The organism is Stutzerimonas tarimensis (genome assembly GCF_042648805.1).
GTDB lineage: Bacteria > Pseudomonadota > Gammaproteobacteria > Pseudomonadales > Pseudomonadaceae > Azomonas > Azomonas tarimensis.
The window spans coordinates 56219-511639 of sequence record NZ_JBHRXZ010000024.1; the positions used below are offsets into that span (position 1 = coordinate 56219).

Genomic DNA, 455421 nt, shown 5'->3' on the forward strand with positions numbered 1-455421 from the left:
GCCGGCCTTGCGGCCGGTTGCTGGATAGGTGAAGCGCGGTCCACCCTACACGGTCCGTAGGGTGAAAACGGCGCAGCCTATCCACCAAGAGGATCAGACCCGCTCCACCGCCAGGGCCAGGCCCTGCCCGACGCCCACGCACATGGTCGCCAGGCCGAGCTTGCCGCCGGATTTCTCCAAGGCATGGACCGTGGTCATGACCAGCCGTGCGCCGCTCATGCCGAGCGGGTGGCCGAGGGCGATGGCGCCGCCTTGGGGGTTCACCTTGTCGCTGTCGTCCGGCAGGCCCAGGTCACGAGTGACCGCCAGGCCCTGGGCGGCAAAGGCTTCATTCAGCTCGATCACGTCGAAGTCGTCCACCGCCTTGCCCAGCCGCTCGCACAGCTTGCGCACCGCCGGCACCGGGCCGACGCCCATCACTCGCGGCGCCACGCCGGCGCTGGCCATGCCGAGCACCCGGGCGCGGGGCTTGAGGCCATACTTCTCGACCGCCTCGGCACTGGCCAGGATCATCGCCGCTGCACCGTCATTCACGCCCGAGGCGTTGCCAGCGGTGACGGTCTTGTCCGGGCCGTTGACCGGCTTGAGCCTGGCCAGCGCCTCGGCGGTGGTATCCGGGCGCGGATGCTCGTCGGTGTCCACCACCGTCTCGCCCTTCCTGGTCCTGATCACCACCGGGACGATCTCCTCGGCAAAGAACCCAGCCTGCTGCGCCGCGGCGGTACGCTGCTGGCTGCGCAGGGCGAAGGCATCCTGATCGGCGCGGGAAACCTGATGATCCTCGGCCACGTTGTCGGCGGTCTCGGGCATGGCGTCCACACCGTATTGCTGCTTCATCAGAGGATTGATGAAGCGCCAGCCGATGGTGGTGTCCTCGATCTTCATGTTCCGCGAGAAGGCCGCGTCCGCCTTGCCCATGACGAAGGGCGCGCGGGACATGGACTCCACGCCCCCGGCAATCGCCAGCTCCATTTCGCCTGCGGCGATGGCGCGGAAGGCGGTACCCACCGCGTCCATCCCCGAGGCGCACAAGCGGTTCAGCGTCACGCCCGGCACCGTGGCCGGCAACCCGGCCAGCAGCGAGGCCATGCGCGCTACGTTTCGGTTGTCCTCGCCGGCCTGATTGGCGCAGCCCATGAAGACCTCCTCGACGGCCGCCGGGTCCAGCTCCGGGTTGCGCTCCAGCAACGCCTTGAGCGGGATCGCCGCGAGGTCATCGGCCCGCACTGCCGCCAGGGCGCCGCCGAAGCGGCCGATGGGCGTGCGCACGGCATCGCAGATAAATACTTCGCGGGTCATTCTTCACCCCCTTGCCCGCCGTGGGCGGCGGCGGTGCGGGCCTCGAGGGCGCGCAGGGCTTCGAGTTCCTCGGCCCGGGGCGCTTCGGTAGTACCGAGATTGTCAGCAAAGCGGATCTGCCAGCCGGTGTTCTCGACCACCTGCTCGCGGGTCACGCCCGGGTGCAGCGCGGTGACGATGAATTCATTGGTGCCCTCCTCCGGCTCCATGATGCACAGGTCGGTGATGATCGCCACTGGGCCGGCGCCCGGCAGGCCCAGCCGCTGGCGGTGGTCGCCGCCCTCGCCATGACCGACCGAGGTGATGAACGCGAGCTTCTCGACAAAGGTGCGATGGGACTGCTTGAGGATGATCAGCACCTTCTTCGCGCTGCCGGCGATCTCCGGCGCTCCACCGGCGCCCGGCAGGCGCACCTTGGGCTTGAGGTAATCGCCGATCACGGTGGTATTGATATTGCCGAACTTGTCGACCTGCGCCGCGCCGAGAAAGCCCACGTCGATGCGCCCGCCCTGCAGCCAGTAGCGGAAGATCTCGCTGGTGGGTACCACGGTATCGGCGGTCTCGGCCAGCTCGCCGTCGCCAATGGACAGCGGCAGCACCGAGGGCTTGGCGCCGATGGGGCCGGATTCATAGATCAGCACCACCTCCGGCGCATGGGTCAGGCGCGCCAGGTTGGCGGCCTTGGACGGCAGCCCGATGCCGACAAAGCAGACGCTACCGTTGCCCAGGCGGCGGGCAGCGGCGACGGTCATCATTTCATTGGTGGAATAGTCGCTCATCACTTGCCCTCCCCTTGCAGTTTCGCCTGAAATTCGGCGAAGTCTTTCGTGCCGCGGATGTACTGGTCGATCCAGGCGGTAAAGCTCTCGCGATCGCGGGCGATCGGGTCCCAGGCCTGGTAGAAGCGGTTATCGCGTTCGTAGTAGCCGTGGGCGTAGGACGGATGCGCGCCGCCCGGCACCAGGCAGACGGCGGTCAGCGCCCAGGTCGGCAGCACGCAGGCGTTCATCGGCGCGTTGAGGTTATCGACAATCTCTTCGACAGTGACGATGCAGCGTTTGGCCGCCAGCGCTGCTTCCTTCTGCACGCCGACGATGCCCTGGATCAGCACGTTGCCTTGGCGGTCGGCCTTCTGTGCGTGGATCACGGTGATGTCCGGGCGCACGCTCGGCACCGCCGCCAGCACCTCGCCGGTGAACGGGCAGGTGACCGACTTGATCAGCGGGTTGACCTTCGGCAAGTCGGAACCTGCATAGGCGCGCAGCACCGCGAACGGGAGCCCCGAGGCCCCGGCGACGTAAGCGTTGGCCAGATCGGCGTGGCTGTGCTCCTCGATCTCCAGCGGCTGCGGCCAGTCCTTCTCCACGGCATCACGCAGCCGGTGCAGCGAGCCGACACCGGGGTTGCCACCCCAGGAAAAGATCAGCTTCTTCGCGCAGCCGGCGCCGATCAGCAGGTCATAGACCAGATCCGGCGTCATGCGCACCAGCGTCAGGTCTTTCTTCGCCTGGCGTACGATCTCATGGGCCGCGGCGGTGGGAATCAGGTGGGTGAAGCCTTCCAGCGCGACGGTATCGCCGTTCTGGACGAAGCGCTCGATGGCGTCGTGAAGCGAGAGCAATTCAGCCATGGTCGAATCTCGTGTGGTTTTCGGTACGCAGTTGCACTGGAGAAACGGTAACGAGACCCGGGGTGGCACGCAATTCGTTAATCGGTTATATGGGCGATTATCGCACGAAACGAAAGAAAGGTGAGCCGGAAGCCGGAAGCCGGAAGCCGGAAGCGAGGACACATTGAGCCACGCTCGACCGCCGGGCTTCAGGCTTCCCGCTGCCTTCAATGAAACAACCTGGTACTCAACTCCCGACTGGCCTCCAGCAACACCGGCAGGAAGCGTGTTTCCAGCTCCTGCTTGGATACCCGCCCGGCGTGGGTGCCGACGTTGAGGGCGGCGAGAACCTGGCCGGCAGAGTCTTTCAGTGGCACGGCCAGCGAGCGCAGGCCGACTTCCAGTTCCTGGTCGATGATGACCCAGCCCTGGCGGCGGATATCGTCGATGTTGGCACGCAGGGCGTCGGGCGTGTGCAGGGTTCGGCTGGTCTTGACCTGCAGATCGGCGTGGTCGAGGTAGTCGTCCAGCGCGGCGTCGTCCAGGGCGGCAAGCAGGATGCGGCCCATGGACGTGCAGTACGCCGGCAGGCGGCTGCCCACCGAGAGATCCACCGAGATCAGGCGCTGCGGGGTGGCCGAGCGCGCTACGTAGAGCACTTCATCACCTTCCAGCGTGGCCATGGAGCAGGCTTCGTGAAGCTGGTCGCTGAGGCGGTCGAGGATCGGCTGGGCGGTGACGGCCAACGGGGTCGACGACAGGTAGGCGTGACCCAGAGTGAGTACCTTCGGCAGCAACGACCAGGTACGGCCGTCAGTGGTGACGTAGCCCAGTTTCATCAGCGTATAGAGGCACCGACGCACCGCCGCCCGGGGAATCTCGGTGCGGTGGCTGATCTGGGCGATGGTCAGATGGCGCTTGCGCTCCTGAAAGGCGTGGATCACCGCCAGCCCGCGGGCCAGTGAGGTCATGAAGTTCGGGTCGCCGGTGAAGGCTTCGATACGCTTGGACGGCGATGCGATGATGGGGGGTGCCATCGGCGATGGGTGAGGACGGCTGTCGTCGTGCATGGCTTCGCCTCGGATCTGCACAGGGAGTTAGTTCGATTATCGACCATCAAATCGATAATCGCCACACCCCGCCCAAACAGCCCAGCGAGACCATGGCTCTCAGCGATATCCGGCCGCCACCTCACGCAGCGCTTCGATGCACCACTGCATCGCCAGAGTGGGTGCCAGCGAGGGGTTGCTACAGACGCCCACCGAGCCGCCAGGCTCCTGGATGCCGAGGCGGAACTCCACCAGCGCGCCGCTGGCCAGGTCGCGATGTACCGCATCCAGCGGGGCGACCCAGGCAGCGTCACTGTTGAACACGTACTGGCGACTGACCGCTATGGAGAGGGTCTCGAGCCGACGCTGTGGAGGACTGATGCCCAACTGAATGAACAGACTGTCGGCATGCCGCCGAATGGTGGTTCCCGCCAGCGGCAAGACCACCGGAAAATCGCTCAAACGCTCCGGCCCGCCGCTCTGCAGCAAGGGATGCCCCGGACGTACCACCAGAGTCATGGACTCGCTGTACAGGTGTTCGAATGCAAGCCCTTCGATCTGCGGACTGTCGGTCATGCGACCGATCACCAGATCGAGTTCTCCCGCGCGCAACTGACCAAGCAGATGAGCGCCCGGCCCGGTGGCCACACTGACCACCAGCGCCGCATGCTGGTCATGAAGCCTGGCCACCACTTCGGGCAGCAGGGAGCTCTCCACCGTCGATAGTGCCCCCAGGCGCACCATGCCGGCCTCGTGCTCACCCTCGCGCAGACTGCGCACGCCTTCGCGCAGAGCCTGAACACTCGGCCCGGCGTAGCGCAAGAACGCGCTGCCCGCTGCAGTGAGGCTGACGCCCGTCTTGCCACGCTCGAAAAGCTGGGTTCCCAGCAGTTGCTCCAGCTCCTTGAGGGTCTTGGATACCGCCGGCTGCGTCACCGCCAGCCCATCGGCCGCACGCGCGAAGCTCCCCTGCCGGGCGATTTCGAGAAAGCACAGCAGGTGGCGATATTTGATGCGGTTGTCGAGATTCATCCAGGTTCCGGCGCCAGCAACGGTGAGATTGTAGCCTCAGCGGCCAGCGACAGACGAACGCTGGTTCCTGTCCCGCCTGCCAGAGGAGGCGGCGTAACGGCCCTGAAGGATCGAGACGGCACATGGCCAGGGGAGGAAAAACAGAAGCACGAAAAAAAGGGGCCTAAGCCCCTTTCTCGATTGCCTGACTGATCAGAAGATCAGCAGTGCCATAATTTGGAGCGGGAAACGAGACTCGAACTCGCGACCCCGACCTTGGCAAGGTCGTGCTCTACCAACTGAGCTATTCCCGCAATGGCGTCCCCTAGGGGACTCGAACCCCTGTTACCGCCGTGAAAGGGCGGTGTCCTAGGCCACTAGACGAAGGGGACGCGGCCCGGAACTTACAACAGATTGTGTAAACTTCCTGACTTCCCCGCTTCGCCTTTCAGCTTCGCAGTGGAAGTGGCGCGCATTCTATGGAGGGCCGCAGGGGTCGTCAAGCCTCTCTCGAGAATATTTTTCGAATCAATGACTTCATCCCTCCCTTCGGCCATAGTCAGCTTCTGGCATGAATGTCTTGAGGTGTGCGGCATGTCTACTACTCTCATAGCAGGCCTGATCGTGGCGGGGCTGTTTTTGCTGCTGGCGATCGCCTACATCAACCATATCGTCGAGGGCAACAAGCTCAAGACTGCTCGCAAGCGCGCCGACCTGCAGGATCAGGCCCGGCGCTGTGCTTCGTTGGCCGACGCATTGCCCGGCCAGCTGATGAGCGTCGAGCTGAGGCTGGCGCTGGCGGAACTCGAACTCAAGTGGTGTCAGCAATTGCAGGCGATGGACAAGCGCAACAGCAGGCTTCGGGAGCGCATCAGCGGACTGGCCGGCCTGATTGCCCAGGCCCAAACCCTAAAGCTCGACCTTCCGGTACGCCCGATCACCACCCAGGCGCAGGCTGACGAGACCAGCCTGAACCTGGAAGACATCCTGCAGATCTTCGCCCGCGGCGCCCGTGACGGCCTGATCCCGGCAGCCGAGGCAAAACGCTGGCAAACGGAGATCCGGCGCCTGCTCGTCCTGATGCATCTGGAACACTTCAGCAACCTTGGCCAGCGGTCCCTTCAGCAGAACCAGCCCGCCCAGGCCCGCCTTGCCTACGAACGTGCCGTGCAATACTTGCGCAAGCAGCCCGACGTCTCGGCTTATGCGGCCCGACTTCGTCAGCTCGAAGCCAGTCTTGAGCGCGCCAACGCCATGGTACTGGCCTTGCAGCCGGGCAGCCGCTCCGATAGCGAGCTGACTGCAGCCGTCGAAGAGGAAGTCGAAGCGCAGGACGCCTGGAAGAAAAAGAACCTCTACGAGTGAAATCCATGAGCCGAATACTCTACGGTGCGCCGCTGTCCCCCTTTGTCCGCAAGCTTCGTATCAGCCTTCAGGAGAAGGACCTCGACCACGCGCTCGAGATGGTGATGCCGTACTCGCCACCCGACTGGTATTTCGATCTCAATCCGCTGGGACGTATCCCCGCGTTCAAGGACGGCGACATCACCCTCGCCGATTCCAGCGTCATCGGCCAGTATCTGGACGACGCCTACCCTGCGACTACCTGTCTTTACGGCGAGAGCGCTGCCGATCGGGCACGGGTTCGCTGGCTGGAAAAGTACGCCGATTACGAAGTCGCGCCGCATGCCACGTTCACGGTCTTCGGTCAGCGGCTGCTGCTTCCCAGCGGCGGACAGCAATGCGATGACGCCAAGGTCAGGCATGCCCTGGATATTGCGCTGCCACCCTTGTTCGACTATTTGGAGCAGGAGCTGGGCAACCGGCGTTTTTTCGTTTCCGAGCGGCTGAGCATGGCCGACATCGCAATCGTCACCCAGTGGATCAACATGGACTACGGTGACGAGCCGCTGGATGCCAGGCGCTGGCCCAACCTCGCACGGCACGACCAGGCTATTCGAGGGCTGCCGACCGTGCGGGCCATCCTGCAGAGCGAACTCTGGATCGTGCAGAAGCTACGGGACAAGGCCGCGCGCCCCGGCGCGGCCTCCTGAGCTAGGCGTCCAGCAGCCTGTTGCCCACCCACTGCCGGGCGAACTGGTAGGCGCAGCGTCCGTTGCGATTGCCGCGGGCCAGGGCCCAGCGGATGGCCTCTTTCTGCAAGGTCTCGTCCCAATCCCAGCGCAACCCTGCAGGTTGCGCGAGGCTGTCTATCCAGTGCTGTACCACGCTCAGGAAGTGATCCTGGCTGAACGGATAGAACGACAGCCAGAGACCGAAACGGTCGGAAAGCGCGATCTTGTCCTCCACGGCCTCGCTCGGGTGCAATTCCCCGTCGATCCGCTCCCAATTGTCATTGTCGCTCTGACGCTCCGGTACAAGATGCCGCCTGTTGGAAGTGGCATAGAGCAGCACATTGTCCGGCGCCTGCTCCAGGGAGCCATCCAGCACGCTTTTCAGCACACGGTAGTCGCCCTCCCCCGCCTCGAATGACAGATCATCGCAGAACAGCACAAAGCGCTGCGGCGAGTCAGCGAGCTGCTGAACCACCCGCGGCAGGTCGGCCAGGTGATCACGCTCGATCTCGATCAGACGCAGCCCCAGCGGAGCGAAGCGGGCCAGCAAGGCCCGTACCAGCGACGATTTTCCAGTGCCTCTCGCGCCCCAGAGCAGGGCGTGGTTGGCAGGCATTCCCTCAACGAATTGTCGGGTGTTGGCTGTGAGCAGATCGCGCTGGCGATCGATGCCCAGCAGATCGTCCAGCGATAGATCCAGATTCACCTTGAGCGGCTGCAGGTAGCCTCCCCGCGGCTCGTGCTGCCAGCGAGCTGCGAGCGTCAGGCTCCAGTCTATGATCTCACGCTCCGGGGGAAGCAGGGGTTCCAGGCGCGCCAGTACACGGTCGGCGCGCTCGAAAAAGGTTTTCAACTCGAGATCCATCAGATACATCCAGTGGGAGGCGTCGGTTAGAGCGTGACTCAGGCTTCTCGCGGACGCAGTTCCAGCGAAGCCGAATTGATGCAGAAACGCAGCCCGGTCGGTTCGGGACCATCGGGAAATACATGACCAAGATGAGCGTCGCAGCGGGCACAACGCACCTCTGTCCGACGCATGCCATGGCTGCTGTCGTCATGACTGGCCAGCGCAGCGTCGCTTACCGGCTGGAAATAGCTGGGCCAGCCACTGCCGGAATCGTACTTGGTGTCGGAGTCGAACAATGGCTCGCCGCAGCAGGCGCAGTGGTAGACGCCAGGAGTCTTGGTGTCGTGGTAGCGGCCGGTGAAAGCCCGTTCGGTGCCGCCCAGGCGACACACGTGGAACTGCTCGTCGGACAGCTCTTCACGCCACGCATCCAGTGACTTTTCGACCTTGTTCATGTTGCACCTCGCGTAGGGAAAAAAGGGTTCGTTCACCTTTTCCATGGATCGGAGCCAAGCGTATGATGCGTTCCTTCTCCGGCCAAGTCTGGCAGCGGGCCATACTTCTGCCAAGGCGTTGCCCTCCGAGGCCCCGTCTTCTCCGGCTTCGGCGCCTTACCCTCGGGACAGTCAGGATCATGCAGGTCAACAAATCGAACAAGCTCGCCAACGTCTGCTACGACATTCGCGGGCCAGTGCTCAAGCACGCCAAGCGCCTGGAAGAGGAAGGCCACCGCATCCTCAAGCTGAACATTGGCAACCCGGCGCCGTTCGGTTTCGAGGCTCCCGAGGAAATCCTCCAGGATGTGATCCGTAACCTGCCGACCGCCCAGGGCTACAGCGACTCCAAGGGCCTGTTCAGCGCGCGCAAGGCGGTTATGCAGTACTACCAGCAGAAAAAGGTCGAAGGGGTCACGATCGAAGACATCTACCTCGGCAACGGCGTGTCCGAGCTGATCGTGATGGCGCTGCAGGCACTGATCAACAACGGCGACGAGGTGCTGATCCCGGCTCCGGACTACCCGCTCTGGACCGCCTCGGTGAGCCTGTCCGGCGGCAAACCCGTGCACTACCTGTGTGACGAGCAGTCCAACTGGTATCCCGATATCGAGGACATGCGCGGCAAGATCACCGGGAACACCCGGGCGATCGTGCTGATCAACCCGAACAATCCCACCGGTGCCGTCTATCCGAAGGAGGTGCTGGAGCAGATCATCGAGCTGGCACGCCAGCACAACCTGGTGCTGTTCTCTGACGAGATCTACGACAAGATCCTCTATGACGACGCCGAACACATCTCCACCGCCTCGCTGGCACCGGACGTGCTCTGCCTGACCTTCAACGGGCTATCGAAATCCTACCGGGTGGCCGGCTTCCGCTCTGGCTGGGTGGCGATTTCCGGTCCGAAACACAAGGCCAAGAGCTATATCGAAGGACTGGACATCCTCGCCTCGATGCGCCTGTGCGCCAACGTGCCTTCTCAGCACGCGATCCAGACTGCACTGGGTGGCTACCAGAGCATCAACGACCTGGTGCTGCCGGGCGGCCGCCTGCTGGAACAACGCAACCGCGCCTGGGAACTGCTCAACGACATCCCTGGCGTCAGCTGCATCAAACCCATGGGGGCGCTCTATGCCTTTCCGCGGATCGACCCCAAAGTATGCCCGATCCACAACGACGAGAAGTTCGCGCTCGATCTCCTGTTGTCCGAGAAGCTGCTGATCGTTCAGGGCACTGCCTTCAACTGGCCCTGGCCGGACCACTTCCGCGTGGTCACCCTGCCCCGCCTCGATGACCTGGAAATGGCGATCGGCCGTATCGGCGGCTTTCTGCGCAATTACAGCCAGTAGCCATGGATCTGCAGATCGACGACTTCTACAAGGACGCCGCCAAGGGGTTGCTGACCCTCTACCAGGCATTCCCACGCAAGGTCCCCCTCTATGTCGAGGATCTGATCGGCCTGGAGGAGCCAGACGAGTTCGGTCTGCCGAGCAAGCGCCACCAGGGCTGCCTGAGTGCCCTGGTGTGGCTCGCCGACGAGGGCTACATCCGCTACGACACCAGGCTCCAGTTTCTCGCGCTCGACCAGGCGGTACTGACCGAAAAAGGGTTTCTGCGGATGACCTGCCCCATCATGGAAGATCCGAACCTGCCACCCAGTGTCGGGCGTGTCCAGGGTAGCCTTGCCCATCAATTACGGGAGGGCATGCGCCTGGGCGACAGCGAAAGAATCGCTCGCCTGGCTCGCCTGATCTTCGAACCGCCCCCGCGGGCACCCTGGCATGCTACTTGCGACACAGCTTGAAATAGTCGCGTCGTTGAATAGCCTCTATCGCTACCTTATATAGCCCGCTGACACTGATTTCCGCTGAGGAGCTGAACCCTTCCATGATGCGCATCCTGCTGTTTCTGGCCACCAACCTGGCCGTCTTGTTGATCGCCAGCATCACCCTGAGCCTCATCGGTTTCACCGGCTACATGGACGCAGCGGGGGTCAACCTGGATCTCCAGCAACTGCTGGTCTTCTGTGCAGTGTTCGGTTTTTCCGGTTCCATCATCTCGCTGCTCATTTCCAAGTGGATGGCCAAGATGAGCACCAAGACCCAGGTCATCAGCCAGCCGCGCACTCGCCATGAGCAGTGGCTGATGCAGACCGTCGAGGAGCTGTCGCGCGAGGCCGGTATCAAGATGCCCGAGGTGGGTATTTTCCCCGCTTACGAAGCCAATGCCTTTGCCACTGGATGGAACAAGAACGACGCGCTGGTCGCGGTCAGCCAGGGCCTGCTGGAACGCTTCTCCCCCGATGAGGTGCGCGCGGTCCTGGCCCACGAGATCGGGCATGTGGCCAACGGCGACATGGTGACGCTCGCCCTGATTCAGGGCGTGGTGAATACCTTCGTCATGTTCTTCGCGCGGATATTCGGCAACTTTGTCGACAAGGCGATTTTCAAGAACGAAAGCGGTCACGGTATCGCTTTCTACGTCGCGACCATCGTCGCTGAACTGGTGCTCGGCATCCTGGCCACCACCATCGTCATGTGGTTCTCGCGCAAGCGCGAATTCCGTGCCGACGATGCCGGCGCCCGGCTGGCTGGCACCGGCGCTATGATTGGCGCCCTGCAGCGGCTACAGGCCGAGCAGAACCTTCCGGCGCAGATGCCCGACAGCCTGACCGCCTTCGGCATCCGTTCCGCCAAGCAGAGCGCCCTGGCGAGCCTGTTCATGAGCCATCCGCCGCTGGAAGACCGTATCGCGGCGCTCCGTCAGCGCGGCTGATCGAGCGAAACACAAGAGAGGGCGACGTAAGTGGCCCTTTTTTGTTTTCCAAGGCGTATCGCCTCCTCGTAAAGGATTGCCCATGCGCCAGCTTTGCCTCTTCTGGATTACCTTGTTCCTCCTCGCAGGTTGCCAGAGCACCTACTACGCCGCGCTCGAACGCGCCGGCATCCACAAGCGGGACATCCTCGTCGACCGGGTCGGTGATGCCCGCGACTCCCAGCAGCAAGCCCAACAGCAGTTCCGCGATGCCCTGGAACGCTACCGCAGCGTGGTGCAAGTCGAGGGCGGCGAACTGGAAGTCCGCTATGAAGCGCTCGATCGTGAATACCAGGCCAGTGAGCGTGCCGCCCGCAACGTGCGCAACCGGATCGAAGGGGTCGAAGACGTGGCGAACGCGCTGTTCCGCGAGTGGCGACGTGAGCTGCGGGACTACACCAATCGTGATTTGCGCGCCGCCAGCGAACGGGAGCTCAAACGGACCGAGCAGCAGTACGAGGCGTTGATTCAGCGCATGAAGGCAGCAGAGAAGCGGATCGAGCCGGTGCTGGGCGTGCTGCGCGACCAGGTGCTGTTTCTCAAGCACAACCTCAACGCTCGCGCCATCGGTGCGCTGCAAGGTGAATATCGAACCCTGTCGGCCAACGTCGACGAGCTCGTCGCGGAAATGCAGCGGGCCATCGACGAAGCCGACCTGTTCATCCGGCGCATGCAGAGCGCCGAATGAACAGGCTCAGCGCTGCTTGTCGAGCCGATACACCCGTTCCTCGAGGCAGGTGACCCCGCACTGGGCAAAGCGCGGGCTTTCCCCGAGAATGTCCCGCGCTTCCAGAGGCTCGATCTGCCAGTGACCGGCGAACAGCCGGCGCACCTCGTCGTCGCCGACCGCAAAGGGTGGCCCTTCCATTTTCGACTGGTCGTAATCCAGGGTGATCAACAAACCCCTGCAGCCGACAGGCAGCAGCCTGTTCAACAGGCCGGCGTAATTTGCTCGCATCGGGCCGGGCAAGGCAATCAACGCGGCGCGGTCGTACAGGCCGAGAACGTCTCCCGACTCCAGGGCAAAGATATCGCCTTGGAGAATCTCCACCGAACCAGCCCGAAAGCGCTGGAAGGCACCGGAAGACTCTGCCTGCACCGCCATACCCTGCTCGGCGAAAAAGTCGCGGACGGCAATCTCGGACAACTCGATGCCCAGCACCTGTGCCCCCTCCGCAGCCAGCCACGACATGTCCAAGGACTTGCCACAGAGTGGCACCAGTACCCGGGCACCCCGGTCAAGCCATAGGCTGCCCCAATGCCGCGTCAGGTATGGATTCACCTCCGGTTGGTGAAAGCCGATCAAACCTCGTTGCCACCTCGCCTGCCAGAACCCTGCATCCATTTGCCTGCTCCTCGATTCTTGGGTGCAGCTTATCAGCAGGCCAGCCCGGTACGTCACAGCCTGGCTCCCGGAGCACTTCATCCAGCCGCTGATCGGCCTGTGACCCGAGGCGAGCCCAAGGGTGAGCTCTTATGGTTCATGCAACGCCCCAATTGCCCCAAAACAAGGCACGACACGCCCTACATAAACCTTGATTGGCATCCATAATCACTAGAAATCGCTGCAACTCGCTGATTAGACTCAGATTTATATTATGGCACGGGCTGTGCTAGGGATTAGGCAAGCAGCATGACTGCTCAACGACAAAGGCGTCGCGTCACCTCCGAAAAGTATCGGCCGGTGCGTGGCGCCTTTTTCGTTTCCGCCGGCAACGGTGGGAGGCAGGTCGCCCTATCCGGGCCACCCGCTTTTACTGCAACCGTAGCGGCCCTGCCGCTGGGCGCGGATGCGATCCATCCAGCCCTGTGATCAGGCCATCCTGCCGTCTCCATGCCGGCGACAGGGTGTCCAGATTCCATGAATCCTTCGAGGTGCGTTCTAATGAACAAGAGTTTCTGGCAAGCCGGCCACACCCCTACGCTGTTCGCCGCTTTCCTCTATTTCGACCTGAGCTTCATGATCTGGTACGTCCTCGGGCCGCTAGGGGTGCAGATCGCTGCCGATCTCGGCCTGACGACCCAGCAACGCGCCTTCATGGTCGCCACGCCGATTCTCGCCGGAGCGGTACTGCGCTTCGTCATGGGCATGCTGGCCGATCGCACCTCCCCGAAGCTGGCCGGCATCATCGGCCAGGTGATCGTCATCGTCGGGCTCAGCGTCGCCTGGCTGATGGGCATCCATACCTACGAGCAGGCGCTGCTGCTGGGCCTCTGTCTCGGGTTCGCCGGTGCCTCCTTCGCCGTCGCCCTGCCCCTGGCTTCGCAGTGGTATCCACCGGAGCATCAGGGCAAGGCCCTCGGCATCGCTGGCGCGGGCAATTCGGGTACTGTGCTGGCGGCACTCTTCGCCCCCGGCCTGGCCGCACTGTTCGGCTGGAACAACGTGTTCGGCCTGGCCCTTATCCCGCTGGTGCTGACGCTGATCATCTTCGCCTCGGTGGCGAAGAATGCCCCCAACCGCCCGGCACCCAAGTCCACCGCCGACTACCTGCGGGCCCTGGGTGATCGCGACAGCTGGTGGTTCATGTTTTTTTACTGTGTGACCTTTGGCGGCTTTCTCGGCCTGGCCAGCACCTTGCCCGGGTACTTTTTCGACCAGTACGGCCTCGATCCGGTGGTGGCGGGTTACTACACCGCCGCCTGCGTCTTCGCCGGCAGTCTGATGCGCCCCCTGGGCGGCGCCCTGGCCGACCGCATCGGAGGCATCCGCACGCTGTTGATGGTCTACACCGCCGCCTCTATCTGCATCGCTGCAGTGGGCTTCAACCTGCCCAGCGCGCTCGCGGCCCTGGCCTTGTTCGTCTGCGCCATGCTCTGCCTCGGCGCCGGCAATGGCGCGGTGTTCCAACTCGTACCCCAGCGCTTCAGCCGGGAGATGGGCGTGATGACCGGGCTGATCGGCATGGCCGGCGGCATCGGTGGCTTCCTCCTCACCGCGGGGCTGGGCTCGATCAAGCAAACCACCGGCGACTATCAACTGGGGCTCTGGTTCTTTGCCTCGATGGGCATCTTCGCCTGGATCGGCCTGTACAGTGTCAAGCGTCGCTGGCGCACCACCTGGGGCTCGGCGGCCGTCACCTCCGCACGCATCTAGCCGCAACCGGGTGCTGCCTCAGCGCAGCCCCCACCGCCAGGGATGTCCAGCCTCGTGAACTTCAAGTTGTCCATCGGCGAGGCCAGCGCCACCGGCCCGCGGCGCGAAAATCAGGATGCCATTCGCGTGGTCACGCCAGCACCAGCCCTGGCGGCCAGCAAGGGCTACCTGCTGGCGCTTGCCGATGGCGTCAGCCAGTGCGCGGACGGGCGGCTGGCGGCGCTCTCGACGCTGCAGGCCTTGGCGCTGGATTACTACTCAACCCCCGAAACCTGGACGGTCTCGCAGTCGATCGACCGCTTGCTGGTGGCCCACAACCGCTGGCTACAGGCCAACGGTGGTGGCCAGCCGCTGCTGACCACACTTACGGCGCTGATCCTTCGCGGCCGGCGCTTTACCCTCGCCCACGTCGGCGACTGTCGCGCCTATCGCTGGAGGGACGGAAGGCTGCAGCGACTCACCGAGGATCATGTCTGGACCCAGACCGGCATGGAGCATGTCCTCAAACGGGCGCTGGGGCTGGACCAGCACCTGGTGATGGACTTTCTCGAAGATGAGCTTGTCCTGGGCGACTGCTTCATGCTGCTCAGCGACGGGGTCTGGGCAAGCCTGGCCGAGCAGGAACTGGCCAGGGCGCTGCGCGAAACGGATGATCTGCAGGAAGTCGCGGAACGGCTGGTGACGCTCGCCCATCGCGCCGGCAGCCAGGATAACGCCAGCGCCGTGCTGGTCCGGGTGGAGTCGCTGCCGGAGGCAGCGCTTGCCGATAGCCTGGCGCAGCTGCACAACTGGCCGCTACCCGCCAGGCTCAGGGCCGGGCAGACCTTCGAAGGCTGGCAGGTGGAATCGTTGCGCTCGGAAAGCCGTCAGTCGCTGGTCTACCGGGTCAGCGACCCGCTTGGTCGTCCCTGGCTGCTCAAGACCCTCCCGGCTGCTCGGCGGCAGGAGGCAGAGGCCGGCCCGGCGCTGCTGCAGGAGGAGTGGTTCCTGCGCCGGGTCGCCGGTCGCTTTTTCCCCGAAGTCCATCCGCTGCCCCAGCGCCAGCACCTCTACTACGTTCAGCGCGAGTACCCGGGGCGCACCCTGGACGAGCACTTTCGCCAGCAGGGGCCGCTGCCGCTTGCGCAATGGCAACAGCTCGCCCCCCGGCTGATCCGCGCCCTGGGCATGCTGCACCGGCGAAACATCCTTCATCGCGACGTCAAGCCGGAGAACCTGCACCTGGACGACGAGGGTGAGTTGCGCCTCTTGGACTTTGGTCTCGCCTACTGCCCCGGCCTCTCGCGGGATGCCCTGGGCAGCGTGCCAGGCACCCCCAGCTTCATTGCCCCGGAAGCCTTCTCCGGGGCGCCACCCAGCCGCGAACAGGACCTCTATGCCGCAGGGGTCACGCTTTACTACCTGCTCACCGGGCATTATCCACATGGAGAGATCGAAGCCTTTCAGCGACCGCATTTCGGCACACCGGTGCCGGCCAGCCGCTACCGCCCGGATGTCCCTGCCTGGCTCGACGAATGCCTGGCACGGGCGGTCTGCGCCGAACCCGGCAAGCGGTTCGAGACGGCCGAGGAGTGGCTTCTCGCCCTCGACCAGGGTGAGCAACGCGACAGCGCACCGCAACGCCATCGCCCCTGGTTCGAGCGAAACCCGCTCGGGGCATGGCGGACCCTGGCTATCGCCTCGCTGCTGGGAAATCTCCTGCTGTTGATCCTGCTGTCTTTGCGCTGAGCGCACCGCGACGGTGCAAGACGCACAGTAGGGGTGCAAATCAAGGCTGCTCGTTTAGCCCCTGCCTGGCCCGGAGCCCGCGAAACATGGGGGGCGAATCACATGGCACAAACCCTGCTATGGAAACTGCAGACATAGAGCACGCCTTCCAACCGGAAGCGGTGCTCCCGAATACGGAAAGGACAAAGGCGTCCACTGACCTGTCAGTGCGGCGCCTTTTTGTTTTTCGCCTTTATCCAATCAACGGCAGCGCTGGCGAGTCGGCGACGCGGGAGACGGTATGAACAAGCTCAAGCTGGTGATGATCGGTAACGGCATGGCCGGGGTCCGCACCCTGGAAGAGCTGCTGAAGCTGAACCCGGACCTCTATGACATCACAGTGTTCGGTGCCGAACCCCATCCCAACTACAACCGCATCCTGCTGTCGCCGGTGCTGGCCGGCGAGCAGACCTTCGACGAGATCGTCCTCAACCCGCTCGACTGGTATGCCGAGCACGGCATCCGTCTGCTGACCAATTGCAAGGCGGTGGACATCAACCGCGCCCGGCGGGTGGTGATCGGCGCGGACGGCAGCGAGGTGGAGTACGACCGCCTGCTGATCGCCACCGGCTCCAACCCGTTCATCCTGCCGATTCCCGGCAAGGACCTCGAAGGCGTGATCGGCTACCGCGACATCGCCGACACCCAGACGATGATCGATACCGCCCTCACCCACCGCCATGCCGTGGTGATCGGCGGAGGGCTGCTGGGCCTGGAAGCGGCCAATGGCCTGAAGCTGCGCGGCATGGACGTCACCGTGGTACACCGCGGTGACTGGCTGCTGGAGCGTCAGCTGGACGAAACCGCCGGGGGGCTGCTGCAGCAGGCGCTGGAAAGCCGCGGGCTGGTGTTCCGCCTGAACACCAACACCACGAGCCTCATGGACAACGGCGAGGGGCGGGTCTGCGCGGTGCAGTTCAGCGACGGCTCGGTGATTCCGGCCGACCTGGTGGTGATGGCCGCGGGTATCCGCCCGAACACCGAACTGGCCGAGCGCGCCGGCATCCCCTGTGACCGCGGCATTCTCGTCAGCGATACCCTGCAGACCTACGACCCTCGGGTCTATGCCGTCGGCGAGTGCGTCAGCCATCGCGGCATCGCCTACGGGCTGGTGGCGCCGCTGTTCGACCAGGCCAAGGTCTGCGCCAACCACCTGGCGATGCTGGGCTTTTCCCGCTACCAGGGTTCTGTGACCTCCACCAAGCTCAAGGTCACCGGCATCGACCTGTTTTCCGCCGGCGACTTCATGGGCGGCGAAGGCACCGAGACCATCACCCTGTCCGACCCCATCGGTGGCGTGTACAAGAAGCTGGTGGTCAAGGACGACGTGCTGGTGGGCGCCTGCCTGTATGGCGATACCGCCGATGGCGGCTGGTACTTCCGCCAGATCCGCGAGAACCACAACGTCTCGGAAATCCGCGACCACCTGATGTTCGGCGAAAATGCGCTGGGCGACTCGGGGCACCTGGGCCAGAACAAGGCCATGGCCATGTCCGACGACATGGAGGTGTGCGGATGCAACGGCGTGTGCAAGGGCAACATTGTCAAGTCGATCCAGAGCCATGGGCTGTTTTCGGTCGATGACGTGAAAAAGCACACCAAGGCTGGCAGCTCCTGCGGCTCCTGCACCGGTCTGGTGGAGCAGATCCTGCTCAACACTGTGGGCGGCGCGGCCGATGTCAAACCCAAAAGCGAGAAGGCCGTTTGCGGCTGCACCGAGCTCAACCACGGCCAGGTACGCCTGGCGATCCGCGAGCAGAAGCTGCTGACCATTGCTCAGGCCATGTCGGCGATGGGCTGGAGCACCCCCAACGGCTGCTCCAGCTGCCGCCCGGCGCTGAACTACTACCTGATCTCCACCTGGCCCGGCGAGGCCAAGGATGACCCGCAGTCGCGCTTCATCAACGAGCGGGCCCACGCCAACATCCAGAAGGATGGCACCTTCTCGGTGGTTCCGCGGATGTTCGGTGGTGTCACCAACGCCGCCGAGCTGCGGCGCATCGCCGACGTGGCAGACAAGTACCAGGTGCCACTGGTCAAGGTCACCGGTGGTCAGCGCATCGATCTGCTGGGGATCAGGAAGGAGGATCTGCCAGCCGTCTGGAAGGACCTGGACATGCCCGACGGCCACGCCTACGGCAAGTCCATCCGCACGGTGAAGACTTGCGTTGGCAAGGAGTACTGCCGCTTCGGCACCCAGAACTCGACCCAGCTCGGCATCGATATCGAGAAGGCCCTGTTCGGCATGTATTCGCCGCACAAGGTCAAGCTGGCGGTCTCCGCCTGTCCGCGCAACTGCGCCGAGTCCGGCATCAAGGACGTTGGCATCATCGGCGTCGATTCCGGCTGGGAGCTGTACGTGGGCGGCAACGGCGGAATCAAGACCGAAGCCGGCGAATTCTTCACCAAGGTCAAGACCGCCGAAGAGGTCATGGAATACAGCCTGGCCTTCATCGAGCTGTACCGCCAGGAAGCCTTCTACCTCGAACGCACCGTGCACTACATGCAGCGGGTCGGGCTGGAATACCTCAAGAAGACCATCCTCGAGGACGAAAGCCGGCGCAAGGCACTGCACCAGCAGTTGCTTTACGCGCTGTCCTTCGAGGGCGACGGCTGGAAGGCGCAGATCGCCGAACAGAAACTGAACAAGGAATACCAGACCATCCGCCTTCCTGAAAGCGTCTGACATCCCCTTTCGAGCGGCTTGCCCCATTCCCCCTGGTGGGCTGCAGGTCGCTCACCTACACGGCTCGAGGAGCACTCATGAACTGGTTCGACATCTGCGCACTGGACGAGATCAACCCCCTGGGCGCCCGCATCGTCGCAGGCCCCAAGGGCCACATCGCGGTGTTCCGCACGGCCCAGGACGAGGTCTTCGCTCTCGATGACCGCTGCCCGCACAAGGACGGCCCGCTGTCTCAGGGCATCGTCTACGGCAATACCGTGGCCTGCCCGCTGCACAACTGGCAGATCGACCTGGCCAGCGGCGACGCCCTGGCTCCCGATGTGGGTTGTGCCCACCGCCACGCGGCCAAGGTTGAAAACGGCCGGGTCTATCTGAGCCTGCTGCCTTAGCGGTGTAATCCAGCCCCGCGCCCGTACAACGCCGTATCGACCGAGACCGAACGCCATGTCCCAGACCACCCTAGTCACCCCGTCCACCTGCTGTTACTGCGGCGTTGGTTGCGGCGTGCTGATCGAACACGACGGCGAACACATCCACGGCGTGACCGGCGACCCAAGCCACCCAGCCAACCTCGGCAGGCTCTGCAGCAAGGGCTCGACCCTGCACCTGACCGGCGACCTCACCGCCCGCGGCCTGTACCCCGAGCTTCGACTGGGTAAAGGCCTGGCCCGGGCCCGTACCCATTGGGACACCGCGCTGGACCATGCCGCTCAGGTATTCGCCGACACCCTTGCCGAGCACGGCCCCGACTCGGTGGCCTTCTACATCTCCGGACAGTTGCTCACCGAGGACTACTACGCCTTCAACAAGCTGGCTCGCGCTCTGGTCGGCACCAACAACCTCGACAGCAACTCGCGCCTGTGCATGTCCTCGGCAGTAGTGGGTTACAAGCGCAGCTTCGGCTCCGACACCCCGCCCTGCTCCTACGAGGACATCGAGCAGAGCGATTGCCTGCTGATCGCCGGCAGCAACATGGCCTACGCCCACCCGGTACTGTTCCGCCGCCTGGAAGAAGCCAAGGCGCGCCGCCCGGAGATGAAGGTCATCGTCATCGACCCACGGCGCACCGACACCGCCGAGCTGGCCGATCTGCACCTGCAGTTGCAACCTGGCAGCGACGTCGCTCTGTTCCACGGGCTCCTGCACATTCTGCTCTGGGAAGGCTGGATCGACCGCGCCTTCATCGACGCCCACACCAGCGGCTTCGACGAGCTCAAGCGCACCGTGCGCGACTACACCCCGGCCATGGTGGCCGACATCTGCGGGCTGCGGGTCGAGCAGCTACAGGAATGCGCCCGGCTGATCGGCAACGCGCCGAGCTTCCTGTCGCTGTGGTGCATGGGGCTGAACCAGTCCAGCAACGGCAGCGGCAACAACACCGCGCTGATCAACCTTCACCTGGCCACCGGACAGATCGGCCGCACCGGCGCCGGACCCTTCTCCCTCACCGGACAACCCAACGCCATGGGCGGGCGCGAAACCGGCAGCCTGTCCAACCTGCTCCCAGGCCACCGCGACGCCGCCAATCCCGAGCATCGCGACGAAGTGGCCCGATATTGGCAGGTGGGCCAGCTGCCGGACAGTCCCGGCCTTACCGCTATCGAGCTGTTCGAGGCAGTGCGCGATGGGCGTATCAAGGCACTGTGGATCGCCTGCACCAACCCAGCCCAGTCGGTGCCGAACCAGACCCTGGTGCACCAAGCCCTGGCCGCCTGCCCCTTCGTGGTTGTGCAGGAAGCCTTCTTCACCACCGAGACCTGTCGCTACGCGGATCTGCTGCTGCCCGCCGCCAGCTGGGGCGAGAAGGAAGGCATGGTGACCAACTCCGAGCGACGCATCAGCCACGTGCGCCCGGCGGTGCCGGCCCCCGGCGAGGCACGCCCGGACTGGGCGATCACCGCGGATTTCGCTCGCCGCCTGGAGCGGCACCTGCGCCCCGGCCAGCCGAGCCTGTTCGATTTTACCGGCCCGGCGCAGATCTTCGACGAGTTCAAGTGGCTGACCGAAGGCCGCGATCTCGACCTCACCGGCCTCAGCCATGCCGTGATCGACGAGATCGGCCCGCAGCAATGGCCCTTTCCCACCGGCGCTCATCAGGGCACCCCCCGGTTGTATGCCGATGGTGAGTTTCCCACCGCCGACGGCCGTGCACGCTTCGTCGCCGAACAGTACCGAGCACCCCAGGAAAAGCGCGAGCCTCGCTACCCGCTGACCCTGAACACCGGCCGGTTGCGGGACCAGTGGCATGGCATGAGCCGCACCGGCACCGCAGCCCGCCTGTTCGGCCATGTGGAAGAACCCATCCTCTCGCTGCACCCGGACGATATGCAACGCCGCCAGTTGAAGGACAACGCCCTGGTGCGCATCAGCAGCCGTCGCGGCAGCCTTGTGCTGCCGGCCAAGGCCGACCCCAGCCTGCGCCCGGGTGAAGCCTACGTACCAATGCATTGGGGCGATCGCTTTCTCAAGGGCCTGGGCATCAACGTGCTCACCCAGCCCGCCTACGACCCGCTGTCCAAGCAGCCGGAACTGAAGCTTTCGGCGGTGGCGGTGGAAGCCGTCACGCTGCCCTGGCAGTTCTATGCCTTGGTCGAGGGCGACGTGCAGCGCCGCTTCGAGGCCCTGCGGCCGCTCTTCGAAGACTTCGACTACGCCAGCCTGGGCCTGGCCGGGCGTGACCGCCCGGCCCTGGTGATCCGTGCTGCTCGCGCCGAAGCCCTGGGCGGCGAAGCCCTGGCCGAGATCGATCGCCTCCTCGGCCTGGACAGCGGCCCGGTGCTCGCCTACGACGACCCGCGCCGCTCGGTGGGCAAGCGGGTCCGCATCGAAGACGGGCGCATCCAGTCGCTGCGCCTGGCCGGCGAAACATTGGCCCGGGAATGGCTCAAGAGCCTCTGGCTCGACGGCGAGGCCGACGCTTCCCTGCGCCGCTGGCTGCTGGCCCCGCTCAGCGCCCCGCCCGGCGGCAGCGGGCAACTGCCGAGCAAGACCCTGTGCAACTGCATGAACGTCAGCGAGATCGCCGTCTGCGAAGGCATCAGCCAGGGGCTCGACCTGCAAGGTTTGAAAGACAGCCTCGGCTGTGGCACCAGTTGCGGCTCCTGTGTCCCGGAAATCAAGCGGCTGCTGGCCCAGCAAGCGTCGGTCGCCTGAACCCTATCTACGGCAGGGCGCCACACACCCGCCTGGCAACTGTTGAACGAGGAATATCGAGATGAACGCAAAAGTCTGGCTGGTCGGTGCAGGTCCCGGAGATCCCGAACTGCTGACCCTCAAGGCCGTCAGGGCGCTGAACAACGCCGACGTGGTGCTGATCGACGATCTGGTCAACCCGGCGGTGCTGGAGCACTGCCCCGTGGCTCGGATCATCCCGGTGGGCAAGCGTGGCGGCTGCCGCTCTACGCCCCAGGCGTTCATTCATCGGCTGATGCTGCGCTACGCCCGCCAGGGCAAGACCCTGGTCAGGCTCAAGGGCGGCGACCCGTGCATCTTCGGCCGCGGCGGCGAGGAAGCCGAATGGCTGGCCCGGCATGGCGTCGAGGCGGAGTTGGTCAATGGCATTACCGCCGGGCTGGCAGGTGCCACCCGCTGCGGCATCTCGCTGACCCACCGCGGCGTGGCGCGGGGCGTGACCTTGGTCACCGCCCATACCCAGGACGACTCCAGCCTCAACTGGCAGGCCCTGGCCCAGACCGGCACCACACTGGTGGTGTACATGGGCGTGACGCGCATGGATCAGGTACAGGCCGGGCTGCTGCAAGGCGGCCTGCCCGCCTCTACGCCGGTGGCGATGATCGAGAACGCCTCGCTGCCCGAGCAGCGCGAATGCCGCTCCCGGCTCGACGCCATGCTGTTGGATGCCGCCGCGTTCGGCCTGCGGAGCCCGGCAGTACTGGTCATCGGCGAGGTCGCCGCGCAAGGCATGGACACGATGGTCAGCCTTGCCCGCAGCGCCTGACTCTCAGCCACCCGGGAGGAAGCTCAGAACGCCTGCGCCAGCAGCACTTCGACCACCTCCAAGGGCTCGCGCTGTCGTCCCACTGCGTCCAGCACCCCCGGGGTAAAGGTGACCGAAAAGCCTTCCGGCGTGCTGCGCCAGCTCTGCAGGATCAACACGGTACCCCGCGAGCCGTCGCGATGTACCACACGCAGCGAGGAGCGCATCAACCGCTCCAGCGAAGCCTCGACAATGTCCCGCTCATCGCCACTGGCGGGCAGCAGCAGAACATTCGGGTGAAATGACTCATGCCTCAAGGGGCGGATCTTTCGAGACGGAATCATGGGCGCCTTCGCTCATTCGATATGCCAGCAGCTTGTGCCATCAATGCCCGGAAATCCAGTAAGCCAACCGATCCCGCACCACTCCCAGACCCGCTGAAGCCCAGCGGGGCGGCGTTTGTGGCGAGCCAGTCCGTTCGTCGCATCATCCAACGATCCGCTCAACGGTAGCAGGCCGCCCGTGCATCGGGCCCGGTGAGCCGATCCCACCGAGCCGAGTTGCTGCCAGGCCAGGAGGGTGTCAGCCCACATCCAGCACCGCCTGCAAGGTGGTGAGGAACTGGTCCGCATTGGCCTGGCTGAAGCAGAGCGCCGGGCGGATCTTCAGTACATTGCCATAGGCACCCGCGGCGCCGATGAGAATGCCGCGCTCCTTCATCGCATTGATCACATGGCTGGCCAGCGCTCCATCCGGCGCCCTGTCCACGCCGATGAACTCCAGGCCGACGAACAGCCCCGCCCCGCGCACGTCGCCGATCCGCGCATCCGATTGGGCCAGGCGCCACAAGCCGTCCCGCAGGTAGCCTCCCACGCTGTTGGCGTTGGCGATCAGGCCTTCACGCTGCAGGGTATCCAGCACCGCTTGCCCCGCCGCCACGGCGACCGGGTTCCCGGCAAAGGTGTTGAAGTAACCGGTCTCGGCGCAGAAACATTCCAGCAGTTCGGGGCGGGTCACCACGCCCCCCATGGGGAACCCGTTGCCCATGGGCTTGCCGAGGGTCACCACATCCGGCTCGATGCCGTGGCGTCCGAAGCACCAGTAGCCGTCACCCGTGCGGCCGAAGCCCGGCTGCACCTCGTCGGCGATGAACAGCCCGCCGGCGCGGTGCACCCTCTCCACCGCCCTGGCAAGAAAGCCCGGCGGGTCGGCGAATACGCCATCGCTGGAGAACACGGTGTCCAGGATCAGCCCGGCGAAGCGGATACCCGAGCCTTCCAGATCGTCGATGGCCCGCTGCAGATGTCCGGCGAACACCTCGCCAAGATCCTCGCCCGGCGCCAGGCGATAACTGTCCGGTGCCGGAATGGTACGGATGTGCGGCGGCAACTCGCGGCCCTTGCGGTAGGACGAGGGCGAGACCTCCATCACCAAGCTGGTGTTGCCGTGGTAGGCCGTCTCGGTCACCACGAAGCCGCTGCCGCCGGTCCATGCCCGGGCGATCCGCAGGGCGATGTCGTTCGCCTCGCTGCCGGTGCAGGTCATCGACAGGTTCGACAGGGCCGCCGGAAAGGTGCCGAGCAGGGTCTCGGCATAGGTAGTGAGGCTCTCATAGAGGTAGCGGGTGTTGGTGTTCAGCCGGCCCGCCTGCTGGGCGATCGCCGCCACCACCGCCGGATGACAGTGTCCCACCACCGGCACGTTGTTGTAGACATCGAGGTAGGGCTTGCCGCTGGCGTCAAACATGAACACCCCTTCGGCGCGGGCGATCTCCAGCGGCTGTTCGTAGAACAGCACCGAGGACACCCCGAACGCCCGTTGACGCCGGGCCACCAGTTCCCCCAGTCGGCCGTCGAGGCCCCTGGCGCGCTCGGCATCGAAACGGTTCAAGGCGAGGATCTGCTTGGTTTCGGTCATGGGGTTGCCTCGCAGGCACGCAGGTATCGTTCTGCCAGGGCGACGGTGCCGCGGGTGTAGTCGGGACCCATGGACCGGGCGGTGGGCGTTTCAGCGTGGCTGGCGATCCAGGCGGTCAGCTGCATGCGCCTGAGCAACAGGAACATGGGAATTGCCCGTTCGTCTTCTTCAGGCAGCGGCGCCACGCTGCGATAGCCCTCGAGCCAGGCGGCAAGGAATTCACCCACCCTCGGGTCTTCCTCGAGAAAGCTCAGGCAGGCGGCGAAGTCATAGACGTACCAACTGAAGCCGCAATCGTCGAAATCGATCACCGTCAGTTGGTCGCCATCCACCAGCAGGTTGGCCAGGCGCATGTCACAGTGGACCAGACCGAACCGTTCCGGCGCCATGCCGTAGGTGGCGGTCTGCTCACGGAGCAGCGCATGGGTCTGCTCGAGTACCTGACGGCCATCGGCGGTCAGCCCTTGCGCCTCGCGCCAGTCACCCCAGTAGGCCTGCTCACCGAGGATGGTGTCGAAGTTCCACACCTTGCGCACGAAACCCTCCGGACGGACCCAACTGCGGCTGTGCTGGTGCAACCGGGCGTTGGTCTGGCCAAGGGCCCGGTACCACTGGGCCAGCTCGCTGCCCGGGTGCGGCTCGCGGCCCGGCATCCATTCGAAGGCCGCCACATGCCGCACGCTGTCGCCATCGGCAAAGCGGGTCAGCCGGCGCCCATCGAGGGTCGGCACCGGCGTTGCCGTGCGGACCATGCCGGATTCACGCAGGGCGCGAATCCAGGCCAGCTCCGATTCGATCTCAGCCAGGCTGTGATAGTCGGGCCGCTGCACCCGGAGCACCAGACGCCGGTCGCTACCAGGCTCGTCCACCAGATAGGTAGCGTTCTCGGAAATGGTCAGCAGGGTCAGCCCGGCATCGGCCGGCCAGCCCCACTCCGGAAGCACGGCACGCAGGCCCGCCTCCAGCTTATGCAAAAAGTCAGGTTGATAGAGCATTGTCACACCCCACACGAGCGTCGGGCAAAGTACAACATTTTGCAGCAACAACCACAAACCGGATTTTGCGCTTGCCACATCCCTGCCTGGCAGTCCTTTCATCGCTGGCCGAGCGAGCAGACCACTGCGGGTGGTTTGAACCAAAAGACTGCACTACCATGCAGGCCTCACCATTTTGTGGCATTCACCACATCCACGAATGCCGTTCCAGGAAGCGTCAGACAGCATGTCCAGAGCCAAGACCGCTCGCCAGGCCGAGATCCTCGCCGAACTCAACAACACCCCGAGCTTGCGCATCGCCGACCTCGCCCGACTGCATGGGGTATCCAGCGAAACCATCCGCCGCGACCTGGACGAACTGACCCAGAGCGGCCACCTCAACCGCACCTACGGCGGCGCGGTGCGGGCGATCACCAGCGAGCCGTCGGTGACCGAGCGCCACCGGCTGTTCATCGCCGAACGAGAGCAGATCGCCCGCACCACCGCCGAGCTGGTGAGCGACGCCCGCATCCTGATGATCGGGTCAGGCTCCACCACGGTTCACGTGGCACGCCGGATCGCCTCGGTAATGAAGGACATCACCGTGGTCACCCATTCCTTCGGGGTGGCCACGGTGTTGTCGATCAACCCCACCATCCGGGTCATCGTGATACCGGGTGACTACCACGCCACCGAGGGCGCGATGGTCGGGGCACATGCCGTGTCCTTTCTCAACACCCTGTCGGCAGACTACGCCGTGCTCGGCGCCAGCGGGCTGTGCAGCGACGGCCCGACCGACGCGCTGATCGACTGCGGCGTGGTCTACAGTGCCATGCTGCAACGCTCCAGCAGCACCGTCGTGGTGGCCGACCATTCCAAGTTCGGCAGCACCTTCCCAGCCCGCTACGCCTCCTGGCAGCAGGTGGAGCATCTGGTCAGCGACCAACTGCCTGGCGGAAAACTCGCCAGCGCCCTGCAGCAGCACAAGGTGACAGCGCATCGCTGAGCCCCTTGCCCTACCCTATTACCGGCCCGGCCCGGCGGGATGAATCGGTAGAGTTCGATCCATCCTGTGGCTCATGCCGGCCCCTCTACCTCCAACGCGTCCATCAGGCCGCTGCGCCGGGCTACCCGTCGGGTGACGGCTTCGTCGAATATTGCGGGGCGGGTTTCGATCAGGCTGAACCAGTGGCGGGCGCGGGTGATGCCGGTGTAAAGCAGCTCCTTGGTCATCACCGGGTTGAGGGTATCGGGCAGGATCAGCGCGGTGTGGGTGAATTCCGAGCCCTGGGATTTGTGCACGGTCATCGCGAACACGGTTTCCACCGCGCTCAAACGGCTGGGCAGGATGAAGCGCAGGCCGCCCGACCCGTCGTTGCGGGGGAAGGCGACGCGCAGCACCTGGCGCGGGGCTTCGCCGGGGACGTCGGCAGGCTCCGGCAGGTGCAGGGCAATGCCGATGTCGCCGTTCATCAGACCCAAGCTGTAGTCGTTGCGCACCACCAGCACAGGGCGTCCTTCGTACCAACCCTGATCGCTCTCCAGCAGGCCGCGGCGCTGCAACATGCTCGCGATGCGCGGGTTCAGCCCTTCCACGCCCCAGGGACCGCGGCGCACGGCACAGAGCAGCTGGAAGCGGTCGAAGGCACGGAGCACGCCCAGGGCCCAGCCTGGCCAGGCCGGGTCGTCGGCCGGGAGCTCGGCAGCCGGGCGATTCTCGTGCAGCACCTCGAGGTAGTGGGCGTAGCCTTCGGCGCGGCCCGGCAGACCGTCCAGCAGCAGCCGCTCCAGCGCGCCGTCGTGCTCGCCGCGAAGGCGCAGCAGGTTCAGGTCGTCGTGGCCTTCGGCCAGGACCTCGCGGGCACGCCCGGCGTCCAGTGCGTTCACCGCCCGGGCCAGGCGGCCGATGCCGGAATCGCTGCCGAAGCGTCGGGAGTGGCGCAGCATCACAGTGCGCTGGGCCAGTGGCCGGCGCGCCTCATCGCCGGGCCGGAGCTGTGGATCGTCGAGGCGTTCGCTGGCGACCTGCTCCAGCCAGCGTCGGGTCTCTTCGCTGTAATAGCCGCCTTCGGCGTCGCGGCACAGGTCGCCCAGCAATCCGCCGGCCTCCACCGAGGCGAGCTGGTCCTTATCGCCCAGCAGGGCCAGCCGGGCGTGGCGCGGCAGGGCGTCCAGCAGGCAGGCCATCATTTCCAGGTCGATCATCGAGGCTTCGTCCACCACCAGCACGTCCAGCGCCAGCGGGTTGCCGGCATGGTGGCGGAAGTGACGGCTGTCGGGGCGGCTGCCCAGCAGCCGGTGCAGGGTGGTGACCTCGCTGGGAATTTCCTTTCTGACCGCATCGGCCACCGGCAACGAGTCCACCTGGGCTCCGATGGATTCGGTCAGCCGCGCCGCGGCCTTGCCGGTGGGCGCGGCGAGGCGGATACGCAGCGGCTGGCCGCCCGCCATCGCCGCCTGTTGCAGCAGCGCCAGCAAACGCACCACGGTGGTGGTCTTGCCGGTCCCGGGGCCGCCGGTGATCAGGCTGAAGCTGCCGCGGGCGGCCAGGGCACAGGCGAGCTTCTGCCAGTCGGTGACCTGGCGCCCCTCGACCCGCAGGGGCTCGGGGAACAGTTGCGCAAGAGTCCCAGGCAGACCGGCAGGCAGCGGGGGCCGGTCGGCGAGGCGGGTGCGCAGGCTGCTGGCGACGGTCCGCTCGTGGTTCCAGTAGCGACGCAGATACAGCCGGTCCCCGAGCAGCACCAGCGGCGCCTGGGGGGTCGTTCCGTCGGTTTCCACCAAGGGGCTGCGGCGCAGGGCTTCGCCCCAGGTCCCAAGCGTCACCCCGGCCAGCAACGCCGAGGGCAGGCGGGCACGGCTGCCCTCCTCGCCTTCCGGCGGCAGGGACAGGGCGAAGTCCGGGCTGGCCAGGGTAGCCGGCAGGTCCAGGCAGATGTGGCCGTGGCCGAGCTGATGGCTGACCAGCGCCGCAGAGAACAGCAGCAAAGGCTCGGCGGAGCGGTCCAGCTCCAGGCAGAACGCTGCCAGGGCCCGGTCCAGGGCGCGCAGCCAGCCGCGCTCCACCCAGGCATCCAGCAGGGTCAGCAATGCGCTGGCGTCCTGCAGTTCGTCAGCATCGGCGACAGGTTCGATCAAAAGGGACAGTTGTTCGCTCATGGGAGCCTCTCCAGCGTCTCGCCCTTGAACAGCGCATCCAGCGCCTCGATCAACGTCCGCGCCGGGCGTGCATGGTAGACGCCGGCACCGGGCGCCCGGCTGCCGCGCAGGAACAGGTAGAGCGCGCCGCCGACGTGGCGCTCGTAGCTGTAGTCCGGCAGGCGCAGCTGCAACTGGCGGTGCAGCGCCAGCAGATAGAGCACGTACTGCAGGTCGTAGCGGTGGCTGGCGACCGTGGCCTGCATCGCCTCGGCGGTATAGTCGCCATCGCCTTCGCCGAGCCAGTTGGACTTGTAGTCCACCACGTAGTAACGGCCGCCGTGCTCGAACACCAGGTCGACGAAGCCCTTGAACATGCCGTTGAGGCGATCCGGGGCCAGCGCCGGCCGCGGCAGCTCGGGCAGTTCATGGTGTCGCACCAGCGCATCGACCTGTCGCACCTGGACGCTACGAGCCTCGAACCAGAATTCCAGCTCCGGCTGGTAGACTTCCAGCTCGGACAGCGCCACCGATTCGCCGTTGCCCAGCGGCAGCGGCGTCTGTAGCAATCCCAGCAGCCAGGCTGAAAGCGGTTCGATCCAGCCTTCGAGACCGCGCCGCTGGCAGCGCCGGGCGATCTGCTCGCGCAGTTCGTCAGGATGGCTGACGCACGCGCCGAAACCCTCCACGCCCGCCAGTTCCAGCAGCCCGTGGAGGAAGGTGCCGGGATTCGGCCCGCGGGGGAACAGGTGCAGGCTGGCGCCCGTCACACCCGTGACACGCTGGGGCTGGACCTCACGCTCGTCGTCGCCGGCCTTCTGCGCGGCAGGATTTTCCGGCGCCGCGTCCTCGAAGCGCTCCGCCGGCGACTCGTGGCTGTCGCCGGTGCGCAGGGCGCTGTAGGAAGCGATCCACCAGTGCTCGGCGGCGCGCCGGGTCGGCCGCGGCCAGGCCAGCTCCGGCAGCTTTTCGCCGCTTTCGCGCAGGCGCAGGTTGCGCGGTTCCGGTGCGGGCAGGCGCTGGCATTCGCCGTCGGCCACCAGCGGCTCCAGCCAGGCGGCCAGGGGGCCTGCCAGCGGCTCGCCGCCACCGAGCAGATAACCCAGTGCGGAGCCGTGCAGCACCGAACTCTTGCCGTTGCCGCGCCTGAGGTCGGCAATGCCCAGCCAGCAGGCATGGCGGGCGCGGGTCAGGGCGACATAGAGCAGGCGCAGGTCTTCGCCGAGGCGTTCGCGGTCGGCCAGCTCGGCGGTGTCCTGATCCGGATCGAGCACCAGCCGGCGGCTGTCACCGTCCTGCAGGCGCAGGGGCTTGCCCTTTTCCACCGGCCGGTAGTTGCAGATGAAGGGCAGGAACACCAGCGGGTATTCCAGGCCCTTGGACTTGTGAATGGTCACCACCCGCACCAGCGCGGCGTCGCTTTCCAGGCGCAGCACCTGCTCGTCGGCGGCCAGCCCCTCACCAACCAGCAGCGCCGCCAGGTGGCGGATCAGCGCCTGCTCGCCGTCCAGTTCGGCAGCGGCCTGCTGCAGCAGTTCGGCCAGGTGCAACAGGTTGGTCAGCGAACGCTCGCCATCGTCGCGGCCCATCAGGCGCTGCGGCAGGTCGAAGTCATGCAGCAACTGACGCAGCATCGGCAACACGCCCTGGCGCTGCCAGCGCTGACGGTAGTCGCGAAACTGCATGACCCGCCGTTCCCAGATGCGTTCGTCCTGGTTCAGTTGTTCCAGCTCGCTCAGCGGCAGCCCCAGGCTGCGGCTGGCCAGTGCCGCCCGCAGCGGTCGGTCGGCATCCGGCTCGGCGCAGGCGCGCAGCCACAGCAGCATATCGCTGGCTTCGCCGCTGGCGAACACTGAGTCCTTGTCCGACAGGTAGACGCTGCGCACCCCACGCCGGGCCAATTCACGGCGGATCGCCTGGGCTTCGCCGCGATCACGCACCAGCACCGCGATGTCGCTCGGCTGCAAAGGCATCAGGGTTCCGCCCTTGGCGAACCCGGCCTGGCGCTGCTGGCCGAGCTCCAGCAGACGGGTGATCTCGCTGGCGGCACGGGCGGCCATTTCCCGCCGGTACTCGCCGATGGCCATCGGCCCGACGCTGTCCAGTTGCCAGAGGGTCAGCGCGGCGGGGTGCTCGCCTTCCACCTGCCAGCGCTCGGCACGGCCCCGGGCGAAAACCGGGTGGAACGGCAGCGGGTTGTCGCCGCCATGGCGGAACAGGAAGGCGCCCTGCCCGCTCGCTCGCGCTTCGGCCTGCTGGAACACCCGATTCACCGCGTCGACCATCGCCTGGCTGGAACGGAAGTTGGTGTCCAAGTCGGCCAGACGTCCGGCCATGGCCCGCCGTGCCCGCAGGTAGGTGTGGATGTCAGCGCCGCGGAACGCGTAGATCGCCTGCTTGGGGTCGCCGATGAGGAACAGGCCGGTGGCCGGGTCGTTCGCCTCGATGCGGTAGATGCGGTCGAAGATGCGGTACTGCAGCGGGTCGGTGTCCTGGAACTCGTCGATCAGCGCCACCGGGAACTGCTGGCGGATCACCTCGGCCAGGCGCTCGCCGTTGGGGCCCTGGAGGGCGGCATCCAGGCGGGTGAGCAGGTCGTCGAAGCCCATCTCGGCGCGGCGGCGCTTTTCCAGCTCGAAGCGTTGGCAGATCCAGGCGGCGGCATGGTAGCAGGCCACTTCGTCCGGGCCTGCGAGTCTCTTCAGCTGGCCAGGTAGCTTGCGCATGGCCTCCCAGGCGGCGTGCTCCGGTGGCGAACCCTTCTTCCAGCACTCGGCCAGCCCGTCCGGCGTCAGGCGGGTGAAACCGGTGCCCAGGTCCAACTCGGTCTCGTCGCTCCGGGCCCAGGCGCGCAGCTTTTCGCACCAGGGCTGGTAGTAGCGGGCCTGGAGCTTGCGCCCCTCCACCACCTTGTCGGCCACGGCCTTGTCCAGAAGGCGCTCGATCTCGTCGGCCCACTGGCACCAGTCCTTTTTCAGCGCCGCCAGGGCGTCGGCCTGCTCGGTGAGGGCCTCGTTCAGCAAGCTGTCCAGGCCACTGTCGCAGGCACCATGGGACTCGGCCAAGAGCGGCTTGAGCTGCCTGAGCAGGCTGTCGGGGTGTTTCCAGCGGTCGATCACCCAGTCCAGCGAGGCGCTCTGCAAGGGATAGCAATGCTGGCGCCAGTAGTCGCGGGCGACCCGGGTGAGCAGCTCGCTGTGGTCGGTTTCCAGGGTCAGGCTGAACAGGCTGCCGCTGTCGAAGGCGTGTTCGCGCAGCATCCGCTGGCACCAGCCATGAATGGTGGACACCGCCGCCTCGTCCATCCACTGGGCGGCGATGTCCAGGCGGCGGGCACAGGCCGGCCAGCGTTCGGATTCGAAATCGTCGCGCAGCCGGCGCAGCAGGTCATCGCCGGGATGCTCCTGGCGAAACACCCGGGCAGCTTCCACCAGGCGCGCCCTGATGCGGTCGCGCAGCTCGCGGGTGGCAGCATCGGTGAAGGTCACCACCAGGATATCCGGCGGCAGCAGCTCGCGGGCGAAACCCTCGGTACCGCCGTGGCCGAGCACCAGGCGCAGGTACAGGGCGGAGATGGTGAAGGTCTTGCCGGTGCCGGCGCTGGCCTCGATCAGCCGGCTGCCGTGCAGCGAAAAACGCAGGGCGAGGGGACGTTGAGCGGTCATGCGGAGTCCTCGTCCTTGATGATTTCAAGCTCGGCCCTGAGCAGCGAGCCGTAGAGTTGCCGGCCCCACTCGGCAAAGTCACCGTCGGCGACCAGCCGGGAGAAGTCGGGATATTGGCGGCACAGGCTGGCGCAACGGGCCAGCTCGCCGGGGCGGTTGTAGCCACCCTCGTAAGTTTCCCGGGCGGCCTTTTCGGCGCGCTCCTCATCATCGGCGGTCAGCCAGGCGATGGCGGTCTCCATGGCCACCGGCAGCGGTGCGTTCATGCCCTCGCGCCAGGCTTCCAGCCAGCCCTGCAGGATGCGCCGGGCCTGGTCCGGAGCCAACCGGTGCAGTTGGACACGGGCGTCCTCGCCCACCAGCACGGTGACCAGGGGCAGGTCGCAGGCCGCGGCCACCACCTGCACAGACCAGGGCCGCAGCAGGCTGCGCCACTTCGGACGTTCGCCACGGGTCAGGTCGCCCGGTTGCAGCACGATGCGCTGCAGGGCCTCGCCCTGGCCGCGGCGCAGGCCGCCGAGCCAGCCTTCCAGCTCGACACCGGCATGGGTGAAGCTCAGTGCACAGGGTGATTCCAGGCGCTCGGGCCAGATTTCGCAGAGCGCCTGGTAGTGGCTCATCTGGGCGGGTAGCGCGGCCAGCACCTGCTGGCGCAGACAGTCACCGAACCCGGCCAGGGGCAGCCGCCCGCTGCGCTGCAGTTTGCGCGCACCGGTTTCCAGCGCCTCGCCGATGTCGGCCCCGCGATCCATCGCCAGGCTGGCGCTGGCCAGCAGCTCCTGTTGCAGGCTGTAGCGCTGCAGGCCGTCGAGGACGAAGGGTTCGTCGTCCAGCTGGGCCTGCAGCTCTTCGTCCAGATGCACCTTGAGGCGCTGAGTGAAGAACTGCCGGACCGGATGGCGCAAAAAGCTCTGCAGGCTTTCAAGGCTGAGGCTGTCATCGGGCTCGAACGGTGGCAGCGCGCCGTCCGCCACCGCGGCGGACGGGCGGTGCGGGTGGGTCCATTCATGGGCGTAGCTGAACAGCCCGCCGCCCTCGAAATAGCGGCGACTGAAGGGTTGCAGCGGGTGTTCGGTGGTCAGCGCATGGAGCAGTTCGCCCTCCCCGGCCAGGCGCCAGCCCGCCTCGAGGTGATCGCGCAGCTGGCCGAGCAACACCGAGGACGGGCGCTCGCTGTTGTCGTGGATGCTGCGCCCGACCCAGCTGATGTAGAGCTGCTCGCGGGCGGCCAGCAGGGCTTCCAGCAGCAGGTAGCGGTCGTCCTCGCGGCGCGAACGGTCGCCCGGGCGGTAGTCACCGCTCATCAGGTCGAAGTCCACCGGCGGCACACTGCGCGGGTAGTCGCCGTCGTTCAGGCCGAGCAGGCAGACCGTCCGGAACGGGATCGCCCGCATCGGCATCAGGGTGCAGAAGTTGACCGCCCCAGTGAGAAAGCGTTGGCTCAGGCGGCTCTGGTCCAGTGCGGCGAGCCAGGCTTCGCGGACCACGGTAAGCGGCAGCGGCTCGTCCAGGCCGACCGTGCTGCAGAGTTCCAGCCAGCCGTCCAGGGCATCGCCAAGGGCGCCGAGCAATACCTCGTCACGCTCGCTGCGGGGCTGGAAGAAATCCAGCAAGCCGTGCAGCAGTGTGCCCCACCCGACTGCCGGCAGGTCATGGCGAAGCTGACGGTCCAGCCTGTCGAGGGCATCCAGCAGGCGCACCAGCGGGCCGATCAGCGCCGCCTCCAACCCGCCGATCTCGTCATAGGGCTGGATCTCGCCCCAGCTCTGCCCGGCACCGACCGCGTAGCCCAGAAGCATCCGCCGCAGGCCGAAGCGCCAGGTGTTCTGCTCCAGCGCCGCCGGCAGGCCGAGGGCAGCGCGGCGTTCGCCGTCGAGGCCCCAGCGGATGCCGGCGCCCTCGATCCAGCGGTGCAGGGTCTGCAGGTCGCTTTCCTCAATGCCGAAGCGGGCGCGCAGCGCCGGTACGTCCAGCAGGTCCAGTACTTCGCTGACACCAAGACGGCCTTCGGGCAACTTGAGCAGCTGCTCCACGGCGATCAGCAGCGGATCGAAACCGCGCTGGCCCTGGTCGGCGAGGGTGAAGGGAATGTAGCGCGGGTCGTCCTGGGCGATCTGGCCGAACACCGCCTGGATATGTGGCGCATAGCGGTTGATGTCCGGGACCATGACGATGATCTCCCGCGGACGCAGTTCGGGATCGGCGCTGAAGCGGGCCAGCAGTTGGTCGTGGAGGATCTCCACCTCCCGCTGGGCACTGTGGGCGATGTGGAAGCGAATCGATCGGTCAGCGGCCCGATCGACTGGCGGCCAGGTCTCGCGGGTCTCGGCCAGCGGCCGGAGATTCAGGATGTCGTCCTGCAACTGGCCCAGCAGACAGCCGGTGTCGCCCTCGCTGAACAGGTCGATGCGCTGGCCCAGGGCGGCGAAGCGCTGCCGGTAGTGCTCCGGCTCGTCGTAGGCGTCCAGCAGGTTGATATAGTCGCGGCCCTGTTTGCCCCAGGCGGCGAGCAGCGGGTGGGCGTGCTGGTGCAGTTCCTCTTCGGACAGGTCCGCCGCCATGCCGGCCTTACGCGGCTGACGGCGGTAGCGGTGCCGCAGCAGGTCCTGGTCGGGAATGATGTCGCCCCAATAATGTCGACAGGGATTGTGGATGCACAAGAGCACCTGGCTGAAGCGTGCCATGGCGGCCAGCGCCTCCATCGCCTGGGCCGGCAGCGACGAAATGCCGAACACCACTACCCGCCGCGGCAAGCCGCGGGGCGCCTGCTCCAGCTCGCGCAGCCGGGCGACGAAACGCGGGTGGACCCCGGCGCGGCTGCCGGCCAGCTGATCGGGGCCGACATCGTCCAGCAGCGCCCGCCAGAGCGCCGGTTGCCAGAGGGCGCTGGCATCCAGCGGACGGGCGCCCCCGCGCGAGGTGCGCAGCTGATCGCGCCCCTCGGCCCAGTCGGACAGCCAGTCGGCGCGGTAGACCTGGTACTGGTCGAACAGGTCGGCAATGTGCTCGGCGAGCTGGTGACGCTTGCGCAGGTCGCTGTCGTCGGCAAGGAACCGGCGCAGGGGCTCAAACGCCTCACCCGCCAGCAAGGACGGCAACAGGCGCATCAGCCGCCAGGTCAGCGGCGCCTTGTCCAGCGGCGAGGACTGGGGAATCGCCTCACTGCCCAGCACGGTGCGGTAGTTCTGCCAGAGAAAGCGCGCCGGCAGCTCCAGCTGCAACGCCGCGGCGATGCCGCAACCGTCCTGCTCGGCCAGCGCCAGCTTGAGCCACTGGGCGATGCCGTTGCTCTGCACCAGCACCACTTCGTTTTCCAGCGGCGCCAGCGGATAGCGGCGCATCCAGGCGACCACCAGTTCGCGCAGTTCTTCCATGCGGTTGCCGTGCAATACCATCAAGCCCGGCGTCAGTTCCTGCCTGTCACCCATCGTTTCGGTCCCGATCCTGCGAAGCGGGCATTGTCACACGAGTGGACAACAGGTGTGTCTTGAACGGCAACGGGGCGATGGACCGGGCGTTACGCCCCAAGCGCGGATATCCGGTACAGCCGTTCGACATCCTCGGCAGCACAGAGCGCCGTGCCCGGACTCATCACGGTCGCGGCACCAGCGGCCATGCCGTAGCGCACCGCATCCCAGACCTCCCAGCCTTGCAGCAGCGCCAGCGTGGTCGCTGCCACCATGGTATCTCCGGCCCCGACGGCGCTGCCCTCGCTCACGGGAATCGCGGGAAACCGGCGGACACCGTCACGGGTCGCCGCCACTGCGCCATTCTCGCCCAGTGACAGCACCACGATATCGGCCACACCGGCAACAACCAGCTCAGCTACCGCGGCGTCCTGCTCTTCGGCCGTGCGGACCGACTCACCACGCAGGTAGGCCAGCTCGTGAAGGCTTGGCTTGATCAGGAACAGCCCTCCGGTACGCACGGCATGACGCAGCGCCTCACCGGAGGAATCGAGCACCATAGGGATATCGAGTCGCCGGCTGAGGGCCAGCAGCTGGTCATGAAACGAGAGGGGAACATCAGGAGGGTAACTGCCGCTGACGACCAGGCAGTCAGGCGCTGGATCGAGGGTTTCGATGGCGTGCAGACAGCCACGGAGTTCGGCTTCGGATAGCGAAGGCCCCGGCATCACAAAGCGGTACTGCAGACCGGTTTCCGCCTCGGCCACGGTAAAACTCTCGCGGGTTTCACCAGTGATCGGCACTGCACGATGGGGCACGCCCATCTCATCGAGGGATTGGCACAGCATGGCGCCACAAGGCCCGCCAGCGGGAAACACCCCCACCGCGTCGGCACCCAGGGCATTGACCACCCTGGCGACATTGATGCCGCCACCGCCAGGATCACGCCGAGGAAGCTCACAGCGCAGCTTGCTGGTGTGCTCCACCCGCGAGGTGCGAGTGGAGATGTCCACGGTGGGGTTCAGGGTAAGGGTGACGATTCGCGGCATGGGCGGCTCCTGACGAACGTCGCACCCTGCGATGCGACGGCGCCTGAGAGCCTAACTCGGCGAAGCGCTGGAGACCACCGCGACCGATCAGTCTTCGCGGTAGCGACGCAGCTTGAGCTGCTTGCCAGCCACGCGGGTGTCCTTGAGTTTGCCCAGCAGACGGTCGATACCATCCTCGGGCAGCTCCACCAGACTGAAGCTGTCGCGGACCTGGATGCGACCGATGGCCTCGCGGGCCAGACCGCCCTCGTTGAGGATCGCCCCGAGCAGGTTGCGGGCGGCGATGCCGTCGCGGGCGCCCAGCGGGGTGCGGCAGCGGGCACGGCCTTCGGCCAGCGGCATCGGCGCACGGCGCTCGCGGTCACCGCTGCGCTCCGGGCGATCGGAACGCTCGCGCGGGCCGCTGGCCGGAACCAGCGGCTGCTCTTTTTCCACTTCGGCCAGGGTCAGCGCCTGGCCATTGGTAGCCTTGCGCAACAGCGCGGCGGCCAGGGCGCGCGGGCTGCAGCCGATATCGGCGACCAGCTTGTCGAGCAGTTCGCCATGGCTGGCTTCGGCATCGGCCACCAACGGCGCGAGGCTGTTGGTGAGCTTCTTGATGCGCGCTTCCAGCACCTGCTGGGCGTTGGGCAGGCGTGCTTCGGCGACCTTCTGGTTGGTCACGCGCTCGATGACCTGCAGCATGCGGCGCTCACGCGGCGTGACCAGCAGCAAGGCGCGCCCCTCACGACCGGCACGGCCGGTACGGCCGATGCGGTGCACGTAGGATTCCGGATCGTAGGGCATGTCCACGTTGAACACGTGGGTGATACGCGCAACGTCCAGGCCGCGGGCAGCGACGTCGGTGGCGACGACGATGTCCAGGCGACCATCCTTGAGCGAATCGATGACGCGCTCGCGCTGATTCTGCGCGATATCGCCATTCAGCGCGGCGGCCTTGTAGCCCTTGGCCTCCAGCGCGGCAGCCAGGTCCAGAGTGGCCTGCTTGGTGCGCACGAAAGCGATCAGCGCATCGAAATCTTCCACCTCGAGCAAGCGCAACACGGCAGAAATCTTCTGATCGGCATGGATCATCAGATGTACCTGCTCGATGCGAGCGACGGTCTGGGTCTTGGCGGCGATCTTGATGTGCTGCGGCTCGCGCAGGTGCTTCTCGGCAATGGCGCGGATGGAGTGCGGCAGCGTGGCGGAGAACAGCACGCTCTGGCGGGATTCAGGCATCGCCTCGAAGATGACTTCAAGATCATCCATGAAACCCAGCTTGAGCATTTCGTCCGCTTCATCGAGGACCATGAAGCGGATGGTCGAAAGCAGCTCGGCGTTGCGGCTCAGGTGGTCGACCAGACGACCGGGGGTAGCCACGATGACCTGCGCCCCCTGACGAATCGCCTTGAGCTGCGGCCCCATGGGCGCACCACCGTAAACGGCGACCACGCCCACGCCGGGCATCTGCTTGGAGTAGGTTTCAAAGGCCGTGGCGACCTGCAGCGCAAGTTCGCGGGTGGGCGCGAGGATCAGCGCCTGGGGTTCGCGGCGCGCCGGGTCGATCTTGGTCAGGATCGGCAGCGCGAAGGCCGCGGTCTTGCCGGTGCCGGTCTGCGCCTGGCCGATCATATCGTTGCCGGAGAGAATCACCGGAATCGCCTGGGCCTGGATCGGGGACGGCTCTTCATAACCGACTGCGCTGATGGCAGCGAGCACGGAAGGGTGAAGGCCAAGTGCGGCAAAAGTGCCGATTTCTGGAGTCATGGGTCTGCCTCTATGTATCCGCAAACACCCATGAGCCAGAACTGCGCATGCCTTGACAGACCCTTGCGGATCACCCTGGCAGCCTGGTCGGCGAGGATTTGCGAAAAGCGCGTTTAAATGTAGATGGGTTGAAGCGAAAGATGTCCGCAGGACGGACCGAGTGCCGATGGCCGGCTATAGGGGGAAGTACAACCTGAACCTGACCTGCCGTGGCAAGGGCGCGCAGTATATCCCAAAGCGGCCGCCCTTGCGCGGGTTTTTAACGATCCGGATTGGCCGAACGGTCAGAAAGTGGCTCGCCACTGATCCTGAACCGGCTCATCAGCCGCTGCAGCCGACCGGCGGTATGCCGTACCTGCTCGGCGCTGCGATGCAGCACGCCGAGGGTCTGCTTCATGTCACTCGACGCATCATCGACCCCGCGCACGGCCTGGCCATGCTGCAGGCTGCGCTCGTTGAGTTGCTGGATCACCTCGAACATCTGTTCAACCGCCACCTGCAGGCGCCCATTGTCGGTTGACGAGACCTCCGCCTCGCGCAAGCTGGCATCGACATCGCGCACACCGCCCTCCATGAAGGCCACCGCCTGCTGGGTTTCCCGCTGCAGCCCTTCGACCATCCCCCGGATGTCCTCGGTGGCCGCCGCGGTGCGCCTGGCGAGACTGCGCACCTCCCCGGCCACCACGGCGAAGCCCTTGCCGTGCTCACCGGCTCGTGCGGCCTCGATGGCCGCGTTGAGCGCCAGCAGGTTGGTCTGGCTGGTTATCTCGCTGATCAGTCCGACGATCTGGTCGATTTCACCCATGCGGCTGTCGAGCAATTGCACGCTGGAGGCCGACCGATCGACCACGTCGCGTATCGACTGCGTGCCCTGGCGAGCGGTCTCAAAGCGTTCAGCGGCGAGCGCCAGCATCTCGTCCATGGCGCCCTTCATTTCCTCGGCAGCAGCCGAGGCCTGCTGGATCTTGCCCAGCTGTTCCTCGACCATCAAAAGTAGATGATGTACCAGCTCGGCCACCTCGCCAGTGGTGCGCCCGGCCAGGCCACTGCTGTGCAGCATCAGCTCGTTGCTCTGGTGCATCTGCCTGGAGGCCAGGGTGACCTGGCCGACCACGCCGTCCAGGCTGTCCATGAAGCTGTTGATCCAGCGAGCCATGTCGCCGGTTTCGTCCTTGGGCATCCTTGAAACGTCAAGCCGTTGGGCCAGGTTGCCCTGCCCTTCGGCCAGGGTACGCACCAGGTCGCTCATCTCGTCCATTCGCCGAGCCAGCCGACGGGGTCCGAAGCGGGCGAAGCACAAGGCGCCGAGCAAGAGCAACACGCCGTTGGCGAGATTGATCGCGGCTGGAGGAAGATCGGTGAACGATTGCAGCAGACCACCCGCGGCGAACAGACTGGTCACGGTGATCAAATAGGTCTTCATCAAGCCAAGGGCCAACGAGCGGCGCCGATAGACCTCCTCGAGATCCGCCTCGCACATCAGCCCCCAGCGATCCAGCGACCCCGGCATCTGAAAGGTCACACCCGCACCGACCACCGGGATATGCCGGTAGTCCGAATAGCCCGGGTAGGTGACGAAGAGGTTGGTACCCCGGGCAATGGTTTCCCGCACGCCCGGGTGCAGCTGGCCAGTGGCTGGATCGACGAAGCGCAATTCAAGCTCGGTGTGCTGCTTGACCCGAACCGTCCCCCACGCGGTGGGGACGCCTGACTTGAGATTATCGCCATGGCTGAAGGTAGCGTCTTCGAAGCGCGAACGAGACAGGGCCGTACCGGGCGTGATGTCGCTGTCGAATCCTGCCCGGACCATGAACAGATAGTTGTCGCCGGACTCCGGATAGACATGCCCTGCTTCTCGCTGGATCAGGTCGCCCAGCACATCGTTCGGTACCCTGGCACAGAGACAGCCGACGGCCTGGCCATCCACCACGATCGGCTGATAGAACATCAGCGTGACCGCGTCATGGAAACGCGAGGTGCTCCGACCCAAGCGCTCGGTGAGCGCATCCATGTAGGGGCCATGCAGGAACGGCGCTTTGAGCCCCTGCTCGATGGCGCGAGCGGCTAGATCCTGATGACCGACATGCGCTGCGTGGGTCGAGGACAGTACCCGGCCGCGCTCATCCACCACCAACAGCTCCGTGCAGTCGGGAAGCTCGGCACGTTTGCGTTCGAGCAATCCCTCGGCAATCGCCGGGAAGGCTTCGCCGACCGAAGCGGCCAATTCGGTGAGATGTTCCCAGTGGGTGTTCGCCCAGCCCGTGAGGAGGCGCACGCGAGTGGTGGCGATATCGTCGAAGGTCTGCTCGATCATCGGATAGACCGAGCGGTTGAGCCAGCAGGACCATCCCATGGCCAATTTCCCGGTATGCCCCGACCAGGGCAACCAGCGGCGCTCGGCAGCGCTGAGGTTCATACTGTTGCTACGGAGTGCTGTCATGACGGTAAAGAGCGCCCCCGGCCAAGCAGAATGAAGAGGCCAACGGCAAACGACCTGCGAATGCGGAAAAGGGCCGGGATCTTATCGCACTACCTTGATTTCAATAAGGAATTTCCGCCAACTGGGACCTCATGTGGCCCTGCGCAGCGCTTGCGCCAGTTTTGCCAGGGAATAACCGAGCCGGGGTGCCAGCGCCTCGATCCGCACAGCCAGGCGCTCGAAGTCGACCCACTGGTCCAGATCCGCCGGAACCATGAGCACCACGTTGCCCTCCGCCAGAGGGCATTCGAGGTAGTGGCGCAAGAACAGCCCCCGTAACAGGGCGGCGCCAAGCGGCTGGCCACCTTCTGTACCCCACTGATTGATGATCAGCCAGCCGCCGGGATTGAGCTTGCGCTGGCACTGCTCGAGAAAGGACCAGGCCAGATGGCCGGCCGAAGGCCCGGTGTCGGTGTACAGATCAATGAAGATCAGGTCGGCCGGCTCCGCCGCAGGCAGCAGCGCCAGGGCGTCGCCGATGCGCAAGGTGATGCGGGGATCCGACTGAAACCCCAGCAGCGACTCGGCCAGACGCGGTACGTCGGGGCGCAGCTCGATCACTTCCACGTCCACCAGAGGCAGAAAGCGCAGGCAGGCCTGAGTCAGACTCCCGCCGCCGAGCCCGAGAAACAGCGCGGATTGCGGCGCCTCGTGGAGCAGCGCGCCAAGCAGCATTGCGCGAGTGTAGTCGTACTCGAGCCAGGTCGGATCGGGCATGAAGACGCAGCTCTGTTCGATGGCGTCACCGAACTCGAGAAACCGATACGGCCCCGCCTGCACCACCTTGATGGTGCCGAAGGCGTCCTGTACTTCAGCCAGCAATTGCTCCTGCTGCTCCATTGCACTCCCCTCTCATGTCTCGGTGGATTCTAGCAGCCTGGCCACCGCCGCCCCTGCATCGCCCGTCCGGCTGCGTTACCATCGAGCCAGGCGCACGCCCCGCAGGCGGGACGATGCCATGTCGATGAGGGATCCGTCTTGAGCAAGAAGGTCGCCCTGGTGCTGGGTTCGGGCGGTGCGCGTGGTTATGCGCACATCGGCGTCATCGATGAAATCGAGGCGCGGGGCTACGACATCCGCTGCATTGCCGGTTGCTCCATGGGCGCGGTGGTGGGTGGCATCTACGCCGCGGGCAAGCTCGCGGAATACCGTGAATGGGTCGAGCAGCTCGATTATTTCGACGTCATGCGTCTGCTCGACGTCTCGTTCAGCCTCGGCGCCATTCGCGGCGAAAAGATCTTCGGCCGCATCCGCGACATCCTCGGCGAGATCGATATCGAAGACCTTCCCATCCCCTTCACGGCGGTTGCCACCGACCTGACGCACCACAAGGAGGTGTGGTTTCAGGAGGGCTGCCTGCATCAGGCCATGCGCGCCTCGGCCGCCATTCCCAGCCTGTTCACCCCGGTCACGCTTGGTAACCGGGTGCTCGTCGATGGCGGGGTCCTCAACCCGCTGCCCATCGTTCCGGTGGTTTCCAGCCACTGCGACCTGGTGGTCGCGGTCAATCTGAGCGGCCCGGCCAACCGACACTGCCCGCTACCGGGTGACCGAACGCTTCCCGCCAAGGGCCGCTTCGACAATCTGGTGGGTTCACTGAGTTCGCACCTGCATTTCTGGCGACGCGAGCCCGAGGGAGCCAGTCCGTTATCGGTGTCACTGGACGCCGGACTGGACGAGGGCCCCGAGCCAGCCCCACCCCGATCGGCGGAGGGCTCCCAGGTCGTGGATATCGCCGGCCCTGCCTCGATGCTAGAGCTCGTCAACCAGAGCTTCGAGGTGATGCAGAATGCGCTGACGCAATACAAGATCGCCGGCTATCCACCGGATGTGCTGGTGAACATTCCACGACGCGCCTGCCGTTTCTTCGAGTTCTACAAGGCCACGGCACTGATCGAGCTGGGTCGGCTGATCGCCCGCGATGCGCTGGAGCATTACGAAGCCGAACACTCAGCGAGCTAACTGAAAGTGGGAGGCTCTCTCTGCGTGTCCGGTTCGTGTTTGGATTCGGGCGAGGCCAGAATCGGCTCGCTGGCCGAGGGTGGATGCGGCACTTCCTGTCTGACCCAGTCATTGAGCAGACTGTAGGCCACCGCCAGCAGGGTCGGGCCGAGAAACAGCCCCATGAAGCCGAACGCGAAGAGGCCGCCGAACACGCCGAGCAATACCACCACCAAGGGCAAGTTGCCGCCTCGACTGATCAGATAGGGCTTGAGCACGTTGTCCACCCCGCTGATCACGAACATTCCCCAGATGCCCATGAAGATCGCGTAGCCGTAATCGCCCTGCCAGGCCAGCCAGGCGGTGACTGGCAGCCAGACCAGGGGTGGACCGACCGGGATCAGGCTGAGGGCGAAGGTAAGCAGTCCCAGCACAAGGGCGCCAGGCACCCCGGCGATCAGAAAGCCGATGAAGGCCAGCGAGCCCTGTGCCGCCGCGGTCCCGATGACCCCGTTCACCACTCGCTGCACGGTGCTGGCCACCAGCTCCAGGTAATGGTCGGCACGCGCACCAATCAAGCGATGCAGAAGACTATGGACGAAGGCGGCCAGGCGCGGGCCGTCGCGGTAGAAAAAGAACACCAGGACCAGGCTCAGGGCCAGTTCGAGCACGCCGGCACCGATCCGCGCACTACGCATCAGCAGCCAGTTGCCAACGAGGCCGATTTGCGGGCGGATGCTGACGAAGAACGCCGTGCCCTGCTCGTCCAGGGTCTCCCAGAAATCGCTCAGCCAGTCGCCGATCAGCGGGAAGTTGGCCAGCCAGGCGGGCGGTGGCGGCAGGCCAACGAGCTGCAGATCGCGGATCAGGATGTTCAGGTCGCGGATATGATCGGCGACGTTCAGCCCCAGCAGCACCAGCGGCACCGCGACCAAGAGCATCCATCCACCCGTGAGGATGCCGGCCGCAAGGGTCTGGTTGCCGTTTAGCCAGCGACTGAGCAGACGCATCAGCGGCCAACTGGCGAACGCCAGCACGGCAGCCCAGAACAGGACCGAGACAAAGGGCGCCAGCACCCACAGACAGGCGCCGAGCAGCGCCAGAAGCAGTATCTGCACGAGCAGACGATCGTTGTTGAGCATCGCGATTTCCGGCAACAGGGCGGCAGGACGCCGCCCGGGTGATCAGCGCAGTAGTCTGATGTGTAACCCCGGCTCATCGGAGCGATCCTGCTCGATGCGACCGGCACGGATGCCCAGGGCCACCAGCGCCTCACGCCACTCCGTCGCCTCGGCACCGGACAGGCTCACACGCATGTGCGCTTCCTGCTGGAAGGCACGCTGCAAGACTCGCAGCCATTCGCCGCCCGGCTCATCGGGAAGCCGGGTCAGGTGCAACTCGCCAGTCTCGCGCAACTGCCGCAGCAAGGTGGCCGGCGCCGGAAGGACGCTGCCCAGGGGCGCGTCGGGCTGCAGCCGTTCCACCTGCAGGTAGGCGCGCCCATTACCGCGGGTGATGGCGTAGAGCGCAATCAGACTGTCTGCCCCGCGCCCCTCCTCGGCCAGTCGTGCCAGCAGGTAGCCCTGCCCCGCCTCAGGGCCGTAGAGCATCGCCTTGCCAAACACCGAATTGGCCCAGAGGCTGCTGGATCCGCACTCTCGCGCCTCGCACCAGTACAACAGCTCGGCATCCTGCTCCAGCAACGCCTGACGGGTCAGGGTAAAGGCTTCCAGGCCGCTATGGATGCGTGGCAACTGGTAGGTGATGCCGGTCAGTTCGCCCCCGACGACAACCTGATCGTTCATTCGCAAGCGGCCACCGATACGTTGCAGCGACCCCATCGGATAGAGCCGCTCGGCCACCGTCTCGCGGCTGTAATCGATGATTTCCGCCTGCGGATAACGCGAGAGGGTCGGCAGGTCCTCACTTCCCGGTACATCCACGGCCCAGGCGGTCTGGGCGAACACAGCAAGTCCCACAATCCATGGCAACCTCACTAAGCACCTCAACGTATCAGCATGGCTTGGCCGGTGCTCAGGGCATGTCCGGCTTCTCTTGGTGCAATGGCGCGCCCGCGCCTACCGGCAGGTCGTGCACCGACCGCTGCAATCCAGCGCTGGAGGTTGTCCAGCCCTTCGAGCGAAACGCCGGCCCAGGCATGCAGAGCGACCCAGGGCCAGGTGGCGATGTCGGCGATACTGTAGTCGCCCGTCAGGTATTGTGCCTGGCCGAGCCGGGTATCGAGCACTTCGTACTGTCGGCGGATTTCTTTTTGGTAGCGCTTTGTAACGACTGGAATCCTTTCGGGAAAGTAGCGGTGGAACACATGGGCTTCCAGGGCAATCGAGACCTTGCGACCGTCGGGTGTGGCCGCGGTATGGAGATCGATCATGCCTGGCTCCGGCTGCATGCGCTTCAGGCTCGTCAGAAGATCGCCGCAAGTCAAGGCGCGCTTTGCGACACCATCTTGCTAGGCGCCCCGGTATCGAGACAGGTCAGTCGCTGAAGAAGCCGAGCAGCGCCGCGGCGACCGCATCCGCGCCGGTCTCGTCGTCCAGGTGCAGGTGGTGCCCGCCCGGCAGCCAGCAGCACTCAAATGGCAAGGCTGCCATCTGCTCGGCCGCATCGGCATAGATGCCCTGCTCGGCCAGTATCAGCCTGACCGGGCACCGCACCTCCGCAATGAAGGCCTTGGCGTGCTCATCGCTCAGCCGCATCGGCGTGGGTGCCAGCAACCGGGGATCGCTGCGCCAGGTAAACCCCCCTTCGATAGCCACCAGCCCCCGCTCGGTGAGCCGCTCGGCAGCCTCACGGCTGACCGGATAACCTGCGCCCATGCGCGCGCGCACGGCGTCGTCAATGCTCGGGTACAGTGGTTTTCGCTCGCGGCTGCGTAAAGACCGGCGCAGCGCCTGCCCCAGGCGCTCAGGGGACCGGCTGGGAGCCCCGGTCTGCGGAAGCACACCATCGATCAGGCCGACCCGTGCGATCCGCTCCGGCATCGAGCCTGCCAGCAGAACCGAGACGATCGCGCCCATGGAATGGCCGAGCAGTGAAAACCGCTGCCAGCCCAGGGCCTCGGCCGCCATCAGCACGTCGTGCGCATACTCCCAAAGGTGATAGCCGAGCCCTGGCGGCCGGTGCCCTGACAGCCCATGACCGGGCAGATCCAGCGCCAGGATCCGCAGGCCGGGCAGCTTTGCCGCCAACCGGGAGAAACTTGCCGCGTTGTCCAGCCAGCCGTGCAGCGCCACCACCGGCACACCATCGCGCGGCCCGTGCAACTGCGCCGCGACCGTCACATGGGGCAGCGCCAGGCTCAGGGACTCGGCCAAGGGCTCAGGCGCCGGTGGCTGGCTGCTGCCGGCCATCCCCACTCAGACCGGCCGGGGATGGCGAAGCGAGGCCAGACGCATCAAGCCCGCGGCCATCGCCTCACCGTCCAGCTCGGCCAGGCTTCCGGTGCGCATCGACAGCGGATCACGTCGATGCCCATGCACCAGCAACCCTCCCAGCTCGCCGATGAACGGCATGTGACTGACCAGCAACACCGACTCGCCCTCGAAGCGGTCCAGATAGCGCATCGCGGCGAGCGGATCCGAATCGGGCGTGGCCCAGGGAACGGTCTGGATTTCACCAGCAAAGGCCAGGATCTCTCCAGCCAGCGCGGCAGTTTGCTGCGCCCGCACCAGGGGGCTTGCCAGGATCGACCGGACATCCGCCAGATGCGCTGCGCTGGCTCGCGTTTCCAGGCGACCCCGCTCGGTCAGCGCCCGCTCGGCGTCGCTGCGGGCACGCGGCTCGGCTTCACCATGGCGCAGCAGCCAGAGCTTCATGGCTGGACACCCCCGTTACCTGGCACTTCGACGATGCGCTCGCTTTCGGCCGGGCGCGGAGCGGGCCAGTCCGAGAAGGGCCAGGGCTTCTGCTCGGTGTTGAAGGTAGCGAATCGGCCGATCTGCGCCAGGTACTGGCTCAGGCTGTCGCCGAACTGCTGCACCCCCGTGTGCACTTCACCGCGAATCAGGCGCATCAGCAACTGCAGCAGTACCACGAGCAGCAGAAGGATTTCGGCGAACTGCCAGACAAAGAAGAACAGCACCATCCAGATGATGCGCAGGATCAGCGTTTCACGTTCAGGTGCCTGCTTGAGGTCGTTCATGGTGTCTCCGTAGTGTCTAGAAGCCGGTCGACGCGATGAAATCCACGTCGGTCTTCGGCTCACCGCTCATCAGCATCTCGATAACCTCATCCATGCCGTGACCTTCGAACAGGATCGCATGCAGCGCCGCCACCAGGGGCATGTAGACGCCCAGCGCTTCGGACTTGGAGCGTAGCACCTTCAGCGTATTCACCCCCTCGGCCACTTCGCCGAGACGCGAGACGGCCTCCTCCAGGCTCAGGCCCTCGCCCACGGCATAGCCCACCTGATAGTTTCGGCTCTTTGGCGAGGTGCAGGTCACGATCAGGTCGCCGACACCCGCCAGCCCGAGAAAGGTCATGGGATTGGCACCCAGCCGCACCGCAAAGCGGGTCATCTCGGCCAGCGCCCGGGTGATCAGCATGCTTTTGGTGTTTTCGCCCATCCCCAGCGCACCGGCCATCCCGGCCATGATCGCATACACATTCTTGAGTGCACCGCCAAGCTCGGCACCAAAGCGGTCGGGGCTGGCGTAGACGCGAAAGGTACGCCCGTGCAGAACCCGTTGCACTTCGGCGCAGAGTGCCTGGTCGTCGCTGGCGACCACGGTGGCGGTCAGGGCACCCTCGGCAATCTCACGCGCAAGGTTGGGGCCTGAAATCACCCCGATGCGCGCTTCGGGGGCGATGGACTCGAGGATCTCGCTCATCAGCATGAAGGTTTCCGCCTCGATGCCCTTGGTGGTGCTCACCACGAACTTTCCGGCCAGCTTGTCGGCATGGGGCTGCAGCGCCTTGCGCAAGGCACTGGAGGGCAACACCACGAAAACCAGCTGGCAGCTATCGAGAGTCGAGGCCAGATCGGTTACCGGCTCCACCAGGGCGTCGATTTCGACGTGCTTGAGATAGCGCGGGTTATGCCGTGTGACGCGAATCGCTTCAGCCTGCGTGGGGTCACGCATCCATAGCAGAACCGAGTGGCCGTTGGCAGCCAGCAGGTTGGCGATGGCGGTTCCGAAGCTGCCACCTCCGAGCACCGCGATCGGTTGTGTTGTAGTCATCCCGCCTCTCCCATACGCAACTTTGGGCCGCATTATAAGGCGCGAACCCGGCGCCACCACCTCAATCCTGAGGTCCAAGGCGGCGAACAGCACGATGGTTGGCCACAACGACCGCCAATGCCACAGTCGCCAGCCCCATCGTCACGTACAGTGCGGCGATGCCCGCGACTCGTGACCCGGCAAGCGGCTCAAAAAGACCGGCGGCGACCCAGGGCGAGGCCACGTACCCCAAAGCGAGCGCCGCCCCGGCCAGACTGTCACGAAGGCCAAAGACCCGCCCTTGGACTGAAGCTGGCACGCGTCGCTGCCAGATCGAATGCGCTAGCGCCGCCAGAATGGGGGTAGCGACGAAAAGCGCAAAAGTGGCCAAACCGATAACCAATGGTGCGCGAGTCAGGCCGATCAGCGCCATGAACAGGCCACAGCTTGTCAGAGATACAATTACGCCACGAAGCTGCCTGACCGGACCGCCCCAGACGACCATAAAAACCGCTCCCAAAGCCATGCCCAGCCCCGCAACCGAGCGCAGCGTGCCTAACACCGCCTCGCTGGCGAACTCGAGGATGAAGGGAGTAAAAAGGACTACCGAGGCACCGCGGGCCAGATTGGCGAAAGCATGCATGAGGAGAAACAGCCGCAATCCGCGCGCGCGGGCGAGGTAGCGCGCACCGACCCAGAAGTCCCGCTTGCTCGACCGCCAACGCCGAGTAGAAGGCAACTCCGGGAAATCGACCCGCAGCATCACTAGCCCGGCTAGCAGGCATGCCGTGGCGGCCACTGCGGCTACCAACCAGCCCTCTGTGAGCGTCAACAGGGTTCCTGCTACAAGCGGGGCCAAAACATGAGCCGATGCCAAGCCCGCTTGAGCCACTCCGTTCAGTCGAGGGTAGGCGCGATCGTTACGAGTGAACAACGTCAGTGATGCGTTGTAAGCCAACCGATGAACACCGCCGACAAGAGAGCTGAGCAACAGCACGGCATAGACCAGCGGCATACTCGGCTCGTCAGCCGCGAGGTTGAGCCAGTAAGTGCTGAACACCAAACACTGGATGAAGCAACACCCCAGGAGGATGCGCTTTCGGGGCCAGCGATCGATCCAGGGCCCTGCCAGCGGCATGACGAAAAGCTCCGGTAGATAGCCGCAGAGGATAACGAGGCTGAAACTGATCAGGGAATCGGTGTGCTGATAGGTCAAAATGCCGGCAGTGAACACGACGAGCACTACAGAAAAAATCACTAGTGTCTGGCTGACCCACACGATACCGAACGAGCGCTTCATATCTTCCAATGCTGGTGTCCCCGACTAGACGCTAACTGCTTCGCCTCCCCCGATGGGAAACATGCACATGATGCCTTAATGCTATCAACACGAATGCAGTGACGCCTCAGTGTTGGGCCAAGATCATTGGCTGCCAGTCGGCGGCCGGCCTGAATCGATACTGGCATTCCTCCACGCCTCGTTTAAGATGCGCGGCATTTACCCCTCCGCCGGCAGAGAGGTTCTGCCTTGTTCCGTCGTACATGTACCATGGTGTTGCTACAGGGTGCCCTGATCGGCGCAGCGCCTGCCGCCTGGGCCGCCGAAGGCGACCTGTTCCTGAACAATCAGCCTGTTCCCGAAGTCCTCACTGCTACTCGCCTACGCCAGGCGCCAGCGGCCGTACCGGGCAGCATCAGCGTGGTCGACCGTGCCCTTATCCGCGCCTCGGGCGCCCGCGAGTTACCCGAACTGCTGCGCCTCGTGCCCGGGATGCTGGTCGTTCCCAACGGCAATATCAGTACCGTCAACTACCACGGCAGCAGCGCTCGGCAAGCGCGCCGGCTGCAGGTGCTGGTCGATGGGCGCTCGGTGTATCGCGCGGGCTTCGCCCAGGTCGACTGGCATGACATCCCGGTGGCCATCGAAGACATAGAACGGATCGAGGTCTTTCGCGGGCCCAATACCGTGAGCTATGGCGCCAATGCGTTGATGGCCGTGGTGAACATCATCACGGTGCCACCCGCCGAGAGCGAGGGCACCCGGCTGAAGTACGGTGCCGGTGGTCGGGGCATATCCGACTGGTACGCCAGTCAGGCGCTGCACTGGGACGGTGGAGACCTGCGACTGTCGCTGTCAGGACGGCAGGAGGAGGGTTTTTACCAGCGTGGCGATGGCACCGATCAGCGGGACGGACGGCGCTTGAACCGTTTCCACCTGAGCGCCGACCACAGCCTCGGTGCCTGGCAGACGCTAGAAGGACATTTGGCGCTAAAGGAGGGCAGCAGCCAGATGAACAACACTTATCAGTCGATCTTGCCCATCGCCCCTCAACCCAGTGAATCAGACGCGGACTCGGACGTCACCGCCCGCGATTTCGCGGCCAGCCTGCGCTGGAGCCTCGAGCCCAGCAGCCGGCATAGCTTGCAGGTGCAGGCCAATCTCCAGCAGTGGGAGCGTTTGCGCAGTTGGCGTGCCTGCGATGCCCAGATCATCTTCAGCCCCGAACTCCGGGAGTTGTGGAGCCTGGCCAGCCAGCCGCAGCGGGATGCCTTTCTTGCCAGCGGCATCTTCACACCTCAAACGCCCAGGCAAAGGGAGCTTTACCTCGATGGAGTCATCCCTCAGCTAATCTCGCTCACTGACCCAGCCACGGGCCTACAGGCCCACACCTGCGGCGTGATCAACGAGGACATCCGCGAGAACCGCGTCGACATCGAGGCCCAGAGTACCCTCAGCCTGAACGACGACCTGCGCCTGGTCAGTGGGGCGAGCTACCGCTACGACGCCGCCTATAGCGAAACGCACCTCAACGACCGGCAGAACCGCGACGTCTGGCGATTGTTCGGTCATCTGGAGTGGTACCTGAGCGAGCGCTGGCTGCTGCAGGCGGGCGCCATGGGCGAGTACGACAGCAATGTCGGGCGCTCTCTGTCACCCCGTGTGGCGGTGAACTATCTCATCACTCCAGCCCACGGTCTGCGGGCGGTGTACACCGAGGCCGTGCGCTCACCGGACATGTTCGAGAACGACGCGGACTGGAACTATCGGGTGACTGACCTGCGGCCGGCTGCGCTCGGACAGCGCGACGCCTACTACTTCATGTCGGCACGGGGGCCGGGGGATCTCCGCCAGGAACGCATTCACTCCCATGAGCTGGGCTATAACGGGCGCTTCCAGCGGCTCGGACTGAACCTAGACGTCAAGCTGTTCCACGACGAGATCAGCGATCTCATCTCCCACGAGCCGAAAATCTACCGTTTCGACCCGGATAACCGCAGCCGTCTGATCCTCGAAGGCGTGGAAACGGAAATCGATTGGCAGCTGGGGCTCAGCGATCGGCTGCGCCTGGGTTACGCCTATATCCAGGCAGACGCCAGTCATCCACTCGACCAGGTCATCACTCCGCGTCACAGTGGCTCGCTGGCCTGGCTACGCGATTGGGGCGGCAACTGGAACAGCAGCCTGATCTATTACGGTGCCGATGGCCTGAATGGCTACCGCTTCGAGCGCATGGATCTGCGTCTGGCCAAGCGGGTGCGTATGGGCACTGCCGAGCTGGAACTCGCCGGAGTGCTGCAACAGCGGCTTGACGACGAACCGCTATCGGGTGCAGACAACCACTACGAACACCGTCACCTCTTCTACCTGACGGTAGATCTGTCCTTCTGATGAACGCAACCGCCTCACGGAGGAGCCGGATCTACCGCTGGATCAGTGCCCTCGCCTGGCTGCTGTGGCTCCTGGCTGCCCCGCAGGCGGCCTGGGCTGGCGAGATCCTGTTGGTGGCCGAGGATTCCGTCGCGACCCGCGCCTTCGCCGACACGCTGGGCCAGCGCCGCCCGCAGGAACGGGTCCGCTTTGTCGCGCTGGACGCAGCGCCTGCGCCTGACCGTCTGGCGGCTGACGTGCGGGTCATCACCCTGGGTGAAAAGGCGCTCAGATGGCGCCTGCACAGCGAAGCAGGACCACCCACGCTGGTCTTGCTGGTCAGTCGCATCCAGGCCCAGCCATTGCTGGGGGACCGTCGCCCGCGCACGCTGAGCCTGCTCTGGAGCGATGCCCCCCTGGAGCGCCAACTGCGCCTGATCAAGCACCTGCTGCCCAACGTCACCCGCATCGGGCTTCCCCACAGCGCACAGGCTGCGTTCCTGCTGCCAGAAGCCCGGCAAGCCGCAGCGAAACTACAGCTGAGTATCGTGGCCCGGGAATGGGCGGACCCACGTGACACTGACACCCTCAAGCAGGTGCTGCTCTCCAGCGACGTCCTACTTGGCATAGACGATCCGGCGATCTACAACGCGGCGACTGCCAAGAGCCTGCTGCTGACCAGCTATGCCAAGGGCCGCCCGCTGGTGGGTCCCACCGCGGCCTTCGTCAAGGCAGGAAGCCTCACCACCAGCTACAGCGACCAGCAGGACTGGCTCGACACGCTGGACGAACTGCTCGACCGTCCCTCGTCCACCTGGCCCCGAACCCTCTATCCCTCCCGCTTCAAGGTCGTCGGCAACCGGCAGGTCGCCCGCTCGCTGGGCATCAGACTGATCGACGAAAGACTGGCCGCGCAGAGTCTCGCCGAAGGAGAGCGTCGATGATTCATTCGGGTCAGGACATTCGCACCCGCACACTGCTGATCAGCGTGGGGCCCGCGCTCCTGATCACCTTGTTGCTGACCAGTTTCCTGACCTTTTCACGACTGCAGGACTTACGCGACGAGCTGGACAACACCGGGCAGTTGATTGCCGATCAGCTCGCACCGGCCGCCGAGTACGGCGTGATCTCCGGTAACATCCAGGTCCTGGAAAACCTCTTGCAGGCGTCCCTGAGCACACCACACGTACGCCATCTGGAGATACGCGACCACGAAGATCTTCTGCTGCTCGCGCTGATGCGCGACAGGGTTTCGCATCGCGAGGCGTCCGTCACCAGTTATACCAGCCCGATTCTGCTGCAACGCATTGCGCTCGAAGACGACGCGTTGCCCGTCGATATCGCTGAGCAGGCCGAAGAACAGTATCTGGGCCGGGTCATCGTCACGCTCTCGGACGAGGCCTTCACCCGACAACAACAAGTCATCCTGCTCAAGGCCGGCGTACTCGCCTCGCTTGCGCTGCTGGTCACCTTCATACTTGCGCGGCGCCTGGCGGGACAACTATCGCGGCCGATCAGCCAGATGGGCGAAGCAGTCAAGGCGATCGAGGACGGTGACTACCGTACCCGGATACCGGAAGTCGATGATGGCGAACTCGGTGACCTGGCCCGGCATATCAATGAAATGGCACGGGCGCTGGAGCGGGCCGACAATGCGCAGCGCGCTACCATTGCGCAGCTGATCGCCGCGCGCGAGGATGCCGAGCAGGCCAACCGCGCCAAGTCCGACTTTCTGGCGATGATGAGCCATGAGCTGCGCACACCCATGAATGGCGTGCTCGGGATGCTTCAGCTGCTGCAGACCACCCAACTGACCGAGGAGCAGAACGAATACGCCGAGCTCGCCAGCGAGTCCACAGGACATCTGCTCAAGGTGATCAACGATATCCTCGATTTTTCGCGGATCGAGCGCGGCGGGCTGGACCTCGAGCAAATTCCCTTCTCGCCCGCCGAGCTTATCCGCAATTCGGTTCAGGTATTCCAGCACGGCGCCCAGATGCGCGGACTCACCTTCCTGCTCGATACCCAGCCTGATCTGGAAAAGCTGGAACTGCGCGGCGACCCGACCCGTCTGCGGCAGATTCTGGTCAACCTGCTTGGCAATGCGCTGAAGTTCACAGAGGAGGGGTCGATTCGTCTTTCCACCCGTTGGAAGGTGCTTGGCGATGGGTGGGTCAGACTGACCTGCGAACTGGCCGACACCGGCATAGGCATCCCCGCGGACCGCCTCGATCATATGTTCGATGCGTTCCAGCAGGCCGACAGCTCCATCTCCCGGCGTTACGGTGGAACCGGCCTTGGGCTGACCATCGCCTCGAACCTCACCCGCCACATGAACGGCACGCTTCGGGCTGAAAGCCAGCCCGGTGTCGGATCGACCTTTATCCTCGAGCTCATCCTGCAGGAAAACAGCAGGGCAGGCAGAGCACCTGCTGCCAACGCGCCCGGCGCCCGCCAGGACATGTCTTGAAACCCTTGCAACGCAACGGCCGAGGCTGCCACCCCGTACGGTTCAAGTCCCTGTTTTCGATGGGGCAATCGTCGCCTTGGCCGCTGAACCGGTAGCCATGATCGGTAAAGTGCGCGAAAATCCGCGCTCGCCATTGCGGGCCTGGGGATGGCCCTGCACCGGTGTTCATGACGACAGACAGTCGACCTTGTGACTTTCACCCCGACTCATCAGTCTATGACCAAGGCCTCCAGCACTCTGCCTGCGGGACAGGCCTGTAGTATGCCCGCCCTGACAGCAGGGTCCATTGAGGAGCACGCATGACCAAGCAACACGCCTTTTCCCGGGAAGATCTGCTGCGCTGCAGTCGCGGTGAATTGTTCGGCCCGGGTAACGCGCAACTGCCCGCCCCCAACATGCTGATGGTGGATCGCATCACCCACATCAGCGAGGTCGGCGGCAAGTTCGGCAAGGGCGAACTGGTCGCCGAATTGGACATCAACCCTGACCTGTGGTTTTTCGGCTGCCATTTCGAGGGCGATCCGGTCATGCCGGGCTGTCTCGGCCTGGATGCCATGTGGCAACTGGTGGGTTTCTACCTGGGCTGGCAGGGCAACCCCGGCCGTGGCCGAGCGCTGGGCGCCGGCGAAGTGAAATTCTTCGGCCAGGTACTGCCCAGCGCCAAGAAGGTCACCTATAACATTCATATCAAGCGCACCATCAACCGCTCGCTGGTCCTCGGCATCGCCGACGGCACCGTCCACGTCGATGGCCGCGAGATCTACAGCGCCGAAGGCTTGCGTGTCGGCCTGTTCACCTCTACCGATAGTTTTTGAAGGACTTCCGCATGCGTCGCGTCGTGATCACCGGCCTAGGCATCGTTTCCTGCCTGGGCAATGACAAAGAGACCGTCTCCGCCAACCTGCGCGCCAGCCGTCCCGGTATCCGGTTCAACCAGGAATACGCAGACATGGGCCTGCGCAGCCAGGTTTCCGGCTCCGTCGACCTCAATCTCGAAGAGCTGATCGACCGCAAGGTCATGCGCTTCATGGGCGACGCTGCGGCCTACGCCTATCTGGCCATGGAGCAGGCGATCCAGGACGCCGGCCTGACGCCGGAGCAGATTTCCAATCCCCGTGTTGGCCTGATCGCCGGCTCCGGCGGTGCATCCACCAACAACCAGATGGAAGCCATCGACACCCTGCGCTCCAAGGGCGTCAAGCGCATCGGCCCATACCGCGTGCCGCGCACCATGAGCAGCACAGTGTCGGCCTGCCTGGCTACGCCGTTCCAGATCAAGGGCGTCAACTATTCCATCGCCTCGGCCTGCGCCACCAGCGCCCACTGCATCGGACACGCCATGGAGCAGATCCAGATGGGCAAGCAGGACATGGTGTTCGCCGGTGGCGGCGAGGAAGAGCACTGGAGCCAGAGCTGCCTGTTCGATGCCATGGGTGCGCTGTCCACCCAGTACAACGAGAGCCCGGAAAAGGCCTCGCGTGCCTATGACGCCAAGCGTGACGGTTTCGTCATCGCCGGCGGCGGCGGCATGGTGGTGGTCGAGGAACTCGAGCACGCCCTCGCCCGCGGTGCGAAGATCTATGCCGAAGTGGTTGGCTACGGTGCCACCTCGGACGGCTACGACATGGTCGCCCCCAGCGGCGAAGGCGCCATCCGTTGCATGCAGCAGGCCATGGCCACGGTCAGCGATCCGATCGATTACCTGAACACCCACGGTACCTCCACGCCGGTTGGTGACGCGGCCGAAGCCCGAGCAGTGCGTACCCTGTTCGGCGACAAGGCACCCGCGATCAGCTCCACCAAGAGCCTGTCCGGCCACTCGCTCGGCGCCGCCGGGGTTCACGAGGCCATCTATTCGATCCTGATGATGGAAGGCAATTTCATTGCCGGCTCGGCAAACATCGACGAGCTCGATCCAGAGGTTGCCGACCTGCCGATCGTCACCAAGACCCGCGAGAACGTTACCCTGAATACCGTGATGAGCAACAGCTTCGGCTTTGGCGGCACCAACGCCACGCTGATTCTCAAGCGCTGGCAGGGATGATTTCTGGCTAGCAGAAACGGCGCCCCAGGGCGCCGTTCTTGTTTCCAGCCACTGCGAATGCGCCCGCCAGGGCCGCGCTCATTCATGCATCACACCTTGAAGCGCGCCACCAGCCCGTTGAGGTCGATGGCCAGGCGCGACAGCTCTTGGCTGGCCGCGCTGGTCTGGTTGGCACCTGCCGAACTCTGCATGGACAAATCGCGGATGTTGATCAGATTGCGGTCCACCTCGCGCGCCACCTGAGCCTGTTCTTCGGAAGCGCTGGCGATCAACAGGTTGCGCTCGTTGATCTCGCCGATGGCCTGGGTAATCTGGTCCAGCGCCTGCCCGGCAGCCTGGGCGACTTCAAGCGTCAAGCGCGCGCGGGTATTACTGCTCTGCATCGCACCGACGGCACGATCGGTGCCGCTCTGGATACCTCCGATCATCTGTTCGATTTCTTCGGTGGACTGCTGGGTACGGTGCGCCAGCGCCCGTACCTCATCGGCGACCACTGCGAAACCGCGGCCCGCGTCTCCCGCCCGGGCTGCCTCGATGGCCGCGTTCAGCGCCAGCAGGTTGGTCTGCTCGGCGATGGCACGGATCACGTCCAGTACCTTGCTGATGTCGCGCACGCTGTGTGCCAATTGCTCGACCTGCTCGGCAGTGCCGGTCACGTCGCTGGCCAGCCCGTTGATCGAGTCCACTGCGCGCATCACCTGCTCGCGACCATGACGCGCGGTCTGGTCGGTCTGCCGCGAGGCCTCGGACGTACTGACTGCGTTGCGCGCCACCTCGTCGACCGCCGTGGTCATCTCGTTCACGGCCGTGGCGGCCTGCTCGATCTCGTGGTTCTGCTGGTGCAGTCCGCGGCTGGAATCCTCGGTAACCGAACTGAGCTCTTCGGAGGCGGACGCCAATTGATTGGATGAGTCGGAGATCCGCTGGAGCGTGTCGCGCAGGTTCTGCTGCATCCCCTTGAGGGCACCGAGCAGACGCGCAGGCTCGTCACGCCCCTCGACCGGGAAGTCCTGGGTCAGGTCACCTGCCGCGATGCGTTCGGCCACCTGCACGGCCTGGGCCAGGGGCTGCACGATGCTGCGGGTCAACAGCATGGCGAGCGCAACGGTCGCCAAAGCCGCGGCCACCAGGCCGCCGATCACGAGTCCCTGCGCCCCCTCGTACACCTCCCCGGAGAAATTGGCTGCGGCTTCAGCGCCTCGCTGATTGAGTTTCTGCAGCGCCTGGAGCGCATCCGAGGCAGCGTTGGCATGATCGTTGAGCTCACCATTGGTGATCTCCACCGCCGCCTCCAGCCAACCGCGGCGGGAATGCTCGACGATCTGCTGCTGGAACCTGAAGTAATTACCCAGGGCGTCAGCGAACCGGCTGTACAGGGCGCGCTCTTCAGGCGAGTTGACCAGCGCCTCGTACGTCTTGAGCTCGCGTTCCAGGACCTGCCGGAACTCGTCCAGGCGGGCCAGATCGGCCTGCATCGATGCCTCTTCGCGGTTCACCAGCAGACGCAAGGTGGTGGCCCGGATACGCAGGAAGTTCTGGTTCAGTTCGCCCAGCAAGACCACGCTGGGCAACCAGTTCTGGTCCACGTCGAGGCTCGCGCCGCGCAACTTCTTCATTTCCGTGATCGCCAGCCCTCCGAGAAGAAAGACAATCAGGGCAAGGATGCCAAAGCCCAGGGCGGCTCGTGGCGCGATGGTGATATTTCTGAACATGCCGATTCCCTACATGGAACATTACCGCCGCCAGCCCAGCGCTGGCGTCAGAATCCACTCAAGGGTCATCGGCCTCTGGGCCGTTTTCTTTAAGGCCCCCCGCTTTACCGCTGTTTGAAGGCCCCGGGAGGATCGACAGGAAGTTATCCCGTGCCACTCGGCGAGCGACCGCCTCGGGCAGCGCATCGAGAAATGGCCGGAAAGCATCGAGCTTCTCACCGATTCCACCAAAGCGGCCCACCACGTCCGATCCCATCATGAAACGCCCGGGATAGGCCTCGACCAGCTCCAGCCAGCCTTCACGAGGTTTGCCCTTGCCGTCCAGCAGGTAAGGACGCAGCAGCGTCCACGACAAGTCGATATGGAGATTGGGGTACTCGGCCAGGAGACGCTCCAGGGTGGGTCGGAGAAAATCCAGCCGCTGCTGGTGGCGGTGGATTTCCATGCTGGTACCGGCATGGGCCCAGATAAAGCGAACGTCCGGATGTTCCTTCAGCGCCCCTTCGACCTCGCCCAGATACAATGGGTTACGTTCACGCTTTGAGGTTATGTTGGCATGCAACAACACCGGAAGGTCATGCTCGGCGGCCAGTCGGTAGACCCGGTGAAGCGCTTCGTTATTGGCTCTCGGCGCATCACCGTGGGTCAAGGCAGTGAGATCGTCATGACGGGTGAAGACCTCGCCGATCCCCTGCCAGAAGCCCGGATGGGTTTCAAGCATCCGGCGAATATGCGCGTCGGCATTCTTGTCGTTGGGGTTGAAGCCACTGAGAAAGGGATGGAATCGCTGACGCAGCTCGGCGGGCAAGCCCTGCACCGCCTCGATGACGAGATTGTCGGTGGCGCTGTACCAGTAAAGGCTGGCGTCGTCGCCAGCATAGTAGCGTGGACGCTTCGGTTCATTTTCGTCCCACTTCTTGGCGACCGCCACGCCGCTGATCATCACGTGGTCGATGCCGACCTCATCCATGACCTCGATCAGGCTGTCCATGCCCTCGCTTTCCTGGAAGAAGTCCACGTAATGGACGTGTGCATCACTGTATCGATACTCCCTCGCCTGCGTGGCCATCACGGCCAGGGCAAGGGCAAGGCCCAACAGAATTCTACTACTCACGGAAACACTCGCTCGGGAACACGGGACATTGACTACAGGCGAGCTGTCGCGGTTCCAGAAACGAGAAAGCCCGCCGGGCGGCGGGCTTTTGGGATCAGGCGGAGAGTTCCACCAGAAGCCTGTTCAGGCGCTGCACATAACTCGCCGGGTCCTTGAGGCTGTCGCCCGCTGCCAGCGCGGCCTGATCGAAGAGAATGTGCGCCAGATCCTTGAACCGATCTTCGTCGGGCTCGGCGTCCAGCTTCTCGATCAGAGGATGCTGCGGGTTGATCTCAAAGATAGGCTTCGCATCCGGCACCTTCTGCCCGCTGGCCTCGAGAATCTGCCGCATCTGCAGCCCCAGATCCTGCTCTCCGATTGCCAGGATGGCCGGCGAATCGGTGAGTCGGTGCGACACTCGCACTTCGGCGACCTGGTCGGCCAGTGCGCCCTTGAGGCGCTCGAGCAGACCTTCCTTGGCCTTGGCGATTTCTTCCTGAGCCTGCTTGTCTTCCTCGCTGTCGAGCTTGCCGAGATCCAGGTCGCCACGCGCAACGTCGACGAACTGCTTGCCGTCGAACTCGCTCAGGTAGCTCATCATCCACTCGTCGATGCGGTCGGTCAGCAGCAGCACCTCGATGCCTTTCTTGCGGAACACCTCCAAATGCGGGCTGTTCCGGACCTGCGAATAGGACTCACCGGTGAGGTAGTAGAGCTTGTCCTGCCCTTCCTTCATGCGGGCGACATAGTCGGCGAGCGAGACGCTCTGCTCCCCGGCCCCCTCTTCGGTGGAGGCGAAACGCAGCAGCCCCGCGACCTTCTCGCGATTGGAGTAGTCCTCCGCCGGGCCTTCCTTTAGCGCCTGGCCAAAAGCCTTCCAGAACTGCTTGTACTGGTCCGGCTCGTTCTTGGCGAGCTTCTCCAGCATGTCCAGCACACGCTTGGTAAGCGCGGTCTTCATGGAATCGATGACCGGGTCTTTCTGCAGGATCTCGCGCGAGACGTTCAGCGACAGGTCGTTGGAGTCCACCACACCTTTGATGAAGCGCAGGTAAAGCGGCAGGAACTGCTCGGCCTGGTCCATGATGAAGACACGCTGCACATACAGCTTCAGGCCCTTGGGCGCCTCGCGGTGGTAGAGATCGAAAGGCGCGCGGCCCGGCACGTAGAGCAGTGAGGTGTATTCGAGCTTGCCCTCGACCTTGTTGTGACTCCAGGCCAGCGGGTCCTCGAAGTCATGAGCGACGTGCTTGTAGAACTCCTTGTACTCCTCCTCCTTGACGTCGCTGCGCGAGCGGGTCCAGAGCGCGCTGGCGCGGTTCACGGTTTCCCACTCGAGCTCCGCCGGCTGATCCGCTTCCTCGCCGAGCTGCTCTTTGGGCAGTTCGATGGGCAGGGCAATGTGATCGGAATATTTCTTGACGATATTGCGCAGCCGCCAGCCATCGGCGAACTCCTCCTCACCCTTTTTCAGATGGAGGACGATGCGGGTGCCGCGCTCGGGCTTGTCGACGGTAGCGACTTCGAACTCGCCCTCCCCCTTGGAAGCCCAGTGCACACCTTCAACGGCAGGCAGACCGGCACGACGGGTAAAGACTTCCACCTGGTCAGCCACGATGAACGCGGAATAGAAACCAACGCCGAACTGGCCGATCAGACGGGAATCCTTGCGCTCGTCGCCGCTCAGGTTCTTCAGGAAATCTGCGGTACCCGACTTGGCGATGGTCCCCAGGTGCTGGATGACCTCGTCGCGGCTCATGCCGATGCCGTTGTCTTCCAGGGTGACCGTACCGGCCTGCTTGTCGAAACTGAGGCGGATCTTCAGCTCACTGTCGCCGCCGAGCAGCTCGGGGCTGGACAGGCTCTCGAAGCGCAACTTGTCTGCAGCATCGGAAGCATTGGAAATCAGCTCACGGAGGAAGATTTCCTTGTTGGAATACAGCGAATGGATCATCAGGTGCAGCAGCTGCTTCACCTCGGTCTGGAAGCCCAGGGTTTCTTTTTGAGATTCCACACTCATCGTCTCGAACTCCACGTCGTCAATGGCACGGACCGCTTGCGCGGCGATGGCCTCGATATGGAGACAAGACATTGAATTTCAAGGGGCGAGGGAAAATTCCCGGGCCGAACGCAGATTCAGGTGGGCGGATCCCTCGGCGGCAGGTCGGAAACATGGGTCTCCGTGGAGGTCATCACCTTGAGCACCCCCGAGTGGAACTCGCGGCGGTAGAGCACCAGTACCACCCCCGCAGTGATGCCCATGAAGACCCAGGGATTGACGAACCAGGCCAGAGTCGCCATGCCGAAGTAATAGGCGCGCAGGCCATAGTTGAACTGGTTGGCAGCCATCGACATGACGCGTGCCGCACGTTCGGCGAAACCCCTGCGCTCCAGATCATTGACATTGCGCTCGCCCACCATGGGCGCCGAACCGACCAGCACCGCTGCGAAGTTGTACTGGCGCATGCACCAGCTGAAGGTAAAGAACGCATAGACAAAGACCACCGCCAGGCCAAGCAGCTTGAGTTCGGACAGACTACGGCTGACCGGCTGTGCGAACGGCAAGTCGGCCAGCAGGGACACCGCCCGCTCCGACGCACCCAGTGCGGTCAGCACGCCCGCGAGGATGATCAGCGTGCTGGAGGCGAAAAACGACGCGTTGCGCTCCAGGTTGGCGATCACGTTGGCATCGGCGATGCGGTTGTCGCGCATCAGCATGCGTCGCATCCAGTCTTCCCGGTACAGGTGCAGCACACTTGCCAGGCAGGGCGTATCCCGACCGCGCCAGCGGGCGTAAAGGGTGTAGCCCGCCCAGCAGAAGACAAACCAGATCACCGCGATGAGATTGTCGTAGAAGGGATCGATCAGATGCATGTCAGCCTCGAGACAACTGCCTACCAGTATAGATGGGCCCGAGCGGCCCATACGCTGTCGGCCTCTCAGACGCCGGTGCGGTCTGCCGGCCGGAGTCGATCGATCACCACTGCCAGCAGCAGAGCGAGCAGTGCCGGCACCAGCCAGCCGAGACTCTGACCCGCCAACGGCAGCTGGCTGAACAGGCCTGGAGTAAAACGCTCGAGCCCTGCCGCAGCGAGACCATCGACGATACCGAAAATCAGGGTGATCGCCATGACCGGCCGGAACACCCGCCGAGGATGCTTCCAGCATCGGTCGAGCAGGCTTAGCGCGACCAGTACGATCGCCAGAGGATAGAGCGCCACCAACACCGGTATCGAGACGCTGACCAACTGCGTCAGACCCTGATTGGCCACCGCCAGGCTGAACACCCCCAGCGTGACCACCACGGTCCGGTAGGAGACCTTCCAGTGCTTGCTGAAGAACTCGCCGCAAGCGCTGAGAAGGCCGACGGCCGTCGTCAGGCAGGCCAGGGTGATGACCAGCGCCAGTAGCAGGCTACCTGGCGTGCCGAAGGTATGCTGTACATAGGCCGCAAGGATCTGCCCGCCATTGGTCGCACCCGCCGCGACGGCGCTGCTGGTGGCGCCCAGGTAGAACAGCGCCAGATAGACCAGCGACAGCCCGAGCGCTGCCACCAAGCCCGCGACCATGGTGTAGCGCGTCACCAGCGCCGGCTCGCTGACCCCACGACTGCGAATCGCCGTGGCGATGACAATGCCGAACACCAGCGCACCGAGGGTATCCATCGTCAGATAGCCCTCCAGGAAACCCTGTAATGCAGGTGCGTCGCTGTAGGCGGGCGAAGGCGCGACGATGTCGCCCGCGGGTGCGAAGATCGCTGCCCCACCCAACAGCACCAGCGCGACAAGCAGCACCGGGGTGATGAACTTGCCAATCCGGTCGACCAATTGGCCGGGGTCGAGCGAGAGAAACAGCACGACGGAAAAATACATGAGGGTATAGAGCAACAGAACCCAACGGCTTTCGCCAACGAAGGGCACGACAGCGAGTTCGAAGGAAACCACTGCCGTCCGGGGCGTGGCGAACAAGGGGCCAATGGCCAGATAGACCACCACGGCAATCGCCAGGCCGGACAGTTTGCCAAGCGGCGCGGTCAATCGGTCAAGTCCACCGCCAACACGCGCCAGCGCAACCACGGTCAACAGCGGCAAACCTACCGCGGTCAGCAGAAAACCCAGCGCCGCAAGCCACAGGTTATCGCCTGCAGCCATGCCCGCACTGGGCGGGAAGATGATATTCCCGGCGCCGAGAAACAGGGCGAAGGTCATGAAGCCAATGGCCAACTGGTCAAGCGCGTTCAATCGATGCATAGGAAGGGGGCGCGTCAGAAAATGAAAGGATAGCCGCTTGCGCACTTCTTTCCGAACTTCGCGCCTCGGCAGAGGTTCAGCGATTATCTTCGCTCATGAAAAAGGCCGCCCCAGGGCGACCTTTTACCGATAGCGACGCCAGATCAGCGCTGCGTGGATTGCCAGCCGGTAATTTCCGCCAAGGCCTTGCCGATGTCGGCGAGCGAACGGACGGTCTTTACCCCGGCATCTTCCAATGCAGCGAACTTCTCGGCCGCAGTGCCCTTGCCGCCCGAAATGATCGCGCCAGCATGACCCATGCGTTTGCCGGGCGGCGCGGTGACGCCAGCAATGTAGGACACCACCGGCTTGGTCACATTGGCCTTGATGAAGGCCGCTGCCTCCTCTTCCGCCGAACCGCCGATCTCACCGATCATCACGATCGCCTCGGTCTGCGGATCATCCTGGAACATCGCCAGGATGTCGACGAAGGTAGAGCCCGGAATCGGGTCGCCGCCGATGCCCACGCAGGTGGACTGTCCGAAGCCGGCGTCGGTGGTCTGCTTGACCGCTTCATAGGTCAGGGTGCCGGACCGCGAAACGATGCCCACTTTGCCCGGCAGGTGGATATAGCCCGGTTGAATGCCGATCTTGCACTGTCCTGGGGTGATCACCCCCGGGCAGTTCGGGCCGATCAGGCGCACGCCAAGTTCATCGCACTTTACCTTGGCATCGAGCATGTCCAGCGTCGGGATGCCCTCGGTGATACAGACGATCAGCTTGATACCGCCAAACGCCGCTTCGAGGATGGAGTCCTTGCAGAACGCCGCCGGCACGTAGATGACCGAGGCATCCGCGCCGGTCGCTTCCACGGCTTCACTCACGGTATCGAACACCGGCAGGCCAAGGTGAGTGGTGCCGCCCTTGCCCGGCGTCACGCCACCGACCATCTGGGTGCCGTACTCGATCGCCTGCTGACTGTGGAAGGTGCCCTGGCTCCCGGTGAACCCTTGGCAGATGACCTTGGTGTTCGTGTCGATCAGGATGCTCATTGTGCGCCCTCCGCGGCCTTCACTACCTGCACAGCGGCATCGGTGAGACTGGTCGCTGCAATGATGTTCAGCCCGCTCAGGGAAAGCGTCCTGGCGCCCAGTTCTGCGTTGTTGCCTTCAAGGCGAACCACGACCGGGATCTTGACCCCTACTTCCTGCACCGCACCGATGATGCCTTCGGCGATCATGTCGCAGCGAACGATGCCGCCGAAGATGTTCACCAGCACTGCCTTCACATTGGCATCGGAGAGAATGATCTTGAACGCCTCGGTCACCCGCTCCTTGGTGGCGCCGCCGCCGACGTCGAGAAAGTTGGCAGGCTTGCCACCGTGCAGGTTGACGATGTCCATGGTGCCCATCGCCAGGCCAGCGCCGTTGACCATGCAGCCGATGTTGCCGTCGAGCGCCACATAGTTCAGCTCCCAGATCGCCGCATGGGCTTCGCGAGGATCATCCTGGGAAGGGTCGGCCATGTCGCGAAGCCGCGGCTGGCGATAGAGCGCATTGCTGTCGATGTTGATCTTCGCATCGAGACAGTGCAGGTCACCGGTGCTGGTGATCACCAGCGGATTGACCTCAAGCAGCGCGAGGTCGTAATCCTCGAACAGCTTTGCCAGGCCGGTGAAGATGTGCACGAACTGCTTGATCTGCTTGCCTTCCAGGCCAAGCTTCACCGCCAGCTCGCGCGCCTGGAAAGGCTGCGCGCCAACCAGGGGGTCGATGGTGGCCTTGAGAATCCTTTCCGGGCTGTCGTGGGCGACCTTTTCGATATCCACGCCGCCTTCGGTCGAGGCCATGAAGACGATCCGGCGCGAGCCACGATCGACCACTGCGCCCAGGTAGAGCTCCTTGTGAATGTCGGTACAGGACTCCACGAGAATCTTGCTGACCGGCTGCCCGTTGGCATCGGTCTGATAGGTGACCAGACGATTGTCCAGCCACTGCTGAGCGAAGGCGTAGGCCTCGTCCTTGCTCTTGATGAGTTTGACACCGCCGGCCTTGCCGCGACCGCCAGCGTGGACCTGGGCTTTGGCCACCCACTGATCACCGCCAATCTTGTCGCAGGCCTCGGCGGCCTCCTTTGGAGTATCCACCGCGTAGCCCTTCGACACCGGAAGGCCGTACTCGGCAAAGAGTTGCTTACCCTGATATTCGTGAAGATTCATGCAATTACCGTCTTTTTTATAGTCTGCAATTGACGCTGCATCACTGCCGCGCCGCCTGCAGGCCACCGGGCACGAACGGCTATGTGGTCCGGTAGCCTGAGTAGGTCCGCCCTTTCGGGGCGGCTGGGCAGCGTTCCGCGATTCCCCGCAGGGACCGCGGGCGGCCGCCCCGCTTACATCAACGCTTCTTGCGATTGGCGATATGAATGGCGTGGCCATTCACCGCTAGCGCCGCTTCGTGCAGCGCCTCGGACAGTGTTGGGTGCGAGAAGACCATCATGCCCAGGTCCTCGGCACTGGTGCCGAACTCCATGGCGATGGCACCCTGCTGAACCAGCTCGGCAGCGCTCGGGCCCATGACATGCACACCCAGCACGCGGTCGGTCTTGGCATCGGCAACGACTTTCACCAGACCGGCGGTGTCGTTGGCGGCCATGGCGCGACCGGAGGCAGCGAACGGGAAGGTACCGACGTTGACTTCGACGCCCTCGGCCTTCAGCACTTGTTCCGACTTTCCGACCCAGGCGATTTCCGGATGGGTGTAGATGACCGACGGAATCAGGTCGTAGTTCATCTGCGCCTTGTGTCCCGCGATGCGCTCGGCAACCATCACACCCTCTTCCGAGGCCTTGTGCGCCAGCATCGGTCCACGCACCACGTCACCAATGGCATACACGCCCGGTACGCTGGTTGCGCAGTAGTCGTCGACATAAATGAAGCCGCGCTCGTCGAGGTTCACTTCGGTGTCCGCAGCCAGCAGGTCTGCAGTAACCGGGCGACGGCCGACGGCAACGATCAGCTTGTCGAAGGTAGCCTTCTGCTCGCCGTTGGCATCGGTATAGCTGACGGTCACCTGGCCGTTGCTCACTTCGCTACCGGTCAGACGCGCACCCATGAGGATCTTCAGGCCCTGCTTGGTCAGCGCCTTCAGCGCTTCCTTGGCGATCTGCTCGTCTGCGGCCGGCAGGAACTTGTCCATGGCTTCGATGACGGTCACTTCCGAACCCAGGCGAGCCCATACCGAGCCCAACTCGAGACCGATCACACCGGCGCCGATCACGCCGAGCTTGCCCGGCACGCTCTGGAAGTCCAGCGCACCGGTGGAATCGACGATGACGTCCTGATCCACCGGGGCCGGAGGAATGTTCACCGGGGTCGAACCCGATGCGAGGATCACATTCTCGGCGGCCAGCACCTGGATGTTCCCGTCCAGGCCGGTAACTTCGACCTGCTTGCCGGCCAGCAGCTTGCCATGGCCCTCGAACAGGGTCACGCCATTGGCCTTGATCAGCGCACCGACGCCGCCAGTGAGATTCTTGACGATCTGGTCCTTACGGGAAACCATCGTCGGAACGTCCATGGCCACTTCACCGGTGCTGATACCGTGGACCTTGAAGCTCTCATGGGCTTCGTGGAACTTGTAGGAGCTGTCCAGCAGTGCCTTCGAGGGAATGCAACCTACGTTCAGGCAGGTCCCACCCATTGCGGTCTTGCCTTCCTTGCCCTGGTACTTCTCGATGACCGCGGTCTTCAGGCCCAGTTGCGCAGCCCGGATGGCAGCCACATAGCCACCAGGGCCGCCGCCGATGACGATAACGTCGAATTTGTCACTCATTTGAATTCCTCTCTAGCTTCGAGCTGCAAGCCCAAGCTGCAAACGCGAAACCGGCCGTCGGACGGCCGGTGGCTTGCAGTTGCGGCCGCGCGTTAGATGTCGAGCAGCAGACGAGCCGGATCTTCCAGCAGGTCCTTCATGGTCACCAGGAAAGTCACCGCTTCCTTGCCATCGATCAGGCGATGGTCGTAGGACAGGGCCAGGTACATCATCGGCAGGATGACCACCTGGCCGTTGACCGCCATTGGGCGCTCCTGGATCTTGTGCATGCCCAGGATCGCGGTCTGTGGCGGGTTGACGATCGGAGTGGACAGCAACGAGCCGAATACCCCACCGTTGGAGATGGTGAAGGTGCCGCCAGTCATCTCTTCGATGGTCAGCTTGCCAGCCTTGGCCTTCTTGCCGTACTCGTTGATGCCGCCTTCGATTTCGGCCAGGCTCATGTGCTCGGCGTTGCGCAGTACCGGCACCACCAGGCCACGGTCGCTGGACACTGCGACGCCGATGTCCTGATAGCCGTGGTAAACGATGTCATTGCCGTCGATGGAGGCGTTGACGCCCGGCTGGCGCTTCAGAGCCTCGACCGCCGCCTTGACGAAGAAGGACATGAAGCCCAGACGCACACCGTTGTGAGTCTTCTCGAACAGATCCTTGTACTTGGCGCGCAGCTCCATGATCGGCTTCATGTTGACCTCGTTGAAGGTGGTCAGCATGGCCATGGAGGATTGGGCTTCGACCAGACGCGAAGCCACCTTGGCGCGAAGGCGAGTCATCGGGACACGCTTCTCGACGCGGTCGCCTACCGGGATCGACGGCGCAGCTGCAGCAGCAGCAGCCGGCTTCGGCGCGGCAACACCACCCTTCTTCGCCTCGATGGCAGCGACCACGTCTTCCTTGGTCACTCGCCCACCCTTGCCGGTGCCCTTCACGCTGTTCGGATCGATGCTGTTCTCTTCGGCCAGCTTGCGTGCGGCCGGAGCGAGCATGGGCTCCTCGCTCGATTCGGCGGCCGGTGCTTCGGCAGGCGCGGCTGCGGTGGCCGGTGCCGCAGCAGGCGCCGCTGCGCTAGCCCCGGCTTCCAGCTTGCCCAGCAGCTCGCCACTGAGAACGGTGGCGCCTTCGTCAGCGACGATCTCGCTGAGCACGCCGTCGGCCTCTGCCAGTACTTCCATCACCACCTTGTCGGTCTCGATGTCGACGATCAGCTCGTCGCGCTTGACCGCTTCGCCCGGCTTCTTGTGCCAGGTGGCGACGGTGCCGTCGGCGACCGATTCCGGGAAGGTAGGGGCTTTGATCTCGATTGCCATTTCAGGGTCCTATTGATTCGGTGTTTACATCGAGGCCGCGACATGCGCGGCCTCTTGCTGCTGGGATTTAAACGGTGAATGCGTCCTGGAGTAGCTTTTCCTGCTGCTCTGCATGCACCGAGGCATACCCGGCGGCAGGCGAAGCGGAGGCATCACGCCCCGCATACTGAAGGACCAGCTCCTTGTTGTGCGCGATCGCCACACGCCGCATGTGATGCTGGCTGCAATACCAGGCCCCCTGGTTCATCGGCTCTTCCTGACACCAGACGATGTGCTTGAGGTTCTGGTACGGGGCGAGGATCTCCGCCAGATCGTCCTCGGGGAACGGATACAACTGTTCGATCCGGACGATGGCGATGTCTTCACGCCCTTCGGCACGACGCTTCTCCAGCAGGTCGTAGTAGACCTTGCCACTGCACAGCACGAGGCGTTCGACCTTGGCAGGATCGATCTGATCGATCTCGCCAATGGCGGTCTGGAAGCAGCTCTGGGTAAGGTCCTCGATCGTGGAAATCGCCAGCTTGTGACGCAGCAGCGACTTCGGCGTCAGCACCACCAGCGGCTTGCGCAACGGACGGATCACCTGACGACGTAGCAGATGGTAGATCTGTGCCGGCGTGGTCGGTACGCAGACCTGGATATTGTGCTCGGCGCACAGCTGCAGGTAGCGCTCCAGACGGGCGGAGGAATGTTCCGGGCCCTGGCCTTCATAACCGTGCGGCAGGAGCATGGTCAGGCCGCACAGGCGGCCCCACTTGTGCTCGCCGCTGGTGATGAACTGGTCGATCACGACCTGAGCACCGTTGGCGAAATCACCGAACTGGGCTTCCCAGATCACCAGCGCGTTGGGCGTGGTGGTGGCGTAGCCGTACTCGAACGCCAGTACGGCCTCTTCCGAGAGGAAGGAGTCATACAGGGCGAAGCTCGGCTGGCCTTCGTACAGGTGCTGAAGCGGGAGGTAGGTACTGCCATCCTTCTGGTTGTGCAGTGCGGCATGACGGTGCGAGAAGGTGCCGCGTCCCACGTCCTGACCGGTGATGCGAACCGGATGGCCTTCGAACAACAGGGTGGCATAGGCCATGGTCTCGGCGTAGCCCCAGTTGATCGGCATCGCCCCGGCGCCCATCTTCGAGCGGTCCTCGAGGATCTTGTTGACCTGCCGCTGAACCACGAAACCTTCCGGTACGTGCAGCAGCTTGGTCGACAGATCCTGGAGAGTCTTGAGGTCGAAACGGGTGTCATGGCGAGCGGTCCAGGCATGACCCAGATATGGACGCCAGTCGACGAAGAGCTCCGGATTCGGTTCTTTGACCAGGCTCTTGACCACATGCAGGCCGTTATCTAGCGCATCGCGGTATTCATCGATGCGGGCTTGGACGTCCTCGGACGTCAGGACCTTGGATTGGATCAGCGAATCGGAGTACAGCTCGCGCGTGGTGCGCTGCTTGGCGATCTTCTGATACATCAGCGGCTGGGTGCCGCTGGGCTCGTCCGCTTCGTTGTGACCACGACGACGGTAGCAGATCAGGTCAAGGACGATATCGCGCTTGAACTGCATCCGGTAATCGACAGCCAACTGGCTGACGAACAGCACCGCTTCAGGGTCATCGGCGTTCACATGGAAGATGGGCGCCTGGATCATTTTCGCCACGTCGGTGGCGTACTCCGTGGAGCGGGAATCTTCCTGCTTGTTGGTGGTGAAGCCGACCTGGTTGTTCACCACGACGCGGATGGTCCCACCGGTCTTGTAGGCCCGGGTCTGGGACATCTGGAAGGTTTCCATCACCACGCCCTGCCCGGCTACCGCGGCATCACCATGGATGGTGATCGGCAGTACCTTGTCACCCACCTCGTCCTGGCGGCGATCCTGGCGAGCGCGCACCGAGCCTTCGACGACCGGCGACACGATTTCCAGGTGGGACGGGTTGAACGCCATGGCAAGGTGGACTTCACCGCCCGGCGTCATCACGTTGGACGAAAAACCCTGGTGATATTTCACGTCACCGGAGCTCAGACCTTCGACCTTCTTGCCTTCGAACTCATCGAACAGGTCGCGGGGATTCTTGCCGAGAGTGTTGACCAGCACGTTGAGACGGCCACGGTGGGCCATGCCCAGAACGATCTCCTTGACACCATACGAGCCGGTGCGCTGGATGATCTCGTCGAGCAGCGGGATGAGGCTCTCGCCACCCTCGAGGCCAAAGCGCTTGGTGCCTGGGTACTTGGTGCCCAGATACTTTTCCAGACCTTCGGCCGCGGTCAGGCGCTCGAGCAGGTGAGCCTTGACCTCGGGAGAGAAATCAGGCTGGCCACGAACGCTTTCGAAACGCTGCTGAAACCAGGTGCGCTGCTCGGAATCGACGATATGACTGAACTCGGCACCGATACTGCGGCAATACGTCGCTTTCAACGAGTCGACGATTTCACGCAGAGTGGCTTCGTCCGTGCCGATCGCCAGGTCACCGGTGCGGAACACGGTGTCCAGGTCGCCATCGGTCAGGCCATAGTGGTTCAGGGAAAGGTCGGCGGGGACGGAGCGCTGCTGCAGACCGAGCGGGTCAAGCTGAGCGGCCTGGTGGCCACGCAGGCGATAGGCCTGGATCAGGCGAAGAACTTCGACCTGTTTCTTTTCGTGCTCAGTGCTGACGCTACCTGCAGATACTGGCTGCGCACGGCGCTGATTCTTCGCCAGCAATATGAAGTGCTCGCGAATCGATGAGTGCGACACGTCGCTGGCCGGAGTGCCATTGGCCGGCAGTTTCTGGAAATAGCTGCGCCATTCCTCCGGCACAGCGTTCGGGTCGTGCAGATAGAGCTCAAAGAGCTCCTCCACATATGCAGCGTTACCCCCCGAAAGGTGGGCACTGTCCCACATACGCTGCATTGGACTGTCTTGCATGCTTTGTCACCCTCGATAAGGGGACACCACCGGCGTGCACCGACATCCGAGCCTTCTAGTGTGCTCGGCAAATCGCGACGGGCCCGCAGATAGCCCGGACACCAGCCCGGTTCGTCCCCTGCTGGTCTACAAGATTCCGTGGGGAAACCCCGCTTTATTGGGCTGGGATTCCTGTTAAAACTACGGCGCCCTGGAGAAACTCCGGCGCCGCAGAGGTAAAACACGGTCGGTATCCGGCGAGCCGTACACCGACCGGGGGTGCATATCAGGTACCGCTCTGAAGCAGCATGCTACGCACGTGACCAATCGCCTTGGTCGGGTTCAACCCTTTCGGGCAGACGCTCACGCAGTTCATGATGCCGCGGCAACGGAACACGCTGAACGGATCATCCATGGCAGCCAGACGCTCCTCGGTGAGGGTATCGCGGCTGTCGGCCAGGAAACGATAGGCCTGCAGAAGCGCGGCGGGGCCCAGGAACTTGTCAGGGTTCCACCAGAACGAAGGGCAGCTGGTCGAGCAGCAAGCGCACAGAATGCACTCGTACAGACCGTCCAGCTTCTCACGCTCTTCGGGGCTCTGAAGCCGCTCGATGGCCGGTGCCGGGGTGTCGTTCATCAGGAACGGACGCACCTTCTCGTACTGCTTGTAGAAGATGCCCATGTCGACCACCAGGTCACGAATGACCGGCAGGCCTGGCAACGGGCGCAGCACCAGCTTGTCACCGGTCACTACCGCGGACAGCGGAGTGATGCAGGCCAGGCCGTTCTTGCCGTTGATGTTCATGCCGTCGGAACCGCACACGCCTTCGCGGCACGAGCGACGGTAGGAGAAGCCTTCGTCCTGCTCCTTGATCAGAGCCAGTACGTCGAGCACCATCAGGTCCTTGCCCTGAGTGTCGACCTGGAACTCCTGCATGTAGGGCTTCTGGTCCTGATCGGGGTTGTACCGATAAACACTGACTTGCAACATATCGTCGACCCTTAATAAGTCCGGACTTTAGGCTCAAAGGCCGGCACGGTTTTCGGAGCGAAGTTTACGGCACGCTTGGTCACGCGCTTGTCACCCGGGAAGTACAGGGTGTGGCAGAGCCAGTTCTGGTCGTCACGATCCTCGTAATCCTCCCGAGCATGAGCGCCACGCGACTCCTTGCGCTCTTCAGCTGCGATCGCGGTAGCCTCGGCAACCTCCAGCAGATTCTGCAGTTCCAGCGCCTCGATACGTGCCGTATTGAAGGACTGGCTCTTGTCAGCGATCTTGACGCTGGCGATGCGCTCGCGCAGATCGGACAGCTGGGCGATGCCCTTCTGCATGTACTCCCCGGTGCGGAATACACCAAAGTAGTTCTGCATGCAGCTCTGCAGCTCCTTGCGCAGCGGAGCGACGTCTTCACCGGTAGCGCGCTCGTTGACACCGGCCAGACGCGACAGGGCGCCATCGAGATCGCTTTCGGTAGCGCCGCGGTGCTCGATGCCTTCCTTGAGCGCCTTTTCCAGGTGCAGACCGGCCGCACGACCGAACACAACCAGATCGAGGAGCGAGTTGCCCCCAAGGCGGTTGGCCCCATGGACCGAAACGCACGCCACTTCACCTACCGCGAACAGGCCGTCGATGACCTTGTCGTTGCCGCTGGCATCCTGGGTGATGGCCTGGCCATGAATATTGGTGGCGACACCACCCATCATGTAGTGGCAGGTCGGAACCACCGGAACCGGCGCAGTGACCGGATCGACATGGGCGAAGGTCTTGGACAGCTCGCAAATGCCCGGCAGGCGGCTGTGCAGCACTTCCTCACCCAGGTGATCGAGCTTGAGCATGACGTGGTCGCCGTCTGGCCCGCATCCGTTGCCAGCGATGATTTCCTTGACCATCGAGCGTGCAACGACATCGCGACCGGCGAGATCCTTGGCATTCGGTGCGTAACGCTCCATGAAGCGCTCGCCATGCTTGTTGATCAGGTAGCCACCTTCACCACGGCAGCCTTCGGTGACCAGTACACCTGCGCCGGCGATACCGGTCGGGTGGAACTGCCACATCTCGATGTCCTGCACCGGCACGCCGGCACGCAGCGCCATGCCGATACCGTCACCGGTATTGATCAGGGCATTGGTGGTGGATGCATAGATGCGACCAGCGCCACCGGTGGCCAGTACCGTTGCCTTGGAACGAATGTACACGGTTTCGCCAGTCTCGATGCAGATGGCGATGATGCCAACGATGGCGCCGTCCTGGTTTTTCACCAGATCCACTGCAAACCACTCGTTGAGGAACACCGTGTTGTTCTTCAGGTTGTTCTGGTAGAGCGTGTGCAGCAGCGCGTGACCGGTACGGTCAGCGGCGGCGCAGGTACGGGCGGCCTGCCCGCCCTTGCCGAAGTCCTTGGATTGGCCACCGAACGGGCGCTGGTAGATGCGACCCTGCTCGGTACGCGAGAAAGGCAGACCCATGTGCTCGAGCTCGAACACAGCCTCTGGACCCACGGAACACATGTACTCGATCGCGTCCTGGTCACCGATGTAGTCGGAGCCCTTGACGGTATCGTACATGTGCCAGCGCCAATCGTCGTTCGGGTCAGCCGAGGCGATGGCACAAGTGATGCCGCCCTGAGCGGATACGGTGTGCGAACGGGTCGGGAACACCTTGGTGACCACGGCAGTCTTGTGACCGCCTTGAGCCAGTTGCAGCGCAGCGCGCATGCCGGCGCCACCACCACCGATGATGATGGCGTCGAAGGAAAGCGTACGAAGGTTAGCCATGGATCACATACCCCAAAGAATCTGCACACCCCAGACGAAGAATGTGAACATTGCGATGCCACATACAGCCTGGAAGAGGAAACGCACAGCAGTAGCCCACTTGCCGATGGCCATGCTGGTCATGTAGTCAGTGGAGATGGTCCACATGCCGACCCAGGCGTGAATGGCGAGGGAAACCAGCGCCAGAAGGCTGAAGATACGCATCCAGTTGGTCGAGAACAGATCACGCCACTGGGCGTATTCGAGGCCTGGATTGAACATCAGGTAACCCAGCAGGAACAGAAAATAGACAGCCAGAACGACCGCGGAAACCCGCTGCGCCATCCAGTCATAGAGACCTGAACGGGAAAAGTTGGTGACGTTGGTTACCATACCCAAACTCCTGCCAGAACGATCAGCACCGCGGAAACGATGAGAACGATTTTCGAGCCCAGCTTGCCGCCCTCCAGCGTTTCGCCATGTCCCGAATCCATGATGAGATGGCGAATACCAGCCACCAGGTGATAGAGCAGAGCGGACAGCAAACCCCAGGTGATCAGCTTCACCAATGGGTTGCCCATCACATCCCTGACCTGCTCGAAGCCTTCTGGCGAAGACAGGGAGGCATCCAATGCGAACAACATCAAGGCGACACCCACGAACAGGATAACCCCGGAGATCCGATGCAGGATGGAGGTATAGGCGGTTATCGGAAGTTTTATTGTCCTAAGATCTAGGTTTACAGGTCGTTGGCTTTTCACGGCTTCTTTTTCACACTCGAGAGCCCTGTTGCGCAGGGCAAGGTTGTTGGGAAGAGCGCCAGAAAGCGCCCGCTACCCAGGTGAAACCTTCAGAGTTATAGCTGTAGGCCCCTGCCGGTCGGTCGCCGAGTATAGACAGGTAGGTTACTAATGACAATGTGGTCAATTGCCACCAAGTTGGCATTGCGGCATCCCTGTAAAAGGCGTAACAGGGCCGCCACGGCCCGCCCGGAACCCCGTCCGAAGCCCCTACCATTATGCTTTTGGCCAAATTGACATTGTTTTTTATCGAACTATAGTGACGCGGGCCCTGCATGGGGGGCTTCTGATGATTCCAAGCAAACACAGGAGGCCGTACATGGCTGACAAGAAAGCGCAGTTGATCATCGAGGGCGCAGCCCCCGTCGAGCTGCCCGTTTTAACCGGCAGCATGGGGCCTGACGTGATCGACGTCCGCGGCCTATTGTCCACCGGACACTTCACCTTCGACCCCGGCTTCATGTCGACCGCGTCCACCGAGTCGAAAATCACCTTCATCGACGGTGACAAGGGTGTACTGCTGCACCGCGGCTACCCCATCGAGCAGCTCGCCGAAAAAGCGGACTACCTGGATACCTGCTACCTCCTGCTGAACGGCGAACTACCCACTGCCGAGCAGAAGTCCGTATTCGTCGACACCGTGAAGAACCACACCATGGTGCACGAGCAGCTCAAGACCTTCTTCAACGGCTTCCGCCGCGATGCTCACCCAATGGCCGTGATGTGCGGCGTGGTGGGCGCCCTGTCCGCGTTCTATCATGATTCGCTGGACAACAATAACCCGCAGCACCGCGAAATCTCGGCCATTCGCCTGATCGCCAAGATGCCGACCATTGCTGCAATGGTTTACAAGTACTCCATCGGTCAACCGCTGATGTATCCGAGCAACAACCTCGGGTATGCCGAAAACTTCCTTCACATGATGTTCAACACCCCCTGTGAAGAGAAGCCTATCAGCCCGGTACTCGCCAAGGCGATGGACAAGATCTTCATCCTGCACGCCGACCACGAGCAGAACGCCTCGACGTCGACCGTGCGCCTGGCCGGCTCGACCGGTGCCAACCCCTTCGCCTGTATTGCCGCCGGCATCGCGGCACTGTGGGGACCGGCACATGGTGGCGCGAATGAAGCCGTGTTGACCATGCTGGACGAGATCGGCGACGTCTCCAACATCGAGACCTTCCTGGCCAAGGCCAAGGACAAGAACGATCCGTTCAAGCTCATGGGCTTCGGACACCGCGTCTACAAGAACTTCGACCCACGCGCCCGCGTGATGAAGCAGACCTGTGATGAAGTTCTTGGCGAGCTCGGCATCAACGACCCGCAGCTCGAACTGGCCATGAAACTTGAGGAAATCGCCCTCAGCGACCCCTACTTCGCCGAGCGCAACCTCTACCCGAACGTCGACTTCTACTCGGGGATCATCCTCAAGGCCATCGGCATTCCGACGAGCATGTTCACTGTGATCTTCGCTCTTGCCCGCACCGTCGGCTGGATCTCCCACTGGAAGGAAATGCTGTCCGGCCCGTACAAGATCGGTCGCCCGCGCCAGCTGTATACCGGCCACCCGAAGCGCGACATCTAAGCTTCGATGCCGACAGAAAGGGCTGCCATTGGGCAGCCCTTTTCATTGAACCCCACGAATAGAAGGCCGGATGATTCGTCCTTGGCGACGGAGGGCTGCAATCGAAGCGCCTGACACAGGCTCAGGCGGGTCTTGTCCTCACTTAACCGCCCACGCCGAACGACCGCGGCAGGATCAAGCCGTTTCCTGCTCCAGCCTGACAAGTATCTGCATCGCCTCGTCGTGACTCGAGCCGCAAACCAGCGCATCAGCCTTGAAGGCATGACAAACCTGAGGCCGCTCCGGCGAATCAAACAGTGCGCAGAGACTAGCCTCGGTCAGATGCCGACAGCGAACGCCTGCAGCCTTGCCCAGTGGCAGACCCGGCAATGGGGAAGAAATCGAAGGGGCGATGCAGCAGGCGCCACAACCCAGACGGCAATCCATCACAACTCCAGCAAAATTCGAGGGCGGTACTATAAACGCGCCTGGCGAAGCGCATCTACCGCGAGACCAAGCACTTCGGCATACTTGCCGCCTTTCTCACCTGAAGGGATCCCCTGATGTTCAAGGTCAACGAATACTTCAACGGCACCGTCAAATCCATCGCGTTCGACATGACCAACGGCCCCGCCACAGTCGGTGTCATGGGCCCCGGCGAATATGAGTTTGGAACCAGCCAGCTGGAGATCATGCATGTCGTTGCTGGCGCTCTGAAAGTCAAGCTGCCCGGTAGCGAAAACTGGGAAACCTTCGAAGCAGGCAATCACTTCACGGTACCAGCCGAAAGCAAGTTCCAGCTCAAGGTCGCCACCGACACCGCCTACCTGTGCGAGTACCGCTGATAAGCGGGTGATTTCTGGCAGCGCAAGCGCGCTGCCCTCGCCCGCCCCCTTAGGCATCGCCAGTTCGCCAGCCCCCCTGGACTGCCTCTACCCGCTTTTCCTCGATCAGATCGCGCAACTGCTTTTCATACTCTTCGGCCGGCCCGGTCAAGTCCAGGATGATCTCGACCCGCCGATTGACGGCACGGGTTTCAGGCGTATCGTTGCTCGCTCGCGGTCGCGTATCGGCGAAACCCTGGACCCGCAACCGGTTTGCCTCTACCAGCTCGCTGGCCAGCAACGCGTTGGCGACAGATGAAGCACGCGCCGCGGAAAGATCCCAATTCGAGCGGAATCGAGGTGTATTGATCTGCATGTTGTCGCTATGCCCCTCGATGGAGATTTCCCCAGGCAGTTGGGCCAGCACATCGGCAATGCGATCGAGCATGTCGTAAAACGCGTGGGTCATGTCCGCCGAACCGGACGGGAAAGCGCCCTTTTCTTCCACGCGAATGATGATCCGCTTGCGGTCGTGATCGAGCTGGAGAAACCCTTCGCGCAGTTCCTCCGCCAGCACTTGTTGCAGCACCTCGAGGCTGACCTCGATCTGCTCGCGGGTGATCTGCTCGACCAGGCTCTCGATGTCGGTCTCGGTGCGCCCTCGCAGCGTATCCAATTGCGGTGCCTGCTCGGTCGTATCCTGCAGCACGTTGTCGACCAGCGTGGGTTCCGGCTTGCCAGGGGAGAACTTGTCGAAGATCGGACTGGTGCCCATGGGCACCTCCATTGCCGGAACCTCCCTCTGCACACCAAATGCCTTGGAGAGCTCAGCGGCAATCTGTCGAAACTTCATCGCGTCGATTTCGGAGAAAGACAGGAGCAATACGAAAAAGCACATCAACAGTGACATCAGATCCGCGAAGGTCATGACCCAGGCGGGCATGCCCGGCTTCTCTTCCTCCGGCAGATCCATCACGCCTGCTCCGCCGCCGCGGCGCCCGCCTTCTCACGCTTGTCTGGCGGCAGGTAACTGCCGAGCAATTGCTCGATCACCCTTGGGTTGATGCCCTCCTGGATGGCCAGCACGGCGTCGATCCACAACGCCTGCATGCGCGCCTCTTCGGTCATGCGCAGGTTGAGCTTGTCGGCAATTGGAATGCATATCATGGTTGCCAGCATCGCACCGTACAGGGTGGTCAACAGGGCCACCGCCATCGCCGGACCGATGGCCTTGGGATCCTCCATGTTCGAGAGCATCTGAACCAGGCCGATCAAGGTCCCGATCATGCCCATCGCCGGACCCACGTCGCCAAGCGCGGTGAAGATCTTCGCGCCCCACCGGTTGCGGTCCAGGGTCATCAGGCGCTCCTTCTCCAGGATCGACCTCACCGTTTCCTGGGGATGGCCATCGATGAGCAACTGGATGCCCGTCTTGAGAAATGGCGAACTGATCTCCTTGTCTTCCAGGGCCAGCAGGCCCTGCTTGCGCGCCACATTGGAGAGTTCGATCAGTTCGTTGATGGTCGCCTCGGTATCCGGCAAACGAAAGAAAAACGCTCGCCCTGCCACCTTTATCGCCCCGATGAACTGAGCCAGGCTGAATTTGGCAAGCACGACGAACAGGCTTCCCCCCAGCACGATCAGCAGCGACGGCGCGTTGACGAAGGTATCGGAAGAAGCGCCCAGCAGGATTGCCGCTGTGATGATGCCGATAGCACCAAGCAGGCCAATGAGTGTGGCGATGTCCACATGGTCTCCGAGAGCGAAAGTAGGGGCTGAAATGGGATCGGCGGCGAGAGCGCCGGCTGGGCTTGATCGGCCGCATTGTAAAGGCGCATAAAACGAATGGAAACGCGATTTAGGGGCTCTGACGCCAACCAGACGACGAAATGCTTTCAAGCGATGAAAAGTCACCTCAACGCTCTCGTGTGGCCGCTGAAGCCATGGCGATCCAGAAAGAAAGACAAACCTAGAGTGCCAATATATTGGCTAATAGATCAGCCGCTAGTCGGCATCTTGTTTAAAGCGAGAGACCCAGATACCTGGCGCACAGCAAAAAGCCCCGGGACAGCGTCCACGGGGCTTTTCTGTGTGTGGCGGAGAGATAGGGATTTGAACCCTAGGTACCCGCGAAGGTACAACGGATTTCGAATCCGTCCCGTTCGGCCACTCCGGCATCTCTCCAGCGGCGCGCATCATATCAGGTCGATGGGTTTTGTCGAACCCTATAAGGCAAAATTTCTTTCCCTGCTCAAAGGGTTGCGACTGAAGATCAGGCTGTCAGGCGCTCCAGCGCTTCGCGGTATTTGTCGGCAGTTCGCTTGGCAACCTCCTCTGGCACAGCCGGTGCCGGGGGCTGCTTGTTCCAACCGGTAGACTCCAGCCAGTCACGCACGAACTGCTTGTCGAAGCTAGGCGGGTTCCGACCTTCGACATAGCTGTCAGCGGGCCAGAAGCGGCTCGAATCAGGGGTCAGCACTTCATCCATGAGTGTAAGGGTGCCGTCTTCGTCCAGGCCGAATTCGAATTTGGTATCGGCAATGATGATGCCGCGGGAGGCCGCATATTCCACCGCGGCCTTGTACAGGGCGATCGAGGCGTCCTTCACCTGGGCAGCCAGCTCAGCACCGATGATGCCTTCGCAGCGCTCGTAGCTGATGTTCTCATCGTGATCGCCAACCGCGGCCTTGGTCGAAGGCGTGAAGATCGGCTCAGGCAGCCTCGAAGCCTCACGCAGGCCGGGCGGGAGGGGAATCTCACAGACGGTGCCGCTTTTCTGATACTCCTTCCAGCCGGAGCCGACCAGATACCCTCGCACGATGGCTTCAACTGCCACGGGCTTCAAACGCTTGGCAACCACCGCCCGTCCCTCGACCAGCGGAAGCTCAGCCGCCGAGACGACGTCCTCGACCCGGTCACCGGTGAAGTGGTTCGGCACCAGCCCGGCGAGCTTGTCGAACCAGAAGCTGGAAATAGCGGTGAGGATCTTGCCTTTTTCTGGAATCGGCTCGTCCAGGATGACATCGAATGCCGAGAGCCGGTCACTGGCCACCATCAGCATCCGCTTGTCATCGATCTCGTAAAGGTCACGAACCTTGCCGGAATAGAGTTTTTTCAAGCTGAGGGCGGTTGGCGTGGTCATGAAGGGGGTCCGCATTGATCAGGAAAGGACAGACGAACCAAAGGCTCGCCTGTCAGGGAGCGAGTCAGCCGAGGTTCTGCTGGATAAGCTGCAGGACGCGCCGAGACACCTCGGCAGGTGCCAGGGTGTCGAGATCATCCTGAACCGAGACCTGAACGCCTTCGGCCGATTCGACCAGACGAACCTGGACACGCTCCGCCTCGGCTTCGGTGCGGCCGCCTCCGAGCAGTCGGCGGAAAAAGCCCGGTCGTGCACCCGGATCCTCAGCACCTTCTGCCAGATTGAGGTAGTACACACCCAGGCTGCGATTGAGGTCGTCGACGCGCACGTCGGCGCTCTGCAGCGCCCTGCCGATGCTCGACCAGGCACGATCGAAGTCGGAGTCCAGTTGCAGCAGAGGGTTACCGCTGGCGTCGCTCACCATATGCACGCGGCTCGGCGCGTCGAACTGGCGCTCGGCCAGTAGCGACACGGAGTCGCCCAGGTCGGTACTACGCGCCAGGCTGACTTGCAGTTCGTCAAGGACTGCAGTATCGAAGCCCTGATGTCCGGCTGTTTCCGCCCAGGACCGTGCCTCATCGCTGCCTACAGGGCGCTGTGCGCTCAGAACATGGATTTCGCTGGCGTTGCGCTGAACGCCCGGCTCAATACGCACCCGGACTCGCGACTCGCGGTCTGCTGGCGCGACCTGGCGCAACGCCGGGTTGAGCTCGCTGGCTGGCTGCCAGGCGGTGATCAGCTCACCTGTCTCGGGATGCTCTTCAGCGATGCGAAACCCGTTGTCCTGCAGGAACTGCCGAGTGGCGGTCCAGATCTGGGCAGGCGCCCGCAAGGCCACCAGCCAGCGGTCATCATCGGACGTCTCCAGGCTGAAATCGCTGGCATCGGCAAGTTGCAGGCGCTGCGGGCGCGGCACCTCGAAGCGTCCACCGTTCGAGCGGGCATCAGCCACCTGATGAGGAATCGGCAGCAGGGGCTCCAGCGGACGAACTTCGACGCCCTGGGGAATCTGCATGGGAGGGCGCTGGGACGCGGCCAGGTAGTCACTGCCACGATCGCGAAAATATCCATCGCCACCCCACAGCCAGCCGCAGCCGCCAAGACTGGAGACAACGACAGCTAGGGTTGAGAGTCCGGCCAGTCGCTTCATGCGTTTTCCTTAATGATCAAGCCGAATTCACGCATCGCCTGCAGCAAGGGTGTCTGGCATGGGCTGCTCAGCCAGGTCAGAGGCAGGCGGATGCCTTCCGGGATCAAACCCATCTGGTGCAGCGCCCACTTGACCGGAATAGGGTTGGATTCGAGAAAGAGGGTCTTGTGCAGCGGCATCAGCCGCTCGTTGATCGCACGGGCCTTCTCTGCCTCCCCGGCCATGGCGGCGACACACAGATCGCTCATTGCCCGAGGCGCTATGTTCGCGGTCACCGAGATGTTTCCTTTGCCACCCATGAGCATCAGCTCCACGGCGGTCGGATCATCCCCGGAATAGACCAGGAACTCCGGCGCAACGCGGTCCAGGATCTCCCGAGCGCGGTCGAGGTCACCGGTTGCTTCCTTGATACCGATGATGTTCGGAACTTCGGAGAGGCGCACAACAGTGTCGGGCAACATGTCGCAGACCGTACGGCCCGGCACGTTATAGAGGATCTGCGGAATGGCGACCGCTTCGGCGATATGCCGGAAATGCTGGTAGAGCCCTTCCTGGGTAGGCTTGTTGTAGTAGGGAGTGACCAGCAGACAGGCATCCGCACCGACAGCCTTGGCCGCCCGGGTAAGCTCGACCGACTCGCGCGTGGAGTTGCCACCGGTTCCAGCAATCACCGGAATACGGCCAGCCACTTGGTCCACCACCCGACGGATCGCTTCGACGTGCTCAGCCACGTCCAGCGTAGCCGACTCACCAGTGGTACCGACCGCGACGATCGCATGGGTTCCTTCCTGCAAATGGAAATCCACGAGCGTTGCCAGGCTGCTCCAGTCCAGGCCACCTTGCGCATCCATGGGCGTGACCAGTGCCACCATACTGCCCGCAATCATCCCCGCTACCTCTGCCGAAAAAGAGAGGCGTAATGGTACAAGGCTCCTTTGCGCTTTGCGAGTGCGCCAGAAGGGCATGACCACGGCGCGCACGGGACCTTTGCCATGTCCGGGCGAAAAGGCAAATTCCCTCGGCCGAGCAATTTCGATACCCTCTCCTGCTGTCGCTCCGCCCGCCGAATCGATTCAATAGGACAATGCATGGTTACCCCACCCGTTCGCGAACAGTTCCTCGTCATCAGCGCCCTGGGACCGAACCCCATGGAGCTCGCCACAGTGCTGTCTCGCACCTGCGCCGAGCATCGCTGTGCCGTGGACAGCACCCGCCTGACCCGCCATGGCGAATACAGCGCGCTGGTACTGCAGGTGTCGGGTAGCTGGGATGCATTGGCACGTATGGAGTCTGCCGTGCCAGTGCTGGCGAAGAAGCACGGCCTGCGCACCAGCGTCATCCGTAGCGCGGGCGTAGAGCATCGCCCCCAATCGCTCCCCTATGTCGCCTATGTGAGCGCAGTGTACCGGCCCGACATCATCAGCGAGCTGTGCCAGTTCTTTTACGACCATCAGGTCGAGCTGGAGAGCATTACCAGCGATACCTACCTCGCCCCGCAAACCGGCGGCACCATGCTTAACGCGACGCTGACGGTGATCCTCCCGCCGAACACCCAGATCAGTTGGCTGCGCGACCAGTTCCTCGATTTCGCCGATGCGCTGAACCTGGACGCACTGATCGAGCCCTGGCGTCCGCAGACGCCCTGACATGGAGTATCCAACAATGATTGCGCTGGAGCAGAAGGTCCCCTCGTTCTCCGCACAGGCCACCAGCGGGCTGCTGGTCAGTCTCGACGCACTCGAAGGCAAGCAGGTGGTCCTGTATTTCTACCCCAAGGACAGCACGCCGGGATGCACGACCCAGGGGCAGGGCTTTCGCGATCAGCATGCGGCCTTTGAAGCCGCCAACACGCTGGTGTTCGGCGTCTCCCGAGACGGACTCAAGAGCCACGAGAACTTCAAGGCCAAGCAGGGCTTTCCCTTCGAGCTGATCTCGGACCGCGACGAGGCACTCTGCCAGCTCTTCGAAGTGATCAAGCTGAAAAAGCTCTATGGCAAGGAATACATGGGCATCGAGCGCAGCACCTTTCTCATCGACCGCAAGGGTGTACTGCAGCGTGAATGGCGAGGTGTGAAGGTCCCCGGGCATGTCGATGCGGTGCTGGAAGCCGCCCGCCAGCTGAACGCCGCCAACTGACGCATCAGTCGTGCCGACTGGAGCGGCACGACCATCGAGGGCTGGATTCAGAGCGAGTCTGCCGTCTCGATCTGTGGATTCCCCCTCGGCCAAGCGTCCAGCACAGCCTTGAACAACGTGGCCAGGGGAATGGCAAAGAAGATTCCCCAGAAGCCCCACAGCCCCCCGAACAGCAGCACCGCACAGATGATCACCACCGGGTGGAGATTCACCGCCTCGGAGAAGAGCAGCGGAACCAGTACGTTGCCATCGAGCGCCTGGAGGATGGCGTAGACCACCATCAGGTAGATGAACTGATCTCCCCAGCCCCACTGGAAAAAACCTATCAAGGCGATGGGAACGGTCACCACCACAGCCCCGACATAAGGCACCACCACCGAAAAACCCACCAGCAATGCCAGCAGCATGGCGTAGTTCAGGCCCATGAGGGCGAACGAGAAATAAGCCACGACGGCGCAGATCAGGATCTCGATGGCCTTGCCACGGATGTAGTTGGCGATCTGCCGGTTCATCTCCAGCGCCACCTGGGTAATGAGCGTGCGCTCCTGAGGAAGGTAACTGCGAAACCAGCGCCCGATCTGCTTTCTGTCCATGAGAAAGAAAAACACCAGAATTGGCACCAGCACCAGATAGATCACCGCATTCATCAGAATCGGCAGGCTGGACAGGGAAAAGGACAGCATCACCTGGCCCAGCCGCCCGAGCTCACCGCGCGCCGAGTCGATTCCACGCAACACCTGCTCGTCGGTGATCAATTGCGGATAGCGCTCCGGCAGAAGCAGCAACAGGTCCTGCCAATCGCGCAACATGCGCGGCAGCTCGTTGAACAAGGTAAACAGCTGCTGCCAGAGCAGCGGTAACAGCACCAGCAGGATCGCCATCAGGATGCCGATGAAGATGAGGAAGACCAGCCACACGGCACCGGTGTGAGGCACTCCTATTCGCTCCAGCCCATTCACCGCGCCCTGCATCAGGAACGCCAGCACCAGGCCTGCCAGCACCGGCGCGAGCATGCCGCCCAGGGTCAGAACAGCCGTAAAGCCCAACACCAGCAGCACGCCCAGCAGCACTGCCTGTTCATCTGAGAAGTAACGATGAAACCAGTTGCGAAATACCTTGATCATGACTAGTTCCTACTGCCGAACCACTCGTTATGGATACCTGTTCCCTGTTGGGCATCGGCCATTGCGCCTAGACCTTGCGCAGCCAGTAACGATAAAGGCCTTGCTCCGCCTCTTCATGCAGCAGTTCATGGCCGGCCAGCTGGGCAAAACTGCGGAAATCCCGCTGCGAGCCGGGGTCGGTCGCGAGGACCTTTATCACCGACCCGCTGACCATTCGACTGAGCTCCAGCTTGGTTTTCAGCAAGGGCATCGGGCAATCGAGGCCTCGGGCGTCTAGCTCTGCATCCACCACGATGGACGCTGATCCGTTTGTCATCTCAAACCCCTGTTTATAAAGGACGCAGCATACCGATACAGCCGGGACCCTGGCCAGCCAAGCCGCCTGGGCGCTACAGTAGGTTTCTGCCTTTGCGAGTGGTACCTGATGAAACTGCTGCGCCCTGCATTATTGGTGATGGCCTGCCTGGTAACCCACCCCCTTCCGGCCAATGATCTACCGTCACTGGGCGACGCCAGTTCGGGGATCGTCTCCCCCGAGCAAGAGTACCTGCTTGGACGGGCCTGGCTCAGCCTGTTGCGCGGTCAAGTAGAGCAACTGGCCGACCCTTTGGTAAAAGATTATGTCGAGAGCAGTGTGTACCGCCTCGCAGAAACCAGCCAGGTGCAGGACCGGCGACTCGAGTTCGTCATTCTCGACAGCCCTCAACTGAACGCTTTTGCCGCACCGGGTGGCATCATTGGTGTCAATGGTGGCCTGTTTCTGCACGCCCAGACCGAAGCGGAGTACGCTTCGGTAATGGCCCACGAACTGGCCCACCTGTCGCAGCGCCACTACGCCCGCGGCCTCGAAGCGCAGCAGCGCCTGCAATTGCCGATGATGGCGGCCCTGCTCGCCGGTGTAGTGGCCGCAGCAGCAGGTGCCGGCGATGCCGGCATGGCGGCCATCGCCTCGAGCCAGGCCGCCGCCATACAGGCCCAGCGCAGCTTTTCGCGGCAGAACGAGCAAGAGGCCGACCGCATCGGCCTGGCCAATCTGGCCCGCGCCGGCTATGACCCGCGCGCCATGCCTTCGATGTTCGAACGCCTGATGCGCCAGTATCGCCACGACCAGCGCCCTCCGGAATTTCTGCTCACTCACCCGCTCAACGAATCGCGAGTGGCCGACACCCGAAATCGAGCCGAACAGCTTCCGACTGGCGGCACCCAGGACACCTTGCGCTACCAGCTCATTCGCGCCCGGCTGCAAAGTCAATTCGAGCGTTCCCCTGGCATGAGCGCGAAACGCTTTCGTGCCTTGCTGGACGAAGACGACAGCCGCGACGCCGCCCGTTATGGCCTGGCACTGGCTCAACTCCGCTCGGGGCAACTGAACGAGGCCGCTGAACACCTGGATCGCCTGCTTGCGAGCGAGCCGGATCACATGATCTACAACCTGGCCAGGATCGAACTGGACATCACCGCCAATCGCATAGCCCAGGCCGAGCAGCGTATGGCCCGGCTAAGTGGACTTTATCCCGGAAGCTACCCCGTACAGCAGAGCAGGGTCGACCTGCTGATCAAGCGCGGCCAGCATGAAGAGGCTTCACAATTGCTTGGCCAACTGGTTTCCAGGCGTTCGAAGGATCCGCACATCTGGTTCCAGGTCGCAGAAATCCGCGGGTTGACGGGCGACCTTGTGGGCCTGCACCAGGCCCGAGCGGAATACTTCGCGCTTATCGGCAACTACGAACAGGCCTTCGAGCAGCTGGATTATGCCAAGCGGCGCTCCACCAACTTCCAGACCGGGGCTCGACTCGACGCTCGCCTGGGCCAGCTACGTGAGGAAAAACGCATGGTGGATCAGATGCTGCGTTGAGCCACCTGCCTCAGGCGTTGCCCGCATGGCTCAGGCGAGCCTGCTGGGTGAAATCGAGCATCCGCTGGAGGGGCTTGATTGCGCGCGGGATCAACGCCGGCTCCACGAAGATTTCGTTGCTGCCAGTACGGAGCGATTGCAAGGTGCTGTCGAGCGTATTCATCGCCATCCACGGACAGTGAGCACAGCTCCGACAGGTGGCTCCGCTACCAGCGGTAGGCGCTTCGATGAAGCGCTTGTCCGGACAGAGCTGCTGCATCTTGTAGAAGATGCCCCTGTCGGTCGCCACGATGAACAGCGGATTGGGCATTGTCTGCGCCGCCTTGATCAACTGACTGGTGGAACCCACCGCATCGGCCAGCTCGACGACCGCCTCAGGCGACTCGGGATGAACCAGAACCGCCGCCTCGGGATGCAGCGCCTTGAGGTCGGCCAGGTGCTTGGACTTGAACTCCTCATGCACGATACAAGCGCCATCCCATAACAGCATGTCAGCGCCCGTTTCACGCTGCACGTAGCGACCCAGATGCTTGTCAGGCGCCCAGATGATCTTTTCGCCGTTATCCATCAGGCTCTCCACGATCTCCACGGCACAGCTGGAGGTGACGACCCAGTCAGCGCGCGCCTTCACCGCAGCGGAAGTATTGGCGTAGACCACGACTGTGCGCTCGGGATGCTGATCGCAGAACGCCGAGAACTCATCCACCGGACATCCCAGGTCCAGCGAGCAGGTCGCCTCGAGCGTTGGCATCAGGATCCGCTTTTCCGGACTGAGAATCTTCGCTGTCTCGCCCATGAAGCGCACACCCGCCACCAACAGCGTCTGCGCCGGATGATCACGGCCGAATCGGGCCATCTCCAGCGAGTCGGCCACACACCCGCCGGTTTCCTCGGCCAACGCCTGGATCACCGGATCGGTGTAATAGTGTGCGACCAGTACTGCATCCTGGCGTCCCAGTTCCGCCGCAATCTCGCCGCGCAACTGCGCTTCCTGCGCGGGCGTCAACTGCCTTGCCTGCTGGCCTGCGAGATGAGCCTGGACAAGGATGCGTTCGGAAATCTGCGTCATGGAGTTGCGACACCTGCAAATGCTGAGGGCGGGCACAGATTATACACCCACCCATACGAGGAACAGGGCGTTTACAGACGGCCTGATGCCACCTCTACGCCGAGGCGGACTGGCCAGGGCAAGAAGCCCTCCCCGAAGAGCATGGAGCACCGACGGCGCAAACCATCAGCCTCTCCTGCAAGATCCGCCGAGGCAGGCCAACGCCACCTCTCAATGGCACCCATAAAAAAAGCCGGACCCTTATGGTATCCGGCTTTTTCCGTTGTAGTGGTGGGTCGTGTGGGATTCGAACCTACGACCAATTGGTTAAAAGCCAACTGCTCTACCACTGAGCTAACGACCCAACGGGGGCGCATGATACTGATTTTCCAGGGAATATCAACTCCCTAAGTGAAAATTTCAGAAATAACGCGTTGGATCCTTTACGCCAGCGGCAGCGAAACCCTCGGCGCGCAGCCGGCAACTTTCGCACTTCCCGCAGGCGTGGCCTTCATTGTCCGCCTGATAGCAGGATACGGTCAGGGCATAATCCACACCGAGCCGCGTACCGGACTCGATGATCTGCGCTTTGCTCATCATCTGCAACGGAGCACGGATCCTGAACCCCTGCCCCTCGACGCCTTCGCGGGTGGCGAGATTCGCAGTGCGCTCGAAAGCCTCGATGAACTCGGGCCGGCAATCCGGATATCCGGAATAGTCCACCGCGTTCACGCCAATGAAGATGTCCCGGGCGCCCAGCACCTCGGCCCAACCCAGGGCCAGCGAAAGAAACACCGTGTTGCGTGCCGGCACATAGGTTACCGGGATCCCGGCCGTTGGTGCCTCGGGGACTGCAATACGCGAGTCGGTCAGAGCCGAGCCTCCAATACCATCGAGGTTAAGACCGATGACCTTGTGCTCCACTACCCCCATCTGCAGAGCAACCCTCTCGGCTGCCTGAAGTTCGGCCCGATGACGCTGACCATAATCGAAACTCATGCTGTAGCAGTCGTAACCTTCCGAACGCGCCAGCGCAACAACCGTGGCCGAATCAAGACCACCCGACAGCAGTACCACCGCCTTGTTCATATGCCCCCCATCAGTGTCCGGGCTCGTCATTCCAGAGCAACTTGTGCAGTTGCAACTGGAAGCGAACCGGCAAGTTGTCTTCGATGATCCACTCCGCCAGCGCCCGCGCATCGACCTGGCCATGGCTCGGAGAAAACAGCACTTCATCGACTCGACGTTCGAGGCCGTACTCGATGAGTTTGGATCTGGCCCACTCGTAGTCCTCGCGGGAACAAACGACGAACTTGACCTGATCGTTGAGCTGCAGCGCAGCGATGTTCTCGTAACGGTTGCGGTGGCACTCCGCCGAGCCCGGCGTCTTCAGATCCACCACTCGGCTCACTCGGGAGTCGACCGCTTCGATGTCCAGAGCGCCGCTGGTTTCCAGTGAAACCTCATAGCCAGCCTCGCACAGACTGTGCAACAGCGGAATGCAGTTTGGCTGTGCCAGCGGCTCGCCGCCTGTCACGCAGACATGGCGCGGGTTGAATGCGGCGACCTTCTCGAGAATGGCCTGCAGGGTCATGGGCGCTCCACCGGTGAAGGCGTAGGCGGTGTCACAGTACTGGCAGCGCAGGGGGCACCCGGTCAGGCGCACGAACACCGTCGGCAAGCCGCTGGTGCGTGTTTCCCCCTGCAGCGAAAAGAAGATTTCGGTAATACGCAGGGTATCTAGCATCTGTAGCCACGGGCGTGACGGCGAAACAGGCCATCCGCCTCCGTTGCGGAAAAGGAACGCGATTGTACTGGAAAAATCACTCGTCGCGCGATGCCAGCCGTAGCCTGCCCCCTACCGAGGCGGGGGGTTCAGGCATGGCGCTGAAACTAGCGGTCCAGTTGTCGCTGGGAGAGTTGGGCTGCGGACGTATTCGGATACTTCGCGATCACTTCGCGGAAGATCCCTTGGGCGCGATCACGATTGCCCAGGCGCAGTTCCACGTCGGCCAGCTTGAATAGCGAGTCCGGGACTTTCGAATGGTCAGGATAGGCCTGGCTCACACGGGCAAATGCCTGGCCAGCCGCCTGCAGATCACCCTGGGCCAGATTCACCTCGCCCAACCAGTACTGGGCGTTTCCGGCGAACTGGCTGTCGGGGTACCGGCGCAGGAAGGCGGTAAAAGCCTGACTGGCCTTGTCGAAATCCTTCGACTTGATCAGATCGAACGCGGCGTCGTAGTACAGTTTTTCATTGGCCGGGTCGCCGGGTTGAGCATTGTTGCCAACCGGAGCGGCAGCCGCTTCCGGTGTTGCGCCGGCAGCACCGGCGCCTCGAGAATCGGGTTGGGACATAGCACCTGCCGCCGGGCCACTGGACAAGCGTCGATCGAGGTCCTGATAACGCTCCAGGCCTTCGCGCTCCAGGCGCTGGATGTGGTTCTGCTGTTCTTCGACCATGCCTCGCAAGGCGGTGATCTCTTCCTGCATCTGTTGTAGCTGCATGAACAACATGCCCTGCGCCGAAGGCGGGGTACTGACTCCTCCCTCGGCGAAGGCACCGCCGTCACGCTGATCCGGCGCCTGCACCTGCGGGCGGTTCAGGTTCTCGACCTGGGAGCTGTCCATGATAGGCGCCTGCGCAAGGGCCAGTCCAGACAGCGACAAGGTGAAAAGGGTCAGAATGAAGCGGTGCTTTTGCATGGCGACTTACTTGATCAGTTCAACGCGGCGGTTCTGAGCCCACGACTGCTCATCGCTGCCCATGGCGATGGGACGTTCTTCACCGTAGGACACCAGCTCCAGCTGAGCAGGGGAAACGCCCTGCAGCACCAGGTAACGCTGGACAGCCTTGGCGCGACGCTCGCCCAGAGCCATGTTGTACTCGCGGGTGCCGCGCTCGTCAGCGTGGCCTTCCAGCACGACGCGAGCGCCGTTGCCGTTCAGGTCACGAGCGTGAACGTCGAGGGCGCGCATGGCTTCCGGCTTGAGGTCGGAGCTGTCGTACTCGAAATAGAAGGTGGTGATCGCGCGCAGTGCGGCTTCTTCGCTCAGGCTGCCGTCGATGGCGCCGGTTTCGGCACCGTAGCCAGCATTCGGATCGATACCTGCGCCTGCACCTGCACCTGCACCAGCCGCGTCGCCGCCCTTGGACGAGCAACCGGCAGCAACTGCCAAGGCGAGAGCCAGCGCAGCGAATTTACCGAATTTAACCATTTCCATGATGTACCCCAGGGTGTAAGTAGTGTTGCGGTCGTTGAAGAATCAATTGCCTGTCAGTTCAGGAAAGGGGACCAGGACGGCTCACGGATCTCGCCTTGGACAGCCGGTAGAGGAACCCTCACGCGCCCGTTGGTGGACACGAGCATCAGGACTCCCCGCCCCTGCTGATGGGTGGCGTAGATTAACATGGCGCCATTGGGCGCAACAGTGGGCGACTCGTCGAGACTGGTGTCCGACAGCACCCGCAGGCTGCCGCGCTGGAGATCCTGCGCCGCCACCCTGAACACGGTGAAACCTTCCTGGCGGTGGATCATCACCAGGGTCTTCTCATCTGCTGAAAGCTTCGGATTGGCGTTGTAGTTGCCGACGAAGGTGACCCGTTCGGCCGCACCGCCATTGATGTTCATTCGATAGATCTGCGGCCGTCCCGCACGGTCGGAGGTGAAGTAGATCGTCTGCCCGTCACGCCCCCAGAAGGGCTCGGTGTCGATGGCCATGTGGTTGGTCACGCGACGGATCTGCCGCGTGTTCATGTCCATTACGTAGATCTCGGGATTGCCGTCCTTGGACAGCACGAAGGCCAGGCGATTGCCATCCGGCGACCAGGCTGGCGCGCCGTTGAGGCCTTCGAAATTGGTGATCTGCTCGCGGCGCCCGGTATCGATGTGCTGAACGAAGATCCGCGGGCGCCTCTGCTCGAAGGAGACATAGGCGATGCGACGACCGTCCGGAGCGAAGCTCGGCGACAGGATGGGCTCGCGAGACTGCAGCAGCGTGACCGCGCGGGCGCCGTCGTAGTCCGAGCGGAACAGGGTATAGCGAGTGTTGGTCGGTGAGGCGCGCTCGGCTGTCACGTAGAGCAGCTTCGTGGAAAAGGCGCCCTTGACGCCAGTCAGCCTTTCGTAGGCCTGATCGGCAATATGGTGGGCCATGTCGCGCAGCTGCTCGGTGCTACCGCTGACGTTGCCGGTCATCACTTCCTGCTCGGTGGTGACGTTCAGCAGCGAATACTGCACCTGCAGACGGCCGGCCTGAGCCGTGATGTTGCCCACCATGAGGTATTGCGCACCCAGCGCCTTCCAGTCCCGGTAAAGCACTTCCCCGACACGGGTGGGCAGGCTGATCATATTCTGCCGGTTGATGGGCTCGAACATGCCGGAATTGCGCAGGTCGTTGCCGATGATGTTGGCCAAGTCCTCGGGTAGTACGGTAGCGCCTTGCCAGCCGAACGGCGCCACTGCAATCGGCGTGGCCCGGTCGGTGCCGGAGGTGATGACAAGGGGATCGGCGGCCTGCAGGGGGCCGGCGAGGATGAACAGCCCAATGAGGACGATACGCTTCAGGATACTCACAGACCAAGGTCCTCCGGTTTGAAGATGATACGACGCTGCCGGTAGCTACGATCAAAGGTGGCGCGGTCGAGTTGCTGCATTTCCGGGATACGCCCGACGTTGCGCACCGCCGCGACCGCCGAGGCGTCGAACGGTGCGTCGCCGCTCGAACGCGTCACCGACGCATTGGTGATGGTGCCATCAGGCAGCATCTGGATAGCCACCTCGACGCTCATGCCGTTGCGTGCCGACGGCGGACGACGCCACTGCTGGCTGACAAGATTAATGATCAGATCGTCAAGATTGCCGGCGACGTTGTTTCCATGGGTGTCAGCCATCGCCTGCTGGCGCTGCACGTCATCGGCGAGCAACTCGGCAAGCGCCTGGGCCTTCTTGTCTTCTTGCGCCTTGCGAGCAGCCTCGGCAGCGGCTTTCTTCCTCGCCTCGTCCTCGGCAGCCTTCTTGCGAGCAGCTTCTTCGGCTGCCTTTTTCTTGGCGGCCTCTTCAGCGGCACGCTTCTTGGCGGCTTCCTCGGCAGCCTGCTTTTTCGCGGCTTCCTCCGCGGCCTTCTTCCTGGCCGCCTCCGCCTCGGCAGCCTTGCGTTTGGCCTCCTCTTCGGTAGCCTGTTTCTTGGCAATCTCGGCCTGCCGCTTCTGCTCGGCCGCTTTGGCTTCGCTCTGGGCCTTGGCAGCAGCCGCTTCCTGTTCCTTGACCTTCTGAGCCTCGCGTGCCTTGGCTACCTCCTGCTGTTTCTGCGCCTCAGCCGCCCTGGCCGCTTCGGCCTGCCGCGCGGCCTCGGCCTTCTTCTGTTCGGCGGCTCTCGCCGCAGCCGCCTGACGCTCCTGCTCGCGCTTTCTTTGCTCCATCTGCTCGATTTCGAACTGCTGAGCCGCGGTCTTCTGCGCCTCACCCGCGATCTTCTGATTGGTCTGGGTAGTCGCCTGGCTTTCCGAGCGCAGTTGATAAAGCGTCGCCTGCACCACCGGCCGTGCTGGCGGCAGCTCCGGCGTGCTGGCGAAGCTGACGAAGAGCATGCCAAAAATGAGGATGTGCATCCCCGTGGCGATCACCGTCGGCCAGAACAGGTTCTCCGAAGGGGAACGATCACGCGGCTGCATCACGGCGCCTCGGTGATCAGTCCGACGTTGCCCACGTCAGCCTGCTGTAGCCCGCCCATGACTGCCATGACAGCACCATAGTCCACCGCCCGATCGCCGCGAACGAACACCTGGACCTGCTGCCCCTGGCTGCGATTCTGCGCCACGATGCCGTTCACGGCCTGAACCAGTTGGTCGAGTTGGACCGCGGTCTCCTGCTGGGTGTCCACGTCCACTTCGCTACCGAGATTCCAGTAGTACGTGCGGTCAGCCTTGATCGAAATGGTCAACACCCGGGCGTTATTGTCCTGAGGCAGCGCTTCACTGCTTACCTGGGGCAAGTCCACCTTGACGCCCTGGTTCAGCATGGGTGCCGTCACCATGAAGATGACCAGCAGTACCAGCATCACGTCGATGTAGGGCACCACGTTCATCTCGGAGACGGGCTTGCGTCTGTTGCGAATCCTAGCCATGGGAAAAACCTATCTGTAACCAGCCATACCCTTGTGCGCTCGACGGACCCGGGTTGAGGATCAGACGACCTGACAGTGGGTCATTCGTCCGAGGTGTGAACCTTGCGATGCAGGATCGCCTGGAACTCGTCGGCGAAGGTGTAATAGCGACCGATGAGCATCTCGCCCCGCGCGGAAAAACGGTTATAGGCGATGACGGCGGGAATCGCGGCGAAAAGGCCGATGGCAGTGGCGATCAGCGCTTCGGCAATACCCGGAGCGACAGTGGCCAGTGTCGCCTGTTGAACCTGGGCCAGGCCGCGGAAGGAATTCATGATCCCCCAGACGGTGCCGAACAGGCCGATATACGGACTGGTGGAACCCACGGTGGCGAGAAAAGGCAGGCTGTTTTCGAGCTTTTCTTCCTCGCGCGAGATCGCGACCCGCATGGAGCGATTGACCGCGTCCATCACCGCATCGGGATCGACACCCGGCTGCTGGCGCAGTCGGGAAAACTCCTTGAAGCCGGCACGGAAGATCTGCTCAAGGCCCGAGTCCGGGTCCGGGTTACTGCCCGCCTGGCGATACAGCTTGGACAGATCGATGCCCGACCAGAAGCGCTCTTCGAAAGCATCCAGCGACCGCTTGGCTGCGCGCAGCATATTGGTGCGCTGGAAAATCAGTACCCATGAAGCCACCGAGGCGGCAACAAGAATCAGCATGACCAGCTGTACCACGATACTGGCGGCGCTGATCAGGCTCCACATGGACATATGATCGACGTTGGGTTCCACGCTTTTTACTCTCCTACTGCAGGTAGACCCGAGCACCTGAACGCGTCTCGCATCACCTCGGGAATGGCTCGGGGTTTGAAACTCTCGGCACGTACACAGGCAATCTGGAACCGCCCTTCGCAGAGCAGGCACCCGTCAGCCGCACGCCGGACCTGCTGGACGAACCGCAGGCTGGCACGCTTGACCTCGACCACTTCGGCGGTCACCAGCAACTCGTCGTCGAGCCGCGCGGGCGCCAGATAACGCGCTTCGCTGCCATGCACGACAAACAGCAAGTCCTCACAGGCCAGTTGCGACTGGGAAAATCCCAGGCTGCGCAACCGCTCGGTGCGGGCTCGTTCCATGAACTTGAGGTAATTGACGTAGTAGACGACGCCGCCCGCATCGGTGTCTTCGTAATAGACACGAGCGCGATGGAAAAACGGCTGGGCTTCGGTCGACGCGGGCATACTCTAGAGCTCGGCTGAAGGATTGCCAATCGGGTCGGCAAAGAAATTTTTTGTCAGTCTGTGTTGCTGTCGAAGAGATCGGCTATCGGCCCCTCGCTCAGTCGTTTTGGCAGGTTGAGGCCAAAGTGGAGATAGGCATGGCGGGTGACCATTCGGCCTCTCGGGGTACGCATGATGTAGCCCTGCTGAATCAGGTACGGCTCGAGCACATCCTCGATGGTGTGACGCTCTTCCCCGATAGCCGCCGCCAGGTTGTCCAATCCGGCCGGGCCACCGTCGAACTTCTCGATCAAGGCCAGCATCAGGCGGCGGTCCTGGTGGTCCAGCCCGCGCTCGTCGACATCCAGCATGTTCAACGCGAGGTCGGCGACCTGGCGACTGATCTCGCCGCTGGCGCGTACTTCCGCGTAATCGCGGACCCGCCGCAGCAGCCGGTTGGCGATACGTGGCGTACCCCGCGCACGCCGGGCGATCTCGAACGCACCATCGGGATCGATGGGCAGCCCGAGGATCTTCGCCGAGCGGGCCACGATGGTGGACAGGTCCGCGGTGCTGTAGAACTCCAGACGCTGGACGATACCGAAGCGGTCACGCAGCGGGTTGGTCAGCATCCCGGCGCGGGTGGTGGCACCAACCAGGGTGAAGGGCGGAAGATCGAGCTTGATGGAGCGCGCCGCCGGGCCTTCGCCAATCATGATGTCGAGCTGGAAGTCTTCCATCGCCGGATAGAGCACTTCTTCCACCACCGGAGAAAGACGGTGAATCTCGTCGATGAAGAGCACATCCCCCGCCTCGAGATTGGTCAGCAGCGCGGCCAGGTCACCTGCCCGTTCGAGCACCGGTCCCGAAGTGCTCTTGATCGAGACGCCCATTTCCTGCGCGATGATGTTGGCCAGGGTGGTCTTGCCCAAGCCTGGGGGGCCGAATATCAGTGTGTGGTCGAGCGCTTCTCCGCGTCCGCGGGCGGCACGAATGAAGAGGTCCATCTGCTCGCGCACCACCGGCTGACCTATATAGTCGGCCAGCTTGAGGGGACGGATGGCGCGGTCGAGCTGCTCATCGCGGTCTCGACCGGATGCGGTGATCAGACGGTCTGCTTCGATCACTTAGGCCATTCCCTTCAAGGCACGGCGGATCAACTCTTCACTGCTCAAATCGGGCTCCTGGACTGCGGCGATGGCGCGACTGGCTTCCTGAGGCTTGAATCCCAGCGAAACAAGTGCACTCACCGCGTCGCTTTCGGCGCTGGAGACTGCCACACCTGGCGCTGCCTGCACCACTAGCGGCGCGATGGACGGCATGGTTTCCCAGGCCTTGAAGCGATCCTTGAGTTCCACCAGCAGGCGCTCGGCAGTCTTCTTGCCCACCCCGGGGACCTTGACCAGTGCCGAGGTGTCCCCCGCCTGGACGCAACGCACCAGTTCGTCCACCTCCAACCCGGACATCAGTGCCAGCGCCAATTTTGGCCCTACACCGTTGAGGCGAATCAGCTCGCGAAACAGCTCGCGCTCGCGTTTCTCGGCGAATCCGTAGAGCAGATGTGCATCTTCACGAACCACCAGGTGGGTGTGTAGCGTCACCGGCTCACCCACAGAGGGCAGCCGATAGAGGGTGGTCATAGGGACCTCGACCTCGTAGCCGAGGCCATTTATGTCAAGAATGAGGTGCGGCGGCTGCTTTTCCGCCAAGGTGCCACGCAAACGTCCGATCACGGTACTGCTCCATAAACGATGGGCGAATCGATGCTACAACCGCAAACGCCCACTGCGGCGCCGGGCTGCGGCCAGGCCATGCGGGATAAGGGTCTGGCGGTGGTGAGCGTGGCAGAGAGCGATGGCCAAGGCGTCGGAAGCGTCGATCTGGGGCTTCTGCACCAGCTTGAGCAGGTGCATCACCATCAACTGCACCTGCTGCTTGTCCGCCCCGCCGCTGCCGGCGATGGCCTGTTTGACCTGGGTAGCGGTGTATTCGGCGATTGCCAGCCCTTGCTCGGCCGCGGCCACAATGGCGGCACCCCGCGCCTGGCCGAGTTTCAATGCCGAGTCGGCGTTGCGTGACATGAATACCTGTTCGATGCCCATGGTCACCGGCCCATGCTCATGGATTACCTCGCAGACGCCGCGGTACACCGCCTGCAGCCGCTCGTGCAATTCGCCTGTGCCGGTGCGGATACACCCCGAGGCCACGTACTCGCAGACGCGTCCGGTGTCGCGCACCACGCCGTAACCGGTGATGCGCGAACCGGGGTCGATACCAAGGATGAGGGTCATAGTCTGGAAGCTGAAAGCTGGAAAACCGCCAGCTTCAGGCTTCAGGCTTCAGGCTTCAAGCGGTTTCGATCAACCCAACTGTTCCATCACGTCGTCGGGAATCTCGGCGTTGTGGTAGACGTTCTGCACGTCGTCCAGGTCTTCCAGCGCGTCGATCAGGCGAATCACCTTCTGCGCCGTCTCCACATCGGTGATCGGCGAGGTGGTGCCCGGGATCATCGAGATGTCCGCCTCGTCACCCTTGAAGCCGGCCGCTGCCAGCGCCTCGTTGGTCGCATGGAAGTCCGGGAACGGCGTGTAGACATCAAAGGAGCCGTCCTCGTTGGCGACAACGTCGTCGGCGCCCGCATCCAGCGCCGCTTCCATCAGTGCGTCCTCGTCCGGACCGGGCGCGAAGGCGATGTGGCCCTTGCGCTCGAACATGTAGGCCACCGAACCATCGGTGCCCAGATTGCCGCCGTGCTTGCTGAACGCATGGCGAACCTCGGCCGCGGTGCGGTTGCGGTTGTCGGTCATGGCCTCGACATAGATGGCCACGCCGCTGGGTGCGTAACCTTCGTAGCTCAGCTCCTCCATGTTGTCCGCGTCGTTGGAACCCGCGCCGCGGGCGATGGCCCGGTCGATGGTATCGCGGGTCATGTTGGCGGTCAGCGCCTTGTCCACCGCCAGGCGCAGGCGCGGGTTGTCCGCGGGGTTGCCGCCGCCGTGCTTGGCCGCCACGGTCAGTTCACGGATCAGCTTGGTGAAGATCTTGCCGCGCTTGGCGTCCTGACGTTCCTTGCGGTGTTTGATGTTGGCCCATTTGGAATGACCAGCCATAACGTACTCCGTCGTGTTCTCTATCGGTAGCAAGTTCGCTCGCGAAGCGCTGCGAACAATGGAGCCGCATCGTTCGCGAGCAAGCTCGCTCCTACAGGTTCAAGGTTATTCCGCCTTGGGCTGCTCGCGCAGGCGGATGTGCAGTTCGCGCAGCTGACGGGGGTCCACCGCGCCCGGCGCCTGGGTCATGACATCTGCGGCGCTCTGGGTCTTCGGGAAGGCGATCACTTCACGAATCGAGCTGGCGCCGGTCATCAGCATCACCAGGCGGTCCAGGCCGAAGGCCAGGCCACCGTGTGGCGGCGCGCCGTACTTGAGCGCATCGAGCAGGAAGCCGAACTTCTCCTGCTGCTCCTCCTCGCTGATGCCGAGCACGCGGAACACCGCTTGCTGCATGCCCTTGTCGTGGATACGGATGGAGCCTCCGCCCAGCTCGGTGCCGTTGAGCACCATGTCGTAGGCGCGGGACAGCGCAGCGGACGGGTTGGCCTCAAGCTCTGCCGGGCTGCAGTTGGGCGAGGTGAAGGGGTGATGCAGGGCGCTCAGCGAGCCGTCGTCGTTCTCCTCGAACATCGGGAAGTCCACCACCCACAGCGGCGCCCACTCGCAGGTCAAGAGCTTCAGGTCATGGCCGAGCTTGATGCGCAGTGCACCCAGGGCCTCGGAGACGATCTTGGCCTTGTCGGCACCAAAGAAGACAATGTCGCCATCGACCGCACCGACGCGATCGAGGATGGTGTTGAGGTTGGCCTCGGGGATGTTCTTGACGATGGGCGACTGCAGACCCTCGACGCCCTTGGCGCGCTCGTTGACCTTGATGTAGGCCAGGCCCTTGGCACCGTAGATGCCGACGAACTTGGTGTAGTCGTCGATCTGCTTGCGCGGCATGCTCGCCCCGCCCGGCACGCGCAGCGCGGCGACGCGACATTTGGGATCGTTGGCCGGGCCGGCAAACACCTTGAACTCCACATCCTTGAGCTGATCGGCCACATCCACCAGCTCCAGCGGGATGCGCAGGTCCGGCTTGTCGGAGCCGTAGCGACGCATGGCTTCCTCGAAGGGCATATGCGGGAATTCACCGAACTCCACGTCCAGCACCTCCATGAACAACTTGCGGATCATGTTCTCGGTAAGACCGATGATGTCCGCCTCGTCGAGAAAGCTGGTCTCGATGTCGATCTGGGTGAATTCCGGCTGGCGGTCGGCGCGCAGGTCCTCGTCGCGGAAGCACTTGGCGATCTGGTAGTAGCGGTCGAAGCCGGCCACCATCAACAGTTGCTTGAACAGCTGCGGCGACTGCGGCAGGGCAAAGAAACTGCCGGGATGGGTGCGGCTGGGCACCAGGTAGTCACGAGCGCCCTCGGGGGTCGCGCGGGTCAGAATCGGCGTCTCGACGTCGAGGAAACCGTTGTCGTCCAGGTAGCGGCGGATACTGGAGGTGATGCGCGAACGCAACTTCAGCTTGGCGGCCATCTCCGGACGGCGCAGGTCGATGAAGCGGTAGCGCAGACGGGTCTCCTCGCCCACGTCGGAATAGTCATCCAGCGGGAACGGCGGGGTCTCGGCCGCGTTCAGGACTTCCAGATCGTAGCCCAGCACCTCGATGGCGCCGGAGGTCATGTTCGGGTTGCGGGCGCCTTCGGGACGCATACGGACGCGACCGGTGATCTTCACCACATACTCACTGCGCACCCGGTCGGCCTTGGCGAATGTCTCGGCACGGTCGGGATCGAACACAACCTGGGCCAGGCCCTCGCGGTCACGGATGTCGAGAAAAATCACCCCGCCATGGTCGCGGCGGCGGTGTACCCAGCCGCAAAGGGTGATTTCCTGGCCGTCCAGGCTTTCGTTCAACTGGCCGCAATAGTGGCTGCGCATCATGGTGTCAGACTTCTCTCGATTGGGTTCGTGGTGGCCGCTTACTCGGCCGCCGCACAGGCGCCGGCGCCAGGACAACCACCGGCCGCACAGGCTGGGGCGCTGTCGGCGCTGGCAAGATTCTTCTTCGTGCCGGTCTTGAAATCAGTCTCGTACCAGCCGCCGCCCTTCAGGCGAAAGCCTGGTACGGACATCGCCTTGGCAAGGCTCGGGGCGTTGCAGCTGGGACAATCCACCAGCGGCGCATCACTGAACTTCTGAATAGCCTCCAGTTGATGGCCGCAGGACCCGCACTGGTACTCGTAGATAGGCATCGAAATCACTCCGCTCACGGAACGAAAACACCGCAAGCCCACGCCTGCGGCAAAGCGCGGGATTATATAGGGATAATCTGGTCGACGCACCGCACCCCATGCGACACGTGGCCCGGTGTCAATGAACACCGGTAAAGGTCTATGCTAGGACGTTTCTCGCGTGTTTCGCCAAGCCAACGCAACAGAAGGAGATGTTCATGGAAATCAACATCGGTATCGAAGAACAGGATCGCACCGCCATCGCTGACGGCCTGTCCCGCCTGCTGGCCGATACCTACACGCTCTACCTGAAGACCCACAACTTCCACTGGAACGTGACTGGACCGATGTTCAACACGCTCCACCTGATGTTCGAGACCCAGTACACCGAGCTGGCTCTCGCGGTCGACCAGATTGCCGAGCGCATCCGCGCACTGGGCAAGCCGGCGCCGGGCACTTATGCGGCCTATGTGAAGTTGTCCTCGATCAAGGAAGAAGAAGGCGTACCCAGCGCCGACGAAATGATCAAGCTGCTGGTCCAGGGCCAGGAAGCGGTGGTGCGTACTGCTCGCAGCATCTTCCCGCTGGTGGACAAGGTGAGTGACGAGCCCACCGCCGACCTGCTGACCCAGCGCATGCAGGTCCATGAAAAGACTGCCTGGATGCTGCGTAGCCTGCTGGCCGATTGACGCCCGCCGGGCGGATGCACACCGCATCCGCCCACATCGCCTGCCGCACATGCCCGGCACATGCCAATCCCGGGCCGTGCAGGCTGGTTTGTGGATCGATTCGCCATTGCGGTTAAATAGGCAGCGCATTCGAGCCTGACGTTCGACCCGGCTGTCCGCCGAGTACTTTCCCTGCTCATGCATCTGTCCCCGTCATATGAGTTCGATCTATGTTGAAAACCATCCACGCGCTGGCAGGCAGCCTGGCCCTGCTCCTGTCCCTTGTCCTCAGTTTTCGCGGCGCCACGTCTGTTTTCGCCGACCCCCAGGCTATTTCCCTACTCTTTATCGGTCTGCTGAACATTCAACTGGTACCCTCTCTGCAGACAGCGGGGCCGATTCGTCCTTTGCTGATGGGCGCATCAACCCTGCTGTTGTTGGCAGCGGCCATCGCGGCCAGCGCCCTGCTGCTGCCGACTCCGGCGGGCCAACCGACAATGCTGGCAAGCCTGCTGCTGGTGTTTGTTGGCGTGGCGTTGCATCTGGCAACAACTCAACGCAAGCCAGCGACGGAGGCAATGGAGCGCAAGCCCCGGCAGCGCCGGCGGGTCGCCCAAACGCCTGCATCAGGCTCGATCGAGGCCTCGGGCCGGGAGACCGGCACCGTGAAGTGGTTCAACACGTCCAAGGGCTTTGGCTTCATCTGCCGCGACACTGGAGAGGATGTGTTCGTCCACTTCCGTGCAATCCGCGGCGAAGGGCACCGATTCCTGGCCGAAGGCCAGCGGGTGGAATTCTCCGTCTCGAAACGAGAGCGCGGCCTTCAGGCCGATGACGTCGTCCCGTTGCCCGCCTGAGCGCCGCCGCAACCGCCCGCCTCAGTAATGAGGGGGCGGCACGTCACTCTCGATCTCGAAACGATTGAGCAACTCCTCCTGACGCCCCGCCAGCAACTCGAGCTGCCGGCTGAGCAGATCCAGCGTGCGCTGCTGCTCCACCACCACATCATTCAGTGCCTGGATGGTGTCATCCTGGAAGGCCAGGCGGGTTTCCAGCTCGGTGATTCGCGTCTCATGGTTCATCGTGCGCACCTGCCCGGAAGTCGTTGGTCAACACCAGTTGCAGTTTGGTCCTGATCGTCTCGACCTGCTCCGGACGATAGGGCGTGGCCGGCTGCTGACCCCATACCGGTCCGGGCCAGGCCGGATCCTTCTTGTTCCGGACGATCACGTGCATGTGCAACTGACTGACCAGATTGCCCAGGGTCGCGACGTTCATCTTGTCGGCAACGAACACGTCCTTGAGCTGCTCCGCCAGGTCAGTGGTTTCCTGCCAGAGCTGCCGCTGGTCCTGCTTGCTCAGCTGGAACAGCTCGGTGACCTCCTCGCGACGGGGCACAAGAATGAACCAGGGATAGTTGGCGTCGTTCATCAGCAGCAGCCGACACAGGGCGAAATCGCCGAGAACCAAAGTGTCCTGCTGAAGGCGCGGGTCGAGATTGAACATCGTAGAGCTCCCGATATAGAGACATGCCAAGCATACCAAGCCTTCCGACAGCCTTCAGATCAACGCGGGCCTTATCACCGACCCCATACCCCTACCCTCGCCGCCCCTGTTCGACGATTTCAACGAGATTCGCCTGATCGCCGAGCATCCGCCCGAACTCCTCTGAGACAGGTTTCGCCAGCGCCCCGGCAGCCCGTGCCGAGCGCCCGGGCCGTGTTGTCTCCAGCCTGCCGGGCGCCCTGTACGAGGCATAACCTGAGCCGTACAATGCCGGCCATTCCACGTGCACAACCGGATCCCGCTGCCCATGCGCACCAGCCAGTACCTGCTCTCCACCCTGAAAGAAACGCCGTCCGACGCGGTCGTCATCAGCCATCAGCTGCTGCTGCGCGCGGGCATGATCCGCAAGCTCGCATCCGGTCTCTACACCTGGCTGCCGATCGGCCTGCGCGCGCTCCGCAAGGCCGAAGCCATCGTGCGCGAGGAGATGGACAATGCCGGTGCGCTGGAAGTCCTGATGCCCGCTATCCAGCCTGCCGAACTGTGGCAGGAGTCGGGACGCTGGGAGCAATACGGTCCCGAGCTGTTGCGTCTGCATGATCGCCACGACCGGGCATTCTGCGTCGGGCCGACCCACGAAGAAGTGATCACCGACCTGGCCCGTAGCGAGCTCAACAGCTATAAGCAGCTGCCGATCAACTTCTACCAGATCCAGACCAAGTTCCGTGACGAGATCCGCCCACGCTTCGGGCTGATGCGTGGACGGGAGTTCATCATGAAGGACGCTTATTCCTTCCATATGACTCCCGAGTCGTTGCAGGAAACCTACGATCGCATGCACGAGGCCTACTGCCGGATCTTCACCCGCCTTGGGCTGGACTTCCGCCCGGTGCAGGCCGACACCGGCTCCATCGGCGGCACCGGCTCGCATGAGTTCCACGTGCTGGCCGAATCGGGCGAAGACGACATCGCCTTCAGTGACAGCTCCGACTACGCCGCCAACATCGAAAAGGCCGAGGCCATCCCGCGGGAAACCGAGCGCGCCGCCGCCAGCGAAAGCATGCGCCTGGTCGATACGCCCGACGCCAAGACCATTGCCGATCTGGTCGAGCAGTTCGGCCTGCCTATTGAAAAGACCATGAAGACGCTGGTGGTCAAGGGCGCCGAAGAGGGTCAACTGGTCGCTCTGCTGGTGCGCGGTGACCACGAACTGAACGAGATCAAGGCCGCCCAGCTGCCGCAGGTTGCCAGCCCCCTGGAGTTTGCCAGCGAAGCCCAGATCCAGACCGCGATCGGTGCGGGCTTCGGATCGCTCGGCCCGCTGAACCTGCCGCTGACCTGCGTGGCAGACCGTTCCGTGGCCTTCATGAGCGACTTCTGCATTGGCGCCAACGAAGACGGCAAGCACTATTTCGGCGTGAACTGGGAGCGCGACCTGCCGCTGCCGGAACTGGCCGATCTGCGCAACGTGGTTGCCGGCGACCCGAGCCCGGACGGCCAGGGCATTCTGGTCATCAAGCGCGGCATCGAGGTGGGACATATCTTCCAGCTCGGCACCAAGTACAGCCAGGCGCTGGACTGCAAGGTGCTCGGTGAAAACGGCAAGCCCTCCCACCTGATCATGGGCTGCTACGGCATCGGCGTCTCGCGGGTAGTGGCGGCTGCCATTGAGCAGAATTACGACGAGCGCGGCATTCTCTGGCCCGACGCCCTCGCGCCTTTCCAGATCGCCCTGGTGCCGATGAAGTACGAAAGCGAGGCCGTGCGCGAGGCCACCGACAAGCTTTATGCCGAGCTGACCGCCGCAGGCTACGAAGTCCTGCTTGACGACCGCGACAAGAAGACCAGTCCCGGCGTGAAGTTTGCGGATATGGAGCTGCTTGGCATACCCCACCGGATCGTCGTCGGTGATCGTGGCCTCAAGGAAGGCACGCTGGAATACAAGCATCGCCGGGCCGGGGAAACCGAAACGGTCGCCGCCGAGCAGATCCTTTTCTTCCTGCAATCGCGTGTCGCCCGGTAATTTCGCCATCATGCCCGACCGCTCCATCGCCACTTCCAGCGCCCTGCTTTGCGGGGCGCTTTTCATTGCCGGGTGCGCCAACAGCCTGCCGCAACGCAGCGAGCACGAAACGCTCGCCGAGCGCAAGCTGATCGACTACAGCCTGCATTTCGATATCGGCGAACAGAGGGTGCTGGAGATGCCACAACGTCGCATCCGCATCCGCGACCAGAAAGTCTTCGAGGTCACCGACGTCGAGGTGACGCGACGTTATGATCGCTTCACCCCTTATCAGCCTTGGCGCGAACTCTATGAAGCGCCGCTCGGCAGCCTGGCGATCGTCGCTGGCGTCGGCGCCAATCTGGCCAACGTGGTCGCCCTCGGCCAGTTGCCCGAAAGCGCGACCCGCGGCTGGATCAACTACGGCTTTGCTGGGGTCAACCCCTTCCTCAACGTCGAATCCAACCGCCGCTCGCAACAGCGTCTGGCCCACCGTCATGAGCATCGAAGCGAACCCCGACTGGAATACCTCAGCCAACCCTGGTCCGAGCGCCTGGTAATGGTCGAAGCGGGTGAGGATCGCTATCCGTTGAGCACCGACCGCAATGGCGTACTGCGCCTGAACCTGCTGGATGCGCCTTTTTCCGACCACGACTTCAACCACACCCGGACGATTCGCCTGGAGATCAGCGACCCTCGAGGCCAGGCCCATGCCGAGGCGACGCTGAATGTCAGCCGTGATCTGCGCCAGCGCCTCAGCGAAGCCCACGACCTGATTCTCGACGACCTGGAAGGTGATGACGTTCGGCGCTGGGTGTATCGCGTCAAGCGACTCGAGGAGTTGAGCCTGGAAGAGGAAGCGAGCGGCCTCGAGCAGAGCCTCATCGAGCTGACCCGCAATGATCCGGAGCTGCAGCAGGAGTTCGTCCATCAACTGCGCCTCAGCCGTCTGGCGGTGGCCCAGGGAAGCCAGTAAGGCCATGCGAGTCGCTGGCTGGCTGCTGCTCATGCTCAGTCTGGCGCTGAGCCTGCCGACAGGGGCGACATTGCGGCAGGCGCCGGAGCCAGAACTACGTTCGCTGCTGCAGCAAGCGGTGAGCGAGGCGGACAGTTTCGAGGATCGCTTCGATGCCGAAGTCTGGCTACTGGACATGTCGACGCGGCTGCGACGCTATGTACCGGACGATCTCGAGCGACTGACCCTGCTGCGACTGGTCCATCGCGAGGCGCGCCGGGCCGAGCTCAGCCCACAGTTGGTACTGGCGCTGATTCACGCGGAAAGCCACTTCGATCGCTTCGCCATCTCCAGCGTCGGCGCCCAGGGCATGATGCAGGTGATGCCGTTCTGGAAGGCCGAACTGGGCCGCCCACAGGACAACCTCACCGATGTCGCCACAAACCTGCGCTACGGCTGTACCATCCTCAGCTACTACCTCAAGCGCGAAAACGGCAACATGACCCGCGCCCTCGCCCGCTACAACGGCAGCCTGGGGCAGACAGGCTATCCGGCGAAGGTCATAGGTTTCTGGCAGGACCATTGGTACGTGCGCGACTGATAACGCCATGGGTGCGGATTCAACGCAATGTCGCCAGCCGCTGCTCGATGGATGCGGCCGTCTGCTCGCCAACCAGGGTCGCACGAACCACGCCCTGCGGATCGACCAGGTAACTCGACGGCAGCACCGGTGGGCGATCTATCCCCAGCCGCTCGGCAGGATCCCTGGCAAGCACCCTGAAGCGGATGTCGAGGGCTTTGGCCGCCTCACCGAGAGCCTCGCCCTGCAAGGCGTCGAAGTTCACCCCGAGCACCACCAGGTCGCTACGCGACTGCGCCAGGGCGTTGAGCTCTGGAATCTCCACGCGACAGGGTGCACACCATTCGGCCCAGTAGTTGATCAATAGCCAGCGGCCCTCCAGGTCTGCTGAAGAAACCTCCTGCCCTGCCTGATCCGGCCCCCAGCTTTCGCTGCAACCTGCCAGCAACATGCCCAGCACCAGCCACCATGCCTTCATCCGGCCTCCTGCTCGCGGTTCAGCCAGCCCGCCAGGCTGGCCCCAAAGAGCCGATCACGTTCTTCCTGCCAGAGGTTCATGGCCTCTAGAAACGGCGGGTACCAACGTTCGCTGAATCGCTCCGGCAGCTGGCCCGCCCCCATGACCGGCCAGGGACTGCTGGCGAGAAGTTGCGACAGGCTGTAGCGACTCAGATCCCGGCTGAGAATCCAACCACCGGCATCGGTCCGGCAGGCCAGTTTCTCGCGCTCGAAGAAGGTGGTGATTTCGACCCACTCGTCATCGGGCAGCGGCAGCCCGGCACGCTGTACATCCTTAAGACGCACCGGCCGCCCTAGGAGCTGCGCATCGTGAAAGATCCGCAACAAGGTCAGCGCCACCAGCAGCCTGGGCACCTTGCGATGCCGCCACTCGTGGGACGATGACAATCCGCAGACCAGCTCGGCACCAAACAGCACGATAGTCCAGGACAGGTACACCCATAGCAGGAACAGCGGAACCGCGGCGAAGGCTCCGTAGATCAGCTCGTAGCTCGGGAAGAACAACACATACAGGCCGAACGCCCGGCGGGCCAGCTCCAGCAGTACCGCCGTGAAGGCGCCGCCTACCATGGCATGCAGTATAGGCACCCGGGTGTTGGGCACGGCGGCATAGATCAGAGTAAAGGCCGCCACGTTGAGTGCCAGCGGCATGGTCTGCAGGACCAGCCCTGCGCCGACCAGCGCATCGGGCCCCGAGAGCAATGACAGCGAGGTGATGTAGGTTGTAGTCGCGAACCCGGCCCCCATCAGCAACGGGCCCAGGCTGAGCACTGCCCAGTACAGCAGAAAGCTCGAGATGCCTCGACGCGGCTGGTGTACCCGCCAGATATTGTTGAAGGCCTTTTCAATGGTCAGCAGCATCAACAAGGCAGTCACCATCAGTACCCCAACCCCGACCCAGGTGAGCTGCCGCGCCTGACTGATGAAGCCGATCAGGTACTGCTGAATCGCCGCGCCGGTGGAGGGAATGAAATTACTGAAGATGTACTGCTCGATCTGCTCGCTGACACCCTGGAAGGCCGGGATGACCGAGAGCATCGCGAAGGTCACGGTGAGCATCGGCACCACCGCGAACAGAGTGGTGTAGGTCAAGGCCGCCGCACTGTTGAGGCCTTGGTCGACAATGAAGCGCTTGACCAGAAACCGGCAGAAAGACAGGTATCGATTGTTGAACAGTTGCATTACCACTCCCGCGACGCTCTGGCGCAAGCCGCTGATCACGCCGCCACGCTCCGGGTTAGAATAACGGTCTATTCCGCAATGAAGCGACTACTAATGACCGAGCTCAGGCTGTATCACAATCCGCGCTGTTCCAAATCCCGCGGGGCCCTCGACCTCCTGCAGGCGCGTGGCCTGCAACCGACGCTGGTCCGCTACCTGGAAACGCCACCGGATGCCGCCGAGCTCAAGGTCTTGCTGCAGGCGCTCGGCTTGCCCGCGCGGCAACTGCTACGCACCGGTGAAGAGGAATACAAGCAGCTCAACCTGGCGGACGCCTCGCTGACCGACGAGCAGTTGATCGAGGCGATGGCATCTCATCCGCGACTCATCGAGCGGCCCATCCTGGTGGCCGGCGACAAGGCAGTCATCGGGCGTCCACCGGAACGAGTGCTGGAGCTCCTGCCATGACCACGTCCTATGTTCTGGTGCTCTATTACAGCCGCCACGGTGCCACGGCGGAGATGGCCCGACAGGTGGCCCGCGGCGTCGAACTTGCCGGCATGGAGGCGCGCCTGCGTACCGTACCGGCGGTCTCCAGCGAGTGCGAGGCGGTCGCCCCGAGCGTGCCCGCGACTGGGGCGGTCTATGTCACCACGGACGATCTGCGCCACTGTGCGGCGCTGGCACTGGGCAGCCCGACCCGCTTCGGCAACATGGCCGCACCGCTGAAGTACTTTCTCGACGGCACCAGCGACCTCTGGCTGACCGGCGAACTGGTGGGCAAGCCGGCCGGGGCCTTCACCAGTACGGCGAGCCTGCATGGCGGGCAGGAAAGCACGCTCTTGACCATGCTCGTGCCGCTGCTGCATCACGGCATGCTGGTGATGGGCCTGTCCTACAGCGAGAGCGCGTTGCTGGAGACGCGAGGCGGGGGCACCCCTTACGGCCCCAGTCACCATGCCGGTCAGGATGGCAAGCGCCCCCTGGACGAGCACGAGATCGCCCTTTGCCGCGCCCTTGGCCAACGCCTGGCGCTTACCGCTTCACGCCTGGAGACTTCCCGTGGCTAGAAAGCCGAAGCCCCTTCCTGCCCTCGAGTGGCTGAAGCCGCGCATGCTCGCCAGCCGCAGGGTCAGCCTGGTCGCCTTCGTGGCGCTTGCGGTGCTGATCCTTGCCTGGAACCTGTTCTTCGCCAACCTGCACGGCGCCCGCACCTGGGTTGTGGTGACGATTCAACTGGTGCCGCTGCTGCTGGTGGCGCCTGGCATGTTCACCGGCAGCCCGCGCGCGCACGCCTGGGCCTGTTTTATCGTCAACCTGTACTTCATCCAGGGTGTACTGGCAGCGACCGATCCGGCCCGATCGACCTACGGCTGGCTACTCGCGAGCCTGAGCGTCATCCTCTTCATCGCCGCCCTGCTCTACACCCGCTGGGCCTCGCAGTACGCGCGCAAGGCCGCCGGCGAAAGCTGAGGCTCACCAGCCCAGGGTTTCCTTGAGAAAGGGAATGGTCAGCTTTCGCTGCGCCTGCAGCGAAGCCTGATCGAGACGATCGAGCAACTCGAACAGCCCGTTCATGCTGCGCACACCGCGACTGAGAATGAATCGCCCTACATCATCGGGCAGGCTCAGGCCACGGCGCGATGCGCGCAGCTGCAGCGCACGCAGCTTGTCTTCATCCGACAGACCACGAAGCTGGAACACCAGCGAGAGGCTCATCCGCGACTTGAGGTCCGCCAGCTGGACGGCCAGCTCCCTGGGCGGCACACTCGCCGCCAGCAGCAGCCGCCGGCCACTGTCGCGCAGACGATTGAACAGGTGGAACAGCCCTTCTTCCCACGCCCGGTCGCCAGCCACTGCATCGAGGTCGTCGAGACAGACCAGCTCGCTCTGCTCCAGGGCGTCAAGAATGACCGGGCCATGTTCGGCGACCTCGGCGAGCGGCAGGTAGACCGCCAGTTCGCCACGCTCCTCCATGCGCAGGCAGGCCGCCTGCAACAGATGGCTGCGGCCAACCCCGTCGCGCCCCCACAGGTAGATCAGCTCGTCGGTCCAACCGGCTTCCGGCGAGCACAGGCGCTCCACATAGCCCAGCGCGGCGGCGTTGGCGCCCGGATAGTAGTTGGCAAAAGTGGCGTCATCGCGCAGCCGCACGCCGAGAGGAAGCTGAATGGGTTTCATGGGCGTCGGGAGACATCCGGCATCGCGAACGGGGCCGCGTGGAGGCTGGGAAGTCTATAGCCTTCCTCCGGGGGTGTCACGGACGTGCCCAGCGCCAGCCCGCACTCATGCCCTGGGCGGCGAGTCGCCGTACAGCTCCGACAGCTTGTAGCTGTCATGAGCATGGCGCAGCAGCACCATGATCACCGCGGCGACGGGCAAGGCAAGCAGCACGCCGGTGAAACCGAACAGTTGCCCGCCGGCGAGAATCGCGAAGATCACCGCCACCGGATGCAGGCCGATGCGGTCCCCCACCAGCAGGGGCGTCAGCAGCATCCCTTCTAGCAGTTGCCCCACGCTAAAGACTGCGAGCACGCCCAGCAACGGATAGATATCGAATCCCGACTGGAACAAGGTGGCCGCCAGCGCCGCGGTGATACCCACCAGAAAGCCCATGTAGGGGACGATGCTGGCGAGGCCGGCAAGCACTCCGATGAGCAGGCCAAGCTGCAGCCCCACGAGCATCAGGCCCGCTGCGTAAACCAGCGCCAGGGCCAGCATCACCAGCAGCTGACCGCGCAGGAAGGCACCCAGCACCTCGTGGCATTCGGTGGCCAGCAGAACCACGTGGCCCTCGCGACGGCGCGGCAGCAGCGCGCGAAGCCGGGCGAGAATCAGGTCCCAGTCGCGCATCAGGTAGAACCCGACCACCGGCACCAGCAGCAGGTTGCCGACCCAGACAAGCAGGGCGAGGCCGGACCTGGTGGCATGACTGACCAGCACGCCGAGGATATCGGTTGTGCTGCCCAGGTGCCCGGCGACCGCGACACGCAACTGGTCGAAATGCCAGAAGCCCTCCTCCAGCCCGAAGCGCGCCTGGATCCAGGGCAGCGCGACAAGTTGCAGCCAGTCCAGGCCCTGTGGTGTGAGCTGATACAGGTAGCTCAGCTGGCGAACGAGCAGCGGTACCAGCACCAGCAACATGAGCAGGAACAGCAGGGCGAACAGCGCGAACACCAGCGCTACGCCCCACGTCCGGGACATCCCCAGGCGCTCGAGCCGATCGACCAGCGGATCGCCGAGGTAGGCCAGCAACATGCCCACCAGAAAAGGCATCAGGATCGGCCTGAGCAGGTAGATGAGCCCGGCCAGCAGGACCAGACCGACCAGCCAGAGCCAGCGGTTAGCAGAGGACATCAGGTCTCGACTCCCTTCGAAAATGAATGCCGACCCTTTGCGCGTCGGCGGCAATGCCCTACCAGCGGTAACGCAGGCGCATGACGGACTGCTCTGGCACTGACGGTGTCTCGGCTACGCTTTCTTCGGCACCGTCCAGGGCCTGATCTGCTTCGTCCAAGGGTTGGGTGGCATCGACCGGGTCGGCCTCGACCGGCACTTCGTACAGACGTGCCAGCGCCAACTGCGAGCGCAGCTGCTCGGGGTCGGCTTCGAGCCGATAGATCAGCCGATCCGCCTCCATCTGATGCAACTGCCCACCCAGCGGTTGCAACAAACGGTTCAGCTCAGCAAAGCGGGAGATGTCGGCGCCTTCAATTTCAAGCAGGATGGGCTCTGCCTGGCCTGGCGCGCTGACAAACAATGGCGCAATGAAAGCATGCGCCTCGCGCATCACCTCGTCGGCCAGCGCCTCGCGGCTGTCGGCAGATACCTCGCCCTGCTGCTGCCGGTCACCAAGCCAGAGCTGCCAGGCGGCACGCCATTGTTCGTCGCCACCCTGGGCATGGACTGCCAGCAGGGCATCGGCGTCGTAGCGAGCGGCGTGGCTCTCGAGTTCATCACTGCCTTCTCTGATCGCCTCCGGGGTGATGGACAACTGCTCGGTGAGATCAGCCAGCGGCAGACGCAACGGCAAACCACGATACTGTGCCGCGGTCCTCAGCGTCTCGGCCTGACGCTGGCCATCACCTATCAGTTGCGTGCCGACATCGTCTTCGTTCAACCACCAGGTCAGCAGCACCGGGCGATCCGGCCCCCATATGCCCAGACCGGCCTCGCGCAGCACGCGCTGGACCGACGCCGCATCGAACTCGACCAGCAACGCCTCGCCACGGGTACCGAACTGCCGGACCAGCTCGCGCGGCTCATCGCGCAGGGCCTTGAGCGCGTCGCTGCTGACGGCTTGCGGATCGCCGGTCAGGCGCAGCACGAGGGTATCGAAGGCGCGGCGCAACTGCTCCTCACGCGCCTCGTCCTGGTCAGCGCGAATCGGCTCGCGAACCTGATACAGGCCTTCCAGCGGTTGCGCCAGCGCCGGCAGGATCGGCAGCGACGCGAGGCACAGGACCAGACAGCGAACAAATGGGCGCATGGAATCATCTCTCGGAAGGGCAGGCCAGGCAGGGCGAGCGGACGCAGACGCACTACCTTAAACAGCTACCCCCGGCAGGGCAACCGGAGCCGCCGTGGCGGGATAGGCGCTGTGGGGCAAGCCTGATAAAATCGCCAGCCTTTCAGGGCCGGTCCCGCTACCCGGTCGACTCGCAATTCCTTCACGGGCCCCTATCTTCTATGAGCAAGCAACCCTCCCTCAGCTACAAGGACGCCGGTGTCGATATCGATGCAGGCGAAGCGCTGGTCGAACGCATCAAGGGCGTCGCCAAACGCACCGCACGGCCAGAGGTGATGGGAGGCCTCGGCGGTTTTGGCGCCCTCTGTGAAATTCCCGCCGGCTACCGTCAGCCCGTACTGGTGTCGGGTACCGACGGCGTCGGCACCAAGTTGCGACTGGCGATGGACCTGGGCAAGCACGACAGCATCGGCATCGACCTGGTGGCCATGTGCGTCAACGACCTGGTCGTCTGCGGTGCCGAGCCCTTGTTCTTTCTTGATTATTACGCCACTGGCAAGCTCAACGTGGACATCGCCGCGCGGGTCGTCACCGGCATCGGCGAAGGTTGCGAGCTTGCCGGCTGCTCGCTGGTGGGCGGCGAGACCGCCGAGATGCCCGGCATGTACGAGGGTGAGGACTACGACCTGGCCGGTTTCTGCGTCGGCGTCGTGGAAAAGAGCGAGATCATCGATGGCTCCAGGGTGCAGGCCGGCGACGCCCTGATCGCCCTGCCCTCGTCCGGCCCGCACTCCAATGGCTATTCGCTGATCCGCAAGATCATCGAAGTCAGCGGCAGCGACGTCGCCGCTACCGAGCTCGACGGCATGCCGCTGGCAGATCTGCTCATGGCGCCGACGCGCATCTATGTCAAGGCGCTGCTCAAGCTCATCGCCGACACCGGGGCGGTCAAGGCGATGGCGCACATCACTGGCGGCGGCCTGCTGGACAACATTCCCCGCGTCCTGCCCCAGGGCGCCCAGGCGGTCATCGACATCGCCAGTTGGAACCGCCCTGCGGTATTCGACTGGCTGCGCGAGCAAGGCAACGTCGAGGAAAACGAGATGCACCGCGTCCTCAACTGCGGGGTGGGCATGGTCATCTGCGTGGCCCAGGAGCAGATCGACGCCGCGCTGGCGAGCCTCAAGGGTTCAGGCGAGTCGCCATGGGTCATCGGTCACATCGGCCTGTGTGCCGACGATCAGCCACGCGTGGCGCTGAACAACCTGAAACGCCACTGATGCGCCCTCGCTGCAATGTCGTGGTGCTGATCTCCGGCAACGGCAGCAACCTGCAGGCACTGATCGACAGCCAGGACGAAAGCCACCCCATGCAGGTGCGCGCGGTCATTTCCAACCGTGCCGAAGCCTACGGCCTGCAGCGTGCCGCGACTGCCGGCATCGACACCCAGGTGATCGATCACCGGTCCTATGCCAGCCGCGACGCCTTCGATGATGCGTTGATCAGGGCCATCGACACCTATCAGCCGCAACTGGTCGTGCTTGCAGGCTTCATGCGGATCCTGACCGAGGCATTCGTCCAGCATTATCATGGGCGCCTACTGAACATTCACCCGTCCCTGCTACCGCAGTACAAGGGCCTCGACACCCATCGCCGCGTACTGGCGGCCGGTGATCCTGCACATGGCTGCAGCGTACATTTCGTCACCGCGGAACTGGATGGCGGGCCGGTGGCCGTCCAGGCTGCGATTGGGGTCCATCCCGGCGAGGATATCGCCGCCCTGACCGCCCGTGTTCACGCTCTGGAACACCTGATCTACCCGCTGGCAGTGCGCTGGTTTGCTGAAGGCCGCTTGCGTCTGGGCGATCGAGGCGCGATGCTGGACGGCGAGCCCCTGCCAGCCAATGGCCATGTAGTGAGATCCGAGGAGATTTGAATGCGTCGTGCCCTGCTGCTTGCCCTTGCCGTGCTGGCCATGCCGTTGCAGGCGGTCGAGCTCAAGCCCTTCACCGCCAAGTACACGGCCGACTGGAAACAGGTGCCCATGAGCGGCACGGCCGAACGCCGCCTGAGCAAGCTCGACGATGACCGCTGGCGACTGGACTTCGAGGCTTCCATGCTGGTGGCGAGCTTCGGCGAACGCAGCACCTTCACGCTGGACGGCGACCGTTTCGTGCCCCACGACTACCGCCTCAAGCGCGGCGGCCTGGGCAAGGCGAAGCGGATCGAACACCACTTCGACTGGGCTGCTCGCCAGATAGTCGGCAAGGAGCGGGACAGCGAGCTGCGACTGCCGCTCAACCAGGGGCTGCTGGACAAGTCGACCTATCAACTGGCGCTGCAGTATGACGTGGCCGCCGGACAGCACAGCATGAGCTACCAGGTGCTCGATGGCGACGAGATCGAGACCTACGACTTCCGGGTGCTCGGCGAGGAAGTCATAGAGACCCGTGCCGGTCGGCTCGATGCGATCAAGGTCGAGCGTGTCCGTGATCCGACCCAGAGCAACCGCCAGACCATTCTCTGGTTCGCCAAGGACTGGGACTTCCTGCTCGTCCGCCTGCATCAGGTCGAGCGCGACGGCAAGGCCTACCAGATCATGCTCGAAGGCGGCAGCGTCGACGGCCAGACCGTCAAAGGCAGCTGAGCCGTGATGCCTGGCAAGCTGACCATGAAGTCGCCGCTACTGCTCGCCGGACTGCTACCGCTGCTGGCAGGCTGCCAGGCCCTGGTGGGGCGTGACCTGCCCACCCCCGAGCACCCCGGCGAACGCTGGCAGGGTGAGGTCATCCGACAGGACAGCCGCTTCTGGTTCAGCCCCTGCGGAGATGGCCGCCGGTTCGAGGTGGCAGGCCTGGATAGCCTGTTGCAGGAAGCGGCAGAGCGTCGTTTCCCGCTTTTTCTCGACATGCGTGCCCGGCTGGGGACGAGCGATGCGACCGGCGCCGACGGCCGACTGACCTTCACCCGTCTCTACCGGCTGGAGAACGAGGGACCTGGCTGCGCGGACCCCAACTTCAGACAGATGATCCTGCGTGCCGGTGGGCATGAGCCGGGTTGGCAGATCGAAATCTCCAGCCAGGGCCTGCTGCTGCAGCGCCTTGGCGAAGCACCGCGCGCCCTGCCCTATCTCGAGGAACAGCTGCCCGAGGGCAGGCTGAGCTTTTCCAGCGAGGCCGATGGCGAGCAGCTCGAGCTGTGGATCGCGCCGCAGCGCTGTGAAGACAACGCCAGTGGCGCGCTCACTCACCTCACCGCCACATTCCAGCAGGGTGGACAGTCCTATCGGGGCTGCGCCTACCTCGGAGGTGCGCGCAGCGACTGAGCCGTCCGTCTGCCCTCGCGCCGTCAGCGTTCTGCCCACTCAGTCCCAGGGTTTGCCCTGGGTCTTCTCATTCTGCTTCAACCTCAGCTGCATGGCCGCCTTGGCCAGCATGTGGGCACTGACTGGCGCAGTGATGAAGAGAAACAGCGTCAGCAGCAGTTCATGCAGGCTCAGGCTGTCGCCGCGGACACTGAAGAACAGCAGTGACGCGATCACGATGGCGCCAACCCCTAGCGTGGTGGCCTTGGTCGGGCCATGCAAACGGGTATAGAAGTCCGGTAACCGATACAGGCCAATTGCACCGATCAGCATAAAAAGGCTACCGATTAGCAGCAGCAGGCTCACCAGAATTTCCACCAGCAAGGGCATGCGCAAGCTCCTCAGTCGATGATGTCGCCATGGAGCAGGTGCTTGGCCACTGCTACCGTGCCGACGAAGCCCATTACCGCGATCAGCAGAGCGGCCTCGAAAAACAGATCGGATCCCAGCCAGATGCCGAAAATGACGATCAGGGCCAGGGCGTTGATATAAAGCGTGTCCAGCGCGAGCACTCGATCCGGCATGTCGGGCCCCAGAAACAGCCTGACCACCGTCAAGACTGCCGCCAGCCCCAGCAACACCAGACAGAACAGGATTACGGCGTTGAGCATTGGAAGATCTCCAGCAGCGGGGCCTCATAGCGCATCTTGACTTCCGCAGCCAATTTTTCCGGCTCCGGTGCGTCCAGCGCATGGATCAGCAAGGTCTTGTGGTCTGGGCTGAGCACCGCGGAAACCGTTCCCGGCGTCAGCGACAGGACGCTGGTCAGCACGGCGAGCACAAACTCGTCCTCAATCTCCATGGGCACTTCCACAAAGGCGGGCCGAAGCTTGTGTGTCGGCCCGAGCACCAGCCTGGCCACCTGCAGGTTGGCTGTGACGATGTCGCCGAGCACTCGCAAGAAGAACTTGATGAGCTTGAGTGGACTGCGCACGTCCGGCACGCTAATCAGAAACTCCCTGCATAACATCGAGATAACCCAGCCGAGGAATACCCCCAGAAGCAAATGTCCGAAGCTCAAGGTATTGTTGAGCAGCAGCCACAGCAAGGTGAGAAACACCGTCAGGCTGGGGCTCGGTAACCAGCGAGAGCGCGTCACAGTTCACCTCCCCACACGATCTGCATGTAAGGCCCGAGGTCTAGGATCTGATCCACCGCCGCACTGATGTAGGCCTGCAGAGGATTGGCTGCAACCACCAGCCAGAGACTGCAGGAAAGCAGCGCCGCGCAGGCCAGCAGGCGTACCGGATCGCTTTTGTCTGCCTGACACTGCGGTGCGGGCTCACCGGCTGCGCGCCAGAAGATCAAGCTTCCGGTCCGGCTGCTGGCGATCACCATCACCAGCCCGCCGAGCAGCACCACCGCCCACAACGCCACCTGGGAAACGCCTGACTCGGCGGCGCGCAACAGCATGACCTTGCCGAGGAAACCGGAGAATGGCGGTAGTCCGACCACTGAAATAGCGCCAACAAAAAACAATGTTCCTAGCAACAGGGGCTGGCGGATGCTGGCATAAGTCACCATCTGGCCGCCTGCTGGGCCACGCTGGCGGATGACCAGGTCAGCCAGCAGGAAGAGCCCGCCTGCAACCAGGGTACTGTGAATGAGATAGTACAGGGCCGCCTTGAGCCCTGCCGCGCTGCCCATGGCAATACCAGCAAGCAAGGTGCCCACCGATACCACCACCAGATAGGCCAGCATGCGCTGGAAATCACGCGCCGCCAGTGCACCCAGCACGCCTAGAGCCAAGGTCACGAGGGCCAGGGGCCAGAGCCAAGCGTTGGCCATGTTCGCGAGATCGCCCGCCTCGCTGCCGAACACCAGAGTGAACACCCGCAGGATCGCGTACAAACCAATTTTAGTCATGATCGCGAACAGGGCCGCTACTGGCGCAGTCGCCGACGCATAGGCGCTGGGCAACCAGAAGTGCAGCGGCAAGATCGCTGCTTTCAGTCCGAACACCACCAGCAACAAGAACCCGCCTGCGGCGAGCAAGGGCGAGACATCCGGGCCTGCCGCTGCGACACGCGCCGCCAGGTCAGCCATGTTCAGGGTGCCGGTCAGTCCATATAGCAAGGCGATGCCGATCAGGAACAGCGAGGAGCCCAGCAGGTTGAGCACCACATAATGCAACCCCGCCCGCACACGCCCCGCGCCATGGCCATGCAGCAGCAGCGCGTAGGAGGCGATCAGCAAGATCTCGAAGAACACGAACAGGTTGAACAGGTCGCCAGTCAAGAAAGCACCGTTGATTCCCACCAACTGGAACTGGAACAAGGCGTGGAAATTGGGTCCCCGTGCATCATCGCCCCGCGCGGCGTACAGGAGTGCAAAGGCCGCGAGTACCGCGGTGGTGGTCAGCATCAAGGCGGCAAGCCGATCCAGCACCAACACAATGCCGAACGGCGGCTGCCAGTTGCCCAGGGCGTAAACGCGAAGTTGCCCGTCCCCGGCAAGCATCAGCAGCAACACCGATATCGGCAGCAGCGACCAGCACGCCAGCAACGATAGTAACCGCTTGGAGTGCAACCCCAGACGATGCGCGAGCAGCAGCAAGCTGCCGGCGAACAGAGGAATCAGGACGGGCAGGATTACCGCATGGTTCATTCGCGCGGCTCCCGGCCATCGACATGATCGGTGCCGAATTCGCCAATGCTGCGCAACGCCAGCACCGTGACGAAGGCGGTCATGGCGAAGCCGATGACGATGGCGGTGAGCACCAGCGCCTGGGGCAGCGGATCACCGTACTCGGCATTATCGGCAATGACCGCTGGGACCCCCGTGGACAGGCGACCCATGGCAAAAATGAACAGATTGACCGCATAGGAAATGAGCGTCAGCCCCATCACCACCGGGAAGATGCGGGCACGCAACAGCAGATACACGCCACTGGCGGTCATGATCCCCAACGTGATCGCGAACAACGCCTCCATCACTCATACTCCTTGCAGATGTCCTGGCCGACATGCCCGATGTTGGACAGGATCAGCATGGTCGCGCCAACGACAGTGAGATAGACGCCAAGGTCGAAGAGCATCGCCGTGGCCAGTTCGAACTTGCCCACCAGGGGCAGATAGAAATAGCTGAACGCCGTCGTCAGGAACGGGTGGTCGAAGAGCAGACTGCCGAGCCCGGTGAGCGCTGCAATCAGTACGCCAGCTCCTGCCATGCCGTGATAACTGTAGCGCTGCCGCTCCTGAGTCCAGACCACCCCGTGGGAGACGTATTGCATGATCAGTGCCACGGCCGTCACCAGGCCAGCGATAAAGCCGCCGCCGGGCAGGTTGTGACCACGCAGGAAGATGAAGACGGAAATCAGCAGCGCCAGCGGCAGCAGGACACGGGTCAGGGCGTCGAGCAGCATCGGGTGCGGGTCAGGCGACCAGGCCCGGCCGGAGTAATCGTGCTGGGCATGGGGCAATTTGAGGCCGTGAAGGAGGCCGAAGATTCCCACCGCGGCAACGGCGAGTACGGAGATCTCGCCCAAGGTATCGAAGCCACGGAAATCGACCAGGATCACGTTGACCACGTTGGTCCCGCCGCCTCCTGACACGCTGTTCTCCAGGAAGAATGCGGAAATGCTGTCATAAGGCCGGGTCATCACCGCGTATGCCAACAGGGCCACCATCACGCCGCCCCCTGCTGCCAGCAAAATGTCGCGGAAGGTACGGACGCTGCTGGATTCGACGGGCGTGCGCTCGGGCATGAAGTAAAGTACCAGGATCAGCAGGATGACCGTGACCACCTCGACCGACAGCTGCGTCAGGGCCAGATCCGGCGCCGAGTAGCGGGCGAACGCCAGGGCCACCATCAATCCTGCGGCGCTGAGCACGATCAGCGCCACCAAGCGCCGGCGATGGAGCAGCGCAGTCCCGAGCGAGGTGATCGCCAGAATGCCAAAGCCCAGCACGGTAATGCCATCCAATGAGGTCAGCGCCACCGACCCGGCCAGCGACTGCAAAGGCGTCAGCGAGACGATGACCAGGACCAGCGCGCTGATCAGGGTAAGCGCCAGATAGCGCTGCAGCGAGCCGTTTTCCAGCGCACCGGTCAGGCGGCCGGCGCCTGCGGTAAAGCCATGCATGGCCTGCTCGAAAAAGCGCAGCGCATCGGGCTGCGGCATGCCCTCGTACCAGCGGAACATCGGCCGACGCAGCAGATAGATCATCAATCCGCCACCCATGGCGATAAAGCTCATGATCAACGGCAGGTTGAAGCCGTGCCAGATCGACAGGCTGTACTCGGGAACTTCGGCATTGAGGCTGGCCCCGACCGCCGCGCCGAGCAATGGCGCCACGGTCAGCCCTGGGAGCATGCCGACCAGCAGGCATAGCAGCACCAGCACCTCGACCGGAATCTTCATGTAACGAGGAGGTTCGTGCGGTGGATAGTTGGGCAGATCGACCGGCTCGCCATTGAAGAAAACGTCATGGACGAAGCGCAGCGAATAGGCTACCGAGAAGGCGCTGGCCATGGTCGCCGCCACCGGGATGATCCAGTAGAAACTGCCGAGCAGGTGCTGCTCGAGGGTCTCGGCGAAAAACATTTCCTTGCTGAGAAAACCATTGAGCAACGGCACGCCGGCCATGGCCAGCGAGGCGACCATGGCCAGCAAGGCGGTATGCGGCAGGTACTTCCACATGCCGTTGATCTTGCGCATGTCGCGCGTACCGGTCTCGTGGTCGATGATCCCCGCCGCCATGAACAGCGATGCCTTGAAGGTCGCGTGGTTGATGATGTGGAAGATCGCCGCCACCGCCGCCAGACGAGAATCGAGCCCGAACAACAGGGTGATCAGGCCCAGGTGACTGATGGTGGAATAAGCCAGAAGTCCCTTGAGGTCATGCTGGAACAACGCCAGCACCGCACCGAAGACCAGGGTCGCCATCCCGGTCATGCTGACCAGGTAGAACCACCACTCGGAGTTGGCCAGCGCCGGATACAGACGCGCCAGCAGGAACACGCCGGCCTTGACCATGGTCGCCGAGTGCAGGAATGCCGAGACTGGCGTGGGCGCAGCCATTGCCCGCGGCAACCAGAAGTGGAAGGGAAACTGTGCCGACTTGGTGAATACCCCGAGCAGGACGAGGATCAGTGTCAGCGGATAGAGCGAGTGGGCGCGGATCAGGTCGCCCGAGGCGAGCACCTCGGTCAGCTCGTAGCTGCCGACGATGTGTCCGATGAGCAGTATCCCGGCCAGCAGCGCCAGCCCCCCGCCTCCGGTGACCGTCAGGGCCATGCGGGCGCCTTGCCGAGCATCCTGGCGGTGATTCCAGAAGCCGATCAGCAGGAACGACGACAGACTCGTCAGCTCCCAGAACATGAGCATCAGTAACAGGTTTTCCGACAGCACCACGCCGAGCATCGAGCCCATGAACAGAAGGAAAAAGCCGAAGAAACGACCCATGGGGTCGCTCTTGGAGAGGTAATAGCGGGCGTAGAGGATGACCAGCAGGCCGATGCCTAGAATCAGCAGGGCGAACAGAAAGCCCAGGCCATCCAGGCGCAGGCTGAGGTTCAGCCCCAGCTCAGGCAGCCAGGAAAGCCGGACGATCTCCACCTCGCCGGCAAACACCTCGGCGCGCTTGCTCATCAGCAGGATCAGCGCAGCCAGAGGAGCCAGGGCCGCACCGGCAGCGCAGGCGGAGCGTCCGGCACGGGCGAACAGCAACGGCAGGCATATCCCTAGAAATGGCAGAGCGATAATCAGCGCAAGCGCCATGAATAACTCCTTAACGGCTCCTCACAAGGGCCGGAACAGTGCCCTGCAATGGGCTAGAGCGCCCGGTAGACTACAGGTAGGGCGGGCGCGCGTCGATTATCCATATCGATCAGCGCCGCACCATCGATGAATTATTCTGCAAAGAAAAAGGCGTGCCTTCTACCCCCTGAGGCAAAAGGACACGCCTTGTCTGGCGCGAAAGTGCCGCTACATTGAGCTTATGGCGATACGCGGCTGGTACCGTTGACGGTCAGGATGCGCACCCGCTGACCTACCCGGAACACCTGATTCGGCTCAACCGCCTGTACATAGGCACGGGTATTGCCGTCGTCCTCCCGGACGATGATCTCGACGCCATCCGTGCGGGTGATCCCCTCTTCCGCCGCGGCTCCGGCCATACCGCCGGCCACAGCTCCAATCACAGCCGCCACGGCACTGCCACGGCCACCGCCGACGCCACTGCCGGCGATGCCGCCGACCACGGCGCCCGCACCGCTGCCGATGGGCGTCCTGGTTCCTTCGATACGCACCGGTCGCAGCGACTCGATGGTGCCCAGGCGCACCGTCTGGACCGAACGCGCCTCAGCGCGGGAATAGGTGTCCCCGGTCTGGGTGGCGGCACAGCCACCCAGGGTGAGCATCAGGCCCGCCAGAGGAACGATGAACAGAGACTTACGCATGACATACTCCTTACCGCCCTGGCCGGGTCGGCGTGATGAGGCTGCTCTTGGCAAGCGACACGGCTTGGCGCAGCATTGACGACTCTACTCTACGTGAGCGCCGCTACGGACAGCGCCCAGTGGTCGTGCAGCAGAGGTGAGACCTTTTCAATGGATTACTTCATTATCGTTGTGACCACGCTCGCCGGCATTCTCTTTCATGCCTGGCTCTTCGTGCTGTTCCGGCGCTGGGTCGACCGCGATCTCGCGCTATCGATCGCCGGAGAAGACCCCGCGCGTCGCGAATGGATGCTCGAGCGCCTCGCCCAGTCGCGGCAGTTGAAGATTCGGCGCCGGGACCTGGAGGCGTGGCTACGGAGCCAGGCCGCCGCCGGGGCTCCCGCTGTCAAGGTGCCAGCCGCTCCCTTGCCCAGTGTTGGCCAAGCCGACGGTAATTGAGGCGGTCGTGCAGACGGCTTGGCCGTCCCTGCCAGAATTCGATCCGCTCCGGCAGCAGGCGATAACCGCCCCAGTGCGGTGGACAGTGGGGCGGCTCTTCGATGAAACGTTGCTCGGTCTGCGCCAGTAGCTGCTCCAGCTCGGCGCGCCCGCGCAATACCCGGCTCTGCGGCGATGCCCAGGCCCCCAGGCGGCTGCCCAGCGGGCGAACTTGATAATAGGCTTCGGACTCGGCCGGCGAGACCTTCTCCACCTTGCCCTCGATGCGCACCTGGCGCTCCAGGGCCGGCCAGAAAAACGTCATGGCCGCCGAGGGGTTGGCCAGCAACTGGCGCCCCTTGTCGCTTTCATAGTTGGTAAAGAAAGTGAACCCCCGGTCATCCAGGGCCTTGAGCAGCAATATCCGGCAGTGCGGCCGCCCCTGCTCGTCCACCGTCGCCAAGGTCATGGCGTTGGGCTCGACAGGCGCCTGCTCGGTGCGCATGGCTTCATCGAACCAGAGATTGAACAAGGCGAATGGATCATCGGGGGCGTTGCTTTCGCTGAGTCCGTCACGGGTGTAATCGCGACGCATATCGGCGAGGGACTGGGTCATGGCAGGACTTCCTGGAGAGGGAAGCACAGCTTATGCATTCGCCTCGCCCGACTCAACGCGGCCGACAGGCGCCAGCAGTTGGCGCCTGTCGTCTCGTCATTTGCCCGCTTCGCTGACGGCCGCCAGTTGCTCGCCAGTCTCGATCGGCTTCTCGAAGCTGCTCGCCAAGGTAGCCAGCGCCCTCTGCGGGAGAAGCACCATCTCGATGCGGCGGTTCTGCGCACGTCCCTGCTCGCTGGCGTTGTCGGCGCGCGGCGCATCGGCACCGAGCCCCTTGATCATCAGGCGGTCGTGCTTGAGGCCACTCATGCGGAAAATCGCGCCAAAGGCACCGGCCCGGTCACGGCTCAGGGTGCGGTTAACGGCATCGTCCACATCACCATGGCCGAGCAGCATCACTGCCGCCTCATGATCGTTCTCCACGAGCTTGGCCACCTTCGTGATGGGACCAAGCACCGCTGGCAATAGCATGCTTGGACGATCCGGGTTGAAACTGCTGTCCACGGGCGCCGTGACGATAACCTGAGCATCGTTACGCGACACTTCGAAACGGCTGTCCTTCAGGGCTGACCGCAAGTGGGTCTCGTATTTGTCGAGCCAGGCGGCCTCGACCTTCGGCGTTTCGATCACCGAAGCGACCGGCTCTGCCGTTTCCTTGGAACTGCAGGCGGCAAGGGAGATGCAGAGAATCAGGGTCGCGCTCTTGAACAACTTCATGGGCCAGTCCGTCGGGTCGGTTCTGATAAGTGGGGAGACATGCGAAGCGTAGCTAGGTTTCACTTGAATTACCTCAACCAACGTCTTCTTTCATAAACAATAAATCGGACTTCTGACAAACGGCTAGGAGAGGCAGTCGCCTACCGCCTGTGCCAACGCCTGGGCACGAGGATCCATCATGACGTAGGGCCCCAGGGTGTTGGTCACGAAGCCGAAGGCCACCTGCCGCTCAGGATCGGCGAAACCCAGGCATCCTCCTGCTCCCGGATGGCCGAAACTTGCCGGCCCCATGCCAAAGGTCGCGCCAGGCTGGCCTGGCTGATCCAGCCAGCAGCCCAGCCCGTAGCGCGTCCTCGCCAGCAGCGTCAGATCTTCGCCGAGGCTGTGCTCGCGGGTCATCTCGGCGAGCAGCTCGGGAGCCAGCAGGCGACCGTCCAGCAGCGCGGCGTAGAAGCCTGCCAGCGACCGGGCGTTGCCATGCAGGTTGGCGGCCGGCAGTACGCTCCGCTGCCACTCCGGCTTGTTGCCACTATTGAGAAAGCCCGGCGGGTTGCCAAAGGCGCGCCCCACGAGCGAGGCCGGATCGGCCGCTACGGCCTTCATCAGGCGTTGCGCACCCTCGTCACCGAAATCGTTGCGTACCCGACCGAGGTAGGCCGTTCGCGCCATCGCCTCGTCGCCGAGGCCAAGATGCAGGTCAAATCCCAACGGCCGTGCCACACGGGCGATGATCGCCTCCCCCGGTGCGCGACCGTCTACCAGGCGAAGCAATTCGCCCAGGATCCAGCCGAAGGTCATCGGCGCATAGCCCTGGCCATCGCCGGGGGTCCACCACGGCCTTTCCTCGGCCACTGCACAGGTCATGCGCTGCCAGTCATATAGCGCCTGGGCGGGTAGCGGCTCGCGCAAAGCCGGCAGACCCGCCCGATGACAGAGCACCTGGCGCAGGGTGATGGCCTCCTTGCCGTTGCGGCCAAACGCCGGCCAATAGCCTGCCAGCGGCGCGTCGAGCGCCAGCCGACCCTCGGCAACGAGCTGCAGAACCGAAGTCGCGGCGAGGGTCTTGGAGCAGGAAAACAGGTTGACCAGCGTGTCGCTGTGCCACACGGCTTCGTTGGCCGCATCCACCGTACCGGCCCATAGATCCAGCACCGTCTCGCCGCCGACCTGAACGCAAAGCGCCGCGCCACGCTGGCGGTTGCCCTCGAACAGACTGGCGAAGGTGTCACGAACCGACTCGAACCTCAGATCGAAATATCCCTGAACCTGCACGCTCACACCCCATGATCAGCGGCGACGGGCCCAGCGGCCTCGCCATTGGCGGCCAAGGCCTCTTTCGCGGCCTTGCTCAATTGCTTGATCGCATACTCGCGCCGCAGCGCCTCGCCTTTTCCAGCGCAGCTTTCGACATAGGCCAGCGCCACCGCAGGGCTCGAGCGGAAGAACCGCGCACCGCGTCCGGCCCGATGGGCATCGAAACGCCGCTGGACGTCGTCGCTGATACCACAGTAGAGGGCGCCATTGGCCGCCCGGACGAGATAAACGAACCAGGGTTTGCTCGCCGCCGTCATCGATACATCCACCCACGGGAAAACGTCCACACAGAGGCTACACTGCGCGGACTGGATCAGACGGAAAGCTTGCATGAATCTTCAGATCTTCACCACCGGCGGCACCTTCGACAAGCTCTATTACGATGCGCTCTCCGATTTCCAGATCGGCGACCCCACCGTGGATGACCTGCTTCGCGAGGCCCGGGTGGACTTCAGTTACAGGGTCGACAGTCTGCTGAAAAAGGACAGTCTCGACCTCACCGATGAGGACCGCGCGCTGATCCGCGATCAGGTCGCCGCCTGCGAACACCGGCACATTCTCATCATCCACGGCACCGACACCATGACCAACACCGCCGAGGCGCTGCGTGGCATCGCGGGCAAGGTCATCGTGTTCACCGGATCCATGCAACCGGCGCGCATGCGCCAGAGCGATGCCCCCTTCAATCTGGGGCTGGCCATCGGCGCCCTGCAGTTGTTGCCGGACGGCCTCTACATCGCCATGAGCGGACAGGTGTTCGAAGCCGGAAAGGTCAGGAAGAACCGGTCCGAGGGGCGCTTCGAGGGGCAATGACGGTGCGGCCCGGCTACTGGGCAGCTCATTCGTCCCGACGCAGGTCCGGCGGGATCGGCAGCTTGCCCAGCGGGTCGGGACGCCTTCCCTTGCCGGCCTGGTACTGGCGCAGCTGATAGACGTATGCCAGCACCTGCGCCACGGCCAGGTACAACCCCGCCGGGATCTCGCGGTCGATTTCGGTCGAGTAGTACACCGCCCGGGCCAGCGCCGGGGACTCGAGTACCATGACCTTGTGCTCGTTGGCGATCTCGCGGATCTTCAACGCCGTGAAGTCACCCCCCTTGGCCAGCACCACCGGCGCTGCGCCCTTCTCCGCGTCGTACTTCAGGGCGACGGCGAAGTGGGTCGGGTTGGTGATGACCACATCGGCCTCCGGCACCGCCTGCATCATCCGGCGGTTGGCCAGCTCGCGCTGGACCTGGCGAATGCGTGACTTCACCTCCGGCTTGCCCTCGGTGTCCTTGTACTCGTCGCGCACTTCCTGCTTGGTCATCATAAGCTTCTGCTTGTTGTCCCAGAGCTGGAAAGGCACGTCGACGGCGGCGATGAGGATCAGCCCGCAGGCCATCCAGAGCGCGCACCAGCCAATGATTTCGGCGCTGTGCAGGATGGCCCGATCGAGCGGTTGCTTGGCGATGGACACCAGATCGTCCTGATAGGCCGCAAGCACCGCCAGGGCAACCGCCAGCACCACGAGAAACTTGCCGAGCGCCTTCAGCAACTCGACCAGTGCCTTGGCGGAAAACATCCGCTTGAGCCCGGCCGCCGGGTTCATCCGGCTGACCTTGGGCGCCATGGCCTTGGCCGAAAACAGCCAGCCACCGAGCGACACCGGCCCAATGATCGAGGCGAGCGCCAGCGCCACCAGCAGGGGCAGTATCGCCTTGAGCGCCGCCAGGCCACTGCCGGCCAGCAGCATGCCCATGGCGTCCGGTGCCAGCAACGCCTCTCGGCTCAGGGCGAAATTGCTCTGCATGATGCTCATCAGGGTCAGTGCCAGGCCCTTGCCGGTGATCAGCAGGGCACCGATGCCGCCGAGGGTCACGGCGACGGTGCTGAGTTCCTTTGAGCGGGCCAGTTGGCCCTTCTCGCGGGATTCCCGGAGGCGTTTCTCCGTAGGTTCCTCGCTCTTGTCGGCCCCGCTCTCGCTTTCAGCCATCAGCCCGTCCTCCCATCAGCCTGCACCTGCCAGTTCACGCAACCACAGCAGCGCATCGGTCACGAATACCTGGTACTGGGCCATGATATCGGCCATGCCGATCCAGACGATGGCCAGCCCGAGCACCAGGGTCAGCGGAAAGCCGATGGCGAAGATATTCAGCTGCGGCGCCGCGCGGGTCATCAGGCCGAACGCGAGGTTGATCACAAGCAGCGCTGTGATCGCTGGCAGGACCAGCAGCAGCCCGGCCCCCAGTACCCAGCCGAGGCGGCCGGCGATCGCCCAGAAGTGATTGACCGAAAGGCCTTCGCCGACCGGCAGCGTGACAAAGCTTTCAGCGAGGATCTCGAGGGTCACCAGATGGCCGTTCATGGCAAGGAACAGCAGCACCACCAGCATGTTGAAGAACTGCCCGAGCACAGGCACCGAGATCCCGTTGGCCGGGTCCATCATCGAGGCGAACCCGAGGCCCATCTGCATGGCCAGCAATTGGCCGGAGACGATGAACAGGTGGAAGAACAGCTGCAGCGAGAAGCCCATCATGACGCCGATCAGCACCTGCTCGGCAATCAGGTACAGCGCCCGGACGCTGATCAGCTCGACCTCCGGCATCGGCCCCAGGGTCGGCACCAGAACGATGGCGATGGCCAGCGCCAGGTACAGCCTGACCCGCATCGGCACCAGTTGGGTGCCGATGATCGGCATGCTCATCAGCAGCGCGGCGACGCGAAACAGGGGCAGCAGGAACTGCGCGACCCAGCCGCCGATCTGAGCGTCGCTGAGCGCCAGCATCAGCCGATCAGCATCGGGATGTTATGGACCAGGTTTTCGGTGAACTCCATCATCTGACGAACCAGCCAGGGGCCGGCCCAGATCAGCGTGAGCAGCATCACCAGCAACCGTGGCAGGAAGCTCAGGGTCTGCTCGTTGATCTGGGTAGCGGCCTGGAACATGGCCACCACCAGGCCCACCAGCAGGCTGGGAAGTACCAACAGCGCCACCATGACGGTGGTCAGCCAGAGTCCCTCGCGGAACAGGTCAACCGCGACTTCAGGGGTCATCCGCGCGCTCCTAGAAAGTACCGAAACTGCCGGCCAGGGTGCCCATGATCAGCCCCCAGCCATCCACCAGCACGAACAGCATGATCTTGAACGGCAGCGAGATGATCAGCGGCGACAGCATCATCATGCCCATCGCCATCAGCACGCTGGCCACCACCATGTCGATGATCAGGAAGGGAATGAAGATCATGAAGCCGATCTGGAAGGCGGTCTTGAGTTCGGACGTGACGAAGGCCGGCACCAGGATGGTCAGGGGGACGGCGTCAGCGCTTGGTATGTCGGTACGCCGCGACAACCGGACAAAGAGTTCCAGGTCGGTTTCACGGGTCTGCGACAGCATGAAGTCCTTTAGCGGCACCTCGGCGCGGGCGATGGCCTCTTGAGCGGGGATTTCCTCGTTCAGGTAGGGTTGCAGCGCCGCCTCGTTGATGCGGTCGAACACCGGCGCCATGATGAACAAGGTGAGAAACAGCGCCAGGCCGACCAGGATCTGGTTCGACGGCGTCTGCTGCAGGCCGAGCGCCTGGCGCAGGATCGAGAAGACGATGATGATCCGCGTGAAGCTGGTCATCAGCATGACGAACGCCGGGATGAAGCTCAGCGCTGTCATGATCAGCAGGATCTGCAGGCTGACCGAATACTCCTGCTGCCCTTCGGGATTGGTCGACAGGGTGATCGCCGGGATCGACAGCGGATCGCTGGCAGCGGTCTGCGCAGCGGCCAGCGGCGCCGCCAGGCTCAGCAGCAGGAAGATGAACAGACGCCAGGGGGACATTACGACTTGTCCTTGTGATCCTTGCCGAGCAGCTCCATGAGCCGTTGGGCGAATTCAGGGGTGGCCGGCTCGGTCGAGGGCGGCTCGACCGGCTCGGTGAGTACGTGCAGCGGCGTGATGCGCCCGGCGCTCAGGCCCAGGAGGATTTGCTCCTTGCCTACCTGGACCAGCACCAGGCGGTCGCGCGGGCCGAGGTGCTGGACCGCCAGGGTGCGGATCAGCTGGCCACCGCCGGGCTTGAACTGCTGCATGCGTCGCAGCATCCAGCCGAGGCCGAAGATCAGACCGACCACCAGCAGCAGGCCCAGCAGCATGCGCGTCAGCTGACCGACGACATCGCTGCCGGCGGCCGGCTCGGCGGCCAGCACCGGCCAGCTGACCAGCAGCACAGCGAACAGGACGGTGCGCACTTCAGCGCAGCTTCTGGATGCGTTCGCTGGGACTGATCACGTCCGTCAGGCGAATGCCGAACTTTTCGTTGACCACCACCACTTCGCCGTGGGCGATCAGCGTACCGTTGACCAGCACATCGAGCGGCTCGCCCGCCAGGCGGTCCAGCTCCACCACCGAGCCCTGGTTGAGCTGCAGCAGGTTGCGGATGTTGATCTCGGTCGAGCCGACCTCCATGGAGATTGTCACCGGGATGTCGAGGATCACGTCCAGGTTGGGCCCGTCCAGTGTCTGGCGCGGATTGTTCGGCCGCGGCGAGGCGCCAAACTCTTCGATGGGTGCCTTCGGCGGCGCCGAGGCCGACGCCTGATTCATCAGGGCGTCTATGTCGTCCTGGCTGGCATCTCCGGCCTCGGCCAGGGCGCTGGCCCACTCGTCGGCCAGCGCCTGCTCTTCACTGGTCATGTTTTCTTTCTCGTCTGCCACTTTCGGATCCTCGACAATGCCGCGCCTGGGGCACGGCTCAACGCATGACTTCGATGGGGGCGATCACCTGGAGCGCCAGGTTGCCCTTGTGGGCGCCCAGCTTCACCTTGAACGCCGGCATGCCACTGGCACGCATGATGATGTCTTCCGGCATCTCCACGGGGATGACGTCGCCGGGCTGCATGTTCAGGATGTCGCGCAGCTTCAACTGGCGGCGTACCAGGGTCGCGGCCAGCGGCACCTTGACGTCGAGAATGTCCTCGCGCAGCGCCTTGCTCCAGCGCTCGTCCTGATCGTCCAGGTCCGACTGGAAACCGGCATCGAGCATTTCCCGGATCGGCTCGATCATCGAATAGGGGAAGGTGACGTGCATGTCGCCACCGCCGCCGTCCAGTTCGACGTGGAAGGTCGACACCACCACCACCTCGCTCGGGCCGACGATATTCGCCAGCGCCGGGTTGACCTCGGAGTTGAGGTACTCGAACTCGACGTTGAGCAGTGCCTGCCAGGCCTCCTTGAGGTCGACGAACATCTGGTCCAGCACCATGCGCACCACGCGCAGTTCGGTAGGCGTGAACTCGCGCCCTTCGATCTTGGCGTGACGGCCATCGCCGCCAAAGAAGTTGTCCACCAGCTTGAACACCAGCTTGGCGTCGAGGATGAACAAGGCGGTGCCGCGCAGCGGCTTCACCTTCACCAGATTGAGGCTGGTGGGGACGTACAGCGAATGCACGTACTCACCGAACTTCATCACCTGCACCCCACCGACTGCCACATCGGCGCTGCGCCTGAGCAGGTTGAACATGCTGATGCGGGTGTACCGGGCGAAGCGCTCGTTGATCATCTCCAGGGTCGGCATGCGGCCGCGGACGATGCGCTCCTGGGTGGTCAGGTCATAGCTCTTGACGCCGCCCGGCTCGACATCGCCATCGGTATCCACCAACCCGTCGTCGACGCCGTGCAGAAGCGCATCGATCTCGTCCTGGGAAAGCAGGTCTTGTACGGCCATCTTTGGCAGCCCTTATTGCAATACGAAGTTGGTGAAAAGCACTTGCTCGATGGCCAACTGGCCAGTCTCCTGCTGGGCCAGTTCCTGCACGCTGGCCGTTGCCTGCTGACGCAACATCTCCTTCCCCACCGGCGTCATCAGCTGGGCGAAGTCCTGGCTGGAAAACAGCATGACCAGGCGGTTGCGCAACAGCGGCATGTGGGTCTTCAGTGCATCGAGCGATTTCTGGTCCCGGGACATCAGCGCAACGCTGACCTGCATGTAGCGCGGGCGATTGTCGTGCCGGTAGTTGATGACGAAGGCCGGTGCCAGCGCCTCATAGATGGCTGGCTGGGCGACTGGTGCAGCGGCCTGATCCGGTTCGGCATCACTGTCCTTGCTCAGCAGGAACCAGGTGACCGCCACGGAAATGCCGGCTACCAGCAACAGCGCCACGACCCCGAGGATGATGAGTTTGAGCTTGCCGCCGCCGTTGCCGTCACCAGGCGCTTTTGCCGCCTTGGGTTTCTTTGCCATGCCAGTAATCCGTCATCTTCTTGGGTTTGACCCGGGTTCAACACAGGGGTAGCAACACGCGGGCCAGGAGTATCAGGTAGCAGGCGACCCTCGTAAACGGGCCGACAGAAGGCAACCGCAGAAATCTGCTTCAGGCGTAGTAATCCACCAGCCCGCGGGCCCCGTCCGAGCGATCGGCGGCCAGCTCGATCACGCCCGTCGCCAGGTCCTCGCTATCATCCTCTGCTGCAGATCTCGAGCCGCTGCCGTGGCCCTGCCCCCCCTGCGAGGCCGAGTGGTCCGAGACGCTGGCGTCCGCAAGGCTGAGGCCCTGCTGGGCGAAAAGCTCGCGCAAGCGATGCATCTGCGCTTCCAGCGCATCACGAACATGGGCGTGCGGGCTGAGAAAGGTGACCTGGGCCTGGTCCTTGCTGATCTCGATACGCACTTCCATCCGTCCGAGTTCAGCCGGATCGAGCTGGATCTCTGCCGACTTCAGGTTCTGGCTCGACATCCACATGACCCGCTCTACGACGGCTTCACTGAAACCCGCCTGCTGCGGGCCAAGCGGCGCGCCCGGCAGCCGCTCGGTAGGCGTGACGGGAGTCGGCGCGGGCATCAGCGATGGGACCGGGCGGCCCGGGGCCGCGTCTCTCGGGCTTGGAGCCAAGAGTTCGAGCTCGGTCTCGCCCGCTTCGGACCCAGCCTCGGTAGCCTCGCCTGCCAGCGCCGCCAGGGCGGCGCCGAGCACCTCGGCCTCGCCGTCAAGCGCCGTAAAGGGCTCAGCGACCCCCTTGCCAGCCTCGCGTAGGCAGGGGTCAGTCAGCAGAAGCTCTGGCGCTGCCTCGGATCCGGCAGGCGCCTGCACGACAGGTGTCATCAGGGACCAGATGAACAGCGGTTCGCCAGCGCCCGAAGGGTCTCCGTCCTCAGCGTTCTCGCCGCCTCCCGACGCCGACCATCCTACAGGTGTCGTATCGGTGACGCCCGTGAGCACGAACGCGGCACCTTCTGCCCCCGTCGGTGACGGTTCCATGGCGCCTGACGCTGCGTCGACGGCTTCGGCTGGCCGCTCGGGATCTCGCCGGGTCGCCCCTGCCGCGGACGACCGCTCGCCTGACTGGATCTCCGGGGTCCGCTCCGGCGCCCTGCTGGCGCCCTCGGTGGGTCTGGCCTGGCGCTCCCGGTCATAAACCCTGGAGAAGCTGGAAGGCTCGTCGCGCCTGGCCTCGGCCCCCTTGGCAGGAGGCAGGTTACGGGGTTCGGCAGGCGTCGGAAGCAGCACGTGTGGAAGAAGGGCCATGGCAGCAGTCACGTCAGGGGATTCAGCCGTGACGAAGCAAGGTTTGCGCCAGGCCGAGCCAAGGGTCAGTCATGGGCCAATAGCAGGCGCCGGACCACAGCGAATTCCTCTTCGACACGGGCGACGAGTTCCGCCGCTGCCGCTAGTTGCCCGCTCCGGCCCAGGTCTTCCAACAGCTGGCAAAGGTGGACCAGCCGTACGGCGCCCAGGTTGCTGCTGCTGCCCTTGAGGCTGTGGGCTGTACGGCGAAGCGCCTCGGCTTCGCCGCTCGCGCTGGCCTGACGCAGGGCCAGAAGGCGTGTTTCGGAGTCGTCGAGATAGGTTTTCAGGAGCAGCGGAAATCCTTCCAGCATGATCTCCCTCAGTGCCCGCAGAGTGCTCTGGTCCAGATGAAGGTCAGGCAACTGATCGCTCCTTGTACAGCTTGCTGCTCATGTTGGGGAAGTCCAGTTGAAGACAGCACTCAGGGCACTGCCGTCCGCTTCCCATTCGATTCCATCGCTGAGTTCAGTCACCAGCCGCAGACCGCGTCCGCTCAGCGCGACTGGCTCGCACGGACTGGCCAGAGCCTTGCGCACGTCAAAACCGGGGCCGCTATCGGAAAGGCGGACGCGCAATCGTCCGCCACTCGCAGCCGGGGTGAAATCCAGCGCGATGCGCACCTCGCCCTGATCGAGCGTGCGCAGACGCTGCTCTCGCAGTTCGTAATAGCGGGCGAAACCCTCACTGTCACGTTTCAGGCGCGAATCCAGGCCAAGTACCCCATGCTCCAGGGCATTGGCATAGAGCTCGGCCAGAACGGTGTAGACCGCTCCCGCCCGCGGTCTGAGCTCGCGCACCTGCAGCAGAAGCTGCAGGATCAGTGGCAGGGGATTGAAGTTGCGCAGCGTCTCGCCGCGCAACTGCAGTTCAGTGGACCAGTCCAGCGGACCTGCGCTGACCGAGGACAAGCCCGGAAAACTGAGCGGTGTCCAGCTCATCGCCTCGCCAGGGCAGATCTCCACCAGGCTTAGATCATCCTGATGCTCGCCGCGAAACGCGGCCAGCGCATGCTGAATCTCTTCGAACAGTGCCGAGCGGTCGCGGTTGGCCTCCAGCACCGCCAGCAAGCGCGCCTCGCCAAACAGTTCGCCAGAGACGTTACGACTTTCCAGCATGCCATCTGACAACATCAGCAGACGATCACCCGCCTGCAACGAGACCGTCTGCAAGCGCTCGACGAAGCGCCCAGGGTCCAGCACGCCGAGTGGAAGATGCCGTGAACTCAGCGCGATCCGAGTGCCATCCTCGCGCAACAGGTAACCGTCCGGCAGTCCGCCGTTCCAGACACGGAGCAGCCCCTGCGGCATATCGATGTCGAGCAGCATTGCGCAGCAGAATACTTCCACCGGCAGGATGCGCACCAGCTTGGCATTGAGTTCGTGAATGATGTCGGAGCCGGAATAGCCCTTGGCGGCCATGCGGTAGAACGACTCGGCCAGAGGCATGGCCCCGATCGCCGCGGGCAAGCCGTGACCGGTGAAATCGCCCAGCAGCACGAACAGGTGTCCGGCAGGCGATTGCGCGGCGAGCAGCAGGTCGCCGTTGAACAGCGCCAGGGGCGATTGCAGGTAGCGAATATTGGGCGAATCGAGGCAGCCCGTATGCGCGACCTTGTCGAAGATGGTCTTGGCCAGGCGTTGTTCGTGGAGCAATTGCCGGTGCTGCCTGGCGATCAGGTCACGCTGCTCCAGTACCATCGCTTGCAGCAGGCGCAAACGGTTCATCGCCAGGATCTTGGCTTCGAGGATGATCGGGCTGTAGGGCTTTGGCAGAAAATCATCACCGCCGGCCTCCAGGCAGCTGACCAGCGCCTCGCTTTCCGCCAACGACGTCAGAAAGATCAGGGGAACCAGCTCGTCCCCGGCGATGGACTTGATCCGCCGGGATGCATCGAAACCATCCATGACCGGCATCAGCACATCCATCAGCACCAGTTGCGGTCGCTTCTGGCGAAACACCTCTACCGCTTCCTCACCATTGGAAACCGGCAGCGGCTCGTGGCCCTGGCGGCTGAGCAGCGTGCAGAGGATCAGGCGATCCGTGGGGTTGTCATCGGCGACGAGGATCGACAGCCGTGTCGTCGTCATCAGATGATCTCGAACAACTGGTCGAAATTGGACACCATGAGAATCTTGCGCACGTCCGCGCCGGGGTTGAGCAGGCGGATACTGGCCGAGTCGCCTCCAGCATAGTCGCGCAAGAGCAGCAGCATGCCGAGGGCCGAGCTGTCCATGTAAGTGACGCCCTGGAAATTCACCACGTAACGCTGTGGGCGGACATCGGCACCGAGATAAGCGTCGCGAAAAAGCTGATGGGTGCTGTAATCGAAGCGGCCCTGAATGGCGATGGTCAACTCCTGACCATCAGCCGAAGGCTGCGATGTGATGCTCATGAACACTCCTGTATCGGCGGCGAGGCGGCTCACCTGAATGACCCTGGCAACCGCTGCCTGCGGACAGGGCCAATCCGAAGCGATGGAATTCTTTTCAGGCGGCGTTAAATAGCATCACATGCAGCGGCGGGCAACCTCAATGCGGCCGGGACCGCCCCGCCAGTCGCTGGCAGAATTCGTCGAGCATCTTCTGCTCCCGCTTGTCCGCCGCCACCCGCGCCTCCTGCAGGTGCCGCTCCACCAGCTTGCGCAACCCTTCCAGCCGGGCATGACGCTGCTGCCAGTCCTGGCGCAGCTTGGCCAGGTTGTCTCGATGCCACGCGACATTTCGCTGCTGCTGACCAATTGCTGTTTCAAGCTGGCTGAGAAATCGCTGGTAGTTCATCAGCCACTGCCCTGAGACGCCCTGGGAGCCTTCGGTCATCCATTGCTGCTGATAGTCACTGTAGTAACGGTCCAGATCGGCGAGTTTTTCCTGCGCCTGGGTCAGAAGCGTTTGTCCCTGTCCCAGCCGCTTGGCCGACTCCCGCTCCGCGCGTTCGGCCATGTCGATCACCGGTGCCAACCGCTCGGCCTTGCTCGGCATGCCGTCTACTCCTACCGTGCGTTAAGCAGTGAAGACAGACGGCTGGCACTTTGTGCCAGGCCTTCGCTCTCGTTGAGCCCCTGCCGCAGGAAGCCGCCCATCTCCGCCTGACGGGCAATGGCCAGGTCGGTTTCCGGATCGCCGCCGGGCACGTAGGCACCGACGCTGATCAGATCGCGGCTCTGCTGATAGCGTGACCAGAGCTGCTTGAAACGCTGGGCGTTGCGCAAGTGCTCGGCACTGACCACCTGAGGCATGACCCGACTGATCGAGGCCTCTATGTCGATAGCCGGATAATGCCCCTCTTCCGCCAGCCGCCGCGACAGTACGAAGTGTCCGTCGAGCACGCCCCGGGCGGCATCAGCGATGGGATCCTGCTGATCGTCGCCTTCGCTGAGGACAGTGTAGAAGGCGGTGATCGAGCCGCCACCCGCCTCGGCATTGCCGGCCCGCTCCACCAGGCTCGGCAGCTTGGCGAATACCGAAGGCGGGTAACCCTTGGTGGCTGGTGGCTCGCCGATGGCCAGGGCAATCTCACGCTGCGCCTGGGCATAGCGTGTCAGCGAGTCCATCAGCAACAGCACGTTCTTGCCCTTGTCGCGGAAGTATTCGGCGATCCGGGTGCAGTACTGGGCTGCACGCAGGCGCATCAGCGGCGCGTCGTCGGCAGGCGAGGCCACCACCACCGAGCGCTTGATGCTCTCCTCGCCGAGGATATGCTCGATGAACTCCTTCACCTCGCGGCCCCGTTCACCGATCAGGCCGACCACGATGATGTCCGCCTCGGTGAAGCGCGTCATCATCCCCAGCAGTACCGATTTACCGACACCGGTACCGGCGAAAAGGCCCAGACGCTGACCGCGGCCAACCGTGAGCAGGCCGTTGATGGAGCGGATGCCCACGTCCAGTGGAACGCTGATTGGATGACGCTTGAGCGGGTTGATCACCGGCCCGTCCATCGGTACCCAGTCCTCGGCCTTCATCCCGCCCTTGCCGTCCAGGGCACGGCCGGCGCCATCCAGCACGCGGCCGAGCATCGAGGTGCCCATGGGCAGCCGGCCGGTATTGGGCAGCGGCACCACCCGGGCGCCCGGCGCAATACCGCTCAGGCTGCCGACCGGCATCAGGTACAGCTTGCCGGCGGAAAAACCCATGACTTCCGCCTCCACCTGGGTGGGGTGATAGCTATCGTCGTTGATCACCAGGCAGCGGCTGCCGACCGCGGCGCGCAGCCCTTCGGCTTCCAGCGTGAGCCCGACCATGCGCAGCAGACGGCCTTCGAGGATCGGCTTGGCAGGCAGCGCCACGGCTTCGCAATAGCCCTCCAGACGATGGGCGAAGCTGATCCGCTCAAGACGCATGATCGGCGTCCAGGTCGATGTGCAGATCCGCCGCCGGCGGATTGGTCGCGTTTTCCCGCTGATGCTCGAACAGTTGCTCGATGGCCTGCGCCAGGCGGGTCTCGACGCTGGCATCGATGCGGCTATGTTCGGTTTCCACGCGGCAACCGCCGGGCGACAGGCTTTCGTCTTCGAGGATCCGCCAGCGCTCTTCGTGGCGCTCGCGCAGCGCCCGGGCCAATTCGAAATCCTGAGGATTGACGTGGATGCGGATGTTCTCTGCCCCCATTGGTAAAAGCTTGAGCGCCTCGCGCAGCACCGATGTGATCTGGCTCGAGTCGATCAGCAGGTCGCGCCGGATCACCTCCCGTGCCAGATGGCTGAGCAGCGTGATCATCGAGTGCTCGAGGTTACGGTCCTGCTCGGCGATGGGCTCGAGCAACTGGCCCATCAGCCGCTCGAGACTTTTCAGCTTCGGCGTGAGGGCCGCCTCGGCTTCCTGTCGGGCCTTCAGCTGGCCCGCATGAAAGCCGTCGCGCTCGCCGGTGGCGAAGCCTTCGTTGTAAGCCTCCTCACGGATGGCCTCGAGCTCTTCGAGTGTCAAAGGCTTGACGTGCTCGATCTCGACTTCTTCGATCTGGGGCTGTTCCTCTTCGACCGGCACCGGCTCGCTCGGGGTGACCGGCTCTGCGGGCGCGTCGAAGCTGGGCAATGCCCAGCGGTCGAAGATGGCCAGCCCGCGGATCAGGTCGCCGGGATTGTCGTTGTCGCTCATCGGCTCAGATCATCTCGTCGCCGCCCTTGGAGCCAAGGGCGATTTCCCCGGACTCGGCCATGCGACGAGCAATGGTGAGGATTTCCTTCTGGGCATTCTCGACGTCGCTGACGCGCACCGGGCCCTTGGATTCGAGGTCGTCGCGCAGCAACTCGGCGGCACGCTTGGACATATTCTTGAAGATCTTGTCCTTGATGCCGTCGTCAGCCCCTTTCAGCGCCAGCACCAGCACGTCCGAGGAGACCTCGCGCAGCAGCGACTGGATGCCACGGTCGTCGACGTCGATCAGGTTGTCGAAGACAAACATGAGGTCCTCGATCTGGCTGGACAGGTCGGTATCCACCTCGCGTATGGAATCCATCAGCGCCCCTTCGACCGAGCTGTCGAGGTAGTTCATGATGTCGGCCGCGCGCTTGACCCCGCCGAGCGTGGTCCGGCTGGTATTGGAATTGCCCGAGAACTGCTTTTCCAGGATCAGGTTGAGTTCCTTGAGCGCCGCCGGTTGCACAGTGTTCAGGGACGACACCCGCAAGATGATGTCGAGTCGCACCTTGTGGTCGAAATGCGCCAGCACTTCGCCGGCCTGATCAGGATCGAGATAGGCCACCACGATGGCCTGAATCTGCGGGTGCTCGTAACGGATCACGTCAGCGACCGCTCGCGGCTCCATCCACTTGAGGCTGTCCAGACCGCTGGTGTTGCCGCCCAGAAGGATCCGATCGATCAGGCTGCCGGCCTTGTCCTCACCCAGCGCCTGGGTGAGCATCTTGCGGATGTAGCCATCCGAACCTACGCCCAGGCTGGTCTGGTCGCCGACGATCTCGACGAACTCGCTCATCACTCTCTCTACCTGCTCCCGGTGCACGTTACGCATCTGTGCCATGGCGGTGCCGACCTTCTGCACCTCCTTGGGCCCGAGGTGCCGAAGCACTTGCGCCGCATCGGTTTCACCGAGCGATAGCAGGAGAATCGCCGCCTTGTCGACCTTGTTCAGTTTGGCGGGCAGTCTGTCATTCATCAGCATTGATCCACTCTTTGACTACCTGGGCGACACGGCCTGGGTCTTCTGCCACCAGGCTCTTGATCGCATTCAACTGCGCGTCATAACCCTCGCTCGGGCTCGGCAGCATGATGTTCTGCGGCCCGCTCAGGCTCACCCGATCGTTGCGCAGGCCGCCATCCAGGCCACCGCCCATATCGCCCAGATCGACGTCGCCATTGCCGTCGGCCGCCACGTTATTGCCAGGGGCGGCCGTCGAGGTGAGGTTCTTCAACACCGGCCGCAGCACGCCGAACACCAGCACCAGAATGAACAGCACGCCGAGCACCTGCTTGACGATGTCCCAGAACCAGGGCTGCGAATAGAAAGGAATTTCCCCGAACTCTTCGAAATTGTCCGCCATGAACGGCGTATTGATCACGCTCACGCTGTCGCCGCGGCTGGCATCGAAGCCTACCGCATCCTGTACCAGGCGAGTGAAGCGCGCCAGTTCCTCGGCGTTCCAAGGGGTTCGCACGGCTTCACCAGCGGCGTTGATGCGCACCTGGTCATCCACGACCACCGCCACCGACAGGCGACGCAGCCGACCCTGTTGCTGACGGGTATGACTGATGGAACGATCCAGCTCGTAGTTGCGGGTCGCCTGTTCGCGCCGGTCGGAAGGAAACGGCGCCAACATCGGCTGGCCGGTCGCCGGGTCGATGATCTGCTGACCGTTGATATCCACCAGTGGCTGCCCCGGCGCAACCGCGCCCGCGGCGGCCTGCCCCCCGGTCTGCTCCGGCGCGGCGGCGGCACCGGGCGGCTGATTGGCCAGGGCACCCGGGATCCCCTGCGGCCCCTGGCTGCTCTGGCGCTGCTCGTTGAGGCTCTGTTCGCTCCGCAGCGCGGGCTGGTCGGGGTTGAAGGTTTCCGAAGTGGACTCCACGGCGCTGAAGTCGACGTCAGCAGAGACTTCGGCCTTGTAGCGGCCGTTGCCCAGCGCGGGCAGGAGGATGTTGTGAACGCGCTGGGTGTAAAGGCTTTCCAGGCGGCGAGAATGATCGAACTGCTTGCCAGCCATGGTCAGTTCGGAAAGCTGCTGCTGGTCCGACAGCAGGTTGCCCTTCTGGTCCACGACCGTGACCTGCTCCTTGGACAGCTCCGGCACGCTCGTCGCCACCAGATTGACGATCGCCATCACCTGGCTTGGCTCCAGGGTACGGCCGGCGTACATCTCCACCAGCACGGAGGCGGTGGGCTTGCGCTCGTCGCGAACGAATACCGAACTCTTGGGGATCGCCAGGTGAACCCGCACACCCTTGACGTTGTTCAAGCTCGCGATGGTGCGTGCGAGCTCGCCTTCGAGACCGCGGCGATAGCGGGCCGCCTCCATGAACTGACTGGTGCCCAGACCCTGCTCGCGATCGAGGATCTCGAAGCCGACGTTATTGTCGCTCGGCGCGATGCCGGCGCTGGCCAGCGCGAGCCGGGCACGCCCGAGATCGTCGGCCTTGACCAGCAAGGCGCCCGAATTGGGCTCGACGGTGTAGCGGATGTTGGCTGCCGACAGGTTGTCCATGACCTGCTTGGCGTCCATCCCGGTGAGGCTCGGCAGCAAGGGACGATAATCGGGCTGCTGCGACCAGAGCACCACGGCAAAGCCGATCGCCACGCTCGCCGCCAGGCCGACCAGCAGGCCAATCTGGCGCAGCATGGGCATGTCGGAGAGATTTTCCAGAAACGACAGGCCCAGCAGGGGCTTCTTCGGCTCGTTCGAATTCGCGGTGGTCGGGACGGGGACATTCGGGGTCGCTGCATCAGCCATGACTCAAACTCACCTCAAACCGGCATCTGCATGATGTCTTGATAGGCCTGGACCAGCTTGTTGCGAACCTGGGTGGCGGCCTGGAAGGAAATACTGGCTTTCTGCGACGCGATCATCACCTCGGTGAGATCGACACCGCCCTGGCCCATCTCGAAGGCGGTCGCCATCTGGCCGGCCGCCTGCTGGGTTTCGTGCACCTTGCCGATGGCCTGACCCAGCATGTCGGAGAACTTGGGGGTCTCCGCCGCCTCGGCTACCGCTTCAGGCTTGGCACGAGCCATGGCCTCCATTTGCATGGAGCGCATTTCCAGCATCAAGCGATTGAATTGGACACCCTGGCTCATATCACCTCCGGCCTGCGCATGTTTTTTGACGCCTTGCGTCACGCAGGAGGGATTAAGCAAGGGCGATGCCAGGTCAGGCGGAACTCTGGTGACCTGCCTCGCGTGCCGCGCGGAAGAATACCAGCGCCATGGCCAGTTGGGCACCAAGCAGGGGTAACAGCGCCGGCAGCAGCAGGATCAGCGAGGCCAGCATCAGCCCGCCGACGATGTTCAACCAGGCCAGGGCGCGCAGGCTCGGATAGCCCTTGCGCAATGCCAGCAGGCGTAACCCCAGCCAGGCGAGGCAGAGGCCCTGGGCAGCGAGCAGGAGGAGAAAGCCCAGCTGCCAGCCGCTGCTCAGCACCAACCGGTCCGCCATCAGCAATTCCAGCGCTTCGCCGACAAGACCGAACAGGATTACCAGCCAGACCGGCCAGCCCACCCCTCGAGCGGCAAAGCAACGCTCGACGAATTCCTTGAAGCGGATCAGCAGGAAAGTTTCCAGCAGCACCAGGACCAGGCGCAGCCAGAAGGCCGCGCGCTGCAGGACGAGATCGGCCGTGGCGCTCGCCACCAACCCCAGGCTGAGCAGCGCGAGCGTACCGATCATCGCGGCCAGGCACAGCAGCGCCAGCATCCGCAGGCGGCCGGGGGACCAGCCAGCGGCACGGTGTACAGCGCCGCTCTCGTCGACCAGCTTCGCCCGCGGCGTGGTGTAGGGGTTTTCCGGTTGCATCAAATCTCCTGTAGGTACAGCATTTCGCCCCTTGCACCAGCGCGCCCGCCGATCATCCAGGACTCCGCATGACCAGCCACGCCACGCTCCGCCCGCTGGCGGACTCCTCCCCTTCGACACTGATAGCCGGCTTTGTTGCCATGCTGACCGCCTACACCAGCTCCCTGGTGCTGATGTTCCAGGCCGGTCAGGGTGCCGGGTTGAGCAGCGGCCAGATCGCTTCCTGGATCTGGTCGCTGTCGATCGGCATGGCCCTGTGCAGTGTGCTCTTGTCGCTGCGCTACAGAGCGCCGATCGTGGTGGCCTGGTCGACCCCCGGCGCGGCACTGCTGATCTCAAGCCTGCCCACCGTACCCTATGGTGAAGCGATCGGCGCCTTCATCGCGACTTCGGTGCTGATCGTGGTGTGCGGGATCACAGGCAGTTTCGAGCGCATCATGCGAGTGATTCCCCCTTCGCTGGCAGCTGCCCTGCTGGCCGGCATCCTCTTTCGCATCGGTCTGGAAATCTGCCGGGCAATGGAAATCCAGCCCCTGCTGGTATTCGGTATGTTCATCACCTATCTGCTGGCCCGGCGCTGGGCGGCGCGCTACGCGGTGCTCGCAGCACTGTCGCTGGGCTCCATGCTGGCCTACAGCCAGGGCCTGGTGGACTTTTCCGGGGTTAGTCTCGAACTGGCCACACCGGTCTGGACCACACCGGCATTCTCCGTGGCCGCGATGATCAGCATCGGCTTGCCGCTCTTTGTCGTCGCCATTGCCTCACAGAACATGCCTGGGCTGGCGGTACTACGGGCCGAAGGCTATCAGGCGCCCGCCTCGCCGTTGCTCACGGTCACCGGCCTGGCTTCGATAGTCCTGGCACCCTTCGGTAGCCATGGAGTTCATCTCGCGGCTATCACCATGGCGATCTGCAGCGGCCCGCAGGCCCATCCGGATCCCGCCCGGCGCTACACCGCAGCCATGTGGTGTGGCCTTCTCTGCGGAGTCGTCGGCCTGTTCGGCGCCACCCTGGCTGCGCTGTTCGCAGCCTTCCCCCAGGCGCTGGTGTTGTCCATCGCGGCGCTGGCCTTGCTCGGCTCCATCAGCGCAGGACTGACGCAGGCGATGAGTGAGCCAAGCGAGCGAGAGGCGGCGCTGGTGACCTTTCTGGTCACCGCATCGGGCCTGACCCTGTGGAACATCGGTTCGGCGGTCTGGGCGCTGGTCGCCGGCCTGCTGACCCTGCTGATCTGTCGCCGCCGCCCGCGCTAGTCAGCCAGCCAGCCCAGCCACGAGTGCGGCCAGCGCCTCGGCAGGATCCACTGCACCGGTGATAGGCCGCCCGATCACCAGGTAGTCGGCTCCCGCCTGACGGGCTTCGGCGGGCGTCAGGATGCGCCGCTGATCATCCTGCACACTGCCGGCCGGGCGAATGCCCGGCGTCACCAACGCCAGCCGTGGCAGGCTTGCCTTGATCGCCCTGGCTTCCTGTGCCGAACACACCAGGCCATCGAGGCCGGCGCGATCAGCCAGGGCGGCCAGCCGCATCACCTGCTGGGCCGGGTCGAGATCCAGGCCGATGTCCGCCAGATCGCTCTGCTCCATGCTGGTCAGGACCGTCACCCCAATCAGCAGGGGCTGTTCGCCGCTACGCTGGTCCAGTACCTCACGGCACGCCGCCATCATGCGCAACCCGCCAGAACAATGCACATTGACCATCCACACCCCGAGCTCGGCGGCCGCTTTCACCGCCATGGCCGTGGTATTGGGAATGTCGTGGAATTTGAGGTCCAGAAAGACTTCAAACCCCCTATCATGCAAGGACTCGACGACGGCTGGCCCGCATCGGGTGAACAGCTCCTTGCCTACCTTCACGCGGCACAGCGCGGGGTCCAGCTGGCCCGCCATGGCCAATGCGGCATCACGGGAAGGAAAATCGAGCGCTACGACAATCGGGGTCTGGCAGGCCATGGGGCACCTCGGCTGAAAACGGCGCGCATTGTCGCAAAAACCCCCAGGCGCGGCGACCCTCATCCAGACGCCGCGCCGCTGTATCGAAGGAGTGCATCATGCCCTGGTATATCTGGTTGATCATGTTCGCGGTACTGGGCTCCATCGTCGGCAGCCTGCTGCTGCTGCGTTCGACCGCACGAAAGATTCCCCTGACGGAAGAACAGAAGCAGCGAATCGCCGAGCGCAATGCAAGGCTGGACGCTGAAGACGCCAAGGAAGCGAAACGCTGAGCTCAGCGACGAAACTCGATCATGATCTCCGCGCCGGTGATGTCGTCGTCAAATTCACCGGCGATCAACCGCCCACCAAACTGGACGGGCGCAGGCGGGACTTGCCGCTCGAACAGCGGCGGCAGCAGCTGGAGGGGAGTCGAAGACTGGCCCATCGCCAACTGCTCGCCCCACTGCTCCGGCAGGCTCAGGTCCAACGGAGGCTGTGCCGTTTCCACCTCCGCAAGGGCGGCCGGCTTGGCGACGGGTGACTTCTTTGGTGTGGTATCCGGAGCCAGAACGACCTTATCTTCAGGCTCCACAGCAGGTGCTCCAGGCGCTGGCGGCACCTCGGGCACCTGCGCCGGAGCGACCATCGTCTCGCCCAGTGGAGGCAGACCGATGGGCGAAGCCGGAACCTCGGCTTCGGGCTCGACCGGCGGCACCTCGACTTCAACCTGACGGTCATCACATGCTGCCAGGGCCAGCGCCAGCAACATCAGGGCAATCCGAGCGTTCACGTTCGATGCCTCGCAAACTGGAAGAAAGAAGCCGACACGCAACGTTGCGTATCGGCGACAGATCGCTCCCTCAGGCCCGCTTGGGGGCGCTACTCCAATCGTGCAGCCTGCAATAACGACTCCGGTGCTACCCACCGGTTCAGAGGTTTTCCTCGCCCTCGGCCTCGTCAGTCCCCCGCTGCTGATCCAGCCAGCGCTCGAGGTTTTCCGCCAGCAGCTTCTGCGGCACTCCCCCAGCTCGCAGCTCAGTCATCTTCAGCGCCAGTTGGCCGCGCAGCCACGCGTCGTTGCAGGCCGAATTGTGCGAGATCGCCAAATGCATGCCTTGCGCCAGAACCGGAGGTGCCAGCACTTCGACTTCATCGATGAGGCCGGCCGATGCCACGGCAGCGATACCGGAATAACGCTCGTGCAGCACGTAATCAACCTTTCCCGCGACCAGCTCGTTCAGCGCAGCCGGCAGATCCGTGGCGCGGTCAAGCGAGAGGTAGGCCTTGGAGAACGCTTCGAACTGCTGCCCCAGGGCTTCCTGCCCCACCCAAACGCCGCGGCGGCCAGCCAGGTGCTCGCGGCCCGCGTAATAACGAGTGTCGCCCTGCCTGACCCAGGGATGCAACTGCAATTCGGTAACTGCCGGATGCACGTAATCGAATTGTTCGAGCCGCTCGCTGAGGAGCGTTGCATCTACCAGCAGATCGACACGGCCGTCGCGAGCCTCCTCCAGAGCACGACCGGCGTCGCCGGTGTGCAGCATCACCAACTTCAGCTCCAGGGCATCGGCCAGGCGTTTCAGCAGATCGGCATTGGCACCGATCAGCCGGTCCGGCTGATCAGGATCGCGCCAGAGGAACGGCGGATTCTCCTCCGCGCCAGTCGCGATCAGTCGATCGCACTTCCCGGCCGCTACCGCTGCCGAAGAGGCCAGGCCCAGGGATGCCATGAGGGCTACGGCGAGTCGCATGAGAGCTCCTTGAGCAACTAACAGGGGGCCGATAGTAGCACCGGCAACCGCCCGCTCATGAAAAAGCCCGCCGAAGCGGGCCTTTCAGGAGCGAGCGATACGAGCCTCAGACCAGGCGCTCGAGCTCCGGAAGAATCTCGAACAGATCGCCCACCAGGCCGTAGTCGGCCACCTGGAAAATCGGAGCCTCCTCATCCTTGTTGATCGCCACGATCACCTTGGACCCGCTCATACCCGCCAGGTGCTGAATGGCGCCGGAGATGCCCACCGCGATGTACAGCTGCGGCGCGACGATCTTGCCGGTCTGGCCGACCTGCATGTCGTTGGGCACAAAGCCGGCATCCACGGCCGCACGCGAGGCGCCGACGGCAGCGCCGAGCTTGTCGGCCAGCTTGTAGAGCATCTCGAAGTTCTCACCGCTCTGCATGCCACGGCCGCCCGATACCACCACCTTTGCCGCGCCGAGCTCGGGACGGTCGGACTTGGCCAGCTCTTCGCCTACAAAGCTGGAAAGGCCGGCATCGCCCTGGCTGGCCAGCGATTCGATGCTGGCCGAGCCGCCTTCGGCATTCACGGCGTCAAAGCCGGTAGCACGCACGGTGATCACCTTGACCGCGGCGCTCGATTGCACCGTGGCGATGGCGTTGCCAGCATAGATCGGACGCTTGAAAGTGTCCGGGCTTTCTACCGACACGATCTCGGAGATCTGATCGACGTCGAGCATCGCCGCCACGCGAGGCAGGAAGTTCTTGCCGTTGGTGGTGGCCGCCGCCAGCACGTGCGAGTAGCCGCTGGCCAGGCCGGCGATCAATGGCGCGACGTTTTCCGGCAACTGGTTGGCATAGGCCGCGTCATCGGCGACCAGCACCTTGCTCACGCCTTCGATCTTCGCCGCCGCCTCGCCGATGGCGCCGCAACCTGCACCGGCAACCAGTACATGGATGTCGCCGCCAGGGGCCTGGGTGGCAATGCGCTGGGCCGCCGCGACGGCATTGAGCGTCGTCGCTGCCAGGATCACATTGTTGTGTTCTGCGATTACCAGAATTGCCATGTCAGATCACCTTCGCCTCGTTCTTCAGTTTCTCCACCAGCTCGGCCACCGAGCCCACCTTGATGCCGGCGCTACGCGCGGCAGGTGCCTCGACCTTGAGCGTCTTGAGGGTGGAGCCAGTGGACACGCCGAGGGCGCCGGGGGTCAGGGTCTCGAGCGGCTTCTTCTTGGCCTTCATGATATTGGGCAGCGAGGCGTAGCGCGGCTCGTTCAGACGCAGATCGGTAGTCACGACCGCCGGCAGGTTCAATACCACGGTCTGCAGGCCGCCATCGATCTCGCGGATGACCTTGAGCTTACCGTCTTCAACCTCGACCTTGGAGGCAAAGGTACCCTGGGCGAACCCACCCAGCGCTGCAAGCATCTGCCCGGTCTGGTTGTTGTCGCTGTCGATGGACTGCTTGCCGAGAATGACAAGCTGCGGCTGCTCCTTGTCCGCCACTGCCTTCAGCAGCTTGGCCACAGCCAGGGAGCTCAGCTCCTCCGAGCTTTCGACCAGAATGGCCCGATCGGCACCGAGCGCCAGAGCTGTCCGCAGTTGCTCCTGCGCCTGGGTCGGCCCCACCGAAACCGCAACGATCTCGGTCGCGATACCGCGCTCCTTCAGGCGCACCGCCTCTTCCACGGCGATCTCGCAGAACGGGTTCATGGACATCTTCACATTGGCCAGTTCGACCGCAGAATTGTCCGGCTTGACCCTTACCTTGACGTTGTAGTCAACGACGCGTTTGACAGCTACAAGAACCTTCATGGATTCCTCGTCTTTCGATGAATGGGACGCCGCCAGGGCGGACCGGGCCGGAACGACATGACCTGCAATGACAGGTGTCCCGCTGGCGCTGAGGTGCCCGTATCTTGACCGCACGCCGGGGGAGGGTCAATAAAACAAGTTCCACTTTAAATGGCGCGGATTTCCGGCCATCTTCGCGCTGTCGGATGGCAATCCGGAGCATCGAACTGGATCAAAATCGACGGACCTATATAATGCCCCGTCGCGGCTGACTCACGGATGAACAGCCTTTTATATAAGAAAGCCGAGTGGGAGATGCCTATGGAACGCGAATACATGGAATTCGACGTGGTCGTGGTCGGCGCCGGGCCTGCCGGCCTCGCCGCAGCCTGCCGTCTCAAGCAAAGGGCTGCCGACGCAGGGCAGGATATCAGCGTCTGTGTCGTCGAAAAGGGTTCCGAAGTAGGCGCGCATATCCTCTCCGGCGCAGTGTTCGAGCCGCGCGCGCTGAGCGAACTGTTCCCGGACTGGCAGGCGCTGGGCGCCCCTCTCGAGACGCCAGTGCTGCGCGACGACATTTATCTGCTGAAAGGCCCCGATGCCGCTCGCAAGGTGCCCGATGCGCTGGTCCCCAAGACCATGCACAACCAGGGCAACTACATCATTTCCCTGGGCAACCTGTGCCGGTGGCTAGCCCAGCAGGCGGAAAACCTCGGGGTCGAGATCTACCCGGGATTCGCCGCCCAGGAGCCGTTGATCGATGATAACGGTGTGGTCCGGGGAATCATTACCGGCGACCTGGGGATCGACCGTGAAGGCAACCCCAAGGACGGCATCTATACTCCCGGCATGGAGCTGCGCGGCAAGTACACCCTGTTCGCCGAAGGCTGCCGTGGGCATATCGGCAAGCAGCTGATCCAGCGTTTCCAGCTCAACGCCCAGGCCGATCCACAACACTACGCCATCGGCATCAAGGAACTCTGGGAGGTCGATCCGGCCAAGCATGAGCAGGGGCTGGTGGTACACACCGCTGGCTGGCCCCTGGACAAGGAAAACCCCGGCGGTTCCTTCCTTTATCACCTGGAGAACAACCAGGTGGTGGTGGGCCTGATCGTCGACCTCTCCTATAGCAACCCTTACCTGTCGCCCTTCGACGAGTTCCAGCGCTACAAGCACCACCCGGTGATCCGCCAGTATCTCGAGGGCGGTACCCGACTGTCCTATGGTGCCCGGGCCATCACCAAGGGCGGCTTGAACAGCCTGCCGAAGATGACCTTCAAGGGCGGCCTGCTGATCGGCTGCGATGCTGGCACCCTGAACTTCGCCAAGATCAAGGGCAGCCATACCGCGATGAAGTCGGGCATGCTCGCCGCCGAGACCATCGCCGATGCCCTGTTCGCCGGCGACGAGGGCGGCGCTGAACTGAGTGCCTACGAGCAGGCGTTCAAGAAAAGCTGGGTATACGAAGAGCTCTACGGCAGCCGCAATTTCGGTCCGGCAATCCACAAGTGGGGATCGGTGTTGGGCGGCGCCTTCAATTTCATCGACCAGAACCTTTTCGGCGGCAAGATACCCTTCACCCTGCGCGACACCCGCCCCGATTACGCTCAGCTCAAGACCGCGGCGCAATCGCAGAAAATCGACTACCCCAAGCCCGATGGCAAACTCAGCTTCGACAAGCTGAGCTCGGTGTTTCTGTCGAACACCAATCATGAGGAGGATCAGCCGATCCACCTCAAGCTCAGCGACCCGAACATCCCCATCGCGCAGAACCTGCCCAAATATGACGAGCCCGCCCAGCGTTACTGCCCGGCAGGGGTCTATGAGGTGGTCACTGCCGACGATGGTGCCAAGCGCTTCCAGATCAATGCGCAGAACTGCGTCCACTGCAAGACCTGCGACATCAAGGATCCGGCCCAGAACATCACCTGGGTAGCGCCCGAGGGCACAGGCGGGCCGAACTACCCGAACATGTGATGTGGGAGGGCCGCGCGCAGCTGCGCGGCCCGCTGGCTAGACTTCCCCGATAGGGAAAAACACCTCGTCGCTGCAGACGCCAAGCCAGCGTTTGCCCTGCTCTTCACGCTCCACCGCGTGCTCGACCATTTCATAGAAGGGAGTGCGCTGGATTAGCGCCTCGAGCCCGGCACGCACATGTATGTAGGGCCTCGGCTCGCCACTTTGCTTATCGGTGACCACCCGGACCGGGTGATCCGCCCCCGCCACCACCTCGTCCCCTGCATTGGTCGTGAAGCGCAGACGCTGCGTCACCCCACCTTCGATCTGCACCGAGACCGCCTGAAAAGGGGCATCGTCCACCTCGATGCCAACCTTCTCCACGGGCGTGACCAGGAAGTACCGATCCCCGTCGCGACGAAGCACCCGGGAAAACAGCCGAACCATGGCCGCACGTTGCAGCGGCATGCCCTGATAATGCCAGGAGCCGTCGCGGGCGATTCGCATATCGATGTCGCCACAGAAAGGCGGGTCCCACAGGTGGACCGGCGGCAGGCCCGCCTCGCCTGGAATCTGCTCAAGCAGTTGCGCGACCTTAGGATCGCCAGGTGACGAATCTTTCATGCTTCCTCCCTACCCTGAGAGCCCGAGCAGCCGCTGCGCATATTGCTGAAAGGGGCGCAGCAGCAGGTCCTCGGGCCTGGTGTCATAGATGGATAGAAGACCACCACGAACCCGGATGCGTGCGGTATCGACCAGATATCCCGTCCCGATTTCGATCAGCATCAGTTGTACCACACCCGAGTCCACGCCCAGGCGGTTGGCTGCGCGCTGCTCGTTCCACTCCTCGTAAGTTCCAATGCGGTCATCGGCACTGGCAAAGCGGCTGTACAGGATATAGTGCGAGCCTGCGTGACGCCCTTGCTCCAGCGCTTCTTCGAGCCCCAGGGGCTGGGCCGCTCGGCGAACCCGCGGGAAGTATTCGACAAATCCTGTAAATGCCGAATCCGCAACCACATTTGGCCGCGGATAGGCCTCACCGGCCGGGACGAAGTGGCCCTGGGCGATGAATATCGCTGAGTCAGCCTGCAATCGCCAGCCACTCGAACGCTGCGCCACGCTGTGATCGAGCAGCCCGACGTCGCGCAGGTGCTGCCGCGAGACCTCGGCCATATCGCTCACCTTCATGCAGCCCCCGAGCAGGCACACCCAGAGCCCCAGGCCCAGCCCCCGGAAAATCACCCGCATTGCGTCTCTCCTGCCGGTGTCGAATTCCCGGCGCACTCCCCCGCGTTTGCAGAAATCGCGCCAGCAGCGGTTATGATCGGGGGGAGCCCTACCGCCAGGAGTACAGATGAACAACCATGCCGATGAATTTCCTCTCACGCCGGGACTGCATTATCTGAACCATGCGGCGGTGGCTCCCTGGCCACGCCGTGCCGCGCAGGCGGTGGCGGCTTTCGCCGAGCAGAACATGCAGACCGGGGCGCGCGACTACCCCATATGGCTGCAGGTGGAGCAGCGGTTGCGCAATCGCCTGAGACGCCTGCTGAATGCGCCGAGCAGCGACGATCTGGCATTGGTGAAAAACACCTCCGAGGCGTTGTCTTTCGTCGCGTTCGGCCTGGACTGGAATCCCGGTGATCAGGTCATCATCAGTGACGAGGAATTTCCCTCCAACCGGGTGGTGTGGGAGGCGCTGGCACCTCGGGGAGTCGAGGTGATCGAGGTCAGCCTATTAGGCCCGGATCCCGAACAGAACCTCCTCGCCGCCGTTGGCCCCCGGACCCGGTTGCTGTCGATCAGCGCGGTGCAGTACGCCAGCGGGCTGCGCCTGGACCTCGAGCGGCTCGGCATGGGCTGCGAGCGGCGCGGGGTTCTCTTCTGCATCGACGCAATCCAGCAGCTCGGTGCGCTTCCCTTCGACGTGCAAACAAGTCGCTGCGCCTTCGCCATGGCAGACGGCCACAAGTGGATGCTCGGGCCGGAGGGACTTGGCGTCTTCTACTGCAGGCAAGATCTGCGCGAGCAACTCAGGTTGCACGAGTATGGTTGGCACATGCTCGAGCATGCCGGGGACTACGATCGCCGCGACTGGCAGCCGGCACGAAGTTCCCGTCGTTTCGAATGCGGCAGCCCCAACCTGCTTGGATGCATGGCGTTGGAGGCGAGCCTGTCACTGCTTGAAGAGGTGGGCATGGAGTCGGTGGCCAGGATGCTCGGCGAACGGGTCGAGCAACTGCAGCAAGGCCTCAGGCGTATCTCCGGTGTCGAGTTGCTCAGTCCTTCTGATTCGGCTCGCCGGGCCGGGATCCTGACCTTCCGGATGAGCGACTGGAGCAATGAGGCGCTCTTCGCGCGGCTCAAGTCCGAGCAGGTGGTCTGCGCACAGCGGGGCGGCGGAATTCGCTTCTCCCCGCACTTCTATACCCCCACCGAGGTGATCGAGGACAGCCTTGCCCTGATCCGATCCCTGGCCCGTGGCTGAGGCCATCGATCAGGTGCCGACGCGGGCCAGCGGAAAGAGGCGCTTGAAGTTCCGTGTGGTCTGCTCGGCGAAGCTCTCGTAGGGCACGCCACGCAACTCGGCGAGAAAGGCCGCCACCTCACGCACGTACTGCGGCAGATTGGGCTTGCCACGATAAGGCACCGGCGCAAGGTAGGGCGCATCGGTCTCCACCAGCAGGCGATCGGCAGGCACCTGCCGCGCCACCTCACGCAGGGCGTCGGCGTTGCGAAAGGTCACGATGCCAGATAGCGAAATGTAGAAGCCCATGTCCAACGCTGCACGAGCCATCTCCCAGTCTTCGGTGAAACAGTGCAGCACGCCGGCCTGAGGAAGCGCGGCCTCGCGCAGGAGCGCCAGCGTGTCGGCCCGAGCCTCGCGGGTATGCACGATAACCGGCTTTCCTGTTACCCGAGCGGCTTCGAGATGCAGCTGGAACGACGCCTGCTGCATGAAGGCGGATTCGGGCTCATAGTGGTAGTCCAGGCCGGTCTCGCCGATCGCCACGGCATGCGGATGCCGCAGTTCATCCAGCAGCCAGTCGAGCCTCGGCTCGGCACCTGCCTGCAGATCAAGAGGATGCACGCCGATGGAGCAATCCACGTCCGCGTAGCGCGCGGTCAGTTGCTTGACCGCCGCCGCATTGTCCGTGCTGACACCAATACATAGAAAATGACCGACACCGCGCTCGCGTGCCGCCTGCAAGGCTCCGTCGAGCGAGCCTTGGTGGGCAGCCAGATCCAGGCGATCCAGATGGCAGTGGGAATCTACAAGCATCAGGGCATCCGCGGCGGCGCCGCAACAATCATCGAGCCGTGCGGCTCACATGGTGTGGGTTGACCGATCCGACTTGAGCGCACCGGCGAGATAGGTCTCGATTTTATTCCGAGCCGGGCTGTCGGCATCGTTGAACTGTACCCCGATACCCGCGGCGCGATTGCCTTGAGCGCCCTTGGGCGTGATCCAGACCACCTTGCCTGCCACCGGGATTTTCTCGGGCTCGTCCATGAGGCTCAACAGCATGAAGACTTCGTCGCCGAGCCGGTAGGTCTTGTTGGTGGGGATGAACAGCCCCCCATGTTTGATGAACGGCATGTAGGCCGCGTAGAGGACGGACTTGTCCTTGATGGTAAGCGAGAGAATTCCATTTCGCGGGCCCAAGTTAGGCGGCAGGTTCATGTGTCCTTCCAACATCGGTTTGGGGGTGATTCTAGCTCGGCCCCGGCAGGCTTGCCCACTGCACAAGCAAGGTCTCGAGCAGCAGCACACGGTTCAGATTGGCCTTGGCCAGCACTTTCTGTCGCTGCGCCAGCAACCAGTCCTGCATGGCCAGTACCCTCGCTGAGGACGATTTCTGCGCCAGGTAGCGAACCACCTTGGCAGTGTCCTTCGGACCCAGCCCCAGATCATCCTCGGTGAGCTGGAAGCGCAGCACCAGCAGCGACCATTCGCAAAACCAGTCGAACAATAGCACGAGAGGCAGCGCATTCCATTGCTCGGCCAGTTGGCTGGGCGTGATCTGCTGCTTGTGCAGCTTCTTGAGCCCCTCCACCACCTGCGCCCGAAGCGCCAGCCCGCCCTGCTGGTGCAGCCTGACTGCACCCAAGGGCGAACCCGCGGCCAGCTGCAACAAGACCTCGCGGCATTCGTCATCCAGCTCCGGGAGGCGCCGCCCCAGCCACTCCAGAGCCTGCCCCCATTCCGGGAGGGGAAACGCCTGCTGCACACAGCGACTCCTGATGGTGGGCAGCAACCGGCTCGGCTGATGGCTGATGAGAATCAGGTGGGTATTGCCGGACGGTTCTTCCAGGCTCTTCAGCAAGGCATTGGCAGCGTTGAGGTTCATCGCCTCGGCGGGTTCGAGCAAGACCACCTTGCGGCCGCCGAGCTGAGCGGTCTGTACGACAAAGCCGACCAGATCCCGGACCTGGTCGACCTTGATCGCCTTGTCAGCTTCCTCTGGCTCGAGCAGGTAGTGATCGGGATGGGTGCCAGCGGCCAATAGCAGGCAACTCTTGCATTGCCCGCAGGCAACCGGGGGTTGCGGTCGCTGGCAGAGCAGGAAGGCCACCAAGCCGTCGGCGAAGGCTCGCTTGCCCACCCCGGCCGGGCCATGGAACAGGTAGGCATGCGGATGTTGCCCTCGGCTGGTGAGCTGCGCGCGGAGCGCGGACTGCCACGGGTAGCAATCAACCACGGGCACGCTCCAGCAACTCGGGAAGCAAAGCGTCTAGCGCACTTTGCACAGCGGCCAGCGGCTGTGCCGCATCCACCACGCGGTACCGCGCCGGAGCTTGCCCCGCGCGCTGCAGATACATGGAACGCACGGCCTGGAAAAATTCCCCGGCCTCCTGTTCGAAACGATCCAGCCTCCCTCGCGCGGCCGCCCTGGCGAGGCCGGTGGCCACCGGCAGATCGAACAGCAGCGTCAGGTCGGGTCGCAGGTCACCCTGCACGAACTGCTCGAGCTGCTCGATCCGCGCCAGAGACAGACCTCGCCCACCACCCTGATAGGCATAGGTTGCATCGGTAAAGCGATCACAGAGCACCACCGCACCCCGTGCCAGGGCTGGCCGAATAACCTGGGCGAGGTGTTGCGCGCGCGCAGCGAAGACCAGTAAAAGTTCGGTATCCGCCGCCATGGGTTCGTCACAGGGGGTCAGCAACAACTCGCGGATACGTTCGGCCAGGGCCGTGCCGCCCGGCTCACGGGTGAGCACCACGTCCAGCCCGTGCTCTCTGAGCCGCTCGGCCAGGTATTCGCGATTGGTGCTCTTGCCCGCCCCTTCCGGCCCTTCAAGCGTGATGAAAAGGCCCATCATTCCACCACCTCGGGGCTGACCGAGGATTGCGGCGGCGGGCTGGACCGGTAGTCGGCCCGACGGTTGAGCTGGTAGGCACGCACTGCCCGGTTGTGCTCGTCGAGGGTGTCGCTGAACTGATGGCTACCATCTCCGCGCGCGACGAAGAACAGGCTGGTACCCTCTTCCGGATGCAACGCCGCATGGATGGCCTCGCGCCCGACCATGGCGATCGGTGTCGGCGGCAAGCCTGCCGTGGTGTAGGTGTTATAGGGCGTCGGGGTACGTAGATGGGTACGCGTGATGCGCCCGGCATAGCTCTCGCCGAGGCCGTAGATTACGGTCGGATCGGTCTGCAGTAGCATGCCCTTCTCCAGACGGCGGATGAAGACGCCTGCGATCTGCCCACGTTCATGGGGCACGCCGGTCTCCTTTTCGATGATGGAGGCCATGATCAGCGCCTCGTAGGGATTCTTGTAGGGCAAGCCCTCGCTACGCTTCTCCCATTCATCGCTGAGCACCGCCTCGAGCCGCACGAAAGCACGGCGCAGCAGTTCGAGGTCGCTCAGCCCGCGGGTGAAGGCATAGGTGTCGGGGAAGAATCGACCTTCCGGGTGCAGATCGGGCTGACCCAGGCGCGCCATGACGTCCTCATCGCTCAGGCCTGCGAGGGTCTGCTCGAGCTTGGGCTGCCCCGCCAGGGCGGCGCGCACCTGGCGGAAGTTCCAACCCTCGACCAGGGTAAAGGTGTGCTGCACCACTTCGCCCCGCTGCCATAGCCCGACCAGGTCGGCGACCCGCATACCCGGGGTCAGGCGATATTCGCCGCTATGCAGGGTCTGGCTCGGCAGATTCAGCCGCCAGTAGAGACGCAGCCAGAACGAATCTTCCAGCGTGCCTTCGGCTTCAAGGCGCCGAAACAGTCCGCTCGGGGTATCGCCAGAGCGCACCTCGAGAAATTGCGGCTCATCGATCGCCATCGCCTGGCCCAATGCCGAACGCTGTTTCCAACTGGCATAACCAAGGCCCATCGCAGCGAGAAGAGCCGCGGCCAGCAGGACTACTATCAGTTTACGAATCACGGGATACCTGTCTGGTTGGCCAGCAAGCCTTGCAGTTTACGAGTGAGCGGACCGACCGACCAGCGATGGGCCTCCAGAGCGACCACCGGCCATATGCCATAAAGACTGTTGCAAAGGAACACTTCCTCGGCCTGGTACAGATCGTCCAGATCCACATCAGTGACCACGCACGCCAGACCAGCACGCTCGGCAAGGAAAAGAATCTCCGCCCGCATGACCCCGGCCACGCCACAGCGGCTCAGGTCGGGAGTGACCAGTCGTTGCTTGCGGACCAGCAACAGATTGCTGAACACGCCTTCGATGACCCGGCCCGAGTAGTCACGCATCAACCCTTCAGCGAAGCGAGAATCATCCCATTCGGCCCTGGCCAACACCTGTTCGAGCCGATTGAGATGCTTCAGGCCAGCCAGCAGAGGCTGCTCGGCAAGCCTCGTCACGCAAGGAAAAAGCGCGACCCCCTGCGCGGCGTGGGCCTCCGGGTACTGGGGCAAGGCAGCGCCGATCAACAGCCTGCTTGGCCTGCAAGGCTCCGGAAAACGATAACCCCGCAGGCCACTGCCACGCGTCAGGATAAGCTTGCATACGCCCGCGCCCAGCGCCTTGGCAAAGGCTCGAATTTCGGTGGTGAGCAGCGCCTCGTCGCAGGGTATCGCCAGACGCCTGCAACCCTCGCCGAGCCGGGCCATATGACGGGACAGCAGGTGCGGCTGCCCCTGGCTGATCTTGATGGTTTCGAACAGCCCGTCGCCATAGGCCAGCCCACGGTCGTCCACAGCCAGCCCGGCAGCGGGCCGACCATCCAGCCAGGCCAGTTTCACCCGGCAAAGCGGCGGAACAACAGCGAGCCGTTCGTGCCTCCGAAGCCGAAGGAATTCGACAGCGCGACCTCGATGGGCATGGGTTTGGCTTCATGCGGCACGAAATCCAGATCACAGCCCTCATCCGGATCGTCCAGGTTGATGGTTGGCGGCGCCACCTGGTCGCGAATGGCAAGGATGCTGAAGATCGCTTCAACTGCCCCGGCCGCGCCAAGCAGGTGGCCTGTCATCGACTTGGTCGAGCTCACAGCCAGCTCATAGGCATGGTTCCCGAACACCTGCTTCAGTGCCGCGGCTTCGGCCTTGTCCCCCGCTGGCGTTGAGGTGCCGTGCGCGTTGATATAGTGCACCCGCGCCGGATCGAGGCTGGCATCCTTCAGGGCGCTCGCCATGCACCTGGCGGCGCCGGCGCCGTCCTCGGGAGGAGCGGTCATGTGGAAGGCATCGGAGCTCATGCCGAAACCAATGAGCTCGGCAAGGATGTCGGCCCCCCTCGCCTTGGCGAATTCAAGCTCCTCGAGCACCAGAGCCCCGGCGCCGTCTGACAATACGAAACCATCACGACCCCGATCCCATGGACGGCTCGCGGCGGCAGGATCATCGTTGCGCGTGGACAATGCGCGCGCCGCAGCGAAGCCCCCGATGCCCAGCCCACAGGCAGCCATCTCTGCGCCACCGGCTACCATCACGTCCGCTTCGCCGTAAGCAATGTTCCGTGCGGCCATGCCGATGCAGTGCGTGCCCGTGGTACAGGCGGTGGCAATGGCGTAGTTCGGCCCTTGCAGGCCAAGGTGAATCGACAGGAAGCCAGACACCATGTTGATGATGGAACCGGGTACGAAGAACGGCGATATCCGCCGTGGCCCCTGCTCGATCAGCGAAGCGCAATTGCTCTGGATGTTGGTCAGCCCGCCGATTCCCGAGCCCATGGCGACGCCAATTCGCTCGCGATTGGCATCGGTGATTTCCAGTCCCGAATCCCGCACGGCCTGAAAACAGGCCGCCAGACCGTATTGAATGAAGAGGTCGAGCTTGCGTGCCTCTTTGACCGGCAGGTACTGCTCGACTTCGAAGCCCTTGATCGAGCCACCGAATCGAGTGGAAAAGGCCGAAAGGTCTGTATGCTCGATCGCCGCGATACCACTTCGGCCAGCGAGGATTCCCTGCCAGGTGCTCGGCACATCGTTGCCCAGTGGCGATACCATGCCCATCCCGGTGACCACGACGCGTCTACGCGACACAGCATTCTCCTTAATCTTCACTATGTTGGCGGCTGCCCGACTGCTTAGGGCACCCGGCCTCTTGATGACCGCAGAGGCCTTTTTCAGACCGGTATGACGGAAAAGCCGCACTACCTCGATCGAGGCAGTGCGGCTTTTCGCAATCGAAGCGTTCGACTACCCGCTACACGTATTACTGAGCGTGAGCGTTGATGTAGTCGATGGCTTCCTGCACGGTGGTGATCTTCTCGGCCTGCTCGTCCGGAATCTCGGTCTCGAATTCTTCTTCCAGAGCCATAACGAGCTCGACGGTATCAAGAGAGTCAGCACCCAGGTCCTCGACGAAGGAAGCGCTGTTGGTGACTTCCTCCTCCTTGACGCCAAGTTGCTCGGCAACGATTTTCTTGACGCGTTCTTCGATGGTGCTCATAACCTTGTTTTAACTCCTATGGATAAATCCAGCCCGGCTGGTTTGCGCGGTAGTTTATAGAAAGGGTTTTCCGCTTTTCAAGCTGAAAGCGGCGCCTTGCCGGCGTGGTTACAGCCAAATCCCTCTAAAACAACCAATACGTTATAGCTCCGTCACTACAGACATCCCATTCCGACCGGGAGGTCCCTTACATGTACATTCCACCATTCACCGGCACTGTGGCACCGGTCACATAGGAGGCGTCGTTCGAAGCGAGAAACGCCACTACCTTGGCGATCTCTTCAGCCTGCCCCAGGCGAGCCAGCGGAATCTGGGTCTGCAAGGCCTGCCGCTGCGCCTCGGGCAATTCCCGGGTCATGTCAGTGTCGATGAAGCCCGGCGTGACGGCATTGACAGTGACCCCCCGCGAGCCCACCTCACGGGCCAGTGCCCGACTGTACCCTTCGAGACCGGCCTTGGCTGCAGCGTAGTTCACCTGACCGGCGTTGCCCATCGCACCAACCACCGAACCGATGCTGATGATCCGCCCCCAGCGCGCCTTGGTCATGCCGCGCAGCACCCCTTTTGTTAGGCGATACAAGCTGTTGAGGTTGGTATCGATGACATCGAACCACTCGTCGTCTTTCATCCGCAGCATCAAATTGTCGCGGGTGATGCCGGCGTTATTGACCAGGATGGTGGGCTGACCAAGGTGCTGCTCGATATGCTTGAGCGTGGTCGCCACCGACTCGTCGCTGGTGACATCCAGCACCAGGCCCGCACCTTCGATGCCGTTGTCCTTCAGCGCCTCGGCAATCCGCTCGGCACCCGACGGCGTGGTCGCGGTCCCGATGACGATAGCGCCCTGACGGCCGAGCTCAAGCGCGATCGCCTGGCCGATACCGCGGCTGGCGCCGGTGACCAGCGCAACCTTGCCCTGCAATTTCATGGTGTTCTCCTTGTTCAAACCAGTGCCGCCCGAGCCGCCATGAATGCGTCCGGGGTGTCGAGGTTATAAGTATTGACGCCTTTGAGGCAGCGTTTGTTGAGCCCGGACAGCACTTTGCCCGGTCCGCATTCAACCAGGCCGGCCACGCCGTTCTCGCCCAGGGCGACCATCGACTCGACCCAGCGAACCGGACTGTAGAGCTGCGCCAGCAGATCCTGCTTGAGGCGGCCCAGTTCGTTGACCACCGAGGCGCTGACGTTTTGCACCAGCGGCACGCTAGGCGCCTGCCAGGCCACCGTGGAAATCGCATCGGCGAAACGCTCCGCCGCCGGACGCATCAGGTCGCAGTGCGAAGGCACGCTGACCGGCAGCGACATGGCGCGCTTGGCACCACGTGCCTTGCAAGCCTCGATGGCGCGCTCGACAGCTGCTGCCGAACCCGCGATAACCACTTGGCCCGGCGCATTGAAGTTGACCGCACTGACGACCTGTCCCTGCGCAGCTTCGGCACAGGCAGCCAGTACCTCGGCATCGTCCAGGCCGAGGATCGCAGCCATGCCACCCTCGCCCGCCGGCACCGCCTGCTGCATCAGCTGTCCGCGCAGCTCGACAAGCTTCACGGCCTCGACGAACGACAGACTGTCAGCAGCGACCAGTGCCGAATACTCGCCAAGGCTATGCCCGGCCACATACGCAGGGCGCGCGCCGCCCTCGCTGAGCCAGAGGCGCCACAGCGCCACTGACGCCGCGAGAATGGCCGGCTGGGTCTTGTCGGTCTGATTCAGCTGCGCCTCGGGGCCCTGCTGGGTGAGCGCCCACAGGTCGTAACCCAGCGCATCGGAAGCTTCGGCAAACGTCTGCTCGATCAGGCTGTGCTGCGCGGCGATATCGGCAAGCATGCCCAGAGACTGGGATCCCTGCCCGGGAAAGACGAAGGCGAAGTTTGAGGACATGGCACACATCTCTTGTTGGTCTGGAATGAAGCGCCTACAGAGCCGGCGCAGCGATTTCACTTGGATGCCGCTTGTGCGGCGATGGTCACACCCGGCTAGAGCATGGGCTGCAGGCGACGACTCAATTGCTGCGGCAGGTCCTGCTCGATGTCTCGCAGCGCGTTACGCAATGCCGCCTGGAAATCCTCGCGCCCTGCCCCCCCGTGACTTTTCACCACGATGCCCTGCAGCCCCAGAAACCCGGCGCCGTTATATTGGGACGGCACCAGCTCGGCGCGCAGTTCTCGCAGCAGAGGGATGGCAAGCGCTCCCTGCAGCCTTGACAGCCAGGAGCGCCTGAACAGCACCTCGCCCTTGCGACTCAGCATGCGCGCCAGCCCTTCGCTGGACTTGAGCAGCACATTGCCCACAAAGCCGTCGCATACGATCACGTCGGCCTCGCCGCGAAACAGCCCATCACCCTCGATATACCCCTGATAGTTCAGATCCTCGACCTGCTGAAGCAGGACGGCGGCCTGCTTGACCAGTTGATTGCCCTTGGTGTCCTCTGTCCCGACGTTCAGCAGTGCCACCCGCGGCTGCGCCGTACCCAGCACTTGCGCCGCCACCGAACCCATGATGGCGAACTGGCAGAGGTTGTCCGGCGTGCAGTCTACATTGGCCCCCAGGTCCAGCAGCAGACAAGGGTTGCGCTCGGTCGGAATAGCGGCGGCCATTGCCGGACGGTCGATGCCTGGCAGCGTCTTCAGCACATGCCGGGCGAGCGCCATCAGCGCGCCGGTGTTACCCGCGCTGACGCAGGCATTGGCCCGGCCATCGCGGACCTGTTCGAGCGCGAGACGCATGGATGATTGCGGCTTGCCGCGTAGTGCCAGGGAAGGCAGTTCGTCCATCCCGATCACCTCGGGGGCGTCAACAATCGACAGGCGTGAGCGATCGACTCCCTGATGGGAATCGAGATAACGTTCGAGATGGGAGGCTTGACCGACGAGGATCAGGTGCAGCGAGGGGTATTCGGAGAGACAATCAAGACTTGCAGGGACAATGCAGCGGGGACCGTAGTCCCCACCCATTGCATCCACCGCAATGATCGGAGCAGACAAGGATTACTCGTCGGCGCCCTTGTCGATCACCTTGCGACCACGGTAGAAGCCGTCCGGCGAAACGTGGTGACGCAGGTGAACTTCACCGGTGCTCTTTTCGACGGACAGGGCGCTCGACTCGAGAGCATCGTGGGAACGACGCATATCACGAGCGGAACGGGATTTTTTGTTCTGCTGAACAGCCATTGAATTCAACTCCTAAACGTTTGGGTCACGCTTTAACTGCGCCAGCACGCTGAACGGGTTGGACCGCTTCACCTCGTCCGGCTCCGGCTCATCGGAACCAGGCGCCTGGCAATCTTTCGGATCGTGGAGTGGAACAATGGGTAGCGCGAGCAACAGCTCGTCCTCCACCAGTGCCAGCAGATCCAGGGGATCTTCTCCCACTTCCAGCACGTCGTAGCCCGAAGGCAGGTGCTGGGTATTCGCCCCCTCGTTCACGACTGCATAATCGCACTCGCTCTGAATCGGCAGCTCAACCAGCTCCAGGCACCGCTGGCATATCATCTTCACCCCGACTTCGAGGCGACTGTGGACAACCACAGCCCGCTGCTGGTCGCGCTCGAAGGCCAGGCTGACATCAATGACGCCGTCCTTGCTTTCCAGTGCATCGGCCAGCCGCTCAAGCTTGACCAGAGGCAGCACACCCTTGAGAGTGGCGCCCCGATCGGCAAGTTTGCGCGGATCGATGTGCGAGGGTATCTGGTCTTTCAACATAAGCGCGGCATTCTATGTATGGACCCCTGGCCTGTCAAAGGGTATTCCATCGCGTTCGTCAGTCTCTCCACCTGGCACCACCCACCTCCTATATTAAGGAAGAAACATGAAGCCCCTGGTCCTGGCCTCGAGCTCCCCTTACAGACGAGAACTGCTCGCACGCCTTCGGCTGCCATTTGCCTGGCAGGCACCTGCGCTGGACGAAAGCCCTCTGCCCAAGGAATCGGCGCCTGCACTGGTGAAACGTCTGGCGGCTGCCAAGGCCCGCGCACTGGCCGAGGCGTTCCCGAATCACCTGATCATTGGCTCGGATCAGGTCGCGGTACTGGATGACAGGATTCTCGGCAAGGCCGGAGGCTTCGAGCGCGCCCGCGAGCAACTGCTTGCCGCCAGCGGCCGCCGCGTTACATTCCTCACCGGGCTTGCATTGCTCGACAGCCGCAGCGGTGAAATGGAAATCGACTGCGTGCCTTTCTCCGTGGATTTCAGGTCGCTCGACGAAACCCGTATCGCACGCTATCTGCATGCCGAGCAGCCCTACGATTGCGCTGGCAGCTTCAAGGCCGAAGGGCTCGGGGTCAGCCTGTTCCGCGCCACCGAAGGCAGCGACGCCACCAGCCTCATCGGCCTGCCACTGATCAGGCTGGTCGACATGCTGCTTGCCAGAGGCGTCGAGATTCCCTGAATCCTAGCGCAGTACCACGCCCTGCATACCCATCCACACGGCCAATCGATCCGCAACGCCAGCACCGAGGCGCTTGGCGAAGCGTTCGAAAGGCGATTGCTGTACGGTGAAGTCGCGAATGGAGGGCTCACCGATGACACTGCGCGCCACGTAGCCGGTGTTACCCAGACCATCGACCAACCCCAGCTCCAGCGCCTGCTCTCCGGACCAGATGAGGCCGGAGAACACCTCGGGATGGCTGTCCACCTGCAGCCGATCCCCGCGCCCTTGCTGAACGCTTTCGATGAACTGGCGATGGGTTACCTCGAGCACGTCTTTCCAGAAGCGGGTTTCTTCCGGCTTCTGCGGCTGGAAGGGGTCGAGGAATGCCTTGTGCTCACCCGCGGTATACACCCGACGCTCAACCCCGAGGCGATCCATGGCCTCGACAAAGCCAAAGGTCGCCGCCGTCACCCCGATGGAGCCCACCAGACTGGCCTTGTCGGCATAGATCTCGTCCGCCGCGCTGGCGATGTAGTACGCGCCCGAAGCCCCGAGGTCGGAGATCACCGCATAGACCTTCTTGTCGGGATACTCGCCGCGCAATCTGAGGATCTCGTCATAGATGTAACCTGACTGGACCGGACTGCCGCCGGGACTGTTGATGCGCAAGACGACGCCTCGGGTCTGCTCATCCCGAAAGGCCGCACGCAAACCGCCGACGACATTGTCCGCACTGGCCTCTTCGCGATCCACGATCATCCCGCGCACGTCGATTACCGCGGTATGCCCGGCGGAGGTTTCACCCTGACCGAATTTCAGCATGGGTGAAAACAATGCCAGGGCGCCGAACAGATAGACGAAGGTCAGCAGCTTGAAGAAGATGCCCCAGCGCCGTGCACGACGCTGCTCCTGCACTCCTGCCAGCAGCGTCTTTTCCAGCAGCTTCCAGCTTTTCGCGTCACCGGCTTCCTTTTCTTCCGGTGCCTTCCAGTCTTCCGCCATCAATACGACCTCATAAGAGTATTAGGAAAGCCAGGTCGCCAACTGATCGAATCGATCGACCAGCAGGCTCGGCCGACTACGCCGCAGCACTTCTGCACTCTGAGCCCCATAACTGACCGCTACCGCGTCCATTCCGAGGCGAGCAGCCATCTGCAGATCGAATAGCGAGTCCCCGACCATCACCGCGCGGTGAACCGGCGTCCGGCAATGCGCCAGGATCTCGTTGAGCATCAGTGGATCCGGCTTGCTGGCCGTCTCGTCGGCACAGCGCGTAATATCGAAGAACTGCTCATAACCATGCCCTGCCAGAACCCTGTCGAGTCCCCGGCGGGACTTCCCGGTAGCCACCGCCAGGCGGAACCCGGCACGACGAAACGCATCGAGCATTTCGACCACCCCTGGATAAAAGGGCGAAGGCTCGGCCTCCAGGGACAGGTAACACTCAGCATAGAGCCCTTGGAACGCACTGATCTCGTCATGCCTGGTCAACCCGGGATAGAGCGCCGCGATGGCCTGCGGCATGGCCAGCCCGATGATGCCCTTGACGTCCTCGTCCTCGAGCCGGGGCAGCCCCAGGGCCTGAGCCGCACGATGCATCGCCAGCACGATGCGCCCGATAGAGTCGACCAGGGTGCCATCCCAGTCGAAGATCAGCACATCATAAGGACGCCGACTGTCAGTCACGCGCCGCCCCGCCCAGCCGCTCGAGGGTACGGCTCCAGGTTTCGTCGACGGGCGCCTCGAGCTCGAGCTCACCGCCTTCCGGCAACGGAATACGCAGTGAATAGGCATGCAGGAACAGACGCTTGCCACCCAGCTCGCGGACTTCACGCGAAAAGTCGTCGTCACCGTACTTGCCGTCACCGGCGATGACATGACCGGCATGCCGTGCATGCACCCGAATCTGATGGGTCCGCCCGGTCACCGGACTGGCCTCGACGAGCGTGGCGAAGTCGCCGAAGCGCCGTAGCACTTTGAACAGGGTCAGCGCATCCTTGCCCTCGACACTGACGTCCACCATACGCTCACCGGAGCGCAGCGTATTCTTCAGCAGCGGAGCGCTGACCTGCTTCTTGCCGCTGTCCCAGCGTCCGCGCACCAGCGCCAGGTAGCGCTTGTCAACCCCGTCACCGCGCAGCGCCTGATGCAGATGACGCAACATGCTGCGCTTCTTGGCCACCATCAGCAGCCCTGACGTATCGCGATCCAGACGATGCACGAGCTCGAGCTCCTTGGCGTCAGGCCGCAACTGGCGCAGCGCCTCGATCACCCCGAAGCTCAAGCCGCTGCCACCGTGCACGGCGATACCGGCAGGCTTGTTGAGCACGATCAGCGCCTTGTCCTCGTGGACGATGGCAGCCTCCAGCCGCTCCAGCAGACTCGAAGCCAGCGGCGCGCACTCGTCACGCTCGGCCAGGCGCAGCGGCGGCACACGTACCACGTCACCGGCCTGCAGCTTGTACTCGGGCTTGATCCGCCCTTTGTTCACCCGCACTTCGCCCTTGCGCAAAATGCGGTAGATAAGAGTTTTCGGAACACCCTTGAGCTGGTTGCGCAAGTAGTTGTCGATACGTTGGCCGGCAAGCTCCGGCGCCACCACGAGCATCTGCACGCCGGTGGTCTGAGAGGGGGTAGTGGTCATCGGCGCATCATAGCAATTCCGTGCAATTGAAGCACAGGGAGCTTGCTGATATAGTCCGGGATGCCGCCAAAAGCGGTCAGGTCAGTGGAGGCCAGCGAAACTGGCATGTTCCCGACCGTGAGCAATCTGTTCCAGGGTGTTAGGTGGCCCTCCGGTAGTCCTTCCTCGAAGCGAGAACGGGCTCTGAAATTCGCCTCGCAAGATATGCCGTGACCCCCCTACGGGGTTCATGAAATTACCCAACCGCTCACGGATACTGCGAGCGGCACCCGATTTTCTAAGGATTGAGTGTAGGTGGAGATGCACAGCTTTCGGCATGCGTAGTGTTAGCTTATCCAGACGTCACTTCTCGTCCGCTACCGAAAACTGATTCCTCCTCCTGATTATTGCTTCTGTCATAACACAGCGAGCAGGAGACGTAGTCGCGGCCCGGCCATGAACCGGCAGCCGCTGGACACAGCGCCGCATCGCAGCGCTGATACGCACCAGACACCGACCGTGAGAGTCGTGGGTGCCGATTGCCGTTCCCGGTAGCCCGGATACCAATTGGTACTACATGAAAAGAATGCTTATCAACGCAACTCAGCCTGAAGAGTTGCGTGTCGCACTTGTCGATGGCCAGCGGCTGTTCGACCTGGACATCGAGTCCGGTTCGCGCGAACAGAAGAAGGCGAACATCTACAAGGGCCGTATCACTCGTGTCGAGCCCAGCCTGGAAGCCGCCTTCGTCGACTTCGGCGCCGACCGGCACGGTTTCCTGCCGCTCAAGGAAATCTCCCGCGAATACTTCAAGAAGACCCCCGAAGGGCGGGTGAACATCAAGGAAGTCCTTTCCGAAGGCCAGGAAGTCATTGTCCAGGTCGAGAAGGAAGAGCGCGGCAACAAGGGCGCAGCCCTGACCACCTTCATCAGTCTCGCCGGGCGCTACCTGGTGCTGATGCCGAACAACCCCCGCGCTGGCGGCATCTCCCGCCGCATCGAGGGCGAGGAGCGCAACGAGCTCCGCGAGGCCCTCAACGGCCTCGACGTCCCCACCGACATGGGCCTCATCGTACGTACCGCCGGCCTGGGTCGTAGCAGCCAGGAGCTGCAGTGGGACCTCGATTACCTGCTGCAGCTCTGGACCGCGGTCAAGGAAGCGTCCGCCGATCGCGCCGCGCCCTTCCTGATCTATCAGGAATCGAATGTCATCATTCGTGCGATCCGTGACTACCTGCGCCAGGATATCGGCGAAGTGCTGATCGATAGCGTCGAGGCCCAGGAAGAAGCCCTGTCCTTCATCCGCCAGGTGATGCCGCAATACGCCAGCAAGATCAAGCTCTACGAAGACAGCGTTCCGCTGTTCAACCGCTTCCAGATCGAAAGCCAGATCGAGACCGCCTTCCAGCGCGAAGTGAAGCTGCCGTCGGGCGGCTCCATCGTCATCGACCCGACCGAGGCGCTGGTCTCGATCGATATCAACTCGGCGCGCGCCACCAAGGGTGGCGACATCGAGGAAACCGCCCTGCAGACCAACCTGGAAGCGGCCGAGGAAATCGCCCGCCAGTTGCGCCTGCGCGACATCGGCGGCCTGATAGTCATCGACTTCATCGACATGACGCCGGCCAAGAACCAGCGCGCGGTGGAAGACAAGGTCCGCGAATCGCTCGAGGCCGACCGCGCCCGCGTACAGGTCGGTCGCATTTCCCGCTTCGGCCTGCTGGAAATGTCTCGTCAGCGCCTGCGCCCTTCCCTTGGTGAAACCAGCGGCATCGTCTGCCCGCGCTGTAACGGCCAGGGCATCATCCGCGACGTGGAATCCCTGTCGCTGGCGATCCTGCGCTTGGTCGAAGAAGAAGCCCTGAAGGACCGCACCGCCGAGGTGCGCGCCCGCGTGCCCTTCCAGGTCGCGGCCTTCCTGCTCAATGAAAAGCGCAACGCGATCACCAAGATCGAGCTGCGCAGCCGTGCGCGCATCTTCATCCTGCCGGACGATCACCTCGAAACCCCTCATTTCGAGGTCCAGCGCCTGCGGGACGACAATCCCGACCTGGTCGCTGGCCAGCACAGCTACGAGATGGCCGCAAGCGAAGCCGAGGAGGTCCAGCCGGTCAGTTCCACCCGGACACTGGTCCGCCAGGAAGCCGCGGTCAAGACCGTTCCGCAGCGCAGCGCCCCGATTCCCGAAGCCGAGCCGACCGAAACCGTCGCACCGAAGCCAGTGACCCCGGCCGCTCAGCCAAGCCTGTTCCAGGGCCTGGTCAAATCCCTGGTGAGCCTCTTTGCCGGCAAGGAAGAAGAAAAGCCCGCACCTGCAGAAAAGCCCGCAGCCGCGCCCCGCGCTCCACGCAGCGACGAGCGCCGCAACGGCCGTCAGCAAAACCGCCGTCGTGATGGCCGTGACCGTGACAATGGCACCCGGGATGAAAAGCCCCGTGAAGAACGCCAGGCCCGTGACGAGCGACCGCCCCGCCCTCCCCGCGAAGAGCGCAAGCCCCGTGAGGCCCGCGAACCTCGTGAACCGCGCGAGCAGTCGACCGAAGCCGCTGAGGTGGCTCCGACTCCAGCTCCGCGCCGCGAACGCGCCCCGCGTGAAGAACGCCAGCCACGCGAGGAGCGCAAGCGCGAATTGCGCCCAGCGCTGGATGCCGTAGACACACCGGAAGGCGACAACAGTGCCGCCACGCCAGTCACCGAAGAGCGTGCCGAGCGCAAGCCCCGGCCCCCCCGCGAAGAGCGCAAGCCGCGCCCGGCTGCGAGTGAGGAAGCCACCGAGGATTCCTTGCAAGCTGAGGACAGCCAGTCCGAAGACGAGACTCAGAACGGCAGCGACGAAGAGCGTCCACGTCGCCGTTCGCGTGGACAGCGTCGCCGCAGCAATCGTCGTGAACGCCAGCGCGATGGCAACGAACCAGAGCTGGAGATGATCTCGGGCAACGCCGACGCCGACGTCGAGGTCCAGGCGCCGGTCAAGTCAGAGCAGATCGCCATCGCGGCAACCGCGGCGGCCATCGCCGCCAACACCGCTGAGGCCGACACCCAGCTTCCGGTATCCGCTGAAAGCCTCGAGGCGCCGGCTGCCTCCGCTGTAGAGGCTCAAGAGCCACGTATCAGCGAAGCGCCAGAAGAGCCGCAACGCGCAGATGTCGCCGAAACGGTCGCCACTCAGCCTTCCGCACCGGCCGAGCAGGCCGAGCCAGAGGCAGAAGCGGTCGAGCCAGTCCCTGCGCCTCGCGAGGACACGCCTGCCGCCGTCGACGAAGCACCGGCCCAGCCCGGCGCTCCTGAGCAGCCGCGCGAAGCCGTCACGCAGCAGGCTGAGCCAGTGGCTGAGCCCAAGGCTGAAGTCGTCGAGCCGGAAACCCAACCCAGCGCCCCCATCAGCACCGGTCGTGCACCAAACGATCCGCGCGAGAAGCGCCGTCGTCAGCGTGAAGCCGAACGTCTCGCCCAGCAGGCCCATGCAGCCGAGGCTGCTCAGCCGGTAGCAGCCGCTGAAGTGCCGGTAGAGACCACCGGCGAAGCCGAACCCGCGCCGCAGGAAGAGCCGCTTGCACAGGTAGCTGCCGCGCAGTCTCTCGCCAGCCCGGAGGTCGTTGCCGCCCAGGCATCCGAGGTACCCGAGTCGGTATCGGAGCCTGAGCCGCAGACCGTGCCTGTCGCAGCTGAGGTAGAGGCTGAGACCAGCAAGCAAGCCGAACCCCCGATGCAGCACGATGAGGAACCGGCGCCGCAATCAGCAGTGGTCGAGCCGATCGCTTCCGAGCGGCAAGCCGCCGAGGCTTTCGAAATCGAAGGCGGCGACGAGGAGCCCAAGGCTGGGCAGGCGCCCGAGCCTACGCCAGACGAATCGACCGAGCGCGAGCATCGGGAGCGGCCGCGAGGCTGATCACCGCGACAAGATCAAGGGATGCTTCGGCATCCCTTTTTCATGGGCGTCTGGCGTGTTCCAATGGCGATCGGAATGATCCATGCCGATCTCAGCCAGGGAAGCGCTTGATGAACCTGCTTAACCGCTATGCCTTTTTTGCACTCTGCATTCTCTTCACCTTGGCGAGCCTGCCGTGGCTCAAGAGTCTCTGGCCGTTGAGCCTGATCACCGCATCGCTCAGTGTCCTTGGCGTGATCGACCTGCTCCAGACCAAGCGTGCCGTGCGTCGCAACTACCCGATCCTGGGCAACCTGCGCTATCTCTTCGAGTCAGTACGCCCGGAGATCCGGCAGTATCTGATCGAAGGCGATGGCGAGCAGTTGCCGTTCTCCCGCGCGCAACGGTCGCTGGTCTACGCCAGAGCCAAAAACGAGAATGCCGACAAGGCCTTCGGCACCTTGCTGGATGTCTACGGCCAAGGCTACGAATTCATGGGCCACGCCATCCGCCCGGCGGCGGAGCGTGACCCAGACGAGTTCCGCACGACCATCGGCGGGCCACAATGCCGTCAGCCCTACTGCGCATCCATCTTCAACATCTCCGCGATGAGCTTCGGCTCGCTCAGCGCCAATGCGGTCCGCGCGCTGAACCGGGGGGCGAAGCTGGGCAATTTCGCCCATGACACCGGCGAAGGCAGCATCAGCGTGTATCACCGCGAGCATGGCGGCGATCTGATCTGGGAGCTGGGCAGCGGTTACTTCGGCTGCCGTGACCAACAGGGGCGCTTCGATCCCGATCGCTTTGCCGTACAGGCGCAGGCCAGGCAAGTGAAAATGATCGAACTCAAGCTCAGCCAGGGTGCCAAACCCGGGCACGGCGGCATCTTGCCAAAGCACAAGATCACCGCGGAAATCGCTGCGACACGTGGAGTCCCGACGGACCGCGACTGCGTATCTCCCGCCAGCCATGAGACCTTCTCCACGCCGCTGGAGCTACTTGAGTTTCTCGCCCGGCTGCGCAGGCTCAGCGGCGGCAAGCCAGTCGGCTTCAAACTGTGCGTCGGCCATCCCTGGGAATTCATGGGCATCGTCAAGGCCATGCTCGAAAGCGATATCCTTCCGGATTTCATCGTTGTCGATGGCAAGGAAGGCGGCACGGGCGCCGCGCCGCTGGAATTCACCAACCACATCGGACTGCCCCTGCGAGAAGGCCTGCTGTTCGTTCACAACACGCTTGTGGGTGCCGGCCTTCGACAGCACATCAAACTCGGCGCCAGCGGCAAGCTCATCAGCGCGTTCGACATCGCCAGTGTACTGGCCATGGGAGCGGACTGGGCGAACTCTGCCCGGGGCTTCATGTTTGCCGTCGGCTGCATACAGTCGCAGAGCTGCCATACCAACCGATGCCCTACAGGCGTCGCAACCCAGGACCCGCTGCGCCAGCGCGCACTCGTGGTACCGGACAAGGCCCAACGGGTATTCAACTACCACCGCAACACACTCAAGGCTCTGGCGGAAATGCTCGCCGCGGCAGGCCTCGAACACCCAGGCCAGCTCACACCGGCGCATCTCGCCCGCAGGGTGTCTGGCACCGAGATCAAGCTGCTCTCGCAGCTGCATATGTTTGTCCAGCCTGGCGCCTTGTTGGCAGCGGAGCCGGTGGAAGGCTTCTACGGGAAAATGTGGGCGCTGGCGCAGGCGGAGAGCTTCCAGCCAAGGCAGCACGACACGGACGCCTGCAATGCCGTCCTGCGAGCATTGTTCAAGGGGCAACCGCATCACCCCTCGAAGACGCTCAGCGAGGCCTGAACCAGGCTCAGAGTAGCACCGGCTCCATTTCCAGAACGACCCCGAAGCGCTCGCTGACATCCGCCTGGATACGCTTCGCGAGGCTCATCACCTGTTCGCCGGTTGCCTGGCCATGGTTGACCAGCACCAGTGCCTGAGACCCATGTACCCCGGCATCGCCCTCTCGAAAGCCCTTCCAGCCGGCGCGCTCGATCAGCCAGCCAGCGGCAAGCTTGCTCCGGCCGTCCGCTTGCGAGTAGGCCACCAGGTCGGGACAACGGCTGGCCAGCGCCCGCGCCTGGTCGCCAGTGACGACAGGATTCTTGAAGAAGCTGCCAGCGTTCGGCAGGACCGCCGGGTCGGGCAACTTTTCCGTGCGCAGCGCGCAGATCACCCGACTCACGTCTTCCGGGCGGGGTCGGGTGATACCCTCTTCCGCCAGGCGCTGACGAATCGGGCCGTAGTCCAGCGTTACCTCGGGCGTACGCCTGAGCGCGAAGCGGACCCGCAGGATCAACCAGCGTCCCAACTCGCGTTTGAAGCGGCTGTCCCGATAGCCGAACGCGCAGGCCGGCGCATCAAAGCTCCGGCGTTCCCCGGTGTGCAGATCGAGCGCATCGAGCCCGGCGAAGCGGTCCTTGATCTCGACCCCATAGGCGCCGATGTTCTGGATCGGCGCCGCACCCACCGTTCCTGGAATCAGGCTGAGGTTCTCCAACCCATACAGCCCGGATGCCAGGCATCCGCTGACGAACGGATGCCAGGGCTCGCCCGCCTCGGCCTCGACGATCACCTGCGGCCCCTGCTCGGCCACCCGCCGCGTGCCCCGGCTGCCCATCCTCAGCACCAGCGCCGGGACATCACCGGTCAGTAGCAGATTGCTGCCTCCCCCGAGGGGCAACAGCGGAACACCGAGGGCCCGCGCCAGGGCAATTGCCTCATCCACCTCAGCGTCCGTGCGGGCCTCGGCGAACCAGCGCGCCGCTCCTTCCAGGGCGAAGGTGTTGTAGGGCTTGAGACTGACATGCTCGCGCAGCAGGAGACTCACCGGCGCCCCCCAGCTTCTGTCAGCAGCGCGTCGCTGGCCTGCACGATGAGGTCCAGCTCCTGTTCGAACCCGTCACCTTCGCCATAGTCGCCGATGCCTGCCGACTCGACGTGTACGCTCGCCTCGAGCCCCGCCGACGCCGGACGCTGACGAAACACGCCCTCGGCAGTCGGCGAACGGCAGATATTGTCCAGACAGACGGACAGGACGCGCATCAGGCCCCCAGCAGCCGACGAACCCGCTCCAGGTCGTCGGCGGTATCCACACCGGCCGGCGGGGTCTCACAGGCGTCGGCTACATGAATGCGCTGGCCATGCCAGAGCGCTCGCAGTTGCTCCAGGCATTCGGTGTTTTCCAGCCAGCAAGGACCCCAGGCAACGAAATCGGCAAGGAAACCCGCCCGATAGGCATAGATGCCGATGTGTCGGCGATAGGGTACGTCGACCGGCAGGCTGCCCGGCTGCGCCGCAAAGCTGTCGCGGGCCCAGGGCAAGGGGGCACGACTGAAGGTCATGGCAAGACCCTGGGCATCGCTGAGCACCTTGACCACGTTCGGATTGAACAGGCTCGCGGCATCATGCAACGGCTCGGCCAGCGTCGCCATTGCCGCCTCCGGGTACGCCGCGAGGTTGGCCGCGACCTGGTCGATGACGCGCGGCGGTATCAGTGGCTCATCACCCTGCACGTTGACCACGATGGCATCCTTGGCCAGTCCCAGCTGCGCCGCGACCTCGGCCAGCCGATCGGTGCCGGAGTTGTGCTGCGCAGCGGTCATCACCGCTTCGCCGCCGAAACCCTCGCAGGCTTCGACAATACGCGCATCGTCGGTAGCGATCACCACCCGTGCCGCAGCGCTCCGGCAGGCCTGCTCCCAGACGCGCTGGATCATGGGCTTGCCGGCGATATTCAGAAGCGGCTTGCCCGGCAAGCGGCTCGAGGCGAAACGTGCAGGGATCACTACCGTGAAAGGGATGCTCATTTGTCCAGGCGCTCGTCCACATCGAGGGTACGCGCTTCACTTTCAATCATCACCGGGATGCCGTCGCGCACCGGGAAGGCCAGCCCGTCGGCCTTGCAGATCAGCTCGGTCTTGTCGTGCACCAGCTTCAGCGGCCCCTTGCAAAGAGGGCAAGCCAGAATGTCGAGTAGTTTGGTATCCATGCGTCGATCCTGAAGAAGCCGTCAGGCCAGACGCCGGACGGCTAGGGGTGGTAGGGCAGCAAACGCGCCAGTTGCCCGTCGAACCATTGTACGAAGCCCGCCGAAGGGGCCGCCTCCACCTGCAGGTAGTACCATTCCGGCTGAGCGAAATCGCGGCACTTCACCGCATCCTTCTCCGTCATCAACAAAGGCAGCGACGGGGCGAAGTCCAGTTGCTCCGGGCGGTACTGGGCATGATCGGCAAAGGCGTGGGTAATCGGGCGCCAGTGTAGCGCCTCGAGCGTGGCGAAGAAACGCTGCGGGTTGCCGATCCCGGCCATCGCATGAATCGCCTGCCCGGCTGCCAGATGGTCGAGCGGGAAGCGCTGGCCATCGTTGAGACGAACCAGGGCCGAGGGACGCAGCGACATGCCGAAGCCGCGGTCGGTATCTTCCTGCGAGCCATTGAGCAGAACCGCGTCGACGCTGGCCAGCCGCTCGGCTGGCTCACGCAGCGGGCCTGCCGGCAGGCAACGGGCATTGCCGAGACCGCGACGGGCGTCGATGAGTACCATCTCCAGATCGCGGGCCAGGCCGTAATGCTGAAGGCCATCGTCCGACAGCAGCAAATCGAGCGGTTCGCTTTCAAGCAGCGCCCGTGCTGCCCTTCCCCGATCCGGGTCGACCATCAGCGGTACACCGGTCCGCTCCACGATCAGCAGCGGCTCGTCCCCGCAAAGCTGAGCCGGCTGGCCCGCGCATACCCGCCAGGGCAACCGCGGCGGCCGGCCTCCGTAGCCGCGACTGATCACCCCGACCCGCAAGTCGCGGGCGCGGCAGTGCTCGATGAGCCACAGGATCAATGGCGTTTTGCCAGTACCGCCGACGGTGATGTTGCCCACCACCAGGACAGGGACAGGCGGCCGATAGCCGGGCCGCTTTCCCTCAACGAAGCGACGTCGTTTGCCGCTGACCACAGATCGGTAGAGGAGCTCCAGAGGGCCCAGCAGGGCCAGTGCCGGATGCCCCTCGTACCAGGCACGCTGCAAACGCTCGCCCCATTTGCTCAAGGCGCCGCCTCGGTCGCCTCTACCGTGGTGATGCGCAACTGGCTGAAGCCAAGCTTGCCAGCGGCATCCATGGCAGTGATCACGGCCTGATGCGGCGTCCGGCCATCGGCACTGATGACCACGGGCATCGAGCTGTCGCCGCCCGACTCGCGGGTCAGCGCGGCCATCAGCGTGGCCAGGTCACTGCGAAGCAGTGGATTGCCGTTGAGCGAGAAGCTGCCCTCGATATCGATCAATACCTCCAGCTGGCGCTGCTCGGCTTCCGGAGGTGCGCCGGTCGCGGCCTCGGGCAGATCGACCCGCATCTGGGTTTCACGAGTGAAGGTGGTGGTCACTACAAAGAACAGCAGGAGAATGAAGATCACATCGATCAAGGGCGCGAGGCCGATCTCGACGTTTTCCCGCGGTTTACGTCGAAACTTCACGCCCTGCCCTCGTCAAGCTCGACCTCACGGTCCCCTTGCATCATCTCGACGAGCTTGATCGCGTCCTGCTCCATGCCCACCACCAGCTCATCGACCCGGCGCTGCAGGTAGCGGTGAAAGAACAGCGCAGGGATGGCGACAATCAGGCCCGCCGCGGTGGTGATCAGCGCCTTGGCGATGCCACCGGCGAGCAGCGGCGCATTGGCCATGCCGCCCCCCATGAAAGAGCTGAAGATTTCGATCATGCCGAGGACAGTCCCGAGCAGTCCCAGCAATGGTGCCGTCGCCGCAATGGTACCCAGGGCGTTGAGATAGCGTTCGAAACCGTGAACGATCCGCGATGCCGCCTCTTCGATACTCTCCTTCATGATCTCGCGACCATGTCGGGCATTGACCAGGCCGGCAGCGAACAGCTCGCCCAGCGGCGAATCGGCACGCAGCTCCTTGAGGTAGGCGTTGTTGAGCTTGCGTCCCTTGATGCGCTTCCAGACCTGGCCGAGAAGCTGGGGCGGAGCGACCTTGCTGGGGCGGAGCGTCCACAGCCGCTCAGCGATGATGCCAGCGGCGACGATGGAGCAGAGAATAATCGGCAGCATGATCCAGCCGCCTGCTTTAACCAGTTCCCACACGAATCGAACCCTCTCGGAAATCGGGGCACTCTAACATAGCGGACGTCGCTCACTGGCCGCTGCCGTTCTCGAAATCACGCCAGAAACGCCGTGTCTGTCGCAGTCCCGTGGCCTTCCCGAAGCGGCCCAGTTCGAGGTAGATCGCGCCCTCCAGTGCCGTATCATGCAGGTGCATGCCTGCGTCGCGGGCTCGGGCCAGAACATCGGGGTGCGGATGTCCGAAATTGTTGTGACGCCCCCTCGACACCAGGCCGAACGCCGCGCCCACGCCGTCGAGAAAGGCGGCCGACGAGGAGCTGCGGCTACCGTGGTGCGGCAGGAGCAGCCAGCGCGCGCCAAGGGTCACGCCACTTGCAATCAGCTCCGCTTCGATCTGCCGGTCGATGTCGCCGGTGAGCAACAGTCGCTCGCCGCCGGCCTCGACGATGAGCACGCAACTCGTCTGGTTGCTGCTCACCGGCGCGGAGGCCCGCCACAAGGTTAAGCGTACGCCATCCCAGGCCCAGCTCTCGCCTGCTTCGCAGGTCTCGGCCTGCAGAGCGACAGGTAACCGTTCAGGCTCTCCGCTCACCGTACGCAGCGGACCAAACGCACGCATGATGGCCGGAGCGCCTCCGGCGTGATCGAGGTCGGCATGACTGAGCAGCATCAGATCCAGGCGCTTGATCCCCAGAGCCTGCAGAGATGGCACCACCACGCGCTCGCCGGTATCGAAGTCGCCAAAGCGTGGCCCGGCGTCATACAGCAGCGCATGCCGGGCCGTCTGTACCATCACCGAAAGCCCCTGGCCAACGTCGAATATCCAGATTCGCGCCGTGCCGTCGTCCGGCGTATCTGGCGCTGGCAGGCACAACGGCAGCAGCATCGCCAGACCGAGCGGACGCATCGGCAGCCCCGCCGGTAGCAGCAGGACAAGTATTCCGGCTCCAGCCAGCAGGAGAGCCCCGGTCGAAAATCCGCCCGGGCTCCAAGGTGGCTGCTGCTCGGCAAGCCAGCCCAAGACCAGAAACAAACCGTGCAGCTGCAGCCCGCACAGCCACAGCACCGCCTCACCCACCAAGGGCACCGCCAACAGCAGCGTGCCAAGCAGCACCAGCGGAACGATGGCAAAGCCGACCCAGGGCACCGCCAGCAGGTTCGCCAGCGGGCCACTGAAGGCAACCGGCAGCCCGAGGGCAACCATCAGCGGCAGCAGCCCGAGCGTCGTGGTCCACTGTGCGCGAGTGAGGCTGTGCCACCAGCTCCAGGCGCCGAGCCGTCCGGAGAACACCAGCGTCAACACGGCCACCGCGCCGAACGACAGCCAGAACCCCGGTTGCAGGCTTGCCAGCGGCTCGACCAGCAGCACCAGATTCAGCGCCAGGAGAATCGGCAGGCCGACGCCCAGGTGGCGGAAACGCAACCGCCACAGCAGTACTACCGCGAGCATGGCGCAGGCGCGCTGGACCGGCACCTCGAAGCCCGCCAGCCAGCCGTAACCCAGCGCTCCCGACAGCGCCAGGGCGCAGGCACAGGGCAGCCAGGGCAGTCCGCGCGGCCATAGTCCGCGACGCGCCAGGCCCTGTACCAGAAAATAAAGCAGCCCCGCCAGGATGCTGATGTGCGTGCCGGAAATCACCAGCAGATGCACGGTACCCGTGTCACGCAGGATATCCCAGTCCCGAGACGACAATCCCGAGCCATCCCCCACCACCAATGCGGTGACGGCGCCGGCCCGCCCATGCGCCTCGAGCCCGGCCAGCCGGGTGCGAAGCCGGTCTCGCCAAAGACCTGCCCCGCTGCCAGATTCGAGTCGCTCACCAGCCTTTACCGTGCCGGTGGCACCGATTCGGCGTGCCAGCAACCAGGCCTCGTAGTCGAACGACTGCGGGTTGATCAGACCGTGCGGGCGTTTCAAGGTAGCCGCCACGCGCCAGCGTTCGCCCGCCTGAAGCGGCGGCCCGTCGTACCAGCCCAGCCGCAGGCGCGGCGGAATACCGGCATGCCGAGAACGGATGTCTTCCAGCTCGAAGCGCACCACACCACTGCCCTGGGCCGGCAGACCGACTACCCGGCCCTCGAGCCAGAACGTGCGGCCATCCAGCTCCCTCGGCAGTTGCTGCTCCAGTACCTGCCCTGCCGTGACACAGCCCCAAGACAGGCCCAGACAGAACAGCGCGAGGGCCTCCCGCTGCATCAGCCCCAGCCCTACCGCGAGGCCCACCAGCGGAAGGAGTATCGGTAACGGGGGCAAGGCCGGCAGGAAGCGGAGCAGCGCCAGCCCCGCCGCCAACGCAAAGAGTTTTTTCAACATCGTGACGGAATCCTTTCCAGACGATATCGGAGGTGACAAACCCACTGATGGCTTGTCACAAAGTCTCGAGCCAGGCTAAGCCTGGCGGAGGCATAATCTGCAGATCAGCTTCGCACGAGATTCTTATGCCGCGTCGTTTATTCAAACGCTACATGCCACATCCCGATCGCATCAAGGGCTCTTCGTTGCGGTTTCTCGGCAAGCTGATTCACGAACCCAACCTCTGGCATCTCAATCGCCATTCCGTGTCCCGCGCCATGGCCATCGGGCTGTTCTGGGCAATGATCCCCATGCCCATGCAGATGCTGGCCGCTGCGCTCTGTGCGATTCCAGCCAGGGCCAACCTCCCCACTGCGGTAGGCCTGGTGTGGATCACCAACCCCCTGACCATGCCGGTCGTCTTCTATTTCAACTACCGGGTCGGCACCACCCTCCTGGGCGTTCAGGCGTTCAGCATGCCGGACGAAATGAGCCTCGCCTGGGTGGGCAGGTTGCTGCAGACACAATGGCAACCCCTGCTCCTGGGCTCAATCGTGGTCGGCCTGTTTCTCGCGGTGATCAGCTATTGCCTGACGCTGCTCTACTGGCGCTGGTGGGTAGGCCGGAACTGGCGCCACCGCCGGCTGAAACGCCGCAACGGAAGCTGAACTCCCCGCGTTGACGTGAATCAAGGCAGGAGGTGAATTCCCGCTGCTCTGCCATGGCTTGGTCTGAGCAGAGCCCACCCTTTGTTACTATCTCGCGCCCTGTATGTTCGGATTAAGCCGCGATGCCCAACGCCCTGCTCGACAATGCGGTGATTCTTCTCGCACTGTGCATTCCCTTTGCGCTGTTCTGGCGGGAGTGGGCGGATCGCCCGGAGTCTGACTCCCTGCCGATGCGTTTCGTGATCGGAGTCTGCTTTGGCGTCGCCTGCATTGCCGGAATGATGAGACCGGTCATGATCCAGCCCGGGCTGTTTTTCGACGCGCGGGCGGTGGTGCTGGGTATGGCCGGGCTCTTCGGCGGGCCTATCGTCGCCGCGGTAGCCGCTCTCACCGCGGCAGCCTACCGTATCTGGATCGGTGGTATAGGGCTCTGGGTTGGCCTGATCAACATTGCGCTACCAACACTGCTGGCCTTGGCCTATCGACGTCAGCACCAGAAGGCGCGCTGGGCCATCAGCGCCTGGCCACTCCTCGCCTTCGGGTTGCTTGTCAGCCTGACGACACTAGCGACCCAGCTGCTGTTGCCGCGTGAGCTGATTGCCCATAGCCTTCGGCACACCGCCCTGCCGATTCTGCTGGTCATTCCAGCCGCCACCGTCGCCATGGGGATGTTGTTGCATGAGATGCTGCAGCGCGGACAAACCACTCGAGCCTTGCGCCTGAGCGAAGCGCGTCTGCGGGCGATCACCGAAGCGACCCCGGAACCCCTGATGGTCATCGATGAGGACGGGCGTTGCCGCGAGGTCATCACGCCACGCCAGTCCCGGTTTCCAGACCTGTCCAATCTTGTCGGCCGCCGCCTGCATGACCTGCTACCGGCAAGCCAGGCCGCGCGATTCGACAAGCTCCTGGCCGAGACGCTGGCCAGCGATTGCACGATGGTGGTCGAGCACAGCCTCGATACGCCCGCCGGGAAGCGCATTTTCGAAGGCCATGCATGCAGGATCGAAACGCCGATCGGCGGCCGACGCGCCGTGACCGTGCTGCTACGCGAGATCACCGAGCGCGTGCATAACGAGCTCGAGAAGCGCATCGCCGCCATTGCCTTCGAATCGCAGCAGGGCATGCTCATCACCGACGCCAGCAACCATATTCTCAAGGTAAACCAGGCCTTTACCCAGATCACCGGCTACAGCGCCGATGAGGTCATAGGCAAGACCACGCGAGTGCTGCGCTCCGGGCGCCATAGCTCCGAGTTCTACAAGCAGATGTGGCGCAGCATCCTCGAGCAGGACTCCTGGGAAGGCGAAATCTGGAACAGACGCAAGAACGGCGACATATACCCGGAATGGCTGACCATCAGCGCGGTTCGCGACAGCACCGGCAGCATCACCCATTTCGTCGCGGCGCTCACCGATATTACCGAACGCAAGGCGGCGGAAACCCAGATCCATCACCTGGCGTTCTATGATCCCTTGACCGACCTGCCGAACCGACGGCTGCTCCTGGACCGTCTGCAACAAGCCCTTCTCTCCGCCTCACGCAGTGGCCAGTATGGCGCCCTGATGATATTCGATCTGGATAACTTCAAGAATATCAATGACCTGCATGGACATCAGGTGGGCGACAAGCTGCTTTGTGAGGTTTCAGCGCGCCTCAACGAGCAAGTGCGCTCATGCGACACCGTCGCACGTCTCGGCGGTGACGAGTTCGTCATGGTGCTGGAGGGTTTCAAGGCCGAACCCGACCAAGCCGCGACCCAGGTCGAATATTTCGGCGAGCGGATCCTCGCCTCGCTCGCCAAGCCCTATCGACTGGGTGACCTCACCGTGCGCAGCACCGCCAGCATCGGCGTGGTGCTGTTCAATGATGTATCCCTGGACGTCGACGAACTGATGAAGCGGGCGGATATGTCCATGTACGAAGCCAAGCTGGCCGGGCGCAACAGCCTGAGATTCTTCGATCCGTACATGCAGCAGATCGTCAGCGCCCGCTTGCGCCTGGAAGAGGAGTTGCGCCGCGGACTCGAGGCACGGGAATTCGTTATCTACTTCCAGCCCCAGGTGGACACCGCCCGCGGCATCGTCGGTGCCGAAGCCCTGGTCCGCTGGCGTCATCCGGAGCGCGGGGTGCTCGCGCCGGGAGACTTCATCGAGGGCGCCGAGCGCGGCGGCCTGGTGCAGTATCTGGACCTGCAGGTGCTCGAACTGGCCTGCAAGCAGCTGGCTCGCTGGGCATCGCAACCCTCGACCGAAAGGCTGGCACTTGCGGTCAACATCAGCGCACCGCTGCTGTATCAAGGCAACTTCGTCGAGCGTGTCCTTGAACTGGTTCGCTCCAACGGCTTCAACCCGAAGCGCCTTAAGCTCGAACTGACCGAGTCCCTGCTGCTGGACGACATGCCGGAAGCTTCGTTGCGCATGAGCGCGCTCAAAGCGCACGGTATCCACTTCTCCATCGACGACTTCGGCACCGGTTATTCGTCGATGACCTACCTGCACCGCTTGCCGCTGGACCAGTTGAAGATCGACCGGAGCTTCATCCAGGGCATGGCCAGCGACAATGGCCTGGCCATCGTCCGCGCCATTTGCGCCCTGGCCAGCACACTGGATCTCGAAGTACTGGCCGAGGGAGTCGAAACCCAGCCCCAGCGACAGATGCTCGAGAACAACGGTTGCCATCTCTTCCAAGGCTATCTGTTCGGACAACCGGTGCCGATCGAGGCATTCGAAGAAATGGTCGCCAGGGCCGCCAGGCAGCCGGTGTCGACCTGCCTCGGCGAACCTGCCGAGCCCTGCTAGAAGCTCAACTCGAAGCCATCGGCGTCCTGATAGGCGGGGAAGCGCTGACGATACTTGGCGAGCGCAGACGCACTGAGGCTGGTGATAAAAACGCCGTCTTCGCCACCCGGCAAGATCAGCGGCTCACCATGAAAGTCAAGAACCTGGCTGTCGCCACTGTAGGGGTGGCCGTTGCCGTCCTCGCCGATCCGGTTGACCGCGGCCACATAGCACAGATTCTCAATTGCCCGTGCCGGCAGCAACCGGTTCCAGGCCGTGCGCCGCGCTGTTGGCCAGCTCGCGATATAGATCAGCAGATCGGTGTCATAAGAATCGCGACTCCATACCGGAAAGCGCAGGTCGTAACAGACCAGGGGGCGCACATGCCAGCCCTTCACCTCAAGCAAGACCCGCTCGCTGCCGGCGGCGAAATGCTTGTGCTCACCGGCCATGCGGAACAGGTGGCGTTTGTCGTAGTGGGCCAGGGTTCCATCCGGTCGCGCCCAATACATGCGGTTGCGGTAGCTGCCGTCGGCTGCCTGGATGATCAGGCTACCGGTCACGACCGCTTCCATTCTGCGCGCCTGCTCCAGCAACCAGCGCCGGCTCGCGCCGTTGTCCTGCTCGGCGAGCGCGGCCGCATCCATTGAATAACCCGTGGTGAACATTTCCGGCAGAATGATCAGGTCGGTTCCCTTGGCCTGATCGAGCAATGCCGAAAAATGGGCGTGGTTGGCCGCCGGGTCCTGCCAGACCATACTGGTCTGCACCAGCGCCACATTGAGATCGGGCAAGGCACTGAGGTCACGCATCGGCTTCTCCGTCGGGGTGGTTCCGTCACTGGTTAGAGGGGCGAGGCCTGCCGGCCTTGCGTTGCCTCCAGGCGCAATCCTGCGCCCGTTGGAATCATACGTCTCGCAGCTTCTCGGTCGCCAGCATCAGGGTCTCTTCCCGCTTGGCGAAGCAGAAGCGCACCAGCCGCACGTCGCTCGGCGGTACCTGGTAGAACACCGAGATCGGGATACAGGCGACCCCATGTTCACGGGTCAACCACTGCGCCATGGCGACATCGTCGAGGTCGGGCCTGATTTCCGAATAATCGGCCAGCTGAAAGTAGGTACCGGCTGCCGGGGTGAATCGAAAGCGAGACTGCGCCAGGCGTTCGCAGAACAGATCGCGCTTGGCCTGGTAGAAGCCAGGCAGCTCGCTTACATGCTCCGGATGCGCGGTCATATAGTCGGCCAGCGCCCATTGCAGAGGTGTGACCGCGGTAAAGCTGACGTACTGGTGAACCTTGCGCATCTCGGCGGTGAGCATCGGCGGGGCGATCAGATAACCGGTTTTCCACCCGGTCACGTGATAGGTCTTGCCGAAAGAGCTGACAACGAAAGCCCTTGCGTAAAGCTCATCATGTCGCAGTACGCTGAAATGCTCGCGGCCGTCGAAGACAAGGTGCTCGTAAACCTCGTCGCTCAGCACCAAGACGTCTTCCCGATCACGCAGCAGCGCAGCCAGCCGGTCAAGGTCAACGCGACTCAGCAGTGCGCCGCTGGGGTTGTGCGGGCTATTGAGGATGACCAATCGGGTACGTGGCGAGAGCGCATCGGCCAGGCGTTGCCAATCGATGGCGAAGTCCGGAAGCTGCAGCGGCAGGTGCACGGCAGTACCGCCGGCCAGTTGCACCGAGGGCTCGTAGCTGTCGTAGCAGGGGTCGAAGATGATGACCTCGTCCCCGGGCCTTACCGTAGCCTGGATTGCACAGAAAATCGCCTGGGTCGCCCCGGGAGTAATGGTGACCTCGTCCTGCGCGCTCACCGTGCGTCCGTACAGGCTCTGAACCTTCATCGCCACCTGCTCGCGCAGAGCCGGCAGGCCAGTCATGGGAGCATACTGGTTTTGCCCGGCGAGGACATGCCGACCGACTCCGGCAAGGAGGAATTCCGGCGCGTCGAAATCCGGAAACCCCTGTGACAGGTTGATCGCCCCGGTATCCATCGCCAACTGCGACATCGTTGTGAAGATGGTGGTGCCGACGGAGGGCAGCTTGCTGGTGATCATGGGACCGCTCATTGGAGGCTGGAGGCTGAAGACGGAACGAAAAAGCGCCTGCCCCTTCGTCCAGCGTCTTGCCTCAGCGCTGTTGGTCTCTAGCGCTTCTTGTCCCTGCGCTTCTTTTCCGCTTTCTTGTGGTGGCTCATCAGGCGGCGCTTCTTGTTCACCTGGCGCTCGGTGAGCTTGTTCTTGTTGCCCTCGTAAGGGTTTTCGCCGCCCTTGTATTCGATGCGGATTGGCGTACCAACAAGCTTGAGCACTCGCCGATAGGTGTTTTCCAGGTAGCGAGAATAGGACTTGGGCACCGCCTCGACCTGGTTGCCATGGATCACGATCAGCGGCGGGTTGGCCCCCCCGAGGTGGGCGTAGCGCAGCTTGATGCGGCGACCATTGACCAGCGGCGGCTGATGTTCCTGGACCGCATCTTCGAGAATCTGCGTGAGTCGGTTGGTTGGCCAGCGCGTGACGGCCGATGTGAAGGCAGCTTGCACCGACTTGTACAGGTGCCCGACGCCGGTACCGTGCAGAGCCGAGATGAAATGCACGTCCGCGAAATTGACGAAGAACAGCCGCCGTTCGAGTTCGGTCTTGACGTAGTCGCGCTCACCCGGCTGCATGCCATCCCACTTGTTCAGCGCGATCACCAGTGCCCGGCCGGTTTCCAGCACGAAGCCCAGCAGGTTCAAGTCGTGCTCGACCACCCCCTCCCGGGCATCCATGACGAACACCACCACGTTGGCGTCCTGGATCGCCTGCAGCGTCTTGACCACCGAGAACTTTTCGACAGCCTCGAAGATCTTGCCCCGACGCCGGACCCCGGCGGTATCGATCAGGGTGTACTTCTCGTCACCGCGCTCGAACGGAATGTAGATGCTGTCACGGGTGGTTCCGGCCTGGTCATAGACGATCACCCGGTCCTCTCCGAGCATCCGGTTGACCAGCGTAGACTTGCCCACGTTGGGCCGCCCGATGATGGCGATCTTGATGCCGTCCTTTTCGTCGGGACCGGGGGTTCGCCTGGGTTGGCCGTCCCCGGCCGCCGGTTCGACGTCCTCGGGCTCTTCGACCTCGTCACGCGGGAATACCCCCAGCGCCGCCTCGAGCATCGCCTGGATGCCACGGCCGTGCGCCGCCGATACCGGCAGAGCGTCGCCGAGGCCCAGCGGACTGAACTCGGCCCTGGCGATTTCGGGGTCTACCGTGTCGACCTTGTTGGCAAGCACGAAACAACGCTTGTTACGCTTGCGCAGGTGCTCGCCGATCATCTGATCGGTAGGCGTCAGCCCATCTCGTGAATCGACCAGGAACAAGACGGCATCGGCCTCCTCGATAGCCTGCAACGACTGCTCGGCCATCTTCGCGTCGATACCTTCCTCGTCACCGGACAGTCCGCCGGTATCGATCAGGATGTAGGTACGTCCCTGCCATTTGGCTTCGCCATACTGACGATCACGCGTGAGTCCGGAGTACTCGGCCACGATGGCATCACGGCTCTTGGTGAGACGGTTGAACATGGTGGACTTGCCGACGTTCGGCCGCCCCACCAGGGCAATTACGGGAACCATTCGGCTCTCCAGAACAGAAAACACAAAGGCCGCTGCTGTGGCAGCGGCCAAACCAGTGGAGACTTCGCGCCGGCTAGCGGCGGCGATCAGTCCCCGCTATCGATGGTCAGCGCAACCAGCTTGCCGTCGTTGCCGAAAGCATAGAGCCAATCGCCCTCGACGACAGGTCGAACACGAACCCCGGCACGATCGATGCGCTCGCGGGCTACAAAACGCCCGTCGACCTGACTCAGAAAGTGCAGGTAGCCATCGCGATCGCCCACCGCCAGGTAGCTCGACAGCACCGCCGGCGCGGAAAGCTCGCGACGTGCCAGTCCGTCATTGCTCCAGAGAATGGTCGTGGAGCGCTCGTCGATGCCCAGCACCGCACCGTCAGCCTGGCTGACGTAGACACTGCCATAACCCTGCGACAGGCCGACGTGGCTCGATGCGTCACGCTGCCAGAGTACGCGCCCGCTTTGCACATCCAGCGCGGCCACGCGGCCCTGGTAGGTCACCACATAAAGGGTACTACCGGAAAGCAGCATCTCACCATCGATGTCGACCACCCGCTCCAGCTCGGAACGCCCCTGGGGGATGGCAACGCGCTGCTCCCAGATCGGCAGGCCACGCTGGGTTTCCACCGCCACCACCCGTCCGCTGGAAAGTCCGGCGATGGCCAGCTGATTGGTCAGCAGTGGCGCACTGGTACCGCGCAAGGTGAGTACCGCCGGCGAGTTGTCGAGACTCCAGCGTTGGGCGCCGGTGTCCATGTCCAGGGCAACCAGGCGATCATCCTGGGTCTGCACCAGCACGATGTCACCGTTGATCGCGGGCGGCGACAGCACTTCGCTGAGCACCTGGCTACGCCAGCGCTCACTGCCGTCTGCCACATCGAGCGCGATCACCTCACCGTTCAGGGTACCCAGCAGGATCAGCCCGAAGCCGACGCCAACACCGCCGGAGACCGGCTCGTCGAGGTTCTGCCGCCAGTTCACCTTTCCGCTGAAGCGGTCGATCGACTGCACCCGGCCACGGACATCGGCGGCAAGGATCTCGTCGCCATATACGACCGGCACCAGCATGTTGTAGGTATCGCCCTGGCCAGCGCCGACCGAGCGGGTCCACTGCTTCTGCAAACGTATTTCGGCATCGAATGCCGGCAGAGGCGCCGGCCCGGGCTCGGTGCTCTTGCTGCTGCAACCGGTGGCCAATATCGCCATGGCGAGTAACGCGACTATCTTGCTACGCATCAGATCACGCCTCTTCTCGGGCCAGGTCGTCGACCTTCATTTGCAACGCACCGACGGCAGCGTCGGGCGCCTGGGATTCCATGGCCTTCACATAGGCGGCACGGGCTCGCTCTTCCTGTCCGAGCTGAAGCAGCAGGTCTCCACGGATCTCTTCACGGCTGGCGCGGAAGAACTCAGCGGCTTCGCCGTCGATCAAGGCCAGCCCCTGCTCCGCCTGCCCTTGTGCAGCCAGGACCAGGGCCAGACGCTGTCGAGACAGCTCTTCCAGCGTGTCGTCGGCCGGTGCGTCGACCACGGCACGCAGCTCGCTGGCAGCGTCTTCCAGGCGACCCTCGTCGACCGCGACCTTGGCCAGCAACAGGCGACCGTACTGGGCGTAATGGCTGCGGCCATGATCATCCTTGAGCCTATTGCCCAGGCGCACGATTTCCGCAGTGTTCGGCTGGCCGTCGTCCAGAACCCGGGTCAGCAATTCCTGATAGAGCACCGAGCCACTTTGCGCCTGGTTCGCCTGGTGCCGCTGCCAACCCTGCCAGCCGAACACCAGGACCAGCGCCAGGACGGCGCCGACCAGGAGCGGCATGCCGTTACGCTGCCACCAATCCTTGATCTGCGCGAGTTGTTCGTCATCACTACCCGAGGCCACGCGGTGCTCCTTAACTCAATGATTCGCTTGTGTTTGTTTGACGTCTTCGAGGCAATTGACGAGCACGGCCGGCAGGTCTGCCCAGGCCACTCGCTGCTGATCGCCCTCTTCACGTAACGGCTTGAGGCCCACTACCTGGGCGGCGAGCTCGTCGTCACCGAGGATCAGCGCGTAGCGCGCGCCACTCTTGTCGGCCTTCTTGAACTGACTCTTGAAACTGCCGGCGCCGGAATTAAGCCACAGACGCAAGCCCGAAAGCGACTCGCGCAACTGCTCGGACAACGTCAGCGCGGCCAGTTCTGCAGCCTCGCCGAAGGTGCAGACATAAACCTGTGGCGCCTTGCCAAGTGATTCCGGCACTTGCCCGAGCGTTTCCAGCAGCAGCACCAGGCGTTCGACCCCCATGGCGAACCCAACGCCGGGAGTGGGTTTGCCGCCAAACTGGGACACCAGGCCATCGTAGCGACCGCCGGCACAGACGGTACCTTGTGCGCCCAGCTTGTCGGTCACCCACTCGAAGACGGTGCGGCCATAGTAATCGAGTCCGCGTACCAGCTTGGGGTTGATCTCGTAGGCGATGCCTGCCGCATCGAGTCGAGCCTTCAGGCCCTCGAAATGCGCCCGTGACTCTGGGTCGAGGTAATCTGCCAGGGTCGGCGCATCGGCCAGCAGCGCCTGGGTCTGGGCATTCTTGCTGTCAAGGATCCGCAGCGGATTGCTGGTGAGCCTGCGCTGGCTATCCTCGTCGAGCTGGTCGAAGCGCGCCTCCAGGTACGCCACCAGCGCATCCCTATAGGCGGCGCGAGCCTCGCTGGAGCCGAGACTGTTGAGCTGCAGCGCCACCGCATCCTGAACGCCCAGGGCGCGCCACAGGCGGGCTGTGAGGACGATCAGCTCGGCGTCGATATCCGGTCCGGGGAGGTTGAACACCTCCACCCCGATCTGGTGGAACTGGCGGTAGCGGCCTTTCTGCGGCTTCTCGTAGCGAAACATCGGCCCGGTGTACCAGAGCTTCTGCACCTGCCCCCCCCCGGTAAGCCCGTGCTCGAGCACCGCCCGCACGCAGCCGGCGGTGCCTTCGGGACGCAGGGTCAGTGATTCTTCGTTGCGATCGAGAAAGGTGTACATCTCCTTATCGACCACGTCGGTGCCTTCACCGATACCGCGAGCGAAGAGTTCCGTGAACTCAAGCATGGGCAAGCGGATCTCGTGATAACCATAGCCATCGAGCAGGTCCGCGAAGGTGCGCTCCAGATATCGCCAGGTAGGCGTCTGCGCGGGCAGGATGTCGTTCATGCCACGGATGGCTTGCAGGGTCTTGCTCATGCGGTTCCTTAAACGATCAGCTGCGCACGATCAGCGCGGCATCGGCTTCGGCCTTCTCGGCCGCCTTGCGACGGATCAGCGCCTCGAGTTCTGCCACCAGATGTTCATTGTCGAGCTTCTGGGCAGGTTTGCCGTCGATGTAGACGAGGTTGTTGGGTGTGCCACCGGTCAGCCCGATGTGGGCCTCCTTGGCTTCGCCCGGGCCGTTGACCACGCAGCCGATCACGGCCACGTCCATGGGCACCAGCAGGTCGTCGAGACGTCCTTCAAGCTCGTTCATGGTTTTCACCACGTCGAAGTTCTGCCGCGAGCAGCTCGGGCAAGCGATGAAGTTGATCCCGCGTGAGCGCAGGCGCAGCGATTTGAGGATGTCGAAACCGACCTTGATCTCCTCGACCGGATCGGCCGCCAGAGAGACGCGCAGGGTATCACCGATGCCCTCGGCGAGCAGCATGCCCAGGCCGACAGCTGATTTGACGGTGCCCGAACGCAGGCCGCCCGCTTCGGTGATACCCAGATGCAGCGGCTGTTCGATCTGCGCCGCCAGGAGACGATACGCCGCCACCGCCATGAACACATCGGAGGCCTTCACGCTCACCTTGAAGTCGTGGAAATCGAGGCGATCGAGGTGCTCCACATGACGCAGGGCCGATTCCACCAGCGCTTGCGGGGTGGGCTCGCCGTATTTTTTCTGCAGGTCCTTTTCGAGCGAGCCCGCATTGACCCCGATACGGATAGGGATGCCCTTGTCGCGCGCTGCCTCGACCACTGCCCGTACGCGATCCTCGCGGCCGATATTGCCCGGATTGATCCTCAGGCAGTCGACGCCCAGTTCAGCCACCCGCAGTGCAATCTGGTAGTCGAAGTGGATATCGGCCACCAGCGGTACCTGCACCCGCTGCTTGATCCGGCCGAATGCCTCCGCTGCCTCCATCGAAGGGACCGAAACCCGCACGATGTCGGCACCGGCATTTTCCAGCTGCTGGATCTGGGCGACAGTAGCGTCGACGTCGCAAGTTTCGGTATTGGTCATGCTCTGCACGCTGATCGGCGCGTCGCCACCAACCGGCACCTTGCCGACCCATATCTTGCGTGACTGTCGGCGCTTGATGGGGGATTCAGAATGCATGCTCACCGTCCGAGTTGAAAACGCGCCGTTTCACCTCGCCGGTAAGGCGCAAGATCGACGGCGTTGCCGTTGTAGATGACTTCGACACCGCGGGCAAAGCCCAGCACCACACTGAACGGGGGCTGCCCCTGCAATACCCTGACCATCCCCGAGGGGACCAGCGCATTGAGCAACACGGTACCGTCCGCGGCGGTTACCCGCGTCCAGCATTCGGCGGAAAAGCGAAGCTCGAGTGACGCCAGGCTGCTGTCTTCTCCAGCCGCGTCGGTGACGGTCGGCACGACAGGTGCCTCGACCGCAGGTGGCAGCGCGACGGGCGCAGCTTCGGCGGCGATCGCCGAAGGCTCGGCCAGGGCTTCGCCGGCTTCGTCGAGCGCGGCCGGCGCCTGCTCCCCGGCGCCGGCCGTGGCGCCTTCGAGGCTGGATCCGCCGAGCTCGTCAGGCATGGCTACGGCTGGATCCATCGGTGCCTGGGGCGCGACACGAGCGTCAATGACGGCCATGTCTTCGGGTTCGTCCAGCGGATGAATCTGGGTGGTACCGTCGGCACCCTCGACCTCTATGTGACCCATCTCCGCGGGGGACTGCTCGTAGGGCAGCGGCGCCCGGCTGTCCTGCCAGACGAGGAAGCCCAGGACCCCCAGGCCCACCAGGAGAAGAAAACTGAAAAACCGCAGGCCGAGCGCCGACAGGCGCACCGGTTCATCGATTCGCCCGAGCGCCTGGACCCGACTGCCGGATGCATCGGCACCGCTGTAACGGTCGAACTCCAGCACCAGCCGCGCCTGGTCCAGCCCAAGTAGCTTGGCGTAGGCGCGCACGTAGCCCCGGGCGAAGGTGTGGCCTGGCAGCGACGAAAAGTCGCCAGCCTCGATCTGGGATAGCGCGCGCTCGGACAGATTGAGCTGCAAGGACACGACCGACAATGGCAGGCCCTGGGCCTCCCGAGCCTCACGCAAGGTATCGCCCGGATTGACCGCGCCCGCCGCGTTCGTCATATCAGATGGCGGTGGGGTCATTGGTGCTCCGAAAGGTAGGTCTTGTATTCCGCCGAAGCGGGATAGAGGCGTCGCAACTGCAAGGCGAAGCTGGCGCCACGGTCGACTTCATCGAACACTTCGGCCAGGCGTATGCCGAGCAACAGGCTGCGCGGCGTGTGTGGGGCCATGGCGATGTAATTCTCGTAATAGCGCCTGGCCGGTACATATTCCCGATCCTCGTAGGCCATGCTCGCCAGTTCGAGCAGCGCCGCGGGCCGGCGGCTGTCCAGGCGCAGCGCCCGATTGAAGTGCGCCTGGGACTGGTCACGCATTCCAAGGCGCTGTGCAGTCAGACCGAGATTTTCGAACACGCGAGAGCGCTCGACATACATGGTGTCTTCCGCAGCCTGCTGGAAGCGCTCGTAGGCATCCTTGAAACGCCCCTGTTCAAACAGGAAGCTTCCATAGTTGTTGAGGATACGGGCATCGCGTGACTGGGCCAGGGCGGAACGAAAATGGCGGTCGGCCAGTTCCGGCTCCATTTCTGCCTGAAACACCAGCGCCAAGGCGGCATGCGCATCTGCGCTGCGCGGATCGAGCTCCAGCGCCCTGCCCAATGGCTGCTTGGCGCGGGCCGTTTCGCCCTGCTGCAGGTAGCCGATGCCCAGCTGGACGAAAGCATCGCGGGCGTCGTTACGCCCTTCGGGTGTACGGGTTGGATCGATTTTGCCCGACGACACGCAGCCCGCCAGAAAGCACAACAACAGCGGCAGCGCCAAACGCAAACTCATGACTTACCCTCGAACCATTAAGCGGAACCGGCTTCAGCATCACCCGGCACCTGGCGCACGGCGATGTAGCGTTCGCTACGGCGGGTCCGGTCCAGTACCTGGCCAACCAGCTGGCCACAGGCCGCATCGATGTCCTCACCGCGCGTGGTGCGAACCGTTACATTGTGCCCGGCTTTCTGCAGGATTTCCTGGAAACGTCGAATCGCATTGTTGCTCGGTCGCTCATACCCGGAATGAGGGAAGGGGTTGAACGGGATCAGATTGATCTTGCAGGGAATATCAGCCAGCAACGCGATAGTCTGCTCGGCATGCTCGGGCTGGTCGTTGACACCCTTGAGCAAGGTGTACTCAATGGTCAGCACGCGCTTCTCACCGAGCTGCGAGACATAGCGCTTGCAGGCATCGAGCAGCACGGCCAACGGATACTTGCGGTTGATCGGCACCAGCTGGTCACGCAGCGCGTCGTTGGGGGCATGCAGTGAAAGCGCCAGAGACACGTCGATGACCTTCGCCAGCTCATCGATCATCGGTACCACACCCGAGGTCGAGAGGGTGACCTTGCGCTTGGAAATGCCATAGCCAAGGTCATCCATCATGATCTGCATGGCGGCCACCACGTTGTCGAAATTCAGCAACGGCTCGCCCATGCCCATCATCACGACGTTGGTGATGGCCCGGTCGATCTTCGCCGGGATGCTACCGAAGGACTTGTTCGCCACCCAGACCTGGCCGATGACCTCGGCGGCGGTCAGGTTGCTGTTGAAGCCCTGCTTGCCGGTCGAGCAGAAACTGCAGTCCAGGGCGCAGCCTGCCTGGGAGGAAACGCAGAGCGTGCCGCGCCCATTCTGAGGGATGTACACGGTTTCAACGCAACTGCCAGAGGCGACGCGCACCACCCATTTGCGGGTGCCGTCGCTGGAAATGTCTTCGCTGACCACTTCGGGGCCGCGTACTTCGGCAGCGGCCTTGAGCTTTTCGCGCAAGGCCTTGCCGACATTGCTCATGGCGTCGAAGTCGTCGACGCCATGATGGTGGATCCATTTCATGACCTGACCGGCCCTGAAGCGCTTCTCCCCGATCGATTCGAAGAACTGCTCCAGCTGCGGCTGGGTCAGGCCCAGCAGATTTACCTTACCGGTCATGTCAGTCATCAGATCCCAAATGGTGCTTAGCGAATGCGGGCGGAAACTTCGGTTTCGGCGAACCAGTAGGCGATCTCGCGTGCGGCGGAAGCCTCTGAGTCCGAACCGTGGACGGCGTTCTCATCGATGGACACGGCGAAGTCGGCGCGAATGGTGCCGGCGTCTGCCTTCTTCGGATCGGTGGCACCCATCAGCTCACGATTCTTGGCAATGGCGCCTTCGCCTTCCAGCACCTGAACAACGACCGGGCCGGAAGTCATGAAGGACACCAGATCCTTGAAGAAGGGGCGCTCCTTGTGCTCGGCGTAGAAACCACCAGCTTCGCGCTCGGACAGCTGAACCATCTTCGAAGCAACGACGCGCAGGCCGGCCTTCTCGAAACGGGTCAGGATTTCGCCGATGACGTTCTTGGCAACGGCGTCCGGCTTGATGATGGAAAGGGTGCGTTCAACAGCCATGAAAAGCTCCAAAGCTCAGGGGTGGGTACTAAAAAAGAAACCTGCGGAGTATACGCAGGTTCCTGTGAAATCTGTAGGCGCGCCGGGCAACCTTCATGAGGATGACTGTTTCACCGGGCTTCTTCGATCCAGGCCGCCTGGATGGCCTCAAGAACCTTCTCGCCACCGCGCCGCGGATCGTCAGCAAAGGCCTCGAGCCCAATCACCCACTTGTGCAGCTCGACGAAGTTCACATAGCGCGGATCTACGTCAGGCTTCTGTTCCAGCAGTTCGACGGCGATATCTTGCACATCGCCCCATTTCAGGCTCATGGTCAATGCCCTTCGGATACCTGGTTGATGGTGTAGCGAGGAATCTCCACGACCAGATCCTCGTCGGCCACGGCCGCCTGGCAGGACAGCCGGGAGTTGGGCTCGAGACCCCATGCCTTGTCCAGCATGTCGTCCTCCAGCTCATCGGAGGACTCGAGCGAGGCGAAGCCCTCGCGAATCACCACATGACAGGTGGTACAGGCACAGGACTTCTCGCAGGCATGCTCGATGTCGATACCGTTGCGCAGGGCAGCATCCAGCACAGTCTCGCCGACCTCCGCCTCGATTACCGCGCCGTCCGGACAGTGTTCGGCATGCGGAAGAAACACGATTTGCGGCATGAATTATTCCTCGATCTCGTTGAGCCGGCGCCCGGACAAGGCATCTCTCACGGATGCATCCATCCGGCGCGCGGCGAAGGCGTCGGTAATGTCACTCAGACGCCTGGTCTGCTGTTCGATGCGCGCCGCGTCATCGCCGGCCACCAACCCCTGCAGTGCATCCATCTGCGCTTCGATGGCAAGCCGTTCCTCCGCCTGAAGCAGGCGATCACCATCGGCCTCGACCGCCGCCGCAACCGCCTCCAGCAGGCGCCGAGCCTCGACCTGGCGCTCGCGCAGGGCACGCGCGTCCTTGTCGGCATCAGCCTGGGTGAACGAGTCCTCGAGCATACGGGCGATCTCGCCATCGGAGAGGCCGTATGAGGGTTTTACCTGGATGCTGGCCTCGACGCCGGAGCTCAGCTCCCGCGCACTGACACTGAGTAACCCGTCGGCATCGACCTGAAAGGCCACACGAATCTTAGCTGCGCCGGCAACCATCGAGGGGATGCCACGCAGCTCGAAACGGGCCAGCGAGCGGCAATCGGCAACCAGCTCCCGCTCCCCCTGCAGGACGTGAATCATCATGGCCGTCTGGCCATCCTTGTAGGTGGTGAAATCCTGCGCGCGGGCCACGGGAATAGTGGTGTTGCGGGGAATGATCTTTTCCATCAGCCCCCCCATGGTTTCCAGTCCCAACGAGAGGGGAATGACGTCGAGCAGTAGCAACTCGTCGCCATCACGTCCGTTGCCGGCCAAGGTATCAGCCTGGAGGGCGGCGCCGATGGCGACCACGCGATCCGGGTCGATATCGGTGAGCGGCTCGCGGCCAAAGAGCTCTGCGACTGCCTGACGCACCCGAGGAACGCGGGTGGAGCCTCCCACCATGACCACCGCGTCGATCTCGTCGATTTCGACGGAGGCGTCGCGCAGCGCTCGACGGCAGGCCTTGAGACTGCGAGCCACCATGGGCTCGATCAGCTGCTCGAACCTACCCCGATCCAGAAACCCCGACCACCCGCCATAGCTCAGCGATACCCCAGACCGGGAAGTAAGCGCCTCCTTTGCATCGCGACCGAGGTTCAGAAGACGCCGTTGCGCCGAAGGGTCGAGGTCGCTGGAAACCCCGGCCTGCTCGACGATCCAGCCGGCGATCGCGTGATCGAAGTCATCACCGCCCAGGGCGCTGTCGCCGCCGGTAGCCATGACCTCGAAGACCCCACGACTCAGGCGCAGGATGGAAATGTCGAAGGTGCCGCCCCCCAGATCGTAGATCGCCACCAACCCCTCGGCCTGGCGGTCGAGCCCGTAGGCCACCGCTGCAGCGGTCGGCTCGTTGAGCAGTCGCAGCACATCCAGCCCGGCCAGGCGCGCAGCATCCTTGGTCGCCTGCCGCTGGGCATCGTCGAAATACGCCGGCACGGTGATCACCGCGCCGGTCAAGGGCCCGCCAAGCGAGGCTTCCGCTCTCTCACGAAGCACCCGCAGAATGTCCGCCGACACCTCGACTGGACTCTTTCGGCCCTGGGCAGTCTCGAGAAAAGGCATCTGCGAGTCACCTGCGACGAAGCGATACGGCAGTTGCTCGCCCATCAGCTTGATGTCGGAAATGCCGCGTCCCATCAGCCGCTTGACCGAAATGACGGTGTTGAGCGGGTCGTCCTGCGCGGCATCGCGCGCTGACTGGCCGACCTCCACAGCATCGGAACGGTAGCGCACCACTGACGGCAGGATCACCTCTCCCGCAGCGTCCGGCAGCGGTTCGGCAATGCCACTGCGCAGTGTGGCCACAAGAGAGTTCGTTGTACCCAGGTCGATACCCACCGCCAAGCGACGCTCGTGCGGCTGAGTGCTCTGTCCTGGCTCGGCAATCTGGAGTAAGGCCATATCTAGGTGATGTCTTTCGCTGGCGACGAGGCGCCGCTGAGGTTAATCATCGAGGCGCTCTTCCAATTGCCGCACCTCTTGGGACAACTTGTCGAGAAACTGCATGCGCCGAACCAGCCGCTCCGCCTCGAGATGACGCGTCTCGTCCTGCCAGATCGCGGCGAACGTCTCGTCCAGCGTCTGTCGCGCGACCTTCAGGTGTTGCTTGAAAGTCGCCACGCCCGCCAGGTTCGCATCTGCCTGCAGATCCTCGAGCTCTTCACGAAGCTGCATCTGCTTCAACAGGAACTCGGGGTCCTGCACTGTCGTTTCGAGCGGGACGTCATGGCCACGCAGACTCAGCAGGTAGCGCGCCCGACGGCTGGGACTCCTGAGCGTCTGATAGGCCTCATTGAGATTGGCCGAGCGCTCGAGCGCCTGGCGCTTTTCGCGCTCGCTGCCACTGGCGAAGCGATCGGGATGAACCTGCCGGGCCAGGTCGCGGTAGCGTGCGGCCAGAAGGTCCAGATCGATCTCGAAGTCAGGTTGCAGCTCGAACAGCGCAAAATGGCAAGTACTCACAAGCCCCTCAGACGTTGAAGCTTTCGCCGCAACCGCAGGATCCGGTCACGTTCGGGTTGTTGAACTTGAACCCCTCGTTCAACCCCTCCCGCACGAAATCGAGCTCGGTACCATCAAGGTAGACCAGGCTTTTCGGATCGGTGATCACCTTGACGCCGCCATACTCGAATACCACATCCTCGCCCGACAGCTCGTCGACGAATTCCAGCACATAGGCCAGGCCCGAGCAGCCGGAAGTGCGCACGGCAAGGCGTATGCCTTCTCCCTTGCCGCGCCCGTCGAGCGACCGGCGCACGTGCTGTGCCGCGGCTTGCGTCATGGTGATTGCCATGGATCCTCCTCAGAGCAGGCCTTTCTTCTCGCGGTAGTCGCGTACCGCCGCCTTGATCGCATCCTCGGCAAGCACCGAGCAATGGATCTTCACCGGAGGCAACGCCAGTTCTTCGGCGAGCTGGGTATTTTTGATGGTTTCCGCTTCTTCAAGCGTCTTGCCCTTCATCCATTCGGTCGCCAGGGAGCTCGAAGCAATGGCGGAGCCACAGCCGTAGGTCTTGAACTTGGCATCTTCGATGACGCCCATGTCGTTGACCTTGATCTGCAGACGCATCACGTCGCCACACGCCGGCGCACCCACCATCCCGGTACCGACGTCCGGATCTTCAGCTTCGAACTTGCCGACGTTGCGCGGGTTCTCGTAGTGGTCGATGACCTTGTCACTGTAAGCCATGGTGCAATCCTCTCTGTCAGCTGTCGGCGTTCGGGGTCAGTGGGCCTGCCACTCGACCTTGGAAATGTCGACACCGTCTTTGTACATATCCCACAGCGGCGACAGCTCACGGAGCTTGTTCACCGCCGAACAGACCTTCTCTACGGCGTGGTCGATTTCTTCCTCGGTGGTGAAGCGACCGAAGGTGAAGCGAATCGAGCTGTGCGCCAATTCGTCATTACGCCCCAGCGCGCGCAGCACATAGGACGGCTCGAGCGAGGCGGAAGTACAAGCGGAACCGGACGATACCGCCAGGTCCTTGAGCGCCATGATGAGCGACTCGCCCTCGACGAAATTGAAGCTCAGGTTCAGGTTGTGCGGCACGCGAGCGGTCATGCTGCCGTTCACGTAGAGTTCTTCGAGGTGCTCGACCTGCTTGTAGAAGCGATCCCGCAGGGCCTTGACGTGTTCGTTGTCCTTGGCCAGGTCCTGCTTGGCGATGCGAAACGCCTCCCCCATGCCAACGATCTGATGCGCCGCCAGCGTGCCTGAGCGCATGCCGCGCTCGTGGCCGCCACCATGCATCTGGGCTTCCAGGCGCACACGCGGCTTGCGCCGGACATAGAGCGCGCCGATGCCTTTCGGGCCATAGGTCTTGTGTGCCGAGAAGGACATCAGGTCGACCTTCATCTTGTCCAGATCGACCTCCACCTTGCCGGTGGACTGAGCGGCATCGACATGGAAGAGGATCCCGCGAGCGCGGGTCAGCTCGCCGATCGCAGCGATATCGTTGATGGTGCCGATCTCGTTGTTGACGTGCATGACCGACACCAGAATGGTGTCCTCGCGCAGCGCCGACTCGACCATTTCCGGCGTGATCAGGCCATCTTCGCGGGGATCGAGGTAGGTGACTTCGAAACCTTCGCGCTCGAGCTGGCGGCAGGTATCGAGAACGGCCTTGTGCTCGATCTTGGTGGTGACGATGTGCTTGCCCTTGGAGCTGTAGAAGTGCGCTACGCCCTTGATGGCCAGGTTGTCGGACTCGGTAGCACCGGAGGTCCAGACGATTTCCCGGGGATCTGCATTGACCAGATCGGCGACATGGCGACGCGCGGTTTCAACCGCTTCTTCGGCGCGCCAGCCGAACAGATGCGATCGCGACGCCGGATTGCCGAAGTTGCCTTCCATGGTCAGGCACTCGATCATCTTGTCGGCGACCCGTGGATCCACCGGCGTGGTGGCTGAGTAGTCGAGGTAAATCGGCAATTTCATCAGGCTCTCCTCTTGCCGTCTTATTCGACGGCGGATGCTCGTATCTTGTCGGACTCGGCAGGACCGCGACGGATGTCCTGCAACAACGCAACTTGCTGGACATCATTGCGCTTGACCAGATCGGCCAGGCTGATGCCACTGAGAAACTCGTGAATGCGCTGACTGAGGTCACACCAGAGGTTGTGCGTCAGGCAGGTATCGCCCGAATGACAATCCCCCTGCCCCTGACAGCGGGTAGCATCGACCGACTCGTTGACCGCATCGATCACCTGGGCAACCTTGATCGCTTCCATCCCACGAGATAGCTGATAGCCGCCACCCGGGCCGCGCACGCTGGTAACCAGACTGCCGCGGCGCAACTTGGCGAACAACTGCTCCAGGTAGGAGAGAGAAATTCCTTGTCGCTCGGAAATATCCGCCAAGGATACCGGGCCGTTCTGGGCATGTAGCGCAAGGTCAAGCATGGCAGTGACCGCATAGCGGCCCTTTGTCGTCAATCGCATCGGTCTGCACCAAAGCGTTAGGATTTGAGCGGATTATGCAATACCTGAGTATTTGAATCAACTATAAATCCCTAGCTTTTGCACAGTTATGGCTCACAGGCGCCACCCTTTCGCCCCGCCATCAGCCGCGCTCGCCCGATTGCTTGACCTCGGCGAAGTCCTCTTCTCGCAACTCGGGAAGTTTCTTCGCGCAATAATCACTACCCAGTTCGGTCAGCGCCTTACACATGCCGTCCATTCGCTCCTCGACCGCCTGCACATGGTCGAGCAGCTGACCAATCGCCTTGGCTACCGGATCGGGCATATCCTGCCCGACCCCATAGGCATCGAATCCGATCTTCTCGGCCATGGCCTTGCGGCGAGCTTCTTGCTCGTCGTCGCTCTTGACGATAATGCGACCCGGTATCCCGACCGCCGTGGCGCCTGCCGGCACCGCCTTGGTAACCACCGCGTTGGAGCCGATCTTGGCCCCCGCACCCACGGTGAATGGCCCCAGCACCTTGGCACCGGCACCCACCACCACACCATCTTCCAGCGTAGGATGGCGCTTACCCTTGTTCCAGCTGGTACCCCCAAGGGTCACACCCTGGTAGATGGTGACATCGTCGCCGATCTCCGCCGTCTCGCCAATCACGATGCCGAAACCGTGGTCGATGAAGAAGCGTCGACCGATTCTGGCGCCTGGATGAATCTCGATTCCCGTGATCCAGCGGCTGGTATGCGACAACAGCCGAGCCAGCAGCTTCCAGTCGCGAACCCACAACCAATGCGCCACTCGGTGGACCCACACAGCGTGCAGGCCGGGATAGCAGGTCAACACCTCCACGGCGTTGCGCGCCGCCGGATCCCGATGGAATACGCTTCGGATATCTTCACGCATGCGTTCGAACATTATTCTTCCCCCCGCTTCCGGGCTTCGCCACGAGCGGCCTTCTGAGTCTCGGTCAGAATGCCGCGCAAGATGTTCATCTCCAGCCTGCTGACCGCACTGCGCCCGTAGAGCTTGCGCAAGCGGGCCATGAGATGGCGCGGCTTTTCCGGGTCGAGAAAACCGATGTCGACCAAGGTCTGCTCGAGATGAGCGTAGTACAGCTCCATCTCGTCCATGGTCGCCGGCTGGGTGCCGAGCATGGCAGTGGTCTCGACCTTCTCCATCTTTGTCGGACGGCCCCGGGCGGCAAGCCAGCTCATGCGCACTTCATAGGTAAGCACCTGAACGGCAGCTGCGAGGTTGAGCGAGCCAAACGACGGATCCGAGGGGATATGCACATGGAACTGGCAGCGCTGCAACTCCTCGTTGGTCAGGCCGGCGTATTCGCGACCGAATACCAGCGCGACTTCACCGCCCTGCTCGAGCTGCTCGACACAGGTCTCGCCGCACTCGCGGGGGTCGAGCAGCGGCCAGGGGATACGCCGGTCACGGGCGCTGGTGCCCAGCACCAGATTGCACCCGACCAGCGCCTGCTCCAGGGAATCGACCACTTGCGCCGACTCCAGCACGTCTGTCGCTCCAGAGGCGCGAGCCTCGGCCACGAGGCTTGGGAAGTCCTCGGGCTGCACCAGCACCAGGCGCGACAGCCCCATGGTTTTCATCGCCCGGGCGGTCGCACCGATGTTGCCGGGATGGCTGGTATTGACCAGCACCACGCGGATGTTCTGTAGCAAAGCGAAACTCTCAACTAATCGAACAGGCCGCAAGCTTACAGAAGCCACCGAAGCAACGCCATTGGCGCGCCGGCCATCACTGGATGTCGCCTGCCAATCTGATAGACTTGTCGGCTTTCTCATGATGCCCGGGTACCCAGAAACATGCAGCCAATGTTGAATATCGCGTTGCGCGCCGCTCGCACCGCCGGTGAACTCATCATTCGTTCCGTCGAGCGCCTGGATGTCATCTCGATCAGCGAAAAAGAAGCCAAGGATTATGTCACCGAGATCGACCGTGCTGCGGAACAGAGCATCATCAACGCGCTGCGCAAGGCCTATCCGAACCATGGGGTGATGGGTGAGGAAACCGGCCTGCAGCCTGGCTCGGGCGACGGCGCCGATTACCTGTGGATCATCGATCCGCTCGACGGGACCACCAATTTCGTCCGCGGCGTTCCGCATTACGCGGTCAGCATCGCCTGCAAGTACCGCGGCCGACTGGAGCATGCAGTGGTACTCGACCCGGTGCGCCAGGAAGAATTCACCGCCAGTCGCGGTCGTGGCGCGGCGCTCAACGGCAAGCGCATGCGCGTCAGCGCGCGCAAGAGCCTCGATGGCGCCCTGCTGGGCACGGGCTTCCCGTTTCGTGATGGCCAGCTGGACAACCTCGACAGCTATCTGGAGATGTTCCGCAGCCTGGTAGGCCCTACCGCCGGCATCCGTCGCGCCGGGGCAGCCAGCCTGGACCTCGCCTATGTGGCTGCAGGTCGCTACGACGCCTTCTGGGAGTTCGGCCTGTCCGAATGGGACATGGCCGCCGGCGCGCTACTGATCCAGGAAGCGGGCGGCCTGGTCAGTGATTTCAGCGGTGGCCACCAGTTCCTCGACAAGGGCCACATCGTTGCGGGCAATACCAAGTGCTTCAAGGCAGTCCTGACAGCCATCCAGCCGCACCTGACCCCATCGCTCAAGCGCTGAGCGACAGGCGACACCGACGACCCGGCTCTGGCCGGGTTTTCTTTGCCCGTAGAAACGCCGAACCCCGCCGCAGCGGGGTTCGGTGCCAACTAGCGATCTCAGGGACGCTCGTCGACCTCCTCCACTACCGGAGGAATGAGGTCATCCCGGGTCAGCTTCAGACCGATCAGGGTAAGATTGGCCACGTACAGCGACGAGGTGGTTCCAGCGATCACGCCGATGAACAACGCCAGCGAGAAGCCCCAGAGGTTTTCGCCGCCAAACAGCAGCAACGCCCCTACCGCCAGCAAGGTGGAGATGGAAGTCGCCAGGGTCCGCAGCAGGGTCTGGGTCGCCGAGATGTTGATGTTCTCGATCAGCTCCACGCGTCGCAGCAAACGGAAGTTCTCCCGGATTCGGTCGAAGATCACGATGGTGTCGTTCAGCGAATAACCGATGGTCGCCAGCACCGCGGCCAGCACCGTCAGGTCAAAGGTCAGCTCGAAGAGTGAAAACACCCCCAGTACCAGGATCACGTCATGGAACAGCGACAGGACCGCGCCGCAGCTGAACTTCCACTGGAACCGGAACGCGACGTAGATCAGGATGCCGAACAGCGCAAGCAGCATCCCCATCCCGCCCTGGTCGCGCAGCTCCTCGCCCACCGCCGGCCCGACAAACTCGACCCGACGCACCTCGAAGGGGTTGTCACCACCGCGCAGTGCCTGCGCCAGGCGCTCGCCCAGCTGCGGATCGTCCCCGCTCATGCGCACCACCACATCGCTGGCCGCGCCAAAGCTCTGCACCACGGCATCGCCAAAACCTTCGGCAGCCAGCTGCGAGCGGATCGCCTCCAGCTGCGCCGGGCGCTCGTAGCCCAGCTCCACCATGGTACCGCCGGTGAAATCCAGGCCGAAATTCAACCCTTTGATCGCCAGACTGGCCAGTGACGCCAGCATCAGCAGCAGGGTGATCGACACGATAAGGTGTCGAACCCTCATGAAATTGATAACGCGCTTCATCGTGCTAGCCCTCAGATCCACAGCTTCTTGATGTCACGGCCACCAAATATCAGGTTGACCATGCCGCGGGTCACGACCAGCGCGGTGAACAGCGAAGTCAGGATGCCAATCGACAGGGTTACGGCGAACCCCTTGATCGGCCCCGTACCCAGCGCAAAGAGAATCCCGCCGACCAGCAAGGTGGTGAGGTTGCCGTCGATGATTGCCGAGAAGGCGCGATCGAAACCCTCGTGCAGGGCACGCTGGATCGACATGCCATTGGCAATTTCCTCCCGGATCCGCGAGAAGATCAGCACGTTGGCATCCACCGCCATGCCCATGGTCAGGACAATGCCGGCGATACCCGGCAGCGTCAGCGTGGCGCCGATAACGGACATCACAGCGACCAGGCAGACCATGTTGAACAGCAGTGCTACCGTCGCCAGCAGACCAAAGAACCTGTAGATCGCGAGAATGAACAGCGCCACCAGCAGGAACCCCCAGAGGGATGCCTGCACACCCAGGCGGATGTTTTCCGCGCCAAGGCTCGGACCGATGGTGCGCTCTTCGGCGAAGTACATCGGTGCCGCCAGGCCACCTGCGCGCAGCAGCAGCGCGAGTTCCGAGGATTCGCCCTGGCCGTCGAGGCCGGTGATGCGGAACTGGCTACCCAGCGGCGACTGAATGGTCGCCAGGCTGATGATGCCCCGCTCCTCCTCGAACGCCTGCACCGGCACCTCGCGCATTTCGCCATCCACTTCCTGGCGCACGTAGCGGGTCACCGGGCGCTGCTCGATGAAAATCACCGCCATGCTGCGCCCGACGTTGGTCCGGGTGGCACGATTCATCAGGTCGCCGCCATAGCCATCGAGCCGGATGTTGACCTGCGGACGGCCGTTTTCGTCGAAGCTGGCCTGAGCATCGGTGACCTGGTCGCCAGCGATGATCACGCTGCGCTCCAGGGCCACCGGTGGTCGCTCGGAATTTCGAAAGCCCAGCTCCTCGGTGGCCGCCCGGGCCGCGTCGGGCAGGGCCGCCAGACGAAACTCGAGGTTTGCCGTGGCACCGAGAATCCGCTTGGCCTCGGCAGTGTCCTGCACGCCTGGCAGCTCCACGACGATGCGGTTGGCACCCTGGCGCTGAACCAGCGGCTCCGCCACCCCGAGTTCGTTGACCCGGTTACGCACGGTGGTGAGGTTCTGCCGGATGGAGTACTCACGAATCTCCGCCAGACGCGTATCGGTGAGCGCCAGCGTCAGCACCTGCAGCTCGTTGCGGCTGGCGGTGGTCGTTACGAAGTCGTTGTAATTCTGGCGGATCAGCGTCTGCGCGCGATTGAGCGACTCGTTGTCAGTGAAGCCGATCTGGATCCGATCAGCCTGGGCCGGCAGGCTGCGATAGCGCACCCGCTCGCGGCGCAGCAGCGCCTTGACTTCGCTGTCGTAGACGTTCAGGCGAGTTTCCACCGCTCGCTCCATGTCCACTTCCAGCAGAAAGTGCACGCCCCCTGCAAGGTCCAGGCCGAGCTTCATGGGCGACGCGCCCAGGCTTCGTAGCCAATCGGGCGTTGTCGGCGCCAGGTTGAGCGCGGCGATGTAGTCATCGCCCAGCGCGCGACGGACGATGTCCTTGGCGGGCAGCTGATCCTCCTGCTCCTGCAATCGGATCATCCCGCCCCGGCCCTGCTCGCCGAGCGAGGTCGCCTTGACCGCGATACCCGCTTCTTCAAGCGCCTGGCGGGCGACTGTCAGCTCGCTCTCGGTCACTTGCAGTGCCACGCTTGAGCCACTGATCTGAATCGCCGGATCGTCGGGATAGAGGTTCGGTGCTGAATAGACGCAGGCGATGGCAAGCACCGCCAGGATCAGCACGTATTTCCAAAGGGGATATTTATTGAGCATGACGCAGCCCGCTTAAGACGCGGGGCGCCTTGCGCGCCCCGTCGGAAAGATGAACCTGAAGCCGGCTTAGATGGCCTTCAGAGTGCCCTTGGGCAGCGTGGCGGCCACAGCCACCTTCTGGAACTTGAGTTCGACAGTATCGGACACTTCCAGGACCACGAAATCGTCCGCCACTTTGACTACTTTGCCAGCGATACCGCCGGAGGTCACCACTTCGTCGCCCTTCTGCAGGCCGCCGATGAGGTTCTTGTGCTCCTTGGCGCGCTTGGCCTGAGGGCGCCAGATCATCAGATAGAAGATGACCACGAAGCCGACCAGCATCAGGATGCTCATCATGTCCCCACCCGGGGCCCCTGCAGGTGCAGCGCCTTCCTGGGCATGGGCAGCAGAAATCAGAAAGCTCATTTACCACTCCTAGTTGTACAGATCGTTGGCTGGTGTTCAGCCCAGCGGCGGGGTCGGCTGCCCGCGCCGAGCATAAAATGCGTCGACAAAGGCCGCCAATTTACCCTGTCCGATGGCGTCGCGTAAACCGGACATCAACCGTTGGTAATGTCGCAAGTTGTGAATCGTATTGAGCATGCTTCCCAGCATTTCGCCGCATTTATCCAAATGATGCAGGTAAGCGCGGGAGAAATGGGTGCAGGTGTAGCAGTCGCAACCCGGATCCAGCGGTGACTCATCGTGCCGATGGACCGCATTGCGGATTTTGATCACGCCGGTATCGGTGAACAGGTGGCCGTTGCGCGCATTGCGGGTCGGCATCACGCAATCGAACATGTCCACACCGCGCCGTACGCCCTCCACCAGATCTTCGGGTTTGCCGACCCCCATCAGGTAGCGAGGCTTGTCCGCCGGCATCTGCGGGGGCAGGAAATCAAGCACCCGGATCATCTCCTCCTTCGGCTCACCGACCGACAGGCCACCGATCGCCAGGCCGTCGAAGCCGATCTCGCAGAGGCCTTCGAGCGAACGCATCCGCAGCGACTCATGCATGCCGCCCTGGACGATACCGAACAGCGCCGCCGGATTCTCCGCGTGCGCTGCCTTGGAGCGCCTGGCCCAGCGTAGCGACAGCTCCATCGAACGACGGGCCGTGTCCTCGTCCGCAGGGTAGGGCGTGCATTCGTCAAAGATCATCACGATATCCGAGCCCAGCTCGCGCTGCACCTGCATCGACTCTTCCGGCCCCATGAACACCTTGCTGCCATCGACCGGCGAGGCAAAATACACGCCTTCCTCCTTGATCTTGCGCAGCGCGCCCAGGCTGAACACCTGAAATCCACCGGAATCGGTGAGGATCGGCCCCTGCCATTGCATGAAATCGTGCAAGTCGCCGTGCTCGCGGATCACCCGGGTACCCGGGCGCAGCCAGAGATGGAAGGTGTTACCCAGGATGATCTGGGCGCCAATGGCCTCGATATCCCGCGGCAGCATGCCCTTCACCGTGCCGTAGGTGCCCACCGGCATGAAGGCCGGCGTCTCGACTACGCCCCTGGGAAAGGTCAGGCGGCCTCTACGCGCCCGCCCCTCGGTAGCCAGAAGCTCGAAGGACATATGGCAATCACGACTCATGCTGCACCTCGGGACCGCGCGCGGCGGGATTGCGGGTGATGAACATGGCATCACCGTAACTGAAGAAACGATAGCGAGCTTCAACGGCCGCCTGGTAGGCCACCATGGTCTGCGCATATCCCGCGAAGGCCGACACGAGCATGATCAGCGTCGACTCGGGCAGGTGGAAATTGGTGACCAGCGCATCGACCACATGGAAGGGTTTTCCCGGGTACAGGAAGATGTCGGTATCGCCGCTGAAGGCCTTGAGTTCGCCGTCACGTGCAGCGCTCTCCAGCGAACGGACGCTGGTGGTTCCAACCGCGACCACCCTGCCATCACGCTGCCGGCAGGCGGCGACCGCATCGACCACCTCTTGCCCCACCTGCAGCCATTCGCTATGCATCTGATGCGCCTCGAGCCGATCGACCCGCACCGGCTGAAAGGTACCGGCACCCACATGCAGGGTGACAAAGGCCGTTTCGACGCCCTTGTCGCGAATGGCCTGAAGCAACGGCTCGTCGAAGTGCAAGCCAGCCGTGGGCGCTGCGACCGCACCGGTGTTTCGTGCATAGACGGTCTGGTAGCGCTCGCGATCCGCATCCTCATCGGGCCGGTCTATATAAGGAGGCAGCGGCATGTGACCGATTCGCTCGAGCAGCGGCAGAACTGGCTCGTCAAAAACCAACTCGAACAGCGTGTCATGGCGCGCCCGCATTTCCACCTCGCCACCCCCGTCCAGCCGGATCCGGCTACCCGGCTTCGGCGATTTGCTCGAACGTACATGGGCAAGCACCCGCCGCTCATCGAGAACGCGCTCGATGAGGATTTCCAGTCGGCCACCACTGAGCTTGCTCCCGAACAGGCGCGCTGGAATCACCCGGGTGTCATTGAACACCATGAGATCGCCAGGCCGCAGGTAATCCAACAGATCGGTGAACTGGCGATGCGCGAGCTCACCGGTGGGGCCATCGAGCACCAACAGACGACTGGCCCGACGCTGCGGCAGAGGATGGCGAGCGATCAGGCATTCAGGGAGTTCAAAGGAAAAATCAGCGACGCGCATCAGATTACCGGCACGAACAGCAAACAAAGGGCGCAAAGCTTAGCCGAAACCCGTCCGCCTGACCATGTCAGGACGATTGACCGAGCGCATCAGGGTCCCTATACTTCGCCGCCGTTGTGCCTCGGTGGCGGAATCGGTAGACGCGGCGGATTCAAAATCCGTTTCTGGCGACAGAGTGAGAGTTCGAGTCTCTCCCGAGGCACCAATTTCTAGAAGCATCCCTGCGGCCCGCAGGACATTACGCCCAAGGGCGGCGCTGAGCCTCCAGGCGGCCTTTTTCACGTCTCGACAAAAGTCGGATATTTCGTTACTCAAGGGGATTGGCTTTTCCTCTGGAGTTGGCGTAGAGTGTCCTCACTGTTTGCATAGGTCGCTGTTGAATCGTGACCTGGTGCGGTAGATCTTCAGATCCGCTTCATCCGCTCGACTTCTCTTACCTGTTGCAACAGTCCCCAGCCCTAACCCTGTGGGCTGTCTTTCAACACAGTTTCAAGGTAATTAAGATATGTCGAATCGGCAGAGCGGCACTGTAAAGTGGTTTAACGACGAGAAGGGCTACGGCTTCATCACTCCGGAAAGCGGCCCGGACCTGTTTGTCCACTTCCGTGCAATCGAAGGCAATGGCTTCAAGAGCCTGAAAGAAGGCCAGAAGGTCAGCTTCGTTGCTGTCCAGGGCCAGAAAGGCATGCAAGCCGATCAAGTCCAGATCGCGGAATAAGCTGCCGCTCCGAAAAGCCCCTGATGGCAACATCAGGGGCTTTTTTGCGCCTGCGATAAAGTAGAATGCGCCCCGCCTGTCTCGACGAGATCTCCGATGCGCAAACATCAGCTCCATCCCCAGGGCGACTTCCCGCCCGCCTCGCTTCCGCGCCGCCTGGCCGCCATGTTCTACGACATGCTGCTTTCCATCGCACTGGTCATGGTCGTCACCCTTGTCTATCAGCAGGTGATCCTGCGGCTCATCTACGGCAGTGAGGGCTTGCTGGCCATGGCTGAAGCCGGCGGCCTCGACATCGACCCGATACTCTCGACCCTGCTGCTGTTCAGCCTTTTCGCCTTTTTCGCCAAATTCTGGACCCATACCGGACAGACCCTGGGAATGCAGGTCTGGGGTGTTCGCATCCAGAATGCCGATGGCAGCGCCGTCGACCTTTGGCAAGCGCTGCTGCGCTTTCTGCTGGCCATCGTTTCGTGGCTATGCCTGGGCCTGGGGTTTTTCTGGGCACTGTTCGACAAGCGCAAGCGCACCTGGCATGACATTTATTCGGAAAGCCAGGTGGTCCAACTGCCGAAAGGCGCACATCGAAAGTAGCCTCGGCGTGAACGAGTGATGGTGGTCAGGCCGGACGACTCGACACCGGCCGCCCAGCCTCGGAGCCGTCCATCGATGTCACTGCTATCTGGCTGACTATCCCGCCCTGCGCAACAACCACAGCCCGATCAATGCACTGATGCTCGCCGGCACCAGCACGGCCAGCAGCGGCGGAAAACCAAACACCTGACTTGCCGGACCAAGCAGATCCTGGGCGATTCGAAACACGAAACCCACCACCACACCGGTGAAGATTCGTTGACCCAGTGTCACCGATCGCAGCGGGCCAAAAATGAACGAGATGGCCATCAGCACCAGTGACAGGGTGACCACTGGCTGCAATGCCTTGGTCCAGAAGGCCAGCCAGTAGCGGCTGTTGGCCAGCCCCTGGTCGGCCAGATAATGAATGTACTGCCAGAGCCCACTGATGGAGAGCGCTTCCGGCTCGAGCACGACGGTGCTGAGCAGTTCCGGTGACAGCTGAACGTCCCAGCGCGACTCGACGACCTGCTCCACCTCGGTATGATCGCCCCGGAAATGGGTGATCGCCACATCGGTGAGTAACCAGTGGTCCTCACGGAAGTCCGCCCGGCGAGCGAAGCTGGAGGCGATCAGTACCCGATCATCATCGAAGCGGTGGCGCGTCACGCCAAACAACACGCCGTTGGGTTGCACCGAGTTCACATGCACGAACTCGTCGCCCTGCCGATGCCACAAGCCACTTCTGCTGCTCTGCGCCTCCCCTCCACCCAGGGCCATGGAGCGACCGGCCTGGGCGCGGTTCTCGGTCCAGGGTGCCACGTACTCGCCCACCAGCAGACCTACCAGCATGATCACCAGCATGGGCTTCATTACCGCCCAGACGATCTGCCCGAGCGACATCCCCGCAGCACGCATTATGGTCAGCTCACTGCTGCTGGCGAGCGCACCGAGGCCGATCAGGCAACCGATCAGCGCACTCATCGGCAGCATCTCGTAGAGCCGGCGCGGTGCGGTCAGCAGCACGTAGGTGATCGCCTCCAGCGTGCCGTAGCTCCCATCGATATCACCAAGCTCATCGATGAAGGCGAACAGCAGCGACAGCCCGACGATGATGCCCAGCACGGCGAGGATGGCCAACAGCACGTGCTGACCGATGTATCGATGCAGCCTAGACATGACTGATGCCCTCGCCTGCCCGATCACCGCGGACGTGCCACCACAGGCGCAACGACTCCCAGTACAGCAGCAGCAGGCCGATCAGCAGGAACAGGCCGTGCACCCACCAGAGCCCGAGCCCGGCCGGCAGGCGGCCACGATCCATCCAGCCACGCGCCGCGATCAGCAACGACAGGTATGCCATGTAAAGCAGGATCGCTGGCAACAGTTTGAGATAGCGCCCCTGGCGCGGGTTGACCCGCGCCAGGGGCACGGCCAGTACCGTGACCACGAAAGCCAGAAGCGGCAGGGAAAGGCGCCACTGCAGTTCACTGCGATGACGAAGGTCGGCGCTGCCCATCAATTCGGTGGTGGGTATGGCTTCGAGCTCCCCCAGCTCGACGCTGACCTGGGGACGCTGCAGCAGCACGCCGTAGGTGTCGTAGGAGATGACACGGTAATCGGCGTCCCCAGGGTGGCCATCGTAGCGGTAGCCATTCTCCAGGATGAGATAGCGGCTGCCATCAGGCTGGATTTCCTGTCGGCCACTCTGCGCCACCAGCACCGTGACCCCTCGCCCTTGCTGGCCCGCAGGGTTGGTTTCGGAAATGAACACCCCGCCCAGCTCGGTCCGGTCCGCCGAGAGCTCACGCGTGTAGGTGACCCGCGAGCCGTCGCGCAGGCGCTGGAAGCGGCCCGGCACCAGGGTGTCGAATTCGGTCAGCGCGTCCTGCTCGTTGAGGATCCGCGCCACCTCGCCCAGCCCCCGTGGCGCCAGGCTCAGGCTCAGCCAGGCAACCAGCATCGCCACCACCAGCGCAGGCGCCAGCGTATACAGCAGCAGCCGCCGCTCGCTCATGCCCGTCGCCGACAACACCGTCATTTCACTGTCGAGGTAGAGCCTGCCGTAGGCCAGCAGGATTCCGAGAAACAACCCCAGCGGCAGGATCAGCTGCAGGAACCCGGGCATCCTGAAGCCCATGATCAGAAACAGCACGCCGGGATCCAGTACCCCCTGCGCGGCCTGCGCCAGGTACTTGATGAATCGGCCGCTCATGATGATCACCAACAGCACCGCGCTGACCGCGGACAGCGTCACCAGCACCTCACGAGACAGGTATCGAAAGATAATCAAACCGTATACTCCAGGGTTGTCAGGGTCAGGCGGCTGTGCTCAAACTAGCCGGCAACATTGCCGGGCCGCCCGCAGACGAACCATCGGAAAAATGGCGGGCATTATCCTGCAAACCCGCTTCCTTGTCTTGGGGACACAGCTACATGGAATTCGTTGTCAAAAGCGCCAATGCCACCTCCGTCAAAACCGCCACCCTGGTCCTTCCCATTGCCGAGGGCTGTCTCCTTGGCGAGGTTGCCCAGGCCGTGGACGTCGCGAGCGATGGTGCCCTGACTGCCGTGCTCAAGCGCAAGGACATCGAAGGCAAGCCGGGACAGACCCTGTTGCTGCACCACCTGCCGAATCTCAAGGCCGAGCGCATATTGCTGGTGGGCATCGGCAAGGCTGACGAACTTACCACCCGCAACTGGCGCAAGGTCTCCGGCGCCATCAATTCCGTGCTCAAGGGGCTCGGTGGCAGCGACGCGGCGCTGGCGATGCAGGAAATCAGGGTGCAAGGTCGCGACGCCTATGCCAGCGCGCGGCTGCTGGTTGAGATCCTTGCCGATGGGCAGTATCTCTTCGAACAGTTCAAGAGCAAGAAATCCGATCCGCGCGCGCTGAAGAAGATCACCCTGCTCTGCGCCAAGCCCGACCAGCCCGAGCTCGAGCGGGGCGTCGCGCATGCCCAGGCGATCGCCGCCGGCATGACCTACACCCGCGACCTCGGCAACCTGCCGCCGAACATCTGCCATCCAACCTATCTGGCTGACGAGGCCAAGAAGCTCGCCAAGGGCAACAAGAGCCTGAAGGTCGAGTCGCTGGACGAGAAACAACTCCGCGAGCTGGGCGCTGGCGCCTTTCTCGCCGTTGCCCAGGGCAGTGACCAGCCTCCGCGCCTGATCGTGCTGCAGTACAGCGGTGGCAAGAAGTCCGACAAGCCTTACGTGATCGTCGGCAAGGGCATCACTTTCGACACCGGCGGCATCAGCCTCAAGCCCGGCGCCGCCATGGACGAGATGAAGTACGACATGTGCGGCGCGGCTACCGTTCTCGGCCTGTTCGAAACCCTGATCCGCCTGCAACTGCCGATCAACGTCGTCGGCCTGGTCGCCTGCGCGGAAAACATGCCCAGCGGTGGCGCGAGCCGCCCCGGGGACATCGTCACCACCATGAGCGGGCAGACAGTCGAGATCCTCAACACCGATGCCGAGGGCCGTCTGGTGCTGTGCGACACCCTGACCTACGCCGAGCGCTTCAAGCCCCAGGCCGTGATCGACATAGCCACCCTCACCGGCGCCTGCATCGTGGCCCTGGGTAGCCACACCACCGGCCTGCTTGGCAACGACGACGAACTGGTGCAGCAGTTGCTGCAAGCCGGCCAGTCTGCCGATGACCGCGCCTGGCAGCTTCCGCTGTTCGACGAATACCAGGAGCAGTTGGACAGCCCCTTCGCCGACATGGCCAACATTGGCGGCTCCAAGGCTGGCACCATCACTGCGGCCTGCTTCCTGTCCCGCTTCACCAAGGCCTATCCCTGGGCGCACCTGGATATCGCCGGTACCGCCTGGGTGAGCGGAGGGAAGGAAAAGGGCGCCACCGGCCGTCCGGTGCCGATGCTGACCCAGTACCTGCTTGACCGCCTGCAGTCGGCCTGACCCAGCGGCGACCCACTGAGCATGACGCGCATCGAGTTCTATGTCCTGCCAGACGCCGATCCCAAAGGTCGGTTGCTGGCAGCCTGCCGCCTGGCCAGCAAGGCCTGGCAGCATGAATTGCCGGTATTCGTGCGCTGTCAGGACGAGCGGGAGTGCGGCGAACTGGACGCCTTGCTCTGGAGTTTTCGCGGCGAGCGCTTCATTCCTCACAACCTGCATGACGAGGACCCGATGGCCCCGGTGGTCATCGGGCTCGACCAGCCGCCAGCGCAACCCCAGGCAGTGCTGATCAACCTCGCTCAGGACCTGTCGGGTCATCTTGACCGTTACAGCCGGGTGTTCGAAATCGTCAACCAGGAGCCGCATCAGCTGGCGCGCAGCCGGGAGAACTTCCGCGTGTACCGGCGACAGGGCTATGATCCGAAGCGCGTAGAACTCTGACCACGCCGCGGAGCGAACATGGAAGACACCTCCCCAAAAACCCGGCCCCTTCTGGATGACCTGGAAGCCATTCACGAACTGCTGGACGGCCACGCCTCCGCAGTGTCGCTGATCGACCCCGACCTGGTTCCGGTGCTCTGCGAGGTGGTGGAGCCATCCATTCAGGACACCCGGCTTTCACCTCAGTTAAGGACCGAGGCGAGTCTGATCGTGCGGCAACTGATCGAAGAATTTCTACCACAGATCGAGACTGAGCTGCGGCGTCGGCTGGAAGTGCGCCTCGACCACTTGAGCCGCGTGCGCAAACCCTGAGCATCCGAGAGCGTCGCTGCGGTCCCGGCCCACGCGCTTTGCCTTTATACTCGCCCCTTTTCACCTCGATTCTCCAAGGTTTCCCGCCCCGCATGGACAAGACCTACCAGCCGCATGCCATCGAATCCCACTGGTACAACGAGTGGGAGTCGAAAGACTACTTCGCGCCCCAGGGCTCGGGCGAGCCCTACACCATCATGATCCCGCCGCCGAACGTCACCGGCAGCCTGCACATGGGCCACGGCTTCAACAATGCCATCATGGACGCGCTGATCCGCTGGCGCCGCATGCAGGGCCGCAACACTCTGTGGCAGCCGGGGACCGACCACGCCGGCATCGCCACCCAGATGGTGGTGGAGCGCCAGCTCGGTGCGCAGGGCGTGAGCCGGCATGACTTGGGTCGCGAGAAGTTCCTAGAGAAGGTCTGGGAATGGAAGGAGCAGTCGGGCGGCACCATCACCCGGCAGATCCGTCGCCTGGGCTCCTCGGTCGACTGGTCCCGCGAGCGCTTCACCATGGACGAGGGGTTGTCCGAAGCGGTGAAGGAAGCCTTTGTGCGCCTGCACGAGGACGGCCTGATCTACCGCGGCAAGCGCTTGGTCAACTGGGACACCAAGCTGCACACCGCCATCTCCGATCTGGAGGTGGAAAACCACGACGAGAAGGGCCACCTCTGGCACCTGCGCTATCCCCTGGCCGAGGGCGCCCGCACCGGTGAAGGACTGGACTATCTGGTGGTCGCCACTACTCGTCCGGAAACCATGCTCGGTGACTCGGCGATCGCGGTTCACCCCGAAGACGAACGCTACAGGGACCTGATCGGTCGCCATGTGATGCTGCCGCTGGTCAACCGGCTGATCCCCATCGTCGGCGACGAGTATGTCGATCGAGAATTCGGCACCGGCTGCGTGAAGATCACCCCGGCCCATGACTTCAACGACTATGAAGTCGGCAAGCGCCACCACCTGCCGCTGATCAACATCTTCGACCGGGACGCAAGGGTTCTGGCCCGCGCCCAGGTCTTTCATGTCGACGGTACGCCCAACGACCGTGTCGACCCGAGCCTGCCGGACGGCTACGCCGGCATGGACCGCTATGACGCGCGCAAGGCGATCGTCGCCGAATTCCAAGGCATGGGCCTGCTGGAAAAGATCGACGCCCACGCCCTGAAGGTCCCACGCGGCGACCGCTCCGGCACCGTGATCGAACCCTGGCTCACCGACCAGTGGTACGTCTCCACCAAGCCGCTGGCGGAGAAGGCCATCGCCGCCGTGGAAAGCGGCCAGATTCAGTTCGTGCCCAAGCAGTACGAGAACATGTACTTCAGTTGGATGCGCGACATTCAAGATTGGTGCATCAGCCGCCAGCTCTGGTGGGGCCACCGCATCCCGGCCTGGTACGACGAGGCCGGCAATGTCTATGTCGGCCGTGACGAGGCCGAGGCGCGGCGTCGCTACAACGTGCCGAACAACGTCGACCTGCGCCAGGACGACGACGTGCTGGACACCTGGTTCAGCTCTGGGCTGTGGACCTTCTCCACCCTGGGCTGGCCGGAACAGACCGACTTCCTCAAGACCTTCCACCCCACCGACGTGCTGGTCACCGGCTTCGACATCATCTTCTTCTGGGTCGCCCGGATGATCATGATGTCGACTCACCTGACCGGGCAGATCCCGTTCAAGACCGTCTACGTCCACGGCCTGGTGCGCGATGCCCAGGGCCAGAAGATGTCCAAGTCCAAGGGCAACGTGCTGGATCCGCTGGACATCGTCGACGGCATCGAGCTCGATACCCTGCTGGAAAAACGCACCAGCGGCATGATGCAACCCAAGCTCGCCGAGAAGATCGCCAAGCAGACCCGCGCCGAGTTCCCCGAAGGCATCGCCAGCTACGGCACCGACGCCCTGCGCTTCACCTTCTGCTCGCTGGCCTCCACCGGCCGCGACATCAAGTTCGACATGGGCCGGGTCGAGGGCTACCGCAACTTCTGCAACAAGCTGTGGAACGCGGCCAACTTCGTGTTCGAGAACACCGAAGACAAGGACACGGGCGTGAATGACGAACCCGTGGAGCTGTCCTCGGTGGACCGCTGGATCATCTCCGCCCTGCAGCGCACCGAGCTGGAAGTGAACCGCCAGTTGGAAGCCTTCCGCTTCGACTTGGCCACCCAGGCCCTCTACGAATTCGTCTGGGACGAGTACTGCGCCTGGTATCTCGAGCTGGTCAAGCCGGTGCTCTGGGATGAGAACGCCTCGGCCGAACGCCAGCGCGGCACACGCCGCACCCTGGTCCGGGTGCTGGAAGCCGCGCTGCGCCTTGCCCACCCCTTCATGCCCTTCATCACCGAAGAGATCTGGCAGCGCGTCGCGCCACTGGCCGCCAAGTCGGGCCCGACTCTGATGCTCCAGCCCTGGCCGGACGCCACCGAAGACCGTATCGACGAACAGGCCGAGTTCGACATCGACTGGGTCAAGGCGCTGATGCTCGGCGTGCGGCAGATCCGCGGCGAGATGAACATCTCCATGGCCAGGAAGATCGACCTGGTGCTGCGCAACGCCGACGATACCGACCGCCGCCGACTCGCCGAAAACGAGCCACTGCTGAAAAAGCTGGCCAAGCTCGAAACCATCACCGTGCTGCCGGCCGATCAGGAACCGCCACTGGCTGCCACGGCACTGGTAGGCGAGATGGAAGTGCTGGTGCCGATGGCCGGCCTGATCGACAAGGACGCCGAACTGGCGCGTCTGGACAAGGAAATCGCCAAGCTCGAAGGCGAGGTCAAGCGGGTCGGCGGCAAGCTGTCCAATGAGGGCTTCGTCTCCAAGGCCCCCGCCGAGGTGATCGACAAGGAACGCGCCAAACTGGCCGAAGCCGAGCAGGCCCGGGCCAGGCTGGCCGAACAGCGCGGGCGCATCGCCAGCCTGTAACCTCCCACCCGCGGCGGCTTAGGGCCGCCGCGGTGCTTTCGGGCCAACCCCATGGACTATCGCGAACTGGTCGCCCTGCGCCAGCATCACCCCGCCTGGCGCCTGCTCCGCGCAGACCATGCGCCGCTGATCGTCAGCTTTCTGCAGCGCACCTTCGTCGAACCCAACCTGCGCAGTGTCGGCGAACACAGCCTCGCCTCGCGGCTCGACGACCTGCTCTATCATCTCAACCGCGACAGCGACGAGCCGCTGTTTCCGCGCCCGGCCGCCGAATACCTCGACCACTGGGCCGACAACGCCAACGGCTGGCTGCGCAAGTACTATCCACCCGACGACGACGAGGCCCACTTCGAACTCACCGCTGCCAGCGAGCAAGCCATCGAGTGGCTGGCGAGCCTCGGCAAGCGCCAGTTCGTCGGCACCGAGTCGCGACTGCTGGCAGTGGTCGAGCTGCTGCCAGCGTCCCCCTGATCGTCTTCAGCCAGTGACCGCCATGACCGATACCGAACTGCCTTATTCGCAGCTGCTGATCGCCCTGTTCAAGGGCGTGCTCTACCGCGAGGATGACCCCGGCCTCTGGCAGACCCTGCTCGATCGCCACGCCGCAGCGAGCGATTACCTCGGTGTACTGGGCCTCGAGCTGGTTCTGGACGAGGCCGAAGGCTACGCCTACCTGCGTCAGCGCACAGCCGAGGACGCCGGCGGGGCCGCCCTGCCCCGGCTCATTCCCAGGCGCCAGTTGAGCTACCCGGTGAGCCTGCTGCTGGCCCTGTTGCGCAAGCGCATGGCCGAATTCGACGCCTCTGGTGCCGACAGCCGGCTGATCGTCAGCCGCGAACAGCTGACCGATATGCTCAGGCTGTTCTTCGAAGAGGGCAGCAACGAAGCCAAACTGGCCGACCGTCTACGCCCAGGTGGCCAGGGTGGTGGAGCTGGGCTTCCTGCGCCGGCTGCGCGGCGACGAGGAGCGCTACGAGGTGCGCCGCATCCCCAAGGCGTTCGTGGACGCCCAGTGGCTCAACGAACTCGATCAGCGCCTGGCCGAATACCGTGCACAGCACCCGGTAGGTCGGATTAGCGAAGCGTAATCCGACAACAGCGCCGAAGACTGCACAGGAACCCTTGGATTACCCTGCCCTGATCCAGCGTAGGTCGGCTTAGCGCAGCGTAAGCCGACAGCAGCGCCGAAGACTGCACAGGAACCCTTGGATTACCCTGCCCTGATCCAGCGTAGGTCGGCTTAGCGCAGCGTAAGCCGACAGCAGCGCCGAAGACTGCACAGGAACCCTTGGATTACCCTGCCCTGATCCAGCGTAGGTCGGCTTAGCGCAGCGTAATCCGACAACAGCGCCAAAAACTGCACAGGAACCCTTGGATTACCCTGCCCTGATCCAGCGTAGGTCGGCTTAGCGCAGCGTAAGCCGACAGCAGCGCCGAAGACTGCACAGGAACCCTTGGATTACCCTGCCCTGATCCAGCGTAGGTCGGCTTAGCGCAGCGTAAGCCGACAGCAGCGCCGAAGACTGCACAGGAACCCTTGGATTACCCTGCCCTGATCCAGCCCCAGGCCTCAACCCATTTCATCGCACCCCAAGGCCACAGACCGCCGAGCCCGCCATGAACACGCCCGAACCGCTTTCCCTGCTCGACTTCGCCGAATCCGACGCACGCGCCGGGTTTAGCCTGCATGCCCTGGAGGTCTACAACTGGGGCACCTTCCACGGGCGGGTGTGGCGCTTTCCGGTGGGCGGCGACAACGCCCTGCTGACCGGCGACATCGGCTCGGGCAAGTCGACCCTTGTGGATGCGGTGACCACGTTGCTGGTGCCGGCACAGAAGATCGCCTACAACAAGGCTGCCGGCGCCGAGGCCAAAGAGCGCACCCTGCGTTCCTACGTGCTGGGCTTTTACAAGCTGCGTATCGGCGAGTTCTCCACACGCATCGCTGCCCTGCAACAACGCCAGAGCGCGCTGGACGCGCGGCTGGGGCTGCTCAATCAGCTGTCGGTGCTCCAGGACTTCCAGGCGCTGGACTGGCGTCCGCTGCTGCTGGAGATACAGCGCCTGGACGACGAGCGCCGGGAGCTGGAGACCCGTTCGGACACCCTGCGCGCCCTGCAGGACAACCTGCGCAGCCTGGAGCAGGAGCTGCGCCAGTGGCGGAATGAACTTGAAGCCAAAAGTCGGGAACTGGCGCGCAGCGAGAGCATCAAGGGTTGTGGGGCCAGGAACCGGAGGACAAGCGATGCGTGTCGACCCTGACGCGCCTCAGCGCCGCGGAGAGGCTGCTCTACGACGATCTTCGTCAAGACCGACTGCAACATAGCGATGGCGCGCCCGCACGGCGGGTCCGCCTAGAGCAGGAGCATGTGCGCTTCGGCTGGTTGCAGGCCGCACTTGCCACTATCGGCACCAGCCCCAGCTACTCGCCAGCCGGCCTCGGGTAGCAACCCGTAGGCAGCAGGCCAATAGCGCCAAGGGCCTGATCAGAGCCCCTGTTCGGCCGTCCGAAACGCCTGTCATAATCGGTTACTTTTTCCAACTGACAGGTCGCGTTCACCATGTATGCATTGATGGCGCTGGTTTTCGTGGCGGGTTACCTGGCGATCGCGCTCGAGCATCCCCTGCGCATCGACAAGGCCGCCTCGGCGCTGCTGACCGCGGCGGTGAGCTGGACGCTGTTGGTGCTCGGCGCTGACCACCTGATCCCGGCAGTCGAGGGCGCACTGCATGCAGGCGATGCTCGTGGGCTGGTGGTCGAGGAGTTGCGTCATCACTTGGGCGAAATCGCCGAAATCCTGTTCTTTCTGCTCGGCGCCATGACGATTGTCGAGCTGATCGACTCCCACGAAGGCTTCAAGGTCATCACCGACCGCATCCAGACCCGCAAGCGGGTCCACCTGCTGTGGATACTCGGCTTCCTGACCTTCTTTCTGTCGGCCGCGCTGGACAACCTCACCACCACCATCGTGATGATTTCCCTGCTGCGCAAGCTGATCCGCGGCCGCCAGGAACGCTGGCTGTATGTCGGCCTGGTGGTGATTGCCGCCAACGCCGGTGGCGCCTGGTCGCCCATCGGTGACGTCACCACGACGATGCTCTGGATCGGTGCACAGATCACCGCGACAGGGGTGGTCACCAGCCTGTTCCTGCCCAGCCTGGTATGCCTGCTGGTGCCACTGATCATTCTCAGCTTCCGCCTCAAGGGCGAGGCACCGCGCCCGCGGGGCCGGATCATCGGCGAGGACAAGGGGCAACCAACCACCGCCTTCGAGCGCAACCTGGTGCTGGCGCTGGGTATCGGCGCGCTGGTGTTCGTACCGGTGTTCAAGACCGTCACCCACTTGCCGCCCTACATGGGCATCCTGTTCGGCCTCGGCGTGCTCTGGCTGGCCACCGAAATCATCCACCGCAACAAGAACGAGGAAGACAAACATCCGCTCTCGGTCGTCGGTGTACTGCGCAAGGTGGACACGCCCAGCGTGCTGTTCTTTCTCGGCATCCTGCTCGCCGTGTCGAGCCTTGCCACCGCCGGCCACCTGACCCAGATCGCCACCTTGCTGCGTGAATCAATGGGCAACATCTACGCGATCAACTACGCCATCGGGCTGCTCTCGGCAGTGGTCGACAACGTGCCGCTGGTGGCTGGCGCGATGAAGATGTATCCGCTGGCTTCCCCCGAGCTGATCGCTGGCGCCGACGCTACCGAAGCGGCCTGGATGAGCCAGTTCGTGGTGGATGGGGTGTTCTGGGAGCTGCTGGCGTTCTGCGCCGGCACGGGCGGCAGCAGCCTGATCATCGGCTCGGCGGCCGGCGTCGCGGCCATGGGAATGGAGCGGATCAGTTTCTTCTGGTACGTCAAGCGGGTGTCGCTGTTGGCGTTTCTCGGTTATACCGCCGGAGCGCTCAGCTATCTGCTGCTCGATGTACTCTGAGGGAGGTGGCGGGCTTGCCCCGCCCCGCCATTCCGGGCATGGTTTGCTGCCACCCGGATGCTCAAGCACATGGAAATCAGCAAGACCCGCTCCAGCTTCTACCGACGCCTCTATCTCGCCTGGCTGATCGACAGCGGGACCGCGACCAGCGTGCCGGCGATCACCGCACTGACCGGCATGCCTCGGCGTACTGCCCAGGACACCCTGACGGCGCTCGCCGAACTCGACATCCAGTGCCTGTTCGAGCAAGCCGATGGCGAGCGCCATAACGGAGGTCGATACCGCATACAGGACTGGGGCGCCATCGATCGGCGCTGGGTCGAGCACAACCTGCCAATGATCCGCCAGGTCCTGGGCTACCCATGAACGCCGAACTGGCACTGGTCCTGGGACTGCTGGCCACCTGCGTGGCACTGTTCATCCGCAACCGCCCTCGGATGGACGTGGTCGCACTGATGGCCATGGTAGCCCTGCCGCTGGCCGGCGTTCTCAGTGTGCCGGAGGCCCTGGCGGGTTTCAGCGACCCCAGCGTGATACTCATTGGCGCGCTCTTCGTCATCGGACACAGCCTGGTGCGCACCGGCATCGCCTACCGGCTCGGCGACTGGCTGGCGCGCACCGCCGGCACCAGTGAAATCCGCCTGCTGGTGTTACTGATGCTGGCGGTGGCAGGGCTCGGCTCAGTGATGAGCTCGACCGGCGTGGTGGCCATCTTCATTCCGGTGGTACTCGGCGTGGCGCGGCGGATGCGTCTGCCGCCCGGCCGGCTGATGATGCCGCTGGCCTTCGCCGGTCTCATCAGCGGCATGCTGACCCTGGTGGCCACCCCGCCGAACATGGTCGTCAGCAGTGAGCTGCGCCGTGCCGGGCTGGAAGGCTTCGGTTTTTTCGACTTTACCCCGATCGGGCTGGCGGTACTGGTGGCCGGCTTGGTCTACATGCTCCTGGTGCGCCGCTGGCTGGCCCGCCCCGAGGATCAGGACGGCACCGAAGACTCCCGGCAGACCCTGGCCGACCTGGCCGACAGATACCGGCTTGCCGAACGGGCGCGGCGACTGCGGGTGCGACAGGGCTCGCCACTGGCCAACGCGGTGCTCAACGAACTGCAATTGCGCGCCGAATACGGCATCAATGTCATCGCCGTGGAGCGCCCCGGCAGGTTTCAGAACCGCCTGCTGATCGCCACCGGCAACACCGAGCTGCGCGCCGGCGACATTCTGCTGGCCGATATCGCCAGCCCGGCGATCGGGCTGCTGGGCGCCTTCGATGAGCTTGGACTGGAAGCGGTCGCCCTGAAGAACGCCTACTATGACGTCCACGCCCGCGAGCTCGGCCTGGTGGAAGTCACCCTGCCCCCCGACTCCCACCTGCCGGGCAAGACCATCCAGGAGCTGGGTTTTCGCAGCCGGCACGGGCTGAACGTGGTCGGACTGAGGCGCAACCGTCAGGCGCTCGCCGGGTTGCTGGTCGATGAACGACTCAAGCCGGGCGACACGCTGCTGGTGGCTGGCGAATGGAAGGCAATCCACCGCCTGCAGGGCCTGAGCCGGGACTTTCTGGTGCTCAGCCTGCCGGCCGAGGTCGACCATGTCGCCCCGGCCGCGCAAAAGGCACCGCAGGCACTGTTCTGCCTGGCGGTCATGGTGGCGCTTATGGTTTCCGGGCTGGTTCCGAACGTGCTCGCCGCGCTCATCGCCTGTCTGCTGCTGGGCCTGTTTCGCTGCATCGACATGGACAGCGCCTACCGCTCGATCCACTGGCAGAGCCTGCTGCTGATCGTCGGCATGCTGCCGTTCGCCCTGGCCCTGCAGAAGACCGGCGGGATCGACCTGGCGGTCTCCGGGCTGGTTACGCTGCTGGGCGATGCCGGCCCCCGGGCGATCCTGGCCTGCCTGTTCCTGCTGACGGCGATGATCGGCCTGTTCATTTCCAACACGGCAACCGCGGTACTGCTGGCTCCGGTGGCGATCAGCACCGCCGAGCAGCTTGGTGCCTCACCCTATCCCTTCGCCATGACGGTCGCGCTGGCCGCCTCCGCTGCCTTCATGACGCCAATTTCCTCGCCGGTGAACACGCTGGTCCTGGGTCCGGGCGGCTATCGCTTCGGCGACTTCGTCCGCATCGGCGTCCCCTTTACCCTGATGGTGATGATCGTCAGCGTCGCCCTGGTGCCGCTACTGTTTCCGTTCTAGGCACAGCTTCCAGCCCGCCCGCCGCCGTGGGACACTGTGTGCCCGATCCAGACCTGGCCAACGCATGACCTCGTCCAGACCCGCACGCCCCGACAAGCAAGCCCTGCATCCACGCAACCCTCATCAGGGGCGCTACGATTTCGACGCATTGATCCGCACCGAGCCGGCCCTGGCCGGGTTCGTGATCCTGAATCCCTACGGCAAGCGCAGCATCGATTTCGCCGATCCTGCCGCCGTCAGGGTCTTCAACAAGGCGCTGTTGCAGCATTTCTATGGCATCCGCCACTGGGACATTCCGCCCGGCTACCTGTGTCCACCGGTTCCCGGGCGCGCCGACTACCTGCACGGTCTGGCCGACCTGCTGGCAGAGGAGAATGGCGGAGCAGTGCCGCGCGGCAAGCGGATCACCGTACTGGACATCGGTACCGGGGCGAACTGCATCTACCCTCTGATCGGCCAGCGCGAATACGGCTGGCGTTTCACCGGCTCGGACATAGACTCCCAGGCGCTGGCCGCCGCCTCGGCCATCATCAGCGCCAACAGACTCGAAGGGCAGATCACACTGCGCCGGCAGACCCATCCGCGGAGGATCTTCAGCGGTCTGCTGGACAAGGCCGAGCGTTTCGACCTCAGCCTGTGCAACCCGCCCTTTCATGGCTCGGCCGACGAAGCGAGACGTGGCAGCCAGCGCAAATGGCGCAACCTCGGCAAACAGGCGCCAGGGCGCAAGCTGCCGGTACTCAATTTCGGCGGGCAGGCCAATGAACTCTGGTGCGAGGGAGGAGAAGCAGCCTTTATCGGCGCGCTTGCCGAGGAAAGCCTAGGTGTTTCCGGGCAGGTCTGCTGGTTCAGCACCCTGGTTTCCAAGGGTACCAACGTGGCGGGGCTGGAGGCACGCCTGCAACGCCTGGAGGCCGACACTATCCAAGTCCACGAGATGGGCCAGGGGCAGAAGCGCAGCCGTTTCGTCGCCTGGAGCTTTCTCGATCGCGCGCAGCGTCAAGGTTGGCGCGCGGAGCGCTGGGGACCGGTCAGCGAGCCAACTGCCAGGCCTGGGCGTCCTTGAGGGCACGCGTCTTGATATAGCGCGGCTCGCCATTGATTTCTTCGAGCTCGGTCATGCCGGCGAGCTCGCCGACCACGCGGTAGCGCTTGCCAGCCTTGTCCTGCAGCGGATAGAGCTGGGCGATCTGTTGGGCAAGTTCAGTCAAGGTGGACATGCAAAGAAACTCCAATCAACACTCGGGTTACAGCGGCGTTATACCGGGCTTCGGTTACGGTTGCGCGACAGCGTTTCGCACCGGTCGGCTCTGGGGGCCTGCCGCCTCGTCAAGTTTGGAGCCACGCGCGTCGAATTGATTCCCCGGATTGCCCGCCGTGTGCGCTAGCACACACCCAGGCCCAGTTGCAGCAGCGCCAGCCCACCCTGCTGCCAGCCCCACCAGCCCAGCGCCAGTAGTGCGGCCACTCCGATTCCAGTCACCGCCCTCATGCGCCTGCTCCAGCCCGGGCGGCCAGCCGCGATACCGGCTTTTCCTGGATCGGCCAGTTCAGTACCGCCGCGATCAGGCTGAGAGCGATGCAGATCTGCCACACCAGGTCGTAGCTGCCGGTCCGGTCATACAGCCAGCCGCCCATCCAGCCGCCAAAGAACGAACCGAACTGATGGAACAGGAATACGATGCCGCCGAGCATCGACAGGTTGCGCACGCCGAACAGCGTCGCCACGGTGCCGTTGGTCAGGGGCACCGTCGACAGCCACAGCAACCCCATGGCGATGCCGAAGACGTAGGCCGTGGTCGTCGTCAGCGGCGCGTAGAAGAACGCAGCGATCACCACGCCCCGGATCAGGTAGAGCGCGGTCAGCAACTTCGGCTTCGAATAGCAGCCGCCCAACAGCCCCGCGGTGTAGGTGCCGACGATGTTGAACAGCCCCACCAGCGCCAGCACCGTGGTCCCGACCACGGCCGGCAACGCCTGGTCCACCAGATAGGCAGGCAGGTGCACGCCGATGAATACCACCTGGAAGCCGCAGACAAAGAACCCCGAAGCCAGCAACCAGAACCCGGAATGCGAGCCGGCCTCGCGCAGCGCTTCGCCAAGCGATTGCGGCGGACCCTGTCCCACCACGGGCTGGCGGTCACCGCGCAGCATCAGCGCCAGCGGCACGATCAGTGCCACCAGCAGGCCCAGCGCCAGCAGCGCCGATGACCAGCCCAGCCAGGTGATCAGACCGAGGCTGCCGGGCAGCATGATGAACTGCCCGAAGGAGCCGGCTGCCGCCGCGATGCCCATCGCCTGACTGCGCTTTTCAACCGGTGCGGCGCGTCCGACGGCGCCGAGGATGCACGAGAAAGAGGTGCCCGAAAGCCCCAGGCCGATCAGCAGGCCGGCGCTCAGGCTCAGCGTCGCCGGAGAATCGGCACTGGCCATCAGCGCCAGGCCAAGGGCATAGAGCACTGCGCCGACCGCCGCGATCCGTGCCACGCCAAAGCGATCGGCCAGCGCCCCGGTCACTGGCTGGGCCAATCCCCACACGAGGTTCTGCAAGGCGATGGCAAAGGCGAACACCTCGCGCCCCCAGCCAAAGGTCTCGCTCATCGGCGGCAGGAACAGACCGAAGCCGTGGCGGACGCCCAGCGATACGGCAAGGATCAGCGAGCTGCCCAGCAGCATCCAGGCACAATTGCGCCACACGGCGTTCATCGCAGAGTTCCGCTCCAGGGAAAGCCGCAGTCTACCCGGCCTGTCACGAAACTCGCCATTCGGTCACGCCAGCACGTCGGGTAGACTGGCGCACCTCTGTTTCTACCGCCGCGAGAGCGCCATGCCGATCCGCCACTGCATCGTCCACCTGATCGAGAAGAAACCCGACGGCACCCCCGCCGTGTTGCACGCCCGCGACTCCGAACTCGCCGACTCCCAGTCCATCGAGAACCTGCTCGCCGACCTCAACGAAAGCTACAACGCCAAGCAGGGCAAGGCCTGGGGCTATTTTCGCGACGAGTCCGGAGCCTATCCCTTCTCTGGGTGGCTGACCCAGTACATGGCCGATGGCGGCGATTTCGTGGCCTTCAGCCGGCAAGCCATCGAGCACCTGAAAACGCTGATGGAAGAGTCGAATCTCTCCACTGGCGGCCACGTGCTCTTTGCCCATTACCAGCAGGGCATGACCGACTACCTAGCCATCGCCCTGCTGCATCACAGCGAAGGCGTGGCCGTCACCGATAGCCTGGAACTGGCGCCGACCAAGCACCTCGACCTGGGTCAGTTGCACCTGGCGGCGCGGATCAACCTGTCCGAGTGGCAGAACAACCGGACCTCGAAGCAGTACATCTCCTTCATCAAGGGCAAGAACGGCAAGAAGGTCTCGGAATACTTCCGCGAGTTCATTGGCTGCCAGGAAGGCGTCGATGCGCCCAGCGAGACCCGCACCCTGCTCAAGGCCTTCAGTGACTACGTCGAAAGCGAGGACATGTCCGAAGAGCAGACCCGCGAGAAGACCTCCGCACTGGTGGACTACGCCAGCGGCCAGGCGCGTCTCGGCCAGGCCATGACCCTGGAAGAGTTGTCCGGGGTGATCGACGAGGACAAGCCACGGGCCTTCTACGATCACATCCGCAACAAGGATTACGGCCTGGCACCCGAGATCCCGCCGGACAAGCGCACCCTCAACCAGTTCCGGCGCTTCACCGGCCGGGCCGAAGGCCTGTCGATCAGCTTCGAGGCGCACCTGCTGGGCAGCAAGATCGAATATGACGAGGACAAGGACGTGCTCATCATCCGCCAACTGCCGACCCAGCTGGTGGATCAGCTCAAACGTCGCAAGGAATGACCGCCGCCATCCCGTGCCGCTCGCGCAGCTGTCGCGCGGCGCTCACCATGTTCGCCAGCGCGGCCTCGGTTTCCGCCCAGCCGCGGGTTTTCAACCCGCAATCGGGGTTGACCCAGAGACGCTCGGCGGGGATGCGCTCGATGGCCTTTTCCAGCAGAGCGAGCATTTCGCTGCTATCCGGCACCCGTGGCGAATGAATGTCATAGACCCCCGGGCCGATCTCGTTGGGGTAATCGAACGCGCGGAAGGCTTCGAGCAACTCCATCTGCGAGCGCGAGGTCTCGATGGTGATGACGTCGGCATCCATCGTCGCAATGGCTTCGATGATTTCGTTGAATTCGCTATAGCACATGTGGGTGTGGATCTGCGTCTCGTTGCTCACCCCGGCACTGCACAGGCGGAAGGCGTCCACTGCCCAGTCCAGGTAGACCTGCCACCCGGCACGGCGTAGCGGCAGCCCCTCGCGAAAGGCGGCCTCGTCGATCTGGATGATCGACACTCCGGCTGCCTCCAGATCCTGCACCTCGTCGCGGATCGCCAGTGCCAACTGGCGGGCCTGTTGTTCAGCAGAGACATCCTCCCGTGGGAATGACCACATCAGCATGGTCACCGGACCGGTCAACATGCCCTTGAGCGGCTTGTCGGTCTGCGTCTGGGCGTAGCCGATCCAGTCGAGGGTCATCGGCCGCGGCCGGTGCAGGTCGCCAAGGATGATTGCCGGCTTGACGCAACGCGAGCCATAGCTCTGCACCCAGCCGAAGCGGGTGAAGGCGTAGCCGTCGATCTGTTCGGCAAAGTACTCGACCATGTCGTTGCGCTCGGCTTCACCGTGAACCAGTACATCCAGCCCCAGCGCTTCCTGCCGGGCCACCGCATGGCGGATCTCGCCACGCATGGCGTCACGGTACTCGACGTCCGACAATCGTCCCTGGCGATGGGCCTGGCGTGCCTGGCGAATCGCCGGAGTCTGAGGGAATGAACCGATGGTGGTAGTGGGAAAGGCCGGTAGCTGCAAGCGCTCGCGCTGGCTGGCGATGCGCTCGGCAAAGGGCGCGGCGCGCTCGCTGTGCCGCGGCTCTACCGCTGCCAGACGGGCCTGTACCTCGGGCTTGTGGATATGCCGGGAGCTGGCACGGCGTTGCAGCACCGCGCGATTGTCCGCCAGCGCCTGGCGAACCTCGGCGGCGTCGGGCTGCGCCAGTGCCCGCACCAACAGCGCTACTTCCTCGCACTTCTGCACGGCAAAGGCCAGCCATTGGTTGGCTTCGGCGGGTGCTTCGCGGCGGAGGTCGACCGGGCAGTGCAGCAGCGAGCAGGACGGCGCCACCCACAGGCGTTCGCCAAGCCGCTCGGCGGCCTGACTCAGCACCTGCAGTGTCTTGTCCAGGTCGCAGCGCCATACGTTGCGCCCGTTCACCACGCCCAGCGACAGCACCTTGTAGGCCGGCAGCCAGTCGAGAATCTGCGGGAACTGCTCGGGCGCCCGTACCAGATCGATGTGCAGGCCATCCACCGGCAAGCCTGCGGCGAGGCCAAGGTTGTCTTCCAGGCCACCGAAGTAGGTGGCGACGAGCTTTTTCAGCGGTGCTCGCTGCAGGAGGTGATAGGCGCGTTCGAATGCGCTTTTCCATGCCTGCGGCAGGTCGAGAGCCAGGATCGGCTCGTCGAGCTGCACCCACTCGACGCCCTGCCCTGCCAGTCGATCGAGGATCTGGCCGTAAACCGGCAACAGGCGCTCCAGCAGCTCCAGCTTGTCGAAGCCCTGGGCTTTGCCCAGCCAGAGATAGCTGAGCGGGCCGAGTATCACTGGTTTGACCCTGTGCCCCAGTGCCCGCGCTTCGTCGACTTCCTCGAAGAGTTGCGGCCAGGACAGCTGGAAACTCTGCTCGAGGGAAAATTCCGGCACCAGGTAATGGTAGTTGGTGTCGAACCACTTGGTCAGCTCACTGGCTGGCCCGGCGGGGCCCCCACAGCAATGGCTCGAGACGCCCCGGGCCATGGCAAACAGCGTGTCGAGCGTTGGCTCGGCGGCTCCGTCGCGAAAGCGCTCGGGGATCGCGCCCACCATCAGCGAGTGACCCAGCACGCCGTCGTACCAGGCGAAATCACCCACAGGCAGCAGGTCGAGACCGGCGTCGCGCTGCAGTTGCCAATGTGCTGCGCGCAACTCAGCACCCGTCTGGCGCAGCTCGGACTCGTCGATCTCGCCTCGCCAGTAGGTCTCCAAGGCCTTCTTCAGTTCGCGGTCGCGGCCAATGCGAGGAAAGCCAAGGTTGTGTGCAATTGCCATGCAATATCTCTCCAATTCAGCGCCTAAACGATGCCGCGCATTCTGGAGAAGGTCGTCGCCTGAATAAATCTAATAATATTTGTATTAATCAGTAATTTTCCTCATGCAGCCATTGCCTGCCTCCCTGGTCAGTAGTCAGGCCAACCTAGCGAGATCGATTTTTGATGAGCAACGCCAATGATCCGCAACGCATGACCGACCTGCTCAAACGCCTGGAAACGGCCGGCGATGAGGATCGGCCGGTTACGGTTCGCGAGATGGTGGAGGCGATCGGCCAAGGCAGCTTCGGCATGCTTCTGCTGGTGCCGGGGTTGTTGGCCTTATCGCCAGCCTCGGGGGTTCCCGGATTGCCCAGTGTCCTGGCGGTCATGGTGATACTGATCACGTTGCAGATGCTGTTTGGCCGCGACAGCTTCTGGCTGCCGCAATGGATCCTCAAGCGCAGCGCACCCCGGCGCCGCTTCGACAAGGCCATGCGCTTCCTCTTTCGCATCGCCCAGTGGATCGACAAGCTGATCCGCCCGCGCCTGGTGTTTCTCACCCGCGGCGTCGCGGTGCGCTTCATCGGTGTGATCTGCCTGCTGGTGGCGATAACCATGCCCCCGCTGGAGTTCATACCCATGGCCAATACCATTTCCGGTGCCACCCTGAGCCTGCTCGGCCTTGGGCTGATCGCCCGTGACGGCTTGCTCATCCTCGTCGCCCTGGGGGTGTTCGGCGGCGTGGTCTACACGCTCACCCGGGTAATCTTCTAGCCCTCGACAGCCTCCCCCGACTCCGTGAGAATCGCCGCTCATTAGCGCTGTTCATCCCGAAATGGGGTGAGCCATGGAGGATGGCATGCTGGAAATTCGACACCTGAAAACCCTTCATGCACTCCGGGAGACCGACAGCCTGGTGGAAGCTGCCGAGCGCCTGCACCTGACCCAGTCGGCGCTGTCGCACCAGTTCAAGGAGCTCGAGGATCGTCTCGGCCTGCAGCTCTTCGTGCGCAAGACCCGCCCGGTGCGCTTCACCAGCGCCGGGCTGCGCCTGCTGCAACTGGCCGACGCCATCTTGCCGCAGTTGCGCGGCGCCGAACGCGACCTGGCGCGCCTGGCCGGCGGCACCGCCGGAAGACTGCACATGGCGATCGAATGCCATAGCTGTTTCCAGTGGCTGATGCCCACCATCGACCAGTTCCGCGATGCCTGGCCTGAGGTCGAGATGGACCTGGCCTCGGGCTTTTCCTTCGCGCCGCTGCCGGCCCTGGCGCGCGGCGACCTGGATCTCGTCGTCACCGCCGACCCGGTGGAGATGTCGGGCATCACCTACGTGCCGCTGTTCACCTACGAGGCGCTGCTGGCCGTGGCGAACCAGCACCGGCTGGCGACCCGGCCCTTCGTCAGTGCCGAGGACCTGGCTGGCGAAACCCTCATCACCTATCCCGTCGACCGCGATCGACTGGACATCTTCACCCGCTTTCTTGAGCCTGCCGACGTCGAGCCGGCGCAGGTGCGGACCTCGGAACTCACAGTGATGATGATGCAACTGGTGGCCTCGGGCCGGGGCGTCTGCTGCCTGCCCAATTGGGCGCTGCACGAGTACAGCGCCCGTGGCTACGTGACGGCGCGGCGCCTGGGCGAGAAAGGCCTGATCGCGACCCTCTATGCCGCGATCCGAGGCGACATGCTCGAAGCCCCCTTCATGCGCGACTTCCTGCTGACCGCCAAGGACACCTCGTTCGCTACCCTGGAAGGTGTCAGTGCGGCCCCCAAGGCGCGCTAGAGGCCTTGTCCTAGCCCTTGCGGCGCAACAACAGCGCGCTCACCACGCCAGCGGCAAGGGCCCCGGCGAGCATCAGCCGGGCCGAACTTCGCTCGTCCCGCCATCCGCCATCGATCCTGCGTTGCCCCATGGGCGGGTGGAACAGATTACCCGAGGACGTCGGCATGCGGCTGGCGCGGTCCAGCGCCTTGCCGACCACCGGCCCGTAGATCGGCTCCACCAGCGGAGTAAAGAAATGGGTCAGGCGCATCAGCGTCGCCATCAGGCCAATGGAAGTGCTGTGCCGTGGCCTGCGGGCGAGGCTGACCATGGCCTCGGCCACGGTACGCGGGTCGGTCAAGGGGGATGGCGGCTTCAGCGAACGCCCGGCATAGTTGCCGCCGTCGCGAAAACCCGGGGTATCGACGATAAAGGGATAGACGTCGCAGACATGGATATCGGGCCACTGGGTCAGCTCGTTGCGCAATGCACGGGAAAACCCCACCAGACCGAACTTGCTGGCCGAGTAGGCGACGGCGTAGGGCTGCGCCAGCCAGCTGCCCACCGACAGCGTGTTGATCAGCACCCCGCTGCGCTGCTGCTTGAAATACGGTAGCACCGAATGAGCGCCGCGCAGGTAACCCAGCAGGTCGGTCTGCACCACCCGCTCATGGGCATCTAGCGGCGTTTCGTCAAAGGCCCCTACGGCGCCGACGCCGGCATTGTTGATCCAGACGTCGACCCGCCCGTAGCCGAACTCGCCGGCGGCGATAGCCAACTGCTCGACCGACTCGCTCTGGGTCATGTCAGTCGGCATCGCCAGCGCCTCGGCGCCGAGCTGCCGGCATTCGGCCGCCACCTCTTCCAGCGCTTCGGCGTCACGCGCCGCCAGCACCAGGCGTGCACCCTGTCGGGAAAAGGCCATGGCTGCGGCACGGCCTATTCCGCTGGAAGCCCCGGTGATGACCACCAGCGCGCCGACGAGACTGCGTTCGTTCATCTGAAGACTCCTTGCTCGGGCATTGCTATGCAGACAGCCCCTGGCAGACGACATTCCCTGACGCCAAGCAAAACAGCTGGCCCGGCGCAGCCGTTCGGGTGACGGCGGGCCTCCCTCGCGCTAGCATGGTCTCCCCTTCCCGACTCGCCTGATCATGCCGCTATCTCATCCGGGGCGCCTGCCGCGTCCGCTCATGCTGTCGCTCGTGCTCATGCTCGGGTTGGGCTTTCTGATTACCTCGCTGCTCAGCTACTACCACTCACGCGCCACCATCCGCGAATCGGTGGTGGAAACCGAACTGCCGCTGACCTCCGACACCGTGTATTCGGAAATCCAGAAGGACCTGGTGCGGCCGATCCTGATCTCCTCGATGATGGCCCGCGACACCTTCGTTCGCGACTGGGTGCTGGCTGGCGAGCATGACGCCGGACAGATGACCCGCTACCTGGCGGAAATCATGAACGAATACGGCGCCTTCACGGCCTTCTTCGTCTCCGAGCCCAGCCATACCTACTATCAGGCCAAGGGCGTGCTCAAGCAGGTCGCCGAAGACGAGCCGCGGGATCGCTGGTACTTTCGCGTCCGCGAGATGAGCGAGCCCTACGAGATCAACGCCGACGTGGACCTCGCCAACAGCGACCGCATGACTTTCTTCATCAACTACCGGGTCCTCGACTACGACGGGCGCTTCATCGGCGTGACCGGGGTGGGCCTGAGCGTCGAGGCGGCGGCGCGCATCATCGATGAATACCAGCAGCGCTACGAGCGCACGGTGTTCTTCACCGATCGCCAGGGCAAGGTCACGCTCACTGGCCGCGAAAAAGGGCCATTGGGGCTGTCCAGCGGTCAGTCCATCGCCGAGTTCCAGGGACTGTCACAGGTACTCGACGCACTCCCTACCCACGACAGAGCCTCGTTCGAATACCGTGCCGAGGGAGCACCGCACTTCGTCAATGTCCGCTACATCCCCGAGCTGGAGTGGTATCTGTTTGTCGACAAGGACGAAAGCGACCTCTTCGCCGCCATCCAGCGTACCCTGCTGATCAACCTCCTGGTGTGCCTGCTGGTCACCGTCCTGGTCCTGTTGCTGGTGGCCAGAGTGTTGCGGCGCTACCAGCAGCGCATCGCCTCGCTGGCCACCACCGACAGCCTGACCGGGCTGCCCAACCGTCGTGGCTTCGAGCTGCTGGCCGGGCAGGCGATCGCCGAGGCCCGCCGCGACCACAGTCCACTGACGGCCGTGGTCCTCGACATAGACCATTTCAAGGCGCTCAACGACGACCACGGCCATCTTGCCGGCGACACCGTGCTACGGGACTTCGCTGGCGACCTGCGCGCCGGGCTGCGTCAGTCCGATATCCTCTGCCGCTGGGGTGGCGAGGAGTTCGTGATTCTCTTCAAGGGCACCGCTTCCGATATCGCGCACGCCCTGTCGGAGAAGATCCGCGCAATGGCTGAACACAAGCGCTACCGCTTCGAAGATCATGAGCTGGCCCTGACGGTGAGCCTCGGCCAGAGCGCGCTGACCGAAGCCGACTCCCTCGACAGCCTGATAGGTCGAGCCGACCGGGCGCTGTACCGGGCCAAGCAATCCGGCCGCAACCGGGTCTGTATCGAGCACGGTTGAGGCCGTCCGGCGGGCGGGCTTGCCAAGCCCGCCGACTACTGGATATATAGCTAGCTTTTCCGACCTGTCCCCTCTGCGCGATGCGCCCGCCCCTCGACAATCCGTTCTACTATCTCGACAACTTCCAGCGGGTACTCGACTGGGTGAATGCCCACCATGGCGACCTGCTGCTACCTGCCGAGAAAGGTTTCATCGACCGCTTTGCGCGGCTGCCGCAACCAGCCCGCGCGCTGCTGGTGCGCATGGTCATGCGCAAGGGCGAGCTGTTTCGCAGCGACCGGCTGCGTTATGCCGAAATCGGCTGCGCGCGACAGGCGGCGACCGCGCTGGCCGATGAAGGCTGGATAGACACCCAGCCACGGCTGTCCCCCGATGAACTGTTCGGCCTGCTGACCCGCCCGGAGCTCAACATGCTGTTCTCCGACCCGGCCCTGCGCGGCTTGCGCAAGGGCCAGTTGCTGGAGATCCTGCGTGCCGATCTGGGCGAGGCGCGGCCCTACGCCGAGTGGTGTACAGGCTCGCAAGAGCAGGTGTTCCGGGTGTTCACCGGCGAACTCTGCCAATGCCTGCGGCTGTTGTTCTTTGGCAACCTGCGCCAAGACTGGACGGATTTCGTGCTGGCCGACCTGGGTATCCACCGGTACGAACAGGTGGCTTTCTCGCCTGCCGCCCGCGCCTTCAATAGCCGCGACGAGCTGGAGGCCTATCGACATCTGCACGCCTGCCGCGAGCGCTTCGAAGCCGGGGAGCCGGTCGTCGCACTGCTCGCCGATATCCCCGCCACGCCCTATGCCAGTGACTGGCTGGAGACCCGCCGCGGCAAGTTGCTGCTGGCCCTCGGCCAACAGTGCGAGCGCGATGCGGACCTGGGGCGGGCCTTGCAGATCCACAGCGGCAATACCTATCCCGGGGCCCGGACCAGGCGCATACGGGTGCTCGAGCGCAGCGGCCTGGCAGCCGAAGCCCTGGGTCTTGCGCTCCAGGCGCAAGCCGCGCCGGAGAACGAAAGCGAAGCGCAGCAACTGCAGCGCATGCTTCCACGGTTGCGTCGTGCGCTGGGCCTGCCCCGTCCGGCGCGGCCCTACCCGCCGCAGACGCCCGAGATCCACCTGGTGCTCGACCGGCCGCCGGCGGGCGTCAGTGTCGAGCAGGCAGTACGCGATCACCTGGGCGAGCCGGGTGCGCCGGTCCACTACGTCGAGAACGGACTGATCAACTCGCTGTTCGGCCTGCTCTGCTGGGACGCTATCTTCGCCCCGCTGCCCGGGGCATTCTTCCACCCCTACCACAGCGGCCCTGCCGATCTGGGCCACAGCGACTTCGCCACCCGCCGCCGGGCCCTCTTCGCCACTTGCCTCGATGCCCTCGATCGCGGCGATCACGCAGAGCGCATCCGTCAGACCTGGAGGCAGAAGCAGGGCCTGCTGTCGCCGTTCGTGTTCTGGGGCCTGCTCGACGAAACGCTACTCGAACTGGCCCTGGCCTGCCTCCCGGCGGCGCACCTGCGCTGCTGGTTCGAGCGGCTGCTGCGCGACGTGGCGAACAACCGGTCGGGGCTGCCGGACCTGATCCAGTTCTGGCCGGCGGAGGGACGCTACCGGATGATCGAGGTCAAGGGTCCCGGCGACCGTCTGCAGGACAACCAGCGCCGCTGGCTCGATTACGCCCTGCAGCACGGTCTGCCGGTCGCGGTGTGCCATGTGCGCTGGGCCGAGTCGGCATGAGTTACCGCCTCTCGGTCCGCGCACTCTGCGAGTTCACCGCCAAGGCCGGTGATCTGGACCTGCGTTTCACCCCGTCGCCCACCGCCATCGAAGGCATCGCCGGGCATCAGACCGTGACCCGCAGACGGTCCCCCGGCTACGAGCGCGAGCTGCCGCTTGAGGGCAGCTGCGGCAGCCTACTGGTGCGTGGCCGGGCCGACGGCTACGACCCGGCAGCCAATCGGCTCGAAGAGATCAAGACCCACCGCGGCGAGCTGAGCCGGCAACCGGCCAACCACCGGGCGCTGCACTGGGCGCAAGCCAAGGTCTACGGCTGGCTGCTGTGCCAGGCCAGAGGGCTGGCGCGGATCGAGCTGGCCCTGGTGTATTTCGACGTCTCCAGCCAGCGCGAAACCCTGCTGCTGGAACAGCACGACGCCGAGACCCTGCGCCAGTTCTTCGAGCGCTGCTGCCAGGGCTTTCTGGCCTGGGCCGAAGAGGAACTGGCGCACCGACGACGGCGGGACGCGGGCCTGGACGCCCTGGCCTTTCCGTATTCGAGCTTTCGCGAGGGTCAACGGCAGCTGGCCGAGGCGGTCTACAAGGCGACCTGCACCGGCACCCACCTGCTGGCCCAGGCACCCACCGGCCTGGGCAAGACCCTCGCCACGCTCTTCCCACAGCTCAAGGCCATGCCTGCTCAGGCGCTGGACAAGGTTTTCTTCCTTACCGCCAAGGGGCCGGGCCGGCAACTGGCGCTGGATGCCCTGGCGACGATGGACGCACCGCTGCGCGTGCTGGAGCTGCTGGCCCGCGACAAGCGTTGCGAGCACCCGGACAAGGCCTGTCACGGTGAGGCCTGCCCGCTTGCGCGAGGCTTCTATGATCGCCTTCCGGCTGCTCGCGCGCAGGCGGCCGGGGTGGCCCTGCTGGACCGTGAAGGCCTGCGTGCGGTCGCACTGCACCATCAGGTCTGCCCCTATTACCTGGCCCAGGAGATGGCACGCTGGGCCGACGTGGTGGTGGCCGACTACAACTACTACTTCGACCAGAGCGCACTGCTGCATGGCCTGACCCAGGCCAACGGCTGGCGCGTCGGGGTGCTGGTGGACGAGGCGCATAACCTGCTGGAGCGCGCCCGCGGCATGTACAGCGCCGCGCTCGACCAGCGAGCCTTTGCCGACCTGCGACGAACCGCGCCGGCACCGCTGAAGAAGGCGCTGGATAAATTGCAGCGGCAATGGAACAGGCTCAATCGAGAGCAGGCCGGCGACTATCAGGTCGACCCGGCGCTTCCCGATGCGCTGCTGCTGGCACTGCAGCAGTTTGTGACAGCCGTGGGCGACTATCTCAACGAGCAGCCAGCGGGGCTGTCCCCCGGTCTGCAGGCCGCCTGGTTCGATGCGCTGGCTTTTATCCGCCTGGCCGAGTCCTTTGCCGAGCATTCGCTGTTCGAGCGCACCCTGTTATCCGCACCAGGCGCCTCGCGCCGCTCACGGCTGTGCCTGCGCAATCTGCTACCGGCGCCCTTCCTGGCGTCCCGCTTCGCCCAGGCGCGCGCCTGCGTACTGTTTTCCGCCACCCTGACGCCGCAGCGCTACCACGCTGATACCCTGGGCCTGCCAGGCAACCACGTCTGGCTGGAAGTGACCTCGCCATTTCGCGCAGCCCAGTTGCAGGTCCGCATCGCCCGCCACGTGTCGACCCGCTATGCCGACCGCCAGGCATCGCTGGCGCCCATCGCCGACCTGCTTGCCGAACAATTTGCCCAACGCCCGGGCAACTACCTGGCGTTCTTCAGCAGCTTCGACTATCTCGAGCAGGTCGCCGCCCGGCTGGCCGCTGCCCATCCTGCCGTTCCCTGCTGGAAACAGACCCGCGGCATGGACGAGGCGGCCCGACAGGTCTTTCTCGCCCGCTTCGCCCCCGGTGGACGCGGCATCGGTTTCGCCGTGCTTGGTGGAGCGTTCGGCGAGGGCATCGACCTGCCTGGCGAGCGGCTGATCGGTGCCTTTGTCGCCACCCTGGGGTTGCCACAGGTCAACCCGACCAACGAACACATCCGCACCCGGCTGCAGGCGCTGTTCGGTGCCGGCTATGACTACACCTACCTGTATCCGGGGATGCAGAAGGTGGTGCAGGCGGCCGGTCGTGTCATTCGTACCCCCGAGGATAGCGGCGTGCTGCACCTGATCGACGACCGTTTCGCCGAGTCTCGGGTACGTCGCCTGCTGCCCTCCTGGTGGCAGGTCGATTAGCGCTACGAACCTAGCCTGCCTGCAGCAACGACTGGACTCGCCTGGACAGCTCGTTGAGGGCAAACGGCTTGGTGATGAGTTCCATCTGCATGTCCAGCTCGCCCCCCGCCAGCGCCGCCTGCTCGGCATACCCGGTCATGAACAACACCTTCAGATCGGGACGGGTCTGCCGCGCGGCGTCAGCCATCTGCCGGCCGTTCAGGCCCGGCAGGCCGATATCGCTGATCAACAGGTCGATACGCTGATCGCTTTGCAGGATATCCAGGCCGGTAGGACCGTCAGCCGCTTCCAGGGTCCGATAACCCTGGTCTCGCAAGAGCTCGAGAATCACTCCGCGCACCACACGCTGGTCTTCCACCACCAGCACCACGCCGCGCTCCGGTAGGTCCAACGGAGGTTGGTACATCGTCGGCGACTCGTTGCCTTCCGCGCGCGCCTTGCCCTGATAGCGAGGCAGGTAGAGCTCCACCCGCGTGCCCTTGCCCTCTTCGCTGGAGAGCACCGCGCAGCCCTCGGACTGGCGGGCAAAGCCATAGATCATCGATAAGCCAAGCCCGGTTCCCTTGCCGATGGGCTTGGTGGTGAAAAACGGCTCGAAGGCCCGCTCGGCCACCGACTCGGGCATGCCTACCCCGGTATCACTGACCCGGATGCAAACGTACTCACCGGCAACGATCTCGTGCTTGGCGACGCCCCAGGCGTCATCCAGCACCACATGGCAGGTCTCGATGCACAGGTGGCCGCCGTTGGGCATGGCATCGCGCGCATTGATCGCCAAGTTCAACACCGCGCTTTCCAGCTGGTTGGGGTCGCAGCGCATGGGCCAGAGGTCATCCTGCAGGCGCAAGTGGATGCGGATCTGCTCACCCATGGTGCGGCGCAGCAGTTGCTGCATCGAAGCGACCAGGCGATTGGCATCCACGGGCTTGGGCGTCAGCGGCTGGCGGCGGGAAAACGCCAGCAGCCGGTGGGTAAGCGCGGCAGCCCGGTTGGCCGAGCCCATGGCACTGGCGACAAACTGGTCGAGGCCTTCCAGACGCCCCTGGCGCAGGCGGATATGGATCAGGTCCAGCGAGCCGGTGATGCCTTGCAAGAGGTTATTGAAATCATGCGCAATACCGCCGGTAAGCTGGCCCACCGCTTCCATCTTCTGCGCCTGGCGCAGGGCGTCCTCGGCCCGTCTCAAACGCTCGGCTGACGCGCGTTCGGCGGTGACATCGCGGCCGATGGCATGCATGTAGCCGCGACCGGGGACTGCCGCCCAGGACAGATGGCGGTAGCTGCCGTCGCGGTGACGCCAGCGGTTCTCGAAGCTCAACACGGTCTCGCCTGCCACCAGCCGCTGCATCTGCTGCTCGCTGCGCTCTACGTCATCCGAATGCAGGAAGCCAAGCAGACTCGCGCCAACCAGTTCGTCTTCCGCATAACCCAGGCGATCATGCCAGGCAGGATTGACGTCCTTGATCAGACCGGTGAAATCCGCCACCAGCATGAGGTCGGTGGACAGCGTCCAGATGCGATCGCGTTCGCTGCGCAAGGCATTTTCCATAGCCTTGCGTTGGTGAATGTCGTTGTTACTGCCGAGCCAGGCGGTGATCTGACCCGCGCCATCGCGCATGGGCAAGGCTCTCACCAGAAACCAGCGAAAGGCGCCGTCGCTGCGCTGGAGGCGCGCCTCGACCTCATAGAGATCACCACTGGCGCGGGCCTGCTCCCAAGCCTTGAGCAGGCGCTCCTGATCATCGGGATGCACCACTTCGATCCAGCGGTACGGCAAGGCCTCTGTCGCCTTGCGGCCGGTGTATTCGTACCAGCGTTCGTTGAGAAAGCTCAGCGAACCATCGGGGTTGCCAAACCACACCATTGAGGGCCCGAGGTCGGCCAATTGGCGAAAACGCGTTTCACTCTCCTGACGCCGCGCCTCGTTGGCCCGTAGCGCAGTATCCGCTGCCGAGCGTTCGCTGCAGGCGCACAGAAGTCCGGCAACGCCCTGCTCGCGATCACCTACAGGGTTGAATGAAAAGGTGAAGAGGGTCTGCCGGCGCTGGCCGTTACGCTCGACGTGCAGCAGCATGTCCCGTGACCAGACACCTTCGCCACGCATGGCGCGACGGGCCATCGGCCCGAGCTGCTCCCAGGCCTCCGGCCATACCTGGGCCAGTGGCTGGCCGAGCGCCTGCGGGTGCTTGTCGCCAAGCAGCTCGCGATAGGCATCGTTGTACAGGAGCGCCAGTTCAACACCCCAGGCAAGGTACATCGGCTGGCGCGCATGCAGCACCATGCACGCCAGCACGCGCAGCTCCCGCGACCACCGGTCCAGCGCGCCAAAAGGAGTTGCCGACCAGTCGAACGCGGCCACCTGACTCGCCATGACGCCGCCACCTTGCAGAAAAGCGGGCGGCGCTGACTGCTCTGGCTTTTCGGTCATCGAATCCCCGCTGCGGGCCGCCCTCTGGAGGCCGCCCTGTTCGAACGCTCTACTCAGTATCGACGGAAGCCAGCCACGGGAGTTCGATGGCGACGCGGATCAGAACGTCAGGTGCACCCCCAGGGTGAAGTTGCGACCAGGCTGCAGCACCTCGTCCTTGATCAACGAACTCCACCCGACCGCCCAGGGCCGGCGTCAGGCGCGGGCCCAGTCGGTCGGCGGGAATGCGCGGCAGGTCGCCGCCAGCGTCGCGAAGCCTGTCGCGCACCTGGTCGCCGAAGAGGGTAGGATTTTTCCATGCCTCAGCGAGTCAGATACCAGAGCATCACGCAAACAGGAGGCACGCCATGAGCTTGCAGATCGACAAAGCCACTTCCACCTGCACCATCGAGCAGAATGGTCGAGTGTTCCGCAGTGCCCTGATGGACGCACAGGTGGTCACCGATCCGGACGTGCGGATGTCCGAACTTCGCATCGAGGGCACCAGCATGCACATCACCGAAGCCCAGGCCGAAGAACTCATCATTCTCGGCGCCCAGGACGACCGCTCGAACCTGTTCGTCGACGACTGACGCGGCCGGTCGTCAGCCCCCGCGCGGAACGCGTACCGGATGTTCGGAGGGCCGCAACAGAGACATCGGAGATGCATGAGGCGGACCGAGACAACGGCTGTAACTATTTTTTCCATTCGTCCACCGGCCTCTCGCGGAGGCCCCATCCCGCAGATAAGCTTGCGCCTATCGATCAGATCATCGAGCCAGGCCGGACATGGGCGCAGTATGGCAATCCCGAAGCAAACCGACCCCGCCAGCGCGCCGGGGCGGTGCCTCTCCCCAGGGCGCTGGCAAGCGCCCGCGCAAACGTGTCGTCGTCAAGTTGCTGGTGGGCTCCATCGTCGCCGCCGCCGGCTATGCTGGCTGGTACGAGTTGCATACCTCTCGCCTGCAATCGCACTGGCTGAGCCGCTACGCCGCGACGCTTGACTACAACCTGGACGGGGGCCCGAGCGCGGATATTCAGTTTCCGGCCAACGGCCCCTTCGACCGGCGCCTGGGCTATGCACTGATGCCGGGCTTTCTCGAACGTCTCGAGCAACGCCGCTTCAGCATCAGGGAACAGGTCCGGTTCTCCCCGGCACTGCAGGACTATGCCGGTCGGGGGCTGTATATCCCCTATCCGGAAAAGGCTCAGGCTGGTCTGGAGATCGACGATTGCCGCGGCGAGCCGCTGTACGCCCATCGCTATCCTCAAACCTATTACCAGACCTTCGACAGTATCCCACCGCTGGTGGCCCAGAGCCTGTTGTTCATCGAAGACCGCAAGCTGCTCGACAGCGAACGCCCTTTCGCCAATCCGGCAGTGGACTGGCCACGCTTTGCCATGGCGGCCGTCAGTCAGGTCGAGAAGCACCTGGGCCGACCCGGGCAGGCGGCCGGAGGCAGCACCCTGGCGACCCAGGTCGAGAAGTACCGCCATTCGCCCCATGGCCTGACCAGCAACGCGGAGGAGAAATTGCGGCAGATGGCTTCGGCCAGCGTACGCGCCTACCGCGACGGCCCGGAAACCCTCGCCACCCGCCAGCGCATCGTGCGCGATTACCTCAATAGCGTGCCGCTGTCGGCGGTGATCGGGCATGGCGAGGTGCATGGCATCGCCGACGGCCTGCGTCTCTGGTATGGCGCAGACTTCGACGCAGTGAACCGGCTTCTCGACCCACGTCGCAATATGGGCACCGCCCTGGAAGATCAGGGTCTGGCGTTGCGCCAGGTTCTCTCGCTGCTGATCGCCCAACGCCGCCCCTCCTATTACCTCGCCCAGGGCCGGGACGACCTGGCCAGCCTGACCGACAGCCATATCCGGCTGCTGGCCCGTGGCGAGGTGATCGGCCCGGCACTGCGCGACGCCGCGCTGGCCCAGCGCGTGGCCTTTCGCAACCTGCGCAACGAGCCGGCAGTCACGCCGATGGACACCAACAAGGGTGTCAGCGTTGCACGCATGCGCCTGGCCAACCTGCTCGGCCTGTCGCTCTATGACCTCGACCGGCTCGACCTCACCGCCACCACCCCGCTGCAGGGTGAGTTGCAGGCGCGTATCAGCGAATACCTCGAGCAACTCGCCGATCCGGCGTTCGCCGGCCAGGTGGGGCTGTACGGCGAGCGCATGCTGTCGCCGGAAAAGACCGCCCAGGTGCGCTACAGCTTTACCCTGTTCGAGCGCGGGGATGAGGGCTTCAGGGTCCGGGTGCAGACCGACAACACCAACCAGCCCTTCGATATCAACGAAGGCAGCAAGCTGGAGCTGGGCTCCACCGCAAAGCTGCGGGTACTGGCCACCTATCTGGAAGTCATCGCCGAGTTGCATCAGCGTTACGCAGGGCTTCCTGCGGCCGAGCTGCGCCGGATCGAGGCGGACGACAACCTCAGCCGCTGGGCGCTGGGCTATCTGGCGCAGGCTGGCGATCGCAGCCTGTCGACGATGCTCGACACCGCCATGGAGCGACGCTATTCGGCCAGCCCGACCGAGGGCTTTTTCACCGGCGGTGGCATGCACAGGTTCGGCAACTTCCGCCGCGAAGACGATGGCCGTGTCGCCACCCTGCGCGAATCGATGCAGGAATCGCTGAACCTGCCGTTCGTGCGGCTCATGCGTGACCTGGTGAGTTACAGCACCTACCAGGGCATCAATAGCGCCGAATTACTCAAGGACGACAGGAATCCCGACCGTCAGGAATACCTCTCGCGCTTTGCCGACCGCGAAGGCACAGTGTTCCTCCAGCGTTTCTGGCGAAAATACCGCGGCAAGAGCGAAGTGGAGCGAATCGAAGCCTTTCTCGACGGCATGCGCGCCACCCCGGTGCGGCTGGCCGCGGTCCACCGCTACCTGATGCCCGAGGCGGACCTGGCCAGTTTCTCCCGCTTCCTGCGTCAGCGCCTGCCCGACAGCGCCCTCAGCGACCGCGACCTGGCGAGCCTCTACAATCGCTACGGGCCCGGCGCCTACAGCCTGCCCGACCAGGGTTACATCGCCCGGGTTCATCCGCTGGATCTCTGGCTGCTGGGCTTTCTGATCGCCAACCCCGACGCCGACATGAGCCAGGTGGTGGCGGCCAGTCGCGAGCAGCGCCAGGAAGTCTACGGCTGGCTGTTCCGCAGCCGGCACAAGAGCGCCCGCGACAGCCGCATCCGCATCATGCTGGAGGTGGAAGCCTTCACCGACATTCACCGTCGCTGGCAACGGCTGGGCTATCCCTTCGAGCATCTGGTGCCCTCGCTGGCCACTGCGCTGGGCAGTTCCGGCGACCGCCCGGCGGCCCTGGCCGAACTCATGGGCATCATCCTCAACGATGGCGTGCGCCTGCCCAGCGTGCGCATCGATGGGCTGCATTTCGCCAGCGACACGCCTTATGAAACCCGCCTCGCCTTCCAGCCTGGCGTAGGCCAGCAGGTGATGGCGCCGGAGGTGGCCGCCGCGCTACGCAAGGCCCTGTCCAATGTCGTCGAAGGGGGCACCGCGCGACGCCTGCAAGGCAGCTTCAGGCTCGAGGATGGCCAGGCGCTGCGGGTGGGCGGCAAGACCGGTACCGGCGACAACCGTATCCAGAGCATCGGAGCCGGAGGGCGGTTGATCAGCTCGACGGCGATGAACCGCACCGCCACCTTCGTCTTCTATCTCGGCGACAACCACTTCGGCACGCTCACCGCCTACGTACCGGGCCGTGCCGCGGACAACTTCCGCTTCACCTCGGCCCTTCCGGTGCAGGTGCTCAAGGGCATGGCGCCCATCCTCCAGCCCTACCTATCGGCCCAGAGCCTTTGCCATCCGGGGACAGCGCCAACCCTGAGCGCCGCTGTCACACACTGACGGGCTTCACCTTGTCCCGCGCACGGTGAGCGGGTGGCGCCTTGAAATCCGCGTCCTGGCCACCATGTAATAGTGCAAGTTATCGTCACAGGTGCACCATGAGCGATCAGGACATGAGCGACATCGTCGACGAGGTGACCGAAAAAGCCGGCAGCCTCGTCCTTCCCGACCACACCCTCCCCGACAAGCTCTACATCATCCCCGTTCATAACCGGCCGTTCTTCCCGGCGCAGGTATTGCCGGTGATCGTCGAGGAAGACCCCTGGGCGGACACCCTCGAACGCGTGGCCAAGACTCCGCACCAGCGGGTCGCCCTGTTCTTCATGGACCCACCGGCGGACGACGCCGAATCCTTCGACCTCGCTGCGCTGCCAGTGCACGGAACCATGGCGCGCATTCACCACGCCACCCGCGAGAACGGCAAGCTGCAGTTCGTTGCCCAGGGCATGGCGCGGGTACGTATCAGCGGCTGGCTGCGCCGCAAGCCGCCCTACCTGGTGGAAGTCGAGTACCCGAAGCCCGAGGAAGACCCGCGCGATGAGGTGAAGGCCTACGGCATGGCGCTGATCAATGCGATCAAAGAGCTCTTGCCGCTCAACCCGTTGTACAGCGAGGAACTGAAAAACTACCTCAACCGCTTCAGCCCCCACGACCCATCTCCCCTGGCTGACTTCGCCGCGGCTCTGACCACCGCGCCAGGCGCCGAACTGCAGGAAGTGCTGGATACCGTGCCGATCCTCAAGCGCATGGAGAAGGTACTGCCCCTGCTGCGCAAGGAAGTGGAGGTGGCGCGCCTGCAGAAGGAGCTGTCCGCCGAAGTCAATCGCAAGATCGGCGAACGCCAGCGCGAGTTCTTCCTCAAGGAGCAACTGAAGATCATCCAGCGCGAGCTGGGGATCACCAAGGATGACAAGAGCGCAGATGCCGACGAGTTCCGCGCCCGACTGAAGGGCAAGACGGTGCCCGAACCGGCGCAGAAGCGCATCGACGAAGAGTTGAACAAGCTGTCGATCCTCGAGACCGGCTCACCCGAGTACGCCGTCACGCGCAACTACCTCGACTGGGCCACCAGCATCCCCTGGGGTGTCTACGGCAAGGACAAGATCGACCTCAAGCGTGCCCGCAAGGTGCTCGACAAGCACCACGCCGGCCTCGACGACATCAAGAATCGCATCCTCGAATTTCTCGCCGTGGGCGCCTTCAAGGGCGAGATCGCCGGTTCCATCGTCCTGCTGGTAGGCCCGCCCGGGGTCGGCAAGACCAGCGTCGGCAAATCGATCGCCGAGTCGCTGGGGCGCCCGTTCTGCCGCTTCAGCGTGGGCGGGATGCGCGATGAGGCGGAGATCAAGGGGCATCGGCGCACCTACATCGGCGCACTGCCGGGCAAGCTGGTCCAGGCGCTGAAGGACGTCGAGGTGATGAATCCGGTGATCATGCTCGATGAGATCGACAAGCTGGGCGCGAGCCACCAGGGCGATCCGGCCTCCGCCCTCCTGGAAACCCTGGACCCGGAACAGAACGTCGAGTTTCTCGACCATTACCTGGACCTGCGCCTGGACCTGTCCAAGGTGCTGTTCGTCTGCACCGCCAACACCATGGACTCCATCCCTGGTCCGCTGCTCGACCGCATGGAAGTGATCCGCCTGTCCGGTTACATCGCCGAAGAAAAGCTGGCCATCGCCAAACGGCACCTGTGGCCGAAGCTGCTGACCAAGACCGGCGTGCCCCGGGAGCGCCTGTCCATCAGTGACAGCGCGATGAAGGCGGTAATCGAGGGGTATGCCCGGGAAGCCGGGGTCCGCCAGCTGGAAAAGCAACTGGGCAAGCTGGTGCGCAAGGCTGTGGTGCAACTGCTCGAAGACGGCGAGAAGACGGTGCGGGTGAGCGCCAAGGATCTGGAAGGTTACCTCGGTAAACCGGTCTTTCGCACCGAGCAGGTGCTGCAGGGCGTCGGGGTCATCACCGGCCTGGCCTGGACCAGCATGGGCGGCGCCACCCTGCCCATCGAGGCGACCCGCATCCACACGCTCAACCGCGGCTTCAAGCTGACCGGCAAGCTGGGCGACGTGATGAAGGAATCGGCGGAGATCGCCTACAGCTACGTGAGCTCGCACCTGAAGGAGTTCAAGGGCGACCCGGAATTCTTCGACGAGGCGTTCGTACACCTGCACGTGCCCGAAGGTGCCACGCCAAAGGACGGTCCCAGTGCCGGCATCACCATGGCCAGTGCGCTGCTCTCCCTGGCGCGCAGCCAGCCGGCGAAGAAAGGCGTGGCCATGACGGGCGAACTGACCCTCACCGGCCAGGTGCTACCCATCGGTGGCGTACGGGAAAAGGTCATTGCCGCGCGGAGGCAGAAGATCGGCGAGCTGATCCTGCCCGAAGCGAACCGGGGCGACTTCGAGGAACTGCCGGACTATCTCAAGGAAGGCCTCACCGTGCACTTCGCCAGGCGTTTCGCCGACGTCGCGAAAGTCCTGTTCTGAGCCAGACAGCCGGCTTGGGCCTGACGGCCTGGCCGGCTATGCTTAATGCACGTTCATCCAGTCGGGCTCGACATGACAGACTTCCCTCGCCTGCTACTCGCCGCATCACTTGTTGCCCTTGGCGCCTGCGCCAGCACCCCGCCCTCCAGCGTCACCCTCACCCACGATCGCAAATGCCCAGTGGCGCTGCAGTCGGGCCAGACGCTGATCCTCAGCCTGCCAAGCAACCCGGCCAGTGGTTATCGCTGGCAAGCCGACAGCCTGGCGGGCGAGGTACTGCGCAGCCTGGGCCCCGAGGTGTTCAGCAATCCCGATTCGGGGGTGATCGGCGGCGATGGACTGTCCACCTGGCGCTTCGAAGCTGCGCGTGCCGGTGAGGACCGCCTGCACCTCAGCTACCGCCAGCCCTGGGAGCCAGAAGGCGAACCCGGCGCCGAGTTCGATTGCCGGGTTCGGGTGAGATAGCCCAGAGCGCATATCCTGCCTGCCGGGGACAGTTCAGCTGTCACCCAACGACAGCAGCGAGGCGTTGCCGCCCACCGCCGCGGTGTTGACCGAGGTGGTGCGCTCATTGGCAAAACGCAGCAGATAGCCCGGTCCCCCTGCCTTGGGACCGGTGCCGGACAATCCGCAGCCACCGAATGGCTGCACCCCGACCACCGCACCGATCTGGTTGCGGTTGACGTAAAGGTTGCCCACACGGGCCCGCGCCTCGATGCGCCGGGCGGTTTCCTCGTTACGGCTGTGTACCCCGAGCGTCAGGCCGAAGCCGGTGGCGTTGATCGCGTCGACCACCTTCTCCAGATCCGCCGCGTCGTAGCGCACCACATGCAGGACCGGCCCGAAATGCTCCTTTTCCAGTTCGTGGATGCCGCCGATCTCGAACGCGACCGGCGCGACAAAGGTGCCATCGAGGCCTTCCGGCAACCGGGCTTCGGCAATCAGGCGACCCTGGGCCTTGAGCCGCTCGATGTGCGACAGTAATTCCCGTTGCGCCTCCTCATCGATCACCGGCCCGATGTCGCTCTCGCGCAGGTGAGTCGGTCCGATCTTCAGCTCGGCCATGGCACCCTTCAGCAGCTCGATCACCCGGCCGGCAACGTCGCGCTGGACATAGAGCACACGCAACGCCGAGCAACGCTGGCCGGTACTGGTGAAGGCCGAGCTGAGCGCATCCTTGACCACCTGCTCGGGCAGCGCGGTGGAGTCGACAATCATCGCGTTCTGGCCGCCGGTCTCGGCGATCAGCACGGGGATGGCACCTTCTCTTTCGGCCAGTTGGAGGTTGATGAGGCGCGCGGTGTCGGTGGAACCGGTAAGGCACACACCGGCCACACGCCGATCGCGGCACAGGACGCGGCCAAGCTCGGCACCCTCGCCCGGCAGCAAGGCGATCACGTCCGGCGGCAGGCCAGCCTCGAACATCAGTTCCAGCGCGCGGGCGGCGATCAGGCCGGTCTGCTCGGCCGGCTTGGCCAGCACGGTGTTGCCGGCGACCAGGGCCGCAGTGATCTGGCCGAGGTAGATGGCCAGCGGAAAGTTCCACGGGCTGATGCAGACAAACACGCCGCGGCCTTCATGGAAGAGTTCGTTACGCTCGCCGGTCGGCCCGACGAGCACCTCCCGACCAAGTTTCAGCCGCGCCTGGTGAGCGTAGTAGCGGCAGAAATCGACTGCCTCGCGTACTTCATCGATACCATCCTGCAGCGACTTGCCGGCTTCCAGGGTACAGAGCGCCATCAACTCGGCGCGGTGCTGCTCGAGCAGATCGCCCAGCCGCTCGAGAATACCGGCGCGGGTGTCGACCGCCGTCGCGTTCCAGAGCGGCCAGGCCGCCTCCAGCGCGCCCAGGGCCTGGCGCGCCTGCTCGGCGCTGGCAAACTGGGCGCGCCCCACGACCCTGCTGCGCGCATAGGGGCAACGCACATCATGAGCCGTGCCCTCCAGATGCCGGCCACCGATGACCGGCGCCGCCTGCCACTGACGGCCGAGAAACGACGAATAGACGGCAGACAGCTCATTCCACTGACTTTGGACATTCATGTTGACGCCCGTGGAGTTCTTCCGCTCGGGGTAGAGCCACGGCGGCAGGGGAATACGGTCGTTGCCGAGCGAGTTGAACCTGCGCAGCTGACTGACGGGATGCTCGACCAGCGACTCCACGGGCACGCGAGGGTCGACCAACTGGTGGACGAACGAGGAGTTGGCCCCGTTTTCCAACAGCCGGCGCACCAGGTAGGGCAACAGATCCTTGTGCGCGCCGACCGGTGCATAGATTCGCACGCTTTTGCTGTGCTGCTCGATCAGCGTGTCGTACAAGGCTTCGCCCATGCCATGCAGGCGCTGGAATTCGAATTCGCGCGCCTTGCCGGAAACGCATCCGGCTTCTTCGGCCATCACCAGGATGCAACTGACCGTGTGGGCGTTGTGGCTGGCGAACTGCGGGTAGATGACTTCCCGGGTGTGCTCCGAGAGCAGGTAACGAGCGCAGGCAAGATAGGAGGTATCGGTACCTTCCTTGCGGGTGAATACCGGATAGCCAGCGAGGCCCTGGACCTGGCACTGCTTGATCTCGCTGTCCCAGTAGGCCCCCTTGACCAGCCGCAACGGAATGCACGTGCCCAGCTCGCGGCCAAGCAGCGTCAGCCAGACCAGCACCGGCAGGCAGCGCTTGGAATAAGCCTGCACGACCAGCCCGAACCCTCCCCATCCGGTGATGGCCGGGTCACGCAAGAGCTTCTCGAACAGCGTCAGGGACAGCTCGAGGCGATCGGCTTCTTCCGCGTCGATGGTGATGCCGACGTCGAGTTGGCGCGCGCGGATGGCCAGGTCGCGCACAGTGCCGAACAGCTCACCGAGCACTCGCTCACGCTGCGCCGCTTCGTAGCGCGGGTGCAGCGCCGACAGCTTGATCGACACCGAGGGCTTCGGACCGGAGCCGATCCGGGGCTCGGCGCCCAGGGTGTCGATCGCCTGTCGGTAGTCCACCCCGTACTTCTCGGCATCGTCGGCGGTGAGTGCGGCTTCGCCGAGCATGTCGAAGGAGTAGCTGTAACCCTTCTGGCGCTGCGATCGGCCGTTTTTCAAGGCTTCGGAGAGGGTACGACCAAGCACGAACTGCTGGCCCATCAGCTTCATCGCCTGGTTCATCGCCATGCGGATGACCGGTTCGCCCGAACGCCTGAGCAGACGCCCGATGACGCTAGCAGGACGGCCGTCGGCGCTGTCGGGATGAACTACCCGGCCGGTCATAGCCAGGCCCCAGGCGGCGAAATTGACCAGTACGTTGTCGCTCCCGCCGAGGTGGCGCTCCCATTCGGCGGCGTTGAGCTTGTCGCGGATGAGCGCATCGGCCGTCGCCGAGTCCGGCACCCGCAGCAGCGCCTCGGCCAGGCACATGAGCGTCAGCCCCTCCTGGGTGTCGAAGCTGTACTGGCGCAACAGGGCATCGAGGGTATCGACCGCATTTTCACGGCTGCGGACCTGCTCGACCAGGGTCCTTGCCTGGCGGCGAATCACCTCGGTACCGGAAGGTCCGGGATCGGCCAGTGACAGCAGTTCGGTCAGGTAGGCCGACTCGTCTACGCTGTAGTTGGCGCTGATCTGCGCAAAGAATTCGGCAGCCGTCAGGGTGGCGAAGTCGCCCTGAAGGACCCGACTGGCTCTGAACATCACGCCACTCCTCTGATTGATCGATGGCAAAGATCCCGTCGCGCGAGCCGGTCATGAACACCTTGATGGTAGTAGCTAACCGGCAGGCGCTCTACTTCTTGAGACGATGCACAGGATGCAGCCAGGGGTGGGTCGTGGAGGGGCTTTCAGACAGCTGACTCATCCACGCGGGATTGGCGCCCGTCCTGCCCGGACGCGGATCCCTGCTCGGTGTGGATGCAGAGTCGGTTACGGCCCTGGTTTTTTGCACGGTAGAGCGCCCCATCGGCCAGCTGAAGCAGGGCCTCTCCTTCCCGACCATGCTGGGGAAAGAAGGCCAGCCCGAGGGAGATGGTGATGGCGCCCAGCGGCTTGCCGCCGTAGCGCACCTGCAGGCGAGAAACGGCCAGGCGCAACGCCTCACAGCGAGCCACCGCATCATCAAAGGCGATCTCGGGCAATACCAGCGCAAACTCCTCACCGCCAAAGCGACAGACCAGATCGCTGGCCCGGACGTGGCTTTTCATCTCCAGCGCCACCTGGCGCAGTACCAGATCGCCGGCCTCGTGGCCGTAGCTGTCATTGAAGCGCTTGAAATGATCGACATCGAGCATAGCCACCGCGACCGAGCCATCCTTGCGCGTCGCGCGCAACAGCTCGCGGCGCAGCGTCTCGTCGAGAAAGCGACGATTGTGCAGGCCGGTCAGCGCATCGATGACCGATTGCTGGCGCAGCGTTTCCCGCAGGCTAAGGTTGGCGATGCCGAGCGACAACTGCTCGGCAAAAGCCTCGGCCAGTTCGCAACCGTGGCGGTCGGGTGACTCGAGGCTGAGCAGGCCGATGGGCTCGCCCTGGGCCATGAGCGGCACACAGAGGTAACCCTGCTCGAGCTGCGGGTGATCGTGCTGGTGCGGGCAGATCAGATCCTGCGCGGCTTGCTGCATCAGATGGCTCTGGCCACGGCGCAACGCCCAGCATGCGTCCGGGCGGAACAGGTCTCGATCGGAACTCCAGTCACCCCAGCTGATGGCCTTCTCCAGCACGTCGCGCGACGGATGATAGAGGAACAGGCTGCCCTGCTTGTGCGGAAACAGCTGAGTGGCGAAGCGCGCAATGATGTCGCGGCATTCGGCCTGGTCACTGGTGGAGTGCAGCGCCTGCGCCATCAGGCTGAGCAGCGAGATCTCACGGTTGCGCAATTGCGAGATCTGCACCTCCCGTGACAACCGCTCGGTGATTTCCTGGAGATGCCGCTCGCTCTGCTGGGTTTCCCGGATGATTCGGAAGGTGAAGAAGAACAGCATCAGCAGGATGAGCACGTCGAGTAGCGCGATAAGCGTCACCGCCATACTCAGGACCCGCTCGCGCTGCTCGACGGCGGCCTGGAAACCACCTGCACGATGCTCCAGCACACCGGAGATCTCTCCGAGCTGCCGCCGCAGACCATCCATCAGTCGCTTGCCTTCGCCGGCGGCGATGCGGTCGGTCACTGCGCTGATGCCTTCCCGGCGACGCAGCTCGATGACGCTCTGGAAGTATTCCCGCTGTTGCTGCACCAGGATCTGAAGCTGCGCCACCATCGGGGCCAATTGGGGGTCGTCGGCGAATTCGGCGTGAAAGAACTTCAGCCGCTGATCCACGTCGACATAGCCCTGGAACAGCGGCGCGAGGAAGTCGTCCCGTCCGCTGATGACAAAGCCGCGCTGCCCCGTCTCGCCGTCCTTGAGCGCCGACAGGGTCAGCTCGCTTTCGGTTATCACATGCCGTTGCCAGTCCAGCCGCGACTCGGCACGGCTCACCCAGCCACTGCCCAGCCAGGGCACGGAGAGGTTCAGGAGCAACATGAGCAGCGCCAGCATGTATCCGGCACGCAGGCGACTGGCTGCATTGATCACGGCAGCGATCTTCCGTAGGAAACTGACGACGGGCATTGTAAGACTTTCGCCATGTAAAAGCTGCGCCCGCTCAGGGGATGTCTCACCTGTCCGCTCAGGTTTCGACGAAAGGGCCCCTTGGGTAGAATGCGCCACCCCTCAATCCGGTGGATCCTGTGAAGCAACGACCTGACCGCCTGTTCGCCGAACCCATGGCCAAAGTGCCGGACTTCGTTTTCAATGAAGACGTGGCCCGGGTGTTCCCCGACATGATCAAACGTTCGGTGCCAGGCTATCCGGCCATTGTCGAGAACACCGGCGTCCTTGCCGGCCAGTTCGCTCGTCCCGACTCTGCCCTCTACGATCTGGGCTGCTCGCTGGGTGCCGTGACCCAGGCGTTGCGCCGCCATGTTCGCGCCGATCGCTGCCGGGTCATCGCGGTGGACAACTCACCCGCCATGGTCGAACGCTGCCGGGAATACCTGCACGCACAGGACGCGATGTTCCAGGAGCTGCTGCCTGCCGAGGTGGTAGAGGCGGACATCCTTGGCCTGGATTTCCAGCCCAGCTCACTGGTAACCCTGAACTTCACCCTGCAGTTCATTGCGCTGGACCAGCGCCCTGTCCTGCTTCGACGGATTCGCCAGGCCCTGCTGCCCGGTGGTGCGCTGATCTTGTCTGAGAAGCTGCGCTTCGACGATCCGACCGAGCAAGCGCTGCTGACCGAACTGCATCTGGCATTCAAGCGTGCCAACGGATACAGCGAACTGGAAATCGCCCAGAAGCGCAGCGCCATCGAAAACGTGATGAAGCCCGACACCCTGGCTGTGCACCGCCAACGCCTGCTCTCGGCCGGCTTCAGCCAGGTCGTGCCCTGGTTCCAGTGCCTCAACTTCGCCTCATTGATCGCCTTGCCATGAACCATGACCTGTCACCACTGATCCACCGCCTGTCCGGCACTCCCCTGGCCATCTGGGCCGAGACGCTCCCGGGCCAGCTGGCGGACAAGATCGCTCGCAGCCACGGCGACCTGCCGCGCTGGCAGGCGGCGGTCGAAGCGCTACCGGCACTGACCGCCGAATCCATCGAGCTTGCCGACAACCTGGTCCTGCAGGGCACCTGCAGCGAAGGTGAGCGCGCGCAGCTGGACACCGCCCTGCGCGGACTGATTCCCTGGCGCAAGGGGCCGTTCGACCTGTTCGGGGTCAAGGTCGACACCGAATGGCGCTCGGACTGGAAATGGCAGCGCCTCGCCCCGCACCTGTCACTGCAAGGGCGCCGGGTGCTGGATGTCGGTTGCGGCAACGGCTATTACATGTGGCGCATGCTTGGCGCGGGCGCGGAAACCGTGATCGGGGTCGATCCGAACTGGCTGTTCCATAACCAGTTCCACGCGGTCAAACGCTTCCTCCCTGAGCACCCCGCCTGGCATCTGCCCTTCGCTCTGGAGGAACTGCCGCCGCGGCTGGAAGGTTTCGACACGGTGTTTTCCATGGGCGTGCTCTATCATCGCCGCTCGCCCATCGACCATCTGCTGGAACTCAGGGACTGCCTGGTCAAGGGTGGCGAACTGGTGCTCGAAACCCTGGTGGTCGAAGGTGACGAGTTCACCGCTCTGGTGCCCGAGGACCGTTATGCACGGATGCGCAATGTCTGGTTCCTGCCCTCGGTACCGGCGCTGGCGCGCTGGCTGCGCCGCGCGGGCTTCGTCGATGTGCGCTGCGTGGACGTCAGCGTGACGCCGGTGGAGGAACAGCGCGCCACCGAATGGATGCGCTTCCAGTCATTGCCTGACTTTCTCGACCCGCAGGATCACAGCCGAACCCTCGAGGGACTGCCAGCTCCGACCCGGGCCATCCTGCTGGCGCGCAAACCCTGACCTGATCGTCGGCTCCTGCTTGCCCGCTCCCGGTCGAGACTGGCAGCCTCCCTTGACATCCTCCCCTCCCTCTCGCTGACGCTCGCCGTCCATAGGGCGGAAAGGAAGGGATTCCTACCGTGTTCAGCCCGTCAGGGCTGACTCACCTCGGTGGGTTCCTGCTGCTGGCGGCCTGACGGCACCGCTCACTTCACAGGCTAACCGGGCATCGTCCTGCCCTTGACTGCTCAGTATCGCTTCGCCTCGGCGAAGCACATTGATCGCGCCGACCACATCGGGCCTGAAGGGCGAGGTTTGCCGCGCACTGGATCAAGGAGGTAAGCCATGTCCCGCCTGTTCATTCTGCTCGGCGCTGCGCTCGTGCTGATCGGCCTGGTGCTGCACTACGCCCCCGGCCTGCTCAACTGGTTCGGGCGGCTGCCCGGTGACATTCGCATCGAGTCGGAGCGCAGCCGGGTATTCATCCCGATCACCTCGATGATCCTGCTCAGTCTGGCGCTGACCCTTCTGCTCAGTCTGTTCCGCCGCTAGAGCGGGGCAACTTGCGCCAGCAGAGCAGGCGGTTATTCGCGGGCAGCGCATGGTCCGCCAGACATGCCAGCCCGGCGGCGCGGGCGAGGCTTTGCACCGCCTCGCTGTCGCGCAGGCCACTGGCCGGATCACGCAAGCGCAGGGAGGCGTCGAAAGCGGCATTACTCGGGCTGGTGAATTGACCCTTGTAGTTGAACGGCCCATAGAGGCAGAACACCCCGCCAGGCGGCAACAGCCGCCCTACCCCTGCGAACAGGCGCTCAACCTGCGGCCAGCTCATGATGTGTGCCGTGTTGGCCGAGTAGACCCCATCCACCGTCAGGCCCGGCCAAGGTCTGTCGACGTCCAGCTCCAGCGGCGAGCGCAGATTGGGCAGCGCCGCTTCCTCGCACCAGGCGAGGATGCCAGGCAGGTTTTCCGCGCGGTCGCTGGGCTGCCATTCCAGCCAGGGCATCGCCGTGGCGAAATGCACCGCATGCTGCCCGGTCCCGCTGCCGATCTCCAGTACCCGCGCCACATCCGCGAAGGCCACCTGCAACTGCTTCAGGATGGGCGCCTTGTTGTTTTCGCAGGCTTGGGAGAAAGGCTTGGAGATGGCCATCAGCGGTGCCCCGCCGAAGTCAGGATCAGATGCTTCATCTGCTTGACCGCCTGCTGGAAGCCGACGAACAAGGCATGGGCAACGATGGCATGGCCGATGTTCAGCTCGTTCACACCGGCGATCGCGGCGACCTGCTGGACGTTGTGGTAGTGCAAGCCGTGGCCGGCGTTGACGATCAGCCCATGGTCGAGGCCAGAGGCCACGCCGTCACGGATGCGCGCCAGCTCAAGCATGGCTTCGGCGGGACTCCCGGCATCGGCATAGCGGCCCGTGTGAAGCTCGATAGCCGGCGCACCGGTACGGCTCGCCGCCTTAATCTGCTCGGCATCGGCATCGATGAACAACGACACTTCGCAACCCAGGCGCGTCAGCCGTTCCACCGCGGACGCGATGCGCGACTCCTGACCGGCGACGTCCAACCCGCCCTCGGTGGTGAGCTCCTGGCGGGTCTCGGGAACGAGGCAGACGTGCTCGGGCCGGATGCTTTCGGCGAACGCCAGCATGGCGTCGGTTACGCCCATTTCGAAATTCATCCGCGTCTGCAGGACTTCCTTGAGCAAGCGTACGTCCCGTTCCTGGATATGCCGACGATCTTCGCGCAAGTGCACGGTGATGCCATCGGCACCGGCCTCTTCGGCATCCAGCGCGGCTTTTACCGGGTCCGGATAGCGCGTGCCACGGGCCTGACGAAGCGTCGCCACATGGTCGATGTTGACCCCCAGCAGGATGTGCTTGCCTTCACTCACGCGGTTTCCCCTTAAGGTTGATGAACAGTTCTCGGCTGGCCAGTGGCCGACTGCCCAGGTGCGGTGCCAGTGCCTGGCGCATCAGCCGCTTGGCCGACATCAGGGTGCCCGGTTGCGCCCAGTCGGCGATCGCCATTCCCAGCAGCACCGCGCCCTGAAAAGCGCCCGGCTGGAACGCCTCGATGGGTTCCAGGCCCCGGTCCGGCTGCAGGCGGTAGAGTCGCCCAGGCTCGATCGGCTCGCCGTCAAGATCGGTATCGAGAGCGAAACCATAGCCCAGATCCGTCAGCAGGCACCACTCGAACGCCCGCAACAATGGCTCCAGCGGACGGCCCGCATCCAGCGCAGCCAGGGTAGAGGCGTAGGCCGCAAAGAGCTCGGGATGAGGATCATCGACGGCCAGCAGGCGCAGCAGCAACTCGTTCAGGTACAGCCCGCTGAACAAGGCCTCCCCCACCAGCCACAGCGGCCGGCCCGTGGCTTCCAGGCGCACCACGCTCTTCAGCTCGGTCTTGCCGCGCAGCTCCACGTCCAGCGGAATGAACGCCCGCGCCAGACTGCCGGCCTTGGCGCGAGCGCCGCGCAACACCGCGCGTAGCCGTCCATCAGGCGTGATGAAATCCACCAGCGCGCTGGTTTCCTTGTACGGACGACTGTGCAGAACAAAGGCATGCGGCATGGAGCGCTCGCAACGGCTGGACGCCAGGGTTTACGGCTGAAGCCAGATGGAGGCGATGTTCATGACCGCCTCGTCCAACCCTTCGCCTCCAGCGTCCTTTTCGGGTGTCAGGATTCCCGGTAGCCGAGCGAGTGCAGCGCGCGCTCGTCGTCCGACCAGCCACCCTTCACCTTGACCCACAGGTGCAGCATGACCTTGGAATCGAAGAGGATCTCCATGTCCTTGCGGGCTTCCTGGCCGATGCGCTTGATACGCTCGCCCTTGTCGCCAATGATGATCTTCTTCTGGCCATCCCGCTCGACCAGAATCAGCGCATGGATATGCAGCACATGGCCTTCCTGCTTGAAATCCTCGATCTCGACGGTGATCTGATAGGGCAGCTCTGCGCCGAGCTGACGCATGATCTTCTCGCGGACAAGCTCGGCGGCGAGAAACCGGCTGCTGCGGTCGGTGATCTGGTCTTCCGGAAAGAAGTGCTCGCTCTCCGGCAGGCGCTCGGCCACGAGTTTCTCAAGCAGATCCAGGTTGCGGCCGTGCTGGGCTGAAATCGGTACGATCTCGGCATTGGGCAGCTGGGTCGACAGCCACTCGAGATGGGGCAGCAGATCGCCTTTTTCCTCAAGGCGGTCAGTCTTGTTCACCGCCACGATCAAGGGGCCCTGCACGTATTGCACACGCTCGAGCACCATCTGGTCCTCTTCGGTCCAGCGGTTGCGGTCGACCACGAAGATAACCACATCGACATCCTTGAGCGCCGAGGAGGCCGTGCGGTTCATGTAGCGATTCAGCGCCGTCTCGCCCTGCTTGTGCAGGCCGGGGGTATCGACATAGACGGCCTGAATGGCCCCTTCGGTCTTGATACCGAGCATGTTATGTCGCGTGGTCTGGGGCTTTCGCGAGGTGATCGCGAGCTTCTGGCCGAGCAGATGATTGAGCAGCGTGGACTTGCCCACGTTCGGCCGCCCGACGATGGCGACGTAGCCGCAGCGGCTGACTTCCCGGTCGATCTCACTCATGGCCATTCTCCACGCCCAGCGCGACAAGGGCGGCACCGGCAGCAACCTGCTCGGCAATTCGCCGGCTGGCGCCCTGGCCCTGGGTCTTCTCGTTCAACAGTGCCACCTGGCATTCCACATAGAAGGTCCGGCAATGGGGTTCCCCCTGGATGTCCGCCACCTCGTAGCGGGGTAACTCATGCCCCCGTGACTGGAGAAATTCCTGCAGCCGCGTCTTGGGATCCTTGTTGGTGTCGACCAACGTCAGCCCCTGCAGTTCGCCGTCCAGCCAGGCGACTACGCGTTCGCGCGCCACCTCCATGCCGGCGTCCAGGTAGATGGCGCCGATCAGGGCTTCAAGGGCATCGGCCAGAATCGACTCGCGCCGAAACCCGCCGCTCTTCAGCTCCCCGGAGCCGAGGCGCAGGTATTCACCCAGGTCGAATCCGCGCGCCAGAACGGCAAGGGTCTGACCCTTGACCAGGCGCGAGCGCAGGCGCGACAACTGTCCCTCCCGGGCCTGCGGAAAATGGTTGAACAGCGCTTCACCGGCGACGAAGTTGAGAATGGCGTCGCCAAGGAATTCCAGGCGCTCATTGTTGCGCCCGGCATAGCTGCGATGGGTCAAAGCGACCAGGAGCAGGTCCCGGTCCTTGAATTGATAGCCGAGCTTGCGCTCGAGACGCTCTAACGAAGTGCTCACGGCATCCTGAGTCGGTATTCTTTTTGGAAGCGAGCCACCAGATCCAGGTTCTGGATCATGGGTTCGCGCTTTTCGTAATCGAGCATGGCTCGAAATTCGTTGTTGGCGACTTCGACCTTCAGCACGTCCTCAAGATTGATATCGCGGATGCCGTTGACCTGCATGCCCTTGCTGACATGGCTGTAGAACTCCCGCACCGTTGTGACGTTCACGCTTTCGATCGACGTGATCGTCTTGTCCAGCGACATGTAGTCGAAATAGTGCGGCATCATCTTGAACGCGGTACTGGCGACAAAAGCCACCAGGGCCAGCCCGATGAGCCAGCTGAGTATGGACATGCCGCTCTGAGACTGCGAAAACTTCATGACGACCTCGACATCCTTGTTAACCCACCCAGCGGGGCGAGACAACTATAGCCATCCGCGACAGTGGAAGGGGGCAGAAGTTCACAGGTTTCAGTGAATCAGGCCTACCCGCGAAAAATGCGGCAGATTGCTGAATTTCGGGTCTGGCCAGCTCATCCATACGGCAAACGCCTTGCCGACGATATTGCGGTCCGGAACCATGCCCCTCAGGTCCGCAGGAATGGACGGGTCGTCCCAATAGCGGCTGTCGTTGGAGTTGTCACGGTTGTCGCCGACCATGAAATAGTAGCCTTCGGGCACGTGCCATTCGCGATCCGGTTCTACCCGGAAGCGGGACATCTCCTTGCGAATCAGATGCTCCACTTCACCCAGTCGCTCACGAAAGAGCGCGGCGGTGCCCAGGCTGCCGGTCTCCTCAGCGATGAACTGCTCGGCGACCAGCTCTCCATTGACCAGCAGGCGCTTCTCGCTGGTGTAATGGATGACGTCGCCCGGCAGGCCGACAACACGCTTGATGTAGTTGATGTTGGGCTCGCTGGGGTAGCGGAACACCATTACATCGCCGCGCAGGGGATCGCTGATTTCGACGATCTTGGTGTCGACCACCGGCAGGCGAATGCCATAGGCGAATTTGTTGACGAGAATGAAATCACCCACTTCCAGGGTTGGCTTCATCGAGCCAGAGGGGATCTGGAATGGCTCGACCAGAAAGGAGCGCAACACAAGCACGATGGCCAGCACCGGAAAGAAGGACTTGCCGTACTCGACCAGCAACGGTTCCTTGTTCAAGGCCTCGATGGTGGACGGGTCGCTGCGCTCGGTGGTCGCCTGGTAATTGGCGACCGCGGCACGCCGACGGGGCGCGAGAAAGATCAGATCAAACAGCGCGAGGGCGCCGCATACCCCCACCGCGATAACCAGCAATAGCGGGAAATTGATCGCCATCTCAGCCATCCACCTTCAGCACTGCAAGGAAGGCGTCTTGCGGGATCTCGACATTACCGACCTGCTTCATGCGCTTCTTGCCTGCCTTCTGCTTTTCCAGAAGCTTTCGCTTGCGGCTCACGTCGCCACCGTAGCACTTGGCCAGGACGTTCTTGCGCAGCGCCTTGACAGTGGTCCGCGCGACGATCTGGCCACCGATGGCAGCCTGGATGGCCACGTCGAACATCTGCCGGGGGATCAGCTCCTTCATCTTCTCGGTGAGCACGCGGCCCTTGTAGTGCGCATTGTCGCGGTGGACGATCAATGCCAGCGCATCCACCTTGTCGCCGTTGATCAGCACATCGAGGCGCACCAGATTCGCCGCCTGGAAGCGATCGAAGGAATAGTCCAGCGACGCATAACCGCGACTGACCGACTTCAGGCGGTCGAAGAAGTCGAGCACCACTTCACTCATGGGCAGGTCGTAGCGAACCTGTACCTGCGAGCCCAGGAACTGCATGTCGCGCTGAACACCGCGGCGCTCGATGCAAAGGGTGATGACGTTGCCAAGATGGTCCTGGGGTACGAGGATGTTGGCCTGGACGATAGGCTCGCGCATCTCGTCGATGGACGACACATCCGGAAGCTTGGACGGGTTGTCGACGTGGACCACATCGCCGTTCTTCAGCACCACCTCGTAGATTACCGTAGGGGCGGTGGTGATCAGGTCCAGGTCGTACTCGCGCTCGAGGCGCTCCTGGATGATCTCCATGTGCAGCATGCCGAGGAAGCCGATGCGGAAGCCAAAGCCCAGGGCGTCCGAGCTTTCCGGCTCGTACTGCAGCGCAGCATCGTTGAGGGTGAGCTTCTGCAGGGCATCGCGGAAGTCTTCGAAATCGTCGGAGCTGACCGGGAACAGGCCGGCGAAGACCTGCGGTTTGATCCGCTGGAAACCCGGCAGCATCGGTACGTCGGGAGTGGACGAAAGCGTCAGGGTATCGCCTACCGGCGCGCCGAGAATCTCCTTGATCCCAGCGATGATGAATCCCACCTCGCCGGCCTTGAGGTCCACCGTGACGGTATGCTTGGGCGAGAACACGCCGACACTGTCCACCTGGTGAACCTTGCCGGTGGATTTGACGAGGATCTTGTCGCCCTTCTTCACTCGACCGTGGCGAACGCGCACCAGCGACACCACGCCAAGGTAGTTGTCGAACCAGGAGTCGATGATCAACGCCTGCAGCGGCGCGTCGATCTCGCCCTCGGGCGCGGGAATGGTCTGGACCAGACGCTGGAGAACATCTTCGACGCCCATGCCGCTCTTGGCGCTGCAGGGCACCGCATCGCTCGCATCGATACCGATGATGTGTTCGATCTCGGCCTTGACCTTGTCCGGATCGGCCTGTGGCAGGTCCATCTTGTTCAGCACGGGCATCACTTCGAGGCCCTGCTCGATGGCCGTGTAGCAGTTGGCGACCGACTGCGCTTCGACGCCCTGGCCGGCGTCCACCACCAGCAGGGCGCCTTCACAGGCCGCCAAGGACCGGCTGACCTCATAGGTAAAGTCAACATGCCCCGGGGTATCGATGAAATTCAGCTGATAGGTCTTGCCGTCATTCGCCTTGTAATAAAGGGTGACGCTATGGGCCTTGATGGTGATGCCGCGCTCGCGCTCCAGGTCCATGGAATCGAGCACCTGGGCTTCCATTTCCCGGTCTGCCAGGCCGCCACAGATCTGAATGAACCGATCCGCCAGCGTCGACTTGCCGTGGTCAATGTGGGCGATGATGGAGAAATTTCGGATATGACTCAGGTCACTCACAGCATGGACACTCGGAGAGATGCAGGCGCCGCCTGCCGAAAAATAGTGCCGGAGTGTAACCGATCACCCCGCCGAGCGCCATGCGAGCACGCCGCCGCGGCGGCGCCAGCACCCCGTCGATCGCCCGACAGCGGGCGCCGGCCCATGCGCCACTCTCCCGCACCAGGGCAGATCATTCAGCCAGGCGGAAGGTAATGAAGCTGGCCTGACCCTGCCGCAGCACACGCATGGATATCGACTGATTGGTCGGCAGCTGCTCCGCTTTCTGGGTGAAATCCCGCGCCGTGGAAATCGGCTCATTGTTCAGGTGGGTGATCACATCCCCCTGCCGCAGGCCGATACCCGCCGCGGGGCCGCCTGTGATCTGAGTGATGGATACGCCCCCCTGGATACCCAGTTCAGCCTGCTGCTCGGCGCCAAGCTCGATGACCCTGAGGCCCAGGCGCCGACTGGTCTGTTCGCCGGCCGGCCGCCCTGGCGCGACGGCCTGACCCGGCTCCTGCTCGGGCAGCGCGCCAACCTCTACGCTCAGGCGCTGACGCTCCCCTCCCCTGACCACTTCCAGCCGGGCTTCACTGCCAGGCTTGAGTACGCCGATCAGATGCGGCAAGTCGCCGGACATGATCACCGGTGCGTCATTCACGCTGAGGATCACATCACCGACCTGCAGCCCCCCGTGAGCCGCCGGGGTCTCGGCAATGACCTGCGCCACCAGGGCACCTGCGGGCCGATCGAGACCGAAGGATTCAGCCAGATCGCGATTGACCTCCTGGATCACCACGCCGAGCCATCCCCGAGTCACCCGCCCCTCGGCACGCAACTGGTCGGCCACGTCCATCGCGACATCGATGGGAATCGCGAACGATAGGCCCATGAAGCCACCCGAACGGGTAAAGATCTGCGAATTGATCCCTACCACTTCCCCTTCGAGATTGAACAGTGGCCCGCCGGAGTTACCCGGATTGATGGCGACGTCGGTCTGGATGAAAGGTACGTAGCTCTCGTTGGGCAGGCTGCGCCCCGTCGCGCTGACGATGCCCGCCGTCACCGTGTGGTCAAAGCCGAACGGCGAGCCGATCGCCAATACCCATTCGCCCGCCCTGAGCGATCTGGACTGACCAAGCCTGACGCTTGGCAGCCCCTCGCCCTGAATCTTCAGCAGCGCCACATCAGTACGGGGATCGGCACCTACAAGTTCGGCAACCAGCTCGCTGCGATCGGCCATGCGCACGATGATCTCGTCGGCCCCGGCGACGACATGATTGTTGGTCAGCACATAGCCGTCTGCAGAGATGATGAAGCCAGAACCAAGCGACTGCGCTTCAGGCCGCTGCCCGGGGGCTCCGGGCCCGCCGGGCGCACCCGGAAAGCCTGGAATGTTGCGCTCAAAGAACTCACGAAAGATCGGCGGCAGACCTTCGAGCTCGGGCAGTGCCGGGATCCCGGAACTGCGCGCCGCCGCCTGCGGAGCCTGTCGGGTACTGATGTTCACTACCGCCGGGGAGGCCTGTTCGACCAGGGAGGCGAAGTCCGGCAGGCCAGCAGGCGCTGCCGATGACAGGCTGGAGAAACCCAGAAAAGTCACGAACGTGAGGTTGCGAATTGCTGCAAGGATCATGAAGACGCCTCCACGGCCGGGTGGGAGGGGGAACTATTGCCCGCCGGACTGGCCGGCGATGGAGGTATGCAGCACGACGGGCTGCGCACCGGGATCCTGCGCGATGCGGGCGCCCTGCCAGCGGACCAACAGCCAGGACAAGGCGAAACCGACCAGTCCGGCCGCCACGACCAGAGGTTCGGCCAAGCCCAGCGCCGAAGACCCTGTGGCCGCGCCGAGCAGCACGAGCAGCGGAACCATGTATACCCACAACGCGCCGCGCAACATTGCCTGCTCTGCGATGCCTATCACCACCGAATCGCCCACTTCGAGTGGCTCCCGGCAAAGCGCCCGGATCACACCTCGCCGCTGGCGCACACCCAGCCTGTCCATCAGACCCTGGCCACAGCCATGGCGCGCCGAGCAACCGGAACAGGTGCTCTTGCGCAGGGTTTCAACCCAGACGGCGCCCGACTCGACCGCGATTACCCGTCCCTGCTCTTCGATCATGGCTCCCTTCCCTGCGTCGGACGCATGGACAAGGCGATACGTTCGGCGGTGCCCATGGGGATTTCGCCCACGACCGTCACCATGACCTCGCGACCGCCGACACTGATGCGTTTGGACATGGCGGCGGTTGCCCCCACCTGGGTACGTTCGTCGGGAACAAGCGCCTCCAGAGATTCGAGATAAACCGAAAATCGAGCCAGCCCATCTTCATAGATCAGCCAGTCCACCTGCTTGTCGGAGACCGGACTCGCACGCTCGCCGGAGGCCACCAGGCGAAAGCCCGGCGGCACCCAGTCGGAACGCCAGGCACTGGTGGCTGGCGGTTGTGAGATCGTGGGCGCCATGGGGGAGCAGTCAGGGCCCGCTTCGAGCTTCGAAGCTTCAAACGAATCGGTACTGAACGCGGTAAACTGGAAGCGCTCCAGCAACTGGTTCTTTTCGTTGAGCAACAGGGCCTTCAGCGGCAGCGCAGTCTGCTGATCCAGATGCAGCTCCAGCCCGTAGCGGTGCTGGTCACGTGGCAGCACCGCAAAGGCGACCGCCGGACGTCCCGCCACCCGGGACTCGCCTATCTGGCGCAGCTCATAGCCTTCTTTCACGGTTTCAGGGCTGAAGTGAGGGCTCTGCCAGCCTTTGCTCGTGGCGATCTGCGCGGCAAGCTCGTCACTGGCACACTCGACTCGACCGTCCACACGCACTACTTCGGCCGGACGCCCATCCAGCGACAGGAAGCGTTCACGCACCACGCCCTGCCGAGCCTGATGCCAGACGGCATGGCTGGACAGGCTGGCACTGAGGCCGTACACGAAAGTGCCGGAAAAGTCCGTCTGCTGTTCGGCCTGGGCCAGGCGCTGCAGCCAGACATCCGTATCAGCAGAAAAGGCCGGCATCGATAGCCAGCCTCCCAAGGCAAACAACAGTGGAGCTACGCGCATGCGATTCCTAGACTAATGCCGCAACCGGCATGGACGGCGTCCGATGCCGTCTGAAGCAGCTACCCATAAAGACGAAGAGCGCAGCGTAGCATCCGCATGCCCGGGGATAAAACCGCAGCTCCGTCTTTAGCAACGATCAGCGAGCATCCATACCGGTCGTCTGAGCCGGCGGGGTCGCCCCCTCGGCGTCGCCAAAGGCAGCTTGCTGTGCATGCTGACGCAGATAAGACGGCAAGCGCTGCTCCTGCCAGCTCTCGGCCCGGGCCGCTTCCGAACCGGGCTGAGCCTGCGCATCACCTGACTTGTCGCTGAAGCCGGCGAGTACTGCTGGGCTCTGAACGTTCTGCGGCGCGCTTAGCACCGGCTGCGCAGGCTGTACCGGCTGAGCCGCCAGCTCGGGGCCTGCCACGTCAGTCTGGTTGTACAGCCGCACACCCGCCAGCACCGCCACGGTTACCGATGCAGCGACCGCGATGCGTCCGAGACCGCGCAGACCAGAGCGTCGCGCCGGGACCGGCGCAGCCGCCGGGGCCGGAACCTCATCTGCTGCAATGGCAGCCGAGACCGCCGAGGCGATGTCCAGGCGTGGGTCGATCAACTCCTTGTGCATGGCGGCACGGGCGATCTGATAACGCGACCAAGTCGCGTCTACTTCGTCAGCGTCTGCGCCAGCGGCGAGTACACGACGCAACTCCAACTCGTCCGCTTCGTTATCCATCACCGCGGACAGCGATTCATGCAGGGCTTCACGACTCATGGCGGTTCCTCTCTTAAACTAACGCCGCTGTCACTCAGGAATCATGCAACAAGGGTTGCAGTGCTTTATCTATGGCTTCCCGGGCCCGGAAGATCCGGGAGCGGACAGTACCAACTGGACATTGCATGACGCTCGCGATGTCCTCGTAACTCAGACCATCGAATTCGCGTAACGTTAGCGCCGTACGCAAATCTTCCGGTAGTTGCTGAATGGTCCGATGAACAGTGCCTTCGATTTCATCCCGCAACAGGGACCGCTCGGGCGACTCGATATCCTTGAGTGCGTGATCGCCCTCATAGAATTCCGCGTCCTCTGAGCTGACATCGTTATCCGGGGGCCGTCTGCCACGAGCCACCAGATGATTCTTCGCCGTATTGATGGCGATGCGGTACAGCCAGGTATAAAACGCGCTGTCCCCGCGAAAATTGGCTAGCGCCCGATAAGCCTTGATAAAGGCTTCCTGGGCCACATCCTGAGCCTCATGCGAATCGTGCACGAAACGCACGATCAGACCGAGAATCTTGTGCTGGTACTTCATCACTAGAAGGTCGAAAGCGCGCTTGTCGCCGCGCTGCACTCGCTCGACCAGCTGCTGGTCCTGCTCCTGGGTCAGCATGAACACTCCTCATAGAAACCCAAGGGGTATCGCTTTTGCCAGTAAGCCAGCTTGCCCCAATAGACCAGTGTCTTGTGCAAAAGTTCTCCCCCTAACCGCATGCACGGCAGAACCTGACGAGAGGTCAGCCGCTGTGCCGGATCAAACGTGACCATCGAATGAAAACCCTCTCCTTGGCACCTCCCCCCGTCCCTGAACCACTCGTGTAACCTCCTAATGACCGGGCGCGAGAGGAATTAGTTCCGCGGGAAATGAAAAATATCGGCTTGATTGCATCTGAGCATAAGCGGACGCGGTCGCAAGCTACTCCTGCGCGTGGAATCAGCCCCTTTGGTGAGTGACGTTCGCTGGTAAGATTCCGCCGCGAACGAGTCGCAGTGTAGCGTTTGATGGCATTACGCTAGGAAAAGTGCCGCACAATCAACCAGCCCGAGCGGCTGGTGCAGTGAGAAGACCATGAGCAAACATTACAGTCACGATGTCCTCGTCATCGGCAGCGGCGCGGCCGGCTTGACCCTTGCCCTGAATCTTCCCGAACAGCTGCGCGTGGCTGTACTGAGCAAAGGCGAGCTTTCCAACGGCTCCACCTACTGGGCTCAGGGCGGCGTGGCGGCAGTACTTGACGACACCGACACCATAGAGGCGCACGTCGCCGACACCCTCGCTGCCGGTGGCGGCCTCTGCCGGGACGACGCGGTTCGCTTCACCGTCGAACACAGTCGGGAGGCGATTCAGTGGTTGATCGACCAGGGCGTGCCCTTCACCCGGGACGAAACACCCGTACCGGAGGGGCACTTCGCTTTTCACCTGACCCGTGAGGGGGGGCACAGCCACCGCCGCATCATCCATGCCGCCGACGCCACCGGCGCTGCCATCTTCGACACTCTGCTGGCCCAGGCACAGCAACGCGCCAACATCGAACTGCTTGAACAGCGGGTCGCGGTGGATCTGATCACCGAGCGCAAGCTCGGCGAACCAGGCGACCGCTGCCTGGGCGCTTATGTACTCGATCGCAGCAGCGGCGAGGTCGATACCTTCCAGGCGCGCTTCGTCGTTCTTGCCACCGGAGGGGCCGCCAAGGTCTACCTCTACACCAGCAACCCCGATGGCGCTTGCGGCGACGGCATCGCCATGGCCTGGCGTGCCGGTTGCCGGGTCGCCAATCTGGAATTCAACCAGTTTCACCCGACCTGCCTGTATCACCCCGAGGCAAAGAGCTTTCTCATCACCGAGGCCATCAGAGGCGAAGGCGGCCTGCTCAAGCTGCCCGGCGGGGAACGCTTCATGCCGCGCTTCGACAGCCGAGAGGAACTGGCACCACGAGATATCGTCGCCCGCGCCATCGACCATGAGATGAAGCGTCTCGGCATCGACTGCGTCTATCTCGATATCAGCCACAAGCCGGCTGACTTCATTCGCAACCACTTTCCCACTGTCTACGAGCGTTGCCTGACCTACGGCATCGACATCACCCGCGAGGCGATCCCCGTCGTCCCCGCGGCCCACTATACCTGCGGCGGCGTGGTCGTCGACCGAGCGGGCCAGACCGATGTCCCGGGCCTTTACGCCATTGGCGAGACCAGTTTCACCGGCCTTCACGGCGCCAACCGCATGGCCAGCAATTCCCTCCTGGAATGCTTCGTCTACGCACGCGCAGCGGCTCTCGACATCGTCTCGCAGTTGGAGGTGGTGTCGCTGCGGGCCGACCTGCCCCAGTGGGACGCCAGCCAGGTCACCGATTCCGACGAAGACGTGATCATTGCTCACAACTGGGACGAGCTGCGACGCTTCATGTGGGACTACGTGGGTATCGTACGCACCAGCAAGCGCCTGATGCGCGCCAGGCACCGGGTGCGCCTGCTGCTGAGCGAAATCGAGGAGTTCTACAGCAACTACCGGGTTTCACGGGACCTGATCGAACTGCGCAACCTCGCACTGGTGGCCGACCTGATGATCCGCTCGGCCATGCAGCGCAAGGAAAGCCGCGGCCTGCACTACACCCTCGACTATCCGAGGCCCTTGCCGGTGGCCTTCGATACTATTCTGGTGCCGCCCAGCGCCGGCGACTGAACTTGAGGCGCACCCGCAGCCGGCGGTGCTCGTCGACGGGCATCGCATCGCGCGCAATGCACAGGCCTCGAGCGAACCACTGGCCAGGCAGGCGGTAACGAAGAATCACCGCCACCGGTAAAGCCAAGCTGTCACGCCGCAGCTGTACGGGCTGCCAGCCCCGTTCCAGGCTGAACAATTGCCAAGTGCCGTCGTCTTGGCGCAGGCCCGACCAGGCGCTGCGGTGGCTGAGCAGAATCCGCCGCGGCAGCGTCCAGGCGGCATGGGCGAGGCAAAGCGATATCAGCCCGCCCTTGAACAACACCGGAACCGCCGAGATCATCACCGCTGCGCCTGCCAGCAGCAGCGCCAGCAGGTAGCCAGCCAGCAGCAGGCGCGAAGCCTGCCAGTGGCACTCGAAGGGGACGCTACGGCTGGACACGATCCAGGATCATGCGGACCATGCGGTAATGATCGGGATCTTCCGGCACTTCCCGCTCCATGAACCAGCCAAACATGTCCTGATCCTCGCAACTCAGCAGCTTGCGGAAACGGGCCTGGTCTTCCTCCTCGAGTGTGCTGTACACCTCCTTCACAAAGGGCACCAGCAGAACATCCAGCTCCAGCATGCCGCGACGGCTGTGCCAGAAAAGACGGTTGAGTTCGGTTTGATCGACCATGCGGGGGACTCCTTCGTGGGGCTCGCATTATAGCGATGCCGCAGTCATCGGCACATGCCGGCTCGCTTTGCCGAATGGCCTTGCTATCATGCCGGCTTTCGACACGCCCAGGCCAACGACCATGACCGATGAAGCCTACTATTGCGCACTCTCGCACGAGGGTGTGCTTGCCGTCCGCGGCGCCGATGCCGACTCTTTTCTGCAAGGGCAGCTGACCTGCAACCTGAAGTACCTGAGCGACGGACGCTCCAGTCTGGGCGCTCGCTGCACGCCGAAAGGGCGAATGCAATCGAGCTTTCGCATACTGACCGAGAATGCCGGCTACCTGCTCGCCCTGTCAGCGGATCTGCTCGCCTCGCAGTTGGCCGACCTTTCAAGATATGCCGTGTTTTCCAAGTCGAAGCTCACGGACGAAAGCGATCACTGGCTGCGCTTCGGCCTGAACAAGGGCGACGCTCTGCTCGACAGCCTGGGCCTGGCCCTGCCGCCCGAGGCCAATGCGGTGGCGCGTCATGAAGGCATGATGGCGGTTCGCCTGCCGGATGGGCGCGCCGAACTCTGGGTGCCTTCCGCCCAGAGTGCGACGCTGCGTGCCGCCTTGGCCAATGCGCTGCCAGAAGCCCCGCTGAATCAGTGGCTGTTGGCCCAGATACGCGCCGGCATTGGCCAGGTTTTCGGTTCCACCCGGGAAATGTTCATTCCGCAGATGATCAACCTGCAGGCCGTTGACGGGGTCAGCTTCAAGAAGGGCTGCTATACGGGGCAGGAGATCGTTGCCCGCATGCAGTTTCTAGGCAAACTCAAGCGTCGCATGTACCGCCTCGAAGGCCAGGGCGGAGAATTGCCAGCCCCGGGCGTCGAGCTGTTCTCTCCCGTGCACCGCACCAGCGTCGGTGAAGTAGTTCTCGCTGCAAATGCCGAACACAGCACAGAACTGCTCGCTGTGCTGCTGGAAGATGCGGTGGCGGACGGCCGGATCCTGCTGGGCTCGCCTGACGGTTTTCCGCTTACCCTGCTGGATCTCCCCTATACCCTGGATGCCCAGCGCGAAACCCAACGCTGAAGCCCGCGGCTCACCTGGCCGGTCCATTGCCGCCACCTTAGTCGGTCGCACCTAGCCACTTCGGCTCCGCAACACCGAACACCGAACACCAGGACGGGCACTGCCCTTATCAAGGAAACACGAATGAGCTCCCTCGCCGACCAAATCCTTCATGACCTGAGCCGGGCGATCGACAACGACGAACTGGTGTTGCCCACGCTGCCTGAAGTTGCCTTGCGCGTGCGCGAAGCGGCCGAAGACCCGAACATCAGCGTTCCCGCGCTGAGCAAGGTGATCGGCGAGGACACTGCCCTCACCGCTCGGATCATCAAGGTGGTCAACAGTCCGCTGCTGCGCACCAGTCGGGAAATCAACGATCTGCAGATGGCTGTCAGCCGCCTGGGCATCAACTACACCGCCAACCTTGCCACCGGACTGGCCATGGAGCAGATGTTCCAGGCGACCACCGACGTGGTCGACCGCAAGATGCGCGAGATCTGGAATCGCAGCATCGAGGTGGCGGCGGTCAGCCATGTGCTGTGCCGCCACTATACTCGTCTGATGCCCGACCAGGCGACCCTGGCCGGACTGGTTCACCAGATCGGGGTCCTGCCGATCCTTACCTATGCAGAGGAATACGGTCCGCTACTCGCGGACTCGATCAGCCTGGACCACGTGATCGACAAGATACATCCCCGCATCGGCGAGAAGATCCTGCGGACCTGGCAATTCCCCGAACTGTTGGCGAAGGTTCCAGGTGAATACACAAACTTCACCCGCGATTCGGCGAAAGTCGACTATGTCGACATCGTGCAGGTCGCCGCCCTGCAAAGCTATACCGGAAGTAACCACCCCTATACGCAGCTGGACTGGACGCGAATCCCCGCCTTCGCCAAGCTCGGCCTCGACCCTGAAACCCTGACCGATCAGGATGAAGACCTCTCCGCAGCCATGGACGCCGCGATGAGCATGCTGCAATAACCTTCTCGGGCGGCCGCTCTGCCGCCCCTCTCCCAGCCAGGCGACCGTTCGCCGGACGCCCGGAACCACCCCTCGCGGCTCCAGTCCGAAAAATACGGCCTCATGCCGTAACCGCATACCTCCGGCAATCGCTTTGCGGCGGGTATCGCGAACCTTCGCTGACTATAAGGAGAACATCCCATGACTCGCTTATCCAAAGCATGCCTATCTGGAGCCACCGCCCTGCTTTTCGGTGTTTTCTCCAGCCTGGCCCTGGCGGCCGACCGCGAGGATTTCGTCAACGAGGCATCCGCCAAGGCGCTGGCTGAAATCGAATCGGCGCAACTGGCCCTGGAGACCAGTCAGTCCGAAGACATTCGCGAATTTGCCCAGATGATGATTGACGACCACACCAAGAGCCGTGAAAAGCTTGCCGAGCTTGCCGCTGGCGATGACGATCTCGAGCTGGCTGACAATGCCACCCTCATGGATCGGGCCAAGGTAATGATCCTGGAGCTGCGCGACGGCGAAAGCTTCGACCAGGCTTACGCCAACAATCAGGTCAATGCACACGAGCAAACGCTCGAGCTGTACCGCGAATATGCTCGCGAAGGCGAGCACGAAGAGCTTAGCACCTATGCCGAAGGCGAGCTTTCGACGCTGGAAGAGCACTTGGAAAAGGCACGCGAACTGCAGAACAAGTACGCCAACCAGTAACCTCGATTCATGAAAAAGGGCGACCAAGGTCGCCCTTTTTGCTGCCTCGAGATCACCCTCGCGGCCGCTTCAGGCAAGCGACCAATCGATGGGCTCACCGCCATGCTGGACAATGAATTGATTGGCGCGACTGAAGTGCCCGTTGCCGAGAAACCCCCGATGTGCCGACAGCGGCGATGGATGTGCCGACTTCAGCAGCAGATGGCGGGTCGGATCGATCAGCTTGGCCTTGCCCTGGGCGTGCGCGCCCCACAGCATGAACACCAGGCTAGGCCGATGCGCCGAGACCACTTCGATGACCCGGTCCGTGAAGCGCTGCCAGCCGATCTTCGCGTGTGAACCCGCCTGCCCCTGCTCCACTGTGAGCGAGGTATTCAATAGCAACACGCCCTGCTCGGCCCAGCGCTGCAGGCAACCATGCGCCGGCGGATCAAGGTTAAGGTCGCGCTTGAGTTCCTTGTAGATATTCACCAGCGAAGGGGGCACCGGCACGCCTGGAAGTACCGAGAAACACAAGCCATGGGCTTGCCCCGCGCCGTGATAGGGATCCTGGCCAATGATCACGACCTTGACCTGGTCGAGGGGCGTCGAGTTCAGCGCATTGAAGATCTGCGGACCCGGTGGGAAGATGATTTTGCCTGCGGCCTTTTCCTTGCGCAGGAACTCGCCCACCGCCTTCATATAGGGCTGCTCGAATTCCTCCGCCAGGGCAGCCTTCCAGCCCGGTTCGAGTTTGATACGGTCGCTCTGGCTCATGCGCACTCCCCGTGGATGGCGGTACCCTAGGAAAGCGGTCGCAGAATGTCAATTTCACGCTCCGGTTTAGACCAATAGCCAATGCGCCTGGAATCGACCCTATAGTAGAAGAGTGACGAATAAAAACAGCCTGGATGTCCCGTGGCCGTTCACCGGGGCTCCTCGCGTACTTCACAAGGGACTCTCGATGAAAAGGATTGTGTCGTTGCTGGCGCTTTGCGTCGGTATTCAATTCTGCGCCCAGGCGGCCGAACCCATCACGCTGGGCATGAACTATCCGCGCACCGGAACCTACAAGGAAGAAGGCCTTGATCAGATGCGTGGCGCCTTGCTCGCTGTGGAAGAAATCAACGCCCGCGGCGGCGTGCTGGGCCGGCCGCTGCGTATCTCCAGCTACAACAGTGCCTCGCGGGTCGAGAAGGCCATCGAAAACGTGGACAAGCTGGCGACCGAAGGCGCCGCGATGATCTTCGGCGGCGCATCCAGTGCCGTCGCCATTGCTGGCGGCAAGCGCGCCCGCGAGCACGGCCTCTTGTACTTCGGCACCCTGACTTACTCCAACGACACCACGGGAAAGGACGGCCACCGCTACATGTTCCGCGAGAGCAACAATGCCTGGATGAGCGCCAGGGTGCTCGGAGCCTATCTCAACGAACACTTTCCAAGACGCAACTACTTCTACATCACCTCGGACTACACCTGGGGCCATACCAGCGAAAGCTCATTACGGCATGTCACCGGCACCAAGGATACCGAGCGGCATCCCGGCGTGAGAACGCCATTCCCCGACGCTCGCATGGCAGATTACCGCCAGGCACTGGAAGCCGCCGCCGAGAGCGACGCCCAGGTTCTGGTGCTGGTCCTGTTCGGCAACGACCTGGTCCGAGCCATGCGCCTCGCTGACGACATGGGCCTGACACGGCGAATGCAAGTCGCCGTGCCCAACCTGACCAAGAACATGGTCGAACAGGCAGGGCCCGTGATCATGCAGGGCGTGCTCGGCACCGAGCCCTGGACCTGGCGGGTGCCGGAGCTGGAAGGTTCCGAACGCGGCGTAGCTTTCGTCGAGGCCTACGGAAACCGCTACCAGACCCACCCCTCCAGCTCCGCCGCCTCGGCCTACAGCATCGTGCACCAGTGGAGCGAAGCCGTGATCCGTGCCAACAGCATGAAGAGCGAGGCGGTGATCCGCGCCCTGGAAGATCATCGCTACAGCCTGCTCAAGGATGAACAGCAATGGCGTGCCTTCGACCATCAGAACCTGCAGACCGTCTATGCTGTTAGGGTGAAGTCACGGCTCGAGGTGCTCGAGGATCGCTTCAACCAAGATTATTTCGAAATCGTCCACCGACTGGGCGCCGAGCAGGCCGCGCAGAACCACGCCGACTGGCAGGCAGAACGAGTCGCCGCCGGTCAGCCGCCTACCCTGCACTGACGCCTGCCTGGTCACGCCTGGCGCTGGGCCATCCGGCGCCAGGCATGCTCAGCTGTAGAGAGTCTCCGTCATGACCAAGGCAATCGAACCCTACAAATCCGGCGTCTTCGACCTGACGCACAAGCTCACCGTGGAGAAGCACGGCCACACCGCCCTCATCACCATCAATCAACCACCGGCGAACACCTGGGATCGTGAATCGCTGATCGGACTGAAGCAGATCGTCGATCATCTCAACCACGACGACGAGGTGTACGCCCTTGTGATCACCGGCCAGGGCGACAGCTTCTTCAGCGCCGGGGCCGATCTCCATCTCTTTGCCGACGCAGATCACAACCGCGCACGAGAGATGGCCAGGCGCTTCGGAGACGCCTTCGAAGCACTGCGCGACTTCAGGGGCGTATCCATCGCCGCGATCAACGGCTATGCGCTGGGCGGCGGACTCGAATGCGCCCTCGCCTGTGATATCCGCATCGCCGAACGACACGCCCAGTTGGGCCTGCCCGAAGCGTCGGTGGGCCTCCTGCCGTGTGCGGGCGGTACCCAGGCGCTGACCTGGCGGGTCGGCGAAGGATGGGCCAAGCGAATGATTCTCTGCGGCGAACGGCTCGACGCGGAAACCGCACTACGCATCGGACTGGTCGAGCAGGTGGTGGACTCTGGTGACTCTCGCGGTCACGCCTTGCTCATGGCGAGCCGCGTCGCCCGGCAGAGCCCCGTTGCCGTCAGGGCAATCAAACCCCTGATCGACGCGGTTCGCCGACGCGGCCCCGACACCCTCGGCGCAGCCGAACGGGAAGCCTTCGTCAGTCTTTTCGATGCGGAGGATACCCGTGAGGGTGTCAGTGCCTTTATTGAAAAACGGGAGCCCGCATGGCGCAACCGTTGAGCCAAGCGGCTCACCCTACCCTTGAAGCCCCTGAGCCCACTTCCTCTTCTGCCACCTCGAGCCGGAACCCTGAATGAACGTCATCTTCGAAGAACGTCTTGGCCATCACGGCGCTCGCCTCGGCATCGCCACGCTGGACAGCGAAAAGACTCTGAATGCCCTGAACCTGCCCATGGCGGAAATGCTTTCGCAACGGTTCGAACAATGGGCGCAGGACCCGTCCATTACCTGCGTCATGCTGCGCGGCAATGGCACCAAGGCATTCTGCGCCGGTGGCGAGGTTCGTAGCCTGAGCGAGGCTTGCCGCAGCCATCCTGGCGAAGTGCCGACGCTGGCGGCGCACTTCTTCGAGCGCGAATATCGCCTCGTTCACCAGTTGCGCCATTTCCCCAAGCCCCTGCTCACCTGGGGGCACGGCTATGTGCTCGGCGGCGGCATGGGATTGCTGCAGAGCGGCTCGATCCGTGTCGTCACCCCCAGCAGCCGCCTCGCCATGCCCGAGATCAGCATCGGACTCTACCCTGACGTGGGCGCGACCTGGTTCCTGTCGCGACTGCCGGGGAAGCTAGGCCTGTTTCTGGGCCTGACCGCCACCCAGGTCAATGCCAGAGACGCGCTGGATCTGAGCCTCGCCGACCGGCTGCTGCGAGACGACCAGCAGCCGGAGCTGATCGAGGGTCTGCTCCAGCTCAACTGGTCGCAGCAACCAGAACTGCAGCTCAACAGCCTGCTGCGTATGCTGGAGGAATCGGCCAGAGCGCAGGCACCCGAGCCGCAGATGCTGCCACGCCGCGCCCGCATCGACGAACTGCTGGACGTGGCCGATCTGCCAGGTGCCTGGCATGCCCTCGTCGCCCTGCGCGATGACCCCGACGCCCTGCTGGCACGCGCGGCCCAGAACCTGGCGAGCGGCTCGCCACTGACTGCGCATCTAATCTGGGAGCAACTGCAGCGAGGACGCTATCTTTCCCTGACCGAGGCACTGATGCTGGAATACAGTCTAAGCATCAACTGCTGCCGCCATCCCGAATTTGCCGAAGGCGTCCGTGCGCGCCTTATCGATCGTGACAACCAGCCCGCCTGGCACTGGCCAGACGTGGACAGCGTACCCGGAGCCGTGGTCCAGGCGCACTTCGAGCCAGCCTGGGCCGGCCCTCATCCGATGGCCGACCTCAGTGCTCAGTTGCGGTAGAAGCGGTAGGACGGATTGCTCGGATACGAGGGCGGATAATAATAGACACCGGGTGGCGGAGCCTGCCGGTAACCGTGTCGTGACGGCGGGGCGTAACCCTGGTCTCGGCGTGGTTTCAAGCGGGCTGGCGGAACATTCTGGCGCGGCATCATCTGCCGGTGCGGATCACGCGAGATCCCCGGATTCTGGCGGGGCACCTGATAGGGTTGATAGCGCGGGGGGTGCTGTGGAAGCATCTCCCGACGCGGCGCCGGGTGTTGCGAGTAGGGGCTACGGGGGTCGTACTGGTAGGCCAGCACCGCTCCCGTGCCTGGCCCCGCGCCGTCTCCTGGCAACCAGCCCGCCAACACAGGCGTGCTGAACAGCAACGCCACGCCCAAACCGAGAATACCCGCGTTCATGAGCCACCTCCGCCAATCATGGCCTGTCGCTTCATAAGACCACAACGACCTGATCCATAAGGACAGCGCCGCCACCGGATGCATTACAGTGTATGTCACCGACCCGGATTCCAGCCGATGCCCATGTCCTCAAGAGACCACCTGTGCCCCGCCTGCGGCGAGCCCAATCGCTGCGGCTTGGTCGAAGCGAGCGACACCAGTACCTCTACATGCTGGTGCTTCTCCGTGGTTATCGACCAGGCCCTTCTCGATCGACTGCCGCCCGCCAGCCGAAACCGGACCTGCCTCTGCCAGGCCTGCGCAATGGCCGGAACGCCAGTTGCCTCGGTGGACTCGAAAAATACCTGACCACCGGCTTCAACAAAACGCCCCGATCTGGTAAAAAGTCACCCACGCGGGCGTCGTATAATGGCATTACCTGAGCTTCCCAAGCTCATGACGAGGGTTCGATTCCCTTCGCCCGCTCCAGATAAAACGCGATAAGGCCCTGTTTTTACAGGGCTTTTTCGTTCCCGGCTTTTGATGGTGTCGAAGAAGTGTCGAAAAGGCCCAGCCGCGAAGGCTGAAATCAGACGGTCGACAGTGCCTGGATGACGTGTTTCGGATCGTTATGGATGGCCTGGATCTCCTTCAGCCTCGAGCGATTAGCCGCTTCGTCAACCACGCGAGAGCGGTTAACATGGAGCATGACTTACGACTGCCCGATCATCTCGCTCGATCACACCCGGTTACTCGATTCCCTCGCGGCCACCGATAACCTGCTGGTCATTCAGGACCTCGATGGCGTTTGCATGGGGCTCGTCAAGGACCCGCTGACCCGTGTCATCGACCGCCGCTACGTTGAGGCCGCGCAACGTCTGGTGGGTCATTTCTACGTGCTGACCAATGGCGAGCACATTGGCAGCCGAGGCGTGAACGGAATCGTCGAAAAGGCTTTCGAAACACCCGGGCAGCCAGCCGAACAGGGATTTTACCTGCCGGGGCTGGCAGCCGGCGGCGTTCAGTTGCAGGATCGCCACGGCCAGGTTTCCCATCCCGGGGTCACCGATGAGGAGCTGGCCTTTCTCCAGGCAATCCCCGCGAAAGCCGAGGCCTTCCTGCAGGACTTGCTGGCCGCTGCGCCCTACGGCCTGAGCGAAGACGAGGCTGCTCCGCTGGTGGCTTCCAGCGTTCTCGACAACCTGGTCTCGCCTACTCTCAACCTCAACAACCTGCACCAGCGATTTATCGATCAGCCCGACCTGTATCCGACGCTGCAACAGGCTGCCCAGCGGTTCATGGAACAGCTCGAGCGAGAGGCTGCGGAAGCCGGCCTGACCGATGCCTTTTTCATTCACTACGCGCCCAACCTGGGACATGACGAACAGGGCCGCGAACGGGTCAAGAGCGCCGAAGGCACCAGCGCCGGCACCACGGACTTCCAGTTCATGCTCAAGGGCGCGGTCAAGGAGGTTGGCGTACTGGTGATTCTCAATCACTACTACTTCCAGCGCACCGGCCACTACCCTCTCGGCGAACATTTCAATGCTCGCCAGGCGCCGCGCGACCCCGAGGCACTGCTGCAACTGGCACGCGACACGTTCGATCCTGTACACATGCCCTGCATCGTCGGTGTCGGCGACACCGTCACCTCCTATGCAAATGAGCAAAATGGCCAGACCCAATGGCTGCGCGGTGGCAGCGACCGCGGTTTCCTGACGCTGGTGCAGGCGCTTGGCAAGGCCTTTGGCAGCGACAACCGGGTGCTCTACATCGACAGCAGCGCGGGAGAAGTCCGCCGCCCCGGCGTGGACGCCGCCCTCCTGCAGCGCCATGCCGACGACCCGGCGCAGCCGCCATGGGCCGCGCTGAAAGGCATCAGCGATGCCGAAGATCCGCTGAAAGTCGACGTCATCTTCTGCGGTGGGCACCGACAGTACGTCGAGTTTTTCTGCGCGCTTGCAGAACGCTTCGCCTGCCGACAGGCCTGACGTCAAATGTTATGATATAACCGTAGCATTTTACTCAACCCGTTTTCCGATCCAGGTGATCGCTTGAAGCTTGCATGGCTGCCGCTTGCCCTATTTCTCTGCGCGTGTTCGCCCAACCAGGACCCGGAGGTGCTCCGGTTGGGCGGCCCTTTCGAGTTCACCAGCCAGGACCCTTCGCGCGACGGCTTCGTCTACACCCGCCTGCAGATCGCCGAAACCCTGCTGGATGTGGACAACGACGGTCAGCTGATTCCCGGTCTCGCCGAGCACTGGCGCATCAGCCCGGATGGGCTGACCTGGCAGTTCGACCTGCGCCACGGAGTGCGCTTTCATGACGGCACACCGCTGACCGCCGAGGCCGCGGCGCACGCGCTGGGCATCGCCGCGGATAAACCTGGCGTGTTGCAGTCAGCCCCGATCGCCGAGGTGCTGGCCAGAGACCCGCGAACCCTGACCGTCCGGCTGAGCCGGGCCTACAACCCTCTGGGTGCGGTGCTGGCCCACTACACCACGGCAATTCTTGCACCCAGCTCGTACCGGGCCGACGGCAATGTCGCCTGGATGCACGGCACCGGGCCCTACCGCCTCGAGGAGTTCGATCCACCGCACCGCCTGCGGGTCACCCGCGTCGACAACTATTGGGGCGAGCCCGCCAGGATTCCGCAGGTCGTCTACCTGACCGGCCACCGGGCGGAGAGCCGCGCGCTGCAGGTGATGGCTGGCCAGACCGACATCATCTACACCCTCGATCCAGCCAGCCTCGACCTGCTCAGTCGTCGTGACGACGTCAAGGTGCATTCCGACCCCATCCCCCGCACCATCCAGATCAAGCTCAACGCTGGCCATCCTTTTCTCGCCGAACGCGAGGCGCGCCAGGCGATCAGCCAGGCGCTGGATCGCGAGCAAATAGCCAGTCGCATCGTCCGCGTGCCGGGCGGCGAAGCCAACCAGCTGCTGCCGCCTTCAGTGGCGGGCTGGCACGATCCCGAATTGTCTCCGATCCCCTTCGACCCGGCTGGCGCCCGGGCCTTGCTCGCCGGGCTGGGCTGGGCGCCAAGTGCAGACGGCATCCTGCAGCGGGACGGCCAGCGCTTCCACCTGACCATGATCACCTATGCCGATCGCCCGGAGCTGTTCATCGTGGCCACTGCGCTACAGGCGCAGCTGCGCGATATCGGCGTGTCCCTCGACGTATCCATCGTCAACTCCAGCGGCATTCCCTCCGGACATCACGACGGTTCTCTGCAGATGGCCCTGGTGGCACGCAATTACGGAAACGTCGCCGACCCGCTGAGCATGCTGATCGACGACTATGGCGATGGCGGATCGGGCGACTGGGGCGCCATGGGCTGGCGCAACGAAGAGCTGCCAGCCTTGCTGCAACGGCTGACCGCCGAGCCTGTTGCCGCTCGTTATGCCGCCGGGGCGCAGCGGGTCGCTGCAGTCCTGGCCGAGGAGCTGCCGGTGATTCCCGTGCTGTTCTACACCCAGCAGACGGCCGTCGCCTCACGCGTGGAAAATTTCAGCTTCGACCCCTACGAACGCAACTACAGAGTTTCCGAGATGAGTTTTGCCGAATGATCAGCCTGATTCTCAAGCGGCTGGGGCAGGCTGCGCTGGTCGTCTGGAGCGTAGGCACGCTCAGCTTCATCCTGATGCGCCTGCTGCCAGGCAATATGGAGTTTCGCATCGCCGCCGGACGTTACGGCTACGACAACGTCAACCTCGCCGCCGCCGAAGCGGTGCGCGCCGAGCTCGGGCTGGACCGGCCCGGCTGGCAGCTCTATCTCGACTGGCTGCTGGATTTGCTGCGTTTCAACTTCGGTGACTCGCTGGTGAGCGGGCTGCCCGTCACGCACGAGATATCGCACCTGCTGGAACACACCCTGCTGTTGACCGGCGTGGCGATGCTCGTTGCGCTGATCATCGCGCTGCCAATGGGGCTCTACGCCGCCATCAAGGAAGATCGCTGGTTCGACCAGCTGTCGCTGATGGTCTCGGCTTTCCTGCGCGCGCAGCCAGTATTCGTCATCGGCCTGGTGTTGGTGCTGATCTTTTCCCTGCAGTTGCGCATGTTCCCGGTAGCGGGATTCGATGGCGCCAACTATGTAGTACTACCGGCCATCAGCCTGGCATTGGCCATGGCGGCGGTTTCCAACCGCGTGGTGCGACACAGCGCCAGCAACGTGCTTCGCTCGGCCTTCTTCACCTTCTCCCGGATCAAGGGGCTGAGCTTCGGGCAGTCATTCATGCGCCACGGATTGCGCAATGCAGCCCTGCCCGTGGTGGCGTTCCTCGGCATTCAGCTGGCCAGCGTGATCGAAGGCGTGGTGATGATCGAGTCGCTGTTTTCCTGGCCCGGCCTTGGACACGGGCTGGCGCATGCGGTGTTCAACCGCGACGTGCCGATGATCCAGGGAGCGGCCATGGCGCTCGGGCTGATCTTTGTCGCACTCAACCTGCTGGTGGATCTCGCCTGCTACCTGATCGACCCGCGTGCGAGGGCGGCGGCATGAAAGCCTATCTGCAGACCCTGGCGCCCACCCAGCGCGCTGGCGCGCTGATCCTTGTCGCGCTGGTGCTATTTGCGATCTTCGAAGGATTACTCAATTCGGTCGACCCGGCAGTCCAGCAGCTGGGCAACAGTTTCGCCGCGCCGAGCCTCGCCGAGCCACTGGGCACCGATCAGTACGGCCGCAGCATGCTGGCGCGAATGGGTTCCGCCTTGCGCCTGTCGCTGCTCCTGAGCCTGCTTTGTGTCGTCACGTCCGCCAGTCTCGGCGTGGCGCTCGGCGTCGCTGCGGGCTGGCGCCAGGGATGGACCGACCGGGTGATTTCCTTTGTCCTGAACATGGTACTGGCGTTGCCGGGACTGGTGCTCATCCTGCTTCTGGCCGGTCTTGCGCCCGGCTCGCTGCTGATGCTCTACATCGCCATCTCGCTGGTGCTCTGGGTGGAATACTTCCGGGTGGTTCGCGCCATCACCCTGACCACTGTGACCTCATCGCCCATGCAGGCCTCGCGGATGCTCGGGTTCGGCTGGGCCTACTGCCTGCGTCGCCATGTCTGGCCAGCCGTCGTCGGCCCGGTGCTGACCCTGGCGGCCTTTGGCGCTGCCGCCTCGATCCTCGCCCTTGCCGCGCTGGGATTCGTGGCGGTCGGCCTGCGGCCACCAACGGCCGAGCTCGGTCTGATGATGGTCGAGCTGTTCCCCTACTACAGCGAAGCGCCCTGGGTGCTGGCCCAGCCCGTGCTGGCGGTGTTTCTGCTGGTGTTCGGCCTCAACCTGCTCGCGGGGAAAAACCGGTGACACCCTTGCTTGAAATCGAAGACCTGGCCGTATACGCAGGTGATACCGGGCTACTCGAACCCATCTCGTTGACGCTGTCGCGCGGCGAGCGACTGACCATCCTCGGCGAAACCGGCGCAGGAAAAAGCCTGCTGATCCAGGCCATCATGGGTCTATTGCCTTCGGCGCTGCGCTGCAGTGGGCGGATCCTGATCGACGGCCAGGACACGGCCAGCATGGGCCGCAAGGCCCTCCAGCGCCTGTGGGGCAAGCGCATCAGCATGCTGCCCCAGGAGCCCTGGCACTCGCTCGATCCGCTGATGCGCGCTGGCCAGCAGGTCGCCGAAGTACACCGGTGCGTGCTGCACCAGGGCCCGGGCGCGGCCGGCGAGCAGACCCGCCTGGCCCTGGCGGGCGTGGGGCTCGAACAGGCCGAGAACAAACTGCCGGGCCAGCTTTCCGGTGGCATGGCGCAGCGCCTGGCATTTTGTGCCGCCACGGCGGCAGGTGCCGACCTGGTACTGGCCGACGAGCCGACCAAGGGACTCGATGCGAGTCGGCGCGACTACATCGCCCGATTGCTGCGCCAGAAGAGTGAAGCCGGCGCAGTGCTGACCATCACCCATGACGTCGAGGTGGCACGTCAGATCGGCGGGAGGATCATGGTCATGCGAGCCGGTCAGCTCGTCGAGCAGGGCAGCGCCGAGGCGGTACTGGATGCGCCCCGAGGCAATTACACCCGCGAGCTGATCGGCGCTGCCCCGACCAACTGGCCTTCGCAGCCGCCTTGCTCGGGCGCACCTGGCAAGCCGGTGCTCGAGGGGCACCGACTCGCCAAGACCCGCGGCGGCAAGTGCCTGTTCGAGAACCTGGACGTCAGCGTCGGGCGAGGCGAGATTCTTGGCATCACCGGTGACAGCGGCTGCGGCAAGAGCAGCCTGGGTGACATCCTGCTTGGCCTGCTGCAGCCTGATCAAGGCCAAGTCCGTCGCGCGCCGGGCGTTGCCAGGCACCGCTATCTGAAGCTCTACCAGGATCCACCGGCGGCCTTCGCCCCGCGGGTCAGGTTGGCCAGACTCTTCGACGACCTGATCGGCCTGCACAAGCTCGACCGTCACCGCCTGCCGCCCCTGCTGGAACAGCTCAGGCTGCGCCCGGCGCTGCTGGAGCGCAGTGCCGAGGAGGTGTCGGGCGGCGAGCTGCAACGCCTTTCGATCGCCCGTGCGCTACTGCTGGATCCGGTGTTTCTGTTCGCCGACGAACCCGTCTCCCGCCTGGACCCGATCACGGCACGGGAGGTCGTCATGCTGCTCGCTGACGTGGCTCGCCGGCATGACTGCGCGGTGCTTCTGGTCAGCCACAATCCCGACCTCGTGGCCAAGACCTGCGACCGCAACATCCGCCTGAGCCCCTCGCCTGGATAGATGACCAACCCAGTGTCGATGGATCAACGCGCTCAGGCCTCGAACCGCCTTGCAGTCGTCGCGGTCTCAACGGAAGTCGCTTCACGACGCTTGCCCAGAGAGCCCTGATGTCCCAGCCAACCGATGGGTTGCAGCCGTCCCCCGCCACCTGTCCCGAGCTGCCGTCCGATCTGCGTTACGTCGATGACAGCCAGCCGGGCATCAGCCGCCGCCTGCTGCGCGGCAAATACGCCTACTTCACCCCGGAGGGCGAGCGCATCCGGGACCCTGAGGAAATCGCCAGGATCAACAAGCTGGCGATCCCCCCGGCCTACCGGCAGGTATGGATCTGCCCCGATCCCTGTGGCCACGTTCAGGCCACCGGGCGTGACGCCCGAGGCCGCAAGCAGTACCGCTATCACTCGCGCTGGCGCGAGGTGCGAGACGAGACCAAGTACGCCCGTCTGCTTGCCTTCGGACAGGCGCTGTCGGGGCTACGCGCCACCGTCGAAGGGGATCTTGCCAAGCCCGGCATGGGTCGCGACAAGGTCATCGCGACGGTGGTATCGCTGCTCGACGCCACGCTGATCCGGGTCGGCAACAGCCGCTACGCACGGGACAACAAATCCTTTGGACTGACCACCCTGCGCAACCGGCATGTGGAGGTGAAAAGCAACGCCATTCGCTTCCGTTTTCGCGGCAAGAGTGGCGTGGACCATGAACTCCATTTGAGCCATCCGCGCCTGGCACGCATCGTCAGGCGCTGCCAGGCCCTGCCGGGCCAGCACCTTTTCCAGTATCTGGATGACGAGGGCAAGCGCCACGCAGTGACCTCGACCGACATCAACGACTACCTGCGTGCCCATGCCGGTGTGGATTTTACCGCCAAGGACTACCGCACCTGGGCCGGCACTGCCCTGGCGCTGGATGCCCTGCGCGCCGTGCCGGTCACCGACCCGCGCGGACAGTTGGCCGAGACCGTCCGGGCGGTAGCCTCCGAACTGGGCAACACGCCCAGCGTCTGCCGCCAGTGCTACATCCATCCGCTGGTGCTCGAAGCCTTCCAGCGGGGTGAACTGGAAGACCTGCCGCGGGCGCGGGCGCGCCAGTGGCTCAAGCCCGAGGAAGCCACCCTGTTGCGTTTTCTCCAGGCCCGGGCCGGCCACTGAGCCCGGCGACGAACTGCCGGGCGCTGTCACCTGTCGGTCACCTGGCCAGGGCACCTTAGCGCTGAAGGACCGGCCCGATGGCGCGGCACAGGGAGACGATGGAGCGACACGCCAGACAGGCAAGACCGGGCACCCTTCCAGCGCGCCCGCCAGGAGCGCTCCAGACAGCCGGAGGCAAGATGATGAGCAACAAGACCCTTGATGAACTGCTTTGCCAGCGCCAGCCCAGCGCACCCGAGCAGGCCGTGTTCGATGCCTGGGCCGAAGCCCGCCGCCATCCGGAAGCACTGGCGCGGGTGCGTCGTGCGGTGCGCGATCTGGGCCTCGAGATGCCCCGGCGCAGCCCTTCCCGGCTAAGGCCGAGCCTGCTGTAGCCCGCGCATCAAGCATCCTTGCGGGGCCCGCGAGCCGTCAATCGAGGGCCCCGCCCCGCTCCACCGGACCGGACGGTTTGCTTTCACCGCCGGGCACCGACGAAAATGCCGGCATGCGCGCCCGCATGGGCGTTCCCAATGCTTCCGGTCCCTGGCCGGCGGCATTGCCTTCAGGGAATCAAGTATGCCCAAACCAAATGTAATCAATGCGTCGGTCAGCCCCAAGGGCAGCCTGGAAACCCTCTCCCAGCGCGAAGTGCAGCAACTCAGCGCCGCCGGCTCCGGCAGCGTCTATCAGCTGTTCCGCCAGTGCGCCCTGGCCATCCTCAACACCGGCGCCCGCATCGACAACGCCAAGACCATTCTCGAGGCCTATGAGGACTTCGAGGTACGCATCCACCAGCAGGACCGTGGCGTTCGCCTGGAATTACTCAACGCGCCGGCCGACGCCTTCGTCGATGGCGAGATGATCGCCAGCACCCGGGAGATGCTGTTCAGCGCGCTGCGCGACATCGTCTACACCGAGAGCGAGCTGGACAGCCACCGCATCGACCTCAGCAGTTCCCAGGGCATCACCGACTATGTCTTCCACCTCCTGCGCAACGCCCGCACATTGCGCGCTGGAGTCGAGCCGAAGATGGTGGTGTGCTGGGGCGGTCACTCCATCAGCCTGGAGGAGTACAAGTACACCAAGAAGGTCGGTCATGAACTCGGCCTGCGTAGCCTGGACATCTGCACCGGCTGCGGTCCGGGCGTGATGAAGGGCCCCATGAAAGGGGCCACCATCGCCCACGCCAAGCAGCGTTTCGCGGGCGGGCGCTACCTCGGCCTCACCGAACCCGGCATCATCGCCGCCGAAGCGCCCAACCCGATCGTCAACGAGCTGGTGATCCTGCCGGACATCGAGAAGCGTCTTGAAGCCTTCGTACGGGTCGGACACGGCATCATCATCTTCCCCGGAGGCGCCGGTACCGCGGAAGAGTTCCTCTACCTGCTGGGTATCCTGATGCACCCGGACAACCGCGACCTGCCGTTCCCGGTGATCCTTACCGGACCGCAGAGCGCGGCACCCTATCTGCAGCAGCTGCACGCCTTCGTTGGCGAAACCCTGGGCGTCGCCGCGCAGAGCCACTACAGCATCATCATCAACGACCCGGTGGCGGTGGCCCGGCAGATGGTCGAGGGCCTGCAGGAGGTCAAGCGCTTCCGCCGCGAGCGCAACGACGCCTTCCATTTCAACTGGCTGTTGAAGATCGACGAGGGCTTCCAGCGTCCCTTCGACCCCACCCACGAGAACATGGCCGCCCTGCAACTGGGCAAGGACATGCCGCGCCACACCCTGGCCGCCAACCTGCGCCGCGCCTTCTCGGGCATCGTCGCGGGCAACGTCAAGGACAAGGGCATCCGTCTGATCGAAAAGCATGGTCCCTACAAGATCCATGGCGACCCGGAAATCATGAACCCGCTGGACCGCCTGCTGCAGGCTTTTGTCGAGCAGCACCGGATGAAGCTTCCTGGCGGGGCTGATTACGTACCCTGTTACCGTGTGGTGACCTGAACCTGCCGAACTGCCTGACGGGCGGGAGCTCCAAGGATTACCACCGACCTTCGAGAACCTGATGGCCCTGCCCGGACGCACCACTTGTACAACGGTCGTGATCACGTTGCTGGTGGTGCTGCTGCTGAGCGCCTGCAGCCGCATCACCCTTGGCTACCGCAACCTGCATCTGATCGTGCCCTGGACGCTGCGCGACTACGTGTCGCTCAGTGGCGACCAGCAGCGGGAGCTACGCGCCCGCCTGCGCGAACAGCGTGCCTGGCATTGCCAGACGCTGATGCCCGAACACCTGGAGTGGCTCGATCGCCTGCAGACCGAACGGTTCGACGAAGCCTCACTGCGTCAGCGCTATCAAGAAGGCCAGGCAGCCGTGGATCGGATCGCCGTGCAGGTGACCCCGCCGATCATCGACCTGCTGCGGTCCCTCAGCGACCGGCAAGTGCGCGACATCCGCCAGGCCCTCGGCGAACGACAGCAGGAACGCGCTGAAAAATACCTGCAGCCGTCCCTGGAGCGACAGCTCGAAGAGCGCGCCGAGCGCATGACCGAACGGGCTACTGACTGGTTTGGCAGCCTCGGCAACGCCCAGCGCCAGCGCATCGAGGAATGGGCGCAGAGCCTCGGTGATTCCAATATGCGCTGGGTCGCCAACCGTGCCCGCTGGGAAGAGGCGCTGATCGCAACCCTGGCGCAGCGGCACGCGGACGATTTTCCCGCCCGGATGACGACGCTCATTCAGGATCGCCAGGCTTTCTGGACTGATGAATATCGACGCAGCCAGCCGCGCAACGAGCAGGCCGGCCTGCGCCTCGCGGTAGACCTTTATGCATTGGCCGACGAGCGCCAGCGCCGCCACCTGATCAACGAGATCCGCACCCTTCGCAATGACCTGACAGGCCTCGACTGCCTCGACTGACAGCCGGATGACCAGATCTCAACGGCTGGCGAAAGGCGTCAATCGCTCCACCAACAGAGCATGTAGCTCGGGATCGCCACAGGCGATGATGGCGCCGCCGTGTTGCGCGCTGCTGCCATCCCAGGCGGTCATGCGTCCGCCGGCACCTTCGACGATGGGCATCAGCGCCTGGACGTCGTAAGGCTTGAGGCTCGCCTCGATCACCACGTCCACCAGCCCGGTGGCGATCATGCAGTAGGCATAGCAATCCCCGCCGAAGCGCACCAGCTGTGCTTCATCGGCAATCTGCCGAAAGGCATCGAGCTGGGCCGGCTCGCTGAAGATCTCGGTGCTGGTGCACATCAGCCGCGCCTGCGACAGGCTTTCGCAGCGACGCGCCTTCAGCGGCTGGCCATTGAGCCATGCCCCCGCGGGTGAACCGCTGAAGCGTTCCCCCGTGTAGGGCTGATTCATCACCCCGAGCACCGGGCGAGTGCCATCGTTGAGCGCGATCAGCGTGCCCCACAGCGGAATGCCAGTGATGAACGAACGAGTGCCGTCGATCGGGTCCAGCACCCAGGTCAGCGGTGAGGTCCCCACCACCGCCTCTTCTTCCTCGCCGAGAATGCCGTGCTGCGGATACTCGGCAAGGATCAGCTCGCGCATGGCGCGTTCGGCGGCCTGATCGGCAATGGTGACCGGGTCGTAACCGGCGGCGCCCTTGTCAGTCACGTCCAGCGGGCGGCGGAAATAGGGCTCGATGGCGCTGGCGGCCGCGTCCGCCAGACGGCTGGCGAAGGCCTGGTACTCGTCGATCTGTGCTTGCGATAGGGACATCGTGAAAATTTCGCTCGAAATGAAATGAATGGCGACTCAGACCTGGCGCAGCCAGGTTTCCCAAAGAGAATGGCGCAACACGCTGCGGGCGCGCATATGCTTCCAGAAACCGTACTTGTAGAAATCGAAATCCAGCGCCGATACCGCCTGCTGAACCATCGCCCAGGTGGACCATTTCAGGTCCGCCAGGGCCTTGTGTACCTGTACCCGGGCCAGATCCTTCTGGCTCACCTGGCCGAAATATTCCTCGATCATTTCCAGTTCGATAGCCTCGGAAAAGAACATCTCGCCGAACCAGAGCGCCAGTTCGTAGTGGCGGTCATTATTGGAGGCGTATTCAAAATCCACCAGCCGAATCTGTCGAGCCTCGTTGAGCATGAAGTTGCCGGCCAGGCTGTCGTTCATGCACGGCACCAGATCCAGCCCCGAGGCGTCCAGAGCGCAACGCGCGCGTCCGTACTGCAACATCAGCCACTGATGATCCGGCGGCGTCGAGGCGCCCAGCTCGGCCACTTGGCGATTGTGTTCGTCGATCATGTCGAAGACCGTCTTGGTCTGAACCAGTTGCGGCTGCTCATTGAAGGCCCGCAGGGCACGCAAGGCATTGGTGCGGATGTCACGGTCGAGAAAATCCCGATTGCTCGACGCCTGCCAGCCTTCCATGAACTCGAACACCTCGACGCCCAGCGCTTCGATGAAAGCCACCACCGGCGCGCCGTAGCCGGTCGCGGCCGCCTTCAGGCTGGCATCGTGGGCCGTGCGCCGGTCAATGAACATATCGGTACCAACGCCGGGGATCTTGATGAAGTACTCGCTCGGCATGCCCTCGACGCGGACCCGCCAGTTGGTATTGGAGATTCCACCCGAGACCGGCGCGTAGGCAGCCGGCCGGCCTTCCCAGCCAGGGACCCGGACGACGGCCTGCTCGAGTAAGTGTTCGTGGGGCGTGCTTGCCTGTCCCAGCAGTTTCATTGCAATGCCTCCATCAGACCTGGCGCAGCCAGTTTTCGAATCGATGATCACGCAGCGCTTCTCGGGTGCGCAGCAGGGTCCACTGCCCCACCTTGGAAAACTCGACATTGCGCGCCGAGCGGGTTCCGGCCCACAGCCCCCACAGGGTCCAGTGCCAGTCGTCGATCAGCGCATGCAACCGGCAGCGGGCGTAATCCGCTTCGCGGCAGACGCCGGCCCAGATTTCCAGGCCTTGCCGCCATTGATCCTCGAACGGGTAGAGCTCGTTTAGGGTGGTGGCCACATCGAACCAGGGATCGAAGGCGCCGCCGTAATCGAAATCCACCAGGCGCATCTGGCCTTCGGCATCAAGCAACACGTTACTGGCGACACCGTCACCGTGCAGGCTGCGACTGTCCCAGCCGGCGGCGGCGATCGCGCGTACCGCCATGTCGACGCATTGGTCGATCCATGGCGCGTCGTCGGGCAGCAGCACGCCGTGCTCGTGACACAACTGGCGAAGCCGGGCGAGGTCTTCGCCTGGCGAACGCGCAAAGCCGGTTCGCGGCCCCTGATGCACTTGCCGCTTGAGCCCTAGCAGCCGTTCCAGTCGATCCGGCGCGCTGAGCTGGTCGACCCGCGCCCACTTCCAATCCGGCGCCGGCAATGCCTCGAACAGCAGCACGCCGCGCTCGGCATCGGCATGCAACAGCTGGGGAGCGGCGCCTGCCCGGGCGGCGTTGAAGCTGGCTTCGGCACTTCGCGCTGGATCAATCAGTGGCCTCATGTCGTCGAACAACACCTTGGCGTGGCAGGCGCGGCCATCGTGGATCAGGGTGAAGCCTGCCCATTCGGTCGCCAGCCGCAGGGGCGAGGCAATGGCTGCAGTGGAGACGCTGACGCCGTCAAAGGCCAGCCCGGCGGCATCCAGGCTCTCGCTCAAACGCTGTTCCGCTGTCTGCATCATTGCAGGGCTCCTGAAGTCGACGCCGCCCCGCCAGCGCTCAGGCCCCCGTGGCCCAGCGAGGCGCAGTAGAGCAGCTGGTTGAGCGCGCGCAGACCGTCCAGCAACTGCGCCTCGGAGGTGAATTCCGCCTCGTTGTGGGCGATGCCATCGCGGCTCGGGACGAACAGCAGCATCGACGGCCCGCTCTTGCTCAGGCTGATGGCGTCATGGCCCGCGATGGTGGTGCTGTCGGCGGCAGCCAGCCCCAGCTCGGCGCACGCCTGGTGGGCCAGCCTGGCCAGACCGTCATGCAGGAATTGCGCCTCGCGCAGTTGCCGCTGGATGACACGGTAAGCGGTCGCGGTCTGCTGGCTGATGCGGTCGAGCTGCGCCTCGAAGCGAGACAGGGTTTCAGCCAGCAGCTCAGGTTCCTCCGAGCGGAACTCGACGAAGGCACGCACTTGCGAGGGCACCACGTTCGGTGAGTTCGGGTACACCTCCAGGCGGCCCACAGAGCTGTGCATGCGTCCCGGATGCTGGTCGGCCAGCTCGCGGACCAATGCCACCGCCCGCGAGGCGGCCAGCAACGCATCCCTGCGCTCGGGCATGGGGGTCGGGCCTGTGTGTGCCTGAAAGCCCTCGAATTCAAGGGTCAGCTTGAGTGCTGCCCAAGTCTTGCGCACCACGCCAATGGCGGCTTTGCGCCGCTCCAGATCCAGACCCTGCTCAACATGAATCTCGAGGTAGGCGGCCAGCGGCAGCCGGACCGGCTCGGCGCCGAGATAGCCAATGTCCTGCAACGCGGATTTCAGATCGATACCGTCCAGGTCGCGGCAGGCCCAGGCTTGTTCGGCGGTCATGCTGCCGATGAATACGCTGCTGCCGATCAGGCTCGGCTGGAAGCGCGCGCCCTCTTCGTTGGTCCAGTTCACCACCGCGATGTTGAACGCGGGCCGGATGCTCTCGGCCCTCAGCTTGGCCGCCAGGCTGGCGACCGCAACGGCACCGGCAATGACCCCGTACGCACCGTCGAAGCGGCCGGCGGTGGGCTGGCTGTCCAGGTGCGAGCCACATAGCACGTAAGGCGCCTCGGGGTCGAACACCGCGAGGCCGAAGACGTTGCCAGCCTGGTCGATGCGTACTTCCAGGTCCTGCTCGCGCAGCCAGTCACAGAGCTGGTCACGCGCCAGGCCATCTTCACGGGAAGCGGCCAGACGATGCAGGCCGCCGCTGGGCGTGGCGCCGATGGCCGAGCTGGCGGCGAACAGCGCCTTGAAGGCTTCGAGATCCTCGTCAGTCAGCGGGAGGCATTCGGGGGGTGATGACGTCGACATTGGCTTGCTCCAGACGGGCGTGGTAATCACCCGGTATCGGTTTGTTACTGATCAGGGTGGTGATGGCGGCGAAGGGCAGCGTGCTGACAAAGGTGCGCCGACCGAACTTGCCGTCGTCGGCCAGTACCACACTGCGCTGGCAGCGGCGGACGAGGGTGCGGCGCAACAGCGCCTCGGGCTCCTCGTAGTCCATCAGGCCGATCTCCAGATCGACGGCGCCGATGCCCATGAAAGCGATGTCGTAATGAAACTGCAGGGCAAACTCGGTGGTGTGCGGACCGATCAAGGCGTTGTCGTTGCGCCGCAGGTCTCCGGGCGTAACGATGATCCGGTTGCTACTCTGCTGGGCCAGCAGCTGGGCGATGTCCAGCGAATTGGTGACGACGTTGAGCTGCTGAAAGCCGGTGAGCCGGCCGGCCAGGGCCAGGGTGGTGGTCCCGGTGTCGATGAACAGCGACATGCCTTCGCGCACCAGCCCAGCCGCCAGTTGCGCCACCTGTGCCTTGGCCTGGGGCTTGATCTTGCTGCGCACCTCCAGAGGCTGCTCGACGTTGTTGCGCGGCAGGATCGCACCGCCATGGATACGCCGCAGCTTGCCCTGCTCTTCGAGGTGTTTGAGGTCGCGGCGGATGGTCTCGTCCGAGACGTGCAGGTCTTGCGCGAGGTCGGCTACGAGAATGCGCTGGTCCTGGGACAGGCGGCGTAGGATTTCATCGAGACGAGGCTGGTTGAGCATGTTATTCCCTGTTTTTCTTGGTTGTTGTGCCAGCGGGCATCCTGCCGGGGCACGGTATTCAGGCCCGACTGCTGGCGATGTCCCTGCCCTGCAAAGCAGGGCTCTGCACGTGGAGGCACGCAGCATAGCTGTCGGTTCCGCTGCGACGAACCAGGCTTGGTGACACCTCGGCGCTGCCGGCAGCGACACCGGGCAGCGGGTGCGAAAGGAGCTGCCGCTGGGAATGTCGATGGGGCCTGGCGGCGCGCCTTCCAACAGGTATCGCGGGGGTGCCGTCGGTCCACTTTGGAGAAGTCGAAGCTCAAACAGGGGGCAGGCGGTCCCAGGGGTTGATCGCTTCCAGCGCAGCACAGAATTGCAGGACACTGGCTTCGGCAAAGCGTGGTCCGATGACCTGCAGGCCAATTGGCAAGCCCTCTGGACTCCAGCCGCACGGCAGGCTGGCGGCGGGGTTGCCAGAGAGGTTGAACGGATAGGTGAACGGGGTCCAGGCAGCCCAGGGCACGGCGCTATCGGGGTCGCACGGGTAGCCTTCCGGTCCTGTGGCTTCGGCGGCGAACGGCAGGATTGGCAAGGTCGGCGTAATCAACAGGTCGTACTGCTCGAACAGCTCGTGCACTTGGCTGGCAAAGGCCGCCCGCGCTTTTATGGCGTCCAGGTAATCGCCGAGACGGTACTGCCCGGCCTTGCCGATCAGACGAGCGAAGCCGGGGTCGAGCTGATCGAGACGGGATTTGAGGGCTTCGCCGTAGGCGATGCCACGGCCGGCGACCCACAGGGTTTCGAAGGTCCTGATCGGGTCGTGCCAGTCGAGGGTCAGCGGCTCGACACGACACTGCAGGCGTCGCTCGGCCAGCTTTGCCGCCGCGGCCACCGCCTGCGCCACCTGGGGGTCCACCGGCACATCGAACAGGGTCGAACAGAAGGCGACCCGCAGCGGTCGCAGCGGTTGCTCGCAGGCGTCCAGATAGAAGGCATCCGGTGCCGGTAGCGACAGGTGATCCCGCGCGTCCGGCCCGGAGAGAATGTCGAACAACAGCGCGCTGTCACGCACCGTACGGGTGATGGGACCGGCATGGCTGAGCATCTCGGTCGCCGACCAAGGCCAGGCAGGGATCCGCCCGAGGGTGCCCTTGAGCGCAAAGGTGCCGCAGAAGGCGCTGGGAATCCTCACCGAACCGCCGCCGTCGGAGCCCAATGCCGCAGGCACCATTCGCGCGGCCACCGCGATCGCCGAGCCGGAACTGGAGCCGCCGCTGGTCAGCTCCGGATTCCAGGGTGTACGACCGGCGCCGAACACCCTCGACACGCTGGCACCGCTCCAGCCGAACTCGGTGGTCGCGGTCTTGCCCAGCAGGATCGCCCCGGCTGCCTTCAGCCGCTGAATGATTGGCGCGTCCTCGCCGGGCACGTGCTCCAACGCGGTCAGCGAGCCTCGGGTGGTGCGCAGCCCCTGGGGGTAGAAAAGATCCTTGATGCCAAACGGGACGCCGTGCAGCGGTCCTCGGAATCTCCCGGCGCGTGCCTCTTCGGCCAGGGTTTCGGCATAGGCGAGCGCAGCCTCCGGGTAGAGATCACCAAAGGCATTCAGCTTTGGATTTGTTGATTTTGTTGAATCAAGGCAAAGGGTTACGAGATCAACCGGGGACAAGCGCCCGTCGCGAATCCGTTCGGCCGCCTGGATCACGCTTGGCATAAGGGATGCAGCGGTATGATGAAGCGCAGGCATGGCGGTCTCGGTCAGATCCTTGAGCTGACCGAAGCATGCCCGCCATGTGGTTTTCAAGTCAACAGCAATGTGGGATTTGTGGAATAAAAGACCCTACGAGACGGCTGGCAGTCAACGACCAGCCGCCTGCCTCTTCCCGAACCTCGACATCCCGGCCTGCAAGCGCGCCGCTGACATCGCGCACCGTCGAGATGGTCACCCGCTGCGCGTACGCCTCACCGGCGGAACAGCTGCAGGTTGGCGGGCACATCATCAATGACGAGAATCTTGCTCGGCATAGGCTCAACCGGGTCACTCATGCTCTCTCTGATCTTCCTCACTATCGTCCCCTGGACCCTTGCGCTGGATCAGTCGCTCGAGCTCCATTCGCGCACTCTTGAAGTGAAAGGCTGCGGCCTGTTCGATGACCCGGTCCAGCACAGCGCGCTGGTCATCATTGCCAAGCCTCGGCCTGAGCGACCTGAGCCAGCCGAGGGCGGCATAGCGGTTGCTCGCCAACAGCCGATCAATCTCGGCCAACTGCCTCTGCATCTCTTGATCATCCGCCCCACCCACCGTCCCGGCACCCGCAGGGGCCGATGCCACAGCGGCGTCAAACTGCCCTCCCAGATGCGCTTGCAGCTCGCTTGCCAGCCGCCTGAAATCGATGGGCTTGGGCACGCAGCCACCCATTCCCGCCTCACGGCAGCGCTGTTGATCTTCCTCGAATACGCCCGCCGTCATGGCCAGGATCGGCAATGCCACACGCCCGCTCTCCTGCTCCCAGGCGCGGATCTGCCGGGTCGCCTCGAAGCCGTCCATGAGCGGCATCTGGCAATCCATGAGCACCAGGCATGCCCGCCCTCCGCTGCGCAGATAATCCAGCGCCGCGCGCCCGTTGCTCACGGACTCCACCGCCAGCCCCATGCGCTCGAGCATGGCAGTGATGACCATGAGATTGGCCTGGTTATCCTCAGCCACCAGTACCGGGTCGGCCCTCGACATCCTCGGGCGCGCCGCCGCCCCGGGTCTTCCGGCAGAAGCCGCGCCTGGCGCCCGCAACTCGACCGTCAGCGGCAGGCAGATCTCGACCCAGAACACCGCACCCTTGCCGGCCTCGCTGCGCATGCCGACCCTGCCGCCCATCAGTTCGGCCAGGCGGGCGACGATGGACAGGCCCAGCCCCGTGCCGGCAAAGCGCCGACTGTCGGACCCGTCGAGCTGCGAAAATGGCTTGAACAGCTGTGCCTGCTGCTCGGCGGCGATACCGATGCCGGTGTCGCTTACCTCCAGGTGCAAAAGCGCGCCCCTGGGGCCACGAGACTTTTCGTAACCGGCCACCTCGATGCACCCTGCATCGGTGAATTTCACCGCGTTACTCAGCAGGTTGCTGAGAATCTGCTGCAGTCGCAGCGGATCGCCCAGGTAACAGCGGCCACCCGGGCCACGCCATTGCCAGTTCAGTGCAAGCCCCTTGCGCTGAGCGGCGGCAGCGAACAGCGAGGCCGCCTTGCGCAGCTCTTCGGAAGGATCGAGCGGCTGGTTGGAGAGGGCCATCTTGCCGGCCTCCACCTTGGACAGGTCGAGGATGTCATTGAGCAACGCCAGCAGAGTCTCGCCTGATTGGTAGATGGTCTGCGCGTATTCGCGCCGGTCGGCCTCGCTCACCGGCTCCATCATCAGCAGTTGCGCCATGCCGAGGACACCGTTCATCGGGGTACGCAATTCATGGGACATGGTGGCGAGAAAGCGACTCTTGGCCACGCTCGCAGCCTCGGCGGCATCCCGCGCCTGGCACAGGCGCTCCTCGGCCCTGGCTCGCTCGAGAAAGGCGCCGGCCCAGCGCGCCAGCATCCGCACGAACTCCAGGTCCGAGGCATCGAACGCTTGAGCACCCTGGCGCGAGGCAAAGCTCAGAGTACCCAGCACCTCACCGTCGATCCGCACCGGCGCACCGACATAGGCGCACAGGCCCTGGCCAGGCAACGCGGCATGGGCGCCCGGGTTCGGCTGACCGGGGGTGCTGATGGTCAGCACATCGTCCCTGGCCAGGGTCTGGCGGCAATAACAATCACCGAGCGGATATTCCCGCGCCTCACTCGCATCGGGCAGGCCGCGCTGGACAAGCACCTGACATAGATCCGCTGCCAGATCAATGCGCGTGACCAGGCCGAACTCCATGTCCAAGTGCTGCATCGCCACGTCCAGCCCCTTGCGCAGAGTCGCCAGCGGATCGATTCCGGTGACGGCCACGATGTCATTGAGAGCACTGAGGGCGGCCAGTTGGCGCTGCAGCCGCCGCGCCTGCTGGTGCTGCTCGGTGAGGTCCTGGAACACCGCCACGTAGTTGGCCAGCTCCCCGGCGGCATTGGCTACCCGGGAGATGGTCACCCACTCGGTGATCAGCTCGCCACCCTTGTTGCGGTTGACGATCTCGCCGCGCCACAAGCCCTCGTTGATCAGACAGTCCCACATCTTTCGATAGAAAGCCGCGTCATGGCAGCCCGAGGAGAACAGCCGTGGCGTCTGGCCAAGCAACTCGTCGGCACGGTAACCCGAGGTCCGCTCGAGAGCGGGGTTCAGCGCGATGATGCGCTGGGCGCCATCGGTCATCAGGATGCCGTCGGTGCTGTGCTCGAAGACGCTCGCTGCCAGTCGCCGCTCCTCCTGCATGCGCATTTCCTCGCGCTGCGCCGCCACCACACGCGCGGTGAGCGTGCCGGTCAGCGCGAGCAGCGCCAGCAAGGCCAGCGCAACGCCCAGCAGGGTCTGCACCGACTCCTCGCGCCAACGCGCCAACGCAGCCTCCCGGTCAACGAAGACGTTGACGAACAAGGGATAGGTCGCTGAGGCGCGATAAGCGAGCATGCCCTGCCGACCGTCCAGCTGCACCTCGGTAAATACGCCGATCTCCTTGTCACGCATGATCTGGAGCTCCTCGGGACTTACCTCCACTTCACCCGGCGGTTGCAACAGGCGCGACGACCAGAGCAGGCCGCCGTCATAGTCCAGCACATCCACCTCCGTTACCCCGGCCAGGGTATGGCGATCGATGTGATTGAGAAAGAACTCCGGATTGAGCGCGGCCACCGCCTGGAGCTCCACGCCATCGACCGACAAGCTGCGGCGCACCGGCAGAAAGGTCAGCGCCTCGGCGGAAGGCGGCTCGGCCGGCGAAACCGGCCTGCCGTCGGTGAAATCCCTACCGATCCAGAGCCGGCCCAGCTGCAGCATGCCGCCAGTGGCGTGTGCCGAGGGAAAGCCAGCCGGTGCAATCGAGGTCCCCGGATTATCCGGATTGGAGCTGGCGAAGATGCGGTCATCGGCAGCCAGCGACAGCGAGCGCAGGTGCGGCAGGCGCCGCTGGGTTTCGTCGAGGATCTCGTTGAGCCGCCCGGTCGAATCCGCCACATGTATGGGCAGCAGACCAGGCAAGGCTGCCAGCGTCAGACTGGTCAGCGACAGGCTCTGGGTCAGGTGATCCTCCAGCGTCCTACCCTGGGCCATCGCTGCGCGCTGGTGCTCACTGAGAATCTCGCTGCGAAGGCGAAGAAGATAGGCCGATGTTCCGGCAATCACCGAGACCATCAGCAGAAGCTGCAGGCCCGCCAGCAGCCAGACGAAACCCCGGGTTCGTCTAGTCATCGTGTCGCTGGATCAGCACGATCGCATCGAGCTGGTGACGTCGGGCCGCCTCGAGCAGCCGGCCGTCGCGCTTGATCTCGGCCACGAAGCGCTCCAGCCGAGCGTGCCAGGCGTCATCGCCCTGACGCAGGGCGTAGGCATAGGGCGTCACATGGTACTGGCCCTCCGGCTCGATCAGTCGGGCCCAGTCGGTGGTCGCCAGCATGCGCCGGCTGTAGGGGTAGTCGGTCATGAACACGTCTGCACGTCCGGCCTGGACATCCTGCTCGCGGGCATGGGACGTATCCAGCACACTGAGCGTCGCGGCCCTGAGGCGATTCCGCATGACAGCCTCGTGCAAGGTGCCTCTGGCCACAGCGACCACGCTGTCGGGCTGATCGATATCCGACCAGTGCTGCATGCGCCTGTTGCTCTTGCTGGTGATGGCGTAGATGTCGCTGGCGAGATAGGGCTCGGTAAAGCGCAGCAGTTCCTGGCGCTGGTCGGTGACCCCGACGGCAAACATGGCGACATCGCAGCGATCGCCCTCCAGGTCGGCGATCAGTTCCGCAAAGGAACTCTCGACAAAGGCCAGGCGGACATCCAGATCGTCAGCCAGCGCCTCGGCCATCTCGATGTCCAGCCCGGTGAGGGTTTGCGTCTTGGGGTTGCGATAGGAGATGCCGTAGTAATCAGGCCAGATGCACACCCGCAGCTCGCCGCGCTGAAGGATCTCGGGCAGCAGCCCGGGCGGGGAAGCCAGCGCAGCGGTGGAACAGACGCCCAACACGCCGGCCAGTAAACGCAGGAAAGCGGAACGCATGTGAAGACCTGATGATCAGAGCGCAATCATGATATCAAAATAATGACACTTCAAGTAGAGGATTTTTCAAGCGTCAATATAATGGCAGCAAAATTGATGCTAAATTTTTGTCATGGCTTTCGGCCACCCTTGATTCAGGTCAGAGTAGCCGCCTTTGTCTGCACACTCCTGCCACGTTATTCGATAAGAAAGGACAGCACCATGGCCCAACTCAGTTTTCTCGGCGCCATCCAGCAGGTCACCGGCTCCAGCTATCTCCTGCAAACCCAGAGCGGCGGCAGCATTCTGGTTGATTGCGGCATGCGTCAGGGGCGCCGCGATGACGAACGAGGAAATGGGGCGCCCTTCCCCTTCGATCCCACCACGCTCCATGCCGTGGTGCTGTCCCACGCGCACCTGGACCACAGCGGTCTGCTGCCACGCCTGGCGGCGGAAGGCTTCAGGGGGCCGGTGCACTGCACCGAAGCCACCGCCGAACTGCTGGAGCTGATGCTACTGGACTCGGCAAACATCCAGGAAAAGGATGCCGAATGGGAAAACAAGTGGCGCCAGCGCATTGGCAAGCCGTCAGTCAAGCCGCTCTACACCCGCGAGGAAACCGAGCGGATGCTCGAACTGCGCGAGCCCCATGGTTACGAATCAGCCTTCGAAGCGGCGCCCGGCGTCGAAGTCACCTTCCTCGACGCGGGACATATCCTTGGCTCGGCCATCGTCCAGCTCGACATCACCGAAAACGGCGCGACCCGCCGCCTGGTATTCTCGGGTGACCTCGGAAACGCCGAGACGCCCCTGATGAACCCGCCGGCGGTTCTTTCACGCGCCGACGTGCTGCTGATGGAGTCCACCTACGGCGACCGCGATCACCGCAACAGCGAGGAAACCCTCGAAGAGCTGGCGCAGATTCTCGACCAGGCGAACCACGACGGCGGCAACGTGCTGATGCCGTCCTTTTCCATTGGCCGGACCCAGGATCTGATCTATCACCTCGGCGCGCTCTATCAGCAGGGCCGCCTACCTCAGCAGGTGGTCTTTCTCGACAGCCCCATGGCCATTCGTGCCAATGACATCTACCGCCGCTTCCTGCACCAGCTCGACCTGCCGGAACTCGCCGGGCTGGGCAGCCAGGCCCAGTCTCGCGTCGAACAGTGGCTGCCCATCCTGCAGGCGACACCAAGCCCGGAAGAATCCATGGCGATCAACCGGATCAAGCGCGGCGCCATCATCATCGCCGGCAGTGGCATGTGTACCGGCGGTCGTATCGTCCATCACTTCAAGCACAACCTGTGGCGGAAGGAATGCCATCTGGTCATTGCCGGCTTCCAGGCACAGGGCACGCTCGGCCGTGCCATCGTAGACGGGGCCAGCCATGTCAAGCTGCTGCACCAGCGCATCGCGGTCAAGGCTCAGGTCCATACTCTGGGCGGCTTTTCGGCGCATGCGGGTCAATCCCAGCTGTTGACCTGGGCCGACGGCTTCAAGGATCGTCCGGCGCTCTATCTGGTTCACGGTGAACACGACAAGATGCTGGCCCTGCAACAGGCGTTGCAGCAGCGCCTCGCCTGGTCTGCCCAGATACCGGAACCCGGCCAGAGGATCACACTCTGAGCTAGGTAACCCCTAACCGACACTTCCCGGCGTTACCGAACCACCGGCACGCCCCTCATAACGAGACCCTCCCTCGCAGAGGGCCCCAAATCGGACTGGCCGGCCCCGTGACCGCGGGTGGCTGGATTGCGCAAAGCCCTTGGCGCACTGTTCCGTACAAGGAGATGCTGTATGCCTTTCGAAACGGATGACTATCTATCCCGTCATGTTCAAGTTCAGGCGACCGACCTGGTGAAAAAGCTCGACGAACTCGCCGAGTTGATGGTGCCGGACGATAGCCCGAATCTCGCGCTTTACCGGGAAATGCTGTTGACCGTGGTACGCATGGCCCAGGCCGACCGCAGCCGCTGGGACGCCAAGATCCTGCTGCAGACCATGCGCGAGATGGAGCATGCGTTCCGCCAGCTCGACCAGTTCAAGCACCGCCGCAAAGTCACGGTGTTCGGCTCGGCGCGCACGCCTATCGAGCACCCTCTGTATGCGCTGGCGCGTACTCTCGGCCAGACGCTGGCACGCTCCGATCTGATGGTCATCACTGGCGCGGGCGGCGGTATCATGGCCGCGGCCCACGAAGGTGCCGGGCTCGACCACAGCCTTGGCCTGAACATTACCCTGCCCTTCGAGCAGCACGCCAACCCCACCGTGAGCGGCACCGACAACCTGCTGTCGTTCCACTTCTTCTTTGTGCGCAAGCTGTTTTTCGTCAAGGAAGCGGACGCCCTGGTGCTCTGCCCCGGCGGCTTCGGCACCCTCGACGAAGCACTGGAGGTGCTCACCCTCATCCAGACCGGCAAGAGTCCGCTGGTGCCCATCGTCCTGCTCGACGAGCCGGGCGGTAGCTACTGGAAGGACGCCATGGGCTTCATGGAACGACAACTGGTGGAAAACCGCTACGTGCTGCCCACCGACATGCGCCTGATGCGGCTGGTGGAGAACGCCGAAGACGCCGCGGCAGAGATCGATCATTTCTACAGCAACTTCCACTCGAGCCGCTGGTTGAAGGATCGCTTCGTCCTGCGCATGCAGCGCATCCTGCATGACGAGGCCATCGACGAGCTCAACGAGCGCTTCGCCGACCTTTGCCTGAGTGGCCGATTCGAACAGCAGACGCACTGCGAAGAGGCGATCGACGACGCGGACCTGCAACGCCTGCCGCGCCTGGGCTTCGTCTTCAACGGCCGCGACCACGGCCGCCTGCGCGAGCTCACCGATTACATCAACGATCCGGCCCACTGGGGCTGATTGCGCTCTGCTGTCGCGGGAGCGCTCAGGACCGCCATAGTCGGCTGATCAGCTCCGCTGGGAAGCCACGGTACGCGAGGAAGCGGGCCTGCCTGGCTCGCTCCCGAGCATCCTGGGGCCTGCTCGCTGCGAACTTGCGCTGCCACACTTCACGCAACTGCTCGGACCAGTCGAAATCGCTGTCGCGCAGGGCCTGTTCGATGGTGTCACGGGGGATGCCGGTGTGGGAAAGCTCTTCGCGAATGCGCAGTGGCCCGCAGCCCGCCATGGCCTTGCGGCGGATGAAGCTTTCGAGATAGCGGGTTTCGCTCAGCAGACCTTCATCGGCGAGACGCTCGAGGGTCGGGTCGATGAGCTCGGGAGGGGCGCCGCGTTGGCGAAGCTTGCGACTTAGCTCGGCGCGGGCATGCTCGCGCCGAGCCAGGAGATCCATCGCAGCCCGCCGCACCGCGGCGGGGCTGTCGAGTATGACCGGCATGGCGTCAGAAGTCGGCTTCGGCGTCGGCCAGGTCTTCGCTGGAAGCGGCCTGGGCGGCCTTGGTGCCTGGGCTGGCCACCAACAGCTTCTGACGGATCTGCTGCTCGATGGCCTGGGCGATTTCCGGGTTGTCTTCAAGGAACTTGGCCGCGTTGGCCTTGCCTTGACCGATCTTGCTGCCCTGGTAGCTGTACCAGGCGCCGGATTTCTCCACCAGGCCCTGCTGCACGCCGAGGTCGATGATTTCGCCGTTGCGGTAGATACCCTTGCCATAGAGGATCTGGAATTCCGACTGGCGGAACGGCGGGGCAACCTTGTTCTTCACAACCTTGACCCGGGTTTCACTGCCGATCACTTCGTCGCCATCCTTCACCGCGCCGATCCGGCGGATATCCAGACGGACCGAGGCGTAGAATTTGAGGGCATTGCCGCCGGTGGTGGTTTCCGGGCTGCCGAACATCACGCCGATCTTCATGCGGATCTGGTTGATGAAGATCACCAGGCAGTTCGCATTCTTGATGTTGCCGGTGATCTTGCGCAGGGCCTGGGACATCAGGCGCGCCTGCAGGCCGACGTGCGTATCACCCATCTCGCCTTCGATTTCCGCCTTGGGTACCAGCGCAGCCACGGAGTCGACGATGATCACGTCGACCGCATTGGAACGCACCAGCATGTCGGTGATTTCAAGCGCCTGCTCACCGGTGTCCGGCTGCGAGACCAGCAGGTCATCGACATTGACTCCCAGCTTGCCGGCGTAATCCGGATCCAGGGCATGCTCGGCGTCGACGAAGGCGCAGGTGGCGCCCTGCTTCTGGGCTTCGGCGATCACCGACAGGGTCATGGTGGTCTTGCCCGAGGATTCCGGGCCGTAGATTTCGACGATACGGCCTTTTGGCAGGCCGCCAATGCCAAGGGCTATGTCGAGCCCCAACGAGCCGGTGGAAATGGCGGGAATCGCCGGACGATCATGATCACCCATGCGCATGACCGCGCCCTTGCCGAACTGACGTTCGATCTGACCCAGAGCGGCAGATAGGGCGCGCTTCTTGTTCTCGTCCATTTGGAATCCTCGTAAGATCACAGGGGCCGAAGGCCACGACAACTGTATAAGTAGACAGTATTAGAGCATAGCGCCCGTTGCCCGCCTAGCCCTCGAGCGGATTTTCCCCGGCCGCCAGGCGGATCAATCCGACCAGCGCGCGTTCCACCGCCTGCACCCGAATCGCCTGACGATCTCCGCCCAACTGGATGCGCTGGCTAAAGGACCGAGCGCCATCGGCCCAGGCAAGCCACACCGTCCCGATGGGCTTGTCCGGCGAACCTCCGCCGGGCCCGGCAATGCCACTTACCGCGACGGCGATGCGCGCCCCGCTCCGGCGCACGGCACCCAGCACCATGGCTTCGACCACTTCGCGACTGACCGCGCCGACCTGCTCGAACAGCGCCGCCGGCACGCCCAACTGGCGAGTTTTCTGCGCATTGGAGTAGGTGATGTAGCCGGCTTCGAACCAGGCCGAGCTGCCAGCAATCCGCGTTATCGCTTCGGCGATGCCGCCGCCGGTACAGGACTCGGCGGTGGTGACCTGGGCCCCAGACGCCGTGAGGCGCGCGCCCAGTTCGGATGCCAGCTCGGTCAGGCGGTCCATGCTTGTTTCCCGGTCAATTCAGAGGATCGGCGAAAGATAGGCATCAGAACGCTGGCTGTCGACCCGGAGAGACAAATGAAAAGGCCAGGCCGACTGGCCTGGCCTTCTGGACTTCCAGACCTGTCAGTCTTTCTTGTCCCGCTTCATCTCGCCGCTGCGGCCGTCGATCTTGAACTTGTGGACCTCACCGTCCTGCTTCATGCCTTTGCCTTCCCAATGGTCGTCATCGGCCTCGATCTCATAGATGGTGGTGTAGCCGGCGCCCTTGGCGGTTTCGATCGCCTGCTCGATGCTGATCCAGTCCGCACCGGGACGATCAGCGTAGGCGACACCGGCCAGGACCAGCGAGGCAGAAGCGAAAAGCGCAGCAAGTGTTTTTTTCATGATGTCTCCAATTATTGGTTATGGCTGTCATGTAGTTTGAGAACCCATGGCCGCCGGGGTTCCAACCGATCGCCTGCCTTTCGGCGCGGGACTTGCTGCCCGCCCACCGATACCCTGCTCGCTTCCCGTCGAAGAGGACTCCCGATGCCCAGCCTCAATCTGCAGATTCTAGTAGCCGCCGTTCTCGGCCTGGCCTTCGGCTGGCTGACCGGCCTGATGCCCACCGACTCGGAACTGCGCCTGGGCGTGATCTACGCCAGCACGCTGATCGGCAGCATTTTCGTCGGCCTGCTGCAGATGGTCCTGATTCCTCTGGTGTTCACCTCGATCGCCGTGGGGGTGGCGAACCTGCAGGCGCATCGGCAGGTGAATCGGGTGTGGATGAGCACCCTGGCGTACTTCGTGCTGACACTCGGCCTGGCGACGCTGGTCGCACTCATAGCCTCCAACCTGTTCCGCCCAGGGGCCGGGCTCTCCATCGAACTCTTTGCCGACGCGATGGATTCCTTCGAAGCGCGCCAGCTTACCCTGCCCGAATTCTTTCTGCACTTCTTCGCCAACCTGTTCCAAAACCCTTTCGCCGCATTTGCCAACGGCAGCATCCTGGCGGTCGTGGTGTTCGCCATGTTCATGGGGGTAGCCCTGGTCACTGGAGGCGAGCGCTATCGCAACATCCTGCTGGTGCTGCAGGAGTTTCTCGAACTGATCATGCGCATCGTCAGCTGGATCATGCGTCTGGCGCCTCTGGGCATCCTTGCACTGTTGATCCGTCTGGTGGCCGAGCAGGACGTGGCACTGTTGTCCGCGGTGGGCGGATTCATCGCCCTGGTGTTTGCCACGACCCTGTTCCACGGCCTGGTGGTGCTGCCGGGCATCCTGTTCTTTATCACTGGCAAATCGCCGCTGTGGTTCTGGCGCGGGGCGCGGGAAGCCCTGGTGACGGCTTTCGCCACCAGTTCGAGCGCGGCAACCCTGCCGATTTCACTGCGCTGCGCCGAACAGCTCAAGGTTCGGCGCGAGGTGGCCAGTTTCGTCCTGCCCCTCGGCGCGACCATGAACATGGACGGCACAGCCCTGTATGAAGCCGCCGCCGCGCTGTTTGTCGCCAATCTGGTGGGCATCGAACTCAGCTTCGCCCAGCAAATGGTGGTGTTCTTAACCGCCATGATTGCCTCCACCGGCGCGCCAGGCATCCCCAGCGCCGGCATGGTGACCATGGTGATGGTGCTGCAGGCTGTGGGATTGCCGGCCGAGGCCATTGCCATTCTTCTACCCATCGACCGACTGCTGGATACAGTGCGCACCGCGGTGAACGTCGAAGGCGATATTGTCGGCAGCCTGGTCGTCGACAAGCTTGCGCCGCAGTAAGGGAGACGGGCAGCCTGGCCCGGCGCGTTCTCGGCGAGGCACGCCGGGCCATGCTAACCTTGCCAGCCGCCAAACCGGGCCGCACAGCCCCAGCCTGCCCCTACAGCACAACCGACGCGCGATGCCAAAAGCCAATCAAGACCTGTCCGCCCACACCCCGATGATGCAGCAGTACTGGAAGCTCAAGCGCGAGCATCCCGATCAACTGATGTTCTATCGCATGGGCGATTTCTACGAACTCTTCTACGAAGACGCCAAGCGCGCCGCGGCGCTGCTGGACATTACCCTGACCGCCCGTGGGCAATCGGCCGGCAATGCCATCCCGATGGCGGGGATTCCCTTCCATTCGGCCGAAGGCTACCTGGCGCGGCTGGTGAAGCTTGGCGAGTCGGTGGTGATCTGTGAGCAGATCGGTGATCCAGCGACCAGCAAGGGCCCCGTGGAGCGTCAGGTGGTGCGCATCGTCACCCCCGGCACGGTGACCGACGAAGCACTGCTCGACGAGCGCCGCGATAACCTGCTGGCCGCGGTGCTGGGCGACGAGAAGCTGTTTGGGATGGCGGTGCTGGACATCGCCAGCGGCCGGTTCAGCGTTCAGGAGCTCAAGGGCTGGGAAAACCTGCTCGCCGAACTAGAACGGCTGAGCCCTACCGAGCTGCTGATCCCCGACGACTGGCCGCAGGGCCTGCCGCTGGAGCGCAGACGCGGCCTGAGCCGCCGTGCCCCCTGGGACTTCGACCGCGATACTGCCCACAAGAGCCTGTGTCAGCAATTCGGCACCGGCGACCTGAAGGGTTTTGGTTGTGAAAACCTGACCTTGGCCATCGGCGCCGCGGGCTGCCTGCTGGCCTACGCCAGGGAAACCCAGCGCACTGCCCTGCCCCACCTGCGCAGCCTGCGTCACGAGCGGCTCGACGAGACCGTCATTTTCGATGGCGCCACCCGGCGCAACCTGGAGCTGGACACCAATCTATCCGGCGGACGAGACAACACCCTGCAATCGGTGGTGGATCGCTGCCAGACCGCCATGGGCTCGCGCCTCTTGACCCGCTGGCTGCACCGCCCGTTGCGCGACCGAGCCGTACTGGAAGTACGCCAGGATTCCATTACCTGCCTGCTTGAACATTACCGCTTCGAGCAGATCCAGCCGCAGCTCAAGGACATAGGCGACCTCGAGCGCATCCTTGCCCGGATCGGCCTGCGCAACGCACGGCCACGCGACCTGGCGCGCCTGCGAGACGCCCTGGCCGCCCTGCCACAACTGCAGGAGGCGATGCGTGAACTGGTCGCGCCGCATCTGGGCAGCCTGGCGCAGAACATCCGCACCTACCCGGAGCTGGCCTCCCTGCTGGCACGTGCCATCATCGACAACCCGCCAGCAGTGATCCGCGACGGCGGCGTGCTGAAGAAAGGCTACGACGTCGAACTGGACGAGCTGCAATCGCTCAGCGAGAACGCCGGACAGTACCTCATGGACCTGGAGGCCCGGGAAAAGGCCCGCACCGGGCTGGCCAACCTCAAGGTCGGCTACAACCGGGTCCACGGCTACTTCATCGAGCTGCCGAGCAAGCAGGCCGAGTCCGCCCCGGCCGATTACATACGCCGACAGACCCTCAAGGGTGCCGAGCGCTTCATCACTCCCGAACTCAAGGAATTCGAAGACAGGGCACTGTCCGCCAAGAGCCGTGCGCTGGCTCGTGAAAAGGCCCTCTATGAGGGGCTGCTCGACCTGTTGATCGAACACCTGGCCCCCTTGCAGGGATCGGCTGCCGCGCTGGCCGAACTGGACGTACTGAGCAACCTCGCCGAGCGCGCGCTGAACCTCGACCTGAACCGCCCGCACTTCGTCGAGGAGCCGCGACTGTTCATCGACCAGGGTCGTCATCCGGTGGTCGAGCAGGTACTGGACACGCCTTTCGTCGCCAATGACCTGGCCCTCGATGACGACATCCGCATGCTGGTGATCACCGGCCCGAACATGGGCGGCAAATCCACCTATATGAGACAGACGGCGCTGATCGTGCTCCTGGCACAGATCGGCAGCTTCGTTCCGGCACGCGCCTGCGAACTGTCGCTGGTGGACCGCATCTTCACCCGCATCGGCTCCAGCGACGACTTGGCCGGCGGGCGTTCCACCTTCATGGTCGAGATGAGCGAAACGGCCAACATCCTGCACAACGCCAGCGACCGCAGCCTGGTTCTGATGGATGAAGTGGGTCGCGGCACCAGTACCTTCGACGGGCTTTCCCTGGCCTGGGCTGCGGCGGAGCACCTGGCCAAGCTGCGCGCCTTCACCCTGTTCGCCACCCATTACTTCGAGTTGACGGTTCTGCCCGAGAGCCAGCCGGTGGTGGCCAACGTTCATCTGTCGGCGACCGAACACAATGAGCGCATCGTGTTCCTGCATACCGTCCTGCCAGGCCCGGCCAGCCAGAGTTACGGCCTGGCGGTAGCACAGCTGGCCGGCGTGCCGGGCGAAGTGATCGTCCGCGCCCGCGAACATCTGGCCCGACTGGAAACCACCAGCCTGCCCCATGACACGCCCCGACATCAGCCCGGCGAGCCCGCCGCTCCACTGCAGGCCGACCTGTTCGCCAGCCTTCCACACCCGGTGATCGAGGAGCTCAATCGCCTGAAACCGGACGACCTGACCCCGCGCGCCGCCCTGGAGCTGCTATACAGCCTGAAGGCACGCCTTTGACAGGGCGAAAAAACTGCTAGAATCGCGCGTTTTTTGATTCCCGCATTCCATAGCCTGGTGCGGTACAAGCAGGCGCATCACGACCTGGCGCCCGACACTGAGGAGATAAGTAGCAATGACCTTCGTCGTCACCGACAACTGCATCAAATGCAAGTACACCGACTGCGTGGAAGTCTGCCCGGTGGATTGCTTTTACGAAGGCCCGAACTTTCTGGTGATTCATCCAGACGAGTGCATCGATTGCGCACTGTGCGAGCCGGAGTGCCCTGCCGAGGCCATCTTCTCCGAGGACGAAGTGCCTGATGACATGCAGGAGTTCATCCAGCTCAATGCCGACCTGGCCGAAGTCTGGCCCAATATCACCGAGAAGAAAGACCCGCTTGCCGATGCCGAAGACTGGGACGGCGTGAAAGACAAGCTCCAGCACCTGGAGCGTTGATCAGAATGCACAATGCCCGCGCAAGGCGGGCATTGTGTCTGCAGCGGACAGTGCTCAGGCCTTGTCTACACCGCTCTTGATCTTGTCCTTGGCTTCACCCTTCACTTCCTGAGTTTCACCTTTCAATTCCTGACCTTTGCCTTCGCCTTTGAGGTCAGCGTTATCAGTCGCTTCACCGATCCCCTGCTTGGCCTTGCCAACCGCTTCATTGACGTTGCCCTTGATTTTGTCTTCTGCGCTACCCATAGCTGCTCTCCTTCATATTCAATGATTTACGTAAAATCCGACAGAGAAGTTGAAGGGACGTTCAGCATTTGGCGGTACGCTCATCCAGTATTCGTTAACCATGTGTTTCCTTCACCGGCTGGACGCCTCGGTATCGCTCAGGGCCGTTGTGCCTCGCCTGGTATCAGAACCGGCAGATCCACCGAACCAAGGATGGATTGATAGTGCGCCAGTAACCCTGCAACTACGCCGTCCCACGCATGGTGCGTCTCGACGTGCCCCCTGGCGAGGCGCCCAAGCAACTGGACATCGGCGTCGAACAGGTCCTGCACCGCCGCCGCCATGGACGCTGAATTGTGTGGTTCGCACATGCGCGCGACATGGACGGGGAGGATTTCCGGCAAGGCCCCGGCCTGCGCCGCCACTACCGGCAGTCCGCATGCCATCGCCTCCAGGGCCACCATCCCGAAACTTTCCTGGGACCCGGCGTGCACGAAGGCGTCGGCACTGGCCATCAGACGAGCCAGTTCAAGCGGAGGGCAGTAGCGGGAGATGACCGTCACATTGTCCGGCACTCGCCGTGGCAGACCGAAGCCCACCAGCAACAGGTGATAGGGCGCGCCAAGGCGGCGTGCCGTATTCAACAGAACATCGACATTCTTCTCGCACGACCCGCGACCTGCATAGATGAGCAGCCGCGTGTCGTCTGAAAGTCCCAGCTGGCGACGCAATTCGGGGTCGCGCCGTCCGGGCCGGAATATCCGTAAATCGACCCCCATCGGCTGCACGTACACCCGCTCGATCCCGAGCGCATGGAGCCGGCTGGCCATCATCTGACTGGGCGCCAGCACCCGGTCGAAACGCTCGTAAAGCCGCGCCACATAAGGACTCATCCGTCCGACCACCCAGTTGCCGAAGCGGTTGCGCGCCAGCAATGGAAGATCCGAGTGATAGAAGCCGACAACCGGCACATCCAGCCGCTGTCCCGCATCGAGCGCAGCCCAGGCCGTTACGTAAGGGTCACCCGCTTCGATCACGTCCGGCCTGATCGCCTGCAGCAATTCGGACCAGGGGCCGCGACGCAGCGGAAAGCGCTGCCCCGCGGAGAATGGCAAGCGGGGCGCAGGCAGCTCATACAACCCATCTGCAAAGCGGTGTCGCCGGCCAGGCACGAGCAGGCTGTGCTGAACACCGGGATACAACTGCAAGCGCCGGTGCTTCGCTTCAAGATAGGTACGCACCACACCACTGGCAAAGGCGTAAGACATGGTCATGTCGGCGATATGCAAGGCCGTTCTCCCCTCGCGCCGGGCCGGGATCAAGCCCGCATGAACCAATGGACCGCGAGGCCTGGAGTGCGTTCGCCCACCGGCCCTCCGCTAGGAATCCAGCTTCTTGTCGCCGTCGTCCTTGCCCTGGCTCGAAGAGTGTTCGATGACCGAGTTCAGCACCGCGCCGAACAGTAGAACCGAAGCTGAAAGAAAGAAGTACATCAGCAGTACGATGATCGCCCCGATACTTCCATAGGTGGCGTTGAAGTTGGCGAAATTCTGCACATAGATGCCAAAGCCGATCGACGCCACGATCCACACCAGCACAGCCAGCACCGATCCCGGGGTAATGAAACGGAAACTCTGTTCCACATCCGGAGCCACGTAGTACATCACCGCGACCGCGAGCATCATCAGTATCACCACCACCGGCCAGCGTAACCAGGTCCACAGGGTAACGATGATGTCCTGCAACCCCACCAGCGAGGCCAGCCACTCCATCACCTGCGGTCCCATGATCATCAACGCCGCCGCCACCAGCAGCATGCCGGCGATGCCAACCGTGTAAACCAGCGAGAGCAGGTAGATCTTCCAGCCTGGGCGCTGCTCATGCACATCGTAGGCGGCGTTCATTCCGGCCATCAGAGTGCGCACGCCCTTGGAGGCCGAAATCAGCGCCAGCAGAATGCCGAATGACAGCAAACCGCCTTGCTGCTCCTGCAGCTGGTCGATGACAGGATTCACCTGCTCCATCGCCATCGGCGGCAACGCCAGCTCCGCCTGCAGCCGAATCCATTCGAAAAACTCCCCCAGGTGCAGGAATCCAAGCAGGGCGACCAGAAACAGCAGGAAGGGAAACAACGAAAACAGGGTATGGAATGCCAGCGCGGAGGCGTAGATCGTCATCTCCTTCTCACCGAATCGTTTCACGGTGCGCTTGGTCAGTTCAACGAGGCCTGTGCCACCAGTGTCCAGCAAAGCCATAAGGAATCCTCTGCGTCTGAGCTTGCCCTATGTGGGACGAACACCATCGGCAAAGAGTTCGGGGTTTTGAGCAAAAAGCGGAACATGACTGGCGCCAAGCGGTCCTAGCCGAGCAACGTTACGAAACTGCTCGGTCGCAAGGAGAACAAGAAGAATGGTTTCCCAACTTCAGAACACTTTACTACTGTTCAGCCTGCTGTTCACCGGAGCCGGATTCGTGCTTGGCTTGTTCTACAACAACCGCAAGGTCATCCGCCTGGAAGACAAGGTCTTGCGGCTCAAGCGCACCATCCGCCACCTTCAGCAGAAAGACGACGCCCCTGAACGTCACGAAGAGCCGGTGACAACCAGGGAAGCCCTGGCTGCTACCCGTTGAATCCAGGCCCGCCGACAAGCGCAACACCCACACCCCCGGTTACACCTGCCCACCTGGTCTTCACAGATTTTTCACGTCCGCCTTCGTATTCTTTTACCAAGGCCGACGGATTGGCCCTCCCCTAAGGTTGTTGTTTAGAGCCCGCCTCGCGCGGGCTTTTCTTTGCCTTGAATCCGAAGACTCGACGTCAATCCCGAGCACTCACCGTTACCCAACGGCGACCCCGGCGGATGGTCATGGGCGAACAGAGCTTGGCCTGGTGCAGCGGCATATCGGGAGACAGACCAAGCGCCTCAGGCAGTGACTGCCCCGGCGCAAGAATAATCGTCAGGCTCGCCTTGGCGGGCGCCTGGACAGGTACACAGGCTTTCGTTGAAGTCGTCACATCGGCTCTCCGTAGCAGTATTGATTCCTGCTAGATAGAGCGCTGACGAGGGGATTAGGTTCGACGCGGAAAAGACTTAAGTTGAGCAATCGCTTTCTAGCGATCGCCAGGTTTTGATTGTTCATCTTCCGACAAAACCACCGGGATTGCGACATAACCAACGCGAGGTACGCCTGGAGCCTGAGCCGCGACAGAGCTTCAAGCCAGCGCCATCCCTGGTCGAGACCTGGAGGATCGATATGGTACGGCGATTGCTTTTCTATATATATCGATAAATAACGAAGCTCGAGGCGGTCATGGCGCTCTCTCACTACCCCAACTCCTCCGTTTCCATGGAATACAAAAGCCCGGCCCTTGAACATGCCAGACTCCTTCTGCTGGAACAGATCGACCGCTATGGCTCGATAAGTCGCGCAGCCAAGCAGATCAATCTCAGCTATCGGACTGCCTGGAACAGCGTGGACGCGATGAACAACCTTTCCCGTTACCCTTTATTACGATACTCCGCCATGGGCGGAACCCATCTCACCCGTTACGGGCGCGTCCTGGTCGATGCCTGGCGCGATTGGCCGACCGGGGGCCCGCTCGGCGCGACGAAGCACTATCCGGAGATCGAGCGGCAACTGCGCGCCTTCATGTTTGGTAGCAACATGCGTAACCATTTCCGTGGCCGAGTCACAGGTATCACGCGCGAAGGCGCGCTGGCCAGCGTAACCCTGGACATCGGCAGCAGAATTCAATTGCTGGCGACCCTTTCCGAGGAAAGCCTGGAGGAATTCCGCGTGGACGTAGGCACGGCCGTATTGGCGTTGATTCACCCTGACGCCGTGATGCTAACGCCAGACTGCGACGTCCGCATCAGCGCTCGCAACCGTCTCAAAGGCAAGGTACTGGACGTGGCACTCGGCCCCGTCAATAGCGAAATCAAGCTGCGCCTCTCCCCAAGCCGCACCCTGACCGCCCTGGTGACCAATGCCAGCGCCAACGAGCTCGCCCTGAGCGCCGGACAAGAATGCACGGCACTGTTCAAGGCGTCTCAAGTCATGCTGGCGCAAGCTTGAAGAACCCCTTCGGGACCCGCGTAACACTGTGCGTTTCGCGACAATTATCTATATATTGTAATATACAAAACATGAAAGTGACTCGGACCCGACAGGGCTCACCGGGAAAGCTTTCGAACCCTCTAACAACTCATTGTTATAGAAAGACAATTACCAAAAAATCTGCTTACGGACAAAATGGCACAACCCATGCTTCAGTTTTTGTATATTCATATGAATACACAAAAAACATGGAGCGCTTCAATGCCAGCCTACCCTACCCTCATCCTGCTCACCACGGGCGCCCTGTTCCTGCCAATGCTGGCCCAAGCCCGGACGACCTCGGCCACTGATCTCGGCACTGTCGTAGTCGTGGACAGTCGCGGCCAAGACAGCCTCGGCGGAACCCACGCCATCAATCGTGAAGAGATCAGAGCCCATGACCGCGAAACCCTCGGCACGGCGCTCGAGTTGCTCCCGGGCGTGACCCTCAGTCGCGGTGGCGCACGCAACGAAGAGATGGTCCGGGTGCGCGGTTTCGATTTGCGCCAGGTCCCCATCTTTATCGACGGTATTCCTATCTACGTGCCCTACGATGGCTACGCGGACCTCGGCCGCTTCACCACTTTCGATCTGGAGCGTGTCGAAGTGGCCAAGGGCTTCAGCTCCATGATCTACGGGCCGAACACCCTGGGCGGCGCGATCAACCTGATCACCCGCAAACCGCAGCGGGCCTTCGAGGGCGAGGTCGGCGGGGGCCTGTCCTTCACCGATCATGGTGAACGCAACGCCTGGCGGACCTACGCCAACCTGGGCAGCAACCAGGGCAACTGGTACCTGCAGGCCGGCCTGTCCTACCTGGACGAGGACCATTTCCGTCTGCCCGGCGGCTTCGACACGGCGCCCTACCAGGCCGAGGGCCGCCGCCACAACAGCTACCGGACCGACCAGAAGGCGTCCTTCAAGCTGGGCCTGACGCCCAACGACAGCGACGAGTACATGCTCGGCTACGTGCGCCAGGAAGGCGAAAAGGGCAATCCGCCCTATGCCGGCCGCCTGAGCAGCAGCCGCTACTGGCAGTGGCCGACCTGGGACAAAACCAGCTTCTACCTGGGCAGCAGCACCGGCCTGGGCGACCACCGACTGAGATTCCGCGCCTACCACGACACCTACGAGAACTCGCTGTTCGCCTACGACGATGCCAGCTACAGCACCCAGAACACCCCGCGCGCCTTCCGCAGCTGGTACGACGACTACAGCAACGGCCTGAGCCTGGAAGACCAGTGGCAGATGACCTCGCGCGACCTGCTGCGCCTGGCCTACCACTACAAGGAGGACGTGCACCGCGAGCACGACGCCGGCGAGCCCTGGCAGCGCTTCGAGGACCGCACCCAGTCGCTGGCCGCCGAGTACAGCCGCGAGCTGAGCGACAGCCTGACTTTGGTGGCCGGTTTCGGCCATGACCGCCGCGATGGCCGCAAGGCGCAGAACTACACCGTCTCCACCGGCCTGGTGGACGAGGACGGCGGGCGCAACCACAGCAACAACGGCCAGCTCGGCCTGTTCTACCGGCCGGATGCGGACAGCCAGTGGCGGCTCAGCGTGGCCCGCAAGAGCCGCTTCGCCACCATCAAGGATCGCTACTCCTACCGCATGGGTACGGCAGTGCCCAACCCCGGGCTGAAATCCGAACACGCCACCCACTTCGAAGTGGGCCATAGCCGGGCCCTGGGCGCCGGCTGGCAAATGGATATGGCCGTGTTCCGCAGCCATATCGACGACCTGCTGCAATCGGTGCGGATCGACGACTCGCGCTGCTCCAGCCCGCCGTGCTCGCAGATGCAGAACGTCGACCAGGCGCGGGTCAACGGCCTGGAGCTGGTGCTGGACGGCCAGTTCCAGGGCTGGGACATCGCCTTCAACTACCTCTACCTGGACCGGCAGAACCGCTCCGACGACAGCGTACGGCTGACCGACACGCCCCGGCACAAGGCCTTCGCCAGCCTGGGCCGGACCTTTGGTCCCTGGGAGCTGCTGCTGAGCGCCGATGCCGCCTCGCGCCGCTACAGCTCAAGCGACGGCGTGCAGGTGGCGGACGGTTTCGCCGTCTACCGCCTCAAGGGCAGCTACCACTTCGCTGGCGGGCTCAGCCTGAGCACCAGCGTGCACAACCTGTTCGACCGCGAATACGCCTACAGCGAGGGCTACCCCGAGCCGGGCCGCACCTTCCTCGTCCAGGCCAACCTGACCTTCTGATCCGGAGCACTCGCCATGCCTCTCGACATGAATCGCCGACGCCTGCTCGGCGGCCTGGCCGGCCTCGGCCTCGCCTGTGTCACGCGCCCGCTGCTGGCCGGCACGCCGCGCGAACTGGTGATCCTCAGCAGCTATCCGGAACCGGTCATCGCCGCCTTCGAGGCCGCCTTCGAGCGCCTTTATCCGCAGTACCGGATCAACCTGGTCTGGCGCCGCCCGCACGACGCACTCGAGCAGCTTTCGCAGCCCGGGCAGGGTGGCGTGGATGTCTACTGGGCGGCCTCGCCGCGCACCTTCGAGACCTTGCGCCAGGCCGGCGCCTGGCGGCCGCTGACGGTCGACCGCGCCGGCCTGCCCGAGCACGTCGGCGCCCTCCCCCTGGCCGGACCGAACCTCCATTACCTGGCCACCGAGATCGCCGGCTACGGCTTCGCCATCGATCCACACCAGCTCGCCGAACTGGGCATGGATAAGCCGGCCGACTGGCCGGACCTGGCCGACCCGCGCCTGGCCGGACGCATCGCCCTGCCGGTGCCGAGCCGGGTCGGCTTCGCCCCGGTGATGGTGGACATCGTCCTGCAGGCCCATGGCTGGGAACGCGGCTGGGCACTGTGGAGCGAAATCGCCGGGCTGTCCTACCTGATCGAACGCGGCTCGACCTTCGTCAGCGACGAGGTGGGCGGCGGACGGGCGGCGGTCGGCCTGTCCATCGACTTTTTCGTCGCCTCGGCGATCGCCGGCGGCGCGCCGCTGGAATTCATCTATCCGGCCCACGGCGGGCTCAATCCCGGCCACGTCGCAATCACCGCCGGCACGCGGGAGCCGGAGGCGGCCGAAGCCTTCGTCGCCTTCGTGCTGTCGGCAACGGGACAGAAGCTGCTGGCCGACCCGGGCATCCGCAAGCTGCCGGTACGCCCCTCCGTCTATACCGCCCTGCCGGCCGGCTACCATGATCCGTTCCGCGCCGCAGCGGCCGGCGCCTATGCCTATCGGCCCGATCCGGCGAGCGGCCGCCTCGGGCTGTTGGCGGCGGTGTTCGAACAACTGCTGGTGAGCCGGCATGCCGAGCTTCGCCAGCTGTGGGCGGACCTGCATGCCCGGGAACGCCGCGAAGGTCGTCGCCTGGAAGCGGTCCGCCAGTTGCTCGGCACGCCGCCGATCGACGCGCGCCAGGCCAGCGACCCGGCCCTGCTCGCCGCCTGGCGCAGCGAGGCGCAAGGTACATCCCGGGCAGCCGACGATCAGCAGCGCGAATGGGCCCGGCAGGTGGCGCAGCGGCAGCGCCAGGCCGCCGCACTGATGGCGGGGATGGCCAGCGCATGAAATCCGCCCTGCTGCTGGGCGGGCTGCTGCTGACGAGTGGCATGGCCTCGGCCACGGAGAACGACAGCAAGATCGAACACGCCCTGGTCGCCGCCAAGGCCGTGGCGCGCCAGGCGCTCGACCGCCCGATGTCCGGGCTGGACCCGGCACAACGCCAGCGCTTCGCCGACGGACGCAGCCTGTTCCGCCAGGTCTGGGTGGTGGCGCCGTCGCGGGATACCGACATCGACGGACTCGGCCCGCTGTACAACCGCCCCGCCTGCAGCTCCTGCCATTCGGGCAACGGCCGCGGCCGGGCGCCGGATTCACCCGGGGAACGCATGCGCGAAATGCTGGTACGGCTCTCCGTGCCCGGCGCCGGCGACCATGGCGCGCCCCGCCCGCATCCGGTCTACGGCGACCAGCTCAACGAAACGGGGATTCCCGGCGTGCCGGGCGAAGGCCGGGCGGCGCTGCACTGGCAGACGAGCACCTTCACCTTCGCCGACGGCGAGACCGTCGAATTGCGCAAGCCCCGGCTCGAGTTTCGCGAACTCGCCTACGGTCCGCTGGATGGCGTGCTGACCTCGCCACGTGTCGGCCCGGCGATGCTCGGGCTCGGCCTGCTGGATGCCGTGGCGACCACCGACCTGGAGGCAATGGCGGCGCAGCCGGGAGCGGATGGCGTGCAGGGCCGGGTGAACCGGGTCTGGAACGCCAGCAGCGGCCGTCTGGAGGCCGGCCGCTTCGGCTTCAAGAGCAACAGCGCTGGCCTGCTCGACCAGATCGCCGCGGCCATGGCCGGCGACCTGGGCCTGACCTCGCGGGCCTATCCGGCGCAACCCTGCACACCTGCCCAGACGGCTTGCCAAGAGGCGCCCGCTGGCGGCGACCCGGAACTGAGCGAGGCCCAGTTGGAGGCCATTGCCTTCTACCTGGCGCACCTGGAGCCACCGGCCAGGCGCGATCCCGACTCGCCTGGCGTGCGGCGCGGCGAACGCCACTTCCACGCCCTGGGCTGCGCCGCCTGCCATCGGCCGCAGTTGCGCACCGCCGCGGACGCCGCCTACCCGCTGCTGCGCGACCGCCAGATCGAACCCTATACCGACCTGCTGCTGCACGACATGGGCGAGGGCCTGGCAGACGGCCGCCCGGACCACCTGGCCGGCCCGCGCGACTGGCGCACCGCGCCGCTATGGGGACTCGGCCAGGTACAGGCCGGGAACGCCGCCGGTTTTCTCCACGACGGCCGCGCCCGCAGCCTGGCCGAAGCCATTCTCTGGCATGGCGGCGAGGCGCAGGCGGCACGGGATCGCTATGCCGCGCTGCAGAAAGCCGAACGTGGCGATCTGCATGCCTTTCTCGACTCGTTGTGACCCCCCTACGGACAAGAAACCAGGCCAACCTAAAACCACGCTCCACAAGGAGAGCCCATGCCCCTTCATTCACCCGCTGGCCCCCGCTGGCGCCTTCGCCCCTCTGCTACCCTTCTGCTCATCGCCCTTGGCAGCCTCCGCGCACAGGCCGAAGAAGAACTGCCGCTGATGATCGTCGAAGGCGAGCGTCCCGTTGCGGGCTACCTTCTCGAGACCGAGACACCGGCCACCGTCCATACGCTCGATGCCAGGGCTATCGAGCGGTTCGGCGCCAAGGGCAGTAGCAATCCCTACGCCATGGTCTGGACCCTGCCGGGCGTGCAGGCACCGAGCATCGATGCCTGGGGCCTGGTCAACCAGCAGGGCGGCAACAAGGGCCTGCGGGTGCGTGGCGAACGAACCACCCACGGCGCCAACGGCACGGTAGAGGGCATCCCGCTCAATGGCCCGGGCGCTGGTCCGGGCTACCTGTTCCTGCTCGACGCCGAAAACATCGCGAGCGTTTCACTGGCCCAGGGCGCCATTGCGCCGGACCGCTTCTCGCTCTACGACACCGCTGGCCAACTGGACACCCGCCTGCTCTGGCCGAAGGCGGACATGGGCGGCACGGTCTCCTTCGGCCTGGGATCGAACAGCTTCAGCCGCCGCTTCGCACGCTTCGACAGCGGCTTATTGCCCAGCGACACGGCCTTCTTCCTGTCCGGCTCCAGTACCCAAGCGGAGAAATGGCGGGGCAGCGGTGATTCTCCCGATCGGAAGGAAACCTTCGCCATCGGCTTGACCCAGGCCCTCGGCGCAGTCGACTTCAAATTGTTCGTCGCCCGCAACGAGATGGACGCCGACAATTACAGGGGCCTGACCTACGAGCAATCCAAGGACACTTCGCTCTACCGGCGGATCGACTACGACCCCTCGCCCACCGGCAGCACAGCCGCGCAATGGGCGAACTGGCAGGGCTACAACCGGCAATCCTTCGAGACCACGGCGGTCCTGTCGCAGATCGGCTATCGGTTCAACGACGACACCCACCTGACGATCAAGCCCTTCTGGAGCGAAGAGAAGGGCGAGTACCTGTATCCGAATGGCAATTTCGTCCGTCAATGGCTGATCGACCACAGCACCTATGGCGTCACCACCGAACTGCATACACGCCTCGCCGAGACACGCCTGACCCTCGGCTACGGCTGGGTGTCGATGGAGCCGCCCGGCCCGCCGACCGCCTGGAAGCAGTACCGGCCGGATGCGAACGGCGGCCTGACCTTCGCCAACTGGGCGCTGCTGGCCGATGTGACGCGGCGCCATGACCTGCACAACCTGTTCGCAGTCGCCGAGCGCAACATAGGCCGACTGCGAGTCAAGGGCGGTCTGCGCTACGTGAAGGACATCCTCCCGAGCATCGACTATCACGACAGCACCGGCGTGGGCGACCTGTCCTACGAGGACGCGCTGGAGCAATCGCCAGGCATCGTCGCGGCGCGTAGCGTAAGGCGTACGGCCATCGAAGAAGTGGCGCCCTACCTCGGCCTGGCCTACCCGCTGAACGACAGAGTCGAGTTCCGCTTCTCCGCCGGACGCAACCTGGGCAGCCCAGGGTTCGACGCCTTCCAGACGCCAGTGATCAATGGCCTGCCCAAGCAGCAACTGTGGAACGACAGCGAGATGGAAATCGCCGACAGCCTCGATATGGGTCTGCGCCTGAGTCTCGGCCGGGGATACCTGGAGCCGCTGCTGTTCTATACCCGCTATGACAACAAGGGGGTGTCCCTCTACGACCCCGCCTACGGCGCCGCCTATACCCAGAACATCGGCAAGGCTAGGCGCTTCGGCCTGACTCTAGCCAGCGGCTGGCGACTGCGCGACGACCTGGAACTGTTCGGCAACCTCACCTGGCTGCGCGCCGAGTTCGCCGAGGACCTGCGCACCGGCGCAAATACCCTCCTTGAAATCCGCGGACGGCAACTGCCCGACGTGCCGTCCCACATCGCCACCCTGGGCGCCACTTGGACCCGAGGCAGCCTCAGTCTCTCGCCCGTGGCGCAATACATGGGCAAGCGCTACGCGAATGTCGAGCACACCCAGACGATGGACGCCTACACCCTGGTCAACCTGAACCTCAGCTACCGCGCCCCGACGCCCTGGGGCACCGCGCAAGCCAGCCTGGCGGTGATCAACCTCTTCGACGAACGCTACATCGGCTTCAACAACGCCAACGAGACCAGCAACGGCAGCAGCTTCTATCCCGGCGCGCCGCGCAGCCTGCTGGGCACGCTGACCTTCGAATTCTGACAACCCCGGCCGCGAGAGCATGGAGACCGAAATGTTACAGACTTCCAGCCAACCGGGCGGCCTACGTCCTCTGGCGCTACTCGCCACCGGCCTGCTCCTGCTGCTCGCCACGTCCCTGGCACAGGCCACCGAGCCGCTGCGCCTGGCCGTGGTCGGTGGCATCGAGCTCAGCGGCGTCGGCGAACCCCTCAGGCACCGCCTGGAAAAGTCCACGGGCATCCCCCTCGTCTGGGCCAGCGTCGCACCGAAGGCCAGCGTCGTGCCCGCCTTCGCGCAGGGGGAGGCCGACTTGCTGCTGATCCACGGCGGCAGCGAAACCTTCGCCTTGCAGGCGGCTGGCCACGGCGGGCGAATGCGGGTATGGGGTTTCAACGAGCACGTCATCGTCGGCCCCGCCGACGATCCAGCCGGCATTCGTGGCCTGGGCGATGCCGCAGAAGCGCTGCGCCGCATCGCCGACTCCGGGGCGGCCTTCGTCGCCTTCGCCGACCCCGGCAGTCACGAAATCGTTCAGCGGCTGTGGTCGGCTGCAGGCGTCCGGGCTTCGAGTGACTGGGTGCGCCTCGACGAGACCCGCAACCGCCACGACATCCTCGTCCAGGCCTCGCGCCAGCACGCCTACGTGGTGACCGGGGCCATCCCGGTTGCGCGTGGCCGGCTGGCCGGCGACGGCATGACGACGCTGCTGTCGGGTGATCCCCGTATGCGCCGCGCCTACGTCGCGCTGGAGCCTGGACCACGACACCCGGCCACCGCCGAAGCCCGTGAGCAGGCCCGACGCCTGGTGGATCACCTGCTGTCCGAGGCCGGTCAGCGCGACCTGGCCGCCGCCAACGCCGAAGCCGGCGGCACCTGGATCTACGGCCTGTCCGATGCGCCTCCGGCGCTGGCCGGCGGGCACTGAGCGCAACCGCCGGCAGCCTACCCCGCCCCTCATCGGCGCGTCGGCTCGTTGGGCCGAACCCCCGCGAAGTCCAACGAGCGAGGCTCGACCCAACCGCCCGACCCACCCACATGCACGCCAGGCACCGGTGTCACCTTTGCAACATCGTTATAGGCATTGCTACATAATAATGTCGGCAATCCAACCTTGATAATTCAGATGTAGCGAACGATTTATAGCCATGACACCAGAAAAAACAATCACCCGGCCAGCACCTGCAGGAGTCGGCCCCAGGCCAGGCAAGCCATGCGCACGAACGCGGCTTTCCTTTGCCGTTCCATCCGGGTGGATCCTTGCACGATGGCACTGTGCTTGCTGATCGGTCACCACAGGTAGCGACCCTCATCGACCCAACCGGAGCACCAGCATGAGCCTGCCACCCCACTGCCACGAACATTCCACGTCAACGGGCACCCGCCGCCGTCCGGGCAACACGCTGGCGCCCCGAAACGGCCATTCCGATCGTCTGGCCTTCCCGCACCTGTTCGCCCTTTGCCTGGGGGTCGCCGCGCTACTGTCGCCCCTGGCCGCATCGGCTCGCCAAGTCACCGACATGATCGGACGCCAGATCGAGGTTCCCGAGAATATCGAACGGGTGTTGAGTACCTCACCGCCCTTGGCCGCCCTGCTGTACAGCCTGGCCCCGGAAAAGCTCGTCGGCCTCAATCTGCCATTGCGCCCCGGTGACGAGCGCTATCTGCCGGCGTCCCTGCAGGAGCTGCCACTGGTCGGCAGCGTGCTTGGCCACGGCCGCGCGCTCAATTCCGAAACGGTGCTGCAATTGCGCCCCGACGTGGCCCTGGCCTGGAGCGGCGAGACCATCGGCTCCAGCGATGTGGAGCAGGTGATTCGCCAGTTCGAGAAAACCGGCGTGCCCGTGTTCTTCATCGACCTGGACAACCTCGCGCAGTGGCCCGCCGCCTTCGAGATGCTCGGCGAACTGCTCGGCCGCCAGGCACGCGCGGCGGCGCTGGCCAATGAGATACGCAAGGCCCTGGAGGAGGTAGCGCTGGCCGTGGACGCGGTCCCCGAAGCCCAGCGGCCCCGCGTGTATTACGCCCAGGGGCCGGACGGGCTGGCCACCGAGTGTCACAACTCCTTCCATGTCGAACCCATCGCCCTGGCGGGCGGCCATAACGTGCATCGCTGCGCGCCGAGCTCGGTCATGGGCATGGAAAAAGTCAGCCTGGAGCAGGTACTGGCCTATGACCCCGAGTTCATCGTGGTACAGGACCCCGTCTTTCTCTCCCGCCTCGACAAGGCAGGAGGCGCCTGGCGCAACGTCAGAGCGGTGCGCGAAGGCAAGATACTGACGGTGCCGCGCACTCCGCTCAACTGGCTGGATCGGCCGCCGTCATTCATGCGCGCCCTGGGCATCCGATGGCTCGCCGGGGAATTCCACCCGCAGCGCTTCCAGTTCCATCCACGGCGAACGACTCGGGAATTCTACCGGCTGTTCTTCGGCGTGACGCCGGGCGAGGACGATCTCGACAGCCTGCTTGCGACCCGGGTGGCGCTGCCCGGCGACCAGCATTCGCATCGATGAGCTTCGCCGCCCCGCCGACGCCTCGCCCTCTCGCCTGGATATCCGGATGACCCGTCCTCTCGCCCAACCGTCTCCCACGCACACCGCCGCCGCGCCGCGCCGCGGTGCATTCGCGCTGCTGCCGGCGCTCGCCCTGCTGCTTGGCGCCGTGACCCTGGTCGCCCTCGCCTCGGGCCGCTACCCGCTGAACGCGACGGATGTGCTGCGCTTTTTCGCCAGCGCCGCAGGCGCACCCTCGCTCGATCCCGAGCGCCATGACCTGCTGTACAACCTGCTGGTGGAAATCCGCCTGCCGCGGGTGCTCGCCGCGATCCTGGTGGGTGCCGCCCTGGCCGTGTCCGGCGCCGCCTTCCAGGGTGTGTTCCGCAACCCGCTGGTGTCGCCCAACCTGCTCGGCGTGCTTTCCGGCGCCGCGTTCGGCGCCGCCGCCGGCATGCTGCTCGGCGGCAGCTGGCTGCTGGTGCAGGTCAGCGCCTTCGCCTGCGGCCTGGCCGCGGTGGCGATCGCCGTGACGATCGCCCGTACCTTCGGCCAGGGTTCGCTGATCATGCTGATCCTCGGCGGCATCGTCTCCGGCGCGCTGTTCGCCGCCCTGCTGTCGCTCGTCAAGTACGTCGCCGACCCCTACAACGAGCTGCCGGCGATCATCATCTGGCTGATGGGAAGCCTGGCCTCCGTGCATATCCGCGACGTTCTCTGGGTATCGCTGCCCATGGGCCTGGCGATTGTCGCGCTGTGCGCCGCCGGACGCTGGCTGGACGCCCTGGCGATGGGCGACGACGAGGCGCGCAGCCTCGGCGTACCGGTCGGCACGGTGCGCTACATGGTGATCGGCTGCGCCACCCTGCTCGGCGCGTTGACCGTCTCGCTGGCCGGCATGATCGGCTGGGTCGGGCTGATCGTGCCGCATGTCGCCAGGCTGCTCTGCGGCCCCGGCCATGCCCTGCTGCTGCCCGCCTCGGCACTGCTCGGGGCGAGTTTCCTGCTGGCCGCCGACCTGCTCGCACGCAGCCTGACCGGCAGCGAAATCCCCATCGGCATCGTCACCGAGCTGCTCGGCATCCCGGTATTCCTGCTGGTGCTGCACCGGGCGCGCAACGGGTGGGGACGATGACGCGGGGCCAGGGCGTCCTGCGCGGCCACGGACTGCTGCTGCGCCGCGCCCAGCGCAGGATACTCGACGGCGTCGACCTGGCCCTGGCGCCCGGCGAAATCCTTGCTCTGCTCGGCGCCAACGGCGCCGGCAAGACCACCCTGCTGCGCTGCCTGCTCGGCCTGCTGAGGCCCCACGGCGGCACCGTCAGCCTGGATGGCACACCGCTCGCCACACTGTCGCGACGCGCCCTGGCCCGGCGCATCGCCTATGTGCCGCAGGCCCACGTGGCGCCGTTTCCCTACAGCGTACGCGAGGTGGTCGGTCTCGGCCGTCTGCCTCACCACGGCCCCTTCGCCGCACCCGGCGCAGCCGACCGCGAAGCGGTGGAAGCGGCGATAGCCCAGCTTGGCATCGGCGCGCTGGCCGGGCGCCCCTACACCGAACTGTCCGGCGGCGAACGCCAATTGACCCTGATCGCCCGCGCACTGGCCCAGGGCGCGGGCATCCTGATCATGGACGAACCGGTGAGCGGCCTCGACTTCGGCCACCAGATGCGCCTGCTGGGATGCCTCGAACGCCTCGCCGCCGACGGCTACGGCATCCTCAAGACCACCCACCACCCGGACCACGCACTGGCCTGCGCCAGCCGCGTCGCCCTGCTGCAGGAAGGCCGCATAGTGGCCGACGGCACGCCGACCGAGGTGCTGACAGCGGATGCGATCCGCCGCCTCTACCGGGTGGAAGTGGAAATCCTTCGCTCACCCGCAGGCCGCAGCGCCTTCGTACCCGCCGGCTGAAGCGGGGCCCCGCGAACCCTGACGGCCGGACCGGACGAGCTGCAACTCACCCCGCATTGAAAGCGAACGAGCCTTTGTCGCCTTTGCGACACGGCCTGCCTGCCGTCACGTTTTTGTAGCTATTCGACTACATAAAAAACACACCCCACGCAACGCCTGTCCGGCAGGCCAATCCGACGGCCATTTTTATTCACTTAAAAACAATTACTTATTTACATAAATAGTCAATTCCTCGCGACACCTGCTTGCCTTGGCCGTAATGGCATATGGCTTGCCCTATGTAGATGGATAAATAACAAAACAATGCCCACGGGCAATTGTCATCGTGCGAAGCACATCGGTGGACGCACGGACCGGAGCCAGAGCCGTATCCGGTATGGCGGACCAAGCAACTTGGAGCGAATCGACCATGAAGACCACAACAGGCGCCCTTGCGCTGATTCTCGCCGCGCTCGGCACAGGCCCCGCGCAGGCGCAGGACGACCCGGGGCAGCACGCGCAGCAGCCCCCCACCAGCGGGCAACTGCTCCGGGATATCCAACAGCAGGAGCTGGCCAGGACCTTGAGCGACAGGGTCGCCCGGATGCAGCCCGAGCCCGACCAACCCTACCAAGTGATAGACGGCGGCATGCCGCTGCCACCCGAGCTTTGCCAGCAGTCCCCCCAGGATTGCCAGCCAACGGCCAAGGAACATCGTCAATGAAAAAAGCAGTCGGAGCATTTTCCCTTTCGGTCCTCGCCACCGCCCTGATCGGCCTCGCCTCGCCCGCCAGCGCACAGACCGCCCCGGACGCCGGCCAGTCCCTGCGCGACCTGCAACGGCCCCCGCCGCTGCCCTCGGAGCGCACCCTGGACCTGCAACTGCCGGACGACGGCGCCGCCGAGCAAAGCGCCCCGTCCGGCGGCCCCGCCGTGCAGGTCGAGGGCTTCACCCTAAGCGGCAACCACAGCCTGCCCGGCGACGAGCTGCTGGCGCTGCTGGCCGACCTGCGCGGCCAGGAACTCGGCCTGGGCGACCTGGAGAACGCCGCTGCGCGCATCACCCGCCACTACCGCGCCCAGGGTTATCCGCTGGCGCGCGCCTACGTCCCGGCGCAGACCATCCGCGACGGCCTGGTGGAGATCGCCATCCTCGAAGGCCGCTACGGGCGCATCGACGTGGACAAGCAGGATGCCCGTCTGCACCACTTCGCCCTGGCTCCGCTGCGACGCCTGGAGCCCGGCGACCCGGTACGTGCCGCAGCCCTGGAGCGCGCCCTGTTGCTGCTCGACGAACGTGCCGGCGCCACCACCCGCGCCACCCTGCGCCCCGGCGACGAGACCGGTGCCACCAACCTGCTGGTGGGCCTGGAGCCAACGCCGCTGCTGACTGGCAGCCTGGAATACGACAATGGCGGCAACCGCTTCACCGGCGCCGACCGCCTGGGCGCCAGCCTCGGCATCAACAGCCCGCTGGCCCTCGGCGATCGGCTGGACCTGCGCCTGCTGGGCACCCGCGAGGAGCAGTACTACTACCTGGCCAGCTACCAGTTGCCGCTGGGCCCCTGGGGTACCAGCCTGGGCGCCAGCTATTCCTACATGGAGTACGAGCTGGGCAAGGACTTCCAGGACCTGGACGCCTACGGCACCGCGCACACCGCCAGCGTCTTCGTCAACCAGCCGCTGGTCGTCAGCCGCCCGTTCTGGCTCAACGCCCGCCTGCAATACGACAACAAGCGCCTGAAGGACGAGATCGACCTGTTCGACACCGAAAGCCGCAAGCGTTCGGAGGTCGTCACCCTCGCCCTGGAAGGCAACGCCCGCGACGACCTGTTCGGCGGCGGCCTCACCAGTTTTTCCCTGGGCTGGAGCCACGGCGACCTGTCCCTGCGCAGCCCGTACGACCGCGCCATCGACGATCTCACCGCGCGCACCGAGGGCGACTTCGACGTACTGCGCCCGACCCTGGTCCGCCTGCAGCGCCTGACCGACCGCTTCAGCCTGCTCCTGCGCCTGCGCGGCCAGTGGGCCGACGGCAACCTGGACGGCTCGGAGAAGTTCGGCCTGGGCGGCGCCTACGGCGTGCGCGCCTACCCCCAGGGCGAGGCCCAGGGCGACGAGGGCTGGCTCGGCAACCTGGAGCTGCGCTACGCCCTCACGCCGAACTGGCAGCTGTCCACCTTCGCCGACCACGGCCGCATCCGCGTCAGCAAGGACCCCTGGGACGACGGCGACAACCACCGCCGCCTCAGCGCCGCCGGCATCGGCGCCGCCTGGGCCAGCCCGCACTGGCGGCTCGACGCCAGCGCCGCCTGGCGCCTGGGCAATGCCGCCCCCGAGAGCGACGCGCACAAGGCACCCAGGCTCTGGGTATCGGCCGCCTGGCTGTTCTAGGCGCCCGTGGGAGGAGCCTGTAAGGAGCGGGCCATGCCCGCGAACCCCGCTCACGGACAAACGAAGCGACCGAAACGACCAGCACCGAAAAAACCAGCCAACACCAAGCCAACACCAAGAGAGCCCAGCCAACACGAGGCCCGACACACCATGAACCATATCTACCGCACCGTCTTCAACCGCAGCCTGGGCGTTTTCCAGGTCGCCGCCGAAGGAACCCGCAGTCGCAGCAAGGCCGGGCGGACCGCCGGCCTGGTGGGCGCCCTGCTGCTGGGCGCCGGCCCCGCCCTCGCCGCCGACCTGCCCACCGGCGGGCAGATCGTCCACGGCAGCGGCACCATCGGCAGCGCCGGCAACGCCATGGTCATCGACCAGGCCAGCCACAAGCTGATCACGAACTGGCAGAGCTTCGATATCGGCGAAGGCCACAGCGTCACCTTCAACCAGCCGGGCGCCTCCGCCGTGGCGCTGAACCGGGTGCTGGGCAGCGACGGCTCGAAGATCATGGGCACGCTCGAGGCCAACGGCCAGGTATTCCTGGTCAACCCCAACGGCATGCTCTTCGGCCAGAATGCCCAGGTCAGCGTCGGCGGCCTGGTCGCCTCCACCCTGGACATCGCCGACCAGGACTTCCTGGCGGGCGACTACCGCTTCCAGGGCAGCGGCGACAACGCCGCCGTGACCAACCTCGGCCATATCCAGGCGGCCGATGGTGGCGCCGTGGCCCTGCTCGGCGGCAGGGTCAGCAATGAAGGGATCATCGTCGCCAACCTGGGCACGGTGGCGCTGGCCGCCGGCGACGCCATCACCCTCGACTTCGCCGGCGACGGCCTGCTCAGCGTGGAGATCGACCAGGGCCTGAAGGATGCCCTGGTGCACAACGGCCAGTTGATCGAAGCCGACGGCGGCCGCGTGATCCTCAGCGCCCGCGCCGCCGAGACCCTGGTGCAGAACCTGGTCAACCAGCAGGGCATCGTCCGCGCCCGCAGCCTGGAGAACCGGGGCGGCGAGATCGTGCTGAACGGCGGCGCCAGCGGCACTGTCCTGGTCGCCGGCACTCTGGACGCCAGCAGCGAGACCGGCAACGGCGGCAGCATCCAGGTCACCGGCGAGACCATCGCCCTCGAAGGCGCCAGCCTGGACGTTTCAGGCGCCACGGGCGGCGGCAGCATCGAGGTCGGCGGTGGCTACCAGGGCGGCGGCCCGCTGGCCCATGCCGAGCGGGTGAGCGTGGATGCCGGCAGCACACTGAAGGCGGACGCCAGCGGCACGGGTGACGGCGGCAGCATCGTCGTCTGGTCGGACGGCGAGACCACGGCCCAGGGCCGCTTCTCCGCCCGCGGCGGCGCCGAGGGCGGCGACGGCGGCCTGGTCGAGACCAGCGGCAAGCAGCTCGAGCTCACCGGCATCGCCGTCGACACCCGCGCGCCAGCCGGGGAAACCGGCACCTGGCTGATCGACCCGGACGGCTTCACCATCGGTACCGGTGGTGATATGACCGGCGAAGCCCTTGCCGCCGCACTGGAAAGCAGCAATGTCGAGATCCAGTCCACCGACGGCAGCGGCACGAGCGGCGACATCGATATCAACGATGCGGTGAATTGGTCACAGAACACCCTGACCCTGAGCGCCACCAACAACATCAACGTCAACGACGTGATGACCGCCACTGGCGAGGCGGGCTTCGTCGCCAATTACGGCACGGGAACCGATGCCGACGGCGTGCCCTACGGTCTGTACATGGCCCAGGGGGCACGGGAGTTCGTCGGGCGTATCGACTTCTCCGGCAGTGGCACGGTGACGCTGAACGGCACGCAACACACCGTCATCAGCGACGCCGCCGGACTGGCGGCGATCCAGGCGGACGGCCACTACGTGCTGGGCGCCGACCTCGGCGACTTCCGGGACCAGTCCATCGCCAGTTTCTCCGGCAACCTCAATGGCTTCGGCCATACGCTGGCCTACTTCAACAACGGCAACAATACCGGCCAGGCCAGCGGCCTGTTCGGCACCCTGGAGGCCTCCGCCCTGGTGTCCAACTTGGGCATAACCAGCGGCCTCATCAACGGCTCGGCGGATGGCCAGGCGGTCGGTAGCCTGGCCAACGTCAACCATGGCCGCATCGCCAACAGTTACACTGCCAACACCATAAACGCCACCAACGCCCCCACCGTCGGTGGGCTGGTGGGCGTCAACCATGGGCTGATCGCCAACACCAGCAGGTTCGGCAACGTCACCCTGGGCGCGGGCACCACAGTCGCGGGCCTCTTCGTCGGCAGCAACGAAGCGGGTGGGCGCATCCTAGGCGGTGCCGTCGCCGCCTACGTGGCCGCCAATGACCTCTACTCCTACGGCGTGCAGCTTGATGCGGCCAACGTCAGCGGCACCGAGCCCATCTACCTTGGCGGCTTCGCCGGCAGCAACGCGGGCAGCATCGAAAAATCCTATACCAATGGTTACATCAATGGAGGCGACCTGCCCTCGTCTCCCTACATTGCTGCCAACACCCGGGCTGGCGGCTTCGCCGGGCGCAATGACGGCAGCATCGACCAGTCCTATGCCTACAAGATCGCTACCGCTACCGGTGCTGGCACACGAACCCTCTACCGCGCCGACGGCAAGGTTGCCGGTTTCGTCTACGACAACTACGGCAGCATCAGCAACGCCTATGCCTGGCGGACCCTGAGCGGCAATACCCGAAACGCCGCTGGCTTCGTCTACAACAACCACGGCACCATCGAGAACGCCTATGCCTGGTGGGGCGCGCCAGGTAACGAGCTCACTGCCACGAGAGAGCGCTGTGGTTTCGTCTGCAGCAACGACGGCGTTCTGAACAACGTCTACTGGAGCCTGGATCGAAGCAACAATCCTCGCGGCACCTACCATGACGACTTCGTCAGCGAAATCGCCAGCGGCGCGGCCGCCGACCTGGCGAGTTATGCCGGCTTCGAGCCGGCCATCTGGACCAGCGCCTACAGCGGCTTCCCCCTGCTTGCCGGCCTCTCCACCGTCCATGTTGGCAGTATCGCAACGCAAACCACCTACGGCACCGTCTCGGCAAACTCCATCGGCGGCCTCTACATCTACGGCCTGCAGGCCGGGGATACCGCCAGCGCGCTGCTCTACGTGGACGAGGACGCCCTCGACTGGGGCTATCTGGACGCTGGCAGCTACGAGGCCGCCACCACCCTGCGCGCCCGCTCCGACGCCTACGAGCTGGCGGGCCGCTTCACCATCACACCGGTATTGCTCCAGTTCCAGATCAACACCTTCCTGGACAAGGAATACGACGGCACCACCACGGTCAACCTCAACACCGCCCTGAACAACGGCGGCCTGGGCCTCAATGCTTATAACAACCAGCTCTTCGGCGACCAGACCCTGACCATCAGCTACGACGCCGCCTACGAAACCCCGGACGTGGTACGCACTGCCGGCGGCGTCGTCACCAACAACCAGGTGCTGGTCACCAATATCCAGATCGCCGACGGCGAGAACGGCGGCAAGGCCGCCAACTACTCTTTCGCCAGCGACACCTATGCCACGAGCGCCAGGATCACCCCCAAGGCGCTGGACGCCGCCGACCTGCTCGCCCTCGCCGACGACAAGATCTACGACGGCTCCGCCGCCGCCAGCGCCCGCATTACCTCGAGTAACGCCCTTGTCCTGGGCGATATCGCCAAGGGCCTGGGCTTCACCTACGGCGCCGCTCAGTTCGACGACGCCAATGCCGCCAGCGGCAAGACGGTCACCCTCTCCGGGCTCGGCCTCACCGGCGCGGGGGCCGGCAACTACAGCCTCGCCATCGACAGCCTGACCACCAGCGCCGATATCGCTCCGCGTGCCGTGACCCTCACCGGCACCAGCACTGATACCGGCACCCAGCAGGTCGGCGCCGCTGCCCTGGCCCTGGGCAACCTGGTCGCCGGCGACAGCGTAGGCCTCAGCGGCAGCGCCAGCCTGCAGAGCCAGAACCTGGGCAGCAATACCCTGGACACCGGCAACCTGGCTCTCGACAACCCCAACTACACCCTGGTCGGCGCGGTCACCAGCTTCATCCTCGGCGACTTCTCCCGCACCGTCATATCCGCCAGCGACGGCGTGAGCTTCGACCAGCCGAACGACCCGACCCGCATCACCACCACCACGGACAAGTCGCGCATCGACTGGCAGACCTTTTCCATCAACCAGGGCGAGACCGTCGAGTTCGTCCAGCCGAACAGCCAGTCCATCGTCCTCAACCGGGTGCTGGGCAGCAATCCGACCCTGATCGCCGGCGCCCTGGAATCCAATGGCCGGGTCTTTATCCTCAACCCCAACGGCGTGCTGATCGCCCTGGGCGGCAGCGTCGCCGTCGGCGGCCTGCTGGCCAGCACCCTGGCGATCGGCGACGACGACTTCGACAACGACAGGTTCCTGTTCACCGCCGCGGGCGGCGACGGCTCGGTGGTCAATGAGGGCGATATCGTTATCGTCGATGGCGGCTTCCTGGCCCTGGCCAGCGGCAACGGCGTCAGCTCCACCGGCAGCGTCACCGCATCCGGCGGCACGGCGCTGCTGGCCGCGGCCGACAGCCTGACGCTGACCCTGGATCCGGCCGGCCCCGGCCTGGCCGGCTATGCCCTCGACGCCCTGCATGGCACCACCACGGTGAGTGGTCGGGTGGACGTCTCCGCCGCGGATGGCGGCGGGCTGATCGAGACGGCGGGCCAGCAGTTGGTCGTCGACGAAACCGCGCTGGACACCGGCGCCAGCGGCACCTGGTCGCTCAGCCTGCCGGGTATCGCCATTGGCGGCGATGAGGCCAGCCACAGCGTCGCCTTCGTCGAAGAGCAACTGGCCAAGCGCGGCCTCGCCCTCAACGCCGTGGGCGGCGACCTGACCCTGGGCGAGGACCTGGCCTGGACCGACGACACCATCCTGGGCCTGGGCGCCAGCGGCACCATCCGCGTCAACGCCCGCATCGCCGCCGAGGGCGAGGCCGCCGGCCTGACCCTGGACGGCGACTACCTGATCGACAGCGCCCGCCTGGACTACGACGGCAACCCCAGCGGCCACGCCGGCGCCGGCATCACCCTGGGCGGCGCCAACGCCAGCCTGGCCATCGACGGCCAGGACTATGTGCTGCTGCGCGACATGGCCGATTTCGCCAGCCTCGACGGCAGCGACCACTACGCCCTGGCCCGGGATATCGACGCCTCGCTTGCCGGCACCTATGGCGGCGCGGTGCTTCCCACCCTGTCCGGCACCCTGGCCGGGCTCGGCAACGTCATCGACCGCCTGAGCATCGACGCCGGCGCCAACAGCACCCAGGTCGGTCTGGTCGGCACCGCCACCCCCGGCAGCGTGATCCGCGATATCGGCCTGAGCAACGCCAGCGTCGCCGGTGCGATCCAGGTGGGCACCCTGCTGGGCTTTGGCAACGGCGTGCATATCGAGAACGCCTGGGCCAGCGGCGAGGTCAACGGCTACACGCACAAGAACGTCCTGAACAGCAACAACGTCGAATACGGCAGCAGCACCATGGGCGGCCTGATCGGCTCGGTGATCTTCTCCACCGTGGAACGCGCCCATGCCGATGTGAAGGTGACCGGCGTCTACGGCGGCGGTATCGGCGGTGGCTCGGCCGGCGGCCTGGGCGGCCTGATCGGCACGGTTCAGGCCAGCACCGTCAGCCATGTCTACGCCACCGGCGACGTCACCGGCACCGGCTCCATCGGCGGCCTGATCGGCAGCATCGGCAACAACGGCGACACCATCGGCAGCGGAACCCTGCTGCAATACGCCTGGGCCAACGGCAACGTCTATGGCGTGCCCGGCGGTCGGGTGGACCCCACGCAGAGCATGGCCGACGTGGACGCGACCCCCGCCTCCTCAGTAGGCGGCCTGGTCGGCAACGTCGGCAGCCAGTATGCCAACAATACCCTGGACACCGTGCGCGCCAGCGGCGACGTGCTGGGCAGCTACGCGGTGGGCGGGCTGATCGGTTCCACCTTCAGCAACTACAGCGGCGAGGGCTACGCTATCCTGGTCAACAACGCCCAGGCCAGCGGCAACATCACCGCCTACGACAACTCCATCAACAACAGCCCCTTCATCCATTCGGTGGGAGGATCCCTCGGCGGGCTGATCGGGAGCGTCTGGGGCGGCGGCACGGTCAGCAACTCCTCGGCCTCCGGCGACATCAATGTCGGCGAGGGCATCTACAACGACGTCGGCGGCCTGATCGGGCTCTTCGGCCATGGCGGCGGGAACCCTAACCTCATCAATTCTTCGGCCTCGGGCAATGTGAACGGCACCGGCAATGTGGGCGGCCTGGTTGGAAGCAACCAGGGCAGCATCAGCGGCTCCTGGGCGACCGGGAATGTTTATTCCTATCCGGGAGCCGCCGGGGGACTGGTCGGTAGAAATTACCAAATCGGGCTGATCGAAAACTCCTGGGCGTCCGGCAATGTGACTGGATGGGGGGGTAGCGGTGGGCTGGCAGGGAGCAATGGTGGGGTTATTCGCGACTCCCACGCCTATGGCGACGTGTCGGCGGAGGAGCGCGAGGGCGTGGATGGCGGGACCTTTCGGGGCACCAGCACTGGCGGGCTGGTCGGTAGCAATGTAGGGCTGATCGAGAACTCCACGGCCTCGGGGAACGTCAATGGCGGCGCCAGCACTGGAGCTTTGGTGGGTAGTAACTCTTCCAATTATGGTGAAGCCCCTGTCATCAGAAACTCGTTTGCAACGGGTGCCCTGGAAACCAACGGTTTCGAGTCCGGGGGGTTGGTGGGTCGCAACCAGAGTCCAGTAGAAGGGAGCAGCGCTGGCATCATCATCGACAGCAACTGGACGCCCCCAGCCGGGGGGAACGGCAGCCCGCCGCCTGGCCAGGACGACGAAGGCCCCACCCGGGGACTGCCCACCGACGTACCTGCCGCAGCCTACCAAGCTGCTGTCCAGACCGCGCAGCAGTCCGCACCCCGCATAGCTTTCGACGGTAACAGTAATCCGTCCCTGGAGCTGATCGCGGCCCGCCACGAGGGCAGCGGCAGCGCCCACGGCGGTCAGGTCCAGGCCGAAGGCTCGACCAGCTTTTCCACCACTATCCAGACCATCCAGGTGGATGGCGTGCTCTATCGCCTGGACGACGAGGATTGCGCGGGCGGGGACTGTCCCATCGCGCAATAACCGGGGCCGGAGGGCCCGATCGCAACGGCCCGCCGCGAGGCGGGCCTTATTCAGTGAAGAGAAGGAGTTCAGTCATGACAATTGTAAAAGTAGGCGCCGCACCCTTGTTGGCCAGATCTTTCGGCTACCTCGACGATTCGGTGTCACCGCCCGAATGGGTTGAGGGGTCAGTGATCGAGGCCTATAAGGTGGCCAACGGCATCGGTACTGAAATTGAATTCCATGTCACCAGTAGCGTGCCGTCGGGCATGCTGCGCAACCAGATCATGAACGGCCTGGGCGCCAGCCCCAGGTACTACCCCTACACCCTATTCCTCTCCGCCGACATGAACTTTCCGGGCCTGGTCGCCGCCTCCTACGGCCCGACCGGCTCGGTGGTTGCCGGCCTGACTTCCGGGGTATCGGTCTTCTCCCAGGGGCGGTTGATCCATGTTTCTGGCGACGTTACCCTGCCCGGCACTATCGACCTCACCGATATCGACCCGGCGGTGTTCAAGGCCAATTACACCACCGTCGGTATCTGCGAGCCCACCATGGGGCCCTACGGGGTGGCCGGCGAGCAGGCGCTGGAAGAGTTCTACGATATCGACATCGCCGCCGCCTATGCGGCCGGCAAGCTCAAGTACTTCTCGCCGATCGAAGAGGTCGACAAGGCTATCGAGAAGACGGGAAGCGACCCGAGCGGCGTGCAGTCGGGCTTTATCCCCAGCGCCCTGCACTACTCGGGCACCGGCGTGCTGACGCCTCCGGATGACTGGACCTACCGGGATTTCGTAGGCGAAGACTACGACCTGCACAACCAGGGCGCGCTGATCGTCTATGACCCCGGTGATACCGCCGCCAGCACCGCCGCTCAAAACCTGCTGACCTGGCTGGCCACCCCGGCCGGCCAGGCCGCACTGGCGCTCTGGGGGTTGAGCTTCTGAGGTTCCACCCTCCCGCCCCTAGGGGCGGGAGGGCCATATGCCTATATGGAAAAAGCGGGAGCCCCGGTTTTTCGGCATTTCGTCCTCGGTGGGGTGGCGATGCGGCAGAGGCTGCGGCCGTCTTTCCATCGGCCTGATCAACGCTTGAAATGAATCGCTTATGAACACGACAGCCCCGTAGGGCGGGTAAAACCCGCGCGGTCATTGCACGTGGCCGGCCTCGCAACGGCGGGTTGCAACCCGCCCTACGCCTGTCGCTGGTGCCGGAAGTTCGCACGGCGAATTTTCGCCTGCACGGCCCTCTACCGACACCACCCGATCAGCCCGAAAACACCTGCTCAAGCCCTTCGGCGAACAATACCCGCTCGGCCCAGGCGGCCAACTCGGCTTCGCTGGCGGTCTGCAGCCGCTGTTCGAGGGCGCCGGGCAACTCGCCGAACTTGATCTGCAATTGGCGGCGCAGGGTATTGGCTTGGCCTTCGATCTTTCCTTCTGCTCGGGCCTCCGCCTTCTCCGTCACCTCGTCGCGCAGCGCACGTTCGCGGACGAACGCCAGGCGCTGCGCCTCGTCGTCGGCGGACAGCGCCTGCAGGCGCTCACGGGCCTTCTGAACCGCGGGGCTTTCGATGCGTTGCATGAGGTTGTCCTCCTGCCAATGCTTGAGGTATGCAACCCGACCCCGTAGGGGGGTGAAACCCGCGCGGTCATTGCACGTGGCCGGCCTCGCAACGGCGGGTTGCAACCCGCCCTACGCCTGTCGCTGGTGCCGGAAACTCGCACGGCGAATTTCCGCCTGGACGGCCCTCTACCGACACCACCCGATCAGCCCGAAAACACCTGCTCAAGCCCTTCGGCGAACAATACCCGCTCGGCCCAGGCGGTCAGCTCGGCTTCGCTGGCGGTCTGCAGCCGCTGTTCGAAGGCGTCGGGCAACTCGCCGAACTTGATCTGCAATTGGCGGCGCAGGGTATTGGCTTGGCCGATAGCCTTTCCTTCAGCACGACCCTCCGCCCGGCCTTTGGCCTCGGCCTCCGCCTTCTCCGTCACCTCGTCGCGCAGCGCACGTTCGCGGACGAACGCCAGGCGCTGCGCCTCGTCGTCGGCGGACAGCGCCTGCAGGCGCTCACGGGCCTTCTGAACCGCAGGGCTTTCGATGCTTTGCATGAGGTTGTCCTCCTGCCAATGCTTGAGGTATGCAACCCAGTCTGCCAGAGCGCTGCCAGCTTGGGAATGCAGTCGATCGGCCTTGGGCAGTTCGATCAGGTGCAGTTGCAGGCTACGGTCCAGTCGTACGTCGGGGCGCTGGCGGTCGCGTAATTCAAAAGCCCAGCAGGCCTGCGCCTCCCCGAAAAGATCGAAGTCCATCAGGTGGATGCCGATCACCGGCTGCACCTGATGATAGCCTTCCCCGCCCTGCAACTGCCGACCCAGGTTGCGGGCCAGGTAATAGAGGCTGCGCGAGGGCCAGCCGGCGTGGTTGCGAGTTTGCATCTCGATGTTGAACAACTGCCCAGTCAGGTCGCGGGCAAGGATGTCCAGCACGATGAACTTGCCGGTGAGCTCCTCCGGGGCGATCTGCGGGTTGAGAACCTGCAATTCGACGATGGGCGGCTCATCGCTGCGCACCGCATTGATGAGATCGGCCAACAGGTCCGGCGCCTCGGCGAACAGGCGCTTGAAGATCACGTCTAGCTTGGGGTCGAGTAAAGGAAGTTTGGGCATGCTGTACGTCCTTGTACGGGAGAAGCGCTGCAGGCACGACTTGAGCGGCCCCTGGCGGATCGGTTTGATGCGCACCGAGGCATCGATACCACCGGCTTCCCCGGCAGTGAAGAAGATCAGGGTTCTGGTGGCATAGCCGAGGAGGTGGTTCTTGGTCGTGCTGCCCATCCCTGCACCTGCCGGCCGGACGCTGTATGAAAAAACAGTATTCGCGCGACCTGCGTGCCGCAAGCGGAAAATGCCCGCTGCGTGAACGCCGTCCCAGTCGTTCCTCCTCGCAGTAACGCGGCTCGCGACGAAGCGGCAACGGCCCTGGCGACGCGGCTAAGCCTTCAAGGGTGTTCGAATGGCCGCTGGTTCGCTGCTGGATCAGTTCTTCGGGCGCTCCTGTACGAAGGACACCGCGATGGCCACCTCCATGGCCCTGGGCGGCCGCTCGAAGGGCGCGCTGGCCTTGGCCGCCTCCAGTGCCTTGCGGTCCAGCAGCGAATAACCACTGCTGCGGCGAACCTGCAGAGAACCGGCCTGGATATATCCATCCTCGCCAAGACGGAAACTCACCACCGGCACGCCGACCTGGCCAGCCCGCCTCGCCTCCGCCGGGTAGTCCAGGTGGGACTGGATCGCCCTCTTCAGTTCGGCCAGGTAGCGGCGCAGAGCATCGGCTTCGGCATCCTGGTTACGCAGGGTCTGCTGTTGCTGCTGTTCTTCGGCTCCCCGGACCTGGGGTGCGCTGCTATCGACCACCGGCCTGGGTGTCGGTGTCGGCGGGGTCGAGGAGGAATCCGGACTGGGCGCAGGCGGCTTCGGCGCGGGCGGCTGCGGTTCGGCGATCGGTTCGACCTGCACCGGACTGGGCGCGGGTGACTCCCTGAGCATTTCCCGAGGTTCCTCCGGTGGCGGCGGCGGCGGTGGCGGTGGCGCTTCCGGGGACGGTGGCGGAGGCGGTGGCGCGTCCGGGGGTGAGTCCATTGCCGGCTGGTCGATATCGGCACCGGCAACCCGCTCCTCCACCTGGCGGGCGGAGACCATGCCGAACAGTTCCACCACCAATTGCTCCTGGCTGGGTGGCGGCGCGGTCAGGTAGTCGCGCAGCAGCCAGGGCGTCAGCAGAGCGCCATGCAGCAGCAGCGATACCATGAAACCCTGCCCCAGACCGAAGCCAGTGCGCTGCCCTGTCGGCGATGGCGCTACTGAACCGGCCGCCGTCAACGAAACCTGCATGCCGTTCACCGTCCGCCGCTCTCCGTCTGCACCGCCACCTTGCCAAAGCCCAGCTGCTTGAGCACGTCCACCACGTCGACGAAATGCTGCAGGCTGACGGCCTGGTCGGCGCGCAGCAGGAAAGCGGTTTCCCGGTCCTCTTCCTCTATCGTGCGGCCAAGCGCCTCGGTGGTCAGCGGCTGACTGTCCAGGTAGATGGTCCCCTCGGCATCGAGCTCGATGGTGCGCTGCTCGCTCCGGTCCGGCGCGCTGGCGGTGGCCTGGGGCAGGTTCACCGGGATCTTGCCGCTGACGATGAAGCTGGAAGTCATCAGCACGATGGTCAGCAGTACCAGCATGATGTCGATGAAGGGGACCATGTTCATGCTTTCGAATGGTTTTTCATCCATGAGCGATCTCCCACCTGAGCATCAGCACCTTGGCCTGGCGCAGCAGCAGGTTGTAGAACACTACCGCCACCAGGGCGACCAGCAGCCCCACGGCGGTGACCTTGAGCGCCAGGGCCAGGCCGACCATGATCTGCAGAGTGTCGATGTTGGCGTCCATGCCCATCTGGTAGAAGGTCAGCATGATGCCCAGGACGGTGCCGAGCAGGCCGATATAGGGCGCATTGGCCGCCACCAGGGAAATCACCACCAGCTTCCCTGACAGTTCCAGCTCCAGGGACTTGAGGTCGTCGAACGCAGCAGGATCGATGCGCCGGTAGCTGAAGTAACGCTCCAGGCCGACCGCCACTACCGCCAGGCTGAGGATCAGCAGCAGCCCGATCACGCCATAGTCGATCAACCCCGCCAGCCATTGTGCATTCATCTCAGATTCTCCTTTGCCTTTCGTATTCAAGGGTCGAAGGCCGGCGGTTCAGAACACAGGCCGGCTTGGAAGCGCACGCGGGATCGTCCGGCCGACTCCGATCGCTGCACCACCTGCAAACGCAAGACGACCTAAAGCGCTCGCCCGTTCGCAAAAGCGGCCTTGGTTATTTATTTAGCAGATGACATAACCAGACACGACCAAAGACCGTAAGCAAGCCATGTGCCAGCACCATGAAAAACCGATCGAAACACCGGCATTCATGCCGAATGGCACCTAACCATTTGTAATCATTGAATACCTGGAATGAACAAGAAAAAGCGGGAAGATCTGTACTCTATGATGCACGCCTGGTTCGACCTCCCTATCCAGTCGAACCACTAACAATTTAGCAACGGCTACAACGCCGATAAGGGTAACTGGCAGGTTAGCCGGGATAGCACCGGTCACCGGGGAGGAACACAGCGACGGACATGACATCAACCGATGCCATGCCCATCGCATGCGGGTATCTGTTGCATCCTGCGGATGCCAGGGCTCTAAAAACGGCAGGCGGCGTCAAAGCCGACGCCGTACTGCCGCTCGGCGCTCAGGCCGTCACCCCCAGAATCACATTCGATGCCTTGATGACGGCCGTGGCGCTGCCGCCCACGGTCAAGCCCAGCTCGGCCACGGCTTCGCGGGTGACGACCGACGTCACCTCGGTGCCGCCCGGCAGGGTCAGGGTGACTTCGCTATTCACCGCACCGGGCTCGATGTGCTTGACCACGCCGACCAACTGGTTGCGTGCCGACAAGCGCAGGTCGCTGCCATCGCTCATCAGCATTACCCAAGGCGCCTTGACGATGGCTAGCACCTCTTTGCCAGGCGCGAGTTCCAGCGCGGTGACGCTTTCCTGAGTGACCACCGAGATCAGTTGGTCACCCTGGCCCAGCTCGATTTCCACCTGGGCGTTGACCGCGCCGGGCCGCACGGCGATTACGGTTCCCTTGAAGACATTGCGGGCACTGACTTTCATGGATCGCCTCCTGTCGTCTTTGCGACGTCGCTATATCATTCCGTACATAAATTGTCGGCAAAAGGACTTTTGACGACGTCCTGAATTCTACATACATGGCTTGTAGCGGAGGAACCACAAGAAAGACCCGTTTGGCATAGGCATTGCTTTATATAAACTAAACGACACAAAGAACCATATGGACTCCCCATGAACGCGACTCGTTTTTTCGCCCGGATGTCGCTGGACACCGAAGTCGGGACCGCCTTGAGCGACACCCGGATCCGCCTACTCGAGCAGATCGAACGGGAAGGCTCGATCAACCGCGCAGCCAAGGCCGTGCCGCTTTCCTACAAGGCTGCCTGGGATGCCATCGACACCATGAACAACCTGGCCCCGGAACCGCTGGTGAAGCGCGTCGCGGGTGGTCGTCAGGGCGGCGGTACGCAGTTGACCGATTATGGCCGGCGCATCGTGGCCATGTACCGGGCCCTGGAAATCGAATACCAGGCTGCGCTGGACCGACTGACCGAACGGCTCAAGGAGGTGAATGGTGGCGATGTGCAGTCATTCCAGAAGCTCATGCACCGCATGAGCATGAAAGCCAGCGCACGCAACCAGTTCTCCGGAACGGTCACGGGCCTTCGACTGGGCGGCATCGACTACGAGGTGCGCATCGCTCTGGATGCGCAGACCGAGATCACCGCGATCATCACCCGCGCCAGCGCGGAGAACCTGGGGCTTGCCATCGGCCGGGAAGTGTTCGCGCTGGTCAAGTCGTCCTCGGTGATGCTGGTGGCCGACCGATCGGTAAAACTCACCGCCCGCAATCAGCTGTGGGGCGAGGTCTCGGCGATCCATGAAGGCCCGGTGAACAGCGAGGTGACCCTGGCGCTGCCCTCGGGACGCAGCGTGACGGCAGTGGTGACCGCCGATGGCTGTGAAGCACTGGGCCTCCGGCCTGGCAGCCCGGCCTGCGCCATCTTCAAGGCTTCGAGCGTCATCCTTGCCATCTGTGAATAGTTCCGTTGCAACCATCATCAAAGGAGTAACCCATATGAATGCATATTCGCGCCTGTTCGCAGCCCTGGGATTTGGCCTGCTGGCCTGTTCCGTCCATGCCGCCGAGGTGACCATCGCCGTGGCCGCCAACTTCACCGCACCGATGAAGGAAATCGCCGAAGCCTTCGAACAGGACACCGGCCACACCGTCAGAACCTCCCTCGGCCCGACCGGCGCGCTCTACACCCAGATCAAGAATGGCGCGCCGTTCGAGGTTTTCCTGTCGGCGGACGACAGCACGCCGGCGCGCCTGGAGAGCGAGGGTGATGTGGTCGAAGGCTCGCGCTTCACCTATGCGGTCGGCAAGCTGGTGCTCTGGTCACCAAGGGAAGACTACGTGGATGACGAAGGCGCCGTGCTGGCTGCAGGCGACTATCGCTATCTGTCCGTCGCCAACCCCAAGCTCGCCCCATACGGACTGGCCGCCGCTCAGGTGCTCGAGAAGCTCGGGCTGACCGAGACCGTTCGCCCCAAGCTGGTAGAGGGCAGCAACATCGTCCAGACCTACCAGTTCATCGCCACCGGCAATGCCGAACTCGGCTTTGTGGCGCTGTCCCAGGTCTACAAGGACGGCGCCATCAGCAGCGGCTCGGCCTGGAACGTACCGGCAGAGATGCACGACCCCATTCGCCAGGATGCGGTGGTGCTCAAGCGAGGCGCGGAAAACCCCGCCGCCGCCGCGCTTGCGGACTATCTGAAGGGCGATAGGGCCCAGGCGATCATCCGCAGCTACGGCTACGAAATCTGAGCCGCTGTCATGCCCCTTTCCGCCCATGATTTCGCGGCCATCAGGCTGACGCTGGAGCTGGCCTCGCTGACCACGGTGCTGCTGCTGATCGTCAGCACCCCAATCGCCTGGTGGCTCGCCCGCACCCGGTCGCGCCTGAAGGGGCCGATCGGGGCCATCGTCGCCCTGCCGCTGGTTTTGCCACCGACGGTACTTGGCTTCTATCTGCTGGTAACCATGGGCCCCCATGGCCCGGTCGGCCAGGTGACCCAGACACTGGGCTTGGGCACCCTGCCCTTCACCTTCGCGGGCCTGGTGGTGGCTTCAGTGTTCTACTCTCTGCCCTTTGTGGTCCAGCCATTGCAGAACGCATTCGAAGCCATCGGCGAGCGCCCGCTGGAAGCCGCGGCCACCTTGCGGGCCGGGCCCTGGGACACCTTTTTCACCGTGGTGCTGCCCCTGGCGAGACCCGGCTTTTTTACCGCCTCGATCCTCGGATTCGCCCACACCGTGGGCGAGTTCGGCGTCGTGCTGATGATCGGTGGCAACATCCCCGGGGTGACCCGAACGGTGTCGGTGCAGATCTTCGACCACGTGGAAGCCATGGAATACACCCAGGCGCACTGGCTGGCGGGCGGCATGGTGGTGTTTTCCTTCCTGGTACTGCTGGCGCTCTACTCCAGCCGCCGCCTCAAGACCGGCTTCACCTGACCGATGATACCTATGAACGAGCAGTCCTCTCTCTCTTGCAACCAGATCCACGCCCGCTTTCGCCTGACCTGGCCAGGCTTCGAGCTGGACGTCGATCTGAACCTGCCCGGGCGCGGTGTCACCGCCCTGTTCGGTCATTCAGGCTCTGGCAAGACCACCTGCCTGCGTTGTGTCGCCGGCCTTGAGCGAGCCGCCGAAGCGCGCCTGGAGGTCAATGGCGAATGCTGGCAGGACAGCGCAGCCGGGCTCTTCGTCCCGGTCCATCAACGTCCGCTGGGCTACGTATTCCAGGAAGCGAGCCTTTTCCCTCATCTCACCGTGCGCCGCAATCTGGACTTCGGCCGTCGCCGGGTCGCCAGCGCTAGCCGCCGAGTGCAGTGGGACCATGTGATCGAACTACTTGGCATCGGCCATCTGCTCGACCGCCTGCCGGATCGGCTGTCCGGCGGCGAGCGCCAGCGGGTGGGCATCGCCCGCGCACTGCTGACCAGCCCGAGGCTGCTGCTCATGGACGAACCGCTCGCCGCGCTCGACCTCAAGCGCAAGAACGAAATCCTGCCCTACCTCGAGCGCCTGCGGGAGGAACTGGACATCCCGGTGCTCTATGTCAGCCACTCGCCGGATGAAGTAGCGCGGCTGGCCGACCACGTGGTGCTGCTCGACGGTGGAAAGGTGGTTGCCCAGGGCGGTTTGCGGGAGACTCTGGCGAGGCTCGACCTGCCCACGGCGTTCAGCGAAGACGCTGGCGTGGTGATCGAGTCGAGGGTGGCCGAGCACGATGACACCTTTCACCTGTCACGGCTGGATTTCCCGGGCGGCCACGTCCTGGTGGCGCGCCGTCAGGAAGCCATCGGTCAATCCTTGCGGTTTCGCGTACATGCCCGCGATGTCAGCCTGGCGCTGCAGCGCAACGACGACACCAGCATCACCAACGTACTGCCGGCACAGGTATGCGAGACGGTCGATGCCGACACGCCAGCCCATGTGCTGGTCCGCCTCGACGCCGAGGGCACGCCACTGATCGCTCGCATCACCCGCCGCTCCGCCGTGCAACTCGGCATCCAGCCTGGCCAGCGCCTGTGGGCGCAGATAAAGGCCGTGGCCTTGCTCGGCTGATCGCCTTTCTCCTCTCCACATGGGAACGACAAGACCGGACCAGCGCCGGTCGCGTCGAGGCATCGCGCTGTCACGCCTGCAAGCCGTCAATCCCCGTCTTTTTATATACAAACACTACATACAAAACACGACAAAGGTGAGTAACCCTACACCCTAGGTCGGACTGCGTCCCGAGATAACTAATTGTTTTTATAGATTTATTTCAAAGACAGCCAAACTGCCTCTTTTTTGCATACAGGATATATCCGAACAAATATAAGTAACGGATTACTTAATCAATCAGGAGTGTAGTGGATGTACAAGAGATCAATCGTCTCGGCCATGGCGGTCGCAGTGCTGGCCCAATGGCCGGCTACGTCAGCTCAGGCAGCTTTCGTCGAAGATAGCAAAGCCACCCTGGGGCTTCGTAACTTCTACATCAACGCCGACCCGCGCGAAGGCGTTGCGAACCGGCAGGAAGAATGGGGGCAGGGGTTGATCCTGAACTTTGCCTCCGGCTATACCCACGACGGTCAAGGGATAGGCATCGACGCGCTTGGCCTGCTGGGAGTCAGACTGGACTCCGGCAAAGGACGGCACGGCAACCCGACCAGCAATGCCTACGGCGGCGTCGTCTTCCCTACTGACGGAGACGGGCGCGCAGCTTCGGAGTTTTCCAGCCTGGGCCTGACCGGCAAACTGAAATTGTCCAGCACTGAGCTAAAAGTCGGCACGCTGCAACCGCGGCTGCCGGTGGTGACCTTCAACGATGGTCGCCTGCTGCCACAGACCTTCCTGGGCGCCCAGATCACCTCGACCGAACTTGCAGGACTTACCCTGATCGCGGGCCAGTTGGAGCGCGCCAAGGGTCGCAATTCCAGCGACAGCCGGGGACTGTCCATTGCCGGCGCCAACAATGCCCGTAGCGGACGTTTCAGCAATGAGTTTCGCTACGCAGGTCTCGACTACCGCTTCACCGAGCGTCTGCTCGGGCAGTACTACTATGGAAGGCTGGACGAATTTTACGCCCAGCATTTCGTCGGACTGGTACATCAGCAGCCGCTGCCGACCGGTAGTCTGAAAACCGACCTGCGCTATTTCGACAGCCGCGCGGTCGGCGCAAACGCAAGCGCCGAAGGGCGTAGCAGCGGTTATAGAAGCGCCGGCTATTGGCGCGCGGGCGATCCCGAGCAAGGCAAGGTCGACAACCGCACCTGGAGCGCCCTGTTCACCTATTCGTTGCAGGGTCACGCCATCAGCCTCGGTCACCAGCGCGTCGAGGGGCCGAGCGCCTTTCCCTTCCTCAACCAGGGCGATGGTGCCACCGCCGCGCTGATTACCGATCGGCAGCTCGGTAAATTCCTCAACGCCGGGCAGCGCACCTGGCTCGCCGAGTACGGCTACGACTTCGGCCGGATCGGGGTACCGGGCCTGAAAGCCGTGGTGACCTATCTCAACGGAACCGGGATCGACACTTCACAGGGCAGTCGTCAGGAATGGGAGCGGGATATCCGCGTGGATTATCAGTGGCAAGACGGCCCACTGAAGGGCCTTGGACTGTCCTGGCGCAACGCAAGCCTTCGCAGTGATGTTGCCACGGACCTCGACGAAAACCGCCTGATCCTATCCTACAGCCTGCCGCTTCTCTGACCGTCTACGCGGTGGCACGGAGCCTGCCCTGCAAAAGGGCGCGCAACAAAAGCCTCTCCATTGCAGGCCGCTCCGTGCCCAACCGCGTGACTCCCGATATTCCGTCCCATCGATCACATCTGTGCCGCTCAAGGACGCATGCACTATGACGACACTCCTGCATTCAACCACTACCCGCCTACCCCTGGCCGCAGCTACTGGCCTGGCGATTGGTGCCCTAGGCGGCCTGATCGGCCTGGGTGGCGCTGAATTCCGACTGCCGCTGCTGATCGGCCTGTTCGGCTTTTCCGCCCTGGCCGCCGTTATTCTCAACAAGGCCATGAGCCTTGTCGTAGTCAGCGCCGCCCTGCTGTTTAGGGCCCAAGCGATACCATTTCCCGAGCTTCTCGCGCACTGGCCCATCGTGCTCAACCTGCTCGCCGGCAGTCTGCTGGGCGCATGGTTTGGTGCGGGCTGGGCGACCCGAATGAAAAGCCAGACGCTGTATCACGTGCTGGCAGCACTGCTCCTGCTGATCGCCGTGGCGCTGTTGTTTGGTCACGGTCTCGAACATACCGACCCACTGCTGGACGGCGCTGGCCAGGTGGCAGCCGGTATCGTCGCAGGCTTCGCCATCGGCATCATCGCCTCACTGATGGGAGTTGCCGGTGGGGAATTTCTCATCCCGACCCTGATCCTGCTGTTCGGCACCGATGTGAAGCTTGCCGGCAGCCTGTCGCTCGCCGTAAGCCTGCCGACCATGCTCATCGGTTTCGCCCGCTACAGCCGTGACCGCAGTTTTTCAGTAATCCAGCAGAATCTTGGCCTGGTTCTGGCAATGGCAGCCGGATCTGTCATTGGCGCGTGGTTTGGCGGCATCTTGCTGACTCAGGTATCCGCCGCCTACCTGCTGCCGCTGCTCTCTGTGATCCTGGCGATCTCGGCGGTCAAGCTCTGGCGCCACCGGTGAAGGAGCAGCCGGGCAGCTTTGTCCCCCCGTGGAGTAGCACGAACCATACGGTCAGTCAGAAACAGTTTGCCCGGTACGCCAAAGCGCCGATAGCATTCCAGAACTGCCTTCTTATCTCCCGGAAGCCCCTCCAATGCCATCCCCTGACCCGGCGGACGATCCTGATCGTTCAGAGCTGAACCGCCTGCGGGAAATCGTCGATCACAACTCGGACTGGCTCTGGGAGGTGGATGCCGAGGCTCGTTACACCTTCAGTTCGGAGCGATGTCGGCATCTCCTGGGCTACGCGCCCGAGGAGATGATCGGCAAGCGACCCTTCGACTTCATGCCACCGGCGGAGGCCGAGCGGGTTGCGGTCGAGTTCCAGGCAGTGGTGGCCGCTCGGCGCCCCTTCGCCGGATTGATCAACCGCAACCTCCGCGCCGATGGATCGCTGGTCGTCCTGGAAACCAGCGGTATCCCCTTGTTCGCAGCCGATGGCAGCTTCAGGGGTTACCGCGGGATCGACCGGGATATTTCACCGGACATAGGCCCGCTGAGCCAGCGTTCGGTGCAGCTCGAGGCCCTCTATGCCGCTGCGCCGGTGCCTCTGGCACTGCTCAACCGCGAGGGCCGATTCGTCAACATGAACCAGGCGATGGCCTCCCTGTGCGCCAGCGAACCGGTGTGCCTCGTAGGCCAGGCCCTGAACGACCACATCGATGACGCTGCGCTGGATCTGGCAGCGGTCTTCACGCGGCTCGAATGCGGCACGGCGGGGGTGCGCCAGGAACTGCACTGGCAGCAGCGCACCTTCCAGGTAGCCCTGGAAGCGGTGCGGGATGTCCATGAGGAACTGGTGGGGTTGACCCTGGCCCTCACCGATATCACCGACCTGCAACGGATGCGCCGTGAGCTGGGCGAGGCCAATGCCAGGCTGAGCCATCTGGCGCAGATCGACCACCTCACCGGGCTGTACAACCGCCGGCGCTTCGACGAGCAGATCCTCACCGAAATCGCCAGGGCCCAGCAGAGCCAACAGCCGCTGTCACTGCTGATGGTCGATATCGACCATTACAAGGGATACAACGATTGCTACGGCCACCGCGCCGGCGACCACTGCCTGCGACGCATCGCCGACATTGTGCGAGATACGCTGTCGGACCCGATGCATGTGGCCTGTCGCTACGGCGGCGAGGAGTTCACCATCATCCTGCCCCAAAGCGACGCGCCTGACTCTGCGGCCATTGCCGAACTGCTCAGACACCAGCTGGCGGCGGCGAACATCCCGCATCTGGTGTCCCCGTTCGGCCGCCTGACCCTCAGCATCGGCGCCGCCACCCTCCTCGTATCAGAGTCGGACGATCAGGATCATGGCCAGTCGGCGGAGCGCCTGCTGCAATGGGCCGACCGCGCGCTGTATCGCGCCAAGAGCCTGGGTCGCAATCGCGTCGAGCTGGCAGCGCGGCCTTCGACGAGTGAGGTGGGATGATGGCAACCGGCCGCGCGATAACGAAAAAGGGGCTGCGTCTCCACAACCCCTTTGAATTCATGGTGCCGGTGAAAGGAATCGAACCCTCGACCTTCTCATTACGAATGAGCTGCTCTACCGACTGAGCTACACCGGCAACCGGCGCGCATTATCAGGGGTAGCGAGGACGGACTCAAGTGCTGAAACGACACCGCCGGCGAGGTGCCGGCGGCTCGTGGAGGTCGTCAGTGGGGGCCGGAAGCGTGTTGCGCCTGGCCATTGCTGGTCTTCTCGTGGGCCATCTGGCGGGTTTCCTCGCCGACCTTGTGGGCCTCCTGCTTCAGCTCTTCGACCACCTGCTCGCCCTTGGCGCTGACCCGCTCGTACTGCTCTTCGGCCTTGTGCCGAAGCTCGTCGGTCATCTCGTCGCTTCTCTCGCCAAGCAGTTGGTCCTCACGCCGGGTTGGCGGCATGGAAGCAGCGATCAGCGCACCGAGCGCGACGCCGATGGCGCCAAGCGCCAGAGGCTGCTCGTGACGCAGGCGATCAAACCCGCCGCGGGCACGCATGGCCCCTTCACGAAGGCTGTCGGCTGCGTGGTGGCCGGTCTCGCTCAGGCGATGGCTGGTGTCGTGTAGCGCACCGCTGGCCCGGTCGCGGGCGTCGCGCATGGAGTCGGCGGCTTGGTGCATCGAGTCGGCGGCCTCGTGCTCCATGTGCGACGCCTTGCCCTTCATCGCCGCGCCCTGCTGCGAAAGCTTGTCGCCCATGCTCGGTCCGCTGCTGGAGATACCGCTACTGGACATGCTGCGGCCCGGACTGGTGGTCAGGGTGGTGGTACGGTGCGGATCGCGATTTTGCCCAGCCATCAGCCAGGCCAGGCCAATACCGGTCAACAGGGTCGGCACCGGGTTGGCCTTGACCGTATCGGCAAGGTTGCCGAAGAACTCCCCACCATTGCCCTTGGCGTAGCCCAGGGCCTTGTCGAAGAGTTCGCCCGGGGAGAGCTTGTTCTCCAGCTCGTCGACGATATGGCCGATGTCCGCGCGCTGCTTGTCGATTTCGCGCTCGAGGGTTTCAGGGTCTTTCTGCGATTCGATTTCGATCTGATTACGAGTGCTCATGAGCGTGCCCCCTTACGGCTTCTTTATCCTTGTTCAGGCTATTGATGGTGCGGTCGGGCTTGAACGACGAGGCTTCGAACTTCTTCTTGCCCGCCGAGACCATCACCAGGCCGACTACCACAACCACGGCGCCGACGATTAGCGCTGCAAGCCAGGGCGCGACCACATTGCTCAAGCCGTACACGGCCGATAGCAGCAGGATGATGAAGCCGCCCAGCAATACCGCACCGCCAGTGGCGACACTGGCCACGCCAGCCTTGGTGGCCCGCAGCGAGTCGCTGATTTCAGCCTTGGCCAATGCCAATTCCTTGGTGAACAGGGCCGGCACTTCCCGACCCAGTTGGCGCAGGAGGCCGCCGACAGAATGGTCATGCTGATGGACGTTGGCCGTGTGGGTTCCCCTGTTGGCAGCCACGTCGGCATGCTCGGGGGTCACTTTGCGTTGTTCGCTCATTTTGTTAAGCCCTCCGTCAGGGTTCAGTTATCGCGCTGGAAATTGGTCGGCGCGTTGCCGGCCCGGGTGCGCGGATCAGTCTTGATGGGAACTTCGCGGCCACCACCGGCCACAGTCGTGCTGCCGGTAGGCGCGTCGAGCGTAGAGCCGGTGGTGATGCCACTGTTCGGCCGGTTGCCGCCTGAAGCGCCCATGGAGGAACCGCTGCTGGAATTGCCGCTACCCGCGATGCCCTTGGAAAAGTCCACGTTGAGGTCTTTCTGGCGATCGACATCGCCCTGGAAGGGCGGCGCCCCGGACATCGAAGAATCGCTACGCTGCATGCCATTGCCATGGCTGCGGTCCTGCAACGAACTGTCCGCGTAGTCGCTGGCGGTATGGCGAGAGGATGCCTTGGCGAAACGGGTTACCCCAAAGCCGACCGCGATGCTGCCAAGAACGAACAGTGCGGGGTTCTGCCGTGCCATGCGATTCACATCGCCCAACAGCTGGTCGACACTTTTGCCGCGCAGGTCGTCAGCGAAGTCGACCATGTTCTGCGCCATGTCTGAAACGTAGTGCGAAAGGCCCGGCCGGTCTGACTCGAGGTCCTCCGCTGCCACCTTGGCACTGCGGGCGACCCTCTCGAGCTCATCGGCGGCCGTGCTGCGGTATTTGTCCACTTGGGACATGCCTTCACGCTTGGCCTGCTCGGTCAGGTCCTGGGCTTCATGCTTGAGATCGTCGGCAACCTCATGCGCCTCGTGTTTGACGTCCTGGCCTACATCTTTGGCCTTGTTCTTAACGTCTTCGGAGGCAGCGTCAACATTCGCTCGAGCGTTCGTTTTGGTGTTTGAACTGGCCGGCGAGGTGTCTGGCGTAGAGGGAAGGTCTTTAGGTTGGCCACCGTATCCGGTGATTTGATCGTCGGATTTCGTCATTTGCTCCACCTTTATCTAGCTGGGCCGATTGACCACGATCCGTTGGTTACAGCGAAGCGTGAAATAGCGCTTGCTGCGCGGTTCGTCGCATACATAGATGGTGACCGGGGCACCAAAATCGAGTTCCTTTTATTTGAACAAGCGGTGACGAACCGCAAGCGGCCAAAGTAGTGCCGAAATGACTTCATATACCCAAGATCGACCCTGAATTAACGAGGCGGCATATAAGCGAAGCGCTGCGGCATTGACCCAGGGAGCGGACCTAGAAGGTAAAAATTCCGAAAAGTTCCGCAACCATCTTTCACGGCGATGTGTCATTAAACTGTCAGAAGCGGGTTTTCTTGTATTTTGCAATATCTCAATGCAATAAAAAGCCGCTGTTGAACAGCGGCGTTTTATTAAGCACGATAACTTACAATGGTCCGATCGTGGTACAGGCGCTTTGTGCCTTCGCATGCTTTTGCATGATCGGTAGTTGCGGCCGGTGCTTACCGCTCTTTACATCCAGAGCGAGCACGTATTCACCCCACCAGGGACCACCCGCCCAGTAAGTGCTGGGGATGCAGTTCTGACGAAGGTAAGCGAGCAAACGGTCGGTGGCGACCATTGCCGTGGGCGACCAGTCGGGAACGCCATGCTCGCCGAGGAAGCCGCGCAAGTTGTGTTTCTTCAACCAGTTGACGAAGGGCTTGACTCGCTCTACGCCGATATCCGGATGGAATGTTTCGCGGCGGTTGGCGTACTTGCCGGAGAAATCGCTGTCGATATACATGTGCGCTTCATAGACCAGGCGATTGGCCGGGTTGCGCATCCAGGGGTCGGCGATCAGCCGATTGTTGTGGGCTTCCCAATGGTAGGCGCTCGACCACCGATCACCGGCCACGAAGATCCAGCGGTCGCTGTCCACACTGCGCACCGCCTTGGCGGCTGCAAGCGCAGCCTCGGGCCATTTTCCATTGGTGGAATGCGGCTCGTTCATCAGGCCGTAGCCGTACACGGCGGGATGATTGACCACACGCTGGGCGATCATCCGCCAGGTGTTGGAGAACTGATTGATAGGCACGTCCGACGAGGCGATCAGCTTGCCGTAGTATCGATAATAGTTGTGCATATCGAGGATGACTTTCACGCCATGCTTGTTGGCATGATCGAGTGCCTGGACCAACCTGTTGACCTCGGCCTGGTTCAGCCCCTCGCCGAGCTTGGGCTGAATACGCTCCCAGCGAAACGGCAGGCGAACGAGTTCGAAGCCCAGATCACTGTGACGCTTGAAGCTCTCTTCGCCGGGATATATATAGTGCGTGCCATACACTCCAGGCAGACTTCCGGTGCCAAATTCGGCGCCACTTAGATTGGTCCCCACCAGTGCAATGGGAGCAGCAACAACCTGGGTACCTGAACACAAACCGGCGAACGCAACAGAGGCGACCAGCGCTTTACGAGCACGAGCCAAAACAGCGGAAGACATTAGTTTCTCCTAGCTTACTACTTCCTGAAGGGCAATTGCCTGGAAATGAATCGTCTAAAGAGGAAGTCTGGCAATAGTTTTTGCCAGACAATGATTAATGGCTCGCCCCAACACTTCTTATCTTTGGAAACAGCCGTCTTGCGGGGCGGATTTATAATAGCTTTTGCCGCAGATGGGAAATTCTCTCGATAGCAGGCGGGCGTCAGATTGTCGTCGAATTATAGATACGATATTGTCTAGCCATCACAGCATGGCCGGTTTACAGGCGCTATGCCATCGCAGCGAAACGCCGCTATGGTTGAGCGTTACGCCTATTCCGGATGTAAGCCAAGGCCTACAAAGCGACAATATTTTGATGCTCAGCTGAATAGCTGTACGAATGTGACGGGAATTCCCCCCCGACAAGCGGTAGCGGCAATTAGTGATTCAGTTCACGTAAAACCCCTTTTTTCGGCAGGCAAGCGTAGAACTTGAGCCAGCCTGGCGGGGGTGGACATAGCCATGCAAGGGGGGTCAGGGTCAAGGCCACAGGACGTGGCCCTGACATTTGACCTGCAGCGGCTCTATTGCTGTTCCAGGCCCAGTTGCAGGACCTGGCCGCTGGCGTCGTCCGTCACGACATAAAGGAAACCGTCCGGACCGAGGCGGACATCACGAACTCGCTTGCCGAGCGGCTTGAGCAGTCGCTCCTCGTGGATGATGGCGTCCCCGTCGAGCTCCAGGCGTATCAACGAACGGTCAGCCAACGCGCCGACAAAGAGGTTGCGCTGCCAGCCTTCGAAGCGTTCGGCGTCATAGAAGGCCATGCCGCTTACCGCAGGCGACTGCATCCAGACGTGGTGAGGTGGCTCGGCGCCGTCCACCGTCTGGCCCTTGGCTTCGGGAATCGGCTGGCCACTGTAGTTGATGCCATGGGTCGCCAACGGCCAGCCATAGTTCTTGCCCATCTCGGGCAGGTTGATCTCGTCGCCGCCGCGCGGGCCATGATCGTGGACCCAGAGTGCGCCGGTCCAAGGGTTGATCGCCGCGCCCTGCTGATTGCGGTGGCCATAGGACCAGATTTCCGCGAGCGCATCGTCGCGACCGACAAAGGGGTTGTCGTCCGGCACGCTACCATCGGGGCGGATGCGGATAATCGAACCCTGATGCTTGTCCAGCTCCTGTGCAGTGGCGCGCTGGTTGTTGTCCCCCAGGGCGATGAACAGGTAGCCCTCATCGAAGGCCAGCCGCGAGCCATAGTGCAGGCCGTCGCTCAGTTTGGGCTGCTGGCGGAAGATCACCTCGAAATTCTCTAACCGGCTGAGGTCGTCGCTGAGTCGACCACGGCCTGCCGCGGTGCCGGAGTTGCCGTTCTCCCCCGCTTCGGCGTAGGTCAGATAGACCATGCGGTCTTGCTCGAAATCAGGCGATAGCTGAACGTCCAGCAAGCCCCCCTGGCGTTGTGCATGAACCTCGGGCGTGCCCGCCAGTGGCTCGGACAGCGTACCGTCGAGCGATAGCACGCGCAGCCTCCCAGGGCGCTCGGTGACCAGCATCTGATCGCCACCGGGCAGGAAGGCGAGACTCCAGGGGTTCTCCAGGGCAGCGGTGATTTCCCTGACAGTGAGCGTGCCTTTCTCGGTATCGAATCTCTCGGCGGCCTGGAGGCCGGGTACGGCAAGGGTTGCGCACAGGGCGGCAATGAGGCTCGGGCGTAGCATGACGTCTCCGCGATTCCGGGTAGATTGAATACAGACTAGAGAAGCGAGGGCGAAATGCCGTCTATTTTTTAACAGAAAGAAACGGCAGTCGGCGCGAACAGCCGCCCGGCTGTCCGGTCCAACCTGCGCCGAAAGCTACCTTCGAGGCACTGATGAAGACTCCTCTGGCCGCGGCCCTGCTCGTGGCGCTTGGTGGATGCGCCGCACCCGCGTCATATTGCGACCTGTCCGAAACCGGCAGTGCGTGCCGCCAGCAGCACCTGCTGCAACAGAATGACCTGATTCAGGCGCAGATCCTGGTGACTTCAGGCGGCGAGGAAGGCTTCGAACTCGCCGCCGCGCTGCTTGATCGCGCCGAAGGCGGTGATCGACGTGGTGAGGTGCATTTCTATCGCGGGCTGCTGGGCATCCGCAGCGGGGCGGCGCTCGCCGACACGCTGGCGCAGCTGGACACCGCGGCGTCTCGCCAGCATCCCCACGCGGTGGCGCTGCTCTACAAGATTTATAGTGAACCCTATCTGGTGGCGGAGGCGGACCCGGAGCGGGCCCGCCAGTATCGTGACGCCTATGCCGAACTGGACGTGGCCCGCAGCGGCTACCCCTCCTTCGAACAGGCGCTGGTGATCGTCGAGCGCCTGCTGCCGCCTCAGGCCAGCGCCGTCAGCCCCTAGAGATCACGGCTGGGGCGTCCAGTGCTCGCGCTTCTCGCCGTTGGCCACAGCCTGTGCCTCGCTCTGCGTGGCGAAGGGCCCGGCCATGATCTTGCCGTCCAGCTCCACTACCCAGCAGACCATCCACGCGGCGCGCCAGGCTTGGGGAATCTCATCGCTCTTGAGCTCTTTGACTTCGAGTTTCATGGGCTTTGCTCCTTCTCTGAGTCGCACCGACTTCTCCAGTGCAGTCCTCAATTGACCACGGCGAGCGCCATTCTCTCGCTCGACGAGCCGCCGTGCGGTTGGAAACGGAGTGGAACCGGCAGGGTCTATCTTGCTCCGTTCCCCCGAGAAAGCCTGCACATGAGCCTGACACCCCTTGACCTGGACAACGCCATGCTGCTGGCCAGCGAAGCCTTTCTTCCCTATGGCTGCGTGACCAGTGCCAACCCGGACGACGACAGCTTCAGCTTCACTGTCATGAGCGGCAGTGGCGAAGAGGTGTTGCGGGTGACGGACATCTCCTACGGTCGTTATGCCGACCCTGCGCGGCTGGCCGCCGTGCTGGCCCAGGCTCGGCGTGACCTGGAGCTGGAAGGCTGCCCGCTCGACCCCTGGAACATGCCGGCCCTGGCGGATGATGGCGGTGTTCCCGAGACGACGCCCAACTATTGAGCTGCCGTTGCGCACGCCCCTGCGGAAACTTCCCCCCTGACAGCGGGTCGGTAACCTGTAGGGTGCGCCACGCTACGGGCGGACATTACCTGAGCCGGGTCGGCGGCCGATCTGCCGCTGCGGACATTTGGAGGGGAGATGCCCATGGGCAATCTGGCACGCGAGCCAGGCCAGCAAGCGGAAACGGCCGGCCTCGATGACCTGCTGCAGCGCTTCCAGCGCAACCGAGCCACCAGCGAGGCGATCTGCGCCCCACTGGAGATCGAGGATTACGTCATCCAGAGCATGCCCGACGTGAGTCCGCCAAAGTGGCACCTGGCACACGTCAGCTGGTTTTTCGAAGCCTTTCTCCTGGTCCCCTACCTCCCCGGCTACAAGCCGTTCGACAAGGTCTTCGACCACCTCTTCAATTCCTATTACGAAACCCACAGCCAGCCCTTTCCCCGTGCCCGCCGCGGGCTGATCTCGCGTCCAGGCGTGCAGGAGGTGCTGCGTTACCGGGCACATGTCGACCGGGCCATGGGTGAACTGCTGACCCACCCGCCGAGGCAGCAGACGCTGGAAATCGCCCGGCGTACCGAGCTGGGCCTGCAGCATGAGCAGCAACACCAGGAACTGCTGGTGATGGACATCAAGCACATCCTGGCGCAGAACCCCATGCATCCGGTATACCGCGCCGATCTCGAGCCCGCGCCAGGCGCTGGACTCGAGCGCCTGCGCTGGCATGACTTCCAGGGCGGCCTGTGTGAGGTGGGCCATCAGGGTAACGGCTTCGCCTTTGATTGCGAGACGCCGCGCCATCGCCAGTTCATCGAGGACTTCCGGCTCGCCAACCGGCTGGTGAGCAACGGCGAGTACCTGTCGTTCATGGCCGATGGCGGTTACGCCCGGGCGGAACTCTGGCTTTCCGATGGCTGGCAGATGATCCAGCAACAAGGCTGGCACGCGCCCCTTTACTGGGAGCGACTGGATGGTTTCTGGCATGAGATGACCCTGGGCGGACTGCGCTCACTAGACCTTGCCGCGCCGGTCTGTCACATCAGCTTCTACGAGGCCGACGCTTATGCCCGCTGGGCCGGCGCTCGCCTGCCCAGCGAGGCGGAATGGGAAATCGCCGCGAGCAGTGTGGCCGTCGAGGGCAATCTTCTCGAGAGCGACTACCTCCACCCGATCGCCAACCTCAGCGACGCCGATGGGCTGCACCAGGTCTATGGCGATGTCTGGGAATGGACCGCCAGCCCCTACCGGCCCTATCCCGGCTTCCAACCGCTCGAAGGCAGCCTCGGCGAATACAACGGCAAGTTCATGTCCGGACAGATGGTGCTGCGCGGCGGCGGCTGCGCCACACCTGCCGACCATATACGGGTGACCTACCGCAACTTCTTCCCGCCCTCAGCACGCTGGCAGTTCGGTGGCCTGCGTCTCGCCAAGGAGATTTGACATGGCGCTTGCCATCCACTTTCACGAGCAATCACAGCCTGCCCCGGAAAGCTCCCTGCGCGATGAAGCACTGGCTGGTCTTTCCTGCAGTCCGAAATGGCTGTCGCCGAAGTTCTTCTATGATCGGCGCGGCTCGGAGCTGTTCGAAAAGATTTGCCAGCAACCCGAGTATTACCTCACCCGCACCGAAGAAGGCATCCTGCGTGAAGCGGTGGACGACATCGCCCGCCTGAGCGGTCCCGGCATCGACCTCATCGAGTTCGGCAGCGGCGCCAGCCGCAAGGTCCGCCTGCTGCTCGAAGCCCTGCGGCCGATCAGTTACCTGGGCATCGACATTTCCGAGGACTTTCTACTCTCGAGCACCCAGCGCCTGGCCGCCGACTACCCATGGCTGGAAGTGCATGCGGCCTGCAGCGACTTTTCCCAGCGCCTCGACTTGCCGGAGGATTTCCACAGCGCCCATCCGCTGGCCTTCTACCCGGGCTCGAGCATCGGCAATTTCACCCCGGCCCAGGCCCGCCGATTTCTTGGCGAACTGCACGACCTGCTGCCGCCTGGTGGCGGTGCATTGATCGGCGTGGATCTGGTCAAGGACAGGACGACCCTGGAGGCGGCCTACAACGACAGGGCGCGGGCCACGGCGGCTTTCAACCTGAATGTACTGCAGCGTATCCGGGACGAGCTGGACAGCGACATCGACCCCTCTCGATTCGAACACCATGCGTTCTTCAACGATGCGGAGTGCCGGATCGAGATGCATCTGGTGGCTACCGAAGCCCAGGATGTGCGTATCGAAGGTCAGTCCTTCCATTTCGCCGAGGGCGAAAGTCTGCACACGGAAAATTCCTACAAATACTCGCTGGAATCCTTCTGCGCCCTCGCCCGCTCCGCCGGGTTCGATTGCATCGGTCGCTGGCTCGACGATGATGAGCTGTTCAGCGTGCATTACCTGCAGCGCTGATCCATGAGCACGCCGGGCCGTCAGGCCCGGCAGTGCACCTGCGGTGCTAGCGGAAGTCCGCGGCCAGGGGATCGAAGGATTCGCCGGTGAGCGCGGCGCTGTCGAGTGAATCGAGTCGCTGCCGAGCCTGGCTTCCACCGTTTTCGAGCAACTGCAGCAGGCGCGTCCCACGCTCGGTCAGCGCGAAGTTTTCGCCATTGCCGCCCAGATCGTCGGGGCGTGCCACGATGAATCCGCCGTTGAACAGGTCGCCTTCGTAATTGGCGGCTTCCATTCGGAAGTCGTCCATGTCGGGCAGGGATTGCCCCGACCCTTCCATCGCCATCGCATGGGCTTCGGCGATCTGGCGCGGCTTGAAGGTTTCCTCGCCGTTGTCACGAATTTCGCGCAGCAGGCGCGCCATCAGATCCCAGTTGTAGCTCATGGATATGTCCTCCACTTGACCTGTCCCGGCCACCCTGATCAGAGCGACCTCTTGCTATTGGGACTCAGCCTGGGGCGTGGTGGTTCGGTTCACAGCGGGGCGGAAAAGATGAACTTAGATTGCCGGACCGCGATCCACCGTACAGGTACCCAGAGAGGTAAATGCCATGAGAGCCCTGATCATCACCGCCCTGGCCAGCCTGCTGGCCGCCCCGGCCGCCTTCGCCTGCACCAGCGACGAGGCGGACCGCAAAGCACAGGAGCTGGCCGAAAAGGTCAACCAGGTCACCCAGAGCGATGCGGATCGCGCTGCGGCGATCAATGAGGAAATGCGCGAGATGCGACTTGCCCGCACCGCAGAAACCCTGGAAAACGAATGCCGCGCCTACGATATCCGCATGGAAGAGCTGGAACAGGCGCAGCAGCAGGCGGACATCCCCACGACGGATGCCCCCGCGCCCCTGCATAACAAGCAACCCTGAGTCAACGCGCCCGCGCCGAGGTCATTCCTCGGTCTTGCGACGCTTGAGCGGTGCCAGGCCATCCTGACTCACCAGTGATGGCTTGGGACCATTCTTGGGCCGGGAGCGCTTTTCACCAGATTTCCTGTCACCCGTCTTCTTCTCGCCGGCCTTCTTCTCGACTTTCTTTTTCTTGGTGCCCGCCGCCTTGCCGGACGCCTTGAGATTCTTCGGCCCCGCGTAGCTGCCCTTGAGCTCGGAAATGGTGCGGCGCTCGAAGCGCTGCTTGAGGTAACGCTCGACGCTGGACATCAGGTTCCAGTCGTTATGGCAGATCAGCGAGATCGCCTGCCCCTCGCCTCCCGCCCGGCCGGTACGACCGATGCGGTGCACGTATTCATCGCCCGAGCGCGGCATGTCGAAGTTGATCACCAGATCGAGGCCATCCACATCCAGCCCCCGCGCCGCCACGTCGGTGGCCACCAGCACCCGCGCGCCGCCCTGCTTGAGGCGGTCGATGGCGAGCTTGCGATCCTTCTGGTCCTTGTCGCCGTGCAAGACGAACGCCTTGACCCCAGCGGCTACCAGACGGCCGTAGAGGCGGTCGGCCTGGGTGCGGGTATTGGTGAAGATGATCGCCTTGTCGTAGGTCTCGTTGGCCAGCAGCCACTGCACCAGTTTTTCCTTATGCGCCGGATCATCGGCCGTGATGATCTGCTGACGCACTTTCTCGTTCAGCTCGCTGACGGCGTTGAGCATCAGATGCTGCGGCTCGCGCAGCAGTCGGCCAGTCATCTCGCGCAATGCCGTTCCGCCGGTGGTGGCGGAAAACAGCAGGGTCTGCTGACGCTGGCTGCACTCGTTGGCCAGGCGCAAGACGTCGTCGGCGAAGCCCATGTCGAGCATCCGGTCCGCCTCGTCGAGTACCAGTACCTGGACGTCACGGAGAATCAGGTTGCCGGCGTTGAGGTGTTCGAGCAGCCGGCCGGGAGTGCCGATCAGCACATCCGGGATCTTGCGCAGCATCGCCGCCTGGACCTTGAAGTCCTCCCCGCCAGTGATCAGCCCGCCCTTGAGAAAGGTGAAGCGGGCAAAACGCTCCAGCTCCTTCAGGGTCTGCTGGGCCAGCTCACGGGTCGGCAGGAGGATTAGCGCGCGCACGTCGCCCTTGTGCTCCTGGTCGAGCAATCGATGCAGCACCGGCAGCAGGAACGCGGCGGTCTTGCCACTGCCGGTCTGCGCAGTCACGCGCAGGTCCCGGCCTTCGAGCGCGGGCGGGATGGCGGCAGCCTGGACCGGGGTAGGCGTGTCGAAACGGAGTTCCGCAACAGCCTTGAGCAGGCGTTCATGCAGGGCGAAATCAGCGAACAAGGGGGCACCTCGACAGGGCGAATCTGGGTCGCATAGGGTAACCCGCCAGGGGCTCGAACGCTCGGCCTCGAACGCGCGGAGCGATCCCCTTGATCGGCAGGCCCGCAGCTCGACATACTCGAGCCTCGATTCCACAGGAGCACAGGGTGAGAGCACCTCGCGTCACGCTGGATCAATGGCGAACCTTGCAGGCCGTGGTCGACCACGGCGGTTTTGCCCAGGCGGCCGATGTCCTGCATCGCTCGCAATCCTCGGTCAGCTATACCGTGGCCCGGATGCAGGAACAGCTCGGTGTTCCCCTGCTACGCATGGAGGGGCGCAAGGCGGTACTCACCGAGGCGGGCGAGGTGCTGCTGCGCCGCTCCAGGCTACTGGTCGCCCAGGCGGGGCAGCTCGAGGAGCTGGCACACCACATGGAGCAGGGCTGGGAGGCCGAGGTGCGCCTGGTGGTCGATGCCGCCTACCCCAACAGCAAGCTGGTGCGGGCGCTGTCGGCGTTCATGCCGCAGAGCCGCGGCTGCCGGGTGCGCCTGCGCGAGGAGGTGCTGTCCGGGGTCGAGGATGTCCTGCTGGATGGCTCGGCCGACCTCGCCATCACCGCCCTGGATATCACCGGGTATCTCGGCGTCGAACTGGGCGCGGTGGAGTTCGTGGCGGTGGCCCACAGCGCCCACCCGCTGCATCTGCTGCAGCGCAAGCTGAGCTCCCAGGATCTCGAGTCGCAGCTGCAGATCGTCGTGCGCGACACAGGTCAGCATCGCCCGCGCGACAGCGGCTGGTTGGGCGCCGAGCAGCGCTGGACGGTCGGCAGCCTCGCCACTTCTGTATCATTCGTTTCCAGCGGCCTGGGCTTTGCCTGGCTGCCGCGCCACCTGATCCGGCGTGAACTCGAGGACGGCATACTCAGGGCGCTGCCAATGATTCAGGGCGGCGTCCGCCGTCCACAGTTTCACCTGTACACCAACAAGGACAAGGCTCTCGGGCCGGCTACGCAGATCCTCATGGGGCTGATCACCGCCCAGAACGCCGACCCGCTGGCACCGCCCGGACGCTGAGGCCGGGCGACTCCACCGCAGCAAGGGCAGCCGCCTGCCCGTCACTACAACAGGAAACCCACCATGCTCAAAAAGCTCACCCTCGCCGCCTGCTCCGTGCTGCTGGCTGGCAACCTGCTCGCCGCCGACAACCCGCGCGTGCTGCTCAATACCAGCCACGGCGAGATCGAAGTGGAACTGGAGGCGGAAAGGGCACCCATCAGCGTCGAGAACTTTCTCCAGTACGTGGAGAGCGGCCACTACGACGACACTATCTTCCACCGCGTGATTCCGGGGTTCATGGTCCAGGGTGGCGGTTTCACCGAAGACATGAACCAGAAGGACACCCTCGCGCCGATCCGCAACGAGGCCGACAACGGCCTGCACAACGTGCGCGGCACCCTGGCGATGGCTCGCACCTCGGCGAAGGACTCGGCCACCAGCCAGTTCTTCATCAACCATCGCGACAACGCTTTTCTCGACCACGGCTCGCGCGACTTCGGCTACGCCGTGTTCGGCAAGGTGGTGCGCGGAATGGACGTGGTCGACCAGATCGCCCAGGTGCCCACTGGTCGCCAGGGCATGATGCAGGACGTTCCGCGTGAACCGGTGAAGATCATTTCCGCTCAGAAGCTCTGACCCGGGCGGCCGCTGCCGCCGCAGCGGCCCCCCACTCCCCGTCGCCTCGCGGAACATCCATGCTATTCCGTCGTTTCGAAAACATCATCGACCCCTTCCGCGAGGGGCCTGCGCCCCGGCCGGGCCAGGGCATCGTCCGTTTCTACCTCCATTACCTGCGCCAGGTCTGGCCGGTGATGCTCGCGCTACTGGTGGTGGGTTTCTTTACCGCCCTGGTGGAGGTGGCGCTGTTCGAGTTTCTCGGCCGATTGATCGACATGGTCAACCAGACCCCGGCCGAAGCGTTCTTCGCCAGCCACGGCCGTGAACTGCTGTGGATGGCGGCCGTGGCGTTGCTGATCCGGCCGCTGGTGTTCACCCTGCACGACCTGCTCATCCACCAGACGCTGTCGCCCAGCCTGACCAACCTGATCCGCTGGCAGAACCATCGCTACCTGTTGCGCCAGAGCCTGAGCTTTTTCCAGAACGACTACTCCGGACGCCTCGCCCAGCGGGTCATGCAGACCGGCCCGGCGCTGCGCGAGTCGGCCGTGCAGGTGGTCGATGCGCTCTGGCATGTGATCCTCTACGCCGGCATCGCCCTGTACCTGTTCGCCCAGGCCGATCTGCGCCTGATGCTGCCGCTGGCGGGCTGGATCCTCGGCTACATCCTCGTGCTCTGCTATTTCGTGCCCCGGGTGCGCCAGCGCTCGGCTGCCGCGTCCGCGGGGCGTGCCAGGGTGATGGGACGGGTGGTGGACGGCTACACCAACATCATGACCCTCAAGCTGTTCGCCCACTCGAAGGACGAGGAAGCCTATGCACGAGCGGCGATGAGCGATCTGGTGCAGCGCTTTCGCAGCCAGTCGCGCCTGATCAGCGGCATGGACATCACCATCACCCTGATGAGCGGCGTGCTCATCGCCGGTACCGTCGGCCTCGCGCTGTGGCTGTGGAGCATCGGCGAGATCAGTATCGGGGCCATTGCCCTGGCCAGCGGCCTGGTGATCCGCATCAACAACATGTCCGAATGGATCATGTGGGTGGTCAACGGCATTTTCGAGAACGTCGGCACTGTCCAGGACGGCATGCGCACCATCGTCCAGCCGGTGGAGCTGGTCGACCGCCCCGACGCCAGGCCGCTGACGATCAGCCGCGGCGACGTGCGTTTCGAAGGGGTCGGCTTTGGCTATGGCCCGGACCGCCCTGTCATCGAAGGACTCGATCTGGCGGTGCGTCCGGGCGAGAAGATCGGCCTGGTCGGACCTTCCGGGGCCGGCAAATCGACCCTGATGAACTTGCTGCTGCGCCTCTACGACCTGCCTGGCGGGCGCATCCTCATCGATGGCCAGGACATCGCCGGGGTCACCCAGGAGAGCCTGCGCGCGCAAATCGGCGTGGTCACCCAGGACACCTCGCTGCTGCACCGCTCGATCCGCGAGAATCTGCGCTATGGCCGGCCTGACGCGAGCGAGGAGCAGGTGCTCGAAGCCCTGCGAGGTGCGCGCGCCGATGCGTTCGTCGCCGACCTGCGCGACGGCGACGGCCGCAGCGGGCTGGATGCCCAGGTGGGTGAGCGTGGGGTGAAGCTCTCCGGTGGCCAGCGCCAGCGCATCGCCATCGCCCGGGTGCTGCTGAAGAACGCGCCGATCCTGCTGCTGGACGAAGCGACCTCGGCGCTGGACTCGGAAGTCGAAGCGGTGATCCAGGAAAGCCTCGAAACCCTCATGGAGGGCAAGACCGTCATCGCCATCGCCCACCGCCTGTCCACCATCGCCCGCATGGATCGCCTGGTGGTGATGGACCAGGGCCGCATCGTCGAAACCGGCACCCACGCCGAACTCATCGCCGCTGGCGGCCTGTATGCCCGGCTCTGGCAGCACCAGACCGGGGGTTTCGTGGGAGTCGAATAAAGGCAGCGCCAAGGCCGTCAGGCTCGCTCACCGTGCAGGCGAACCCGCGCCCTCCGCTACTCCTCCACCTGCCGATACGGCAATGCCTCGCGGGCGGCGGCGGCGTAGCGGTGGATGCCGGCCTGCTCTTGCTGAAGAAAGCCGGCGACCGCGTCGCGCAGGCCGGGGTGTACCAGGTAATGCCATGAACGGGTGATGACGGGCTCGAAGCCGCGGATCAGCTTGTGCTCGCCTTGGGCGCCGGCGTCGAAGTGGCTGCAGCCCATGGAGATGGCCTGCTCGATGCCCTGATAGAAGCAGGTTTCGAAATGCAGCCGGTCGAACTCGGCCAGCGAACCCCAGTAACGCCCATATAGCCGCTGGCCATCGCTCAGGCAGAAGGCCATCGCCACCGGCCTCGCCTGTTGTAGCGCGAAGACCACGCGAATGGACTCGGGCATGCGCTCGGCCAGGAGGCTGAAAAACGCGCGCCTGAGGTAAGGCGCCTGGCCGCGGACCCGATAGGTGTTGGCGTAGCAGGCGTAGACGAAATCCCAGTCCGCCTCGCTCAGGGCCGCTCCGTCGTGCCACTGGAAGTCGATGCCCTGCGCGGCGACCTGCTCCCGCTCCTTGCGCATCTGCTTGCGTTTGCGTGAGGCCAGCGCGTCGAGAAAGTCCTGGAAGTCCCGGTAGCCCCTGTTGTGCCAGAGAAACTGGCAACCGAGACGCTCCATCCAGCCCGCCCGCGAGGCGATCACCCGGTCGGCGAGCGCCTCGGTGAAATTCACATGAAGCCCGGACATGCCCTGCGCCAGCAGGGTATCGATCAGCTCATCGAGCAGCGCACCAGCGGCCTCCGGCTCACCCAGCAGACGCGGCCCGACCACCGGGGAAAAGGGCACGGCACAGAGCAGCTTGGGGTAGTAGAGGATCCCGGCACGATGGCAGGCATCGGCCCAGGCCCAGTCGAACACGTATTCGCCGTTGGAATGGCTTTTGCGATACACCGGCAATGCCGAGCGCAGCGCTCCCTGCGCGTCGTGCCATAGCCGGTGCGCCGGCAGCCAGCCTGTGCCGGGGCCTACGCTGCCGCTGTCTTCCAGGCTGGACAGGAAAGCATGGCGCAAAAAGGGCTGCGCCGTAGGCAACAGGGCGTCCCAACTGGCGGCATCGACTTCGGTGAGGGAAGAAAGCGTCTGGATAGGCATGGGCGCAGTGTGGCGCGATGCGCAGCGGAAAAAAAGCGCAGCTTGTTCATCTCCTGTTCATTCCCTGCCCATCCTCGATTCAGGCAGGGCCTCTAGCATGGGGCTCGATTTCCACGACAGACAGGTATGTACCCGTGATCAAGCGAAACCTCGCCCTCCCCGCTTTCATTGCCACTGCCCTCGCCCTTGGCGCCGGTGCCGTCTCGGCGGAGGTAGTAAACAACAACATTACCGAAGCCGAGGTAAAGGCAGCGCAGGAAGCCTGGGGCCAGGCGCTCATCCAGATCAGCGACCGCTACGCCGCCGACGGCATCGACAAGGCCCGTGAAAAGGCCGAACAGGTGCTGGATGCCGCCTACGGCTACGGGCAGGGCGCGGTGCTGTTCAAGCCGACCCTCGCCAGCGGCGAGCAGACCTTCCGCATAGCCAGGGAAGGTGCGCTGGCCTATTTCGTCGGCCATGACGAGAGCTATCCGGACGACAGCGGTTTCGCCCTCAAGGGCTGGAAGAGCTACAGCTTCGAAAACGCCGCGGTGTACATCAACGGCGATCTCGCGCTGACCACCGGCCATGTCAGGCTGACCGACGCCGACGGCCAGGAAACCATCGTGGACAAGAGCTGGGCCTTCAAGAAGGACGAGCAGGGCGCCCTGCGCATCGTGCTGCATCACTCCTCGCTGCCCTACGCTCCCGGCTATTGACGCACATCCGGTTACCTTGCAGCGCGCCCGGCCGATTGCGGCCGGTCCGCCGCGCTGCAATGCTCGCCCTTCCCCGATGAAACCCGGCAGGTGCGCCGTTGTTCCGTAACAAGCTCTGGTTGTCCTTTGGCGTCCTGATCATCCTCGCACTGTCCCAGGCGATCGCCGCCTACTGGTCGCATAACGTCGCGGCTTTTCATATCGAGCGCGGCCGATTGTCCAACCAGATGCTTTCCGAATTCATCGCCCTGGGGGCCGACAAGCAGCGCCTGAAGGTCTGGCTGGCCGAGTACCTGCTGCTGGAAAACAAGAACACCCACGACCGCGACGCGTTGTTCGCCAACATGCAGCAGCGACTGGAAGCGCTGAACGCGCTGGCAGTGCGGGACCAGCTGCTGGGCCGCTCGCCCGACGACCTCACCCAGATCAGCCGCCAGGTGAAGGCACTGTCCTTTCTTGAAGCCAACGTGCTGACCCTTGAACGTGTCCTGCGTACCTGGGAAATTGCCAAGTATCCCTCCAGGGAGCGCTGGGCCGCGCTGATCCAGGCGTTCGATTACCTCGAGACGACAGACCTGCGCGAACTGGTCGCCGACGCCATCGAGCTGCAGCGTGAGCGCGCGGCCCGCTCCGAGCAGGCCGCGGTCGAGGCCCTGCAGCGGGTGCGGGTGACCATCGTGCTGCTGGGGATTCTCGGCAGCGCACTGGCCATCCTGCTCGGCGTACTGCTGGTGAGCTCGCTGTACCGGCCGATCAACGCGCTGCTCGAAGGCACCGAGCAGCTGCGCTCCGGCGCGCTGGCGCACCGTATCGCCATCTCCGGACCTACCGAATTCGCCGCGCTGGCGCGCCAGTTCAATCGCATGGCCGAACACATCCAGGCAGCCAAGGAAAAGGACGCCGGCTACACCCGGCTGGTGGAAGAAGAGGTGCGCGCCCGCACCGCACAGCTGGAACAGGCCATCGCCCAGTTGCAGGACGCCGAACGGCGCCAGCGGCGCTTCTTCGCCGATGTCAGCCACGAACTGCGCACCCCGGCGACCGCCATCATCGGCGAAGCCGAGATCATGCTGCGCGGAGGGGAGAAATGCCCCGACGACTATCGGGAATCGCTGCAACGCATCCTGGAATCCGGAAGTGGCCTCGCTCGACGCATCGACGATCTGCTATTGCTCATCCGCAGTGACAACAACCTGCTGCGGCTCGAACACAGCGCGCTGCTGTTGCCCGACTGCTGGGCCTTGATGCTCAAGGAGCTGGACCGTCTGGCCGTCGCGCAATCGGCCGAACTGCAGAGCCGGGTCGAAGCGGCACCAGGCTGGCAACAGCAGCGGGTGGTGCTCGACCTGGACAAGTTCCTCATGGTGATCCGAGTGATCGCCGACAACGCGCTCAAATACTCGGTCCCGCCGGCCAGGCTCGAGGCCAGCCTGGCGGTCGAGGCCGGGCGCTATCTGCGGCTCGCCATCCGCGACCAGGGCATCGGCGTACCGCCCGATGAACTGCCGCAACTCTTCGAGCGGCACTTTCGCGGCGCCCGGGCGCGCAAACAGTGTCCGGAAGGGCTGGGCATCGGCCTGACCATCGCCAGCCGGATCGTCGAGGCCATGGAAGGTGAGCTGTCGATCCACAGCGACGGAACCCAGGGCGCCGAGGTGATCCTGAAGCTACCGCTCGCCAGGTTGTCCTAGCCCCATGAACATTCTCATCATCGAAGACGACAAGCGCGTCGCCAGCTTTCTCGAACGCGGCCTGAAAGCCGAAGGCTATCGGGTCGCCACCCTGCATGACGGCGAACACGCCCTGCCCTTCATCCGCCAATACCGGCCCGATGTGATAGTGCTCGACCGGATGCTGCCCCACCTCGACGGCATGGAGATCTGCCAGCGGATACGCGCCAAGGGCATCGATACCCGGGTGCTGATGCTTTCGGCACTCTCGGAGGTGGAGGAACGGATCGCCGGCCTGCGGGTCGGCGCGGACGACTACCTGGGCAAGCCCTTTCACTTCGAGGAACTGCTGGCGCGGGTGGGGGCGCTGGGCAAGCGCGGTGCGGGTCCGGGCACCGATATCCTGCAGGTGGGTGACCTCTCCTTCGCGCGTGACAGCATGCAGGTACGCCGCGGCGACCGGGTGATCCGCCTGACCGCCAAGGAGCTGGGCATCCTCGAGCTGCTGATGGCCGCGCCGGGCAAGGTCTTCAGTCGCGAGCGCATCCTCGCCAGCGTCTGGGGTGTCCACGAGGATCCGCTGACCAACGTGGTGGATGTCTACATGGGCCGGCTGCGCAAGAAGATCGACGAAGGCCAGTCCCTGCGCCTGCTGCAGACGCTGCGCGGCATCGGCTACTTCATCTCGGCCGACGCAGCCTGACCCCCCGCTCAGAATCGGCATAGGGGGCGGCCTTGATAGGCCGCTCCCCTGCCACACCTCCCGGCATGCGCTCGCGGCTTCGCTCCACGCTTCCTTCCCTCACTCGGTCACCCTCATGCAGTTGCGCTTCACTTCGTTCGCTGTGGTCAACTCACGGCGGGACTCTTACCCGCAAGATTGCGCCCATGCTGGGCGCACCAAAAAAAGCCCCGCCGAAGCGGGGCCGCCAAGAAGGCGGGTAAGGGAGCATACATCCAGGAGCTTACCGGGGGCAGATGACGGCGACGTTACCGTCGTCCTCCGGCTCGCCGGGTCGCCTGACCCGCGTCAGGTCTACTGCTTCGCCCACTCCTGGAAAGCCTTCCGGCTTTCCGGGCTGAGCATCAACCACAGTTGCTGCAGCATGCTCAGGGTTGCATCGCTGTGCGGGAGGGTCTGCGAAGGCACGGCCGCTCTGGACGGAACGGGCACCGCGGCACTGGTCGCAGCGGCCTGGGCACCATTCGGCGGCTCGACGGTGGTCTGCGTGTAGCTGGTGGAACCGCCGCCAAGCAACTGGTTCACGGCGGAAGTCGGCTCAGCCCCCCGCTGCGTCTCGATACGCTCGCCGGTGCGCTGATTCGTTGACCATCCGGCAAAGGAATCCTTCATGGCCCTCGCCTCCTGCAGGTTGGCCGGCTCATCGTACTCCAGCTTCCAGACATCACCCGCACGGCCGTTCAGGCGATACACCGCACTGCGCGTGCGGACGATTTCGTGACTGAGGCCACCGCCGATATCGAAGCCGTTCTTGTAATATGCATTGATTTGGTATTCGCCCGGCTGCAAATGCAGCGTTCTGTTCGCGGTACCGAAGGCCGAGTTGGCCAAAGGCACTTCCTGGCCGTTGATGTCCACTACCTCCAGGGTGCTGGGCATTTCCACTACCACAACTTTCGTCCTGGGCAGCTCGGAGCCGGAATACAACTTCACATGGGATTGCTGCGCACAACCAGCTAACAGGCCAACAATGGCAACCCAGAAAATACCACGCATGAAAACTCCTTGGACACGACCAGCGAATGGGCTGATTGCACGAACCGCAATTGCCGACCTGTTAATTACAACCTGACAGCAAGAATAAGAACAGACTATTTCAACCTGATTACAAAAGAACCGGGACACTCGCAAGGAGTATCCCGGCTCGGCATTTTCGATTTGATCGAAATCAGAAATCGTAGCGCAGACCCAGGGAGAGACCGGAGGCTTTTTCGCCGAGAGCGCCAGCGGGCGTGGCGGAACGTGCCTGGATCCAGGGGGCCAGGGCCAGGTTGTCATCGTTGTCGAGTACCGCGTAGTTGGCATAGATGCGAACGGCCTTGTCCAGCTTGTGCTCCACACCGACCACCCACATGTCGGCATCGTAGCCTGGGGCGTCCGAATCGCGGGTCATCCACATGGCCTTGAGAGCCGTGTCGGAGGTGATCTTGTATTCGCCGCCCAGACCCCAGGTGTCAGAACTCAGCTGATCACGCAGGGCCTCGGAAGTATTGTCGAAGCCATCATAATCGACAGTCTGGTAAAAACCGACGAGCTTGAAGGCGTCGGTCAGCTTGTAGGCGGCGGCGGCACGGATACCATCGCGCTCACCACGGCCTGTGTCTTGCTCGACAGCCTCATAGGCCAGCGATGCCTCGAGCGGGCCTCCGGCATAGTTCAGCGCCACGCTGATGCCGTCGGAATCCTGATCTTGCTCGACCCATTGCCCTTCGTGAACGGAATAGGCGAGCACTGCGTTGAAGCCGCCGAAATTCGGAGTGGTGTACTGGACCGTGTTGTCATAACGCTCGTCGAAGCGAGCATTGCCGACACGGGTCAGGTTGCGCATGTCACCGACCTGATCACCGAACAGGTTGGCCGGACCGCGAGCCACCTTGAACGGGCTATCGAAACGACCCAGCTGTACGGCACCGAAATTGCCGCCCAGCCCCACGAAGGTATCGCGAGTAGCGAAATCGGTACTGTTTCCATCCCCACTGCCGGTGGTGAAGTTGATCTGCTGTTCGATCTGGAAGAACGCTTTCAGATCGGGATTGATCTGATGATCGCCTTTGAAGCCCAGGCGCGAAGAGTTACTGGAAATGTTGGTTTCGGAGTAGTCGTCACCGTCGTCCAGGAAGTCAGTGGAGACGTGCACGCGACCATAGATATTGACTTCCGCCGCAGCCAGGGCAGGCATCACGGCAGCAGCACTTACAACAATCGCAATCAACTTCTTCATCATCAGAAAGCTCCAGAGCTCCATTGGGTTTTGTACAACTTCGTCCTATTAGTGACGTAAGGGTTGGCTGTTTCGGTCGAAGCGGAGTATGGAAATCGAATGTGACAGAACGCTTACTGGATTATGAAAATTTTAAGCTGGAGAAACTTTTCCGTTAAAAAGAGGAAGGTCGAAAGGCAGCGATGGAAACTCAGGATCCCGGCTCAAGTACGGACACCAGGCACTAGCAGAAGAAAAAATGAAAAGTTACGGCAAGGCACAGAGCGGCGGCTTTTGCAAGTTTGCCAATATCAACGGGCGAAAGGACCTACTTGCGCGGGGCTCATGCGCCCGGTTCGGCGCCTTCTCGCAAGCCAGGTCTGGGGATAGCGCAACTGTTCGGTGGAAACACGCAGGGCACGCTGTAGCTGCGCCTCGGCGTGCGAGAGAAGTTGTAGTCTCGGCTCAGCATCGAGCGCACCTTGGCCAGCAGCGGGTCGTTGCCATCCCTGGACCAATGACCAGGTCGAGCGGATGAACCGGACAATCAAGGAAGCCACGACCAAAGCGTTTCACTACACCTCGCTCGAAGAGCTCCGGGCGCATATCAAGGACTACCTCTGGGCGTATAACAGCGCTCGTTCGTTACGAGCGCTGAAAGGCCGGACCCCGATGGGTTTTATCCGGGAACAATGGCATAAAGATCCGCAGTCCTTCAAAGACGATCCGAGATTACTTCCCGGGACCAAACACCTGGGGTGAGCCAGGGGTCAGAAGGTGTACTGGGCGCGAAGGACCACGCCGTCACCGGTGTCGTCCCCTGCTTCGTTGGTGACCCGCTCCAGCCTGGCGTGCACATACATCAGGCCGAGCCGCACGCTCTCGCTGGCATACCAGTTGACACCCAGGGTGTGCAGGCGCGCACTGGCATCACCCGGCGTACGGGTTTCGTCGACCTCCAGGTTGTCGTCCTCGACATCCATCCGGCCATAGCGGTAGTACAGCTCCCAGGCACCAAGCCCGGCGTTGTCGGGGGAAATCCGGCTGAAGTCGGCAAGCTCGTACTCGCGGGCCTCTCCGGTCAGGGTATAGGCGACCTGCACGTACCAGCTGCGTCCGGCCAGGTCGCGGGTTACACCCCGCGCTCGAGTGTCTCGGCGCAGATACTCGGCCTGCAGCGACAACGGGCCGCTGGCCCAGGCTGCCTCGAGATTCCAGGCTCGATCATGGCTCCAGGTGCCACGATCGGCATCGTCGCTGCCACCGAGCAACGGCTCGTTACCCTCACTGCCGGCGTCAAAACCGCTGGCGGTCTCGACGCCGTAAAAGCCCAGCGGCGAGCGGTAACGGACATCGGCATTGCCGATCCGGTCGAGGTCACGGCGGGCGAAGCTCACCCCCGCATGCAGCACATCGCCGGCCTGGTGCCGGGGCGCGAACACGGCACGCAGGTTGAACTGGTTGGCATGGTCGCCGTCGTCGTTGGCGTTCTTGCGATAGATCCCGGCGACCACTTGCGTTGAATCGCCCAGTTCCGCCAGCGCCTGCAGCCCCAACCCGTTGTCATGGCTGTTGGCCCAGTTGGCCATGTCATAACCCTGGCTACGCTCGAGGGCAGTGTTCCAGCTGGAGCTGATGGCGTTTTCCAGGCCGAAGTGCGGGTCGAAACGGCCAAAACGCAGCTCCAGCCCCTCCACGCCGCTGTACTCGACAAGTGCCTCGTGGATATGGCCGTCCCGCCGGGTGCCCTGATTGAGGGAAAAATCATAGTTGAACACCAGCTCCCAGTCCCCGTGGATCGTCGAGGTTTCCAGATAGACGCGCCGGAAATAGGCCGTGTTTTGCGCAGAACCATCGTTACTGTACAGGCCGTCGAAGCGGCTGAGGTCAGCCTGGATACGGCCGCCCACCTCGAACTCGAGGTTTTCGGCGACAGCGGTTCCAGCCGCCAACGGGAGAAAGAGCAGAGCGAAGCGATTCATCGGGATATCCGCCGAGCCGGCAGGAGCTGCCGCGATGACAACTCAGACGCCTGATGGAGGAGGATGATTCCGCAGCGGCAGATCGGGAAGCGTCTCTCCTTGGCCACCTGGCCACCCTTGGTGCGGCCTCGCTCGGGTATCCTGAGGCTCTCTTCCCGCCTGGACCTGCCATGAAAGACACCCTTGCCGTACTCATCCGCACCATCAGCTCCGGCTGCATGAGCGAAGACGACATCCTCCGCGTCGCCGACGAGGCCGCCCAGGCCTATGCCGACCCCGAAGCCTTTCTCGCCGCCAATCCCGACATCAACTATGACGCGAGCTTTCCCATCCCGCTGGGCGAATGGGTGGTGGTGGGCAGCCTGCCCGAGACGGTGCTGTTTCAGGCCGACAGCTACGAGGAGCTGTTCGAGCAGATCGTCGCGTCCTTTGGCGCCTCGGTGAATTTCGTGCTCAAACCCAGGCAACTGGCTCGAACCGAAGCGAAAAAAGCGCTCAACCGGATTCAGGTACAACTTTCCAGCCTTTACCCTGAAAAGGGCGGCTATGTGCTGGTCGATTTCAGCGAACCGCTGGACGACGCGCTCCAGGCGGTACTGGTCTATGCCTGCGACTTGCCGGAGGCCCTGGCGCTGGCGGTGGAGGCCGGCATCTTCGCCGCACCCTCCCTGCGCGACGACTGAGATCGCAGAGGCGTCAAGAGGTACGAGAGCCCGTTGTGGTCGATCTCCTGCATCAGGGCCAGCAGTCGACCGATATCACCCGGCGGAAAGCCCACCCGGGCAAACCAGTTGAGGTAGTTTCCGGGCAGGTCGGCGATCAGCCGGCCCTTGTATTTGCCGTAGGGCATGGCCTGGGTCACCAGGCGTTGCAGGTCTTCGGGTTGCATGGCAGCTGCGCGGTGGCCAGTCGAGCGGGCAATGGTGCAGGATGGCGCTTCGGCTTGTCCAAGCCCAATCCCAAGGGTCCGATGGAGAACACACGATGACCGAGGAATCCGACCGCAAGCCTGATGCCGGAGTACTCGACGATGCCACCCTGGCATTTGCCGAGCGCGTATTCGACGCGGCCCGCAAGGGCGACTGCGCCTCGCTGCGCCCGGTGCTCGAGCAGGGCCTGCCGGCCAACCTGCGCAACCACGCGGGCGACAGCTTGCTGATGCTGGCCAGCTACCACGGCCACCTGGAAACCGCTCGCGCCCTGCTCGAACAGGGTGCCGACCCGCTGCTGGCCAACGATCGTGGGCAGACGCCGCTCGCCGGTGCCGCCTTCAAGGGCGACCTGGCCATGGTCCGGCTGTTGCTGGAGCACGGCGCCGACGTGGAAAGCCCCTCCCCTGACGGCAAGACCGCGCTGATGATGGCCGCCATGTTCAACCGTACCGAAATCGCCGAATACCTCATCGCCCAAGGCGCGAACCCCAACGCCCGGGATGCCAACGGCGTCACCCCGCTCGCCGCCGCCGCCATGTCGGGGGCCACCGACACCCACGCCCTGCTCGAGCGGCTGTAGGTCGGGTTAGCCGAAGGCGTAACCCGACAGCGAGCCCGGCCAAATCGCCCCCATCGTTGGATTACGCTTCGCTAATCCAACCTACACGCCCGTAGGTCGGGTTAGCCGAAGGCGTAACCCGACAGCGAGCCCGGCCAGATCGCCCCCATCGTTGGATTACGCTTCGCTAATCCAACCTACGCGCCCGTAGGTCGGGTTAGCCGAAGGCGTAACCCGACAGCGAGCCCGGCCAGATCGTCCCCATCGTTGGATTACGCTTCGCTAATCCAACCTACGCGCCCGTAGGTCGGGTTAGCCGAAGGCGTAACCCGACAGCGAGCCCGGCCAGATCGCCCCATCGTTGGATTACGCTTCGCTAATCCAACCTACACGCCCGTAGGTCGGGTTAGCCGAAGGCGTAACCCGACAGCGAGCCCGGCCAGATCGTCCCCATCGTTGGATTACGCTTCGCTAATCCAACCTACGCCCCGCCGTAGGTCGGGTTAGCCGAAGGCGTAACCCGACAGCGAGCCCGGCCAAATCGCCCCCATCGTTGGATTACGCTTCGCCAATCGAAACCGCGCCTATGCCACATGCCATCATTGAGCCATCATTTTTTCTCAACCGATCTAGACTACAGGCGAGCCGATTGCTTTTTTCCAACACAAGGATGGAGAAATGCTCTTGCACTGGCCGTCACCTCTTTCAACCTTCGTCCTCATCTCCGTGGTCATCTCGCTGGCCGGAGGCGTGGCGCTCGCCGGTACGCTGGGCGAGCCCCCGGAGGTTCCTAAGTGGCTGAGCTACGGATTGATGCTCTCGCTGCTGGCCTGGGTCGCCCTGATCTACCTCGGCTGGCGCAACCGGCGGTTGTGCCGGGCGCTGCGGGCCAGTCAGCTTGCCGAACGTGACATGCGTGCAAGCGAGGAGCGCCACCGGCTGCTGGCAGACAACGCCACCGACGTGATCTGGACCATCGATCTGATGGGCAACCTCACCTACATCAGCCCCTCGGTGGAACGTCTACGCGGCTTCTGCCCGGAGGAGGCCATGCAGCAGAGCCTGGAGCAGTCCATGAACGCCGACTCGGCAAGGCAGCTGCGTCATTACCTGCAGCGCTTCCAGACCGCACTGCAGCAAGACGAAGGCATCGAGGACTTCCGGGGCGAGCTGGCCCTGACCCGCCGCGACGGCAGCCATGTCTGGACCGAAGCCACGGTCAGCCAGATGCGCAGTCACCATGGCGTGTTCATCGGGCTGATCGGTGTGTCCCGCGATGTCACCGCGCGGCGCGAGGCCGAGGCGCGCATCTATCACATGGCCCGCCACGACGGGCTGACCGACCTGCCCAACCGCGCGCTGTACAGCGATCGCCTGCGCCAGGCCCTGGCCTATGCGACCCGACACCAGACACGCCTGGCCGTACTCTTTCTCGATCTCGATCGCTTCAAGCCGATCAACGACACCTTCGGCCACGACGTCGGCGATCTGCTGCTCAAGGCCGTGGCCAGCCGGCTGCGCGCCTGCCTGCGTGCCGAAGACACTCTGGCGCGGGTTGGCGGGGACGAGTTTCTGGTACTGCTGAGTCCGGTCCTCGATAGACAAGGGGCTCTGGATGTCGCGGCCAAGCTGCACGACGTTCTCACCGAGCCCTTTGACGTGGCCGGGCAGCGTCTGGAGATTTCCTCGAGTATCGGCGTTGCCCTGTTTCCCGAGCATGGCCGCACCGAGCGCGAACTCTACAAGCACGCCGACCAGGCCATGTACAACGCGAAAAAGCGCGGCCGAAGCGAGGTTCGGATGTATCAGGACCTACCGGCCTGAAACACTCAGTTGCTCAGGCTGGACACCGCCAGCTGGCGCAGTTGCTGGCTCTTCTGCTGCTTGTAGTTGCGTGCCACTTCGGGAATGACCGCCGGCCTGCCATGCTCCATCCAGTTGCGCAGGCGAGTTGCATCGCCGAAGCGCGACTGCTTGCCGTAGGAGTCGAGCAGCACCATGGCCACCGGGCGCTGGTTGACGTCAGCCAGCATCACCAGGCAATGGCCGGCGGCGTTGGTGAAGCCGGTCTTGCTCACATGAATGTTCCAGTCGCCCTTGCGCACCAGCGGGTTGGTATTGAAGAAGCTGAGCGCGTAGTTCGGCTTGCGAAAGAAGGCATCGCCGTTGGGGAAGGTACTCATCTCGCGGATGGCCGGATATTCGCGCGAGGCCTTGAGCAGGGTGACCAACTCACGGGCGGTCGACACGTTCATGGCTGACAGGCCGGTGGGTTCGGCGAAGCGGGTGCGGGTCATGCCCAGCTCACGGGCCTTGGCGTTCATTGCCGCGACAAAGGCCGCATGCCCGCCCGGGTAGTGGTGGGCGAGCGCCGAGGCCGTGCGGTTCTCCGAAGACATCAGGGCCAGGCGTAGCAGCTCGCGGCGGCTCAGCTGGCTGTCGACACGTACCCGGGAGAAGACATTCTTCAACTCATGGGTGTCGCGGATGGTCACGGTGAGCAGCTCGTCCATCGGCTGGCGCGCATCGAGTACCACGATGGCGGTCATCAGCTTGGTGATGGAGGCGATGGGCACCACCACATCAGGCAGGCTGGAATAGATTTCCCCGCCATTGCTCAGATCGACCACCAGTGCACTGGTTGAGGCGAGTTCGAGGCGGGCCTGGGATGCGGCGACCGGAGCGGCGGCAGCGGCGTGGGTAACAGGAACAGGCATGACCGCAGCGCAGGCGAGCAGCAGGCTGCAAAGGGGCAGAATCTTCCGTGCGAACATGGGTAGAGGCTCTAGATGAAGAGATGACGGGGCCTGTGAGCATTCTATTAGCAACGCAGCGAAACCGCCTCAGTCCTTGCACGAAAAAATCGTTTCGTTTCGCTTGCCCGAGCTGATTCCCGCAGTCAGGGGGCGCAGGGCAAGGTAGCTACGGGAAAAGGCAGGTCATCCGACCGGGCCGGCTGGCCTGCCGCCTGCTGAGGTCAGTCCTGAGGATTGCAACGCAGCGTGGCGCGGCTGGTGGCGCTGCTGTAACCCCTGCTCATGCGCATGGTTGCGCTCTCACCCGGCTCGATGGACACAGGCATGCTGTCGTCCATCAGGGTTTCGGTCGCGCCCGGCTCGAGTTCGCAGGTCACGGTGACGTCACTGTTATTGGTGAGCCTCAGCACCTGGGGACCTGCACCAGTGCCCGGTCCGGGCCCGGCGGCACCCGCGACGCCGGTCGTCTCCACGTCGATATCCAATCCGCCGAGTTCCTTGTCCAGCTCCATGTCCGAGGCGGCGCTGGCCAGCCAGGGGAGGCAACCGGCCAGGGCGAGGGTCATCAGGATCTTTCTTTTCATTGTCGTTCTCCAGGAAAGTGAGTGGGCATCGCCCACGTCAGTTATAGAAAGACGCTCCTCCCCAGGAGTTCTGGCACCCCCGTCACGCGCGCCAGAGAACAGGTCGCAACGCGCGTGCTAGACGCGTGCTGCGAGACAATGTTTTTTTTATTCGGGGATGGGCTCGGCCTCGACGTCATCAGCGGTGACATCCACCGTACCGGCGCCGGTAGGCCCATCGGCCTCACGGCAACCCAGAACGGCGTAGGGTTGCCCCGGCGTGTACTCACCTGGCACCCGCATGATGGTTTCTTCGTTGGGGTTGACGCTGAAGGCGGTGGGCGACAGTGCCGCGGTACGGTCCTCCGGTGGCACCTCGAAGGTGCAGGAGACCATCTGCCCGCTGTGGTTGATCACCTTCACCGCCCGGGTGCCGATGATGCCAGCGTCGCCTACCGGGATACCCATGGGTTCGATGCCCAGGTCGAGGTCACCGATATCCGCGATTATTTCCACCTCTTCCTGAGCCTGGGCCAACGCCAGGGTCCAGGGAGTAGTCAGGGCCAGCCCGCAAGCCACCAGCAATTTGTTCATGTCGTCCTCCTGCCTAAGATCAGTTTCATTAGAAGAGTCCCTGCGCCCGAAGGTTCGGTGAAGGCGCCACACGCAGGGCTCAATGTGCAAACAGGTGTGAACGGCTTAGACTCTGGCATTAACACCGCCCGAGAATCCCCTCCTTGAACGCTCTTCCCCTGCTGGCCCTTACGCTTATGCTGATCGCACCCGCCGCTGCCGGGCAGGGAACGCTACGCGTGTCGGCGAGCGACAGCTGGGCCATGCCGATGCTGGGATATCAGAATGGCAAACCCATCAATGGCATTTTCCATGACATCTACCAGCGAATCGGGGAAAAGGTCGGGCGCGAGGTGGAATTGCTGACGATGCCGAGGCAGCGCCTGCAGCAGGCAGTGGAGCGCGGCGAAATCGATGTACGCTGCTACGTCAGTCCGGCCTGGCTCACCGAGTCCCATCATCGCTACATCTGGAGCATGCCGTTCATGATCCAGCGCGACGTGCTGGTGGCGCGCGCCCCGGCCACGCTACCGGTCGAGCCGGAGCAGCTGTCGGGGCAGCGCATCGGCACGGTGCTCGGCTTCGTCTACACCAGTCTGCAGCCGCTTTTCGATAGCGGCACGCTGATCCGCGAGGACGCGCGCACCCAGGAGCAGGTACTCGCGATGCTGCGGGCCGGGCGCCTGGACTATGCGGTAAGCAACGAGCTTACGCTGAACTGGTCCAATCGCGGCCAGGGGCCACGCCTCTACGAAGTCGCTGAATTGGACACCGATTGGGTCGCGTGCCTGGTTCGCGACGACCCGGAGGTACCCACCATGGCAATACTGCGGGCGCTGGTGCAGATGCGCCTGGCGGGCGAGTTCGAGGCGATTCTCGATCGCTACCGCTGAAGCGGAAACCGCTCAGCCGTAACGCTTGAGCGCCTCGATGGCCAGGCCGCTGCCGATGCTGCCGAAGGTATTGCCCTCCACTGACCGGGCCCCCGGCAGCATCGCGGCGACCCGCTGACGAAGCGCCGGAATGCCACTGGAGCCGCCGGTGAAGAAGACGGTGTCGACCCCATCGGCACGGACTCCAGCGTCCTGCAGCAGCCGGCCAATGCTCTGGCTTACGCGCTCCAGCGGACCCTTGATGGCCGCCTCGAACAGACTCCGATCCAGCTCGACAGCGAGCCCGGCTTCGATCCGCTGCAGGTCCACCAGGCGCGCCGGCTCCCTGGTGAGGGCGATCTTGCTCTGCTCCACCTCCATGGCCAGCCAGTGGCCGGCGCGCTGGTCAATCAGGCGAAACAGGCGGTCGATGCCGCTGGGATCCTCGATGTCGTAGCGCATGCTCTTGAGCGCCCGCTGCGAGGCCGGGGCGTAGACCGCGTTGATGGTGTGCCAGGTCGCCAGGTTCAGGTGCGTGCTGGTGGGCATCGGCGCTCCGCTCTTCATCTGGCTGCCATAACCGAACTGTGGCATCACCCCCTGCAGACTGAGCTGCTTGTCGAAGTCGGTACCGCCCACGTGTACGCCGCCGGTGGCGAGGATGTCGGTCTGGCGGTCGGCCAACTGACGTCGCTCGGGCGAAAGACGCACCAGCGAAAAATCCGAGGTGCCCCCGCCGATATCGACGATCAGCACCAGCTCCTCGCGATCCAGGGTCGATTCATAGTCGAAGGCCGCGGCGATCGGCTCGTACTGGAAGGACACCTCGCTGAAACCGAGGCTCCGGGCCACCGCTTCCAGCGTATCCTGCGCCTCCCGGTCAGCGGCACTGTCGTCGTCGACGAAGAAAACCGGCCGTCCCAGCACCACCTCGTCGAAAGCGCGCCCGGCATGGGCCTCGGCACGTGACTTGAGCTCGCCGAGAAACATCCCGAGGATCTGCTTGAAGGGCAGGCTGCTGCCCAGCACGGTGGTTTCACTCTTGAGCAGCGAGGAGCCCAGCAGGCTTTTCAGCGAGCGCATCAGGCGCCCGTCGTAGCCCTCGAGGTACTCCGCCAGAGCCTGTCGCCCATAGGCTGGACGACGCTCTTCGAGATTGAAGAAGACCACCGAGGGCAGCGTGATCTTGCCGTCTTCCAGCGCGATCAGCGCGCTCTGCTCGGGACGCCACCAGCCTACGGTGGAGTTGGAAGTACCAAAGTCGATGCCGAGGGCGCGGGCGGGATGGGTGGACATTGCCGAGGCTCCAGAAAAACGGCCGGGCAGTTTAGAGAGCTCTCCCCGCCCGCGCCAGCTGAACCGACAACGGGGCCGCCTTTCAGGGCTCTTCTACCTCGAACTCATGGGGGAAGCCCAGCCCGCCATGGAGCGGGTGCCCGTCCAGGTAGATCTCCAGGAAGCTATCATTCTCGCGCTGGTCCACCACCTGCCGTACGGACCCGTCGTAGAAATGCACGCGCTTGCCCTGAACCAGCAGTGCGCGGTTTCCCGCGGTGTTTTCCATCAGCAGGGCGGGCAGCCAGCGATGCATGCCGTTGCTCCAGTGCGGGTCGGTCAGGTCGTAGGGCGCCTGGTTCGGGTGGGGGTTGATCAGGGGCAGCAGCTGTGGCGCATCAGCCTCAATGCGACGGGCGCGACAGCCCTGAAGCCTCAACCCGGCGAGGCTGTCGTTGCGGGTGGTCAGGCGAAAGCCGAAGCGGTTTTCACCGGGCCTGACCAGCGCCACCGGATAGGTCCACTGCTCCGCCCGGGGATCGATGGACACGTAGCCCTCGGCATCCTTGGCGTAATTGAGATTGTTGCGCGCCAACAGCAGGGTCCCGCGGGAGAACCTCGCGCGGTAGTCCAGACGCACCTCGTAGTGCCCCAGGCGATCGGTCTCGATAATCACCTCGGGAGCCTCGCCGTTGCTTACCCGGCAGCCGATGGTCTGCCATTCGCGCACCCGGGACGGGACCCAGACCTGTGTGCCCGGTGAGCTCGAGCCTCGCTCATAGCCACGCAACAGGGGTTCGTAGAACCACCAGCTACTGCTCAGCAACCAGCCCGACCAGAAATTCAGATAGGCCGGTGCGCCGGTGACAACCACCTCTGGCCGGCTCGCCATGACCTCGGCGAATTCGCCACGGGCGGGCCCCAGCGCATGGATCAACGCGTCGGTGGGCGTCCCGCCGAACGAAGCGGTGGCGGCACTCCACAGACCCCAGTAGTCCTCGACGATCCGTTGCCCCCGCAGGGCCGTCCCCTGCTCCACATAGACCGCCCATTCCGGCGGCAGGTAAGCGCCCAACGGCTCCGACCAGACGAAGCGTTCCGGCTGCGTCTGGCGTGCCTGAAGCGCTTGCTGGTGCTGCCAGACCGGCTTGAGGCTGGTCGCCATGGCCACCAGCGCCACTAGCGGAGCCGCTACCAGCCACCAGCGCAGGCGAAAATGCTCCAGCAGCCACAACACCAGCGCCAGGGGCGCCAGATAGACCACCAGCCGGCTCCAGAACAGGTATGCCGCGGCATAACCGAAGTCGACGTGACCAGCCCCCGCCGAGATCAGCCCGCCCAGGAGCAAGGTGGCGCCTATTGTGGTCAGCAACCACAGGCTGAACGAACGCGACACCGCAGCGACCAGGGCCAGCCCTGGCAGTACCCAGAACCAGCCGCCAATGGCCGGGCCGAGAAACCGGCCGTAGAGGTCGCCAAGGCCGTGGATGCGACACGGCTCGTTCCAGCAGGCGAAGTACCAGTTCTGATCATGGCTGACGCCCAGGTTGTATTTGAGCATCGCCAGCGGACTGCCGCCCGTGCCCAGTGCCAGCAGCAATACGGCTGTCACCAACCCCACCAGCGGAACCACGAATGGCCGCCAGCCTATCGCGCGCTCCTGCCAGGCTACCCAGGCCATGGCGAACAGGCCGAGCATGGCCGCCGCCGGCACGCCGTAATCATTGCTCCAGGGAAACATCAACCCGCTGACCATTCCGGCGCCAATGGCCTTGCTCGGCAGGTTCAGCCGCGACCGCAGCAGCACAAAGAGCAGCACAGCGCCGATGAAGGGAACCAGCGAACGTATCGGCCTGAGGCTGTTACCGGGAAACAGCCGCTCGGCGATCAGCGGATGCAGATCCGCAGACAGGAGCATGGCCACGCAGCCAAACCCCCCGGCCACCAGGACTCCGACCCAGAGCCGGTGCGCCCGCGCCAGCAATGCGGCTACGAGCCCTATCGAAAACAGCGTGCCAAGCCAGACCATGAAAAACGAGGCGAACACGCTGGCCGCCAGGTCCCCGCCGGCAAGCCTGAATACCGGGTAGAGAAAATACAGCAGGCCAACGCCCAGATAGGGATAGAAGTCGGCACCAGGCCGCTCTCCTGCGGCAAGGCGATAAAGACCGCTGGCCGTCTGGTAAGCGCCATCGACCTGGGACAGCGGCACATCGAGGGCTTCGCGCTGGGCGAAGAATCCCGCCGTGATCAGGATCGAAAGGACGACCAGCCAGCCGAACACCGATATCCCGCGCATCCTGCCTGTAAAGGTATTCGCCACGCCGTCGCTCCTGCCCAGACCCTGGAGGTTCGATCAAGCGTAGCGGTAGGGGTTCACGGCCTTCGCCCTGCTCCCGTCACCCGCAAGCGGACAATACCCCACCCGCCTCGAGCATTCGGTCGATGGCGGCCGCCGGCACTGGGCGCGAGAACAGAAACCCCTGGAACTCGTCGCAGCCTTGTTCACACAGGAAATCGAACTGCGCCTGATTTTCCACCCCCTCGGCCACCACGCGCTTGCGCAGGCGCTTGCCGAGAGAGATCGCCGCGCCCGCGATCATCGCCACCTCTTCCTCGCTTTCCACATCGGTGACCAGCGAGCGATCGATCTTCACCACATCGAGCGGGAAATGTCGCAGGTAGCTCAGCGAGGAATAGCCGGTGCCGAAGTCGTCCATCGCCAGTTGCACGCCGAGGGTACGCAACTCCTCGAGCACCTTGACCGCGCGATCCTTGTCGCCGAGAAAAACCGTTTCGGTGATCTCCACTTCGACGCAGTTCGCGGCCAGTTGCGCCTCGTCGAGCAGGTCGCCGAGACGCTGGACCAGATCCTGGCCGATGAACAGCAGCGGCGAGAGGTTCACCGCCACCCGCAACGGCTCGACGCGGTCCTGATTCCAGCAGCGCGCGGCGGCGAAGGCACGGCGCAGGATCGCCACCGTGAGCGGCTGGATCAGTCCGGTTTCCTCGGCGATGGGGATGAAGCGGTCCGGCCCCACGGGGCCCAGCTCGGGGTGGAACCAGCGCGCCAGCGCCTCGACGCCGACGATCCGTCGCTGGCCGTCGACCTTGGGCTGGTAGTAGACCTCGAAGCCATCCTGCTCCAGCGCCAGGCGCATGGCAGCCTCGATGTTCAAGCGGTCGTTGGCGATACGGTTGAGATCCTCGGTGAAGAACTGAAAATTGTTTCGTCCAACCTTCTTCGCCGCGTACATGGCAATGTCGGCTCGCTTGAGCAGGCTGTCAGCATCGCGGCCATCGTCTGGAAACATCGCCACGCCAAGGCTGGCGCCCACCTGGAACTCGCGGCCATCGAGCAGCACCGGCCGGTTGACCTCCCGCAATACCCGTTCCAGCAGGGAAATTACGGTGCTGACCTGATAGTGGCTGTTTATCACCAGGACGAATTCGTCACCGCCCAGCCGCGCCACAGTGTCGCTGGCTCGCAGGCAGCCCCCGAGGCGCTCGGCGACCTCCTTGAGCAACAGGTCGCCTACGGCATGGCCAAGCCCGTCGTTGATGAATTTGAAGTTGTCCAGATCGATGAACACCACGCAAAGGTAGTAGCCCAGCCGCGTGGCCTGGGCGAGTCCCTGCTCCAGGCGGTCGGCAAGCAGTGTCCGGTTGGGCAGTCCGGTCAAGAGGTCGTGGTTGGCCTGGCGCTCGAGCTGCTCCTGATAATGCTTGCGCTCGGAGATGTCCTGCACCGTGCCCTCGTAGCAGACGAAGCGCCCACGCGCGTCCCACACCTCATGGGCGTTCTCGCTGATCCACAGTCGCGAGCCGTCGCGACGCAAGATCTCGGACTCGAAGTTCAGCACCTCGCCGCTGCTTTTCATCAACCGCAGGAATTCGTTGCGTCGCTCCGGGTCGACGTACAGCCGCTGGTCCAGGTCGGACAGCTCGTCGATCAGTTGTTCGGGGCTGTCGTAGCGATACAGCCGGGCCAGTGCCTGGTTCGCGGCCAGGTAACGACCCTCGCGGGTGGACTGGAAGATCCCTTCGGAGGCGTTCTCGAAGATGTGCCGGAAGCGCTCCTCGGCCTGCTCCAGCGACTCGACCATCGCCTTCTGCTGGCTGATGTCTTCCATCAGACCCTCGAGGACCAGTTCGCCCTGCTCGTTGAGCACTGGCACACCCCGCTCGAGAATCCACTTCACCTCCCGGCTGGCGGTAATGATGCGGTATTCGACGGCGAACCGCTGGCGACTGGCGATGGCCCAGCCAAGCGCCTCGGAGACACGCCCGCGATCTTCCGGATGGGTGATCCGGTTCCAGGAAAATCCCGGATCCTGGAGGATCTGATCGGCGCTGTAACCTGTCAGTCGCTGGCAGCCCTGACTGACGAAGACCATGCTCCAGTTTTCGTCGTTCAGGCAGCGGTAGACCATGCCGTCAAGATTGTTGACCAGCGTGTCGAGGATGCGCGAACGGTCGAGCACTTCGCTTGATAGCAGGCTGGCGCGACGGGAGCGTGGACGGGAGCTGGGCATGGCATCGGAATCTGGACGGTGGCAAAGCCAAAACGGCGCTAACTCTAGCGAGTTAGGCCTTGTAGCGTAACGACTTTTTTCCAGACGAGCAGTCGTCTGGAAAATTTTCGCGAACCTGATCAACACACGACAAACGCGGTTCCAGCGCGCCGAGCTGCGCTCCATGTCATCATTCCGGGTCGATGACTCCATGACGGCCAGCGGCGCCCGGGTCCTGTCCCGCCGGGCGGCAAGGAACCCGCCGACCGCCTGCCGCTCTAGAATTCACCTACTTCCATGCAGGCCCGCTCAATGGATGCCTTTTTCGCTGCCCTCGGCCGCCGGCTCGCCGACCCCTCCCGTCGGGCACGCAACGCTGCCCAGAAACCGCTGGACCAATGCACCTGCGGCCAGCCGATCTTCTTCGGCAACAGTCATTGCCTGAATTGTCAGTCCGCTCTGGGGTACCTGCCGGCCTACGGAAAGGTGGCGACTCTCGCGCCCACCGAGTTGCCGTACCGCTGGCGGCTGGACGCCGACCCGCAATCGCCGCATTACCGCCGCTGTGCCAACCTCGACTCCCCTGCCATGTGCAACTGGCTCGTTCCCGCCGACAGCGAACATCATTTCTGCCTGGCATGCCGCCTGAGCCGGACCATCCCCGATCTCTCGGTCCCCGGTAACGCGCTGCGCTGGAGCAAGCTGGAAGCCGCCAAGCGACGCATGGTTTCACAGTTGCTGGCGCTCGGGCTACCGGTGGTACCGCGCACCGAAGATTCCGAGGCTGGCCTGGCCTTCGACTTCCTGGGCACGGACTATTCTGGTCACCAACCGGTCACCGGGCACGCCAGCGGCCTGATCACGCTCAACATCGAAGAAGCAGACGATGCCCGCCGCGAACAGGTGCGCACCGAGCTGAACGAGCCCTACCGCACCCTGTTGGGCCACTTCCGCCATGAGGTCGGCCACTACTACTGGGATCGTCTGGTCGCCGACAGCGCCTGGCTCGAGCCCTTTCGCGAATGCTTCGGCGACGAGCGCGCCGATTACGGCCAGTCCCTGGAGCAGCACTACCAGCAGGGCCCGCCGAGCGACTGGCCCAGCCGCTACATCAGCGCCTACGCCACCATGCATCCCTGGGAAGACTGGGCCGAGACCTGGGCGCACTACCTGCACATGATGGATACCCTCGACACAGCCCTGACCTTCGGCATGCGCGCCGGCGTCGGGGTGCTGCACTTCGAGCCTTTCACCCGCGAGTCGCTGCACATGACCGACGACTCGGACGGCCAGCAGTTCCTCGACTTCGTCAATGCCTGGATCGAGCTGGCGGCGATGCTCAACGAGCTGTCGCGCAGCATGGGCCAGTCCGACATCTACCCCTTCGTGTTGTCCGCCGCGGTCGTCGCCAAGCTGCACTTCGTCCATCGGGTAGTGGGAGCCACGACGCCCTGACCGAGCCGAGCGGCGGTCGCGCACCGCCTTGAAAAGGAACCTCGACGCCGCCTGCGCTTCAGACATGGAGGATTCGCGCAGTGGCGAGGCGGGCCGCTCTCTTTCGGAGGAGCACAGCCGGAGCAGCACCGCTTCGAGCTGTATGGCCGCGCTGCGCTGATCGGCGAGCCCATCAGGGTCGAGCAACTGGTCACCGGAGCACTTGGCCATCAGCACTCCTAGACAGATCATTCTCGTTCGCCACGGCAGGCCCCAGCACAGCAATCCCGGCTGGTGCACCCCGGCCGAGATGAAAGGCTGGATCGAGAACTACAACCGCGCCGAGGTCGCCCGAAGCGAGCTGCCGCCGGACCTGATCGAGCAGGCACGGCACTGCGGCACAGTGGTCAGCAGCTCCGTCTCGCGCTGCGTGCAGTCCCGCCAGTACCTGGTTTCCGAACGCCCCTGCGAAAGTGACGAGCTGTTTGCCGAGGCCCATCTGCCCTATCTCGACTGGGCCTGGCCAAGGGCACCCTCACTGCTCTGGCGCTTCCTGTTTCGCCTGGCCTGGTTCGCCGGTTTCGCCCGCCACACCGAGGCCGTGGCGGCCTCCGACAGGCGTGCCCGGGTGGCCGCCGACCGCTTGATCGAACTGGCCGAGCGCCACGGCAGTGTGATGCTCATCGGCCACGGCGTGATGAACATCCTCATTGCCCGGCATCTGCGCGGCCGCGGGTGGAAAGGCCCGACGCTGCTGTATCTGCATGATTACTGGCAGGTCAGCAGTTACCGCGAGGATGTCCGGCGCTGACGAGCGGGTGACCGAGCGGGTTACGCCACAGGCTAGACAGGGCCAGAAATTCTGCAACTTTCTGTTACATAGCACGTCCATACCTGAGCATCAGAGACGCGCGCACGTGGCCACGCGGGCGCCGTCAGCCATGGGTATGCAGTACAAGGAATCGCCGCCGTGCTCTTCAACTCGCTCACCTTCATCCTCGGCTTCCTGCCGGTGGTGCTAGCCGGGTTCTATTTCCTGACCAGCAACGGCCGGCCGCGCTTCGCGGCGATCTGGCTGACCCTCGCCTCGCTGGTGTTCTACGGTTGGTGGAACCCCTTGTATGTGCCCCTGCTGGTGGGCAGCGTGACCCTCAACTTCCTGCTAGGCGGCTACCTGATCCGCCACCCGTCGCGCCTGGCGCTGACCCTTGGGGTGGCGGCCAATCTCGGGCTGCTCGGCTACTACAAGTACACCGGCTTTCTGCTGGGCAGCCTCGATCAGGCGTTCGCCCTGAACTGGCAGGTCGAGGATATTCTGCTCCCGCTGGCCATTTCCTTCTTTACCTTCCAGCAGATCGCCTATCTGGTGGACGCCAGGGACGGCGAGGTGCAGGAGCACGATTTCGTCCACTATTGCCTGTTCATCACCTTCTTCCCGCAACTGATCGCCGGGCCTATCACCCACCACGGCGAGATGCTGGCGCAGTTTCGCGAACGCACCACCTTTCGCCCACGGCTGGGCGCCCTGTCCATCGGCGCCACCATCTTTGTGCTGGGCCTGTTCAAGAAGGTGGTGATCGCCGACCCGCTCGGCGAGACCGCCTCACCCGTATTCGCCGTGGCAGCGGCGGGCTCGATCCCCTCCCTCTATGACGCCTGGATCGCCGCGCTCACCTACACACTGCAGATCTATTTCGATTTCTCCGGCTACAGCGACATGGCCATCGGCCTCGGCCTGCTGTTCGGCGTCCGGCTGCCGACCAACTTCGACAGCCCCTTCAAGGCGAGGAATGTGATCGAGTACTGGTCGCGCTGGCACATGACGCTGACCCGTTTCCTCACGGCCTACATTTACAACCCGGTAATGCTGCGCGTTACCCGGGCGCGGCTGGCAGCGGGAAAACCCCAGCCACGACGCGGCAAGATGACGCCAGGGGCCTTTTTTGCCCTGGTCGCCTATCCCACAGTGCTGACCATGTTCATTTCCGGGGTCTGGCATGGCGCGGGATGGCAGTTCGTGGTGTTCGGCCTCCTGCATGGTTTCTATCTGGTGGTTGCCCATGGCTGGCGTGCCTACAAGGCCCGGCGGGGCTGGAAGCTCGATAGCGAGCATCCACTGCATCGCACCCTCGCCGTGCTGCTGACCTTCGGTTGCGTGGTAGTGGCCATGGTGTTCTTCCGAGCGGCCGACGTGCCGGCAGCGCTGGCCATTCTCTCCGGCATGCTCGGCCTCAGCCCGGATCCAGCCGACCTGACCCGCGCCGATGGGAGCAGCTTCCTGATGATCGCCCTGCTGCTGGCATTCGTCTGGACCCTGCCCAACCTGCAACAGTGGATGAAAGCCTACGACACCGCGCTCCATGCACGCCCGCGTCCGCACTGGCTGCAGCGCCTGCCTGCACTCCACTGGCGCCCGACACCGGCGCTCGGTGCAGTCGTGGGCGTGCTCGGCTTCTTCGCCCTGGCTCTGGCCTTCTCGGTCGCTCCTACCGAGTTCCTCTATTTCCAGTTCTGACCTACCGACAAGGGAGCATTCTGATGGACCAGCTTCTCTGGCTACCGCCTCACCCGGACCTGAGCGCCGCCATCGGTGCAGCCAAGCGCGAAACGGGGGCCTGTGCCCGGCTGGCACTGGCGGCTTCGCTGGCGGGGTATCGCCGGGACTTCATCCAGACCGGACGCCTGGACCGCCTCGCCAGCGACGGGCTGGCCGATGCGCCAGCGGGCTTCGCCAGCTTGCGCGTCGCCCTGCTCGCTTCGCACACGGTCGACCACCTGCTGCCAGCGATCCGCGTCGCCGGGCTGCAGCGCGGCCTGGCGCTCTCGCTGCATGCGGCGCCCTATGGACAGTACCGCCAGGCCTTGCTGGGGAATGATCCTGTACTGAGCGATTTCGCCCCGCAGGTGGTGCTGCTGGCTCTCGATGCCACAGAGGCGCCGCTGCAGTTGCCGCTGGAGGCGACGCAAGCCCAGGTGGACGCCGCGGTCCGCGCGCGGGTCGACGAACTGCGACTGCTGTGGGCGCGCGCGCGCGAGCGTTTCGCCGCACAGGTCATTCAGCAGACCCTGGTACCGGCCGATCCGCCGTTGTTCGGCAGCTTCGAAGGCCTGCTGCCGGCCGCCCCGTTTCACCTGATCGACCAGCTCAATAGCGCGATCCGCAATGCCGCGCGCGAGGAAGGCGTACTTCTGATGGATCTCGCCTGGCAGGCGGCGCAGGGCCTGTATGGCGCGGGCCTGGCAGATCCGGTGCGCTGGCATCAGGCCAAGCAGTTGGTGAGCCCGACACTGGCACCGCTCTATGGCGATCAGGTGGCCCGCATCCTCGCCGCGGGCCTCGGCCGGTCGCGCAAATGTCTGGTACTGGATCTGGATAACACCCTCTGGGGGGGTGTGGTCGGCGATGATGGCCTGGAGGGTATCCAGCTGGGTCAGGGCAGCCCAACCGGCGAAGCCTTTCTCGCCCTACAGCGCTATGCAACGCTGCTGTCCCGGCGCGGCATCATTCTCGCGGTCTGCAGCAAGAACGACATCAAGGTGGCGGAGGCCGCGTTTGGGCACCCGGAAATGCTGCTCAAGCGAGGCGACATCGCCGCGTTCGTGGCCAACTGGGAAGACAAGGCGGGCAACCTCCGACGCATCGCCGCCTCCCTGGACATCGGCCTGGACAGCCTGGTGTTCGTCGACGACAACCCTGCCGAGCGGGAAATCGTCCGTCGTGAATTGCCGGAAGTGGCCGTGCCGGAGCTACCCGAGGACGTCGCCGACTACCCGGCACGAATCGCCGCCGCAGGCTACTTCGAGACGCTGTCCTTCACCGCTGACGATGCCAGCCGCAGCCGCAACTACCTGCTCAACGCCGAGCGCAAGGCAGCGCTGGGTCAGGCCACCGACATGGACGGCTACCTGCGCAGCCTGGAGATGGTGATGAGCGTCACCCGGATCGGCCCGACCGAACTGAGCCGGGCCACCCAGCTGATCAACAAGACCAACCAGTTCAACCTCACCACGCGGCGCTACAGCGAAGCCGAGGTCGAGCGGCTCGCCTCGACGCCAGGCGCGCTCGGGCTGGCCGTGCGGCTGGCCGACAGGTTCGGCGACAACGGTCTGATCTGTGTCGTCCTGGCCCGACCGGATGCGGCCCTGGATGCAGACGAATTGCTCATCGACAGCTGGCTGATGAGTTGCCGGGTGCTTGGCCGGCAGGTCGAGCAGGCGCTGCTCGCCGTGCTTGCCGAAGCCGCCGCGAAGGCCGGCTGGAAGGCCCTGGTAGGCGAGTACCGTCCCACTCCTCGCAATGCCATGGTCGCCGAGCATTATCCCCGGCTCGGTTTCGACCAGCGTGGGACGCCCGAGGCCGCCGAACCGGAGGCCACCTTCTGGCGCTACACACTCGGTGCAATACCCTCCTCTCACCCCTTCATTCAGGTAGTGACCCATGACTGAACAGGAAATCTACGACGCTCTGACCCAGGTCTTTCACGACGTCTTCGATGATGACGACATCGTGCTCAACGCCGAGACCACCGCCGACGATATCGACGGCTGGGACAGCCAGACCCACGTACTCTTGATCGTCGCCGCCGAGCAGCGCTTCGGTACCAAGTTCCGCACGGCGGAGCTGGAGTCACTGAAAAACGTCGGCCATTTCGTCCAGGTGATCACCGCCAAGCTCAAGGTACGCTGAACCATGAGCGTTGTGGAGCGGACTTCCTCACCCGACGAGGGCACCTCGTCGAGCCGGATCGGCGGGCATTATCTGCTGGCGATGGCGGGCGGGCTGCTTGGGGCTCTGGTGTTGTTCGCCGGCGTCCTGCTGACTCTGGAGCGGACCGACCATCTGCCGCCCCCGGCCTTTTCCAACAGCCTTTGCGTCGACGAGAAACTCGGGTTCCTGCGCAGCCACCGGCTCGATGACCCGGACCTGCTGGTGATCGGCTCCTCGGTGGCCTGGCGCCATTTCGACGGTGCCGCAGTGGTCGAAGCCTCACCAGGCACCCGCCCGCTCAACGGCGCCTTCTGCGGCCTGCATGCCAACCAGTCGGCTTACGCCGCGCACTGGTTGCTCGATCGCGAGCCGGGCATCCGCCAGGTGGTAATGATCGCCGATCCGCAGGATTTCACCGGCTGCTGGCGTGTCCGCGAGGCGGTCTTCGACCGCGACGATGCCGACCGCTACGTCTACGGCGAGGCTTCATCCTGGCCCTATTACCTGCGCTACTTCGCTCCCGTCTCACTGGTACGCAATGCCCTGGGTATCCAGGACCAGCGCACCGCCCGCAACGAATGGGACCCCCTGGTATTCGACCGCTTCGGTGACGGGCCGCTGGACACCCCCAACAGCCGCGGCCTGCTCTATGGACGGCCGGAGCCTCTGGACCCGGTCTGCTTCGATGCCCTGCGGGCGCTTGCCGAGCGCCTGCACCACCAGGGCATCGGCTTTACGCTCGTATCCACCCCGCTGCACCCGGACTGGAAGGCCCGCCACGACCCGCAGCGCCAGCTGCTCGACCGCTTCGACCGGCAGCTAGCGCAAAGCCTGGCAGGCACCGACGCGCATTACTGGAACGCTGACCGCGACCATGGCATGCCGGCAGCGGCTTTCGTCGACGCCATCCACCTGCGCTGGTCCGCCGCCCGTCTTTTTTCAGCCGATCTGGCCCGTGCACTGCGCGCCAGAGAGGCAGCCATGCGTGACGATGCAACGCCGCCTCCCGCCAGCTGAGCCACAAAGCTGGATGGATATACAGATTATCGTTGCATCCGGCGTTGCCGCTGCGCATGCTGGCGCCATCGCTTCTGGTGGCAGCGCCCATGCAACTCTATCTCTGTGAAAAACCCTCCCAGGCCAAGGATATCGCCCGGGTTATCGGCGCCAACCGGCGTGGCGAGGGCTGCTGGGTCGGCCAGGGAGTAACGGTCACCTGGTGCATCGGCCACCTGCTGGAAACCGCGCCACCGGACGCCTACGACCCGCGCTATAAGCGCTGGGTGCTGGCTGACCTGCCCATCGTGCCCGAACGCTGGAAGCTCCTGGTCAAGCCGAAGACGGCCAGTCAGTACAAGGCGGTCAAGCGGCTCCTGGGTGAAGCCCGCGAACTGGTGATCGCCACCGACGCCGACCGCGAAGGCGAAATGATCGCCCGTGAACTGCTGGAGCATTGCCGCTATCGAGGTCCGATCCAGCGTCTCTGGCTGTCCGCACTGGACGACGCCTCGATCCGCAAGGCACTGGCGGCGCTCAAGCCCGGCGCGGACACCTTCAACCTCTACCATGCCGCGCTGGGCCGCTCGCGCGCCGACTGGTTGATCGGCATGAACATGAGCCGACTGTTCACCCTGCTCGGACGCCAGTCGGGTTACCAGGGCGTGTTGCCGGTGGGCCGGGTGCAGACCCCGACCCTGCGCCTGGTGGTCGACCGTGATCGCAGCATCGCCGACTTCGTCCCGGTCGCCTTCTGGGCCATCGATGTCACCCTGCAGGCCGAGGGCGCCGTCTTCAGCGCCCAGTGGCGGGCCGACGAGTCGCGCTGCGATGACGCGGGTCGCTGCCTGGATCAGCCCTACGCACAGGCCGCCGCCGACGCCCTGGGGCAGGCCGCCAGCGCCCGTGTGGGCAGGCTGAAAACCGAACGCATCCGCGAAGCAGCACCGCTGCCTTTCGACCTCGGCACCCTGCAGGAAGTCTGCTCGAAAAAACTCGGCCTTGGCGCCCAGGAAACCCTGGACATCGCCCAGGCGCTCTATGAAACCCACAAGCTCATCACCTACCCGCGCAGCGATTGCGGCTTCCTGCCGCTCAGTCAGCATGCTGAGGCGGCCGTCATCGTCTCCGCGCTCGCGCGTGCGGACTCCGGACTGGCGCCGTTGCTGCCGCATCTGGACACCGCGCGGCGCTCACGCGCCTGGAACGATGCCAGGGTCGGCGCCCACCACGGCATCATCCCCACCGCCGCGGCGGCCGCCTTCGAGCGCCTGAGCGGCAAGCCTCGCGCGGTCTACAGCCTGATCCGCGCACGCTACCTGGCGCAGTTCCTGCCCAACCACGAGTACGATCGTACCCAGGCCGACCTGGACTGCGCAGGTCATCGCTTGCGGGCGGTGGGCAAATGCATCGTCGAGCCGGGCTGGAAACGCGCCCTGCCCGAAGCCCTGGCGCCGGCCAAGGGCAAGGAAGCCCCGCCTGTGCAGGCGCTACCTGCCCTCCAGCAGGGCCAGGACTGCGGCGTCCTCGAAGTGAAGCTCAAGGACCTGTTGACGCAACCGCCCAAGCCCTTCACCGAAGGCGAGCTGATCAAGGCCATGAAGAACGTCGCCCGCCTGGTGGAAGATCCTCGGCTCAAGCAGAAGCTCAAGGACACCACCGGCATCGGCACCGAGGCGACCCGCGCGGGGATCATCCAGGGCTTGCTCGACCGCGGCTACCTGACCAGGCAGGGCAAGGCCCTGGCCGCCACCCCGGCCGCCTTCAGCCTGATCGACGCAGTCCCCCGCGCCATCGCCGACCCAGGCACCACGGCCATCTGGGAACAGGCGCTGGACATGGTGCAGAGCGGCGAGATGAGCCTCGAGGAGTTTGTCGCCAAGCAGTCGGCCTGGATGAGCAAGCAGGTCGAGCGCTGCGCCGGCCTGCGCCTGGACATCGGCGGCCCGCCCGGCGCCCCGCCGTGGAAGAAAAAGCGCAAGGCCGGCCCGCGCAAGGCTTCCGGCCCGCGCAGTGGCGCTCAGACGAAGACCAGCAGCGCCAGCAGACCTCCGAGGAAGGCGTAGAGCAGCGCCACCCAGAGTGTTCGCCGCAAGACCTCGCCCTCCTTGCCCACCAGGTTAACCGTGGCGCTGGCGGCGACGATGTTGTGCGGGCAGATGATGTTGCCCACCGCCGCGCCGAAACCCTGGGCGCCAAGCAGCGGCAGCGGTGCCATTCCCAGGCGCTCGGCAGTCGCCTGCTGGAAGTCGGTGAAGAGGATGTTCGACGCCGTCGCCGAGCCGGTCACGAAGGTGCCCAAGGTGCCCACGAAAGGCGCGAACAGCGGCCAGTAACCTCCAGTGGCACCGGCGGCGGCCAGCGCCAGGGTATCGATCATGCCCGCATGGACCATCGCCCGTGACAGCGAGAGCATGGCCAGCAGCGCCAGGGTCACTGGCAGCAGGCGGCCCAGCACCGCGCCGACCGCCTCCTTCAACGCCTCGGGGGACGCGCGCTGAATCAAGGCTCCGGCGAAGAAGCTGAGCAGCAGCAGCGTCCCGGGGTGATAGAGCACCGCCATGCTGCCGCTGAAGGCCGCGTAGCTCCAGCTTAGCGTGACCCCCTGAAGCAGCTCGCGCAGCGGGGGAATGAGCCGGGTGATCAGCACCAGCGCCACCAATGCCAAGTAGGGCGCCGCCGCACGCAGGAGTGCCGCGCCACCTGGCGTAGCTGCTCCGGCACCTCTCTGGCGCTCGCGCCGACGTACCATGACCAGCCCCACCACGAACGCCAGGGCGCCCAGCAGCGCACCCGCCAGGGTCGGCAGCTCGGGACCGATGAAGGTGGCGAGCAGGTAGAACGGCAGCAGGAAAGCGGCCGCCGCAAAGATCGGCCAGCCCCATTGCGTCAGGCCGATCGGCTTGCCGCCGGGAAAGGCGCGGCTGACCAGCAGCATCACCACCAGCGGCATGATCCAGCCCAGCAGCACGTGGTAATTGGCGGTCACCGCCGCCAGCTCCAGTCCGGTAAAGGGCGTGACCGCCATCTGTGGCAGGATAGGCGTACCCACCGCGCCAAAGGACACCCCGACTGCGTGGCCCACCAGGGCGATGCTGACCGCCTCGACCCGGTTGAACCCGGCGCTGACGAGAAAGGGCGCGGCCAGTGCCACCGAGGTGCCGAAACCGGCGGCACCCTCGATGAACAGCACAAAGAACCAGGCGATCAGCAGCGCGACGATGCGCGGGTCTTCCGACAGCTGCCCCATGGCCTGGCGCAGCACCTCGATGGCTCCGGTGCGGGTCTGCAGCTCATGGATGCAGAGCGCCGGAAAGATGATCCAGAGAATGGTCAGCGCCAGGAACAGCGCCTCGGCCAGGGCCCCGCCGGTGGCCACCGCGACGCCCAGTTCGGGCAGCACCCGGGTGCCGTAACCGAAGGCGAACCAGGCAATCGCCAGGGTCATGAGCAGGCCGATGGCGCCAGAGCGGGCCGCCGACCAGCGGAACCCCACCATGAGCACCAGAATGGCCAGGATGGGCAGCGCGGCCAGTCCCGCGAGCAATGCGATCGGCATGGGTCAGGCCATGTGCTGCACGGTGACCTGGTGCAGGGTCCCCTCACCTCCCTCGTAGGCCGTGATGTTGGTCAGGGTGGTCTCGGCGATATTGGTCAGCGCCTCGGCGGTGAAGAACGCCTGGTGCCCGGTGATGAGGACATTGTGAAAAGTGATCAGGCGCATGAACAGGTCGTCGTTGATCACCCGCTGCGACAGATCCTGGAAGAACAGCTTTTCCTCCTCCTCGTACACATCGAGCCCGAGGTGGCCGATCTTGCCGCGCTTGAGCCCCTCGATCACCGCCCTGGTGTCGACCACTCGGCCGCGCCCGGTGTTGATCAGCATCACCCCGTCCTTCATCTGGGCGATGGCCTGATCGTCGATCAGGTGGTCGGTCTCCGGGGTCAGCGGGCAGTGCAGGGAGATGATATCGGACTCCGCGTAAAGCCGTTCCAGCGGCACGTACTCGACGAAGTCCTTGGCATCGGCGCTCGGATGCGGGTCGCTGGCGAGAATGCGGCAGCCGAAGCCGTGCATGATCTCGGCGAAGATCAGGCCGATCTTGCCGGTGCCGATGACGCCCACGGTCTTGCCGTGCAGGTCGAAGCCGATCAGGCCGTCCAGGGAGAAATTTCCCTCCCGGACGCGGTTGTAGGCGCGGAAGGTCATCCGGTTGAGGCTCAGTACCAGCGCCACCGCGTGCTCGGCCACCGCATGCGGCGAGTAGGCCGGCACTCGGCCGACGGTCATCCCCAGCGCTTCGGCCTCGGGCAGGTCGACGTGGTTGAAGCCTGCCGAACGCAGCGCGATCATCCGCGTTCCGCCCTGGTGCAGGATCTGCAGCACCTCATGGTCGAGACGGTCGTTGACGAAGGCGCAGACGGCCGGGAAGTCCTGGGCCAGCGGTGCCGTCTCGGCGGTCAGCCGGGCGTCGAAGTAGACCAGCTCGTGCTGATGCGCCTCGTTGGCACGGTCAAGAAAGGTTCGGTCGTAACCCTTGGTGCTGAATACCGCCACGCGCATGGGCTGGCCTCCTGAATGGGATGATGATGGTAATGACGCAAGCGCCAGCCGCCCGGCGCGGCCGGTCGAGCTTGCCCGCGGCCCGGCCTGGTGTCCATGCCAGCGGCAGGGTCATCGACCGGCCCCGGGCACAGATGTTCCTCGACGAGTCTAGCCGGCCGCGCCCAGGCCACAAGCGACAAGGCCGATCAGTACACCGCCAGCACCTCGTAGTGCTGCGGCTGTCCGTTGACCCTGATCTCCACCTCGTCGCCAGCCTGCTGTTTCAGCAAGGCCTGGCCCAGGGGAGAGCGCGGCGAGATGACCAGCACTTCGCGGCCCCGATGCGAGACCTTCAGTCCCGCCCCGTCTGGACCGAGAAATACCCAGCGTTCGGCCTCCTCCCGGGCCAGGGCGACCAGTGCGCCGACCCGGATTCCACCCTCGCTGGGAGCGGTTGAAAGCAGTCGAAAGGCAGCCAGCGCCAGTTCGATCTCATGCAACCGGCGACGCTGCCCGTCCGCCAGATAGGCCGCTTCCAGACCGCGGGTGTCGTATTTGTTCTCGGCCTTGCTTTCGCTGTGGGTGGCCGCTTCGTGGGCCTGCTGCAAGGCTTGCCGGGCGACGTCCCGGTCGGTCTCGAGGGTGCTGAGGATCAGGCGGACGAGTTCGGCTTTGTTCATGGCGGCATCACGGGCGCAAAGGCGCAGCCTACCCCACTCGGGGGATCGGATGCCCGTTTATCGCCGATCCTGGCAGAACAAGCGAACCGATGGGGTCCCTGACATTCCAAGGACACACCGATCACAGCGGAGTCACAATGAACAGAATACAACTGGCCAGCCTGGCCGCCCTCGGATCGCTGCTGTTGAGCGGGACGACCCTCGCCGCCGATAACGCCTGCCTGCTCGAGGGCAGCGCCACTTTCGGCGGGCAGACCATCGAGATCCGCGACTGCCTGCAGAACGAAGGCGTTCCCGCAGAGCAGTTCACCCAGATGTGTAATGAGCTCCAGGAAATGGGCGCGCAGATGGGCGACAGCGCGCCGGAGATGACCTTTCTCGCCGCCTGCCCCAGTGGCGCCCTGGGTCGTTGCGAAGGTTTGCTCGGTCAGCCGCTTTCGGGCCACTACTACAACCAGGACGCGGACCAGTTGGCCGCGGTACAGAACGCCTGCGAGCAGCAGAACGGCGTCTGGCGCTAGGCCAGTTCAGCGCCCGCCGGCCAGGTCGATGAAGGTCGCCGTGGCGTAGGAGGCCTCGTCCGAGAGCAGCCAGAGGATCGCCCTGGCCACCTCCTCGGGCGCCCCGCCCCGCTGCATGGGCACGCTGGTTCGCAAGCGTGCTACCCGCCCCGGCTCGCCGCCGCGCGCATGGATATCGGTCTCGATCAGCCCCGGCCGCACCGCGTTGACCCTGATTCCCTCGGCGGCCACCTCGCGGGCAAGCCCGAGGGTCAGGCTTTCGATGGCGCCCTTGGAAGCGGCATAGTCGATGTATTCATGGGGCGCCCCGAGGCGCGCGGCCATCGACGACAGGTTGACGATGGCGCCACCCCGCCCACCCAGCCGCGTAGACATCCTCCGCACCGCCTCCCGTGCGCAGAGAAAGCTGCCCAGTACGTTGGTGGTCAGCACGCGCTCGATGCGCTCAACGGACATCTGCTCCAGGCGCATCTGCCGTTCGAGGATGCCGGCGTTGTTGACCAGGGCGTCGAGCAGGCCGAGCCGGCGATCGACGAACCCGAACAGCGCCAGCACCTGTGGCTCCTGGGAGACATCGGCGCGGAAGGTCAGCGCCTCCCCGCCCGCCGCGTTGATCTCGTCGCGCAGTGCCTCGGCCGCCTCGTCGTCACTCAGGTAGTTGATACAGACCCGGTAGCCCCGCTCGGCGGCGAGCCGCGCCGTGGCCGCGCCGATCCCCCGGCTGGCGCCCGTGATCAGAAGCACTTTGCGCGTCGCGCTCATAGGAGCTCCCGCCGTTCGGCAACCTGCTACCTCCTGAGTGTAGTCGCGTCCCGTCAGTTGCGAGGAACTGGCGGTCGCACGATGGTGCCTCAGTTACCTCCAACCCAGCGGAGCAACAGCCATGAGCGACGATGACAAGAAAGACGAGCAGCAGGACGTTCCCGCCCATTCCCGTCTGGAAGAGCGCGAGCGGGTGAAGGATCGCACCCGGGATCAGATTCCGCCGGGGTCATCCTGACCTAGGCGCTGCGGAACCAGTCCCAGATGCCCAGGGAGAAGCCGGGAAAAATGTCGATGCCCAGCGCCGACTTGATCAGGTAGAGCAAGCCAAGACCCGCCAGCAGCAGGCCGAGCAGCACCAGCGAGAGCATCATGGCCTTGGCGCCGCGCGACAGATCCCGCTCCAGCCGGCTCAGGTCGCGGCGGTTGCGCCCGGCGAGAAACACGAAGTAATAGCGCCAGCGTCCGAACCGCAGCGTGCCGCGCAGGTCCACCTTGTGCCTGCCCCAACTGCGCGCGCCAAAGGCCACTTTCAGCGCCGCCAACTGCTCGGGGGTAAAGGAATTCTGGAGATCCTCCGGCAGGCGCTCCTTGAGGCCGATGACGAAGGGGTCCTGCTGTAACTCTACTGACTGCACGTGGAGGGTCCTGACTGCGGGTTCTTCTGGCTATCGGCCGCACCGGCGAAAGCCACAGGTCGAAAGCGCGACGGCCGGCAGCGTACCGACGAACTGCACCCAAGCCAATACCATGGGACGGACGGCGGCAAGCGCAAGCTCAAGGTTCCTGCGCATCTGTCCTATGGTGAGCGGCAGATCGGCGAGCGCATCTTGCCGCATTCCAATCTCATCTTTGAAATCGAACTGCTCGAAGTACTGACCCGCGACGATTGACACGGCAGCCTTTGCCCACTGGCGCCGGCTGGGCCACACTGCAGGCCCCCCTTTTCGTGGAGCCCTCATGCCCAGCCCCATCGCCCAGGCCCGCCGCGCCGTTCTCAGCCACCCCGATGCCCTCGACTGTACCCTCTACCGCCCGGATGAACGCGACGGAGAGGAGGAACGTGACCTCGGCGATGGCCGGCTGTTGTTCACCGGCCCCTTCCAGCCCCCCGCCGACTGGGATGCCAGCACCCGCGAGGAGTACTTCGATGGAAACGCCGACGATGACTTTCTCACCGCCTTCATCGAAGGCGAGGCGGAACCCGGATCCCCTGGCCACTTCACCGCTGAACCGGGCGACTATGCCGCGGTGGTCGGCACCGACGCCAAGATCGCCATGTACTACGTCTACGACCGCCTCGACGGCGACCAGGCAGGCGGCTATGTGCTGATCCGCGAGCCGGAACTGGACTAGGGTCTGTTGCCATTTCGTTCGCGGCCGCGCCGGAGCCTGCGGAACGCCGCCCGACCTGGCGCCATTTGCCGCTGCAACGCGGCTCGCGACGAAACGGCAACAGACCCTAGGCTCCTGGCCCGGGCATCGACACGAACGAATCACTCCAGCGCCACGCGATCCGACCTCTCATGCGTCACCCACTGGGGAAGGTTTCCGGCCATGGTCAGCGTGATTCCTGTCCTCGCGAGGCTGCAGCAATGGGGCCAGTTTCAGCCGACCGCTGATCCAGCGGTCGGAACTTACCTGACGCTTGCCGACCCGAATGAACATGGGCGCTGCATCGCAAGTGGCGAAATCAGAAAAGGGCGAAACGGCCGTCAGGGCCTGGCTTTAATGCTGCCTTGGTCGTCTGCACCACTGGCATCTTTTCATCTGCATGCCATTCCTTCGCCAGAGCTGTCCGGGAGAGAAGCAGCGTTCTGCGTACCCAGCCTTCCACGCAAGCGCGAGGTGAATCATGAGACACACTCTGGTAGCAGCATTCAAAACCACTCTGGATGCCAACCGCACCCGAGGCGACCTGATGGCGCGGGGCATTCCGCGGGAACAGGTTCACTCGGTCGGTGCCGACAGCGCCGAGATCCATGGTTATGGCTCTCCCTACTCGGCCAGCGGCGACACGCTCGTCCGCGACCATCACGAATCGAGGACGGGGGAATTCTTCCAGTCGCTGTTCGGCAAAGATACCGACGACACCAACCGCCACCATGCCCAGGCCTATCCTGAAGCCGTGCGCAGGGGCTCGACGGTGATTGCAGTGGATGTGGACAACGAGAATGACCTGGCGAAGGTGCGCGATGCGCTGGAGTACAACGGAGCCATCTCCATAGACGACGGCGGCGCCGGCACGGCAGGCCTCCAGCATGCCACCAGCCCCTATGCCGGTGCGACCGGCGGCGACAGCCACCTCGACAAGCACTTCGACAGGCCCGGGGCCAGCACCGTCGGGGCGACCGGCACCACTGCCGTGGTTGGCCGCGAGACAGCTGCCGAGCGCGAGGCCGGCGCCACCGGCCGCGACAGCAGCCCTGCCCCGACCGATATCGATGGCGGCCACGGTATCGGCATGTCCGCAAAGCGTGCAGGCACCGATTACCCTTCCACTACCGCCACCAGCTCGCCGACCGGTGCCGGCGTGGTCGGACAGGGCATCAGTACTACTGCAGACGATATCGGCTATACGTCAAGTTCGGATGTGGGCGACGAAGACCCACGACTGACCGGAGCGACCGCTCCGAGCGGGAACACGGGCGCCAGTCCGGCAGTCGATTCGGACCTGGAGTCACCGCAGCGGGGCATGTGCAACGATCGCGTCTGCGTGATCCGGCGCAGCGACGACCTGCGCTGATCCGGCGCCGAGGCCGCTCCGGCAGCGACCTCGGCTGCATGCGACAAATGCTTGTGAAGCACGACTATCTGCACTGTCGGCTATGCCGACAAGCCGCGGCCATCCATGATCCAGACTCTCGCTCCCAGCGCCTCGGCATCCCGGGGCTCGTGGGTCACGCACAGCATCGCCATGCCCGGATTGGCCTCGAGCAGATTCCGAATCAGCCGGCGCAGTTCATCGGCCCGCTCCCCATCCAGAGAAGCGAAGGGTTCGTCCAGCAGCAGCAGATCCGGCCTGAACGCCAGCGCACGTGCCAGCGCGGCGCGGCGCGCCATGCCCAGGGAAAGTTGATCCGGGAGCTTGTCGGCGGCATCGGGCAGACCCACCTGGCACAGCAGCCGCTCGATGTCCTCCGCACTGGCGCCGACCATGGCGAGGTTTTCCCACACGCTGCGCCAGGGCAACAGACGGTGCTCCTGGAACAGGTAGCCGATGCGGATGTCCTGGCGCAGCCGGATCATCCCCACCGGCACGCGGGGATCGAGGCCGGCGATGGCGTTGATCAAGGTGGTCTTGCCGATGCCGGACGGCCCGAGCAGGCAAATGCGATCGCCGTCCTGGAGCCTGCCACCAATGACACCCAGCACCGGGTGACCGGCCGCCGGGCCGTCGATGTCCAGCTCAAGCATGGGCGGTGCCCGCCTGGCGCCAATGACCGGCGCGCCGCTCCAGCGGCTGCAACACCAGCAGTTCGATCAGTTGCACCACGGCGATGAAGGCCAGGCTGTAGGCAAGAATGGTGGCGACATCGAAAATCTGGAAGGCCATGTGCAACTGAAAGCCGATGCCATCGGAGCGGCCCAGCAACTCCACCACCAGCACGATCTTCCAGATCAGCGCCAGTCCACCGCGGGTGGCCGCCATGAAATAGGGAAACAGCTGCGGCAGCCACACCTCGCGCAGCCGCTGCAGGCGGGTGAAGCGGTAGACCTGGGCCATCTGTTCCAGCTTGGGATCGAGACTGCGCGCGCCCTCACGCAGGGTCACGGCGACGTTGGGAACCTTGTTGACCACCACGGCAAGCACCGCAGCCGCCTCCACCAGGCCAAACCAGACATAGAGCAGGATGATGACCACCAGTGCCGGCAGGTTGAGAAAGAGCACCAGCAAGGGATCGAGCAGGGCATTGGCGACTGGCGAGCGGCCCATCCAGATACCGAGCATGGCGCCCAGCAGCATGGCCAGGGCGAAGGCAACGGCGACGCGGCGGAGCGTGACACCCAGGTGTTGCAACAAATCGCCGCTCTGCCAGGCCGACCAGAGCGAATCGAGCACCGCACCCGGGGTCGGCAGCAGAGGGCTGTCCAGCAGCAGCGCAATGGCTGCCCATACGGCCAGCGCCAGCGGCAGAGTGATCCAGCAGGCCCAGCGCTGCAGCGCCGCGACGCGGTTCATGGGCTGATCCGGTGGAACAGCCCGGCCGGCATCAGGCGCTCGCGGCGCGCCCCGGTGGCCAGCAAGAGATCATACAGGCTGTCGATGGCCGCATCGTCCAGCGGCGAGGGAATGCCGCTGACAAAGCTGTCGCGCAGGGCCAGGAACACCGCGTCGTCCTCCGCGCGCATCAGCGGGCGGATCGCTTGCCAGGCGTCCGGCTGACGGGCCAGCTGCTCCTTGGCCTGGCGCAGCGCGTGATGAAAAGCCTGCAGCAGCTCGGCGTTGCGCTCGGCCCAGGATGCGGGAAACAGGTAGCCGAGCACGGGCAGGTCCGGTTGCAATCCGGCCTCACCCAGCAACTGATCCATGGTGAAGGCCGTGCGAACCCCGCCCTCGCCGCGCATGCGTGCCGCGAAATGCCAGAAGGTCAGCAGTGCATCGACCTGATCACGCCGCAGCGCCTGAGCCAAAAGCGGCGGCGCGCCAAACTGGACCCTTGCGTCCTGCGCCAGATCGATGCCCTGCTCGCGGGCGACCCGCTGCAACAGCAGCCAGCCCTGCCCATCCGGCCCGCCGGCAACGCCCAGGCGCTTGCCCACCAGCTCGGCGAGATGCTCGATGCCGCTGCCCTCGGCCACCATCACTTCGCCAATCTGCGAGGAAAAGGGCACGAACAGATATGAAGTTCCCGCCTCATGGCGCGCCTGCGCCCAGAGCACATCGCTCACCGCGCCGTCGGCGCTGCCGCTGGTAACTGCCAGCCGCGACGCCGGCACATCCGCCACCAGGCGGACCTTGAGTTCGAAGCCGTGGGCGCGGTCCAGCCCATGACGCTGCAGATGGTCGAGCTCCCAATGGGCAGTGCCGAATTGCAGAACGCTGAGGTTGAGGATGGGCAGCCCCTCGGCCCGCACGGCGCCCGAAGCCAGCAGCAGGGCAATGAGCGAGACGCACAGCGGCCGGACAGCCTTGGAGGCATGGCGGAGGGAGCGGGCGAGAAGCGCAAGAATCTGGCTCATGCCCACAGGGTACGAAGGCCAGGGAGCACCCCGAATAGTACTTTGGTGCCTGTAGGTGGGTGCGTTGGTCGCAACTGCCCGGAGATATGACGCGCCCGACCAGTGCCTGGGCTTTTCTGCCTATTCTGAGTCGAGCATGGGAGTGATCTTTCCCAGACCTATGTATCCATGCCTCCCCGAAGAACTTCCTCGCCCCCACCGACAGATTTCGCCTTTCGCGGCGTATTGACATCCTCCCCTCCCTCTCGCTGACGCTCGCCGTCCATAGGGCGGAAAGGAAGGGGATTCCTACCGTGTTCAGCCCGTCAGGGCTGACTCACCTCGGTGGGTTCCTGCTGCTGGCGGCCTGACGGCACCGCTCACTTCACAGGCTAACCGGGCATCGTCCTGCCCTTGACTGCTCAGTATCGCTTCGCCTCGGCGAAGCACATTGATCGCGCCGACCACATCGGCGTTAGCCTCGAAGCCGCATTCGACACAGCGAAACTCGGCCTGGGTACGGCGGTTCTCCGCCGACACATGCCCGCAGCACGGACAGGTCCGGCTGGTGTTCTGCGGCGGCACCGCCATCAGGTGACCACCCCGCCACGCCAGCTTGTAGTCCAGTTGGCGACGGAACTCGAACCAGCCCTGGTCGAGGATGGCCTTGTTCAGGCCGGACTTGGCCCTGACGTTTCTCCCGGGCTGCTCGGCGGTGCCCGCCGCAGAGCGACTCATGTTGCGCACCTGCAGATCCTCGACGAACGCGAGCGCGTGGTTTTGGCTGATCGCGGTCGAGGTCTTGTGCAGGTAGTCGCGGCGGGCATTGCCGATGCGGGCGTGAAGGCGCTGACGGTGACGTTGCGTAACTGGCCCAGCGCTTCGCGGCTTTTGCGATACCGCAACCAGCCGAGCTTGGGCAGAAAGATCCGGCCGTTGCCCTGATCGAGCCTGATCTGCTTGGGGTCGGGGTAGCGAAAGCTGTCGCTCCGCCCCTTGCGCTTGAAGCGCGGGAAGTCGGCGCGCTTCTCGAAGAAGTTCTTGTAGGCTTTTTCGAGGTCTTTGAGTGCATGCTGCAGCGGATGGACAGGCGCCTCTTTCAGCCAGGCGGTTTCGGCGCTGTTGCGCCAGGCGGTCAACTGTTTCGCCATCGCCACATAGCCGATGTACTTGCCGCCCCCTTCGCGGTTGGCTTGCTGCAACGCCAAGGCCTGATTGAATACGAACCGGCACGAGCCGGCGAAGCGGCGCATCTGGCGCTGCTGCTCGCCGGTCGGCATCAGTTCGTATTTGAAGGCTTGGAGTCGCTGCATGCCCAGCCCTGAAGGGCGAGGTTTGCCGCGCACTGAATCAACCAAGCCTCTCCACCAACAGCGGCCTCAGTTGCTCCACCCACCTGGCCAGGCGCGCCTCGGTGTGCATGCCCTGGGTGCGCTGGTCGATGATCAGGCCGACGAACTTGCCGTTTTGCAGCGAATCCGAGTGGTTGAAGGTGTAGCCCTCTTTGCCCCAGTCGTCGCCGACGATATCGGCGCCGTAGCCCTGGAATACCTTGTACAGCGCCATCAGCGAGCTGGCGAAGCGGTCGGCGTAGCGTTCCTGGGCGCCGAGGCCGAAGAAGGCGATGCGTTTGCCGGTGAAGTCCGGGTTGTCCATCTGGAGCAGGAACTCTTCCCAGTTCGGTTCCAGGCAGCCGGCGGATTTTCCGGGGATCTCGCCGACGCCGTAGCTTGGGGTGCCGAGGATCAGGGCGTCGTACCCTAGCATGTCGGCCGGGGTGATGCGGTTGACGTTGACCGGCTTGTCGGCCAGTTCATCACCTAAAAGCTTGTGGATTTTCTTGGCGATCAGGCGGGTGGTGCCGGTTTCGGTGCCGAAGAAGATGCCGATCTTGTTCATCAATGAACTCGCAGTCAGGGAATGGGCACCCGCTTTGTCGCAAGGCGGACATAACCGCGCCGGCCAGCGGGCTTTTACGGCCCGGCTGCAAGTTCCATTCCGGGGTGCGACTCCGGACACAGCGTTGCGCAGCGAACGAAGGCGCTACGCCTGGCAGAGCACGCGGCTGGATCAGGCCTCTACCGCCGCCCACTGCTTGGACAGGCGCTTGTCGGACACCGGCATCCTGGTCCCCAGCTGCTGGGCGAACAGCGAGACACGGTATTCCTCCAGCATCCAGCGGTACGCCTCGAGGTTCGGGTCGCGCTTGCCTTCCTGGGCGTGCTTGGCGGCGCGGGCCTGGTATTGCGCCCAGTAGCCGGTGATTTCGCCCGTCCACACCCGGTCGCGCTGCACCTGGCTGCCGACCTTGTCCAGGCGCCCGTCGATGGCCTTGAGGTAGCGCGGAAACTCCTTCAGCCACTCGGCAGGGGTGTCGCGCACGAAGTGCGGATGGACCAGGGTGGCGAGCTGGGACTTGATGTCGTTCAGGGCCATGGCCTGGGCCAGATCGATCTTGCCCTTGAAGCGCTTTTGCAGCTCGTGGCGGCGCTTGAGGATATCCAGCACCAGCCGGGCCAGGCGCTCGGCATGCTCGGTCCAGCCGCCGCGCTTTTTCTCGGCGAGGCTGGCAAGCGCCGCGCCATCACGCGGCAATGTGGCTTCACCGTCGAGGACGGAACTGTCCAGACTGGCCAGCAGGATGTCCTCGACCAGGGTGTCAGGCTTGCCCATGTCGCGATAGAGCAGGCCCAGCTCGGTGAGCCCCGGCAGCTTGCCGCGCAGGTACTTGGCTTGTTCGTTCAGCTGTTGCAGCAAGAGGCGCTGCAGGGCCCGGCGGTGCTGGTACTCGGCCTCGTCCTGGGTCGGGAAGCGGCCCTCCTTGACGGCGCCGACTTCCTCCACCAGCGCCGGGTAGACGGTCATGGAGAGCCCGGCGATCTTCTGCTGGGTCTTTTCCGGCACGGCGTGGAAGGCCTTGGCCTCCACCGGGCCGGCCTCGGCCTTGCTCCGCGGAATCGCCAGCGCGGCCTGGCTTTCCGCGCTGAAGCGGGCGGTGAGCGCGGCGAGATCGCGCCCTTCGCCCAGATGCTTGCCGCGTGCATCCACCACCTCGATATTCATCTTCAGGTGGCTTTCGATCTGCGTGGCGGCTTCCGCCCAGGCCTCCTCCGGCACGCGGGCGCCGGTCATGCGCAACAGTTCCCGACCCAGCGCCTCGGGCAGCGCGCCTTCGCCGAAGGTGGTCCTCGAAAGCGCGGCCCTGACGAAGTCTGGCACCGGCACGAAGTTCTTGCGGATCGCCTTGGGCAGGCTGCGCACCAGGGCGATGGCCTTGGCTTCCAGCAGGCCCGGCACCAGCCAGTCGAGCCGCTCGGCCGGCAGCTGCGGCAGCAGCGGCGCCGGCACGCGGACGGTGACGCCGTCGCGCGGGTGGTTGGGCTCGAAGTGATACTCCAGCGGCAGTTCCAGCTCGCCGAGGCGCAGGTGGTCCGGGTACTGCGCGGCAGTGACCTCGCTGGCCTCGCGGGCCAGCACGTCCTCCTCGCGCATGATCAGGAGCTGCGGGTTCTTCCCGCTCTCGCGCTTGTACCAGGTCTCGAAGCTGGCGGTCTGGTAGATGTCCACCGGCAAGCGCGCATCGTAGTAGGCGAACAGGGTTTCCTCGTCGGCGAGAATGTCCCGCCGGCGGGCCTTGGCCTCCAGCTCGTCCATGCGTTCGAGCAGCTCGCGGTTGGCCGACAGCGCCTTGGCGCGGCTGGTGATGTCGCCGCGCACCAATCCTTCGCGGATGAACATTTCCCGTGCCGCCGCCGGTTCATGCGGGCCGTAGTGCACCGGCCGGCGGCCGACCACGATCAGCCCGTAGAGCGTGACCTGCTCGAAGGCCACTACCTGGCCGCGTTTTTTCTCCCAGTGCGGTTCGAGCCAGGTTTTCTTTACCAGATGGCCGGCCAGCGGCTCGATCCAATCCGGCTCGATCTTCGCCACCGTGCGCGCGAACAGCTTGGTGGTCTCCACCAGCTCGGCGGCCATGATCCAGTTGGGCTTCTTGCGACCGATGACGCTAGAGGGATGCACCCAGAAGCGCCGGCTGCGTGCGCCGAGGTAGTCGCCCTCCTCGGTCTTGCTGCCGATCTGGCTCAAGAGACCGGCGAGGATGGCCTTGTGCACCGCGGCGTAGTTCTTTGCCCGCACGGCGGCTTCGCTGGCCTCGGCCTGCTGGGCGAGCTTGACGTTGACGCGCTTGTCGGTGGTGGGCACGGGCTCGGCAGCGGCCGCGCCTTCGTGGGAGCGAGCTTGCTCGCGAAGCTCTTTGGCTGCCCCCGGTTCGCGAGCAAGGGCCGGGGCGCCCCCCTTGCCCCTACGGGCGGGAGACGCATTAGCCACGGCGCCATCACCTTCGCGAGCAAGCTCGCTCCTACGGGACGCATTGGCCATGCCATCACCGTTGTGGGCGCGCCCTTCGCTCCCATGGCCCCCGCCTCCGTCCAGCTTCAACTCGCGCACGATCAGCGCCAGCTGGCGGTGCGCGTCGCGCCATTCGCGCAGGCGCATGTAGTTGAGGAAGTTTTTCTTGCACCAGCTGCGCAGGGCATTCGAGCCCAGCGCCTGGCGCTGCTCTTCGAAGCCATGCCAGAGGTTGATCAGCGCGGCGAAGTCCGAATCCACGTCCTTCCACTGGGCATGGGCCTGGTCGGCGGCCTGCTGGCGCTCCATCGGCCGCTCGCGCGGGTCCTGCACCGAGAGGGCGCTGGCGGCGATGAGAATTTCCCGGAGGCTCCCCTGCTTCGCCCCTTCCAGCAGCATGCGGCCGAGGCGCGGGTCGATGGGCAGGCGTGCCAGCTGGCGACCCAGCGGGGTGAGCTGGCCCTCCCGGTCGACCGCCGAGAGCTCCTGCAACAGGGTGAAGCCGTCGGTGATGGCCTTGCCTTCCGGCGGCTCGATGAAGGGGAAGTCCTCGATGCTGCCCAGGCGCAGGTGCAGCATCGAGAGGATCACCGCCGCCAGGTTGGTGCGCAGGATTTCCGGGTCGGTGAATTCGGGGCGGCCGAGGAAATCCTCCTCGCTGTACAGGCGGATGCAGATGCCCGGCTCGACCCGCCCGCAGCGACCCTTGCGCTGGTTGGCGCTGGCCTGGGACACGGCTTCGATCGGCAGGCGCTGGACCTTGGCGCGGTAGCTGTAGCGGCTGATGCGCGCGGTGCCCGAGTCGATCACGTAGCGGATGCCCGGCACGGTGAGCGAGGTTTCCGCCACGTTGGTGGCCAGCACGATCTTGCGGGCCGGGCGCGGCTGGAAGATTTTCTGCTGCTCGCCCGGGGTCAGCCGCGCATACAAGGGCAGCACTTCGGTGAAGCGCAGGTTGGCCTTGCGTAGCACCTCGGCGGCGTCGCGGATCTCGCGCTCGCCGGGCAAAAACACCAGCACATCGCCCGGGCGCTGGCCGACGCGCTTTTCGTGCGCCTCGATTTCGTCCAGCGCAGCGAGAATGCCCTGATCGACGGTCAGGTCGTCCATCAACGGCTCGCCCTCCTCGTCCACCTCGGCGGCCAGCGGGCGATACCAGGTTTCGACCGGGTAGGTGCGGCCGGACACCTCGACGATGGGGGCGCCCTCGAAATGCTGACTGAAGCGCTCCAGGTCGATGGTCGCCGAGGTGATGACCACCTTCAGGTCCGGTCGTCGCGGCAGCAACGTCTTCAGAAAACCCAGCAGGAAATCGATGTTCAGCGAACGCTCGTGGGCCTCGTCGACGATGAGTGTGTCGTACTTTTCCAGGTAGCGGTCGTGCTGGGTCTCGGCGAGCAGGATGCCGTCGGTCATCAGCTTGATCAGGCTGCGTTCGTTGGACTGGTCCTCGAAGCGCACCTGATAGCCGACCAGCTCGCCCAGCGGTGCGCCGATCTCCTCGGCCACTCTTGTGGCCACGCTACGCGCCGCCAGTCGCCGCGGCTGGGTGTGGCCGATCAGTCCTTGCACGCCGCGACCGAGTTCAAGGCAGATCTTCGGCAACTGGGTGGTCTTGCCTGAGCCTGTCTCGCCGGCGATCACCACCACCTGATACCTTTCCAGCGCCGCCTTGATCTCGTCGCGCTTGGCGGCGATGGGCAGGGAGTCGTCGTAGCGCATGGTCGGCACGCTCTGCCGGCGCGCCTCGACCTTGGCCACAGAGGCCTGAAAACGCTCCAGCCACCCGGCGAGCTTGGCCTCATCCGGGTGCTTCTGCAGCTCGTGCAACTGCCGGCGCAGGCGATGACGGTCGGCGATCATCGCCTGGTCGAGGTTTTTCAACAGGGCGGAAACGGCGGGCTTGGCGTCAGGCATCGAGGGGCGTGCGGCTCTCGGAGAAAAGAGCGGGATTGTCGCAGATTTTGGCCAGTCGCAAGGACGTTAAAAGAACTGAGGCTCGAGGTTGCACGACAGCGGGCACCGGTTGCGCGAAACGGGTGGGCTCGGTCGGCCCAGGCGCTCATGCCGGAGGGCAGGTTGGCGCTGCGCTTCAGCCTTCCCCCTCTGCCTTGCCCCTTCAGGTCGCCGGCTCGCCGGTCTTCCGTTTCTGCAGCTCCTCATCCCGCAGCTCACGTCGCAGGATCTTGCCCACGTTGGTGGTTGGCAGGCTGTCGCGGAACTCGATGATACGGGGACGTTTGTAGCCGGTGAGGTTGTCGTGCATGTGCTTGATGACATCCTCCTCGGTGAGGGTGGCGCCCGGCTTGCAGACCACGAACAGCTTGATCTTTTCCCCATTCGTCGAGTCGGGCACGCCGATGGCTGCGCCCTGCAGCACCCCTGGCAGCGTGGCAAGCACCTCTTCGAGTTCGTTGGGGTATACCTTGAATCCGGAGATGACGATCATGTCCTTCTTGCGGTCGACGATGCGCAGGTAGCCGTCCGCCTCGATCACCGCGATGTCGCCCGTCTTCAGCCAGCCTTCGGCGTCGAGCACCTCCGCCGTGGCCTCGGGCCGCTGCCAGTAGCCCTTCATGACCTGCGGACCCCGCACGCAAAGCTCGCCCGTGCTCCCTGGGGGCAGTTCATTGCCCTCGTCGTCGATCACCTTGCAACCTGTCGAGGGCAGCGGGATGCCGATGGTGCCGAGCCTGATCTGCTGGAACGGGTTGACCGATACCACGGGGCTGGTTTCGGTCATGCCATAGCCTTCGGAGATGGTGCAGCCGGTGACTTCCCGCCAGCGCTCGGCCGCGGCCTGGGTGAGGGCCATTCCCCCGGAGAAGGTCGCCTTGAGAGGCGAGAAGTCCAGCCTGCGAAAGCGCTCGTCGTTGCACAGGCCGACAAACAGCGTGTTGAGTCCGACAAAGCCGGTGAAGCGGTAGCGCCCGAGGTCCTTGATGAAGGTGGCGAAGTCGCGCGGATTGGTGATCAGCAGGTTATGCGCGCCGATCAGCATCATCACCATGCAATGCAGCGTGAACGCATAGATGTGATACAGCGGCAGCGGCGCGACCATCACCTCGCGGCCTTCTTCCAGGCGATGGGCCATCAGCGGCCGGCACTGCAGCATGTTGGCGACGATGTTGCGGTGGGTCAGCATCGTGCCCTTGGCGACACCCGTGGTGCCCCCGGTGTACTGCAGCACGGCGGTTTCTTCCGGCCCGGGATTGGCCTCGCGCAGGCTTTCCTGCTGCCCCTGGGCCAGGGTCTGGCGGAAGCGAATGGCAGTCGGCAGATGGTAGGCCGGAACCATCTTCTTGACGTGGCGAACGACGGCATTGACCAACTGGCGCTTGATGTTCGGCAGCATGTCGCCCACTTCGGTGATGATCAGGTGGCGCACTTCGCTCACCGGCAACACCTCCTCGACCCGGTGCGCCATGTTCGCCAGGCAGACCATGGCCCGCGCGCCGGAATCACGCAGCTGGTGATCCAGCTCGCGGGTGGTGTAGAGAGGATTGGTGTTGACCACGATCAGTCCCGCACGCATGGCGCCAAACACCACCACTGGGTACTGGAGCAGGTTGGGCAACTGCACGGCGATGCGATCGCCCGGCTGCAGGTCGGTATGGTGTTGCAGCCACGCGGCGAAATCCCCGGACAGCTGATACAACTCACCGTAGCTCAGGGTCCGGCCGAGGTTGCTGAAGGCAGGCCGCTGGCTGAAGCGTTCACAGGACTGTTTGAGCACCGCCAGAATGTTGCGGTACTCGTCCGGATTGATCTCGCTGGGAATCCCTTCCGGGTATTTGTCGTTCCAGAAGCTGGCGGTCATGGACCTCTCCCCCGACTGCATTCTTGTTGTCTTGGCTACAGTCTAGGCGCAATGGCGGGGCGCGGGCGCGGCTTTGCATCAAGAAGATCAGCGCGTCCCTCCAGGACGCGGCGGATTTGTCCCGATCCGGACACCCATGGGCCGATTGTTCCCAAGCGGACGCGGCATCCCTGACATCAGGCCTTGATAAACAACAACTTACACTCTGGCTCAGGCCTTGCTAGGGTCGACTCAGGTATCACCTCGCCGAGCGTTCGCTATCCCGTCCCTGGAGTATTGCAATGAAGACGTTCCTCGACTGGTCCGGCTACAAGGATGCCGGCATGGGCGACGCCTACGCGGATATTCCACGTGAGGGAGGTGATTTCGCCAAGGCGGTGGCGGTATGTATCAACAGTCGCCAATGCGAAGCGAACGGCAAGCAGGTGATGTGCCCAAGCTATCGCCTCAGTGGCAATCCCAATCTCTCCACCGGCGGCCGGGTCCGGCTGCTGAAGGCGGCGCTGAACAGCGACCTGGTCGAGCAGGCCCTGGCCGATCCGGCGCTGGCCGAGGCGATGGATCTATGTGTGTCCTGCAAGGGCTGCAAGCGCGAATGCGAGGTGAATGTCGACATGCCGCTGATAAAGGCGGAATTCCTCGCCCAACGGGCGGATCGCCAGGGCCTCGGCGTTCGCAGCCGCCTGTTCGCGCACCTGCCACGCTGGCTGCACCACGCGCCCTGGCTGAAGCCGCTGGTGCGCTGGCAAAACAGCCTGCCATTGCTTGCCGGTCTGTCGGGCCGTCTGCTGGGCCTGACGACCCATCGCCCGCTCCCGGAACCCGCGGCAAACCCCTTCGAGCTCCAGGACCAGGCCCTCGAATCTGCCGCAGTCAAGCGCGAGGGATTGCCAGAGGTGGTGCTGCTGGTGGATACCTTCAGCCGCCACTTCGAGCCCGGTGTGGCGCACGCCGCGCTACAGGTGCTGCACGCCGGTGGCTATCGCGTTCTGATCGCCCGCGCCGAGAGTGCCGACGCGGAACCGGATCGCCCGCTGTGTTGTGGCCGCACCTACCTGGCCCAGGGGCTGGTCGAGGAGGCTCGCCACGAGGCCGGACGCCTGGTGCGTGCACTGCTACCCCATGTGCAGGCCGGTCGGTTGGTGGTCGGGCTGGAAGCCTCCTGCGTGCTCGGGTTGCGCGATGACGCACAGGCACTGGGGCTGGGCGCTGAGGTGGAGATCGTCGCCCGGCAGACGCTGCTGTTCGAGGAATTTCTTGCCCGGGAAAGCACCGCCAAACGACTGCATCTCCCGTTGCAGGCGCTGCCGGGCGGCGAGAGTCTGGTCCACGGTCATTGTCATCAGAAAGCCGTCGGCGCCATGAAATCCATGCGCAAGGTGCTCAAGCTGGTACCGGGCCACGAATTCAGGCTGCTCGATTCAGGCTGCTGCGGCATGGCCGGCACCTTTGGCCTCGAGCGTGAGCACGCCGCGCTGTCCAGCGCCATGGCCGAGCAGGTGCTGCTACCGGCGTTGCGGGCCGCTCCCGAAGCGCGGGTCATCGCCAACGGCTTCTCCTGTCGCCAGCAGATGCGCGCCCACGGCGACGCCCGCGCACAGCACCTGGCCGAGCTGCTGCGCGACGCCCTGGCCAGCCGCGATGGAGATCGTTAACGCCTGCTGCCGGCGCCGCCGCGTTTGCGCCTCCCGCCCCGCTCCGGGCTGACCTGCTACCATTCCCGCGTCTTGCCCGGCCCCGGGCTGCCTGTTCCCTTTACAAGGTTTTCGCATGAGCAAGGTCAGCAACACACCCTATTCCGCCCTCGAAGTCGGCCAGCAGGCCCGTTTCAGCAAAACCATCGAAGAACGCGACCTGCTGCTGTTCGCCGTGGTGTCTGGTGATCGCAACCCGGTGCATCTGGATGCAGAGTTCGCCTCACGTACCGCCTTCAAGGAGCGCATCGCCCACGGCATGCTCAGCGGTGCGCTGATCAGCGCGGCGATCGCCACCGAGTTGCCGGGACCGGGTTCGATCTACCTGGGCCAGCAGCTGAGTTTCAGCCGTCCGGCCAGGCTCGGGGACACCCTGACCGTCGAGCTGGAAGTGCTCGAGAAACTGCCCAAGTTCCGCGTGCGCATCGCCACCCGCGTATTCAACCAGCACGGCGAAGCGCTGGTGGATGGCGAAGCGGAAGTCCTGGCACCTCGCAAGGCCGAAGAAGTCGAGCTGCCAGTGCTGCCGGAAGTCCGCATCGGCTGAAGAGCAGCTAAGGTGTAGGGAACCGCACCCTTGGGCTTAAGCAACGTCCAAGACGAATCGGTATTCAAGAAGGAGATGCGCATGACGCAGCAGCTCGACTCCCTACCCCTTCCCTGTCTGCTTTCGGTGCCGGAGGGAACACCGCCGGCAACAGGCTGGCCGCTGCTGATGTTTCTGCACGGTTACGATGAGGCAGCGCCGATGCCGCTGCAGGATGCGCTCACCCGCCATGGGCCATTCGGGCCCGGCACACCGGCCTGGGTTTGCGAACACTATCTGCTGGTGGCGCCGCAGCTGCCAAGGGCCGGAGATCACTGGTTCCGCTTCGCCGCGGCGGTGGAGGCGATCGCTCAGCATTGTCTGGAAACCGAGGGCGCCGACCCCCGGCGCTGCTACCTGAGCGGGTTCAGCTTTGGCGGGAACGGCGTGTTCGACCTGGCCAGGGTCCAGTCCAGGCGCTGGGCGGCGCTCTGGGCGGTGGACCCGACCCGGGTGCCGGAAGACCCGGTCCGCCAACCCGTCTGGCTGTCCATCGGTCAAATAGCGCGTCGTCAGGAGATGACCTTCATTGAGGCCCTTGGTCTGGACGCGGCTTCGGAAGAGCCGGTAGGGGATCGCTTCTACCTCGACGAGGGCGCCGACCACGTACGTTGCGCACAGCTGGCGTTTCGCGACGAGCGAATCTACGGCTGGCTCGACCAGCATGAGCTGAAGGACCACGTGCGGCGACGTTAGTCCCCCGTCAGGTCTCTTGCCCCAGCTCGGAGACGTCCCAGAGAAAGAGCAAAAAAAAAGGCGACCGAAGTCGCCCGAATTGCCTTGCGTGCTCTGTGTCCTGGCGGAACGCCTCAGTTTTTACCCTTCTTCGCGTCCTGCCAGATGAAATAGGCGACGGCACCGAGAAACACGACCGTCAGTCCGACGGTGGCCACTCCGGCAATGACAACATTATCCAAGAACATATCGTTACCTCCGGGTGGCTCGTTGTATCTACGCTGCGTGCGTTGTGTGAACGAAAGATAAAAGGCTCGGGACCGGAGAAAATTGACCAGCGTCAATGCCTGCCCCTCCCGACCGCGGCGTCGCGAAGGAAAACTGACATGGGTCAAGGAAACCGGGGTAGCTGGAGGCGGGCAGCAGAAAGTCGGGAAGAAAGCGAGGAAGTGCGACGGAGGAAGCGCGGTCAGCGATGGGCCTCAGCGCTTCCTGGGCTTGCCCTTGCCCTTCTTTTTGGTTTTTGCCGTCGCCTTGGGCATCGGCAGCGCCTGCTCGAAAGCCTGGCGCATCTGGTCCAGGCGTTTGTCGCGCAGGTCATGGATGCGCTTGTCACGTTCGGCGGTGAAATCGATCAACTTGCTATCGCTGTTCATGCTCGACTCGGCTCGATCAGGCGGAAGGTCAGGTTCAGCCGCGGCGCGCTTGTTCGACGCGCGCGGGCGATTTGATGCTGCCAATGATGCTGGGTTGACCCGCTCATGACCAGCAGGGAGCCATGCCCGAGTGTCAGCGAATGACCGATCCGGGTCGTACCCTTGCGGCGAAAGTCCAGCCGCCGGGGGGCGCCCAGACTGAGCGAGGCGATGACCGGCTCGGTGCCCAGTTCGGGCTCGTCGTCGCTGTGCCACCCCATGGCATCGTTGCCGTCTCGATAGAGGTTGAGCAGCACGCCGTTGAACGGCTGGCCGGTTTCGGCCTGCAATAGCGTACGGATCTCGGCGAGCAAGCTGGTCCAGCGAAGCGGCTGGTGGAGCAGCCCCGAATAGCGGTAGCGCGCCTGCGGATCGCCGTACCAGGCCACCTGTCGCGGCACCGGATGTTCGCGCCCGAACAGCCGCACGCGGGGCTGCTCGAAGGGTGTTTCCTCCAGCAAGCGGGCCAGCCAGCTATCCGCCACGCCGGGCTCGACCCAATAGGGCAGATAGCGCAGCTCGGCATCAGCGAGCGAGGCTGCGGGCATGCTAGACGGTGATATCCACATGCGAGCCCAGGCGCGTCGTAGCCTCGCCCTCTTCTACCTCGGCGGCAGGAGCGGTTTGCTCGCCTTCTCCGGCCAGCTCGGCATCGGCACCCCGACCCTGCCGACGACGGCGCTCCCGTTCGGCGATGTCCTGGGGATGGCGCTTGTCCAGCGCCACGCCACTCTCGTTGGCGCTCTGCTCGACCGGGGTCACCGGCAAAATCTCCGGGCGCGGCTTGGCCGTGTCCTGATGGGCGGTGACCGGGACCAGACTGGCGGGGATAGGGGGTATCATGTTGCGCTCCAGATCGCGCCCCTTGCGCTGTTGTCACTTTAACGGAAGCGGGAGCGAAATGGGCGGGGGAACCTCGTCGCCTCACGGGCGTCGTTCCGTTACCATAGCCGGCTTTTTTCATGGCGGGAGGCACAATGGCGCAGCAGCAGTATCTACCGGGGCAACGCTGGATCAGCGACAGCGAGGCCGAACTCGGCCTGGGCACCATCATCACCCAGGATGGACGGCTGCTCACCGTGCTGTATCCCGCCACTGGCGAAACCCGGCAGTACGCTGTGCGCAGCGCACCCCTGACCCGCGTGCGCTTTGTGCCAGGTGACGAGATCACCCATTACGAAGGCTGGACGCTGACCGTGCGTGAGGTCGATGACGTCGACGGGCTACTGATCTATCACGGCCTGAACGCCGCGAACGAACCCTGCACCATGCCGGAGACCCAGCTCTCCAACTTCATCCAGTTCCGACTTGCCAGTGACCGACTGTTCGCCGGGCAGATCGACCCGCTGAACTGGTTCGCGCTGCGTTACCGCACTCTCGAGCACCAGAGCCGTGAGCTGCAGTCACCCATGTGGGGACTCAACGGCGCACGGGTGCAGCCCATTGCGCATCAGCTGCACATCGCCCGCGAAGTGGCCGACCGGACCGCCCCGCGCGTGTTGCTGGCCGACGAGGTGGGCCTGGGCAAGACCATCGAGGCCGGCCTGATCATCCACCGCCAGCTGCTGTCCGGGCGCGCACGGCGGGTGCTCATCCTGGTGCCCGAGACCCTGCAGCATCAGTGGCTGGTGGAAATGCGCCGGCGCTTCAACCTGCAGTTCACGCTGTTCGATGAGGAGCGCTTCGCCGCCAGCGATGCGTCCAACCCCTTTGAGGACGCCCAGCTCGCGCTGGTGGCGCTGGACTGGATCAAGGAGGACGAGCGCGCTCAGGATGCCGTGTTCGCGGCCGACTGGGACATGCTGGTGGTGGACGAAGCGCACCACCTGGTCTGGCACCCCGAGAGAGCCAGTCCCGAGTACAGGCTGGTGGAGCAGTTCGCCGAGGTGATTCCGGGGGTTCTGCTGCTCACCGCCACCCCGGAGCAGCTTGGTCAGGAAAGCCACTTCGCCCGCCTGCGCCTGCTCGACCCCCATCGTTTCCATGATCTCGAAGCGTTTCGCGCCGAGAGCGCTCACTACCAGCCCGTCGCCGAGGCGGTGCAGGAGCTGCTGGACGAAGGGCGTCTGTCAGCCCGGGCGCACCAGACCATCCATGATTTCCTCGGCGCCGAGGGCGAGGCGCTGCTGGCGGCGGTCACCGATGGCGACATCGATGCCAGCTCGCGGCTGATCCGCGAGTTGCTGGATCGCCACGGCACCGGCCGGCTGCTGTTCCGCAACACCCGGCATGCCGTGCAGGGGTTCCCCGAGCGCGAGTTGCACCCCTACCCACTGGCCCTGCCGGAGCAGTATCAGGGCGTCACCGAGCTCTATCCGGAAATGGTCTTCCAGATGGAGGCAAGCGAAGAGCACCGCTGGTGGCGGTTCGACCCGCGCGTCGAATGGCTCATCGATACGCTGAAGATGCTGAAGAAATTCAAGGTGCTGGTGATCTGCGCCCACGCCGAGACCGCGCTGGACCTCGAGGACGCCCTGCGGGTGCGCTCGGGCATTCCCGCCACCGTGTTCCACGAAGGCATGACCATCGTCGAGCGCGACCGCGCCGCGGCCTACTTTGCAGACGAGGACTTTGGCGCCCAGGTGCTGATCTGCTCGGAAATCGGCAGTGAAGGACGCAACTTCCAGTTCGCTCACCACCTGGTGCTGTTCGACCTGCCGACCCATCCCGACCTGCTGGAACAGCGCATCGGACGCCTCGACCGGATCGGCCAGAAGCACCGTATTCAGCTGCATGTGCCCTATCTGGAAAACGGCCCGCAACAGCTGCTGTTCCGCTGGTATCACGAAGCGCTTAATGCGTTTCTGGCCACCTGCCCGGCCGGCAGCGCCCTGCAGCACGGTTTCGGCCCGCGCCTGCTGGCCGCGCTCGATGGCCGCGGGGAGGAGGATTTCGATGCCCTGGTGGCCGAGGCCAGTGCCGAGCGCGCACGTCTGGAGTCCGAGCTGCACGGCGGCCGTGATCGTCTGCTGGAGCTGAATTCGGCCGGCGGAGACAAGGGCCGGGGACTGGTCGAGGCCGTGCTTGATGCGGACGACCAGTACCAACTGCCCATCTATATGGAAGAGCTGTTCAACGCCTTCGGCATCGACAGCGAGGATCACTCGGATAACGCGCTGATCCTGCGCCCCAGTGAAAAGATGCTCGACGCCAGTTTCCCGCTGGGTGATGACGAGGCCGTCACGGTCACCTACGACCGTCAGCAGGCGCTGTCCCGCGAGGACATGCAGTTTCTGACCTGGGAACACCCCATGGTGCAGGGCGGCATGGATCTGGTGCTGTCCGGCTCGATGGGCAACACCGCCGTGGCGCTGATCAAGAACAAGGCACTCAAGCCCGGCACCATGCTGGTGGAGCTGCTCTTTGTCAGCGAAGTGGTGGCACCGCGCGCGCTCCAGCTGACCCGCTTCCTGCCGCCGGCAGCCATTCGCTGCCTGCTGGACGGAAACGGTAACGACCTGGCAGCCAAGGTGGCGTTCAACACCCTGAACGAGCAGCTCGAAAGCGTACCCAGATCGAGCGCCAACAAGTTCATCCAGGCCCAGCGCGATGTCATCACCCAGGTCATCGCCAATGGCGAGGGCAAGGTCAAGCCGCGCCACGAGCAGCGTGTCGAACAAGCGCGGCGCAAGCTCAGCGCACACCTCGACGAGGAATTGGCCCGCCTGACTGCGCTGCAGGCGGTCAACGCCAACGTTCGCGACAGCGAAGTCGAGACCCTGCGCGAGCAACGCGACCAGGGTCTGGCAATGCTGGCCAAGGCCGCCCTGCGCCTGGAAGCGATCCGGGTATTGGTGGCCGGCTGAGCAGGCTCCGCCCTATTGGCGTCGCTCGTGCTAGGACGTCCTCGCCAGGCGGCGCCTGAGCCCACCCGGCGAGGGGCGTCGCGCCCAAGGCGCTATGCCTGGCGCCACTGCTCCAGCCAGCCCAGCGACCTCTCGGTGCCCTGCTCCCCGGGCCGGTACTCGGCCGCCAGCCAGCCGTCATAGCCGACCTCGCGCAACGCCGAGCGCGCGGCATGGAAATCCAGCCGCCCGCTGCCTGGCGTCCCCCGCCCCGGGCAGTCGGCGAACTGGACATGGCCGATCTTTCCCCCTAGCCGACGCACGCAGCCCACCGGATCCAGACCCTGCCGCGCCATATGGTAGAGATCCAGCTGCGCCGCCAGGTTGGGATGGGCGACGCGGTCGAGCAATTGCAGCAGGTCGTCGGGCGTATTGATCAGAAAGCCCGGCATGTCGAGCGGGTTGATCGCCTCGCAGAGCAGGCGGATGCCCAGTAGCTCGAAGGCGGAGGCAGCCCGGCGCAGGTTGCGCACCAGGGTTTCCATCGCCTGCTCGGGCTCGACACCCTCCGCGAGGCGGCCGGCCAGTACGTTGACGCTGGACGGCCTGACCATGGCCGCGTAGCTCAGGCTTTCCTCCAGGGCTTCGTCGAATTCATCCAGGCGCTGCGGCACCGCCGCCAGCCCCGCGCCGCCAGTCATGAAATCACCGGCGGGCAGGTTGATCAGCGCCAGCGGCAACCCGGCCCGTTCGAGCAGCTCCTTGAGCCTGATCGCCGGAAGCTCATAGGGAAACTGGATCTCGACCCCGTCGAAGCCAGCCACCCGCGCCGCCAGTATTCGCTCGGCGAGAGGCAGTTCGGTGAAGAGCAGGGAGAGGTTGGCGGCAATCTTCATGCCTGGCCCTCACGGTAGCTTTCGACCAGCGTCGAGGGGTCCTTGTCGAGATAACCCTGACTGCCATGCAGGCGCATCAGCTGCGCGGCCAGCGCGGTCATCGGGGTTGCCGAACCCTGCTCGCCAGACAGGCCTACGGCCGTATCCAGATCCTTGAGCAGCGTCTTTACCCGCCATTTGACCGGTTCGAACTCACTCGCCGCCATCTGCGGAGCCAGGATCTGCAAGGGCCGGGAGTCGGCGAAGCCGCCGGCCAGCGCCGGCGCGAGCAGGCCGGCATCGACCCCCGCGCGCTCGGCAAGCGCGACGACCTCGGCGATCACCATGGCGTTGCAGGCCACGATCATCTGGTTGCACGCCTTGGTCACCTGCCCCGCGCCCACCGCGCCCATGTGCGTCAGGCGCTGGCCAAGATGGGCAAGCACCGGCCGGACCCGCTCGACATCCTCGGCCACGCCGCCCGCCATGATCGCCAGTGTCCCGGCCTCGGCGCCAGCCGTCCCGCCGGACACCGGCGCATCGACCCAGCGCATGCCGGTCCGGGCCTTCAGCGCGGCGGCCATTTCGCGGGTGGCCGCGGGTTCCAGGCTGGAGTGATCCACCAGCAACTGCCCGGCGGCCGCACCTTCGACGATGCCGTCGTCACCGAACACCACCTCGCGCACCACGGCGCTATCGGCCAGGCACAGCAGGACCAGCTCGGCCCCCTGGCAGAGCTCTGCCGGGGTCGCCGCCTGCACCGCCCCGGCCTCGAGCAGCGGCGCGCATTTTTCCGGGGTGCGGTTCCACACCCGCAGCGGGTACCCCGCGTCGATCAGACGGCGACACATCGGCAGGCCCATCAGGCCGATACCGGCGAAGGCGAGGGTTGGCAGATTGGACATGAACCGATCTCTCAGTAGGGCAAAAGCAGATTCTAGCCGGAGTAACCCGGGGCAGCGCGTCTCAAGGCCTTTTTCCTCTATACTGCGCGCCGCTTTCCCCCTGCTTTTTCCGCTATTGAACCGGAGAACCCCGATGTTGAAGCGCACCCTGGCCCTGGCGGCCGGCTTTGCCCTGTCCTTTTCCTTTTTTTCCGCCCAGGCGCAGGACAGCCTGCGGGTCTCGGCGATTCCTGACGAAGCCCCGACCGAGCTGATCCGCAAGTTCAAGCCCCTCGGCGAATACCTGGAAGCGCAACTGGGCATGCCCGTGCGTTTCACCCCGGTATCGGATTACGCCGCCGTCGTCGAGGCCCTGGCCGCCGACCGCGTCGACCTGGCCTGGCTCGGCGGTTTCACCTTCGTGCAGACGCGCCTGAAGACCGGCAATGCCATTCCGTTGGTCCAGCGCGAGCAGGATGAGCAGTTCACCAGCAAGTTCATCACCGCCAACCCGGACGTCCAGACGCTGCAAGACCTCAAGGGCAAGAGCTTCGCCTTTGGTTCGGTATCCTCCACTTCCGGCAGCCTGATGCCCCGCTATTTCATGTTGCAGGACGGCATCGAGCCCGAGGCCTTCTTCTCCCGCGTGGCCTTTTCCGGTGCCCATGACGCCACTGCCGCCTGGGTCCAGGCTGGCCGCGCCGATGGCGGCGTACTAAACGCTTCGGTCTGGGACAAGCTGGTCGAAGCAGGCAAGATCGACGCCGACAAGGTCCGGGTGATCGATACCACCCCGCCCTACTACGATTACAACTGGACCGTACGCGGCACCCTCGACGAGGAACTGGTGGGCAGGATCAAGCAGGCCTTCCTCGACCTCGACCCGGCCAATCCCGAGCACAAGGCAATTCTCGACCTGCAGGCGGCCAGCCGCTTCATCGAGACTCGCCCGGAAAACTATGAAGGTATCGAGGAAGCGGCACGCGCTGCCGGTCTGCTGAAGTGACATTGTGCCTGTCCGGCGTGGACCAGATCCACGCCAACGGCCAGGCCGCGCTGCAGGACCTCAATCTCAAGATCGCTCCGGGGGAACGGGTCGCCATCATCGGCCCGTCCGGCGCCGGCAAGACCACCCTGCTGCGGCTCCTGGCCACCGGCCTGAAACCCTCCGCTGGCCAGCTGCGTCTGCTCGACACCGACCCCTGGGCGTTGTCAGGCAGGGCTCGTCAACGGCTGCGCGCACGTATCGGCCTGATTCACCAGGCGCCACCGCTGCCGCCGCGCCAGCGCGTGGTGACCGCGGTCCTGGCGGGCCGCCTCGGCCGCCAGTCGCTGGCGCGCAGCCTGCTCAGTCTGATCTATCCGCTCGACCGTCATGGCGCACGCGAGGCACTGGGTCGGCTGGACCTGGCCGACAAGCTGTTCGAGCGCTGCGATCAGTTGTCGGGCGGCCAGTTGCAGCGGGTCGGGATCGCCCGGGTGCTGTACCAGGCGCCCGAGCTGATCCTGGCGGACGAGCCGGTTTCGGCCATGGATCCGGTCCTGGCGGACCATACCCTCGGTGTACTCAATCGCGAAGCGGCACGGCGAGGAATCACCCTGCTCGCCAGCCTGCACGCCGTCGAGCTGGCACTGGCGCATTTCCCCCGGGTGATCGGCCTGCGTGCCGGGCGCGTCCTGTTCGACTGCCCCAGCAGCGATCTCGGCCAGGCTGAACTGGCTGCGCTGTATGCCAACGAGCAACTCGTCGACGGCGCGCTGGAGATCGCTTCCGGCACGGCCCGACCGGTCAACCTGCCCCGATGCTGAGCGCCCCTCGCGACCCGGCGGCACTGCCCCGCCTGATGTTGACGCTGCTGGTGCTGGCCGTGCTCTGGCCTGGTGTGCAGCTCAGCGAACTGGATCTCGGCGTGCTCTTCGACGGCACCCATGCCGGACCCATGGGGCACTTCCTGGCCGACTTCTGGCCCCCCGAGCATGCGCCGGCGTTTCTCGCCCTGCTCTGGCGGGCGACGCTGGAAACCCTGGCCATTGCCACCGCCGGCACGGCGCTGGCCCTGGCGCTGGCGTTTCCCCTGTCACTACTGGGCAGCCGTGCCCTGTCGCTGTCGGCGCTCATCCGCGGTGGCCGCCCCAGCGCCATCGCCCAGGCGCTGCGCTGGCCAGTTCGCGGTTCACTGATCATTCTGCGTTCGGTGCCCGAGGTGGTCTGGGCGCTGCTCTTCGTCCGCGCGGTGGGTCTCGGCCCGACCGCCGGGGTGCTGGCGATCGCCATTACCTATGCCGGCATGCTGGGCAAGGTGTTCGCCGAGATCTACGAATCGGTCGACCCACTGCCGGCACGCGCCTTGCTCGGCGCAGGCGCGTCGCGGTTGTCCGCCTTCGCCTATGGCGTGCTGCCACAGGCGGCCTCGGAGATGATCTCTTACAGCGTATATCGCTGGGAGTGCGCGATCCGCGCGTCGGTGGTAATGGGCTTTGTCGGCGCCGGCGGGCTCGGCCAGCAGATGGACCTGTCCATGCGCATGTTCGCCGGTGGTGAGGTGGCAAGCATGCTGCTGACCTTCCTGCTGCTGGTTTTGCTCGCCGACGCGCTGAGCCGGCTGTTGCGCCAGAGGTTCGCGTGAACCGGGTCATGCGTTACCTTCTGCCGCTGGGCTTGCTGCTCGGGGTGGTGGCCTCGTTCGTGTTTCTGGAACTGGAAGCGGGCCTGCTGCTGAGCCGCGCCGGCCTGGAGCAGATGGGCGTCTATGCCAGCGGCTTCCTGTCGCCGGACTATTCCGCCCCTCACCTGCGCGCCACCGCCTGGGCCACGCTGGAAACCCTCGCGATGTCGGCCATCGGCACACTGCTGGCGGCGATGCTCGGCCTTCTGCTGGCGCTGCCGGCGGCCGGACGCTTCGGCGCGCTCGCCAAGGCCCTCACACGGCTGATCCTCAATGCCTTGCGCGCGATTCCCGAGCTGGTCTGGGCGGTGCTGATGGTGCTCGCGGCAGGCCTCGGACCCAATGCCGGCACCCTGGCGCTGGCCCTGCACACCGCCGGGGTGCTCGGCAGGCTGTTCGCCGAAGCGCTGGAAAACACCCCGGCCGCACCGACCGAGGCCCTGCGCCTGGCGGGCAGCGGCCGCATCGCCGCCTTCTGCTACGGAACCCTGCCGGGACTCTGGCCCCAGCTGGTGGCCTATACCCTGTATCGCTGGGAAAACAACATCCGCATGGCCGCAGTGCTGGGCTTTGTCGGTGCAGGGGGGCTGGGGCAGATGCTCTATATCAGCCTCAGCCTGTTCCAGGAAGCCCAGGCAGCCACGGTGATCCTGGCGATGCTGGTGCTGGTGCTCGGGGTCGATGCCCTGAGTGGCTGGGCACGGATGAAGTGGGTCCGCAGCTGACCCGGAGCGTGACGGGTCAGACCTGCGGCAGGGCTACTTGGCCTTGTAGACGATCCCGGGGGTGCACTGGACCATCTGGTACAGCTCCGGCAGGCCGTTGAGCGCCTCGGAGGCGCCGAGAAACAGATAGCCGCCCGGCTTGAGGGTGCCGTGGATCCGCCGCAGGATGTCCTTTTTCACCTCGGCGGAGAAGTAGATGAGCACGTTGCGGCAGAAGACGATGTCGAACTTGCCGAGCGCGGCGTAGCTGTCCAGCAGGTTCAGAGGACGAAACTCCACCTTGCTGCGAATCGGCTGCTTGACCACCCAGCGGCCCGGCTCCTTGACATCGAAGTAGCGCTGCAGGCGCTCCTGGGACAGTCCACGTGCAATCGCCAGGCTGTCGTACTCGGCGGCCTTGGAGGCGGCCAGCATGGTGCCGGACAGTTCAGTCGCCAGAATCTGCACACCGGCGCGCAGCTGGCCGGGGTTGCTGCGCTCGAACTCGTCGAAGGCCATGGCCAGCGAATAGGGCTCCTGGCCCGACGAGCAGGCCGACGACCAGACCCGCAGGCGCTGCCCGGGCGCCGCCTTGATCAGCTCGGGCAGGATCCGCTGCTTGAGCACCTCGTAGGGGTAGGTATCGCGAAACCAGAGCGTCTCGTTGGTGGTCATGGCGTCGACCACCTGCTCGCGCAAGCCGCCACGGGGCTGAGACTGGATCCGCGAGACCAGCTCGCTCAGACTCTTGATGCCCTGCTGTTCCATGAGCTTGTTCAGTCGACTCGAAACCAGGTACTGCTTGTTGGCGCCCAGCTGGATGCCGCTGGTCTTTTCCAGAAACACGCGAAACTGCTCGAAATCAGGATTGCCCGACACGTCGTTGATCACTCCGCCCCCGTTCTGTTGTGTACGTCTGTGCTCGCTCAACGCGACGCATCGGCGTGCTTGATCCGCTCCATCACCCGTCCCGCCAACTCCTCAGCCTGGAACTTGGCGAGAAAGTCATCGGCGCCGACGCGCTTGACCATGGCCTGGTTGAACACGCCCGACAGGGAAGTATGCAGGAGGATGTGCATGTCTTGCATGCGCGGATCCTGGCGGATTTCCGTGGTGAGGGTGTAGCCGTCCATTTCCGGCATTTCGATATCGGAGATGAGCATGAGGAACTCATCGCCGGGGCGATGCCCTTCGGAAACCATCTTCTTCAGGTAGGTCAGCGTCTGGCGGCCATCATTGAGCGCTGTGACCTCGATGCCGAGCGCCTCCAGGCAACGGCCCACCTGCCTTCGCGCCACCGAAGAATCGTCGCAGATCAGCACCCGCACCGGACTGTCCTGGGTCACGGCGCCCTGCTCCATCATCTTGTCCGATAGCTTTTCCGAGACAGGCGCCACTTCGGCCAGGACCTTCTCGACGTCGAGAATCTCCACCAATTGGCCGTCCACCCGGGTCACGGCGGTGAGATAGTGGTCACGCCCGGTGCCCCTGGGCGGAGGCAGGATCTCCTCCCAGTTCATGTTGACGATGCGCTCGACCGAGCGGACCAGGAAGCCAAGCACCCGATTGTTGTATTCAGTGATGATGGCAAAGCTGTTTTCCAACCGCTCCAGTGGCGTTCTGCCGGTGGCCATGGACAGATCGATAATCGGCAGGGTGCCGCCGCGCAGGCTGGCAACGCCCCGGACCACCGGGTTCGACCTTGGCATCACCGTCAGCCGCGGGCACTGCAGGACCTCCTTGACCTTGAATACGTTGATTCCATAGAGCTGGCCGCCGTCCAGGCGAAACAGCAACAACTCCAGCCGGTTCTGCCCCACGAGCTGGGTCCGCTGGTTCACCGAATCCATAATTCCGGCCATGCCTGTCACCTCTGTTTCGCCTGGCGCTGCCTACGGCATGCCCCTTGCTTCGTCTGTGTGTATGAACATCACGCCGACAGTTTTTCGACGCTTCAAGAAGCCTTGGCTCATTCGCGCCTTTTTACCCGCTTTCTGGGCCTGGGGCCACTTGCTTGCAGCCCAGGCGGCGACGCTCCCCGAGCAACTTATCGACGTCACCCAGCAGTTTCTTGAGGCAGCGGTCGACGAACACCTCCAGCGCGGCGGCATCGAAGGACGTTCACTGGTCGAAGTGAATCGTCTCGACCCTCGCCTGCGCCTGGTGGCCTGTGATAGTCCGCTGATCGCCCGCCTGGAAAGCCCGGCGCAACCTATCGGGCGGGTGACCGTACGGGTGCAGTGCGAGGGATCGCGACCCTGGACGGTTTTCGTGCCGGGCCAGGTCCGGTTGTTTCGCGAGGTGGTGGTCGCCAATAGGCCCCTGCAACGCCTGGTGGTATTATCGGCGGCAGATCTCTCGCTCGCCGAGCGCGACGTGGGCCAGCTCAGCCAGGGTTATCTCACCCAGCTGGACCAGGCGCTAGGCAACAAGCTGACCCGCGCAGTCATCGTCGATCAGGTGTTGGCGCCCTCGTTCCTGCAACAGGCCGAGGCCGTGCGACGCGGCGACCAGGTGATGATTTCCGCCAGCACTGGCGGCATATCGGTACGCATGCCGGGCGAGGCGCTGATGGACGGCGCGCCAGGCCAGCAGATCCGGGTGAAGAACCTGGGTTCCGGACGGGTGGTCAGGGCCCGGGTGACGGGACCCGGTCAGGTAGAGGTCAATATGTGACCTGCTCGACGGGCGCGGCGGAAAAAAGGTTAAAGTTAACCTGACGCGCGCCGATAGACGGGCATACCGATACAGAATCCCGAGGTTTTCCACATGGTCATCGACTTCAACCGGCCCAACAACGCCAGCTCGACCAGTGTCGGTCGCAGCGGCGCTGCCCAGGGCGGCGAGCGAACCGACAAGGCTGCCCCGCAGAACGAAGTATCGCGGCCGGCCACCTCGCCGGCCACAGGCGAACCGGTCAAGCTCAGCGAAGAAGCGCAGCAGCTGCAACAGGCCCGCGAGAAATTGCGCGACCTGCCGGAAGTGGACCAGGAGCGTGTGGCGCGCATCAAGCAAGCCATCGCCGATGGCAGCTACCAAGTCGACGAACAGCGATTGGCCGCCAAGCTGCTTTCCTTCGAATCATCGCGCTAAGGCGCGCTCTTTCCTGGACCCCGTCATGCTCGCAACCGCCCTACTGCAGCAACTCACCGATGACATCGGCCTGGCCCGACAGCTGCTGGCACTGGCGGAAACAGAGCTGGAGGCGCTCAGCCGCCGCGACCTGCCGCGTCTCGAAGAAGTCCTGGCGCAAAAGCAGCCTCTCATCGTCCAGTTGAGCCAGCATGGCAGCGAGCGGGCCACCCTGCTCAGGGCCAACCGCCTGGACATGGATCGGCAAGGCCTGGTGAATCTCACTCAGGGTAGCGACGAGCAGGCGCAGATCCTTTCCGCTGCTGACGAGCTTGGTGAGCTGCTGGAAGGCTGCCGAGCGGTCAACGAGCGCAACGGTCGGCTGATTCGCTCCAACCAGGCCGCCATCGGCAGCATGCTCGGCATCCTCCGCGGTCAGGCCGATACGCCGAATCTGTATGACAGCCGTGGCAGCACCGCCCGGGTCAGCCATCAACGCCCTCTGAGCCAGGCCTGAGATGCGAGCACGCGAAGGCATTTTGCCACTATCATGGCGGCCGTAATTTCGCCTGGAGCAACCTGGAAGTGCCCAATCCCTTCGCCGCGGATGATGGCCCTCAGCCACCAAAGACCCTGACCGCGCCATTGGAAATCCTGGCGAACCTGCGTCCGTTGCAGATGAACCACATTCCCTTGGTGATCCGCTTCCATGACCGCGGGTCACGCTACCAGAGCTATCTGGTCGAGGTCGACCGCGATAGCGGTTACCTGGCCCTGGATGAAATCATGCCCAGTGATGGCGAGCGCTACATGCGCAGCGGCGAGCCGTTCGATATCGAAGGCTTTTACGAAGGCGCGCGCATGGCCTGGACCAACCGTGAACCCGCCGAGCAGGGCGAGCTGGACGAGATGCCCTGCCATTGGGTGCTGATCCCCACCGAACTCAGCTATCATCAGCGGCGCAACGCCTATCGTGCGTCGCTGCTGGGCCAGAAGGTGTCAGCCCGCCTGGAGGACGCTTCCCAGCACATCGCGCTGGATGGCAACCTGCTGGACATCTCCGCCACCGGCTGCAAGCTGCAGATCCCCGGCCAGTGGCACGAACGACTCAAGGCCGGGGCGCTCTACGAGCGATTGGTGGCCAGGCTGCCCTTCGGCACCATCGAGACCGCGGTGGAACTGCGCCACGCCAAATATGACGAGCAGTACGACAACACTCGTTGCGGGCTGCGCTTCCACCGGATCAGCGGCGTCCAGCAGCGCCAGCTGGAACGCTACGTCAACCAGCTGCAGCGCGAATCGCGGCGCAACCTCGAAGGCCGCTTCGCCTAGAGCGACCTCGCTCAACCCTGCTCCGCATCCAGCGGAGCCACCAGGCCGAGCTCCAGATCGGCCCGCTCGGCCCATTCCTCGCCTATCTCGCTTTTCACCGCGACGCCAAGCTGACGGAAGTCATTGACCTGTTTGACCAGGTTGCCCTTGCCATGCATGAGCTGGTCGCAGGCTCGCTTGTAGGCCTCCTGAGCCCGATCGAGGCTCTTGCCGACCCCGTCCATGCTGCCAAGAAAGGTGCGCAACTTGTCGTAAACCTTGCTCGCGCGCTCGGCCAGTTCCGCGGAGTGCTTGTTCTGGTCCTCGAAGCGCCACAGTTGCCGCACGATGTTCAGGCTGGTCAGCAGCGTGGTGGGCGTGGCCACCAGCACGTTCTGCTCGATGGCTTTCTGGAACAGACTCTCGTCGGCCTTGAGCGCCTCGACAAAGGCCGACTCGATAGGCACGAACATGAACACCATTTCCGGAGCGTTGAGCCCCGGAAGCTCCCAGTAATTGCGATCGGCGAGTTCCCGGATACGCTGGGAAACGGCCGTGACATGCTCATTCAGAGCCACACGACGCTCGCCCTCGTCCTCGGCATTGATGTAGCGCGTGTAGGCATTGAGCGACACCTTGGCGTCGATGATCAAATGCTTGCCCTGTGGCAGATAGACGATGGCATCCGGCCGCCGGCGGCCTTCCTCGGCGTTGAAGCTGACTTCGCGCTGGAAATCCCGGCCGCGTACCAGACCGGAACGCTCCAGCACGTTCTCGAGAATCAGCTCGCCCCAGTTGCCCTGGGTCTTCTTCTGGCCTTTCAGCGCCGTCGCCAGTTCGTGGGCTTCCTGGGTGATCTGCAGGTTCAGCGCCTTGAGGTGCGACAGTTCCTGCAGCAGCGCCGACTGCTGCTGGACATCACGGTGGTGGATGTCCTCGACCCTGTGACGAAAGCCCTCGATCTGCTCGCGAAACGGCTTGAGCAGGGCATCCAGCGATTGCTGGCTGTGCTGTGAGAACGCCAGCCCCTTGGCCTCGAAGATCTGCCCGGCCAGTTGCTGGAACTCCAGCTTGAGCTGCTCGCGGCTTTCCTTGAGCAACTGCTGCTGCTCACCAAAGTGCTGCTCCCTCTGCTCCAGGGTGCTGCGCAGGGTGGCATGCTCGCGGCCCAGGGTCGCGTAGCTGCGCAGCAACTCCTCGTGGCTCGCCTGGAGCTTGTCGAAGTTTTCACGCAGTTCAGCCTGCTGGCGTTCCATCTGCAATGATCGGGCCTTGGCCGCCTCGGCCGTGCCGCGGCTGTCCATCAAATGCTGCTGGTTATGCTGGGCCAGCTCCCTCTGCTGCAGCAGTTCCTCCTGGGTATAATCCAGCTGCCGCTGCAACTGCTCCACGTGCGCCTTCTCGGCACGCAGCGCCGCATGCAGCTCGCGACTCTCCTCGGCCTGCTCACGCGCCTGGCTCTGGAACTGCTCGATCTGCTGGCGAGCGGCATCAAGCAACCTGTGATTGTCGCGCAGGCGCAGCGCCTGCAGCAGCAGGCCAAACGCCAGGAGTACCACCAGTAGCATGCCGCCACCGACCAGAGCCCAAGACATATCCAGATCTGTCATCACTTCTCCTTCGGACGACTGCCGTCCGTGTTTGTTTGCTACTATCACGATATGTAGCGTTTGAAGACAGGTCTACAGTGTTGACTTGTACAGGTAAAGTTTTCGAGCAGATAGGTGTCGCATGAAAAGGAATGCATCCATTGCCCATGTCCGCTGGGATCTGGCATTGCGCTATCGGCTGATCGAGACGGTGGTCTGGTGGGAAGGTCGGCTGACCACCCACCACCTGATGCAGAGCTTCGGTATCAGCCGCCAGCAGGCGTCAAAGGACATCAACACCTACATCGATCTTCACGCACCGAATAACCTCAGGTACGACCGGCACCTCAAGGGCTACGTCCCCACCGAGAAGTTCGCGCCGCTGTTCATCGATGACAGCGCCAGCGCCTATCTTCATCTGCTCAACCAGAATCACGAGCGCGCCCCGCATATCGAAGGGCTGGCGCTGGCCTACGCCCATACCGAGGTACTGCAGGTGCCGGACCGCTCGGTGCGCCCGGAAACCCTGCGGCCGCTGCTGCGCGCATGCCGGAACGGCCTGCGCCTCGAGAGCGAATACGTGTCGCTGGCCAACCCCGAGCCTGAGGTTCGTCTGATTGCACCGCACACGCTGGTCTACACGGGCATGCGTTGGCACGTCCGCGGCTATTGCGAAAAGAATCGGGATTATCGGGATTTCGTCCTCAGCCGCTTTCGCGGGCTGCCGGACGTGCTTGACGAAAGTTTGAACAAGCGTGAAGCCGACCCCGGCTGGACGACTGAAGTCGAGGTCATCTTCAGGCCCGATCCCCGCCTCAGCGAGGCCCAGAAGGCAATTATCGAGACCGACTTCGGCATGCGCGACGGCCAGCTGGCGGTGGCCAGCCGCGGGGCCCTGGTGCAGTACGTGTTACAGCGTTTCCAGATCGACCCGAAGATCATCCAGGTCAAGCCCGAAGCCCAGCAACTGGTGGTCGCCAACCTGGACAGCCTGAAAAGCTGGCTCTACGCCTGAGCTTCAGTCGCCCGGGCCATAGGCGACCCGCGCCAGCAACAGCATCAACAGCCCCAGGCCCAGCAGCGCTGGCGCATTGTCGAACAGGGTAAAGGTGACAGGCATGACGGTGGCCTCCTCGCGGTGCATTCGGGCTCTACCCTAGCGAGGCGAGGTCGCCACCGTCGACCTGACAACTTTTCGTACGTAACCTTTTCGCACGCGTCGGCTTTGCCCAAGAGTACCCTCACACCTTGGAGGGCCTGCAATTCCAAGGGCGGCCATCTAGGCGGCCGGCATCACGCCAGGCTCCGGCATGAAGGTCTTCTGTTCCAGGCTCAGCGGCAGCCGCTCCAGCCGGCGAAACCCGCCCCCCAGCGCCTCGAGCGGGGCGTCGGCGCTTTCCACCTCCGGCTTGAAGGTGAGGCTCTCCATCAGCCCCCGCATCACGAAAGTGGCCTTGGCGAACTGCCCCAGCCGAAGCAGGATTGCAAGCTGCCGCAAGCGCGCCAGGAGCATGGCCAGCAACCGGGTCTTCTTGAAGAACTTGCGAAACACGAAGACCTGATTGCGTACGAAATGGCGATGCAGCGAGGCGCGGAAAGGGTCCTGCTCACGCAGCAGATCGGGCGCACCGGCAACGCGGCGCAGGTGCAACACCTTGCTCGCCGACACCAGATAGCCCGGTATGTCCTGGGTGATGCGCAAGGTAAATTCGGTGTCTTCTGCCCAGATGAACATCGAGGCGATGGGCAGACCATGTTGCGCAAGAGCGGCGCGCGGAACCAGGATCGAAACGAAGGTAGCTTCGCGGACCGGCACCATGCCGTGCTCTACCAGTTGCGGCCAGTACTGATAGCCGATGCTATTGGTTCGAGTATCCACCAGCGGCACATTGGTGAGCTCACCGTCACCGCTATAGGCAGTGGACAACAGAAAGGCACGCGGCTTGCCGAGCTCGGCCAGTTTGCGGTCGGCCTGCAGGAGCTCTTCGAGGGCATCGGGCTTGGGAATGACATCGTCATCCATCATCCATACGAAATCCGCGCCGCGCTGGTAGGCGAGGCGAAAACCCGCACTGAACCCACCGGAGGCGCCGATGTTGCGGGACGCAACGTAAACCTCCAGGTCCGGGATGTCGAGCTGCATCAACATCCGTTCGACCTCTTCGCCGCTGGCATTGTCGACCACTATGATGCCGTCGCAGCGACGAGTCTGCGCAGCGATGGCTTCCAGGCAGCGTTGAAGAAGGTCTTTTCGCTTGTACGACAGGACCACGGCATATATCTGTTCCATAGACACGCTCGTCAAATTCTCGAATTCGCCTGCCTACCAGACCTGACAGACGGTAAAGCTGCTCGCAGGGAGGGAGGGCTCCACGGGCACGAGCAGGCCATTTGATGCGTGATTGCCATCACGCTCTGCTAAAGAGTGATGGCAACGAAACGGAGTTCCGGCTGCGCTTGAAAAATGTTGCAGCGGATTACAGGAATCACACTGCCTGATCGACGTTGCTGACCGCCTGCAGCGCAACCAGACAAAGGCTCACGCACCAGGCACCAGGCACCAGGCACCAGGCACTAGGCAGATATCGCCTTCACCGCACTATCCAGGTCCCGGCCCAGCCGCGAGAGTTGTTCGCTCTGGGCTCGACTCTGGTCGATATGGCCGAGGTTGCTGTCGCCGAGCTCGAAAATGCGCTCACTGTGGCTGCGGACTTCACTGACGGTCAGATGCTGCTGGGAAGTGGTATGGGCGATGCGCTCGGCCATGCTGCCGATGGTGTCGATCGCTGCGACGATCTCGGCCATCGCCGCTTCCGCCGATCCAGCCTGGGCGGCGGTGGTTTCTGCATGCTCCACCTGGGCCTGCATCGCCTCCACCGATTGCCGGGCGGCAAGTTGCAGGCGCGCAATCAGCTGCTGGATCTCCTCCGTCGCGCCGCCGGTGCGCTGGGCCAGTGAGCGTACTTCCTCGGCCACCACGGCGAAGCCTCGACCCTGGCTGCCCGCTCGGGCGGCTTCGATGGCGGCGTTCAACGCCAGCAGGTTGGTCTGCTCGGCGATCGAGCGAATCACGGTCAGCACGCCACCGATGGTGCTGGTCTCATCGGCCAGGCGTTCGATGGCATGCGCGTTGAGCTGCACCTCGCCCACCAGGCTGCGCAACCCGCCCAGGCTCTGGCCGATGACACGCTGCCCCTGGTCGACCGCGCGCGCCGCGGCGCGACCGGCCAGCGCAGCCTCGTCGGCGCCCGCAGCCACTTCGGCAATGGTGCTCTCCAGTTGGGCCAGGGAATCGCGGATCTGTGCCGTCTCGCTGGCCTGATGGCGCGCTCCGTCGTGCAGGTGATGGCTGATCCGCGACAGATCCTGGCTGCTCACCGCCACCTGGTCGGCCTGGACACGCAGGGCGTCGATGAGATCAGCCAGGTAGTTGCGCAAACGACTCAGCGATTGCTCCATGGCGACGATTTCAGGGATTTTCGAATCGAGCGACAATTGCCGGCTGAAATCACCCTGCCCCCAGGCCGACAGCGCCGGAACCAGGGCCGCGAGGACCGCGCTGAGGCGACGCTGCAAACGGTCCACCAGCAGTGCAATGGCAAGAATGCAGAAGATGATCATCCCCTGGATCCAGCGCACCTCCGCCTGGATACGCCCGTGCTCGGCATTCACCAGTGGCCTCAAGCCGTCGAGAGCCTGCTGCAGCCCGACGATGCGCCGGTTGCTGTCCTCGCTCAGGGCCACCCGCTGGCCGATCAGCTGGCGGGTGCGCTCCAGTTCCATCGGATAGCGCTGGATCAATCCGGCCAACTCCCGCTTCAGCGCCACACCGCGGTCTTCAGCTCGTTCGCTGGCCGCGTTGTCGGCCAGACCGAGCAAAGCAGCGAAGCCGTTGCCGGCGCCTGCTCTGCGCTCGACCACACCCAGCAGCGGCAGCGCCTGGATCTCTCGTGCCTGGCGCTCCAGCGAGGTCAGGGCCTTTTGCGCATCGGCCAGGGGCTCGTCCCGACGCGTTGCCATCAGCCGCTCGCGAGCCTGGCTCAATTGCTTGAGATCCAGCGCGGCGCCAAGCAAGGGCGACAGATACGCCTCGCCCTGCCCTTCGCGAGCATAGGCCTGCAGGCTCGCCAGTACCGCCGCCAACTCCCGCTCGGCCTGAACCAGCAGGCCCTGCGGATCTCCTGCCAGCTTGCCCGCGGCCAGCAGGTCTTCGCCGGCGAAACGGCGCAGGTCGACCAGGCTCGGTTGCAGCGGCGCGGCAAAGGGTGGCGGCAGGGCGTCGAGTTCCCCGGTCAGTTCGTCAAGAGCCCGCATGGCCTGGCTGTGACGCAGCGCATCGCCGGTTTCGAGATAAACCTGGACGTCGGTGGCGACCCGCTGCTGGAACAGCTGGGACAGCGCCAGGTAACGTGTCATCAGGAGGTAGGGCTGCGCCAGCGCTCGCTCGGACCACCAGAGAGTGGCCCCGAGCGCCAGGCAAACGGCGAGCAAAAGAAAGGTCGTACAGGTAGTGAGCGACTTCAGGCGCATGATTCGCCTCGCTTGGCAAAGGAAGGCGGCAATCTAGGGCAGCCCGATGACAGTTTAATGACGCGCTTATCGAGGCCAGAGGTCCCAGCGCCGGACAATCCCGAGCGGCTGGCGGGCGCCATCGACGATAGTGATCGAGTCGACCCGTGGATCACGACGAAAGTGCTCGAGCACCTCGGCAATGGGACTGTGCACGGCGATCTCGATGCCGCTCGTGTCCTTCTCATCAGCCTGGAAACCGCGCGGCAACTCTTTTGGCAGGACGGCGGGCTGCTCCTGGGGACGCCCGAGGAGATAGCCTTGTACCAGGTCGACGCCCATCTCCTTCAGGACGGCCAGTTCCTCGGGCTGCTCGATGCCTTCGGCGATCACCTGCGCCTTCGAGGCCCAGGCGATCTTCAGGATGGATTCCACGAACTCCCGTTTGAGAGCGTCACGCTGAAGGCCGTCGATGAAATAGCGGTCGATCTTGACGTAGTCCGGCCGCAGCTCGGACCACAGGCGCAGGCTCGAATAGCCCGCGCCCAGGTCATCCAGTGCGATGGAAAATCCCATCTGCCGGTAATGGTGAAGAGCCCGGTCGAGCAGGCTGAAATCATCAGTGGGCGTCTGTTCGGTCAGCTCGATGACCACCGTCCCAGGGGCGATGCCATAGGCCTCGAGCAACTCCAGGGTACGGCCAGGGCGATGATCCGGCGCCAACAGCGAATCCGGGGAGACGTTGAGAAACAGCTTGCCGGCGAACCCACGGTCGCGAAACGCTTGGCAGGCGCTGCGCCGACAGGCCAGTTCCAGTTCACCCAGATGGCCACTGTGACGCGCAGCGCCGAACAGGGTGATCGGGGAGTGCAACGCACTGTTGGACGGCCCTCGGGACAGCGCCTCGTGCCCAAGCACCTTGTGCCCCGAGAGCGAAAGGATCGGCTGGAAAAGCGTGCTGATCTCGTTTCGGGCAAGAATCTGTCGCAGCGTACCCAACTGCTCGGTAATGGTCATGGAGGTCTCACAGACAACGGAGAAGCCAGATCTGGCGACGCGCGCATTTCACTACGGTCAGGTTTCACTTGCGTGACAGCCGCTCGGCGCGGGCCGGGCCAGACGGCCTGGCCTGGGCCTGGCACTTGCCCCATCATGAGATCCGCATGCGCCGGAGAACGTCGATGAAACCCATCCTGCCACCCTCGCCTTCCGCCCTGGGCCGTTTCCTCCGGCTTGGCGGCACCGGCGCCCGCATCGCCGGCAACCTGGCCCTGCAGCGATTGACGCCAGGACGGGCACGCATGGACTGGCAACCGGTGGGCGACCTGCTGGGCGAGACCCTGGGCCAGATGAAGGGGCCGGTGTTGAAGCTCGGCCAGCAAGCCTCGCAGTGGCAGGATGTGCTGCCGGAGCCGATCAGCCAGGCGCTGCGACGGTTGCAGAATCAGGTGCCGGCGCTGCCCTTCCATGCCCTGGAGGCGCACCTGCAACAGCGCTATGACGGCGAACTGGGCCGGCACTTTTCGGTCATCGAGCCGCAGCCGGCCGGCGCGGCCTCGCTGGGACAGGTGCACCGCGCACGGGATACCCAGGGCCGAGCGCTGGTCATCAAGGTGCAGTACCCCGGCATCGCCGCGATCTGTGCCGCCGACCTGCGCCAGCTGCGCCGGTTGATGCCCCTCGGACGCCTGCTGGGTACGCCAGCCTCACGCCTTGAAGCGTTGTACACCGAGCTGCAGCGCAGCATCGAGCAGGAACTGGACTACGGGGCAGAGCGTGAAAATCTGCAGCGTTTCGCCGACCACTTCGCCGGATGGCCCGGCTTGCGCATTCCGCGTGCGGTGCCCGAACTGTGCCGGCCTGGCGTGCTGGTGCTGGAGGAGGTTCGCGGGCATGGTTTCGCCGAGGTGGCCCGGGCACCACAGGCGCTACGCCAGCGCCTGGCCGAGACCCTGGTCGCCTGGTTGTGTGAACAGGCCTTCGGCCTTCGCCTGCTGCACACCGATCCGCATCCCGGCAATTTCGCCTGGACCGACGCTGGCGACCTGGTGGTCTATGACTTCGGCAGTGTACTGCCGCTGCGCCCCGCGCTGATCAAGGGCTACCTGCAGGTGCACGACGCCCTGCGCGGCCCCGTCAGCAGCGATCTGGAAGCGGCGTTCCAGGCACTCGGTGGGCGTCAGCCGGGAAGTCCGCCACCCCACGACCTGTACCGGCGCATCCACGCCTTGATGCATCCGCTGGTGCAACCGGGCGCCTGCTGGGATTTCCAGGCCACGGCCCTGCATCAGCAGCTCATCGAACAGGCGCCGCTGCTGATGTCCGCCCTCGGCAGCCTGCAACCGGCCTCCGGCACGCTGCTGGTCAACCGTACCCTGGAAGGGCACTACTGGAATCTCTATCGGCTCGGCGCCTGCCTGCCGGTGGCCGACGAATTGCAGCAGCGCCGGCCTGACGCAGGCGACACCCCTTGAACCACCGGTTCTAGTGCTGCAGATGGCCATATAGCCGAGCGTAGAGACCGCCCTCGGCGATCAGCTGCTGGTGCCCACCCTGCTCGGCGATTCGTCCGCCATCGAATACCAGCACCCGATCAGCCTGCTTTACCGCGGAGAGGCGGTGGGCGATGATCAGGGTGGTGCGTCCCGCGAGAAACTGCTCGAGCGACTGGTGCAACGCGAATTCAGTCGCCGCATCCAGGGCCGAGGTCGCCTCGTCGAGAATCACCACCCTGGGCTCGGCCAGCACCATCCGCGCCACCGCCAGGCGCTGCCGCTGCCCGCCGGACAGGCGCACCCCGGAACGACCGACGATACTGTCCAGGCCGTCCGGCAACTGGCGAACGGTATCGGCCAGCTGGGCGATCTCCAGTGCGCGCCAGCAGTCGGCATCGCTGCGCTCGCGGCCCAGGGTGAGGTTGGCGCGCACCGTATCGTTGAACAGGGCCGGATGCTGCAGGACCACGGCGACTTCCTCGCGCAGGGTCTCCAGACCGATCTCCTCCAGCGGCACGCCGCCGTAGCGGATCTGCCCCGCCTGCGGCTGGTACAGGCCGAGCAGCAGTTGCACCAGGGTGCTCTTGCCTCCGCCGCTGGCGCCGACCAGGGCGACCTTCTCGCCCGGCTCGATGCTCAGGTTGAGCCCTTCCAGCACCGGCTCGTCGCGGTAGGAAAAGTCCAGATCGCGCACCTCGAGGCCCAGCGTGCGATTACCGTCGAAAGGGTTGCGACGCGGGACGTATTGCGGTTCGTCGGCCCGGGCCAGCAGCCCATTGATACGGATCAGCGCGCCGCCAGCGGCGTAATAGGCATATTGCAGGCCCAGCAGCTGCTCCACCGGCCCGATCATGAACCAGAGGTAGCTGAACACCGCGAGCATCTGGCCGATGCTGAGATCGGAAAACAGCACGGTGATCATGGCCGCCGCCCGGAACACGTCGATGCCGAACTGGAACAGCATGCCGCTGGCGCGATTGGCCGCGTCGGTTTTCCATTGCGAAGCCATGGCGCGGTCGCGCACATCCCGGGCACGCAAGCCGAGGCGACCGAGAAAGAAGCCCTGACGATTGCCGGCGCGTACTTCCTGAACCGCGTCCAGGGTTTCGGTGAGCGCCTGGGTGAAATGCGCGGTGCTGTCGTTTTCCAGCTTTTTCAGGTGCTTGACCCGCTTGCCCAACTGGACGGTGGCGTAGATCACCAGCGGATTGAACAACAGGATCAGCAGCGCCAGTTGCCAGTGCATCCACATCAGGATCGCCGCGGTGCCGATCAGCGTCAGCAGCGCCACCACGAAGCGGCTGAGGGTCTCGCCGACGAATTTGTCGATCGTCTCCAGGTCGGTCACCAGATGCGCCGCGACCGATCCGCTGCCAAGGCTCTCGTATTCCTGCAGGGCGATTCGCTTGAGTCGCTCGATCAACCGCAACCGGAGGCGATACACCACGTCCTTGGACAGCCGGGCGAACAGCCTCGCCTGAAGGATGTTCAGCACCATGGCGCCACCGCGCAGCGCCAGCGATACCGCCAGCATCAGGCCGATATAGCCGACCGGCTGCTGCCAGGCAGGCGGCAGCGCCAGGTCCATCACCCGCAGCGCCGCGTCGCCCTGCCCTAGCAGCACTTCGTCCACCAGCAACGGCAGCAACAGAGGAATCGGCACGGTACACAGCGTCGCCAGAAAGGCGATGAGATTGGCCAGGATCAGGGACCTTCGATGATGAAGGGCAAGCCGCCGGATTTCCGCCCAACTGAGCCGGTCAGCCATGACCGCCCTGCTCCAGCCAGCGAGCCAGCAGCGGCGCGAGACGATCCAGCGGCTGATACCCGTGGCTCAGCAAGACGTGCATGCCGTCGCGCCGGGCCAGCAGCGTGGGAAAGCCGGCAATGCCCAGGTCACGCGCCCAGCAAATATCGGCCTGGGTCGCCTCGACGCTGGCCTGGAGGTCGAAGGCTTCGGCGAACCCTTCAGCCGGGAGGCCTGCCTGCTCGGCCAGTTCCCGCAGCGCACTGGCCCCAGTGACGTCGCGTCCTTCCAGATAGAAGGCGCGCTGGATCAGCCCGGCCAGGGTCCAGGCAGCCTCCTCCGAGAACGCCCGGGCCGTCACCAGGGCGCGGCAGGCCGGCTCGGTATCGTAGACCAGCCCGGCAGGCAGGCCCGCCTCGAAGTTGAAGCGCTGCCCCGTCCCGGCCTGAACCGCCCGCCAGTAGCCGAGGATGCGTTCGCGACCGGCTGCGTCGAGCTTCCCCCTTTCGCTGCGCAGGCCCCCGACCACCAGGTGCAGGCCCACCCCGGCAGCCGCCGCCTGCTCGGCCAGGCGCTCGATGACCGGCGCGAACCCCCAGCACCACGAGCACATGGGGTCCATGACATAAACCAGGCGTGCGTCCACGAAGCTCTCCAGGGGTCAGGGCCCGGCGCCGCCGGCGGCCGGGGATCGATCAGTGCCCGCCGGCGCAGGCCGGGGAAGCAGGTGCCTGCCCCTGCAGGGACCATTCCTCGGGGGTGTAGGTGTGCAGGGCGAGCGCATGGATCTGCCCCATCAGCTCGCCCATCGCGGCATAGGCCTTCTGGTGACGCTTGACGCTGTTGAGCCCGGCGAACGCTTCGCTGACCACCACCGCCTTGTAATGGGTTTCCAGGCCCCGGCTGTGCATATGGCTCTCATCGAGAATGTCCAGGTGCTGCGGCTGCAGGGCCTGGAACGCGGCGACAATCTGCTCTTGCTTGGACATGCCTGTCTTCCTCTGGGACTGGTTGGATTCTAGTTCAGCGGGCAGCTGCGCTCGCGTACCCCGCCTGAAGTCGAAGGCAAGCCGCTGCTCCAATTACAGCGGACTAGACTCCTACTGACTGACAGAGACCGAACAGGCTGCAGTTTGCGCACAAAGATCGCCATTCTGCGCCCTCGCCCCGCCGTGCTCAAGGACAGCGCATCGGCACCGCGGGAACCCCTCCGCCCGCTGCCGCACCTAAGCTGCATACCCCGAGGAGCACATCCATGAGCAGAACCGAAACCGATAGCATCGGCCCCGTCGAAGTCCCCGAACAGGCTTACTGGGGTGCCCAGACCCAGCGCTCGCTGATCAATTTCGCCATCGGCGACCAGCGCATGCCGCTCGAGGTCATCCACGGCCTGACGCTGATCAAGAAGGCCGCCGCGCGGATCAACGACCGCATCGGCGACCTCCCGCCGGATCTCGCCCGGCTGATCGAACAGGCCGCCGACGAAATTCTCGCCGGCGAACACGACGACCAGTTTCCCCTGGTGGTCTGGCAGACCGGCAGCGGCACCCAGAGCAACATGAACGTCAACGAGGTCATCGCCGGACGCGCCAACGAGCTGGCCGGAGGCGAACGCGGCGGCAAGAGCCCGGTGCACCCCAACGACCACGTCAACCGCGCGCAGAGCTCCAATGACTGTTTTCCCACCGCCATGCACATCGCCGCCGCGCGCGCCGTGCATGACCAGCTGCTGCCCGCCATTGGCGAGCTTTCCGGCGGCCTCGCCGAACACGCCGCGCGCCACAACGACCTGGTCAAGACCGGCCGCACCCACCTGATGGACGCCACGCCCATTACCTTCGGCCAGGAGCTCTCGGCCTTTGTCGCCCAGCTCGACATTGCCGAGCAGGCGATTCGCCAGACATTGCCTGCGGTGTACGAACTGGCCCAGGGCGGCACCGCAGTGGGTACCGGGCTGAATGCACCCAGGGGTTTCGCCGAAGCGGTCGCCGCGGAGATTGCCGCACTGTCAGGGCTGCCGTTCGTCTCGGCGCCAAACAAGTTTGCCGCTCTTGCGGGCCATGAGCCGCTGGTGGCCCTTTCCGGCGCGCTCAAGACGCTTGCCGTGGCGTTGATGAAACTGGCCAACGACCTGCGCCTGCTGGGCTCGGGCCCACGCGGAGGATTGGCCGAGGTTCGCCTGCCGGCCAACGAACCGGGCAGCTCGATCATGCCCGGCAAGGTCAACCCCACCCAGTGCGAGGCGCTGTCCATGCTCGCCTGCCAGGTGATGGGCAACGACGCCGCACTGAGCTTCGCCGCGAGCCAGGGCCAGCTTCAGCTGAACGTGTTCAAGCCGGTGATCATCCACAACCTGCTGCAGTCGATCCGGCTGCTGGCCGATGGTTGCCGCAATTTCAACGAGCACTGCGTGATCGGGCTGGAGCCGGATGCTGCGCGCATGGCCGAGCATCTGGAGCGCGGCCTGATGCTGGTCACCGCGCTGAACCGCCACATCGGCTATGACAGCGCGGCGGAAATCGCCAAGAAAGCCTACGCCGAAGGCAAGACCCTGCGCGAAGCCGCCCTGGAGCTCGGGCACCTGAGCAACGAGGAGTTCGACCAGTGGGTACGGCCGGAGCAGATGCTGGCACCGGAGTGATCACTGCGCGCGTTCAGCCGTCCTGGCCGAACGCGCGTTCCAGGGCCTCGTTGAGGGTACGCAGCACCTTGATCCGGGCATAGCGCTTGTCGTTGGCCTCGACCAGCGTCCAGGGCGCATCACGGGTACTGGTGCGCGTCACCATGTCATCCACGGCCTCGACATAGTCGTCCCATTTTTCCCGGTTGCGCCAATCTTCATCGGTGATCTTGAAGCGCTTGAAGGGTGTCTTCTCCCGCGCCTTGAAACGTTCGTACTGGGTGTCACGGTCGATCGCCAGCCAGAACTTCACCAGAATGGTGCCGGCTTCGGTGAGCTGCTCCTCGAACGCGTTGATCTCGCCATAGGCACGCTGCCAGTCAACCGGCGCGGCAAAGCCTTCGACCCGCTCCACCAGTACCCGGCCGTACCAGGAGCGGTCGAAGATGGTGAATCGTCCATGCGGCGGTACGTGCCGCCAGAAGCGCCACAGGTAGGGATGCGCCAGCTCCTCGTCGCTCGGCGCGCCGATCGGCACCATGCGGTACTGGCGCGGGTCGAGGGCATCGGCCACCCGACGGATGGCGCTGCCCTTGCCGGCCGCGTCGTTGCCTTCGAACACCGCCACCAGGGCATGGCGTTTCATCTTCGGGTCGCGCATCAGGCGGGACAGGCGCGCCTGCTCGGTGAGCAGCTGCTGCTGGTAGCCGGCCTTGTCGAGGCGCTGCGACAGGTCGAGGCTGTCGAGCAGTCGGCGCTGGTCGAGGCCGTTGCCGACCCGCGCCGTTCCGCCGACGTCCCGGCGGTCCTTGCGACGCGCTTTCAGCGCATCCTGCAGACTGGCCAGCAGGATGCGGCCGACGGTGAGGCTGCGATAGTAATGATCGAAACCTTCCACCACATGCCAGGGCGCCCGCTGACAGTTGGAGCGCTGCACCATGCGCTGACCGTGGCGGACGAAATCCTCGTAGATCCGCGACTGGTGCCAGTCCAGCGGGCTGATACGCCAGCTGTGTTGCGGATCGTCCTCGAGCTCTTCGAGCCTGGCGTTCATCCGCTGCTGCGAGAGATGGAACCAGAACTTGAGCACCAGCGCGCCCTCGTTGCAGAGCATCTGCTCCAGCGCCACGGCCTCGTCCAGAGCATGCTCGAAGCCAGCTTCGTCCAGCGTACCGGCGACTCGCCCCTGGAGCATCTGGCTGTACCAATTGCCAAAGAACACGCCGATCTGCCCCTTGGCCGGCAGCTGTCGCCAGTATCGCCAGGCCGCCGGACGGGCCTGCTCCTCGTCACTGGGATGCTCGAAGCTGGTGACCTGGATATGGCGCGGGTCCATCCACTCGTGGAGCAGCTTGACCGTCTCGCCCTTGCCGGCACCCTCGATGCCGTTGATGAGGATCAGCAAGGGGAAATCGCCCTGTGCCTTGAGGTCGAACTGCGCCTGCAGCAGCGCCTCGCGCAGCGCGGGCACCTCGGCGTCGAAGGTTTTCTTGTCGATCCTGTGGCCGAGCTCGGCGGATTCAAACATGGCGTCTCTCCTGCACTTCATTCGGGTGTCATGCGCCTGCGCAACGGTGCCCGGCGTCGCTACAATGCCGGCGGTTTTCCGGAGGTAGCGATGCCAGATCCCCGCCATGCCCAGCTTGACTGGGACCCACAGGGCCAGCCCCTGTCGCGCCAGTTCGGCGACGTCTACTTTGCCCGCGATGACGGTCTGGGCGAAACCCGCCATGTGTTTCTCGAGGGTAACGAGTTGGCGACCCGCTTCGCCAGCCTGGGGCACGGCCGGCTGGTGATCGGCGAGACCGGCTTCGGCACCGGAATGAATTTCCTCTGTGCCTGGCAGCTCTTCGAGCAGACCGCGCCGGAGGGCGCCCGGTTGCATTTCGTCAGCGTCGAAAAGTACCCGCTGACCCTGGACGACCTGCGCCGTGCGCTGGCGCTCTGGCCCGAACTGAAAAGCTGGTCGGAGCGCCTGCTCGACGGCTACGTCGCCCTTCATCCCGGTTTTCAGCGCCTGGTGTTCGACCAGGGCCGAGTCACCCTGACCCTGCTGATCGGTGATGTGCTGGAGCAGTTGCCTGAGCTTGACGCGCGGGTCGACGCCTGGTTTCTCGACGGCTTTGCCCCGGCGAAGAATCCCGACATGTGGACCCCGGCCCTGTTCGCGGAACTGGCCCGGTTGTCGGCGCCCGGCGCCACGCTGGGCACCTTCACCAGCGCCGGGTTCGTTCGCCGCGGCCTGATCGAGGCCGGCTTCGAGATGCGCCGGGTGCCGGGATATGGGCGCAAGCGGGAGATCCTGCGCGGCGTCTTCGCTGGTCCCGGGCTTGAACATCGCCCCGCCTGGTTTAGGCCACCGGCCTTGCCCCGGGGCTCACGCCGCGCGCTGGTGATCGGTGCGGGCCTGGCCGGCTGCGCCAGCGCCGCCAGCCTGGCCGCCCGCGGCTGGCAGGTGCAGGTGCTGGAGCGCCATGGCGAACCTGCCCAGGAGGCATCGGGCAATCCACAGGGCATCCTCTACCTGAAGCTCTCGGCGCACGGCACGGCCCTGAGCCAACTGGTGGTCGCCGGCTTCGGTCATACCCGGCGCCTGCTGGAGCGGTTGCAGCAAGGGCGCGACTGGTCCGCCTGCGGCGTTCTGCAACTGGCCTTCGATGACAGGGAAGCGGCCCGCCAGGCCCGGCTCGCGGAGGTCTATCCCGGACTTACCGAGCTGCTTGACCGGGCTACGGCCGAGCGTTTGGCGGGCATCGGGCTGCCGGCTGGCGGTCTGTTCTTTCCCGAAGCGGGCTGGCTGCATCCTCCGGCTCTGTGCCGGGCATTGCTCGATCGGCCGGGGATCGAACTGCTGCGCCACCATCAGGCCCTGAGCCTGGAACGCACGACAGAAGGTTGGCAGGCGCTTGCCGAGGACCAAGTGCTCGCCGAAGCCCCACTGGTGGTGCTCACAACGGGGGCCGACAGCAACCGCTTCGCACAGACCACCTGGCTGCCCCTCAAGCGCATTCGTGGGCAGATCACCTGTCTGCCCATGACCCCGGCCAGTGCAGGGCTGGCCACGGTGCTCTGCGCCGAAGGCTACGTGGCGCCGCCGCGGGACGGCGCGCACACCCTGGGCGCCAGCTTCGCCTTTGATGCGACAGACCTCACACCCACGGCAGCCGAGCACCAGAGTAACCTCGGCCTGCTCACGGCCCTCTCCACCGACCTTTCCGAGCGGCTGGAGGCCCAGGCGCTGAACGCCGACAGCCTGGCCGGACGCGCGGCCTATCGCTGTACAAGCCCGGATTACCTCCCGCTGGTGGGCCCGCTGGCCGATGCCGAGGCCTTCGCCAGCGCGTACGCGGTGCTGCGCAAGGACGCCCGGCAGCGCCCGCAAACCCCTTGCCCCTGGCTCGAGGGCCTCTACATCAATGCAGCCCACGGTTCGCGTGGCCTGATCACTGCTCCGCTGAGCGCGGAACTGCTCGCGGCCTGGATCGAGGACGAACCTGTGCCGCTGCCGCGCTCGGTGGCACAGGCCTGCCATCCCAGCCGTTTCCTCTTGCGCCGCCTGATCCGCAACGAAGGCTGAACGGTCTTGCGAGGCGCCACGGCCCCACGCGATACTCCCAAGGGTATATCTTCCGGCCTGGAGGGATGATCGATGAAATTTCGCTTGTCGCTGGCACCGGCAAGCCCCGCCTGGCTTGCCACGCCAGCGCTCGCCGCGGTCGTCGAAAGCCGTTACCCTCAGGATCAGGCGCTCGGCTTCAGGCAGGAAGACCTGCGCGGGGCCTTTACACCGAGCCGCGAGGTAGCGCGATGAAGGTACCGCTTGACGGGCAACAGGCCCAGGCCCAGCAGCGTGATGCCATGCTCAAAAGACTGGCCCGGGTCGAGGGGCAGATCCGCGGCATCCAGGCGATGATCCGCCGGGAGGAGGATTGCGAGGCCATCGCCCAGCAGTTTTCCGCGGCCCGCAAGGCCCTTGACCGCGCCTACCAGGAGATGCTGGTGTGCCTCGTCGAGGAAACCGTGCTGAGCCCGCAAAGCGACTCCCAGGAAACCATGGCCCGGGTGCGCGCGATCTTCACCAAGTACACCTGAGTCCGCGTCGCCCCTACCTCTGGTGCTATTCCATCTCTCCACACAGCTCCGCCGCGCGCAACAGCGCAGCCGTCAGGCCGTGCCGTTCCCACTCGGGCAAGGCGGAAAACCGCGCGCAGAACTCCGGCGGCAACAAGGGCGGCGCCTGTTCGAGCAGTTGTCGGCCGTTGTCGCTGATCAGTAGCCACTGCCGGCGCCGGTCCAGGTCGTCGCGCTGACGCTGCAGCAGGCCACGCTCTTCGAGTCGGTCGAGCAGGCCCGACAGTGTCGCGGGCGTCAGGCTGACGAAGCGACTGAGTGCCGAAGCGGTCATCTTGCCCTCGCCCTGAAGGATCCTGAGGATCATCAGTTGCACCGGCGTCAGCCCACCATAACGGGCAAGCCGCTTGGCGTGCACCTCCGCGTCTTGCTGCAAACGCCGCATGGCGCGTAGCAGACCGAGCTCAAACGCCGATATGTTCGTTTCAACTGAAACCTTTTTTCCGAACATTTCTCCATACCCAGCCGTCAATCAACTTTGACATCAAATCATTATTTTGTTTTGGTGTACAACTTGAAGAGCAGTGCAGCGGCTTGCGCCAAGGGCAGCTGCAGGCGTCTTTGCAAACCAAATACGCCTGTCCGAAAGTCTGAACTCGCTTTCAGGACCTCAGTCTCAATCCCCAACGGCAAACCCGGTAAGGACTATGTGCGGCATAGCTGGAGAACTACGTTTCGATAATCAACCAGCCACCCTTGCGGCGGTTGAACGCATCACTCACCACCTGACTGCTCGCGGCCCCGATGCCTGCGGCTTCCATAGCCAGGGTCCGCTGGCCTTCGGCCACCGTCGATTGAAGATCATGGATCTCTGCGAGGCTTCGGGCCAGCCGATGATCGACCCGGACCTGGGTCTGTCGATGGTCTTCAATGGCGCCATCTACAACTACCCGGAATTGCGCGCGGAATTGGAAGCCCTCGGCTACCGATTCTTCTCCGACGGCGATACCGAGGTGCTGATCAAGGGCTTCCACGCCTGGCGCGAGGCCTTGCTGCCGCGCCTGAACGGCATGTTCGTGTTTGCCATCTGGGAGCGAGACAGCGGCCAGCTGTTCATCGCCCGCGACCGCCTCGGCGTCAAGCCGCTGTACCTGAGCCGCACCGACAAGCGCCTGCGCTTCGCCTCCTCGCTACCGGCCCTGCTCAAGGGCGGCGACATCAGCGGTGAGCTCAATCCGGTCGCGCTGAATCACTACATGAGCTTTCATGCGGTGGTGCCGGCACCTGACACCCTGATCGCCGGCATCGAAAAACTGCCGCCTGCGACCTGGATGCGCTTCGACAGCCAGGGCCGCCGCAGCCAGCAGACCTGGTGGACCCTGCCCTTTGGCGCCCGCCCCGAAGAGGAGAAGTACAGCTTCGACGACTGGAAACAGCGCGTGCTCGATACCATGCGCGACGCGGTCGCCGTGCGCCAGCGCGCCGCGGTGGACGTCGGCGTGCTGCTGTCCGGCGGCGTCGACTCGAGCCTGCTGGTGGGCCTGCTGCGCGAAGCCGGTGCGGCGGAGAACCTGCTGACCTTCTCGATCGGCTTCGAAGACGCCGGCGGCGAGCGCGGCGACGAATTCAAGTATTCGGACATCATCGCCAACCACTACCAGACCCGCCATCATCAGCTGCGCATCCAGGAGCATGAAATCCTCGAGCAGTTGCCGGCCGCCTTCCGCGCCATGAGCGAGCCGATGGTCAGCCATGATTGCATCGCCTTCTACCTGCTCTCGCGAGAGGTCGCCAAGCATTGCAAGGTGGTGCAGAGCGGCCAAGGCGCCGACGAGCTGTTCGCCGGTTATCACTGGTATCCGAAGGTGGACGGATCGGACGACGCCGTAGCCGCCTATCTGGAATCCTTCCGCGACCGCAGCTACGAGGAGTACGCCTCGCTGATGCAGGACAGGTGGGTCCAGGGCGATTTTTCCGGCGACTTCGTGCGCAATCACTTCGCCCAGCCCGGCGCCGACGCGGCAGTGGACAAGGCGCTGCGCATCGACAGCACGGTGATGCTGGTGGATGACCCGGTCAAGCGCGTGGACAACATGACCATGGCCTGGAGCCTGGAGGCGCGCACGCCGTTCCTCGACTACCGGGTCGCCGAGCTCTCGGCACGCATCCCGGCCAAGTACAAGCTGCCCGAGGGCGGCAAGTACGTCCTCAAGGAAGCGGCTCGGCAGGTGATTCCGGCGGAGGTGATCGATCGGCCCAAGGGCTATTTTCCCGTGCCTGGTCTCAAGCATTTGCAAGGCGCCACCCTGGACTGGGTTCGCGAGCTGCTGATGGACCCGAGCCAGGATCGTGGTCTATACCAATCCAAGGCCATCGAACAATTGCTGGCCGATCCGGATGGGCAACTCACTCCGCTGCGTGGTTCCAAGCTGTGGCAGTTGGCGGCGCTCAACCTCTGGCTAAGCGAACAAGGCCTCTAAAGGAGCATCCATGCAGAAGTCGCAAGCCTACGGTCAGCGCCTGTTGCGCGGCCAGACGCCGAGCTACCAGCGCTTGCAGGCGCGTCTCGCCGAAGACGGACTGCCGGTTTCCACCGCGCCGGTCTCGCTGCATTGCGGCTGGGGTCGCATCCTCATCGGGCATACCTACCCCGACGCCGCGACCCTGGCCCACGACCTCCTGAACGAGGCGCCCGGCGAGCGCGACATCGCGCTCTACGTGGCGGCGCCACAACAGGTGCTCGCGCAGTCACCACAACAGCTGTTTCTCGACCCGTCCGACACTTTTCGCCTGTGGTTTTCCGACTACCGGCCAGCACGCCGCAGCTTTCGTGGCTTCGTCGTGCGGCGCCTGCAGTGCGAGGCCGACTGGACCGCGATCAACAGCCTGTACCAGTCACGCCACATGTTGCCGGTCGACCACCGGCTGTGTACGCCCTATCAGGATGGCGGACCGGTCTACTGGCTGGCCGAAGACGAGAACTCCGGGCAGATCCTCGGCAGTGTCATGGGCCTTGACCACCGCAAGGCCTTCAACGACCCCGAGGACGGCTCCAGCCTCTGGTGCCTGGCAGTCTCGCCCACCTGCCCGCGCCCTGGCGTAGGTGAAGGGCTGGTGCGCCACCTGGTCGAGCACTACATGAGCCGCGGCCGTGCCTACCTGGATCTGTCGGTGCTGCATGACAACCTCCAGGCCAAGGCGCTCTACGCCAAGCTGGGCTTTCGTGACCTGCAGACCTTCACGGTCAAGCGCAAGAACATCATCAACCAGCCGCTGTTTCTCGGCCCGGGTCCGGAGGCGCACCTCAACCCTTACGCACGGATCATCGTCGACGAGGCCCGCAAGCGGGGTATCGAGGTACATGTGGATGATGCCGACGCCGGTCTCTTCACGCTCTCCCACGGCGGCCGCAAGGTGCGCTGCCGCGAGTCGCTGTCGGACCTCACCTCTGCCGTCGCCATGACGCTCTGCCAGGACAAGTCGCTGACCCATCGCTGCCTTTCCCACGCCGGACTCAAACTGCCGGCGCAGCAGCTGGCAGGGACCGACGAGGACAACGCGGCGTTTCTGGAAAAGTACGGCAGGGTGGTGGTCAAGCCGCTCGATGGCGAACAGGGTCATGGCGTAGCCGTGGACATCACCGACGAGGACGAACTGGCCGCGGCCATCGAGCGCGCCAGCCGCTTCGACAGCCGCGTCCTGCTGGAAAGCTTCCACCCTGGAGACGACCTGCGCATCGTGGTGATCGGTTTCGAGGTTGTCGCCGCCGCCATCCGCCGCCCGGCCCAGGTGATCGGTGACGGACGCAACACCATCGGCGCCCTCATCGAAGCCCAGAGCCGCCGTCGCGCGGCCGCTACCGGCGGTGAAAGCCGCATCCCCCTGGATGAAGAAACCAAGCGTTGCCTGCAAGGGGCGGGGGTGACCTTCGATACCGTTCTGGATGAAGGGCGACAACTGGCCGTGCGGCGCACCGCCAACCTGCACACCGGCGGCACCCTCGAGGATGTCACCGACCAGCTGCATCCGGTACTGGTCGAAGCGGCGATCCGTGCCGCACGCGCCCTCGATATCCCGGTGGTGGGCCTGGACCTTCTGGTTCAGGACACTGGCCAGCCGGACTATGTATTCATCGAAGCCAACGAGCGGGTCGGTCTGGCCAACCACGAGCCGCAGCCGACTGCCGAACGCTTCATCGACCTGCTCTTCCCGCTCAGCCAGCAGCATCCCGGCTGAGCGAAGACCGCGGGCCGGCACACTGCCCTGCAGAGTCCGCGTGTCTGCCGCGGTCTCTCGTTTTATCGCAAGGAATCCCCATGCTCGCAAAACTGCCCGAACCCGATCTCCACTACCTGCAGCGGGTTCTGCTGGAAATGCTCGCCATCCCCAGCCCGACCGGATTCACCGACACCATCGTGCGCTACGTTGCCGAGCGGCTTACAGAGCTCGGCATTCCCTACGAACTGACCCGACGCGGCACCATCCGCGCTACGCTCAAGGGCCGTCGTTACAGCCCCGACCGCGCCGTGTCGGCGCATCTGGACACCATTGGCGCCATCGTCCGCGAGATCCACGACAATGGCCGCCTGGGCCTGGCCCCGGTGGGCTGCTGGTCGAGCCGCTTCGCCGAGGGCAGCCGCGTCAGCGTCTTCACCGACAGCGGCGTGATACGCGGCAGCGTGCTGCCGCTGCTGGCCTCCGGGCACGCCTTCAACACCGCCGTGGACGAGATGCCGGTGAGCTGGGACCACGTCGAACTGCGCCTCGATGCCTATACCTACAGCCGCGACGAAACCTGTGCGCTGGGCCTCAACATCGGCGACTTCGTGGCCTTCGACCCACTGCCGGAGTTTACCGAGAGCGGCTATATCAGTGCACGCCACCTGGACGACAAGGCCGGCGTAGCCGCGCTGCTCGCTGCCCTCAAGGCGGTGATCGACAGCGGCCGCGAGGCCCCGATCGATTGCCATCCACTGTTCACCATCACCGAGGAAACCGGTTCTGGTGCCGCCGCGGCCCTGCCCTGGGATGTCAGCGAATTCGTCGGCATCGACATTGCGCCTTCGGCCAAGGGCCAGCAGTCCACCGAACATTCCGTCAGTATCGCCTTGCAGGATTCCGGTGGGCCCTACGATTACCACCTGTCCCGGCACCTCCTGAAGCTGGCTGGCCAGCACGAGATCGCCGCCCGCCGCGATATCTTCCGCTACTACCACAGCGACGCGCAGTCGGCGGTCACGGCCGGGCACGACATCCGCACGGCGCTGATCGCCTTTGGCTGCGATGCCACACATGGCTACGAGCGTACCCACATCGACAGCCTGGCAGCCCTGACCCGGCTGATCTGTGCCTACATGCTCAGCCCGCCGGTGTTTTCCAGCGACTCGGTCTCCGAGCGCGACTCGCTCGAGCGCTTCAGCCACCAGCTCGAGCACGACGCACAGATGGAAAGCGAGACCCGAGTGCCCGCGGTCGACACCTTGCTGGGCAAGAACCACAAGACCACCGACAATTGACCTTGCAGCGCTGGTCGTCCCCAGGCAGATTAGCGCCCCCCTCCTCGGCCCCTCCCTTCCATGCTGATACCCCCTGACAGCCTCCAAGCCGACACCCTGACCCGCCTGATCGAAGACTTCGTCACGCGCGACGGCACCGACAACGGCGACGAGACGCCTCTGGAGACCCGCGTGGCGCGCGTTCGCCAGGCGCTGGACAAGGGCCTGGCCGTTATCGTGTTCGATGCCGACAGCGGTCAGTGCCAGCTCGCCCTGAAGCGCGATGTGCCGCGCGAGTGGCTGGACTGACCCTCCTCGAACACGCCGGATGGTACAAAGGACACCGCAGGTCGTAATTCCGAGTTGAGCGCTGGGGCACCCGGCCCCATGATGAAGGTCCTAACCCCACGCGATTCGTCCATTGCCCAGAGGGACCTGTAATGCTCCGCCTGTACGCTCTGCTTGCCGGCTTGCTGTTCAGCACGGCGCCGCTGGCCACTGCGTTCGACCCCTCCGACTACGGCTATCCGCTGACCAACCCCTTCGAAGCGACCCTGGCCAACACGCCGGCGCACCTGCAGGCGCCGATGCCGGCCATCGACGCGATCGACCAGGGCGACTACAGCCTGCGGCTGCGTCCCGAGCGGGAGCACTCATTGCCGGACAACTTCTGGCCGGTAACCTCGCTGCAGTATCGCTTGGCACGGCAGAGCGGTCCCGCGCCGCTGATCTTCGTCATCGCCGGTACGGGTTCGCGTTACGACAACGGCACCATGGAATCGCTCAAGCGAGTGTTCTACGGCGCGGGCTACCATGTGGTCCAGCTCTCCTCGCCCACCAGCTACGACTTCATGGCGGCCGCCTCGCGCCTGGCCACGCCGGGCTATTCGGCGGAAGACGCCAGGGATCTCTACCGGGTGATGCAGGCGATCCGCGCACAGCAGGCGGACCTGGCGGTCACCGAGTTCCACCTCGCCGGCTACAGCCTCGGGGCGCTCAACGCCGCCTTCGTCAGCCATCTCGACGAACGCCTTGGTCAGTTCGCCTTCAAGCGCGTACTGATGCTCAACCCGCCGGTCAACCTGTCCACCTCGGTGCGCAACCTCGACCGCCTGGTACAGACCCGCGTGGACACCGGGGACAACTTCTACGAGCAGGTGCTTGAAAGGGTCACCCGATTCTTCCAGGAGCGCGGCCAGATCGATCTGGACGAAGCCCTGCTGGTGGAGTTCCAGCGCTCGGACCATAGACTCAGTGACGAACAACTGGCGATGCTCATCGGCAGCGTGTTTCGCCTGGCGGTCGCCGATATCGCCTTTACCTCCGACCTGATCAACCGACGAGGCCTGATTACCCCGCGAGACGCCCGCCTGACCATCGGCACCAGCCTGGAGCCCTTTTTCCGCCAGGCGCTGTGGTGCGACTTCGATTGCTACATGACCAAGCAGCTGGTTCCCTGGTGGCGCGAGCGCTTCGATGGCGGCAGCCTGACGCAGCTGACCGACCAGGTGAGCCTCTATGCGCTCGAGGACTACCTGCGCGAACAGACCAAGATCGCCGTCATGCACAACGCCGATGACTTCATCCTCGGGCCTGGAGACCTGGGCTTCCTGCGCCGCACGATGGGCGACCGCCTGACCCTGTATCCACGCGGCGGGCACTGCGGCAACCTGCTCTACCGAGACAACGTGAACCACATGCTGGAGTTTCTCCGTGGCTGACAAGCGCCGACTGATCGCCCCGCTCGTGCTTGCACTCGTCTGTGCCAACGCCGGGGCCCAGACCCCACTTGCCGAAGCCGACGAGGATGGCTTCGTCGATCCGCTGCGGACGCTCGACTTCAACCCCGACTTCGATCAGCAGGTCTTCGAGTTCTCCACGTCCGACGCGCTGGATGTGGACGACCCCTTCGAGCGCTTCAACCGACGCATGTACCACTTCAACTATCGTCTCGACCAGTGGGTCATGCTTCCGGTGGTGCGCGGCTATCGACACGTCACCCCGAGCCCGGTACGCACCGGGGTGAGCAACTTCTTCAATAACCTGCGCGACATCAGCAACCTTGCCAACAGCGTGATGCAGCTGAAGGTCGAGCGCTCGATGCGCACCACTGCAAGATTGCTGTTCAACACCATTCTCGGCGTCGGCGGGCTCTGGGATCCAGCCACCCGCATGGGGCTGCCGCGCCAGCCGGAAGACTTCGGCCAGACCCTCGGCTCCTATGGCGTGCCAAGCGGGCCCTACCTGGTGCTTCCGGCGTTCGGGCCGTCCAACCTGCGCGACGCCACCGGCCTTCTGGTGGACTATGGCCTGGAGCGGTCGATCAATTTCCATGGCTACCACCATGCCACGAGCGAGTACCCGGTCCTGTATGGGCTCAGGACGGTCGACCTGCGCCATACCACGCCCTTTCGCTACGGCCAGCTGAACTCGCCCTTCGAGTATGAGCAGGTTCGCTACATCTATAACCGGGCACGGCAGATTCAGATCCTGGATTGATCGAACCCTTCGATCAATCCAGCCCAAAACTCGGCAACATCTTCGAAGCTGCAAGCGTAGGCTTTGGTTCATGACCTCTTGAGGAGTCCGAAACATGACCTTGCGAACCCTGCTGTCCACCCACACCGGCCGGCCCACTTCCGACGGCGCCGGTGTCCGCCTGACCCGAGTATTCGGGGGCAGCGGCATGGAAGCCTTCGACCCCTTCCTGATGCTCGACGAATTCGGTTCGGAGAACCCGGACGAATACATCGCCGGCTTCCCACCGCACCCTCACCGGGGTTTCGAGACGGTCACCTACATGATCGAAGGCCGCATGCGTCACGAAGACCACATGGGCAACGCCGGCCTGCTGGAAAACGGTGGCGTGCAGTGGATGACTGCGGCACGCGGCGTCATCCACAGCGAGATGCCGCAGCAGGAGGCCGGGCGCATGCGGGGCTTCCAGCTGTGGCTGAACCTGCCGGCACGGGCCAAGCTGGACGAGCCCGGCTATCGCGACTTCAGGCCGGAAGAAATACCCTGGGTTTCGCTCGATGGCGTGCGCATCGGCGTGATCGCCGGGCAGTTGCGTACAGCCAACTGCGAGCAGGCCGGCGCGGTCCAGCGCGAGGACACCGAGCCGCACCTATACGATCTGCACCTCGATGCCGGGGCAAGGCTGGCACCACAACTGCCGCAGGGGCACCGCGTGCTGCTCTACGTATACGAGGGCACGGTCAGCCTCGGCAGCGGCGAGACCGCCAGCGCCGGGCAACTCCTGCGACTGGGCGAGGAAGGGGAACTGCAGCTCTCCAGCGACGCTGGTGCCCGGGTGCTATTGCTCGCCGGCAAGCCGTTGCGCGAGCCCATCGTGCAATACGGCCCCTTCGTGATGAACAGCCGCGAAGAGATCGAACAGGCGCTGCGCGACTTTCGCGACGGCCGTCTGGCCGGCTAGTCGCGGCGATACAGGCTCGGCTCGCCCTCGGGCCGGGTCTTGAAGCGGCGATGGGCCCAGAGATATTGCTCGGGGCACTGCCGGATCGCCGCCTCGGCCCATTGATTGATGCGCAGGCAATCGGCTTCCTCGCTCTCTCCGGGAAAGTCTTCCAGCGGCGGATGCACCACCAGCCGATAACCCGAGCCATCGGCCAGGCGCTGCTGGGTAAAGAGCACCACGCGTGCCTTGCCGAGTCGCGCGAACTTGCTTGTAGCCGTCACGGTCGCTGCCGTGACTCCAAAGAACGGCACGAAAAGGCTTTGCTTGCGGCCGTAGTCCTGGTCTGGCGCATACCAGATGCCGCGCCCTGCCCGCAGAACCTTGAGCATCGCCCGCACGTCTTCGCGTTCGATGGCCGTGGCGTCGCGGTTGTGCCGCTCGCGCCCGCGCCGTTGGACGTAGTCGAATACCGGATTCTTGTGCTCACGGTACATCCCGTCGATGGTATGCCACTGGCCGAGCAGCGCGCCGCCGATTTCCAGAGTGGTGAAGTGAAAGGACATCAGAATCACGCCGGTGCCCTCGGCCTGCAGCCGCTGCAGATGCTCGAGGCCTTCCAGGTGCGCCAGGCGCCGCAGGCGCGCCGTTGGCCACCACCAGCTGATGGCCATCTCGAACAGGGCGATGCCACCGGAGGAGAAATTCTCGCGCAGGACCTGCTCACGTTGCGTCTGCGACCATTCGGGGAAGCACAGCTCAAGATTGCGCCGGGCGATTTCCCGACGTGAACCGGCAAAGCGGTAGATCAACCCGCCAAGCCCACGTCCCAGGATCAGCAGAACGGAATAGGGCAGCCGTGACACCAACCAGAGCAATCCAAGCCCCGACCATAGAAGCCAGTAGCGCGGGTGAAGAAAGGAACGACGGAAACGCGGGGTATCCATGGGAGCTCGTCAGGCAGAAAACGCGAATGGTAACGGAAAGCGCCAGGCAAACGAAAAGGCCCGGCGCACCCCGGCCCGAGCCAGAGGCCACAGCGCTGCATCAATCAGGTCACCCGGCAAAAAGCCAGTATTGGCGCCAGGCTGTCCTGCACGTCACGCACCCGTCGGTTGCGCTCACAGGCGACTTGCACAGGCCGCCGCAGCTCGCTATAAGTCCCCGCCAGTCCTTTACGCAGGCAGACCATGAGCCAAGCCGACCAACTCGACCAAGACCCCGCGTTTCAGCTCAAGGGCAGCATGCTCGCCCTCACCGTGCTGGAGCTCCTGCACAGCGATCTTGAACGCCTGGATCGACAGCTCGCCACCAAGGTCCGGCAAGCGCCGCAATTCTTCAGCAACACGCCCCTGGTACTGGCGCTCGACCGCCTGCCTGAGGAACACGCCGAGATCGATCTCGACGCGCTGCTCAAGCTCTGCCGCAAGCACGGACTGCGCACCCTGGCCCTGCGCGCCAAGCTCGCCCTGCACGTACATGCGGCGCGGCAGCTCGACCTGGCGGTGCTACCGCCCAGCGGCGCCCGCGCGCGTACCCTCAACCCTACGGCGCCGGCGCCGGAACCGCCCAAGCCCGCCGAACCGGAGCACCGCCCTACCCGCTTGATCACCTCGCCGATCCGCGGCGGGCAGCAGGTCTATGCCCAGGGCGGCGACCTCATTGTTACAGCGCCGGTCAGCCCCGGGGCGGAACTCCTGGCAGATGGCAATATCCATGTCTACGCTCCGCTTAGAGGCCGGGCGCTGGCAGGTATCAAGGGTGACGCCACGGCGCGGATCTTCTGCCATGAACTGGGCGCCGAGATGTTGTCGATCGCCGGTCGCTACAAGGTTGCCGAAGACCTCAGGCGCGACCCCGGATGGGGACGCAACGTACAGGTCAGCTTGTCCGGTGACGTGTTGAACATCACACGCCTTTAACGGATACTTCCGCCATTTTTCATGACCATAACGGGTCTTACCGGACGCATTTCCCGGGAATTCCCACCATTTCAAAAAAGGGTGAAGCACCTTGGCCAAGATCATCGTAGTCACTTCCGGCAAGGGTGGCGTCGGCAAAACTACCACCAGCGCAGCCATCGGCACCGGCCTGGCCCTCCGCGGGCACAAGACCGTCATCATCGACTTCGACGTCGGCCTGCGTAACCTCGACCTGATCATGGGCTGCGAGCGGCGCGTGGTATACGACTTCGTCAACGTCATCCAGGGCGACGCCACCCTGGCCCAGGCGCTGATCCGCGACAAGCGGCTGGAAAACCTCTTCGTGCTGGCTGCCAGCCAGACCCGTGACAAGGACGCACTGACCCAGGAAGGCGTCGAAAAGGTAATCACCGAGCTGGCCCAGACCTTCGAATACGTGATCTGCGACTCCCCGGCCGGCATCGAGAAGGGAGCTCACCTGGCGATGTACCTGGCCGACGAGGCCATCGTGGTCACCAATCCGGAAGTCTCTTCGGTACGTGACTCCGACCGCATGCTCGGCCTGCTGGCGAGCAAGTCGCGTCGCGCCGAGAAAGGGCAGGACTCGATCAAGGAACACCTGCTCCTGACTCGCTACAATCCCGAGCGCGTCACCAAGGGCGAGATGCTCGGCGTCGAGGACGTCGAGGAGATTCTCTCCATTCGCCTGCTGGGCGTAATCCCCGAATCCAAGGCGGTGCTTAAGGCCTCGAACCAGGGCGTCCCGGTCATCCTCGACGATGAAAGCGATGCCGGCCAGGCCTACAGCGACGCCGTTGAGCGCCTGCTCGGGAAGGAAGTCGAACACCGCTTCCTCGATGTCAAGAAGCCAGGCTTCCTGCAACGACTGTTTGGAGGTCGAGAATGAACCTGTTTGACTACTTTCGAGAGCGCAAGAAAAGCTCCAACAACCCCGCCGCGGTCGCCAAGGAGCGGCTGCAGATCATCGTTGCCCACGAACGTGGCCAGCGCAACGAGCCGGACTACCTGCCGGCGCTGCAAAAGGAGCTGGTCGCCGTGATTCGCAAGTACGTCAATATCGACAGCGATCAGGTACAGGTCGCCCTGGAAGACCAGGGCAGCTGCTCGATCCTCGAGCTGAACATCACCCTCCCGGATCGCTGATCCCCCGCTGCTGCCGGAGCGGCCTCACCGCTCCGACAGCACGCCCTGTATCGAATCTTCCATGCCGCTGACGCATATCCGCTTCGTCCACCAGGATGACGCCCTGCTGGTTATCGACAAGCCCACCCTGCTGCTCTCCGTGCCTGGCCGCGCCGAGGACAACCGGGACTGCCTGGTCACCCGACTGCAGGAGAACGGCTTTCCGGAAGCCAGGATCGTCCACCGACTGGATTGGGAGACGTCGGGTCTGATCGTGCTGGCCCGCGACGCCGACAGTCACCGCGAGCTGTCTCGCCAATTTCACGACCGCGAGACCGAAAAGGCTTACACCGCGCTGTGCTGGGGTGAGCCGGAGCTGGACAGCGGGCGGATCGACCTGCCGCTACGCTACGACCCGCCGACCAAACCGCGCCACGTGATCGACCATGAGCATGGCCGACATGCACTGACCTTCTGGCGAGTGCTCGAGCGCTGTGGTCACTACAGCCGGGTCGAGCTGACGCCCATCACCGGACGCTCGCATCAGCTACGGGTGCACATGCTTGCCATCGAACATCCCCTGCTGGGCGACCGCCTGTACGCCCACACCGAAGCCCTGGCTGCCCACGGTCGCCTGTGCCTGCATGCCAGCATGCTGACACTGACCCACCCGCAGAATGGCCATCGGATGCGCTTCGAGAGCCAGGCGCCTTTCTAGAGCGGCCAGCTTGTCCGGTCGGAGCGCACAGGTCCGGGCAGCGATACGTTAAACTCCGGCGATTGCCGTCCGGAGCCCCCCATGCGCGATGAACTCAACCAGGGCCTGATCGAATTCCTGCAGGCCTCGCCCACCCCCTTCCATGCCACCGCCAACCTCGCCCGCAGCCTGCGCGCGGCCGGTTACCAGGCGCTCGACGAGCGCGCGCCCTGGGCCACCGAGCCTGGCGGTCGCTACTACGTCACCCGCAACGACTCGGCCATCGTCGCCTTCCAGCTCGGCACCAGACCGCTTCTCGAGGGCGGCTTTCGCCTGGTCGGCGCCCACACCGACAGTCCCTGCCTGCGGGTCAAGCCACAGCCCGAGATGCAGCGCCAGGGTTTCTGGCAGCTGGGCGTGGAAGTCTATGGCGGCGCGCTGCTGGCCCCCTGGTTCGACCGCGACCTCTCGCTGGCCGGCCGGGTGACGTTCAGCCGGGACGGCAAGATCGAGAGCCGACTGATCGATTTTCGCCAACCCATCGCGGTCATTCCCAACCTGGCGATCCACCTCAATCGCGAAGCCAACCAGGGCTGGTGCATCAATGCCCAGAACGAACTGCCGCCGATCCTGGCCCAGATCGGCGGCCAGGACAGCCCGGACTTCCGTGCCTTGCTGGCCGACCAGCTGGCGCGCGAACACGACCTGGTGGCCGACGTCGTGCTGGACTACGAGCTGAGCTTCTACGACACCCAGGGCGCCGCCATCATCGGCCTGCACGGCGACTTCATCGCCAGTGCCCGTCTGGACAACCTGCTGTCGTGCTATGCCGGCCTGCAGGCCCTGCTCAAGGCCGGTCCGGAAGAGAGCTGCGTGCTCGTCTGCACTGACCACGAGGAGGTGGGCTCGACCTCCTGCTGCGGCGCCGACGGCCCCTTCCTCGAGCAGGTGCTCACCCGCGTACTACCGGAAGGCGATGCCTTTGCCAGGATCATCAACCGGTCGCTGCTGATCTCGGCGGATAACGCCCATGCGATCCACCCCAACTACTCCGACAAGCATGATGCCAACCACGGCCCGAAGCTCAATGCCGGGCCGGTGATCAAGGTGAACAGCAATCAGCGCTACGCGACCAGCAGCGAAACCGCCGGATTCTTCCGTCACCTGTGCCTGGTCGAAGAGGTCCCGGTGCAGGCCTTCGTGACCCGCAGCGACATGGGCTGCGGCTCGACCATCGGCCCCATCACCGCCAGCCAGCTCGGCGTGCGCACGGTCGACATCGGCCTGCCGACCTTTGCCATGCACTCGGTGCGCGAGCTGGCCGGCAGCCACGACCTGCAGCACCTGGTGAAGGTCCTCGCGGCCTTCTACCAGAGCGCCGACCTGCCCTGACCCCGTTCATGCTGGCGGTGCCGCGATGCGCCACCGCCAGTGAACTCAGACCAGGCTGTCGTCGATGACCAGCGCCAGCTTGCCCGAGACGCTGTTGCTGGCCAACAGAGCCACTGCGGCCTCGGCATCCTTGATCGGGTAACTGCGTTCCAGCCGCGGCGAAAGCGCGCCGGAAGTGAACAGCGGCCAGACCTTCTGCTCGAGTTCGGCCATCAGCGCGGCCTTGGCGTCCGCCCGGCGGCTGCGCAGCGTCGACCCGATCAGCTGGATGCGTTTGCTCAGGACCTTGGCCAGGTCCAGCGAGGCCTCGCGTCCGCCCATCAGGCCGATCATGACCCAGCGGCCATCCAGTGCCAGCACCTGCAGATTCAGCGAGGCGTACTTGGCCCCCACCGGGTCGAGAATGACATCGAAGGGCGCGAAGTCGCGCAGTGCCTCCAGTTGTTCACCGCGCAGCACTCCTCCCTCGGCACCAAGCGACTCGCAATAGGCCAGTCGCTCGGCCGAACCGACGCTGACCCAGCAGGGGTTGCCAAAGGCCTTGCACAGCTGGATACCGGCCGAGCCGACGCCGCTGGCGCCGGCATGCAGCAGGACCTTTTCGCCGGGCTGGAGTCGACCAAGGGAAAACAGATTCAGCCAGGCCGTGGCATAGACTTCAGGAATCGCCGCTGCCTCTACCAGGGTCAGACCTTCCGGTACCGGCAACGCATGGCGCGCGTCCACCACCACCTGCTCGGCCATGCCGCCTCCGGCGAGCAGGGCGCAGACCCGATCACCCACCTGCCAGCGGCTGCCCGCGCCGGCCTCCTCGACAATGCCCGCGCACTCCAGCCCCAGGGTATCGGTGACGCCCGGTGGTGGCGGATAGAGCCCGGCTCGCTGGAGCAGGTCAGCCCGGTTGAGACCGGCGGCGGCGACTCTGATTCTCACCTGCCCCTCGCCGCAAGTCGGCGTGGGGATCTCCACCCATTCCAGTTGCCCCTCGATGCCTTGCAATGCCTTCATGCTACCTCCATATTGAATCGTGCTTGCGCTCAGAGCTGCGCTCGCTGGCCGGGTCGGCCACCGATGACCGTCGGGCCGATCTATCATCCGCCGGACCGGTAATGTAACCGGCGCCTCAACCGATGGCCTAATATGCGTTACTCCATAGCCTTACGTAGTTCTCAAGCCATGAAAAGCAAGCTCACCGGTACCGTCCTGGCCCTCGTGCTGGGTTTCCAGTCCGCCGTGCTGATGGCCAAGCCCAGCCTGATGGAAAGCTGGGAGCACCTGCAACCGAGCCGTGAGC

General features: G+C 64.1%; 424 protein-coding genes, 7 tRNA genes and 8 pseudogenes (1 of these 439 running past the window's edge). 178 read left to right on the plus strand and 261 right to left on the minus strand.

Annotated elements, in window-relative coordinates; translation table 11 throughout:
* Positions 1–93: 93 nt before the first annotated feature.
* From pcaF to ACFOMF_RS14085, 7 genes are all read right to left on the minus strand, one after another.
* Positions 94–1299, minus strand: coding sequence for a 3-oxoadipyl-CoA thiolase (gene pcaF / locus ACFOMF_RS14055; RefSeq protein ID WP_386365962.1), 1206 nt, complete (start codon positions 1297–1299; stop codon positions 94–96).
* Complete coding sequence (locus tag ACFOMF_RS14060; protein WP_386365964.1) at positions 1296–2078, minus strand: CoA-transferase subunit beta; 783 nt, start codon at positions 2076–2078, stop codon at positions 1296–1298. Before ACFOMF_RS14060 ends, pcaF begins: the two co-directional genes overlap by 4 nt.
* Positions 2078–2929, minus strand: coding sequence for a CoA transferase subunit A (locus ACFOMF_RS14065; protein ID WP_386365966.1), 852 nt, complete (start codon positions 2927–2929; stop codon positions 2078–2080). Before ACFOMF_RS14065 ends, ACFOMF_RS14060 begins: the two co-directional genes overlap by 1 nt.
* A 206-nt stretch (positions 2930–3135) precedes the next feature.
* Positions 3136–3978, minus strand: coding sequence for an IclR family transcriptional regulator domain-containing protein (locus tag ACFOMF_RS14070; protein ID WP_386365968.1), 843 nt, complete (start codon positions 3976–3978; stop codon positions 3136–3138).
* Between the two features lie 99 nt (positions 3979–4077).
* On the minus strand, positions 4078–4989 hold the full coding sequence (pcaQ, locus tag ACFOMF_RS14075; protein ID WP_386365970.1) for a pca operon transcription factor PcaQ: 912 nt from the start codon (positions 4987–4989) through the stop codon (positions 4078–4080).
* 217 nt (positions 4990–5206) lie between these two features.
* Positions 5207–5282, minus strand: a tRNA-Gly gene (locus tag ACFOMF_RS14080).
* A 2-nt stretch (positions 5283–5284) separates the two neighbouring features.
* A tRNA-Glu gene (locus ACFOMF_RS14085) sits at positions 5285–5360 on the minus strand.
* 202 nt (positions 5361–5562) lie between these two features.
* Here ACFOMF_RS14085 and ACFOMF_RS14090 point away from each other — a divergent pair.
* The gene (locus tag ACFOMF_RS14090; protein WP_386365972.1) at positions 5563–6333 is read left to right on the plus strand and encodes a hypothetical protein; all 771 of its coding nucleotides are present in this window, start codon (positions 5563–5565) and stop codon (positions 6331–6333) included.
* 5 nt (positions 6334–6338) lie between these two features.
* Entirely contained in the window at positions 6339–7022 is a 684-nt protein-coding gene (locus ACFOMF_RS14095) for a glutathione S-transferase family protein (protein WP_386365974.1), read from the plus strand.
* A gap of 1 nt (position 7023) precedes the next feature.
* On the opposite strand, the gene ACFOMF_RS14100 is transcribed toward ACFOMF_RS14095, so the two are convergent.
* Positions 7024–7908 carry an ATP-binding protein gene (locus tag ACFOMF_RS14100; RefSeq protein WP_386365976.1) on the minus strand — a complete coding sequence of 295 codons (885 nt, stop codon included), beginning with the start codon at positions 7906–7908 and terminating at the stop codon, positions 7024–7026.
* Between the two features lie 38 nt (positions 7909–7946).
* Positions 7947–8345: a peptide-methionine (R)-S-oxide reductase MsrB gene (gene msrB / locus ACFOMF_RS14105; protein WP_386365978.1), complete on the minus strand. Its 399-nt coding sequence runs from the start codon at positions 8343–8345 to the stop codon at positions 7947–7949.
* Between the two features lie 179 nt (positions 8346–8524).
* Here msrB and ACFOMF_RS14110 point away from each other — a divergent pair, with 179 nt between their 5' ends.
* The 4 genes from ACFOMF_RS14110 to ACFOMF_RS14125 all read left to right on the plus strand — a co-directional run bounded on the left by ACFOMF_RS14110 (position 8525) and on the right by ACFOMF_RS14125 (position 11889).
* Positions 8525–9736: a pyridoxal phosphate-dependent aminotransferase gene (locus ACFOMF_RS14110; protein ID WP_386365980.1), complete on the plus strand. Its 1212-nt coding sequence runs from the start codon at positions 8525–8527 to the stop codon at positions 9734–9736.
* A gap of 2 nt (positions 9737–9738) precedes the next feature.
* A complete protein-coding gene (locus tag ACFOMF_RS14115; RefSeq protein WP_386365982.1) occupies positions 9739–10191 on the plus strand; it encodes a hypothetical protein in 453 nt (150 codons plus the stop codon).
* An 83-nt stretch (positions 10192–10274) separates the two neighbouring features.
* The gene (htpX, locus tag ACFOMF_RS14120; protein WP_386365984.1) at positions 10275–11162 is read left to right on the plus strand and encodes a protease HtpX; all 888 of its coding nucleotides are present in this window, start codon (positions 10275–10277) and stop codon (positions 11160–11162) included.
* Positions 11163–11244: 82 nt separating this feature from the next.
* Entirely contained in the window at positions 11245–11889 is a 645-nt protein-coding gene (locus ACFOMF_RS14125) for a DUF2959 domain-containing protein (RefSeq protein ID WP_386365986.1), read from the plus strand.
* A 6-nt stretch (positions 11890–11895) separates the two neighbouring features.
* Here ACFOMF_RS14125 and ACFOMF_RS14130 read toward each other — a convergent pair whose 3' ends face one another.
* A complete protein-coding gene (locus tag ACFOMF_RS14130) occupies positions 11896–12546 on the minus strand; it encodes a thiopurine S-methyltransferase (protein WP_386365988.1) in 651 nt (216 codons plus the stop codon).
* Between the two features lie 540 nt (positions 12547–13086).
* Between ACFOMF_RS14130 and ACFOMF_RS14135 the strand changes: the two genes are divergently transcribed.
* The 6 genes from ACFOMF_RS14135 to cobA all read left to right on the plus strand — a co-directional run bounded on the left by ACFOMF_RS14135 (position 13087) and on the right by cobA (position 22709).
* On the plus strand, positions 13087–14298 hold the full coding sequence (locus ACFOMF_RS14135) for a nitrate/nitrite transporter (RefSeq protein ID WP_386365990.1): 1212 nt from the start codon (positions 13087–13089) through the stop codon (positions 14296–14298).
* 42 nt (positions 14299–14340) lie between these two features.
* Positions 14341–16026, plus strand: a complete 1686-nt coding sequence (locus ACFOMF_RS14140; protein ID WP_386365992.1) for a protein kinase domain-containing protein — start codon at positions 14341–14343, stop codon at positions 16024–16026.
* 280 nt (positions 16027–16306) lie between these two features.
* Positions 16307–18751: a nitrite reductase large subunit NirB gene (nirB, locus tag ACFOMF_RS14145; protein WP_386365994.1), complete on the plus strand. Its 2445-nt coding sequence runs from the start codon at positions 16307–16309 to the stop codon at positions 18749–18751.
* 77 nt (positions 18752–18828) lie between these two features.
* The gene (nirD, locus tag ACFOMF_RS14150; protein ID WP_386365997.1) at positions 18829–19140 is read left to right on the plus strand and encodes a nitrite reductase small subunit NirD; all 312 of its coding nucleotides are present in this window, start codon (positions 18829–18831) and stop codon (positions 19138–19140) included.
* 55 nt (positions 19141–19195) lie between these two features.
* Positions 19196–21904, plus strand: a complete 2709-nt coding sequence (locus ACFOMF_RS14155; protein ID WP_386365999.1) for a nitrate reductase — start codon at positions 19196–19198, stop codon at positions 21902–21904.
* 61 nt (positions 21905–21965) lie between these two features.
* Positions 21966–22709 carry a uroporphyrinogen-III C-methyltransferase gene (gene cobA / locus ACFOMF_RS14160; protein WP_386366001.1) on the plus strand — a complete coding sequence of 248 codons (744 nt, stop codon included), beginning with the start codon at positions 21966–21968 and terminating at the stop codon, positions 22707–22709.
* A gap of 23 nt (positions 22710–22732) precedes the next feature.
* On the opposite strand, the gene ACFOMF_RS14165 is transcribed toward cobA, so the two are convergent.
* The 3 genes from ACFOMF_RS14165 to ACFOMF_RS14175 form a co-directional block, all read right to left on the minus strand.
* Complete coding sequence (locus tag ACFOMF_RS14165) at positions 22733–23032, minus strand: hypothetical protein (RefSeq protein ID WP_386366003.1); 300 nt, start codon at positions 23030–23032, stop codon at positions 22733–22735.
* A gap of 238 nt (positions 23033–23270) precedes the next feature.
* Positions 23271–24605, minus strand: coding sequence for an aspartate aminotransferase family protein (locus ACFOMF_RS14170; protein ID WP_386366005.1), 1335 nt, complete (start codon positions 24603–24605; stop codon positions 23271–23273).
* Positions 24602–25600, minus strand: a complete 999-nt coding sequence (locus tag ACFOMF_RS14175; protein WP_386366006.1) for a phosphotransferase enzyme family protein — start codon at positions 25598–25600, stop codon at positions 24602–24604. The genes ACFOMF_RS14170 and ACFOMF_RS14175 overlap by 4 nt, the downstream gene beginning before the upstream one ends.
* Positions 25601–25826: 226 nt before the next feature.
* On the opposite strand from ACFOMF_RS14175, the gene ACFOMF_RS14180 reads away from it, so the two are divergent.
* Positions 25827–26585 (plus strand): DeoR/GlpR family DNA-binding transcription regulator, encoded by a 759-nt coding sequence (locus ACFOMF_RS14180; RefSeq protein ID WP_386366007.1) that lies wholly within the window; start codon positions 25827–25829, stop codon positions 26583–26585.
* Between the two features lie 71 nt (positions 26586–26656).
* Here the strand turns inward: ACFOMF_RS14180 and recD are convergent, their stop codons facing one another.
* From recD to ACFOMF_RS14215, 7 genes are all read right to left on the minus strand, one after another.
* The gene (gene recD / locus ACFOMF_RS14185) at positions 26657–28738 is read right to left on the minus strand and encodes an exodeoxyribonuclease V subunit alpha (protein WP_386366009.1); all 2082 of its coding nucleotides are present in this window, start codon (positions 28736–28738) and stop codon (positions 26657–26659) included.
* Entirely contained in the window at positions 28735–32382 is a 3648-nt protein-coding gene (gene recB, locus ACFOMF_RS14190; RefSeq protein WP_386366012.1) for an exodeoxyribonuclease V subunit beta, read from the minus strand. The genes recD and recB overlap by 4 nt, the downstream gene beginning before the upstream one ends.
* Positions 32379–35810 carry an exodeoxyribonuclease V subunit gamma gene (gene recC, locus ACFOMF_RS14195; RefSeq protein WP_386366014.1) on the minus strand — a complete coding sequence of 1144 codons (3432 nt, stop codon included), beginning with the start codon at positions 35808–35810 and terminating at the stop codon, positions 32379–32381. Before recC ends, recB begins: the two co-directional genes overlap by 4 nt.
* 89 nt (positions 35811–35899) lie before the next feature.
* Positions 35900–36838, minus strand: a complete 939-nt coding sequence (locus ACFOMF_RS14200; protein WP_386366016.1) for a 1-phosphofructokinase family hexose kinase — start codon at positions 36836–36838, stop codon at positions 35900–35902.
* Between the two features lie 87 nt (positions 36839–36925).
* Positions 36926–38587 carry a DEAD/DEAH box helicase gene (locus ACFOMF_RS14205; RefSeq protein ID WP_386366018.1) on the minus strand — a complete coding sequence of 554 codons (1662 nt, stop codon included), beginning with the start codon at positions 38585–38587 and terminating at the stop codon, positions 36926–36928.
* A 259-nt stretch (positions 38588–38846) separates the two neighbouring features.
* Positions 38847–41027, minus strand: coding sequence for a methyl-accepting chemotaxis protein (locus ACFOMF_RS14210; protein WP_386366020.1), 2181 nt, complete (start codon positions 41025–41027; stop codon positions 38847–38849).
* Between the two features lie 129 nt (positions 41028–41156).
* Positions 41157–41906, minus strand: coding sequence for a spermidine synthase (locus ACFOMF_RS14215; RefSeq protein ID WP_386366022.1), 750 nt, complete (start codon positions 41904–41906; stop codon positions 41157–41159).
* Positions 41907–42044: 138 nt separating this feature from the next.
* On the opposite strand from ACFOMF_RS14215, the gene ACFOMF_RS14220 reads away from it, so the two are divergent.
* Positions 42045–43028: a patatin-like phospholipase family protein gene (locus tag ACFOMF_RS14220; RefSeq protein ID WP_386366024.1), complete on the plus strand. Its 984-nt coding sequence runs from the start codon at positions 42045–42047 to the stop codon at positions 43026–43028.
* Here the strand turns inward: ACFOMF_RS14220 and ACFOMF_RS14225 are convergent.
* The 8 genes from ACFOMF_RS14225 to ACFOMF_RS14260 form a co-directional block, all read right to left on the minus strand.
* Positions 43025–44149 carry an AI-2E family transporter gene (locus ACFOMF_RS14225; protein ID WP_386366026.1) on the minus strand — a complete coding sequence of 375 codons (1125 nt, stop codon included), beginning with the start codon at positions 44147–44149 and terminating at the stop codon, positions 43025–43027. The genes ACFOMF_RS14220 and ACFOMF_RS14225 overlap by 4 nt on opposite strands.
* A gap of 42 nt (positions 44150–44191) precedes the next feature.
* The gene (locus ACFOMF_RS14230) at positions 44192–45004 is read right to left on the minus strand and encodes a DUF4892 domain-containing protein (RefSeq protein ID WP_386366028.1); all 813 of its coding nucleotides are present in this window, start codon (positions 45002–45004) and stop codon (positions 44192–44194) included.
* Positions 45005–45012: 8 nt separating this feature from the next.
* Positions 45013–45399 (minus strand): glutathione S-transferase C-terminal domain-containing protein, encoded by a 387-nt coding sequence (locus ACFOMF_RS14235; protein ID WP_386366030.1) that lies wholly within the window; start codon positions 45397–45399, stop codon positions 45013–45015.
* Positions 45400–45502: 103 nt separating this feature from the next.
* Positions 45503–46378, minus strand: coding sequence for an alpha/beta fold hydrolase (locus tag ACFOMF_RS14240; RefSeq protein WP_386366031.1), 876 nt, complete (start codon positions 46376–46378; stop codon positions 45503–45505).
* Between the two features lie 6 nt (positions 46379–46384).
* Complete coding sequence (gene sixA, locus ACFOMF_RS14245; protein ID WP_386366033.1) at positions 46385–46843, minus strand: phosphohistidine phosphatase SixA; 459 nt, start codon at positions 46841–46843, stop codon at positions 46385–46387.
* Positions 46840–47169 (minus strand): DUF4389 domain-containing protein, encoded by a 330-nt coding sequence (locus tag ACFOMF_RS14250; protein WP_386366035.1) that lies wholly within the window; start codon positions 47167–47169, stop codon positions 46840–46842. The genes sixA and ACFOMF_RS14250 overlap by 4 nt, the downstream gene beginning before the upstream one ends.
* Before the next feature lie 16 nt (positions 47170–47185).
* Entirely contained in the window at positions 47186–48208 is a 1023-nt protein-coding gene (locus tag ACFOMF_RS14255) for an NAD(P)H-dependent glycerol-3-phosphate dehydrogenase (RefSeq protein WP_386366037.1), read from the minus strand.
* Between the two features lie 61 nt (positions 48209–48269).
* On the minus strand, positions 48270–49487 hold the full coding sequence (locus ACFOMF_RS14260; protein WP_386366040.1) for an MFS transporter: 1218 nt from the start codon (positions 49485–49487) through the stop codon (positions 48270–48272).
* 249 nt (positions 49488–49736) lie between these two features.
* Here ACFOMF_RS14260 and ACFOMF_RS14265 point away from each other — a divergent pair, with 249 nt between their 5' ends.
* The 5 genes and pseudogenes from ACFOMF_RS14265 (at position 49737) to fabB (ending at position 56350) form a co-directional block, all read left to right on the plus strand.
* A complete protein-coding gene (locus ACFOMF_RS14265; protein ID WP_386366846.1) occupies positions 49737–51857 on the plus strand; it encodes a TonB-dependent receptor plug domain-containing protein in 2121 nt (706 codons plus the stop codon).
* Positions 51857–52780 carry an ABC transporter substrate-binding protein gene (locus tag ACFOMF_RS14270; protein WP_386366042.1) on the plus strand — a complete coding sequence of 308 codons (924 nt, stop codon included), beginning with the start codon at positions 51857–51859 and terminating at the stop codon, positions 52778–52780. Before ACFOMF_RS14265 ends, ACFOMF_RS14270 begins: the two co-directional genes overlap by 1 nt.
* Positions 52777–54282, plus strand: a pseudogene (locus ACFOMF_RS14275) (ATP-binding protein); the annotation flags it as partial. The gene ACFOMF_RS14270 and the pseudogene ACFOMF_RS14275, both read left to right, overlap by 4 nt.
* 323 nt (positions 54283–54605) lie before the next feature.
* Entirely contained in the window at positions 54606–55121 is a 516-nt protein-coding gene (fabA, locus tag ACFOMF_RS14280) for a 3-hydroxyacyl-[acyl-carrier-protein] dehydratase FabA (protein WP_386366044.1), read from the plus strand.
* Between the two features lie 11 nt (positions 55122–55132).
* Positions 55133–56350: a beta-ketoacyl-ACP synthase I gene (gene fabB, locus ACFOMF_RS14285; protein WP_386366046.1), complete on the plus strand. Its 1218-nt coding sequence runs from the start codon at positions 55133–55135 to the stop codon at positions 56348–56350.
* An 89-nt stretch (positions 56351–56439) separates the two neighbouring features.
* On the opposite strand, the gene ACFOMF_RS14290 is transcribed toward fabB, so the two are convergent.
* From ACFOMF_RS14290 to sdhC, 14 genes are all read right to left on the minus strand, one after another.
* The gene (locus ACFOMF_RS14290) at positions 56440–58062 is read right to left on the minus strand and encodes a methyl-accepting chemotaxis protein (protein WP_386366047.1); all 1623 of its coding nucleotides are present in this window, start codon (positions 58060–58062) and stop codon (positions 56440–56442) included.
* 58 nt (positions 58063–58120) lie between these two features.
* Complete coding sequence (locus ACFOMF_RS14295; protein WP_386366848.1) at positions 58121–59131, minus strand: amidohydrolase family protein; 1011 nt, start codon at positions 59129–59131, stop codon at positions 58121–58123.
* 139 nt (positions 59132–59270) lie between these two features.
* On the minus strand, positions 59271–61175 hold the full coding sequence (htpG, locus tag ACFOMF_RS14300; RefSeq protein ID WP_386366850.1) for a molecular chaperone HtpG: 1905 nt from the start codon (positions 61173–61175) through the stop codon (positions 59271–59273).
* 116 nt (positions 61176–61291) lie between these two features.
* The gene (locus tag ACFOMF_RS14305; RefSeq protein ID WP_386366049.1) at positions 61292–62029 is read right to left on the minus strand and encodes a DUF599 domain-containing protein; all 738 of its coding nucleotides are present in this window, start codon (positions 62027–62029) and stop codon (positions 61292–61294) included.
* 65 nt (positions 62030–62094) lie between these two features.
* Entirely contained in the window at positions 62095–63405 is a 1311-nt protein-coding gene (brnQ, locus tag ACFOMF_RS14310; protein WP_386366052.1) for a branched-chain amino acid transport system II carrier protein, read from the minus strand.
* 143 nt (positions 63406–63548) lie between these two features.
* Positions 63549–64436, minus strand: coding sequence for a succinate--CoA ligase subunit alpha (gene sucD / locus ACFOMF_RS14315; RefSeq protein ID WP_386366054.1), 888 nt, complete (start codon positions 64434–64436; stop codon positions 63549–63551).
* Positions 64433–65602, minus strand: a complete 1170-nt coding sequence (sucC, locus tag ACFOMF_RS14320; RefSeq protein WP_386366055.1) for an ADP-forming succinate--CoA ligase subunit beta — start codon at positions 65600–65602, stop codon at positions 64433–64435. The genes sucD and sucC overlap by 4 nt, the downstream gene beginning before the upstream one ends.
* Before the next feature lie 178 nt (positions 65603–65780).
* Positions 65781–67217, minus strand: a complete 1437-nt coding sequence (gene lpdA / locus ACFOMF_RS14325; RefSeq protein WP_386366057.1) for a dihydrolipoyl dehydrogenase — start codon at positions 67215–67217, stop codon at positions 65781–65783.
* A gap of 92 nt (positions 67218–67309) precedes the next feature.
* The gene (gene odhB / locus ACFOMF_RS14330; RefSeq protein WP_386366058.1) at positions 67310–68524 is read right to left on the minus strand and encodes a 2-oxoglutarate dehydrogenase complex dihydrolipoyllysine-residue succinyltransferase; all 1215 of its coding nucleotides are present in this window, start codon (positions 68522–68524) and stop codon (positions 67310–67312) included.
* A 67-nt stretch (positions 68525–68591) separates the two neighbouring features.
* Positions 68592–71423 (minus strand): 2-oxoglutarate dehydrogenase E1 component, encoded by a 2832-nt coding sequence (locus ACFOMF_RS14335; RefSeq protein WP_386366060.1) that lies wholly within the window; start codon positions 71421–71423, stop codon positions 68592–68594.
* 265 nt (positions 71424–71688) lie between these two features.
* Positions 71689–72393, minus strand: a complete 705-nt coding sequence (locus ACFOMF_RS14340) for a succinate dehydrogenase iron-sulfur subunit (protein WP_386366062.1) — start codon at positions 72391–72393, stop codon at positions 71689–71691.
* 11 nt (positions 72394–72404) lie between these two features.
* Positions 72405–74177 (minus strand): succinate dehydrogenase flavoprotein subunit, encoded by a 1773-nt coding sequence (gene sdhA / locus ACFOMF_RS14345; protein WP_386366064.1) that lies wholly within the window; start codon positions 74175–74177, stop codon positions 72405–72407.
* A 3-nt stretch (positions 74178–74180) separates the two neighbouring features.
* On the minus strand, positions 74181–74549 hold the full coding sequence (sdhD, locus tag ACFOMF_RS14350) for a succinate dehydrogenase, hydrophobic membrane anchor protein (RefSeq protein WP_386366066.1): 369 nt from the start codon (positions 74547–74549) through the stop codon (positions 74181–74183).
* A complete protein-coding gene (gene sdhC, locus ACFOMF_RS14355; protein WP_386366068.1) occupies positions 74543–74917 on the minus strand; it encodes a succinate dehydrogenase, cytochrome b556 subunit in 375 nt (124 codons plus the stop codon). Before sdhC ends, sdhD begins: the two co-directional genes overlap by 7 nt.
* Positions 74918–75275: 358 nt before the next feature.
* Here sdhC and gltA point away from each other — a divergent pair, with 358 nt between their 5' ends.
* Positions 75276–76541, plus strand: a complete 1266-nt coding sequence (gene gltA / locus ACFOMF_RS14360) for a citrate synthase (RefSeq protein ID WP_386366070.1) — start codon at positions 75276–75278, stop codon at positions 76539–76541.
* A 174-nt stretch (positions 76542–76715) separates the two neighbouring features.
* Here gltA and ACFOMF_RS14365 read toward each other — a convergent pair whose 3' ends face one another.
* Positions 76716–76967, minus strand: coding sequence for a YkgJ family cysteine cluster protein (locus tag ACFOMF_RS14365; protein WP_386366071.1), 252 nt, complete (start codon positions 76965–76967; stop codon positions 76716–76718).
* Between the two features lie 116 nt (positions 76968–77083).
* On the opposite strand from ACFOMF_RS14365, the gene ppnP reads away from it, so the two are divergent.
* On the plus strand, positions 77084–77365 hold the full coding sequence (ppnP, locus tag ACFOMF_RS14370) for a pyrimidine/purine nucleoside phosphorylase (protein WP_386366073.1): 282 nt from the start codon (positions 77084–77086) through the stop codon (positions 77363–77365).
* A 49-nt stretch (positions 77366–77414) separates the two neighbouring features.
* Here the strand turns inward: ppnP and ACFOMF_RS14375 are convergent, their stop codons facing one another.
* From ACFOMF_RS14375 to dapA, 6 genes are all read right to left on the minus strand, one after another.
* Positions 77415–78317, minus strand: a complete 903-nt coding sequence (locus ACFOMF_RS14375; protein ID WP_386366075.1) for a flagellar motor protein MotB — start codon at positions 78315–78317, stop codon at positions 77415–77417.
* Positions 78317–79093, minus strand: coding sequence for a flagellar motor protein PomA (pomA, locus tag ACFOMF_RS14380; RefSeq protein WP_386366077.1), 777 nt, complete (start codon positions 79091–79093; stop codon positions 78317–78319). The genes ACFOMF_RS14375 and pomA overlap by 1 nt, the downstream gene beginning before the upstream one ends.
* Positions 79094–79438: 345 nt before the next feature.
* Positions 79439–79528 (minus strand) — tRNA-Ser (locus ACFOMF_RS14385).
* A gap of 88 nt (positions 79529–79616) precedes the next feature.
* Entirely contained in the window at positions 79617–80486 is an 870-nt protein-coding gene (locus ACFOMF_RS14390) for a phosphoribosylaminoimidazolesuccinocarboxamide synthase (RefSeq protein ID WP_386366079.1), read from the minus strand.
* A 64-nt stretch (positions 80487–80550) separates the two neighbouring features.
* Positions 80551–81636 (minus strand): outer membrane protein assembly factor BamC, encoded by a 1086-nt coding sequence (gene bamC, locus ACFOMF_RS14395; protein ID WP_386366080.1) that lies wholly within the window; start codon positions 81634–81636, stop codon positions 80551–80553.
* A complete protein-coding gene (dapA, locus tag ACFOMF_RS14400) occupies positions 81633–82523 on the minus strand; it encodes a 4-hydroxy-tetrahydrodipicolinate synthase (protein WP_386366082.1) in 891 nt (296 codons plus the stop codon). Before dapA ends, bamC begins: the two co-directional genes overlap by 4 nt.
* A 201-nt stretch (positions 82524–82724) precedes the next feature.
* Here dapA and ACFOMF_RS14405 point away from each other — a divergent pair, with 201 nt between their 5' ends.
* Complete coding sequence (locus ACFOMF_RS14405; protein ID WP_386366084.1) at positions 82725–83282, plus strand: glycine cleavage system protein R; 558 nt, start codon at positions 82725–82727, stop codon at positions 83280–83282.
* A 16-nt stretch (positions 83283–83298) separates the two neighbouring features.
* A complete protein-coding gene (locus ACFOMF_RS14410; protein ID WP_386366086.1) occupies positions 83299–83772 on the plus strand; it encodes a peroxiredoxin in 474 nt (157 codons plus the stop codon).
* Between the two features lie 47 nt (positions 83773–83819).
* Here the strand turns inward: ACFOMF_RS14410 and ACFOMF_RS14415 are convergent, their stop codons facing one another.
* Entirely contained in the window at positions 83820–84896 is a 1077-nt protein-coding gene (locus tag ACFOMF_RS14415) for an AI-2E family transporter (protein WP_386366088.1), read from the minus strand.
* A gap of 67 nt (positions 84897–84963) precedes the next feature.
* On the minus strand, positions 84964–85212 hold the full coding sequence (locus ACFOMF_RS14420; protein ID WP_386366090.1) for a sulfurtransferase TusA family protein: 249 nt from the start codon (positions 85210–85212) through the stop codon (positions 84964–84966).
* 108 nt (positions 85213–85320) lie between these two features.
* Between ACFOMF_RS14420 and ACFOMF_RS14425 the strand changes: the two genes are divergently transcribed.
* A complete protein-coding gene (locus ACFOMF_RS14425; protein WP_386366092.1) occupies positions 85321–86751 on the plus strand; it encodes a M48 family metalloprotease in 1431 nt (476 codons plus the stop codon).
* A gap of 10 nt (positions 86752–86761) precedes the next feature.
* On the opposite strand, the gene nadA is transcribed toward ACFOMF_RS14425, so the two are convergent.
* From nadA to ACFOMF_RS14510, 17 genes are all read right to left on the minus strand, one after another.
* Positions 86762–87820, minus strand: coding sequence for a quinolinate synthase NadA (gene nadA, locus ACFOMF_RS14430; protein WP_386366093.1), 1059 nt, complete (start codon positions 87818–87820; stop codon positions 86762–86764).
* Between the two features lie 268 nt (positions 87821–88088).
* Positions 88089–88163 (minus strand) — tRNA-Lys (locus ACFOMF_RS14435).
* 56 nt (positions 88164–88219) lie between these two features.
* Entirely contained in the window at positions 88220–88888 is a 669-nt protein-coding gene (queC, locus tag ACFOMF_RS14440) for a 7-cyano-7-deazaguanine synthase QueC (protein ID WP_386366094.1), read from the minus strand.
* Positions 88889–88898: 10 nt separating this feature from the next.
* Positions 88899–89546, minus strand: coding sequence for a 7-carboxy-7-deazaguanine synthase QueE (gene queE, locus ACFOMF_RS14445; protein WP_386366096.1), 648 nt, complete (start codon positions 89544–89546; stop codon positions 88899–88901).
* 146 nt (positions 89547–89692) lie between these two features.
* Positions 89693–90505 (minus strand): tol-pal system protein YbgF, encoded by an 813-nt coding sequence (gene ybgF / locus ACFOMF_RS14450; RefSeq protein ID WP_386366098.1) that lies wholly within the window; start codon positions 90503–90505, stop codon positions 89693–89695.
* Positions 90506–90511: 6 nt separating this feature from the next.
* Entirely contained in the window at positions 90512–91024 is a 513-nt protein-coding gene (pal, locus tag ACFOMF_RS14455; RefSeq protein ID WP_386366100.1) for a peptidoglycan-associated lipoprotein Pal, read from the minus strand.
* A 53-nt stretch (positions 91025–91077) separates the two neighbouring features.
* The gene (gene tolB, locus ACFOMF_RS14460; RefSeq protein ID WP_386366102.1) at positions 91078–92376 is read right to left on the minus strand and encodes a Tol-Pal system beta propeller repeat protein TolB; all 1299 of its coding nucleotides are present in this window, start codon (positions 92374–92376) and stop codon (positions 91078–91080) included.
* Complete coding sequence (gene tolA / locus ACFOMF_RS14465) at positions 92373–93476, minus strand: cell envelope integrity protein TolA (RefSeq protein ID WP_386366104.1); 1104 nt, start codon at positions 93474–93476, stop codon at positions 92373–92375. The genes tolB and tolA overlap by 4 nt, the downstream gene beginning before the upstream one ends.
* Positions 93473–93925: a protein TolR gene (tolR, locus tag ACFOMF_RS14470; RefSeq protein ID WP_386366106.1), complete on the minus strand. Its 453-nt coding sequence runs from the start codon at positions 93923–93925 to the stop codon at positions 93473–93475. The genes tolA and tolR overlap by 4 nt, the downstream gene beginning before the upstream one ends.
* 80 nt (positions 93926–94005) lie before the next feature.
* Positions 94006–94698, minus strand: a complete 693-nt coding sequence (tolQ, locus tag ACFOMF_RS14475) for a protein TolQ (RefSeq protein ID WP_386366108.1) — start codon at positions 94696–94698, stop codon at positions 94006–94008.
* Positions 94699–94703: 5 nt separating this feature from the next.
* Positions 94704–95147 (minus strand): tol-pal system-associated acyl-CoA thioesterase, encoded by a 444-nt coding sequence (ybgC, locus tag ACFOMF_RS14480; RefSeq protein WP_386366110.1) that lies wholly within the window; start codon positions 95145–95147, stop codon positions 94704–94706.
* A gap of 53 nt (positions 95148–95200) precedes the next feature.
* A complete protein-coding gene (ruvB, locus tag ACFOMF_RS14485; RefSeq protein ID WP_386366112.1) occupies positions 95201–96253 on the minus strand; it encodes a Holliday junction branch migration DNA helicase RuvB in 1053 nt (350 codons plus the stop codon).
* Complete coding sequence (gene ruvA, locus ACFOMF_RS14490; protein ID WP_386366114.1) at positions 96254–96859, minus strand: Holliday junction branch migration protein RuvA; 606 nt, start codon at positions 96857–96859, stop codon at positions 96254–96256. It abuts the gene before it with no gap.
* Between the two features lie 33 nt (positions 96860–96892).
* On the minus strand, positions 96893–97417 hold the full coding sequence (gene ruvC / locus ACFOMF_RS14495) for a crossover junction endodeoxyribonuclease RuvC (protein WP_386366116.1): 525 nt from the start codon (positions 97415–97417) through the stop codon (positions 96893–96895).
* A 69-nt stretch (positions 97418–97486) separates the two neighbouring features.
* Positions 97487–98236: a YebC/PmpR family DNA-binding transcriptional regulator gene (locus ACFOMF_RS14500; protein WP_386366118.1), complete on the minus strand. Its 750-nt coding sequence runs from the start codon at positions 98234–98236 to the stop codon at positions 97487–97489.
* Between the two features lie 105 nt (positions 98237–98341).
* Positions 98342–100117 carry an aspartate--tRNA ligase gene (gene aspS / locus ACFOMF_RS14505; RefSeq protein WP_386366121.1) on the minus strand — a complete coding sequence of 592 codons (1776 nt, stop codon included), beginning with the start codon at positions 100115–100117 and terminating at the stop codon, positions 98342–98344.
* Positions 100118–100155: 38 nt separating this feature from the next.
* Positions 100156–100428: an FmdB family zinc ribbon protein gene (locus ACFOMF_RS14510; protein ID WP_386366123.1), complete on the minus strand. Its 273-nt coding sequence runs from the start codon at positions 100426–100428 to the stop codon at positions 100156–100158.
* 197 nt (positions 100429–100625) lie between these two features.
* Between ACFOMF_RS14510 and ACFOMF_RS14515 the strand changes: the two genes are divergently transcribed.
* A complete protein-coding gene (locus ACFOMF_RS14515; protein ID WP_386366125.1) occupies positions 100626–101096 on the plus strand; it encodes a Dps family protein in 471 nt (156 codons plus the stop codon).
* A gap of 209 nt (positions 101097–101305) precedes the next feature.
* On the plus strand, positions 101306–101932 hold the full coding sequence (locus ACFOMF_RS14520; RefSeq protein ID WP_386366127.1) for a cold-shock protein: 627 nt from the start codon (positions 101306–101308) through the stop codon (positions 101930–101932).
* Between the two features lie 21 nt (positions 101933–101953).
* On the opposite strand, the gene ACFOMF_RS14525 is transcribed toward ACFOMF_RS14520, so the two are convergent.
* Positions 101954–102157 (minus strand): SlyX family protein, encoded by a 204-nt coding sequence (locus tag ACFOMF_RS14525; protein ID WP_386366129.1) that lies wholly within the window; start codon positions 102155–102157, stop codon positions 101954–101956.
* Positions 102147–102581: an HIT domain-containing protein gene (locus tag ACFOMF_RS14530; protein ID WP_386366131.1), complete on the minus strand. Its 435-nt coding sequence runs from the start codon at positions 102579–102581 to the stop codon at positions 102147–102149. Before ACFOMF_RS14530 ends, ACFOMF_RS14525 begins: the two co-directional genes overlap by 11 nt.
* 307 nt (positions 102582–102888) lie before the next feature.
* Here ACFOMF_RS14530 and ACFOMF_RS14535 point away from each other — a divergent pair, with 307 nt between their 5' ends.
* The 3 genes from ACFOMF_RS14535 to ACFOMF_RS14545 are packed head-to-tail and all read left to right on the plus strand — an operon-like array spanning position 102889 to position 106139.
* The gene (locus tag ACFOMF_RS14535; RefSeq protein WP_386366133.1) at positions 102889–104604 is read left to right on the plus strand and encodes a proline--tRNA ligase; all 1716 of its coding nucleotides are present in this window, start codon (positions 102889–102891) and stop codon (positions 104602–104604) included.
* A gap of 7 nt (positions 104605–104611) precedes the next feature.
* Complete coding sequence (locus ACFOMF_RS14540; protein WP_386366852.1) at positions 104612–105559, plus strand: hypothetical protein; 948 nt, start codon at positions 104612–104614, stop codon at positions 105557–105559.
* A 4-nt stretch (positions 105560–105563) separates the two neighbouring features.
* Positions 105564–106139, plus strand: coding sequence for a transglycosylase SLT domain-containing protein (locus tag ACFOMF_RS14545; protein WP_386366135.1), 576 nt, complete (start codon positions 105564–105566; stop codon positions 106137–106139).
* 19 nt (positions 106140–106158) lie between these two features.
* Here the strand turns inward: ACFOMF_RS14545 and ACFOMF_RS14550 are convergent, their stop codons facing one another.
* Positions 106159–106596, minus strand: coding sequence for a TlpA family protein disulfide reductase (locus tag ACFOMF_RS14550; protein ID WP_386366137.1), 438 nt, complete (start codon positions 106594–106596; stop codon positions 106159–106161).
* Complete coding sequence (locus ACFOMF_RS14555; protein ID WP_386366139.1) at positions 106593–107819, minus strand: YihY family inner membrane protein; 1227 nt, start codon at positions 107817–107819, stop codon at positions 106593–106595. Before ACFOMF_RS14555 ends, ACFOMF_RS14550 begins: the two co-directional genes overlap by 4 nt.
* Positions 107820–107912: 93 nt before the next feature.
* On the opposite strand from ACFOMF_RS14555, the gene arsC reads away from it, so the two are divergent.
* From arsC to ACFOMF_RS14570, 3 genes are read left to right on the plus strand one after another with little or no spacing between them, the layout of a single operon-like run.
* Positions 107913–108266, plus strand: coding sequence for an arsenate reductase (glutaredoxin) (gene arsC / locus ACFOMF_RS14560; RefSeq protein ID WP_386366854.1), 354 nt, complete (start codon positions 107913–107915; stop codon positions 108264–108266).
* Complete coding sequence (gene wrbA, locus ACFOMF_RS14565; RefSeq protein WP_386366141.1) at positions 108263–108868, plus strand: NAD(P)H:quinone oxidoreductase; 606 nt, start codon at positions 108263–108265, stop codon at positions 108866–108868. The genes arsC and wrbA overlap by 4 nt, the downstream gene beginning before the upstream one ends.
* A complete protein-coding gene (locus ACFOMF_RS14570) occupies positions 108861–109271 on the plus strand; it encodes a DUF2069 domain-containing protein (RefSeq protein ID WP_386366143.1) in 411 nt (136 codons plus the stop codon). Before wrbA ends, ACFOMF_RS14570 begins: the two co-directional genes overlap by 8 nt.
* A 3-nt stretch (positions 109272–109274) precedes the next feature.
* Here the strand turns inward: ACFOMF_RS14570 and hda are convergent, their stop codons facing one another.
* The 3 genes from hda to ACFOMF_RS14585 all read right to left on the minus strand — a co-directional run bounded on the left by hda (position 109275) and on the right by ACFOMF_RS14585 (position 112287).
* A complete protein-coding gene (gene hda, locus ACFOMF_RS14575; RefSeq protein ID WP_386366145.1) occupies positions 109275–109979 on the minus strand; it encodes a DnaA regulatory inactivator Hda in 705 nt (234 codons plus the stop codon).
* Between the two features lie 105 nt (positions 109980–110084).
* Positions 110085–111155: an AI-2E family transporter gene (locus ACFOMF_RS14580; RefSeq protein ID WP_386366147.1), complete on the minus strand. Its 1071-nt coding sequence runs from the start codon at positions 111153–111155 to the stop codon at positions 110085–110087.
* Between the two features lie 58 nt (positions 111156–111213).
* Complete coding sequence (locus tag ACFOMF_RS14585) at positions 111214–112287, minus strand: DUF2066 domain-containing protein (protein WP_386366149.1); 1074 nt, start codon at positions 112285–112287, stop codon at positions 111214–111216.
* A 200-nt stretch (positions 112288–112487) separates the two neighbouring features.
* Between ACFOMF_RS14585 and purM the strand changes: the two genes are divergently transcribed.
* The 4 genes from purM to ACFOMF_RS14605 are packed head-to-tail and all read left to right on the plus strand — an operon-like array spanning position 112488 to position 115591.
* The gene (purM, locus tag ACFOMF_RS14590) at positions 112488–113546 is read left to right on the plus strand and encodes a phosphoribosylformylglycinamidine cyclo-ligase (protein ID WP_386366151.1); all 1059 of its coding nucleotides are present in this window, start codon (positions 112488–112490) and stop codon (positions 113544–113546) included.
* Positions 113546–114202, plus strand: a complete 657-nt coding sequence (purN, locus tag ACFOMF_RS14595; protein WP_386366153.1) for a phosphoribosylglycinamide formyltransferase — start codon at positions 113546–113548, stop codon at positions 114200–114202. Before purM ends, purN begins: the two co-directional genes overlap by 1 nt.
* Positions 114203–114913 (plus strand): DUF3108 domain-containing protein, encoded by a 711-nt coding sequence (locus ACFOMF_RS14600; protein ID WP_386366156.1) that lies wholly within the window; start codon positions 114203–114205, stop codon positions 114911–114913.
* Between the two features lie 24 nt (positions 114914–114937).
* Positions 114938–115591: a COG3650 family protein gene (locus ACFOMF_RS14605; protein WP_386366159.1), complete on the plus strand. Its 654-nt coding sequence runs from the start codon at positions 114938–114940 to the stop codon at positions 115589–115591.
* Between the two features lie 39 nt (positions 115592–115630).
* On the opposite strand, the gene ACFOMF_RS14610 is transcribed toward ACFOMF_RS14605, so the two are convergent.
* The 7 genes from ACFOMF_RS14610 to ACFOMF_RS14640 form a co-directional block, all read right to left on the minus strand.
* The gene (locus ACFOMF_RS14610; RefSeq protein ID WP_386366161.1) at positions 115631–115960 is read right to left on the minus strand and encodes a Na+/H+ antiporter subunit G; all 330 of its coding nucleotides are present in this window, start codon (positions 115958–115960) and stop codon (positions 115631–115633) included.
* Positions 115961–115971: 11 nt separating this feature from the next.
* A complete protein-coding gene (locus tag ACFOMF_RS14615) occupies positions 115972–116241 on the minus strand; it encodes a K+/H+ antiporter subunit F (RefSeq protein WP_386366163.1) in 270 nt (89 codons plus the stop codon).
* On the minus strand, positions 116226–116729 hold the full coding sequence (locus ACFOMF_RS14620; protein ID WP_386366165.1) for a Na+/H+ antiporter subunit E: 504 nt from the start codon (positions 116727–116729) through the stop codon (positions 116226–116228). The genes ACFOMF_RS14615 and ACFOMF_RS14620 overlap by 16 nt, the downstream gene beginning before the upstream one ends.
* Entirely contained in the window at positions 116726–118237 is a 1512-nt protein-coding gene (locus ACFOMF_RS14625; protein ID WP_386366167.1) for a monovalent cation/H+ antiporter subunit D, read from the minus strand. The genes ACFOMF_RS14620 and ACFOMF_RS14625 overlap by 4 nt, the downstream gene beginning before the upstream one ends.
* Positions 118234–118563, minus strand: a complete 330-nt coding sequence (locus ACFOMF_RS14630) for a Na+/H+ antiporter subunit C (RefSeq protein WP_386366169.1) — start codon at positions 118561–118563, stop codon at positions 118234–118236. The genes ACFOMF_RS14625 and ACFOMF_RS14630 overlap by 4 nt, the downstream gene beginning before the upstream one ends.
* The gene (locus ACFOMF_RS14635; protein ID WP_386366171.1) at positions 118563–121352 is read right to left on the minus strand and encodes a monovalent cation/H+ antiporter subunit A; all 2790 of its coding nucleotides are present in this window, start codon (positions 121350–121352) and stop codon (positions 118563–118565) included. Before ACFOMF_RS14635 ends, ACFOMF_RS14630 begins: the two co-directional genes overlap by 1 nt.
* Positions 121353–121570: 218 nt before the next feature.
* Entirely contained in the window at positions 121571–122032 is a 462-nt protein-coding gene (locus ACFOMF_RS14640) for an outer membrane lipoprotein (RefSeq protein WP_386366173.1), read from the minus strand.
* Positions 122033–122182: 150 nt separating this feature from the next.
* Between ACFOMF_RS14640 and ACFOMF_RS14645 the strand changes: the two genes are divergently transcribed.
* Positions 122183–122470, plus strand: a complete 288-nt coding sequence (locus tag ACFOMF_RS14645; RefSeq protein WP_386366175.1) for a hypothetical protein — start codon at positions 122183–122185, stop codon at positions 122468–122470.
* Here the strand turns inward: ACFOMF_RS14645 and pdxH are convergent.
* The 4 genes from pdxH to ACFOMF_RS14665 all read right to left on the minus strand — a co-directional run bounded on the left by pdxH (position 122418) and on the right by ACFOMF_RS14665 (position 125353).
* Positions 122418–123065: a pyridoxamine 5'-phosphate oxidase gene (gene pdxH, locus ACFOMF_RS14650; RefSeq protein ID WP_386366177.1), complete on the minus strand. Its 648-nt coding sequence runs from the start codon at positions 123063–123065 to the stop codon at positions 122418–122420. The two genes, ACFOMF_RS14645 and pdxH, sit on opposite strands and share 53 nt — an antisense overlap.
* A 96-nt stretch (positions 123066–123161) precedes the next feature.
* Positions 123162–123782 carry an OmpA family protein gene (locus ACFOMF_RS14655; RefSeq protein WP_386366179.1) on the minus strand — a complete coding sequence of 207 codons (621 nt, stop codon included), beginning with the start codon at positions 123780–123782 and terminating at the stop codon, positions 123162–123164.
* A 123-nt stretch (positions 123783–123905) separates the two neighbouring features.
* Positions 123906–125054, minus strand: coding sequence for a serine hydrolase domain-containing protein (locus ACFOMF_RS14660; protein WP_386366181.1), 1149 nt, complete (start codon positions 125052–125054; stop codon positions 123906–123908).
* Positions 125055–125056: 2 nt separating this feature from the next.
* On the minus strand, positions 125057–125353 hold the full coding sequence (locus ACFOMF_RS14665) for a GIY-YIG nuclease family protein (protein WP_386366856.1): 297 nt from the start codon (positions 125351–125353) through the stop codon (positions 125057–125059).
* A gap of 73 nt (positions 125354–125426) precedes the next feature.
* Between ACFOMF_RS14665 and ACFOMF_RS14670 the strand changes: the two genes are divergently transcribed.
* Complete coding sequence (locus ACFOMF_RS14670; RefSeq protein ID WP_386366183.1) at positions 125427–125909, plus strand: asparaginase domain-containing protein; 483 nt, start codon at positions 125427–125429, stop codon at positions 125907–125909.
* A gap of 25 nt (positions 125910–125934) precedes the next feature.
* On the opposite strand, the gene flhB is transcribed toward ACFOMF_RS14670, so the two are convergent.
* The 19 genes from flhB to ACFOMF_RS14765 form a co-directional block, all read right to left on the minus strand.
* The gene (flhB, locus tag ACFOMF_RS14675; RefSeq protein ID WP_386366185.1) at positions 125935–127071 is read right to left on the minus strand and encodes a flagellar biosynthesis protein FlhB; all 1137 of its coding nucleotides are present in this window, start codon (positions 127069–127071) and stop codon (positions 125935–125937) included.
* 15 nt (positions 127072–127086) lie between these two features.
* Positions 127087–127863, minus strand: a complete 777-nt coding sequence (fliR, locus tag ACFOMF_RS14680; RefSeq protein ID WP_386366187.1) for a flagellar biosynthetic protein FliR — start codon at positions 127861–127863, stop codon at positions 127087–127089.
* Positions 127863–128132 carry a flagellar biosynthesis protein FliQ gene (gene fliQ, locus ACFOMF_RS14685; RefSeq protein ID WP_386366190.1) on the minus strand — a complete coding sequence of 90 codons (270 nt, stop codon included), beginning with the start codon at positions 128130–128132 and terminating at the stop codon, positions 127863–127865. The genes fliR and fliQ overlap by 1 nt, the downstream gene beginning before the upstream one ends.
* 10 nt (positions 128133–128142) lie before the next feature.
* Entirely contained in the window at positions 128143–128907 is a 765-nt protein-coding gene (fliP, locus tag ACFOMF_RS14690; RefSeq protein WP_386366192.1) for a flagellar type III secretion system pore protein FliP, read from the minus strand.
* Positions 128907–129317, minus strand: a complete 411-nt coding sequence (gene fliO / locus ACFOMF_RS14695) for a flagellar biosynthetic protein FliO (protein WP_386366194.1) — start codon at positions 129315–129317, stop codon at positions 128907–128909. Before fliO ends, fliP begins: the two co-directional genes overlap by 1 nt.
* Before the next feature lies 1 nt (position 129318).
* Positions 129319–129783 (minus strand): flagellar motor switch protein FliN, encoded by a 465-nt coding sequence (gene fliN, locus ACFOMF_RS14700; protein ID WP_386366197.1) that lies wholly within the window; start codon positions 129781–129783, stop codon positions 129319–129321.
* Positions 129784–129820: 37 nt separating this feature from the next.
* The gene (gene fliM, locus ACFOMF_RS14705; protein ID WP_386366199.1) at positions 129821–130792 is read right to left on the minus strand and encodes a flagellar motor switch protein FliM; all 972 of its coding nucleotides are present in this window, start codon (positions 130790–130792) and stop codon (positions 129821–129823) included.
* A 12-nt stretch (positions 130793–130804) separates the two neighbouring features.
* Positions 130805–131308, minus strand: a complete 504-nt coding sequence (gene fliL, locus ACFOMF_RS14710; protein WP_386366201.1) for a flagellar basal body-associated protein FliL — start codon at positions 131306–131308, stop codon at positions 130805–130807.
* A 130-nt stretch (positions 131309–131438) separates the two neighbouring features.
* Entirely contained in the window at positions 131439–132590 is a 1152-nt protein-coding gene (locus ACFOMF_RS14715; RefSeq protein ID WP_386366203.1) for a flagellar hook-length control protein FliK, read from the minus strand.
* Positions 132591–132655: 65 nt separating this feature from the next.
* Positions 132656–132994 (minus strand): Hpt domain-containing protein, encoded by a 339-nt coding sequence (locus ACFOMF_RS14720; protein WP_386366205.1) that lies wholly within the window; start codon positions 132992–132994, stop codon positions 132656–132658.
* Positions 132995–133021: 27 nt separating this feature from the next.
* On the minus strand, positions 133022–134719 hold the full coding sequence (locus ACFOMF_RS14725) for a SpoIIE family protein phosphatase (RefSeq protein ID WP_386366207.1): 1698 nt from the start codon (positions 134717–134719) through the stop codon (positions 133022–133024).
* A complete protein-coding gene (locus tag ACFOMF_RS14730) occupies positions 134719–135024 on the minus strand; it encodes an STAS domain-containing protein (protein WP_386366209.1) in 306 nt (101 codons plus the stop codon). The genes ACFOMF_RS14725 and ACFOMF_RS14730 overlap by 1 nt, the downstream gene beginning before the upstream one ends.
* Before the next feature lie 136 nt (positions 135025–135160).
* On the minus strand, positions 135161–135610 hold the full coding sequence (gene fliJ / locus ACFOMF_RS14735; protein ID WP_386366211.1) for a flagellar export protein FliJ: 450 nt from the start codon (positions 135608–135610) through the stop codon (positions 135161–135163).
* Between the two features lie 11 nt (positions 135611–135621).
* Positions 135622–136971, minus strand: coding sequence for a flagellar protein export ATPase FliI (gene fliI, locus ACFOMF_RS14740; RefSeq protein ID WP_386366213.1), 1350 nt, complete (start codon positions 136969–136971; stop codon positions 135622–135624).
* Entirely contained in the window at positions 136961–137725 is a 765-nt protein-coding gene (gene fliH / locus ACFOMF_RS14745) for a flagellar assembly protein FliH (protein ID WP_386366215.1), read from the minus strand. The genes fliI and fliH overlap by 11 nt, the downstream gene beginning before the upstream one ends.
* Before the next feature lie 4 nt (positions 137726–137729).
* The gene (gene fliG, locus ACFOMF_RS14750) at positions 137730–138743 is read right to left on the minus strand and encodes a flagellar motor switch protein FliG (protein WP_386366218.1); all 1014 of its coding nucleotides are present in this window, start codon (positions 138741–138743) and stop codon (positions 137730–137732) included.
* Positions 138736–140532: a flagellar basal-body MS-ring/collar protein FliF gene (gene fliF, locus ACFOMF_RS14755; protein ID WP_386366220.1), complete on the minus strand. Its 1797-nt coding sequence runs from the start codon at positions 140530–140532 to the stop codon at positions 138736–138738. The genes fliG and fliF overlap by 8 nt, the downstream gene beginning before the upstream one ends.
* A gap of 14 nt (positions 140533–140546) precedes the next feature.
* Positions 140547–140876 carry a flagellar hook-basal body complex protein FliE gene (gene fliE / locus ACFOMF_RS14760; RefSeq protein WP_386366222.1) on the minus strand — a complete coding sequence of 110 codons (330 nt, stop codon included), beginning with the start codon at positions 140874–140876 and terminating at the stop codon, positions 140547–140549.
* A gap of 73 nt (positions 140877–140949) precedes the next feature.
* Positions 140950–141591 (minus strand): hypothetical protein, encoded by a 642-nt coding sequence (locus ACFOMF_RS14765; RefSeq protein WP_386366224.1) that lies wholly within the window; start codon positions 141589–141591, stop codon positions 140950–140952.
* A gap of 68 nt (positions 141592–141659) precedes the next feature.
* On the opposite strand from ACFOMF_RS14765, the gene ACFOMF_RS14770 reads away from it, so the two are divergent.
* Positions 141660–142844 carry a benzoate/H(+) symporter BenE family transporter gene (locus ACFOMF_RS14770; RefSeq protein ID WP_386366227.1) on the plus strand — a complete coding sequence of 395 codons (1185 nt, stop codon included), beginning with the start codon at positions 141660–141662 and terminating at the stop codon, positions 142842–142844.
* Here the strand turns inward: ACFOMF_RS14770 and pyrF are convergent, their stop codons facing one another.
* Positions 142845–143543 (minus strand): orotidine-5'-phosphate decarboxylase, encoded by a 699-nt coding sequence (gene pyrF, locus ACFOMF_RS14775; protein WP_386366229.1) that lies wholly within the window; start codon positions 143541–143543, stop codon positions 142845–142847.
* A 98-nt stretch (positions 143544–143641) separates the two neighbouring features.
* Between pyrF and ACFOMF_RS14780 the strand changes: the two genes are divergently transcribed.
* Complete coding sequence (locus ACFOMF_RS14780; protein WP_386366231.1) at positions 143642–143815, plus strand: DUF2897 family protein; 174 nt, start codon at positions 143642–143644, stop codon at positions 143813–143815.
* Positions 143816–143817: 2 nt separating this feature from the next.
* Here the strand turns inward: ACFOMF_RS14780 and ACFOMF_RS14785 are convergent, their stop codons facing one another.
* The 4 genes from ACFOMF_RS14785 to ACFOMF_RS14800 all read right to left on the minus strand — a co-directional run bounded on the left by ACFOMF_RS14785 (position 143818) and on the right by ACFOMF_RS14800 (position 147078).
* Positions 143818–144315 carry a hypothetical protein gene (locus tag ACFOMF_RS14785; RefSeq protein WP_386366233.1) on the minus strand — a complete coding sequence of 166 codons (498 nt, stop codon included), beginning with the start codon at positions 144313–144315 and terminating at the stop codon, positions 143818–143820.
* A gap of 139 nt (positions 144316–144454) precedes the next feature.
* Complete coding sequence (locus ACFOMF_RS14790) at positions 144455–145276, minus strand: substrate-binding periplasmic protein (RefSeq protein ID WP_386366235.1); 822 nt, start codon at positions 145274–145276, stop codon at positions 144455–144457.
* 106 nt (positions 145277–145382) lie between these two features.
* Positions 145383–146327, minus strand: a complete 945-nt coding sequence (locus tag ACFOMF_RS14795) for an electron transfer flavoprotein subunit alpha/FixB family protein (protein ID WP_386366237.1) — start codon at positions 146325–146327, stop codon at positions 145383–145385.
* Between the two features lies 1 nt (position 146328).
* Positions 146329–147078, minus strand: coding sequence for an electron transfer flavoprotein subunit beta/FixA family protein (locus tag ACFOMF_RS14800; RefSeq protein ID WP_386366238.1), 750 nt, complete (start codon positions 147076–147078; stop codon positions 146329–146331).
* A 300-nt stretch (positions 147079–147378) separates the two neighbouring features.
* On the opposite strand from ACFOMF_RS14800, the gene ACFOMF_RS14805 reads away from it, so the two are divergent.
* Positions 147379–149034, plus strand: a complete 1656-nt coding sequence (locus ACFOMF_RS14805) for an electron transfer flavoprotein-ubiquinone oxidoreductase (RefSeq protein ID WP_386366241.1) — start codon at positions 147379–147381, stop codon at positions 149032–149034.
* 36 nt (positions 149035–149070) lie between these two features.
* Here the strand turns inward: ACFOMF_RS14805 and ACFOMF_RS14810 are convergent, their stop codons facing one another.
* The gene (locus tag ACFOMF_RS14810; RefSeq protein WP_386366242.1) at positions 149071–149637 is read right to left on the minus strand and encodes a DUF1285 domain-containing protein; all 567 of its coding nucleotides are present in this window, start codon (positions 149635–149637) and stop codon (positions 149071–149073) included.
* Between the two features lie 9 nt (positions 149638–149646).
* Entirely contained in the window at positions 149647–150261 is a 615-nt protein-coding gene (locus ACFOMF_RS14815) for a DUF4823 domain-containing protein (protein WP_386366244.1), read from the minus strand.
* A 106-nt stretch (positions 150262–150367) separates the two neighbouring features.
* Between ACFOMF_RS14815 and ACFOMF_RS14820 the strand changes: the two genes are divergently transcribed.
* Positions 150368–151501 (plus strand): aminotransferase class V-fold PLP-dependent enzyme, encoded by a 1134-nt coding sequence (locus ACFOMF_RS14820; RefSeq protein ID WP_386366246.1) that lies wholly within the window; start codon positions 150368–150370, stop codon positions 151499–151501.
* A gap of 9 nt (positions 151502–151510) precedes the next feature.
* On the opposite strand, the gene ACFOMF_RS14825 is transcribed toward ACFOMF_RS14820, so the two are convergent.
* The 13 genes from ACFOMF_RS14825 to ACFOMF_RS14885 form a co-directional block, all read right to left on the minus strand.
* Positions 151511–152296 carry a TatD family hydrolase gene (locus ACFOMF_RS14825; RefSeq protein WP_386366248.1) on the minus strand — a complete coding sequence of 262 codons (786 nt, stop codon included), beginning with the start codon at positions 152294–152296 and terminating at the stop codon, positions 151511–151513.
* 45 nt (positions 152297–152341) lie between these two features.
* Positions 152342–152698: a PilZ domain-containing protein gene (locus ACFOMF_RS14830; protein WP_386366250.1), complete on the minus strand. Its 357-nt coding sequence runs from the start codon at positions 152696–152698 to the stop codon at positions 152342–152344.
* 31 nt (positions 152699–152729) lie between these two features.
* On the minus strand, positions 152730–153716 hold the full coding sequence (locus ACFOMF_RS14835; RefSeq protein ID WP_386366252.1) for a DNA polymerase III subunit delta': 987 nt from the start codon (positions 153714–153716) through the stop codon (positions 152730–152732).
* Positions 153709–154341, minus strand: a complete 633-nt coding sequence (tmk, locus tag ACFOMF_RS14840; protein WP_386366254.1) for a dTMP kinase — start codon at positions 154339–154341, stop codon at positions 153709–153711. Before tmk ends, ACFOMF_RS14835 begins: the two co-directional genes overlap by 8 nt.
* Positions 154338–155402: an endolytic transglycosylase MltG gene (mltG, locus tag ACFOMF_RS14845; protein WP_386366256.1), complete on the minus strand. Its 1065-nt coding sequence runs from the start codon at positions 155400–155402 to the stop codon at positions 154338–154340. Before mltG ends, tmk begins: the two co-directional genes overlap by 4 nt.
* Positions 155399–156214, minus strand: a complete 816-nt coding sequence (pabC, locus tag ACFOMF_RS14850) for an aminodeoxychorismate lyase (RefSeq protein WP_386366858.1) — start codon at positions 156212–156214, stop codon at positions 155399–155401. Before pabC ends, mltG begins: the two co-directional genes overlap by 4 nt.
* A gap of 2 nt (positions 156215–156216) precedes the next feature.
* Positions 156217–157461 (minus strand): beta-ketoacyl-ACP synthase II, encoded by a 1245-nt coding sequence (fabF, locus tag ACFOMF_RS14855; protein WP_386366258.1) that lies wholly within the window; start codon positions 157459–157461, stop codon positions 156217–156219.
* Positions 157462–157633: 172 nt separating this feature from the next.
* Positions 157634–157870: an acyl carrier protein gene (gene acpP / locus ACFOMF_RS14860; RefSeq protein WP_003283670.1), complete on the minus strand. Its 237-nt coding sequence runs from the start codon at positions 157868–157870 to the stop codon at positions 157634–157636.
* A 187-nt stretch (positions 157871–158057) separates the two neighbouring features.
* A complete protein-coding gene (fabG, locus tag ACFOMF_RS14865) occupies positions 158058–158798 on the minus strand; it encodes a 3-oxoacyl-ACP reductase FabG (protein ID WP_386366262.1) in 741 nt (246 codons plus the stop codon).
* Positions 158799–158812: 14 nt separating this feature from the next.
* On the minus strand, positions 158813–159751 hold the full coding sequence (fabD, locus tag ACFOMF_RS14870) for an ACP S-malonyltransferase (RefSeq protein ID WP_386366264.1): 939 nt from the start codon (positions 159749–159751) through the stop codon (positions 158813–158815).
* Between the two features lie 95 nt (positions 159752–159846).
* Positions 159847–160854: a phosphate acyltransferase PlsX gene (plsX, locus tag ACFOMF_RS14875; RefSeq protein ID WP_386366266.1), complete on the minus strand. Its 1008-nt coding sequence runs from the start codon at positions 160852–160854 to the stop codon at positions 159847–159849.
* 3 nt (positions 160855–160857) lie between these two features.
* Entirely contained in the window at positions 160858–161040 is a 183-nt protein-coding gene (rpmF, locus tag ACFOMF_RS14880; protein WP_386366268.1) for a 50S ribosomal protein L32, read from the minus strand.
* A gap of 12 nt (positions 161041–161052) precedes the next feature.
* Positions 161053–161571, minus strand: coding sequence for a YceD family protein (locus ACFOMF_RS14885; protein ID WP_386366271.1), 519 nt, complete (start codon positions 161569–161571; stop codon positions 161053–161055).
* Between the two features lie 106 nt (positions 161572–161677).
* Here ACFOMF_RS14885 and ACFOMF_RS14890 point away from each other — a divergent pair, with 106 nt between their 5' ends.
* Positions 161678–162256 carry a Maf family protein gene (locus tag ACFOMF_RS14890; RefSeq protein WP_386366274.1) on the plus strand — a complete coding sequence of 193 codons (579 nt, stop codon included), beginning with the start codon at positions 161678–161680 and terminating at the stop codon, positions 162254–162256.
* A gap of 3 nt (positions 162257–162259) precedes the next feature.
* On the opposite strand, the gene ACFOMF_RS14895 is transcribed toward ACFOMF_RS14890, so the two are convergent.
* The 3 genes from ACFOMF_RS14895 to rluC are packed head-to-tail and all read right to left on the minus strand — an operon-like array spanning position 162260 to position 164882.
* Positions 162260–163240: a S49 family peptidase gene (locus ACFOMF_RS14895; protein WP_386366275.1), complete on the minus strand. Its 981-nt coding sequence runs from the start codon at positions 163238–163240 to the stop codon at positions 162260–162262.
* A 21-nt stretch (positions 163241–163261) separates the two neighbouring features.
* Positions 163262–163924: an HAD-IA family hydrolase gene (locus ACFOMF_RS14900; protein ID WP_386366277.1), complete on the minus strand. Its 663-nt coding sequence runs from the start codon at positions 163922–163924 to the stop codon at positions 163262–163264.
* Positions 163917–164882 (minus strand): 23S rRNA pseudouridine(955/2504/2580) synthase RluC, encoded by a 966-nt coding sequence (gene rluC / locus ACFOMF_RS14905; RefSeq protein ID WP_386366279.1) that lies wholly within the window; start codon positions 164880–164882, stop codon positions 163917–163919. Before rluC ends, ACFOMF_RS14900 begins: the two co-directional genes overlap by 8 nt.
* A 556-nt stretch (positions 164883–165438) precedes the next feature.
* Between rluC and rne the strand changes: the two genes are divergently transcribed.
* Positions 165439–168750 (plus strand): ribonuclease E, encoded by a 3312-nt coding sequence (gene rne / locus ACFOMF_RS14910; protein ID WP_386366282.1) that lies wholly within the window; start codon positions 165439–165441, stop codon positions 168748–168750.
* 110 nt (positions 168751–168860) lie between these two features.
* A pseudogene (locus ACFOMF_RS14915) lies at positions 168861–170450 on the plus strand (FMN-binding glutamate synthase family protein); the annotation flags it as partial.
* A 97-nt stretch (positions 170451–170547) separates the two neighbouring features.
* On the opposite strand, the gene murB reads toward ACFOMF_RS14915, so the two are convergent.
* From murB to ACFOMF_RS14955, 8 genes are read right to left on the minus strand one after another with little or no spacing between them, the layout of a single operon-like run.
* A complete protein-coding gene (gene murB, locus ACFOMF_RS14920) occupies positions 170548–171567 on the minus strand; it encodes a UDP-N-acetylmuramate dehydrogenase (protein WP_386366285.1) in 1020 nt (339 codons plus the stop codon).
* Positions 171564–171782, minus strand: a complete 219-nt coding sequence (locus tag ACFOMF_RS14925; protein ID WP_386366287.1) for an arsenate reductase/protein-tyrosine-phosphatase family protein — start codon at positions 171780–171782, stop codon at positions 171564–171566. Before ACFOMF_RS14925 ends, murB begins: the two co-directional genes overlap by 4 nt.
* Positions 171782–172546 carry a 3-deoxy-manno-octulosonate cytidylyltransferase gene (gene kdsB, locus ACFOMF_RS14930; RefSeq protein ID WP_386366289.1) on the minus strand — a complete coding sequence of 255 codons (765 nt, stop codon included), beginning with the start codon at positions 172544–172546 and terminating at the stop codon, positions 171782–171784. The genes ACFOMF_RS14925 and kdsB overlap by 1 nt, the downstream gene beginning before the upstream one ends.
* Positions 172543–172728: a Trm112 family protein gene (locus ACFOMF_RS14935; protein ID WP_386366291.1), complete on the minus strand. Its 186-nt coding sequence runs from the start codon at positions 172726–172728 to the stop codon at positions 172543–172545. The genes kdsB and ACFOMF_RS14935 overlap by 4 nt, the downstream gene beginning before the upstream one ends.
* A gap of 41 nt (positions 172729–172769) precedes the next feature.
* Positions 172770–173777, minus strand: coding sequence for a tetraacyldisaccharide 4'-kinase (gene lpxK / locus ACFOMF_RS14940; protein WP_386366293.1), 1008 nt, complete (start codon positions 173775–173777; stop codon positions 172770–172772).
* On the minus strand, positions 173774–174202 hold the full coding sequence (locus ACFOMF_RS14945) for an ExbD/TolR family protein (RefSeq protein ID WP_386366295.1): 429 nt from the start codon (positions 174200–174202) through the stop codon (positions 173774–173776). The genes lpxK and ACFOMF_RS14945 overlap by 4 nt, the downstream gene beginning before the upstream one ends.
* On the minus strand, positions 174199–174831 hold the full coding sequence (locus ACFOMF_RS14950; RefSeq protein WP_386366297.1) for a MotA/TolQ/ExbB proton channel family protein: 633 nt from the start codon (positions 174829–174831) through the stop codon (positions 174199–174201). The genes ACFOMF_RS14945 and ACFOMF_RS14950 overlap by 4 nt, the downstream gene beginning before the upstream one ends.
* A gap of 49 nt (positions 174832–174880) precedes the next feature.
* A complete protein-coding gene (locus tag ACFOMF_RS14955) occupies positions 174881–177124 on the minus strand; it encodes a DNA internalization-related competence protein ComEC/Rec2 (protein ID WP_386366299.1) in 2244 nt (747 codons plus the stop codon).
* Positions 177125–177249: 125 nt separating this feature from the next.
* On the opposite strand from ACFOMF_RS14955, the gene ACFOMF_RS14960 reads away from it, so the two are divergent.
* Complete coding sequence (locus ACFOMF_RS14960; protein WP_386366301.1) at positions 177250–177771, plus strand: DUF2062 domain-containing protein; 522 nt, start codon at positions 177250–177252, stop codon at positions 177769–177771.
* 122 nt (positions 177772–177893) lie between these two features.
* Positions 177894–180572 carry an EAL domain-containing protein gene (locus ACFOMF_RS14965; RefSeq protein WP_386366303.1) on the plus strand — a complete coding sequence of 893 codons (2679 nt, stop codon included), beginning with the start codon at positions 177894–177896 and terminating at the stop codon, positions 180570–180572.
* Here the strand turns inward: ACFOMF_RS14965 and ACFOMF_RS14970 are convergent.
* The 21 genes from ACFOMF_RS14970 to trmJ form a co-directional block, all read right to left on the minus strand.
* On the minus strand, positions 180569–181363 hold the full coding sequence (locus tag ACFOMF_RS14970; RefSeq protein ID WP_386366305.1) for an amidohydrolase: 795 nt from the start codon (positions 181361–181363) through the stop codon (positions 180569–180571). The genes ACFOMF_RS14965 and ACFOMF_RS14970 overlap by 4 nt on opposite strands.
* 94 nt (positions 181364–181457) lie before the next feature.
* Positions 181458–182609, minus strand: coding sequence for a pyridoxal phosphate-dependent aminotransferase (locus ACFOMF_RS14975; protein WP_386366307.1), 1152 nt, complete (start codon positions 182607–182609; stop codon positions 181458–181460).
* 89 nt (positions 182610–182698) lie between these two features.
* Positions 182699–184168 (minus strand): ribosome biogenesis GTPase Der, encoded by a 1470-nt coding sequence (gene der / locus ACFOMF_RS14980; RefSeq protein WP_386366309.1) that lies wholly within the window; start codon positions 184166–184168, stop codon positions 182699–182701.
* Positions 184169–184254: 86 nt separating this feature from the next.
* Positions 184255–185400 carry an outer membrane protein assembly factor BamB gene (gene bamB, locus ACFOMF_RS14985; RefSeq protein WP_386366311.1) on the minus strand — a complete coding sequence of 382 codons (1146 nt, stop codon included), beginning with the start codon at positions 185398–185400 and terminating at the stop codon, positions 184255–184257.
* A 4-nt stretch (positions 185401–185404) separates the two neighbouring features.
* Complete coding sequence (locus ACFOMF_RS14990) at positions 185405–186046, minus strand: YfgM family protein (RefSeq protein WP_386366314.1); 642 nt, start codon at positions 186044–186046, stop codon at positions 185405–185407.
* 15 nt (positions 186047–186061) lie between these two features.
* A complete protein-coding gene (gene hisS, locus ACFOMF_RS14995; RefSeq protein ID WP_386366316.1) occupies positions 186062–187372 on the minus strand; it encodes a histidine--tRNA ligase in 1311 nt (436 codons plus the stop codon).
* 16 nt (positions 187373–187388) lie between these two features.
* Positions 187389–188501 carry a flavodoxin-dependent (E)-4-hydroxy-3-methylbut-2-enyl-diphosphate synthase gene (gene ispG / locus ACFOMF_RS15000; RefSeq protein WP_386366318.1) on the minus strand — a complete coding sequence of 371 codons (1113 nt, stop codon included), beginning with the start codon at positions 188499–188501 and terminating at the stop codon, positions 187389–187391.
* A gap of 2 nt (positions 188502–188503) precedes the next feature.
* Positions 188504–189499, minus strand: a complete 996-nt coding sequence (locus tag ACFOMF_RS15005) for a helix-turn-helix domain-containing protein (protein ID WP_386366320.1) — start codon at positions 189497–189499, stop codon at positions 188504–188506.
* Between the two features lie 17 nt (positions 189500–189516).
* Complete coding sequence (gene pilW / locus ACFOMF_RS15010) at positions 189517–190272, minus strand: type IV pilus biogenesis/stability protein PilW (protein ID WP_386366322.1); 756 nt, start codon at positions 190270–190272, stop codon at positions 189517–189519.
* Between the two features lie 17 nt (positions 190273–190289).
* On the minus strand, positions 190290–191423 hold the full coding sequence (rlmN, locus tag ACFOMF_RS15015) for a 23S rRNA (adenine(2503)-C(2))-methyltransferase RlmN (protein WP_386366324.1): 1134 nt from the start codon (positions 191421–191423) through the stop codon (positions 190290–190292).
* Between the two features lie 17 nt (positions 191424–191440).
* Positions 191441–191872 (minus strand): nucleoside-diphosphate kinase, encoded by a 432-nt coding sequence (ndk, locus tag ACFOMF_RS15020; RefSeq protein ID WP_386366326.1) that lies wholly within the window; start codon positions 191870–191872, stop codon positions 191441–191443.
* Between the two features lie 110 nt (positions 191873–191982).
* Positions 191983–192183 (minus strand): Fe-S cluster assembly protein IscX, encoded by a 201-nt coding sequence (iscX, locus tag ACFOMF_RS15025; RefSeq protein WP_386366328.1) that lies wholly within the window; start codon positions 192181–192183, stop codon positions 191983–191985.
* A 2-nt stretch (positions 192184–192185) separates the two neighbouring features.
* Positions 192186–192524, minus strand: a complete 339-nt coding sequence (gene fdx, locus ACFOMF_RS15030) for an ISC system 2Fe-2S type ferredoxin (protein ID WP_386366330.1) — start codon at positions 192522–192524, stop codon at positions 192186–192188.
* A 3-nt stretch (positions 192525–192527) separates the two neighbouring features.
* On the minus strand, positions 192528–194390 hold the full coding sequence (gene hscA / locus ACFOMF_RS15035; RefSeq protein ID WP_386366331.1) for a Fe-S protein assembly chaperone HscA: 1863 nt from the start codon (positions 194388–194390) through the stop codon (positions 192528–192530).
* Positions 194391–194432: 42 nt separating this feature from the next.
* A complete protein-coding gene (gene hscB, locus ACFOMF_RS15040; protein ID WP_386366333.1) occupies positions 194433–194951 on the minus strand; it encodes a co-chaperone HscB in 519 nt (172 codons plus the stop codon).
* Positions 194952–194958: 7 nt separating this feature from the next.
* Positions 194959–195282, minus strand: a complete 324-nt coding sequence (iscA, locus tag ACFOMF_RS15045; RefSeq protein WP_386366335.1) for an iron-sulfur cluster assembly protein IscA — start codon at positions 195280–195282, stop codon at positions 194959–194961.
* 9 nt (positions 195283–195291) lie between these two features.
* Complete coding sequence (iscU, locus tag ACFOMF_RS15050; protein ID WP_386366337.1) at positions 195292–195678, minus strand: Fe-S cluster assembly scaffold IscU; 387 nt, start codon at positions 195676–195678, stop codon at positions 195292–195294.
* A gap of 36 nt (positions 195679–195714) precedes the next feature.
* Positions 195715–196929: an IscS subfamily cysteine desulfurase gene (locus tag ACFOMF_RS15055; protein WP_386366339.1), complete on the minus strand. Its 1215-nt coding sequence runs from the start codon at positions 196927–196929 to the stop codon at positions 195715–195717.
* Between the two features lie 20 nt (positions 196930–196949).
* On the minus strand, positions 196950–197432 hold the full coding sequence (gene iscR / locus ACFOMF_RS15060; protein WP_386366341.1) for a Fe-S cluster assembly transcriptional regulator IscR: 483 nt from the start codon (positions 197430–197432) through the stop codon (positions 196950–196952).
* Positions 197433–197553: 121 nt separating this feature from the next.
* A complete protein-coding gene (cysE, locus tag ACFOMF_RS15065) occupies positions 197554–198324 on the minus strand; it encodes a serine O-acetyltransferase (protein WP_386366342.1) in 771 nt (256 codons plus the stop codon).
* Positions 198324–199097, minus strand: coding sequence for a tRNA (cytosine(32)/uridine(32)-2'-O)-methyltransferase TrmJ (trmJ, locus tag ACFOMF_RS15070; protein WP_386366344.1), 774 nt, complete (start codon positions 199095–199097; stop codon positions 198324–198326). Before trmJ ends, cysE begins: the two co-directional genes overlap by 1 nt.
* A 144-nt stretch (positions 199098–199241) precedes the next feature.
* On the opposite strand from trmJ, the gene suhB reads away from it, so the two are divergent.
* The gene (gene suhB / locus ACFOMF_RS15075) at positions 199242–200057 is read left to right on the plus strand and encodes a type III secretion system regulator SuhB (RefSeq protein ID WP_386366346.1); all 816 of its coding nucleotides are present in this window, start codon (positions 199242–199244) and stop codon (positions 200055–200057) included.
* Positions 200058–200155: 98 nt separating this feature from the next.
* Here the strand turns inward: suhB and secF are convergent, their stop codons facing one another.
* The 5 genes from secF to queA form a co-directional block, all read right to left on the minus strand.
* A complete protein-coding gene (gene secF / locus ACFOMF_RS15080; RefSeq protein ID WP_386366349.1) occupies positions 200156–201058 on the minus strand; it encodes a protein translocase subunit SecF in 903 nt (300 codons plus the stop codon).
* Between the two features lie 11 nt (positions 201059–201069).
* The gene (gene secD / locus ACFOMF_RS15085) at positions 201070–202938 is read right to left on the minus strand and encodes a protein translocase subunit SecD (protein ID WP_386366352.1); all 1869 of its coding nucleotides are present in this window, start codon (positions 202936–202938) and stop codon (positions 201070–201072) included.
* Positions 202939–203004: 66 nt separating this feature from the next.
* The gene (yajC, locus tag ACFOMF_RS15090) at positions 203005–203343 is read right to left on the minus strand and encodes a preprotein translocase subunit YajC (protein WP_386366354.1); all 339 of its coding nucleotides are present in this window, start codon (positions 203341–203343) and stop codon (positions 203005–203007) included.
* A 36-nt stretch (positions 203344–203379) separates the two neighbouring features.
* On the minus strand, positions 203380–204495 hold the full coding sequence (gene tgt, locus ACFOMF_RS15095) for a tRNA guanosine(34) transglycosylase Tgt (protein WP_386366860.1): 1116 nt from the start codon (positions 204493–204495) through the stop codon (positions 203380–203382).
* 7 nt (positions 204496–204502) lie between these two features.
* Positions 204503–205558, minus strand: coding sequence for a tRNA preQ1(34) S-adenosylmethionine ribosyltransferase-isomerase QueA (queA, locus tag ACFOMF_RS15100; RefSeq protein WP_386366355.1), 1056 nt, complete (start codon positions 205556–205558; stop codon positions 204503–204505).
* Positions 205559–205676: 118 nt separating this feature from the next.
* Here queA and ACFOMF_RS15105 point away from each other — a divergent pair.
* The 3 genes from ACFOMF_RS15105 to ACFOMF_RS15115 all read left to right on the plus strand — a co-directional run bounded on the left by ACFOMF_RS15105 (position 205677) and on the right by ACFOMF_RS15115 (position 206870).
* Positions 205677–205763, plus strand: a tRNA-Leu gene (locus tag ACFOMF_RS15105).
* Between the two features lie 300 nt (positions 205764–206063).
* Positions 206064–206276, plus strand: a complete 213-nt coding sequence (locus tag ACFOMF_RS15110; RefSeq protein ID WP_386366356.1) for a cold-shock protein — start codon at positions 206064–206066, stop codon at positions 206274–206276.
* Positions 206277–206372: 96 nt separating this feature from the next.
* Positions 206373–206870: an RDD family protein gene (locus ACFOMF_RS15115; RefSeq protein WP_386366358.1), complete on the plus strand. Its 498-nt coding sequence runs from the start codon at positions 206373–206375 to the stop codon at positions 206868–206870.
* 96 nt (positions 206871–206966) lie between these two features.
* Here ACFOMF_RS15115 and lptG read toward each other — a convergent pair whose 3' ends face one another.
* The gene (lptG, locus tag ACFOMF_RS15120) at positions 206967–208028 is read right to left on the minus strand and encodes an LPS export ABC transporter permease LptG (RefSeq protein ID WP_386366360.1); all 1062 of its coding nucleotides are present in this window, start codon (positions 208026–208028) and stop codon (positions 206967–206969) included.
* A complete protein-coding gene (gene lptF / locus ACFOMF_RS15125; RefSeq protein ID WP_386366362.1) occupies positions 208021–209142 on the minus strand; it encodes an LPS export ABC transporter permease LptF in 1122 nt (373 codons plus the stop codon). Before lptF ends, lptG begins: the two co-directional genes overlap by 8 nt.
* Before the next feature lie 143 nt (positions 209143–209285).
* Here lptF and ACFOMF_RS15130 point away from each other — a divergent pair, with 143 nt between their 5' ends.
* The 12 genes from ACFOMF_RS15130 (at position 209286) to rlmF (ending at position 221652) form a co-directional block, all read left to right on the plus strand.
* Positions 209286–210779 (plus strand): leucyl aminopeptidase, encoded by a 1494-nt coding sequence (locus ACFOMF_RS15130; protein WP_386366364.1) that lies wholly within the window; start codon positions 209286–209288, stop codon positions 210777–210779.
* Positions 210780–210800: 21 nt separating this feature from the next.
* Positions 210801–211220 carry a DNA polymerase III subunit chi gene (locus tag ACFOMF_RS15135; protein WP_386366367.1) on the plus strand — a complete coding sequence of 140 codons (420 nt, stop codon included), beginning with the start codon at positions 210801–210803 and terminating at the stop codon, positions 211218–211220.
* Positions 211221–211238: 18 nt separating this feature from the next.
* On the plus strand, positions 211239–211532 hold the full coding sequence (locus tag ACFOMF_RS15140) for a DNA polymerase III subunit chi (RefSeq protein WP_386366369.1): 294 nt from the start codon (positions 211239–211241) through the stop codon (positions 211530–211532).
* A 92-nt stretch (positions 211533–211624) separates the two neighbouring features.
* The gene (locus ACFOMF_RS15145; protein ID WP_386366371.1) at positions 211625–214459 is read left to right on the plus strand and encodes a valine--tRNA ligase; all 2835 of its coding nucleotides are present in this window, start codon (positions 211625–211627) and stop codon (positions 214457–214459) included.
* A gap of 51 nt (positions 214460–214510) precedes the next feature.
* Complete coding sequence (locus ACFOMF_RS15150) at positions 214511–214930, plus strand: DUF3375 family protein (RefSeq protein ID WP_386366372.1); 420 nt, start codon at positions 214511–214513, stop codon at positions 214928–214930.
* Between the two features lie 22 nt (positions 214931–214952).
* Positions 214953–215537 (plus strand): DUF4194 domain-containing protein, encoded by a 585-nt coding sequence (locus ACFOMF_RS15155; protein WP_386366374.1) that lies wholly within the window; start codon positions 214953–214955, stop codon positions 215535–215537.
* Positions 215538–216076: 539 nt separating this feature from the next.
* Positions 216077–216721 (plus strand): ATP-binding protein, encoded by a 645-nt coding sequence (locus ACFOMF_RS15160; protein ID WP_386366376.1) that lies wholly within the window; start codon positions 216077–216079, stop codon positions 216719–216721.
* Positions 216709–216906 carry a Wadjet anti-phage system protein JetD domain-containing protein gene (locus ACFOMF_RS15165; RefSeq protein WP_386366377.1) on the plus strand — a complete coding sequence of 66 codons (198 nt, stop codon included), beginning with the start codon at positions 216709–216711 and terminating at the stop codon, positions 216904–216906. The genes ACFOMF_RS15160 and ACFOMF_RS15165 overlap by 13 nt, the downstream gene beginning before the upstream one ends.
* Before the next feature lie 114 nt (positions 216907–217020).
* Complete coding sequence (gene nhaD / locus ACFOMF_RS15170; RefSeq protein WP_386366379.1) at positions 217021–218394, plus strand: sodium:proton antiporter NhaD; 1374 nt, start codon at positions 217021–217023, stop codon at positions 218392–218394.
* Positions 218395–218463: 69 nt separating this feature from the next.
* The gene (locus ACFOMF_RS15175; protein ID WP_386366381.1) at positions 218464–218760 is read left to right on the plus strand and encodes a winged helix-turn-helix domain-containing protein; all 297 of its coding nucleotides are present in this window, start codon (positions 218464–218466) and stop codon (positions 218758–218760) included.
* Positions 218757–220586: an SLC13 family permease gene (locus ACFOMF_RS15180; RefSeq protein WP_386366383.1), complete on the plus strand. Its 1830-nt coding sequence runs from the start codon at positions 218757–218759 to the stop codon at positions 220584–220586. The genes ACFOMF_RS15175 and ACFOMF_RS15180 overlap by 4 nt, the downstream gene beginning before the upstream one ends.
* A gap of 64 nt (positions 220587–220650) precedes the next feature.
* On the plus strand, positions 220651–221652 hold the full coding sequence (rlmF, locus tag ACFOMF_RS15185; protein WP_386366385.1) for a 23S rRNA (adenine(1618)-N(6))-methyltransferase RlmF: 1002 nt from the start codon (positions 220651–220653) through the stop codon (positions 221650–221652).
* Here the strand turns inward: rlmF and ACFOMF_RS15190 are convergent.
* Both ACFOMF_RS15190 and ACFOMF_RS15195 read right to left on the minus strand, forming a co-directional pair.
* Positions 221618–221806 (minus strand): hypothetical protein, encoded by a 189-nt coding sequence (locus ACFOMF_RS15190; protein ID WP_386366388.1) that lies wholly within the window; start codon positions 221804–221806, stop codon positions 221618–221620. The genes rlmF and ACFOMF_RS15190 overlap by 35 nt on opposite strands.
* Before the next feature lie 268 nt (positions 221807–222074).
* Positions 222075–223292: an MFS transporter gene (locus ACFOMF_RS15195; RefSeq protein ID WP_386366390.1), complete on the minus strand. Its 1218-nt coding sequence runs from the start codon at positions 223290–223292 to the stop codon at positions 222075–222077.
* A 121-nt stretch (positions 223293–223413) separates the two neighbouring features.
* On the opposite strand from ACFOMF_RS15195, the gene yejK reads away from it, so the two are divergent.
* The gene (gene yejK / locus ACFOMF_RS15200; RefSeq protein WP_386366392.1) at positions 223414–224421 is read left to right on the plus strand and encodes a nucleoid-associated protein YejK; all 1008 of its coding nucleotides are present in this window, start codon (positions 223414–223416) and stop codon (positions 224419–224421) included.
* Here the strand turns inward: yejK and metE are convergent.
* Positions 224402–226711 carry a 5-methyltetrahydropteroyltriglutamate--homocysteine S-methyltransferase gene (metE, locus tag ACFOMF_RS15205; protein WP_386366394.1) on the minus strand — a complete coding sequence of 770 codons (2310 nt, stop codon included), beginning with the start codon at positions 226709–226711 and terminating at the stop codon, positions 224402–224404. The genes yejK and metE overlap by 20 nt on opposite strands.
* A 164-nt stretch (positions 226712–226875) precedes the next feature.
* Between metE and ACFOMF_RS15210 the strand changes: the two genes are divergently transcribed.
* A complete protein-coding gene (locus tag ACFOMF_RS15210) occupies positions 226876–227466 on the plus strand; it encodes an exopolysaccharide biosynthesis protein (protein WP_386366396.1) in 591 nt (196 codons plus the stop codon).
* An 85-nt stretch (positions 227467–227551) separates the two neighbouring features.
* Positions 227552–228478, plus strand: coding sequence for a transcriptional regulator MetR (gene metR, locus ACFOMF_RS15215; RefSeq protein ID WP_386366398.1), 927 nt, complete (start codon positions 227552–227554; stop codon positions 228476–228478).
* A 10-nt stretch (positions 228479–228488) separates the two neighbouring features.
* Here metR and ACFOMF_RS15220 read toward each other — a convergent pair whose 3' ends face one another.
* The gene (locus ACFOMF_RS15220; RefSeq protein WP_386366400.1) at positions 228489–229457 is read right to left on the minus strand and encodes an SDR family oxidoreductase; all 969 of its coding nucleotides are present in this window, start codon (positions 229455–229457) and stop codon (positions 228489–228491) included.
* Between the two features lie 154 nt (positions 229458–229611).
* Between ACFOMF_RS15220 and ACFOMF_RS15225 the strand changes: the two genes are divergently transcribed.
* From ACFOMF_RS15225 to ACFOMF_RS15235, 3 genes are all read left to right on the plus strand, one after another.
* Entirely contained in the window at positions 229612–231084 is a 1473-nt protein-coding gene (locus ACFOMF_RS15225) for a sensor domain-containing diguanylate cyclase (protein ID WP_386366402.1), read from the plus strand.
* 80 nt (positions 231085–231164) lie between these two features.
* A complete protein-coding gene (locus tag ACFOMF_RS15230) occupies positions 231165–232808 on the plus strand; it encodes a VRR-NUC domain-containing protein (RefSeq protein ID WP_386366405.1) in 1644 nt (547 codons plus the stop codon).
* Positions 232805–235045, plus strand: a complete 2241-nt coding sequence (locus ACFOMF_RS15235; protein WP_386366407.1) for an ATP-dependent DNA helicase — start codon at positions 232805–232807, stop codon at positions 235043–235045. The genes ACFOMF_RS15230 and ACFOMF_RS15235 overlap by 4 nt, the downstream gene beginning before the upstream one ends.
* A gap of 10 nt (positions 235046–235055) precedes the next feature.
* Here ACFOMF_RS15235 and ACFOMF_RS15240 read toward each other — a convergent pair whose 3' ends face one another.
* Entirely contained in the window at positions 235056–237416 is a 2361-nt protein-coding gene (locus ACFOMF_RS15240) for a PAS domain S-box protein (protein WP_386366409.1), read from the minus strand.
* A gap of 404 nt (positions 237417–237820) precedes the next feature.
* Here ACFOMF_RS15240 and ACFOMF_RS15245 point away from each other — a divergent pair, with 404 nt between their 5' ends.
* From ACFOMF_RS15245 to ACFOMF_RS15260, 4 genes are all read left to right on the plus strand, one after another.
* Positions 237821–238045 (plus strand): DUF3203 family protein, encoded by a 225-nt coding sequence (locus ACFOMF_RS15245; RefSeq protein WP_386366411.1) that lies wholly within the window; start codon positions 237821–237823, stop codon positions 238043–238045.
* 196 nt (positions 238046–238241) lie between these two features.
* Entirely contained in the window at positions 238242–241334 is a 3093-nt protein-coding gene (locus ACFOMF_RS15250; RefSeq protein WP_386366413.1) for a transglycosylase domain-containing protein, read from the plus strand.
* 98 nt (positions 241335–241432) lie between these two features.
* On the plus strand, positions 241433–243820 hold the full coding sequence (gene lon, locus ACFOMF_RS15255; protein WP_386366416.1) for an endopeptidase La: 2388 nt from the start codon (positions 241433–241435) through the stop codon (positions 243818–243820).
* Positions 243821–243892: 72 nt separating this feature from the next.
* Positions 243893–244285, plus strand: a complete 393-nt coding sequence (locus tag ACFOMF_RS15260; protein ID WP_386366418.1) for a protease inhibitor I42 family protein — start codon at positions 243893–243895, stop codon at positions 244283–244285.
* 33 nt (positions 244286–244318) lie between these two features.
* Here ACFOMF_RS15260 and putA read toward each other — a convergent pair whose 3' ends face one another.
* Positions 244319–247492, minus strand: coding sequence for a bifunctional proline dehydrogenase/L-glutamate gamma-semialdehyde dehydrogenase PutA (gene putA, locus ACFOMF_RS15265; protein ID WP_386366420.1), 3174 nt, complete (start codon positions 247490–247492; stop codon positions 244319–244321).
* A gap of 146 nt (positions 247493–247638) precedes the next feature.
* The gene (locus ACFOMF_RS15270; RefSeq protein WP_386366422.1) at positions 247639–249366 is read right to left on the minus strand and encodes a diguanylate cyclase; all 1728 of its coding nucleotides are present in this window, start codon (positions 249364–249366) and stop codon (positions 247639–247641) included.
* A gap of 155 nt (positions 249367–249521) precedes the next feature.
* On the opposite strand from ACFOMF_RS15270, the gene cmoA reads away from it, so the two are divergent.
* The 3 genes from cmoA (at position 249522) to ACFOMF_RS15285 (ending at position 251755) form a co-directional block, all read left to right on the plus strand.
* Positions 249522–250265 carry a carboxy-S-adenosyl-L-methionine synthase CmoA gene (gene cmoA / locus ACFOMF_RS15275; RefSeq protein ID WP_386366424.1) on the plus strand — a complete coding sequence of 248 codons (744 nt, stop codon included), beginning with the start codon at positions 249522–249524 and terminating at the stop codon, positions 250263–250265.
* Positions 250262–251224, plus strand: coding sequence for a tRNA 5-methoxyuridine(34)/uridine 5-oxyacetic acid(34) synthase CmoB (gene cmoB, locus ACFOMF_RS15280; protein WP_386366426.1), 963 nt, complete (start codon positions 250262–250264; stop codon positions 251222–251224). Before cmoA ends, cmoB begins: the two co-directional genes overlap by 4 nt.
* Positions 251225–251548: 324 nt before the next feature.
* On the plus strand, positions 251549–251755 hold the full coding sequence (locus tag ACFOMF_RS15285; RefSeq protein WP_386366427.1) for a DUF2905 domain-containing protein: 207 nt from the start codon (positions 251549–251551) through the stop codon (positions 251753–251755).
* Here ACFOMF_RS15285 and ACFOMF_RS15290 read toward each other — a convergent pair.
* The 13 genes from ACFOMF_RS15290 to rpoE form a co-directional block, all read right to left on the minus strand.
* The gene (locus tag ACFOMF_RS15290) at positions 251736–252356 is read right to left on the minus strand and encodes a DUF938 domain-containing protein (protein ID WP_386366429.1); all 621 of its coding nucleotides are present in this window, start codon (positions 252354–252356) and stop codon (positions 251736–251738) included. The genes ACFOMF_RS15285 and ACFOMF_RS15290 overlap by 20 nt on opposite strands.
* Positions 252356–253102: a pyridoxine 5'-phosphate synthase gene (gene pdxJ / locus ACFOMF_RS15295; RefSeq protein WP_386366431.1), complete on the minus strand. Its 747-nt coding sequence runs from the start codon at positions 253100–253102 to the stop codon at positions 252356–252358. The genes ACFOMF_RS15290 and pdxJ overlap by 1 nt, the downstream gene beginning before the upstream one ends.
* Positions 253095–253781 carry a DNA repair protein RecO gene (gene recO, locus ACFOMF_RS15300; RefSeq protein WP_386366433.1) on the minus strand — a complete coding sequence of 229 codons (687 nt, stop codon included), beginning with the start codon at positions 253779–253781 and terminating at the stop codon, positions 253095–253097. The genes pdxJ and recO overlap by 8 nt, the downstream gene beginning before the upstream one ends.
* 107 nt (positions 253782–253888) lie before the next feature.
* On the minus strand, positions 253889–254797 hold the full coding sequence (gene era / locus ACFOMF_RS15305; protein ID WP_386366435.1) for a GTPase Era: 909 nt from the start codon (positions 254795–254797) through the stop codon (positions 253889–253891).
* On the minus strand, positions 254790–255479 hold the full coding sequence (rnc, locus tag ACFOMF_RS15310) for a ribonuclease III (protein WP_386366437.1): 690 nt from the start codon (positions 255477–255479) through the stop codon (positions 254790–254792). Before rnc ends, era begins: the two co-directional genes overlap by 8 nt.
* Positions 255476–255844 (minus strand): DUF4845 domain-containing protein, encoded by a 369-nt coding sequence (locus ACFOMF_RS15315; RefSeq protein WP_386366439.1) that lies wholly within the window; start codon positions 255842–255844, stop codon positions 255476–255478. Before ACFOMF_RS15315 ends, rnc begins: the two co-directional genes overlap by 4 nt.
* Before the next feature lie 90 nt (positions 255845–255934).
* Positions 255935–256789 carry a signal peptidase I gene (lepB, locus tag ACFOMF_RS15320; RefSeq protein WP_386366441.1) on the minus strand — a complete coding sequence of 285 codons (855 nt, stop codon included), beginning with the start codon at positions 256787–256789 and terminating at the stop codon, positions 255935–255937.
* Between the two features lies 1 nt (position 256790).
* Positions 256791–258590, minus strand: a complete 1800-nt coding sequence (lepA, locus tag ACFOMF_RS15325) for a translation elongation factor 4 (protein WP_386366443.1) — start codon at positions 258588–258590, stop codon at positions 256791–256793.
* 172 nt (positions 258591–258762) lie between these two features.
* Positions 258763–260208 carry a DegQ family serine endoprotease gene (locus tag ACFOMF_RS15330; protein WP_386366445.1) on the minus strand — a complete coding sequence of 482 codons (1446 nt, stop codon included), beginning with the start codon at positions 260206–260208 and terminating at the stop codon, positions 258763–258765.
* A 33-nt stretch (positions 260209–260241) separates the two neighbouring features.
* Positions 260242–260697 (minus strand): SoxR reducing system RseC family protein, encoded by a 456-nt coding sequence (locus ACFOMF_RS15335; RefSeq protein WP_386366447.1) that lies wholly within the window; start codon positions 260695–260697, stop codon positions 260242–260244.
* Complete coding sequence (locus ACFOMF_RS15340; protein ID WP_386366449.1) at positions 260694–261632, minus strand: MucB/RseB C-terminal domain-containing protein; 939 nt, start codon at positions 261630–261632, stop codon at positions 260694–260696. The genes ACFOMF_RS15335 and ACFOMF_RS15340 overlap by 4 nt, the downstream gene beginning before the upstream one ends.
* Positions 261633–261768: 136 nt before the next feature.
* Complete coding sequence (locus ACFOMF_RS15345) at positions 261769–262389, minus strand: RseA family anti-sigma factor (RefSeq protein WP_386366451.1); 621 nt, start codon at positions 262387–262389, stop codon at positions 261769–261771.
* 34 nt (positions 262390–262423) lie between these two features.
* Complete coding sequence (gene rpoE / locus ACFOMF_RS15350; RefSeq protein WP_386366453.1) at positions 262424–263005, minus strand: RNA polymerase sigma factor RpoE; 582 nt, start codon at positions 263003–263005, stop codon at positions 262424–262426.
* Positions 263006–263461: 456 nt separating this feature from the next.
* On the opposite strand from rpoE, the gene nadB reads away from it, so the two are divergent.
* The gene (gene nadB, locus ACFOMF_RS15355; RefSeq protein WP_386366456.1) at positions 263462–265075 is read left to right on the plus strand and encodes an L-aspartate oxidase; all 1614 of its coding nucleotides are present in this window, start codon (positions 263462–263464) and stop codon (positions 265073–265075) included.
* On the opposite strand, the gene ACFOMF_RS15360 is transcribed toward nadB, so the two are convergent.
* Positions 265044–265496, minus strand: a complete 453-nt coding sequence (locus tag ACFOMF_RS15360) for a protein YgfX (RefSeq protein ID WP_386366457.1) — start codon at positions 265494–265496, stop codon at positions 265044–265046. The two genes, nadB and ACFOMF_RS15360, sit on opposite strands and share 32 nt — an antisense overlap.
* Positions 265483–265734 carry an FAD assembly factor SdhE gene (locus ACFOMF_RS15365; RefSeq protein ID WP_386366459.1) on the minus strand — a complete coding sequence of 84 codons (252 nt, stop codon included), beginning with the start codon at positions 265732–265734 and terminating at the stop codon, positions 265483–265485. Before ACFOMF_RS15365 ends, ACFOMF_RS15360 begins: the two co-directional genes overlap by 14 nt.
* A gap of 121 nt (positions 265735–265855) precedes the next feature.
* Between ACFOMF_RS15365 and ygfZ the strand changes: the two genes are divergently transcribed.
* From ygfZ to ACFOMF_RS15380, 3 genes are all read left to right on the plus strand, one after another.
* Positions 265856–266797: a CAF17-like 4Fe-4S cluster assembly/insertion protein YgfZ gene (gene ygfZ / locus ACFOMF_RS15370; RefSeq protein ID WP_386366461.1), complete on the plus strand. Its 942-nt coding sequence runs from the start codon at positions 265856–265858 to the stop codon at positions 266795–266797.
* Between the two features lie 123 nt (positions 266798–266920).
* The gene (locus ACFOMF_RS15375; RefSeq protein ID WP_386366463.1) at positions 266921–267757 is read left to right on the plus strand and encodes an HDOD domain-containing protein; all 837 of its coding nucleotides are present in this window, start codon (positions 266921–266923) and stop codon (positions 267755–267757) included.
* Positions 267758–267937: 180 nt separating this feature from the next.
* Complete coding sequence (locus ACFOMF_RS15380; protein WP_386366464.1) at positions 267938–268453, plus strand: DUF4142 domain-containing protein; 516 nt, start codon at positions 267938–267940, stop codon at positions 268451–268453.
* A gap of 69 nt (positions 268454–268522) precedes the next feature.
* Here the strand turns inward: ACFOMF_RS15380 and ung are convergent, their stop codons facing one another.
* Positions 268523–269209, minus strand: coding sequence for a uracil-DNA glycosylase (gene ung / locus ACFOMF_RS15385; protein ID WP_386366467.1), 687 nt, complete (start codon positions 269207–269209; stop codon positions 268523–268525).
* Positions 269210–269396: 187 nt separating this feature from the next.
* Here ung and ACFOMF_RS15390 point away from each other — a divergent pair, with 187 nt between their 5' ends.
* The 3 genes from ACFOMF_RS15390 to ACFOMF_RS15400 all read left to right on the plus strand — a co-directional run bounded on the left by ACFOMF_RS15390 (position 269397) and on the right by ACFOMF_RS15400 (position 272725).
* Entirely contained in the window at positions 269397–270644 is a 1248-nt protein-coding gene (locus ACFOMF_RS15390; protein ID WP_386366469.1) for an ABC transporter substrate-binding protein, read from the plus strand.
* Positions 270645–270714: 70 nt separating this feature from the next.
* Entirely contained in the window at positions 270715–271533 is an 819-nt protein-coding gene (locus tag ACFOMF_RS15395) for an enoyl-CoA hydratase (RefSeq protein WP_386366472.1), read from the plus strand.
* Positions 271534–271606: 73 nt separating this feature from the next.
* Positions 271607–272725 (plus strand): enoyl-CoA hydratase/isomerase family protein, encoded by a 1119-nt coding sequence (locus tag ACFOMF_RS15400; RefSeq protein WP_386366474.1) that lies wholly within the window; start codon positions 271607–271609, stop codon positions 272723–272725.
* Here ACFOMF_RS15400 and ACFOMF_RS15405 read toward each other — a convergent pair.
* On the minus strand, positions 272713–273126 hold the full coding sequence (locus ACFOMF_RS15405) for a hypothetical protein (protein WP_386366476.1): 414 nt from the start codon (positions 273124–273126) through the stop codon (positions 272713–272715). The genes ACFOMF_RS15400 and ACFOMF_RS15405 overlap by 13 nt on opposite strands.
* Before the next feature lie 123 nt (positions 273127–273249).
* Between ACFOMF_RS15405 and ACFOMF_RS15410 the strand changes: the two genes are divergently transcribed.
* The 11 genes from ACFOMF_RS15410 (at position 273250) to ACFOMF_RS15460 (ending at position 283805) form a co-directional block, all read left to right on the plus strand.
* The gene (locus ACFOMF_RS15410; protein WP_386366478.1) at positions 273250–273474 is read left to right on the plus strand and encodes a cysteine-rich CWC family protein; all 225 of its coding nucleotides are present in this window, start codon (positions 273250–273252) and stop codon (positions 273472–273474) included.
* A gap of 46 nt (positions 273475–273520) precedes the next feature.
* Positions 273521–273594: transfer RNA gene (locus tag ACFOMF_RS15415), tRNA-Gly, on the plus strand.
* Positions 273595–273812: 218 nt separating this feature from the next.
* On the plus strand, positions 273813–275096 hold the full coding sequence (gene stpA, locus ACFOMF_RS15420; protein WP_386366480.1) for a glucosylglycerol 3-phosphatase: 1284 nt from the start codon (positions 273813–273815) through the stop codon (positions 275094–275096).
* Positions 275097–275159: 63 nt separating this feature from the next.
* Positions 275160–276677, plus strand: a complete 1518-nt coding sequence (locus tag ACFOMF_RS15425) for an ABC transporter substrate-binding protein (RefSeq protein WP_386366482.1) — start codon at positions 275160–275162, stop codon at positions 276675–276677.
* Positions 276674–277612 carry an ABC transporter permease gene (locus tag ACFOMF_RS15430; protein ID WP_386366484.1) on the plus strand — a complete coding sequence of 313 codons (939 nt, stop codon included), beginning with the start codon at positions 276674–276676 and terminating at the stop codon, positions 277610–277612. The genes ACFOMF_RS15425 and ACFOMF_RS15430 overlap by 4 nt, the downstream gene beginning before the upstream one ends.
* Positions 277609–278406, plus strand: a complete 798-nt coding sequence (locus ACFOMF_RS15435; protein ID WP_386366486.1) for an ABC transporter permease — start codon at positions 277609–277611, stop codon at positions 278404–278406. Before ACFOMF_RS15430 ends, ACFOMF_RS15435 begins: the two co-directional genes overlap by 4 nt.
* Entirely contained in the window at positions 278403–279809 is a 1407-nt protein-coding gene (locus ACFOMF_RS15440) for an ABC transporter ATP-binding protein (protein WP_386366489.1), read from the plus strand. Before ACFOMF_RS15435 ends, ACFOMF_RS15440 begins: the two co-directional genes overlap by 4 nt.
* A 107-nt stretch (positions 279810–279916) precedes the next feature.
* Complete coding sequence (locus tag ACFOMF_RS15445) at positions 279917–280957, plus strand: DNA topoisomerase IB (protein ID WP_386366491.1); 1041 nt, start codon at positions 279917–279919, stop codon at positions 280955–280957.
* 182 nt (positions 280958–281139) lie between these two features.
* Complete coding sequence (locus tag ACFOMF_RS15450) at positions 281140–281331, plus strand: hypothetical protein (RefSeq protein ID WP_386366493.1); 192 nt, start codon at positions 281140–281142, stop codon at positions 281329–281331.
* A 184-nt stretch (positions 281332–281515) separates the two neighbouring features.
* Positions 281516–282889: a nucleotide 5'-monophosphate nucleosidase PpnN gene (ppnN, locus tag ACFOMF_RS15455; protein ID WP_386366495.1), complete on the plus strand. Its 1374-nt coding sequence runs from the start codon at positions 281516–281518 to the stop codon at positions 282887–282889.
* Positions 282890–282950: 61 nt separating this feature from the next.
* Positions 282951–283805 carry a DUF6279 family lipoprotein gene (locus ACFOMF_RS15460; protein ID WP_386366497.1) on the plus strand — a complete coding sequence of 285 codons (855 nt, stop codon included), beginning with the start codon at positions 282951–282953 and terminating at the stop codon, positions 283803–283805.
* A gap of 18 nt (positions 283806–283823) precedes the next feature.
* On the opposite strand, the gene hisN is transcribed toward ACFOMF_RS15460, so the two are convergent.
* The 8 genes from hisN to ACFOMF_RS15500 all read right to left on the minus strand — a co-directional run bounded on the left by hisN (position 283824) and on the right by ACFOMF_RS15500 (position 294743).
* Complete coding sequence (gene hisN, locus ACFOMF_RS15465) at positions 283824–284621, minus strand: histidinol-phosphatase (RefSeq protein ID WP_386366499.1); 798 nt, start codon at positions 284619–284621, stop codon at positions 283824–283826.
* Between the two features lie 36 nt (positions 284622–284657).
* Positions 284658–285593, minus strand: a complete 936-nt coding sequence (locus ACFOMF_RS15470; protein ID WP_386366501.1) for a phosphotransferase — start codon at positions 285591–285593, stop codon at positions 284658–284660.
* 13 nt (positions 285594–285606) lie between these two features.
* The gene (locus ACFOMF_RS15475) at positions 285607–286536 is read right to left on the minus strand and encodes a phosphotransferase family protein (RefSeq protein ID WP_386366862.1); all 930 of its coding nucleotides are present in this window, start codon (positions 286534–286536) and stop codon (positions 285607–285609) included.
* The gene (locus tag ACFOMF_RS15480) at positions 286536–287852 is read right to left on the minus strand and encodes a Zn-dependent hydrolase (protein ID WP_386366503.1); all 1317 of its coding nucleotides are present in this window, start codon (positions 287850–287852) and stop codon (positions 286536–286538) included. Before ACFOMF_RS15480 ends, ACFOMF_RS15475 begins: the two co-directional genes overlap by 1 nt.
* The gene (locus ACFOMF_RS15485) at positions 287812–288588 is read right to left on the minus strand and encodes a DeoR/GlpR family DNA-binding transcription regulator (RefSeq protein WP_386366505.1); all 777 of its coding nucleotides are present in this window, start codon (positions 288586–288588) and stop codon (positions 287812–287814) included. The genes ACFOMF_RS15480 and ACFOMF_RS15485 overlap by 41 nt, the downstream gene beginning before the upstream one ends.
* A 301-nt stretch (positions 288589–288889) precedes the next feature.
* Positions 288890–290284, minus strand: a complete 1395-nt coding sequence (locus ACFOMF_RS15490; RefSeq protein ID WP_386366863.1) for an amidase — start codon at positions 290282–290284, stop codon at positions 288890–288892.
* A 324-nt stretch (positions 290285–290608) separates the two neighbouring features.
* Entirely contained in the window at positions 290609–293941 is a 3333-nt protein-coding gene (locus ACFOMF_RS15495) for an ATP-binding protein (protein ID WP_386366507.1), read from the minus strand.
* On the minus strand, positions 293934–294743 hold the full coding sequence (locus tag ACFOMF_RS15500; RefSeq protein ID WP_386366510.1) for an ABC transporter substrate-binding protein: 810 nt from the start codon (positions 294741–294743) through the stop codon (positions 293934–293936). The genes ACFOMF_RS15495 and ACFOMF_RS15500 overlap by 8 nt, the downstream gene beginning before the upstream one ends.
* 201 nt (positions 294744–294944) lie before the next feature.
* Here ACFOMF_RS15500 and ACFOMF_RS15505 point away from each other — a divergent pair, with 201 nt between their 5' ends.
* Positions 294945–296348, plus strand: a complete 1404-nt coding sequence (locus ACFOMF_RS15505; protein WP_386366512.1) for an MBL fold metallo-hydrolase RNA specificity domain-containing protein — start codon at positions 294945–294947, stop codon at positions 296346–296348.
* A 171-nt stretch (positions 296349–296519) separates the two neighbouring features.
* Positions 296520–297590 (plus strand): LOG family protein, encoded by a 1071-nt coding sequence (locus tag ACFOMF_RS15510; RefSeq protein ID WP_386366514.1) that lies wholly within the window; start codon positions 296520–296522, stop codon positions 297588–297590.
* 25 nt (positions 297591–297615) lie between these two features.
* Here the strand turns inward: ACFOMF_RS15510 and recX are convergent, their stop codons facing one another.
* The 4 genes from recX to ACFOMF_RS15530 all read right to left on the minus strand — a co-directional run bounded on the left by recX (position 297616) and on the right by ACFOMF_RS15530 (position 300101).
* Complete coding sequence (recX, locus tag ACFOMF_RS15515) at positions 297616–298068, minus strand: recombination regulator RecX (RefSeq protein WP_386366516.1); 453 nt, start codon at positions 298066–298068, stop codon at positions 297616–297618.
* Between the two features lie 4 nt (positions 298069–298072).
* On the minus strand, positions 298073–299128 hold the full coding sequence (recA, locus tag ACFOMF_RS15520; RefSeq protein WP_386366518.1) for a recombinase RecA: 1056 nt from the start codon (positions 299126–299128) through the stop codon (positions 298073–298075).
* An 85-nt stretch (positions 299129–299213) separates the two neighbouring features.
* The gene (locus ACFOMF_RS15525; protein ID WP_386366520.1) at positions 299214–299714 is read right to left on the minus strand and encodes a CinA family protein; all 501 of its coding nucleotides are present in this window, start codon (positions 299712–299714) and stop codon (positions 299214–299216) included.
* 123 nt (positions 299715–299837) lie between these two features.
* On the minus strand, positions 299838–300101 hold the full coding sequence (locus ACFOMF_RS15530; protein WP_386366865.1) for a PepSY domain-containing protein: 264 nt from the start codon (positions 300099–300101) through the stop codon (positions 299838–299840).
* A 141-nt stretch (positions 300102–300242) separates the two neighbouring features.
* Here ACFOMF_RS15530 and ACFOMF_RS15535 point away from each other — a divergent pair, with 141 nt between their 5' ends.
* The 3 genes from ACFOMF_RS15535 to fdxA all read left to right on the plus strand — a co-directional run bounded on the left by ACFOMF_RS15535 (position 300243) and on the right by fdxA (position 304606).
* Positions 300243–301466, plus strand: coding sequence for a dicarboxylate/amino acid:cation symporter (locus ACFOMF_RS15535; protein ID WP_386366522.1), 1224 nt, complete (start codon positions 300243–300245; stop codon positions 301464–301466).
* 121 nt (positions 301467–301587) lie between these two features.
* Positions 301588–304167 carry a DNA mismatch repair protein MutS gene (gene mutS / locus ACFOMF_RS15540; protein WP_386366523.1) on the plus strand — a complete coding sequence of 860 codons (2580 nt, stop codon included), beginning with the start codon at positions 301588–301590 and terminating at the stop codon, positions 304165–304167.
* Positions 304168–304282: 115 nt separating this feature from the next.
* The gene (gene fdxA / locus ACFOMF_RS15545) at positions 304283–304606 is read left to right on the plus strand and encodes a ferredoxin FdxA (protein ID WP_386366525.1); all 324 of its coding nucleotides are present in this window, start codon (positions 304283–304285) and stop codon (positions 304604–304606) included.
* Between the two features lie 54 nt (positions 304607–304660).
* On the opposite strand, the gene ACFOMF_RS15550 is transcribed toward fdxA, so the two are convergent.
* The 3 genes from ACFOMF_RS15550 to ACFOMF_RS15560 form a co-directional block, all read right to left on the minus strand.
* Positions 304661–304852, minus strand: a complete 192-nt coding sequence (locus ACFOMF_RS15550; protein ID WP_386366527.1) for a CsbD family protein — start codon at positions 304850–304852, stop codon at positions 304661–304663.
* A 137-nt stretch (positions 304853–304989) separates the two neighbouring features.
* On the minus strand, positions 304990–306120 hold the full coding sequence (locus ACFOMF_RS15555; RefSeq protein ID WP_386366529.1) for a glycosyltransferase: 1131 nt from the start codon (positions 306118–306120) through the stop codon (positions 304990–304992).
* A 90-nt stretch (positions 306121–306210) separates the two neighbouring features.
* Complete coding sequence (locus tag ACFOMF_RS15560; protein ID WP_386366531.1) at positions 306211–307086, minus strand: YihY/virulence factor BrkB family protein; 876 nt, start codon at positions 307084–307086, stop codon at positions 306211–306213.
* Between the two features lie 154 nt (positions 307087–307240).
* Between ACFOMF_RS15560 and ACFOMF_RS15565 the strand changes: the two genes are divergently transcribed.
* The 14 genes from ACFOMF_RS15565 (at position 307241) to ACFOMF_RS15630 (ending at position 330964) form a co-directional block, all read left to right on the plus strand.
* Positions 307241–307462 (plus strand): hypothetical protein, encoded by a 222-nt coding sequence (locus ACFOMF_RS15565; RefSeq protein ID WP_386366533.1) that lies wholly within the window; start codon positions 307241–307243, stop codon positions 307460–307462.
* Positions 307463–308143: 681 nt separating this feature from the next.
* The gene (locus ACFOMF_RS15570; RefSeq protein WP_386366535.1) at positions 308144–308908 is read left to right on the plus strand and encodes a TOBE domain-containing protein; all 765 of its coding nucleotides are present in this window, start codon (positions 308144–308146) and stop codon (positions 308906–308908) included.
* Positions 308909–309151: 243 nt separating this feature from the next.
* The gene (locus ACFOMF_RS15575; protein ID WP_386366536.1) at positions 309152–311143 is read left to right on the plus strand and encodes a TonB-dependent receptor plug domain-containing protein; all 1992 of its coding nucleotides are present in this window, start codon (positions 309152–309154) and stop codon (positions 311141–311143) included.
* Positions 311144–311158: 15 nt separating this feature from the next.
* Complete coding sequence (locus ACFOMF_RS15580; RefSeq protein WP_386366538.1) at positions 311159–312466, plus strand: ABC transporter substrate-binding protein; 1308 nt, start codon at positions 311159–311161, stop codon at positions 312464–312466.
* Positions 312463–313821 carry a di-heme oxidoreductase family protein gene (locus ACFOMF_RS15585; protein WP_386366540.1) on the plus strand — a complete coding sequence of 453 codons (1359 nt, stop codon included), beginning with the start codon at positions 312463–312465 and terminating at the stop codon, positions 313819–313821. Before ACFOMF_RS15580 ends, ACFOMF_RS15585 begins: the two co-directional genes overlap by 4 nt.
* 57 nt (positions 313822–313878) lie before the next feature.
* A complete protein-coding gene (locus ACFOMF_RS15590) occupies positions 313879–316107 on the plus strand; it encodes a TonB-dependent receptor domain-containing protein (RefSeq protein ID WP_386366542.1) in 2229 nt (742 codons plus the stop codon).
* A gap of 31 nt (positions 316108–316138) precedes the next feature.
* On the plus strand, positions 316139–317011 hold the full coding sequence (locus tag ACFOMF_RS15595; RefSeq protein WP_386366544.1) for a tungsten ABC transporter permease: 873 nt from the start codon (positions 316139–316141) through the stop codon (positions 317009–317011).
* Between the two features lie 406 nt (positions 317012–317417).
* Positions 317418–318596, plus strand: coding sequence for an ABC transporter substrate-binding protein (locus ACFOMF_RS15600; RefSeq protein ID WP_386366546.1), 1179 nt, complete (start codon positions 317418–317420; stop codon positions 318594–318596).
* 46 nt (positions 318597–318642) lie between these two features.
* On the plus strand, positions 318643–319710 hold the full coding sequence (locus ACFOMF_RS15605; protein ID WP_386366548.1) for a FecCD family ABC transporter permease: 1068 nt from the start codon (positions 318643–318645) through the stop codon (positions 319708–319710).
* Positions 319707–320489, plus strand: a complete 783-nt coding sequence (locus ACFOMF_RS15610) for an ABC transporter ATP-binding protein (RefSeq protein ID WP_386366550.1) — start codon at positions 319707–319709, stop codon at positions 320487–320489. The genes ACFOMF_RS15605 and ACFOMF_RS15610 overlap by 4 nt, the downstream gene beginning before the upstream one ends.
* A 409-nt stretch (positions 320490–320898) precedes the next feature.
* Positions 320899–321192: a hypothetical protein gene (locus ACFOMF_RS15615; RefSeq protein ID WP_386366552.1), complete on the plus strand. Its 294-nt coding sequence runs from the start codon at positions 320899–320901 to the stop codon at positions 321190–321192.
* Positions 321189–322862 (plus strand): ShlB/FhaC/HecB family hemolysin secretion/activation protein, encoded by a 1674-nt coding sequence (locus ACFOMF_RS15620; protein ID WP_386366553.1) that lies wholly within the window; start codon positions 321189–321191, stop codon positions 322860–322862. The genes ACFOMF_RS15615 and ACFOMF_RS15620 overlap by 4 nt, the downstream gene beginning before the upstream one ends.
* Before the next feature lie 150 nt (positions 322863–323012).
* Positions 323013–330038, plus strand: a complete 7026-nt coding sequence (locus ACFOMF_RS15625; RefSeq protein ID WP_386366555.1) for a two-partner secretion domain-containing protein — start codon at positions 323013–323015, stop codon at positions 330036–330038.
* A gap of 74 nt (positions 330039–330112) precedes the next feature.
* Positions 330113–330964 (plus strand): substrate-binding domain-containing protein, encoded by an 852-nt coding sequence (locus ACFOMF_RS15630; protein WP_386366557.1) that lies wholly within the window; start codon positions 330113–330115, stop codon positions 330962–330964.
* Between the two features lie 319 nt (positions 330965–331283).
* Here the strand turns inward: ACFOMF_RS15630 and ACFOMF_RS15635 are convergent, their stop codons facing one another.
* From ACFOMF_RS15635 to ACFOMF_RS15660, 6 genes are all read right to left on the minus strand, one after another.
* Positions 331284–331601: a hypothetical protein gene (locus tag ACFOMF_RS15635; RefSeq protein ID WP_386366559.1), complete on the minus strand. Its 318-nt coding sequence runs from the start codon at positions 331599–331601 to the stop codon at positions 331284–331286.
* 185 nt (positions 331602–331786) lie between these two features.
* Positions 331787–332854: an Rpn family recombination-promoting nuclease/putative transposase gene (locus ACFOMF_RS15640; RefSeq protein ID WP_386366561.1), complete on the minus strand. Its 1068-nt coding sequence runs from the start codon at positions 332852–332854 to the stop codon at positions 331787–331789.
* Positions 332855–333055: 201 nt separating this feature from the next.
* Complete coding sequence (locus tag ACFOMF_RS15645; RefSeq protein WP_386366563.1) at positions 333056–333910, minus strand: energy transducer TonB; 855 nt, start codon at positions 333908–333910, stop codon at positions 333056–333058.
* Between the two features lie 5 nt (positions 333911–333915).
* On the minus strand, positions 333916–334299 hold the full coding sequence (locus tag ACFOMF_RS15650; protein ID WP_386366565.1) for an ExbD/TolR family protein: 384 nt from the start codon (positions 334297–334299) through the stop codon (positions 333916–333918).
* Complete coding sequence (gene exbB / locus ACFOMF_RS15655) at positions 334292–334720, minus strand: TonB-system energizer ExbB (protein ID WP_386366566.1); 429 nt, start codon at positions 334718–334720, stop codon at positions 334292–334294. Before exbB ends, ACFOMF_RS15650 begins: the two co-directional genes overlap by 8 nt.
* 589 nt (positions 334721–335309) lie before the next feature.
* Positions 335310–335738, minus strand: coding sequence for a TOBE domain-containing protein (locus ACFOMF_RS15660; RefSeq protein WP_386366568.1), 429 nt, complete (start codon positions 335736–335738; stop codon positions 335310–335312).
* A 189-nt stretch (positions 335739–335927) separates the two neighbouring features.
* On the opposite strand from ACFOMF_RS15660, the gene ACFOMF_RS15665 reads away from it, so the two are divergent.
* From ACFOMF_RS15665 to ACFOMF_RS15695, 7 genes are all read left to right on the plus strand, one after another.
* A complete protein-coding gene (locus ACFOMF_RS15665) occupies positions 335928–336740 on the plus strand; it encodes a TOBE domain-containing protein (protein WP_386366570.1) in 813 nt (270 codons plus the stop codon).
* 34 nt (positions 336741–336774) lie between these two features.
* On the plus strand, positions 336775–337527 hold the full coding sequence (modA, locus tag ACFOMF_RS15670; protein ID WP_386366572.1) for a molybdate ABC transporter substrate-binding protein: 753 nt from the start codon (positions 336775–336777) through the stop codon (positions 337525–337527).
* A 9-nt stretch (positions 337528–337536) separates the two neighbouring features.
* Positions 337537–338217 (plus strand): molybdate ABC transporter permease subunit, encoded by a 681-nt coding sequence (gene modB / locus ACFOMF_RS15675; protein ID WP_386366574.1) that lies wholly within the window; start codon positions 337537–337539, stop codon positions 338215–338217.
* 12 nt (positions 338218–338229) lie between these two features.
* Positions 338230–339333, plus strand: a complete 1104-nt coding sequence (gene modC, locus ACFOMF_RS15680; protein WP_386366575.1) for a molybdenum ABC transporter ATP-binding protein — start codon at positions 338230–338232, stop codon at positions 339331–339333.
* Positions 339334–339627: 294 nt separating this feature from the next.
* Positions 339628–340962 (plus strand): OprD family porin, encoded by a 1335-nt coding sequence (locus ACFOMF_RS15685; protein ID WP_386366577.1) that lies wholly within the window; start codon positions 339628–339630, stop codon positions 340960–340962.
* 145 nt (positions 340963–341107) lie between these two features.
* On the plus strand, positions 341108–341911 hold the full coding sequence (locus ACFOMF_RS15690; protein ID WP_386366579.1) for a sulfite exporter TauE/SafE family protein: 804 nt from the start codon (positions 341108–341110) through the stop codon (positions 341909–341911).
* 133 nt (positions 341912–342044) lie between these two features.
* The gene (locus tag ACFOMF_RS15695) at positions 342045–343382 is read left to right on the plus strand and encodes a sensor domain-containing diguanylate cyclase (protein WP_386366581.1); all 1338 of its coding nucleotides are present in this window, start codon (positions 342045–342047) and stop codon (positions 343380–343382) included.
* Positions 343383–343442: 60 nt separating this feature from the next.
* On the opposite strand, the gene ACFOMF_RS15700 is transcribed toward ACFOMF_RS15695, so the two are convergent.
* From ACFOMF_RS15700 to ACFOMF_RS15725, 6 genes and pseudogenes are all read right to left on the minus strand, one after another.
* Positions 343443–343518 (minus strand) — tRNA-Thr (locus ACFOMF_RS15700).
* An 88-nt stretch (positions 343519–343606) separates the two neighbouring features.
* On the minus strand, positions 343607–344485 hold the full coding sequence (locus ACFOMF_RS15705; protein ID WP_386366583.1) for a DUF3618 domain-containing protein: 879 nt from the start codon (positions 344483–344485) through the stop codon (positions 343607–343609).
* Positions 344472–344939, minus strand: a complete 468-nt coding sequence (locus ACFOMF_RS15710; protein ID WP_386366584.1) for a phage holin family protein — start codon at positions 344937–344939, stop codon at positions 344472–344474. Before ACFOMF_RS15710 ends, ACFOMF_RS15705 begins: the two co-directional genes overlap by 14 nt.
* A gap of 23 nt (positions 344940–344962) precedes the next feature.
* Positions 344963–345859 carry a hypothetical protein gene (locus tag ACFOMF_RS15715; protein ID WP_386366867.1) on the minus strand — a complete coding sequence of 299 codons (897 nt, stop codon included), beginning with the start codon at positions 345857–345859 and terminating at the stop codon, positions 344963–344965.
* 412 nt (positions 345860–346271) lie between these two features.
* Positions 346272–347225, minus strand: a pseudogene (locus ACFOMF_RS15720) (glycoside hydrolase family 5 protein); the annotation flags it as partial.
* 665 nt (positions 347226–347890) lie between these two features.
* Positions 347891–349027 (minus strand): PQQ-dependent sugar dehydrogenase, encoded by a 1137-nt coding sequence (locus tag ACFOMF_RS15725; RefSeq protein ID WP_386366586.1) that lies wholly within the window; start codon positions 349025–349027, stop codon positions 347891–347893.
* A 152-nt stretch (positions 349028–349179) separates the two neighbouring features.
* On the opposite strand from ACFOMF_RS15725, the gene ACFOMF_RS15730 reads away from it, so the two are divergent.
* On the plus strand, positions 349180–349698 hold the full coding sequence (locus ACFOMF_RS15730; protein WP_386366588.1) for a hypothetical protein: 519 nt from the start codon (positions 349180–349182) through the stop codon (positions 349696–349698).
* Between the two features lie 3 nt (positions 349699–349701).
* On the opposite strand, the gene ACFOMF_RS15735 is transcribed toward ACFOMF_RS15730, so the two are convergent.
* A complete protein-coding gene (locus ACFOMF_RS15735; protein WP_386366590.1) occupies positions 349702–349884 on the minus strand; it encodes a hypothetical protein in 183 nt (60 codons plus the stop codon).
* Positions 349885–350043: 159 nt separating this feature from the next.
* Between ACFOMF_RS15735 and ACFOMF_RS15740 the strand changes: the two genes are divergently transcribed.
* The 3 genes from ACFOMF_RS15740 to egtD all read left to right on the plus strand — a co-directional run bounded on the left by ACFOMF_RS15740 (position 350044) and on the right by egtD (position 352756).
* Positions 350044–350355 (plus strand): hypothetical protein, encoded by a 312-nt coding sequence (locus ACFOMF_RS15740; RefSeq protein ID WP_386366592.1) that lies wholly within the window; start codon positions 350044–350046, stop codon positions 350353–350355.
* Positions 350356–350499: 144 nt separating this feature from the next.
* On the plus strand, positions 350500–351795 hold the full coding sequence (gene egtB / locus ACFOMF_RS15745; RefSeq protein ID WP_386366594.1) for an ergothioneine biosynthesis protein EgtB: 1296 nt from the start codon (positions 350500–350502) through the stop codon (positions 351793–351795).
* Position 351796: 1 nt separating this feature from the next.
* On the plus strand, positions 351797–352756 hold the full coding sequence (egtD, locus tag ACFOMF_RS15750; RefSeq protein WP_386366596.1) for an L-histidine N(alpha)-methyltransferase: 960 nt from the start codon (positions 351797–351799) through the stop codon (positions 352754–352756).
* A 46-nt stretch (positions 352757–352802) separates the two neighbouring features.
* On the opposite strand, the gene ACFOMF_RS15755 is transcribed toward egtD, so the two are convergent.
* Positions 352803–353180 carry a transcriptional regulator gene (locus ACFOMF_RS15755; RefSeq protein WP_386366598.1) on the minus strand — a complete coding sequence of 126 codons (378 nt, stop codon included), beginning with the start codon at positions 353178–353180 and terminating at the stop codon, positions 352803–352805.
* Between the two features lie 166 nt (positions 353181–353346).
* On the opposite strand from ACFOMF_RS15755, the gene ACFOMF_RS15760 reads away from it, so the two are divergent.
* Positions 353347–353661, plus strand: a complete 315-nt coding sequence (locus ACFOMF_RS15760; protein ID WP_386366599.1) for a hypothetical protein — start codon at positions 353347–353349, stop codon at positions 353659–353661.
* Positions 353662–353682: 21 nt separating this feature from the next.
* On the opposite strand, the gene ACFOMF_RS15765 is transcribed toward ACFOMF_RS15760, so the two are convergent.
* Positions 353683–355011 (minus strand): DEAD/DEAH box helicase, encoded by a 1329-nt coding sequence (locus tag ACFOMF_RS15765; RefSeq protein WP_386366601.1) that lies wholly within the window; start codon positions 355009–355011, stop codon positions 353683–353685.
* A 146-nt stretch (positions 355012–355157) separates the two neighbouring features.
* On the opposite strand from ACFOMF_RS15765, the gene ACFOMF_RS15770 reads away from it, so the two are divergent.
* The 3 genes from ACFOMF_RS15770 (at position 355158) to ACFOMF_RS15780 (ending at position 358576) form a co-directional block, all read left to right on the plus strand.
* A complete protein-coding gene (locus ACFOMF_RS15770) occupies positions 355158–356066 on the plus strand; it encodes a LysR family transcriptional regulator (RefSeq protein ID WP_386366603.1) in 909 nt (302 codons plus the stop codon).
* Between the two features lie 63 nt (positions 356067–356129).
* Positions 356130–356684 carry a peptidylprolyl isomerase gene (locus tag ACFOMF_RS15775; protein WP_386366605.1) on the plus strand — a complete coding sequence of 185 codons (555 nt, stop codon included), beginning with the start codon at positions 356130–356132 and terminating at the stop codon, positions 356682–356684.
* Between the two features lie 59 nt (positions 356685–356743).
* Complete coding sequence (locus ACFOMF_RS15780) at positions 356744–358576, plus strand: ABC transporter ATP-binding protein (RefSeq protein WP_386366607.1); 1833 nt, start codon at positions 356744–356746, stop codon at positions 358574–358576.
* A gap of 56 nt (positions 358577–358632) precedes the next feature.
* On the opposite strand, the gene ACFOMF_RS15785 is transcribed toward ACFOMF_RS15780, so the two are convergent.
* Positions 358633–359763: a GNAT family N-acetyltransferase gene (locus tag ACFOMF_RS15785; RefSeq protein ID WP_386366609.1), complete on the minus strand. Its 1131-nt coding sequence runs from the start codon at positions 359761–359763 to the stop codon at positions 358633–358635.
* 134 nt (positions 359764–359897) lie between these two features.
* On the opposite strand from ACFOMF_RS15785, the gene ACFOMF_RS15790 reads away from it, so the two are divergent.
* The 3 genes from ACFOMF_RS15790 to ACFOMF_RS15800 all read left to right on the plus strand — a co-directional run bounded on the left by ACFOMF_RS15790 (position 359898) and on the right by ACFOMF_RS15800 (position 362837).
* Positions 359898–360464, plus strand: a complete 567-nt coding sequence (locus ACFOMF_RS15790; RefSeq protein WP_386366611.1) for a hypothetical protein — start codon at positions 359898–359900, stop codon at positions 360462–360464.
* Between the two features lie 98 nt (positions 360465–360562).
* A complete protein-coding gene (locus ACFOMF_RS15795) occupies positions 360563–362155 on the plus strand; it encodes a sensor histidine kinase (RefSeq protein ID WP_386366613.1) in 1593 nt (530 codons plus the stop codon).
* A 4-nt stretch (positions 362156–362159) separates the two neighbouring features.
* Entirely contained in the window at positions 362160–362837 is a 678-nt protein-coding gene (locus ACFOMF_RS15800; RefSeq protein WP_386366615.1) for a response regulator transcription factor, read from the plus strand.
* A 333-nt stretch (positions 362838–363170) separates the two neighbouring features.
* Here the strand turns inward: ACFOMF_RS15800 and ACFOMF_RS15805 are convergent, their stop codons facing one another.
* From ACFOMF_RS15805 to ACFOMF_RS15815, 3 genes and pseudogenes are all read right to left on the minus strand, one after another.
* Positions 363171–363872 (minus strand): DUF2057 family protein, encoded by a 702-nt coding sequence (locus ACFOMF_RS15805; RefSeq protein ID WP_386366617.1) that lies wholly within the window; start codon positions 363870–363872, stop codon positions 363171–363173.
* Positions 363873–364044: 172 nt separating this feature from the next.
* Entirely contained in the window at positions 364045–365100 is a 1056-nt protein-coding gene (locus ACFOMF_RS15810) for a porin (protein ID WP_386366619.1), read from the minus strand.
* Positions 365101–365456: 356 nt separating this feature from the next.
* A pseudogene (locus ACFOMF_RS15815) lies at positions 365457–365578 on the minus strand (tRNA threonylcarbamoyladenosine dehydratase); the annotation flags it as partial.
* A gap of 2 nt (positions 365579–365580) precedes the next feature.
* Between ACFOMF_RS15815 and ACFOMF_RS15820 the strand changes: the two are divergent.
* Positions 365581–365838: pseudogene (locus ACFOMF_RS15820) on the plus strand (integrase core domain-containing protein); the annotation flags it as partial.
* A gap of 8 nt (positions 365839–365846) precedes the next feature.
* Here the strand turns inward: ACFOMF_RS15820 and ACFOMF_RS15825 are convergent.
* Positions 365847–367058: an OprO/OprP family phosphate-selective porin gene (locus ACFOMF_RS15825; protein WP_386366621.1), complete on the minus strand. Its 1212-nt coding sequence runs from the start codon at positions 367056–367058 to the stop codon at positions 365847–365849.
* Between the two features lie 170 nt (positions 367059–367228).
* Between ACFOMF_RS15825 and ACFOMF_RS15830 the strand changes: the two genes are divergently transcribed.
* The gene (locus tag ACFOMF_RS15830) at positions 367229–367741 is read left to right on the plus strand and encodes a hypothetical protein (protein ID WP_386366623.1); all 513 of its coding nucleotides are present in this window, start codon (positions 367229–367231) and stop codon (positions 367739–367741) included.
* Here the strand turns inward: ACFOMF_RS15830 and ACFOMF_RS15835 are convergent.
* Positions 367660–367947, minus strand: coding sequence for a DUF3820 family protein (locus ACFOMF_RS15835; RefSeq protein WP_449342992.1), 288 nt, complete (start codon positions 367945–367947; stop codon positions 367660–367662). The two genes, ACFOMF_RS15830 and ACFOMF_RS15835, sit on opposite strands and share 82 nt — an antisense overlap.
* Positions 367948–368042: 95 nt before the next feature.
* Between ACFOMF_RS15835 and ACFOMF_RS15840 the strand changes: the two genes are divergently transcribed.
* On the plus strand, positions 368043–368570 hold the full coding sequence (locus ACFOMF_RS15840; RefSeq protein WP_386366625.1) for an ankyrin repeat domain-containing protein: 528 nt from the start codon (positions 368043–368045) through the stop codon (positions 368568–368570).
* A 657-nt stretch (positions 368571–369227) separates the two neighbouring features.
* A complete protein-coding gene (locus ACFOMF_RS15845; protein WP_386366628.1) occupies positions 369228–370373 on the plus strand; it encodes a diguanylate cyclase domain-containing protein in 1146 nt (381 codons plus the stop codon).
* A gap of 5 nt (positions 370374–370378) precedes the next feature.
* On the opposite strand, the gene pbpG is transcribed toward ACFOMF_RS15845, so the two are convergent.
* From pbpG to ACFOMF_RS15860, 3 genes are all read right to left on the minus strand, one after another.
* Positions 370379–371323: a D-alanyl-D-alanine endopeptidase gene (gene pbpG, locus ACFOMF_RS15850; protein WP_386366630.1), complete on the minus strand. Its 945-nt coding sequence runs from the start codon at positions 371321–371323 to the stop codon at positions 370379–370381.
* Positions 371324–371526: 203 nt separating this feature from the next.
* Positions 371527–371889 carry a hypothetical protein gene (locus tag ACFOMF_RS15855; protein ID WP_386366632.1) on the minus strand — a complete coding sequence of 121 codons (363 nt, stop codon included), beginning with the start codon at positions 371887–371889 and terminating at the stop codon, positions 371527–371529.
* Positions 371890–372036: 147 nt separating this feature from the next.
* On the minus strand, positions 372037–372462 hold the full coding sequence (locus tag ACFOMF_RS15860) for a hypothetical protein (protein WP_386366634.1): 426 nt from the start codon (positions 372460–372462) through the stop codon (positions 372037–372039).
* 143 nt (positions 372463–372605) lie between these two features.
* On the opposite strand from ACFOMF_RS15860, the gene ACFOMF_RS15865 reads away from it, so the two are divergent.
* Positions 372606–373334, plus strand: a complete 729-nt coding sequence (locus ACFOMF_RS15865; RefSeq protein WP_386366636.1) for a substrate-binding periplasmic protein — start codon at positions 372606–372608, stop codon at positions 373332–373334.
* 12 nt (positions 373335–373346) lie between these two features.
* Here ACFOMF_RS15865 and ACFOMF_RS15870 read toward each other — a convergent pair whose 3' ends face one another.
* The 3 genes from ACFOMF_RS15870 to ACFOMF_RS15880 all read right to left on the minus strand — a co-directional run bounded on the left by ACFOMF_RS15870 (position 373347) and on the right by ACFOMF_RS15880 (position 379123).
* A complete protein-coding gene (locus ACFOMF_RS15870; protein ID WP_386366639.1) occupies positions 373347–374609 on the minus strand; it encodes an Hsp70 family protein in 1263 nt (420 codons plus the stop codon).
* A gap of 82 nt (positions 374610–374691) precedes the next feature.
* Positions 374692–376911 (minus strand): hypothetical protein, encoded by a 2220-nt coding sequence (locus ACFOMF_RS15875; RefSeq protein WP_386366641.1) that lies wholly within the window; start codon positions 376909–376911, stop codon positions 374692–374694.
* A 76-nt stretch (positions 376912–376987) separates the two neighbouring features.
* On the minus strand, positions 376988–379123 hold the full coding sequence (locus tag ACFOMF_RS15880) for a putative bifunctional diguanylate cyclase/phosphodiesterase (RefSeq protein WP_386366643.1): 2136 nt from the start codon (positions 379121–379123) through the stop codon (positions 376988–376990).
* A gap of 291 nt (positions 379124–379414) precedes the next feature.
* Here ACFOMF_RS15880 and ACFOMF_RS15885 point away from each other — a divergent pair, with 291 nt between their 5' ends.
* The 7 genes from ACFOMF_RS15885 (at position 379415) to ACFOMF_RS15915 (ending at position 388306) form a co-directional block, all read left to right on the plus strand.
* Positions 379415–380557, plus strand: a complete 1143-nt coding sequence (locus ACFOMF_RS15885; RefSeq protein WP_386366645.1) for a zinc-binding metallopeptidase family protein — start codon at positions 379415–379417, stop codon at positions 380555–380557.
* 202 nt (positions 380558–380759) lie between these two features.
* The gene (locus tag ACFOMF_RS15890; RefSeq protein ID WP_386366647.1) at positions 380760–381347 is read left to right on the plus strand and encodes a fructose-2,6-bisphosphatase; all 588 of its coding nucleotides are present in this window, start codon (positions 380760–380762) and stop codon (positions 381345–381347) included.
* Positions 381348–381506: 159 nt separating this feature from the next.
* Complete coding sequence (locus tag ACFOMF_RS15895; protein ID WP_386366649.1) at positions 381507–383051, plus strand: MBOAT family O-acyltransferase; 1545 nt, start codon at positions 381507–381509, stop codon at positions 383049–383051.
* Between the two features lie 23 nt (positions 383052–383074).
* Complete coding sequence (locus ACFOMF_RS15900) at positions 383075–384982, plus strand: HAD-IIIC family phosphatase (protein WP_386366651.1); 1908 nt, start codon at positions 383075–383077, stop codon at positions 384980–384982.
* Positions 384975–385223, plus strand: coding sequence for an acyl carrier protein (locus ACFOMF_RS15905; RefSeq protein ID WP_386366653.1), 249 nt, complete (start codon positions 384975–384977; stop codon positions 385221–385223). The genes ACFOMF_RS15900 and ACFOMF_RS15905 overlap by 8 nt, the downstream gene beginning before the upstream one ends.
* 3 nt (positions 385224–385226) lie before the next feature.
* Complete coding sequence (locus ACFOMF_RS15910; protein WP_386366655.1) at positions 385227–386261, plus strand: hypothetical protein; 1035 nt, start codon at positions 385227–385229, stop codon at positions 386259–386261.
* 89 nt (positions 386262–386350) lie between these two features.
* Positions 386351–388306 carry a DNA topoisomerase III gene (locus ACFOMF_RS15915; RefSeq protein ID WP_386366657.1) on the plus strand — a complete coding sequence of 652 codons (1956 nt, stop codon included), beginning with the start codon at positions 386351–386353 and terminating at the stop codon, positions 388304–388306.
* On the opposite strand, the gene ACFOMF_RS15920 is transcribed toward ACFOMF_RS15915, so the two are convergent.
* From ACFOMF_RS15920 to ACFOMF_RS15930, 3 genes are all read right to left on the minus strand, one after another.
* Entirely contained in the window at positions 388261–389799 is a 1539-nt protein-coding gene (locus tag ACFOMF_RS15920) for an L-lactate permease (RefSeq protein WP_386366659.1), read from the minus strand. The genes ACFOMF_RS15915 and ACFOMF_RS15920 overlap by 46 nt on opposite strands.
* Before the next feature lie 3 nt (positions 389800–389802).
* Entirely contained in the window at positions 389803–390804 is a 1002-nt protein-coding gene (locus ACFOMF_RS15925) for a 2-hydroxyacid dehydrogenase (protein WP_386366661.1), read from the minus strand.
* A 188-nt stretch (positions 390805–390992) separates the two neighbouring features.
* Positions 390993–391466 (minus strand): GreA/GreB family elongation factor, encoded by a 474-nt coding sequence (locus tag ACFOMF_RS15930; protein ID WP_386366663.1) that lies wholly within the window; start codon positions 391464–391466, stop codon positions 390993–390995.
* A gap of 137 nt (positions 391467–391603) precedes the next feature.
* Here ACFOMF_RS15930 and ACFOMF_RS15935 point away from each other — a divergent pair, with 137 nt between their 5' ends.
* Positions 391604–391987, plus strand: a complete 384-nt coding sequence (locus ACFOMF_RS15935) for a hypothetical protein (protein ID WP_386366665.1) — start codon at positions 391604–391606, stop codon at positions 391985–391987.
* A 6-nt stretch (positions 391988–391993) separates the two neighbouring features.
* On the opposite strand, the gene ACFOMF_RS15940 is transcribed toward ACFOMF_RS15935, so the two are convergent.
* The gene (locus ACFOMF_RS15940; protein ID WP_386366667.1) at positions 391994–392749 is read right to left on the minus strand and encodes an SDR family oxidoreductase; all 756 of its coding nucleotides are present in this window, start codon (positions 392747–392749) and stop codon (positions 391994–391996) included.
* Between the two features lie 239 nt (positions 392750–392988).
* The gene (locus ACFOMF_RS15945) at positions 392989–393387 is read right to left on the minus strand and encodes a 3-phosphoshikimate 1-carboxyvinyltransferase (RefSeq protein ID WP_386366669.1); all 399 of its coding nucleotides are present in this window, start codon (positions 393385–393387) and stop codon (positions 392989–392991) included.
* Positions 393388–393510: 123 nt separating this feature from the next.
* Here ACFOMF_RS15945 and ACFOMF_RS15950 point away from each other — a divergent pair.
* The 3 genes and pseudogenes from ACFOMF_RS15950 to ACFOMF_RS15960 all read left to right on the plus strand — a co-directional run.
* Positions 393511–393642, plus strand: a pseudogene (locus ACFOMF_RS15950) (FKBP-type peptidyl-prolyl cis-trans isomerase); the annotation flags it as partial.
* Positions 393643–393709: 67 nt separating this feature from the next.
* Entirely contained in the window at positions 393710–394105 is a 396-nt protein-coding gene (locus ACFOMF_RS15955) for a hypothetical protein (RefSeq protein WP_386366671.1), read from the plus strand.
* Between the two features lie 499 nt (positions 394106–394604).
* Positions 394605–395495 (plus strand): hypothetical protein, encoded by an 891-nt coding sequence (locus ACFOMF_RS15960; protein ID WP_386366673.1) that lies wholly within the window; start codon positions 394605–394607, stop codon positions 395493–395495.
* An 80-nt stretch (positions 395496–395575) separates the two neighbouring features.
* Here the strand turns inward: ACFOMF_RS15960 and ACFOMF_RS15965 are convergent, their stop codons facing one another.
* The 7 genes and pseudogenes from ACFOMF_RS15965 to ACFOMF_RS15995 form a co-directional block, all read right to left on the minus strand.
* On the minus strand, positions 395576–396166 hold the full coding sequence (locus tag ACFOMF_RS15965; RefSeq protein ID WP_386366676.1) for an ATP-binding cassette domain-containing protein: 591 nt from the start codon (positions 396164–396166) through the stop codon (positions 395576–395578).
* Positions 396159–396932, minus strand: coding sequence for an ABC transporter permease (locus ACFOMF_RS15970; protein ID WP_386366678.1), 774 nt, complete (start codon positions 396930–396932; stop codon positions 396159–396161). The genes ACFOMF_RS15965 and ACFOMF_RS15970 overlap by 8 nt, the downstream gene beginning before the upstream one ends.
* A complete protein-coding gene (locus ACFOMF_RS15975) occupies positions 396929–397933 on the minus strand; it encodes an ABC transporter substrate-binding protein (RefSeq protein ID WP_386366680.1) in 1005 nt (334 codons plus the stop codon). Before ACFOMF_RS15975 ends, ACFOMF_RS15970 begins: the two co-directional genes overlap by 4 nt.
* Before the next feature lie 297 nt (positions 397934–398230).
* Positions 398231–399225, minus strand: a pseudogene (locus ACFOMF_RS15980) (RNA-guided endonuclease InsQ/TnpB family protein).
* A 37-nt stretch (positions 399226–399262) separates the two neighbouring features.
* A complete protein-coding gene (locus ACFOMF_RS15985; protein ID WP_386366682.1) occupies positions 399263–399811 on the minus strand; it encodes a flavodoxin in 549 nt (182 codons plus the stop codon).
* 171 nt (positions 399812–399982) lie between these two features.
* On the minus strand, positions 399983–404179 hold the full coding sequence (gene hrpA / locus ACFOMF_RS15990) for an ATP-dependent RNA helicase HrpA (RefSeq protein ID WP_386366684.1): 4197 nt from the start codon (positions 404177–404179) through the stop codon (positions 399983–399985).
* Positions 404180–404381: 202 nt separating this feature from the next.
* Positions 404382–406082: a long-chain fatty acid--CoA ligase gene (locus ACFOMF_RS15995; RefSeq protein ID WP_386366686.1), complete on the minus strand. Its 1701-nt coding sequence runs from the start codon at positions 406080–406082 to the stop codon at positions 404382–404384.
* A gap of 281 nt (positions 406083–406363) precedes the next feature.
* Between ACFOMF_RS15995 and ACFOMF_RS16000 the strand changes: the two genes are divergently transcribed.
* From ACFOMF_RS16000 to ACFOMF_RS16010, 3 genes are all read left to right on the plus strand, one after another.
* A complete protein-coding gene (locus ACFOMF_RS16000; protein ID WP_386366688.1) occupies positions 406364–407737 on the plus strand; it encodes a (Fe-S)-binding protein in 1374 nt (457 codons plus the stop codon).
* Between the two features lie 115 nt (positions 407738–407852).
* Positions 407853–408323 carry a MaoC family dehydratase gene (locus tag ACFOMF_RS16005; RefSeq protein ID WP_386366690.1) on the plus strand — a complete coding sequence of 157 codons (471 nt, stop codon included), beginning with the start codon at positions 407853–407855 and terminating at the stop codon, positions 408321–408323.
* Between the two features lie 81 nt (positions 408324–408404).
* On the plus strand, positions 408405–409058 hold the full coding sequence (locus tag ACFOMF_RS16010) for a hypothetical protein (protein ID WP_386366692.1): 654 nt from the start codon (positions 408405–408407) through the stop codon (positions 409056–409058).
* A gap of 113 nt (positions 409059–409171) precedes the next feature.
* Here ACFOMF_RS16010 and ccoM read toward each other — a convergent pair whose 3' ends face one another.
* The 4 genes from ccoM to ACFOMF_RS16030 all read right to left on the minus strand — a co-directional run bounded on the left by ccoM (position 409172) and on the right by ACFOMF_RS16030 (position 410575).
* On the minus strand, positions 409172–409285 hold the full coding sequence (ccoM, locus tag ACFOMF_RS16015) for a cytochrome c oxidase subunit CcoM (RefSeq protein ID WP_386366694.1): 114 nt from the start codon (positions 409283–409285) through the stop codon (positions 409172–409174).
* Between the two features lie 234 nt (positions 409286–409519).
* Positions 409520–409693 carry a hypothetical protein gene (locus ACFOMF_RS16020; protein ID WP_386366696.1) on the minus strand — a complete coding sequence of 58 codons (174 nt, stop codon included), beginning with the start codon at positions 409691–409693 and terminating at the stop codon, positions 409520–409522.
* Complete coding sequence (locus tag ACFOMF_RS16025; protein WP_386366698.1) at positions 409690–410280, minus strand: alpha-ketoglutarate-dependent dioxygenase AlkB family protein; 591 nt, start codon at positions 410278–410280, stop codon at positions 409690–409692. Before ACFOMF_RS16025 ends, ACFOMF_RS16020 begins: the two co-directional genes overlap by 4 nt.
* Before the next feature lies 1 nt (position 410281).
* A complete protein-coding gene (locus ACFOMF_RS16030) occupies positions 410282–410575 on the minus strand; it encodes an aspartate-semialdehyde dehydrogenase (protein ID WP_386366700.1) in 294 nt (97 codons plus the stop codon).
* A gap of 134 nt (positions 410576–410709) precedes the next feature.
* On the opposite strand from ACFOMF_RS16030, the gene rapA reads away from it, so the two are divergent.
* Positions 410710–413538, plus strand: a complete 2829-nt coding sequence (rapA, locus tag ACFOMF_RS16035; protein WP_386366702.1) for an RNA polymerase-associated protein RapA — start codon at positions 410710–410712, stop codon at positions 413536–413538.
* Between the two features lie 92 nt (positions 413539–413630).
* Here the strand turns inward: rapA and ACFOMF_RS16040 are convergent, their stop codons facing one another.
* Entirely contained in the window at positions 413631–414413 is a 783-nt protein-coding gene (locus tag ACFOMF_RS16040; protein ID WP_386366704.1) for a hydroxypyruvate isomerase family protein, read from the minus strand.
* On the minus strand, positions 414410–415297 hold the full coding sequence (locus ACFOMF_RS16045) for an NAD(P)-dependent oxidoreductase (protein WP_386366706.1): 888 nt from the start codon (positions 415295–415297) through the stop codon (positions 414410–414412). The genes ACFOMF_RS16040 and ACFOMF_RS16045 overlap by 4 nt, the downstream gene beginning before the upstream one ends.
* Before the next feature lie 133 nt (positions 415298–415430).
* On the opposite strand from ACFOMF_RS16045, the gene ACFOMF_RS16050 reads away from it, so the two are divergent.
* The 4 genes from ACFOMF_RS16050 to phnE (ACFOMF_RS16065) are packed head-to-tail and all read left to right on the plus strand — an operon-like array spanning position 415431 to position 418667.
* Entirely contained in the window at positions 415431–416282 is an 852-nt protein-coding gene (locus ACFOMF_RS16050; RefSeq protein WP_386366709.1) for a putative selenate ABC transporter substrate-binding protein, read from the plus strand.
* Positions 416279–417085: a phosphonate ABC transporter ATP-binding protein gene (locus ACFOMF_RS16055; protein WP_386366711.1), complete on the plus strand. Its 807-nt coding sequence runs from the start codon at positions 416279–416281 to the stop codon at positions 417083–417085. Before ACFOMF_RS16050 ends, ACFOMF_RS16055 begins: the two co-directional genes overlap by 4 nt.
* Positions 417079–417903, plus strand: a complete 825-nt coding sequence (phnE, locus tag ACFOMF_RS16060; protein WP_386366712.1) for a phosphonate ABC transporter, permease protein PhnE — start codon at positions 417079–417081, stop codon at positions 417901–417903. Before ACFOMF_RS16055 ends, phnE (ACFOMF_RS16060) begins: the two co-directional genes overlap by 7 nt.
* Before the next feature lie 8 nt (positions 417904–417911).
* Entirely contained in the window at positions 417912–418667 is a 756-nt protein-coding gene (gene phnE, locus ACFOMF_RS16065; protein WP_386366714.1) for a phosphonate ABC transporter, permease protein PhnE, read from the plus strand.
* Positions 418668–418700: 33 nt separating this feature from the next.
* Here the strand turns inward: phnE (ACFOMF_RS16065) and cheR are convergent, their stop codons facing one another.
* A complete protein-coding gene (cheR, locus tag ACFOMF_RS16070; RefSeq protein WP_386366869.1) occupies positions 418701–419525 on the minus strand; it encodes a protein-glutamate O-methyltransferase CheR in 825 nt (274 codons plus the stop codon).
* Positions 419526–419572: 47 nt separating this feature from the next.
* On the minus strand, positions 419573–420508 hold the full coding sequence (locus ACFOMF_RS16075) for a chemotaxis protein CheV (protein WP_386366716.1): 936 nt from the start codon (positions 420506–420508) through the stop codon (positions 419573–419575).
* Positions 420509–420569: 61 nt separating this feature from the next.
* Between ACFOMF_RS16075 and flgA the strand changes: the two genes are divergently transcribed.
* From flgA to ACFOMF_RS16095, 4 genes are all read left to right on the plus strand, one after another.
* Positions 420570–421322 carry a flagellar basal body P-ring formation chaperone FlgA gene (flgA, locus tag ACFOMF_RS16080; protein WP_386366718.1) on the plus strand — a complete coding sequence of 251 codons (753 nt, stop codon included), beginning with the start codon at positions 420570–420572 and terminating at the stop codon, positions 421320–421322.
* 93 nt (positions 421323–421415) lie between these two features.
* Positions 421416–421739: a flagellar biosynthesis anti-sigma factor FlgM gene (gene flgM / locus ACFOMF_RS16085; RefSeq protein ID WP_386366720.1), complete on the plus strand. Its 324-nt coding sequence runs from the start codon at positions 421416–421418 to the stop codon at positions 421737–421739.
* A gap of 25 nt (positions 421740–421764) precedes the next feature.
* Positions 421765–422235 carry a flagella synthesis protein FlgN gene (locus ACFOMF_RS16090; RefSeq protein WP_386366722.1) on the plus strand — a complete coding sequence of 157 codons (471 nt, stop codon included), beginning with the start codon at positions 421765–421767 and terminating at the stop codon, positions 422233–422235.
* Between the two features lie 68 nt (positions 422236–422303).
* Positions 422304–423050 (plus strand): flagellar brake protein, encoded by a 747-nt coding sequence (locus ACFOMF_RS16095; RefSeq protein ID WP_386366724.1) that lies wholly within the window; start codon positions 422304–422306, stop codon positions 423048–423050.
* Positions 423051–423061: 11 nt separating this feature from the next.
* Here ACFOMF_RS16095 and rmuC read toward each other — a convergent pair whose 3' ends face one another.
* Complete coding sequence (rmuC, locus tag ACFOMF_RS16100) at positions 423062–424639, minus strand: DNA recombination protein RmuC (RefSeq protein ID WP_386366726.1); 1578 nt, start codon at positions 424637–424639, stop codon at positions 423062–423064.
* A gap of 121 nt (positions 424640–424760) precedes the next feature.
* Between rmuC and ACFOMF_RS16105 the strand changes: the two genes are divergently transcribed.
* Complete coding sequence (locus ACFOMF_RS16105; RefSeq protein ID WP_386366728.1) at positions 424761–425633, plus strand: helix-turn-helix transcriptional regulator; 873 nt, start codon at positions 424761–424763, stop codon at positions 425631–425633.
* Positions 425634–425897: 264 nt separating this feature from the next.
* On the opposite strand, the gene ACFOMF_RS16110 is transcribed toward ACFOMF_RS16105, so the two are convergent.
* The 3 genes and pseudogenes from ACFOMF_RS16110 to ACFOMF_RS16120 form a co-directional block, all read right to left on the minus strand.
* A complete protein-coding gene (locus tag ACFOMF_RS16110; protein ID WP_386366730.1) occupies positions 425898–426908 on the minus strand; it encodes a glycosyltransferase family 2 protein in 1011 nt (336 codons plus the stop codon).
* Positions 426909–427192: 284 nt separating this feature from the next.
* Positions 427193–429148, minus strand: coding sequence for a methyl-accepting chemotaxis protein (locus ACFOMF_RS16115; protein ID WP_386366732.1), 1956 nt, complete (start codon positions 429146–429148; stop codon positions 427193–427195).
* A 266-nt stretch (positions 429149–429414) separates the two neighbouring features.
* A pseudogene (locus tag ACFOMF_RS16120) lies at positions 429415–430144 on the minus strand (EAL domain-containing protein); the annotation flags it as partial.
* Between the two features lie 164 nt (positions 430145–430308).
* Between ACFOMF_RS16120 and ACFOMF_RS16125 the strand changes: the two are divergent.
* Positions 430309–431601 carry an ABC1 kinase family protein gene (locus tag ACFOMF_RS16125; protein WP_386366734.1) on the plus strand — a complete coding sequence of 431 codons (1293 nt, stop codon included), beginning with the start codon at positions 430309–430311 and terminating at the stop codon, positions 431599–431601.
* A 10-nt stretch (positions 431602–431611) separates the two neighbouring features.
* Here ACFOMF_RS16125 and ACFOMF_RS16130 read toward each other — a convergent pair whose 3' ends face one another.
* The 3 genes from ACFOMF_RS16130 to ACFOMF_RS16140 are packed head-to-tail and all read right to left on the minus strand — an operon-like array spanning position 431612 to position 434358.
* Entirely contained in the window at positions 431612–433390 is a 1779-nt protein-coding gene (locus ACFOMF_RS16130; protein ID WP_386366736.1) for an ABC transporter ATP-binding protein, read from the minus strand.
* Positions 433383–434015: a DsbA family protein gene (locus ACFOMF_RS16135; RefSeq protein WP_386366738.1), complete on the minus strand. Its 633-nt coding sequence runs from the start codon at positions 434013–434015 to the stop codon at positions 433383–433385. The genes ACFOMF_RS16130 and ACFOMF_RS16135 overlap by 8 nt, the downstream gene beginning before the upstream one ends.
* Before the next feature lie 49 nt (positions 434016–434064).
* The gene (locus ACFOMF_RS16140) at positions 434065–434358 is read right to left on the minus strand and encodes a BolA family protein (RefSeq protein WP_386366740.1); all 294 of its coding nucleotides are present in this window, start codon (positions 434356–434358) and stop codon (positions 434065–434067) included.
* Between the two features lie 266 nt (positions 434359–434624).
* Between ACFOMF_RS16140 and ACFOMF_RS16145 the strand changes: the two genes are divergently transcribed.
* Positions 434625–436010, plus strand: a complete 1386-nt coding sequence (locus tag ACFOMF_RS16145) for a class II fumarate hydratase (protein ID WP_386366742.1) — start codon at positions 434625–434627, stop codon at positions 436008–436010.
* A 13-nt stretch (positions 436011–436023) separates the two neighbouring features.
* Here the strand turns inward: ACFOMF_RS16145 and pap are convergent, their stop codons facing one another.
* Positions 436024–437517, minus strand: a complete 1494-nt coding sequence (pap, locus tag ACFOMF_RS16150) for a polyphosphate:AMP phosphotransferase (protein ID WP_386366744.1) — start codon at positions 437515–437517, stop codon at positions 436024–436026.
* A 90-nt stretch (positions 437518–437607) separates the two neighbouring features.
* Here pap and mnmC point away from each other — a divergent pair, with 90 nt between their 5' ends.
* The 3 genes from mnmC (at position 437608) to ACFOMF_RS16165 (ending at position 440081) form a co-directional block, all read left to right on the plus strand.
* A complete protein-coding gene (gene mnmC, locus ACFOMF_RS16155; protein WP_386366746.1) occupies positions 437608–439566 on the plus strand; it encodes a bifunctional tRNA (5-methylaminomethyl-2-thiouridine)(34)-methyltransferase MnmD/FAD-dependent 5-carboxymethylaminomethyl-2-thiouridine(34) oxidoreductase MnmC in 1959 nt (652 codons plus the stop codon).
* A 72-nt stretch (positions 439567–439638) separates the two neighbouring features.
* The gene (locus ACFOMF_RS16160) at positions 439639–439800 is read left to right on the plus strand and encodes a hypothetical protein (protein WP_386366748.1); all 162 of its coding nucleotides are present in this window, start codon (positions 439639–439641) and stop codon (positions 439798–439800) included.
* Positions 439797–440081, plus strand: a complete 285-nt coding sequence (locus tag ACFOMF_RS16165; protein ID WP_386366750.1) for a metal-sensing transcriptional repressor — start codon at positions 439797–439799, stop codon at positions 440079–440081. Before ACFOMF_RS16160 ends, ACFOMF_RS16165 begins: the two co-directional genes overlap by 4 nt.
* A 25-nt stretch (positions 440082–440106) precedes the next feature.
* On the opposite strand, the gene ACFOMF_RS16170 is transcribed toward ACFOMF_RS16165, so the two are convergent.
* On the minus strand, positions 440107–440571 hold the full coding sequence (locus ACFOMF_RS16170; protein WP_386366752.1) for a MarR family winged helix-turn-helix transcriptional regulator: 465 nt from the start codon (positions 440569–440571) through the stop codon (positions 440107–440109).
* A 196-nt stretch (positions 440572–440767) separates the two neighbouring features.
* Between ACFOMF_RS16170 and ACFOMF_RS16175 the strand changes: the two genes are divergently transcribed.
* The 7 genes from ACFOMF_RS16175 to ACFOMF_RS16205 all read left to right on the plus strand — a co-directional run bounded on the left by ACFOMF_RS16175 (position 440768) and on the right by ACFOMF_RS16205 (position 448994).
* On the plus strand, positions 440768–442540 hold the full coding sequence (locus tag ACFOMF_RS16175; protein WP_386366754.1) for an N-acetylglutaminylglutamine amidotransferase: 1773 nt from the start codon (positions 440768–440770) through the stop codon (positions 442538–442540).
* Positions 442541–442550: 10 nt separating this feature from the next.
* The gene (gene ngg / locus ACFOMF_RS16180; protein ID WP_386366756.1) at positions 442551–444296 is read left to right on the plus strand and encodes an N-acetylglutaminylglutamine synthetase; all 1746 of its coding nucleotides are present in this window, start codon (positions 442551–442553) and stop codon (positions 444294–444296) included.
* 80 nt (positions 444297–444376) lie between these two features.
* Positions 444377–445576, plus strand: coding sequence for an osmoprotectant NAGGN system M42 family peptidase (locus ACFOMF_RS16185; RefSeq protein ID WP_386366758.1), 1200 nt, complete (start codon positions 444377–444379; stop codon positions 445574–445576).
* 60 nt (positions 445577–445636) lie between these two features.
* Positions 445637–445864: a YheU family protein gene (locus ACFOMF_RS16190; RefSeq protein ID WP_386366760.1), complete on the plus strand. Its 228-nt coding sequence runs from the start codon at positions 445637–445639 to the stop codon at positions 445862–445864.
* Between the two features lie 131 nt (positions 445865–445995).
* Positions 445996–447276: a serine/threonine protein kinase gene (locus ACFOMF_RS16195; RefSeq protein ID WP_386366762.1), complete on the plus strand. Its 1281-nt coding sequence runs from the start codon at positions 445996–445998 to the stop codon at positions 447274–447276.
* A 25-nt stretch (positions 447277–447301) separates the two neighbouring features.
* Positions 447302–448054, plus strand: coding sequence for an MlaA family lipoprotein (locus ACFOMF_RS16200; protein WP_386366871.1), 753 nt, complete (start codon positions 447302–447304; stop codon positions 448052–448054).
* 94 nt (positions 448055–448148) lie between these two features.
* Positions 448149–448994: a pirin family protein gene (locus ACFOMF_RS16205; RefSeq protein WP_386366764.1), complete on the plus strand. Its 846-nt coding sequence runs from the start codon at positions 448149–448151 to the stop codon at positions 448992–448994.
* Here ACFOMF_RS16205 and ACFOMF_RS16210 read toward each other — a convergent pair.
* Entirely contained in the window at positions 448991–449920 is a 930-nt protein-coding gene (locus ACFOMF_RS16210; RefSeq protein ID WP_386366766.1) for a lipid A biosynthesis lauroyl acyltransferase, read from the minus strand. The genes ACFOMF_RS16205 and ACFOMF_RS16210 overlap by 4 nt on opposite strands.
* A gap of 243 nt (positions 449921–450163) precedes the next feature.
* Here ACFOMF_RS16210 and minC point away from each other — a divergent pair, with 243 nt between their 5' ends.
* The 5 genes from minC (at position 450164) to ACFOMF_RS16235 (ending at position 454127) form a co-directional block, all read left to right on the plus strand.
* Positions 450164–450895 carry a septum site-determining protein MinC gene (gene minC / locus ACFOMF_RS16215; RefSeq protein ID WP_386366768.1) on the plus strand — a complete coding sequence of 244 codons (732 nt, stop codon included), beginning with the start codon at positions 450164–450166 and terminating at the stop codon, positions 450893–450895.
* Between the two features lie 91 nt (positions 450896–450986).
* Positions 450987–451802, plus strand: coding sequence for a septum site-determining protein MinD (gene minD, locus ACFOMF_RS16220; RefSeq protein WP_386366770.1), 816 nt, complete (start codon positions 450987–450989; stop codon positions 451800–451802).
* Positions 451799–452059 (plus strand): cell division topological specificity factor MinE, encoded by a 261-nt coding sequence (gene minE, locus ACFOMF_RS16225; protein WP_386366772.1) that lies wholly within the window; start codon positions 451799–451801, stop codon positions 452057–452059. The genes minD and minE overlap by 4 nt, the downstream gene beginning before the upstream one ends.
* A 61-nt stretch (positions 452060–452120) precedes the next feature.
* Positions 452121–452756 carry an RluA family pseudouridine synthase gene (locus ACFOMF_RS16230; RefSeq protein WP_386366774.1) on the plus strand — a complete coding sequence of 212 codons (636 nt, stop codon included), beginning with the start codon at positions 452121–452123 and terminating at the stop codon, positions 452754–452756.
* A gap of 81 nt (positions 452757–452837) precedes the next feature.
* Positions 452838–454127 (plus strand): M18 family aminopeptidase, encoded by a 1290-nt coding sequence (locus ACFOMF_RS16235; RefSeq protein WP_386366776.1) that lies wholly within the window; start codon positions 452838–452840, stop codon positions 454125–454127.
* Positions 454128–454172: 45 nt separating this feature from the next.
* Here the strand turns inward: ACFOMF_RS16235 and ACFOMF_RS16240 are convergent, their stop codons facing one another.
* Positions 454173–455135 carry an NAD(P)H-quinone oxidoreductase gene (locus ACFOMF_RS16240; protein WP_386366778.1) on the minus strand — a complete coding sequence of 321 codons (963 nt, stop codon included), beginning with the start codon at positions 455133–455135 and terminating at the stop codon, positions 454173–454175.
* Positions 455136–455303: 168 nt separating this feature from the next.
* On the opposite strand from ACFOMF_RS16240, the gene ACFOMF_RS16245 reads away from it, so the two are divergent.
* Positions 455304–455421, plus strand: partial view of a carboxy terminal-processing peptidase gene (locus ACFOMF_RS16245; RefSeq protein WP_386366780.1) — the beginning only. 1976 nt of this gene lie beyond the right edge of the window; 118 of the gene's 2094 nt are visible here — the first part of the coding sequence; its start codon is at positions 455304–455306; its stop codon lies off the right edge, out of view.

Coding starts and splice junctions, on each gene's coding strand:
- pcaF (WP_386365962.1), bottom strand. CDS start 1,299: ATGACCCGCGAAGTATTTATCTGCGATGCCGTGCGCACGCCCATCGGC.
- ACFOMF_RS14060 (WP_386365964.1), bottom strand. CDS start 2,078: ATGAGCGACTATTCCACCAATGAAATGATGACCGTCGCCGCTGCCCGC.
- ACFOMF_RS14065 (WP_386365966.1), bottom strand. CDS start 2,929: ATGGCTGAATTGCTCTCGCTTCACGACGCCATCGAGCGCTTCGTCCAG.
- ACFOMF_RS14070 (WP_386365968.1), bottom strand. CDS start 3,978: ATGCACGACGACAGCCGTCCTCACCCATCGCCGATGGCACCCCCCATC.
- pcaQ (WP_386365970.1), bottom strand. CDS start 4,989: ATGAATCTCGACAACCGCATCAAATATCGCCACCTGCTGTGCTTTCTC.
- ACFOMF_RS14090 (WP_386365972.1), top strand. CDS start 5,563: ATGTCTACTACTCTCATAGCAGGCCTGATCGTGGCGGGGCTGTTTTTG.
- ACFOMF_RS14095 (WP_386365974.1), top strand. CDS start 6,339: ATGAGCCGAATACTCTACGGTGCGCCGCTGTCCCCCTTTGTCCGCAAG.
- ACFOMF_RS14100 (WP_386365976.1), bottom strand. CDS start 7,908: ATGGATCTCGAGTTGAAAACCTTTTTCGAGCGCGCCGACCGTGTACTG.
- msrB (WP_386365978.1), bottom strand. CDS start 8,345: ATGAACAAGGTCGAAAAGTCACTGGATGCGTGGCGTGAAGAGCTGTCC.
- ACFOMF_RS14110 (WP_386365980.1), top strand. CDS start 8,525: ATGCAGGTCAACAAATCGAACAAGCTCGCCAACGTCTGCTACGACATT.
- ACFOMF_RS14115 (WP_386365982.1), top strand. CDS start 9,739: ATGGATCTGCAGATCGACGACTTCTACAAGGACGCCGCCAAGGGGTTG.
- htpX (WP_386365984.1), top strand. CDS start 10,275: ATGATGCGCATCCTGCTGTTTCTGGCCACCAACCTGGCCGTCTTGTTG.
- ACFOMF_RS14125 (WP_386365986.1), top strand. CDS start 11,245: ATGCGCCAGCTTTGCCTCTTCTGGATTACCTTGTTCCTCCTCGCAGGT.
- ACFOMF_RS14130 (WP_386365988.1), bottom strand. CDS start 12,546: ATGGATGCAGGGTTCTGGCAGGCGAGGTGGCAACGAGGTTTGATCGGC.
- ACFOMF_RS14135 (WP_386365990.1), top strand. CDS start 13,087: ATGAACAAGAGTTTCTGGCAAGCCGGCCACACCCCTACGCTGTTCGCC.
- ACFOMF_RS14140 (WP_386365992.1), top strand. CDS start 14,341: ATGTCCAGCCTCGTGAACTTCAAGTTGTCCATCGGCGAGGCCAGCGCC.
- nirB (WP_386365994.1), top strand. CDS start 16,307: ATGAACAAGCTCAAGCTGGTGATGATCGGTAACGGCATGGCCGGGGTC.
- nirD (WP_386365997.1), top strand. CDS start 18,829: ATGAACTGGTTCGACATCTGCGCACTGGACGAGATCAACCCCCTGGGC.
- ACFOMF_RS14155 (WP_386365999.1), top strand. CDS start 19,196: ATGTCCCAGACCACCCTAGTCACCCCGTCCACCTGCTGTTACTGCGGC.
- cobA (WP_386366001.1), top strand. CDS start 21,966: ATGAACGCAAAAGTCTGGCTGGTCGGTGCAGGTCCCGGAGATCCCGAA.
- ACFOMF_RS14165 (WP_386366003.1), bottom strand. CDS start 23,032: ATGATTCCGTCTCGAAAGATCCGCCCCTTGAGGCATGAGTCATTTCAC.
- ACFOMF_RS14170 (WP_386366005.1), bottom strand. CDS start 24,605: ATGACCGAAACCAAGCAGATCCTCGCCTTGAACCGTTTCGATGCCGAG.
- ACFOMF_RS14175 (WP_386366006.1), bottom strand. CDS start 25,600: ATGCTCTATCAACCTGACTTTTTGCATAAGCTGGAGGCGGGCCTGCGT.
- ACFOMF_RS14180 (WP_386366007.1), top strand. CDS start 25,827: ATGTCCAGAGCCAAGACCGCTCGCCAGGCCGAGATCCTCGCCGAACTC.
- recD (WP_386366009.1), bottom strand. CDS start 28,738: ATGAGCGAACAACTGTCCCTTTTGATCGAACCTGTCGCCGATGCTGAC.
- recB (WP_386366012.1), bottom strand. CDS start 32,382: ATGACCGCTCAACGTCCCCTCGCCCTGCGTTTTTCGCTGCACGGCAGC.
- recC (WP_386366014.1), bottom strand. CDS start 35,810: ATGGGTGACAGGCAGGAACTGACGCCGGGCTTGATGGTATTGCACGGC.
- ACFOMF_RS14200 (WP_386366016.1), bottom strand. CDS start 36,838: ATGCCGCGAATCGTCACCCTTACCCTGAACCCCACCGTGGACATCTCC.
- ACFOMF_RS14205 (WP_386366018.1), bottom strand. CDS start 38,587: ATGACTCCAGAAATCGGCACTTTTGCCGCACTTGGCCTTCACCCTTCC.
- ACFOMF_RS14210 (WP_386366020.1), bottom strand. CDS start 41,027: ATGACAGCACTCCGTAGCAACAGTATGAACCTCAGCGCTGCCGAGCGC.
- ACFOMF_RS14215 (WP_386366022.1), bottom strand. CDS start 41,906: ATGGAGCAGCAGGAGCAATTGCTGGCTGAAGTACAGGACGCCTTCGGC.
- ACFOMF_RS14225 (WP_386366026.1), bottom strand. CDS start 44,149: ATGCTCAACAACGATCGTCTGCTCGTGCAGATACTGCTTCTGGCGCTG.
- ACFOMF_RS14235 (WP_386366030.1), bottom strand. CDS start 45,399: ATGATCGATCTCCATACCGCGGCCACACCCGACGGTCGCAAGGTCTCG.
- ACFOMF_RS14240 (WP_386366031.1), bottom strand. CDS start 46,378: ATGGCCGGCAGCAGCCAGCCACCGGCGCCTGAGCCCTTGGCCGAGTCC.
- sixA (WP_386366033.1), bottom strand. CDS start 46,843: ATGAAGCTCTGGCTGCTGCGCCATGGTGAAGCCGAGCCGCGTGCCCGC.
- ACFOMF_RS14250 (WP_386366035.1), bottom strand. CDS start 47,169: ATGAACGACCTCAAGCAGGCACCTGAACGTGAAACGCTGATCCTGCGC.
- ACFOMF_RS14255 (WP_386366037.1), bottom strand. CDS start 48,208: ATGACTACAACACAACCGATCGCGGTGCTCGGAGGTGGCAGCTTCGGA.
- ACFOMF_RS14260 (WP_386366040.1), bottom strand. CDS start 49,487: ATGAAGCGCTCGTTCGGTATCGTGTGGGTCAGCCAGACACTAGTGATT.
- ACFOMF_RS14265 (WP_386366846.1), top strand. CDS start 49,737: ATGGTGTTGCTACAGGGTGCCCTGATCGGCGCAGCGCCTGCCGCCTGG.
- ACFOMF_RS14270 (WP_386366042.1), top strand. CDS start 51,857: ATGAACGCAACCGCCTCACGGAGGAGCCGGATCTACCGCTGGATCAGT.
- fabA (WP_386366044.1), top strand. CDS start 54,606: ATGACCAAGCAACACGCCTTTTCCCGGGAAGATCTGCTGCGCTGCAGT.
- fabB (WP_386366046.1), top strand. CDS start 55,133: ATGCGTCGCGTCGTGATCACCGGCCTAGGCATCGTTTCCTGCCTGGGC.
- ACFOMF_RS14290 (WP_386366047.1), bottom strand. CDS start 58,062: ATGTTCAGAAATATCACCATCGCGCCACGAGCCGCCCTGGGCTTTGGC.
- ACFOMF_RS14295 (WP_386366848.1), bottom strand. CDS start 59,131: ATGGCCACGCAGGCGAGGGAGTATCGATACAGTGATGCACACGTCCAT.
- htpG (WP_386366850.1), bottom strand. CDS start 61,175: ATGAGTGTGGAATCTCAAAAAGAAACCCTGGGCTTCCAGACCGAGGTG.
- ACFOMF_RS14305 (WP_386366049.1), bottom strand. CDS start 62,029: ATGCATCTGATCGATCCCTTCTACGACAATCTCATCGCGGTGATCTGG.
- brnQ (WP_386366052.1), bottom strand. CDS start 63,405: ATGCATCGATTGAACGCGCTTGACCAGTTGGCCATTGGCTTCATGACC.
- sucD (WP_386366054.1), bottom strand. CDS start 64,436: ATGAGCATCCTGATCGACACGAACACCAAGGTCATCTGCCAAGGGTTC.
- sucC (WP_386366055.1), bottom strand. CDS start 65,602: ATGAATCTTCACGAATATCAGGGTAAGCAACTCTTTGCCGAGTACGGC.
- lpdA (WP_386366057.1), bottom strand. CDS start 67,217: ATGAGTGACAAATTCGACGTTATCGTCATCGGCGGCGGCCCTGGTGGC.
- odhB (WP_386366058.1), bottom strand. CDS start 68,524: ATGGCAATCGAGATCAAAGCCCCTACCTTCCCGGAATCGGTCGCCGAC.
- ACFOMF_RS14335 (WP_386366060.1), bottom strand. CDS start 71,423: ATGCAAGACAGTCCAATGCAGCGTATGTGGGACAGTGCCCACCTTTCG.
- ACFOMF_RS14340 (WP_386366062.1), bottom strand. CDS start 72,393: ATGTTGCAAGTCAGTGTTTATCGGTACAACCCCGATCAGGACCAGAAG.
- sdhA (WP_386366064.1), bottom strand. CDS start 74,177: ATGGCTAACCTTCGTACGCTTTCCTTCGACGCCATCATCATCGGTGGT.
- sdhD (WP_386366066.1), bottom strand. CDS start 74,549: ATGGTAACCAACGTCACCAACTTTTCCCGTTCAGGTCTCTATGACTGG.
- gltA (WP_386366070.1), top strand. CDS start 75,276: ATGGCTGACAAGAAAGCGCAGTTGATCATCGAGGGCGCAGCCCCCGTC.
- ACFOMF_RS14365 (WP_386366071.1), bottom strand. CDS start 76,967: ATGGATTGCCGTCTGGGTTGTGGCGCCTGCTGCATCGCCCCTTCGATT.
- ppnP (WP_386366073.1), top strand. CDS start 77,084: ATGTTCAAGGTCAACGAATACTTCAACGGCACCGTCAAATCCATCGCG.
- ACFOMF_RS14375 (WP_386366075.1), bottom strand. CDS start 78,317: ATGGATCTGCCGGAGGAAGAGAAGCCGGGCATGCCCGCCTGGGTCATG.
- ACFOMF_RS14390 (WP_386366079.1), bottom strand. CDS start 80,486: ATGACCACGCCAACCGCCCTCAGCTTGAAAAAACTCTATTCCGGCAAG.
- bamC (WP_386366080.1), bottom strand. CDS start 81,636: ATGAAGCGACTGGCCGGACTCTCAACCCTAGCTGTCGTTGTCTCCAGT.
- dapA (WP_386366082.1), bottom strand. CDS start 82,523: ATGATTGCGGGCAGTATGGTGGCACTGGTCACGCCCATGGATGCGCAA.
- ACFOMF_RS14405 (WP_386366084.1), top strand. CDS start 82,725: ATGGTTACCCCACCCGTTCGCGAACAGTTCCTCGTCATCAGCGCCCTG.
- ACFOMF_RS14410 (WP_386366086.1), top strand. CDS start 83,299: ATGATTGCGCTGGAGCAGAAGGTCCCCTCGTTCTCCGCACAGGCCACC.
- ACFOMF_RS14415 (WP_386366088.1), bottom strand. CDS start 84,896: ATGATCAAGGTATTTCGCAACTGGTTTCATCGTTACTTCTCAGATGAA.
- ACFOMF_RS14420 (WP_386366090.1), bottom strand. CDS start 85,212: ATGACAAACGGATCAGCGTCCATCGTGGTGGATGCAGAGCTAGACGCC.
- ACFOMF_RS14425 (WP_386366092.1), top strand. CDS start 85,321: ATGAAACTGCTGCGCCCTGCATTATTGGTGATGGCCTGCCTGGTAACC.
- nadA (WP_386366093.1), bottom strand. CDS start 87,820: ATGACGCAGATTTCCGAACGCATCCTTGTCCAGGCTCATCTCGCAGGC.
- queC (WP_386366094.1), bottom strand. CDS start 88,888: ATGAACAAGGCGGTGGTACTGCTGTCGGGTGGTCTTGATTCGGCCACG.
- queE (WP_386366096.1), bottom strand. CDS start 89,546: ATGCTAGATACCCTGCGTATTACCGAAATCTTCTTTTCGCTGCAGGGG.
- ybgF (WP_386366098.1), bottom strand. CDS start 90,505: ATGCAAAAGCACCGCTTCATTCTGACCCTTTTCACCTTGTCGCTGTCT.
- pal (WP_386366100.1), bottom strand. CDS start 91,024: ATGGAAATGGTTAAATTCGGTAAATTCGCTGCGCTGGCTCTCGCCTTG.
- tolR (WP_386366106.1), bottom strand. CDS start 93,925: ATGGCTAGGATTCGCAACAGACGCAAGCCCGTCTCCGAGATGAACGTG.
- ybgC (WP_386366110.1), bottom strand. CDS start 95,147: ATGCCCGCGTCGACCGAAGCCCAGCCGTTTTTCCATCGCGCTCGTGTC.
- ruvC (WP_386366116.1), bottom strand. CDS start 97,417: ATGACCCTCATCCTTGGTATCGACCCCGGTTCGCGCATCACCGGTTAC.
- ACFOMF_RS14500 (WP_386366118.1), bottom strand. CDS start 98,236: ATGGCTGGTCATTCCAAATGGGCCAACATCAAACACCGCAAGGAACGT.
- aspS (WP_386366121.1), bottom strand. CDS start 100,117: ATGATGCGCAGCCACTATTGCGGCCAGTTGAACGAAAGCCTGGACGGC.
- ACFOMF_RS14510 (WP_386366123.1), bottom strand. CDS start 100,428: ATGCCTATCTACGAGTACCAGTGCGGGTCCTGCGGCCATCAACTGGAG.
- ACFOMF_RS14515 (WP_386366125.1), top strand. CDS start 100,626: ATGGAAATCAACATCGGTATCGAAGAACAGGATCGCACCGCCATCGCT.
- ACFOMF_RS14520 (WP_386366127.1), top strand. CDS start 101,306: ATGTTGAAAACCATCCACGCGCTGGCAGGCAGCCTGGCCCTGCTCCTG.
- ACFOMF_RS14525 (WP_386366129.1), bottom strand. CDS start 102,157: ATGAACCATGAGACGCGAATCACCGAGCTGGAAACCCGCCTGGCCTTC.
- ACFOMF_RS14530 (WP_386366131.1), bottom strand. CDS start 102,581: ATGTTCAATCTCGACCCGCGCCTTCAGCAGGACACTTTGGTTCTCGGC.
- ACFOMF_RS14535 (WP_386366133.1), top strand. CDS start 102,889: ATGCGCACCAGCCAGTACCTGCTCTCCACCCTGAAAGAAACGCCGTCC.
- ACFOMF_RS14545 (WP_386366135.1), top strand. CDS start 105,564: ATGCGAGTCGCTGGCTGGCTGCTGCTCATGCTCAGTCTGGCGCTGAGC.
- ACFOMF_RS14550 (WP_386366137.1), bottom strand. CDS start 106,596: ATGAAGGCATGGTGGCTGGTGCTGGGCATGTTGCTGGCAGGTTGCAGC.
- ACFOMF_RS14555 (WP_386366139.1), bottom strand. CDS start 107,819: ATGCAACTGTTCAACAATCGATACCTGTCTTTCTGCCGGTTTCTGGTC.
- arsC (WP_386366854.1), top strand. CDS start 107,913: ATGACCGAGCTCAGGCTGTATCACAATCCGCGCTGTTCCAAATCCCGC.
- wrbA (WP_386366141.1), top strand. CDS start 108,263: ATGACCACGTCCTATGTTCTGGTGCTCTATTACAGCCGCCACGGTGCC.
- hda (WP_386366145.1), bottom strand. CDS start 109,979: ATGAAACCCATTCAGCTTCCTCTCGGCGTGCGGCTGCGCGATGACGCC.
- ACFOMF_RS14580 (WP_386366147.1), bottom strand. CDS start 111,155: ATGTCCTCTGCTAACCGCTGGCTCTGGCTGGTCGGTCTGGTCCTGCTG.
- ACFOMF_RS14585 (WP_386366149.1), bottom strand. CDS start 112,287: ATGCGCCCATTTGTTCGCTGTCTGGTCCTGTGCCTCGCGTCGCTGCCG.
- purM (WP_386366151.1), top strand. CDS start 112,488: ATGAGCAAGCAACCCTCCCTCAGCTACAAGGACGCCGGTGTCGATATC.
- purN (WP_386366153.1), top strand. CDS start 113,546: ATGCGCCCTCGCTGCAATGTCGTGGTGCTGATCTCCGGCAACGGCAGC.
- ACFOMF_RS14600 (WP_386366156.1), top strand. CDS start 114,203: ATGCGTCGTGCCCTGCTGCTTGCCCTTGCCGTGCTGGCCATGCCGTTG.
- ACFOMF_RS14605 (WP_386366159.1), top strand. CDS start 114,938: ATGAAGTCGCCGCTACTGCTCGCCGGACTGCTACCGCTGCTGGCAGGC.
- ACFOMF_RS14610 (WP_386366161.1), bottom strand. CDS start 115,960: ATGCCCTTGCTGGTGGAAATTCTGGTGAGCCTGCTGCTGCTAATCGGT.
- ACFOMF_RS14615 (WP_386366163.1), bottom strand. CDS start 116,241: ATGCTCAACGCCGTAATCCTGTTCTGTCTGGTGTTGCTGGGGCTGGCG.
- ACFOMF_RS14625 (WP_386366167.1), bottom strand. CDS start 118,237: ATGAACCATGCGGTAATCCTGCCCGTCCTGATTCCTCTGTTCGCCGGC.
- ACFOMF_RS14630 (WP_386366169.1), bottom strand. CDS start 118,563: ATGGAGGCGTTGTTCGCGATCACGTTGGGGATCATGACCGCCAGTGGC.
- ACFOMF_RS14635 (WP_386366171.1), bottom strand. CDS start 121,352: ATGGCGCTTGCGCTGATTATCGCTCTGCCATTTCTAGGGATATGCCTG.
- ACFOMF_RS14640 (WP_386366173.1), bottom strand. CDS start 122,032: ATGCGTAAGTCTCTGTTCATCGTTCCTCTGGCGGGCCTGATGCTCACC.
- ACFOMF_RS14645 (WP_386366175.1), top strand. CDS start 122,183: ATGGATTACTTCATTATCGTTGTGACCACGCTCGCCGGCATTCTCTTT.
- pdxH (WP_386366177.1), bottom strand. CDS start 123,065: ATGACCCAGTCCCTCGCCGATATGCGTCGCGATTACACCCGTGACGGA.
- ACFOMF_RS14655 (WP_386366179.1), bottom strand. CDS start 123,782: ATGAAGTTGTTCAAGAGCGCGACCCTGATTCTCTGCATCTCCCTTGCC.
- ACFOMF_RS14665 (WP_386366856.1), bottom strand. CDS start 125,353: ATGACGGCGGCGAGCAAACCCTGGTTCGTTTATCTCGTCCGGGCGGCC.
- ACFOMF_RS14670 (WP_386366183.1), top strand. CDS start 125,427: ATGAATCTTCAGATCTTCACCACCGGCGGCACCTTCGACAAGCTCTAT.
- flhB (WP_386366185.1), bottom strand. CDS start 127,071: ATGGCTGAAAGCGAGAGCGGGGCCGACAAGAGCGAGGAACCTACGGAG.
- fliR (WP_386366187.1), bottom strand. CDS start 127,863: ATGCTGGCGCTCAGCGACGCTCAGATCGGCGGCTGGGTCGCGCAGTTC.
- fliQ (WP_386366190.1), bottom strand. CDS start 128,132: ATGACCCCTGAAGTCGCGGTTGACCTGTTCCGCGAGGGACTCTGGCTG.
- fliP (WP_386366192.1), bottom strand. CDS start 128,907: ATGTCCCCCTGGCGTCTGTTCATCTTCCTGCTGCTGAGCCTGGCGGCG.
- fliM (WP_386366199.1), bottom strand. CDS start 130,792: ATGGCCGTACAAGACCTGCTTTCCCAGGACGAGATCGATGCGCTTCTG.
- fliL (WP_386366201.1), bottom strand. CDS start 131,308: ATGGCAAAGAAACCCAAGGCGGCAAAAGCGCCTGGTGACGGCAACGGC.
- ACFOMF_RS14715 (WP_386366203.1), bottom strand. CDS start 132,590: ATGGCCCTTCTTCCACACGTGCTGCTTCCGACGCCTGCCGAACCCCGT.
- ACFOMF_RS14725 (WP_386366207.1), bottom strand. CDS start 134,719: ATGACGACGACACGGCTGTCGATCCTCGTCGCCGATGACAACCCCACG.
- ACFOMF_RS14730 (WP_386366209.1), bottom strand. CDS start 135,024: ATGAGCATCACATCGCAGCCTTCGGCTGATGGTCAGGAGTTGACCATC.
- fliJ (WP_386366211.1), bottom strand. CDS start 135,610: ATGCCGAGCAAGGCCGAGCGGTTGGCACCGGTGATCGACATGGCCGAA.
- fliI (WP_386366213.1), bottom strand. CDS start 136,971: ATGCGTCTTGAGCGGATCAGCTTCGCCCATCGTCTGGAGGGCTATTGC.
- fliH (WP_386366215.1), bottom strand. CDS start 137,725: ATGAGCGACAACGACAATCCCGGCGACCTGATCCGCGGGCTGGCCATC.
- fliG (WP_386366218.1), bottom strand. CDS start 138,743: ATGAATGACAGACTGCCCGCCAAACTGAACAAGGTCGACAAGGCGGCG.
- fliF (WP_386366220.1), bottom strand. CDS start 140,532: ATGGCTGATGCAGCGACCCCGAATGTCCCCGTCCCGACCACCGCGAAT.
- fliE (WP_386366222.1), bottom strand. CDS start 140,876: ATGAGCCAGGGTGTCCAATTCAATCGCTTGATGCTGGAAATGCGCTCC.
- ACFOMF_RS14765 (WP_386366224.1), bottom strand. CDS start 141,591: ATGCAACCGGAAAACCCCTACACCACGCCGCGGGCGAAGCTGGTCGAC.
- ACFOMF_RS14770 (WP_386366227.1), top strand. CDS start 141,660: ATGACCAGCCACGCCACGCTCCGCCCGCTGGCGGACTCCTCCCCTTCG.
- pyrF (WP_386366229.1), bottom strand. CDS start 143,543: ATGGCCTGCCAGACCCCGATTGTCGTAGCGCTCGATTTTCCTTCCCGT.
- ACFOMF_RS14780 (WP_386366231.1), top strand. CDS start 143,642: ATGCCCTGGTATATCTGGTTGATCATGTTCGCGGTACTGGGCTCCATC.
- ACFOMF_RS14790 (WP_386366235.1), bottom strand. CDS start 145,276: ATGCGACTCGCCGTAGCCCTCATGGCATCCCTGGGCCTGGCCTCTTCG.
- ACFOMF_RS14795 (WP_386366237.1), bottom strand. CDS start 146,327: ATGGCAATTCTGGTAATCGCAGAACACAACAATGTGATCCTGGCAGCG.
- ACFOMF_RS14800 (WP_386366238.1), bottom strand. CDS start 147,078: ATGAAGGTTCTTGTAGCTGTCAAACGCGTCGTTGACTACAACGTCAAG.
- ACFOMF_RS14805 (WP_386366241.1), top strand. CDS start 147,379: ATGGAACGCGAATACATGGAATTCGACGTGGTCGTGGTCGGCGCCGGG.
- ACFOMF_RS14810 (WP_386366242.1), bottom strand. CDS start 149,637: ATGAAAGATTCGTCACCTGGCGATCCTAAGGTCGCGCAACTGCTTGAG.
- ACFOMF_RS14815 (WP_386366244.1), bottom strand. CDS start 150,261: ATGCGGGTGATTTTCCGGGGGCTGGGCCTGGGGCTCTGGGTGTGCCTG.
- ACFOMF_RS14820 (WP_386366246.1), top strand. CDS start 150,368: ATGAACAACCATGCCGATGAATTTCCTCTCACGCCGGGACTGCATTAT.
- ACFOMF_RS14825 (WP_386366248.1), bottom strand. CDS start 152,296: ATGCTTGTAGATTCCCACTGCCATCTGGATCGCCTGGATCTGGCTGCC.
- ACFOMF_RS14830 (WP_386366250.1), bottom strand. CDS start 152,698: ATGAACCTGCCGCCTAACTTGGGCCCGCGAAATGGAATTCTCTCGCTT.
- tmk (WP_386366254.1), bottom strand. CDS start 154,341: ATGATGGGCCTTTTCATCACGCTTGAAGGGCCGGAAGGGGCGGGCAAG.
- acpP (WP_003283670.1), bottom strand. CDS start 157,870: ATGAGCACCATCGAAGAACGCGTCAAGAAAATCGTTGCCGAGCAACTT.
- fabG (WP_386366262.1), bottom strand. CDS start 158,798: ATGAAATTGCAGGGCAAGGTTGCGCTGGTCACCGGCGCCAGCCGCGGT.
- fabD (WP_386366264.1), bottom strand. CDS start 159,751: ATGTCCTCAAACTTCGCCTTCGTCTTTCCCGGGCAGGGATCCCAGTCT.
- rpmF (WP_386366268.1), bottom strand. CDS start 161,040: ATGGCTGTTCAGCAGAACAAAAAATCCCGTTCCGCTCGTGATATGCGT.
- ACFOMF_RS14885 (WP_386366271.1), bottom strand. CDS start 161,571: ATGTTGAAAGACCAGATACCCTCGCACATCGATCCGCGCAAACTTGCC.
- ACFOMF_RS14890 (WP_386366274.1), top strand. CDS start 161,678: ATGAAGCCCCTGGTCCTGGCCTCGAGCTCCCCTTACAGACGAGAACTG.
- ACFOMF_RS14895 (WP_386366275.1), bottom strand. CDS start 163,240: ATGGCGGAAGACTGGAAGGCACCGGAAGAAAAGGAAGCCGGTGACGCG.
- rluC (WP_386366279.1), bottom strand. CDS start 164,882: ATGACCACTACCCCCTCTCAGACCACCGGCGTGCAGATGCTCGTGGTG.
- rne (WP_386366282.1), top strand. CDS start 165,439: ATGAAAAGAATGCTTATCAACGCAACTCAGCCTGAAGAGTTGCGTGTC.
- ACFOMF_RS14925 (WP_386366287.1), bottom strand. CDS start 171,782: ATGCGCGTCCTGTCCGTCTGTCTGGACAATATCTGCCGTTCGCCGACT.
- kdsB (WP_386366289.1), bottom strand. CDS start 172,546: ATGAGCATCCCTTTCACGGTAGTGATCCCTGCACGTTTCGCCTCGAGC.
- ACFOMF_RS14935 (WP_386366291.1), bottom strand. CDS start 172,728: ATGGATACCAAACTACTCGACATTCTGGCTTGCCCTCTTTGCAAGGGG.
- ACFOMF_RS14955 (WP_386366299.1), bottom strand. CDS start 177,124: ATGTTGAAAAAACTCTTTGCGTTGGCGGCGGGGCTGGCGCTGCTCCGC.
- ACFOMF_RS14960 (WP_386366301.1), top strand. CDS start 177,250: ATGCCGCGTCGTTTATTCAAACGCTACATGCCACATCCCGATCGCATC.
- ACFOMF_RS14965 (WP_386366303.1), top strand. CDS start 177,894: ATGCCCAACGCCCTGCTCGACAATGCGGTGATTCTTCTCGCACTGTGC.
- ACFOMF_RS14970 (WP_386366305.1), bottom strand. CDS start 181,363: ATGCGTGACCTCAGTGCCTTGCCCGATCTCAATGTGGCGCTGGTGCAG.
- ACFOMF_RS14975 (WP_386366307.1), bottom strand. CDS start 182,609: ATGATCACCAGCAAGCTGCCCTCCGTCGGCACCACCATCTTCACAACG.
- der (WP_386366309.1), bottom strand. CDS start 184,168: ATGGTTCCCGTAATTGCCCTGGTGGGGCGGCCGAACGTCGGCAAGTCC.
- bamB (WP_386366311.1), bottom strand. CDS start 185,400: ATGCGTAGCAAGATAGTCGCGTTACTCGCCATGGCGATATTGGCCACC.
- hisS (WP_386366316.1), bottom strand. CDS start 187,372: ATGAGCAAGACCCTGCAAGCCATCCGTGGCATGAACGACATCCTGCCC.
- ispG (WP_386366318.1), bottom strand. CDS start 188,501: ATGCATTCTGAATCCCCCATCAAGCGCCGACAGTCACGCAAGATATGG.
- ACFOMF_RS15005 (WP_386366320.1), bottom strand. CDS start 189,499: ATGACGAACGCGGCGGGCGCGGTCAATCCGGGCGATACCTTGCGTGAG.
- pilW (WP_386366322.1), bottom strand. CDS start 190,272: ATGAGTTTGCGTTTGGCGCTGCCGCTGTTGTTGTGCTTTCTGGCGGGC.
- rlmN (WP_386366324.1), bottom strand. CDS start 191,423: ATGACTGACATGACCGGTAAGGTAAATCTGCTGGGCCTGACCCAGCCG.
- ndk (WP_386366326.1), bottom strand. CDS start 191,872: ATGGCTGTTGAACGCACCCTTTCCATCATCAAGCCGGACGCCGTTGCC.
- iscX (WP_386366328.1), bottom strand. CDS start 192,183: ATGAGCCTGAAATGGGGCGATGTGCAAGATATCGCCGTCGAACTGCTG.
- fdx (WP_386366330.1), bottom strand. CDS start 192,524: ATGCCGCAAATCGTGTTTCTTCCGCATGCCGAACACTGTCCGGACGGC.
- hscA (WP_386366331.1), bottom strand. CDS start 194,390: ATGGCCTTACTCCAGATTGCCGAGCCAGGACAGAGCACTCAGCCGCAC.
- iscA (WP_386366335.1), bottom strand. CDS start 195,282: ATGGCAATCACCATGACGCAAGCCGCGGCACAGCACGTGCGCCGGTCG.
- iscU (WP_386366337.1), bottom strand. CDS start 195,678: ATGGCTTACAGTGACAAGGTCATCGACCACTACGAGAACCCGCGCAAC.
- ACFOMF_RS15055 (WP_386366339.1), bottom strand. CDS start 196,929: ATGAAATTGCCGATTTACCTCGACTACTCAGCCACCACGCCGGTGGAT.
- iscR (WP_386366341.1), bottom strand. CDS start 197,432: ATGCGATTGACGACAAAGGGCCGCTATGCGGTCACTGCCATGCTTGAC.
- cysE (WP_386366342.1), bottom strand. CDS start 198,324: ATGTTCGAACGCATGCGTGAAGATATCCGAAGCGTATTCCATCGGGAT.
- suhB (WP_386366346.1), top strand. CDS start 199,242: ATGCAGCCAATGTTGAATATCGCGTTGCGCGCCGCTCGCACCGCCGGT.
- secF (WP_386366349.1), bottom strand. CDS start 201,058: ATGAAGCGCGTTATCAATTTCATGAGGGTTCGACACCTTATCGTGTCG.
- secD (WP_386366352.1), bottom strand. CDS start 202,938: ATGCTCAATAAATATCCCCTTTGGAAATACGTGCTGATCCTGGCGGTG.
- yajC (WP_386366354.1), bottom strand. CDS start 203,343: ATGAGCTTTCTGATTTCTGCTGCCCATGCCCAGGAAGGCGCTGCACCT.
- tgt (WP_386366860.1), bottom strand. CDS start 204,495: ATGTCCTTCGAGCTTCTGGCTACCGAGGGGCGGGCGCGTAGAGGCCGC.
- queA (WP_386366355.1), bottom strand. CDS start 205,558: ATGCGCGTCGCTGATTTTTCCTTTGAACTCCCTGAATGCCTGATCGCT.
- ACFOMF_RS15110 (WP_386366356.1), top strand. CDS start 206,064: ATGTCGAATCGGCAGAGCGGCACTGTAAAGTGGTTTAACGACGAGAAG.
- ACFOMF_RS15115 (WP_386366358.1), top strand. CDS start 206,373: ATGCGCAAACATCAGCTCCATCCCCAGGGCGACTTCCCGCCCGCCTCG.
- lptG (WP_386366360.1), bottom strand. CDS start 208,028: ATGTCTAGGCTGCATCGATACATCGGTCAGCACGTGCTGTTGGCCATC.
- ACFOMF_RS15130 (WP_386366364.1), top strand. CDS start 209,286: ATGGAATTCGTTGTCAAAAGCGCCAATGCCACCTCCGTCAAAACCGCC.
- ACFOMF_RS15135 (WP_386366367.1), top strand. CDS start 210,801: ATGACGCGCATCGAGTTCTATGTCCTGCCAGACGCCGATCCCAAAGGT.
- ACFOMF_RS15140 (WP_386366369.1), top strand. CDS start 211,239: ATGGAAGACACCTCCCCAAAAACCCGGCCCCTTCTGGATGACCTGGAA.
- ACFOMF_RS15145 (WP_386366371.1), top strand. CDS start 211,625: ATGGACAAGACCTACCAGCCGCATGCCATCGAATCCCACTGGTACAAC.
- ACFOMF_RS15150 (WP_386366372.1), top strand. CDS start 214,511: ATGGACTATCGCGAACTGGTCGCCCTGCGCCAGCATCACCCCGCCTGG.
- ACFOMF_RS15155 (WP_386366374.1), top strand. CDS start 214,953: ATGACCGATACCGAACTGCCTTATTCGCAGCTGCTGATCGCCCTGTTC.
- ACFOMF_RS15160 (WP_386366376.1), top strand. CDS start 216,077: ATGAACACGCCCGAACCGCTTTCCCTGCTCGACTTCGCCGAATCCGAC.
- nhaD (WP_386366379.1), top strand. CDS start 217,021: ATGTATGCATTGATGGCGCTGGTTTTCGTGGCGGGTTACCTGGCGATC.
- ACFOMF_RS15175 (WP_386366381.1), top strand. CDS start 218,464: ATGGAAATCAGCAAGACCCGCTCCAGCTTCTACCGACGCCTCTATCTC.
- ACFOMF_RS15180 (WP_386366383.1), top strand. CDS start 218,757: ATGAACGCCGAACTGGCACTGGTCCTGGGACTGCTGGCCACCTGCGTG.
- rlmF (WP_386366385.1), top strand. CDS start 220,651: ATGACCTCGTCCAGACCCGCACGCCCCGACAAGCAAGCCCTGCATCCA.
- ACFOMF_RS15190 (WP_386366388.1), bottom strand. CDS start 221,806: ATGTCCACCTTGACTGAACTTGCCCAACAGATCGCCCAGCTCTATCCG.
- ACFOMF_RS15195 (WP_386366390.1), bottom strand. CDS start 223,292: ATGAACGCCGTGTGGCGCAATTGTGCCTGGATGCTGCTGGGCAGCTCG.
- yejK (WP_386366392.1), top strand. CDS start 223,414: ATGCCGATCCGCCACTGCATCGTCCACCTGATCGAGAAGAAACCCGAC.
- metE (WP_386366394.1), bottom strand. CDS start 226,711: ATGGCAATTGCACACAACCTTGGCTTTCCTCGCATTGGCCGCGACCGC.
- ACFOMF_RS15210 (WP_386366396.1), top strand. CDS start 226,876: ATGAGCAACGCCAATGATCCGCAACGCATGACCGACCTGCTCAAACGC.
- metR (WP_386366398.1), top strand. CDS start 227,552: ATGCTGGAAATTCGACACCTGAAAACCCTTCATGCACTCCGGGAGACC.
- ACFOMF_RS15220 (WP_386366400.1), bottom strand. CDS start 229,457: ATGAACGAACGCAGTCTCGTCGGCGCGCTGGTGGTCATCACCGGGGCT.
- ACFOMF_RS15225 (WP_386366402.1), top strand. CDS start 229,612: ATGCCGCTATCTCATCCGGGGCGCCTGCCGCGTCCGCTCATGCTGTCG.
- ACFOMF_RS15230 (WP_386366405.1), top strand. CDS start 231,165: ATGCGCCCGCCCCTCGACAATCCGTTCTACTATCTCGACAACTTCCAG.
- ACFOMF_RS15235 (WP_386366407.1), top strand. CDS start 232,805: ATGAGTTACCGCCTCTCGGTCCGCGCACTCTGCGAGTTCACCGCCAAG.
- ACFOMF_RS15240 (WP_386366409.1), bottom strand. CDS start 237,416: ATGGCGAGTCAGGTGGCCGCGTTCGACTGGTCGGCAACTCCTTTTGGC.
- ACFOMF_RS15245 (WP_386366411.1), top strand. CDS start 237,821: ATGAGCTTGCAGATCGACAAAGCCACTTCCACCTGCACCATCGAGCAG.
- ACFOMF_RS15250 (WP_386366413.1), top strand. CDS start 238,242: ATGGGCGCAGTATGGCAATCCCGAAGCAAACCGACCCCGCCAGCGCGC.
- lon (WP_386366416.1), top strand. CDS start 241,433: ATGAGCGATCAGGACATGAGCGACATCGTCGACGAGGTGACCGAAAAA.
- ACFOMF_RS15260 (WP_386366418.1), top strand. CDS start 243,893: ATGACAGACTTCCCTCGCCTGCTACTCGCCGCATCACTTGTTGCCCTT.
- putA (WP_386366420.1), bottom strand. CDS start 247,492: ATGTTCAGAGCCAGTCGGGTCCTTCAGGGCGACTTCGCCACCCTGACG.
- cmoB (WP_386366426.1), top strand. CDS start 250,262: ATGAACCATGACCTGTCACCACTGATCCACCGCCTGTCCGGCACTCCC.
- ACFOMF_RS15285 (WP_386366427.1), top strand. CDS start 251,549: ATGTCCCGCCTGTTCATTCTGCTCGGCGCTGCGCTCGTGCTGATCGGC.
- ACFOMF_RS15290 (WP_386366429.1), bottom strand. CDS start 252,356: ATGGCCATCTCCAAGCCTTTCTCCCAAGCCTGCGAAAACAACAAGGCG.
- recO (WP_386366433.1), bottom strand. CDS start 253,781: ATGCCGCATGCCTTTGTTCTGCACAGTCGTCCGTACAAGGAAACCAGC.
- era (WP_386366435.1), bottom strand. CDS start 254,797: ATGAGTGAGATCGACCGGGAAGTCAGCCGCTGCGGCTACGTCGCCATC.
- ACFOMF_RS15315 (WP_386366439.1), bottom strand. CDS start 255,844: ATGAAGTTTTCGCAGTCTCAGAGCGGCATGTCCATACTCAGCTGGCTC.
- lepB (WP_386366441.1), bottom strand. CDS start 256,789: ATGGCGATCAATTTCCCGCTATTGCTGGTTATCGCGGTGGGGGTATGC.
- ACFOMF_RS15330 (WP_386366445.1), bottom strand. CDS start 260,208: ATGATCCTTGCAGCAATTCGCAACCTCACGTTCGTGACTTTTCTGGGT.
- ACFOMF_RS15335 (WP_386366447.1), bottom strand. CDS start 260,697: ATGATCGAAGAGCAGGGACGGGTAATCGCGGTCGAGTCGGGCGCCGTC.
- ACFOMF_RS15340 (WP_386366449.1), bottom strand. CDS start 261,632: ATGCGCGTAGCTCCACTGTTGTTTGCCTTGGGAGGCTGGCTATCGATG.
- ACFOMF_RS15345 (WP_386366451.1), bottom strand. CDS start 262,389: ATGAGTCGTGAAGCCCTGCATGAATCGCTGTCCGCGGTGATGGATAAC.
- rpoE (WP_386366453.1), bottom strand. CDS start 263,005: ATGCTGACCCAGGAGCAGGACCAGCAGCTGGTCGAGCGAGTGCAGCGC.
- nadB (WP_386366456.1), top strand. CDS start 263,462: ATGAGCAAACATTACAGTCACGATGTCCTCGTCATCGGCAGCGGCGCG.
- ACFOMF_RS15365 (WP_386366459.1), bottom strand. CDS start 265,734: ATGGTCGATCAAACCGAACTCAACCGTCTTTTCTGGCACAGCCGTCGC.
- ygfZ (WP_386366461.1), top strand. CDS start 265,856: ATGACCGATGAAGCCTACTATTGCGCACTCTCGCACGAGGGTGTGCTT.
- ACFOMF_RS15375 (WP_386366463.1), top strand. CDS start 266,921: ATGAGCTCCCTCGCCGACCAAATCCTTCATGACCTGAGCCGGGCGATC.
- ACFOMF_RS15380 (WP_386366464.1), top strand. CDS start 267,938: ATGACTCGCTTATCCAAAGCATGCCTATCTGGAGCCACCGCCCTGCTT.
- ung (WP_386366467.1), bottom strand. CDS start 269,209: ATGAGCCAGAGCGACCGTATCAAACTCGAACCGGGCTGGAAGGCTGCC.
- ACFOMF_RS15390 (WP_386366469.1), top strand. CDS start 269,397: ATGAAAAGGATTGTGTCGTTGCTGGCGCTTTGCGTCGGTATTCAATTC.
- ACFOMF_RS15395 (WP_386366472.1), top strand. CDS start 270,715: ATGACCAAGGCAATCGAACCCTACAAATCCGGCGTCTTCGACCTGACG.
- ACFOMF_RS15400 (WP_386366474.1), top strand. CDS start 271,607: ATGAACGTCATCTTCGAAGAACGTCTTGGCCATCACGGCGCTCGCCTC.
- ACFOMF_RS15405 (WP_386366476.1), bottom strand. CDS start 273,126: ATGAACGCGGGTATTCTCGGTTTGGGCGTGGCGTTGCTGTTCAGCACG.
- ACFOMF_RS15410 (WP_386366478.1), top strand. CDS start 273,250: ATGTCCTCAAGAGACCACCTGTGCCCCGCCTGCGGCGAGCCCAATCGC.
- stpA (WP_386366480.1), top strand. CDS start 273,813: ATGACTTACGACTGCCCGATCATCTCGCTCGATCACACCCGGTTACTC.
- ACFOMF_RS15430 (WP_386366484.1), top strand. CDS start 276,674: ATGATCAGCCTGATTCTCAAGCGGCTGGGGCAGGCTGCGCTGGTCGTC.
- ACFOMF_RS15435 (WP_386366486.1), top strand. CDS start 277,609: ATGAAAGCCTATCTGCAGACCCTGGCGCCCACCCAGCGCGCTGGCGCG.
- ACFOMF_RS15445 (WP_386366491.1), top strand. CDS start 279,917: ATGTCCCAGCCAACCGATGGGTTGCAGCCGTCCCCCGCCACCTGTCCC.
- ACFOMF_RS15450 (WP_386366493.1), top strand. CDS start 281,140: ATGAGCAACAAGACCCTTGATGAACTGCTTTGCCAGCGCCAGCCCAGC.
- ppnN (WP_386366495.1), top strand. CDS start 281,516: ATGCCCAAACCAAATGTAATCAATGCGTCGGTCAGCCCCAAGGGCAGC.
- ACFOMF_RS15460 (WP_386366497.1), top strand. CDS start 282,951: ATGGCCCTGCCCGGACGCACCACTTGTACAACGGTCGTGATCACGTTG.
- hisN (WP_386366499.1), bottom strand. CDS start 284,621: ATGTCCCTATCGCAAGCACAGATCGACGAGTACCAGGCCTTCGCCAGC.
- ACFOMF_RS15470 (WP_386366501.1), bottom strand. CDS start 285,593: ATGAAACTGCTGGGACAGGCAAGCACGCCCCACGAACACTTACTCGAG.
- ACFOMF_RS15475 (WP_386366862.1), bottom strand. CDS start 286,536: ATGCAGACAGCGGAACAGCGTTTGAGCGAGAGCCTGGATGCCGCCGGG.
- ACFOMF_RS15480 (WP_386366503.1), bottom strand. CDS start 287,852: ATGTCGACGTCATCACCCCCCGAATGCCTCCCGCTGACTGACGAGGAT.
- ACFOMF_RS15485 (WP_386366505.1), bottom strand. CDS start 288,588: ATGCTCAACCAGCCTCGTCTCGATGAAATCCTACGCCGCCTGTCCCAG.
- ACFOMF_RS15490 (WP_386366863.1), bottom strand. CDS start 290,284: ATGCCAAGCGTGATCCAGGCGGCCGAACGGATTCGCGACGGGCGCTTG.
- ACFOMF_RS15495 (WP_386366507.1), bottom strand. CDS start 293,941: ATGACTAGACGAACCCGGGGTTTCGTCTGGCTGCTGGCGGGCCTGCAG.
- ACFOMF_RS15500 (WP_386366510.1), bottom strand. CDS start 294,743: ATGCGTTCCGCTTTCCTGCGTTTACTGGCCGGCGTGTTGGGCGTCTGT.
- ACFOMF_RS15505 (WP_386366512.1), top strand. CDS start 294,945: ATGGCCCAACTCAGTTTTCTCGGCGCCATCCAGCAGGTCACCGGCTCC.
- ACFOMF_RS15510 (WP_386366514.1), top strand. CDS start 296,520: ATGCCTTTCGAAACGGATGACTATCTATCCCGTCATGTTCAAGTTCAG.
- recX (WP_386366516.1), bottom strand. CDS start 298,068: ATGCCGGTCATACTCGACAGCCCCGCCGCGGTGCGGCGGGCTGCGATG.
- recA (WP_386366518.1), bottom strand. CDS start 299,128: ATGGACGAGAACAAGAAGCGCGCCCTATCTGCCGCTCTGGGTCAGATC.
- ACFOMF_RS15525 (WP_386366520.1), bottom strand. CDS start 299,714: ATGGACCGCCTGACCGAGCTGGCATCCGAACTGGGCGCGCGCCTCACG.
- ACFOMF_RS15535 (WP_386366522.1), top strand. CDS start 300,243: ATGCCCAGCCTCAATCTGCAGATTCTAGTAGCCGCCGTTCTCGGCCTG.
- mutS (WP_386366523.1), top strand. CDS start 301,588: ATGCCAAAAGCCAATCAAGACCTGTCCGCCCACACCCCGATGATGCAG.
- fdxA (WP_386366525.1), top strand. CDS start 304,283: ATGACCTTCGTCGTCACCGACAACTGCATCAAATGCAAGTACACCGAC.
- ACFOMF_RS15550 (WP_386366527.1), bottom strand. CDS start 304,852: ATGGGTAGCGCAGAAGACAAAATCAAGGGCAACGTCAATGAAGCGGTT.
- ACFOMF_RS15560 (WP_386366531.1), bottom strand. CDS start 307,086: ATGGCTTTGCTGGACACTGGTGGCACAGGCCTCGTTGAACTGACCAAG.
- ACFOMF_RS15565 (WP_386366533.1), top strand. CDS start 307,241: ATGGTTTCCCAACTTCAGAACACTTTACTACTGTTCAGCCTGCTGTTC.
- ACFOMF_RS15570 (WP_386366535.1), top strand. CDS start 308,144: ATGGCGCTCTCTCACTACCCCAACTCCTCCGTTTCCATGGAATACAAA.
- ACFOMF_RS15575 (WP_386366536.1), top strand. CDS start 309,152: ATGCCAGCCTACCCTACCCTCATCCTGCTCACCACGGGCGCCCTGTTC.
- ACFOMF_RS15580 (WP_386366538.1), top strand. CDS start 311,159: ATGCCTCTCGACATGAATCGCCGACGCCTGCTCGGCGGCCTGGCCGGC.
- ACFOMF_RS15585 (WP_386366540.1), top strand. CDS start 312,463: ATGAAATCCGCCCTGCTGCTGGGCGGGCTGCTGCTGACGAGTGGCATG.
- ACFOMF_RS15590 (WP_386366542.1), top strand. CDS start 313,879: ATGCCCCTTCATTCACCCGCTGGCCCCCGCTGGCGCCTTCGCCCCTCT.
- ACFOMF_RS15595 (WP_386366544.1), top strand. CDS start 316,139: ATGTTACAGACTTCCAGCCAACCGGGCGGCCTACGTCCTCTGGCGCTA.
- ACFOMF_RS15600 (WP_386366546.1), top strand. CDS start 317,418: ATGAGCCTGCCACCCCACTGCCACGAACATTCCACGTCAACGGGCACC.
- ACFOMF_RS15605 (WP_386366548.1), top strand. CDS start 318,643: ATGACCCGTCCTCTCGCCCAACCGTCTCCCACGCACACCGCCGCCGCG.
- ACFOMF_RS15610 (WP_386366550.1), top strand. CDS start 319,707: ATGACGCGGGGCCAGGGCGTCCTGCGCGGCCACGGACTGCTGCTGCGC.
- ACFOMF_RS15615 (WP_386366552.1), top strand. CDS start 320,899: ATGAAGACCACAACAGGCGCCCTTGCGCTGATTCTCGCCGCGCTCGGC.
- ACFOMF_RS15620 (WP_386366553.1), top strand. CDS start 321,189: ATGAAAAAAGCAGTCGGAGCATTTTCCCTTTCGGTCCTCGCCACCGCC.
- ACFOMF_RS15625 (WP_386366555.1), top strand. CDS start 323,013: ATGAACCATATCTACCGCACCGTCTTCAACCGCAGCCTGGGCGTTTTC.
- ACFOMF_RS15630 (WP_386366557.1), top strand. CDS start 330,113: ATGACAATTGTAAAAGTAGGCGCCGCACCCTTGTTGGCCAGATCTTTC.
- ACFOMF_RS15635 (WP_386366559.1), bottom strand. CDS start 331,601: ATGCAACGCATCGAAAGCCCCGCGGTTCAGAAGGCCCGTGAGCGCCTG.
- ACFOMF_RS15640 (WP_386366561.1), bottom strand. CDS start 332,854: ATGGGCAGCACGACCAAGAACCACCTCCTCGGCTATGCCACCAGAACC.
- ACFOMF_RS15645 (WP_386366563.1), bottom strand. CDS start 333,910: ATGCAGGTTTCGTTGACGGCGGCCGGTTCAGTAGCGCCATCGCCGACA.
- ACFOMF_RS15650 (WP_386366565.1), bottom strand. CDS start 334,299: ATGGATGAAAAACCATTCGAAAGCATGAACATGGTCCCCTTCATCGAC.
- exbB (WP_386366566.1), bottom strand. CDS start 334,720: ATGAATGCACAATGGCTGGCGGGGTTGATCGACTATGGCGTGATCGGG.
- ACFOMF_RS15660 (WP_386366568.1), bottom strand. CDS start 335,738: ATGAAAGTCAGTGCCCGCAATGTCTTCAAGGGAACCGTAATCGCCGTG.
- ACFOMF_RS15665 (WP_386366570.1), top strand. CDS start 335,928: ATGAACGCGACTCGTTTTTTCGCCCGGATGTCGCTGGACACCGAAGTC.
- modA (WP_386366572.1), top strand. CDS start 336,775: ATGAATGCATATTCGCGCCTGTTCGCAGCCCTGGGATTTGGCCTGCTG.
- modB (WP_386366574.1), top strand. CDS start 337,537: ATGCCCCTTTCCGCCCATGATTTCGCGGCCATCAGGCTGACGCTGGAG.
- modC (WP_386366575.1), top strand. CDS start 338,230: ATGAACGAGCAGTCCTCTCTCTCTTGCAACCAGATCCACGCCCGCTTT.
- ACFOMF_RS15685 (WP_386366577.1), top strand. CDS start 339,628: ATGTACAAGAGATCAATCGTCTCGGCCATGGCGGTCGCAGTGCTGGCC.
- ACFOMF_RS15690 (WP_386366579.1), top strand. CDS start 341,108: ATGACGACACTCCTGCATTCAACCACTACCCGCCTACCCCTGGCCGCA.
- ACFOMF_RS15695 (WP_386366581.1), top strand. CDS start 342,045: ATGCCATCCCCTGACCCGGCGGACGATCCTGATCGTTCAGAGCTGAAC.
- ACFOMF_RS15705 (WP_386366583.1), bottom strand. CDS start 344,485: ATGAGCACTCGTAATCAGATCGAAATCGAATCGCAGAAAGACCCTGAA.
- ACFOMF_RS15710 (WP_386366584.1), bottom strand. CDS start 344,939: ATGAGCGAACAACGCAAAGTGACCCCCGAGCATGCCGACGTGGCTGCC.
- ACFOMF_RS15715 (WP_386366867.1), bottom strand. CDS start 345,859: ATGACGAAATCCGACGATCAAATCACCGGATACGGTGGCCAACCTAAA.
- ACFOMF_RS15725 (WP_386366586.1), bottom strand. CDS start 349,027: ATGCTACGCCCGAGCCTCATTGCCGCCCTGTGCGCAACCCTTGCCGTA.
- ACFOMF_RS15730 (WP_386366588.1), top strand. CDS start 349,180: ATGAAGACTCCTCTGGCCGCGGCCCTGCTCGTGGCGCTTGGTGGATGC.
- ACFOMF_RS15735 (WP_386366590.1), bottom strand. CDS start 349,884: ATGAAACTCGAAGTCAAAGAGCTCAAGAGCGATGAGATTCCCCAAGCC.
- ACFOMF_RS15740 (WP_386366592.1), top strand. CDS start 350,044: ATGAGCCTGACACCCCTTGACCTGGACAACGCCATGCTGCTGGCCAGC.
- egtB (WP_386366594.1), top strand. CDS start 350,500: ATGGGCAATCTGGCACGCGAGCCAGGCCAGCAAGCGGAAACGGCCGGC.
- egtD (WP_386366596.1), top strand. CDS start 351,797: ATGGCGCTTGCCATCCACTTTCACGAGCAATCACAGCCTGCCCCGGAA.
- ACFOMF_RS15755 (WP_386366598.1), bottom strand. CDS start 353,180: ATGAGCTACAACTGGGATCTGATGGCGCGCCTGCTGCGCGAAATTCGT.
- ACFOMF_RS15760 (WP_386366599.1), top strand. CDS start 353,347: ATGAGAGCCCTGATCATCACCGCCCTGGCCAGCCTGCTGGCCGCCCCG.
- ACFOMF_RS15775 (WP_386366605.1), top strand. CDS start 356,130: ATGCTCAAAAAGCTCACCCTCGCCGCCTGCTCCGTGCTGCTGGCTGGC.
- ACFOMF_RS15780 (WP_386366607.1), top strand. CDS start 356,744: ATGCTATTCCGTCGTTTCGAAAACATCATCGACCCCTTCCGCGAGGGG.
- ACFOMF_RS15785 (WP_386366609.1), bottom strand. CDS start 359,763: ATGCCTATCCAGACGCTTTCTTCCCTCACCGAAGTCGATGCCGCCAGT.
- ACFOMF_RS15800 (WP_386366615.1), top strand. CDS start 362,160: ATGAACATTCTCATCATCGAAGACGACAAGCGCGTCGCCAGCTTTCTC.
- ACFOMF_RS15805 (WP_386366617.1), bottom strand. CDS start 363,872: ATGCGTGGTATTTTCTGGGTTGCCATTGTTGGCCTGTTAGCTGGTTGT.
- ACFOMF_RS15810 (WP_386366619.1), bottom strand. CDS start 365,100: ATGATGAAGAAGTTGATTGCGATTGTTGTAAGTGCTGCTGCCGTGATG.
- ACFOMF_RS15825 (WP_386366621.1), bottom strand. CDS start 367,058: ATGAATCGCTTCGCTCTGCTCTTTCTCCCGTTGGCGGCTGGAACCGCT.
- ACFOMF_RS15830 (WP_386366623.1), top strand. CDS start 367,229: ATGAAAGACACCCTTGCCGTACTCATCCGCACCATCAGCTCCGGCTGC.
- ACFOMF_RS15835 (WP_449342992.1), bottom strand. CDS start 367,947: ATGCAACCCGAAGACCTGCAACGCCTGGTGACCCAGGCCATGCCCTAC.
- ACFOMF_RS15840 (WP_386366625.1), top strand. CDS start 368,043: ATGACCGAGGAATCCGACCGCAAGCCTGATGCCGGAGTACTCGACGAT.
- ACFOMF_RS15845 (WP_386366628.1), top strand. CDS start 369,228: ATGCTCTTGCACTGGCCGTCACCTCTTTCAACCTTCGTCCTCATCTCC.
- pbpG (WP_386366630.1), bottom strand. CDS start 371,323: ATGTTCGCACGGAAGATTCTGCCCCTTTGCAGCCTGCTGCTCGCCTGC.
- ACFOMF_RS15855 (WP_386366632.1), bottom strand. CDS start 371,889: ATGAAAAGAAAGATCCTGATGACCCTCGCCCTGGCCGGTTGCCTCCCC.
- ACFOMF_RS15860 (WP_386366634.1), bottom strand. CDS start 372,462: ATGAACAAATTGCTGGTGGCTTGCGGGCTGGCCCTGACTACTCCCTGG.
- ACFOMF_RS15870 (WP_386366639.1), bottom strand. CDS start 374,609: ATGTCCACCCATCCCGCCCGCGCCCTCGGCATCGACTTTGGTACTTCC.
- ACFOMF_RS15880 (WP_386366643.1), bottom strand. CDS start 379,123: ATGCCCAGCTCCCGTCCACGCTCCCGTCGCGCCAGCCTGCTATCAAGC.
- ACFOMF_RS15885 (WP_386366645.1), top strand. CDS start 379,415: ATGGATGCCTTTTTCGCTGCCCTCGGCCGCCGGCTCGCCGACCCCTCC.
- ACFOMF_RS15900 (WP_386366651.1), top strand. CDS start 383,075: ATGGACCAGCTTCTCTGGCTACCGCCTCACCCGGACCTGAGCGCCGCC.
- ACFOMF_RS15905 (WP_386366653.1), top strand. CDS start 384,975: ATGACTGAACAGGAAATCTACGACGCTCTGACCCAGGTCTTTCACGAC.
- ACFOMF_RS15910 (WP_386366655.1), top strand. CDS start 385,227: ATGAGCGTTGTGGAGCGGACTTCCTCACCCGACGAGGGCACCTCGTCG.
- ACFOMF_RS15915 (WP_386366657.1), top strand. CDS start 386,351: ATGCAACTCTATCTCTGTGAAAAACCCTCCCAGGCCAAGGATATCGCC.
- ACFOMF_RS15920 (WP_386366659.1), bottom strand. CDS start 389,799: ATGCCGATCGCATTGCTCGCGGGACTGGCCGCGCTGCCCATCCTGGCC.
- ACFOMF_RS15925 (WP_386366661.1), bottom strand. CDS start 390,804: ATGCGCGTGGCGGTATTCAGCACCAAGGGTTACGACCGAACCTTTCTT.
- ACFOMF_RS15930 (WP_386366663.1), bottom strand. CDS start 391,466: ATGAACAAAGCCGAACTCGTCCGCCTGATCCTCAGCACCCTCGAGACC.
- ACFOMF_RS15935 (WP_386366665.1), top strand. CDS start 391,604: ATGAACAGAATACAACTGGCCAGCCTGGCCGCCCTCGGATCGCTGCTG.
- ACFOMF_RS15940 (WP_386366667.1), bottom strand. CDS start 392,749: ATGAGCGCGACGCGCAAAGTGCTTCTGATCACGGGCGCCAGCCGGGGG.
- ACFOMF_RS15955 (WP_386366671.1), top strand. CDS start 393,710: ATGCCCAGCCCCATCGCCCAGGCCCGCCGCGCCGTTCTCAGCCACCCC.
- ACFOMF_RS15960 (WP_386366673.1), top strand. CDS start 394,605: ATGAGACACACTCTGGTAGCAGCATTCAAAACCACTCTGGATGCCAAC.
- ACFOMF_RS15965 (WP_386366676.1), bottom strand. CDS start 396,166: ATGCTTGAGCTGGACATCGACGGCCCGGCGGCCGGTCACCCGGTGCTG.
- ACFOMF_RS15970 (WP_386366678.1), bottom strand. CDS start 396,932: ATGAACCGCGTCGCGGCGCTGCAGCGCTGGGCCTGCTGGATCACTCTG.
- ACFOMF_RS15975 (WP_386366680.1), bottom strand. CDS start 397,933: ATGAGCCAGATTCTTGCGCTTCTCGCCCGCTCCCTCCGCCATGCCTCC.
- ACFOMF_RS15985 (WP_386366682.1), bottom strand. CDS start 399,811: ATGAACAAGATCGGCATCTTCTTCGGCACCGAAACCGGCACCACCCGC.
- hrpA (WP_386366684.1), bottom strand. CDS start 404,179: ATGCCTGACGCCAAGCCCGCCGTTTCCGCCCTGTTGAAAAACCTCGAC.
- ACFOMF_RS15995 (WP_386366686.1), bottom strand. CDS start 406,082: ATGACCGCCAGCTTCTGGAACGACAAATACCCGGAAGGGATTCCCAGC.
- ACFOMF_RS16000 (WP_386366688.1), top strand. CDS start 406,364: ATGAAGACGTTCCTCGACTGGTCCGGCTACAAGGATGCCGGCATGGGC.
- ACFOMF_RS16005 (WP_386366690.1), top strand. CDS start 407,853: ATGAGCAAGGTCAGCAACACACCCTATTCCGCCCTCGAAGTCGGCCAG.
- ACFOMF_RS16010 (WP_386366692.1), top strand. CDS start 408,405: ATGACGCAGCAGCTCGACTCCCTACCCCTTCCCTGTCTGCTTTCGGTG.
- ccoM (WP_386366694.1), bottom strand. CDS start 409,285: ATGTTCTTGGATAATGTTGTCATTGCCGGAGTGGCCACCGTCGGACTG.
- ACFOMF_RS16020 (WP_386366696.1), bottom strand. CDS start 409,693: ATGAACAGCGATAGCAAGTTGATCGATTTCACCGCCGAACGTGACAAG.
- ACFOMF_RS16025 (WP_386366698.1), bottom strand. CDS start 410,280: ATGCCCGCAGCCTCGCTCGCTGATGCCGAGCTGCGCTATCTGCCCTAT.
- ACFOMF_RS16030 (WP_386366700.1), bottom strand. CDS start 410,575: ATGATACCCCCTATCCCCGCCAGTCTGGTCCCGGTCACCGCCCATCAG.
- rapA (WP_386366702.1), top strand. CDS start 410,710: ATGGCGCAGCAGCAGTATCTACCGGGGCAACGCTGGATCAGCGACAGC.
- ACFOMF_RS16040 (WP_386366704.1), bottom strand. CDS start 414,413: ATGAAGATTGCCGCCAACCTCTCCCTGCTCTTCACCGAACTGCCTCTC.
- ACFOMF_RS16045 (WP_386366706.1), bottom strand. CDS start 415,297: ATGTCCAATCTGCCAACCCTCGCCTTCGCCGGTATCGGCCTGATGGGC.
- ACFOMF_RS16050 (WP_386366709.1), top strand. CDS start 415,431: ATGTTGAAGCGCACCCTGGCCCTGGCGGCCGGCTTTGCCCTGTCCTTT.
- phnE (WP_386366712.1), top strand. CDS start 417,079: ATGCTGAGCGCCCCTCGCGACCCGGCGGCACTGCCCCGCCTGATGTTG.
- phnE (WP_386366714.1), top strand. CDS start 417,912: ATGCGTTACCTTCTGCCGCTGGGCTTGCTGCTCGGGGTGGTGGCCTCG.
- ACFOMF_RS16075 (WP_386366716.1), bottom strand. CDS start 420,508: ATGGCCGGAATTATGGATTCGGTGAACCAGCGGACCCAGCTCGTGGGG.
- flgA (WP_386366718.1), top strand. CDS start 420,570: ATGAACATCACGCCGACAGTTTTTCGACGCTTCAAGAAGCCTTGGCTC.
- flgM (WP_386366720.1), top strand. CDS start 421,416: ATGGTCATCGACTTCAACCGGCCCAACAACGCCAGCTCGACCAGTGTC.
- ACFOMF_RS16090 (WP_386366722.1), top strand. CDS start 421,765: ATGCTCGCAACCGCCCTACTGCAGCAACTCACCGATGACATCGGCCTG.
- rmuC (WP_386366726.1), bottom strand. CDS start 424,639: ATGACAGATCTGGATATGTCTTGGGCTCTGGTCGGTGGCGGCATGCTA.
- ACFOMF_RS16105 (WP_386366728.1), top strand. CDS start 424,761: ATGAAAAGGAATGCATCCATTGCCCATGTCCGCTGGGATCTGGCATTG.
- ACFOMF_RS16110 (WP_386366730.1), bottom strand. CDS start 426,908: ATGGAACAGATATATGCCGTGGTCCTGTCGTACAAGCGAAAAGACCTT.
- ACFOMF_RS16115 (WP_386366732.1), bottom strand. CDS start 429,148: ATGCGCCTGAAGTCGCTCACTACCTGTACGACCTTTCTTTTGCTCGCC.
- ACFOMF_RS16125 (WP_386366734.1), top strand. CDS start 430,309: ATGAAACCCATCCTGCCACCCTCGCCTTCCGCCCTGGGCCGTTTCCTC.
- ACFOMF_RS16130 (WP_386366736.1), bottom strand. CDS start 433,390: ATGGCTGACCGGCTCAGTTGGGCGGAAATCCGGCGGCTTGCCCTTCAT.
- ACFOMF_RS16140 (WP_386366740.1), bottom strand. CDS start 434,358: ATGTCCAAGCAAGAGCAGATTGTCGCCGCGTTCCAGGCCCTGCAGCCG.
- ACFOMF_RS16145 (WP_386366742.1), top strand. CDS start 434,625: ATGAGCAGAACCGAAACCGATAGCATCGGCCCCGTCGAAGTCCCCGAA.
- pap (WP_386366744.1), bottom strand. CDS start 437,517: ATGTTTGAATCCGCCGAGCTCGGCCACAGGATCGACAAGAAAACCTTC.
- mnmC (WP_386366746.1), top strand. CDS start 437,608: ATGCCAGATCCCCGCCATGCCCAGCTTGACTGGGACCCACAGGGCCAG.
- ACFOMF_RS16160 (WP_386366748.1), top strand. CDS start 439,639: ATGAAATTTCGCTTGTCGCTGGCACCGGCAAGCCCCGCCTGGCTTGCC.
- ACFOMF_RS16165 (WP_386366750.1), top strand. CDS start 439,797: ATGAAGGTACCGCTTGACGGGCAACAGGCCCAGGCCCAGCAGCGTGAT.
- ACFOMF_RS16170 (WP_386366752.1), bottom strand. CDS start 440,571: ATGTTCGGAAAAAAGGTTTCAGTTGAAACGAACATATCGGCGTTTGAG.
- ACFOMF_RS16175 (WP_386366754.1), top strand. CDS start 440,768: ATGTGCGGCATAGCTGGAGAACTACGTTTCGATAATCAACCAGCCACC.
- ngg (WP_386366756.1), top strand. CDS start 442,551: ATGCAGAAGTCGCAAGCCTACGGTCAGCGCCTGTTGCGCGGCCAGACG.
- ACFOMF_RS16185 (WP_386366758.1), top strand. CDS start 444,377: ATGCTCGCAAAACTGCCCGAACCCGATCTCCACTACCTGCAGCGGGTT.
- ACFOMF_RS16190 (WP_386366760.1), top strand. CDS start 445,637: ATGCTGATACCCCCTGACAGCCTCCAAGCCGACACCCTGACCCGCCTG.
- ACFOMF_RS16195 (WP_386366762.1), top strand. CDS start 445,996: ATGCTCCGCCTGTACGCTCTGCTTGCCGGCTTGCTGTTCAGCACGGCG.
- ACFOMF_RS16205 (WP_386366764.1), top strand. CDS start 448,149: ATGACCTTGCGAACCCTGCTGTCCACCCACACCGGCCGGCCCACTTCC.
- ACFOMF_RS16210 (WP_386366766.1), bottom strand. CDS start 449,920: ATGGATACCCCGCGTTTCCGTCGTTCCTTTCTTCACCCGCGCTACTGG.
- minC (WP_386366768.1), top strand. CDS start 450,164: ATGAGCCAAGCCGACCAACTCGACCAAGACCCCGCGTTTCAGCTCAAG.
- minE (WP_386366772.1), top strand. CDS start 451,799: ATGAACCTGTTTGACTACTTTCGAGAGCGCAAGAAAAGCTCCAACAAC.
- ACFOMF_RS16230 (WP_386366774.1), top strand. CDS start 452,121: ATGCCGCTGACGCATATCCGCTTCGTCCACCAGGATGACGCCCTGCTG.
- ACFOMF_RS16235 (WP_386366776.1), top strand. CDS start 452,838: ATGCGCGATGAACTCAACCAGGGCCTGATCGAATTCCTGCAGGCCTCG.
- ACFOMF_RS16240 (WP_386366778.1), bottom strand. CDS start 455,135: ATGAAGGCATTGCAAGGCATCGAGGGGCAACTGGAATGGGTGGAGATC.